The sequence below is a fragment of the Sphingobacterium sp. UBA5639 genome (assembly GCF_002421245.1).
GTDB classification, from domain to species: domain Bacteria; phylum Bacteroidota; class Bacteroidia; order Sphingobacteriales; family Sphingobacteriaceae; genus Sphingobacterium; species Sphingobacterium multivorum.
On sequence record NZ_DIJR01000002.1, the window covers coordinates 162357 to 573744 of the forward strand.

354 protein-coding genes, 4 tRNA genes, 6 pseudogenes and 2 riboswitches are annotated in these 411388 nt (G+C 40.1%); of the genes and pseudogenes, 142 read left to right on the forward strand and 222 right to left on the reverse strand.

Features of this window, described 5'->3' with window-relative positions:
- Positions 1-706: 706 nt before the first annotated feature.
- Positions 707-1324: a hypothetical protein gene (locus tag B4Z90_RS01480; protein ID WP_115050734.1), complete on the forward strand. Its 618-nt coding sequence runs from the start codon at positions 707-709 to the stop codon at positions 1322-1324.
- Positions 1325-1512: 188 nt separating this feature from the next.
- Here the strand turns inward: B4Z90_RS01480 and B4Z90_RS01485 are convergent, their stop codons facing one another.
- Positions 1513-2022 carry an SRPBCC family protein gene (locus B4Z90_RS01485; protein ID WP_201638995.1) on the reverse strand — a complete coding sequence of 170 codons (510 nt, stop codon included), beginning with the start codon at positions 2020-2022 and terminating at the stop codon, positions 1513-1515.
- A gap of 119 nt (positions 2023-2141) precedes the next feature.
- On the opposite strand from B4Z90_RS01485, the gene B4Z90_RS01490 reads away from it, so the two are divergent.
- Both B4Z90_RS01490 and B4Z90_RS01495 read left to right on the forward strand, forming a co-directional pair.
- Complete coding sequence (locus tag B4Z90_RS01490; RefSeq protein WP_286801239.1) at positions 2142-2654, forward strand: GNAT family N-acetyltransferase; 513 nt, start codon at positions 2142-2144, stop codon at positions 2652-2654.
- Positions 2651-3514, forward strand: a complete 864-nt coding sequence (locus B4Z90_RS01495) for a metallophosphoesterase (RefSeq protein WP_201638993.1) — start codon at positions 2651-2653, stop codon at positions 3512-3514. Before B4Z90_RS01490 ends, B4Z90_RS01495 begins: the two co-directional genes overlap by 4 nt.
- Before the next feature lie 15 nt (positions 3515-3529).
- Here B4Z90_RS01495 and B4Z90_RS01500 read toward each other — a convergent pair whose 3' ends face one another.
- On the reverse strand, positions 3530-4111 hold the full coding sequence (locus B4Z90_RS01500) for a TetR/AcrR family transcriptional regulator (protein ID WP_286801241.1): 582 nt from the start codon (positions 4109-4111) through the stop codon (positions 3530-3532).
- A gap of 63 nt (positions 4112-4174) precedes the next feature.
- On the opposite strand from B4Z90_RS01500, the gene B4Z90_RS01505 reads away from it, so the two are divergent.
- Both B4Z90_RS01505 and B4Z90_RS01510 read left to right on the forward strand, forming a co-directional pair.
- The gene (locus B4Z90_RS01505; protein ID WP_286801242.1) at positions 4175-4360 is read left to right on the forward strand and encodes a hypothetical protein; all 186 of its coding nucleotides are present in this window, start codon (positions 4175-4177) and stop codon (positions 4358-4360) included.
- 92 nt (positions 4361-4452) lie between these two features.
- The gene (locus B4Z90_RS01510) at positions 4453-4740 is read left to right on the forward strand and encodes a hypothetical protein (RefSeq protein ID WP_286801243.1); all 288 of its coding nucleotides are present in this window, start codon (positions 4453-4455) and stop codon (positions 4738-4740) included.
- Between the two features lie 246 nt (positions 4741-4986).
- Here B4Z90_RS01510 and B4Z90_RS01515 read toward each other — a convergent pair whose 3' ends face one another.
- Entirely contained in the window at positions 4987-5412 is a 426-nt protein-coding gene (locus B4Z90_RS01515; protein WP_070565580.1) for a cold-shock protein, read from the reverse strand.
- Positions 5413-5816: 404 nt separating this feature from the next.
- On the opposite strand from B4Z90_RS01515, the gene B4Z90_RS01520 reads away from it, so the two are divergent.
- Positions 5817-6098 carry a GNAT family N-acetyltransferase gene (locus tag B4Z90_RS01520; RefSeq protein ID WP_070565582.1) on the forward strand — a complete coding sequence of 94 codons (282 nt, stop codon included), beginning with the start codon at positions 5817-5819 and terminating at the stop codon, positions 6096-6098.
- A 53-nt stretch (positions 6099-6151) separates the two neighbouring features.
- Here the strand turns inward: B4Z90_RS01520 and leuS are convergent, their stop codons facing one another.
- Positions 6152-8935, reverse strand: a complete 2784-nt coding sequence (leuS, locus tag B4Z90_RS01525) for a leucine--tRNA ligase (RefSeq protein ID WP_286801245.1) — start codon at positions 8933-8935, stop codon at positions 6152-6154.
- Positions 8936-9152: 217 nt separating this feature from the next.
- Here leuS and B4Z90_RS01530 point away from each other — a divergent pair, with 217 nt between their 5' ends.
- From B4Z90_RS01530 to B4Z90_RS01550, 5 genes are read left to right on the forward strand one after another with little or no spacing between them, the layout of a single operon-like run.
- Complete coding sequence (locus tag B4Z90_RS01530) at positions 9153-10031, forward strand: cell division protein FtsX (protein WP_046674489.1); 879 nt, start codon at positions 9153-9155, stop codon at positions 10029-10031.
- Positions 10032-10033: 2 nt separating this feature from the next.
- Positions 10034-10273 carry a DUF3098 domain-containing protein gene (locus B4Z90_RS01535; protein ID WP_046674488.1) on the forward strand — a complete coding sequence of 80 codons (240 nt, stop codon included), beginning with the start codon at positions 10034-10036 and terminating at the stop codon, positions 10271-10273.
- A gap of 22 nt (positions 10274-10295) precedes the next feature.
- Positions 10296-11090 carry an undecaprenyl-diphosphate phosphatase gene (locus tag B4Z90_RS01540; RefSeq protein ID WP_070565586.1) on the forward strand — a complete coding sequence of 265 codons (795 nt, stop codon included), beginning with the start codon at positions 10296-10298 and terminating at the stop codon, positions 11088-11090.
- A gap of 9 nt (positions 11091-11099) precedes the next feature.
- The gene (gene truB, locus B4Z90_RS01545; protein ID WP_070565588.1) at positions 11100-11822 is read left to right on the forward strand and encodes a tRNA pseudouridine(55) synthase TruB; all 723 of its coding nucleotides are present in this window, start codon (positions 11100-11102) and stop codon (positions 11820-11822) included.
- A gap of 55 nt (positions 11823-11877) precedes the next feature.
- On the forward strand, positions 11878-12852 hold the full coding sequence (locus tag B4Z90_RS01550; protein ID WP_070565590.1) for a bifunctional riboflavin kinase/FAD synthetase: 975 nt from the start codon (positions 11878-11880) through the stop codon (positions 12850-12852).
- An 89-nt stretch (positions 12853-12941) separates the two neighbouring features.
- Here B4Z90_RS01550 and aroQ read toward each other — a convergent pair whose 3' ends face one another.
- Both aroQ and B4Z90_RS01560 read right to left on the reverse strand, forming a co-directional pair.
- Complete coding sequence (gene aroQ / locus B4Z90_RS01555; RefSeq protein ID WP_286801246.1) at positions 12942-13361, reverse strand: type II 3-dehydroquinate dehydratase; 420 nt, start codon at positions 13359-13361, stop codon at positions 12942-12944.
- A gap of 266 nt (positions 13362-13627) precedes the next feature.
- Positions 13628-15301, reverse strand: coding sequence for a gliding motility protein RemB (locus B4Z90_RS01560; protein WP_286801247.1), 1674 nt, complete (start codon positions 15299-15301; stop codon positions 13628-13630).
- 195 nt (positions 15302-15496) lie between these two features.
- On the opposite strand from B4Z90_RS01560, the gene B4Z90_RS01565 reads away from it, so the two are divergent.
- From B4Z90_RS01565 to B4Z90_RS01580, 4 genes are all read left to right on the forward strand, one after another.
- The gene (locus tag B4Z90_RS01565; protein ID WP_286801248.1) at positions 15497-16912 is read left to right on the forward strand and encodes a glycoside hydrolase family 125 protein; all 1416 of its coding nucleotides are present in this window, start codon (positions 15497-15499) and stop codon (positions 16910-16912) included.
- Between the two features lie 53 nt (positions 16913-16965).
- Positions 16966-17790, forward strand: a complete 825-nt coding sequence (gene murI / locus B4Z90_RS01570) for a glutamate racemase (RefSeq protein ID WP_286801249.1) — start codon at positions 16966-16968, stop codon at positions 17788-17790.
- Positions 17791-17861: 71 nt separating this feature from the next.
- On the forward strand, positions 17862-18107 hold the full coding sequence (locus B4Z90_RS01575) for a hypothetical protein (RefSeq protein WP_286801250.1): 246 nt from the start codon (positions 17862-17864) through the stop codon (positions 18105-18107).
- 154 nt (positions 18108-18261) lie between these two features.
- A complete protein-coding gene (locus B4Z90_RS01580) occupies positions 18262-19515 on the forward strand; it encodes a PQQ-dependent sugar dehydrogenase (RefSeq protein ID WP_201638990.1) in 1254 nt (417 codons plus the stop codon).
- Between the two features lie 432 nt (positions 19516-19947).
- Here the strand turns inward: B4Z90_RS01580 and B4Z90_RS01585 are convergent, their stop codons facing one another.
- The 3 genes from B4Z90_RS01585 to dnaB all read right to left on the reverse strand — a co-directional run bounded on the left by B4Z90_RS01585 (position 19948) and on the right by dnaB (position 22618).
- A complete protein-coding gene (locus B4Z90_RS01585; RefSeq protein WP_172462499.1) occupies positions 19948-20094 on the reverse strand; it encodes a hypothetical protein in 147 nt (48 codons plus the stop codon).
- 26 nt (positions 20095-20120) lie between these two features.
- Positions 20121-20594: a 23S rRNA (pseudouridine(1915)-N(3))-methyltransferase RlmH gene (gene rlmH / locus B4Z90_RS01590; RefSeq protein WP_286801251.1), complete on the reverse strand. Its 474-nt coding sequence runs from the start codon at positions 20592-20594 to the stop codon at positions 20121-20123.
- Positions 20595-21007: 413 nt separating this feature from the next.
- Positions 21008-22618, reverse strand: coding sequence for a replicative DNA helicase (gene dnaB, locus B4Z90_RS01595; protein ID WP_370445164.1), 1611 nt, complete (start codon positions 22616-22618; stop codon positions 21008-21010).
- Positions 22619-23002: 384 nt separating this feature from the next.
- On the opposite strand from dnaB, the gene ubiE reads away from it, so the two are divergent.
- From ubiE to B4Z90_RS01625, 6 genes are all read left to right on the forward strand, one after another.
- The gene (gene ubiE, locus B4Z90_RS01600) at positions 23003-23743 is read left to right on the forward strand and encodes a bifunctional demethylmenaquinone methyltransferase/2-methoxy-6-polyprenyl-1,4-benzoquinol methylase UbiE (protein ID WP_112376154.1); all 741 of its coding nucleotides are present in this window, start codon (positions 23003-23005) and stop codon (positions 23741-23743) included.
- Between the two features lie 66 nt (positions 23744-23809).
- Positions 23810-24571, forward strand: a complete 762-nt coding sequence (locus tag B4Z90_RS01605) for an SDR family oxidoreductase (protein ID WP_115050727.1) — start codon at positions 23810-23812, stop codon at positions 24569-24571.
- A gap of 10 nt (positions 24572-24581) precedes the next feature.
- Positions 24582-25031, forward strand: a complete 450-nt coding sequence (locus tag B4Z90_RS01610) for a GatB/YqeY domain-containing protein (RefSeq protein ID WP_070565629.1) — start codon at positions 24582-24584, stop codon at positions 25029-25031.
- A gap of 36 nt (positions 25032-25067) precedes the next feature.
- Positions 25068-25571: a GNAT family N-acetyltransferase gene (locus B4Z90_RS01615; RefSeq protein ID WP_236560229.1), complete on the forward strand. Its 504-nt coding sequence runs from the start codon at positions 25068-25070 to the stop codon at positions 25569-25571.
- Between the two features lie 11 nt (positions 25572-25582).
- Positions 25583-25957: a DUF423 domain-containing protein gene (locus B4Z90_RS01620; protein ID WP_115050725.1), complete on the forward strand. Its 375-nt coding sequence runs from the start codon at positions 25583-25585 to the stop codon at positions 25955-25957.
- A 6-nt stretch (positions 25958-25963) separates the two neighbouring features.
- Positions 25964-26026, forward strand: a riboswitch (Fluoride riboswitch).
- 36 nt (positions 26027-26062) lie between these two features.
- On the forward strand, positions 26063-27301 hold the full coding sequence (locus B4Z90_RS01625; protein ID WP_286801253.1) for a voltage-gated chloride channel family protein: 1239 nt from the start codon (positions 26063-26065) through the stop codon (positions 27299-27301).
- Between the two features lie 138 nt (positions 27302-27439).
- Here B4Z90_RS01625 and mgtE read toward each other — a convergent pair whose 3' ends face one another.
- The 4 genes from mgtE to B4Z90_RS01645 all read right to left on the reverse strand — a co-directional run bounded on the left by mgtE (position 27440) and on the right by B4Z90_RS01645 (position 30776).
- Positions 27440-28756, reverse strand: a complete 1317-nt coding sequence (mgtE, locus tag B4Z90_RS01630; protein ID WP_070565637.1) for a magnesium transporter — start codon at positions 28754-28756, stop codon at positions 27440-27442.
- Between the two features lie 171 nt (positions 28757-28927).
- Positions 28928-29638 carry a dipeptidase PepE gene (gene pepE, locus B4Z90_RS01635; protein WP_070565639.1) on the reverse strand — a complete coding sequence of 237 codons (711 nt, stop codon included), beginning with the start codon at positions 29636-29638 and terminating at the stop codon, positions 28928-28930.
- 87 nt (positions 29639-29725) lie between these two features.
- Entirely contained in the window at positions 29726-29902 is a 177-nt protein-coding gene (locus tag B4Z90_RS01640; RefSeq protein ID WP_070565641.1) for a ribbon-helix-helix domain-containing protein, read from the reverse strand.
- Positions 29903-29912: 10 nt separating this feature from the next.
- Complete coding sequence (locus B4Z90_RS01645; RefSeq protein ID WP_286801254.1) at positions 29913-30776, reverse strand: SPFH domain-containing protein; 864 nt, start codon at positions 30774-30776, stop codon at positions 29913-29915.
- A 96-nt stretch (positions 30777-30872) separates the two neighbouring features.
- Here B4Z90_RS01645 and B4Z90_RS01650 point away from each other — a divergent pair, with 96 nt between their 5' ends.
- The 5 genes from B4Z90_RS01650 (at position 30873) to B4Z90_RS01670 (ending at position 36982) form a co-directional block, all read left to right on the forward strand.
- The gene (locus tag B4Z90_RS01650) at positions 30873-31355 is read left to right on the forward strand and encodes a DNA-deoxyinosine glycosylase (protein ID WP_070565645.1); all 483 of its coding nucleotides are present in this window, start codon (positions 30873-30875) and stop codon (positions 31353-31355) included.
- Positions 31356-31408: 53 nt separating this feature from the next.
- Positions 31409-32587 (forward strand): AIR synthase related protein, encoded by a 1179-nt coding sequence (locus B4Z90_RS01655; RefSeq protein ID WP_115050721.1) that lies wholly within the window; start codon positions 31409-31411, stop codon positions 32585-32587.
- Between the two features lie 63 nt (positions 32588-32650).
- Complete coding sequence (locus B4Z90_RS01660) at positions 32651-33088, forward strand: ATP-dependent zinc protease (RefSeq protein ID WP_070565649.1); 438 nt, start codon at positions 32651-32653, stop codon at positions 33086-33088.
- Between the two features lie 57 nt (positions 33089-33145).
- Positions 33146-34081, forward strand: a complete 936-nt coding sequence (gene rimK, locus B4Z90_RS01665) for a 30S ribosomal protein S6--L-glutamate ligase (protein ID WP_070565651.1) — start codon at positions 33146-33148, stop codon at positions 34079-34081.
- Positions 34082-34240: 159 nt separating this feature from the next.
- A complete protein-coding gene (locus B4Z90_RS01670) occupies positions 34241-36982 on the forward strand; it encodes a DUF3857 domain-containing protein (RefSeq protein WP_286801257.1) in 2742 nt (913 codons plus the stop codon).
- Positions 36983-37052: 70 nt separating this feature from the next.
- Here the strand turns inward: B4Z90_RS01670 and B4Z90_RS01675 are convergent, their stop codons facing one another.
- The 5 genes from B4Z90_RS01675 to thrS all read right to left on the reverse strand — a co-directional run bounded on the left by B4Z90_RS01675 (position 37053) and on the right by thrS (position 40933).
- Complete coding sequence (locus B4Z90_RS01675; protein ID WP_070565655.1) at positions 37053-37502, reverse strand: DUF3060 domain-containing protein; 450 nt, start codon at positions 37500-37502, stop codon at positions 37053-37055.
- Between the two features lie 250 nt (positions 37503-37752).
- Positions 37753-38097 (reverse strand): 50S ribosomal protein L20, encoded by a 345-nt coding sequence (gene rplT / locus B4Z90_RS01680; protein ID WP_046674462.1) that lies wholly within the window; start codon positions 38095-38097, stop codon positions 37753-37755.
- A gap of 98 nt (positions 38098-38195) precedes the next feature.
- Entirely contained in the window at positions 38196-38396 is a 201-nt protein-coding gene (gene rpmI / locus B4Z90_RS01685; RefSeq protein ID WP_002993964.1) for a 50S ribosomal protein L35, read from the reverse strand.
- Between the two features lie 39 nt (positions 38397-38435).
- Entirely contained in the window at positions 38436-38996 is a 561-nt protein-coding gene (infC, locus tag B4Z90_RS01690) for a translation initiation factor IF-3 (protein WP_083295912.1), read from the reverse strand.
- 11 nt (positions 38997-39007) lie between these two features.
- A complete protein-coding gene (gene thrS, locus B4Z90_RS01695; RefSeq protein ID WP_070565657.1) occupies positions 39008-40933 on the reverse strand; it encodes a threonine--tRNA ligase in 1926 nt (641 codons plus the stop codon).
- A gap of 630 nt (positions 40934-41563) precedes the next feature.
- Here thrS and B4Z90_RS01700 point away from each other — a divergent pair.
- Positions 41564-42187, forward strand: coding sequence for a 7-carboxy-7-deazaguanine synthase QueE (locus B4Z90_RS01700; RefSeq protein WP_046674459.1), 624 nt, complete (start codon positions 41564-41566; stop codon positions 42185-42187).
- Positions 42188-42280: 93 nt separating this feature from the next.
- Here the strand turns inward: B4Z90_RS01700 and B4Z90_RS01705 are convergent, their stop codons facing one another.
- The 3 genes from B4Z90_RS01705 to B4Z90_RS01715 all read right to left on the reverse strand — a co-directional run bounded on the left by B4Z90_RS01705 (position 42281) and on the right by B4Z90_RS01715 (position 45349).
- Positions 42281-43528 carry a hypothetical protein gene (locus B4Z90_RS01705; protein WP_070567673.1) on the reverse strand — a complete coding sequence of 416 codons (1248 nt, stop codon included), beginning with the start codon at positions 43526-43528 and terminating at the stop codon, positions 42281-42283.
- A gap of 135 nt (positions 43529-43663) precedes the next feature.
- On the reverse strand, positions 43664-44740 hold the full coding sequence (locus B4Z90_RS01710; RefSeq protein WP_070567675.1) for a Gfo/Idh/MocA family protein: 1077 nt from the start codon (positions 44738-44740) through the stop codon (positions 43664-43666).
- 18 nt (positions 44741-44758) lie between these two features.
- Positions 44759-45349, reverse strand: coding sequence for a phosphatase PAP2 family protein (locus B4Z90_RS01715; RefSeq protein ID WP_070567677.1), 591 nt, complete (start codon positions 45347-45349; stop codon positions 44759-44761).
- 579 nt (positions 45350-45928) lie between these two features.
- On the opposite strand from B4Z90_RS01715, the gene hisG reads away from it, so the two are divergent.
- The gene (gene hisG / locus B4Z90_RS01720; protein WP_070567679.1) at positions 45929-46780 is read left to right on the forward strand and encodes an ATP phosphoribosyltransferase; all 852 of its coding nucleotides are present in this window, start codon (positions 45929-45931) and stop codon (positions 46778-46780) included.
- A 22-nt stretch (positions 46781-46802) separates the two neighbouring features.
- A complete protein-coding gene (gene hisD / locus B4Z90_RS01725; protein ID WP_070567681.1) occupies positions 46803-48092 on the forward strand; it encodes a histidinol dehydrogenase in 1290 nt (429 codons plus the stop codon).
- A gap of 93 nt (positions 48093-48185) precedes the next feature.
- On the opposite strand, the gene B4Z90_RS01730 is transcribed toward hisD, so the two are convergent.
- The 3 genes from B4Z90_RS01730 to B4Z90_RS01740 all read right to left on the reverse strand — a co-directional run bounded on the left by B4Z90_RS01730 (position 48186) and on the right by B4Z90_RS01740 (position 50990).
- Positions 48186-49100, reverse strand: a complete 915-nt coding sequence (locus B4Z90_RS01730) for a YARHG domain-containing protein (RefSeq protein ID WP_286801258.1) — start codon at positions 49098-49100, stop codon at positions 48186-48188.
- Entirely contained in the window at positions 49097-49666 is a 570-nt protein-coding gene (locus tag B4Z90_RS01735; RefSeq protein ID WP_286768657.1) for a DUF2306 domain-containing protein, read from the reverse strand. Before B4Z90_RS01735 ends, B4Z90_RS01730 begins: the two co-directional genes overlap by 4 nt.
- 79 nt (positions 49667-49745) lie before the next feature.
- Positions 49746-50990, reverse strand: a complete 1245-nt coding sequence (locus tag B4Z90_RS01740) for an ABC transporter permease (protein WP_175442026.1) — start codon at positions 50988-50990, stop codon at positions 49746-49748.
- Between the two features lie 185 nt (positions 50991-51175).
- On the opposite strand from B4Z90_RS01740, the gene queA reads away from it, so the two are divergent.
- Both queA and B4Z90_RS01750 read left to right on the forward strand, forming a co-directional pair.
- On the forward strand, positions 51176-52225 hold the full coding sequence (queA, locus tag B4Z90_RS01745) for a tRNA preQ1(34) S-adenosylmethionine ribosyltransferase-isomerase QueA (RefSeq protein ID WP_070567689.1): 1050 nt from the start codon (positions 51176-51178) through the stop codon (positions 52223-52225).
- A gap of 84 nt (positions 52226-52309) precedes the next feature.
- Positions 52310-52993 carry a 2-C-methyl-D-erythritol 4-phosphate cytidylyltransferase gene (locus B4Z90_RS01750; protein ID WP_286801259.1) on the forward strand — a complete coding sequence of 228 codons (684 nt, stop codon included), beginning with the start codon at positions 52310-52312 and terminating at the stop codon, positions 52991-52993.
- A 4-nt stretch (positions 52994-52997) separates the two neighbouring features.
- Here B4Z90_RS01750 and B4Z90_RS01755 read toward each other — a convergent pair whose 3' ends face one another.
- The 9 genes from B4Z90_RS01755 to B4Z90_RS01795 form a co-directional block, all read right to left on the reverse strand.
- A complete protein-coding gene (locus tag B4Z90_RS01755) occupies positions 52998-53153 on the reverse strand; it encodes a lmo0937 family membrane protein (protein ID WP_104382583.1) in 156 nt (51 codons plus the stop codon).
- A 78-nt stretch (positions 53154-53231) separates the two neighbouring features.
- Positions 53232-53999, reverse strand: a complete 768-nt coding sequence (locus B4Z90_RS01760; RefSeq protein ID WP_286801260.1) for an MBL fold metallo-hydrolase — start codon at positions 53997-53999, stop codon at positions 53232-53234.
- Entirely contained in the window at positions 53996-54268 is a 273-nt protein-coding gene (locus B4Z90_RS01765; RefSeq protein WP_070567695.1) for a hypothetical protein, read from the reverse strand. Before B4Z90_RS01765 ends, B4Z90_RS01760 begins: the two co-directional genes overlap by 4 nt.
- 86 nt (positions 54269-54354) lie before the next feature.
- Complete coding sequence (locus B4Z90_RS01770; protein ID WP_070567696.1) at positions 54355-55482, reverse strand: glycosyltransferase; 1128 nt, start codon at positions 55480-55482, stop codon at positions 54355-54357.
- A 6-nt stretch (positions 55483-55488) separates the two neighbouring features.
- A complete protein-coding gene (locus B4Z90_RS01775; protein WP_046674669.1) occupies positions 55489-56439 on the reverse strand; it encodes a glycosyltransferase family 2 protein in 951 nt (316 codons plus the stop codon).
- A 98-nt stretch (positions 56440-56537) separates the two neighbouring features.
- Positions 56538-57140, reverse strand: a complete 603-nt coding sequence (locus tag B4Z90_RS01780; RefSeq protein WP_286801261.1) for a DUF4199 domain-containing protein — start codon at positions 57138-57140, stop codon at positions 56538-56540.
- Between the two features lie 5 nt (positions 57141-57145).
- Positions 57146-57820: a hypothetical protein gene (locus B4Z90_RS01785; protein WP_286801262.1), complete on the reverse strand. Its 675-nt coding sequence runs from the start codon at positions 57818-57820 to the stop codon at positions 57146-57148.
- 4 nt (positions 57821-57824) lie between these two features.
- Positions 57825-59093: a dihydroorotase gene (locus tag B4Z90_RS01790; protein ID WP_286801263.1), complete on the reverse strand. Its 1269-nt coding sequence runs from the start codon at positions 59091-59093 to the stop codon at positions 57825-57827.
- Positions 59094-59308: 215 nt separating this feature from the next.
- A complete protein-coding gene (locus B4Z90_RS01795; RefSeq protein ID WP_070567704.1) occupies positions 59309-59878 on the reverse strand; it encodes a UbiX family flavin prenyltransferase in 570 nt (189 codons plus the stop codon).
- A 349-nt stretch (positions 59879-60227) separates the two neighbouring features.
- Between B4Z90_RS01795 and B4Z90_RS01800 the strand changes: the two genes are divergently transcribed.
- A complete protein-coding gene (locus B4Z90_RS01800) occupies positions 60228-60878 on the forward strand; it encodes an ankyrin repeat domain-containing protein (RefSeq protein WP_070567707.1) in 651 nt (216 codons plus the stop codon).
- Here the strand turns inward: B4Z90_RS01800 and B4Z90_RS01805 are convergent.
- A complete protein-coding gene (locus tag B4Z90_RS01805; protein ID WP_201638989.1) occupies positions 60875-62158 on the reverse strand; it encodes a DUF2851 family protein in 1284 nt (427 codons plus the stop codon). The genes B4Z90_RS01800 and B4Z90_RS01805 overlap by 4 nt on opposite strands.
- A gap of 64 nt (positions 62159-62222) precedes the next feature.
- Positions 62223-63269, reverse strand: coding sequence for a bifunctional diaminohydroxyphosphoribosylaminopyrimidine deaminase/5-amino-6-(5-phosphoribosylamino)uracil reductase RibD (gene ribD, locus B4Z90_RS01810; protein WP_115050699.1), 1047 nt, complete (start codon positions 63267-63269; stop codon positions 62223-62225).
- A 34-nt stretch (positions 63270-63303) separates the two neighbouring features.
- Between ribD and prmC the strand changes: the two genes are divergently transcribed.
- From prmC to B4Z90_RS01825, 3 genes are all read left to right on the forward strand, one after another.
- Positions 63304-64164, forward strand: coding sequence for a peptide chain release factor N(5)-glutamine methyltransferase (gene prmC / locus B4Z90_RS01815; protein ID WP_070567713.1), 861 nt, complete (start codon positions 63304-63306; stop codon positions 64162-64164).
- 117 nt (positions 64165-64281) lie between these two features.
- A tRNA-Lys gene (locus tag B4Z90_RS01820) sits at positions 64282-64354 on the forward strand.
- 248 nt (positions 64355-64602) lie between these two features.
- Entirely contained in the window at positions 64603-65640 is a 1038-nt protein-coding gene (locus tag B4Z90_RS01825) for a LacI family DNA-binding transcriptional regulator (RefSeq protein ID WP_286801265.1), read from the forward strand.
- 95 nt (positions 65641-65735) lie between these two features.
- On the opposite strand, the gene B4Z90_RS01830 is transcribed toward B4Z90_RS01825, so the two are convergent.
- From B4Z90_RS01830 to B4Z90_RS01845, 4 genes are read right to left on the reverse strand one after another with little or no spacing between them, the layout of a single operon-like run.
- Positions 65736-66581, reverse strand: coding sequence for a hypothetical protein (locus B4Z90_RS01830; protein ID WP_286801267.1), 846 nt, complete (start codon positions 66579-66581; stop codon positions 65736-65738).
- On the reverse strand, positions 66578-66961 hold the full coding sequence (locus B4Z90_RS01835; protein ID WP_070567719.1) for a GntR family transcriptional regulator: 384 nt from the start codon (positions 66959-66961) through the stop codon (positions 66578-66580). Before B4Z90_RS01835 ends, B4Z90_RS01830 begins: the two co-directional genes overlap by 4 nt.
- A 1-nt stretch (position 66962) precedes the next feature.
- Positions 66963-67772, reverse strand: a complete 810-nt coding sequence (locus B4Z90_RS01840; protein ID WP_286801269.1) for a hypothetical protein — start codon at positions 67770-67772, stop codon at positions 66963-66965.
- Positions 67756-68607, reverse strand: coding sequence for an ATP-binding cassette domain-containing protein (locus B4Z90_RS01845; RefSeq protein ID WP_286753763.1), 852 nt, complete (start codon positions 68605-68607; stop codon positions 67756-67758). The genes B4Z90_RS01840 and B4Z90_RS01845 overlap by 17 nt, the downstream gene beginning before the upstream one ends.
- A gap of 721 nt (positions 68608-69328) precedes the next feature.
- Here B4Z90_RS01845 and B4Z90_RS01850 point away from each other — a divergent pair.
- Positions 69329-69805 (forward strand): hypothetical protein, encoded by a 477-nt coding sequence (locus tag B4Z90_RS01850; RefSeq protein ID WP_201638988.1) that lies wholly within the window; start codon positions 69329-69331, stop codon positions 69803-69805.
- On the opposite strand, the gene B4Z90_RS01855 is transcribed toward B4Z90_RS01850, so the two are convergent.
- Genes B4Z90_RS01855 through B4Z90_RS01865 form a run of 3 tightly spaced genes read right to left on the reverse strand, consistent with a single transcriptional unit; the run spans position 69806 to position 72588 of the window.
- Positions 69806-70582 carry an enoyl-CoA hydratase/isomerase family protein gene (locus B4Z90_RS01855; protein WP_286801270.1) on the reverse strand — a complete coding sequence of 259 codons (777 nt, stop codon included), beginning with the start codon at positions 70580-70582 and terminating at the stop codon, positions 69806-69808.
- 11 nt (positions 70583-70593) lie between these two features.
- A complete protein-coding gene (locus tag B4Z90_RS01860; protein ID WP_115050687.1) occupies positions 70594-71436 on the reverse strand; it encodes a hydroxymethylglutaryl-CoA lyase in 843 nt (280 codons plus the stop codon).
- A 3-nt stretch (positions 71437-71439) separates the two neighbouring features.
- Positions 71440-72588 carry an acyl-CoA dehydrogenase family protein gene (locus tag B4Z90_RS01865; protein ID WP_286801271.1) on the reverse strand — a complete coding sequence of 383 codons (1149 nt, stop codon included), beginning with the start codon at positions 72586-72588 and terminating at the stop codon, positions 71440-71442.
- 153 nt (positions 72589-72741) lie between these two features.
- Here B4Z90_RS01865 and B4Z90_RS01870 point away from each other — a divergent pair, with 153 nt between their 5' ends.
- Positions 72742-74349, forward strand: coding sequence for an acyl-CoA carboxylase subunit beta (locus B4Z90_RS01870; RefSeq protein WP_115050685.1), 1608 nt, complete (start codon positions 72742-72744; stop codon positions 74347-74349).
- A gap of 87 nt (positions 74350-74436) precedes the next feature.
- Here the strand turns inward: B4Z90_RS01870 and B4Z90_RS01875 are convergent, their stop codons facing one another.
- Both B4Z90_RS01875 and B4Z90_RS01880 read right to left on the reverse strand, forming a co-directional pair.
- A complete protein-coding gene (locus B4Z90_RS01875) occupies positions 74437-76365 on the reverse strand; it encodes an acetoacetate--CoA ligase (RefSeq protein ID WP_115050683.1) in 1929 nt (642 codons plus the stop codon).
- A 122-nt stretch (positions 76366-76487) separates the two neighbouring features.
- Entirely contained in the window at positions 76488-77534 is a 1047-nt protein-coding gene (locus tag B4Z90_RS01880) for a ferredoxin--NADP reductase (RefSeq protein ID WP_115050681.1), read from the reverse strand.
- Positions 77535-77795: 261 nt separating this feature from the next.
- Here B4Z90_RS01880 and B4Z90_RS01885 point away from each other — a divergent pair, with 261 nt between their 5' ends.
- Positions 77796-78512 carry a superoxide dismutase gene (locus B4Z90_RS01885; protein ID WP_115050679.1) on the forward strand — a complete coding sequence of 239 codons (717 nt, stop codon included), beginning with the start codon at positions 77796-77798 and terminating at the stop codon, positions 78510-78512.
- A gap of 53 nt (positions 78513-78565) precedes the next feature.
- On the opposite strand, the gene B4Z90_RS01890 is transcribed toward B4Z90_RS01885, so the two are convergent.
- A complete protein-coding gene (locus B4Z90_RS01890; protein WP_070567739.1) occupies positions 78566-78964 on the reverse strand; it encodes an SRPBCC family protein in 399 nt (132 codons plus the stop codon).
- A gap of 19 nt (positions 78965-78983) precedes the next feature.
- Positions 78984-79634, reverse strand: coding sequence for an orotate phosphoribosyltransferase (pyrE, locus tag B4Z90_RS01895; RefSeq protein WP_070567741.1), 651 nt, complete (start codon positions 79632-79634; stop codon positions 78984-78986).
- Positions 79635-79656: 22 nt separating this feature from the next.
- On the opposite strand from pyrE, the gene B4Z90_RS01900 reads away from it, so the two are divergent.
- The 4 genes from B4Z90_RS01900 (at position 79657) to B4Z90_RS01915 (ending at position 82683) form a co-directional block, all read left to right on the forward strand.
- Positions 79657-80244 carry an NUDIX domain-containing protein gene (locus tag B4Z90_RS01900; RefSeq protein ID WP_236560231.1) on the forward strand — a complete coding sequence of 196 codons (588 nt, stop codon included), beginning with the start codon at positions 79657-79659 and terminating at the stop codon, positions 80242-80244.
- A 58-nt stretch (positions 80245-80302) separates the two neighbouring features.
- A complete protein-coding gene (locus B4Z90_RS01905; protein WP_070567745.1) occupies positions 80303-81019 on the forward strand; it encodes a 3-ketoacyl-ACP reductase in 717 nt (238 codons plus the stop codon).
- A 120-nt stretch (positions 81020-81139) separates the two neighbouring features.
- Positions 81140-82201, forward strand: coding sequence for an NADH:flavin oxidoreductase/NADH oxidase (locus B4Z90_RS01910; protein WP_070567747.1), 1062 nt, complete (start codon positions 81140-81142; stop codon positions 82199-82201).
- Between the two features lie 89 nt (positions 82202-82290).
- Entirely contained in the window at positions 82291-82683 is a 393-nt protein-coding gene (locus B4Z90_RS01915; RefSeq protein ID WP_070567749.1) for a VOC family protein, read from the forward strand.
- Between the two features lie 62 nt (positions 82684-82745).
- On the opposite strand, the gene infB is transcribed toward B4Z90_RS01915, so the two are convergent.
- The 4 genes from infB to B4Z90_RS01935 all read right to left on the reverse strand — a co-directional run bounded on the left by infB (position 82746) and on the right by B4Z90_RS01935 (position 88724).
- Positions 82746-85895: a translation initiation factor IF-2 gene (gene infB / locus B4Z90_RS01920; protein ID WP_070567751.1), complete on the reverse strand. Its 3150-nt coding sequence runs from the start codon at positions 85893-85895 to the stop codon at positions 82746-82748.
- A gap of 103 nt (positions 85896-85998) precedes the next feature.
- Positions 85999-87240, reverse strand: coding sequence for a transcription termination factor NusA (gene nusA / locus B4Z90_RS01925; RefSeq protein ID WP_070567754.1), 1242 nt, complete (start codon positions 87238-87240; stop codon positions 85999-86001).
- A gap of 5 nt (positions 87241-87245) precedes the next feature.
- Positions 87246-87710 carry a ribosome assembly cofactor RimP gene (gene rimP, locus B4Z90_RS01930; RefSeq protein WP_070567756.1) on the reverse strand — a complete coding sequence of 155 codons (465 nt, stop codon included), beginning with the start codon at positions 87708-87710 and terminating at the stop codon, positions 87246-87248.
- A gap of 237 nt (positions 87711-87947) precedes the next feature.
- Positions 87948-88724: an XRE family transcriptional regulator gene (locus B4Z90_RS01935; protein ID WP_070567758.1), complete on the reverse strand. Its 777-nt coding sequence runs from the start codon at positions 88722-88724 to the stop codon at positions 87948-87950.
- Between the two features lie 102 nt (positions 88725-88826).
- Between B4Z90_RS01935 and B4Z90_RS01940 the strand changes: the two genes are divergently transcribed.
- Positions 88827-89150 carry a hypothetical protein gene (locus B4Z90_RS01940; RefSeq protein ID WP_075993378.1) on the forward strand — a complete coding sequence of 108 codons (324 nt, stop codon included), beginning with the start codon at positions 88827-88829 and terminating at the stop codon, positions 89148-89150.
- Positions 89151-89225: 75 nt separating this feature from the next.
- Here the strand turns inward: B4Z90_RS01940 and B4Z90_RS01945 are convergent, their stop codons facing one another.
- A complete protein-coding gene (locus B4Z90_RS01945) occupies positions 89226-91619 on the reverse strand; it encodes a penicillin-binding protein 1A (protein WP_083663678.1) in 2394 nt (797 codons plus the stop codon).
- Positions 91620-92002: 383 nt separating this feature from the next.
- Between B4Z90_RS01945 and rpoN the strand changes: the two genes are divergently transcribed.
- The 3 genes from rpoN to B4Z90_RS01960 all read left to right on the forward strand — a co-directional run bounded on the left by rpoN (position 92003) and on the right by B4Z90_RS01960 (position 95587).
- Positions 92003-93469: an RNA polymerase factor sigma-54 gene (rpoN, locus tag B4Z90_RS01950; RefSeq protein ID WP_075993380.1), complete on the forward strand. Its 1467-nt coding sequence runs from the start codon at positions 92003-92005 to the stop codon at positions 93467-93469.
- A gap of 81 nt (positions 93470-93550) precedes the next feature.
- A complete protein-coding gene (locus tag B4Z90_RS01955; protein ID WP_286801273.1) occupies positions 93551-94426 on the forward strand; it encodes a carbon-nitrogen hydrolase in 876 nt (291 codons plus the stop codon).
- 90 nt (positions 94427-94516) lie between these two features.
- Complete coding sequence (locus B4Z90_RS01960; RefSeq protein WP_286801274.1) at positions 94517-95587, forward strand: agmatine deiminase family protein; 1071 nt, start codon at positions 94517-94519, stop codon at positions 95585-95587.
- 33 nt (positions 95588-95620) lie between these two features.
- On the opposite strand, the gene agaR is transcribed toward B4Z90_RS01960, so the two are convergent.
- The 3 genes from agaR to proS all read right to left on the reverse strand — a co-directional run bounded on the left by agaR (position 95621) and on the right by proS (position 98876).
- Positions 95621-96382: a transcriptional repressor AgaR gene (gene agaR / locus B4Z90_RS01965; RefSeq protein ID WP_286801275.1), complete on the reverse strand. Its 762-nt coding sequence runs from the start codon at positions 96380-96382 to the stop codon at positions 95621-95623.
- 220 nt (positions 96383-96602) lie between these two features.
- Complete coding sequence (locus B4Z90_RS01970; RefSeq protein ID WP_286801276.1) at positions 96603-97391, reverse strand: GDP-L-fucose synthase; 789 nt, start codon at positions 97389-97391, stop codon at positions 96603-96605.
- 12 nt (positions 97392-97403) lie between these two features.
- The gene (gene proS, locus B4Z90_RS01975; protein ID WP_286801277.1) at positions 97404-98876 is read right to left on the reverse strand and encodes a proline--tRNA ligase; all 1473 of its coding nucleotides are present in this window, start codon (positions 98874-98876) and stop codon (positions 97404-97406) included.
- A 178-nt stretch (positions 98877-99054) separates the two neighbouring features.
- Here proS and B4Z90_RS01980 point away from each other — a divergent pair, with 178 nt between their 5' ends.
- The 7 genes from B4Z90_RS01980 (at position 99055) to B4Z90_RS02010 (ending at position 107176) form a co-directional block, all read left to right on the forward strand.
- The gene (locus B4Z90_RS01980; RefSeq protein ID WP_083296034.1) at positions 99055-100245 is read left to right on the forward strand and encodes a hypothetical protein; all 1191 of its coding nucleotides are present in this window, start codon (positions 99055-99057) and stop codon (positions 100243-100245) included.
- A 70-nt stretch (positions 100246-100315) separates the two neighbouring features.
- The gene (locus B4Z90_RS01985; RefSeq protein WP_286801279.1) at positions 100316-101908 is read left to right on the forward strand and encodes an OmpP1/FadL family transporter; all 1593 of its coding nucleotides are present in this window, start codon (positions 100316-100318) and stop codon (positions 101906-101908) included.
- Positions 101909-102024: 116 nt separating this feature from the next.
- Positions 102025-102780, forward strand: coding sequence for a hypothetical protein (locus B4Z90_RS01990; RefSeq protein WP_286801281.1), 756 nt, complete (start codon positions 102025-102027; stop codon positions 102778-102780).
- 11 nt (positions 102781-102791) lie between these two features.
- Positions 102792-103715, forward strand: a complete 924-nt coding sequence (locus tag B4Z90_RS01995) for a LysM peptidoglycan-binding domain-containing protein (RefSeq protein ID WP_286801282.1) — start codon at positions 102792-102794, stop codon at positions 103713-103715.
- Positions 103716-103747: 32 nt separating this feature from the next.
- Complete coding sequence (locus B4Z90_RS02000; RefSeq protein ID WP_286801283.1) at positions 103748-104386, forward strand: uridine kinase family protein; 639 nt, start codon at positions 103748-103750, stop codon at positions 104384-104386.
- 121 nt (positions 104387-104507) lie between these two features.
- Complete coding sequence (purH, locus tag B4Z90_RS02005) at positions 104508-106034, forward strand: bifunctional phosphoribosylaminoimidazolecarboxamide formyltransferase/IMP cyclohydrolase (RefSeq protein ID WP_286801284.1); 1527 nt, start codon at positions 104508-104510, stop codon at positions 106032-106034.
- A 284-nt stretch (positions 106035-106318) separates the two neighbouring features.
- Positions 106319-107176 carry an IS110 family transposase gene (locus tag B4Z90_RS02010; protein WP_286801285.1) on the forward strand — a complete coding sequence of 286 codons (858 nt, stop codon included), beginning with the start codon at positions 106319-106321 and terminating at the stop codon, positions 107174-107176.
- A 271-nt stretch (positions 107177-107447) separates the two neighbouring features.
- On the opposite strand, the gene B4Z90_RS02015 is transcribed toward B4Z90_RS02010, so the two are convergent.
- The 4 genes from B4Z90_RS02015 to B4Z90_RS02030 all read right to left on the reverse strand — a co-directional run bounded on the left by B4Z90_RS02015 (position 107448) and on the right by B4Z90_RS02030 (position 109129).
- A complete protein-coding gene (locus B4Z90_RS02015; RefSeq protein ID WP_286801286.1) occupies positions 107448-107813 on the reverse strand; it encodes a YkvA family protein in 366 nt (121 codons plus the stop codon).
- 333 nt (positions 107814-108146) lie between these two features.
- Positions 108147-108308, reverse strand: coding sequence for a hypothetical protein (locus B4Z90_RS02020; RefSeq protein ID WP_286801287.1), 162 nt, complete (start codon positions 108306-108308; stop codon positions 108147-108149).
- 439 nt (positions 108309-108747) lie between these two features.
- A complete protein-coding gene (locus B4Z90_RS25105; RefSeq protein ID WP_376784083.1) occupies positions 108748-108855 on the reverse strand; it encodes a hypothetical protein in 108 nt (35 codons plus the stop codon).
- 61 nt (positions 108856-108916) lie between these two features.
- Positions 108917-109129, reverse strand: a complete 213-nt coding sequence (locus tag B4Z90_RS02030) for a hypothetical protein (protein ID WP_286801290.1) — start codon at positions 109127-109129, stop codon at positions 108917-108919.
- Positions 109130-109936: 807 nt separating this feature from the next.
- On the opposite strand from B4Z90_RS02030, the gene B4Z90_RS02035 reads away from it, so the two are divergent.
- Complete coding sequence (locus tag B4Z90_RS02035; protein WP_286801291.1) at positions 109937-111715, forward strand: hypothetical protein; 1779 nt, start codon at positions 109937-109939, stop codon at positions 111713-111715.
- Positions 111716-111975: 260 nt separating this feature from the next.
- Positions 111976-112686, forward strand: a complete 711-nt coding sequence (locus tag B4Z90_RS02040; RefSeq protein WP_286801292.1) for a DUF4397 domain-containing protein — start codon at positions 111976-111978, stop codon at positions 112684-112686.
- 86 nt (positions 112687-112772) lie between these two features.
- Here B4Z90_RS02040 and B4Z90_RS02045 read toward each other — a convergent pair whose 3' ends face one another.
- The gene (locus tag B4Z90_RS02045; RefSeq protein ID WP_286801294.1) at positions 112773-113078 is read right to left on the reverse strand and encodes an FtsB family cell division protein; all 306 of its coding nucleotides are present in this window, start codon (positions 113076-113078) and stop codon (positions 112773-112775) included.
- 232 nt (positions 113079-113310) lie between these two features.
- Between B4Z90_RS02045 and lpxB the strand changes: the two genes are divergently transcribed.
- Positions 113311-114426, forward strand: coding sequence for a lipid-A-disaccharide synthase (gene lpxB / locus B4Z90_RS02050; protein ID WP_286801296.1), 1116 nt, complete (start codon positions 113311-113313; stop codon positions 114424-114426).
- Between the two features lie 54 nt (positions 114427-114480).
- Positions 114481-115116 (forward strand): hypothetical protein, encoded by a 636-nt coding sequence (locus B4Z90_RS02055; RefSeq protein WP_286801298.1) that lies wholly within the window; start codon positions 114481-114483, stop codon positions 115114-115116.
- 71 nt (positions 115117-115187) lie between these two features.
- Here the strand turns inward: B4Z90_RS02055 and B4Z90_RS02060 are convergent, their stop codons facing one another.
- Genes B4Z90_RS02060 through B4Z90_RS02070 form a run of 3 tightly spaced genes read right to left on the reverse strand, consistent with a single transcriptional unit; the run spans position 115188 to position 118281 of the window.
- Complete coding sequence (locus B4Z90_RS02060; protein ID WP_286767142.1) at positions 115188-116267, reverse strand: DUF3810 domain-containing protein; 1080 nt, start codon at positions 116265-116267, stop codon at positions 115188-115190.
- Positions 116268-116286: 19 nt separating this feature from the next.
- Positions 116287-117345, reverse strand: coding sequence for a nucleoid-associated protein (locus B4Z90_RS02065; protein WP_286801300.1), 1059 nt, complete (start codon positions 117343-117345; stop codon positions 116287-116289).
- Between the two features lie 9 nt (positions 117346-117354).
- Positions 117355-118281 carry a histone deacetylase family protein gene (locus B4Z90_RS02070; protein WP_286801302.1) on the reverse strand — a complete coding sequence of 309 codons (927 nt, stop codon included), beginning with the start codon at positions 118279-118281 and terminating at the stop codon, positions 117355-117357.
- Between the two features lie 137 nt (positions 118282-118418).
- Between B4Z90_RS02070 and B4Z90_RS02075 the strand changes: the two genes are divergently transcribed.
- The 3 genes from B4Z90_RS02075 to B4Z90_RS02085 are packed head-to-tail and all read left to right on the forward strand — an operon-like array spanning position 118419 to position 121005.
- Positions 118419-119060, forward strand: a complete 642-nt coding sequence (locus B4Z90_RS02075; RefSeq protein ID WP_286801304.1) for a YceH family protein — start codon at positions 118419-118421, stop codon at positions 119058-119060.
- A gap of 6 nt (positions 119061-119066) precedes the next feature.
- Positions 119067-120116: an MFS transporter gene (locus tag B4Z90_RS02080; RefSeq protein ID WP_286801306.1), complete on the forward strand. Its 1050-nt coding sequence runs from the start codon at positions 119067-119069 to the stop codon at positions 120114-120116.
- Between the two features lies 1 nt (position 120117).
- Positions 120118-121005, forward strand: coding sequence for a DUF72 domain-containing protein (locus tag B4Z90_RS02085; RefSeq protein WP_112376112.1), 888 nt, complete (start codon positions 120118-120120; stop codon positions 121003-121005).
- A gap of 121 nt (positions 121006-121126) precedes the next feature.
- Here B4Z90_RS02085 and eno read toward each other — a convergent pair whose 3' ends face one another.
- The 9 genes from eno to B4Z90_RS02130 form a co-directional block, all read right to left on the reverse strand.
- Positions 121127-122422 (reverse strand): phosphopyruvate hydratase, encoded by a 1296-nt coding sequence (gene eno / locus B4Z90_RS02090; RefSeq protein WP_046675452.1) that lies wholly within the window; start codon positions 122420-122422, stop codon positions 121127-121129.
- Between the two features lie 212 nt (positions 122423-122634).
- Positions 122635-123735 (reverse strand): glutamine-hydrolyzing carbamoyl-phosphate synthase small subunit, encoded by a 1101-nt coding sequence (gene carA / locus B4Z90_RS02095; protein WP_112376111.1) that lies wholly within the window; start codon positions 123733-123735, stop codon positions 122635-122637.
- A 228-nt stretch (positions 123736-123963) separates the two neighbouring features.
- Positions 123964-124275, reverse strand: coding sequence for a DUF2752 domain-containing protein (locus tag B4Z90_RS02100; RefSeq protein ID WP_112376110.1), 312 nt, complete (start codon positions 124273-124275; stop codon positions 123964-123966).
- Positions 124275-124631, reverse strand: coding sequence for a TM2 domain-containing protein (locus B4Z90_RS02105; RefSeq protein WP_046675450.1), 357 nt, complete (start codon positions 124629-124631; stop codon positions 124275-124277). The genes B4Z90_RS02100 and B4Z90_RS02105 overlap by 1 nt, the downstream gene beginning before the upstream one ends.
- Before the next feature lie 519 nt (positions 124632-125150).
- The gene (gene obgE / locus B4Z90_RS02110) at positions 125151-126149 is read right to left on the reverse strand and encodes a GTPase ObgE (RefSeq protein ID WP_204991046.1); all 999 of its coding nucleotides are present in this window, start codon (positions 126147-126149) and stop codon (positions 125151-125153) included.
- A gap of 36 nt (positions 126150-126185) precedes the next feature.
- Positions 126186-126755 (reverse strand): adenylate kinase, encoded by a 570-nt coding sequence (locus tag B4Z90_RS02115; RefSeq protein WP_046675448.1) that lies wholly within the window; start codon positions 126753-126755, stop codon positions 126186-126188.
- A 74-nt stretch (positions 126756-126829) separates the two neighbouring features.
- A tRNA-Arg gene (locus B4Z90_RS02120) sits at positions 126830-126903 on the reverse strand.
- A 172-nt stretch (positions 126904-127075) separates the two neighbouring features.
- Positions 127076-127149, reverse strand: a tRNA-Arg gene (locus tag B4Z90_RS02125).
- Between the two features lie 27 nt (positions 127150-127176).
- Positions 127177-127250: transfer RNA gene (locus B4Z90_RS02130), tRNA-Arg, on the reverse strand.
- A 187-nt stretch (positions 127251-127437) separates the two neighbouring features.
- Between B4Z90_RS02130 and B4Z90_RS02135 the strand changes: the two genes are divergently transcribed.
- Positions 127438-128271, forward strand: coding sequence for an alpha/beta fold hydrolase (locus tag B4Z90_RS02135; protein WP_070567813.1), 834 nt, complete (start codon positions 127438-127440; stop codon positions 128269-128271).
- 105 nt (positions 128272-128376) lie between these two features.
- Here B4Z90_RS02135 and B4Z90_RS02140 read toward each other — a convergent pair whose 3' ends face one another.
- Positions 128377-128712 (reverse strand): DUF3276 family protein, encoded by a 336-nt coding sequence (locus tag B4Z90_RS02140; RefSeq protein WP_070567815.1) that lies wholly within the window; start codon positions 128710-128712, stop codon positions 128377-128379.
- A 267-nt stretch (positions 128713-128979) separates the two neighbouring features.
- On the opposite strand from B4Z90_RS02140, the gene B4Z90_RS02145 reads away from it, so the two are divergent.
- The 6 genes from B4Z90_RS02145 to B4Z90_RS02170 all read left to right on the forward strand — a co-directional run bounded on the left by B4Z90_RS02145 (position 128980) and on the right by B4Z90_RS02170 (position 134389).
- On the forward strand, positions 128980-129861 hold the full coding sequence (locus tag B4Z90_RS02145; protein ID WP_083296035.1) for a LiaF transmembrane domain-containing protein: 882 nt from the start codon (positions 128980-128982) through the stop codon (positions 129859-129861).
- Positions 129862-129864: 3 nt separating this feature from the next.
- Complete coding sequence (locus B4Z90_RS02150; RefSeq protein ID WP_070567817.1) at positions 129865-130911, forward strand: sensor histidine kinase; 1047 nt, start codon at positions 129865-129867, stop codon at positions 130909-130911.
- Positions 130904-131644, forward strand: a complete 741-nt coding sequence (locus B4Z90_RS02155) for a LytR/AlgR family response regulator transcription factor (RefSeq protein ID WP_070567819.1) — start codon at positions 130904-130906, stop codon at positions 131642-131644. The genes B4Z90_RS02150 and B4Z90_RS02155 overlap by 8 nt, the downstream gene beginning before the upstream one ends.
- Positions 131645-131675: 31 nt before the next feature.
- Positions 131676-133106, forward strand: coding sequence for a serine hydrolase domain-containing protein (locus B4Z90_RS02160; protein ID WP_204991045.1), 1431 nt, complete (start codon positions 131676-131678; stop codon positions 133104-133106).
- Positions 133107-133259: 153 nt separating this feature from the next.
- Positions 133260-134234 carry a 2-hydroxyacid dehydrogenase gene (locus B4Z90_RS02165; RefSeq protein ID WP_112376107.1) on the forward strand — a complete coding sequence of 325 codons (975 nt, stop codon included), beginning with the start codon at positions 133260-133262 and terminating at the stop codon, positions 134232-134234.
- Positions 134231-134389 carry a hypothetical protein gene (locus tag B4Z90_RS02170; RefSeq protein ID WP_172462497.1) on the forward strand — a complete coding sequence of 53 codons (159 nt, stop codon included), beginning with the start codon at positions 134231-134233 and terminating at the stop codon, positions 134387-134389. The genes B4Z90_RS02165 and B4Z90_RS02170 overlap by 4 nt, the downstream gene beginning before the upstream one ends.
- On the opposite strand, the gene B4Z90_RS02175 is transcribed toward B4Z90_RS02170, so the two are convergent.
- Complete coding sequence (locus tag B4Z90_RS02175; protein ID WP_239468838.1) at positions 134386-135243, reverse strand: mechanosensitive ion channel family protein; 858 nt, start codon at positions 135241-135243, stop codon at positions 134386-134388. The genes B4Z90_RS02170 and B4Z90_RS02175 overlap by 4 nt on opposite strands.
- Before the next feature lie 145 nt (positions 135244-135388).
- On the opposite strand from B4Z90_RS02175, the gene B4Z90_RS02180 reads away from it, so the two are divergent.
- The 6 genes from B4Z90_RS02180 (at position 135389) to B4Z90_RS02205 (ending at position 141086) form a co-directional block, all read left to right on the forward strand.
- Positions 135389-136255: an AraC family transcriptional regulator gene (locus B4Z90_RS02180; RefSeq protein WP_070567827.1), complete on the forward strand. Its 867-nt coding sequence runs from the start codon at positions 135389-135391 to the stop codon at positions 136253-136255.
- Positions 136256-136257: 2 nt separating this feature from the next.
- A complete protein-coding gene (locus tag B4Z90_RS02185; RefSeq protein WP_046675442.1) occupies positions 136258-136683 on the forward strand; it encodes a DUF983 domain-containing protein in 426 nt (141 codons plus the stop codon).
- A gap of 26 nt (positions 136684-136709) precedes the next feature.
- Positions 136710-137888: a cysteine desulfurase family protein gene (locus B4Z90_RS02190; protein ID WP_239468837.1), complete on the forward strand. Its 1179-nt coding sequence runs from the start codon at positions 136710-136712 to the stop codon at positions 137886-137888.
- An 81-nt stretch (positions 137889-137969) separates the two neighbouring features.
- Positions 137970-138296, forward strand: a complete 327-nt coding sequence (locus B4Z90_RS02195) for a HesB/IscA family protein (RefSeq protein WP_046675441.1) — start codon at positions 137970-137972, stop codon at positions 138294-138296.
- 252 nt (positions 138297-138548) lie between these two features.
- Positions 138549-139595: an aspartate--ammonia ligase gene (gene asnA / locus B4Z90_RS02200; protein WP_236560234.1), complete on the forward strand. Its 1047-nt coding sequence runs from the start codon at positions 138549-138551 to the stop codon at positions 139593-139595.
- 237 nt (positions 139596-139832) lie between these two features.
- Positions 139833-141086, forward strand: a complete 1254-nt coding sequence (locus B4Z90_RS02205) for a DEAD/DEAH box helicase (RefSeq protein WP_236560235.1) — start codon at positions 139833-139835, stop codon at positions 141084-141086.
- 184 nt (positions 141087-141270) lie between these two features.
- On the opposite strand, the gene B4Z90_RS02210 is transcribed toward B4Z90_RS02205, so the two are convergent.
- The 4 genes from B4Z90_RS02210 to B4Z90_RS02225 all read right to left on the reverse strand — a co-directional run bounded on the left by B4Z90_RS02210 (position 141271) and on the right by B4Z90_RS02225 (position 145770).
- Positions 141271-141999, reverse strand: coding sequence for a menaquinone biosynthetic enzyme MqnA/MqnD family protein (locus B4Z90_RS02210; RefSeq protein WP_112376106.1), 729 nt, complete (start codon positions 141997-141999; stop codon positions 141271-141273).
- Positions 141992-142618 carry a histidine phosphatase family protein gene (locus B4Z90_RS02215; protein ID WP_159333055.1) on the reverse strand — a complete coding sequence of 209 codons (627 nt, stop codon included), beginning with the start codon at positions 142616-142618 and terminating at the stop codon, positions 141992-141994. Before B4Z90_RS02215 ends, B4Z90_RS02210 begins: the two co-directional genes overlap by 8 nt.
- 13 nt (positions 142619-142631) lie before the next feature.
- Complete coding sequence (gene mqnE / locus B4Z90_RS02220; protein ID WP_204991044.1) at positions 142632-143831, reverse strand: aminofutalosine synthase MqnE; 1200 nt, start codon at positions 143829-143831, stop codon at positions 142632-142634.
- 103 nt (positions 143832-143934) lie between these two features.
- Positions 143935-145770, reverse strand: a complete 1836-nt coding sequence (locus tag B4Z90_RS02225; protein WP_204991043.1) for an ABC transporter ATP-binding protein — start codon at positions 145768-145770, stop codon at positions 143935-143937.
- A 265-nt stretch (positions 145771-146035) separates the two neighbouring features.
- Here B4Z90_RS02225 and B4Z90_RS02230 point away from each other — a divergent pair, with 265 nt between their 5' ends.
- Positions 146036-147196 (forward strand): pyridoxal phosphate-dependent aminotransferase, encoded by a 1161-nt coding sequence (locus tag B4Z90_RS02230; RefSeq protein ID WP_204991042.1) that lies wholly within the window; start codon positions 146036-146038, stop codon positions 147194-147196.
- A 131-nt stretch (positions 147197-147327) separates the two neighbouring features.
- Positions 147328-148167 (forward strand): prephenate dehydrogenase, encoded by an 840-nt coding sequence (locus B4Z90_RS02235; protein WP_070567840.1) that lies wholly within the window; start codon positions 147328-147330, stop codon positions 148165-148167.
- Positions 148168-148223: 56 nt separating this feature from the next.
- On the opposite strand, the gene B4Z90_RS02240 is transcribed toward B4Z90_RS02235, so the two are convergent.
- The 3 genes from B4Z90_RS02240 to B4Z90_RS02250 form a co-directional block, all read right to left on the reverse strand.
- Entirely contained in the window at positions 148224-149444 is a 1221-nt protein-coding gene (locus B4Z90_RS02240) for a tetratricopeptide repeat protein (RefSeq protein ID WP_112376104.1), read from the reverse strand.
- Positions 149445-149493: 49 nt separating this feature from the next.
- On the reverse strand, positions 149494-149877 hold the full coding sequence (locus B4Z90_RS02245) for a hypothetical protein (RefSeq protein WP_088162243.1): 384 nt from the start codon (positions 149875-149877) through the stop codon (positions 149494-149496).
- Positions 149878-149979: 102 nt separating this feature from the next.
- Positions 149980-152592 carry a TonB-dependent receptor gene (locus B4Z90_RS02250; protein ID WP_112376103.1) on the reverse strand — a complete coding sequence of 871 codons (2613 nt, stop codon included), beginning with the start codon at positions 152590-152592 and terminating at the stop codon, positions 149980-149982.
- Positions 152593-153044: 452 nt separating this feature from the next.
- Between B4Z90_RS02250 and B4Z90_RS02255 the strand changes: the two genes are divergently transcribed.
- From B4Z90_RS02255 to B4Z90_RS02310, 12 genes are all read left to right on the forward strand, one after another.
- Complete coding sequence (locus tag B4Z90_RS02255) at positions 153045-153674, forward strand: Crp/Fnr family transcriptional regulator (RefSeq protein WP_070567849.1); 630 nt, start codon at positions 153045-153047, stop codon at positions 153672-153674.
- A 58-nt stretch (positions 153675-153732) separates the two neighbouring features.
- The gene (locus tag B4Z90_RS02260) at positions 153733-154578 is read left to right on the forward strand and encodes an NAD(P)-dependent oxidoreductase (protein ID WP_112376102.1); all 846 of its coding nucleotides are present in this window, start codon (positions 153733-153735) and stop codon (positions 154576-154578) included.
- A 118-nt stretch (positions 154579-154696) separates the two neighbouring features.
- Entirely contained in the window at positions 154697-155440 is a 744-nt protein-coding gene (locus tag B4Z90_RS02265) for a dienelactone hydrolase family protein (protein ID WP_112376564.1), read from the forward strand.
- Between the two features lie 33 nt (positions 155441-155473).
- Entirely contained in the window at positions 155474-156724 is a 1251-nt protein-coding gene (locus B4Z90_RS02270; RefSeq protein ID WP_112376101.1) for a hypothetical protein, read from the forward strand.
- Between the two features lie 102 nt (positions 156725-156826).
- A complete protein-coding gene (locus tag B4Z90_RS02275) occupies positions 156827-157669 on the forward strand; it encodes a VanW family protein (RefSeq protein WP_239468836.1) in 843 nt (280 codons plus the stop codon).
- Positions 157670-157752: 83 nt separating this feature from the next.
- A riboswitch (TPP riboswitch) is annotated at positions 157753-157845 on the forward strand.
- Between the two features lie 83 nt (positions 157846-157928).
- On the forward strand, positions 157929-158732 hold the full coding sequence (gene thiM / locus B4Z90_RS02280) for a hydroxyethylthiazole kinase (protein WP_112376099.1): 804 nt from the start codon (positions 157929-157931) through the stop codon (positions 158730-158732).
- The gene (gene thiE / locus B4Z90_RS02285) at positions 158722-159354 is read left to right on the forward strand and encodes a thiamine phosphate synthase (RefSeq protein WP_112376098.1); all 633 of its coding nucleotides are present in this window, start codon (positions 158722-158724) and stop codon (positions 159352-159354) included. Before thiM ends, thiE begins: the two co-directional genes overlap by 11 nt.
- Entirely contained in the window at positions 159297-160190 is an 894-nt protein-coding gene (thiD, locus tag B4Z90_RS02290; RefSeq protein ID WP_286801317.1) for a bifunctional hydroxymethylpyrimidine kinase/phosphomethylpyrimidine kinase, read from the forward strand. Before thiE ends, thiD begins: the two co-directional genes overlap by 58 nt.
- Positions 160177-160833, forward strand: a complete 657-nt coding sequence (gene tenA / locus B4Z90_RS02295; RefSeq protein ID WP_112376096.1) for a thiaminase II — start codon at positions 160177-160179, stop codon at positions 160831-160833. Before thiD ends, tenA begins: the two co-directional genes overlap by 14 nt.
- 252 nt (positions 160834-161085) lie before the next feature.
- A complete protein-coding gene (locus tag B4Z90_RS02300) occupies positions 161086-161829 on the forward strand; it encodes a GIN domain-containing protein (RefSeq protein WP_112376095.1) in 744 nt (247 codons plus the stop codon).
- A gap of 238 nt (positions 161830-162067) precedes the next feature.
- Entirely contained in the window at positions 162068-162592 is a 525-nt protein-coding gene (locus B4Z90_RS02305) for a DUF1572 family protein (protein WP_112376094.1), read from the forward strand.
- Positions 162593-162795: 203 nt separating this feature from the next.
- Positions 162796-163683: a helix-turn-helix domain-containing protein gene (locus tag B4Z90_RS02310; RefSeq protein ID WP_112376093.1), complete on the forward strand. Its 888-nt coding sequence runs from the start codon at positions 162796-162798 to the stop codon at positions 163681-163683.
- On the opposite strand, the gene B4Z90_RS02315 is transcribed toward B4Z90_RS02310, so the two are convergent.
- The 21 genes and pseudogenes from B4Z90_RS02315 to katG form a co-directional block, all read right to left on the reverse strand.
- Entirely contained in the window at positions 163680-164354 is a 675-nt protein-coding gene (locus tag B4Z90_RS02315; protein WP_172462496.1) for a DUF2490 domain-containing protein, read from the reverse strand. The two genes, B4Z90_RS02310 and B4Z90_RS02315, sit on opposite strands and share 4 nt — an antisense overlap.
- 159 nt (positions 164355-164513) lie before the next feature.
- Positions 164514-165404: an urea transporter gene (locus tag B4Z90_RS02320; protein WP_286801323.1), complete on the reverse strand. Its 891-nt coding sequence runs from the start codon at positions 165402-165404 to the stop codon at positions 164514-164516.
- A gap of 10 nt (positions 165405-165414) precedes the next feature.
- Entirely contained in the window at positions 165415-166212 is a 798-nt protein-coding gene (locus B4Z90_RS02325) for an urease accessory protein UreD (protein ID WP_286801325.1), read from the reverse strand.
- 2 nt (positions 166213-166214) lie between these two features.
- Positions 166215-166853, reverse strand: coding sequence for an urease accessory protein UreG (gene ureG, locus B4Z90_RS02330; RefSeq protein ID WP_112376090.1), 639 nt, complete (start codon positions 166851-166853; stop codon positions 166215-166217).
- Between the two features lie 12 nt (positions 166854-166865).
- Positions 166866-167555: an urease accessory protein UreF gene (locus tag B4Z90_RS02335; RefSeq protein ID WP_070567872.1), complete on the reverse strand. Its 690-nt coding sequence runs from the start codon at positions 167553-167555 to the stop codon at positions 166866-166868.
- A gap of 41 nt (positions 167556-167596) precedes the next feature.
- Entirely contained in the window at positions 167597-168172 is a 576-nt protein-coding gene (locus tag B4Z90_RS02340; RefSeq protein ID WP_112376089.1) for an urease accessory protein UreE, read from the reverse strand.
- A 3-nt stretch (positions 168173-168175) separates the two neighbouring features.
- On the reverse strand, positions 168176-168763 hold the full coding sequence (locus B4Z90_RS02345; RefSeq protein WP_146753183.1) for a hypothetical protein: 588 nt from the start codon (positions 168761-168763) through the stop codon (positions 168176-168178).
- A gap of 158 nt (positions 168764-168921) precedes the next feature.
- The gene (gene ureC, locus B4Z90_RS02350; RefSeq protein WP_070567879.1) at positions 168922-170643 is read right to left on the reverse strand and encodes an urease subunit alpha; all 1722 of its coding nucleotides are present in this window, start codon (positions 170641-170643) and stop codon (positions 168922-168924) included.
- A 65-nt stretch (positions 170644-170708) separates the two neighbouring features.
- A pseudogene (gene ureB / locus B4Z90_RS02355) lies at positions 170709-171014 on the reverse strand (urease subunit beta); the annotation flags it as partial.
- Between the two features lie 18 nt (positions 171015-171032).
- Positions 171033-171335 (reverse strand): urease subunit gamma, encoded by a 303-nt coding sequence (gene ureA / locus B4Z90_RS02360; RefSeq protein WP_070567883.1) that lies wholly within the window; start codon positions 171333-171335, stop codon positions 171033-171035.
- Positions 171336-171511: 176 nt separating this feature from the next.
- On the reverse strand, positions 171512-171862 hold the full coding sequence (locus B4Z90_RS02365) for a hypothetical protein (RefSeq protein ID WP_070567885.1): 351 nt from the start codon (positions 171860-171862) through the stop codon (positions 171512-171514).
- A gap of 186 nt (positions 171863-172048) precedes the next feature.
- Positions 172049-174583 carry a TonB-dependent receptor gene (locus tag B4Z90_RS02370; RefSeq protein WP_239468835.1) on the reverse strand — a complete coding sequence of 845 codons (2535 nt, stop codon included), beginning with the start codon at positions 174581-174583 and terminating at the stop codon, positions 172049-172051.
- Complete coding sequence (locus B4Z90_RS02375; RefSeq protein WP_236560238.1) at positions 174528-175121, reverse strand: GNAT family N-acetyltransferase; 594 nt, start codon at positions 175119-175121, stop codon at positions 174528-174530. Before B4Z90_RS02375 ends, B4Z90_RS02370 begins: the two co-directional genes overlap by 56 nt.
- A 95-nt stretch (positions 175122-175216) precedes the next feature.
- A complete protein-coding gene (locus B4Z90_RS02380) occupies positions 175217-176059 on the reverse strand; it encodes an ABC transporter ATP-binding protein (protein WP_112376085.1) in 843 nt (280 codons plus the stop codon).
- Complete coding sequence (locus B4Z90_RS02385; RefSeq protein ID WP_236586027.1) at positions 176056-177072, reverse strand: FecCD family ABC transporter permease; 1017 nt, start codon at positions 177070-177072, stop codon at positions 176056-176058. Before B4Z90_RS02385 ends, B4Z90_RS02380 begins: the two co-directional genes overlap by 4 nt.
- On the reverse strand, positions 177069-178070 hold the full coding sequence (locus B4Z90_RS02390; RefSeq protein WP_112376084.1) for an ABC transporter substrate-binding protein: 1002 nt from the start codon (positions 178068-178070) through the stop codon (positions 177069-177071). The genes B4Z90_RS02385 and B4Z90_RS02390 overlap by 4 nt, the downstream gene beginning before the upstream one ends.
- Positions 178071-178601, reverse strand: a complete 531-nt coding sequence (locus B4Z90_RS02395; RefSeq protein WP_112376083.1) for an urease accessory protein UreE — start codon at positions 178599-178601, stop codon at positions 178071-178073. It abuts the gene before it with no gap.
- Between the two features lie 154 nt (positions 178602-178755).
- Positions 178756-179484: a hydrogenase nickel incorporation protein HypB gene (hypB, locus tag B4Z90_RS02400; RefSeq protein WP_112376082.1), complete on the reverse strand. Its 729-nt coding sequence runs from the start codon at positions 179482-179484 to the stop codon at positions 178756-178758.
- A gap of 11 nt (positions 179485-179495) precedes the next feature.
- Complete coding sequence (locus B4Z90_RS02405; protein ID WP_046675411.1) at positions 179496-179840, reverse strand: hydrogenase maturation nickel metallochaperone HypA; 345 nt, start codon at positions 179838-179840, stop codon at positions 179496-179498.
- Between the two features lie 82 nt (positions 179841-179922).
- On the reverse strand, positions 179923-180324 hold the full coding sequence (locus B4Z90_RS02410) for a hypothetical protein (protein ID WP_112376081.1): 402 nt from the start codon (positions 180322-180324) through the stop codon (positions 179923-179925).
- 407 nt (positions 180325-180731) lie between these two features.
- Positions 180732-183011 (reverse strand): catalase/peroxidase HPI, encoded by a 2280-nt coding sequence (gene katG / locus B4Z90_RS02415; protein ID WP_112376560.1) that lies wholly within the window; start codon positions 183009-183011, stop codon positions 180732-180734.
- Positions 183012-183277: 266 nt separating this feature from the next.
- Here katG and B4Z90_RS02420 point away from each other — a divergent pair, with 266 nt between their 5' ends.
- The gene (locus B4Z90_RS02420) at positions 183278-183862 is read left to right on the forward strand and encodes a DUF4126 domain-containing protein (RefSeq protein ID WP_112376080.1); all 585 of its coding nucleotides are present in this window, start codon (positions 183278-183280) and stop codon (positions 183860-183862) included.
- Between the two features lie 658 nt (positions 183863-184520).
- Here B4Z90_RS02420 and B4Z90_RS02425 read toward each other — a convergent pair.
- The 8 genes from B4Z90_RS02425 to B4Z90_RS02460 all read right to left on the reverse strand — a co-directional run bounded on the left by B4Z90_RS02425 (position 184521) and on the right by B4Z90_RS02460 (position 192207).
- Positions 184521-184976: an Hsp20/alpha crystallin family protein gene (locus B4Z90_RS02425; RefSeq protein ID WP_070567899.1), complete on the reverse strand. Its 456-nt coding sequence runs from the start codon at positions 184974-184976 to the stop codon at positions 184521-184523.
- A gap of 75 nt (positions 184977-185051) precedes the next feature.
- Positions 185052-185345 (reverse strand): hypothetical protein, encoded by a 294-nt coding sequence (locus tag B4Z90_RS02430; protein WP_070567901.1) that lies wholly within the window; start codon positions 185343-185345, stop codon positions 185052-185054.
- Between the two features lie 238 nt (positions 185346-185583).
- Positions 185584-185922, reverse strand: a complete 339-nt coding sequence (locus B4Z90_RS02435) for a hypothetical protein (RefSeq protein ID WP_046675405.1) — start codon at positions 185920-185922, stop codon at positions 185584-185586.
- Between the two features lie 12 nt (positions 185923-185934).
- Complete coding sequence (locus tag B4Z90_RS02440; protein WP_201303555.1) at positions 185935-186492, reverse strand: RNA polymerase sigma factor; 558 nt, start codon at positions 186490-186492, stop codon at positions 185935-185937.
- Between the two features lie 326 nt (positions 186493-186818).
- Entirely contained in the window at positions 186819-187799 is a 981-nt protein-coding gene (locus B4Z90_RS02445) for an FAD:protein FMN transferase (RefSeq protein ID WP_204991039.1), read from the reverse strand.
- A gap of 85 nt (positions 187800-187884) precedes the next feature.
- Positions 187885-190083: a PepSY domain-containing protein gene (locus tag B4Z90_RS02450; protein ID WP_286801332.1), complete on the reverse strand. Its 2199-nt coding sequence runs from the start codon at positions 190081-190083 to the stop codon at positions 187885-187887.
- A gap of 14 nt (positions 190084-190097) precedes the next feature.
- Positions 190098-190583, reverse strand: coding sequence for a DUF2271 domain-containing protein (locus B4Z90_RS02455; RefSeq protein ID WP_070567915.1), 486 nt, complete (start codon positions 190581-190583; stop codon positions 190098-190100).
- A gap of 118 nt (positions 190584-190701) precedes the next feature.
- A complete protein-coding gene (locus B4Z90_RS02460; protein ID WP_112376559.1) occupies positions 190702-192207 on the reverse strand; it encodes an ankyrin repeat domain-containing protein in 1506 nt (501 codons plus the stop codon).
- Between the two features lie 424 nt (positions 192208-192631).
- Between B4Z90_RS02460 and B4Z90_RS02465 the strand changes: the two genes are divergently transcribed.
- A complete protein-coding gene (locus B4Z90_RS02465) occupies positions 192632-193576 on the forward strand; it encodes an alpha/beta fold hydrolase (protein ID WP_204991038.1) in 945 nt (314 codons plus the stop codon).
- Here B4Z90_RS02465 and B4Z90_RS02470 read toward each other — a convergent pair.
- From B4Z90_RS02470 to B4Z90_RS02510, 9 genes are all read right to left on the reverse strand, one after another.
- The gene (locus B4Z90_RS02470; protein ID WP_286801335.1) at positions 193568-194629 is read right to left on the reverse strand and encodes an acyltransferase family protein; all 1062 of its coding nucleotides are present in this window, start codon (positions 194627-194629) and stop codon (positions 193568-193570) included. The two genes, B4Z90_RS02465 and B4Z90_RS02470, sit on opposite strands and share 9 nt — an antisense overlap.
- Before the next feature lie 67 nt (positions 194630-194696).
- Positions 194697-195785 carry a family 43 glycosylhydrolase gene (locus B4Z90_RS02475; protein ID WP_286801336.1) on the reverse strand — a complete coding sequence of 363 codons (1089 nt, stop codon included), beginning with the start codon at positions 195783-195785 and terminating at the stop codon, positions 194697-194699.
- A 54-nt stretch (positions 195786-195839) separates the two neighbouring features.
- Positions 195840-198314 (reverse strand): glutaminase family protein, encoded by a 2475-nt coding sequence (locus B4Z90_RS02480; protein WP_112376075.1) that lies wholly within the window; start codon positions 198312-198314, stop codon positions 195840-195842.
- A 90-nt stretch (positions 198315-198404) separates the two neighbouring features.
- Positions 198405-200249, reverse strand: coding sequence for a glycoside hydrolase family 2 protein (locus B4Z90_RS02485; protein WP_239468833.1), 1845 nt, complete (start codon positions 200247-200249; stop codon positions 198405-198407).
- A gap of 38 nt (positions 200250-200287) precedes the next feature.
- Positions 200288-202333: a beta-L-arabinofuranosidase domain-containing protein gene (locus B4Z90_RS02490; RefSeq protein WP_112376073.1), complete on the reverse strand. Its 2046-nt coding sequence runs from the start codon at positions 202331-202333 to the stop codon at positions 200288-200290.
- A gap of 2 nt (positions 202334-202335) precedes the next feature.
- Positions 202336-203010 carry a DUF3823 domain-containing protein gene (locus tag B4Z90_RS02495; RefSeq protein WP_046675395.1) on the reverse strand — a complete coding sequence of 225 codons (675 nt, stop codon included), beginning with the start codon at positions 203008-203010 and terminating at the stop codon, positions 202336-202338.
- Positions 203011-203020: 10 nt separating this feature from the next.
- Entirely contained in the window at positions 203021-204841 is a 1821-nt protein-coding gene (locus tag B4Z90_RS02500) for a RagB/SusD family nutrient uptake outer membrane protein (RefSeq protein WP_204991037.1), read from the reverse strand.
- Positions 204842-204846: 5 nt separating this feature from the next.
- Positions 204847-208008, reverse strand: a complete 3162-nt coding sequence (locus B4Z90_RS02505; protein ID WP_112376072.1) for a SusC/RagA family TonB-linked outer membrane protein — start codon at positions 208006-208008, stop codon at positions 204847-204849.
- Between the two features lie 200 nt (positions 208009-208208).
- Entirely contained in the window at positions 208209-209369 is a 1161-nt protein-coding gene (locus B4Z90_RS02510; RefSeq protein ID WP_112376071.1) for an aldose epimerase family protein, read from the reverse strand.
- Between the two features lie 176 nt (positions 209370-209545).
- Here B4Z90_RS02510 and B4Z90_RS02515 point away from each other — a divergent pair, with 176 nt between their 5' ends.
- Both B4Z90_RS02515 and B4Z90_RS02520 read left to right on the forward strand, forming a co-directional pair.
- Positions 209546-212701, forward strand: coding sequence for a sensor histidine kinase (locus B4Z90_RS02515; RefSeq protein ID WP_204991036.1), 3156 nt, complete (start codon positions 209546-209548; stop codon positions 212699-212701).
- 2 nt (positions 212702-212703) lie between these two features.
- Entirely contained in the window at positions 212704-213483 is a 780-nt protein-coding gene (locus tag B4Z90_RS02520) for a response regulator transcription factor (RefSeq protein ID WP_112376066.1), read from the forward strand.
- Positions 213484-213533: 50 nt separating this feature from the next.
- Here the strand turns inward: B4Z90_RS02520 and B4Z90_RS02525 are convergent, their stop codons facing one another.
- From B4Z90_RS02525 to B4Z90_RS02605, 16 genes and pseudogenes are all read right to left on the reverse strand, one after another.
- Entirely contained in the window at positions 213534-214997 is a 1464-nt protein-coding gene (locus B4Z90_RS02525) for a glycoside hydrolase family 76 protein (protein WP_112376065.1), read from the reverse strand.
- A gap of 162 nt (positions 214998-215159) precedes the next feature.
- Complete coding sequence (locus B4Z90_RS02530) at positions 215160-215909, reverse strand: YoaK family protein (protein ID WP_046675390.1); 750 nt, start codon at positions 215907-215909, stop codon at positions 215160-215162.
- Positions 215893-216393 carry a hypothetical protein gene (locus B4Z90_RS02535; RefSeq protein WP_046675389.1) on the reverse strand — a complete coding sequence of 167 codons (501 nt, stop codon included), beginning with the start codon at positions 216391-216393 and terminating at the stop codon, positions 215893-215895. The genes B4Z90_RS02530 and B4Z90_RS02535 overlap by 17 nt, the downstream gene beginning before the upstream one ends.
- Positions 216380-216898, reverse strand: coding sequence for a hypothetical protein (locus tag B4Z90_RS02540; RefSeq protein ID WP_112376064.1), 519 nt, complete (start codon positions 216896-216898; stop codon positions 216380-216382). Before B4Z90_RS02540 ends, B4Z90_RS02535 begins: the two co-directional genes overlap by 14 nt.
- Positions 216899-217027: 129 nt before the next feature.
- Entirely contained in the window at positions 217028-218458 is a 1431-nt protein-coding gene (locus tag B4Z90_RS02545) for a TolC family protein (protein ID WP_286768532.1), read from the reverse strand.
- 7 nt (positions 218459-218465) lie between these two features.
- Positions 218466-219827, reverse strand: coding sequence for an HlyD family secretion protein (locus B4Z90_RS02550; protein ID WP_112376063.1), 1362 nt, complete (start codon positions 219825-219827; stop codon positions 218466-218468).
- A complete protein-coding gene (locus B4Z90_RS02555; protein ID WP_286768531.1) occupies positions 219817-220818 on the reverse strand; it encodes an ABC transporter transmembrane domain-containing protein in 1002 nt (333 codons plus the stop codon). Before B4Z90_RS02555 ends, B4Z90_RS02550 begins: the two co-directional genes overlap by 11 nt.
- A 68-nt stretch (positions 220819-220886) precedes the next feature.
- Positions 220887-221369: a hypothetical protein gene (locus B4Z90_RS02560; protein WP_112376061.1), complete on the reverse strand. Its 483-nt coding sequence runs from the start codon at positions 221367-221369 to the stop codon at positions 220887-220889.
- Between the two features lie 124 nt (positions 221370-221493).
- The gene (locus tag B4Z90_RS02565; protein WP_112376060.1) at positions 221494-222852 is read right to left on the reverse strand and encodes a HAMP domain-containing sensor histidine kinase; all 1359 of its coding nucleotides are present in this window, start codon (positions 222850-222852) and stop codon (positions 221494-221496) included.
- A gap of 10 nt (positions 222853-222862) precedes the next feature.
- Complete coding sequence (locus B4Z90_RS02570) at positions 222863-223627, reverse strand: response regulator transcription factor (RefSeq protein WP_239468832.1); 765 nt, start codon at positions 223625-223627, stop codon at positions 222863-222865.
- Between the two features lie 146 nt (positions 223628-223773).
- Entirely contained in the window at positions 223774-226236 is a 2463-nt protein-coding gene (locus B4Z90_RS02575; RefSeq protein ID WP_204991035.1) for a phosphocholine-specific phospholipase C, read from the reverse strand.
- Positions 226236-227729: a SusD/RagB family nutrient-binding outer membrane lipoprotein gene (locus B4Z90_RS02580; RefSeq protein WP_112376555.1), complete on the reverse strand. Its 1494-nt coding sequence runs from the start codon at positions 227727-227729 to the stop codon at positions 226236-226238. Before B4Z90_RS02580 ends, B4Z90_RS02575 begins: the two co-directional genes overlap by 1 nt.
- Before the next feature lie 12 nt (positions 227730-227741).
- Entirely contained in the window at positions 227742-230963 is a 3222-nt protein-coding gene (locus B4Z90_RS02585; protein ID WP_204991034.1) for a SusC/RagA family TonB-linked outer membrane protein, read from the reverse strand.
- 118 nt (positions 230964-231081) lie between these two features.
- Positions 231082-232430, reverse strand: a pseudogene (locus B4Z90_RS02590) (MATE family efflux transporter).
- Positions 232431-232445: 15 nt separating this feature from the next.
- A complete protein-coding gene (locus B4Z90_RS02600) occupies positions 232446-233270 on the reverse strand; it encodes a siderophore-interacting protein (RefSeq protein WP_112376059.1) in 825 nt (274 codons plus the stop codon).
- Positions 233271-233444: 174 nt separating this feature from the next.
- Positions 233445-234413: a helix-turn-helix transcriptional regulator gene (locus tag B4Z90_RS02605; RefSeq protein WP_239468831.1), complete on the reverse strand. Its 969-nt coding sequence runs from the start codon at positions 234411-234413 to the stop codon at positions 233445-233447.
- A gap of 185 nt (positions 234414-234598) precedes the next feature.
- On the opposite strand from B4Z90_RS02605, the gene B4Z90_RS02610 reads away from it, so the two are divergent.
- Complete coding sequence (locus B4Z90_RS02610) at positions 234599-234856, forward strand: ABC transporter ATP-binding protein/permease (RefSeq protein WP_112376058.1); 258 nt, start codon at positions 234599-234601, stop codon at positions 234854-234856.
- A 67-nt stretch (positions 234857-234923) separates the two neighbouring features.
- Here the strand turns inward: B4Z90_RS02610 and B4Z90_RS02615 are convergent, their stop codons facing one another.
- From B4Z90_RS02615 to B4Z90_RS02640, 6 genes are all read right to left on the reverse strand, one after another.
- Positions 234924-235763 carry a glycine betaine ABC transporter substrate-binding protein gene (locus tag B4Z90_RS02615; protein ID WP_112376057.1) on the reverse strand — a complete coding sequence of 280 codons (840 nt, stop codon included), beginning with the start codon at positions 235761-235763 and terminating at the stop codon, positions 234924-234926.
- 1 nt (position 235764) lies between these two features.
- The gene (locus B4Z90_RS02620) at positions 235765-236592 is read right to left on the reverse strand and encodes an ABC transporter permease (RefSeq protein ID WP_204991031.1); all 828 of its coding nucleotides are present in this window, start codon (positions 236590-236592) and stop codon (positions 235765-235767) included.
- A gap of 2 nt (positions 236593-236594) precedes the next feature.
- Entirely contained in the window at positions 236595-237836 is a 1242-nt protein-coding gene (locus B4Z90_RS02625; RefSeq protein WP_046675375.1) for a quaternary amine ABC transporter ATP-binding protein, read from the reverse strand.
- 483 nt (positions 237837-238319) lie between these two features.
- Positions 238320-240062: a RagB/SusD family nutrient uptake outer membrane protein gene (locus B4Z90_RS02630; protein ID WP_070567962.1), complete on the reverse strand. Its 1743-nt coding sequence runs from the start codon at positions 240060-240062 to the stop codon at positions 238320-238322.
- Between the two features lie 4 nt (positions 240063-240066).
- Positions 240067-243333 carry a SusC/RagA family TonB-linked outer membrane protein gene (locus B4Z90_RS02635; protein ID WP_112376056.1) on the reverse strand — a complete coding sequence of 1089 codons (3267 nt, stop codon included), beginning with the start codon at positions 243331-243333 and terminating at the stop codon, positions 240067-240069.
- Positions 243334-243995: 662 nt separating this feature from the next.
- Complete coding sequence (locus B4Z90_RS02640) at positions 243996-244895, reverse strand: SPL family radical SAM protein (protein WP_112376055.1); 900 nt, start codon at positions 244893-244895, stop codon at positions 243996-243998.
- A 300-nt stretch (positions 244896-245195) separates the two neighbouring features.
- Between B4Z90_RS02640 and B4Z90_RS02645 the strand changes: the two genes are divergently transcribed.
- The gene (locus B4Z90_RS02645; protein WP_112376054.1) at positions 245196-246062 is read left to right on the forward strand and encodes a cold-shock protein; all 867 of its coding nucleotides are present in this window, start codon (positions 245196-245198) and stop codon (positions 246060-246062) included.
- A gap of 115 nt (positions 246063-246177) precedes the next feature.
- Here the strand turns inward: B4Z90_RS02645 and B4Z90_RS02650 are convergent.
- Together B4Z90_RS02650 and B4Z90_RS02655 are read right to left on the reverse strand one after the other, a co-directional pair.
- Positions 246178-247944, reverse strand: a pseudogene (locus tag B4Z90_RS02650) (alpha-L-fucosidase).
- A gap of 6 nt (positions 247945-247950) precedes the next feature.
- On the reverse strand, positions 247951-249234 hold the full coding sequence (locus tag B4Z90_RS02655) for a Gfo/Idh/MocA family protein (RefSeq protein ID WP_112376053.1): 1284 nt from the start codon (positions 249232-249234) through the stop codon (positions 247951-247953).
- A gap of 348 nt (positions 249235-249582) precedes the next feature.
- Here B4Z90_RS02655 and B4Z90_RS02660 point away from each other — a divergent pair, with 348 nt between their 5' ends.
- A complete protein-coding gene (locus tag B4Z90_RS02660; RefSeq protein ID WP_204991028.1) occupies positions 249583-250452 on the forward strand; it encodes a DMT family transporter in 870 nt (289 codons plus the stop codon).
- 173 nt (positions 250453-250625) lie between these two features.
- Here B4Z90_RS02660 and B4Z90_RS02665 read toward each other — a convergent pair.
- A pseudogene (locus tag B4Z90_RS02665) lies at positions 250626-252308 on the reverse strand (FAD-binding protein); the annotation flags it as partial.
- A gap of 327 nt (positions 252309-252635) precedes the next feature.
- Between B4Z90_RS02665 and B4Z90_RS02675 the strand changes: the two are divergent.
- Both B4Z90_RS02675 and B4Z90_RS02680 read left to right on the forward strand, forming a co-directional pair.
- The gene (locus B4Z90_RS02675; RefSeq protein ID WP_112376052.1) at positions 252636-253619 is read left to right on the forward strand and encodes an aldo/keto reductase; all 984 of its coding nucleotides are present in this window, start codon (positions 252636-252638) and stop codon (positions 253617-253619) included.
- Between the two features lie 95 nt (positions 253620-253714).
- On the forward strand, positions 253715-254605 hold the full coding sequence (locus B4Z90_RS02680; RefSeq protein ID WP_204991025.1) for a cyclase family protein: 891 nt from the start codon (positions 253715-253717) through the stop codon (positions 254603-254605).
- A 284-nt stretch (positions 254606-254889) separates the two neighbouring features.
- Here B4Z90_RS02680 and B4Z90_RS02685 read toward each other — a convergent pair whose 3' ends face one another.
- The 3 genes and pseudogenes from B4Z90_RS02685 to B4Z90_RS02695 form a co-directional block, all read right to left on the reverse strand.
- Positions 254890-255876 carry a Gfo/Idh/MocA family protein gene (locus B4Z90_RS02685; protein WP_204991024.1) on the reverse strand — a complete coding sequence of 329 codons (987 nt, stop codon included), beginning with the start codon at positions 255874-255876 and terminating at the stop codon, positions 254890-254892.
- A 92-nt stretch (positions 255877-255968) separates the two neighbouring features.
- Entirely contained in the window at positions 255969-256451 is a 483-nt protein-coding gene (locus tag B4Z90_RS02690) for a YdeI/OmpD-associated family protein (protein ID WP_112376050.1), read from the reverse strand.
- A 19-nt stretch (positions 256452-256470) separates the two neighbouring features.
- Positions 256471-257427 (reverse strand): annotated as a pseudogene (locus tag B4Z90_RS02695) (aldo/keto reductase).
- Positions 257428-257735: 308 nt separating this feature from the next.
- Between B4Z90_RS02695 and B4Z90_RS02700 the strand changes: the two are divergent.
- The 3 genes from B4Z90_RS02700 (at position 257736) to B4Z90_RS02710 (ending at position 262138) form a co-directional block, all read left to right on the forward strand.
- A complete protein-coding gene (locus tag B4Z90_RS02700) occupies positions 257736-258776 on the forward strand; it encodes a sensor histidine kinase (RefSeq protein WP_112376049.1) in 1041 nt (346 codons plus the stop codon).
- The gene (locus B4Z90_RS02705; RefSeq protein ID WP_112376048.1) at positions 258766-259455 is read left to right on the forward strand and encodes a LytR/AlgR family response regulator transcription factor; all 690 of its coding nucleotides are present in this window, start codon (positions 258766-258768) and stop codon (positions 259453-259455) included. The genes B4Z90_RS02700 and B4Z90_RS02705 overlap by 11 nt, the downstream gene beginning before the upstream one ends.
- A 154-nt stretch (positions 259456-259609) precedes the next feature.
- Positions 259610-262138, forward strand: coding sequence for an outer membrane beta-barrel family protein (locus B4Z90_RS02710; protein ID WP_204991023.1), 2529 nt, complete (start codon positions 259610-259612; stop codon positions 262136-262138).
- Between the two features lie 78 nt (positions 262139-262216).
- Here the strand turns inward: B4Z90_RS02710 and B4Z90_RS02715 are convergent, their stop codons facing one another.
- The 3 genes from B4Z90_RS02715 to B4Z90_RS02725 all read right to left on the reverse strand — a co-directional run bounded on the left by B4Z90_RS02715 (position 262217) and on the right by B4Z90_RS02725 (position 264095).
- Positions 262217-262927: an HAD family hydrolase gene (locus tag B4Z90_RS02715; RefSeq protein ID WP_112376046.1), complete on the reverse strand. Its 711-nt coding sequence runs from the start codon at positions 262925-262927 to the stop codon at positions 262217-262219.
- Positions 262928-263026: 99 nt separating this feature from the next.
- Positions 263027-263476 carry a DoxX family protein gene (locus B4Z90_RS02720; RefSeq protein ID WP_112376045.1) on the reverse strand — a complete coding sequence of 150 codons (450 nt, stop codon included), beginning with the start codon at positions 263474-263476 and terminating at the stop codon, positions 263027-263029.
- 52 nt (positions 263477-263528) lie between these two features.
- Positions 263529-264095 carry a Crp/Fnr family transcriptional regulator gene (locus B4Z90_RS02725; protein ID WP_070567992.1) on the reverse strand — a complete coding sequence of 189 codons (567 nt, stop codon included), beginning with the start codon at positions 264093-264095 and terminating at the stop codon, positions 263529-263531.
- 144 nt (positions 264096-264239) lie between these two features.
- Between B4Z90_RS02725 and B4Z90_RS02730 the strand changes: the two genes are divergently transcribed.
- Both B4Z90_RS02730 and B4Z90_RS02735 read left to right on the forward strand, forming a co-directional pair.
- Positions 264240-265496 carry a hypothetical protein gene (locus tag B4Z90_RS02730; protein ID WP_112376044.1) on the forward strand — a complete coding sequence of 419 codons (1257 nt, stop codon included), beginning with the start codon at positions 264240-264242 and terminating at the stop codon, positions 265494-265496.
- A 62-nt stretch (positions 265497-265558) separates the two neighbouring features.
- Entirely contained in the window at positions 265559-266410 is an 852-nt protein-coding gene (locus tag B4Z90_RS02735) for a helix-turn-helix domain-containing protein (RefSeq protein WP_112376043.1), read from the forward strand.
- 58 nt (positions 266411-266468) lie between these two features.
- On the opposite strand, the gene B4Z90_RS02740 is transcribed toward B4Z90_RS02735, so the two are convergent.
- Positions 266469-268055, reverse strand: coding sequence for a glycoside hydrolase family 16 protein (locus tag B4Z90_RS02740; protein ID WP_286801341.1), 1587 nt, complete (start codon positions 268053-268055; stop codon positions 266469-266471).
- Between the two features lie 363 nt (positions 268056-268418).
- On the opposite strand from B4Z90_RS02740, the gene B4Z90_RS02745 reads away from it, so the two are divergent.
- Positions 268419-268691, forward strand: a complete 273-nt coding sequence (locus B4Z90_RS02745; RefSeq protein ID WP_286801342.1) for a nuclear transport factor 2 family protein — start codon at positions 268419-268421, stop codon at positions 268689-268691.
- Positions 268692-268872: 181 nt separating this feature from the next.
- On the opposite strand, the gene B4Z90_RS02750 is transcribed toward B4Z90_RS02745, so the two are convergent.
- Positions 268873-269706 carry a universal stress protein gene (locus tag B4Z90_RS02750; protein WP_046675350.1) on the reverse strand — a complete coding sequence of 278 codons (834 nt, stop codon included), beginning with the start codon at positions 269704-269706 and terminating at the stop codon, positions 268873-268875.
- An 80-nt stretch (positions 269707-269786) separates the two neighbouring features.
- The gene (locus B4Z90_RS02755; RefSeq protein ID WP_070568003.1) at positions 269787-271187 is read right to left on the reverse strand and encodes an inorganic phosphate transporter; all 1401 of its coding nucleotides are present in this window, start codon (positions 271185-271187) and stop codon (positions 269787-269789) included.
- 677 nt (positions 271188-271864) lie between these two features.
- Here B4Z90_RS02755 and B4Z90_RS02760 point away from each other — a divergent pair.
- Entirely contained in the window at positions 271865-272812 is a 948-nt protein-coding gene (locus tag B4Z90_RS02760) for an alpha/beta hydrolase family protein (RefSeq protein WP_083296047.1), read from the forward strand.
- A 94-nt stretch (positions 272813-272906) separates the two neighbouring features.
- Here B4Z90_RS02760 and B4Z90_RS02765 read toward each other — a convergent pair whose 3' ends face one another.
- From B4Z90_RS02765 to B4Z90_RS02785, 5 genes are all read right to left on the reverse strand, one after another.
- Positions 272907-273572: a hypothetical protein gene (locus B4Z90_RS02765; RefSeq protein WP_112376040.1), complete on the reverse strand. Its 666-nt coding sequence runs from the start codon at positions 273570-273572 to the stop codon at positions 272907-272909.
- Between the two features lie 170 nt (positions 273573-273742).
- Positions 273743-274735, reverse strand: coding sequence for a hypothetical protein (locus B4Z90_RS02770; RefSeq protein WP_112376039.1), 993 nt, complete (start codon positions 274733-274735; stop codon positions 273743-273745).
- An 18-nt stretch (positions 274736-274753) separates the two neighbouring features.
- Positions 274754-275428: a hypothetical protein gene (locus tag B4Z90_RS02775; protein WP_112376038.1), complete on the reverse strand. Its 675-nt coding sequence runs from the start codon at positions 275426-275428 to the stop codon at positions 274754-274756.
- Positions 275425-275763 carry a PadR family transcriptional regulator gene (locus tag B4Z90_RS02780; protein ID WP_112376037.1) on the reverse strand — a complete coding sequence of 113 codons (339 nt, stop codon included), beginning with the start codon at positions 275761-275763 and terminating at the stop codon, positions 275425-275427. The genes B4Z90_RS02775 and B4Z90_RS02780 overlap by 4 nt, the downstream gene beginning before the upstream one ends.
- A gap of 377 nt (positions 275764-276140) precedes the next feature.
- Entirely contained in the window at positions 276141-276908 is a 768-nt protein-coding gene (locus tag B4Z90_RS02785) for a pentapeptide repeat-containing protein (protein ID WP_112376036.1), read from the reverse strand.
- A 729-nt stretch (positions 276909-277637) separates the two neighbouring features.
- Between B4Z90_RS02785 and B4Z90_RS02790 the strand changes: the two genes are divergently transcribed.
- The gene (locus B4Z90_RS02790; RefSeq protein WP_146753179.1) at positions 277638-277829 is read left to right on the forward strand and encodes a hypothetical protein; all 192 of its coding nucleotides are present in this window, start codon (positions 277638-277640) and stop codon (positions 277827-277829) included.
- A gap of 221 nt (positions 277830-278050) precedes the next feature.
- On the opposite strand, the gene B4Z90_RS02795 is transcribed toward B4Z90_RS02790, so the two are convergent.
- The 3 genes from B4Z90_RS02795 to B4Z90_RS02805 form a co-directional block, all read right to left on the reverse strand.
- Complete coding sequence (locus B4Z90_RS02795; protein ID WP_112376035.1) at positions 278051-280489, reverse strand: hypothetical protein; 2439 nt, start codon at positions 280487-280489, stop codon at positions 278051-278053.
- A gap of 12 nt (positions 280490-280501) precedes the next feature.
- A complete protein-coding gene (locus B4Z90_RS02800; RefSeq protein ID WP_146753177.1) occupies positions 280502-280894 on the reverse strand; it encodes a hypothetical protein in 393 nt (130 codons plus the stop codon).
- 256 nt (positions 280895-281150) lie between these two features.
- Positions 281151-282503 carry a MutS-related protein gene (locus B4Z90_RS02805; protein WP_204991020.1) on the reverse strand — a complete coding sequence of 451 codons (1353 nt, stop codon included), beginning with the start codon at positions 282501-282503 and terminating at the stop codon, positions 281151-281153.
- Between the two features lie 578 nt (positions 282504-283081).
- Here B4Z90_RS02805 and B4Z90_RS02810 point away from each other — a divergent pair.
- Together B4Z90_RS02810 and B4Z90_RS02815 are read left to right on the forward strand one after the other, a co-directional pair.
- Positions 283082-283657: a Crp/Fnr family transcriptional regulator gene (locus tag B4Z90_RS02810; protein WP_112376030.1), complete on the forward strand. Its 576-nt coding sequence runs from the start codon at positions 283082-283084 to the stop codon at positions 283655-283657.
- Positions 283658-283789: 132 nt separating this feature from the next.
- Positions 283790-284494, forward strand: a complete 705-nt coding sequence (locus B4Z90_RS02815) for a type 1 glutamine amidotransferase domain-containing protein (protein WP_112376029.1) — start codon at positions 283790-283792, stop codon at positions 284492-284494.
- A gap of 510 nt (positions 284495-285004) precedes the next feature.
- Here B4Z90_RS02815 and B4Z90_RS02820 read toward each other — a convergent pair.
- From B4Z90_RS02820 to B4Z90_RS02845, 6 genes are all read right to left on the reverse strand, one after another.
- Positions 285005-287503 carry a sugar-binding domain-containing protein gene (locus tag B4Z90_RS02820; protein ID WP_112376028.1) on the reverse strand — a complete coding sequence of 833 codons (2499 nt, stop codon included), beginning with the start codon at positions 287501-287503 and terminating at the stop codon, positions 285005-285007.
- A 26-nt stretch (positions 287504-287529) separates the two neighbouring features.
- Positions 287530-289443, reverse strand: a complete 1914-nt coding sequence (locus tag B4Z90_RS02825) for a family 43 glycosylhydrolase (protein ID WP_112376027.1) — start codon at positions 289441-289443, stop codon at positions 287530-287532.
- 123 nt (positions 289444-289566) lie between these two features.
- Positions 289567-290244 (reverse strand): DUF3823 domain-containing protein, encoded by a 678-nt coding sequence (locus B4Z90_RS02830; protein ID WP_112376026.1) that lies wholly within the window; start codon positions 290242-290244, stop codon positions 289567-289569.
- A 12-nt stretch (positions 290245-290256) separates the two neighbouring features.
- Positions 290257-292107, reverse strand: a complete 1851-nt coding sequence (locus B4Z90_RS02835) for a RagB/SusD family nutrient uptake outer membrane protein (RefSeq protein WP_112376025.1) — start codon at positions 292105-292107, stop codon at positions 290257-290259.
- A gap of 1 nt (position 292108) precedes the next feature.
- Positions 292109-295231, reverse strand: coding sequence for a SusC/RagA family TonB-linked outer membrane protein (locus B4Z90_RS02840; RefSeq protein ID WP_286801344.1), 3123 nt, complete (start codon positions 295229-295231; stop codon positions 292109-292111).
- 327 nt (positions 295232-295558) lie between these two features.
- On the reverse strand, positions 295559-299665 hold the full coding sequence (locus tag B4Z90_RS02845) for a hybrid sensor histidine kinase/response regulator transcription factor (RefSeq protein WP_286801345.1): 4107 nt from the start codon (positions 299663-299665) through the stop codon (positions 295559-295561).
- A 262-nt stretch (positions 299666-299927) separates the two neighbouring features.
- Here B4Z90_RS02845 and B4Z90_RS02850 point away from each other — a divergent pair, with 262 nt between their 5' ends.
- Complete coding sequence (locus B4Z90_RS02850) at positions 299928-302219, forward strand: family 20 glycosylhydrolase (protein WP_286801346.1); 2292 nt, start codon at positions 299928-299930, stop codon at positions 302217-302219.
- A gap of 86 nt (positions 302220-302305) precedes the next feature.
- Here the strand turns inward: B4Z90_RS02850 and B4Z90_RS02855 are convergent, their stop codons facing one another.
- Together B4Z90_RS02855 and B4Z90_RS02860 are read right to left on the reverse strand one after the other, a co-directional pair.
- A complete protein-coding gene (locus B4Z90_RS02855; protein WP_182983938.1) occupies positions 302306-304750 on the reverse strand; it encodes a PIG-L family deacetylase in 2445 nt (814 codons plus the stop codon).
- 151 nt (positions 304751-304901) lie between these two features.
- On the reverse strand, positions 304902-305933 hold the full coding sequence (locus tag B4Z90_RS02860; RefSeq protein WP_075993526.1) for a sulfite exporter TauE/SafE family protein: 1032 nt from the start codon (positions 305931-305933) through the stop codon (positions 304902-304904).
- A 261-nt stretch (positions 305934-306194) separates the two neighbouring features.
- On the opposite strand from B4Z90_RS02860, the gene B4Z90_RS02865 reads away from it, so the two are divergent.
- Entirely contained in the window at positions 306195-306434 is a 240-nt protein-coding gene (locus tag B4Z90_RS02865; RefSeq protein WP_182983937.1) for a hypothetical protein, read from the forward strand.
- Positions 306435-306447: 13 nt separating this feature from the next.
- On the opposite strand, the gene B4Z90_RS02870 is transcribed toward B4Z90_RS02865, so the two are convergent.
- Together B4Z90_RS02870 and B4Z90_RS02875 are read right to left on the reverse strand one after the other, a co-directional pair.
- The gene (locus B4Z90_RS02870; protein WP_088162316.1) at positions 306448-307161 is read right to left on the reverse strand and encodes a LytR/AlgR family response regulator transcription factor; all 714 of its coding nucleotides are present in this window, start codon (positions 307159-307161) and stop codon (positions 306448-306450) included.
- Positions 307158-308219 carry a sensor histidine kinase gene (locus B4Z90_RS02875; RefSeq protein WP_182983936.1) on the reverse strand — a complete coding sequence of 354 codons (1062 nt, stop codon included), beginning with the start codon at positions 308217-308219 and terminating at the stop codon, positions 307158-307160. Before B4Z90_RS02875 ends, B4Z90_RS02870 begins: the two co-directional genes overlap by 4 nt.
- Before the next feature lie 232 nt (positions 308220-308451).
- On the opposite strand from B4Z90_RS02875, the gene B4Z90_RS02880 reads away from it, so the two are divergent.
- Positions 308452-309429 carry a hypothetical protein gene (locus B4Z90_RS02880; RefSeq protein WP_182983935.1) on the forward strand — a complete coding sequence of 326 codons (978 nt, stop codon included), beginning with the start codon at positions 308452-308454 and terminating at the stop codon, positions 309427-309429.
- Here the strand turns inward: B4Z90_RS02880 and B4Z90_RS02885 are convergent.
- From B4Z90_RS02885 to B4Z90_RS02925, 9 genes are all read right to left on the reverse strand, one after another.
- On the reverse strand, positions 309413-310099 hold the full coding sequence (locus B4Z90_RS02885) for a class I SAM-dependent methyltransferase (RefSeq protein WP_120332463.1): 687 nt from the start codon (positions 310097-310099) through the stop codon (positions 309413-309415). The genes B4Z90_RS02880 and B4Z90_RS02885 overlap by 17 nt on opposite strands.
- Before the next feature lie 194 nt (positions 310100-310293).
- On the reverse strand, positions 310294-313032 hold the full coding sequence (gene ligD, locus B4Z90_RS02890; protein ID WP_182983934.1) for a DNA ligase D: 2739 nt from the start codon (positions 313030-313032) through the stop codon (positions 310294-310296).
- A 225-nt stretch (positions 313033-313257) separates the two neighbouring features.
- The gene (locus tag B4Z90_RS02895; protein WP_182983933.1) at positions 313258-314469 is read right to left on the reverse strand and encodes a GTP-binding protein; all 1212 of its coding nucleotides are present in this window, start codon (positions 314467-314469) and stop codon (positions 313258-313260) included.
- A gap of 127 nt (positions 314470-314596) precedes the next feature.
- Positions 314597-315175 carry an RbsD/FucU domain-containing protein gene (locus tag B4Z90_RS02900; RefSeq protein WP_182983932.1) on the reverse strand — a complete coding sequence of 193 codons (579 nt, stop codon included), beginning with the start codon at positions 315173-315175 and terminating at the stop codon, positions 314597-314599.
- Entirely contained in the window at positions 315172-317541 is a 2370-nt protein-coding gene (locus B4Z90_RS02905) for a GH116 family glycosyl hydrolase (RefSeq protein WP_182983931.1), read from the reverse strand. Before B4Z90_RS02905 ends, B4Z90_RS02900 begins: the two co-directional genes overlap by 4 nt.
- Complete coding sequence (locus B4Z90_RS02910; protein WP_182983930.1) at positions 317472-317885, reverse strand: hypothetical protein; 414 nt, start codon at positions 317883-317885, stop codon at positions 317472-317474. The genes B4Z90_RS02905 and B4Z90_RS02910 overlap by 70 nt, the downstream gene beginning before the upstream one ends.
- A 217-nt stretch (positions 317886-318102) precedes the next feature.
- Positions 318103-318699: an outer membrane beta-barrel protein gene (locus B4Z90_RS02915; RefSeq protein ID WP_172840716.1), complete on the reverse strand. Its 597-nt coding sequence runs from the start codon at positions 318697-318699 to the stop codon at positions 318103-318105.
- Between the two features lie 25 nt (positions 318700-318724).
- Positions 318725-319342: a hypothetical protein gene (locus tag B4Z90_RS02920; protein WP_075993534.1), complete on the reverse strand. Its 618-nt coding sequence runs from the start codon at positions 319340-319342 to the stop codon at positions 318725-318727.
- 194 nt (positions 319343-319536) lie between these two features.
- Positions 319537-319986, reverse strand: a complete 450-nt coding sequence (locus B4Z90_RS02925; RefSeq protein ID WP_075993535.1) for a protein-disulfide reductase DsbD N-terminal domain-containing protein — start codon at positions 319984-319986, stop codon at positions 319537-319539.
- A gap of 365 nt (positions 319987-320351) precedes the next feature.
- Here B4Z90_RS02925 and B4Z90_RS02930 point away from each other — a divergent pair, with 365 nt between their 5' ends.
- Both B4Z90_RS02930 and B4Z90_RS02935 read left to right on the forward strand, forming a co-directional pair.
- On the forward strand, positions 320352-320858 hold the full coding sequence (locus tag B4Z90_RS02930) for a ClbS/DfsB family four-helix bundle protein (RefSeq protein WP_182984318.1): 507 nt from the start codon (positions 320352-320354) through the stop codon (positions 320856-320858).
- Positions 320859-320911: 53 nt separating this feature from the next.
- Positions 320912-321064 carry a lmo0937 family membrane protein gene (locus tag B4Z90_RS02935; RefSeq protein ID WP_112376008.1) on the forward strand — a complete coding sequence of 51 codons (153 nt, stop codon included), beginning with the start codon at positions 320912-320914 and terminating at the stop codon, positions 321062-321064.
- Positions 321065-321155: 91 nt separating this feature from the next.
- Here the strand turns inward: B4Z90_RS02935 and B4Z90_RS02940 are convergent, their stop codons facing one another.
- Positions 321156-321662, reverse strand: a complete 507-nt coding sequence (locus tag B4Z90_RS02940) for a pyridoxamine 5'-phosphate oxidase family protein (RefSeq protein WP_182983929.1) — start codon at positions 321660-321662, stop codon at positions 321156-321158.
- A gap of 182 nt (positions 321663-321844) precedes the next feature.
- Here B4Z90_RS02940 and B4Z90_RS02945 point away from each other — a divergent pair, with 182 nt between their 5' ends.
- Complete coding sequence (locus B4Z90_RS02945) at positions 321845-323098, forward strand: putative DNA modification/repair radical SAM protein (RefSeq protein ID WP_182983928.1); 1254 nt, start codon at positions 321845-321847, stop codon at positions 323096-323098.
- Complete coding sequence (locus tag B4Z90_RS02950) at positions 323098-323856, forward strand: TIGR03915 family putative DNA repair protein (RefSeq protein ID WP_145327900.1); 759 nt, start codon at positions 323098-323100, stop codon at positions 323854-323856. Before B4Z90_RS02945 ends, B4Z90_RS02950 begins: the two co-directional genes overlap by 1 nt.
- A gap of 33 nt (positions 323857-323889) precedes the next feature.
- On the opposite strand, the gene B4Z90_RS02955 is transcribed toward B4Z90_RS02950, so the two are convergent.
- From B4Z90_RS02955 to B4Z90_RS02980, 6 genes are all read right to left on the reverse strand, one after another.
- On the reverse strand, positions 323890-324063 hold the full coding sequence (locus tag B4Z90_RS02955; RefSeq protein WP_167512259.1) for a hypothetical protein: 174 nt from the start codon (positions 324061-324063) through the stop codon (positions 323890-323892).
- A gap of 454 nt (positions 324064-324517) precedes the next feature.
- Positions 324518-325384 carry a helix-turn-helix domain-containing protein gene (locus B4Z90_RS02960; protein WP_286734699.1) on the reverse strand — a complete coding sequence of 289 codons (867 nt, stop codon included), beginning with the start codon at positions 325382-325384 and terminating at the stop codon, positions 324518-324520.
- Between the two features lie 40 nt (positions 325385-325424).
- Complete coding sequence (locus B4Z90_RS02965) at positions 325425-325772, reverse strand: hypothetical protein (protein ID WP_075993540.1); 348 nt, start codon at positions 325770-325772, stop codon at positions 325425-325427.
- 48 nt (positions 325773-325820) lie between these two features.
- Positions 325821-326312, reverse strand: coding sequence for a c-type cytochrome (locus B4Z90_RS02970; protein ID WP_157626153.1), 492 nt, complete (start codon positions 326310-326312; stop codon positions 325821-325823).
- A 42-nt stretch (positions 326313-326354) separates the two neighbouring features.
- The gene (locus tag B4Z90_RS02975) at positions 326355-327209 is read right to left on the reverse strand and encodes a FixH family protein (protein ID WP_286801347.1); all 855 of its coding nucleotides are present in this window, start codon (positions 327207-327209) and stop codon (positions 326355-326357) included.
- Between the two features lie 83 nt (positions 327210-327292).
- Positions 327293-327670 carry a hypothetical protein gene (locus B4Z90_RS02980; RefSeq protein WP_075993542.1) on the reverse strand — a complete coding sequence of 126 codons (378 nt, stop codon included), beginning with the start codon at positions 327668-327670 and terminating at the stop codon, positions 327293-327295.
- A gap of 134 nt (positions 327671-327804) precedes the next feature.
- On the opposite strand from B4Z90_RS02980, the gene B4Z90_RS02985 reads away from it, so the two are divergent.
- Positions 327805-328509 (forward strand): hypothetical protein, encoded by a 705-nt coding sequence (locus tag B4Z90_RS02985; RefSeq protein WP_286801349.1) that lies wholly within the window; start codon positions 327805-327807, stop codon positions 328507-328509.
- A 155-nt stretch (positions 328510-328664) separates the two neighbouring features.
- Complete coding sequence (locus B4Z90_RS02990) at positions 328665-329417, forward strand: class I SAM-dependent methyltransferase (RefSeq protein ID WP_286801351.1); 753 nt, start codon at positions 328665-328667, stop codon at positions 329415-329417.
- A 167-nt stretch (positions 329418-329584) separates the two neighbouring features.
- On the opposite strand, the gene B4Z90_RS02995 is transcribed toward B4Z90_RS02990, so the two are convergent.
- Positions 329585-330478: a sensor histidine kinase gene (locus B4Z90_RS02995; protein WP_286734692.1), complete on the reverse strand. Its 894-nt coding sequence runs from the start codon at positions 330476-330478 to the stop codon at positions 329585-329587.
- Between the two features lie 202 nt (positions 330479-330680).
- On the opposite strand from B4Z90_RS02995, the gene B4Z90_RS03000 reads away from it, so the two are divergent.
- The 3 genes and pseudogenes from B4Z90_RS03000 (at position 330681) to B4Z90_RS03010 (ending at position 333056) form a co-directional block, all read left to right on the forward strand.
- The gene (locus B4Z90_RS03000; RefSeq protein WP_112376006.1) at positions 330681-331775 is read left to right on the forward strand and encodes a zinc-binding dehydrogenase; all 1095 of its coding nucleotides are present in this window, start codon (positions 330681-330683) and stop codon (positions 331773-331775) included.
- Between the two features lie 47 nt (positions 331776-331822).
- A pseudogene (locus tag B4Z90_RS03005) lies at positions 331823-332332 on the forward strand (MFS transporter); the annotation flags it as partial.
- A 151-nt stretch (positions 332333-332483) separates the two neighbouring features.
- Positions 332484-333056 carry an MFS transporter gene (locus B4Z90_RS03010; RefSeq protein WP_254667745.1) on the forward strand — a complete coding sequence of 191 codons (573 nt, stop codon included), beginning with the start codon at positions 332484-332486 and terminating at the stop codon, positions 333054-333056.
- A gap of 344 nt (positions 333057-333400) precedes the next feature.
- Here B4Z90_RS03010 and B4Z90_RS03015 read toward each other — a convergent pair whose 3' ends face one another.
- A complete protein-coding gene (locus B4Z90_RS03015; protein ID WP_172462489.1) occupies positions 333401-333745 on the reverse strand; it encodes a mechanosensitive ion channel in 345 nt (114 codons plus the stop codon).
- Positions 333746-334270: 525 nt separating this feature from the next.
- Between B4Z90_RS03015 and B4Z90_RS03020 the strand changes: the two genes are divergently transcribed.
- Entirely contained in the window at positions 334271-334486 is a 216-nt protein-coding gene (locus B4Z90_RS03020) for a hypothetical protein (RefSeq protein ID WP_070568130.1), read from the forward strand.
- A 334-nt stretch (positions 334487-334820) separates the two neighbouring features.
- Positions 334821-336362 (forward strand): hypothetical protein, encoded by a 1542-nt coding sequence (locus tag B4Z90_RS03025; protein WP_112376003.1) that lies wholly within the window; start codon positions 334821-334823, stop codon positions 336360-336362.
- Positions 336363-336451: 89 nt separating this feature from the next.
- Here the strand turns inward: B4Z90_RS03025 and B4Z90_RS03030 are convergent, their stop codons facing one another.
- From B4Z90_RS03030 to B4Z90_RS03050, 5 genes are all read right to left on the reverse strand, one after another.
- Positions 336452-337108, reverse strand: a complete 657-nt coding sequence (locus B4Z90_RS03030; protein ID WP_070568136.1) for a response regulator transcription factor — start codon at positions 337106-337108, stop codon at positions 336452-336454.
- A gap of 85 nt (positions 337109-337193) precedes the next feature.
- Positions 337194-338021: a CheR family methyltransferase gene (locus B4Z90_RS03035; protein ID WP_070568139.1), complete on the reverse strand. Its 828-nt coding sequence runs from the start codon at positions 338019-338021 to the stop codon at positions 337194-337196.
- The gene (locus B4Z90_RS03040) at positions 338018-338392 is read right to left on the reverse strand and encodes a response regulator (protein ID WP_070568142.1); all 375 of its coding nucleotides are present in this window, start codon (positions 338390-338392) and stop codon (positions 338018-338020) included. Before B4Z90_RS03040 ends, B4Z90_RS03035 begins: the two co-directional genes overlap by 4 nt.
- Positions 338393-338475: 83 nt before the next feature.
- On the reverse strand, positions 338476-342090 hold the full coding sequence (locus B4Z90_RS03045; protein WP_112376002.1) for a response regulator: 3615 nt from the start codon (positions 342088-342090) through the stop codon (positions 338476-338478).
- A gap of 138 nt (positions 342091-342228) precedes the next feature.
- Positions 342229-343944: an FAD/NAD(P)-binding protein gene (locus B4Z90_RS03050; RefSeq protein ID WP_204991015.1), complete on the reverse strand. Its 1716-nt coding sequence runs from the start codon at positions 343942-343944 to the stop codon at positions 342229-342231.
- A 206-nt stretch (positions 343945-344150) separates the two neighbouring features.
- On the opposite strand from B4Z90_RS03050, the gene B4Z90_RS03055 reads away from it, so the two are divergent.
- Complete coding sequence (locus B4Z90_RS03055; protein WP_167450487.1) at positions 344151-344618, forward strand: PA2169 family four-helix-bundle protein; 468 nt, start codon at positions 344151-344153, stop codon at positions 344616-344618.
- A 116-nt stretch (positions 344619-344734) separates the two neighbouring features.
- Positions 344735-345199: a hypothetical protein gene (locus B4Z90_RS03060; protein ID WP_112376000.1), complete on the forward strand. Its 465-nt coding sequence runs from the start codon at positions 344735-344737 to the stop codon at positions 345197-345199.
- A gap of 199 nt (positions 345200-345398) precedes the next feature.
- Here the strand turns inward: B4Z90_RS03060 and B4Z90_RS03065 are convergent, their stop codons facing one another.
- The 7 genes from B4Z90_RS03065 to B4Z90_RS03095 all read right to left on the reverse strand — a co-directional run bounded on the left by B4Z90_RS03065 (position 345399) and on the right by B4Z90_RS03095 (position 359358).
- The gene (locus B4Z90_RS03065; RefSeq protein ID WP_204991014.1) at positions 345399-345656 is read right to left on the reverse strand and encodes a hypothetical protein; all 258 of its coding nucleotides are present in this window, start codon (positions 345654-345656) and stop codon (positions 345399-345401) included.
- A gap of 64 nt (positions 345657-345720) precedes the next feature.
- Positions 345721-346743, reverse strand: a complete 1023-nt coding sequence (locus B4Z90_RS03070; RefSeq protein WP_286801353.1) for a glycoside hydrolase family 53 protein — start codon at positions 346741-346743, stop codon at positions 345721-345723.
- Between the two features lie 36 nt (positions 346744-346779).
- Positions 346780-347832 carry a DUF5111 domain-containing protein gene (locus B4Z90_RS03075; RefSeq protein ID WP_198385954.1) on the reverse strand — a complete coding sequence of 351 codons (1053 nt, stop codon included), beginning with the start codon at positions 347830-347832 and terminating at the stop codon, positions 346780-346782.
- 113 nt (positions 347833-347945) lie between these two features.
- Positions 347946-349511, reverse strand: coding sequence for a RagB/SusD family nutrient uptake outer membrane protein (locus B4Z90_RS03080; RefSeq protein WP_088163671.1), 1566 nt, complete (start codon positions 349509-349511; stop codon positions 347946-347948).
- Between the two features lie 32 nt (positions 349512-349543).
- Positions 349544-352528, reverse strand: coding sequence for a SusC/RagA family TonB-linked outer membrane protein (locus tag B4Z90_RS03085; RefSeq protein ID WP_286801356.1), 2985 nt, complete (start codon positions 352526-352528; stop codon positions 349544-349546).
- A gap of 201 nt (positions 352529-352729) precedes the next feature.
- Positions 352730-355306 carry a hypothetical protein gene (locus tag B4Z90_RS03090; RefSeq protein WP_286801358.1) on the reverse strand — a complete coding sequence of 859 codons (2577 nt, stop codon included), beginning with the start codon at positions 355304-355306 and terminating at the stop codon, positions 352730-352732.
- A gap of 149 nt (positions 355307-355455) precedes the next feature.
- A complete protein-coding gene (locus B4Z90_RS03095) occupies positions 355456-359358 on the reverse strand; it encodes an ATP-binding protein (protein ID WP_088162361.1) in 3903 nt (1300 codons plus the stop codon).
- A 214-nt stretch (positions 359359-359572) separates the two neighbouring features.
- Here B4Z90_RS03095 and B4Z90_RS03100 point away from each other — a divergent pair, with 214 nt between their 5' ends.
- The 4 genes from B4Z90_RS03100 to B4Z90_RS03115 all read left to right on the forward strand — a co-directional run bounded on the left by B4Z90_RS03100 (position 359573) and on the right by B4Z90_RS03115 (position 363811).
- Positions 359573-359755: a hypothetical protein gene (locus B4Z90_RS03100; protein ID WP_088162362.1), complete on the forward strand. Its 183-nt coding sequence runs from the start codon at positions 359573-359575 to the stop codon at positions 359753-359755.
- Positions 359756-359800: 45 nt separating this feature from the next.
- Positions 359801-360532: a PRC-barrel domain-containing protein gene (locus tag B4Z90_RS03105; RefSeq protein WP_088162363.1), complete on the forward strand. Its 732-nt coding sequence runs from the start codon at positions 359801-359803 to the stop codon at positions 360530-360532.
- A gap of 524 nt (positions 360533-361056) precedes the next feature.
- Positions 361057-361608: a ferritin-like domain-containing protein gene (locus B4Z90_RS03110; protein ID WP_088162364.1), complete on the forward strand. Its 552-nt coding sequence runs from the start codon at positions 361057-361059 to the stop codon at positions 361606-361608.
- A 13-nt stretch (positions 361609-361621) separates the two neighbouring features.
- Positions 361622-363811, forward strand: coding sequence for a catalase (locus tag B4Z90_RS03115; RefSeq protein WP_088162365.1), 2190 nt, complete (start codon positions 361622-361624; stop codon positions 363809-363811).
- Between the two features lie 85 nt (positions 363812-363896).
- On the opposite strand, the gene B4Z90_RS03120 is transcribed toward B4Z90_RS03115, so the two are convergent.
- Positions 363897-364361 carry an ankyrin repeat domain-containing protein gene (locus B4Z90_RS03120; protein WP_349681250.1) on the reverse strand — a complete coding sequence of 155 codons (465 nt, stop codon included), beginning with the start codon at positions 364359-364361 and terminating at the stop codon, positions 363897-363899.
- 234 nt (positions 364362-364595) lie between these two features.
- On the opposite strand from B4Z90_RS03120, the gene B4Z90_RS03125 reads away from it, so the two are divergent.
- The 3 genes from B4Z90_RS03125 to B4Z90_RS03135 are packed head-to-tail and all read left to right on the forward strand — an operon-like array spanning position 364596 to position 372505.
- Positions 364596-369902 (forward strand): translocation/assembly module TamB domain-containing protein, encoded by a 5307-nt coding sequence (locus tag B4Z90_RS03125; protein ID WP_286801362.1) that lies wholly within the window; start codon positions 364596-364598, stop codon positions 369900-369902.
- Complete coding sequence (locus B4Z90_RS03130) at positions 369868-372198, forward strand: BamA/TamA family outer membrane protein (protein WP_088162368.1); 2331 nt, start codon at positions 369868-369870, stop codon at positions 372196-372198. Before B4Z90_RS03125 ends, B4Z90_RS03130 begins: the two co-directional genes overlap by 35 nt.
- Positions 372199-372241: 43 nt before the next feature.
- Positions 372242-372505: a SemiSWEET transporter gene (locus B4Z90_RS03135; RefSeq protein ID WP_198385957.1), complete on the forward strand. Its 264-nt coding sequence runs from the start codon at positions 372242-372244 to the stop codon at positions 372503-372505.
- 52 nt (positions 372506-372557) lie between these two features.
- Here the strand turns inward: B4Z90_RS03135 and B4Z90_RS03140 are convergent, their stop codons facing one another.
- Positions 372558-372743 (reverse strand): CsbD family protein, encoded by a 186-nt coding sequence (locus B4Z90_RS03140; protein ID WP_046675215.1) that lies wholly within the window; start codon positions 372741-372743, stop codon positions 372558-372560.
- Between the two features lie 96 nt (positions 372744-372839).
- The gene (locus B4Z90_RS03145; protein ID WP_088162369.1) at positions 372840-373823 is read right to left on the reverse strand and encodes a YihY/virulence factor BrkB family protein; all 984 of its coding nucleotides are present in this window, start codon (positions 373821-373823) and stop codon (positions 372840-372842) included.
- Between the two features lie 272 nt (positions 373824-374095).
- Between B4Z90_RS03145 and B4Z90_RS03150 the strand changes: the two genes are divergently transcribed.
- Positions 374096-374551 (forward strand): PA2169 family four-helix-bundle protein, encoded by a 456-nt coding sequence (locus tag B4Z90_RS03150; RefSeq protein WP_088162370.1) that lies wholly within the window; start codon positions 374096-374098, stop codon positions 374549-374551.
- 212 nt (positions 374552-374763) lie between these two features.
- Here the strand turns inward: B4Z90_RS03150 and B4Z90_RS03155 are convergent, their stop codons facing one another.
- The 15 genes from B4Z90_RS03155 to B4Z90_RS03225 all read right to left on the reverse strand — a co-directional run bounded on the left by B4Z90_RS03155 (position 374764) and on the right by B4Z90_RS03225 (position 391673).
- Positions 374764-375948, reverse strand: coding sequence for a glycoside hydrolase family 76 protein (locus tag B4Z90_RS03155; RefSeq protein ID WP_088163677.1), 1185 nt, complete (start codon positions 375946-375948; stop codon positions 374764-374766).
- 67 nt (positions 375949-376015) lie between these two features.
- Complete coding sequence (locus B4Z90_RS03160; protein ID WP_088162371.1) at positions 376016-377140, reverse strand: glycoside hydrolase family 76 protein; 1125 nt, start codon at positions 377138-377140, stop codon at positions 376016-376018.
- Between the two features lie 13 nt (positions 377141-377153).
- Positions 377154-378296, reverse strand: a complete 1143-nt coding sequence (locus B4Z90_RS03165; RefSeq protein ID WP_075993610.1) for a SusE domain-containing protein — start codon at positions 378294-378296, stop codon at positions 377154-377156.
- 73 nt (positions 378297-378369) lie between these two features.
- Positions 378370-379995, reverse strand: coding sequence for a RagB/SusD family nutrient uptake outer membrane protein (locus B4Z90_RS03170; protein ID WP_286801366.1), 1626 nt, complete (start codon positions 379993-379995; stop codon positions 378370-378372).
- An 11-nt stretch (positions 379996-380006) separates the two neighbouring features.
- The gene (locus tag B4Z90_RS03175) at positions 380007-383444 is read right to left on the reverse strand and encodes a TonB-dependent receptor (RefSeq protein ID WP_286801368.1); all 3438 of its coding nucleotides are present in this window, start codon (positions 383442-383444) and stop codon (positions 380007-380009) included.
- 213 nt (positions 383445-383657) lie between these two features.
- Entirely contained in the window at positions 383658-384830 is a 1173-nt protein-coding gene (locus tag B4Z90_RS03180; RefSeq protein WP_286801370.1) for a FecR family protein, read from the reverse strand.
- A 104-nt stretch (positions 384831-384934) separates the two neighbouring features.
- A complete protein-coding gene (locus tag B4Z90_RS03185) occupies positions 384935-385540 on the reverse strand; it encodes an RNA polymerase sigma factor (RefSeq protein WP_075993613.1) in 606 nt (201 codons plus the stop codon).
- 398 nt (positions 385541-385938) lie between these two features.
- Positions 385939-386385, reverse strand: a complete 447-nt coding sequence (locus B4Z90_RS03190) for a hypothetical protein (protein ID WP_286801373.1) — start codon at positions 386383-386385, stop codon at positions 385939-385941.
- 11 nt (positions 386386-386396) lie between these two features.
- Positions 386397-387011, reverse strand: a complete 615-nt coding sequence (locus B4Z90_RS03195; protein ID WP_286801375.1) for a CHAP domain-containing protein — start codon at positions 387009-387011, stop codon at positions 386397-386399.
- Entirely contained in the window at positions 386930-387316 is a 387-nt protein-coding gene (locus tag B4Z90_RS03200; protein WP_286710043.1) for a hypothetical protein, read from the reverse strand. The genes B4Z90_RS03195 and B4Z90_RS03200 overlap by 82 nt, the downstream gene beginning before the upstream one ends.
- A gap of 89 nt (positions 387317-387405) precedes the next feature.
- Positions 387406-388047 carry a DUF6266 family protein gene (locus B4Z90_RS03205; protein WP_286801378.1) on the reverse strand — a complete coding sequence of 214 codons (642 nt, stop codon included), beginning with the start codon at positions 388045-388047 and terminating at the stop codon, positions 387406-387408.
- 588 nt (positions 388048-388635) lie between these two features.
- Positions 388636-388923: a helix-turn-helix transcriptional regulator gene (locus tag B4Z90_RS03210; RefSeq protein ID WP_286801380.1), complete on the reverse strand. Its 288-nt coding sequence runs from the start codon at positions 388921-388923 to the stop codon at positions 388636-388638.
- A 48-nt stretch (positions 388924-388971) separates the two neighbouring features.
- Positions 388972-389715, reverse strand: a complete 744-nt coding sequence (locus B4Z90_RS03215) for a LytR/AlgR family response regulator transcription factor (RefSeq protein ID WP_286710040.1) — start codon at positions 389713-389715, stop codon at positions 388972-388974.
- Position 389716: 1 nt separating this feature from the next.
- Positions 389717-390745 carry a hypothetical protein gene (locus tag B4Z90_RS03220; protein WP_286710039.1) on the reverse strand — a complete coding sequence of 343 codons (1029 nt, stop codon included), beginning with the start codon at positions 390743-390745 and terminating at the stop codon, positions 389717-389719.
- Between the two features lie 46 nt (positions 390746-390791).
- Complete coding sequence (locus B4Z90_RS03225) at positions 390792-391673, reverse strand: hypothetical protein (protein ID WP_286710038.1); 882 nt, start codon at positions 391671-391673, stop codon at positions 390792-390794.
- 535 nt (positions 391674-392208) lie between these two features.
- Here B4Z90_RS03225 and B4Z90_RS03230 point away from each other — a divergent pair.
- From B4Z90_RS03230 to B4Z90_RS03245, 4 genes are all read left to right on the forward strand, one after another.
- On the forward strand, positions 392209-393201 hold the full coding sequence (locus B4Z90_RS03230) for a helix-turn-helix domain-containing protein (RefSeq protein WP_286801383.1): 993 nt from the start codon (positions 392209-392211) through the stop codon (positions 393199-393201).
- A 21-nt stretch (positions 393202-393222) separates the two neighbouring features.
- A complete protein-coding gene (locus tag B4Z90_RS03235; RefSeq protein ID WP_286801386.1) occupies positions 393223-394095 on the forward strand; it encodes a hypothetical protein in 873 nt (290 codons plus the stop codon).
- 96 nt (positions 394096-394191) lie between these two features.
- Positions 394192-394863, forward strand: coding sequence for a MauE/DoxX family redox-associated membrane protein (locus B4Z90_RS03240; protein ID WP_286801388.1), 672 nt, complete (start codon positions 394192-394194; stop codon positions 394861-394863).
- A gap of 163 nt (positions 394864-395026) precedes the next feature.
- Positions 395027-395371, forward strand: coding sequence for a hypothetical protein (locus B4Z90_RS03245; protein WP_286801390.1), 345 nt, complete (start codon positions 395027-395029; stop codon positions 395369-395371).
- A 67-nt stretch (positions 395372-395438) separates the two neighbouring features.
- Here the strand turns inward: B4Z90_RS03245 and B4Z90_RS03250 are convergent, their stop codons facing one another.
- Genes B4Z90_RS03250 through B4Z90_RS03260 form a run of 3 tightly spaced genes read right to left on the reverse strand, consistent with a single transcriptional unit; the run spans position 395439 to position 401358 of the window.
- Positions 395439-396794, reverse strand: coding sequence for a RagB/SusD family nutrient uptake outer membrane protein (locus B4Z90_RS03250; protein ID WP_286801392.1), 1356 nt, complete (start codon positions 396792-396794; stop codon positions 395439-395441).
- Between the two features lie 11 nt (positions 396795-396805).
- Positions 396806-400000 carry a SusC/RagA family TonB-linked outer membrane protein gene (locus B4Z90_RS03255; protein ID WP_286801394.1) on the reverse strand — a complete coding sequence of 1065 codons (3195 nt, stop codon included), beginning with the start codon at positions 399998-400000 and terminating at the stop codon, positions 396806-396808.
- Positions 399997-401358: a TlpA family protein disulfide reductase gene (locus B4Z90_RS03260; protein WP_286801396.1), complete on the reverse strand. Its 1362-nt coding sequence runs from the start codon at positions 401356-401358 to the stop codon at positions 399997-399999. Before B4Z90_RS03260 ends, B4Z90_RS03255 begins: the two co-directional genes overlap by 4 nt.
- Before the next feature lie 683 nt (positions 401359-402041).
- On the opposite strand from B4Z90_RS03260, the gene B4Z90_RS03265 reads away from it, so the two are divergent.
- The 4 genes from B4Z90_RS03265 to B4Z90_RS03280 all read left to right on the forward strand — a co-directional run bounded on the left by B4Z90_RS03265 (position 402042) and on the right by B4Z90_RS03280 (position 404469).
- A complete protein-coding gene (locus B4Z90_RS03265; protein ID WP_286801398.1) occupies positions 402042-402446 on the forward strand; it encodes a helix-turn-helix domain-containing protein in 405 nt (134 codons plus the stop codon).
- Positions 402447-402467: 21 nt separating this feature from the next.
- The gene (locus B4Z90_RS03270; protein ID WP_286801399.1) at positions 402468-402860 is read left to right on the forward strand and encodes a hypothetical protein; all 393 of its coding nucleotides are present in this window, start codon (positions 402468-402470) and stop codon (positions 402858-402860) included.
- Between the two features lie 122 nt (positions 402861-402982).
- Complete coding sequence (locus tag B4Z90_RS03275) at positions 402983-404065, forward strand: HipA domain-containing protein (protein ID WP_286801400.1); 1083 nt, start codon at positions 402983-402985, stop codon at positions 404063-404065.
- Complete coding sequence (locus B4Z90_RS03280; protein ID WP_108632584.1) at positions 404059-404469, forward strand: HipA N-terminal domain-containing protein; 411 nt, start codon at positions 404059-404061, stop codon at positions 404467-404469. Before B4Z90_RS03275 ends, B4Z90_RS03280 begins: the two co-directional genes overlap by 7 nt.
- Positions 404470-405110: 641 nt before the next feature.
- Here the strand turns inward: B4Z90_RS03280 and B4Z90_RS03285 are convergent.
- Positions 405111-406019, reverse strand: a complete 909-nt coding sequence (locus B4Z90_RS03285; RefSeq protein WP_286801401.1) for an SH3 domain-containing protein — start codon at positions 406017-406019, stop codon at positions 405111-405113.
- A gap of 404 nt (positions 406020-406423) precedes the next feature.
- On the opposite strand from B4Z90_RS03285, the gene B4Z90_RS03290 reads away from it, so the two are divergent.
- The 4 genes from B4Z90_RS03290 to B4Z90_RS03305 all read left to right on the forward strand — a co-directional run bounded on the left by B4Z90_RS03290 (position 406424) and on the right by B4Z90_RS03305 (position 411139).
- Positions 406424-407365: a YecA family protein gene (locus B4Z90_RS03290; RefSeq protein ID WP_286801402.1), complete on the forward strand. Its 942-nt coding sequence runs from the start codon at positions 406424-406426 to the stop codon at positions 407363-407365.
- Between the two features lie 343 nt (positions 407366-407708).
- Positions 407709-408809: an ABC-three component system protein gene (locus B4Z90_RS03295; protein WP_286801403.1), complete on the forward strand. Its 1101-nt coding sequence runs from the start codon at positions 407709-407711 to the stop codon at positions 408807-408809.
- A 3-nt stretch (positions 408810-408812) separates the two neighbouring features.
- Entirely contained in the window at positions 408813-409283 is a 471-nt protein-coding gene (locus tag B4Z90_RS03300) for an ABC-three component system middle component 2 (RefSeq protein WP_286801404.1), read from the forward strand.
- Positions 409283-411139, forward strand: a complete 1857-nt coding sequence (locus B4Z90_RS03305) for a hypothetical protein (RefSeq protein ID WP_286801405.1) — start codon at positions 409283-409285, stop codon at positions 411137-411139. Before B4Z90_RS03300 ends, B4Z90_RS03305 begins: the two co-directional genes overlap by 1 nt.
- The last annotated feature ends 249 nt before the right edge of the window (positions 411140-411388 follow it).

Sequence of the window (411388 nt, forward strand, 5' to 3'; positions counted from 1 at the left end):
TCGCGCTTGATTTATGCAGGCTGAAAATAACATGTGCGACAAGACATATGTCAATGATAACCGCAGACAAAAAAGGCCTCGAAACAAATGGGCGCCAGAGCAGGTTCAATTGACCAGCGTAAGCTCCACTTGCGCCCCATCTCATAAACACAAGCAAACATGCGATTTAACAAGCCTTTTATGCGATATAAGACAAAATCTATCTATAACCACCCAAATGCATATAATCTTTACAAAATCGCTTAAAACGGCTAATAACAGCTTTCCCGCCTAACTATGGGTAAACCTTAAAAACACAGCTGTCGAAGTACCCATGAGGAGTACTTGACTTGCAATCAACGGGACACTCTATATCACCATTCTGAGTCATGCTATCCAATTCTACCCCCCTCTTAATCGATTTAAGATAACAACTTTCTGCAAAGCACCACATTCACCTCTACAAAAAAAGAAGAACACAGAGGGGCTCAAAACGACTCAGACAACATCTTATCTGCGCTAGAACTTTATGGACCCAGTAAAAAACTTCAGGAGTTGAAGGGTGGCAAATTCATAAAAAAAATGAGAATAAAAACCTTTAAAATAAATAAGTAAAATGGATTATATAAAGCTATACATCATAAAAAAACTACCCTAGACCGTTAAAATCAAATTCGGAAAGAACATAACAAACGCTTTTATTATCTTTAAATTTTTCAAAAAGACCATGAATAAAGACACCTTAGTGAGATCATTCTTAAAAGCAGAACGGATAAAGATGAAGAAAGCCCGTAATGTCATTATTGGAATTTTCTTGGTTATGTTTGCTTTTTGTTACGGTTTTTTCTTATTTGCCTTTTTTTCGAAATGGTCAGCCAGTGAAGATAAGCTCTCGTTTTTCTATAAATCACTCCCTACCCTATCTGTTCTTTTTATTTATTTAGGTTTTGCGTTCGGTATATTGTGCTGGATGGCTTACATTAAAAATCAAAAATTCATCAATGCGCTACAGCGACTAAACGATCATGATATAGCAGTCTACCAGGAGTACAATAGACGACTCATGCACTTTTTTGCCGTTGCCGCTCCTTATCTTTTTTGTGAAAATGAGATTTTATTCTTTCCGTTGATCGGAAATAAACGGATCGCTATTCATCAAATCCATCGTATTGAAACAAAAATTATCAGAAATTACCGGGGACCTAACAGCTATCGTATCTATTTCTACAATGAATTCAACAAAATTCATCAGGTTACCATGAATCAAAAAGGAGCTTTTGAGTTTTTACAGGAAGAGCTTTGGAAGAAAAAACCGGATTTGGTTATTTTAGCAAGAAATCATTAATAAAAAGGTTTTACGGATAATGTCGAAAAAAGCACAAAGACGCAATGCTACCTCACAGTCAATATCGGATTTTAATCCAGCCAACAGCGAATCGATGACCTTCTCACTAAACACACGATACGAACAAATCTATAACCTTCTAGCGAAGAACATTCATACGGTTGTTAAGGACGCCTAAGCTGAGCCGATCAATCCTTTATTCTTTTTCCAACAAAGCTACTTTTGTTAATATACGAGCCATATTTTCCTGATTCCGCAACTTCTTTGATCACTTGATTGCGCTCCTCGAGAAAGCATCGCATATAGCGCGTTAAAAAAAGCCATTCTGCAAATCTCCCCAAAACTCCGAGCGGCGCCTTGAAATTAAATATATCACGCATGACTACTTTTCCATTTTCAAGTTGCTTGAAAATGTGCTTGTGATCCATGGAATGAAATACCCCCTGGGTCATTTGATCTTCAAAAAAATGAGGCTTTTCCATCGCCGTTATCTGCACGGTCAATGTTTGCGTAATGCCGAGATGTCTTGCGTGCCACCGAACCCTTTGTCCTGCTTCGATCAAACCCGTCGTCACTCCATCAATCGCTTTCTCCCTTGTTTTCTTTGTCGAATACATATGCAAATCAATACTACGCGCCAGGTCAAAAACAACAGGCAAAGGAGCCTCTATAACTGTATCTAAAATAAGCTGCGGCATAATATACTCTTAAAAATTTTCACACGAATTTCGTAAAATTCGGTAACTTCTTTAGGATTCAGCATTAGAATTTTATAAATTGAGTGTATTCTATCCAAACAGCAACATAGACAATAAGCATGATAACACTCCTTCCATTCGAAAGATCAGATTTCCCCCTTTTTAAATCCTGGATTGGATCAGCAGAGGAACTATTGCAATTTGCAGGACCTTATTTTTCGTTTCCACTTAGCGATCAGCAACTTGAACAATATATACAAGACCCGAAGCGCCGCGCTTTTAAAATAACAGATACAACAACCACAGAAACTATTGGTCACTGTGAATTAAACTTCGAACGAGACATCCCAAGACTCTGCCGCATTTTAATTGCAAAAAGTTCCGAACGAAATAAAGGCTATAGCAAAAGCACCGTAAATGCACTGCTAAAACTACTTTTCACCGAAGGAAACTATGATATAGCTGATCTAAACGTTTATGACTGGAACTACAATGCAATTCGGTGCTATGAAACCGTAGGCTTCCGGATCAACGAAAATATTATTTCAACAGTAACAATTGGAGATGAAACCTGGAAAAGCCTCAATATGCAAATCAATAAATCAACATGGAAAGCTAATTTAGCGCGATGAAAAACAAGCGAAAATTAAAGCATATCACCCTATACTTACTTATTATGGGTACATTGATCGGTTTTTATAGCTGGAAAATCGAGCCGCATTGGGTAAAATATGAACAGATCGATCTACCTATAAAACATTTACCCGAGGTATTGAACGGAAAATCATTGGTCCAGATTTCTGACATCCACATCGGAAACTATGTGGATAAAGATTTTATAAAAAGAACCTTCCGAGAAATCGCAGCATTAAAACCGGATATCATTGTGTACACCGGCGATTTTGTACGGCTCGTTAATCATAAAATACCCTTAGCTGAGCTTGATAAAGTCATGCAAGTTGCACCAAAAGGCAAACTTCAGACATTGGCGATCCTAGGAAATCATGATTATGGAACGAATTTTAGGGACAGTGCTGCAGCAGATTCAATCGTGAGCCTACTCAAAGGATATAACATCAGCGTATTGAGAAATGAAAGTATAACAATCCATGGGTTAAGAATATTCGGCATAGATGACCTTTGGGGAACGAATTTTAACCCTATCAAAGCTATGAAGGAGTATAACCAATCGCAAGCCAGTTTGGTCTTATGCCATAATCCAGATGCCGCAGACCTCAATGTCTGGAATGGTTACACTGGCTGGATTCTGGCAGGACATACACACGCGGGTCAGGTACGAATTCCATTTTGGGGCTCCCCGATCATACCTGTACGAAACAAGAAATATGATCAAGGAATAAAAAAAATAAGCGGAAACAGAATATTATATATCAATCGAGGACTGGGACACAGTATTCCTATCAGATTCAACGCCAGACCCGAGGTTACAATTTTCACCTTGAAAAAGGAATCACAAAATGAAATCCATTAGGTTCGATCCGACCTTTTAAAGAAGGTATGGATAAAATGCGGTATAAATAGTTTGCCTATAATCGTCTAAAGGATCTATTCCTTGCGGTCTACCCAAAACAGCATAGCTTGAACTCCAAAAATCCGAAACGATGAAAAGCTGACGCACAAAGCTTTTTAAATTCGACAATGGAATATCTCGACGGAACATACCAGCATCTGCATAACACATAAATAAAGACATCAATTGTTCCTCACGCCGCGCAACCAAACCTCGATAAGATTCGGCGATTTCAGGAATCCAGCTACAGATTTCAACAAAATTCTCAAAAATAAATCTATACTTATCAATTAGCGCATAAGAAACCTCCACGAAACAGTTCAGTAGTTGCAGAAAAGGTAGTGTCGGATCAGCAGGAAGCAAAATCATTTTATCGTATTCGGCTTGAAGTAACTGAAAAACGTGAAAAATAATATCTTCCGTATGTTTAAAATGATAATGGAGATTACCAGCGCTTATACCCATTTCTTGCGCGATTTGACGCGTCGTTACTGTACGTACACCTTCGCGGTTATATACCCTTATCGCTTCGTTAATAATTTTTTCTTTCGTATTCATGATACAAATTTAGAACAATTGTTCTAAATTTGTATCATAAAGTATAACGTTAAGACAACATAGATGGAAAAACCAGCAAACAATTGGCTAAAAAAACAGTATATAGACATCAAACATACTTTGATTCCAGCCCGCCCGCGCGATAGCACTTGGAAAAAATTCGGCAAACAAACAGCATTTTTTATGTTTCTAACCTTAATGGTATGTGGCGCAATTGCAATGTTAATCGCCGTTTCCTTTGCTCACTAAGCAAGGAGCTTTTTGATTGTTTATTTATTTTTCATTGGTGTTGTTGGGTTTTCATCAGATTCACCAGGGCAAATAATTTCCCAATTCCATTCTTGAATAATTGGTTAACAGACTTTGTATTTGTTCCGATTATTATTCATTTTTCATCCACAATCGGAAGCTTCTCATTCAATAATAATAAGGCGCATGGCTATCCGCTCTATCAAATCTGGACGATCTCTTTGCTTGCGTCTATCCTTTTTGAATGGATCATGCCCAAATACACAAGCTATAATACCGGAGACATTATTGATGTTTTAGCCTATTTTGCTGGCGGTTTATTCTATTTTTATATTCATCAACCTCTCTACATCAGCAGAAATCTTCCATCCCCCCGGTAAACAGGGAACAGCTTCTTACCTCAATACAGATGCAGGCAAGGCGTCCGAAAAACACAATGCTTTGAAACTAATAAAATATATGAAAGGAGAACCAGATGATTATCTTAATAGCGATATCATATCGATAGGTAAAACCAAGGCCAGTCGAGTTACAGCATAAAAAAACCTTTGTTTGACGCCAACCACGATGATATCAAACAAAGGGCTTATGATCAACACCTGACATGCCAAGTGTTTTCTTTCGTGCTAATATTCAATCAAAACCTCGGTTACTTGCGCACCTTGTTTTGCACTTTTGAATTTAAACTTCACCTTTTGGTTGAGGTTTAATTTCTGACCGACGAGACGATCATTGAAATATATTGATTGCTGCGTTTCGTTGTCCCTAATAAAACCATAATTGGACTCTGTATTATAATGAACAACCTTTCCAAAAGAATAGTCTTCTTGAGGAGAAGCGTTATATGTCGGAGTTTCACCTTCTTTCAATTTTACCGGCGGTTTGTCTGAGATATTTCCGTATTCATCAACATAGGCAAACAATTCTTCTAATGACTTTCCCTTGTCATTGTTTGTTTTGTTGAATTCTTTTTTCTCATTTTTTTGTTGCTTTTTAAGTAGCTTCTTTTTTTCTCGTTCTTTTTTGTTAAATGTAATTTGGCTTTTGCTCATTCAATATGGATTAAAATAAAATGTTCCCGAAGAGGTTACGGACCTTTAGAGCTTCATTGAAAAGATAAAAATGCGAGGTATACTAAGGAGATATTTGCAAAGATAAGAAAAATTCTTCAGAAAATGTCTATTAAGCGTTTGTATTCATGCTGATATCAACTTAGCGTGAGTTCATCGTTATTGATTTTAAGCTCGATCTATAGGTAATAGTTTTATGCGTATTTTTTTTTGTGAACGCCCCTAGAGCAAACGATAGTTTGACTAGCGGTGAGTTTAACCTTCAATTGTGAATAAGAGCCTATACTGTCGCATCCTTTCGCAAATAGATAAACTCGATTGCAATCCTAAAATTGAGAAATTCCATAAAACAAAAAGATCATTTAGACGTTACTTTAAAAAAAACTATGGAAATAAGAAACATCGAAAGGGACGAAAGAGGCAATTTTATTGCAGAAGTTGAAAATAATGAAGCCGGAATTTTAGAGTATACCTGGCAAAACGATCATGAGTTTTCCATTGATCATACAGAAGTCTACGACGAGTATCAGGGAATGAGTGTGGGAAAAAAATTGGTACTGGAGGCTGTTGACTACGCCCGAAAGAATGACGCCAAAATTATCCCAAATTGTCCCTATGCGAAAGCTATCTTCGATAAAACAATAGCTTTTCAAGATGTATTGGCATAAAAAAGCCGTTTTATCCTATCGATAAAACGGCTTTTTATACTGTATTGAGTGGATTAAATGACGATATTGATTATTTTTCCTTTGACAAAAATAATCTTTTTGATCGCCTTCCCATCTAAATGCCGTTGTACATCAGCATGGGCTTTAATCGTATCTTCTACTGCTTTTTGGTCTAAATCAAGTGCCAATGACAGATTAAATTTCATCTTACCATTGAAAGACACCGGATAAGCAAATTCCGATTCAACTAAATATTCTGGTTTAAATACAGGATATGAAGCGTAAGATAGTGTACCAGCTTCATTACCCAACAGCGCCCACAACTCTTCCGTAATATGTGGTGCATAAGGCTGAAGAATAATGACAAGCTGTTCCAATATTTGTCTTTTATTGCATTTCAACTCGGTCAATTCATTGACACAGATCATAAAGGCTGAAACTGAAGTATTGAATGAAAAACGCTCAATATCGTCTTCCACCTTTTTGATAATTTTATGTAAGGCTTTAAACTCTGCTTTGGATGGATCTTCATCGGAAACAGTGAAACTACCATCAGCATCGTGGAACAGTCGCCATACTTTACGTAAAAACTTATAAACTCCTTCAATCCCATTTGTATTCCAAGGCTTAGCTTGCTCCAAAGGCCCCAAAAACATTTCATATAGTCGTAATGTATCTGCTCCATAGGATTCGATAATATCGTCCGGATTGACCACATTGAATTTGGATTTTGACATTTTCTCCACTTCGCTGCCGCAGATATACTTACCATTTTCCAACACAAATTCGGCGTTGGCAAAGTCAGGTCTGAAAGCTTTGAATTTTTCCAAATCCAACTGATCATTATAGACTATATTTACATCGACATGTAATGGAATTGTTTTATATTCGTTTCTCAACCCATAGGATACAAATTGATTTGTACCTCTACCCTCTTCATCCAACACACGATACACAAAATTAGAGCGCCCTTGAATCATGCCCTGATTAATCAATTTGCGGAATGGCTCTTCCTCATTTTGGAAGCCCAAATCTTTCAAAAACTTGTTCCAAAAACGCGAATATAACAAGTGTCCAGTAGCATGCTCAGAGCCACCGATGTATAAATCTACGGCTTTCCAATAATCCACTGCTTCTTTAGACGCAAAATTACCTTCATTTTTTGGATCCATATATCTAAACCAATACCATGAAGAGCCCGCCCATCCTGGCATCGTACTCAATTCATACTCATATTGATCTTCATATTTCCAATCTTTTGCCCTTCCTAAAGGAGGTTCTCCTGATTCTGTCGGTAAATATTTATCAACCTCGGGCAATAAGAGCGGTAATTCTTCTTCTTTAATTAAATAAGGTAATCCATTTTTAAAGTAGACCGGTACGGGTTCTCCCCAATAGCGCTGACGACCAAAAATAGCGTCACGCATACGGAAGTTTATTTTTGCTTTACCTAATTTTAATTCTTCCAATTTAGCAATCAACGCAGGGACCGCCTCTTGGTAAGTCATACCATTGATAAAATCGGAATTGATATATTTCCCGTCTTTATTAGGATCAGCTTCTTCTTCAATATGTTGGGTATCCGAAATAGGAATAATAGGAAGAGCAAAATGTTTAGCAAACACATAGTCACGTTGATCGCCACTCGGAACAGCCATTACAGCACCTGTACCATAACCGGCAAGTACATAATCTGCAATCCAAATTTGTACATCTTGTCCTGAAACAGGATGTTTAGCATAAGAACCTGTAAAAGCACCAGAAACTGTTTTCGTATCGGCCATACGATCCAATTCAGATTTTTTCGCCGTTTTCTCGATATAGGCATCCACTTCAGCTTGCTGCTCAGGTGTAGTCAATGCAGCCACCAATTCATGCTCTGGAGCCAATACGATAAACGAAACGCCAAATAGGGTATCTACACGTGTAGTGAATACCTCTATGTTTGTATTTAATTGTGGCACGGGAAATTTCACGGAGGCACCTACAGATTTCCCGATCCAGTTCCGTTGCATTTCAACCAAAGGCTCTGGCCAATCAATTGTATCTAAACCTTTCAACAAACGATCCGCATAGGCCGTAATACGCATAGACCACTGCATCATCTTCTTTTGCTCCACAGGATAACCGCCACGTTCAGAGACACCGTTGATTACCTCGTCGTTCGCTAACACTGTACCTAAAGCGGCACACCAGTTTACTGTACTTTCACGCAAATAAGCAATCCGATATTTCAACAATTCCCGTTGTTGTTTTTCTTCGTCAAAAGATTTCCATTCATCAGCGCTGAATTCCAAGACATCTTCATCGGAAACTGCTAAAATGCCAGCAGAGCCACTTGCAACAAACCTAGCGATTAATGTTTCGATCGGTTCAGCTTTATCTGACTCTTTATTATACCAAGAATCAAACAATCTCATAAAAATCCACTGTGTCCATTTGTAGTATGACGGATCAGAAGTACGTACTTCTCTACTCCAGTCATAAGAGAACCCAATGTTATCCATTTGCTCACGATAACGATTGATATTTACCTCAGTCGTAACAGCAGGATGCTGACCAGTTTGAATGGCATATTGCTCTGCAGGAAGTCCAAAAGAATCATATCCCATCGGATGCAATACATTGAAACCTTTCAAACGTTTATATCTTGAAAAGATGTCCGAAGCAATATATCCCAGCGGGTGACCAACGTGCAGCCCCGCTCCGGAAGGATAAGGAAACATATCCAATACATAGTATTTTGGCTTTTGATGCGTATCGGACGTTTTATACGTTTGATGATCCGCCCAAAATTTTTGCCACTTTTTCTCTAATGATTTGTGATTATACTCCATTTTTATTCGTAAGGAATTTTTATGACTTGCGAAATTACGATTTTAATACTGAAATGTGATAAAAGTTTTGTAGTTTGAACAATAAATTATAGTATTGAAAAGTTAATTAAACATAGGAAGAAAACAGCGTTCGAATAGATTTTATCAAAGTAATTACAAGATTAATTCGAAATCTTCCACTCAAATAGTTACTTTCGCAAATAAATTTTTGCTTATTATGTCAGAATACGAATTAAGCACACAAAAAAGAAAAACAAAATCTGTATATGTATCTACGGTTATCAGTATCGCGCTCGTGTTGCTGGTAACAGGTATGTTAGGGTTACTCTTGGTGCACGCTAAAAATCTTTCGAAATACGTTAAGGAAAATATCGTCTTAAATGTCATCGTAAATGATGGCACAAGTGAAGGTGATGTCCTTTCACTACAAAAAGACCTTGAAAAAGATCCTTACGTACTTCGCACCGAATATATCAGTAAAGAATTGGCTGCAAAAAACTTGAAAGAAGATCTTGGTGAAGATTTCGTACAATATCTGGGGCATAACCCACTATTGCCTTCTTTAGATGTTTACATGAAAGAGAATTATGCAAATACAGATAGCATTAAAACTTTTATTGAAAAGATTTCCAAAAACAATAAAATTAAAGAAGTTGTATACCAAGAGTCATTAATTGACATGGTCAACAAAAACGTACGCATCATCGGAATGATTGTTCTTGCTTTTGCGGTTATCTTACTGATTATCGCCGTAGCTTTAATCAATAATACGATACGTCTTGCGATCTATTCGCAGCGTTTCTTAATTAAAAGTATGCAATTGATTGGGGCGACTAAAAACTTTATTCGTAAACCATTTATAACATATGGCATCATTCATGGTTTATTGGGATCTTTGATCGCGATTTTACTGCTCATTCTAACGCTGAAATTTGCACAACAGCAAATACCGGAACTGGTTTTTTTACGCAACTGGTTTGAATTTGCAGTGATCTTTTTAGGCGTAATCCTGATTGGAATTCTCATTTCGGGACTTAGCACCTATTTCGCAGTAACAAAATATTTAAAGGCACAATCTAACGATTTATACAGATAAAAATGGCTCAAATAAAGAAATCTACTGAATCAGTCAATAAAGGTTCATTTGTATTCTCCAAAGTAAATTACCAACTGTTTATAGCGAGCTTAGCTATTGTAGTCATTGGCTTTACATTGATGTCTGGTGAAACTGACATTTATAGTTTTACCAAGATCACCTTGGCCCCTATTGTTGTTGTTCTTGGATTTGCGATCGGATTCGCGGCAATCCTATATCGTCCCAAAAACAAATCAAATTAAAGCATAATCTTACCTCAAACAGATGTCTATTATTGAAGCTATCATCCTTGCTATCATTGAAGGATTAACGGAGTTTTTGCCTGTGTCTTCGACAGGTCATATGATCATTGCTACTGCCCTAATGGGTATTCAACCATCGGCCTTTGTCAAATTATTTACAATTGTCATCCAGTTAGGAACGATATTATCCGTATTGGTGTTATACTACAAGCGTTTCTTTAAAACACTATCATTTTACTACAAATTGATCATTGCAGCTATCCCCGCCTCTGTTTTGGGCTTGTTATTCAACGATTATATTGATGCATTACTGGAGAGTCCATTAATGGTCGCCGTGATGTTGGTCGTCGGCGGTCTCGTTTTACTTTTTGTTGACAAGTGGTTCAACAAACCAACTGTTGAAGATTCGGACAAGGTTTCCTACAAACAAGCTTTTATGATCGGGGTATACCAATGTCTTGCATTAATTCCGGGTACCTCAAGATCTGCAAGCACAATTATTGGTGGTATGGCCGAGAAACTAACACGTAAAGCTGCTGCGGAATTCTCCTTTTTCCTTGCTTTGCCTATGATGTTTGGCGCTTCTGCCGTAAAGCTTTTAAAGTTCTTTAAAGAAGGTAACACCTTCACGGGAGAAGAACTTAATTTGCTTATTATCGGAAATCTAATTGGTTTCGTTGTTGCAATCGTCGCCATTAAGTCTTTTATCGGCTTTTTAACCAAATATGGTTTTAAAGCATTTGGTTGGTACCGAATCATCGTTGGTGTAATTATTCTTGCCCTCCTACTTTCGGGTCATAGTTTACAAATTATCTAAAATCTTTGGATGGAAAATATAGAGGTTAGTGAAAACTCAGCAAAGTTCAACTTTGCTGAAGGAGAAATGTTGTTGATCGATAAACCTTTAACATGGACAAGTTTTGACGTTGTTGGTAAAGTTAGAAACTCAATCAAGCCATTAAAATTAAAAGTCGGTCATGCAGGGACTTTAGATCCACTGGCAACGGGGCTACTCATTGTATGCACTGGAAAACTAACAAAAAAAATAGACAGCTACCAAGCTGAGGACAAAGAATACACGGGTTCGATCACCCTAGGAGCGACGACGCCTTCTTACGATCTGGAAACAGAAATTGACCAAACCTTTTCAATCGATCACATCACGGAGGACATGATCTTCGAAGCAGCAAAATCCTTTGAAGGCGATATTCAGCAATTTCCCCCCGCCCATTCAGCCATAAAAATTAATGGCGAACGTGTCTATGAAAAGGCCCGTCGTGGCGAGGAGGTTGAAATAAAGTCCCGCCAGGTACGTATCAATAGCTTTATCATTGAAAGAATCGAGCTCCCCAACGTATATTTTCGTATATCCTGTTCAAAAGGAACTTACATCAGATCGTTGGCCTACGATTTTGGAAAATTCTTACAGAGTGGATCACATCTGAGTTCCTTGCGACGCACCAAAAGTGGAGATTATCGCGTAGAAAATGCTTGGAACCTTGAACAACTTATCGCTGAAATAAAACGTCATAAAGAAATCATTAAATAACTTTACCGTCCCATTTTATTGATTCTTTATCTTATTTTTGCAAAAACTCCTATAAATGAAAATCTACAGAAGTTTAGATGATTTCTCACCAGTTGAAAATGCAGTTGTAACCATCGGTACTTTCGATGGAGTTCATATTGGCCATCAAAAAATATTGGCTCACCTAAAGGAAGCAGCTCATAAAATTAATGGTGAGACAATTTTGCTTACTTTTTTTCCACATCCACGATTGATTATCAATCCAGACGATGATAGTTTACGCCTGATCAACGATATCGAAGAAAAGGTCAGTCAATTAAGCAAAGTGGGAATTGACCACTTAATTATCATTCCTTTTTCCCGTGATTTTTCCAATCAGACTCCGGAAGAATATATTAGCAATGTTCTTGTTGGCAAATTGGGCACAAAAAAGATTGTGATAGGCTATGATCACCATTTTGGCAAAGATCGAAAGGGTTCGATGGGCGATTTGGAGCAGTTTGCATCTATATTTGACTACAGCGTTGACGAAATTCCGGAGCAAGACATCAATGATATTGCAGTGTCCTCCACGCGCGTACGTGAAGCGCTTATAAAAGGCGATATAAGAACGGCTAATCTCTATTTAGGTTATCCTTTTGAATTAACGGGAACGGTGATTAGAGGCGACCAAATTGGTCGTACCATCGGATTTCCAACAGCCAACCTTCAGGTTCACGAACCTCATAAACTAATACCAGCCTATGGTATTTATGCTGTTGAGGTATACATCTATAATCATATCCAAAACATCACTACGGGAGAGTATAAAGAGGAAAGTCCAGTATCCATTGCGAAAGGCATGGGCTATATAGGAACCAGGCCCACTGTCGATGGTATGAATCGGGCTATTGAAATCAGCCTATTCGATTTCGATCAGGATATTTATGGCAAGACACTCCGCGTAAAGTTCCTTCATTTTATCCGACACGATGAACGATTTGACTCACTTGAAGAAATGAAAGCTCAGATCAAAGCAGACGAAGTCGAAATCAGAAGTCTTATTGGTTAGAACAAGTGTGTTAGCTATAAAACAAAAAAGCGGGAATTCCCGCTTTTTTGTTTTATAGCTATTTTTTCTCTTCCTTGCAAAAGAAGATATTATTTAATAAACGCCTCTATACCCAATCTGTAGCTATCCAGGCCAAAACCACAGATCACCCCTTTACAATTCTTTGCGAGGAACGAATGATGACGAAATTCCTCTCTTTGATGGACATTGCTTATGTGAACTTCGATAACAGGTGTTGTGATTGCTGCGATTGCATCCCCGATCGCAACTGAAGTGTGAGTATACGCTCCGGCATTCAACACAATTCCATCAAATTCAAAACCGACTTCGTGTATCTTATCGATTAATCCTCCTTCAGAATTGCTTTGAAAATAGGCTAATTCCACTGTTTCAAATTGTTGTTTTAGTTCTTCAAAATAGCCCAGGAAGTCCTGGCTACCATAAATTGATTTCTCCCTTACACCCAACAAATTTAAATTTGGGCCATTCAGTACGAGGATTTTTTTCATTGGAATAACATTAGTTTTGTGCTGGTCCATTGGCTAACTAAGCGAACCCATGCCATTTTCTGTTTAAGCAAATCGTTTTTAAGTCCTAACACATCATAAGAAGGGATCGTCCACGATCGGATATTTATTCTAATTGTATCCAAGCGTCTCCCCTAATTGTCAATTTGTGCTAAAACTAAATTTAAAAATAAACTATATTGGTTTTACAGCATTTATCGCCAAAACAATATAGTTTATTTTAATTATAGATCGGTTTATAAAAATTTCTATAAATCGTTATAAATTGCCCGGAAACTCGAACGAAGTCCAAATGACACTACGCCAGATTTATTAACTACAGGTGTTTCATATTGTGCTTTTGCGTAACGTTGGGTATAACCAAGTTCTAAACGGAGGTTATACTTGGGATTAAGCACATAGGCAGCCTTAGCATCCGCATAATAGATATTATTCTTTATTCCTTGGGCAATATGATTTCCATATAGATTTGGTATTGTATTATAGGATTGGAAGATGTTACCGCCCATATTACTTCCATCAGGCAGATCAAGTCCATTTTGGGTAAACATACCCTGTAACGAAAAGTCCCATCTATCCCATGCATAATTCACAAGGCCAACAAGCTCTCTAAAGTTTGCCCCTTTCGGATGAGCCAATGGCTCGGCATTGTTACTATAGTTTGAATACGACTTAAAGTGTGCGTAAGTATATGGTCTGGCTGTATTATACTCGGCTAAAAAGTTCAGGTTTTTCACACCAAACATATCATATCCCCTGACACCAAGTTGTGCTCCCCATTTGTTATGCGCATATCCATTCCCGGCAAAAAACTCTTTCGCGGTAAACTCCCCCAATAAGAACTGACCATATGCCGTCAAATTATAGGGTAGTTTATATTTGGAAGTTAACCCCAAAAACATTTTGTCCGGCGAAGTACGATTATTATTTTCAACAGGTCGGATAAAGATAATAGGACTAATATAACTGAAATCAAAACCTCTTTTTCCAGCTTCATCCTGCGCAGCCCAAACAACAGACTGAAAAAATCCTATCGATAATTTATTGGTCACATTCCAATCCAAATATTGAAAAGCCCCCCATTTTTTACCATCCCCCAAACGTGTATTATTCTGCCCTTCCATAGGAGTTGTACCAGTCAAATCCTGTCTCGGATGCGTCGGATCATTCATGTAGGCCCAGATCGACGTATATTGAACGTTTCCTATCGTGCCGGTCAATTTCAAATGTGCATAGTTTGAAGAAAAATCCGATAACAGCATGGATCTATACCCATCCCCAATAAAGTTCTTGTCATAGGCCAACGTCGCTTGAATATACTTATGTGCGTCATAGGTCATACTGGCTGTCGCATACATCCAGTCCATTTTATTTTTGGACTGAAATTTTGTATTCCCTTGACCAGGGATTACTTTATTGGCAACGATATAGTCATCCAAATATTTGGGAAATACCGCCTGACTTTCAAATGCGGAAGTATTGAATGTAAATTTATTACCCACGTTCAATCCCACCTGAAATCCTCTGCTATTCATCCATGTCCGACGCTTGTCGCCTAACATATCCTTTCCAATATAAAGATCCGGTAAAAAATCAGCATAGAATGTATAATCTTCTTTCTCAACCTGCACCAGATGTTCATTAAAAATCTTACGCATAAACCAATTGGACGAAGAAACAGGCTTATTGGATTGGATTGAATCAAACTTGGCTAACAATAAAGAGTCTTTGATGACGAATGGTTTAGCAGCAGTGTGCATCCTCGTCTCAGTAGAATAAACCGCATCGTTCATTTTTTGATAAAAATGATACGAATAAGGCTGACTCTTGATCTGGGCAAAACCGCCGAAGGAAATACCTACCCCCATGCTTGCCAGCACAATTCGGAGTAAATTATTATTTTTTGTTATATTAAGCCTCATAAAATTATTTCAAAGATTATTTTTTCTAGCAAAATGCATTCCTAAACGCAAATTAACCGAATAAAAATGACTTTATTCCTATGTTCAGTCAATTTTATAATGCTAAATCGTATTTGCTATTCCTTTTATTCAAAAATATTTATATCTTGCATTTTAGTAAATAACCTTATAACATTAAAATCAGTCCTAGCAAGCATGAAACGCAGAACATTTATCCAAAACGCAAGCCTGTTAACCGCGGGTGCACTTACAAGCAAATTTTCATTTGCTCAAGAACATTCTTTTCCCACTGTACGAACAAGTAAAGAGAAAAGACTTTTCTCGAGCAAGGTCATCGAAGATGCAATTGTAGAATTTCAGAAAAATGTTAAAAATAAGGAACTGGCTTGGTTATTTAACAACTGCTTTCCTAATACCTTAGATACTACGGTATTTCCCTATGTTCAAAACGGAAGAAATTATACCTATGTAATTACAGGGGATATTGATGCCATGTGGTTGCGTGACAGCAGTGCACAGGTATGGCCATACCTTCCTTTTATGAAAAAGGACAAAAAACTACAGGATCTTATTGTTGGCTTAATCCAAAAGCAGAGTAAATGCATCAACATTGATCCCTATGCCAATGCATTTTATAACGATCCGACCAAAAAAGGCGAATGGTTCAGTGATCACACAAATATGAAACCTGGAATCCATGAACGAAAATGGGAAATCGATTCATTGTGTTATCCAATTCGATTAGCTTATCATTATTGGAAAGAAACGAATGACAATAGCCCGTTTAATGAAGAATGGTTAGAAGCGCAACATAAAATATATCAGACTTTTGTTGAGCAACAGCGTAAAGATAGTCTAGGCCCGTACAAATTTGAACGTACAACCTCCAGAGGCTCCGATACATTACAAGTAGATGGCTACGGATATCCTGTAAATCCAGTTGGTTTGATCTGCTCCAGTTTTCGACCGTCAGACGATTCTACCATTTTCTCCTTTCTTATTCCATCCAATTTATTTGCGATCGTTAGCCTTAGACAATCTGCCGAAATTTTGAAAAAGGTTAAAAATGAACATGAACTAGCTGTCAAAATGGAAGCTCTTGCGAATGAGGTCGAAACAGCAGTCAATACATATGGTATCATCGACCATCCGACGCTAGGCCGGATATATGCCTTTGAAGTAGACGGTTTTTCGAGCCATCTTATGATGGATGATGCAAATATTCCGAGTTTATTGGCTCTACCTTATTTAGGGGCTGTCGATCTAAATAACGAAGTTTATCAACGTACACGTAACTTTGTTTTGTCTGATAAAAATCCATTCTTTTTTAAGGGAACAGCAGCAGAAGGCATTGGCGGACCTCACATAGGAAGAGATATGATCTGGCCGATGTCCATTATTATGCGAGCGCAAACTTCGACAAATGATGACGAGATTCGCAATTGCATCAAAACGCTGGTCAATACGCATGGCGGAACTGGATTTATGCATGAGTCTTTTCATAAAAACGATCCTAAAAAATTCACAAGACATTGGTTTGCTTGGACAAATACATTATTTGGCGAATTAATTTGGAAAATATACAAAGAGAAACCATCTTTGCTTAAATAAAGCTGAAACTTGTAACACAATGTTATAAGTGGAAGAACTTATAACATTGTGTTATGGATAATTTATCAAAACCAGGTCCGATTGGCATTTTTGATTCCGGTTACGGAGGACTCTCCGTATTTAAGGAAATTCAACATCTTTTACCTCAGTACGATTATATCTATTTAGGGGACAATGCTCGGGTCCCTTATGGTACACGGTCTTTTGAAACCGTTTATAACTATACCAAACAATGTGTTTTTAAACTTTTTGATCTAGGCTGTAACCTTGTTATTCTGGCATGTAATACAGCTTCAGCAAAAGCATTAAGAACCATACAACAACATGATCTACCGCCGGGAAAGAGAGTCCTCGGCGTCATCAGACCCACTACCGAAATTGTACACAATTTTACGAAAACTAATAAGATCGGGATTTTAGCTACTACGGGAACGGTAAAATCTGAATCCTATAAAATAGAAATACATAAATTTAATCCAAAAATAGAAGTTTTTCAACATGACTGTCCTTTTTGGGTCCCTTTAGTAGAAAATAACGAAATCAATACAGAAGGCGCTCATTACTTTGTAGAAAAAGATATACGGGAACTTTTACAACAGTCCGATCAGATCGACGCTATTGTGCTTGCCTGTACCCACTATCCCTTATTGCTGCCCGTAATCAAAAAATATACACCAAGCAATATCAATATCATTTCTCAGGGTCCAATTGTTGCAAACAGCTTAAGGGACTATCTCCATCGTCATCAGGAGATTGAAACTATTTGTTCCCAAAATGGACAATTGGCCTTCTATACGACAGATGATCCAAGAGACTTTGAAAGTAAAGCAAAAATATTTTTTGGAAAGCCAATAGCCGCAAGCCACATTAGTGTTTAACAAATAAAAGGCAATGATTTTTAAAACTTTTACTTCCTGGTCTTCGTTATGTTGATAAAAAGGCTAGTACAATGAAAAAGAACTTTATAACCATTGCTTACAATCAGGATACACAACATTGTGAATCCAAAGGATTTTCAAGTATTCAGGAAAGTGCAGATTATTTTAAAACTTTCGAGACATCTGCCCAGCCTAACTATGTACCGGTGTGTATCTACAATTTAAACACAAATACGATTCTAGATATAAGTGATTATTATGTAAACAAGGAAACTGAACTCCACCGAATCGTACAACACTGCCTGGCGGAAAAATAACTCTTTTAATATTTAAAATCTATTGGCTGGCTAGCATCCTCCCTTTCTCATTAATAGAGTTATATATTTATATTATTACATTCTGTAAAATAATATTTCATTAATTTTTAATATCTTCAAGCAGATAATCAGACCAAAAAACAAGTCACAGATAATGAAAACCAAACTGACAATAAGCCTCTTAACAGTATCTTTAGGATTAACCGCATGTAATTCCAACCATGCGAATTCAAATTCGAGTTCGGATAGCAGTTCAAATACTGCAACTGATACAACAAGTTACCCTCCGGTAGAAACACAGAAGGCAAACACAAGTTATAAACCAGCATTTGCCGGACAAACGAGAATTCAGGGTGCAAAGACAAGCACGCCGTTCGAAGGTAAAGTAATTGCTGAGGGATTAAAATCTCCGTGGGGCATAACTGCGCTGCCTGATGGCCGATTATTAATCTCAGAAAAAGAGGGGAATTTTCGCATTGCAACGGCGGACGGTAAATTAAGTGACCCAATAAAAGGTTTACCTCAAGTCAATAGCAGTGGGCAAGGTGGACTTCTGGGGTTACGTCTTGATCCAAAATTCGAATCAAACCGTATGATTTATTGGGTTTTCTCTGATAATACCGCTGCTGGGACGTTGACGGCTGTTGCAAAAGGAAAACTGTCTGCAGACGAGAAATCGATAGAAAGTGCTAAGGTGATCTATCAAGCTACTCCGGCTCATAAAGGGAATCTGCATTATGGTGGTCGTATTATCTTTGATAAAGAAGGAAATATTATTTTGAGTACGGGTGAAAGATCTGATTTGGTTACAAGACCATTGGCACAAGATCTGAATGCAGCATTGGGCAAGATCTTACGCATCACCACTGAGGGACAGCCTGCTCCAGGAAATCCATTTATAGGCAAGCCAAATGTCCGTCCGGAAATTTACAGTTATGGACACCGCAATCCTCAAGGGCTTGCCTTAAATCCGGAAACCGGCGATCTTTGGGAAACCGAATTTGGTCCACGGGGCGGCGACGAGCTGAACAGAATTGAAGCTGGTAAGAATTATGGATGGCCAACGATTACATATGGTATAGAATATAAAGGCGATAAAGTTGGTGCGGGTATACAACAAAAAGACGGTCTGGAACAACCTGTCTATTATTGGGATCCGGTCCTCTCTCCTAGTGGAATTACATTCTATACCGGACAGAATATTCCAGAATGGAAGAATAATCTCTTTATTTGTGGTTTGAGCAGCATGCACATTGCCAGAATTATACTGAAGGATAACAAGGTGGTTGGAGAAGAGCGTCTACTAGGTAGTGAAGGACAACGATTTAGAGATATCACGCAGGGAAAAGATGGCGCGCTGTACGCTATTACAGATATCGGAAAATTATATAAAATTGATAAAAAATAAATTCCTTGATTCGACGCAGCCCCTCTCAAATGGGCTGCGTTTTATTTTGACTTGGCCCTCAAAAACACACTTTCAACTACTTTTATTGACCTTATTTTCTATATTTCTTTTCGAACATGACAAATATCATAGTTTGGCTCGATTATTGATCATCTATTAGCGAATCAATAAATTATTATATGGTAAAAAAAGAAAAAATGAAAAAATTATTAGAAATTAATCCCTTGTCATTCTATATGACCAACTGGGGATTCGTAAACAACACCGCCCCAAAAAGAACGCGCAAAACCTGCCAATCTTCTCCCAAAAATTAAGCGTTCTTGCTTAAACAATTCAATTAAAATTTATTAAAATCATCTGCTGATATCCTCCATACGGATATTAAGTAAGAGATTTATTTCTTTTACTAAATCCGTATGGAAAGACATTAAGCTATGCGAAAAAATAGGCCAATAAGATCACGATAATAATACAAGCAATCATAATGTATTTATTCAATTGGCTATTTTTCTCTCCTTCGTCACTTTTATAGTGATAATCTCGTTTGTTGGGCAAATTCATAAGCTTGTTTTTATTCATGATGAAGTTACGGACTTTTTTCCATATTATTCGTGATGATAAGGCTCCCCCTTCATGATGGAAAAAGCACGATAAAGCTGCTCTGTAAAAAACAAACGAATCATTTGGTGCGAAAACGTCATCTTCGATAAAGCGATTTTTGATTTTGCCCGATCGTAAATCTTTTGGTCAAACCCATAGGGGCCTCCTATAATAAATACCAAATGCTGAACACTTTGTACCATCATTTTTTCCAAATAAGCTGAAAACTCCAAGGAGCGAAATTCTTTTCCATGTTCGTCTAGCAGAACTACTAGATCTTGTGGTTGTAGCTGTTTCAAAATCAGCAAAGCCTCTTTATCTCTTTGCTGTTCAGCAGAAAGATTCTTGACATTCTTGATATCGGGAATAACGACAATACTGAAGTTCACATAAAACTTTAATCGCTTAATGTACTTTTCAATACCTTCAATTAGGTATTTGTCATCCGTCTTACCTATACAAAGTAATGTTATTTTCATCGAAATATATTATTTGTTTTTGCCATCAATAGCCAAATAAAAGCAAACTTGCTCGATCCAAAATAATGAATATCCATTAGCTTCCTGTCATTGTCGAAAAACTGTTCACCAACTTTTGTCTAAGACCTGTTATACTAAGTCTAAAAGCTACCATTCTAATAAACCCAAAGGCGCACAAAGTTCCGATTTTATTTAAAATAAAAACAATCAAAACGACAAAAAAACATTAACCCCATTTGTTCATTTAGTTTTAAAACATTTATTTTTGCGTACACCCTTAATACATCACGTTGAAAATGGATAATAACCTTGTTTTACTAGCGAAAACAAGCCGGACGCGGTAAACGAAAAAACCGAATTTAAATCATTCGGTTTTTTTCTGTTATTTAGGAATACTTATGTAAAATTAACCACTAAAATGGCGCATCATCAGGCATATCGTTCATTCGGGAGGGCATAGTAATACCTCCACTAAAACCTCCAGCACTAAAATCATCTGCAAAGTTTGGCGACGGATTCAAGGCCGAAGCAGAAAATGTAGCCGGCGCATCACCGAATCCATCTCCACCCCCCATACCCGAAAACTCATCTTCTAAATCCACAAACTTCACAAATTTACCCACAAAGCGAAGTGGAACAATTCCGGTCTCACCATTACGGTGTTTTGCAATAATAACTTCACCGACACCGGCAGTAGGACGTCCCTCTTCATCTTCTGTCAAACCATAATATTCAGGTCGATATAAGAAAAGAACCATATCAGCATCCTGTTCAATAGAACCAGACTCCCGTAAATCGGACAACATAGGACGCTTACTATTGCCCGGTCTAGACTCTACTGCACGGCTCAATTGCGACAATGCAAGCACGGGGATATTTAATTCCTTAGCTACAGACTTCAACGCGCGCGAAATACTACCAATCTCTTGTTCCCGGTTACCCCCGCCTTTACCGTCTGCTTTACCGTGCATTAACTGCAAGTAATCGACGATCACCATTTGGATATCGTATTGTGCTTTTAGACGCCTACATTTTGCTCTAAATTCGAACACGTTCAACGCCGGCGTATCATCAATAATAATAGGTGCATCAGTTAATCGACCAATTCTCGAATGTAATTGTTGCCATTCATGATCAGCAAGATTTCCTTTTTTCAATTTCTCTTGCTCAATTTCGGTTTCACCAGCGATTAGACGATTGACGAGCTGAACAGATGACATCTCCAGCGAGAATACGGCGACTGCTTTACCGTGTTCCACAGCGGCATTACGCGCGACAGAAAGTACAAATGCAGTTTTTCCCATCGCTGGACGTGCTGCAATAATAACAAGATCAGAAGGCTGCCAACCTGAAGTCATACGATCCAAGGCTGTTAAACCCGAAGGCACACCTGTCAGACCATCTGTGCGATCCCGCAGCATTTCAAGATTAGAAATCGCCTCACGCATGATATCATCCATCTTTCTTGAATCTCGTCGCAAGTTATTTTGCGCGATATCAAACAAGCTTTTTTCGGCATGATCCAAAAGATCGAAGATATCTGATGTTTCATCATATGAACTATTGATAATTTCGGTAGAAACCTTAATAAGCTCACGCTGAATATATTTTTGAGAAATAATACGGGCATGATACTCAATATTAGCTGCAGAAACCACGCGGTCTGTCAATTGCGTAATATAGTAGGCACCGCCGACCATTTCAAGAGCCCCCATCCGTCGAAGTTCCGAGGTAACTGTCAATATATCAATTGGAGAAGTCTTTTGAAAAAGACCAAAAATTGCTTCAAAGATCTTTTGATGCGATTCTTTGTAAAACGATTCTGGTTTTAGAATATCAATAATTTCACTCAGTGCATTTTTCTCCAGCATCAAAGCACCCAGGACAGCTTCTTCAAGGTCCACTGCCTGCGGCGGAAGTTTACCCAAACCGCTCACCAAATTATTTAATTTGGTACGACGTTCGCCATAATTACCCCGTTTGTTATTATCCGTGTTATTCGCTTCAAAATTACTGTCGTTCATCATGATATTATATCAGAAATATAGCTTTGCTATCCTTATAAATTTTAGATAGGATAACAAATGTATAAAAAATAAAATTCACCACCATGAGGATTTACAAACAGGGAAATTCGACGATCAGATCCGAACCCCCAAAAAGCTTTGATGGACACAGATTTACAGGATTAGTTTTCAACACCTACTGTTGAAAAGATGTTGAAAATAAAAATTTACCACTCAAAATCAATACTTTAAAAAATGTTAATAACTTAAACTATTGTGAATAAGCAAAATGGTCAAAAACAAATCAATATCCTCCACTACCATCAAAATAAACTGACTTTGATATGAAAACAAATCCCTTTTTTAGCACCGAAAAATATTCATATATTGTATCTTTGTAAAATGACGCACGATTCCTCAACACTAAAGCCCTACAAAGACACCAACGATGGGAAGAAGAAACAGGTAGCAGATATGTTTGACAATATCTCGCATTCCTATGATTTTTTGAACCATTTCATGTCTTTGGGTATTGACATTATATGGCGTAAAAAAGCCATCAATTCCTTAAAGTCCATAAAACCGCAACTGATGTTGGATGTAGCGACAGGAACTGGTGATTTTGCACTGGAATCAATTAAAATCTTGAATCCAAAAAAGATTATTGGTGTCGATATCTCCCAAGGCATGCTTGAAGTCGCCAAGAAAAAGATTGCAAGCAAGGGATTAGCGAATCAATTTGAAGTTCAGTTAGGAGATTCTGAGCGGCTTCAATTCGAAGATAATACCTTCGACGCAGTTACTGTAGCATTTGGTGTCCGCAATTTTGAAAATCTGGAAAAGGGCTTATCGGATATATACCGCGTATTAAAGCCTGGTGGGAAAGCTGTTATTTTAGAATTTTCTAATCCGAAAAAGTTCCCCATTAAACAATTGTATAATTTTTATTTCAAGTTTATCACACCAACCATTGGAAAATTCTTTTCAAAAGATTCCAGTGCATATGAATATTTACCGGAATCCGTTGCTCAATTTCCGGACGGCCAAAAGTTCGTGGCCATAAACAAAAAAGCTGGTTTTAATGAAACTATTGTTAGACCACAGACGTTTGGCATCTGTACCATCTATATTGCTACAAAATAGGGTGACCGAGGCACTGTTTTTTAGGGAAAATCTGATTAAATTTTAAATACCAACTAGTTACAATATATGACTAAAACAGTTTTTATTACAGGAGCAAGTTCCGGCATCGGTCAGGCTTGTGCCGAAGTTTTAGCGAAAGAGGGGTATAATCTTTTACTTTGCGCGCGCAGGTTAAACCGTTTAGAAACATTAAGAGATACACTACTTGCGGCCTACCCGACTATTCAGATCCATATATTTGAGCTCGATGTCCGAGATGCTGAGCAAGTTGCAAACCAAATTGAAGGTTTGCCCCCCGAATGGAAAAAAATAAATGTTCTCATCAACAATGCTGGGTTGAGCCAGGGATTAGATCCTATTCAAGATGGTGATATCGGCGATTGGGACAGAATGATTGATACCAATATCAAAGGCTTATTGTATGTAAGTAAAGCTGTGATACCCCTTATGGATACCGACAACGGCGCTCATATTGTTAATTTAGGATCTATTGCAGGGAAAGAGGTGTATCCGAATGGAAATGTGTACTGTGCCACCAAACATGCTGTCGACGCGTTGACTAAAGCGATGCGTATTGATTTGCTAACGCAAGGCGTTAAGGTAACCTCTATTGACCCCGGAATGGTAGAGACTGAGTTTTCGGAAGTTCGTTTTCATGGAGATCGAGAAAGAGCTAAAAATGTTTACAATGGTGTACAACCTCTAACAGGTAAAGATATTGCCGAAACGATTCTTTTCGTCATTACCAGACCTGCACACGTCAATATAAACGATCTCTTAATCATGCCTACAGCGCAGGCTACAGGCACACTTGTCAATCGAAAATAATTTAAATATCATGTCATTAGAAATACAAATAAATCAAGACATTAAAGCGGCAATGATCGCAAAAGACACGGCAAAATTACGTGGTTTACGTGCGATTAAAGCAGCTATCCTCTTAGCGAAAACAGAAAAAGGTCATGCAGAAGATCTTAGCCAGGAGGCGGAGATTAAAGTGTTACAAAAACTTGTCAAACAACGTCGCGAATCTGCTGAAATTTATAAGACGCAAAACCGTGAAGATCTGTATGAAATTGAAGTTGAGGAAGAAAAAGTAATCGAGGCTTACCTACCCAAACAGTTAAGCAAAGAAGAAGTTGAAACCATTGTCAAAGCAATTATCGTAGAAACAGGAGCTTCTTCCATTAAAGATATGGGTAAAGTAATGGGTGCAACAAATCAAAAGCTTGCAGGACAAGCTGATGGCAAAACAATCTCTGAAGTCGTTAAAAGTCTTCTCGCATAAAAGTTTTCAAATCACTCGAGTCAAATTAAATCGGGTATGTCTTCCCTGATATATCGATTTAATTTGACTCTTTTTTTTATTTTAATGATGGATTTTCAGTGGAACCTCAAGAAGTTTGATGAACTCAACAATAAAGAACTGTATCGTATCTTAAAGCTTCGAATGGAAGTTTTTGTTTTGGAACAAGAATGCTTATATCCTGAATTGGACGATAAGGACTTTGCTTGTCTCCATCTTTGGGCGGAACACAATGATGATATCATTGCATACACGAGATTAGTTCCCCCTGGTCTCTCCTATCCGCAGGCTTCCATCGGTCGGGTCATTGTCGCTGAGCAAGCTCGCGGAACCGGTTTGAGTCAACAATTAATGATTCATTCCATCGAATCTCTCTATAAAGAATTTGGTGAAGGCGAGATACAAATAGGCGCACAATTTCATTTAAAATCCTTTTATGAAAAATTAGGGTTTAAACAAATCTCCGAGCCCTACCCTGATTACGGAATCCTTCATATTGATATGATTAAACCCACAATTTAGTAAATTCAGGCATGCAAAACGTTGTCATCATCACGGCCGCTCTATTTGGCGGCTTCGCTATTATCCTAGGTGCATTTGGAGCCCATGCGTTCAAAAAAATCCTATCCGCTGAAAAACTGGAATCCTTTGAGGTCGGCGTGCGATATCAAATGTATGCTGCACTAACCCTATTGATTCTAGGATTCAATTTTCGGTTTGAGCTTCAGTCTGAACGAGTGGCATTTTATCTGATCACACTAGGAACTATTTTATTCTCTGTAAGTATATATTTTCTATCGTTTGCTGAATACTGGAAAAAGAATCTAAAGTTTCTTGGCCCAATTACCCCGCTCGGCGGATTGCTTATGATCGCAGGCTGGGTTGCTGTTATCGTTCGTTTTTTGTAGATTTGAAATAAATATGGCAATGATGTCTGCCCTGAACCGCCCTGATAAGCTGATGACGTCTACTATTTTAGTATAAAACAACAATTTTATATAAAGTGTAGACTTATGGCTATAACACATTCAAATCAAAGCAATCTTCATTTTTTTCTTAAATGGCTTATCTCCTGTAGTGCGATAGGTTTCATTGTCGGATCTATTTGTGCGTTTTTTCTCTTTTCCCTCAATTGGGTAACGCAGTACCGGGAGGCTCATCCTTGGATAATTTATGGACTTCCCCTAGCGGGATTTGCCATAGCGTTGTCCTATAAGTATTGGGGCGATCCATCAAGCAAAGGAAATAACCTGCTGATTGAAGAATACCTTCGTCCCCAACGCCGCATTCCGCTTATCATGGCGCCGCTTGTCTTATTCGGAACTTTACTTACACATCTGTTTGGGGGTTCGGCAGGCCGTGAAGGAACTGCTGTACAGATCGGTGGAGCAGTTTCCGATCAGCTTAATCGCTGGTTTGACTTCGATAAAACTGAACGTCGCATCTTAATTTCGATCGGCATCACTGCAGGATTCGCCGCTGTGTTTGGCACCCCGCTCGCCGGAACGATATTCGGCCTGGAAGTACTATTGATTGGCAAAAAAAGATATTTCGGTATCCTGCCCTGTTTATTTACCGCCTTTTTTGCAAACTTCAGCTGTCAATTATGGAATATTCCACACAGCCATTATCCACTTCATGATGTTATTCCAATGCTGTCCTTAACCAATATTGGATTTAGCCTTGCCGCAGGCATTCTATTTGGCGTTACAGCATGGCTTTTTACATTTGCCAGCGATTTCTTTAGCCTTCAATTCAAACGAATTAAATATCCTCTGCTTAGACCGGCGATTGGCGGTATTATTTTGGTACTTATCATTACGTTATTTCACAGCAACAGCTATATTGGACTTGGCATACCAATGATTCAGAATGCATTTGTCGATCAGTCGAATTATTATGACTTTATCATTAAATTGCTTTTAACGACTTTTACCCTTTCTGCCGGATTTAAAGGCGGAGAAGTCACCCCGCTATTTTTTATTGGGGCAACCTTGGGGAGTGCATTAAGCACCGTTATTCCACTTCCCATCAGCCTGCTGGCTGCCATGGGCTTTGTAGCCGTATTTTCAGGCGCTACAAACACCCCGCTCGCCTGTATTGTAATGGGTTATGAATTATTTGGGATTCAACCTATCTTATTTATAGCGATAGCGTGTATAGTCGCTTTTTTATTTTCCGGAAAAAAAGGAATTTATATTGCACAAAAAGGCGGTTTAAAGGAAAAATTATACCGCAGACTCAATTTATAAACAAGCAATACGCTTTCAGCTTCTTTGTCTATCTCCTTGTGTTCCATTATGGACTACTTCAAATAAACACAAGATCGGACAAAAAAACATGCTAAAAAGAAGAGTGCAGATTACAAGAATGGATAGATGACATCTGAACTACAGTAGTTTTCCGTGCAGAAAGAATGCTGCAACAGTAAAATAGATAATCAATCCGGAGACATCCACCAACGTTGCAACAAACGGCGCTGATGCTGTCGCTGGATCCAAACCGAACCGACGTAGGATAAATGGAATAAACGATCCCGACAAAGTTCCCCATAAAACAATAAACAATAAGGAAACCGCAACCGTAAAGCCAATTGAAATCCAATAAGGACCATAGTCATATAGACCAAGAAAATGCCAGGCCAATATCCGTAGAAATCCGATCGAACCTAATATCCCACCTAAAATTAAACCGGAAGAAACTTCGCGCTTCATCACATACCACCAATCTTTAAGCTTTAACTCTCCGAGCGCCATGGCACGAATAATTAAAGATGCCGCCTGCGACCCCGAATTACCTCCACTGGATATAATTAAAGGAACAAACAAAGCAAGCACAACCGCTTTTTCCAATTCCCCCTCAAAAAAGCCCATTGCTGAGGCTGTAAGCATTTCGCTAAAAAACAAAATGATTAACCAGCCAGCTCTTTTTTGAATCAATTGCAACAAGGGGGTTTTGGTATAAGCCAGATCCAATTCTTCCATCCCTCCAAATCGCTGGATATCTTCTGTATCGCGATCTTCAATTCGGTCCAACACATCATCAAATGTCACAATTCCAACCAACACCCCTGCTTCTGTAACGATAGGCAAAGCACTGCGGTCATATTTTTGAAAAATCTCGAAGGCCTCTTCCATGGGTGTAGAGGCTTTAATCGCGGCAAAATTGTAGTCAATTAAGTCGGAAATCTTAGTAGAAGAATCCGATAGTAGTAATTGACCAATTTTCAAGTCATCGATCAATACGTTTTTCTCATCAACTACATAAATAAAATTGAGCGTTTCAGCTTTCCTTCCAAAAACTTTAATATGCCGAAAGACATCATCAACAGTATAATAAGGACGAACTTGCACATACATTGGTGTCATAAGTCGGGCTATACTATCCTCTTTATATCCGATCAGCTCCAAAGCCATTTGCTTCTCGCGCTCATTCAATAGATTGATCAGATATTTAATCAGATCATCCGGCAATTCCGACAATAATTCATTCCGGGTATCCGGCTTCAAATTATTCAGCAATTCGGACAGCTCATGCTCCGTCATGGATTTGATCAACGTATATTGAACATCCATTTCAAAAAAAGAAAAGATCTCCAATCTATCCTCCAAAGGATAGTCCATAAACTCTTGATGTTGCTCCCCTTTACTTAAACGCGATATTTCTTCCGCGATATCGGCCGGGTGTAATGCTGAATTTTGTTCCATTGGAAGAAAATTTTAATGGATTTAGCGCAAAAGTAGCTTATTTTGTATTATTTTCAACAATCTGAAAAACTATTTTTTCCAATGGGAATTAGGGCCAGCTTTTCATAAAATCGTCTACCACTGCGCTGAACGGTCCATTTGACGTTCCTTGCCCATTAACTTTACAATAGCTTAAAAATTAATTAATCCAGGTGCTAGCTCTACAGGTTCAAGCCCCGCCTTAAACAACCGTGCTTTTAAACCACCTTGCAGTACAATGGTCCCGTCATTTACGTGTAGCCAGCTACCTTCACGCAAGCCTATAACAGGTTGGCTGTTCAATTGATGAAATTCCTGAATTCGCGTTTCCCTCGTCTCTCCTTTATGTGTAGAATTTGGATCTGGATCCAAATAATGTGGATTGATATTAAAAGGTAAGAAACCAAGTGCGTTAAAACTAGGCGGATAAACAATAGGCATATCATTCGTGGTTCCAATTGTTAATCCGGTCAAATTGGACCCCGCGGATGTGCCCACATATGGAATCCCCTTTGCTACTTGTACGCGCAGTTGCGGAACCAAATCCAGATCATACAGCGTTTTTAAGAGTAAAAATGTATTTCCTCCACCAATAAAAATAGCTTTAGCATCCTGAATAGCCTTCTTCATATTGTCAAACTCATGGAGCCCCCTAACCGTCACGCCCTCATCTTTCAGGGCATCTTGTACCTTAGCGGTATAAGCATCAAAGGAAATTCCTGAAGGTCTCGCAAAAGGGACAAACAGCAATTCGTCTGACTGAATAAATTCGACAAAATCGTGCTTAATATAAGCTAAAAACTCACTCCCATGGATCGTGCTTGTACTTACGACCAATAACTTGTACGCTGGATTAATCTTCATCTTCTATCGTTAAAACATTAAATAAAAAGTACCTTTGGCTTTATTAATTGCGAGGCCAAAGGTACAGTTTTCGTTCCTTACTATAGGCTATTTCTTATCAGCAGGCTTTTTTTCTGCACCCAATCTTTTATTTTCTTGCAGTGCCTTATGTAAAAGATATTCTATCTGCCCATTAACACTTCTAAACTCATCTGCAGCCCATTTTTCCAATGCTTTGTACATTTGGTCGTCTAAGCGTAGCATAAAGTTTTTCTTATCCGCCATTTCATTTCGTTTATTGGTACAACGTACCTGTATTTACAATTGGTGTCGCTGCTTTCTCTCCACAGAGTACCACCATTAAATTGCTGACCATTGCTGCTTTTTTCTCGTTATCCAGCTCTACAATATCTTTTTCGGACAGCTTTTTTAGTGCCATTTCAACCATACCTACAGCTCCATCTACAATCTTTGAGCGCGCAGCGACAATTGCAGCGGCTTGCTGTCTTTGAAGCATCGCACCAGCGATTTCTGACGCGTAGGCCAAATGGCTGATTCTTGCTTCCTTAATAATAACGCCAGCTGGCGCCAAACGATCCGACAATTCTTGTTCAAGAATATGATTTACGGTATCCCCACCTTCACGCAAGGTGATCTCCGCTCCTTCATCTTCCAAGTTATCATACGGAAAGCTTCCAGCCAAATGTCTTACTGCTGCTTCACTCTGCGTGCGTACATAAGATGTATAATTACTGACATCATAAGCAGCTTTATACGTGTCACCCACTTGCCACACGATCACTGCCCCAATCTCAATTGGGTTTCCCATCTTGTCATTTACTTTCAGCGTCTGTCCTTGCAGATTATCCGAACGAAGACTTATTTTAATCGTCGAATACAACGGATTGACAAAAAACAAACCATTTTCCTTAACGGTACCTACATATTTTCCGAAGAAATTCAGCACACGTGAATGATTTGGATTAATAATCATCAATCCCTTTAAAATAAAAAAAGTAGCAATCATTAATACCACTCCCAATACAACATACAGCGAACTTTCTTCTACGCTCGCAAATGAAAATATAGCTGCCACAAACGAGACAACAGCTATCAATAAAGCTAAATAGCCTGACATTGGTTTAATTAGTTTTTCCATAATTGTTAATATATATTTGATATCATTTTAATATCATAAATATACTACAATAATTTTCATATTTCAAAGGAAAATTTAAAATTGCTATTTTTGATCATGCGCAAAAAATCCTTTCTACCCTTAGTCAATTCGACGACAGAAATACTCATCCTTGGCTCGTTGCCCGGAGATAAATCTCTGGCAGAAAATGAATATTATGCACATCCACAAAATCGCTTTTGGAAAGTAATCACCAATTTGTTCAATGCACCGGAACAAACAAATTATACGGAGAAGATAGATTTATTACTCAAAAACAACATTGGTCTTTGGGATGTTTGTGCGGAAGCCTCTCGTCCCGGCAGTATGGATTTAGCCATACAAAATGAAGTTCCGAATCCGATTGACGAGCTGCTGCAAACCTTTCCCACAATCACACAAATTATTTTTAACGGACAAAAAGCGTACAGTTTGTATTTAAAGCATTTCAACAAACGAGAAGACATTATGTACAGATGCTTACCCAGCACAAGTCCGGCCAATGCGAAAAGTAATCTCGAAAATCTAATTCAACATTGGCGCATAATAATAAGTGATTAAATTACACGAATTAGGTTCGTTAATTCAGTCCTATTGCTTATTTTTGCCCTAAGATGTCAGATTTAAAATACAATCAACGAGGCGTATCCGCAGGGAAAGAGGATGTGCACAATGCGATAAAAAATATAGATAAGGGTCTGTTTCCCAAAGCATTTTGCAAAATAATTCCAGATATTTTGGGTGGAGATCCAGACTGGTGTAATATTATGCATGCGGATGGTGCTGGTACCAAATCTTCATTGGCTTATGTATACTGGAAGGAAACCGGTGATATTTCAGTGTGGAAAGGTATAGCACAGGATGCAATTATCATGAATATTGACGACTTGCTTTGCGTGGGAGCCATCGATAACATTCTTTTATCCTCAACGATTGGCAGAAATAAAAATCTTATTCCTGGAGAGGTGATCGCAGAAATCATCAATGGCACAGAAGAGATTCTATCTGAACTTCGGGATTTGGGAATTGGCATCTATTCTACAGGAGGTGAAACGGCCGACGTTGGCGACCTTGTTCGCACCATCATTGTTGATAGTACGGTGACCTGTCGTATGAAACGTGAAGACGTCATTTCAAATCATCGCATCAAAGGTGGCAATGTAATTGTTGGATTGGCATCGAATGGAAAAGCAACCTATGAACAGACGTACAATGGCGGAATGGGTTCCAATGGACTAACTTCTGCACGTCATGATGTATTTAACAAAAAAGTAGCTGAAAAATATCCTGAAGCGTATGATCCAGCTGTTCCTTACGAACTAGTTTTCGCTGGAAGCCAGGACCTCACCAATGAAATCGAAGTTGAAACAGGAGAAAAAATAACTGCGGGTAAGCTTGTTCTTTCGGCGACGCGTACTTATGCGCCTGTTATCAAACAAATACTGGACAAGTATCGTTCACAAATCGACGGAATGGTGCATTGCTCAGGTGGAGCGCAAACAAAGGTTTTACACTTCGTTGATAATGTGCATGTCATCAAAGATAATCTTTTCCCGATCCCACCTCTTTTTGAATTAATACAGAAAGAATCCAATACAGACTGGAAAGAAATGTACAAAGTATTTAATATGGGACATCGTATGGAATTATATGTACCGGAATCAATTGCATCGGATATCATTGCTATTTCAGAGTCGTTTGGCATTCCGGCTCAAATCATAGGTCGCGTGGAAGAATCTACTGCTAAAAAAGTTACTATAACCTCTCCTTACGGAGAATTTATCTACGAATAAAAGATTTTCATCCCTGTCCCCTGCTTATACAGGCGACAGGGCTATTTTTTCAATTTGGTATAAATGAAAGAGAAACTTCTTGTGGGCTGGAAAGAGACCCTTGATTTACCTGAATTGGGAATATATGGTATAGAAGCAAAAGTCGATACCGGTGCTGCTTCATCGGTACTACATTGCAATTCGTACGAGATCGTTAAGGAAGATGGTCAGGATTGGATTATCTGTGAACTTATAACAAATTTTGGGACAAAAGAAACAAAAACACTGAAGTTAAAACTCTATAGGACAAAACTCGTGAAAAGTTCTTTTGGCCAAGAAGAAAAGCGTTACTATATCCGCACAACAGCAACATTATATAACCAAGTATTTAGCATTAAGATCTCCTTTAGAAATAGATCACAAATGACCTATCCTATGCTGTTGGGTAAAAATTTCTTAAACAAAAGATTTTTGGTCGATGTTTCCAAAGAAAATCTGTCGACGAAGACCCTGGTAAAATAAAACAATTAGCCAAGCTATTTTGTTATCTTAGCACAAAATATATTCAATATACAAATCGTGAAAATTGCCGTATTATCGACAGTAAAGAGTTTATACTCAACTCGTCGTCTCGTAGAAGCCGCACAACAAAGAGGACACGAATGTGTTGTCATCGATCACAGCAAATGTTATGTAGGCATTCAACAAGGTAAACCCAGTATTCATTACAAAGGACAGGATCTAAGTGATATTGATGCCATTATTCCCCGGATAGGAGCGTCGGTAACATTCTATGGATCTGCTATCGTTAGACAATTTGAGGTGATGGATGTGATTTCCGCAAATCCCAGTCAAGCTATTACGCGATCTCGGGATAAATTAAGATGTCTACAAATTTTATCCGGTGCAGGTATCGGACTCCCGATTACAGGATTTGCACGAACAGCCTCCGATGTGGACGACCTGATTAGTATGGTCGGTGGAGCTCCATTAGTGATCAAATTATTAGAAGGAACCCAAGGTATTGGTGTGGTACTTGCCGAAACCAAAAAAGCGGCCTCTTCTGTTATAGAAGCGTTCTACGGCCTGGGTAATAACATCCTGATCCAAGAGTTCATCAAAGAGTCTAAAGGCTCTGATATTCGCGCATTCGTGGTTGACGGCAAAGTTGTTGGAGCGATGAAACGCACGGCGAAAGAGGGTGAGTTTAGATCAAATATCCATCGGGGTGGCACCGCTCAGATTATCCGGTTAAGTAAAGCTGAAAGAGAAACAGCAATTGCGGCTGCGGCACAGCTAGGACTCACGGTTTGTGGTGTAGATATGATTCCTTCTGACAGAGGCCCTTTAGTACTCGAAGTTAATTCATCTCCAGGTTTGGAAGGAATTGAGAAAGCGACAAAAAAAGATATTGCCTCAGAAATTATACAATATATTGAGAGACAATATGAAGCAAAGCAAGCTCAAATGCCTAAAGTCGTTAAGAAAAAGAAAAAAAGAGAAAGTAAATTATAAGGTTACTGAATGAGCAATTAAAAGGGGGAGCGGTATATACTGCTCCCCCTTTTAATTGCTAAATAACCTAAACTCAACTAAAGTCGAATTTTCAATACTTCTTAAATTCGCCTACCGTTGCTTCCAATTTTTACTTATCTTACGCTAAATTATAAATTAATGAAAAGATTTAGCCATCTTCTATTTGCCTTTGTACTCGTACTAGCTGCATTTTCCTGGTCTTTTAGCCAAACAACTATTCAAAAGACGGCATCGCCAACTTGGCTCCGGCCCATTACAAAAAAGGCCATAAAGCCAAATTTGGATGATATTAGTGATGGATATTACTACGAGCTAATCGAACATCAAATAAACTTGGCTACCCAAACAAAATATTATAAGGACATAAAAGTTCTATTTGATCAGACTGGAATCGAAAATCTGGGACAAATTCAGGTAACCTTTGACCCGCATTTTCAAAAACTTCAACTACATGAGTTAAAGGTTATTCGCAACGGCAAGGATATTAATCTACTACCGCAAGCAAAATTTAAGCTCCTTGCCTCCGAAACGGAGCTTTCGAGATCTATCTACAACGGAAGTCAAATGGCCCATTATGTTTTGGAGGATTTACGTAAAGACGACAAGATTGTATTTGCTTATTCAATAATAGGTGTAAATCCAGTATTTGAACAGAAATTTTTCGACAGCTATTACTTACAGGGATATGAACCTACAGGTCTTGTCCATCTCAACTATATTGTACCCAATGGCCGCAAACTTCAGTTTAAGAGTTTCAATGGCGCTCCTGAAGTGCAGCAACAGTCAACAGGAAATACAACAAATTTCTTCTGGGAGCTGACGGCGGACAAAACGGTTCAATACGAAGATTATAGCCCGTCATGGTACAGCCCTTTAAAATATATCCAATGCACGGAATTTAATACCTGGCAGGAAGTTGATCAATGGAACCGTAAAATTAATCCCATTCCGCAAATAGCAACGACAAGTACACTGCAAACCTTCGTCAACCAACTTTGGAAAGAGTCCAATGGACAGCCCTATGCATACCTGAAAAAAGCCTGCGACTTTGTACAAAATGAGATACGTTATATGGGTATTGAGATGGGAGAATATTCGCACCGGGCAAATGTTCCAGAAAAAGTATTTTCCCAGCGCTACGGCGATTGCAAGGATAAATCAATGCTGCTGGCTACAATGCTCAAAAACAAGAATATTGATGTAGGACTCGTATTAGCCAATACCTATAAGAATAGAGGCCTGCAGGAAGAGCTCCCCTCGCCCTATGCTTTCAACCATATGGTTATTGAAGTTAATATTGGTGGACGTTCCCAATATATTGACCCCACCATAACTCAGCAGGGTGGAGATATCAAAAACAGGTATTTCCCAGCTTATGGAAAAGTACTCTCCACCATGGGTAGTGGAAAGCTTACAGACGTACCGCAGCATGTTACCGGCAATATTAAAGTCAAGGAAACCTTGACACTGGAAGGCAAATTTGAGGCTACCCTGGATGTCCACACAACTTATGTTGGAAATGAGGCGGACGATATGCGCACTTATTTTCAAAGTAGCGCCAAAAATGACATACAGAAGCAATACTTAGAGTATTATACAAAGATCTACCCCAAGATCAATAAAATTGGTCATATACAATACAAAGATGATATGGAAAATAATATTGTGGAGGTCATCGAAAAGTATAAAATAAAGAACATTGGAAAGAAGGAAAGCGGATCTACAAAAAAATATATTCCTTTGTTGGGAACAAATATCAATGAAAAGCTTCCAGAGATTATGGAGGATCGTATAGCTCCCCTAAGCCTTTCTTTTCCAACAGATCTAACCTACGAAATGTATATTGTCAACAAAGGCAAAAAGGAATTTGGTAATTACAGGGACAATAGTTATTTTGACAGGACTGCGTATGTCTTCGGTAAAACACTGGAAGTAAATCAAGATAGTATTAAGCTCGCATACACGTTAAGTTTCCACGAACCCTTTGTCGAACAAAAAGACCTGAAACAGTATTATACAGATTTTGCAGATCGTGATGATATCTTTTATAATGGCTTTTATCTTGACAATGACGGATATGTAACAGATGGGATACCTCGCTTAGGAACCCCTTCTTCAGTCAATGAAATTAATTGGTTTATTCTAATCCTATTCGTTCTTCTGGTGCCAGCCATCATCTGGTATATTGTTAAAAAGTATAATAAAACCAGAGCTTTTATCATCAAACCCTATGACGAGATCTATCACGATCAGATCGGCGGATGGATGATCGTGCTGCTTATTGTACTATTTATAAATATAGTGACCCTATCCGGTATATTTTTCTTCCAGCAGTCCTTCTTTAATTTAAATACTTGGCAGGCGGCAGATCAGCTGGAAGGTGTTTCCCCCTTTTTATACAGAACTTTACTATTATTAGAAATAATCGGTAATATATTGGTACTAGCGGGTTTGATTTATAGCTGCATCTTGCTGGTCAAGAAACGCGATATTTTCGCTCAGACCTTCTTTATGGTTGCACTATTTATGGCCGTATTCTGTACTATTGATGGAATTGTATCCCATCTTATGTTCAAAAGTTATTTTGATAAAACAGAAGACTTGTTCACACATTATAAAGATACTATAAAATCAATTTTTTTCTTCTGTATTTGGGGAACTTACGTCTATAAATCGGAACGTGTAAAAGGCACCTGTATTCGGACGTATCAGAACGATGAGATTATTCAGAAGGCTGCGACAGTTCATCCTTTTGATCAAGATTTTCTAAAGCCTTATTCAATTACAAAACAAAGAGAAAACGAAGCTGAGGCGGAATTTCAATCCCAGGGTGATAGAGCCAATAGCAGTCATCCCGAGGATCATCCAGATAAACCATAGTTGCCACCTCGCGTAAAAATGGTTTCGTAAATAATATACGAAACCATTTTTTATGAAAATATGATTTACATTATTTCATCTTCATCACCATATTATCCGCGCCTTCAGTAGACACTTTTACCTGACCAGATTTGTTCTTCGTAGACTTATAATGGACATGGTTTTTGACTCCCTCAATCTGAACGGTCTCTACTGAACCAATATTGACCCTATTGTCTGCTCCCTCTATCGTTACCGTTGCGATGTCATTGCCTGTTACTGTATTCCCCTTCCCCTCAATAATCAATTTGCTCACATTGCCACGAATCACAACTTTATTGTCAGCTCCTTCTATTTGTACGATCTCTCCTCCTTTGGCCTCTATTGTACGGTTATTGTTTACCCCTTCAATCGAGATAACTTTTCCCTGTTGATTAACCACATCGTTCGTTAGAGCCTTGGAAAATGGCTCTTTGGCCGCTATAACCAAGCTTCCGATCAAAAGAAGCGAAAATCCAAATGTAATTGTTCTTAGTTTCATAATGCTCTATTTTCTACAGTTCAACAAAAATCAAACCTAATTTCAGATTTAAAAGGGATATGAGCTGTAATATACTACGTCAATGCCTCAAAAGTATAATTGGGGAATAAGAAATAAAATGAAATACAGCATGTATTGGTTTTACTTGGAACATAACGTCCCAAAAAAGATACAGCATCCGTTACAACAAAAAAAGGAGCCTAACAGGCTCCTTTAATATCTCTAACAAATTGACAGCGGATTAAAAACTCTATTTTACTGCGTCTACAACTGCTTTGAAAGCTTCTGGGTTATTTAAAGCTAAGTCAGCTAAAACCTTACGGTTCAAACCAATATTCTTAGCGTTTAATTTACCGATCAATTGGGAATAAGAAATTCCGTGTTGACGAGCTCCAGCGTTGATACGTTGAATCCATAAAGCTCTAAACTCGCGTTTTTTGGTTTTACGATCGCGGTAAGCGTATTGTAAACCTTTTTCTACTGTATTTTTAGCAATAGTATAAACTTTGCTACGTGATCCAAAGTAACCTTTTGCAAGGCCTAGGATTTTTTTGCGTCTTCTTCTAGAAGCTACTGCGTTAACCGAACGTGGCATATTTTTAAAATTAGTTTGGTAGAAGGTGTCATGTATTTCAATGAACTTACAACCTTGTACCCGGTTAAAAAATTATTATTAATAAAATCGAATAAAACTTATTTACCGATAGCAAGCATACGTTTTACGTTGCCCATATCGCCATCAGATACATAACTTGTTTGTGTTAAGTTACGTTTACGTTTTGTGCTCTTTTTTGTCAAGATGTGGCTTTTGAAAGCGTTTTTTCTTGCAATTTTACCTGTTCCAGTCAATTTGAAACGTTTCTTTGCGCTGGAATTGGTTTTAACTTTTGGCATAATACTTATAAATTTTATATCAATCTGTTAGAATTCTTATTATTTTTTAGGAGCCTTTGGAGCTACTGTTAAAAACATGCGTTTACCTTCTAATTTCGGTAAAAGCTCTACCTTACCGTAATCCTCTAAAGCCTGAGCAAAGCGTAACAACAAGATCTCACCTTGATCCTTGTGTACAATAGCACGACCTTTGAAGTGTACATAAGCACGAACTTTCTCTCCACTTTCTAGAAACTTAATAGCATGTTTCAATTTGAACTCAAAATCATGCTCACCAGAGTTAGGTCCGAAACGGATTTCTTTAATAACAGTCTGTTTTGCATTAGCTTTGATTTCCTTTTGTTTCTTCTTCTGTTCGTAAACAAACTTACTGTAGTCGATAATCTTACAAACCGGCGGTACAGCATTTGGCGAAATCTCCACTAAATCAAGTTCCAACTCATCAGCCAACTCTAACGCTTTGCGCGTAGGGTAAACTCCTTGTTCCACATTATCTCCTACCAAGCGCACCTCCGGTACCTTGATTAACTCATTAATGCGGTGATCTGGTTCTTTCTTTCTCATTGGTGGTCTTGGACCACCGGGTCTTTTTAATGCCAAATGTTTAAAAATTAAACGGTTATTTCCTTAATTAATATATCTCTAAATGCCTCAGCAGTCATTGTTCCCAATTCCACTGAGCCATGTTTACGTACAGAAACTGTGCCATTTTCCACCTCTTTTTCCCCTACAATCAACATATAAGGAAGCTTTTTCACTTCGGCGTCTCTGATTTTTCTGCCCACTTTCTCGTCACGTAAGTCTATCAGTCCGCGAATATCGGAATTATTTAGCGAATTCAAAACATTTTGCGCATATTCTTCGTATTTTTCTGACACTGGCAAGACGATAAATTGCTCAGGTGCAAGCCATAACGGGAATTGTCCCGCACAATGTTCGATCAGTACAGCTACAAAACGCTCCAAAGATCCAAAAGGTGCACGGTGAATCATTACTGGACGATGTTTCATATTATCACTTCCAGTATATTCCAATTCAAAACGCTCAGGTAAATTATAATCGACCTGTATTGTACCCAATTGCCACTTCCGTCCTAAAGCATCCTTCACCATAAAGTCTAACTTAGGACCATAGAAAGCCGCCTCTCCATATTCCACGACTGTCGGTAAACCTTTCTCTTCAGCAGCCTCAATAATCGCAGACTCAGCCAAAGCCCAATTTTCGTCAGTACCAATATATTTTGTACGGTTTTCAGGATCACGTAATGACACTTGTGCTGTATAATCATTAAAGCCTAACGCTCCAAATACATAAAGAACCAAGTCTATTACCTTTTTGAATTCATCTTTAACCTGATCAGGACGGCAAAACAAATGTGCATCATCTTGCGTAAACCCACGAACCCTTGTCAAACCGTGAAGCTCACCAGATTGCTCGTAACGATATACAGTACCAAACTCAGCAAAGCGAACCGGTAAGTCCTTATACGAGCGTGGTTTTACTTTATAAATTTCACAATGATGCGGACAGTTCATTGGTTTTAACAAAAACTCTTCTCCTTCGATCGGAGTCTTTATTGGTTGAAATGAATCCGCGCCATATTTCTCATAGTGTCCAGAAGTCACATATAACTGCTTATGCCCGATATGCGGCGTAACAACAGGCTCATACCCAGAGTTTAACTGTGCTTTCTGCAAAAAGTCTATCAGCTTTTGACGTAATGCAGCTCCTTTAGGCAACCAAAGTGGCAAACCTGCACCAACTTTTTCAGAAAAAGCAAAAAGTTCCAACTCTTTCCCAAGTTTACGGTGATCGCGTTTTTTCGCCTCTTCTATAAATTTCAAATACTCTGTAAGCTCCGATGCCTTAGGGAACGTAACACCATAAATACGTGTCAACTGTTTGCGAGACTCATCACCCCTCCAGTAAGCACCGGCAACATTAGTCAATTTAATCGCTTTAATAAACCCAGTATTTGGAATATGAGGGCCACGACATAAATCTGTAAATTCCCCTTGCGTGTAGAAAGTAATCTTTCCATCTTCCAAGTCTTTGATTAAATCTAGCTTATACTCATCTCCTTTTTCAGTAAAGTAAGCCAATGCATCCGATTTCGAAACAGCTTTACGTTCAAATGTTTCTTTCCGTTTAGCCAGCTCCAGCATCTTGTCTTCGATGGCTTTAAAGTCATCAGACGAGAATTCACGATCACCAAAATCAACATCGTAGTAAAATCCGGTTTCAATCGCGGGACCAATACCAAATTTAATCCCTGGATACAATGCCTCCAAAGCCTCAGCCAGTAAGTGGGCTGAAGAATGCCAAAAAGTGGATTTACCTTTGGTATCATTCCAGGTTAATAACTTAACAGTAGCATCATTTTCAATAGCACGGGCAGAATCCCACACTTCGCCATTTACTTCGGCAGCAAGAACGTTTCTTGCAAGCCCCTCTGAGATGGATAACGCAATCTCTGCAGCAGTGATTCCTTTTTGATACTCTCTTACGGAACCATCCGGTAGTGTAATTTTAATCATTTACAACTATGATCTTTAAATTGTTAAAAAATAGAAAACATAAAACAACATGTACAATTATGTTATTACACTTACGTTTTCAATAAATAAATTGTGACACAAATTTAGTAAAAATTCTGATAAAATAACAGGTTTTTTGCGCTATTCAACGCATTATTCAGGGCATTTACAGGCTCCCCACCTCTCCACTGTTCAAATACGCCGACTTCATTGGCTTTACACACTTTACATCCTCATCGTTGCAGTTTAAAACGGATTGATAATCTGATCTTATTGACCAACAATATCGCTCTATGGTACCGAGGTACATCCCAACAATTAATGAAAATCAGGTTATATATTAACAGGGTAATTGCAGGGGGTTAACAGGGGTAAATCCCTATTAACCCCCTGTTATACCTCTACAAAAAGAGTGTTGTTTCACTGTTAATAGAAAACATAGTATAGGCTGATAGCATGGTAGCAGTAAACTATGTGCTTTGTTTAAACATGAACCTAAAAACAAAGGGATAAAAGCAGATTATACCAGCTACTATATATAAAAAAATGACAGGGCAGCTACTTAAAAGCAACAGGACAAATTGAGCATCTCATTAATATTTGCTACCTTTGCAGACTGAAATTTTAACTATGTCAAATCAAGTACCAGAAGACGGAACACTATTACCCCTAATGGAAGAATTTTACACGATTCAGGGAGAAGGCTACCATACCGGGACTGCTGCTTATTTCATACGATTGGGTGGTTGCGATGTTGGCTGCCATTGGTGCGATGTAAAGGAAAGCTGGGATGCATCTATCCACCCCCTTACAGCCGCAGATTCGATTATCGAAAATGCAAAGAAATATCCGGCAAAAACTGTTGTCATTACGGGTGGCGAACCGCTTATTTATAATTTGGATTACCTAACAAAAGGGCTTCATGAGGCAGGGATTAAAACGTTTATTGAAACCTCTGGTGCATATCCTCTGAGTGGTGAATGGGACTGGATATGTTTATCTCCAAAAAAATTCAAAGCACCACGCAAAGATGTGTTAGAAGCTGCTGGTGAACTTAAAGTTATCGTTTTCAATAAAAGCGATTTCGCTTGGGGAGAAGAATATGCACAACTTGTAGGGCCAAACTGCAGATTATACCTTCAACCTGAATGGTCGAAATCTAAAGAAATGACGCCTTCTATTATTGATTACGTAAAAGAAAACCCTAAATGGGATATTTCACTACAAACACATAAGTTTTTAAACATTCCTTAATAGTGAAATGCACGATTAAATAGACACAAAAAAGGCTTTCGACAGTATCGAAAGCCTTTTTTTATCAATCTATATTAATGCATGTCATTTAAATCACTTCACATAGGTTTTTAAAAAAGTGTCCAGGTCTAGCGTCTTCGTTTCTTCACCTTCCTTCTCCCGGACCAGCACATTTCCAGCATTATCAGCATCTAGAAATAATAAGGTCGCCTTTAATAAAATCTTTCCATTTTCATCCAACAATCCAACTTTACCATTTTCAGAGAACATCAAATAATTGTCTAAAAATTTACTGATATTTTCCTTCTTGTCAAGCAGAACTTTCCCTTCCTGTGTAACCAATCCAAAATTACCATCCTTCTGAAAAATAGCAAGTTTTTGATTTGCTGGCGTAAGCCAGTCAAACCCTTCCTTATTTACCTTCCCCCCCTTCTTATCCAACAACCAAAAATAATTATCCTTATCTGAAACAATAGCAGTCTGCTCATTAAAATACGCTAAAGAGAAAAGAGAGCAAGGCAGCACATCTTCTCCCGCCATGTTTTTTATACCATAATATTCATCATTGGTATCTTTATCCTTGACCATGGTCCATTTAAGTGACTTATCCAATGGGAAAGTATCTTCAAATAAACTCACATCTTCCCCCTCACTCGTATTACCTCCCCCCGAGATATCAATCACCTTTGCATTTTTGGGAAGCTCGAAATCTGCCGCAGAAGATACATTGGTGACTTTCGTTGTTTCAAAACCAAGATCATTGTTCTCACCCAAAGACAATTTGAGCACACCTCCAGGCAAATCATTGATAAATGAAAATGCCGTCAAATAATAAGTAGGCACCGCTTCCGAATACCATACCGTTGCTACTGCAGAATCGGCATTGTTTTTTATAAATAACTTTGCTTTCTTACAGGTAATTCCCGCTATCGATTCGATCTCGCCCATATCTTGCAGCTGCACATAGGGACCTTCCGACTCCCCTAACTTCGCACTGACAATCTTATAGGCTGGATTGTATGCTTCGGCAGTAACAATATCATCACCGACCGAATACGAATATGTTTTTGCTAATTTTCGATTTAAAATAGCATGTGCTTTTTGATTCACGACAGTGGAAGAATAATCGGCATCTGTTAAAATTTCCACATTCCGATAAGCCATTTTTCCTTTCAAAAATGGCTCATAAAACTCTTTTGCAAATTCCGGAACTTCATTTTCAAATTTTTCAGGTGAAACTTCGCCTTTAAACACCAACTCCATCTGCCATTGCTTATCTTGCGCATAAGTTGTCGAAATTGATAATCCAAATAATAGTGCAACGCTGAGTAAATTATTCATAAGAATGATAAATATGTAGCTAAATAACAAAAGACAGACCAAAAAGCCTATCTTTTGCTCTATTTTTTTATTTATTTACTTTTTTCTCTTCATATTTCCATAAAATGTAAAAACGTGATCGCTAAGCAAAATGAACTACAATTTTATCATCTGTTTTGTTTTCACCGCTTCGTCACATGCCAAAGCAATCCGTAGACTATTAACAGCATCTTCCATCGAATCAGAAAGGTCCAAATTATCTACAATCGCCTGCAGAAAGAATAATTGCTCCCGATTACATAATTCTTGATGATCAGGCTCATCAGATAAGTTGACCCACTCATCGACCTTCGTAAATTCGTTTGCCGAATCTAAATCGGCGTAATGTACGCGAAGGCTTTCTGTTTGTGTATGGGATGCTACCGAATCCGATTTACCTTCATCGCTTGCTTTGTTTGCGATAATGGAAACGGCGCCCTTAGGTCCAAAAACGTCCTTTACAAAAAAAGCGTTTTGACTGACCATTGGTCCCCATCCGGCTTCATACCATCCTACGGACCCATCTTCAAAATGCAGCTGCAATTGTCCGTAGTTGTAGTTCCAGGCAGGAATCTCATCGGTTAACCGTGCACCTATTGCAGATACATACAATGGCTTCGCCCCCACCATTTGACACATGACATCAATATAATGAACTCCGCAGTCAACAATGGGACTTAAACTAGACATCAGATTTTTATGCACATCCCACATATACCCATGGCTCTGCTGATTCAGGTTCATACGCATAACAAGTGGCTTTCCCATTGTTTTGGATATTTCAATAAATTTGATCCAGGAGGGATGATACCTCAAAATATATCCAACAACCAATTTTTTATCGTATTGCAGCGCTGCATCGACGACTTCCTGCGCCGAAATCACGTCTTCAGCTAAAGGCTTTTCAATAAAAACATGAGCGCCAGCCTGAAAGGCTTTTATAGCATACGCTTTATGTGTATCTGGATAGGTCGCAATACAAACGGCATCCGGTTTCGTTTCCTGAAGTGCATCCTCATAAGATTCAAACAGTTTATAGTTACCTCCCAATTGCTCATTCAGTTTACTTTTGCTCTCCCCGCGAGCTACTAGACCCACAATTTGAAAGCCATCTAAATCGTGATATGCCTTCGCATGAGATGCGCCCATATTTCCACATCCAACAACCAATATTTTAATAACCTCTTGTATCATTTTTTTTCTATTGCTATATTATTTCTTTAATCCATCCAAAGCAAAGGCCGCTCCCGTTCCTAGTACAGCTCCTGCTAATACATCGGAGGGAAAATGTACGCCCAAATACATCCTTGAATATCCCACGCTACTCGCCCATAAAAGGGATGGCGCAACGACGTACCACTTCGAGTAGGCTCGAGACAAAGCAGAAGCCGTAGCAAAAGCAGATGACGTATGACCAGAGGGAAAGGAATACCCACCGGCTGTACGAACCGATATGAAATTAGGATATTTTTTAAATGGCCTACTTCGCTTAAAGATATGTTTTAAACCAACATTCACTAGCGCTGTTACAGCCGTACTACTGGCGACATACAGGGCATTCTGACGCATTGCCTTATCATCGTTGACCGCACCTGCCACCAGTAAACCAACAGGAACGGCTATCTGAACATAGTTATTGATATCAGAAAGCACTTTAAATGTTTGTGTTTGTGGCGCTGTCCGAGTCTCAGCTATGGACTCCAATATCCGGATATCTAACGTAGACGCTGGACTTTCTTGTCCTAGAACAGGGCCATAAAGACAGTTAACCCAACAAATAAAAATAAAAGCTAATCTTTTCATCTAACAAATAATTGATCTAATTTACCATTCCCTTGAATTAGGTACCACTAAACACACTACTCCAATTTATTAAACAACAACTTCTCCCCCCACTATTGTCACTTTTATCCGTTATTAACTTAATAAGTCACTCCCCAATCCTTAAAAATAAGGAAATTTATGAGAGTTGTCACCCTATCAAGAAACATTTCGATTGGACAAAATTTCACAGCTCACTATTGGCGTAATTCAAACAGCTTACTATAGGATAGGAAATCAGCATTGTCTTTTGTCTAAATTGTAGTGTATTCCCCAATCAATGACCTAGTTTTTACAATTTTTTCAAGAAAATTGAATTCATTTCAACAACAAGTCCATTAGGATAAGAATTTTAAAATGATAGTCTTGCATTTCCCATTAATTTACTATACATTTGCTTGCAGTTATTAATACAAACATGGTCTATACTTGCGTACATCATTTTCATTTTCATCATCGCCATTGTGGCGATATGTTAATTTAATGTGTTCTTACGTAGAATACCTTCCCTCTTGTTTGATTTCTTATTATTAATAATTTACTGCTAACATTTATAAAGCGTTGAAAAATCTTAAAATTGCTATCCAAAAATCGGGTAGGTTAAACGAAAAATCTGTTCAATTACTGAAAAATTGTGGTTTAGACTTCGAGAACTACAAAAGTTCTTTAATCACCACGGTTGGGAATTTCCCACTCGAAATATTATTTCTGAGAGATGATGATATTCCGGGATATGTGGAACAAGGTATAGCCGACCTGGGCATCGTCGGTGAAAACATCATTGATGAGACCGAATCCAAAGTAGAATACATCAAGAGGCTTGGTTTTGGAAAATGTACGTTGAAACTGGCTATTCCCAAAGATAGCACCATCCAAGACGTTAAAGACCTTAACGGCAAAGCAATCGCAACCTCTTATCCAAATATCCTAAAGAATTTTCTAGACGAGTATAAGATCAATGCAGATATCCGTTTGATATCTGGCTCAGTTGAAATTTCTCCCGGTTTGGGTCTTAGTGATGCGATCTGTGATATCGTATCGACCGGTGGAACACTAAAAAGTAATGGTTTGAAGCCTTTTGCTGATGTTAAAAATTCAGAAGCCATATTGGTCGGAAGAAAGGGATTGGAAGGCAATGAAGTTTTGGCGGAATTAGTGCAACGTATCGAATCTGTTCTTTTAGCAAAAGAAACTAAATATGTGGTATTGAATGTCGAAAAGAAAAATTTGCCGGCTATTACTTCTTTATTACACGGTGTTAAGAGTCCTACGGTTGTTCCACTGGCAGAAGAAGGTTGGGTTGCTGTACACACTGTTATCACGGAAGATGACTTTTGGGATAAGATCAATAAGTTAAAAGCTGAAGGTGCCCAAGGTATCGTTGTAATGCCAATTGAAAAAATCATCCTTTAAACTTGACACGCGAGGTACGACTATGTTAAAAAAATATGATTACAAGACCCTAGGGAAAGAGGAAATACAACAATTAGTTGCCCGAAATATGGACCCCAACAATGCAATTCAGGATGTTGTTCAGGAGATTATTCAACAAGTACGTCAACAAGGTGATGTGGTTCTGCGCGAATATGCCGCCAAATTTGATAAAGTTGAACTTGACAGATTATATTTAGACGAGGAAGATATCGACGCTTTGGCGTCTACCATAGGCCGTGATCAACAGAGAGCACTTGAAATCGCTTTTCAAAATATCCATAAATTCCATAGTACACAGCTAAAAAGAGAGCGTACGGTTGAAACAATGCCCGGTGTAAAATGCTGGCGAGAAGTCCGTCCGATTGAAAAAGTTGGACTTTACATCCCTGGCGGGTCAGCAGTTTTACCAAGCACGCTTTTAATGCTTGGTGTCCCGGCAAGGATAGCTGGATGCAAAGAGATCGTCGTTTGTTCTCCACCTCAATCCAATGGGAAAATCAATGGCTTTATCGCTTTTTGTTTAAAATTACTTAAGATAAACAGAATATACTTAGTTGGAGGTGCTCAGGCTGTTGCAGCGATGGGTTTTGGAACGGAGACCATACCAAAAGTGGATAAGATCTTTGGCCCGGGCAATCAGTTTGTCACAAAAGCAAAATCCATCATACAGGGGCTAGCAAATGTCAGTATTGATATGCCTGCAGGACCATCCGAAGTGCTGGTCGTCGCGGATGAATCGGCAAGCCCAGCATTTGTGGCAGCAGATCTTTTGGCACAGGCTGAACATGGAGCCGACAGTCAAGCAGTCCTGGTTGCAACATCCAATGCGCTAGTTGATGCAGTCAACACAGCCCTTGTAGCCCAGTTAGCGGTTTTGCCACGCAAGGAACTCGCTTCAAAAGCGATTGAAAATTCCTATGCAGTAACTGTTGAGACGCTTCAGGAGGCCATACAGTTTTCAAACGATTATGCACCAGAACACCTTATTTTGGAGACGGACCAATGGGAATCCTTAACACGCTATATCAGCAATGCTGGTTCTGTTTTTTTAGGACACTTAACACCTGAAAGCGCAGGAGATTATGCCTCAGGTACAAATCACACACTACCGACATCAGGTTATGCACGCTCCTATTCAGGCGTATCGGTAGATTCTTTTGTTAAAAAAGTTACCTTTCAACATATAAACGAAACCGGGCTTCAACAAATCGGATCAGTGGTTGAAATACTCGCTGAACTCGAGGGACTACAGGCGCATAAAAATGCGATTTCCATTCGGAAGAATGGATAAAAATCCCTATTGAAAACACAAAAAAGGCTTTACAATGTAAAGCCTTTTTTGTGTGATTGATCGCATAAATATTGTCTCGTAATGCCAACTGGATTATCTTCCAAAGGTGTCATAATTATCTGTTGCATATCTTTCAAACCTAGTCAGCAAGGCTATATTATCTTTTTCCAGTTGACTTAAGTCTGCACTCACATCTTTTGAAATAGGTACATACCAATCTACAGGCTCAAAAAATTGGCGAATGCTGGGTTTAGTAAACGCATAGCCATGTCGGGCGAAAATGGTATTCCGAATAATTTCCAAATCTAATTTCTTGAGGTTTTTCAGATCTTTCTCTGTCAACTTTTGCTTAGACGCATTTACAGTAAAGACTGCGGGAGATGCAGATCTATAATATTGTATAATGTATGTATACGTTGAGTCACCATCCACGTCAGTTTCCTCTTTTCTTTTTTCATTAATCCAGTCAACCAACGTCCCCTCCTCTCCATCCTGATTTTTAAGCATCAGATTTGGATTATAGGCAAATTGTTTTTTCAACAATTTAAAGTTTCGCTTTTTGATCTTTACACCCTGGTCATACGCAGACCAGTTACCAATTAGCGTGTCATGATTAAGCTTAATTTCAAAACGCCCGTCGGATTTTCTGTCTCCAGGTTCATCCAATAATAAGCGAATATCAGCACCGTTTTCTTCCAACTTCCCCACAAAAGAGCGCAGATTCCCCTTTACAACATTCTGTCCATAAACACCTCCTTTATCGGTAATTTTCTTTATCGTCAGATTTATCTTCGGAGCGTAATCCGTTGTTGGCAAACCCTCATCTTCTCCAAGTGTACTTTCATCAACGACAAAGTCGCCAACCCAATTACCGTAAAGTTCCTGATGGGCCTCAAGCTCGACGGCAACAGTATCTTTTATTTCGGCAGTTTCATTCTTTTTACTTTTCCCATCCTTACAACCAAGGACTGCTCCAAGCAATAACAGTAAACAAAGGTTTTTCTTCATAATTTATGATTTTTTTGATAAATAATAAATTCCGCCAGCAACAAATTAGGTATCCATCCCAGCCATGCAATAATTTGATAAACATCCATGGGATTGGGCTGAAAGAAGTATACTAAAGCAACCTTCCAAAAACGTAGGGTCAATGCCGAGCAGGTTAATGCAAAACTACGGATCATAAAATCACGGTGTTTATCAAATTTTCGCTGACTCGCCAAACGAACTGCCCGCCATGTAAAATAGCACCATCCAAGCCCCAATAATTCAAAGGCAATAATAGCGGTTAACCCGCCATTCGCCACGGATCCAATAAGCAAACCTGAAGGAGCGGCAAAAACCAAAATGGCGAATACATATAAATACCCGATACTTCGATGGACTCGCGGATATTTATTCAATAGATAAGTATTAAACTGCGTAAAGCCGGCAGGCAAGGCAAAGATAGCCGTGCAAACATGGATATAAAACACGTAGCGATACCACCAAAGTGATTCTATTTCGGTCTGCTTAATCATCAAGAAATTAGCATCGAGAGAGAAGCCGCGATAGCGAAAAGTAATTTCAGCCATCAACAGGCAGCTGTAAGCAAAGATTAAAAGCCAAAATCCATGTAATATCGAAAATTGAGCCCTTTTAAACATACCTTTTTTATTTACTCCGAATCGCTTCTACCGGATCCAGTCGAGAAGCCATTAAAGCTGGAACAATGCCCGATATTAACCCAATAAAAGTAGAAAGTGAAACAGTAAGCATTACCATTTTCAAACTGACCACAATAGCAACGCCAGTCGCAGCTTGTACCACAAAAGCCAAAAAATAGACGACAACGAGACCAATCCCTCCACCCAACAAACAAAGTACAATAGACTCTACTAAAAATTGTGAAAGAATAAAGAAATTTTTAGCTCCTAGCGCTTTCTGAATTCCGATGATATGTGTACGTTCTTTGACACTTACAAACATAATATTGGCAATGCCAAAACCGCCGACTAAAATTGAAAAAATACCAATTGAAAAACCCGCCAGATTAATGATACCAAAAAGCTGATCCAATGCACCTGTGATCATTGTTGTCTGGTTAATGGAAAAATTCTCCTCCCGTTGTGGTGATATACGACGAATCGACCGCATAAGTGTTTTCGCTTCGCTCTCAGCCTCGCCAAGCGTGTAGTTCGATTTAATAACCATCGCTATACTCGGTGAGAAATTATCATAGTTGACCAAATTTCTAGCCAGCTCAAACGGAATAAAGGCTGTATCATCCGGAGAGGTATTAATCAATACACCATTTCCTTCTTTCTTTAATACACCAATAACCTGAATTTTTCGGCCTAACATATTGATATATTTGCCAACTGGTTCCTCATTAGGAAAAAGCCCCTCTGCAATATTTGCGCCCAACACAGTTACAAGAGCTCCACCCCTCGACTCACTTTCAGCAAAGTAACGACCATCTATAATATTCAAATTTTGAATGTAAAGATTTTCGTAAGTCGCAGCATTAACCGATGAGCCTTGGGCCGAATTATTTTTATATTTAATAGTCGTATTGCCGATATTGATCATATACGCCATATACTCAGCCGTCGTCATCCGGCTTTTTAAATCCAGGTAATTATTGTATGTGGGTTCGGGTCTATTCAAGTATTTCCACCAAGGGAAATTTGGGCCGCCATCCCAGGGCCATTTTTCGATATACAGTGTTTTGCTGCCAATCTTCTTGACTGATTCCTCTATATTATTCCGTAGGGTATCTACTGCAGAAAATACACCAATAATCGTAAAAATACCGATGGTCACACCCAGCAGCGAAAGTAAGGTGCGAGTACGATTGTCTTTCAATGCCGAAAAAGCAAACTGACAACTCTCCAATATCAATCTAAAAAATAGCATAATTGTATTCTAAAATACAATATAGTTTTGATTTAATGTCAAAATCCCCAAAAATATATACATTAATTAGAAATATGGCTCTTCCATACCCGAAAAAGTTATAACTTTGTATGCTTTTGGCAGCCTGGTATTTGGTGCACTGTAATGCACTGAAAGGCAGATATTAATATATACTATTATTAAAGATGAAGTTATCTCAATTTAAATTCAACTTACCAGAATCATTACTTGCTTCTGAACCTTCTGAAAATCGTGACGAATCACGCTTGATGGTCCTACATAGAGATACTGGTAAAATTGAACACAAAATTTTCAAAGATGTATTGGATTATTTCGATGACAAGGATGTCATGATCTTAAACAATACTAAAGTTTTTCCAGCGCGCCTTTACGGTAATAAAGAAAAAACTGGAGCGACGATTGAAGTTTTCTTGTTGCGTGAATTGAACAATGAACTTCGTCTTTGGGATGTATTGGTAGACCCTGCGCGTAAAATCCGTGTAGGCAACAAATTATATTTCGGTGATGATGATTTATTGGTTGCCGAAGTGGTTGACAATACAACTTCTCGTGGTCGTACAATTAGATTTTTATTTGACGGTACCGATGAAGAGTTCCGCCGTAATATCGAAATCTTAGGTGAAACTCCGCTTCCTAAATATATCAAGCGTAAAGCTACACCGGAAGATAAATTCCGTTATCAAACAATCTATGCAAAAAATGAAGGGGCTGTCGCTGCACCTACAGCGGGACTTCACTTCTCCAGAGAGTTAATGAAACGCTTGGAACTAAAAGGCGTTGATTTTGCAGAAGTTACTCTTCACGTTGGGCTTGGAACTTTCCGTACCGTTGAAGTCGAAGATTTAACCAAACATAAGATGGATTCCGAACAGTTTATCATCACTGATGAGGCTGCGCGCGTTGTTAATAAAGCTATCGATAACAAACGTCGTGTGTGTGCTGTAGGAACGACTTCTATGCGTGCAATAGAATCTTCTGTTTCTGCAGACCATCACTTAAAAGCGGCTTCTGACTGGACCAGTAAGTTCATCTACCCTCCTTACGATTTCAGTATTGCAAACTCGATGATTACAAACTTCCACACGCCAGAATCTACACTTTTGGTGATGATTGCTGCTTTCGCTGGTTACGAAAACGTCATGAATGCATACGAAGTTGCAGTAAAAGAAAAATACAGATTCTATAGCTATGGTGATGCCATGTTAATTATCTAATGATTTGATATAACAAAAACAGAAAACGTGGATGGCTTCATAACTATCCACGTTTTTTTTAAATAAAAACCCTTCAATAATACCATGAATTTTGCCATAATCGTTGCTGCAGGAATCGGAAACAGGATGAAAAGCGATCTTCCAAAGCAGTTTCTTAACTTGGATGGGCTGCCGATCGTGATGCATACTATTGATCGCTTCTATCAATCCAACACCATTTCAGAAGTTATCTTGGTAATCAGTGAAGCAATGGAAAGCTATTGGAACCAGTTATGTGTAAAGTATCAGTTTGACAGACCAATACATATTGCATTTGGCGGAAAAACTCGTTTCGAAAGCGTAAAGAACGGTATAGACTACATTAAACAAAACTTCGACATTGGTCCTAAAGATTACATCGCCGTACACGATGGAGCTCGTCCGATTATTTCGGACGATTTAATTAGAAAGGCTTTTCAGGGAGCTTACGAACACCAAGCAATTGTATTGGCACAAAAGAGTGTTGAATCGGTGCGTTTAGGAAATATATCCACAAATACCGCCACAGATAGAAATCAGATTTGGCTGATACAAACTCCACAAGTCTTCCTCGGAGCATTGTTGTTAAAATCCTACCAACAAGATGAAAATCCACTTTTTACAGATGATGCTTCAGTGGTCGAAAAAACGGGCAAAAGTATTTATATTGTTGAAGGTGATTCTAAGAATATAAAAATCACCTATCCCCAAGACTTACAAATTGCCCAACTTTATTTAAAACTAATTTAAATGGTTAAGCATTGCCACGAATAACACGTAGTAATACAACGATAATTGCAATCACCAAAAGAATGTGGATGATATTATTTCCAGCCGCATAACCTCCAAAAAAGCTTATCGCCCAAATGATAACTAAAATAACGGCGATGATGTACAGTAAATTTCCCATTTCCTTATAATTTAATACCTAATTTATTTTTTATAGGTATAACAACGAAAAAAGGACTATAGTTTTATATTAAATAGATTAGGTTATATCCAACTGTAATCTGTCATAGGCTAGAAACATATTTTCGGGCAATTCTCCTGAAACAACTTCATGCAATCCCATTCGATGCCCAATATGTGTAAAATAGGTTTTGTCGGCATGAATATCATCGGCAAATTCAATCGCCTCTTCCAACGTTAAATGTGAAAAATGAGATTCCTTCTGTAAAGCATTTACGACAAGAATCTTTACTCCTTCCAATAATTTTCTTGATTCGTCAGAAATGAACTTCGCATCAGTAATATAGGCGAAATCTCCAATTCTAAAGCCCAACACAGGCATTTTATAATGCAGGACTTCGATAGGCATAATTTCCTTTCCGAATAAAGACAATGGCACACCAGCCTTTATCTCTTCCAAATCCAGTCTAGGCGCTCCTGGGTGTTTAATTTCCGTAAATGCATAATAAAATTCACGCTTTAGTGCTTCATGAAGTGCTTCGGTGCCATAAATTGAAATAGAACTATGCTGCTGATAATTAAACGCTCTAACATCGTCCAGTCCCGCAATATGATCTTTATGTGAGTGCGTCATTAATACGGCGTCCAAATGCATAACTTTCTCGCGCAGCATCTGGTATCTAAAATCAGGACCGGTATCGACAACCAATGTATGCTGATTGTATTCAATAAGAATAGAAGAACGTAATCTCTTATCACGTTTGTCTTCAGATTGACAGACCTGACATTGGCATGCTATTACTGGCACCCCTTGTGATGTTCCGGTTCCTAAAAATGTTATTCTCAAGCTACAATTTTTGATTTCAACACATCTTCATATAGTGGAAGAAATTTTTCAGAAATAACCTCCGAATCAATATCAATATCCAGTAATATATTCCACAGTGACTGGATTTTTATTTCAAGATTCGAAAACTTATTGACTACGACCACTTTTGTCGTCTGCAACATACAGGCACCGGTACGAAAGGAACCTTTCTCGTACCTCACTTTATACCCCTGCTCTTTGAAAAACTCCTCTATTTTCGTTAAACTGCTTTGTGTAAACGGTAACAAAATCTCTCCTCCTTTTAAATTTCTACCTCAGTCTCCCAAACTTAGATAAATTTGATTTTATATACAAATAAAATCACGAATGTCAATCAATCGACCAACTTAAGGAGTTCATTGCCAAAAGTATCCCAGCTATATTTCTTTTTCTCGTCAATAATATTTGTTCTAAATTGCTCTTCTTTATTGTAGTGGTAAAATGAAAAAATACCGTCGGCCATTTGACGGGCATCAGGTTCCACGACATAACCAACATACTCATGCTGAACTAATTCAGGCAATCCCCCAACGTTACTGACAATCATCGGTAAATCAAAATGATAAGCAACCTGCGTAATTCCACTCTGTGTAGCACTCCGATAGGGCAAGACCACACAATCTGCCGCTGAAAAATACCTTCCGACCTCCTGATTAGGAATAAAATCAGTATGCATAAAAATAAACTCTTCCAGTTTATACTTTTTTATAAGGTTCAAATAAGGAGCAGGGTCACCATAAAATTCGCCTGCGAGCAGCAATTTCACCCCAAGGGTACGTATTCTGGGATCAGCCAATGCCTCCAGGAGGATATCCAAACCCTTGTATTGACGAATAAAACCAAAAAACAATACGACTTTATCCCCCTCGGCAATCTTAAGTAATCGACGTGCTTCCTTTTTACTCTGATGTACACCATAGTTATCATAGAGTGGATGCGGCGTATATACCGCTGGCATTTTCGGGCTTAACATTTTCAGATCTGCCAGCACACTTTTACTCATGGTGAGACAAGCATCAACAGACTTTAAAAAATAACGAATCAATAAGCTATCCCCTATCCGTTGTTCATGAGGAATGATATTATCAGCGATGCATACAATCTTAGTATGTTTATTTTTTCGAACTTGTCGTTGAATTGTTCCCAAACAAGGTCCAAAAAACGGCATCCAAAATCGTACAATAAGCAAATCATAATTTGCCTTTTTTAGTTCTTTACCTACCTTAATCCAATTAAATGGATTAATGGAATTGACCGTGGTCTTAATATGAAGGCCAGTTGGTGCTGGCTCATCCGAATATTGAGACTTTCCGGGAAAAAGGAAATTAGGATACTGTAAGCTGAAAGAATAGATGTCCACTTCATGCCCTGCTTCCTGAAAGTGAAATGCCAATCGTTCATTAAAAGATGCTATCCCACCGCCCCTTAACGGATAAGCGGACCCTAAAATCACAATTCGCATAATTAATTAAATGACTTTCTCAATTTGATAATCATTCCGATCGGAGCTGCTTCTAGACACTAATTCAGCCAAAAAACCAGTCAGAAATAATTGTGTTCCCAAAATAATCGCTGTCAGCGCAAAGAAAAATAAAGGTTGATCTGTTATATCTCTAAATGGTGTGCCGCTGGCGATACTCATCAATTTGTGGCAAATTAAATAAATGGAGATAAATAAACCTGCAAGAAAACTAATCACGCCCATAACACCAAAAAAGTGCATCGGTCTTTTCGAAAATTTCCCGACAAAAAATATGGATAATAAATCTAAGAAACCTTTCACAAAACGACCCGGGCCAAATTTGGTGGTACCATATTTACGTGGGTAATGCTGTACTACCTGTTCCTGTATATTGGTAAATCCTGCCCATTTTGCAATAACAGGGATGTAACGATGCATCTCGCCATAAACTTCGATGTTTTTGACAACATCTTTCTTATAAGCTTTAAGACCACAATTAAAATCATGCAGGTTATAAATTCCAGACATCGATCTTGTCACCCCATTGAATAATTTGGTTGGGATTGTTTTGGTCAATGGGTCATAGCGTTTTTGCTTCCAACCCGATACTAAATCCGCTCCCTTATTCACGATCCGATCATACAGTTCAGGAATCTCATCTGGACTATCCTGTAGATCTGCATCCATTGTAATAACCACATCGCCCTGTGCAGCAGCAAAGCCTACATTTAAAGCCGCAGATTTTCCGTAATTGCGTCGGAACTTTATCGCAGAAATATTCGTGTTCTTTAACTTCAACTCTTCGATAACTTTCCAAGAATTATCTTTACTCCCATCATCAACTAAAATAATTTCATAGGAAAAATGATTGGCCGCCATAACGCGGTCGATCCAAGCTGTCAATTCGGGTAAGGATTCTTCTTCATTAAATAAAGGAACAACAACAGAAATATCCATGTGAATGTTAATCATGCTAAAAATGTAGTATTATAATACCAACAAAGGTATTACTTTTTCAGTAATACCTTATAGGGTCAATTTTATTTTATTAAACACTAATTGGTCTCTTGTTTGATCACCAATTTTTCTCGTTTTGTCAAGGCTGATAATAGTAATGCAAAAACAAATTGAAACATCAGCGTGATAGCCAACCCTTTGAGCACCTGCCCTAACGTTATCTTTCCAATAGCATCAACTTGCTTTTCAAGTTCCGCGATTTTTGAATCGATAACCTCATCCGGCACATTGTTCTTTTCCATATACTCAATTGTAACATTAATTGTATGTGCCACCACCTTTTCTTGTAAAGTTGGATTAATGAAATTAACATACGCCTGTGTCCCAATTGTTGAAATAATAGTGGAAATAGCAAGCATCATAAATATGGATTTTAATGCTATAGAAAAATTCCAGTATCCGCCATTTGCTTTCCTAAGAGAGAAAGCGAAAAGCGCAGAAATAATAACAAAAAGACCAGTATTAACAATAAATGACATCGACATTACCCCCCAAAAGGAATTTAAGTCTTTGACAACAAACAAGACGACTAATCCGAGAATGAAAGAAATTATTCCCAGGATAACCCCGTAAATAATACTTTTCTTTTTGTCAATTACCGCATCAAATCCTACATTACTTTGGTTGATTGAATCTGCCATAAAAATTATTTGTTATAGTAAGTACTAATTATTTGGTAAAGTGCAATATCAAATGCCTTATTGGAAGACGCTTCTGCATACTCTTCAAATTGTTTTTCAGATGGTTTCAACTCACTAAAGAAGCTCATGATAGGATAAAAAAGTTCGTAGACTTCACTTCTCGGATTTAATCCTTTTCCTACTTTTGCAATTTCAGCATACGGGCTATCTACTACAATTTGATTGGCAATGATATCTTCATAAATTTCATGCTCATCCTGAAATTCATCTTCATCAACTAATAAAAATTCCTTTAAGAAATCATCCAATTCAGGTTCAATCTCATCGTCCTTGCATTCCCCTAAATAAAGAAAAATATTCAACAATTCTGTTCCCCTATCTATAGTTTCATCTTCTATAGCCTCCCATTCCTCGGAATCCAAATAGTCATCTTCAAGCTTTAAAACCTCATTGGAGAAAAAGTTCATGAGTAAAAGGTCTACATAAACCTCACGCAACTCATCAAAAAGTGGATAATCATCAAAAGATTGATCCAACAGTTCTAATTTCTCTAAATAACTTGCTTCCGTATTGAATACGGCAATAATCTTTTCAAGAAATTCCGGGGCAGTCGAGATCCCATCAACCTTGCCATAATTTAATATACCTGCCTCAACGGCTGCTTTAATATTTGCTTCCATGGTTTTAATCGTTTTTTATGATTTGATTATTATTGATGATCAATTCGACAGCACCTTTTAAAGTCTGTCCAAATAATGGAGAATTTTTAGATTTAGATCTATTTGTTGTTTCATCGAAGTTCCAAGTCTTCACAGGGTCAAATACGACAAGATTGGCTATTGCTCCCTCCTCAATAAGAGGAACTTTAAGTCCTAGAATCTGCCGGGGTCTAACTGAAAGACTATTGACAATTTGTTCTTCATTTAATCCAGCACGAACCAAGAGTGGTAATACGGTCTGCAGTCCAATAATTCCATTTTTTGCAATATGGAATTCAACATTCTTAAATTCTATTTCATGCGGTGTGTGTTGCGAAACGACAGCATCGATAGTACCGTCCTTAACGCCTTTAAGTAATACCTTCAGATCTGCCTTTGTGCGTAATGGGGGGCTTACCTTATAATTACTATCAAAACCGACAATATCATCGTCAGTAAACACCAATTGATGTGCAGCAACATCACATGTTACTGGAAGACCTTTTGCTTTCGCTTTTTTTATCAGATCGACAGCTTCTGGAGTGCTGATGGATGCAAAATGAATTGGAGCTCCAGTATATTCTGCTAAATACAGATCACGAGAAACCATTAACGATTCGGCCAGGTTAGGAATACCTTTCATTCCCAAATAAGTACTCATCGCACCTTCATTCATTTTGTTTCCACCTGCCATAGACTCATCTTCAGCATGTGAAAAAATCAATCCATCGAATCCCTTAGCGTATAACAACGCTCTGCTCATTAATCCCGCCTGCTGTACACTCCTGTTTCCATCACTAAAAGCGACAGCACCCGTTTGCTTCATATCAAATAGCTCGGCCAGTTCTTTCCCTTCTCTCTTTTTACTGATCGCTCCAATTGGATGTACATCAACAATATTTCCTTTCGCTGTATTGACAATAAGTGCAACCTCGGAACGGCTTTGAATCGCCGGTTCGGTATTAGGCATTACGGCTACTCCAGTAAATCCTCCAGAAGCAGCTGCTGCGCTTCCACTAACGATGTCTTCTTTGGTTTCTAATCCAGGTTCTCCAAAATTGGCATGTAGGTCAAAAAAACCTGGCGCTAAAACTTTTCCGGCACCATCTAAGGTTTCTATGTTTTTATCAGCTACTTTGACAGATTTTCCAATCTGTGCAATCTTTCCCTTTTCGATAAATACATCAACTTGCTGCTGATGAAATTCGTTACCAGGTAAAATTACTTTAACAGAAGTAATCAATAAGCTTTTCATATATGAATGTGATTGAAATTAAAAGGATACAACTTGTTTATCGAAGCGGGTAGCGTGCGCAGTAAGAATGGACAGACAGTGGCTTTATCACTATAAATCATATAGCTATAAATAACTTTTTCGCGTGATGCTCGTGATTGCTTCATTTCGAGAAACAAAGTTACAAAATACAAATTTATTATAGAACATTAAAAATAGATTTCAACGAGGAATCACTAGGCATTTTCTCCCCACTGATAATGTTTAAATTCAAACCCAGCAAGACTCAAAATCCGATCAACCACGGTTTCTGCGACTTCGTCCAAAGTCTTTGGTAAGCTATAGAATGAAGGTGATGCCGGACAAATGATACCTCCGGCCTCTGTCACCAATTTCATGTTCTGGATATGTATAATACTTAGTGGTGTCTCACGGGTAACCAAAATCAATCTTCGTCGTTCTTTTAGCACGACATCGGCCGCTCGGGTTGTCAAATCAGAAGACACACCGTGGGCTATCCTTGATAATGTCCCCATTGAACACGGACAGACAATCATCGTATCATAGCGAGCCGATCCTGATGCAAAAGGAGCAAAGAAATCACCCTTGTCATAAAACTTGAACGGCACATCCTGATAACTCTCATCGCCCAACTCCGCACGCCATACATCCTTCGCATTATTCGACATCACAATCCCAACCTCTGCGATCTGTGTTTTTAATACCAATAGTTTTTTAAGTAAAACTTTAGCATAGATTGAGCCGCTAGCTCCAGTAATGGCAACAACAATTTTTCTCTTAGACATCTCTTTTAAAATAATAAAAACAAAGCTATAAAAAAAGGGTCGTAGTGAGAAACACCCGACCCTACATCTACCTATGAAAAACATGCCCTTGGGAGGGGCTTAACAAAAGTACATCTACTTTTTAATTTACAAAAACATTATGCGCATTACTACACATTTGTGTATATAAAATACCCTAAAAATTCCTTTTTCCCAGATTTTAAGATCCAATTCACCCCGCAAAAAAAAACTTCTTCCAAATTTCAGTTCAATCCAAAGGAAAATTAAATACAAATATTTTCGCAAATCAAACGCTTATTCTCATCAATAAAGTCTATTTTAGTAACAACGTTAGACAATTTGTTAAGACATGAACCTTTCCGTTTTAGAACAATATATTGAAGAAGGCAAAAGCCATGATATCGACTTATTATTGATTGGGAATCCCGAACTTTTACAAGAAACAACGAGTCATGGAATTTCTCCCCTACTATTGGCTTGCTATTACAACAAACCCCAGATCATACGGATACTTTTACAACACACCAAATCCATGACTATCCATGAGGCTTGCGCGGCTGGGTTAACTTCATACTTGGAGGCCATTATTTCGCAAGCACCATCTGTTGTCAATGAATGGTCGTCACAGGGCTTTACGCCATTAACTTTAGCAACATATTTCAACAAAACAGATATTGTACGTCTTTTACTGTCCAAAAAAGTCAATCCGAATGTCGTAACCAAAAATGAACAACTCACCACTGCGCTACATATTGCCGCTGCAAACAACAATGAAGAGATCGGTAAGTTGCTAATCGAGGCCAATGCTAATGTCAATGCCATTCAAGCGACTGGCGAAACCCCACTTCATTTCGCTGCCCAATATGGTAATATCGATTTTATTGTTGCCTTACTCGAAAATGGAGCCGACACCAGAATCATCAATATTTCAGGGTTAGCTCCAATGGACCTGGCCTTTGAAAAAGGCCATAAAGAGATCGCAGAGATCTTAAAAAATTAATTTCTTTTTAAAATTTCGCATCCGATTCTGCAATGAAGGCAGCGTTTCCGATCACAGTAAAATCTCTTTAATTGTAAAATCCCCTGACTTTGCAATGCGCTTTGAACTTGCCAATCATATTGGGCAAACTGTCTCACAACCATATTTTTTTCTGAAGGAAGCTGCTCCAAAAGAGTTAGGGCCCTATCAATATAGGTCTGAATACTGAAATATTTACCGTATGAAAAAAGAAAAACAATAATCACATTAATAACAAGCGTGTCAATAGTTTCATTACTCAACCGAAGTGTTTCTTTTATCTTCGTTTTTGTACCAAAGGAAAAATGTCCGTCAAAATAATCACTTAGAGACGCTATCTTAAATAATTTTCGAGCTCTTTCCAAATCATCGACAGCCAAAATCTTGGCAACGCCCAACTCGTTCTTGCTAAACAAGACAGCTAATTGAGCAATTCGCCGTTCGGGAAAATTATATGGTCTCATTCTCATCCTCTTCCAAACCCCATAAACAACCTCTATACCGTGTATATGCTTTTGATACTCAAATTCACCGGCTAACTGCTTCATATACTCGCTTCCTGACTCCTGAATTAACAACCCACTAACCCCAAAGAAAAGAGCTTCTATTTTAAATAGGTTTGAACGATATTTTTGTAAAATGTTCCAAGGTAATTTCTCCCCAAGCTCCTGAAATGTATCGGCATTAACTTTTAATCCTATACATCTGCAAATCCATACCCATAACGTTTTTTCCCAATCCGTATTAAATTGATCTAAAATCAACAAAACTTGTTGAACCTTCATTTCTAGGCGTTCAACAGCTAAAGTACTCAGCCACATGGATTTTTTAAAAAGATCAATTGAACCAAGCTGAAACTCACAAGGTATCGAACTTTTTGCGTTCATCATCGTTGAATACCGTTCCAACAGATGCTGTTCGACATATTCCGAAAGCACCAATGTCGGTATTGATGTACCGTCATTTCGGTAAATAACTTTATCGTTTCTCCAAACCACATGTAAGATAACGTTATTATAAACGGTATCTTCTTGATGACAATGTCGATCCCAATCCGAAGATTGGATATGCATCTCGACATGACCAAACCAATCATTATCTTTACACCTAATATGTGACATGAGGAAATCGGGGCCTGAATCTGTATTGTATTGCCCCACATGAACAACGGCCAAGGGTTCACCATCCGTAGAATGCAACCCATTTGCACGGAATAGCCGAAGTTTCCAGATAAACTGCATTAAGTTTTCTGTAACTAACATAATTGTAATTTAAGAATTAAATTAACCGGCTATGGCTTAATTCCCTAAATATACAATTTAATAATCACTGTTTCTTATAGATCTTTAAAAGATCATTGGAAACCAATTTACTTTCAAGCAATTGTCCACTAAATTGTGGAGCCGTAATTCCATTAAATAGCTTTGTTTCGGTTTCAAACACCCTCGCCTCATCCCAGAGATCCGCATCGATAAACATGTGCAGCGTAGCACGCCCTCCTTCAATGATGATTGACTGAACATCCATTAAATATAGTTGATAAAGAATATTCTGCGGCAGATACAACCCGTAATTTTCAAGCTCAATATACTTAACATTTGCTGTCCAATCTGTCTTTTTAGCATTGAAGACGATTGTATCAGCTTGATCATCTAGAATATTGGCATCTAGTGGAATGGCAAGATCTCTATCTAAAAGAATACGCAATGGGTTGTTACCCTGCCATTCTCTTACGGTCAGACTGGGATTATCTACAACTGCGGTATTTGTACCGACCAAAATAGCATCTTCCTCTGATCTCCAGCGGTGAACCAACTGTCGGCTAGCAGCATTGCTTAACCAAATTTGTTTATTTTGCATCCCCATAAAACCGTCCTTCGACTGCGCCCATTTTAGAATAACATAGGGGCGGAATTGACCAATACGTGTAAAAAACCGACGGTTGAGCCATACAGCCTCTTTTTCCAGTAAACCAATTTCAACTTCAATACCTGCTTCGCGCAGTATCTCAACTCCCTTGCCATTCACCTTGGCGAAAGGGTCCAAACAAGCGATATAGACTTTTAAGGGTTTTAGCTCTGCAATCATATTGGCACATGGCGGTGTCTTTCCATAATGCGCGCAAGGTTCAAGGCTAACATAAAAAATACTTCCCTCGATAAGCCGTTTTGCTTCTTCCCCATACTTTTGTACAACCTGCTGTACCGCATTGACCTCAGCGTGTGGTCCACCATATGGAGAAGTATATCCTTCACCGATAATTTTACCGTCCAAAACAATGACAGCCCCAACCATTGGATTGGGACTCACTGAACCCGCGCCCATTTGGGCCAGTTCCAAACAACGATGCATATATTGCTTGTGCATATCCATGGATACAAATCTATGAAAATCGTACCTTTGACACATGAAAATACTTCAAGATTTCGAATTATTATTTCAACATGAGCTTCAGGGGTTATATGATGAGGATGAAATAAAAGCAATATTCTTAGTGGTTGTTGCCGAAAAGTTTGGGTTAAATAGAACCAATTATCAATTGAGAAAAACAGATATCGTCAAGGAGGCGGATAAGGCTGAAGTACTTAGCATCCTTCAGAATCTAAAAAAGCACAGACCTATACAGTACATACTCAATAAAGCAGATTTTTATGGTGAAGTTTTCCAGGTCAATGAATCGGTCCTCATTCCACGCCAGGAAACTGAAGAACTTGTCGATCTGATCATCAAAAACCACAAATCTTCTCAAAACCTAAAAATTATAGATATCGGAACTGGCTCTGGCTGCATCCCGATCACCTTATCAAAGCATCTCAATAATGCCCTAGTAACAACGATAGACATCTCAAAAGAGGCGATAAAAACAGCACAAGAAAATGCTAAGAATTTAAAAACTCAGGTTCAATTTATCAATGCGGATATATTTGAATGGGAATACATTTTCTCCGACCAACATTATAATATCATTGTATCCAATCCGCCCTATATAACCCCGGGAGAAAAGCAGCACATGAATCAAAACGTATTGGCTTATGAACCTGAGCTCGCATTATTCATTGAAGAAAGCGCTCCATTGATTTTTTATGATGTTATTTCATCCTTTGCTTTGAAACATTTAACCCCAGATGGAGATCTATATTTTGAAATCAATCAATATCTCGGTCCAGAAATGAAGGAACTTATGGTCAAAAAAGGATTTGAACAGGTCAAACTCATAAAAGATATCAATGGAGCAGACCGAATAATCCATGCAAAAAAAGCGCGATAAAAAAAATAATCCGTTTATTTATTAAGCAGTTAAGGCCTTTTCGTCAAAATTTGCATGCTATAATTTGGCATATATCAAAAGAAATTCTACCTTTGCATCACTTTCAAAAACAGAAAGGATTCCGTAGCTCAGCTGGTAGAGCAATACACTTTTAATGTATGGGTCCTGGGTTCGAATCCCAGCGGGATCACTAAAGAAAAGCTAATCGCAGGATTAGCTTTTTTTGTTTAACACTTGCGGAAAACTTCTTTTTCATCAACAACGCTTTTCTTGATCTCCATTTGAAAACATGTTTTTTATCTTATCTTTATAATTTCAAGAATTTTCGGGCTTAATACATTAAAAACACTAACCGATAATTCAATAATAATTCTAGCGCCATCTTACCATCGTATTGACGCTAGAACAAATTACAATCAATGAAAGAGGATCGAGCACATGAAGAGATTTACGTTAAAAGGGATTGGCCAACAGTTAAACCTATCTCCAGGAACCATTTCCAAAGCACTAAACGATAGCCATGAAATAAGCGCAGAAACAAAAAAGTTAATTTTAGATTTCACGCAGAAAATTAATTATATACCAAATTTCTCCGCAAAAAGCTTAAAAACGGGGCGATCAAACACCCTAGCGATCATTGTTCCATTTATCTCAAGCTCTTTTTTCTTTGATTTTTACGAAGACATCTCCCTCATTCTATCGCAGACGAATTATAAACTCATCCTCTTGCAGACTTTTAACGATGAGAAAAAAGAAAAGGAAGCACTGGAACTTTGCATACAAAGCAATATCGAAGGAATAATCATTTCTCCTGTAAAAAATGATTCAAGTTTATCACTCTTGTTTTATATCATGGAACAGATCTGCCCTGTGATTATTTTTGACCGGATAAACCATCAACTCGACACCTTTAAAATCGGAATCCAAAACAACAAAGTCATCTATCAGGCAACAGAAGAAATGATCAAAAACAAACGCGAAAATATCATTCTTTTATTATGCAAAGATATCGGTGGAAATGTAAGCAGAATAAAAGGATATAAAGATGCCCTCTTTAATGCCTCTATTCCTTTTAAAGAAGAAAATATTGTTGAAATATCCTACTCAAGCCCCAAAGATAATATCGATGACGAACTGGAAAGCAAAATAAACACGTTATTAAATAAGCCCTCCGCTCCAAATGCACTCCTCTCAACGACAGACACCTTGTCGCTAAAAGTTTTGCACATATTAAATAAATTAGAGGTGAAAATTCCTGATGACATGAACTTAATTGGCTTTAGCAACACCCCTTTTGCCAACAGTCTCAACCCATCTTTAACAACAATCACCCAGCCAACACAGCTTATGGCAGAAAAATCGGTAGAACTTCTCTTGCAGATGTTAAAGAAAAAAAACAAAAAGAATTATTTCGAATTCGAGACGTATTTTTTGGACTGCAGTATCGAACACCGAAAATCTACATCATCCCTTTAAAGAAAAGGTCAAAACCCCACTAAGGAATTTTGACCTTTTCAGAAAATACCGATCTCTACTATTAACGATCGACTGCAACATCCACCAATTAAACCTTACTTAATCAATGATCGCAATGCATGGACAGGCAAATCTATTTTAGTATCATTGGATAGATTCCCGTTCAATGTTCCCCATTGCAAACTATCTAAACGGACAGATGATTTTCCTTCAGTTTTGATATTCAGAAGACCTACTTTGGCTTCAGGTCCCTTCCTATTGAAATAAACTTCTGAATTGTTTGCCACAATATCTGCACTTTGATAATTCGTACGCGGAAGTCCCAAAACACTATTCGTTGTGTTAACAAATAAACGACCGACAAGAGAATTCCCCTTACTGTCCGTCCCGCCAAGATCATCAATAGTGGAATTTGTCAGGTTCAGATTCAATGTATTTATAACGGATTTCTCCGCAAGGGAAAATACCTCAACGCTATCACCTACGACAGTCAATTCGTTCAACCTGGCGGACAACTCGTTAATACCCGCATTTTTTAATTTTAAAACCCTAAGATCAGGTGAAAAAATATAGATTGACTTATACCCCCCCTCTCCTCCTGATAAAAGATCTAAGGTAAGATTGCCAGATTGATCGACATTCGCTTTCACAAAGTCGGCTTGACTTTTATTAACTTTAACCATAAACTTATCGCTTTTCACCCAATACAACCCTACACCGCTTGCATTGGTACCTACAATATAAAGCTTATCGAAAGCTGCCAAGGGGAACGACCGGTAATAAACATCCTTTGCACCTGGCTTGGATACCTCCTGCTCAACATCAGCATTATATTTTTTCGCATCCACTCGATTTATACGAACAAGGTAGGACGCGACAAGCATCGGAACCGCGAATAAGCCTATTGCTAATCCCATTATTATTTTTGTACTTAATTTCATGACTCATTTTGATTAAAATTCTGACTTACAAACCGTCTATAACGTTGCTCTAACTCATCCAGACCGATTTCCAATAAATAAATATTACGAAAAAACAAGGGAAGATCTTCTTCTAGAAAAATTGCCTTTCTATATAACTTCACATTCTTCACCGATTCTTGTGTCAGAAAAAAACCGATCCCGCGCTTATTAGCTATAATTTCTTTCTGCTGCAACATATCATAGGTCCGCATAACAGTATTGGGGTTAACCTCCATCTGAACTGCCAATTCCCTTACTGAGGGGAGTTTTTCATCCACTTTCCAGGTCGCTAGCAAAATATGATCACATACGTACTCAGCAATCTGAAGGTAAATGGCTTTATTTGCATTGAACTCCATATTAAATCTCCTTTTCTTTCAACCTTAAAAAAGCAACCGCCCAAATCATTATGGCAAGCAACACTCCTACAGCGCCGATCAATGCAAAAATATGATTTGAATCAGACCAATAGTTATTATCCATTGTACCTACGGTATCTTGGGTCTGAGTCTTCATTAAGTAAACAAAAAGACACATCCAAACTACACAGTAAAGCACAAGAAAAATAGCCGTCTTTACATATTGATAGTTTTGGTAGACGATCCCACCAAGTAAGAAAATTGCATTCAGAAGAATTGGTACAAAACAAAAATAATAAGCCGGTTCAGGGTATTGAACCTTGAAAAAGTACTGCCATAGATCCACACTGACCGTCTCTCCTGATAGCTGTACTTCATTTACAACCACAGAACCAACGCTCCTCAAATAAGAAACAAATGCCAAATCGATCAAATAAAAGACCAATAAATATGAACCAATACTCACGACAACCGTATAGAATAAGCTGACCAGAAACTTTTCCAATTGTGACGCTGGAATCATCAGCTCAAAAATCGCCCGGGTCTTCTTCCCTAAATCAGCAAAATAACTGCTCGAGATAACCGTTACAAAAAAGAGTCCCAAGATACAAAACAACGGTGCTCTGAAATTTAGCAACGAATAAACAGTATTCTTTTTGATATCATCATAATTTGATCCCAAGTTAACTGCATAAAAACCAAAAATTACCCCGGCAATAATCCCTATTGACATCAGATAAATTCGCCCAAAACCAATCCATTGTCTTCGAATCAGTCCAAAATAACGCGTAGCATTAAATAGATTTGACATATTCATCATGTTTAATAAGGTCCGTAATTTTTTCCTTGCACTGTAACACTGCATTAAATAGCAACTCCAAATCCAGTTTCGAATCTTCTGCCGCCGAGTTTGGGAGAATAACATTAAAACCGCCTACTCCTTCTTCGGAATAGAGTGTATCCAAAGGCAACTCTCTTACTTTTTTAAAGCATAAGCGATCAGTAATCACATGCATCGGAGCGTTGAGTGCAACCTTATGATCATCAAGTAAAATAACAGCATCAATAAGATTATCCAGATCACGCACCTGATGTGTGGAGATAATTACACATCGATCATCAGTAATGGCAGAAGCCATGATCTTTCGAAACTGAACCTTAGAAGGAATATCCAAACCATTCGTTGGCTCATCCATGATGATCACTTTTGTGTTAGACGCTAAACCGAAAGAAATAATATATTTCTTTTTCTGTCCATAACTCATGCTTGCTAATTTTTGCTCAATGGGAATATCGAACTCACGAATAAGCTGATCAAAATATACCTGATCGAAGTTGGGGTAGAACCCTGCATTAGCCTTCAGAAACTGTTCTGATTTTACGGCAGGGAGATAAAACTCTTCCGGAATAAAACTAATCTCCCTTAACAAGGAAGGTTCCCTTCGATTAGGGTTATGCCCCAGCACATCAACTTGCCCCGAAACAGGATATACCAAACCGGCAATATTCTTAAGCAAAGTTGATTTGCCAGCACCATTCTTTCCCAATAGGCCATAGATATGCCCCTGCTTCAATTCAAGATCCATATGAAGAAAAAGGGGCCTTGATTTACTATAGCTGAAATTTAGATTTTGGATAGTAACCATACTACTGTATTATTTAATTAATACACTAATATAGAAACGGATTTTGTATAATTCCAAAAATATTTTAAAAAAAACACAGGCAGAGCTTTGCTTACGCTCAGGCATTATTTTAATTTAATAGCGCAGATCGGACATAATAAAACATATACATTCAATTTATATAATAAACATAATACTATGATAAACAAATTGTTATTATAATAAATTATGAAATTCGTAATCAATAAAACATCATTTTTATCGATGTGCGTTATCCTTAAAAACAACACGCAAATCGCAACCACCTTCAAAAACCCGAAATAGCCGCATTCTCAGCTAAAACAAATCAAAACCACACAAACCCTTCGGGAATGACAAACATCACCTCAGAGAGGCTAAAAACAACTAAAAATAAGGCATACAGACGATCATTAGTTATTCACAAGCGAATACCTTCGTTCTCGATCATTTGGACAGCCTATTTGGTCCAGCTAATCGTTATTCTCCGCCAGATAGATAAACGGCGAATTACACATAACAACGGCATTAACCAAGAGTTAAAAACAGTACAAAGCAACCTAATAACCAAAACAATAAAGTGCTTATATAAAGTAAAAATACATATAAATACAAGTCCCTTTGATCAGATGACGTAGACAATTAATGAAAAACCAGCATCTATTCTATAAGCTGGTATAGTTTAAAATAGCTTTAAATCTATTTTATTACCATCTTTGTTTTCATGATGAATTACATTTATCCCTTCATTCTAGCGATGCATTCTTTATGGAGATGGGAAGTACTGATTATACTAGCAATTAGTCTTTCAACCTTTTTTTATAAGAAAAAACAGCAGCTTCTATTCTCCCCTATCGATCAATTTCTTGTAAAAACCACGGTTATTTCTTTCTATATTCAGCTAGTTTTAGGTATTAATCTCTATATACTGAGCCCCATCACACAGTACTTCCTACGACATTTCGACGAAGCAGTCCACCTGAGGCAAATTCGCTTCTTCGGTATGGAGCACAGTAGCATGATGATTATGGCTGCAATTTGCCTGACATTGGGTGCCCATAAAAGCAAAAACGCCGATACAAACGATCGACGTTTTAAAACATTATTAATCTGGTTTGGACTAGCTTTACTGATCATCCTTAGTTCTATTCCTTGGGAATTCTCTCCCTTGACAAGCAGACCGAGTTTTCGATCATTTTAATTAGCTATTTTTCCAGTTGGCTTTTCTTTTATTACGCATGGCATCCATTCCCTCCTTGAAATCATTGGTTTTACGCAAATCTGCCAAGCTCTCTAAGAGAAAGTTATACTTATCATCATAATCTTGCTCTTTTAGCCTTCGCAGTGCAACAAAACCTCTCGATATAGCCAAAGGAGCATTTTTAAGAATAGTTTCTCTCAATTCAACCAAGGCAGTTTCTTCAACATCCAAAATTCCGGACAGAATACCCTTATCCAGCGCATCTCCCGCAGCAAAAGAATCTCCCCTGATACAAAGATCCATCGCTTTTCTTTCAGGCATATATTCCATTAGCAAGGCCAACACCTGAAATGGAAAGAGTCCGATTTTTACTTCTGGCAAAGAAAAACGTACATGTGGCAGTGCAAACAAATAAGTGCAAGATAATGCAATCAAAAAACCACCTGCAATAACATCTCCCCTAACAACACAGATTGAAGGCTTATTTAAACAGGCAAATATTTCTGCCAAAGACTTTTCAACCTTTGGAATTGCCGGATTACCAATATCTACTGTAGGATCCTCAAAAGCTTTAAGATCCATACCCGCACAGAACACCGGACCTTCAGCCTCTATTTGTACTAAACGAATATCGGGATTGCTATTCGCCAGATTCAATGCATAGGCAATTTCGTTCACCATAGTCGGACTAAAAGCATTTCTTTTATCCGAACGAGCTAGCGTCAAATTGAACACATGCTGCTCAACGTGCACCTTTATAAAATTCAGTTTTTCCATCTCAAAAATCCCTACAAAATCATTTGCCTGAAGCTATGCTCCAATCCGAGTATTTCAGCATCAGTTCCTCGTCCAAAATAACGCAACAAGAGTTCTGAAGGTATATTGCCAACCAAATCATCTTTTGCAAATGGACAACCGCCATAACCAAGCAATGCGCCTTCAAATTTACGGCAACCTGCGAGATAAGCGGCTTCAATCTTAGCAAGACTCTCCGCTTGCCTCGCATGAAAATGTGCACCTATTTCCGGTTTTGGAAAACTGGCTTTAACAAAAGTGAATAATGCTGAAATCTGATTCGCATCGGCTTCTGAAGTTGTGTCTGCCAAAGAAAATTCCCGGATACCCAGATCGTATAATTTCCCAATCCATTCTTCTACCAAAAGTGGGGACCACGGATCCTTGTATGGGTTCCCAAAAGCCATGCTAATATAAATAACTAAAGATTTATGATTAGCGTCTGCCAAAAGTTTCATTTCTTTTACTTGCTGATAAGAAGCCGCCAAGCCCATATTGGTATTTCGACGTTGAAATGTTTCCGATATTGAAAATGGATACCCTAAAAAGTCGATTTTTTCCTCTAGAACGGCTTCTTCTACTCCCCGAAGATTGGCGACAATCGCCAATAACTTCACTTTTTCATTCTTTCTGATTCCTTCCAGGACTGCTTTTGTATCCGCCAACTGCGGAACTGCTTTCGGCGAAACGAAAGATCCAAAATCAATAACATCAAACAGCTCACTTTCGATTAACGTATTGATATGTTTAATTTTCTTATCTGTCTCAATAAAGTTATGAAGCCCTTGAACAGCGTCTCTTGGGCAATCAACCAATACAACTTGATCCCTCATCATATGCTATAAAATATCTTTCTCAATCTCTCTGGCGATCACCATTTTCTGAATACTTGAAGTCCCTTCACCTATGGTGCATAGTTTAGCATCTCTAAAAAACTTCTCGGCAGGATAGTCCTTTGTAAATCCATAACCACCAAAGATCTGCACAGATTCATTCGAGACACTAACGGCAGCCTCCGACGCATAAAGTTTAGCCATCGCTCCAATTTTAGAAACACGGTCCCCATGATCCTTTAAATAGCCCGCCTGCCTCGTTAACAATTCGCTTGCCTCTACTTGTGTAGCCATATCTGCAAGTGCAAAAGAAACTGCCTGAAATTCGTAAATCTTTTTCCCAAACTGCTCACGCTCGTGTGCATATTTCAGCGCACACTCGTAAGCTCCGCGGGCAATACCCAAAGAAAGTGCCGCAATCGAAATACGTCCGCCATCCAATAATTTTAAAGCCTGTACAAAGCCCTGTCCTTCCTCACCGATGAGTTGATCCCGATGAATCCGACAATTATCAAAAAAAAGACAGGCAGTTTCTGAGGCACGCATCCCCAATTTATTTTCTTTCTTTCCCGCAGTAAATCCAGGTGTACCTTTCTCAACAATGAAAGCCGACATCCCTTTTTTATCCCCCTTAGCCCCAGTTCGTGCAATAACGACAGCAACACTAGAACTGATGGCATGCGTGATAAAATTTTTAGAACCATTTAACACGTAATGATCACCATCTCTCTCCGCAAATAACGTCATTCCACCGGCGTCAGAACCGGAACCTGTTTCTGTAAGCCCCCAGGCACCGATCCATTCAGCTGTCGCCAACTTTGGAAGATAACGTTTCTTCTGTTCTTCACTGGCAAAGCTTAATATATGATTTGTGCACAAGGAATTATGCGCCGCCACAGAAAGCCCGATTGAACCACATACCTTGGAGATTTCATCCAAAACGGTAATGTATTCCTGATACCCGAGCCCTGATCCGCCATATTCTTCAGGAACGATTACTCCCATGAAACCGTGTTCGCCTAACTTTTTAAAAACTTCTATTGGAAATATTTGGGCTTCGTCCCATTCCATCACATAAGGTTTGATATGATACTGTGCAAAATCTCGTGCACTTTGTCTGATCATATCCATTTGTTGTTTATTTTCAATAAACATAAGCATGAATATTAAATTTACAATCGGTAATTCAATTCAAATATATCAAAATATTTAGGAATAAAATTGCAAATATTTTAAAATTTTATTTTAAATTTATCTAAAAATAAGAAATTCTTAATTTAACAGTTTTTAAAACCAAGATTATAAATTATGAAGGAGCTACTCGCATTACTTCGCCAAAAAAGAGAAAATTTAAAATTCGGTGGCGGCATCGATAAAATAAAAAAACTGAAAGAAAAAGGCAAAATGTCAGCCTGGGAAAGAATAGAATATCTACTGGACCCAGACCGTGAGTATCTTGAAATAGGCATGTTTGCCGGCGAAGGAATGTACAAAGAACATGGTGGATGCATAAACGCAGGATGCGCAGCGGTACTAGGTTATGTAAAATCCAAACTATGCGTAATTGTCTCCAACGACGCGACTGTCAAAGCTGGGGCATGGTTCCCAATTTCTGCCAAGAAAAATCTACGCGCACAAGAAATTGCTATGGAAAACAACTTGCCAATTATCTATTTAGTAGATTCCGCCGGTGTATTTTTACCGCTACAAGATGAAATCTTTCCGGACAAAGAACATTTTGGACGTATATTCCGTAACAATGCCCGAATGTCCTCCATGGGAATACCTCAAATTGCAGCAATTATGGGAAGTTGCGTAGCAGGTGGCGCTTATTTACCTATTATGTCCGACTACGCCTTTATCGTCGAAGGAACGGGATCTGTATTTTTAGCAGGCCCTTACTTGGTCAAATCTGCGATAGGTGAAACTGTAGATGCAGAAACACTCGGCGGAGCTTCTACCCATTCGGAGATATCCGGCGTAACAGACAATAAATTTCCCGACGACCAAAGTTGTTTAGATGCTATAAAAAATGTTATCGATAAAATCGGTGGAAATCCAAAAGCTAATTTCGACAGAAAGATAAGCCTACCCCCAAAAACTGATCCGAGTAAAATAGTAGAGATTCTTCCCGAAGACAGGACAAAACCTTATCGCATGCAGGATATCCTGAATGCAATTGTAGACGCAGAGACTTTAGAAGAATACAAGCCAGATTATGGAAAAACCATTGTATGCGGCCTCGCCCGCATAGATGGCTGGGCTGTCGGGATCGTTGCTAATCAACGCGAGATCATTAAAGCCAAAAAACCTGGCAACACCATGGAAATGCAGATGGGCGGGGTTATCTATAGTGATTCAGCAGATAAGGCGGCGCGCTTCATCATGAATTGCAACCAGCAGCGCATTCCACTTGTTTTTTTTCAGGACGTCACTGGTTTTATGGTAGGGAGCCGATCTGAACAAGGGGGGATTATCAAAGACGGCGCAAAAATGGTCAATGCAATGGCCAACTCCGTAGTCCCAAAATTTACATTTATTGTCGGAAACAGTTATGGCGCAGGAAATTATGCAATGTGTGGAAAAGCGTATGACCCACGACTAATCTACGCTTGGCCTACCGCCCAAATGGCAGTCATGAGCGGTGCCGCAGCAGGCAAAACACTGTTTCAAATCCAAGAATCAGCTTTAAAGGCCAAAGGTCAAGAAATTAATGAAGAAGAGAAAAACGACCTCCTTAAATCCATCGAAGACCGGTACAACGAGCAATTGAGCCCATATTACGCTGCTGCGAGACTATGGGTTGATGGAATTATAGCACCTGAAGAAACACGAAAAGTTATCAGCATGGGAATTGAAGCTGCCAACGAAAAACCTATCTTAGACCGGTATAATGTAGGTGTTATACAGGTCTGAGTGGAGTAAAGTTAAATTCGAAAACCCCTCAAACGGCAAACTTCGTCATCTGAGGGGGTTTTTAAATTAGCTATTTTATAGCTATATTTAGGATCTTCTCCAGATTTTGCTAATCGCTTCAAAGTCCAACAAAGATTCTCGATTCCGCATAATGTCTACTGACACCGCTTTTTCTACAGGTATCCCCGAAAAGATTTTCTTAATAGGCAGCTCCAGTTTTTTACCGCTTAACGTATAAGGAATAGCCGCTACTTGAAAAATATCGTCAGGCACATGTCGCGGACTATATTGCTGCCGAAGCACCCGTTTAATCTCACCTTTTAACATGTCATTCAATAAGCCAGTGTCCAATTGAACAAAAAGCAACATATCAGATGATCCATCTTCATGATCTACGCAAATAACCAAACTATCCAAGACCCCCTCGGTTCTATTTAAAACATTATAGATCTCCGCAGTACCAATACGTACGCCGCCACGGTTCAGAGTTGCATCTGAACGCCCGTACATAATTACTCCATCATGGTCAGTAATCTTAATCCAGTCACCATGACTCCAAACACCGCTATATTTATCAAAATAACTATCGAAGTATTTTTTATTCGCCCCATCGTTCCAAAAATAGATGGGCATGCAGGGCATGGGAGCTAAAATAACGAGTTCTCCAACCTCCCCATAAAGTGGATGACCATTCTCATCAAATGCTTCTATCTTAGCTCCTAAGGTGCGGCATTGAATCTCTCCTGCATAAACATCACGCAAAGTGCACCCCGAAAGAAAGGCGCTGCAAACGTCTGTACCACCACTTAATGAGACAATTTGACTTTTTGGAAACTGTACATTTAGCCATTCAAACACATCTGGCGGAAGTGGTGAGCCTGTTGACCCTATTGTTTTCGGCTGATAAGCCATGGATTTTAAATCTTGATCTTGACAGGAGATGAGATAAGCAGCCCCAACGCCAAAATGATCCACCTTACTTTCTTGTGCAAACCTCCATAAACTCAATTTGTCGGGATAATTCGTAGCTCCATCATATATACACAATGTATTTCCCATTAAAAGGGCCGAAAGCGCATAATTCCACATCATCCATCCTGTAGTAGAATACCACATAAATCGATCGCCGTCTTGCACATTTTGATGCAGTCCAAGTGCTTTCATATGTTCCAGCAGCATACCACCAACTCCATGTGTAATGGCTTTAGGCTTCCCGGTAGTTCCCGAAGAATACAAAATCCATATTGGAGCATCAAAAGGCATTGCCGTAAATTGGAGCTTAACTTGTGTAAGATCCTTTTTCAGAATCTCTTCCCAAATAGGATCATCAATCAAAACACAAGCCACTAATGATGGTAGCCGCTGCGAAAGTTGCTGAATACTTTCCGCCTTTTCAAAAAGACGTCCATTATAGTAATAACTGGAATTTGCGAAGAGTACTTTGGGTTCAATCTGCTCAAAACGTTCCTGAATACTTGCCTCCCCAAAGTCGGGCGAACAACAGGACCAAACCGCACCGATGGAATTAGCAGCCAAAAATAACGCAACTGCTTCGATGCCATTAATCAATACACCAGCTACACGATCTCCACTTTGTACACCTAATTCTTTCAAATAGACTTGGAGTCTGAGAACCATGGATTCCAACTCAGTCCATGACACCTCTCTTTTAGCATGCTGTTCAGATTGAAAGATTAATGCAGGACGCTTTTCCGTTGTGTTCCGAAATACGTGTTCAGCATAATTCAAAGTAGCCCCACTAAACCACTTTGTCCCAATAAAGCTTGTGGAATCTGCCGGTAACTCGACAATGTTTGTAGGAGCTGAATGAAATTTTAAATTAAAATAGGCGGCTATACTCTTCCAAAAATTAGCCAGTTCCGTCGTTGACCATGCCCAAAGGTCCTGATAGGATGGAAAGAATAAGCCATGCTCATTCTCCACATATTGTTTAAACTTATTGATCTCAGCTAGAGATTTTTGCTCTTCTGTTGGGCTCCAGAGTAATTTTCCCATAATAGTTAGCTATAAAACGGTTATATTCAAACTTAGGTAAATTTACGTGTATATGCAATTTTAAATAGCTATAACGCCCTATAACAACACACTGTATTTTCGGATTAAATACAGATGTTAAATTATAGTACTTCAATAGCCGTATTCATTTCTACCGGATGCCCCGTGCACAAAAGTATCCTTCCTTGTTCAACTTCGCGATCTGTTAAAACCTCATTATAATCCATTCTTACTTTACCTCTTGTACACTGTGAAATACAGGTACTACACATACCGGATTTACAAGAATACGGCAACTTAATTTTATGTTCCAGCCCGATGTCCAAAATAGATTTGTTATATGGCACTTCAAGATTATAGGTTTTACCTTGAAAATATAATTCGATAGCATAGGTCGTTGTATCAACTTCCTTTTCGGTCTCGTCATCATCATCCTCTTCATTTTCGGGCAATAGAAATGTCTCTCGTTTTATCTGATTGGAATCAAATCCCATCCCCAAAAGGGTAAAACGACATAGATCCATATAAATCACAGGACCGCAGGTATAAAACAAGGCATCTTCCTTATTTCCAAACAAATGATCGTTAACAATAGCATGTATATAATCTCTATTCAACCTGGCCTTCATCAAGTTTTTACTATTGGAGTAAATCCACACAATTGTTAAACGATCAGGAAATCGGTCTGCCCAACCCTCCAATTCGGATCGAAACGGTGTTAATTCCAGCGTACTATTACTGTAAATTAACACTATTTTAGACTTACTTTCCGCAAGAAGCGCTGTTTTGAGAATAGCGTACAAGGGTGTGATGCCAATTCCAGCAGCAAACAAAAATAAGGTCCGAATCTTTTCCGGTTCAGGTTCATATACAAACAAACCCTGAGGTTCCATCGCGTTGACGATATCCCCCTCCACAATAGTATGGTGGAGCAGTCGAGATATTTCCCCATTTTCGACACGCTTAACAGTGATGCTTAAGGGCTCATTATTATCCGGCGAACTATTAAAAGAATAAGAACGACGTACCTCACGGTCACCAAACACAAAAGAAAGCGTAATAAACTGCCCAGCTTTATAGGAAGGATAGTCTCCTGCTATAGACTCAAGCTGAAAAGTAAGGTTATTATTAGGTTGGGGGATGATTTTTGAAATCCTTAATGTATACATAGATCAAACTTAGCTAAATTTGATTTTATAAACAATTATAATTCTTTAGCCAACCTGTCCTATAACTGCCATGAAATGCCTTTAAAACAATAGAAATTAGGGGTAGCAAAATTACCGTACATCAAAATTCAAAACAAAGTATGCTGCTCTACAGATGAATTTATAACAATTTTGTTGTATTACAATTAACAGACAATTCTTGGACAATATTTGCAAAATTTCACGTTATATTTATATCAAAACTAATCACAATAAGATTATATGCAAACACGCAGAAACTTCCTTCAAAATGCAGCAAAAGCTACGCTAGGCATCGCTGTATCTGGATCAATATTACAAGATATTGCTTCCGCGAAAGCTACTGAATTACATGCCGCTACCTTAAAGTTTTCCCAAGTAAAATTACCATTCAGTTATGCCGCTTTGGAGCCTAATATTGATGCGTTGACGATGGAAATCCATTATACAAAGCACCATATGGCCTATATTAATGCCGTTAACGAAGCCATTCTTGCTGAAAACATCAAGGAAGCCTCAGAGGAGCAACTTCTAGCAAACATATCTAAGTACTCTCCAAAAGCAAGGAATAATGCTGGAGGAGCCTGGAACCATAACTTTTTTTGGGAAAGTCTGTCCGATAAGCCGAGCCAGCCATCCGAAAAATTATTGACTATGATCAATAAGACATTTGGTTCTCTAGACAAATTCAAAGAACAGTTTGCCGCTGCAGCAACCTCACGATTCGGTTCGGGATGGGCCTGGTTGCTTTTGGATGACTCAGGTAACTTAAAAATTAGCTCTACTCCAAACCAAGACAATCCTTTAATGGATGTTGCAGAGGTAAAAGGTATTCCCATTTTAGGTCTTGATGTATGGGAGCATGCTTATTACCTGCACTATCAAAACAAAAGAGCTGATTATATTAAAAATTGGTGGAATATTGTGAATTGGAAAAAAGTCAATGAAAGACTAGCATAAAAAAAGCTCGATTATTACTAATCGAGCTTTTTTTATATTCGCTATGAACCAACCTACCCTAGCTTTTCTTTTAATTTGTTGACCTGAAAGTCAACCAATTTTTGAAGCGGCCCAGAAGCGATCATTTTCATCATCATGTTGAGATCAGCATCTATGATAAAGGTTGCCTTTGTCACTGTATCAGCAATAACTTGCAATTCCCAACGAAGAGTTACGTCAAAAGGTGCCTTCTCTAAAGGAGTCAACTTAATAAGATGATTCTCAACACGCTCTTCTACGCGAAGAGCCAATTTTGCCATATTCTGTATTGTAAATCGCGCCTCGTCCGTAGTCGAAGACCAATTGTAGATATTTTCAGGCATCAACTGCTCATGATTGTTGAGATCCGCCAAAAACGCATACACCTCGCCGACATTTTTGTTGATTTCTGTTGTATTCTGAATAGTAGTCATAACGATAAATTAATCCTCTTTATTGAAAATTGTCGCCCCAAGTAGCCGGGTTCAATCGCCACTTTTTCAAGATCTCAATATCCTCTTCCAATACATAACTATTTTCAGCAGCGACCTGAATCAAAGCATCATAATTACATAGACTGAAATAAGGACATTTTGCATCAGCAAAATTATCAGTAGCTTGTTGCAATCCATAAGTAAAAATAGACACCAAGCCAACAACATTGCAGCCAGCCTCACGTAACGCCTTTACAGCCACTAAACTACTCTTACCTGTCGAAATTAGATCTTCAATTACAACTACGCGTTGACCGCTAACTACTTCACCTTCAATTAAATTCTGACGACCATGATCCTTAGCTGAGCTTCTGACATAAGAAAATGGTAGTCCCAAATCCTGTGCTACCAAAACGCCTTGTGGAATACCTGCCGTAGCAACTCCAGAAATCATATCCACTGATCCAAACTCTTCTTGAATAAGCTTAGAAAGCTTTTGACGAATGTATGTACGAATCGCAGGATGAGATAAAGTGATACGGTTATCACAGTAAATTGGAGACTTCCAACCCGACGCCCATGTAAAAGGACTTTTAGGTTGCAATTTTATTGCTTTAATTTGCAATAAGGATTCAGCAACTTTTTGTTCAACCTCATTTAAATTATTCATGGCGCAAATTTATAAAATTTATATGAACGAAACCGTGCTAATTTTAGCAGATTTTGTTCCATCGAAAATCAAAAACCCACAAACAATTAGTTTTCAAGAGATTGACCTCCAAAAACTTTTCAAACAATCTGAAATTGATAAAGTTCCAAAAACATATCTCTACATCAACAAGGATTTTGAAACCGTATTTCAAAACTTAAAAAATAAAATTAAGCTCATTAAAGCTGCAGGTGGGCTGGTGAAAAATGGTGATGGAGACTATCTTTTTATCTACCGATTAGGAAAATGGGATCTTCCGAAAGGTAAAGTGGAAGAAAATGAAAAAATGCGGGAAGCAGCTGTACGCGAAGTTGAAGAGGAATGTGGCATCAAAATCAACTACTTAGGAAAAAAAATCACCACATCATACCATACCTATTTTTTGCGAAATGGAGAATTCGTCTTAAAAGCAACGAACTGGTATGAAATGGGAGTCAACAAAGTCCCTAAATTGATTCCGCAAACTGCAGAAGATATCACAAAAGCAGAATGGCGTCATGTGGACCAATTTGAAGACATACGCAACAATACTTACCCCATTATCGAAAATATCCTAAAAAAGGCAAAATAAATTGCCTTTCTTAGGATCATCTGACAGGAATAAAAAAGATCATGCCTATTTTTATATTATGGAAAATATAACAGGAAAAAGAGCCTTAATTACGGGTGGTGCGCGAGGATTGGGGAAAGCGATTGCCTATGCATTAGCGAAAGAAGGTGTTCATATCGCGATTACCGGTAGAAATGAAGCTGCTTTAAAGGATACGGCCACGGAACTTGCCGAGCTGGGCACTGAGGTCACTTATGCCGTCTTTGACGTATCAAATTATAGTGCAGTACAGGAGGAGATCGAGCGATTGAAAAATACCTTCGGTAGCTTTGACATATTAGTTAACAATGCGGGAGTAGCATCGTTTTCCACTGTGCTCGACATGGATGTTGCCGATTGGACATCGATCATTCAAACGAATCTCCTGGGTACATATTTTGTTACAAAAACTATTCTTCCGCAACTGATTGAAAAAAATCAAGGCGATATCATAATGGTATCTTCGACTGCCGGATTAAATGGCGCAGCCACCACTTCCGCTTATAGTGCATCGAAGTTTGGCGTCATCGGCTTCGCCGATTCTTTAATGCGGGAAGTACGGAAAAACAATATTCGGGTATGTACACTTATGCCTAGTACGATTGCCTCGGATATGTCCAAAGATCTTGGACTTACCGATGGTGATCCAGAAAAAGTTCTTCAGCCTGAAGATTTCGCGGAGCTGATCATTGCTAATTTAAAACTACCAAGAAGAGCCATGTTAAAATCAGCTTCTTTATGGTCTACAAATCCCTAATAATCGAATAGCTATTCATCAGGGTCAAATACAGCCCTTTTAATAGCTTTCTTTTATGATACAAAGAAATTGATTAAGATAGGAGCTTTCATTGCTCCTATCTTCTATAAACAAGCAATTATGAGTCAATTATTTTCATCAGTAAACATCGGAAATTTACAATTGAAAAATCGTTTGGTTGTATCCCCAATGTGTCAATACTCGGCAAAAGATGGTTTTGCAAATAACTGGCATTTGGTTCATTTGGGCCAATTTGCAATCGGCGGAGCTGCAGCAGTAATACAAGAAGCAACAGCAGTTAGCCCTGACGGTCGAATCAGTGATGGAGACCTTGGTTTATGGGACGACCAGCATATCGAAAAATTAAAAGAAATAACCGAGTTCATTAAAGCAAATAATTCCATACCTGGCATACAACTTGCCCATGCAGGCCGCAAAGCAAGCAGCAATAAACCTTGGCTTGGCAGGAATCAATTTTCACCAACGGACCCTCAGGGCTGGCAAACAGTTGCTCCATCTGCAATAGCTTTCCATGCAGGAGATTATGAACCACAGGAACTTGATGTTTCCGCCATTGAAAATCTGATTGAACAATTTGGAACAGCGACGAAAAGAGCAATCCAAGCCGGCTATGAAATTATTGAACTCCATGCAGCACATGGATATCTGATCCATCAATTTCTTTCACCACTGAGCAACTTACGAAAAGACACTTTCGGCGGGATCTTTGAAAATAGAATACGCTTTCTTATTGAAATTGTGAAAAGAGTAAAACAAGAAATAACAAGCCAAAGTTTATGGGTACGTATTTCAGCAACTGACTGGGCCGAAGCCGGCTGGGACTTAAAGCAATCCATAGCCTTATCACAACAGCTATATGCATTGGGGGTAGACCTGATTGATGTTTCAAGTGGAGGATTGGTCTCCTATCAAAAAATAGATGTAGGACCAGCATATCAGCTCCCTTTCGCCACCGCTATTAAGGAGAATACCAAGAATAACGTTGCCACTGTAGGTTTAATTAAAACTGCTATTGAAGCATCCGAGATCATTACGCGAAAGCAAGCAGATTTAATCTTAATCGCACGGGGATTTCTTGATGATCCACACCTTCCATTACATTTTGCCAAAGAATTAGACGCTGAAGTTCCTTGGCCTAAACAATATGAAAGAGCAAAATAATAGGAGAGACATGGTAAAATAGTCTGTATATGCTCCATATCCTAAACGGACAAAAGATATAACAAATGCCATGAGATAAGTATTTAAAGATGAAATTAAACCTCAACAAGATACATCATATTGCCATTATCTGTAGCAATTATGAACGTTCAAAGAAATTCTACACGGGCATACTGGGCCTGGAGATTGCTAGAGAATATTATCGTGCGGAACGTGATTCTTACAAACTGGACCTCAAACTCAACGATCATTACATTATAGAACTTTTTTCGTTCCCATCACCGCCTAATCGGCTCAGCTTTCCAGAAGCTGCCGGTTTAAGACATCTTGCATTCGAAGTCGATAATCTCGACATCGAATTAAATAAGCTCGAAAAAGCAGGTGTATCACATGAAGGGATCAGAATAGACGAGTTAACAAATAAACGCTTTACATTCTTCTTTGATCCTGATCAGGTTCCAATAGAACTATACGAACGTTAAAACAGAAAGCGGCATTGATNNATCAATGCCGCTTTCTGTTTTATTAGTGTACCACTAAGTGATTACAATTTACGTTTCACTTCAACTTGTTCGTAAGCTTCAACAATATCTCCTACTTGAATATCGTTGAAACGGTCAATATTCAAACCACATTCATAACCCATTGAAACTTCTTTCACATCGTCTTTAAAACGTTTCAACGATGCCAGTTTACCAGTATGAATTACAACACCATCTCTGATTATGCGGATATCATTATTTCTATTGATCTTACCTTCTTTAACCATACATCCGGCAATCGTACCCACTTTAGAAATTTTGAAGGTTTCTCTGATTTCAACCTCAGCAACGATTTTCTCTTCAAATTTCGGCGCCAACATACCCTCCATCGCAGATTTGATTTCATCAATCGCATCATAGATGATCGAATATAAACGTACATCAATTTGCTCGTTCTCTGCCAACTTACGTGCGTTTTGTGTTGGACGTACTTGGAAACCTATGATAATCGCATCGGAAGCAGAAGCTAACAATACATCTGATTCAGAGATTGCACCCACTGATTTGTGAATGATATTAACCTGAATTTCGTCAGTAGACAATTTCAATAATGAATCTGATAATGCTTCAATAGAACCGTCCACATCACCTTTAACGATAATATTAAGTTCTTTAAAGTTACCGATAGCCAAACGACGACCGATTTCATCCAAGGTAATATGTTTAGTTGCACGCATGCCTTGCTCGCGTTGTAACTGAAGACGTTTGTTAGCTACAGTTCTAGCTTCAGACTCGCTTTCAAGAACATAAAGCTTATCCCCTGCTGTTGGTGCGCCGGCCATACCCAAGATTTGCACTGGAACAGAAGGTCCCGCCTCTTTAACACGTTCACCTCTTTCATTAGTCAAAGCCTTCACCTTACCTGAATGCGATCCCGCTAAAATAGGGTCTCCAACACGTAATGTACCACTTTGTATCAACACCGTTGTCACGATACCACGACCTTTATCCAAAGCTGCTTCAATTACTGAACCAACAGCACGTTTTTTCGGATCAGCTTTTAGATCTAACATCTCAGCTTCCAATAGAACTTTCTCTAATAATAGGTCAACATTTTCCCCCGTTTTTGCTGAAATCTCTTGCGCTTGGAACTTACCGCCCCAGTCTTCAACTAAGATATTCATCGCAGAAAGCTGCTCACGGATTCTATCAGGATTTGCTCCCGGTTTATCTACTTTAGTAAATGCAAATACGATTGGAACTCCTGCTGCCTGCGCGTGGTTGATCGCTTCTTTTGTTTGCGGCATGACGGCGTCGTCAGCTGCGATAACAATAATAACAATATCTGTTACTTTGGCACCACGGGCACGCATCGCTGTAAAAGCCTCGTGACCAGGAGTATCCAAGAAAGTGATCTTCCGACCATCCTCCAATTTCACCGCGTATGCACCGATATGTTGGGTGATACCACCCGCCTCACCAGAAGTAACGTTCGCCTTACGGATATAATCCAGTAAAGAGGTCTTACCATGGTCGACGTGTCCCATGACCGTTACAATAGGCGCTCTTGAAATCAAGTTCTCTTCTGTATCCGGTTCCTCCAATTCAGCAGTCTCCTCATCCTCAGGTTTGATAAACTCTACCTGATAACCAAATTCATCCGCTACAATGGTTAAAGTTTCCGCATCTAAACGCTGATTAATTGACACGAACATACCCAAACTCATACAAGTTGCAATAATTTGGGTTACCTGAACGTCCATCAAATTAGCTAATTCGTTTGCAGTTACGAACTCTGTAACACGCAATACTTTTGCCATCATTTCTTGCTCCATTGCAGCTTCTTCCGCATGTTGAGCAACATCATCACGTTTCTGACGTCTCAATTTGGCACGTTGCGCAAATTTACCAGATTTACCTGCACCACTCAAACGAGCAAGTGTTGCTTTGATTTGATCTTGGATTTCCTTTTCAGTAGGTTCTTCCTTATTCTCAACAGGTCTTCCCTTACCTCTATTGTCAAAACGATTACCGTGTTGCGGTCTCGTACCTTGTCCTGGTCTACCTGAGTGTTGGTTGTTACCTCCTTGTCCCGGTCTACCTGGGTGTTGGTTGTTGTTTTGCCCTTGACGATTGTTCGGGTTGTTGTTAGGACCATGATTCCCACCTCGGTTACCTCCTTGTTGGTCCCGGTTGTTGGGATTGTTACCATCGCGCGGTCCACGGTTTTGATTATTATGACCTTGACCTTGCCCCGCATTTGGGTTTACTGGACCATTTGGATTCGTACGCTTACGCTTACGTTTCTCATTATTATTTCCAGCATTTGAAGATGAAGCCACTGGTTTGTGGGAAGGTCTAGCAGATGGTAATTCAATTTTACCAATGACTTTAGGACCTGTCAATCTTTCCGCACGAGCAGAAATAATTTCATCTCCTTGTTTTTTCGCAGGCTCCACTATTGGAGTTACTGGCACAGCTTTCGGCGCTGTTTCTTCTTTTTTCTTGTCTTCTACCTTCACAGGTTCAGTTTTTGTCTCTACAACCGGAGTTGCTTTTACTTCAGTTTTATTTACTTCGGGTTTTTCTATTTCAGCTTTTGGTACAACAACTTCCGGCTTCTTTTCAATAACCTTTGGTTCTTCTTTTTTCGCTTCAACAATAGGCGCTTTGACTTCGGCTTCCTTCTTTTCTTCCACCTTAGCTTCAGCTTTAGCCTCTACAGGCGTTTCTTTAATGGTTTTTGGTTCCTCCTTAACAGGTTCTTCCTTCTTGACCTTACTTCCGCCTCTATTCAATGCGTCAAGATCAATCTTACCAACCACCTTCATACCACCTTGATGAACGGGCTCCTCCACTTTTGCAGGAGTAGTTTCCTTAACAGAAGGGATTTCTACTGTATTCTTGACCAAGATTTCCTTGGATTCATCATGATCTTCGAAATCCTCATTCTTAGATGATTCCTTAGGAGAAGAGGACGGCGACTCCTCACGACGAATTTTGCCAATCACAATTTGTTTAGCTTCATCTTTCAGTGATTTGTCTCCCTGAAACTCTTTTAACAGCACACCATACATCTCTCCGCTCAATTTAGTGTTAGGCTTTGCTTCTACATCATATCCTTTTTTCACTAAACATTCCACGGCGGTATGTATCCCGATGTTGAGTTCCTTTGCTGCTTTAAGCAAGTTTGTTCCTTTTCCTTCAGTCATCTATAATATAAACTATTTTAATATAATTACAAAAATATGTTTTTTTCCATCCATAAACAATTTATTCCGAATGTTAGATAGAAAAAAATTAACGAGCTGAATTTTATTCAAATTCAGCTTGTAAAATACGTACAATCTCACGAACAGTATCCTCTTCCAAATCGGTACGTCTAACCAGCTCTTCCTCGCTAAGAGACAACACCGACTTCGCTGAATCCAAGCCGACACGCTTCAATTCATCAATAACCCAGCTTTCAATCTCATCGCTGAATTCTTCGATATCGACATCTTCATCAAACTCGTCATTTTCGCGATAAACATCTATTTCATAACCAGTCAATTTACCAGCCAATTTAATATTATGTCCCCCACGTCCAATGGCTAAAGAAACTTGATCCGATTTTAAATATACAGCCGCAGTCTTATTTTCTTCATCGATTTTGATTGAGCTAATTCTTGCAGGGCTCAAAGCACGAGCGATGTACAACGAATGATTTGTTGTAAAATTAATTACATCAATATTCTCATTACGCAGCTCACGAACGATACCATGAATACGAGACCCCTTCATACCAACACAAGCTCCTACAGGATCAATACGATCGTCATAAGACTCAACAGCAACCTTTGCTCTTTCCCCTGGCTCACGAACGATTTTCTTGATCGTAATCAAACCATCGAAAATCTCAGGAACCTCAAGTTCAAATAAACGTTGTAAGAACGCAGGTGCAGTACGTGAAATAATAATCTTCGGATTATTATTCATCATATCTACTTTATGCACAACTGCGCGAATGCCATCTCCCTTTTTGAAATAGTCAGCTGGGATTTGCTCTGATTTAGGAAGAATTAATTCATTCCCGTCCTCATCCAATACCAAGATCTCCTTTTTCCAAATCTGATAGACCTCACCAATGACCAACTCTCCTTCTCTATCTTTATATTTCTTAAAGACCTCGTCTTTTTCCAATTCCAAAACCTTAGATACAAGCGTCTGACGTGCCGCTAAAATTGCACGACGACCAAAGCTTTCCAATGTGATCTGTTCAATAAAATCATCACCTACTTCCAAATCTTCATCATGCTTTCTAGCTTCCGCTAATTCGATTTCAAGGTCATCATCTTCTGAAAACTCATCTTCAACAACGACACGCGTCCTCCAAATCTCCAAATCTCCGTTATCTGGATTCACGATAACATCCACATTTTCATCCGTACCAAAACGACGACGGATCATACTACGAAAAACCTCTTCCAATACTGTAATAACAGTAGGTCTATCGATATTCTTAAACTCCTTAAACTCTTGAAAAGAGTCTATCAGATTGATGTTGCTGTTACTCATTATTATTAAAATGAAATTACCACTTTTGTTGCTTTTATTTGATCAAAAGGAAGTTCTTTTTCTACCTCTTGTGCTTTTTTACCTTTTTCTTTTATCTTTTGAAGAACATTGATCTTCATCTCGTCTACGGTCAATAATGTACCTTCAACTTTTGTATTATCGTTCAACTTTACCTGAACTGTACGACCTATATTCTTTTGATACTGTCGGATATTAACAAAATTAGCATCAATACCTGGAGATGAAACCTCTAAACGGTAAGCATCATCAACTACATTTTCCTCCTCCAAGTGGAAACCAACATGACGGCTCACCTGTGCGCAATCATCAATATTCACACCATTATCTCCGTCCAAAAGAATCTCGAGAATTTTATTTGGGCGCATCTTCACACTGACGATAAACAAATCCTCGCGATCTGCAATTTTTTCCGCGATGAGTTCAATAACTCTCTTTTCTATATGCTGCATTGTTCTGTTTCTAGAAATGCTAAATTAATTGAATTAAAAAAAGGGGGCAATACGAGCCCCCTTCCTTTCAGATATGCAAATATAGCATTTTATAAAATAAAAAACAAACTTAGATAGATTGTTTTTATATTCAATATACCTACAGTCCCTATAAAAATAAGCTATCGATCGCTCCTCAGTCCTTGCAATCATCTTCACAGCGTGACTAAATAATAAAAATACGTAGATAATTCTCCACTATTTAGAACCATCCACCACTGCATTAATCGTCTTCTGCATTTGCGCCATCATGCTTGTCAGGGTTTCTATGGTTGGCTCCGGAGTAGGTTCGGGCAGCTGTGTACTGATAAAAGCCTTAGCCTTCCACACTTCAAGAATATCAGCAGTCTCTACCCAATAAGGCTCATAGGTCTTATTATCAGAAACAAGCTTCAAACCTTTATCCTCTTTAAATTTAAAAGCAACGCGTTTATACACCACACCATCTTCTTTCGACACGACAATATAGGTACTTCCTGGTTTAATATCATGCCAATTTTCTACGTATTCGGCCACAATAATAGAACCAGAAGGTAAAGGCAACATCGAATCCCCTTTTATTTCAAAAGCACGAAATGTCCCCTGACCAAACATAGGCAGCGAAAACTTAGGCAACTCAGCAACATATTCCGGATCACCATACCCATTTAAATACCCGGCACTAGCCTTAACCGGAACAAGTTCGATATTTTCACGATCATCCGCATCTACAGTCACACTAAGCACCCTTAAATTTGAGGCATTGCTTTTGGGAACCGGCTTCCATTTATCATCAATAACATCGTTTGCCAATTCATCCATAGTCAAACCATAGAATTCGGCAATCTTCTTTAATAACTCATATTTGGGCTCTGCTCGATCTTCCTCGTACGCGCCCACAGACGCACGCTTAATTTCCATAAGATCAGCAAATTGTTGCTGTGTGATTTTTTTTCCTTTTCGAAGGAACTTCAGATTGGACGAAATATTTGACATATTATTTTTTCAAAAAAATATTTTGCAAAAACTAATTTTATTAGTAATATTGTGCCAATAAAATTAGTAAATATATTTTAAACGTCCAAATAATTTAGCATTATGAACAATTTTATTGTATATATATCAACTGACAACAATCGTAAACACTTCAAAATCGGCCTCAGTTCCAACATCTTTAGTACAGTAATGGAATTACAGCAATCCAATAGTTTTATTTTCAACCAAGGCCCCAGTTTAAATCGAATAATCTACACAGAATCTTTCACGAATTCAGAGACCGCCAATAAGAGAATAAGCGAACTACAACATTTTACAACCATGCAAGTCGAACGGCTCATTCGTAAATACAACCCTAACTGGAATAATCTTTTTCCACAGCAACACCAAGCGTTCGCCAAGAGAGATTCCAACCACGCAGCCTAGCATAAAAAAAGCCACCTTAGTTAAACTAGGGGGCCATCTTTATTTTTTAGATAGAATCCTCTTTAATAAGTAGTATCAGTTTTGACTACCAACCTCCTCCAACGAGGATGACCCTTCGCTACTCGTTCCACTATCAGCACCTTCATGATTACGCTCAACAGGATGCTCCGCTCCCTCTTCCTCAGGTCCGATAAATCCTTCATCAGCGGGCTCTTCTACCTGTGTGGAATCACTCTGATCTGGCTCTGGATCACTATAACGCGGAGTTTCGCACTTGTAAGATTTCGTAATTTCAACTGTAGGACTAGGAAACTTACCTTGCGTATACCCCAACTGTTTATCTTTATAAACAGACTCCATATATACCCCAAATATCGGTAATGCTGTACGAGAACCTTCTCCCGAATGAGAATTTTTAAAGTGAATACTCCGCTCGTCACAACCAACCCAAACACCTGTAACCAAGTCTTTGGTCACCCCCATATACCAGCCATCCACATATTCCGAAGAAGTACCTGTCTTTCCGCCGATTTCATTTTCCTTATCAAATAAATCCCATTCCCACAATCCCTGAGATGTACCCCCAGGTTCTTCCATACCACCACGCAACATATACGTCATCAACCAGGCATCTTGCTTATCCACCACTTGTTTGCGCTCCGCCTGAAAAGTAGCAATAACATTACCATCATGATCTTCGATCTTAGACACTAATAAAGGAGTGACACGCTCACCGTGATTCATCATCGTCGAGTACCCATTCACCATTTCAAAAACAGAAACATCATTAGGCCCTAACCCCACAGAGGCAACCGGATTTAATTTACTTGTGATACCACAACGATGTGCCGCATCAACAACTTTCGCAGGCGTAACCATGTCAGTTAACTGAACCGTAACCGAATTGATGGAACGTGCCATTGCATGACGCAACGACATTTCACGATAGGAAAAATTCCAGTCTGCATTTTTAGGTTCCCATATCTCCACGGAATCCCCTTTATCAATCTTGATCGTAACAGGCTTGTCGGTAATCTTATCACATGGAGACATCCCTGACTCCAAGGCAGCCAAGTATACAAAAGGTTTAAATGTAGACCCCGCTTGTCGCTTCGCCTGCATCACGTGATCATACTTAAAATATTGATGGTTGATCCCACCCACCCATGCTTTAATTTCACCCGAATACGGATCCATAGACATCATGCCTGCATTTAACATCATGGCATAATATTTCAAAGAATCCATTGTAGACATATCCTTTTCGATCTTACTGCCATCCTTCCAATTATAAACTTCGATCTTCTTCTTTTTATTCAGAAAGTAATTGATGCTATCAGGGGTATTTGCATATTTCTTACTCAAAAAAGCATAATAAGGAGTTTTCTTTGCCAAATTATCCAGGAAGTTGGGGATAACTTTACCTGATAAATCACGCCAAGGCTCCTGTCCCTCCCAGGTGTTATTTAGACGTTGCTGTAATTCAATCATTTGTTTCGCCACAGCCTCTTCAGCATGCTTTTGAAGTTTAGAATTTATCGTCGTGTAAATTTTCAAACCGTCTGTATAGATATCATAATTGTTATCCTCAGACCATTTTTCCAACCACTTAGCTACTGCAGCACGTAAGTAAGAATCTCCACCCGCATTAAGATCTTGACTATTTGTATTCAAAACAATCTTCTCCTTAACCAGATTATCATACTCTTCTTTTTTCAGAAAACCACCTTTATACATTTGACTTAAAACGGTGTTTTTTCGCACAAAAGCATTTTCGGGATTACGAATAGGATTATATAAAGTCGTACCTTTTAACATGCCAATCAAAACAGCAGCTTCGGTCTGATTCAATTGATTCGCTCCTTTTGAAAAATAGCGCTTTGCAGCAGTTTCAATCCCATAGGCATTATTACTGAAGGATACCGTATTTAAATACATCTCCAATATCTGATTTTTGGAATAACGTTGCTCCAATTTATAAGCCGTCATCCACTCCTTAAACTTCGTGATCACCAAGCCCGCGACGGGAAGACGCGTCAACAATCCACCGGCCTTATTATAACGTGTACGATAAAGATTTTTAGCTAACTGTTGCGTAATTGTACTTGCACCACGCTTATCCCCTTTTAATGTAGAGATAATACCTGACCCTAGACCAAAAAAATCAACACCATTATGACTATAAAAACGCACATCCTCAGTTGCTATCAACGCATTAGTAACAGACTTCGGAATGCTATCAAATGGAATTGGATTTCTATCCTCGTCGAAATAACGACCAATTAAAACACTATCTGCCGTGTATAATTCCGTGGAGATATTCACACTGGGCATAACAATATCCTTTTTTGTCGGAGAATAACCAAAGAGCCACAGAAAATTCAATTGTATAGCACACACCAATATAATGATAAAATATATTGCTATAAGGAGATAACGAAGAATCCTATTCTTAATACGTTTAAACATAAATGGAAATTTATCTTATATTCAACACATCCGACCAGCAAAAGGTTTTACGCCCGTCCAATATGCCTTTTTATCTATTTTCAGGGGCTAAATATACAACTAAATAAATCGCTGTAATCAACTATTTACATTTTTTAACAATAAAAAACACCTGCCAAACAACTGTAAAATACGACATAATTCGAAAGGGTGGATTTTGGAAATTACAGCCACGATTAAACAACAAAAGACCTATAGGTAGAAAAAGGCCTAGTCTCAAATTTCTTTGCAACTTTTTCCCGCGTTCCACAAATATTATACCCATTTTTTATTTATTATCGATTTTATTTTAAAATAATAATGATATTTGTTTAAATTTAGATGTAAAAAAGTCAACTATTAGCATGTTAAAACAAACATTACAACAAAAGCTATTACAGAAATTGTCCCCGCAGCAAATACAATTTATAAAATTGTTGCAGGTTCCGACTGTTTCATTAGATGCGAGAATCAAGGAAGAATTAGAAGAAAACCCTGCGTTAGAAGATGGTAGCTTGACTAATATGACCGATCCTATAGAAGAATACCCCGATAAAGATCCAGATGACAACTTTGACAATGAAGACGGATTCGATTCAGAAGACTTTAGTTTAGAAGACTATATCCAGGAAGATGATTTCAAAGATTATGGCAATGGCTATGACTACGGAGATGACGATGACGACCGAAAAGAAATGCCTGTTGCAATTCAGCACTCCTTTTATGAGCAGTTACAACAACAATTAGACCTTTTAGCTTTAGATGACAAGCACTTTTTAATTGGCCAGCAAATTATTGGCAGTCTGGACGATGACGGCTATTTACGCCGGCCCATCATCAATCTTGTCGACGACCTCGCTTTTGGCCAAAATGTAATGACCGATGAACAGGAAGTATTGGATATGCTAAAGGTAATTCAAGATTTTGAGCCTGCAGGAATTGGAGCACGAGATCTGCAAGAGTGCCTATTGATCCAATTACAAAAAAAGGACACACAAAATCCCACAATCAAACTCGCTATTAAAGTCGTAGCGAATTACCTGGAAGAATTCACTAAAAAGCATTATGATAAATTAGAAAAATCTTTAGGCGTTTCATCAGAAGATTTAAAAAACGTAGTCAACGAAATTCTAAAACTTAATCCAAAACCAGGAGATTCTGGCGCAGTAGCAGGCAAGCAACTACATATTATCCCGGATTTCCATATCAGCAATAATGATGGAACACTGCATTTGACTTTAAATGGCCGAAATGCACCTGAGCTCCGCATAAGTCGTGATTACCAACACATGTTTGAACATTACGAGAAATCGGATCAAAAGGATAAAAAAATGAAAGAGGCTGTGCAATTTGTCAAACAAAAACTTGACTCAGCCAAATGGTTTATAGATGCAATAAAACAGCGTCAACAAACTTTACTCAAAACAATGAATGCAATTATGGAATACCAATACGATTATTTCCTTACAGGTGATGATCGAAAGTTAAAACCCATGATATTGAAAGATATCGCTGATAAAATCGACATGGATATATCCACGGTGTCACGGGTAGCAAATTCAAAATATGTACAAACAGAATTTGGAACGTTTCTACTAAAATCATTTTTCTCCGAAGCCATACAAACAGATTCTGGAGAAGAAGTTTCTAATAAAGAAGTTAAAAAAATATTAGAGGAGTGTATTTCAAAAGAAAATAAACGGAAACCATTGGCTGATGAGAAACTCACCGAGATTCTCAAAGAAAAAGGCTACAATATCGCACGGCGAACAGTAGCGAAATATCGGGAGGCATTAAATATTCCCGTGGCAAGATTAAGAAAAGAGCTCTAAGAGCTCTTTTTGCTTTCCCTACCGACCAAATCCAAATTAAGAATAGTATCTTTGTGCTTGAATTAAAATAAGCATTAAAGAATGAGCAAAGTAAAAGTTGGAGTTGTACAGATGAGCTGTACCGCAAGCAAACAAGAGAATCTCGAAAAAGCTATCGCTAAAGTAAAAGAAGCCGCTGCAAAAGGTGCGCAAATTGTGTGTCTGCAAGAACTATTTACCTCTTTATATTTCTGCGATGTAGAAGATTATGACAATTTCGCATTGGCTGAATCTATCCCTGGGCCATCGACCGATGCACTATCAGCTGTTGCCAAAGAAGCAGGAGTCGTCATTATCGCTTCATTATTTGAAAAGAGAGCTGAAGGACTGTATCATAACACAACCGCTGTATTAGATGCTGATGGTTCCTATCTAGGGAAGTATCGCAAAATGCATATTCCCGATGATCCTGCGTTTTATGAAAAATTCTATTTTACACCAGGGGATTTAGGCTACAAAGTATTCAAAACAAAATTTGGAAAAGTAGGTATATTAATCTGCTGGGATCAATGGTATCCTGAAGCATCTCGAATCACTGCGTTGATGGGTGCAGAAATCTTATTCTACCCGACTGCCATTGGATGGGCAACAGACCAAGATGAGGAGACCAACAAAGATCAATATAACGCATGGCAAACAATACAACGCTCACATGCAGTCGCTAATGGTGTTCCTGTTGTATCCGTTAACCGCGTAGGATTTGAACAAAATGGTGCAATGAAGTTCTGGGGCGGAAGCTTCGTAACGAACGGACAGGGAAAATTGCTTTACCTCGGTTCACATGACAAAGAAGAAATTGAGGTTGTCGAATTGGACTTAAATGAATCGGACTATTTCAGAAAACATTGGCCATTTTTGAGAGACCGAAGAATCGAAACATACGCACCGATCACCAAGCGTTTTATAGACGAAGACTAATATTGGATATACAAGCCATTTCGGTTTCGAACGCACATAGCCGTGCAGATACGAACTGAAATGGCTTTTTTAATCCCCTTTAAAATAAGTATGGCACAAAAAAAGACATTCACACAGGCATATTTTGACAATTCCCCCAAAAATCAGGGATTCTCATTTCCCGCAGAATGGGCAAAGCAAGAGGCTTTATGGTTGAGCTGGCCACATAAAGAGGAATCTTGGCCAGGGAAAATCGAAACTATCTACAAACCTTATTGCGAATTTATTAAAGTCGTAGCAGCTGGGCAGAAAGTAAGAATTAACGTTGCGAATGAAGAAATGCGAGATTTTGCGATTGAAGCATTAAAAAAAGTAACAGCAGATTTTAGCAATATTGAGTTCTATTTTAATCCGACCAACGATGCTTGGTGCAGGGATCACGGCCCGGCTTTTATCATCAACCAGACAACAAATCAAAAAGCAGTTGTCGATTGGGGCTATAACGCATGGGGCGGGAAATATCCGCCTTTCGATTTAGACGATGTCGTTCCGACACGCATTGCCAAAGAATTTAACCTTCCTTTATTTACCCCGGATATCGTCATGGAGGGTGGTTCAGTTGAATTCAATGGAGCAGGAACTATTATGACTACGACAGCCTGTCTAATGAATGAAAACCGAAATCCGCACCTAACAAAGGAACAAGTAGAGACTTATTTAAAAGAATTTTACGGACAGGAGCAAGTGCTATGGCTAGGAGATGGTATCGTTGGCGATGATACAGATGGGCATATTGATGACATTACTCGTTTTGTTAACGAAACAACGGTTTTAACTGTCGTGGAAGAAGATCCGACAGACGAAAACTATGAAATACTTCAAGAAAATCTAGAAACACTTCGTTCATTCAAGCTTTTAAATGGCGAATCACTTCGTATTATTGAACTTCCAATGCCGGCACCGGTTATCTATGACGACACCAGATTACCTGCTTCATATGCAAACTTCTATATTGCAAACGAAGTCGTAGTTGTACCGATCTTCAATGACAAAAATGACCAAAGAGCGCTAGATATCATCCAAAGCTGTTTCCCGACTCGCAAAGTCGTCGGTATCAATTCGGTTGATATTATTTGGGGATTAGGAAGTTTTCATTGTTTAAGTCAGCAAGAACCAGCTTAACTAGAAAAGCTGTCCTTAACTGGACAGCTTTTTTTATACAACAATAACATTGACCCCAGCTTTTTCCAACGATTCAACAAAGCTTGAATTTACTTTATCGTCTGTAATTAGCACATCAATTTTATCAAAACCACAAATTCGTCCGAAACTTCGACGTCCAAATTTAGAAGAGTCTGCCAGTACAACAACTTTTTGCGCTGTATCAATCATAATGCGATTTAATTGTGCTTCCTGAGCACTAGACGTTGATACGCCGTATTCCAGATCAATCCCATCTACCCCCAAAAACAATTTACTGCAATAAAAATCCTGCAATAAATTTTCCGCATATTTTCCAGTTACAGATGTAGACGTTTTACGAAGTGTCCCTCCCATCTGCATGATTTCAACCGAAGGATATTTTATTAATTCCATAGCGACATTCAATGCAGATGTTACTACGGTAATATTCCCTTTAGGAACAATCTGCTTCGCCAGCGACTGCATGGTTGTCCCTGAAGCAATAATAATTGAATCATTTTCTTCGATCATTTCAGCGGCCTTTTTACCTATTCTACTCTTATCGTCCGAACGAAGCTTCTCTTTTTCGAATACGGTACGGTCAGTCGTATAAGGATTATACTGTGTTGCCCCGCCATGCGTTCTAAACAACAATCCGCTATCTTCCAACAAGGTCAAATCTTTCCGAATGGTCACGGAGGAAACACCCAATTCCTCACATAGATCAATTACTTGAACTACGCCGACTTCCTTTAATTGTTTTAAGATATATTGATGTCTCTCTACATTTGTCATGGCTCTATTATAATAAGCTGTTAAAATACTAAATCTATTATCGGTTTGTTTAAAGGAATATGTCGATATCTGGAAAATATCCTTCGATATCGATAAATTTCAACAAATATGACATTCTACTTAAATTTCCCTCAGTAGAATTAAGGTTAAAATAATGAAATTATTTAATTTTTTCACCTTGATAATCACAAATTCATTTTTCTTTTCAAATAGAAATAAATCAAAATTGCAAAGGATCCGGTAAGATAAACTGATATTCCAATTCCTCTTGAAGTAATTTTCCGCTAACGATTTTTTGAACGGCATCCGTGGCTTCGAATGCTAGCGGCAAAGCATAGCCATATTTTTTTGCCGAGGCTAGAATAACATCCATTTTCTTTGGATGTAAGGGTGCAACAACATTATAAATAGCATGTCTTAGCAAATGGCAAGATGCCTCCTCTATTAGCTTGACCGCATCGTCGATATGAACAAAATTGGCTGGCTGCTCCCCTGTCGTACAGATACGTTCGGAAAAATATTTGGCAAAAACACGATTTTTACCAAATAGACCTCCTAAACGATAAACAATGGTATGAGCCAATCCCAACATACACTTCTCCGCGAGGAAGAGTTTTGACGAAAGCTCTGCTGTATCAGCATAGGACTCATCAAATACAACATCTTTGTCTGGATAGATCCCAATAGAACTCAAGAAAACCTGTTTTCTCCATGTAATATGACCAAAAAATAATTTGATGTTTGAAAATCTGTTTTCAATAACCGTTAAACTATTTTTCTGACTTGCGGGTATACTGTTCAATACGAAGTCAAATTGATCAGGTAAATCGGCCTTTTCTGGAAAGCTTTCACAATCAAAGTCTAGGATAAACGAAAAAATACCATCAGCTTTAAGCCGATGGTATTTTTCATATGTTGTCGTACTTGCCCAAACCTCATGGCCTTGACGCTTCATGTGTATCGCAAAAGACTCTGCGAGCCAACCGCATCCCAAAATGAGTATCTTCATACGACGAAACTATTAATAAGCTTTAGCAAAAAGCACGCGTCTATTCGAAGGTTTTCCAGTAAAGATACAGATACCTTCCTCTTCTTTCGCGTCCAAAGGAATACAACGAATCGTTGCCTTGGTTTCTTCTTTGACACGTTTTTCTGTTTCTGTTGTTCCATCCCAGTGACAAGAGATAAACCCACCTTTTCCTTCCAACACTTCTTTAAACTCATCATAAGAATTAACCTCCGTAAAATGAGATGTTCTGAAGTTTAAAGCCTTTTGGTATATATTTTCCTGTATTGTATCTAGCAGCTGTGCAATAGTACCCGCTAAACCTTCCTGAGCAACAGTTTCTTTCGTTTGTGTATCGCGACGCGCCAACTCTACAGTACCGTTTTGCATATCTCTTGCGCCAACAGCTACACGTACAGGGACACCTTTTAATTCCCATTCTGCAAATTTAAAACCAGGACGCTGTGTATCCCGATCGTCATATTTTACAGAAATATCTTTTATCTTCAACTCATTTGTCAACTGATTCACAAACCCATCAATCTGTGCTTTTTCTTCTTCCGTCTTAAAAATCGGAACGATAACAACTTGAATTGGTGCCAATTTTGGTGGCAATACCAATCCCTGATCGTCCGAGTGTGCCATAATCAATGCACCCATCAAACGCGTAGAAACACCCCAAGAAGTTGCCCAAACATGCTCCAATTTTCCTTCTTTAGACGTAAATTTCACGTCAAACGCCTTTGCAAAGTTTTGGCCAAGAAAATGAGAGGTTCCTGCTTGTAATGCTTTTCCATCTTGCATCAATGCTTCAATACAATAAGTATCCAAGGCGCCTGCAAAACGTTCGTTTTCGGTTTTTCTACCACGAACAACGGGTACAGCTAAAATATTCTCCGCAAACTCCGCATAGACATCCAGCATGCGTTCTGTTTCAGCGATGGCTTCCTCTTTTGTTGCATGAGCTGTGTGTCCTTCCTGCCATAAAAATTCCGCTGTACGCAAGAAAAGGCGCGTACGCATTTCCCAGCGTACTACGTTCGCCCATTGGTTCACCAAAATTGGAAGATCACGATAAGACTCAATCCATCCGCGGTAGGTATTCCATATAATCGTTTCGGAAGTCGGACGTACAATCAACTCTTCTTCGAGCTTCGCCTCCTCATCCACAACAATCTTACCTGTGCCATCATTTTTTAATCTATAATGTGTTACCACTGCACATTCAGTAGCAAAACCTTCCACATGGGCTGCTTCTTTAGAAAAAAACGACTTGGGAATGAATAAAGGGAAATAAGCATTGCTATGACCTGTTTCTTTAAATCTTTTGTCTAAGATTGCTTGCATTCTTTCCCAGATAGCGTATCCGTATGGTTTAATCACCATACAGCCTCGTACAGCTGAATTTTCAGCGAGATCAGCTTTGATCACAAGCTCATTATACCATTGCGAATAATCTTCTGCACGACTTGTTATTCCTTTACTCATATGAAATTGATAAATTATTGTAACATTCTTACGTTAAATCTCGTCTGCAATTCTAATACGAAAAGCGTTCAATAAAAAATATTTGTATTTTTGATTACTTCGATTAAACCCCGTCGAGAAATTTGCGTCTAAGATAGTAAATAAGGCTGTATAATCGAAAATAACGATTTAGGATATTATGAAAAAAAATAGATTATTTATCGGAGCACTTGCCATAACAGGAGCGTTCATGCTGGGTTCCTGCGGTACGAGTAGGCAAATCTATGGCGACGATGTCTATGGCAATAGTGGGCAAGCGAGACAAAAGGTTTACCAAAGCCCAGATTATTATTACACGGATGCAGATCAGGCCCAACCAAATGGACAGGCACAAGGTGGTTATTATGATGATGAATATTCCGATCAGGATTACAACAGTGATTCCTATGAAGATCTCGAATACGCTAATCGTATCAACCGTTTTTATTACGCAACTCCAGGGATGACCTATTTCGACCCATTTTTTGACCCATGGTATGGCTATGGCTTCGGTGGTTGGTACGGATACGGACCATCATTTGGAATGGGCTGGGGATGGAACTCTGGTTGGGGATCATCGTGGTCGATCGGCCTTGGATGGGGTTGGGGATCTAGCTGGGGCTGGGGATCTCCTTGGTATGGAGGCTATAGACCTTGGGGTGGCTGGTATGGCGGTGGCTACTGGGGATCAGGCTGGTACGGAAATGGATACTGGGGTGGTGGTTATTGGGGCAATTCGAGACCTCGTTACGCTTCAAGTAGATCTGTATACAGAGATAACTATAATACGCGAAGTTCATCATCAAGAACCCGGACTTCAGGCGGGTATGACCGTAACGGCGTTGCCCGAAATTCCGGCGGATATGATCGCACTGGCGTAGCGCGTGATTCGAGAGGAAGAATCACATCTGTAACTGGCAGATCGAGAAATACGGATGGTTCAGTTTCATCGCGTAGTTCATCATACGATAGAACAGGAGGAAGAACAAGAACTTCCGATGGCATATCAAACAGGGGTTATTCAGACGGTACGCGTTCAAGAACATCCGAGCGAGTAAACGGTTCCTACCCGAATAGTACACGCAGTACAGGTGGCTACTATAATAATGGCACGCGGTCACGCACAAGCTCTGGGGAGGTATCTCGTCCGATGAGCCGTTCCATGGAAACACGTTCTAGCAACCCAAGCTCGACGTCAAGACCAACCTATACGCCTCCAACAAGAAGCTATGATAGTGGTTCATCCCGCTCTTCTAGTGGTGGTTTCTCTGGAGGTGGTAGTTCTAGATCTTCGGGTGGAGGTTTCTCCGGAGGCGGTAGCTCAAGATCAAGTGGAGGACGTACTCGATAGTTAAAAGCATTTGAACAGTAGCATACAACATTTTGTATGCTACTGATTATTATTGACGACATTTCAGCATATGACAATCAAAAAATTACTTTTTGGAACTGCATTCGTTTTAGGTGCAGCAGGGACTACTCAAGCGCAATATACGAAAGATGTACTTTTATTTTCCCAAGGGGACAATGGTGGAACAGCTCGTTTTAAAGCCATGGGAAACGCTTCTACCGCATTAGGTGGAGATATTAGTTCGATTACGAGTAACCCCGCCGGCTTGGGCTACTTCAATCAGTCTGACGTATCGGTAACAGCCAGATACCTTAACAATAAAAATAAAACCGACTATTTTGGCCAAAATTCAAATAGCAGTAAGAATAATTTCAACTTGGATAATGCTGGAATTGTTTTTCACTTGCCAACTTATCGCAACGGAGGCAACTTAGATAAAGGCTGGTTAAATTTCAATGTCGGTATTGCTTATAATCGCAATTATGTCTATAATAATCTGCTAGAATATCGAGGAGTAAATAACACAAGTTCGATCTCTGACGCTTATTCTGACCAGCTATCGTCACCTGGCGGTATGAATGGCTGGGGCCAGGAAGTTTATAATAACTCTTTATTATTTGATAAAGAAACAGGCAATAACGGAAGATATTTCCCTATTACTGACTTTGATAATTTTAATGGAAAGGATGGCTTTGATCAGGTAAATTCTATTTTGGAAAAAGGCAGTAAATCCGAATCTGTATTATCTTTTGGTGCAAACTATAGCAACAAATTATATTTGGGGGCAGCTTTAGGATTTACAGCCTATAGTTATGACAATTCAAGTTGGTATACTGAATATGGAAAAACATTGAACGCCGAAAATTTGGCAAAACGTAATCCAGGTTCTGAATATTTAGATCCAAAAAACGTCGAAAAAAATAAAATTCTTGGCAAGGATTATGAGTTATTTGATGACTATATACAAGTAACTGATGGTACAGGTGTAGATTTCAAACTAGGGGTAATCTATAAGTTCACACCTACTTTCAGTATGGGCTTTACAGCCAAGTCGCCAACATTTATGAGTATTCGGGATGAAACTTATAGCAATTCGGAATTCCGCTATTTTAATCGGGATGAAGATAAATCTTTCAAGGAATACAGAACCAGTGATGACGCAGGACATAGTTACCTGGAATACAATATGAATACACCCTATAAATTGTCTGTAGGTGCTAGTCAAGTTTTTTCAAGAGGATTAATAACCGCAGATGTTGAATGGGTAGATTATGCCGCCATGCGTTTTAAAGATGTTGGCAACTACAGTAAAAGTTTAGAAAAGAACATGAACCAAAACATTAAAGATACTTACCAAGGTGCATTTAATGCGCGAATCGGTGGTGAAGTTTTATTTGATAATGTATTAAGTGGTCGAGCTGGTTTCAATTATAGTGGCAATCCTTATAAAGATGTAGATTATACCAACTATACGGCTTCTTTAGGTATTGGTGCGAAACTCGGTCGGGGAATGTATATTGATTTGACAGGAGCTTATAATGCCATAAAATATGAAGAAAGACCTTACCTTATAGATGAACAGTACTTTGGCAATACAAGTCCAATAGCCAATATAAAAAATCAACGAACCAATGTGGTATTGACAATTGGCTCTAAATTTTAAGAGATCCTTTTCTCAGAAAAAACGTCCAGCTTGTCTGGACGTTTTTCATTAATCACCATCCCAGCAACCATAATTTAAAAGCTTTTAGTAAATTTGCCCTCTTGGTTGAAAATTACATGGCGAATCACACAATTTCAAAAGCATTCAATTTCATTTTTACATACCCGATTTGGCGGATCGAAATCGATGCGGAGAATAAATTGATTGCGGTAGAGACAAGAAATCCAGATGATACCCTGCCCTATTTTAATGTGATTACTTTTGAAGGAACTTACGTTTTACGGGACTTCAAGGCAATTGCCAAAGAATGGGTATTAGGCGGAATCCAATGTAAAAAATTGATACTAAAGAAGATTGCGCATAATTCACCAATTGATGCAGGCATACAACTAATCAATTGTTACAATCCACAACAACAAGAAACCTGGTTCAACTATACTTTTATCAATATGGTTGACCAAGGACTACTTATTAGACCCAAAGTAATAGCAGAGGGATTACAACTATTTTTGAATCTCCAAACGATGGTGATTGAAAGCAAAAATGAGAATTCCATTAAACCTTATGCCAGTGCGCTCGTCTATCCTATCATCTACAATGGTGAAATACCCCTTTTTTTGAAGGACTTCCCAATTGATGGCGAGATCTGGATTAATAGGGTAAATGACCACTTTATTTGGGTTTTCTATGAAAAAGACAAAGATAATTGTTATCAAATCAGGTTAGTGCAATCCACAAAAGAAAAAATAACAGCAACTACTCTTGCAGTTTCCAAACTAGGACTAAAGTTCTTCAACATCTATTTTCTTATTCACGAACAAATATTCCTTTTGACAGATAATAAACGGGAGTTTGTTTCGTATTTAGTATAATTGCAAAATATATGAAAGTTTTATTCGAATTAAAGACATATAAAAAGATAGCTATTCTATCCATCGCGATATTAGCTATTCAACAAGTTGAAGCAAAAAGTTCAACTTCCTTAAGGACAAATTTTATCCCTGACTCAGTTGGAACTGAAGTCGTCAATGGAGAAGAATACGTTCTCTTCAAAATTGAAAAAGGAGATAATTATTACCAGCTAAGTAAAAAATATAAAACAACAGTAGGCCAGTTGACCCAAATCAACGGCAATGGAACATTAAATCTTGGTCAGATTGTCAAAATTCCGACTGGTCGAAAAGCGAAATCGGCCATTACCAATGACCACGGCAATAAAGTAGTGCCAAATTCTCGTAACCCACAACAGCAAGAGGGTTTCACTGAATATATTGTTGGTGAGAAAGAGACACTTTATGCCATATCGAAAAGATTCAGTATTTCTGTTGAAGATATCAAAAAAGCGAACAACTTAAAAAATAACATTATTAGTGGTGGAATGAAGCTTTTGATTCCAAATCAGCCACTGCCCCCAGAAAGACCAAAATTGGTTGAACCTAAAGGAATCGAGATTGTAACGCCGGATTCTACCGACGATGATGATAAAGAAGAAAATCAAATTTCAACAAACCGCTACGGAATACGCGAAAAATCCGAACGAGGAATCGGTGTGTGGATTGATGGACTTTCGTCTCAGGGCACCAGCAACCTTGCACTCCATAAAAGCGCTCCCGTAGGTACCATTCTAAAAATTACCAACCCCATGACAAAAAGTGTTACTTATGCAAAAGTGGTCGGTAAATTCAATGATAATGCTGAAAACCAAAATGCAATTGTGGTGTTATCAAAGTCCGCTGCAGCAAGTATAGGCGCACTTGACAAACGCTTTCAAGTTGAAATTGCATACGGATTACCGCTAGAAAATTAACAAAATAAAATAGCTTTTATAGCACAATAAGAATGAATAACAAACCGTATGTCATAGGAATTGCCGGAAGTAGTGGCTCTGGGAAGACTTTTTTTTTAAATAGTTTTTTAAAACATTTTAACCCAGATGAGGTCACTTTAATATCCCAAGATGATTATTACATTCCTGCCAATACCAAAACTCAGGAAGAAAATAAGCTATATAATTTCGATATTCCGACGTCAATCGACAGAGACGCTTTTTATAAAGATATCAAGGCACTTTTTAACGGTGAGACCATCTATAAAGAAGAGTATACATTTAACAACCCTTCATTAACACCAAAAATATTAGAAATTAAACCGGCACCGATTTTAATTATTGAAGGCCTCTTTATTTTCTATTATACGGAAGTGAATAATTTAATCAATCATAAAATATTCTTAAGCGCTGATCAGGATATTGCATTAAGACGACGCTTACACCGCGATTTAGTTGAACGGGGCTACTTTGAGGACGACGTCATGTACAAATGGGTGAATCATGTGCTCCCATCCTACAATGAGTATCTATTACCATACAAGGATACTTGTGATCAGGTCATATTTAATAATACCGATGAGCCAGAACCCATTTGGGATATAACCAATCAAATTTCTGAAGAGCTTAAATTAAAGCTCAATTTGGTATAAATTAAAAAGATTTAGAAAGGAGAGTCTAACAAATAGATTCTCCTTTATTTTTAAAGTACTTGATTTATTGATATCAAAATTTTAAATACCTATCTTTGCGCCACGAAACAAATCCATCATAATGAACCATCCTGTAAAGATTAAAAATGCATTGGTTTCAGTCTATTATAAAGACGGCCTCGCTCCTTTAGTTGAATTATTAAACAAATACGGTGTTACTTTCTATTCCACTGGCGGAACAGAAACATTTATCAAAGATTTAGGTATAGATGTTGTTCCAGTTGAAGACCTCACCAGCTACCCTTCTATTTTAGGAGGTCGTGTAAAAACCTTGCATCCAAAAGTATTTGGCGGTATTTTGGCACGCCGCCCGCTTGAGTCGGATCAACAACAGCTTGCTCAGTATGAAATACCTGAGATCGATTTGGTTATTGTGGATTTGTACCCATTTGAAGAAACTGTTGCTTCCGGTGCAGCCGAGCAAGATATAATCGAAAAAATAGATATCGGTGGAATTTCATTGATACGCGCAGCCGCTAAAAACTTTAACGATGTCGTTATTATCTCTTCCAAAAATGATTACAAAGCGTTGGAAGAAATATTAGCAAACCAGGAAGGTTCCACTTCATTGGAGCAACGTAAAGAATTTGCTAAACGTGCATTCAATACGTCTTCACACTACGATACAGCAATCTTTAACTATTTCAATCAAGAAAATCCACTTCAGGTATTTAAACAATCTGAGCAAAAAGCACAAGTGTTACGTTATGGTGAAAATCCGCATCAAAAAGGAGTTTTCTTCGGCGATTTGGACAAAATGTTTTACAAATTAAACGGTAAAGAACTATCATACAACAACTTGGTTGATGTTGATGCTGCCGTTGCTTTGATTGATGAGTTCACAGAGCCTACATTCGCGATCTTAAAACACACAAATGCTTGTGGGGTTGCCTCACGGTCAACAATCAAACAAGCTTGGTTAGATGCTTTAGCCTGTGATCCGGTTTCAGCTTTCGGTGGAGTTTTAATAACGAATGGTCAAGTTGATGCTTCTACAGCTGAAGAAATTAATAAATTATTCTTCGAAGTGTTGATTGCACCTTCTTATTCTGAAGAAGCGATTGCTATACTTACCGCAAAGAAAAACAGAATTATTTTGGTTCGTAAAGAGGTTACATTGCCAGGACAACAGTTCAAAACTTTATTGAACGGCGTCATTCTTCAAGATAAAGACAATACGATTGAAGGACCTGAACAAATGGTTACAGTAACACATGTACAGCCAACTGCAGAACAACTGGAGGATCTTTATTTTGCGAACAAAATTGTAAAACACACCAAATCAAATACAATCGTATTTGCTAAAAATGGCACATTGTTAGCTTCAGGTGTAGGACAAACTTCTCGTGTAGATGCATTGAAACAAGCTATTGAAAAGGCTATTTCTTTCGGTTTTGACCTTAAAGGCTGTGCGATGGCATCGGATGCCTTCTTCCCTTTCCCAGATTGTGTGGAAATTGCTTCAGAAGCTGGTATCGCGGCGGTATTACAACCTGGTGGTTCAATCAAAGATCAACTATCAATAGACATGGCTAACGAAAAAGGAATTTCCATGGTAACGACAGGTTTTAGGCACTTTAAACACTAAGCGTATTTCCACAATTTATAAAAAAAGCTACCTTTAAAAAGTAGCTTTTATTTTTACTGAGAATTTTAAAAAGGTCATTATATTGTTGTTATGCAAAATATATTGGCTGTTCGTGTGAGGCCAGAAGTGGCTAGGTAAACTTTGAGTTATACCGTAAAAAAGGTTTCGCCCACACGATTTTATTCTCAGGAGTCTGAACAGTACTTAGGGCCGCGAAGCGAGCTTGAATAAAACAAAAGGATAGACGAAGGAGAATTGAGTCGATATGATTTAAATTCTTAATTATGGCTATTAGAAAGCAATGCATTGGGATAGATGTCTCAAAATCAACCTTTACAGCTTGTTTATGTCAACAGGCGGAAGATGGCAAATTAACGTTCTCAAAGGTCCTGGACTTTGGTAATGATAGTAAAGGCTTCGATCAATTATTACGTTGGGTGAAAGGTCTGATTGTATCAGATTCGGAGCTAGTATTCCTCATGGAAGCCACAGGCGTTTATTATGAGAACCTAGCCCACCATCTATACAAAATCAAAAAAAGGGTTCATGTTGTGCTTCCCAAAACCTCAAAACACTATTTCTCTAGTCTTAATGTGAAAACAAAAACAGATGCAGTTGATGCGCGAATTCTAAGTCAGTTTGGTATTGAGAGAGTTCATAAGTTGTGGTCCCCACCACCAAGCGCACTCTTGCAGCTCATGAATCTAACTCGTTACTATGTTCAACTTCAGGAACAAAAGACAACACTTGGCAATATTAGTCACAGCAAGGACTGCGCACATGATATCCAAGTATTTATTACCAAGAGCAACAAAAAACTCATTACTGAGATAGATAAGGAAATCGAAAGATGCCTGAAAGAAATTAAGAAAGCTATCGAAAAGGAAGATGTACTGAAGGAGCATGTCAGAAAGGTTTTGACGATAAAAGGTGTAGGATTGATTACGGTAGCAACGATATTAGCTGAAACAATGGGTTTTGAGCAAATTCATAGTTCAAAACAATTGGTTAGCTATTCCGGCTATGATGTAGTGCAAAGAGAATCTGGCACCTCGATTAAAGGCAAGACTAGGATCTCCAAGAAAGGAAACAGATATATCAGAAATGCACATTATTTCCCAGCGATGGTGGCCTGTAGGTAAAATGAAGCATTAAAAGAAACTTATATCAGAATCAATAAAAACAATAAGGCATCGAAAATGATTGGATAGGTGGCAATACAGCGGAAACTCTTAGTGTTGATTTATACGCTTTGGAAAAACGATACTGAATTTATTGAAAACTACCAAAGAGGTAGTCTCGATCCGAAAACCGAGACTACGCAAGATAGTTCAGTAGCTGAACTTCTTTAGAATACAAAAATACTTTTTTGTCTAAATATTTGGAATTTATAACAGTACCTTTTTTTATTTTTTAGTTTTCACAGACATATTTGGAACGCTTGTACTGTTCCATTTCTGTACTGAGTTTACGAATTGCATAACCAACAATAGCCACATCATCAATCCATCCACCGACCAGAATAAAATCAGGAATTGCATCAATCGGCGAAACAACATACACAATCGTTCCAATAATAATCGATAGATTCCATTTATCCATTTTATACTTTCCTATAATTGTATCCCTGCACATCGCAATCAATACATTGAAATCATCCATATAGCTCCCTAGATTCCTAGCTTTTGCCTCCGCCTGCACAAACTCGGACTCCGTAATCTTACGGTGCCTGAACTGCTCAAACATCCCTTTCGCAATTCTTTTGATTCTATTGTTCATATTTCAAAATTATCAATATTTTTTGATTAGGTCAAGAAGTGGCCTTGTTCTACAACATAGCACTAATCAGAATAGGAATAGAATCCGCCTCAGCAAAATGATTTCAAGAATACAAGCTAGGGGGTATTCCTCTTTCTACCAGAGAGATATCCCAATAACCTGCTCGTTGCGAAACTGACTAAGACACCCAAAACCGCCGTCAAGGCTGTTTACAACGCGTCGCCAAGTGAGACACTGGCCCAAATCGAACAAATTGTACCACTGATAGCCGAGATAAGGATATCATTTACTTTCATCGTCCACACTCCTTTTCAGGATATCATCAGCACCATTCTACTCCAGCAGGCGATCTTTTACTTCCGGCGGAGCCTTGCTGCCGTCCGCCTCAGCATCCAATCTTGTCTCCAGTATCCCTAATCCAAGAGCCACATACTTTAATATATTCTCTACCTTACCCGGTAGTTTGACAGAAGCCACCAGCCCCAGCTGCAGCACCTGCCCTATTTTGTTAAGATTTTTTTCATACTTTTTACGTTTTCAATAGTCCCAACACCACTTTTAAATAAACAAGAAGGGAGAAAGAATAGAAAATATAGCTTTCTGACTGTCAAGCGTTGACGGGATCTGGCGTTGATATGAATTACTGTCCGAGCTTAGCGAGTTTGATTCATATAGCTGGAGAACTTAAAGATGACACAAAAAAAAGCCATAGTCTATTACTGCCCCCCCAATGACTTACCGAATACTCAAATACACTTGATCCCTATATCCCAATGGCAATAGACCAGTGTTTTCAGCTTGGCTAGGGCCATTCCATTTCCGGTACCCTATCCTTCACCTGTCGGTGCTGTCACTGGAGCAATGCAATCAAGCAGCTCCTTCTCAGTATTGTTCGCCGCGTGGATCAAGATTCCTTCGCGGTTTAGCGCATTCGTCATACCGATCTGCTGTAATGACTGATCGGGATGCAGCTGATCCGCTTGATGTTATTCCGGTCGGGTAGCTCAATAATATAGCAGATGTGCTCTCCATCATATGTGATCGAGCCATTTGTTCTCTCAGTCCCATAATCCGGAGGAGCTTGAGGGTATGTCTTGTCCTGATCATCTGCTAAGGTTTATCCACCTCGACGATGTCATGGCATTATAAGGGTTGTTCTTGAGCGGATAGAAGTCCCCGTTAATCACCTGATACATCGAAATACCAACAATGATGTATGCCGATTTGGCTACCACCGGACTCGGAGGCACCTCATCAGTACTCAGCTCGACCACCGTCATTGTGAACAACATATGTGTCGCCCCGTTCAATAGCATGACATCATTTTAGAGCAGAGACTTTTAAATTGTCAATAGAAAGAAGACGTCAAACTGAGATCATTATTTCAGAATAATGTAGAAAACTAAATTGTGAAACGACTTTATATTGGCAAGTTTTAAAATTATGCTTTTAGTTTTGACTTTTTTCTCGAATTTTGACTTCAATAATATGTCTATGCTATTTCGTATGAATATAGAAAACAGAGATCTTCCATTAATTGATCATCTTTAAATTGAATGCGTCAGCACACAGCGTAATATTGATTGTCACCATAGATTCGTTTGTAAAAGCTATGTTAAATGTAGTAATTTGATATACTCATACAGCGAATAAATAATTTTGTGCTGTTATTCCCTGTTCAACTAAATACCAGATCTTATGGATATTTTCTCCACATACTATTCTTCATCTAACCTCGGCCTTATAGTCCAAGTATAATATAATGCAGTTTACTTTTTTCCGGCTTTAACTACTTTATTTTTAGGGTGGTTCAGAAAATATTGGTCAACTTCTAGGATTCTTTAATACAAGCTTATGGTTCGGCGAAAACTCTCTTAATCCGCTATCGTATAACATTTTTGTTGATATTCCCATGAAGGATGTCATCAGTGCGAAACATGATGTTTTTCTCCCGTCCATGGACATCTACATTAATCTCTCATAAACACATTAAAAAACAAACCTCTAAAAGAAATAATATTATTAAAAAATCTACACATTTGTGTAGTATTAATAATAAAACACAAAACTTAATTTTAGATAAATAAGAAGCAAAATTTAATTACAAAAAATAAATAATATATATGAATAAAAGCCTTTTAATTCTCCCTCTTTCTGTATTCGTTTTAAACATTTCTTGTAAAAAAGATATACAAAATCAATCCGAAAATATGGTCAATACGGAGAGTTCGACTGAGAAATCCAATCTGCAAACCTTTTCAATAATTCTGTCCAAGGCAGTAAACAAAAATAAGCCTCTAAGAGACTTTATTAAGGCCGAAGCATTAAAACAGAAAGATAACGACTTTGATGTTATATATGAATTATGCAAAAACGAAAAAATAGCTGACAATAAAACATTCAGGGATATTTTAATTGAAAATGAAACTTTCAAAGGTGCCATTACAAAAATTGAAACAGAACTTCCTACAATCACAGTCCTTGTCCCGACATTACCAAATGATAGTTTTACTCCCCACAATTGGTCCACTGAAAACCAAATACCGATGATTGGTTATGTAAATAACACAGATGTGGACATGTATTTAAATGGTGAAAAGAGTATGACCTTAAAGAACGGACAAGTCCCTGGGTTCCCCACCTTAGTAGTGAAAAATAACGAAAGAATAAGAAAGCGTGGCGCTGGGATAAAAGCATCAAGCAAGTCACCGTTAAGTACAACTCAGCTCGAATTCGTCCATGAAGCTTATGATGGCATAAATAATCCAACTAAGCCCTATTCGGAAGCTAAAGCAGAATCGATTTCAAAGTTAAACGCATCTGCAGCTAGGTTGGCTTCAGCAAATACAGCTTCCAATTCATTTGACGCTCCTTATTATTTTGAAACATCACAAATTTTAACAGATGCCTATAACAAATTTTTGCCACAAAATGGAGGTTGGCAAAGAGATTATATCTATTATAATTTAGAAAATACTCCAGACGCGAAGGGAGGCTTAAACCAAACAATGACTGAAAGTATAATGGCAATAAAAATTAATCCAAGCGCATTAAGTATAATACAAGATGAAGGAGATCCAACTTATAATACAAATTTTACGATCACTACTAGCGAACAGGTTTATTCTACTGCCAAAATGTGGACAGAAGGTAACTTCGACGTACAGATAGATGTTGTCACCAGTGATGTACAAGGTGGCGGATCAGCAATTTCACAAGTTCTCTCAATTCCAGCAATAGAACTCTTTGATGTACAGTATACGACACAAGGTTATGGAAATCCTAGACTCGGCGATTACACCACTGTTTATACTTTTAAGGAAGTTTTACCAAAATACTATTACTGTAACATTCCAATTAAGGAGTGGAATCTACAACATATGGGTTACACCTGGAAAATATCAGTAAGAGAAAATGACAAAGCAACTACTTATATTGACAGCGAAAAAGTTTCTACCAAATTTGCTACTAATTTTTCCATAGAACCTGCTACAGGGATATTGAAAAAAATAGGACTTAAATTTGGAGCCTCTGCTGAAAAAGTTCAAGAAGTAACATCTACCGTTCAAAGAACACAAGAAAATGATTTTATAGGTGATGCTCTAGTTAGTTTTGGCGACGCAGTACTAATTTCTGGAAACAAACTGGAAGATACTCAGATAAATTCATTTATAGTAGATCTTAAGACCAAGGCAAGAAGAGAATCTGCTACAAAATATGTAAATCACGTGGCTACAAGGAGGGAAGGTACTAATCCAAGAAATCCAGGCCCGCCACCTTTTTACTCAGCAGAGCAAGATGACATCAAAGCAACAGCTAAAAATGTATATTCATTATCCAACTTTAATAAAGTTTACAATAATAACTTTGAAATCGTAATGGTTCCGGTATACAAATATTAAGGATTTACTATTAAAATATATCGGCCAGTAAGCATTATTTATCATGCTTACTGGCTTTTTTTTTTATAATCTTTATAATATCACCTCTTAATCTCAATTAATAAAAGAATCTTTATACTAGGTTTACTAATAACAATAAAACCACAATTTTTATTATTTTCGCAGATTGCTGTAGCAAAGTGTGTCTTATCTCCGTATAATAGAAAACACAAGCGCAATGTGTTTCACACAAAAAAAATAGATTTTAATATTACACGGTTATGAAAAACTATAGATTTTTTAATTTTATTGCTATTGCATTAGCTGCTTTCTTTCTAACAAGCTGCCTAAAAGATAATGATGATCAACCAATTCCTGGTGCATTATTTACGATGGTTAACGGCTATAGCGATGCTAATGCAGTTATTTATTACGCAGACGGAGGAGCACTTCAAAACCCCAATTATCCATTGGGATTCAAAAGTTATGCACAAGTAGGCTTATTTACGGGAGCACGTAAAATAGCAATTTCTGCCGAATATAACAGCGTCTTAACAGATACAACGGTTACAATCAAAGATAGCACCATATATACATCCTTTTTATTTGGAACTAAAACCAAACCCATACAAGTAATCACTACGGATAGAATTAATAAGGATATTAAAAATACGGAGACCGGTTTACGCTTCTTTAATTTTGCTGAAGGTACAGATATGGTTAGCTTAAAAATAGGCGATCAGACTTCTCCTTCAGAATGGACAAATAGAGCAAAGGAAACTCAGAATTCGGCAAGTGCTCACGAGGGATTTATCGCTCAAAAGAGTGGTACATTCACTGTCACAGCTCGTGATAAAACAGGCAAGACCATTGCAACACGTAGCGATATTAAATTGGCAGAAGGTTATTATTATTCGTTGATACTCATCGGGAAAGCAAATGATGAGAAGAAGCCGTTATACATTGGTTTAGTCGCTCAAGCTGCAAATTAAAATACCCATATCTATATACTTTTTATAACAGCGGCCGTCATGTAAACATGATGGCCGCTGTTTTATTTTTAGTCTATACCGTAATATTAAGGATTTTCTTTAGGTGCCACTTTAGAAATAACATAAATATCCTCATTATCCTTTTTCATCTTATACTTCTCACGCGCAATACGCTGTACTTCCTGCGGATTTGATCGAATATCATTAATTGTTTTAATGATCGCCGCATTTTCCTTCAGATAGAAAGATCGCTCACTCTCTAAATTTGCTTTTTGCTTTTGATAGCTATACTGCGTGGCAAAGTCATTTCGATCAAAAAATAACATCCACACGAGAAAAGCCAAAGCGGCTAACAAATACTTATTTCTTATTAAAGACCACAATCGTTGCATAAGACAAAAATACTATTTAGCTTTTATACTTAGGATATTTTCTTCAAAAGTTGAACTTCTTTAATTAAAGATATGGAATAATATGTTCAAAGTCATCATATACCTAGAATAATCTTATCTTTAACAGTTCAAAAACGATCATTTCAATGAAATATCCTTTCGTGAGACTAAACGCAGTTTTAACGATAAAAAGGATATTCCATATGATCATTAAAGAATAAATCATTGACATATGAAATACTATCTTATTGCAGGTGAAACTTCAGGGGACCTACACGGTGCCAATCTTATTAAAGCGTTAAAAATTGAAGACCCTCATGCGACTTTCCAAATCGTTGGAGGAAATCTTATGCAAGCAGAGACTGGGAAAAAAGCGCTGATACACACTTCAGAAATGGCTTTTATGGGCTTTATCGAAGTTTTGAAAAACCTGCATAAGATATCAAAGAATCTCAAACTTGTCAAAAATGATCTGCTAAAAGAAAAACCGGACGCTGTTATTCTGATAGATTTCCCTGGTTTTAATCTGAAAATTGCTGATTTTGCAAAAAAGCATGGAATCAAAACATGCTATTATATTTCCCCTAAAGTGTGGGCTTGGAACCAGGGACGTGTAAAGAAAATCAAACGTATCGTCGACCATATGTTTTGTATTCTTCCTTTTGAGGTCGACTTTTACAAAAAGTGGCGCATGCCGGTTGATTACGTGGGCAACCCACTATTAGATGCAATTTCAAACTATAATTTCAATCCAAAATTTAGAGAGCAGCACGGCTTTTCAGAAAAACCGCTTATCGCACTTTTACCAGGGAGCCGGGAGATGGAAATTGCAAGCCTCCTTCCAATCATGGCAGAACTCCCCTTTTTCTTTCCCGTCCATCAATTTGTCATTGCGGGCGCCCCAAATTTTGAAGAAACCTATTACAAGCAGTTCTTTAAAGGTATTGATATTCCAGTAATCTTTGATCAAACCTACGATATTCTCCATAACGCAGATGCAGCTGTCGTTACAAGTGGAACGGCCACACTTGAAACAGGCATACTCAAAGTACCTCAGGTTGTTGTCTATAAAGCCAATCCAATATCGATATGGATAGCAAAAATAGTCATCAAAGTCAAATTTATCTCATTAGTGAATCTAATTAATAATTTCCTCTCAGTGAGGGAATTGATTCAGGAGGACTGTACTGCATACGATATTTCCTATGAAGTAGGAGAACTGATCAATAATAAAGAGCATAGAGCAAGTGTGATGGAAAACTATGATATTCTGGCAGAAAAGCTAGGTTCTCCTGGTGCTTCGGAAAAAACGGCCAAATTGATCGTAAAATATCTCGCTAAAATTTAAACTCTTTTGCCTTTAATTTGTCAAACACTAGTAGTCACAATTAATTAAAGCTTTATGAAATCTAAAATTATTCTAGGCTTTTTTCTTTGCTTTGCAATGGCCTTAACAGGAAAAGCACAAGAAACACAACATATTTCTAAACTGGAAATTGGCAAAAAGGCAAAAAAAAATATCGATAGCAGGGACTCTACGGTTGTTATGCATATTGATACCTTGATCATGAAAGATAATTCTGCCCTATCATTCTACGGCAAGAAAAATGTAAAACTAACCATTGGTTATGCTGAAATTGGAAATAAAGCAACGATTTATGGGACCGATGGAAAGAATAATGGTGCCAACTTTGACATCAATGCTAATTTCCAAAAATTGGGTTCCCTATATATCATTGCAAAAGGAGATGACGCTTTCAATGGGACTAAAACCTTTCCGAATGGAAATGGGGGAAAAGTCAAAGTCAATTTAATTGACGGAAGTATAAAACCGCAAACAACAAATAAGAAAGCTACTAATTATATTTATGGTGATGTAGCAGCAGGCGGTCGAGCCGTCAATGCAAACACAGAGTTGAGAAACATCTATGATCGGATTAAAACCGCTCCCACCGGATTGAGAGGCTTGCCTCAGGGACAGATTTATTCTGGAAGCCCTGGAACTGAGGGAACATTTGAACTTATTTCAACGCAATAAGAATATTATTAAATCATAAAAAGCCGTATTATTCTTCTATAATACGGCTTTTTTATCATTTCTATATTTTATTACCTACATCCTCTTCTTTTAAGTTCGTAGGCCAATACTAATCGAGTCATCCGATCATATCGCGCGATGCCTTCCTGTTGATTGTTGTGTTTCAGGTACTGATTATAAAATATTCCCATCACATCGTCAACCCAACCCGTATACTGACTCCAGAAATACCTTTCTTTTTCCATATCGTTCAATACTTTCACACTTAATCTTCTCTTATAATCTTTTCCTAAATCAGGATACATGTGCTGAAGTTCACGTAGCATATAAAGCGTCGTCTGTAGATAAGCTGAGTATCGATAAAAAGCTTGGGGATGTTGCTCTAAGCGCACAAAAGCAATAAAATTTGCCTCATCTTCAAAACCAATCCCTTGCTGGTGTGCAAGTTCGTGTACCGTTGTAAAGGGGATAAAGGTTACAGGCATTACAGTATTAACCTGTGATTCGTGTGTAAATGGATTAAAATAGCCTGAAACCCCAAAAAGAGAAACTATTTTACTATTTAGCGGAGATTTTGCTCCGATGTGCCCGCTTGACAGGAAATCTCCGAAAGTCGTATCCTGTCCTACCCAATTATTCAAGTCCTCTTGAATTGAATCTTTATGCTCTTCCCACTGCGATGGATCCACAGTTTCCCGTAAACTATTTGTACTATCCAGAAATCTATTCAATACGACAAGATAGTCGGCCAGCTTTAAGCTATCAACTTGCAATTGTACATTTGTACTAATTGGTTTACGGTAATAATTCAAACCCCATGAGAGGTAAAAGAAAAAATAGAGCCCTAATATCAGATTGATGATAAACAAAAGCGAGCGAAAAGACGCCTTCCATCTTCCCCTCCATAAATTTCCGATCAGTTTAACCGCTAAATAGAACACAAATATAACCACTGTGACATAGAATAGATCGCCTAAGCTAAAAGGAATATTGCCAAAAATAATTCTTGGCACATAACTATAAAAGCGGTAAAAACCTCGCGCATAGAATACTTCAATCCACTGGCTATTTCTCTCGATCAAAGAAGTAAGAAAAATCCCAATTAGAAGTAATACAGCGGTGAAACCAACTATTCTATCGCGCTTTTCCATTCAATAGAATATAAAATGATTAACTTTCGTTCTCAAAATAAACCTTATAGTAATTCATGCCCTTATCCTCATCATAACCTTTCTCAAGATACTCACGCTTACCATGAACATAGATATGGAAATTCTTATCGAGCTTTAACACAGATTTGTAGGAAGATTCCATCTTCTTCACGGCTTTATCTGCAATTTCAAAACTAGCCTGAAATGGAGAGTCAAATTCATCTTCAAAATCAGCTTTAAAATCCTGGAATAACGCTATCGCCTGTGGATTACCCAATACCTGTTCTTCAAATTCCTCTTGAACAAAAGTTTCCTTTTCCTTAAAGTAATTCATTGATTTGTTCATCAAATCAATCTTATCCGCTTTTTCCAATTCAAACGTCTCGTCTAATTTTTCCTGAACAAAGTTTTTATACACTTTTAGATAATTACCTGTCTGATTGAAATTGTCATTCCGGACGCGCAGTTGTAAAAATTCATCCTTCCAATACACCGCCTCCTGTTGACGATTTGTCTGATCGAGAACCAGCACCTTATAACCTTCTTCTTCTTCTACATTGATAATAATACAGCCTTTGTCCAGTTTATTGATATTGATCGCCTCCTGCTCATATTCCAGCATAAAAGCTCCTTGTTCCGGATACACTTTCAGATAGGTCTCCTTATTTTCGGATTTGAATATACCAATGGCATCATGTTCCTCTCCTTCTATCTGAACATTCTTTAAGGCAACAATATACACCTCGCCCCCCTTTATTTTTGGATGGGTAGATACTTCATAAAGGTGTTTTGAAATCTGTTGTGAGAAATCGTGAAATGGAAGCTGCTCTCTAAAATATTGTCTTACAAAATAAAAAACTTCATTGAGCTCCAACTCTTCATTAGGATGATATAGGCGGTATACCTCATTCACCTTCGCAAAAGGACTCATAAAATACTGCATCAACAATCCAGGTAACACTTCATCTCCTTCAAGAGAAACAGGTGCATCTGACAAAATATAAAATTCATCTTGTGCCTTATTGCCCACACGATGAACAGACAATGCTTCGAACGTCGCATCTTGGTGAAAAAACATATTCTTATCTTATAAATTATATAAATCTATTGCTATTTTAAAAGTCTGACAATGTGCATTGACAATATCTTTAATTTCGGGAGAATACCCTCCCCCCATACTCACCTGAACCGGAATATTGTATCCATGGCACATCTGAAAGACCAATTCATCCCGTCGGCTGCAGGTCTCGGGACTTAAACCTAATTTCCCCAGTTTATCTGTTTTCAATATATCCATACCGGCCTGGTAAAAAACAAAATCTGGTTCAATCCGCCTAAACAAATCGGATAAACTATCTTCCAATAATACCAGATATTCCTGATCCCGAATGTTATCTGCTAAGCCAATATCCAGATAAGAACGCTGTTTTACAAATGGATAATTTTTCTCGCCATGCATAGAAAAAGTAAATACCTGTTTATGCCCCTCAAAAATATGGGCAGTACCATTTCCTTGATGCACATCAAGGTCTATGATGAGGATGCGGCTAGCGTATCTGTGCTTCAGCAAATAGCCCGCTGCAGTAGCTTGATCATTCATCAAACAGAAGCCTTCGCCAAAATCATAACCTGCATGATGCGTCCCCCCGGCGATGCTAAAAGCAACACCATACTCAAGGGCATATTTAGCACTTTGAATTGCTCCCTCCAAAATATAACGTTCCCGATCAACAAGACTTTGGCTCAACGGAAAACCTATTCTTCGGATCATTTTAGTATCTAGGGTCAAATCAAATAGCTGTTTGACATAGACTGGATCATGCACCAGGCAACATGATTCAAAGCTCGCAAGTTCAGGACTGAAAAAATTAGACTCGTCCGCCATCCCCTCATGTTTTAACTGTAAAGGAATCAACTCGTATTTCAGCATCGGAAAACGATGCCCCTCTTTGACAGGGTGAACAAATTCTGAACGAAAAGCTATCTTAAGCACCTTAAATCTAATATTACTCATGCGAAGATAAGAAAAAGATCTTTTGGAGTTATAGGAGAAAAAGGGCATCTTTGAGAAGGAACAATCCGGCAAGCCAATGTTATGTTGCCATAACAGCATACTTGCATTCGATCATAAATTTATATTCTTGAAAATAAATGGAAACAACTAATTTGCCCCAATTGTCTGCCATGGAACAACGTGTGCTAGGCTCACTAATCGAAAAATCAAAAGTAACCCCAGAATATTATCCGATGACGATCAACAGCTTACAAGCTGCTTGCAACCAAAAAACTTCCCGCAAACCGGTTGTACAATATACAGAAGAAGATATTATCGCTACATTGGATATATTAAAGAAAAAGGGCTTAATCTCGACAGTTGTTGGCGGAGGATCTCGCGTAACAAAGTATAAACACAATTTTGCCATACAATTTCCACTGGTTCCTTCCGAATTAACCATTGTTTGCTTATTACTACTCAGAGGACCAATGACCGCCGGGGAAATTAATTCAAACTCTGGAAGACTTTATGAATTTGAATCATTGGGCGAAATCAATGAACAATTGGAAAAATTGGCACAAGAAGGCTACTTGAAGTCCCTGCCTAAACAAATAGGGCATAAAGAAGTCCGCTATATTCATTTATTAGGAGATATCAACCTGGAAGCGTATGAAAATAGCGTTCCTGCAGGCAGCTCCTCGAACGACCAGACCTTACTCGAACGAATTGGACAATTGGAACAGGAAGTTGCAGCATTGAAACAGAAATTTCAGGATCTCTGGGATGAATTACATTAGTCGCTCATGTCGCAAACAATAGATTCCGAAAACGAAATATCCAAAGCAACCTTGTGGCTGATGACCATCGCCACAGGCTTGGTTGTCGCCAATAATTATTACAATCAACCACTATTGGACCTGATTGCCAAAGACCTACATATTGACGAGGCCATGGTCAGTAATTCGGCCATGTTAACGCAGATCGGATATGCCTTTGGCCTGTTACTGATCGTCCCCTTAGGGGATATGTTTAAGCGAAAAAAAATGATCTTGATCGATTTCTTTTTCATTATTTTTTCTTTAGTCGGTATGGCCATGTCCACTTCTATCCTATCGATCCTGCTATTCAGCTTTCTGATAGGTTTCACCTCCGTTATTCCGCAGGTTTTTGTGCCCATGGCCGCTGAGCTTGCGAGCAAAGAAAAGCAGGCTTCAGCGATCGGAATGGTCATGTCGGGCCTGCTGATCGGTATATTACTATCTAGAGTTGTAAGCGGGTTTGTCGGCTCCTATTTCGGATGGCGCGAAATGTACTGGATAGCCTCAGCAATTATGGTCATTACAGCCATCGCCATAGCAATCAAGCTACCAGAGGTGCTGCCTAATTTTAAAGGTTCTTACCAGGAATTGATGCGATCAGTCTGGAACTTTGCCAGAAAACAACCTGTATTACAGTTGGCTGCATTTCGTGGAGCTATGGGATTTGGGGCTTTTTCCGCATTTTTTACAACGCTTGTTTTCCATCTTTCGGCCCCACCTTTTTTTGATGGCCCCGCAACTGCAGGAGCCTTTGGTCTCGTAGGTGCCTGTGGTGCGCTTGCCGCTGCTTTTGTCAATAAACTAACCATTTATATAGGCAAAGCAAAAATCATCTTATATGCGATCTTATTGATGTTATTCAGCTGGTTATTATTTACCCTCTTTGGCTATACCTATTGGGGTCTCATTCTTGGTGTTATTCTCATTGATCTTGGTCTACAGTCGATGCACATCCTAAATCAAAGCGATTTCAATGCGCTGAACCTCGGGGCCAACAACCGACTAAACACCGTATACATGGTCAGAAAAAACTAATATGAAATTCGGCCAAGTAGAACATCCTGAGGAAATCGACTTTACCCTTCCCCCTACTCCAGCAGAAACTTTAAACCTATTGCAGCATTTCAAAAATGACAAGCCTTTTGATGTATATGTAGGTTGTGCAAAATGGAATAAACAAGATTTAAAAGGCTTTTATCCCAGAGGTACAAAAGACGAACTTGCTTATTACTCCACACAGTTTAACAGCGTTGAACTCAATGCTACATTCTACAATTCACCTGGCATAGACCAGGTAGAGACCTGGAAAAAGAAAACACCTGCTAACTTCAAGTTCTTCCCTAAAATACCACAATCCATCAGCCATTTTAGCAGATTATTAAATACGGGTGATAAAGTGAAGTTGTTTACAGATTCCATTGTTCATTTCGATGAGAAACTAGGAATGGCCTTTTTACAGATGCACGACAATTATAGTCCAAAGGATATGGCCCGTCTAAAACTATTTCTTCATGACTGGCCAAAAGAAGTCCCTCTAGCCTTAGAGGTACGAAATAAAGATTGGTTTTCCAAACCCGAAGTAACAAAAGAACTCTATGCGCTGCTGGAGGAAACCAACGTGACCAACGTACTGGTCGATACCGCAGGCCGTAGAGACATGCTCCATATGCGCTTAACCACACCGACTGCTTTTATACGGTATGTAGGTGCCAACCACGCGTCAGATTACGATCGCCTAGATCAATGGATCGATGTGCTGAAACTATGGCGCGAAAACGGGTTGCAAAAACTGTATTTCTTTATCCACCAGAATATTGAGATAGAATCGCCATTACTGGCAACACATTTTATCAAAAAACTGAATACAACATTCGACTTGGATCTAACCTATCCCAACAAAAACACAGGAAATACATTATTCTAAGACAGGATATCAGTTCCGGTGCTAAAGCCAACTATAGAAAAAATCATTCAGCATATTTTGCCCACAAAAAAAGCCGAAGTAGAAAATACTTCGGCTTTTTATATAAAAAATAAGCTTTCGCTTATTTTTTAGCGTATTTAAAGTTTTTACCGATGAAACGTGCATTACCACCCAATTCCTCCTCAATACGTAACAATTGGTTGTATTTAGCCATACGATCAGAACGTGAAGCAGAACCAGTTTTAATCTGACCGCAGTTCAGTGCTACAGCTAAGTCAGCGATAGTCGCATCTTCAGTCTCGCCCGAACGGTGTGACATCACAGAAGTGTAACCAGAATTTTGAGCTAAAGTAACCGCATTGATTGTTTCAGTCAATGAACCAATTTGGTTTACTTTCACTAAAATTGAGTTTGCTGTATGAGTATCGATTCCTTGTTGAAGACGTTTTGTATTGGTAACAAAAAGATCATCACCTACTAATTGAACATGGTCACCGATTTTGTCAGTCAATGTTTTCCAACCAGCCCAATCATCTTCAGCCATACCATCTTCTATAGAAATAATAGGGTATTTAGCTGTTAATTCAGCCAAATAGCTTGCTTGCTCTTCGCTAGAACGCACAGCTCCTTTATCACCTTCAAATTTAGTATAATCGTATTTACCATCTTTGTAGAACTCAGAAGAAGCACAATCCAACGCTAAACAAACATCTTGACCAGGTTTGTAACCGGCAATTTCAATCGCTTTCAAAACTGTTTCGATGGCATCCTCAGTACCTTCAAAAGTTGGCGCGAAACCACCTTCATCACCTACTGCAGTTGAAAGACCTCTGTCATGTAAGATTTTTTTCAACGTATGGAAAACCTCAGTACCCCAACGCAAAGCCTCAGAGAATGAAGGCGCACCCACAGGCATGATCATAAATTCCTGAAATGCGATAGGTGCATCAGAGTGTGAACCACCATTGATGATATTCATCATAGGAATAGGTAACGTGTTCGCATTTACACCACCGATATAACGGTATAATGGTTGACGTGACTCTTGTGCAGCAGCTTTCGCTACAGCTAAAGAAACTCCTAAAATAGCATTTGCGCCTAAGTTTCCTTTATTTTCGCTACCGTCTAAATCAATCATGATTTTATCGATGGCATTTTGCTCGAAAACATCTACACCTTCTAGCGCTTTTGCAATTTTAGTGTTTACATTCTCAACAGCTTTCAAAACACCTTTTCCTAGATATTTTGACTTGTCACCATCACGTAATTCTACTGCTTCGTGAATACCAGTTGAAGCACCTGAAGGAACAGCTGCACGACCAACAAAACCATTTTGTGTAGTAACATCTACCTCAATTGTAGGGTTACCGCGCGAATCCAAAATTTGACGCGCATGAACATCGATAATTAAACTCATCTCTTTATTAGACTATAATTTATTTTCATTACTTAGTGTAGATAAGACACACTCTTATCTACAGACATTTTTCACAATCAAATATAATAAAAAATGTATTTATTCCCCTATTTATTATGAAATAAAATATGCTCCATCGGCATAACTGTTCAACTAAAAACAATAAAAAACCCTTCAAAATCTGAAGGGTTTTTTATAGAATATTGTGCAATTTAGTTTTTGATCATTGCTACAAAATCATCAAACAAGTAGCGCGAGTCATGTGGACCCGGTGATGATTCTGGATGATATTGCACCGAAAATGCTTTCTGTCCTTTGATACGGATACCTTCAATAGACTGATCGTTCAAATTGACGTGTGTAATTTCGACGTTCTCAGAATTTTGGATATCTTCAGCCACAACTCCAAAACCGTGGTTCTGCGACGTAATTTCACAACGGTTGGCGATAATGTTCTTCACGGGGTGGTTGATACCACGGTGTCCATTATGCAACTTGCTTGTGCGGATGCCATTTGCCAATGCTAAAATCTGGTGACCTAAGCAAATACCAAACATCGGTTTATTTGCGTTTAAAATAGCTTTTACAGTCTCGATAGCATAATCCATCGGTGCTGGATCGCCAGGACCATTGGAAATGAAATAACCATCCGGATTCCACTGCTCCATTTCTTCAAATGTTGTCTTCGCAGGAAAAACCTTTGTATATACATCACGAGCCTCAAAATTGCGCAAGATATTTTTCTTGATTCCCAAATCCAAAACTGCAACACGCAACGAAGCATTTTCATTACCGAAGAAATAAGGCTCAGCTGTCGTTACTTTCGAAGACAATTCCAGACCATCCATTGAAGGAACCTCCGCCAATTGACGTTTTAATTCTTCAACATCCAATGTTTCTGAAGAAATAATCGCATTCATCGCCCCCTTATCACGAATATGGCGCACTAATGAACGGGTATCCACATCAGAAATACCAACTAAATTTCCTTCCTCAAAGTAGCTTTGGATCGATTCATCAGCCATTTTGCGGCTGTAGTTGATGTTATAGTTTTTACAAACTAATCCAGCAATCTGAATTTGATTTGATTCGGTATCATCCGCATCAATACCATAGTTACCAATATGCGCATTGGTCGTTACCATGATTTGTCCAAAATAAGATGGATCTGTAAAAATCTCTTGATAACCGGTTGTTCCTGTATTAAAACAGATCTCCCCAGTAGTCGTACCAATTTTACCAGCGGCTTTACCGTGATAAACTGTACCATCTTCTAAAACTAAAATTGCAGGCAATTTGCTGTAGTTGGTCATTATCGATGTAATATTATAAAAATGTGTATCCTTACTTTTATGAATTTTAAAGCCTTCTTGACTGGATATAAAAAAAGCCCTCAAATGGGCTAAATATCAATTAACAATGCATCATTACGATTGACAAACCGTTTCCTAAGGCACCTACCAGTAAAGACTCTACTTTAATTTTCACGGGAGACAAAGTTACGACATATCACTTATAAAGTGAAAACATTTTTTATTTTTTTATCCTTCCATTGATTGGACTTCCCGAAACCGAATAAAGTCCCTCAAAATCAGCACAGTCAATAATGGGACAAGCATATAAATCAGCGGGTTTTCTAACCAAGCTTCTTGCCATTCCATCCGCAGCAAGGCGATAAAGGCTCTTGTTAACCCACAACCGGGACAATCAGAACCACTGATACTCTTCCAAAGACAGGGAATAAGGATATGGATATCTGTAAAAAGATAAGAGCCAATGGCAATCCCGAAATACCCTAGCACCAACGAATATATCCAATGACATTTATGGTATTTCAGGACGAGCGAAATCATTAATTATTGTTAATTGGACTCTTGATATAATTACCGTTGGCATCTTTATATTTTCCGACAATAATCATAATCAAATCGATTAGATACCAGATACCACATCCCCCCAAGGTAAGCAGCTGAATAACAGCAGTACCAATTTGCCCCAAGTAGAATCGATGCGCTCCAAAAGGGCCGAGAAAAAAACAAAATAACAGTGCTGGTAACCACCTGTCATCCTGAAAGGTGTTGTTTTGCTGTTGAAAAGGTTGGTTAGCATAAAAAATAGGCTGTCTCACACCACAAAATGGGCACACCTCCGCCTTGATATTGATTAACTTACCGCACTCTACACAATACTTTTCGTCTTCTGTTTTCATTTAGATTTAGTTTGGCGATGGAACTGAAAAACAGTCGTCCATCAGGGATTAAATAATAGGTTGAAATTAATAAAAAAACTTAAAAAACATACATTTTTTGGAGCACAATGCTGTGCGCTAGTTCATCTTCCCGTTAAAATGACCTATTATTACAGAACAGCGATCTTTTTGCTTCGTAATCGCAGCTTCTTCCTTTTTTCTTTTAATTTTTAGTTGCAGAAAATTAGAAATACGGAGGAATCAAATTCGTCTTTTTAACAGTGCTTGTTCGGTGTTCGTTCAGTGCTTGTTCAGTGCTTGCTCAGTGAAGACTGAATAAACAGTGAATAAATACTGACTAAAAACTAATTGAAAATTGGGATTAGGGATAAGTTGGTGGCTGAATGAGTCAGTTGTAATGCGTTTCTTAAATCAGCCAGTTGCCGTTACCACTAAAACTGGGGGCAATGAAAGTTTAAGGATAGAAATTCGTAGTTAACATAAACAGAAAAGGCGCCTTTTCTGTTTATGTATTTAAACTTAAGAGTTGATTGCTTTCCAGATCATATCTTTCAATGGCAATATATTTTTACCGGTCACCGACGAAATGAAAATATAGGGTACATTTTCCGGCAGCTCCAGCTCCATTTCCTTCTCCAGCTCCTCATCGAGCATATCAGACTTGGTAATAGCCAGCAATTTAGGTTTATCTGCCAACTCGGGATTATATGCAGTCAGTTCATTCAATAGAATGGCGTACTCCTCCCGGATTGTCCGGTCTGTATCGGCCGGCACCATAAACAACAAAACAGAATTTCGTTCGATATGCCGCAAGAAACGATACCCTAATCCCTTTCCTTCCGAAGCCCCTTCGATAATACCCGGAATATCGGCCATAACAAAAGAACGGTTATCCCGGTAGCTTACCATACCCAAATTAGGCACCAGTGTTGTAAAGGGGTAATTCGCGATTTCTGGTTTCGCAGCAGAGACCACGGACAACAACGTTGATTTACCTGCATTCGGGAATCCCACCAATCCAACATCAGCAAGAACCTTCAATTCGAGAATCATCCACTGCTCTTTCCCCGGAAGACCAGGTTGCGAAAACCGTGGTGTCTGTTGTGTCGGCGACTTAAAATGCCAATTGCCCAGCCCGCCTTTTCCACCCGGAACCAATATTCTGGTTTCACCGTCTTCTGTGATATCGAACAATACCTCTCCCGTCTCCGCATCCTTTGCAATCGTACCCAGTGGCACTTCCAAGATCTCATCACGTCCGGTTGCCCCGGTACGCAAAGAACTACCGCCAGACTCACCGTTTGACGCGATGATATGTTTACGATATTTTAAATGGAGTAACGTCCAGAGATTAGTCGTTCCTTTCAGTATAATATGTCCGCCACGACCGCCGTCACCACCATCGGGTCCACCAGTAGCGGTGTGCTTGTCACGGTGCAAATGAGCCGAACCTGCCCCACCATGTCCAGAACGACAACACACTTTCACATAATCAACAAAATTCGAACCTTGCGCCATTACAATTTATTACAGTCTAGAAAATACTTATCTTAATTAATAATTATCGATGATATCAGTCAAACTTTTAAAGATAGAATCGATATCGCCGATACCATTCACTTTAGAAAGCTTGCCTTGTGCCTCGTAATACGGCAACACATGAATCGTCTTTGTGAAATATTCATCGATACGCTTCACCAATTTATCCGCATCATCATCCGCACGACCAGAAATTTCCTTACGTTTAGCGATGCGTGCTTTCAATTCATCCTCATTCACATCCAGTGCGATTACGACCGAGATTGATGTATTGATACCTTCTAAAAAAGCATCCAATGCTTCAGCTTGAGCAACAGTACGAGGAAATCCATCAAAAATAAATCCTTTTGCATCCGGATTTTTCTTTACTTCCTCTTCCAGCATTGCTATCGTAATCGAATCTGGCACTAAATTTCCCTCAGCAATAATCTGGCTCACTTGTTGACCAAGTGGCGTTTGACCTTTAATGTGTGCTCTAAAAATATCACCAGTTGAAACATGAACCAATTGATATTTTTCAATAAGCTTTGCAGATTGGGTTCCCTTACCTGCACCCGGAGGGCCAAATATTACAAGGTTTAGCATAGTTTTATTTAAGAAATTAAAACGAGTTAAAAAATAAAAGCCTAATCACAGATGATGACTAGGCTTTTCAGTTGTGCGCTCCAAGGGAGTCGAACCCCTAACCTTCTGATCCGTAGTCAGATGCTCTATCCAATTGAGCTAGGAGCGCAATAAACCATTACGTTTAGAACTCTGTCCCATGTGTTTTGGTGACGCAAATATAGTCAGAATTCGTTTTTTTACAAATTTTTTTTCAAAAAGAAGTTCCCTTTACCATCGACAGCTTTGCAACAACGTTAATAAAAACAAAAAAGCCAATCAAATTGACTGGCTTTTCTTTGTGCACTCCAAGGGAGTCGAACCCCTAACCTTCTGATTCGTAGTCAGATGCTCTATCCAATTGAGCTAGGAATGCCTTTTTAAGATACAGAACCTGTATTCGTGCGCACCAAGGGAGTCGAACCCCTAACCTTCTGATTCGTAGTCAGATGCTCTATCCAATTGAGCTAGGAGCGCTAGGCAACCAAAACAAATCTGTTATCCTTTTCCGTTTTGGTGATGCAAATATCGTTATATTTATCGATTTAACAAACATTTTTTCTCTTTTTTAAACTTTATACAACAACATTTCTTTTATCTCGTTGATAATATTATATTTAAAATATCAACTTTTTTTTTCAGACACTGACAAATGTTAGCATTCATGAGCAAAAGAGAATTAAAACTCAGTAAAATTCGCATCGGAGATATCAGTATCTCCTATTATATTCGCCCCAGCAAATTATACCCCGCTCCAAAAACAGTCATTTTCATCCATGGTTTTCCCTTCAACAAAAACACGTGGAAACAGCAGCTCCTGCAACTCGACGAAGATTATACAGGCATCGCCATTGATGTTCGCGGACATGGACTAAGCACCAATGGACATGGTTTTTTCTCCGTCGATGTTTTTGCCAAAGATCTAGTGGAATTTATTCGTAAACTCGACCTCAATCATGTCGTCCTTTGTGGAATTTCTATGGGCGGCTACATTGCACTCAGGACCTATGAACTGATCGGCCAACAACTCAAAGGACTTATCCTCTGTGACACGAATTCCCTTTCCGACGACAACAAAAGCAAACAAAAGCGTTTTGATTCCATTCAGGCGCTATTAAAATATGGCAGAAGACCGTTTGCCATTGGCTTTATCGCGAATGTATTTCACGATAAAACAATCCGTGAAAACCCCGAAGCTGTTGAACTCATCAAAAGCTGTATTCGCAGAAATGAAGTCGCCAGCATTTGTGCGACACAACTTGCTCTTGCTTCACGAACAGATACAACCCATTCGTTGAAGACCATTATTATCCCAACACTGATTATAAAAGGGAAACACGACAAGATGATGAGCGAAGAACAAACAAATATCCTTATCGAAAATATACCCGACGTCCGCTATATGGAGTTTGAAGAATCCGGGCACTTGCCGAATCTCGAGGAACCCGAAAAATTCAATGCCGTGCTAAATGATTTCCTGCGAAATATACCATTGTAAACATCACTTTGGTCGCCAAGTGCAACATCGGATATAGAAAACAACAAAAAAAGCCACTTCAGTGGCTTTTATTTCTTTCTTTCATTCAGATTTCGCTCTACAATACTAGAACGAAAAATCATCTTTTGACCGAACACCCGCTTCTTCAGCGTATGCATCATCAAAGTTAGGCTCATAACGTTTCTCGATTACTTCCTGATTAGACTTGATGTAATTAACTACATCTGTCAAACCCTCAGCGAACTTTTCAAAATCTTCTTTATATAAGAAAATCTTATGCTTAATAAACTGGCCATCCTCAAAGCGTTTCTTGCTTTCTGTGATAGTAATGTAGTAATCGTTCGATCGAGTTGCTTTTACATCAAAAAAATAAGTACGCTTACCTGCTCTCACCTTTTTTGAAAAAACTTCTTCACGTTCTTTGTTTTCAAAATCTCCCATTGGTTGTTATTTAAGTTTAAAGTAATCTTAATCTTTGATAAATATATAATAATTCATTTTAATACACCAAATAATATTAAAAAAAAAGACAATTACGCATAAAAATGGCAGTTCCCCTTCCTAACATAGGCTAGATAAAAATTAAACAACAAGATTTTTTACCGACGAAATCATTACATTTACCGAAAATATAAGTTGTATTACCTAAAGCAAATATGTAGAATATATTTGTGCCTCTATCTTTGAGTCATAAATAGTAAAAACATTATGGAAAAAGAACCCATCATACCAAACAGCAATAATAGCCGCAATATTGTAGGAGCAATTGTGATCATCGTAGGTATATTCTTATTATTGAATAACCTCAATTTAGGAAGCTGGTTTCCGGATTGGTTATTTGGCTGGCAAACGATATTAATCATTATTGGATTGGTCATTGGCATAAATTCCCAATTTCAGAAAAAATCGGCAATTATCCTATTGATCATAGGCGGAGCGAGCCTTATTTCAAGAATGATGCGTACAGACTTTGGTTCTGTAACGGTCCCTATCATCATCATTTCGCTCGGGATCTACTTTATCATGAGCAAAAGGAAACCGCCGATGGTTCCCCCAACTTACCCTAATCCGCCACAAGGCTCTTACGACTGGGATAAGCGAGTCAGTGTACCTGTAGAGGGCGCAACTGAGAGCAACATTACGGATCAGGAATCAAGACCATTTAATGAACAATACGGTTCAAGCCAACAAGCCTCGCCTAATCAGCAGGCTTTTGGCGACAAAGAGAAAGGTTCCTTTCACCAGTCATTTGAGGACAACCTCAATCTGAACAGCATCTTTGCGGGTCAAAAGAAAGTCATTTATTCCAAAAACTTTAGAGGGGGCAATTTGACCAATGTATTTGGAAGCGTAGAGCTAGATTTAACGAAAGCAGATATTCAGCAGCCAATTGTGATCGATACGTTCCAATTGTTTGGCAGCGCACGTATAATTATCCCCCCACATTGGACAGTATTTAGTAACGTCGCCTCGGTCTTAGGCTCTGTCGATGACCGTCGGTTCCAAACGATTTATAACCCCGATACAGATAAAAAAATCTATATAACAGGCACCTGTATTTTAGGTAATTTAACCATAAAAAATGCTTAATAGATGAAAAGCAAGCTGTTCCTCAGTGTTAAAAGTCGACTAATTGGCATTATCTGTGTATCCGTATTTATCGGATATCTTGCATTACAATACCTATTGATGCTTCGTTCTGGATTTGATCAGCAACTTGCATTCAAGGATTCATTTATAAACAGTATGGTGATGATGTTTTGCTGCTATGGCATGTCATCAGCACTCAATTTCTACACCCCACAACCCCGGGAGATTTGGAAAGTACTCATCATCGGTTTAATCATGGGCGCAATAAGCATCGCATTAAGCCGATTCTTGATGAGTTACTTTATCCAATCGACCTTTACCCCATTGCTGGACTTAACATTACCTTATCGGGGCATCGTTAACTTCCTCATTTTGACTTCTGTTGCCATTATCAACATTGTCTGGAATATTCAGGAAGACAATATCAACAATATCAAACGGAAGCAGGAATCCGAAAATTTACTTCGGGAAGCCGAACTGTATAATCTAAGACAACAATTACAGCCTCATTTCCTCTTCAATAGCCTCAACTCCATTATAGCACTTATTGGCGCCAATCCGGATGAAGCCCGAAACATGACGTTCCAGCTATCGGACTTTTTAAGAGGAACACTAAGAAAAGAAAATAATCAAATTATCACACTTGAAGAAGAACTCGATCACCTTCAACTTTATCTCGATATTGAAAAAGTACGCTTCGGTCATCGACTCAATACATCCATCTCTTCTTCAGAAGAAATTTTTAACAATAGATTGCCTGCCATGATTATTCAGCCACTGGTGGAGAATGCGATTAAACACGGGTTATATAATGTAACGGATCAAGTAGAAATTAAAATAAAATGCCATTCGAATGATGGCCAACTGCTGATCCAGATTACCAACCCATTCGATACCGAAGAACAGTCAAAACCAAAAAAAGGCACTGGATTTGGACTATCGAGTATTCAACGCAGATTATATCTCCTTTATGGAAGAAATGATCTACTGGAAACTCAAATTCAGGACAACATATTTATTAGCACCCTAAAAATACCTCAATATGATTAAAGTCGTAATTATCGATGATGAACCCCTTGCACGCTCCATTATTGCGGGTTACCTAAAAAATGAAGCCGATATATCCATTGTGGCGGAATGTGGTGATGGCTTTGAAGCTGTTAAGGCTATCCATACGCACGAACCGGATTTAATTTTTCTGGACGTACAAATGCCCAAATTGACCGGATTTGAAATGCTTGAACTCGTTGACGACCCTCCGGCGGTCATCTTTACGACCGCTTTTGACGAATACGCCTTGAAAGCTTTCGAAAAGAACGCCTTGGATTACCTATTAAAACCAGTATCACCAACACGTTTCAAAAAAGCTTTAGAAAAATTCAGAGCAAGCTACTCCGCACCTGAGAAAAAAGTTCAACCCAACTACGAAGTGCTTACAGCGCAGGACGAAACAAAAATCGACCGTATTGTTGTCAAAACAGGCACCCAGATCAAGATTATTCCGATTGATACCGTCAAATACCTGGAGTCTTATGACGACTATGTTAAAATTCATACCAAAGATGGCATGTACCTGAAAAATAAAACAATGGCATTTTTTGAAAAATCTTTGGATCCGAATCAATTTGTCCGTATACACCGATCTTTTATCATTAAAGTGGATCAGTTGGCCAAATTGGAACCTTATGAAAAGGATTCGTATATTGCTGCACTGACATCAGGCGAAAAGCTCAATATCAGTAAATCAGGCTATGCCCGATTAAAACAATTGATTGGAATTTAAACATTCCGTAGATTTGTGCCCATCAATCGTTATGAAACATTTTATTACAATAGTATTGCTGGGCATCACATCTTACTCCTTTGCCCAAACGAATCCTGCAGAACAGATCAATAAAGGAGTTTACAATAAGCTGGAATTTTTTATCAATTCCCAGATGACAGACTCCGCCTATAATTTGGCCAGTGACACCTTCAAACAACAATTTAGCTTAGCCAAATTCACGCAAGTACTACAGGAACTCTATCCCTTAGGAAGGGTAAAAAGCTCAACCATAAAAGAGTTTGAAAAAGGGCTTGCAACCTATCAGATGGACTTCGACAGCCAATCGTATGAGGTTCTTTTTGCAACGGACACAACCTTAAAATTCAATACATTAAAATTCACTCCTCTGGCAATCAAGCCTCAAGTGGAAAAAACTATTGTGGTACCTGCCACACAGAAATCAGTCGATAATGACGACCTTTTTGTCGATTCTGTTGCAAATGCTTATTTGAAACAACAAAATACGCAATCACTTGCAATTGGCATTCTAAAGAATGGACAAACAAAAAGCTATTTCTATGGTGAGACTGCCAAAGGCAACCAAACAGCGCCTACAAAAACTTCTACCTATGAAATTGGTTCGTTAAGTAAAGTTTTTACCGCTATACTTTTGTCAAATCTTGTCGAAGAAGGAACGATAACCTTAGATCAGCCTATTGCGCTATTTCTTCCTGATACACTCAAGAAAAATGAAGAACTTTCAAAAATAACGTTTCAAATGCTGGCCAATCATACCTCTGGCTTACCTAGACTTCCTGACAATCTTGACAAAGTCAAAGGATTTAACGAAAACGACCCCTACAAAACATACGACAAAAAAGCACTTTATAATTACCTCGCAAGCTTTAAAAACAAAAAAAATCCAGGTGAAGAATACGAGTACAGCAACCTTGGTTACGCTGTATTAGGAGACATTATATGCAGTATCTATAAAAAAAGTTATGATCAGCTTGTAAAAGACATCATCTGTAAACCACTTGAAATGAGTAATACCTTTCAAGTATTAGACCCTAAGAGAAAAGATACTTTTAAAGTATATAATAAAGAAGGCCAGGAAGTGATTCCTTGGTCATTTGACGCTTTCGGTCCCGCTGGCGGATTAAAATCGACACTCGAGGATCTGCTTAAATTTGCGAATGCGCAATTCAAAATGCCGCAGACTCCCTTGGAAAATGCGATGGCAAATACCAGATTGTTTACTTTTTTTCTGCCTCCAGACACCGACTTGGGACTCGCATGGCATATGAACCTGATTGACGACCTAACGGTCTATTGGCACAATGGAGGAACTGCCGGAAGCAGCTCCTATCTAGCCTTATCGCCCGATAAAAAAAGTGGCGTTATCATCTTGTCCAATTCTGCCATTTCTGCCGATGATAAGGGTAAAGCTATTTTAGATTACATACTCCGTAAAAAATAAAGTTCAAAAAATAGAGAATAATGAGCCATATTGAAACAACAATATGGTTTTTTTTGTTGTTATAGCGATGAGTGATCATTAATTTTGACTAGAAGAAAACACAAATTGGTTTACCAAAATCAATCACAAGAAAGCTAAAGAACAGCTATTTGCATGAAGATATTTATCACTAAAAAAATACCACAAAAAGGTATAGATTTATTAAAATCTGCCGGTCACGATCTAACGATACACGATTCAGCTGATCCCCTATCCGAAAGGCAGCTTATCGAAGCGAGCCAACAGGCCGATTACGTGCTGAATGGTGGGATGCAAAAGTTTGATGCTAATTTTTTCCAAAACTGCCCAAACCTTAAAGCCCTATCCCTCATGAGTGTCGGCTATGACAATGTGGATATCGCTGCCGCAACACAGCATGGAATACCTGTAAGCAATACGCCAGGCATACTTTCGGGAGCAACAGCTGATGTCGCATTCCTTTTAATGCTATCGGTATCGCGGAAGGCATTTTTCAACCACAAGAGAATTTTGCAGGGCGAATGGAAAGGTTTTGATCCAACGGCAAACCTAGGCATCGAGCTCAACAACAAAACACTGGGTATTTATGGACTGGGACGAATTGGCTTTGAATTCGCGAGAAAAGCCAAAGCAGCGTATAACATGGATATTATCTATTACAATCGGAGCCGTAATGAGGAAGCAGAGCAAATTCTTGGCGCACGATATGTGAATTTCGACGATCTGCTCACGCGGAGCGATGTCCTTTCAATCCATGCGGCGTTGACAGCGGAGACTAAAAACCGGTTTGACAAAATGACATTTGCGCGCATGAAAAACTCCGCTATATTGATTAATACCGCCAGAGGCGGATTGGTCAATGAAATAGATCTAACAGAAGCTCTAGAGACTGGCCAACTATGGGGTGCCGGACTTGATGTGACAAATCCTGAACCGATGGATCCGAAAAATCCACTGTTAAATATGGAAAATGTCTGTGTACTGCCACACATCGGGTCTGCTACAGAAGAAACGCGGGATAATATGGCAATGATGGCCGCCAGTAACTTACTGGCAGCAATTAAAGGCGAAAAAATGCCGCAGATTATCAATAAAGAGGTATATCAATGAAACGAAGATTTTTTCAGATTTTAAACAGCTTAAATAAAGCCATCTTACCAAAATACGGTAAGATGGATCCCTTGAAATTAAAAAAGTACCAGCAGGCTATCATTGCCTACCGGTACTTTGTCCTTTTACACGCCTTGGGAACAGATCAGGACTAAGCTTTTGCAGTCCCTAGGTCGCTTGAATTCGAAACAATGCTAATCTGTGTCGGATTGGAAGATAAACTAATATCGTTCCTTTCCAGCTCCAACATAATCTTTTCCTGCATTGAGTTTCGAGCAGCGACATAATGCTCTCTTTTCGTCCACGCACGAACGGTTAAAACCATGGCACTGTCTCCCAATTCTTTGATAAAAACAGTTGGCTCTGGAGTTGTCAACACATTTTCATTCGAATGGAGAACTCTTAATATAATATCTTTCGCTTCTTTCACATTTTTATCATAAGAGATACTGATGGTATATTCAAACATGCGTTGCACAATTTTCGTATAGTTTTTAATAACCGAATTGGCCAAAGGGCCATTTGGGCTAAAAACACGTACACCATCATCGCCTATTAAAGTGGAATACAAGATATCAATCCGTTCTACAGTACCTGCGGTACCATTTGCACTCGAGATGGAATCCCCTACCTCAAATGGTCTAAACATCAAAATCAGCACTCCGCCGGCAAAATTACTCAGACTTCCCTGCAGCGCCATACCAACGGCCAACCCAAAGGCGGATAAAGCAGCAATAAAAGAAGTTGTCTGTATTCCAATCTGACTTGCGACGGTGAGGAGCAACATCACCCACATGACGATCTTTACAATACTGGAGATAAATGCCCGAATAGAGGGATCTACATTCTTCTTTTCGAAACGTTTATGTAATAAGCGATCTACAAAATTGATCACATATTTCCCAAGAATCAATAGGATAATTCCACCTATAATCCCCGGAATAGACTCAATGACAATATCGGTCAAACGACCAAATCTACTCCCCAAACTATTTAAATTACTTTCCATGTTGTAAAATATATTTTAAACCTCTAGGCACAAGGATTGTTCCAACATATCGTATACCGTATCAAAATATAAAAATCATTGAAAAACACCATAAAAGACCAAATAAACACCACTGTTAAAAGAATATTTAGCGTAATTTTGCTATATGAATAGAAAAAATACCATTCCGATTATTGATAGTTGTAGCATTGATCTCAATAACAAAACAACGATTCATATTGATGATCTAAAAGAATATATCATCAAGCATCAGGATATGGTATTTCCTCACAAACATAATTTTTTCCATTTTGTGCTATTCACCAAGGGCTCAGGAGAACACATTATTGATTTCAATCATTACAACATTGAACCTTATCAAATCTATTTTATGGTACCAGGTCAAGTTCATACCTGGAACTTTACAGGTGACGAAGAAGGCTATGTTGTCAATTTTTCCATTGACTATTTTCAGTCTTTTCTCTTAAGAACCGATTACCTGGAACGCTTCAGCTTCTTACAGGGTAAAATTGAGCAGCTTATTTTTGTTATTGCGGAACAATTTCGCAAGCAGGCTATTCACATTCTTGAACAAATTGCTTCCGCAAAAGCGGCAGGTCAATCGGAAGACTATATCCGTACACTTCTGCTCCAATTTATATTGTATATCTCAATTTCTACAGAAAAAGATCATCAAGAGCACAGTACGCCATATAATCACAAAATATTCAATAGTTTTCAGCAATTGGTTGAACAGCAATTCAGATCTACCAAATTGCCCAGTGTGTACGCAGATCAGTTATTTATCACACCCAATCATCTGAATGCGATCTGCAAATCCTACATCGGACAATCAGCAGGTGAAATTATACGAAACCGGATTGTACTCGAAGCGAAGCGACTATTGGTCAATCGAAACTTAAATATCAATGAGATTGCAGATGAGCTGCAATTCAATGACAACTCATACTTTACTAAATTTTTCAAAAAATCCGCTGGGCTCACACCAGAAGAGTTCAGAAAACAACTATAACTATGGAAGAGGTTAAATACGAATTATCTGAATTTAAAGCTGCATGGCAAGCGAAATGTCCAAGATGCCGGATCGGCCATGTGTACCAAGGTCCTGCCTATGGTCTTAAAGTACAAAAAATGAATAGCCATTGCGAATACTGTGGACTTCGTTACGAGCGTGAGCCAGGTTATTTTTATGGTGCCATGTATGTTACCTATGCGTTCTCCATTGCAGAAATGGTTACGGCTTGTATGGCAACCTATATCCTGACAGGCAATGATTCTTCTTTTATACTCTATGCAACCGTTGCTATCATGAGCGTTGTTTTAATGTCGCCATTCAACTACCGTTATTCCCGTATCATACTGATGTATTGGTTGACCCCGGGCTTGAGATATGATCCAAATGTCAAAAAAAAGGAAGTTGATGTGAAGGCTTCAGCATAACCTTCATTATCCTTATCTTTATCCTGATGAAGGATATGATTTATTTGGACAACAACGCAACAACGCGAATTTTGGATGAGGTATGGAATACCATGACGCCCTACTTCATCCAAAACTATGCGAATGCATCGAGTGTCTATCACCAAATGGGGCGTGAAGCCAATGCCGCCGTCCAACTGGCTAAAGCGCAAATAGCTGAAGCACTGAATTGTTCACCAAAAGAACTATTTTTCAATTCAGGTGCAACAGAAAGTATTAATACCGTAATCTGTGGCATATTTGACAAATATCAATCCAAGGGAAATCATATTATCACCGTTTCAACAGAACACAAAGCTGTATTAAGCTGCTGTGAACAACTGACGAAAAAAGGAGCGCAGATCAGCTATCTCCCCGTCGATGCACAAGGAATGATTCGTATAGACGATTTAAAAAATGCGATGAGCTCCCAGACCATACTCGTTTGCATCATGGCGGCCAATAACGAGACAGGAGTATGCACATCGCTAACTCAAATCGCCACTATTTGTAAGGAGAAAGACATCTTATTTTTCTGTGACGCTACGCAGGCTATTGGAAAAATCAACATTGATCTACAAAAAGTCCCGATTGACCTTTTATGCCTGAGCGCGCATAAACTTCATGGCCCGAAGGGAATCGGTGCCTTATACATCCGTCGAAAATCGAAGCCGATTCAGATTGCTCCGCTGCTTGTAGGTGGTGGTCAGGAAAGCGGATTTAGAGGCGGCACATACAACGTTCCAGCTATCGTCGGCTTTGGAAAAGCCCTGTCTCTGATTAATCCAGCATCTTATGATACGGTCGAACGAAACCGCGATCTATTGGAAGAACTTTTAAGTGATATTCCTGAAATCATCATTCATGGAAAAAATGTACCCCGCCTACCCAACACCAGTTACATTAGTTTTAAACACATCCTAGCCAGCGAAATAATGACTGCCTGCCCTGCTTTGGCCCTTTCCTCGGGCTCAGCCTGTGTAACCGGGTCCAGAGAACCGTCCCATGTTTTAATGGCTATGAATGTTTCCAAAGAAGATGCATTGTCGGCCATTCGCTTTAGCTTAAGCATATTTACGACTCAAGAGGATATTATACAATGCGCTCAATTGGTCACAGATGCGGTTCGCAAAATCCGCGATCAATCCCCCATCTGGCAACTTTTCAAAGCTGGCCTGATCGATTAATTTATGACATTCTAAAAACTTTATAACAGGCGAAATATAACAAGATTGTATGTATCTTTGTGCTATACAAAGGATATTACTATGATTACAGTTACTGACAAAGCAAAAACTCGTATCGAGGAAATCATGAAGGATGAGCAATATGACAGCAATTACTTTGTGCGTGTTGCTGTGGAAAGTGGCGGTTGTTCGGGCTTGAGTTATAAGCTGAACTTCGATAACGAAGAAAAAAAAGGTGATCAATTTTTCGAAGATAAAGGCGTGAAAGTCTGTTTGGATATAAAATCGTTTTTATACCTAGCAGGTACAGAACTGGATTATTCCGATGGTTTGAACGGAAAAGGTTTTGAATTCCATAACCCTAATGCGAGCCGGACCTGTGCATGCGGCGAAAGTTTCTCCGTTTAATCAATCACGTCGATCCACCATAAATAAAAGAGCCCTGAAATATTCAGGGCTCTTTTAGTAAGTAACCAAACACTTTTAGTTGCACCAACAAATTATTAGTTTTATAATTAAATATTGACCTACCTTCATTTTGTTAGAATTTTTTTATTTTTTCAACTTTTTAATGGATAAATATTAAAAATCACAACCAAACAGATTAACCAGTGATATTTTCATACTTTTGTAGGAAATAACTGAATAAAAAATAAAACCATGCGTATCAATCCGCACATGGTATTTCATTTAACTCATATGGAGGGAAGAAAACTTTTAAATACCGAAGTTGCTATCAGCTTCGTTAAAGATACATTTGTCCAACAACTAAAGAAAGCATTAAATTTAATTCCGATCTCATCGCCTTTGGTGGTTTTAGACGGCACAGGATTAAATGATGACTTAAATGGAATTGAGCGCCCGGTATCATTTCCGATTAAATCATTGAATGAAAAAAGGGCTGTCGTCGTACATTCATTGGCAAAATGGAAAAGAGTCCGTTTAAAAGAACTTGAAATGTTACCCGGGGAAGGCATCGTGACCGACATGAAAGCACTGCGTCCTGATGAAGATTACACCCCTATTCATTCGATATATGTAGACCAATGGGATTGGGAAAAAGTAATCGATAAAGATCAACGTACTTTGGCCTTACTGAAAGATACCGTATTAAAAATTTACGATGCATTACGCTATACAGAACAACAGGTTGAAAGCAAGTATCCACAGATAAAAGCTATTCTTCCAGAAACCATTACATTTATTGCAGCAGAAGAACTTCTGCAAAAATATCCTAATCTAACTGCAAAAGAACGTGAAAATACCATCACAAAAGAATATGGTGCAGTATTTTTATATGGTATCGGCGGGGCACTCAGCAATGGTGTTGCACACGATGGTCGCGCAGCAGACTACGACGATTGGAGTACTGCAAATGAGGCTGGACACAAAGGATTGAATGGAGATATTCTCGTATGGAACCCCATCTTAAATTCAGCCTTTGAGCTTTCTTCCATGGGGATTCGCGTCGATAAAACCGCTTTGGCACATCAGATGGAAATCAGAAATTGCACTGAAAAATCCAAACTGACTTTCCATAGCATGCTTCTCAATGATCAATTGCCGGAATCTATGGGCGGTGGAATCGGACAATCCCGTGTCTGTATGTTTATGCTCAAAAAACAACATATTGGAGAAGTCCAAGTCAGTATCTGGGAAGAGGACAAAAAAGAAACATTAAGACAAGAAGGTATTGATATCCTATAAAACAATACTTATGGAAAATTAATAACTCGGCAACTATACCGCGTGTTTCAGTATACCGATAAAAATCAAGGCAAGGTAATCATCTTTTATAGACTGATTACCTTGTTTTTTTAATTACAAAATGCCTAAAAAATTTTCATTCGAGTTTGTTCCTTTCAAAATAGCGGTATTTTGTATTTTTGCTGAATGCAGCTAGAAGCTATTTTAAATAAATTAGGTATCTCATCCTTAAATGAGATGCAAGAAAAAGTAGTGGAATCGTACCAAAAAGATCATGATTTCATCTTACTTTCACCCACAGGATCTGGCAAAACCTTGGCCTTTTCATTGCTCATTTTAGAGCAACTGAAGGAAATCGTTCGGGAGGTTCAAGTACTGATCTTAGTGCCGACCCGCGAACTGGCCTTACAGATAGAGCAAGTGCTTCGCAAGGTAGCCACTGGCCACAAAGTCACCTGTGCCTATGGCGGTCATAGTACCCGTATTGAAAAAAATGAATTCAAGGATGCTCCCGGAATTATTATAGGAACTCCAGGACGCATAAAACAACATATCGAAGAAGGAAATTTTGATCCTTCCGGTATTCATACCCTCGTGCTAGACGAATTTGATAAATCGTTGGAACTGGGATTTCAGCAACAAATGGATTTTATTATTCGACATATACCGGCCATCAGATCGCGGATATTGACTTCTGCAACGATGATGGATGCAATTCCGCCTTTTACACAGATAGAGGAGCCTATTCTTGTCGATTTTTTGAATAATTCACAAAATATACCCCGCATTACAATTAAAAAAGTAGTTGCCCCTGTTCAAAAGAAATTGGAGGCACTACTAAAACTTATCTGCAAGATTGGGACGAAAAAAATGATTATCTTCTGTAACCATCGCGATGCCGTCGATCACATCAGCGAACTACTGGATAATCGCAATATTATTCACGACACCTTTCATGGCGGACTTGAACAGCAAGATCGTGAACTGGCGCTTCTCAAATTCCGTAATCATTCCAACAATGTTTTGATCACGACCGATTTGGCTGCAAGAGGGCTGGATATCCCCGAAGTTGATGCCATTATTCATTATCAGCTACCGCATAAAGAAGATGGCTTTATTCATCGCAATGGACGTACTGCGCGTATGCAGGCAAAGGGTGATGTCTATGTCATCTTAAAGCCGGAAGAAGCGTATCCCTATATAGCGGAGGAAATACCTGAAGAGGAATTTCCCGAATACTATGATCTTCCTGAAAATTCACCTTTCGCCACACTTTATGTTAGTGCTGGAAGAAAAGACAAAGTCAATAAAATTGACATTGTAGGTTTTCTCCTGCATTTGGAAGGTGTTGAAAAAGACGACATTGGTATAATAGAAGTGAAAGATAAGGTCGCTTATGTCGCCGTTAAAAGAAAGCTTGCTCCTTTTATTATCAACAAGGCAAATGGGCAAAAAATCAAAGGACGTAAAGTAAAAATTGGACGTACTTAAAGGTCCAAAACATTGGTTAATTGGAATTCAAGTGTAAAACGGTGGCTTCAATTCTTGTATTTTCTTCTTTGGAAATCAATCGCCAGGTAAGCCTTCACAATACCGTGTAAGGCTTACCTGGCGATTCTGATTTAAAATTTTTCAGGGTATGTCATCGTTCCTGTTCAGGCCAAGCACCCCCGGGTTAATCCAATTCTTTTAAATACCGGAGATACAATTGTACAGCTTCGCGTTTCTTGGCTGTCAAATGGAAATTAAGATGCTCTGTCAGATATTTGGTATAATCAAAGTCCTCAAATTCTGGGAGACCGGCTATCACATCGGTTGCATGTTCAACGCCATACGCTAAAGCTTCATTGAATTCCTCTACAAAAGAGTCGGGAAGTTTTTTGTTACTTACCCATAAGGCAAAAGCGAAAGGAAGTCCGGTGAAATTAAACCACTCTTCCCCCAAATCATAAACATAGGGTATTGCATTCTTCTTACCGAAAGTACGATCCCCAATTAAAACATAGGCATCTGGCTCGATAGATTCATCAGCGATCAATTCCACATCCTTTTTCCAATAATTTTTTATCAATACACGTGCTAAACCATTTGAAGTGCGCGATTGCTTATCTAAACGTAAAGTTTTTACCTCTTCAATGGGTTTATTGGCAAAAATAAAGACAGAATCGACAGCACCTTCCGTGCCGATACAAAAATCGGTATTAATATAGTACTCGGGTAGACTTAATAAGGCAGCTGTCGGTATAATCCCGATATCAGCTTGATCGTCGATTACTTTCTGTGCACAGGCACTTGGATAATCGACGCTCAAGTCGATTTGCTCCATCACTTTCGATTTACGTATTCCATTCAAAAATGGATAAGTATTGGTATACGATACGGCAGAAACTCTAATTTTATTCATTTATCAATGCTTCTAAGTGTGCGGTATTGTAATGGTCTACAATCTCAAATTGACCATTATCATACAGCAATTTATATAAAGCAGTATTTGTATGCGGGAAATCATCCATATAACGGGCATCGACACCAGTCATTAGACAAAGCATAATCCGTAAAGCACGACCGTGCATACAGACTAATATGTTTTTTTCATCTGTCTGAGCGAGCATATGATCCAAGGCGACTTGTTGACGCGCCATTAATTCATGAGGAGACTCTCCGTTTTCGATACTGACATCCAATTCTCCATTGCGCCATGCTGCGACCAATTTTTCAAAACCAGCTAGCAACTCCGGTGTTTGTTCTTTTCCTTCATAAACTCCCCAGCTTATTTCATCCAAACCAACAAGCTGTTCCCAAGGTAAATCCAAATCAATGAACCCCTGTACAGTTTGATGAGTACGCAATAAAGTGGAGGTATATATCTTATCAAAAGGCACCGTACTATAGTGATCAAAGAAAGCCTGAGCTTGAGCTATGCCCATTTTATTGAGTGGGGAATTAACACCCCGCCCCTGCACAATACCTCTTAAATTTAGATCAGTCTGTCCGTGTCGTATAAAATAAAATGTCTTTTTCAACGTGCGATATGAGTTATGAATTGACAACAGGTAATGCGTAATAGCTTTTCTTTTGATCAACTTGATCAAAAACAACATCATTATAATCGGATACCACATTGTAGAGGGTATCTCTTTCAATCGGATGGCGTCCAACATTTTTTATCAGCTCGACAACCTCTTGTGTGGTCATCCCCGGTTTTTGCTCTTCTGCTCCTGCCATGCTGTATATTTTTGTCGTATCATCCAGTGTTCCGTCTATATCATCGACCCCAAAAGCCAAGGACAACTGGGCCGTATCTCTAGATATCATTGCCCAATAAGCTTTAATATGATCAAAATTATCCATGTAAATTCGAGCGATCGCGTAATTCCTGAGGTCTTCAATAACGGATACCTCCGGAATATGGGACATTTGATTCTCCTTGTTTCTAAATTTTAGTGGAATAAAGGTCTGAAAACCGCCAGTCTTATCCTGTAGCTGTCTTAAGCGCTCCATATGATCGACACGATGCCAAAACTGCTCTATATGGCCGTACAGCATGGTTGCATTGGTATGCATGCCCAGCTTATGCGCCTGCTCATGAATATCCAGCCATTGTTCGGCTGTGCATTTATCATGTGCAATCTGCTCTCTGACTTCTGGATGAAAGATTTCCGCACCACCGCCCGGCATAGAATCTAATCCGCAGGATTGCAGATACTTCAATCCGTCGTAATGGCTCAATTTTGCTTTCTTGAAAATATAGTAATACTCTACAGGTGTAAGTCCTTTGATATGCAACTCGGGACGATGTGCTTTACATTTGCGAAAAAAATCGGCATAAAATTCGAGGTTCTGCTTAGGAACAACCCCTCCGGTGATATGAACTTCAGTAACAGCCTCCTTGTCGTACTTTTTCACAATATCCATCATGCCGTCGACTTCCATCTCCCAACCTTCAGCCCGTTCTTTTATTAAGCGGGAATACGAACAGAACTTACAGTCATATACACAGACGTTAGTCGGCTCGATGTGAAAATTACGATTGAAAAAAGTATGATCACCATGGCGTTTCTCGCGAATATAGTTAGCAAGCACACCAAGGTAGCCTAACTCACCTTTCTCATACAAAAGTACGCCGTCCTCAAAAGTGATACGCTCCTCTCGCAAAACTTTCTCCGCTATATCTCTCAATTCGACAGCTAAATTCTTATCGTTAATCAAGAAATTCAATTTATCTATTGCGTTCATTAAATGTATCTCCTATCTTAAATCAAATGTACCGAAAAGGCAACAAAAGTTATAATAAAAAATGTGACAACAACTAATTTGACATAGCTCTTAGAAAAGGATCCTAATCTGTAAATTGTTGCATTTCGATTAATTTACGGTATAATCCTTCTTGCTGTATCAGCTCACTATGGCTACCTGCTTCTACGATCTTTCCGGCTTCAATAACCACAATTTTATCCGCATTCTGAATGGTACTTAAACGATGGGCAATCACAACCGTTGTTCTATTGTCCATTAATTTATATAAGGAGTCCTGCACCAACTTTTCAGATTCGGTATCTAAAGCAGAAGTCGCCTCATCAAGAAGCATGATCGGTGGATTCTTCAAGACAGCTCGTGCAATACAGATCCGCTGACGTTGGCCACCAGATAATTTACCGCCCCTATCACCTATGTTGGTCTGATAACCCTGTTCCGTTTTCACAATAAACTCATGCGCATTCGCAATCCGTGCAGCGGCTTCTACTTCCTCTTGACTGGCCGAAAGATTAGCGAATGCAATATTATTGAAGATTGTATCATTAAACAAAATGGACTCCTGATTGACGACACCGATCATGTCCCGTAAAGAATCCTGGTCTAAATCCCGTAAATCAATACCGTCAAACAAAATTTGCCCCCCAGTAACGTCCATAAAACGCGGAATTAAATCAACTAAAGTTGATTTTCCCCCACCTGAAGGTCCCACCAACGCAATAATCTTCCCTTTTTCTATAGTCAAATCGATGTTCTGTAGAATCTCTTTATCTTTGGTATACGAAAAATTCACCTGATTAAAGACAATATTCTTCTCAAAGCTTTTCACAAGCTTCGCGTCGGCGCGATCTTTCACTTCCGTCCGTTCATCGATAAGTTCCAATACACGCTCACCCGCAGCAAGACCATTATGAATACCGCTGAAAGAATCTGTTAACGCCTTTGCCGGACGCATCACCTGTGAAAAAATAGCGATATAGGCAATAAATGCGGGCGCCGTTAAATTCTTGTCACCTGAAAGCACCAAATGGCCGCCATACAAAAGAATAATAGCCACCATAATTACCCCCAGCAATTCGGACACAGGTGAACTTAACTGTTGTCTTTTAGCCATAGCACGACCGATATTGGCGTAACGTTCGTTCTCATTATGAAACCTGTTCTTAATAAATGAAACGGCATTGAAAGCTTTGATAATTTTTATTCCAGACAATGCTTCGTCCAAATAGGAAATCATATTTCCATACGATTCCTGTGCCGCATGCGCTTGGCTTTTAAGATTCTTAACGATTCTAGAAATCAAAAATGCAGAGACGGGAATGACCAAGAGTGAAAAGAATGTCAATTGCGCAGAGATATTAAAAAGCATCACGATATAAGCGATCAATTGCAAGGGCTCTTTAAAAACCACCTGTAAAGTCCCCGTCACAGAATACTGCACGACCTGTACATCAGACGCAACTTTAGAAACAATATCTCCTTTTCGTTGTCCTGTAAAATAACCGACATGTAAATCCATTACACTGTCAAATACCGCTCTACGCAATTTGAGCAAAGTATGAATACGGAAATTCTCCATAATGCGTTGACAGAAGTAGCGAAACAGATTACTGATAAATACGGAGATCACAATTGCAATACAGACCCTTTGCAATGCGCCATAGGCACCAAACTGCTCATTTGCCATCGATGCATAGTAATTGAACCAAGCTAAAATATCTGTGTACGCTTCAGGTTTCACGACTTCAATAGCTGCTTCACAAGCCTCTTTTCCGGTTTTAAAAAGTGTATGGAGTAAAGGAGCAAGTAATGCCAAATTCAACGTGCTAAAAACAACCGTGATCAGCGTGCAAATTACATAGGGGATTGCAAATTTCTCAATGGGTTTAGCAAACGATAAGAGCCTAAAATATGTTTTCATTTATGTTGAACTAAGACAAATTACTTTTACATCAAAAGTAATTCGTCGGTCTCTCCTCTAACTTCCAGATTTTTGACGAGGAAATTGAACAAAAATAACAAATTAATCAAGAAAAGCACATATCCTGGCAAGGGACTATAAAATTGTTGCATCGCAAGAATAAAGCATTCAGCTTGTTCAGCTTGAAAAATCGATAAAAAAATCTCCTTTTAATAGATAATTCCCTAATTTAGTCTTATTCAAATACCAAATTTATTAAAATAAAATGCAAATAGACGTTGCCAAAAGATTGCAGCACACTGAAGAATATTATTTCTCCAAAAAATTAAGAGAAATAGATGAGTTGAACAAACAGGGAGCGCGTGTAATCAACCTAGGAATTGGAAGTCCAGACTTACCCCCGCATCCGGAGGTGATCGAGACATTAATTACGAATGCCCAACTTCCAAATGTGCATGGCTATCAAAACTATAAAGGCTCACCTGCCCTACGACAAGCCGTTGCAGATTGGTATCAACGTTATTATAACGCGACTTTTAATCCCAATACCGAAATATTACCCTTAATTGGGTCAAAAGAAGGCATTGTGCATATCTGTATGACCTACCTGCAGGAAGGGGATCAGGCACTTATACCTAATCCTGGCTACCCTGCTTATGCGGCCGCAGTGCGGCTGAGTGGTGCTGAAGCGATTACCTATAATCTTACACAAGAGCAAAATTGGCTTATTGATTTAAATGAGCTCAAAAAACAAGACTTGTCAAAGGTTAAACTAATGTGGATAAACTATCCCCATATGCCAACAGGTGCCTCCGCACCCGATGCATTTTATCAAGAGCTGATTCAATTTGCCAAAGAGCATAATATCCTGATTTGCCACGATAACCCATATAGCTTTATTTTGACAGATACACCAAAAAGCATTATGAGTATACCTGGCGCCAAAGATGTGGCTATCGAATTGAATTCGCTGAGCAAATCTTCCAATATGGCGGGATGGCGAATTGGTGTGCTCGTGGGTGCCGAAGAACGTATAAACCAAGTGCTTCGTTTCAAAAGCAACATGGACTCAGGCATGTTTTTACCTGTTCAGCTGGCCGCGGCGAAAGCCTTACAACTTGATGCCTCCTGGTATGCTGATCTAAACAAAATTTATGCGGAACGGCGCCAACAGGTTTATGAGATCATGGATTTGCTGGACTGTGCTTATCAAAAAGACCAAGTAGGTCTATTTGTATGGGCGCGTATTCCGGAGAAATACGAGGATGGCTATGCCCTGAGTGATGCTGTTTTGGAGAGATCACGGGTATTTATTACACCGGGTGGAATTTTTGGAGATAAAGGCGATCAATATATACGCATCAGTCTCTGTGCTACGGTAGAGGTACTCAAAGAATCAATCCAACGTATTAAAGATAATTTCTAACACATTCGATTTCGGCGCAGCTTAACTGCTTTGAAATTATCGATAGAATAATTGATCAACAAACAACCAGGGTATGAAGCGTTCGATGTATAACATTTGAACAAAAATACGCTTAATATAATTGTTTATATATGAACATTGCCATTGTAGGCGTAGGCTTGATCGGCGGCTCAGTTGCCATTCGCCTAAAAGAAACAAAATTCTGCGACAAAATAATCGGTGTAGATAAGAGTCAAAAGAACTTAGATAAAGCGATGCATATCGGCTTCATTGACGAAACAGCAAGCTTAGAAGATGCGATTAAGACCTGTAAAGTATTGGTGCTCACAATTCCTGTTGATGCCATTTTACATGTTGTTCCTCAAATCTTGGATCTGGTCACAGACCAGGTTGTCATCGACATGGGATCAACAAAAACGAATATTCTGAATAAAATAAAGGATCATCCCAATAGAGGCCGTTATGTTGCAGCCCATCCCATGGCCGGAACAGAGTATTCTGGGCCTGAAGCTGCAATAGCAGGCTTATTCAAAGGAAAAATGATGGTGTATGTTGAAGCATTTAAAACGGATGAGGATGCTTTCGAGATTGCCGATGCCATCACCGACCAATTGGAGATGCGCAGCTGTTTTATGAATGCAGATGAACATGATGTGCATACGGCTTATGTATCCCACATTTCTCACCTGACCTCTTTCGCCCTCGCCTTAACAGTATTGGAAAAAGAGAAATCTCAAGGGCGTATCTTTGAGCTTGCAGGCTCGGGATTTGAATCTACAGTACGTCTTGCCAAAAGTTCGCCCGATATGTGGACACCTATTTTCAAGCAAAATCGCGAAAATGTACTCGAAGTACTCGAAGAACATATCAAGCAGCTTCAATCCCTGCACGATTCTATTGCCACGGAGGATTATGACAAATTGCACAAACTTATTACCCGTTCCAATAAGATAAAAAGGATCATTAAATAAAGGCTGCTCTAGTTAGAGCAGTAGGTATAAAAAGTCCACCAAAAGGTGGACTTTTTTTATTCATCTTCCAATTCATTGAATTTATCCAGGTCGGCTTTTGCCCCGATAGGATCACCCAATTTTTCACGAATTGCTGCGCGATATGAATACAAATCAGAATAATATGGATTCAAATCGATCGCTTTCGAGTAATCTGCCAGTGCGCCTGGTAAATCCTCCAACTTTTCATTCAAATCGGCTCGTAATGAATACACATAAAAATCTTCCGGATTGAGCGTAACAAGGCGATCAAAATCCAATAATGCTTCCTCAAAATTTCCCAACCGCTCAAACAAAGATGCCCTTTCTTCGTATACGATCGATGAATCACGATCTATTTCCTCCGCCTTGGCATAGTCTTCCAGCGCACTTTGGTAATTACGATAGGATTCAAACACTTTAGCGCGAAATATATAGGCGGCAGAACGATTCTCATCAAGAGCAATAGCCTGATTGAAATCAGACAATGCCAATTCAAAACAGGTCAATTTCAGGTACAAACTTCCTCTAAAAACAAACAGGTTGCTATCCTTGTTGTCGGATTCCGCAATAGCAGAAGAATAAAGACCGATTGCTTTTAGATAGCTATAGCAATGAACATATTCAAGTCCCAATGAATTTATTTCGTCAGTACTCAGGTGCTTTGGCTTCGATTCCAGCTCTTGAATAACCAAATTATCGGCCTCAAAGTAAGTGAGTTCAGCTTGATTCTCCGCCCATTCCAATACACTATGGTAATTAAAATCCAGTCTCTTGGCAATCTGATAATCATAGAAAGCACCTTCGTCTTCATCGATGAGTCGATAAACTAAACAACGGCTCGCATAAAAAAATGGCTCCTCTTTATACTGTTCGATTGCGCTTGTAAACGTTGCAATAGCTTGGTCATATGCCGCTATTTTAAAATAATAAAGCCCCAAATAGCTATAGGCAAGTGCATGATTGGTCAAAGCAATCGCCTGCTCAAGTAAAGCGACAGGATTACCATCGCCACTGATTCCGACATTAAATCCTTCCAATGTAGATCTAATCGCGCTCTGTTGGACGGTGTCTAACCAATCAGCGGAAAAAGATGAACTCGCTTCCGGAAAAAATGATGAAATAGGTAAAAAAGAAAACTTAGCAAGAAGTACGGGTACTGGCAGTGTAAAATCTGATTCCACAAAAGTATTGTTTTGTAGAATGACAGCTAGATTTGAAAACATATGCTTCATACCCAAAACTAAGCTAAATTTCATTACAAAAGAAATCTAACGGGAGATCAGGTATTATAATCGGGTATTCTTATCAACTAATTTCACCTGTCAGGTATAAGTATTTATAGCGGACAATATCCCTCGAATTTGTAAATTTGATTAATTTTTCCTTTTTGAAAACATAATTGGAAACCTTCTCTTCCATCAAACGCAGGAATTCAACAAATTCAGCAAAAAAGTCTTGACGTTCTCCTGGTGTAAACTGGCTGTTTTTTACAATCCAAAAGAATTGCTCTTCATTTACATGGAAAGATACCTCATTTTTCTTTTCTTTTCGAAAAATAAAGATTGGGTCATTTTCTTGGTTAATAAATAAAGCAAATCCTGTATTTCCACCATCCAAATTAACAACAAAAGCAGAAAAATGGACAGTACCGATCTGTAAATTTTCCAGACAAATTAATTTATGCAACATCAGGTTGACAATTAGATCACCTAAAATTATTAAGTTTTTATTAAAAAACAAAAAAAGGCCCACAAAATAATTGTGGACCTTTTGTATTCGACGTAAATCTTATTAGAATGTAAATTTCACAGATGCATTCCAAGTTCTACCCTGTCCGATCAAAACAAAATTGGAAGTATCAATACCATTCCAAGTATTGTTCACATCTGTCACCAAGTTACTCGAAGTAGCTTCCGAAATATAGAACTTATTCAACACATTGTTCATGTTAACACGGAAACTCATGCTGTTCTTGTCACTTACTTTGACATTGTAAGAAAGACCGGCATCCAAAAGATTAAAAGACGGTAATTTCATATAACGTCCATAAGTTTGGCCATCTATTACTTCTCTACGATAATTCGATGCATACAAACGCTCATAATATCTGTAGTTTGCGTCAACAGACAAACCCTTAAACACTTTATATTTAGCACCAAATCCATAAGAAGTTTGCGCTGCGTTACCAACATGTTCACCGGTTAAGTTAACCTGAGAACGTCCCAATTCGACGCGGTTATCGTTACGTATAACAGAGTTTACTGCGCCATCGTATTTCCAGTCACCTATCGATAAAAACCCTGTTAGGCTTAATTTTTCGATTGGGCGGGCCTCAAAATCAACTTCTACCCCTCTATGCACCTGTTTTACACCGTAATTTGTTGTATATAAATAGGCACCTTCGACCAAAATACCAGGATCATTTGTTGGGTTGTATTTTTTCACATCATCTGCCGTCGCTAAACTCGAACTACCCGTAACACGGTTTTCCCAAGTTGTGCGGTAAACATTCACATTCACATCCAAGAATCGAGAAGCAAATTTATAACCAGCCTCTAAACCAAGGATTTTTTCATTTTCAGCATTTTCATTAATATCATTTGCAAAATTCATGAAAATATTGTTTTGATAAGGCTGACGGGAATAGTACCCCGCATTACCAAAAACACTATGATGTCCCAATGTATAACTTACACCACCCTTCGTATTGTAGCCAAAGTTGTTCACGTCTTTAGAATCCTCATTACCTGGTGTGTATTGAAAATAATCAGAACGTTTGTTTTGTTGTTCGGAAACCGATCCTTGGAAAAACGCTGTAAAGCCATTTTTCGCATATTCCAATTGACCGAACAGACCGCCATAACGGATGTATTGATTGTAATCCCAAGCTAAACGATCTTCACGCGAATCAGGTTTGCTTGAGAAAGCTTTCCAAGGATTTGTTGAGTATGTATTGGTAACCAATGGCTTATTAGGGAAATTAACATTACCGCCCAATACAACACCATTTGTATTTCCTAGTGGATCTGTCAATTTACGATAATGTGTACCCTTATAATCTCTCACATCAAAACCCACATTAAAATTCAGGGACTCTGAAAGCTTACGGTTATAATTGGAAACTATACCAAACCACTGATGATTGTTCACATCAGCAGCCAAATATTTGCCTTTGTTGTATTTATCACTTCTTAACGATTGACCGCCCCCAGCAGCTAACGACGCATAAACGACAGTTGACAAAGATGATTTATCATCGATGGTCCAATCCCAGTTCAAGTTGGCTACCGGCTTATGATAAAAGTTCTTTTGCGCATTCATCATCACGCCATTTGCATCCTTATAATTGTCGTTGTAACGTCTGCCATTAGCAAGATAGTTAGACAATTTTGAGGTATATCCTTGGTTGTGCCACTGTGGTGCACCGGTTACCATGAAGTTCAGGTTGTGCTTTTCATTTGCTTTGTATCCAACGGACAAGAAATAACTTTGTCCAGCACCTTCCGTATGATCCATATAACCGTTACCTGACCATTGCGTAAACATAGCCGAAACAGCAAAACCGTTTTTCATCAGACCGGTATTGTAACCTACTGTTGCCTTCATAAACATATCGTTACCAACAGTAGTGCGGACAAAACCACCTTCTTTCATTGCGGTAGATTGTGTCACGTAATTTACGGTACCGCCGACAGATGAAATCGCTAATTTAGATGATCCCAAACCACGTTGAATCTGCACTAAAGAAGCAATATCTGTAAGTCCCGACCAATTTGACCAATATACACTTCCATTGTCCATACCATTGATCGGCTGACCGTTCAACAAAAATGCGGTATTGGACTGATCAAAACCACGTGTTGTCATAGAAGACTCACCAAAACCTTTTGCCTGACCAGTGATATAAACCGACGGGGTATTAGCTAGTGCTGAAGTAATATCCTGTGCGCCTACCCTTTCCTCTAAATCCTGTTTACGGATCGTCGAAACGGCAATCGGCGTCTTTCTTCCCGCAGCAATATCAATAACACCATGACCAACAACAACAACCTCATCCAAATTTGTTGAAGATCCAGCCGTAAAAATTGGATTGATATTCAACGATTCCCCCGATTTCAGCATGATGTTTTCGAAAACAACAGGCGTTTCGCCAATGTAAGTTACCTCTACTTTGTAGGGGCCTCCTTCTTGAAGATTTGAAATTTGAAATTTTCCTTGGGCATCGGCTGAGCCACTTACAACTTGTCCACTTGGGATGTGGGTAATTTTAATGGTTGCTCCTTTAACCGTTTGTCCAGTAGCTTCTTTGACAACTCCTGAAACCGAACTAGTATTTGCTGTTTGACCATGAACGGCACTATAACTAGCAAAAACGAGGGCAAAAAAAAGTAAAGACTTTTTCATGTTAGATGTGATTGTTTTGTTTTTGTGGCGCAAAATTAGGAATTGATTGTCTTTTTAACTAATTTTAACAATAGGATTATCAGACCCTAGCGCTATACAAAACAAATCAGTTTTAAGCTTCTACAGAAAAACAGCTACTTCTAAAACAAAGAGGCAATAAAAAAACAGATTAAATAAAATAAATACAACACATTCATCACATTCTTAAAAAAACACTAAAAATAATCAGAATAACATTTTGTCTGTTTTGAATAAATCAAAATTTATGAATTTCACGATTTTATATGTTAGCTGCTGGATACGCCAAACACAGCACAAAAAAACCGGTCTTTCTACACATTATTTCCACCAACTTTCTTTTCCACCAACATTCTTTTCCACCAACATTCTTTTCCACCCCCAGGGGATAAAATAAGCCCGTAAATAATTAACTTTAACTAAAATAATACCGTATGTTGTCAATCCAACAAGCTTATACAGGCATTCTTGAGCCAGAGTTAATTACTGCAATAGCCAAAAACGCACACATCAAAACGTTTCATGAGGGGGATCTCATCATTGATACCAATCAATACATCAAGTCGATGCCCCTTCTCCTAGATGGAGCAATAAAAATTGTCCGGGAAGATGAAGACAAAGGCGAACTGCTGCTCTACTATTTGGAAAAAGGTCAAACCTGTACGATGTCAATAGCCTGTTGTCTCGGAAATAAAAAAAGTGAAATTCGTGCCCTCGCAGAAAAAACAACAACGGTTGCCATGATTCCAAATGAGCTTGTCAACCTTTGGATGGGAAAATACCCCTCTTGGCGAAATTTCATCATATCAAGCTATTCAAGCCGTATGGACGAAATGTTACAAGCTATTGATAGTCTAGCTTTTTCCAATATGGAAGAACGAATCATCCAATATCTGAAAGCCAAAGTAAAGCTGAACAACGACCGAATACTTACCCTTACGCATCAGGATATTGCTTCTGACCTAAACACATCCCGGGTAGTTGTCTCCCGAATTTTAAAAAAACTGGAACAGGAAGATAAAATAGTGCTCCTTCGTAACGAAATCAGGGTATTAGTGGAATGACCAAAACATTTGTATCTTTAATAGACGTAAATTTCAAGAGCTATTAATGTAATTTTAGATGAAGATAGAAAAATTAGGATTTATAGGATTAGGAAACATGGGGCACCCCATGGCTAAAAACCTGGAAAAAGCAGGATTCCCCCTTTCTGTTTATAATAGAAACCGTGCAAAAGCAGCGGGCTTTGAAGAACAATCAATGATCAGAGAAGGTATAGCCGAATTGGTCGAACATGCTGATATTGTATTCTCCATGCTCACCAATGATGAAGCTGTCAGTGAAGTATATGAAAAAATCCTTCAAGGAGATATCAAGGGCAAATTATTTGTCGATATGAGTACCATATCCCGTGAACTCACCCTGTCTATCGCATCCAAACTCAAAGAAAAAGGAGCCGCATTTATAGATGCACCTGTGGCCGGCAGTACCAAGCCCGCAGCAGAGGGCACCCTGATTATTATGGTCGGTGGTGAACAGGAGGATCTTCATCGCGCCCGGCCATACCTCGAGCAGATGGGCAAGTCGATCAAACATGTTGGCGAAAATGGCCAGGGAATTGCCGCCAAACTTGCGATCAACTATTTTCTTTCAACGATCTATCAAGGTCTCGCAGAGACGATCTTATTTTCAGATAAACTGGGAATTCAACGGAGTGATATGCTCGAAATCATCAATGATAGTGCCAGTGGCAGTGGCGCAACAAAAGTCAAAACGCCTTTACTGGTGGAAGAAAACTACAGTCCTGCTTTCGCGCTAGATCTTATGCTGAAAGATATTCGACTGGCGCAACAAGCCGGTGCCGAATATCCCCTCCTCAAGACATTACTCGATACCTACGGGAAAGCACACGACCAAGGTCTCGGACAACTCGATGTTATTGGTATTATTGAATCTATAAAGTCGTAACTTCAGGTTGACGACAGCGGAAAAAATGTACATTGAAAATTATATTTAGTTGAGATGGACTCCAAATTAGGTTCATTTCTGATCACACAAAATAATGAGCGGAACAAATTATTTACAGATGAAAACAGTTATGACACTATTGATGCTGACTATGGTCACGATGACTACGCAGGCCCAACAATTAAAACAGGTTTCTTACCAGGATGGTGAACAAAAACTCAACGGCATGGTAACCGCCAATAGGGCAAAAAAAGGCCCTGCTGTCTTAATTCTTCCTGCGTGGAAGGGAATTGACAACGAAGCGAAACAAGCGGCATTGCTTCTTGAAAAAGAAGGTTACATCGCGTTCATTGCCGACATCTACGGTGAGGGAAATATTCCTGCGGACAACACCGCAGCTTCGAAAATTGCAGGCCACTACAAGACGGACTATAAAGCTTATCAGCATCGCATCAAGCTCGCATTAGAACAACTGAAAAAAGAAGGCGCAGATCCGACAAAAATTGCGATCATTGGCTATTGCTTTGGAGGTTCAGGAGCATTAGAAGCGGCGAGAGCCAGCTTCCCCGTCAATGCCGTGATCAGTATCCACGGAGGCCTATCCAAAGCTGCCGATAGACCCAATGGTTCCATTAAAACAAAAGTACTCATTGAGCACCCTGCAGCCGATAAGAGTGTATCAAAAGAAGATTACGATGGGTTGGTCAAGGAATTAAATGAAGGAAAAGCAGACTGGCAAATAATTACCTACGCAAATTCTGGACATACGTTTACGAATCCCGAGTCAGCGGAATATAATCCCGTGATGGCCAAACGTGCCTGGGAGCACACCTTATTATTTTTGAAAGAAGTATTAAATTAAATAGCAAAGTCAACAACAGCAATATCGACCCAAATGAATTATAACGCGAAACTGCACATTTATCCGATTATCATTCAGTTGTTGATATTGCTGTTTTATAGTCCCATTGCAGCATCGCAAACAGTAAAATCGTTAACAATAGCTAGCCCTACACAGGCAGTTCTGTTTGTAACCAATGAGTCCGATAAATCAACTGATTTTATCATGCGTTTACACGAAAAAAATGCTGCTGCGATTTTCAAGCAAGTACCTTTTAGCACAACAAAGTTACTGGTCACAAAAACCGATGCAAAAAAACTTACATTTAGCGTTAAAAATCAACAATGGACCATCGATGTATTGTCATTGAAACAACGTCATGCCATGATCTTGTTTGATGGCTTAGGCAAACCCAAGATCATATACGATAGTAATACCTATCTGACAGCAGCCAAATCCATATTAAGCAACAACACACAAGTTGCGTCGAAGAATCCTTCGTCACAATATAATGCCCAACATTTCTTTGACTCCATTGCACAAGTGCAATTTATTCCATCCAGGCAATATGCAGCGGCTATTATCGCCAATACAGCTCTCCCTCTTTACTACAGTCAGCGTAAAAATCAATGTGACGGCACGTATGTCATGCAGCAGTTTTCCGATGAAAATGAGGTGGAAACTGGAGCAATTGTGACGACTGTATATGAAGAAGGCAAAGAGCTCACATCCAACAATCTTTCCGGCGGAAATAATTATTTCAGCAAAAGATGCTATAATCAGTTCGGACTTATCGACTCCATACAGTACCTTCAAAACAGCAAATGGAGCAACAGCACCATTTACCGTTATCTCCCAAACGCCATTGTTTCCTACGATCCAACATTACAAACAGCGACAATAGACCACTTGAACAGCAAACTCCAGGTTGTAAAAAGTGAATCCATTCATTTTTTATACCAACGGATAGATTGGACCATTTACAGTTATGACAAACAGAATCGCATGAGTGAAGAGCTGTCGGGCAGAAATGATCAAAGGGAAAGTCGGGTCCGTTATGCGTATAGCGATCCGAAAACAAGTGATTATATACTACGCCAAACCTTCGATCAAAATGACCAACTCACAGCGGAAATCAAGCGATCCTACCGGGCCAACGAAACAGTTGATGAATTCTACTTCAAGGGGGTATTGCAACAAAAATCAATTGTAAAAGATTTGGGAAACTGTACGTATGAAAACCTGAACTATAACGGGCATGGGAAGCTCACGGGCAAATACATACAAACAAGAAAACAGCTATAGACATAGAGCGCCCCTATACAGTAAAAACACAGGGCAAAATCAAAAAAAGCGGCAAAAGATAGATTTCTGCATTAATTTTGATAGCGATAAATAAACATCGTATTGAAAAAAAGAAAACTGATCAGTCAACAGCACCCCATACTCTATTTTTTTGCAGTATGGGTAAGAAGAATGCAGCGAAAAGCCGTCTGGCTATTTGACGACAAAAAATACAGCAAAGTTAAATCAGCTGAAAAACTTCCCTTCCGTATCAAAAAACACCAGTCTGTATTATTGAAGAAACTGGGCGAAAATAATATGCAATTGCAGATCAATAAAGTTACCAATCTGAAAATTGCTGCAGCGGAGATTAACGGCATTCTCATCAGACCGACGGAAACCTTTTCTTTCTGTAAACTCGTTGGACTGCCAACCGCAAAAAAAGGCTACTTGCCGGGCATGGAATTATCCTTCGGTGAAGCGAGAGCGGGTATTGGCGGCGGAATCTGTCAAATATCCAACCTCATTCATTGGCTTGTAATCCATAGTCCGCTTACCGTCAATGAACGTTATCATCATTCTTTTGACCCTTTTCCAGACGATGGCCGTGTATTACCATTCGGCAGTGGTGCTACGGTGTTTTATAACTATCGTGATTATCAATTCACCAACCATACACCATACACTTTCCAAATAAATCTATGGTTTACGGAGAAATGCTTAGAGGGCGAATTGCGAATAGACCAAGAACTGGATTTTGCATACCATGTCTTTGAAAAAGAACATCAATTTCTGAAAATAGACAATCAATTCTTTCGGAAAAACGAGATCTGGCGCGAGAAGTTTTTTAAATTTCAGGGTGGGAAGACTATAGAAAAAGAACTTTTGACCAAAAATTTTGCGCGTGTCACCTACACTCCCGAAAAATATATCGAAATGCGTACTGAACAAAAATCAGGATCTTAATACAGCAATGTATTCATCTAGCCTGGTCAGCTAACAGCTCTGCGTTTTTTTATATAAAAAGTCCACTTTTTTGTTTAAGTTTGATATGGCTTTGGGGGTATTCTGTATAGAATTGAGATAGTCCCTTTGAACCTGATTCGGTTTATACCGACGTAGGGAAAAGCAAACATCAACTGTACAGCAAACCTCTATACTGCACAGGCTATCTCTCTTCTTCCCGTCAAAGCCGCACGGAAACATCTTACGATAAGCAAAAAGAATGGAAGATTCAATTATCAAACTATTAGAGCAGCTGAGGCTTGAAAAACCTCTTATCCACAACATCACCAACCTGGTCGTGATGAACAATACGGCCAATGCACTTTTAGCTATAGGCGCCTCCCCTGTGATGGTACACAGCCCGTTGGAAGTGCGCGAAGTTGTCGATATTGCGCAAGCGCTGGTCATTAATATCGGCACCTTGAGTGAAGATACAGCCGAAGCTATGCTGGTTGCTACCGAACATGCCAATACCATCGGACGGCCATGGGTACTTGATCCTGTTGGTGCTGGGATATCAGCATTCCGCAATGATTTATTATCCAATCTACTGGATCTCAAACCAACCGTTATTCGTGGAAATGCATCAGAAATCATGACGCTGTACAATTTCAACCAACCGAACACAAAAGGCGTCGACAGTACGACAGATAGCAAAGATGCACTCCGGTTTGGCAAATTATTGCAGGAACAGACTGGCTCCATTATCTGCATTTCTGGAGCAATCGATTATATCCTCTCCGAACAACACCGTGTTGAGGTCTATAATGGTCATCCTTTAATGACGCAAGTCACCGGACTTGGCTGTAGTGCTACTGCGCTTATTGGTGCATTTCTAGGTGTTACAGACCAATATTTTGAAGCAGCTGTTGCCGGTGTATCCATTTTGAGCTTAGCAGGAGAACTCGCTGCCCAAACAGCAGCTGGCCCGGGCACCCTGCAATTGAATCTCTACGATGAACTCTATCAGCTCAATGCAGAACGTCTAAAATCAAAGCTCAAGATCAAACGCTATGCGCATTAATCCGCTTTTTCCCTACCCTTTATATTTGGTGATTTCTGAGCGGGACTGTTTTCCTCAAAATTGGCTCCATGTCGCCGAAGAAGCCATTACTGGTGGAGTGGATCTTATACAATTGCGCGAAAAAGCTGACGATCCGGCTACATTTTTGGATAAAGCCATCCGCTTGAAAAAAATTACTGATCATCATGGCATTCCCCTCGTAATCAATGATGCAGTAGAAATTGCCGACCAAATTGGGGCATGGGGTGTACACGTAGGGCAAAATGATTGTCAACCACTTGCTATTCGAGAAAAATATGGCGATAAATTAACCATAGGCTGGTCCATAGAGGATATGCAGCAGCTGGAAAGTCAACAAATGCGCGCCGTCGACCACCTTGGTGTAAGTCCCATTTTTTCAACGATAACAAAAGTAGATACGATTACTGAATGGGGAATTGAGGGCCTAAAGCAATTGCGTCATAAAACTGAAAAACCATTAATAGCAATCGGAAGAATGAACCTACAGAATGCTGCACATGCCTGGAACGCAGGGGCAGATTCGATTGCTGTCGTTTCGGCCATATGCCAAAGTCAAGATCCCAGAGCTGCCAGTGCACAACTAAAAGAACTATTAAAATGACAAAAGATAAAAAATACCGCGTCCCTACTGTACTCAGCATAGCAGGGTTCGATGGTAGTGGTGGAGCAGGCATACAAGCAGATACCAAAACCATATCTGCATTAGGCTGTTATGCCATGAATGTTTTAACTGCCTTACCCGTTCAAAACACACAAGGTGTTCGACGTATTTATGAAATCCCCACGACGGCCGTCCAAGACCAGCTAGATGCTATTTTTGACGATATCTATCCTGATGCAATCAAAATCGGAATGGTACACAACATTGAACTTGTGCAGCTTATCAGCACCTATTTAAAAGAATACAAAGGGCCTATAGTATTTGACCCGGTCATGGTTTCGACCAGCGGACACAAGCTCATTCACGACGATACGATTCAGGCCTGCATAGCCCTTCTTTTTCCTTTGGCAACGTTAATTACACCAAATTTAGATGAGGTGAGTGTCTTAGTAAACGAAGTTATTGACGACGTCCAAAAAATGAAAAAAGCAGGAAACGCGCTACTGACCAAAGGGTGTCAATCAGTTCTGGTGAAAGGTGGACATCTCCAAAGTCAAGAGTTAACTACCTTATTATTTCAGCACGGGAGATCTCCAATTGAATTCAGATCGCAAAAAATTAACAGCAAAAATACGCACGGATCGGGCTGTTCGCTGTCTTCTGCAATTGCCAGTCAACTGGCACAAGGCAACAGCCTAGATACTGCAGTAGATACTGCTTTGACCTATATACACGCAGCGATAGCTGCGAGCAAAGACCTGGTCATTGGCAAAGGAAATGGGCCATTAAATCACTTCCACAACCCCCTTAAACTTATTCAATATGAACTGGACTGATCATGCCTGGGAATCCATAACAGCTATTTATTCAGATATACTTGCTATGCCATTTATCATTCAGCTTAGTGATGGCAGTCTTCCTCTGGATAAATTTCAATTTTACATGCAGCAGGATGCTTTCTATTTAGAAGAATTTGGCCGTGTGCTCGCCTTTATAGGTGCAAAAAGTGCGGATAACCAACAAGCATTGGACTACTTCGAATTTGGTCGCAATGCGCTTCTTGTTGAACGGGCATTACACGAAAATTACTTTCGGGAATTTGGTTTAAGTCCTGCCGACAAGAGCAACAAAATCGAACCAACCTGCCATCATTATGTTCATTTTCTTAAAAGCGTAGCCGCTTTCGAGAGCGTTGAGATCGCTATGGCGGCAACACTCCCCTGTTTTTGGATTTATAAAGAGGTCGGCGACCATATTGTAGCCACGGCAAATACACAGGGGAATCCCTATTCCAAATGGATAGAAACCTATAGCGGTGACGACTTTGCACAGGGAGTTGTCAAGGCAAAAAACTACGTTGACAAAATTGCGGCAGAAACTACTGCAACAAATCGGGAGAAGATGCGACAAGTATTTATAACAGCTTCCCAATTAGAGTATCAGTTCTGGTTAGCAGCTTACGAACGAAGGGTATGGTAAACAAACGCAAACTGTCCGATACCGAACAGTTGATGTTCAAAAATGAGCATTAACGAAAATAGCACTCAGGAACAAAACTAGTGTTAATCAGTATTTTAAACGGATTAAAAGTTTTGGCATTACTATTATACTCTAGGTGGCAGTTAACAATAGAGCGTGTGCACAAGTGCATAAGCACATAAGAAACGATAAAAAGGGAAATTAAAATGAAACTTTCAGTAATAATAAATTTAAACTAATAACAGAAAAATAATGAAAAGAATCTTAACCATTGCCTTTATTTCATTTTTATATGTAGCTCAGGCACAAGAACGCGAAACACGCAAGATCACTGCTCCAGATGGTATTTCATCGGCAACTTCATTACGTGTAGATTATATCCACTCTAATCGCAACGAGGTTGTTGTTGAAGCAGATAATCCTGAGCATTTATCCCTTATCGAAACGACTGTAAAAAACGGCACACTCTATGTACAGTATAAAAGAAACAGTTCTGTCAGAAATGCGAGAAACAATCGCGTAATTGTTTACTCAAGCAAGATACCAACACGTTTTTCGGCATCATCCAGCAGTTCGATCTATACGGATGAAACGATTAAAGCAAACAAAATTTCTGTAGACGTATCCTCTTCCGCAAAAATATCCCTTAAAAAATTAATTGCGGATGATATAAATCTTTCAACGAGCTCTTCAAGTAAGTTAACGACAGAAGTGAGCAGTAAAAACTTGCAAGTAGCGGCAAGCAGTTCGTCTAAGCAAGAAATTGCAGGTAGCGCTTCAAATTTAAATTTGAACACCAACTCCTCAGCGTCGGTTGATATGAGCCGTTTCACGACAACAAATGCGCAAATACAAGCCAATTCGTCTGCCAATGTAACGCTCAGCGTGAAAGAAAACTTACAGGGAAATGTCTCTACGTCGGCAAGAATTGCGTTAAAAAATCAACCGAAAAATGTCCAGGTTGACAAATCAACAAGTGGCAGAGTAGTATTATAATTTTTAGTGTGGTCTTTAAAAAGACTGTTTATTTATGTTTAATGTTTAGTTAGCTAAAAGGTGATACATACCCCAGTATCACCTTTGCTTTTTTAACCGATTGTCTTTCCCTATCCTACTCAACTTCAACGGCCTCCTGTCATCAAAAGCAATTCTTTACATGGAGTCCAGATTCTAGTCATCGGGGATTCCTGGCATTTTCGTATCTTGAAAGTATAAAATCATAAACTTCAAAAGGATGGATAACTTTCTAGCGAGCTGCTTAAAGAAATTTCAATATTATAAATCACTGGGTGATAAAACATTTGATCAATTAAGTACTGAACAACTATTTTGGCAGCCAAATGATTCGAGCAACAGCATTGCACTGCTTGTGAAACATTTAAGTGGAAATATGCTTTCACGTTGGACCGATTTTCTCAGCACGGACGGAGAAAAAGATAATAGAAACCGGGATCTGGAATTTGAGAATACCTGGACAAACCGCGAGGAGCTTCTTGATCATTGGGATGCTGGATGGAACTGTCTCTTTCAAGCCATTGGATCCCTCGTAGAAGATGACCTAGAAAAAGTTATTTATATACGCAATGAAGAGCATACTGTCATGGAGGCTATTTTGCGGCAGATTGCACATTACCCCTACCACATCGGACAGATTGTTTATATCGGAAAAATATGTATCGATGAAAAATGGTCCTCTCTATCCATACCCAAAGGGGCCTCGGCATCCTATAACAAAGAGAAATTCAACAGGGAAAAATAGCCTATAAATTTCTCTGACGAGTTTTTAAAAGCTGGCAATGAAAATAGGCACTAACAGCGCCATTATACCCCATTTAACAGCCTAATTCATTGTATAAGCACAGGCAGTTTTAACACAATTTTCGCAAACTTTTAAGTATATTTGTCATACATACAACTATTTCTTTTATAAGATTTCGTTGTTAAGTACGTTGTTTTAAGACTATGAAAAATTCGATTAAGATCATCAACAATTACGAGTACAAAAAACTATTTCTACCGGATGTTTCGGAGCATAATCTGTTCAACGAGAATAAAATTCAAGTCTATCGAATCGAGAATTACTTACGCAGTATCCTGATGCCCGTTATCCCCTATCGTACAACCTTTAATTTTCTCATTTTTGTTACGAAAGGCACATTGACACAGCACCTGGAGAGTGCCTCTTATACACTGACCGAAAACCAGGTCATTAACATCAAACAAGGTAATATTACGGCTACGCTGGCAATCTCCGATGATGTAGAAGGTTTTTTTGTGGTCTATGAGAATGAAATTGTAACTGATATTGAGCTTGGTATAAACGATATTAAATTTTTCAATTCCCATCCTTTTACCACACTTAAACCCCATGTAGCGCATTGGATCCAGCAGATGCTTATCCTATTGGAAGAAGAACTTTTTACAGAAGGGCGCGTGATGGAAGTTTGCATCTCCATGATGCAGTGTGTTTTATTGAAGGTGATAAAATCGGATATAGAGACAAAAGCTCCAATGAGCAGACAGTTAGATATTGCGTTTCGTTTTCGCGAATACGTCCAAAAGTTCCATATCGATCATAAGAACGTCTTATTTTACGCTAATTTATTGCATATTTCAGAAAACTACCTCAACAAATGTGTTAAAGAGGCGACAAATAAACCGCCAAAGCAATGGATTAGTGAGATTAGTATTTTACACAGTCAGATTCTGTTGCAGGACGCTACAAGAGACATTGCCGGTATTGCTTTTGAATTGAAATTTCAGTCTCCCTCCTATTTCACCCGGCTATTCAAAAAAATCACTGGGTATTCACCCAGTGACTATAGAAAACATAAGTTTATGGCGGACTAATGCTTTTTACGGTAAGGTAGATTCCAAATTAAGTCTACGGCTAGATAATGAACCCCAAAATCTACTTTGTCATATCCCTTAATGAGATCGTTCATATAACCCAGATCCAATCGCAAAGGTGTTTTTGGAATATCTGTCATGTAATAGAAACCTAGACGGGTCTCTTTATAACCGAAACTGGACCAAGCACTGACAGGTTCGTAGAGCTTACTGATTGCAAAAAGTCCTTCCGCGCTGAGTGCCAACTCTTGCTTATTTTTAGCCGAAATCCTAAAATTCAACTGTGATTTCAGCCGGGTCCTCAATTGAAAATTCTCTTCTGTTTTCTGAAAATCAGCTGTAAAGAACTTCCGGAACTCTTGTCGTAAGGTATTTTTCCATTTCAGCCGGTCATTGAGCGTAAATGTATAGGCGTATCGCCCATATACCCTAAACTCTTGCTCGATCCCTTCATTATGGTAGGGTGCCCCCTCATCATAGATGTTTTGGCGGCGATAGCTTACAGCATAACTGTATTGCTGATTTTTGGCAAATTTATGGTAGACTTCGTGGTTTAGTACCCAAATGGCCTGTTTATGAAAAGGATTTGAATCATCGGGCGTACTTTTGGTTCCCAGACCGATGTAGGTTAGTGCCTCTTTGGTTCCCGCACTATCCAGTTTCCGGCGCAAGCCCAAAACTGATCAAGATGCGGACCTTGCTTTTCCTAATCCCGGCGGACTGACTTGTCCATAGGCGATATTTACATGAATTCCCAATAAGAGCATTATTGGGAATAGTTTTATTAAACGAGATTTAAACATACATAAAATTTTAGTTCACAAAAAGGACTAGGAAGTCCCCTCGGCTGATGAAAATTTATTCACCAACCATTTATCGATAAGTTTCAAAGGGTGCATAGCCCACATCGCAAAAACAAATGGAAAAGTCAATGTCGTCCATCCGTTGTGAATCAAAAAATGATCAAAATAGGTGGCGATAATTGTTCCGATTAGAACATATACACCATCTCTAACACGGGGGCCGCTTAGCGCGATTCCAACCAAGACCGCATTGAAACTAAAGATTCCATTATTGGTCATGTCTGCAGATTCATGGCCATGGTGTGAAATATAAATACTGATAATAACCGCAGCGAAACCGTAAAGTGCTCCCATGGGATTGCTCAGGAAAACCCCAATAAAAAAGATCAATCCAGCAATTAAACTACCTTGAAAAATAACCTGACCAAAGGCATGTCCTTCAATTAAGAAGTCATCCATTTCCTGAATATCAACAAAATGCTCGGGTACCGTCCGTAAGGCCAATTCTGGAATACTCAACACATACAATGCGATCCAGGTAATTAAGATAAATGGAAATGTAAATACCGGCAGATTCTTCTTTAATGCAAAACCCATCAATATGGTGGTCAACGCAGATCCGACGATTAAAGCTCCCCATACCCAGACGTTTGTCTGAAAATAGAAAACCAAAGCTATACCATAAAGCGTAGCATTAAATCCGAAGAGTCCATCATTGATATGATCCTCATCAAATTTCATCAACTTGGCAGTCAATACCCCAACGATATTGGCGAGGATTCCCGCAAAGCCCATGAGTGCCGAATCATAAATAATGGCGCCTATAAATAAAATACCCGTCCAAATGTTACCCTGTAACATAATTTGCCCAAATCCTTTAAAAAAAGCTTTTACAAAAGCTAGGATGTTATTTTTCATTGGAATATAATTAGTTGTTATTCAAAAATATGTTGTCCCATAATGCGCTTTGCATTTCTTTAAAAAGAAGATAAAGCTGTTCGGCACCGTAACCTAAAACGCGAACCATAAAACCGTCGTGTTGCAATTCACTAATACCAAACGCAATGTCTTTGGTTTCCCCGTATTGTTCATGGAAAGTCTCGATCCAGTCACTTGGATTCAAGCCGGCACTATTAAGGTAAATCAAAGTTCCCTGATGCGTATAGCCTTCCAAAATACCCAAGCCTTGTATAGGCATACGATCTGGCTGCAGCAATACATTATCTTTCACAACGAGCCTACCATTGACATAACATTCTGTCAGATTTTGAAAGTGATTGTACATGAACTCTTCACCAGACATTTTCCGACCACAAGTCACGATTTCACTAAGCAATAAGTGACAATTAGAGGCAAGATGTACAATGTTATGGCTCAAAAAATGAGACGAATGTTGTGGTACGACAGGATGGGGCACGTAAGAAAAAACAGCATTTTCACCGATATTCACTTCCATAGTTTGGGAAGAATGACCTTTCATATGGAATAGACGCTGGTAAGCCTGTGTTTGTAATTGCAACTTAGATCCGGGAGCAATATCCACTTGAATACGGTGGTCATCACCGTCGAGTAAGCCTGGGGATGAGCTCATGATCATCAAGTACGCGGCATTGTCTTTTTGATATTGTCCAACAGGAACGATACGAAACGGCTGTGTCGCATATGCATCTTTTAAAAAGGATTTTCCTTCGCGATGTGCTATTTTAATATCTAAAGAACAAATCATAATTAACGTAGTAAATTAGGTTCCTCAATATCTTGAAGGAGTGCGTATTTTTTAATCCAGCCCACGATCTCTTCCAAACCATCGCCAGTTTTCAGATTTGAAAACAAGAATGGAGAACCTTTACGCATTTTACGTGCATCATGCTCCATTACTTCTAAGCTTGCACCTACATAGGGTGCCAAATCTTTCTTATTGATCAATAAAAGATCAGATCTTGTAATTGCTGGACCACCTTTACGAGGCATTTTTTCACCTTCGGCAACATCAATTACGAAAATGGTAATATCGGCGAGATCAGGGCTATAGGTAGAAGTTAGGTTATCACCACCACTTTCAATCAAAATCAACTCCAAATCCGGGAAGCGGCTTGCTAGTTCTTCTACAGCTTCCAGATTCATACTCGCATCTTCCCGTATCGCCGTATGCGGGCAACCGCCGGTTTCTACGCCGATAATTCGTTCACGGGGAAGCAAACTATTTTTGGCCATATATTCCGCATCTTCCTTGGTATAAATGTCATTCGTAATTACGGCAAGATCAATTTCATTCATCAAACGTCTGCTCAATCTTTCCAATAATGCTGTTTTACCAGATCCTACTGGACCACCAACCCCTATTTTAACATATTTTCTATTTTCCATTTTAATTGTTTTTTAAGAAATATAAACTCTAGAATATAATCGTTCGTGTTGCATGCAACGGATATCAAATCCAATGTTGCATAAGCCCACTAAATTCCGTTCAACTGTTAAAGTCTCTTTACAGAGATCAAGTATATCATCATGTAAACCAAAAAGTATATCTTGGCCATCCAATTGACCTAACGGCACAAGTTTTACAGCATTGGTCACCATCGTAATAGCGGCATTATAATAAAAGCCGTGTAATGCTTCTTCTAGCGGAATTTCTAAAAGTGACGCCAACATGCCATACATCAAACAGTAATGACTATCTACTTCCTTCTTTTGGATTAATTCACCCCAGGACAGCATAAAATCCTGCTGTTGATACCGACTGAATATTTTATAAATACGTACGCCTAGTTTTTTACTGGCATCGCGAATTTCTCTTGGGCTTTTTAATGCTGTACATTCTTGATCTAGGGCGATCAATGCATCCATGTCCTGCGAAGAAGTTGCTTCATAGGCCAATTTCATCAAAGCAGCATCATTGTACTTCAGATTATACCAGAGGTTATGACGCACATAATTGTCCGCCGTAACTTTATCACAGACCAAGCCCTGTTGCACATAAGTCTCCAGTCCATTTGAATGGGTAAACCCTCCAATTGGTAATGTAGGATCTGCGAGATGGAGTAACTTGCCTAGAAATGTATTTTTCATTGACATTATTTTTTATATAAGTATATATCTTCAAGGACTTATCAGCTCCTTGCGTAATCTTCTCTATCATTGGGCATTAAAGCGATACCGGCTGTTGCCGCTTGCAAATTCACGAAGGCCTTGTCGTTGATCAAGAGCGGTATATTCTTCGTTGAAGACTTCATCTTCTGATGATGCTTGGGATCGACATTTGCATTGAGCTGACGTAAAAGTTGACGCTCGCCACGCTGCGGGTCAAATCCTTGTTTCGTTAGCCATTCGTACATTGACCGTTCATAAGGCATAAGCAATTCATTTGCCTCCACAAATAGAGGCAAATGTTTATTTCCAATTTCGCTGCTTACAAAAGCAGTTCGCAGGAAATCAATTGCCATGACACGGATGACTTCACAAGGTTTGATCGTTACCACAACAATTTTCTCTTCATCTTCGTACAAGACATCACCATCCTGCAAGCTGGATGTATTACCCAACAATTTGACGGCAATATCCATTCCCTCCGCTGTACGTAAACGTTGAATACGTTTGGTCGACTCATACCATTCAATAGCAAGCAAATCCAGACGCTTAGTGATCTGCTCCCCCTGAATATTCCTTGTGATTTCCGTGATTATCATTTTTTAATTTTTAATAAATAGATTTTTAGACAAGCCTAAACCTACTGTAGATCCATTGATTCCCGTAATAACTTCGTGATCATTGGGAATAGCAGCATCTTTACTATTTTTCTTTTTATAAGACAGTTCTGCTACTTTAGCTTTTAATGCCCAGCCTTTTCCCAAGGCGATACCCACAAGCGGGTACACTCTGAATAGATAGCCATTGTATTTACCATCTACCATAGTACCACCGGTAGCGACATGTTGATCGCCCCACAAATAATGCACATCAACCTGGCCAATTAACATAAAATGCTCACTCAGGGGCCAAGTATTGCTATAGAAAGGTCCTATTTCATGCGAATGATCCGTAAAATCCAGTGCTTTATCCTTAGCAGAATTGAACCCATAGTTTAGCCCCGCATTCATATTGTCAGTGAAAAAATAAGCAGCACCCACCGGAGCGGCACTAAATTGATGCCCAGCTGTTGTTTCGTGGTAATTCAGTGACCCATAAACCATGATACCTCCCTTTTGCGCATAGGCCGATTGTATGGTTAAGCACGCCATTGCTATACAACAGCCTAAAAATGTCTTCAAATTTTTCATTAGCGTAAATCGTATTTTAGCTTAATGAAGCATCATGAGCAATCAGTATTCCCTCTCTTTTATGCGCTTTTGATAAGCCCATGATGATTTCATCAACCTATTGTTTTTCATAGCTTATGGCGTGACATCGGATCACGCCATAAAAAGTAGTTATAGGGTTAAAACAAGAAGTATCGTTGTCCCAACGAAACTGTATCAACAGGTTTTGACCGCAAGATCTCGCCGTCAAGACTTACCTCATAATTCTCTGGATTGACGATAATTTCAGGTGTGGCATCATTGTGGATCATATCTTTTTTGGAGATATTCCGACAATTTTCTACGGCAAGTAAGGTTCTTTCTAGTTTATACTCTTCTTTAATTCCCTTTTCCAATGAAATTTTAGAGACAAAGTCAAAACAAGTTTGGTGAACGGCTTTACCTAAACCGCCAAACATGGTTCTTAAGATGATAGGTTGTGGTGTAGGAATAGAAGCATTCGCATCCCCCATTTTTGAAGCGATAATCATCCCGCCTTTAATAATCATTTCTGGTTTTGCGCCAAATAAAGCTGGACGCCAGATCACCATATCGGCAATTTTACCAGGCTCGATAGAACCAACGTACTTCGAAATACCGTGGGCAATTGCTGGATTGATCGTGTATTTCGCGACATAGCGACGTGCACGGAAATTGTCGTTGTCCTTACCTTCATCTTCAGGCAATGGACCTACTTGTTTCTTCATCTTGTCTGCAGTCTGCCAAGTACGTGTGATGACTTCACCTACACGTCCCATTGCCTGCGAATCGGAACTCATGATACTGAATACACCGCGATCTTGTAGTACATCCTCAGCTGCAATCGTTTCTGGACGGATACGAGAATCGGCAAAAGCCACGTCTTCCGGAATTTCTTTGCTCAAGTGGTGACAAACCATCAGCATATCCAAGTGCTCGTCAATTGTATTTTTTGTAAATGGACGTGTTGGATTTGTCGATGCTGGCAATACATTTGGATACATCGCAGATTTGATGATATCCGGAGCGTGCCCACCGCCAGCACCTTCCGTATGGAATGTATGGATCACGCGTCCGTTGATTGCCTGGATCGTGTCTTCCAAGAAACCCGCTTCATTCAGCGTATCGGTATGGATAGCCACCTGCACATCATATTGATCAGCAACCGTCAACGCTCTGTCGATTGTTGCTGGTGTAGCACCCCAATCTTCGTGGATTTTAACACCTAAGGCACCAGCTTCAATTTGTTCAACAATAGGTTGTTCAGTACCAACGTTTCCTTTACCAAAAAAACCAAAGTTCATTGGAAGATCTTCAACAGCTTGTAACATGCGGCGTAAATTCCATTTACCCGGTGTTACTGTAGTTGCATTTGTTCCATCCGCTGGACCTGTACCGCCCCCGATCATTGTTGTAACACCACTATATAAGGCCGTTTCAACTTGTGTTGGACTGATATAGTGGATATGGGTATCAATACCACCTGGAGTTAAGATGTATCCTGATCCACCATGCACCTCCGTAGAAGCACCGATAATCATATTTGGTGTAATATTATCCATGGTATCCGGATTTCCAGCACGACCAACACCAACAATTTTACCATCCTTAATACCAATATCACCTTTCACGATACCCCAGTGGTCAATAACAATAGCATCAGTGATCACCATATCCAGTGTACCTTCATCACGTGTATGAACGGAAGATTGGCACATCCCGTCACGCACGGTCTTACCACCGCCAAATTTGGCTTCATCGCCATAGTAAGCGTAGTCTTTTTCGACTTCAATAATGATATCTGTATCTCCTAAACGGATTTTATCTCCACTTGTAGGGCCAAAGATGGCGCTATAATTTAATTTGCTAACTTTTAAACTCATGACACTTTGTTTTTAAAGCCTTGTTCTTTTACTTTTTTCATTGCATTTGCTTTCGCAACTTCGGTTTCGGTATCTCCATTTGCCAAATCATTGTGGCCATAGATCCTTCTTGCACCTGCATACGGAACCAATTCGACCTCTTTTGATTCGCCTGGTTCAAAACGTACTGCAGTACTTGCGATAATATTTAAGCGCTTACCAAAAGCTTTCTCGCGATCAAACTCCATCATTTTGTTCACTTCAAAGAAGTGGAAATGTGAACCTACCTGAATGGGCCTATCGCCTGTATTTGTCACAGTGATGGTTGTAACTTCTCTACCTTCATTGCAGATCACATAGCCATCTGCAATAAAAAATTCTCCTGGGATCATAGATTATATTTTTAACAATTAGCGAATCGGGTTATGAACAGTAACCAGTTTTGTACCATCTGGAAATGTTGCTTCTATCTGTACATCATGAATCATTTCGGGCACACCTTCCATAACATCTTCACGTGTCAACAATGTTGCACCAAACTGCATTAAATCGGCAACAGTACGCCCGTCACGAGCAGCTTCTAAAAGTTCACTACTGATCAATGCAATAGACTCCGGATAGTTTAATTTAAGTCCTCTAGCTTTACGTTTTTTCGCTAGTTCGCCGGCAAGATGAAGCAATAGCTTCTCTGTCTCTCTAGGTAATAAATGCATATAAATATTATTTAAATTGTTGTTATTCGAATTAAAAACAAGTCACGGTGGGTACAGGTCACGACAAGGTCATACGACTTAAAAAAATCGTTCAAAATCGTGATGAATAGGACAGATTACACCCCTACACAGCGCAAGGTCTGTCTTTTCTCAACCCTTGTAAGAAATGGAAATTTTTACCCCAGAAATGGGATCTTTAAACTTTGGAAAAGAATATATTTTGGCGGAAGAATCAATCGATCCATATAAGGCCTTCTGTTATTCTGAATTTTGAGACGTACAGGATAACAGAATACAAAAAGACAAATTGAAAGCACGCCCCAATAGAGCAGCTTGCTCCATTCATCTTTGAGGTCCATCTGTTCGGTGATATCATAGACATCATGATCTTTAACCGCAGCTAACAGATTTTCCCGTTCTGACTGTCCTAAAGCTTTATCTACATGAGAAGGAAATACAGACAGACTTAGGCGGACGAGGGGTAAATGCTGAACAGTAGAATGTGATGGCATAGCTATTCCTTTCATGAGCAGGGTGCTCAAAAGAAAAACTAAAAAGATTAAACTATACCTCATTCTTGCGTTCACAATACTATTATTTGTTGTTCAAATTTACAACCAAAGCGGGCTACTTGACTAGCACAAATCTTGAATTAAATAGTCCAAATTTGTTGAAAAAGCCCGCTTTGGCGGTTTTAGATTACTATTTCAGCATTAAAAAGAGTAACCCACTGATACCATGACATTTCGCGGTGCACCAGCAAAGGCTCTCGTGTAGTCAAAACCACCTAAAAAGTAATATTTATCGAATACATTGTTCAGATTTAAGGCCATTTTCATCGCACCAATGTGGTAATAGGCAGCAGCATTTACAGTGGTATACGAAGGCCATTGCCCCCAGAGTGCATTTCCTTCGCTATCCTTTCCGATACTGTTATCCATCCTTTTACGATCTACATAATAAACACCGGCACCAAAACCCAAACCTTTTAATGTACTAGCTGAAAACACATATTTCAACCAGGCACTCGCCATATTTTTAGGTGCTCCCGGTAGGGACTGCCCGATTTCAGAAGGAACAGAAGATGATTTTACCTCCGTATCATTATAGGTATAATTGGCCATAATCTGGAACTCACGTGTCAACTGCCCACGCACATCGAGTTCGACACCCTGCGATAGCGCTTTGCCAGATTGTCTATACTCCGGCAGCCCTGAATCGTTGATAGCCCCTGTGGCAATGAGCATATTCCGTCGTTCAATTCGGAATAAGGATAGATCAACTTGCAATTGCTCTTTAAAAAAACCAGCCTTCATCCCCGTTTCCACCTGGAAACTCCGCTCGGCATCAAAGGGTTTATAAGCTCCGTAATCTTTATAGTTCTGAATAAAATTGGCGCCCACAGGCACAAAGCCCTGTGAATAACTTGCAAAATAGTTAATTTGCTTATTGATTCCATAGGTTACACCAAAACGAGGTAATAAGGCATTTTGCGTTGCATGAAAGCGATTTTTTCCGTCAAGTGTTTCAGAAGAATAATGCTCATGACGAAGACCTACAATAAGTTTCAATCGCTCGTCAATGCTGATTTGATCCTGAATATATTTACCCGTTGTTTTGTAGGGACTCAAAAAAGGATAAGCGACTCCCGTGCGCCACACATAATTCGTTAGATCATGCGTGGTATAAGTGGGATTGTTCAAATCAAAAGTCAACGGGACGACTTTGCCATCTACAGTTTGCTGCCGCGCCTCCCGCAATTGATTTTCTTTGTCGCCCCGATATTGTGCAAAATCAACTCCTGCAACAAAATGATGATCGACTCTATCGCCCAAAAGATCCCATTTAACATAACCCACAACATTATCTGTATAGTCACGTCCATGACGATCAAAAAAACGCATATTCATAATGGTATTATGTGGCGCATCAGCAAAGGTGTTCATTGTCCGATGTTCGTTGACATCCTCCTGATAGATGGATTTCATGTAGCTCAGATTCAAACTAACATGTTCTGCCAGACGCTGAGACAAGCGGCCGCTTAACGAAAAAGTCTTGGAATTATAAAAATCGGAAGGCTGGCTCAACGTAAATGATCTTGGCAAAGCATAAAAGTTATTTTCCTTAATACCCATTCCCCGATCAAGATAACCGTTGAACTGATTATACACCATATCAATATCCACCACCGTGCCCTCAGCTGGTTTAAAGGTGAACGAAGGAGCCACCATGATTCGTTTCTGGCGATTTACATCGCGGAAAGTCTTTGTATCTTCGTAACCCGCATTAAAACGATATAAAATACGTTTGGCACTGTCCAGTGGTCCACCGAGATCCACAGTTGTTCTCATCGTTTCAAAACTACCACTTGAAAAATTCACATGCCCTCTAAAATCTTCCAAAGGCTTCTTGGTCGTCATATTAATTGTACCACCCGGTACGATATCTCCAAATAAAGATGCTCCTGGCCCTTTCAAAACCTCGATATTTTCAAGATTGATTGTTAAGGGAGAATTATAATAACTGTTACCATAACCATACCCCGAGCGTAAGCCATTGACAAGCCGTACACCCGTTTCATAACCGCTTTTAAAGCCACGAATGACAACATCATCATAGGAAGATGCTTCGGTCACACCAGCCAGATCCTGAACCAATGCCCCTGTGTTGAATGCCTGCTTATCCTCTATAAATTCCTTACTTAAAACAGCAACAGATTGTGGAAGATCTTTTAATTTTCCAGCAAATTTTCCGCCCAACTCCATGTCGTTTGTCAAATAAGAATTGTTGCGTCTACCTGTTACCAATACCTCATCCAAGGTATTATCACCGGCCACCATCAGTAATCGAACTCCTTTTTTTGCATTCCAGCTAGCGGCGTTCAAATCCAGCAATACAGGCTTATACCCAATTGCATCTGCACGTAACTGTACAGGAAAGGAAATTATTCCGGTAAAACTAAATTCGCCCTGAGCATTAGAACTTGTCTGTTGTTGTCCATCGACTAAGGTCAGTGTAACCCCAGCGATGGGATCACCGTTTTCATCCTGAATTTTTCCAAATAATGCCACACCTTGTTGTGCATATACGGCTCCCGGTACGGAAGCGCTTGTCAATAAAGCGAAAGCTAGCGCTTTCATCATGTTGTTCATTAGAATAATTTTTCTTTTTTTTGGATTACCCAAATTGGGTTTAAGCAATACGATCAACGAATAATTCCATGTGTATCGTTGGAAAATTCGATTCATTACAATAGTCCTTTAATTGAAAGCCTTGTTTTCCCCAAAACTCATAGGCTCCTGTCAAGAATGGGTGCGTATGTAAATAAAGCCTTTCTATACTTTTCTCCTTAGCTACAGCGACCAAACTTTTGAACAAGGCTGTTCCTAAACCTGACCTACGGTAACTCGGATCCACAAAAAGCCGGGCAACTTCCACCGTTTTCCTTCTGTCTATATCCAAATGCGGAAAACGGTAGTCATAAGCCGACATACCAACCACGCCGATCAAATTACCCCGATGATCTTTTGCCTGCAAGAATGCAGCAGCTTCAGCCTCAAGATACACTGCTGAAAATGCGAGTAGATCCTTAGGAAGCTTATTGGAATCCAACATCGGAAACAACTGTTTCCGAAATTCAATGACATAAGGTAATACGACATCAATATCCTCCTCTTCAACACGAGATATGGTTATATTTTTCAACTGAGGTTGAGCGGGAAGAGATCCCTTACTCATCCGTTTATTTTCAATCAATATATGACCACTGTCTTTAAATATATTCATAGTGTTATCGCTATTTTAAAATAATCGCCCCGTTAACTGGGCATCTCACCTACAACCCATGATATTTTTACAAAGGCGCTTACTCCAGCACTTCATCAGGGGGTATTCAGCTCAATGACGGTTGTTGGACTATGTTCTGCCCCCTCAATGGGTTCAAATGCCGCAGCACCACTCAGCATCGGAACAAACATCCATTTCTTTTGATTTTCCAAACTAATCAAAGGAAGTTGATAGGTCTGTTCCAATAAATTTCTTACTTGTTCCCGATCCAGACCGTGGAGGTCCACGAGCCTATTGTCTTTCATCAGATAAAACTGATCACCAAAAAGAAACGCCATGTTAGGGTCGTGCATTACACATAACACGGTTGTCCCCTCCTTGACCAGCTCCTTGGCGGTCTGCAGAACCGCAATCTGATATTTCAGATCCAAATGATTCGTAGGCTCATCAAGCAATAATAAATCAGGTTGCTGTACCAATACCCGACATAGTAACACCAATTGTCGCTCCCCTCCAGACAACGACGTATAGGGTTTGTCCTTTAAGTGTGTGAGGTTAAATTTATCCAAGATCTGTTCTACTGCCTCGAAATCTTCTTTACTTGGTGAAAAACGAGAAAATGAAACCCGTCCCGTCAGAATAACATCAACAACGCTAAAAGGAAATGTGGTCTGATGGAACTGGTTCAGAAAACCCAATTTCAATGAATTAGCCCGACCAACCTTCCAATCGCGACGCTCCGTTTCACCAATAAGAACCGATCCATCATATTTTTTTTCCAGCCCTGCAATAATATTGAACAGCGTGGATTTACCACTTCCATTCCGACCGAGAATAACAGAAAGCTTTCCTTTTGGGAATGACATGGTTACATCATTTAAAATGATATCCTTACCGTAGGCAAAAGAAAGGTTGTTGATATGAATCGAATTACTCATGAATTCCAGTTGATTTCATTACGACGCATCAGGTAAATAAACAAGGGAGCGCCAATAATCATTGTAAATACACCGATCGGAATTTCAAATGGCATGACCGCCCTAGAAAAATCATCGATCAGTAGAAGAAAGGTACCACCAATACTGATATTTGCCCACACAACAATATTGTTATTGGGGCCAAAGATCATCCGGCTGATATGTGGAACAATTAATCCAAATAAACTTATTACCCCTACAGCTGCAACGGCAGATGCCGTAATTAGTGTAGCTACAGCAATAAATCCCAGTTTCAATATTTTCGGATTGACGCCAACAGCAATTGCTTCTTGATCGCCCAAGGCTAAAAGATTCAGCTTCCAACGAAACAGGATCAGGATAGCCAATCCTATCGTTATCGGCAGAAAAGCATGCTGTACTTTCGACCAGGAGGCCGTATGCAGATTCCCCATTGTCCATTGTACAATAGCTTGTAATTTATAGGGATCACTGATGTATTGCAACAAGGTTAACATGGCTGTAAATACACCGGAAATAACCATTCCTGCCAATACCATCCCAATAATCGAGGTTTTCAAACCAGCATTTGAAACAAAATAAGTCAACCCCACAGCACATACACCAAACAAAAATGCGGATATATTGACCGGCAATAGCGGAAACAACATAGCCAATGCAGCCCCAAAAGCAGATCCCGAAGAAATACCCAATGTAAAGGGATCAACGATTGGATTCCTAAAAATGGCCTGCAAGATTCCGCCAGAAGACGCTAGAGCAGCTCCGACCATAAAGGTCAGCAGAATCCGTGGTAAACGTACCTGCCACAATATCGTATCCATATTATCCTTCAATACCGCAGTAGGGTGACCTAAATATCCCCCCACTTCCGATCCAATGCGTTGGCAGAGCTCAACAAAACCAATGTTCTGGCTTGAGCCCACCAATAGGGAAAACAATAAAACCAACAATGGCAGAACAACGAGCAATAACAGCTTTTTTAATTGATGCATCATTGAAGTAATCCTGCTTTACCGTAAAGTTTTTCAAAAGCGATAGCCATATCCTGGTCAAGTTGCTGTTTCGTATAATCCGAAAAACACCAATGCCTTATCTGTTTGGCAAAAAGCATAAATTTGACGGTATGTGGGTCGAATGGAAACGACGGTGACATCACAAATACCTGTTTATTTCGCACTGCAGGTAAGGCTGCGAGTTCCTTTAAGTTATAGACGTCTGCCAATGTAGAATTCCAAAGAATAATGAGGTCCGGATTCCATTTATAAATTGTCTCTGCACCGACATTTGGGGCTTCCATTTCCAACGGACAGGCGTTAGCTGCGCCCGAAAGGCGGATCGCCATATCAATCAAACTACCACGACCGGATGTCGAAAGTACCCGACCTTTAGACCAAGCGTAATAAACCTTCTTCTGTATTTGATCCTTGGGAGCAGTCATTTTTTTGATCTCCGCCGAAACAAACTGAACAATTTCTTCCGCTCGCGCTTTCTTTCCGAGTAATGCTCCCATCCCTGTCAGTTCATTAAAAATACTTTTTTCATCCTGCGAAGAAAAAGTGAACACTGGAATTCCAAGATCTTCTAGTTGGGAAATATTATCCTGATCGGTATTGAATGTCAAAACAAGGTCAGGGTTTAAGCTCACTATGCTTTCCACATTATTTGCCTGGCCTGCGAAAGTAGGTGTCGCCAGTGTTTTTTTTGCGATCCTATCATCCAATTTGGATAAAAACTTATAGGTATCTTCGAACTGATAAACCTGTTCAGGAATACCAACAAGGCTATTTTCAGCACCCAACATGTAGACTTCATCAACAAGGGACGGAAATAATACAACCACACGTTGTGCCGTATGCGCTAATACCACTTCTTTTCCACGGCTGTCGACAGCTTTCACTTGATTGCTGACCGCACCTGCTTGCCGATTTTGGCAGGCGCTCACCAAACACAAACATGCCAAAAGCAATACAGGTATAATACGATTCACTTTCATCTACTTATTTTTTAGGATTTGCTTACGCGGATCAACATGTTCATCTGTTCCGCTTAAATCTGCTTTCTTTTTATTTCTCGCCTGCAGTCGAATCAAATTCTCGGATAACAGTAAGGCTTCCTCCAATTGAATCGAGGTTCCATACTTTGCCAGGACCTGCTCATAGAGCCGTCCATCGTAAGGAAGACGAAGTGATTGGGCATCTGTTACGTTGAATATGGGCAGATGTCTATTTCCAATAAAATAACCAAAATCTGCAAGCTGCACCAAATCTATTGGATTGAATCTTATGGTCAACGTAGGCTTGACAACCAGGATCGCCTGTAGCGTTTCCTGATGAAATAAAGCATCGCCATGATGCCATTCCGCACCTTGCTCCAATTGCATAAAGATTGTCTTTCCGCCCGTTGTATTGCGTGTTAGGCGCCTTTTGTGGACTTCATACCATTCAAGATACACTTGATCGACTTCACTAAGAGCAAACTCATGCTTTGCTACAATTTTATCTATTGGTACAGGTAGCTCATTCATATTGTAAACCTATCTTCTTCATTTCGTTAACGGCACTGACACAGTTTCGTTCTCCGTCAAATCTATTTCCTCTAAACACAAATAACATGTCAACATATACAGTATAACAATGAAGCGCGGATCATTGCTATACCACTCTTTTATCAATTGGCCGTTATTTTACTTCAAGCGCCTTATATTGATCTTTTTTCGCCTGAACTCTTTCTTTCAACCAATCACACCAGGTATCAAGACCGTCACCATTTAATGTACTGATTGTAATAACTTCCAAATTGGGGTTCACCTCGCGCGCATCTTTCGTTACCGCATCTACCGAGAAAGGTACATATGGCAGTAAATCAGCTTTGGAAACCAACATCAATTCGCTTGTTAAAAACATACGTGGGTATTTTTTCGGTTTATCGTCCCCTTCTGTGGTCGCCAATAAGGTCACGCGGTAATCTTCACCCAAATCAAACGCTGATGGACACAATAAATTCCCGACGTTCTCAATAAACAACAGGTCTATTCCTTCGATATCGATATGATCCAGGGCTTGTAAGATCATTTGTGCCTCAATATGACACATTCCACCAGTGACAATCTGCAATGCATTAATGCCTACCTCACGCATACGAACCGCATCACGTTCGGTTTCCGGATCACCCACCAAAACAGCAATATTCAGATCTTTGGCCAAACGTTTTCCCGTTTCTTGCATCAAGGTGGTTTTACCCGAACCCGGAGAAGAACATACATTGATCACACAAACGTCTTTCAGTCTATCGCGGATGGCTTTTGCGACAAAATCATTTGCTTTTAATAAATGTAGCGTTGTATTTTCACATTGAACCGAACCTACACGGTTACCTAAACTTTTAGGATTTGAAGTATTGTCTGACATGATAAACGATTTTAGTCTTGTTTAAAAATTACTTTTGATATATAGAGTTCATTCCCTTGAACAATTGTACTAGAAGCTTGTCCGCAATCACATACAAATCGATGAAAATGAACCGGGAAGTTTTTCTGACAATGTTCACAATATGCAATGATATCGTTTACAACGACTTCCATTTCCATATCTTGGTATTGCGTATTTTCAGCAATAAAAGCATCAAATGCATTTTGGATTAATACAGGCTGGACGTTGGATAGCAATCCTGCTGTGACCTGAATTTTTTGAATATCATCTACCCTAGCCTCATAATGCGAGGTCAACGTATCAAAAATATCCTTTACTATACTTAGCTCGTGCATTGGTATATTTTAAGAAATAAATAAATTTAGAAAAGAAATGACAGTTCTCTTTGCCTGTATGATGTGAAGAAAAGCGTATGCTTTAGCATGGAATTTTGATTTGCTCAAACAGCAAAAATCGAGCGATGGGTATATGCTCTAGATCAAGGGTATGTTCATACCGATAATCTTTCTGTTGTGGGGATGGCAGAAGTTCATGCCATAGCAAATCAACCGTAACCAACCAACGCTCCATCAACCAATCTTGTGCCACTTCGGCGTCCAATTCCGCAACAATGGATTGAAGCGATGGGTAAAGCGAACAAAATTGACTATGATCTTTAAGAAAATGGACGATGTGTGTATGGTCCGCATTGTTGGAAGGATTTTTTGCAGATAAAAACTGGGATTCGACACTTTCACTTTTCAGTACAAGACTGTTTGCATTTAAATTCTTAAATGATAACAACAGTGCTGCAAACAGAAAAATAAAGTGCTTCCACATAGCTTTAACCTAACAATGTATCAAAGATTCCTTTGAAACCATTACAAAGTTACTACCGATCAAAGAAGAAAAAGTAGCACAAATCTTGAATTTTATTTCACAAAATAGGAAACACCCAAAGAAAATTCCATAATTCTTCATATATTAAATTAAAATTTGGTTAAAGTGAGATTAAAATGATATTAGAGGCAAAAATTGGTTCTTTTTTGGCTGCTATTCTCATTAAATAAATTGGTCCATGTCGTAGACCATAGCGATAAATATTGGTCAGGTACATCATAAAAATCTGAGCCAATCTTAGCGGCGGAGCAAAAGGTTAATTTCAGGGTTATCTGGATAAATCTAAAATAACAAGAAGCCAGGTTCGCGTCGGACCTGGCTTCTTGAAAAACTGATATTCTTAACAATTAGCGATGCAGATCAAAACGGTCTAACTCCATCACTTTAGTCCATGCCTTCACAAAATCTTGTACGAATTTATCTTTTGCATCGGCACTGCCATATATTTCAGCAACAGCTCTCAGTTCAGCGTTGGAACCAAAAACAAGATCTGCACGTCCGGCTTCCCATTTTTTAACACCAGATTTACGATCTGATCCTTCAAAAACTTCCCGATCCGGAGAGATGGCTTTCCAAGCTGTTCCCATATCCAATAGATTGACAAAAAAGTCATTCGTCAATTGGCCTGGCCGATCTGTCATCACTCCTAATGCAGAACCATCAAAATTTGCCTGAAGAACACGAAGTCCGCCGATCAATACCGTTAGTTCCGGAACAGATAGCGTAAGTGATTGTGCTTTGTCGATCAATAATGATTCCGTAGACACGGTATAAGCACCTTTACGGTAATTTCTAAATCCATCCGCAATTGGCTCAAGATAGCCCATGGATTCTACATCAGTCTGTTCCTGTGATGCATCCATACGCCCCGGATGGAACGGTACGTTGACAGCATGTCCAGCTGCACGAGCGGCCTGCTCTATCGCAGCAACACCACCTAAGACAATTAAGTCTGCCAAGGAAATCTTCTTTCCGCCCTGTTGCTTTCCATTAAAGTCCTGTTGAATTTGCTCAAGCGCAGTAAGAACTTTTTGCAATTGTGCTGGATTATTGACTTGCCAATAACGCTGCGGAGCCAACCGTATCCGCGCACCGTTTGCACCACCTCTCTTGTCAGACCCACGGAAAGTAGAAGCTGAAGCCCAAGCGGTCGTTACGAGCTCTGCAGTGCTGAGCCCCGCGCTCAATAGGGTAGATTTCAACATGTTAATATCATTAGCATCGACCAAAGCATGATCGACAGCAGGAATAGGATCTTGCCACAATAATTCCTCAGCAGGAACTTCGGCACCTAAATAACGCTCTCGTGGTCCCAAATCACGGTGCGTCAATTTAAACCAGGCGCGAGCGAATGCATCGGCAAATGCGTCTTGATCTTCGTAAAATTTACGCGAGATCTTTTCATAAATTGGATCAAAACGCAAGGACAAATCTGTCGTCAGCATCGTTGGCCTACGTTTTTTAGTTGGATCAAAAGGATCTGGAATAGTCGAATCAGCTCCTTTGGCTACCCATTGATGCGCTCCTGCAGGACTCTTTGTTAATTCCCATTCATTTTCGAAGAGATTTTTAAAAAAGAGATTGGTCCATTCTGTCGGTTTCTGTGTCCAAATAACCTCCAAGCCACTCGTGATCGCATCTGCTCCTACTCCACTGCCATAGGTACTTTTCCAACCAAGCCCTTGTTGTTCTATGCCGGCTGCTTCAGGTTCTTTTCCGACATTGTCGGCAGGACCTGCTCCGTGTGTTTTTCCAAACGTATGCCCTCCAGCAATCAAAGCGACAGTTTCCTCATCGTCCATCGCCATCCGACCAAAAGTATCCCGTATATCTTTTGCAGCCGCGATAGGATCTGGATTTCCATCTGGTCCTTCCGGATTAACATAAATTAATCCCATCTGTACCGCTGCCAACGGTTTTTCAAGATTGCGCGAATGTTGTTTACCATCTGCATCATCATCGGCAGATAATACACCGTGTGATTCCACTACGCCTTCTGAACCATGAGCATAGCGTACATCACCGCCCAACCATGTTTTTTCAGAACCCCAATAGACATCCAATTCAGGTTCAAAAGCATCCACACGTCCACCAGAATAACCAAAAGTCTTGAAGCCCATAGACTCTAAAGCAACATTCCCTGTTAAAATCAATAAATCTGCCCAGGAGATATTTTTACCATATTTTTGTTTGATAGGCCACAACAGGCGACGTGCTTTATCCAAACTCACATTATCAGGCCAGCTATTCAGTGGTGCAAAACGTTGTTGCCCAGACCCAGCTCCGCCTCGACCATCGCTTACCCGATAGGTTCCTGCACTATGCCAAGCCATCCGGATGAATAATGGTCCATAATGTCCAAAGTCAGCAGGCCACCAGTCCTGCGAATCGGTCATCAAGGCATGCAAATCTCTTTTTACGGCTTCTAAATCCAATTGTTTAAATGCTTCCGCATAATCAAAGCCCTCGTCCATCGGATTTGACTTGCTCGCGTGTTGTCTCAACAGATCTACACGAAGTCTATTTGGCCACCAGTCCTGATTTTGAGTTCCCCCTCCCGCAACGGCGTTGCGCATCGTACCATTATGAAATGGGCATTTGCTAATGTCTTTTTCGTTGTTGTCCATAAGAAAAGAAAGTTTATTTATATAATATCTTAAGTGATCAAATTGTTTGACTCCCACTTTCATAAAATTACACAAATGAGATCCCACTTGTACATCGAATGATTCGATACACTATAATCAAAATCTATATACACAATATATAATTATATAAAATGCTAAAAATCATCTTTTAATGAGCAGCTAGAATATGACGATTTTTGGAAGTCTGAAAAACAAAAGCGATTCTTTTACTATTCTATAATTAGGTTGTATCAAAAATATTGACCATGAGTGAGCTATCCACATTTTTGGTAAGTGCTTTTATAGGCTTGAGTCTGGCTGCAGCTACCGGCTTCCGGGTTTTCATGCCGCTATTCTTATTGAGCCTTGGCTGTCGGCTTGAATTGTTCCAGGTTGGCAATGAATTGGCCTGGGCGGGCTCACCTATTGTTTTGGCAGCTACAAGCCTAGCCATGATCCTGGAAATAGCAGGATATTACATTCCTTTTATTGACAATATATTGGACAGCCTTTCAATTCCTCTCGCGACGATAGCCGGCACCTTACTTTTTGCCATACAGTTTACAGATATTTCACCCTTTTTCCGCTGGGCTATGGCAATCATCGCTGGTGGCGGTACCGCGGCGACCATCAGCACAGCGCTAGCTGGTACCCGTGCAGTCTCGTCTGTTGGGACGGCAGGTTTTGGCAATTTTATGATCTCGACCATGGAAACCATCGGTTCAACCATTTTGACCATACTCGCCATATTTGTGCCCTTTATGGCAATTATAGTTGTTATAGGCTTATTCTATTTCTTTTGGCGATTTGGCAAAGAGCAACTCAATAAAAAACTTAAAAGAACGGAGTAGCTTTCACAACATAACATCTAAATAAACTTCACACAGTGCCATACGAGCTACAATAAAGCCAAGCCTCACCAGCACAGATAGAAGCCAGTTTAGCATGCACAAACCAACTAGGGATATTGTAACCATCTTATAGCCCTAGCTGATCTATAGCTGCGTAAACTCCAAATCCCTAACCTTTATACCTTTCAATCAAGCGAATATCTGGCAGGTATCATGTTATGCCTTTTGACAGTGCTTGTTCAGTGCTCGCTCAGTTCTTGTTCAGTGATCGCTCAGTGCATACTGAATAAACAATGATTGAATACTGTTTAAAAATTGATTAAAAATTGTTGTTACCTATAATCTGGTGTTAGTACATTTCCGTTTTGAGATTATCTTGATCTAAGACCAAATAGGTTATTATGGCAATGATCAACAATCGAGACAAATTCTGGGAATACTTAGAAAAGCAGTACGGATATAAGGACCATAGTGCCAAACAGCTATTCGAAATTCGTTTACTGTTCACTGCTTTTGGGCACCGGTTGGCGGTAAATTAAGAGACAGAAAAAGGACAGCAAAATTCGATGCTGTCCTTTTTCAACATCAGCTCTTACGCTGATTTAAGGCTACGCACATCAGCAGCCTTGATGTGCGCCCAGATCAAAACTGGTTTTTACTAATCAATAACAACCTCTTGTGGCCGTTTTACTTTTTCAAGATCTTTTGGAAGGATAACCGTCAATACCCCATCCTCGAAACTTGCATGCACATTATCTGTAAGTACTTGTTCATTTAATTGGAATTCACGTTCAAATGCCAATCCATCCTGCTCTTTATAGATATAATCTATGGCATTGTCCTGGGTGTTTTCTGTACATGAAATCTTCAGTATCCCGTCATTTATGCTGACTTGGAATTGTTCTTTCTTACGTCCAGCGGCAAAAAGCTGCACTTCATAGAATTCTTGATTTTCGGCAATATTTACAGGAACAGCTTGCTGTACGCCAGCATTGTGCCCGGCTTCACCATCAAAAAACTGTTGTTGGAATTTTTCAAAGCGGTCTTTGAAATGTTGTCCGCAAAATTTATTATGATTTGAATATCCGTTGGTATAATGATTTCTTTTAAACATGTTTTTAATTTTTAATATTGAATAATACGTGTAAACTGATGTGGGATGAATTTCCTCGTCTTGCAATTTTTAACCTTAGTAAACTGGAACTATTGTTGCTTTCTTAGCACGTTTTTGCCCTTGTAATGGAACAATTGCAACCACAGTGTTATAATGACGGTGAACGTTCGGATATACCGGAGCCCTATCCATTTTGAATGCTTGTCTATCTCTTCTACGCATTCTTGCCGCGGCAAAGCTTCCTATACCAAAGAGAATTGTCCCAAACAACAAGAGCTTAAAGATCGTCCCAATAATCAATGTTGCTAATCCTGCTATTGCCGTAAGCACAATAAGGCGTGGCAATATAAATCGAAGTTTATTTTTCATTTGAATACATTTTTTTAAAAATGATTGCGGATTATATCTATTTTCAGCACATTGCACATAGAATTTTCCTAGATCATTTGTATGTTTTAATTAACTATTTGTTTTATCCAACATCCCTGCTGACAGATCCTCGCGTTCTGTTACTTGTTTACCATTAGGATATCGGCATAAAAAAAGGCGCCTTTATAGAAGAAGACGCCCAACAACAGTTTTTACTTTAAAATTTTTATTCTTTTTTTCAGAACCCGCATCGTCCTCCAAAACGACGCTTCCATTCTTCGCGCAAACGTTCCCTTTCCTCATCGGAAAGATCTTCTCCTTTTTCCATCTGAGGCGGAAAATCCCGTCGGAATCGGCCACCTCCCGGTTTACCGAAGCCCCTGCCGAACAAGATTTTCGACAAGACAAAGAGTCCCAGCGCCTGCCAATAGGTAATTGCTTTCAGATTGAAAATATCAACCATTAATGTATTCCACAAATATTGTAGTAATGCTACCAACAAAAAAACACCAACGATGATAGCGACAACCATAAAAGCGAATTTACCCTTCCGCTGTCTTTTCATTCTTCCATTCATAGCTTAATCCTTTTAAAATTTTAATTCTTCATACAAACTTCGCAACCGTATTCTCAGGTGCTTCACTGCATACCCTTTTCGGCTGATAATCGTCTTTAGGTTCTCATTTTCCATGACTGCAATTTCCTGAAGAGTTTTCTCTTCCAGTTCATTGAGCACAAAAACCCGACGTTGTTTTTCCGGCAATTCCTCCAATGCTTTCATCAGCTCATCCCAAAAAATATCCTTAAATAATTTTAGCTCAGGATTATTGGAGTCGTCAGCTAAAAGGAGCTGACGAATAGGAAACGTACTTTCGCTATCCTCGTCACCCGCTATAAGCTCATCAAGCGATTCACTTTTCTTTTTCCGGTAGCTGTCTGTAATCTTATTTCGTGTGACAGCATAGAGCCATGCTCCCGCATTCTCCAATTCGTCCATATTGGTCAAACGGCTAAATTGATACCAGACTTCCTGTAAGATATCTTCTGCATCCTCCGTTTTCTTTACCCTTCCCTTAACAAAACGTAGCAGCTGACTTCCATAAGTCTTAACGATATCCGTAAATGATCTGGAATTTTTTTCTGCCATATGATTTTGGTATGCAATGTCCATAGCAGCATAGACGAACTAGTCAAACTTTTACTTTAAATTATTTTCATGAATCTTTCTTCTTGCTGACTTCAACTTTCTGACCAATAAGCACACGTTCTCTACCGTCTTCTTTCGTATACGCTTTGTTAGGATAAAGATACGAGATAATCAGCTAATAGCTGATGCATTCAACCTACTTTATCGGGAATAAAACAAAACCTTCATGACTTCGCAGACACCAACAGCAATGAAAGCAAACTGAAGGTTCTTTCTGGCCAATAAGATCAGACACTTTCAGAAAAAAAATGATGCTGTGTGGTCTATTACTTCCACCGCTGCTGAATGACTTTACCTTTATCGGTAATAAAAATATAACGGTATGCAGGGAAACGCTGAATTAATTTTTTTCCTTCTTTCTCACCAAGTACCATAATTGAGGTACTGAGGGCATTTGCAATCTCGGCGGAAGGTCCATAAATCGTCACTGAAGTTAATCCCGTAGCTGGATAACCTGTCACTGGATTTATAATATGTGAATACCGTTTCCCATTGATCTCCGCGTATTTCTCATAGCTGCCTGAAGTGGCTACGGCCATTTCATTCAAATGAAGAACTTTGACCATTTGATGGGGTTTGAACGGATTGTTTACACCCACTTTCCAGGCGTCCCCCCGGGGTGGGTTTCTCCAAGCCGAAAGATCTCCGGAAGCATTAACTATACCTGCTTCAATTCCCTTTGCCTTCATTATGTCCCTGCCACGATCAGCAGCATAGCCCTTCCCGATCGAGCCGAAACCGATCTTCATACCGGGCAATTCCAGAAAAATTGTCGAAGATGCACTGTCGAGACGGATGTGTTGATAGCCCACCTTGGCGACAGACCTTTTAACCAGATCTTCCGTAGGCATCGTGGTCATACTACCATCAAATACCCAAACTTTATCCAAGGCAACAATACTAATATCAAAGGCTCCGCCTGAATTTTGAGCATACTGGATCGCTCGCTTTGTTAATTCAAAAACTTCCCGATCCACCTTAACGGGCTTAATCCCTGCATTGCGGTTCACCGCTGCTATTTGGGTTTGCGGACGCCATTCTGAAATCAGGTTTTCTATTCGATCTATTTCGGAGATGACTTCATCGATATGCTGATTTGTAATCGCGCTATCCCGATCTACCAAGCTGATTTCAAAAACAGAGCCCATAAGGGTAACCTGCCGCTTGACCAAGACCTGCGCAATCCCCGAAGTAATGGACACAAAGCAGAGCATTAAAAGCAGGACACATTGTTTATTGTTCTTCATGAGATTGATCCAAAAAGGAATTATAAAGTCGATCTATACCAAAAGTAGTCTTCGTGACGGGATTTACCATTGTACCATCAATTTACTAATAACAATCCGTTAAGATTTGTCCACTTTCTTTGTAGTCGGCAATAGTTTTGCCGACATGCGCTAGGAGAAGTTCATTTAAAGTATGTTCAACATCATGCTGCATACGCAATGCACCACAAAGCAATACACAACCTCCTTTTTCAAGCAATTCGACAAAATATAGCGCATCCCGACGGATCAGGTCCATGACATATTGTGGATTTTCCTCGCGCGAAAAAGCCAGTTCAAGCTGCTTCAGATGTCCCAGCTTTATCTGCTCATCAGCAAAATCCACATAGTGCGCAGTCATTTCATTTCGATGGCGAAAACCAGCATACAGACGCAAAGGCGTCCTACTTTCATTTTCTGAAATCATGCCAAGAAAGGGTGCTACCCCTGTACCATTCGCAATTAAAGCGACTGCATTTGCTGCTTTCGGGAAATGAAAACTTGGATTAACCATGACACGTGCCTGGAGGGTTTGATTAGTTTCCAATCGATAGAGGAAGCTAGAACCAAATCCATCAGGAAACAATTTCACCACGAGCTGCACCATTCCATCTTTGTAGCCGATCGAATAAAAACGTTCACGTTGATCTTGCGCGGGATAGATTGCCAATAAATCGCCCGATTGCATGTTAATTTTACTTGCAGGCTTCAGCACTAAAGTAAAGGTCGTGTTAGTCGCTGAAACAGCAGACTTCGCTACCACCTTAAATTTCGTCAGTCCGACAACTTTAGCACTATAAATAGCTGGTGCAGAAGCGAGTGCAATAGTGGCCTGCGAAGACCAGTCATGTATCCATGAAATAAGTTCATCAACATCCTTATCATTAACGGTATGTAAGTCTGTTAAACGCGAAGCCCAACCTTGTTTTTCTAGTAAACAATCAATTTCGCGCGCATAAGCACAAAAATCGGGATAGGCTTTTGAACCAAAGCCTAGAACCGAAAATTGTACATCTTGTTTTTGTGGATGGCTATTGAGCTTTTGTTCAAATTGAAGTGCATTGGAGGGTGCTGTTCCTAGCCCGTATGTCGAAGTAAACACAAGCAAGTGTTTTGCCTTTGGAAAGCATTGATATTGATTCATTCCGAGCAGCAACGATTTTTGCCCATCCGCCAAGAGCTGTTTATGGATCTGATTGGCGAAAAACAGCGTACTTCCATTTTCCGTTCCGAAAAGAATAACAATCTCCGCTTCTTCAGGTTTATATTTATTCTTGATTTTTGTACGCGTGCGCTTGAATGTAATGACGAACCCTGTATAAATAAAGAACACAATATTCAACGATGCGAGCCCCAGTACAATAGCCCATATAATATTGGTCTTACCCGTATGAAGGTCCAAAGACAACTCTTCGGCCAATGCAGTAAAGGGGTACTTGACTTCTTTATGCAAGCTTCCATTCAACTGGTTGATGATCAATTCCCGATCGCGAAGCTTCAATACAAAATATTCGTCAGGATCGCCTTCCATAAACGGAAACTCCAAGGTCTTCAAATCAACAAGTTTTGTATTTTGGAATATTGAAAATTTTGCCACCTCCAATTCGATATCTTCCTTCATCTTATTGGGATATTCGATGGTTTGATTCGGCTTTTTTAAGATTTCAATACGTACCAGGAATAAATAGGTACCAGTTAGGGCCAATATCAAAATTGGTATCAAAAATAAACGTCCTGAAACAACGTGGAAATACTGGGCAAAAAAGTCCCGATTGATTTTGGCAAAGAAGTGTCGAACGCCCTGTTGACGCTTAACAATCAGAACAATTCCTGAAATAGTAATAAGAAACAACAGAAATGAAACCACACCAATAATCACCCGGCCGGTCACTTTCAGAAAGAGTGAACGGTGTAAGGCTGTAACCCATTGAACAAACTGGGACTTATTCAATTGGGGACCAAGCAGACGCCCGGTATTCGGATCAATATAACCCTTCACGGTATTGCCATCAGCGTCTATGGCATCAATACTCACAAATTGATTGTGATCTACCGAAATCGCTATGATTTCGGGATAAACCTTGCGCAAGGCTGTTACGGACTGCGCAAGGTTTAAAGTTTCAATATGTTCAACCCGATAAGGTGGAATTTTTTCGTTGACAGCGTCAACGGCCAATATTACGCCAGTTATCGAGAATAAAAGTAAAAAGATAGAAGAAACAATAGCTAAGGCTAAATGTGCATACCTCCAAATAGATACCAGCATTTTTAACCCTTCTTTTATTGTATTTTATTTAACTTGACAAGTTTGATATATCCCTTGCCGTTCGCTTTTTCGGTAATGGCTTCTTTTGTTAAAGGGATTTCAACATCGGCAGTATGATATTTTTGTTCCTCTACAGCAGATTCAAAACGGAGTTTATACCCTTTGTTGAACTTCGATTCGTCAATATCCAATGTACGCATGGCACGGTCACCGCCACCCACTGAAGCACCCGTCACCGCATTTAACTTTTCTTTCGTTTTATTTTGGAACTTGTACCATTCCTTGATGGTATTATACCATTGTTTATCAGATCCCAATACGGCGAGTGTTTTTTCGTAAGCTCCACTAGGATTAATCAGTGAAATCACGACGTAGGCTTTCTCACCTTCGTAGGCATTCATTTGGATCATGCACTTATATTTAGCTGCCTGTGCGAAAGAGCTTAGGGCTGCCATTGAAAATAAAAGAGTGGCTATCGTTGTTTTAAATATGTTATTCATCTTCAATTGTATCTAATTTTAAGGTATCCGTAGTCCGTTCAGCGTTACCAATATTTTTATTATTTATCGGGATATTTCATCGATATGATTAGAAATACCACTGAAATACGATGTTGTCTTATTTCAAAAAGTCAAGCTGCACATTGGACTTAGCTAAGAAATCGTTATCTTTCGCCAGGTCATAAGCTGTTTCATCGAATTCTGTTTTCAATTCCTTTTTTGCACCAAGCGAAACCAATGTTTTTAATATGGAATCGTCTTTAGCTAGGAGAGCTGCCTTATGTAGTGCCGTCGTTCCTTCTTTATCTTGTGCGTTAATGTCTACTCCAAGTTCGCTAGCTTTCTGGATCAGCTTCACATTCTCTTTGGCTACTGCCAAATGATACAATGTACTACCATTTTTTTGCGGAGCAATAACGTCCAATCCGTTCGTCTTAAGGATCGCTAATTTTTCTTTAAACTCATCCCCTTGTGACACATTTCCCTGACCACCTGGTCTGCCCCCCTGTGGCAATTCCTTGTAAGAATTAAACCAATAGAACGCTAAGTTATTGCCCTCCTTATCCAATACCTTGGTATCGGCTCCATTTTTAACCAATGCCGCAGCTACTTCAGGAGTTCCATTTGCTATTGCTTTAGTCAATGCAGATTCTCCTTTTTCATTTACAGCATTCACATTTTTCGCTTTAGTAAGCAGCAACTCGACCAATTTAGCATCTTTACCACTAGCAGCCACCATAAGTGCCGTATTTCCTTCGTTGTCAGCTTTTGCGACATCTACACCTTTATCCAAAAAATAATTGATCACATCCATATCTGGCCTACGAACCAAAGCATGCAGTACAGTAGCACCTTCCTTATTTACCGCCTTAGGATCCAATTTGAACTTTTCAACCAAATAGGTATAAACCGCCAAACCGTTAGAAGCTTGTCTAGAACCTTGAGTCGCAAAAAACAACGCATTGTTGGTCGGCTTTACACCACGGGCGATGAATTTCTCCATAAGCGCGGTATTTCCAAGTTTAGCAGCATAATCCGTTACCGTACGGCCCGACTCATCTTTATCTTGAATAGATAATCCTTTTTTTATGAAATAATCCGTCAATGCCAGGTCCTTGTCTGCAGACGCTGCAAGCATCATCAAAGTTGCACAACCTTCATATTTCTGTTTGGGATTCACACCTGCTTTAAACAAGGCATCATACACAGCAGTATTTGTATTTCCTGTTGAAGCTGCATAAGCGACAATTGAGTAACCATGGCTATCTTGGTAATTGACATCAGATCCCTTCGCTATTAAAAAATCGACCAATTCAGCATTTCCACTTGACGCTGCCCAGTGTAAATAACTACGGCTGTGATGTGTCTTCTTGGTTACACTATTCCCTTCTTGTTCGATCATGAATTTGACGACATCAGTCGGAGCACCATTTAATATAGCCATAGTGACCGGATCAAAGGATGCCGCATTCGGCTGAGAAGGGCTATTTCCTTTGCTGATTTCTGCTTTAACAACGGTCAATGTAGGTTTGCCCTTCCAGAACTCGCCGTTCATCAACGAGTTTGTCTGCGCCTGTGCATAAGATGCAGCGAATAATAAAGCTGCCAAAAGTGTCTTTTTCATTCTTTTATTTGTCTTTTGAAGGTGATGGAGCAACATAACCTATTCATTCCCTACTCAATTATTCTGCAAATTGAGCTTTAATTATACGATAACACGGGTCGGAATATATCGTGTTGGTTTCATCAGAATATGTGTAAACGCGTATATTTTTAGAACATGGATGCGTTCCGAATTCGATGTTTGCAACAATTTCTGCATACAGACAAGCCCATGTTTAAAATAGATCAGCTACTTTATTTAAATTAATTCTAAATTAATGCAAATCTAAAAAATATTCCCAAACCACAAAAATTAATCGTGCTAATTTTTATTGATCAATTGCCCTGAAAGGCTTTCGGCTTCATCCGAACAACATCTGAAAGAAGATTGTTAAACTTGCAAATGCACTAAAATTATCTTACTTTACTTAAAATAAAGTGGTATAATGAGCAAGGTAGTTTCCAATTTTTATACAATCAGCGCAACGACTGAACCTGAACATAAAATTTTCTATCGTCTGTATGTACCCGACGACAATCAAATAGTGGCAACATTACTCTTGGTTCATGGCATGCAGGAACATAGTGGTCGGTACGAAGAATTGGCCAGTTATCTGACTACACAGAATTTTGCGGTTTTAAGCTACGATCAATTGGGCCATGGAAAAACGGCGCTACAGGTCGATCAATTGGGTTATTTTAAAAAGCATGGGGCTAAAAAACAACTTATTGATGACGCCATTACAATGAGTAACTTCTTACGTGAAACCTATCCGCAACTGCCTCAATTTATTTTAGGGCATTCCATGGGATCCTTTGTCACACGTTGTGTTTTACAAAAAATTGGTCGGCAATTTAAGGGGGCCATTATCGTGGGGACAGGCCAACGTCAAAAAGGATCCATGGCCTTTCGCCTTTTACTCACTCTTCTCAATAGTATTGCCCCTAAAGGAAGAAGTAAATTGATCAATCGCATTTTTGACAAACGTAATAATGCTCGGTTTAAGAACGAGCCTAACCAAAATAACAGCAATTGGTTAAGCATAAGCAAGACAAACCGTATTTCATTTTTGGAAGATCCTCTTTGTGGGGGATTGTTTACCAACAATGGGTTTCATACCGTATTAGACCTTTCCTTGCAAGCGACAGCTATCGAGGCTACCAAGAATATCCCAAAAAACCTACCAATTGTATTTATCAGCGGACAGGATGATCCAATTGGAGATTTTGGCATAGGCGTTGAAAAAAGTGCGGCACAGTTAAGGGCACAGGGACAGACCGATATAACCCTTAAATTATATGCAGGCATGCGGCATGAAATTCTTAATGAAGACTGCAAAATGGAGGTATTCCAGTTCATCAGTAGCTGGCTTCATCGCCATTTACTTTAGTTTTCGACCGTAATATTTCCGAATAGGCTCATCTAAATAGTTAAAGACTAATAAAGATAAAAAAATCAACAACAGCATTCCAATAACAATAATCACAGCCATTTGCTTATTCGATGGGTGATTAAGTTCTACATAGCTCATAAAAATCCAGATAAATGGATAATGAATGATATAGAGCGGATAGGAGATATCACCTAAAAACTTGCATAACTTCTTGACCCCTCCAAACACAGGCTGCCCTCCTATCCCCAGTAAGAGTAATAAAGGAAAATAGAAGATAACGACAATAGGATCAATGTATTTACCATAAGCTTCAGAAAATGGAATAAAAAATACGGCGGCAAGTAGACCTAGAACACCGAAAAAAGGAAGCTTGTTGGAAATGGTCCAGTTCGATCTAAAAATAAGTAGTCCCATTGAAAACGAAAACCATAAACGAATTCCACCAGCCCAAAAGTTGTCTGCTCCAAAACCGACAGCTAAATAGCCCGAACGAAATGATTCGGCACATAGCGCTGCTGCACCAAGGAGCACTATCCCCCAAAGAAACTTTTTTGGAATCCGTACCAGTACCAAAGCATAGGCTATATTAGCGATATACTCCCAAAATAGCGACCATGTAGGTGGGTTTAAATGAAAAAGATTAAAATAGCGTTCTAGTACAACCGGGTATGGAATCAACGTTATCCCACTGATGAACATCCCCATCTTTTGCAAAACAGAAAATGAGCCAGACAAACTGCTGAATGGATCGTAAATAAATGCGAATAAACCAATCAACGTACCGATGATAACCAATGGGTGCAATCGCAGCAAACGCAAGAGAAAGAATCGTTTTAGACCGATTGCGGCCAGCTTCTGATCGTAGGCATAGGCAATGACAAAACCCGATAAACAAAAGAAAAAATCAACGGCTAAATAGCTATGTGGAATAAAACTATTTCGATAATCCGGTTGGGCGATTTCCATAAAGTGAAACAGGACGACTGCGATTGCGGCTACCCCACGCATGGCGTCAAGAAGTTCAAAATGTTTCTTCGTTTGATGTACCATATTTTTTATCGGCAGCGAAAATTAAGACCGACGAAGATCGAAGATCCGCTGCTAGCTATTGCAAATGCTATTTAAAATTAAACGTTGGTGCTGGTTGTGGCGCAACACTGCTGGTTGTCCCTTCAATTTTTGGCCAGTCCTTATCCCAGACGATCTGATCCAACAATAGCATCCGGCGATTTCCCCCCGTAGCAACACGAGGCTGTTTTGGATCGATACCATGATAGAGTATCCAATCTTTTCCCTTGTCGTCTGTAATAATGCGCGAAGTATGGCCCGTCCCCACAAATTGATCATTTCCTTTTAACAACAGTGTTCCACTCCCCCGCTGTGTAAGGTTGCGGCCTTCTTGATCCACATAGGGTCCTTTCAGATGGCGAGAGCGCCCCACAAGAACATGATAACTGCTTTTTTCTCCTTCACAACAGGAGCCTTTGGACCCGACAAAGTAATAGTACCCTTTCCGTTTATGAATCACAACGGCTTCAAAATCTCCTGCGGCAACTTTAAATTTTTTATTTAAATCGGGTACCACTGTCCCATTTTTATCCAGTTCAACACCATATGTACCCTGCGTGCTCGCATCGCTAAAACTGCCCCAGAATAGATAGTTCTGCCCATTTTCCGTAAAAAAATAAGGGTCTATTGAATTCGGCACATCGATCTCCTTGCTATCAAAAAGTTTACCTTGATCGATAAAGGGGCCTTCCGGTCTAGCTGCTAGGGCTACACCGATGCCGGGATTGGGATCACCCCATGTGGAATAGGCATAATATAAAAGATACTTACCATTTAACTGCACCACATCGGGGGCCCAGATTCCGCCTTCTGCTTTCCAACCCGGTTTAGTTGGGAAGGCGGTTCCGATCCATGTCCAGTTTACAAGATCGGTGGATTGTAGAATAGACACCAGACGTTGTCCCTTTCCGTCGCCCCAATTGTCGGCTGTCCCATATGCATAGAACATTTTGCGCTGTGGATCTCTAACGACTGTAGGATCAGCAAGTATGGGCTCAAAAACCGGATTGCTATAGGTTTTATGCTGAGCCGTGGCATTTGCTATTTGTTCCGACGGCTTCACTGAACCTGTAGCGCTTCCACAGGAGCTCAACAGGTTCAGTACGACAACTCCGCCAATCCAATATCTGAACAACATTGCATTCAACATCTTATTATTCTATTTATATTATTTTCTATATCATAGGAAAAGCTATTTTGCTTTTCCCAATTTCTCTTCCAACATTTTGATAAAATACCCGCCAACAACAGATCGTGCTTTAAATCCTGCTCTTTTAGGACGGTCTGTATAAGTCCAATCCGACATGGGAACGCGATCGGTTGTTTCGTTCATAAAACGGTAGACTGGCTTCAAAAATGCCTCAAAGGTAGGCTTATCATCTGCCATAGTCGCCGTCCAAATAATCCAATCGGTTTTGGTATAAGGCTGACGGTTGTCCAGGGGAAGTCCGTATTTATTTTGTTTGCCGAGATAGTATTTAATTTCAGTTTCACGGATAGAAGGGTCGAAAATATCCATCTTAAGCAATTTATCCCAGACCATATTATACTTTTGGCTCCAGGTTCCGGTTTTATCAAAAGTTAACTTGTAGTGATCCCCATCTTCGGCCATCTTTTTCCATTTCATCGCCATTGCTTTTGCTTCGGTCAAATACTTTTTCGCCGTAGCCTCTTCACCAAGCATTTGGGCCAGATACCCGTAAGATGCAATACCCAAAATAGCTTTAATGGATAAATTGGCATTATGCGCAAAGTGGCCTGCAAAATCATCTGTACACAACTGATTTTCGGGGTCAAGACCTTTATCGACTAGATAATCTACCCAGGTAGACAACACTTTCCAATGTTTTTTGGCATATGCGGCATTGCCTTCCACCTTCGCTAAAGCATAAGTTAATAGCAGCATATTTCCCGATTCTTCGACAGGCATATCTCCACCGTAAGTTTGGCCATTCGCTAAAGGATAGGTCCCAACATCATGCGCAGCAAAAGGTTTTGTCCACTTATTGCTTTCACTATAATAAAAAATGGCGTTCATTAGTGCTTTTGCCAGTTCTGGATTATAGTAAAGGAAAATCGGAGCCGAAGGATAGGTTACATCAACTGTTCCTATTGACCCATTGCTATCATTTTCCTTGGACAGTAAAAGCAGATCGCCATTGGGTGCTTTTACAAGTTTATGAGCGGCGATTGCCTGTCTATAGGCCAAGGCACATAATGCAGCATAGTCCTCACCTCCGTTGCGCAAAGCTGTACCCCATAATTCGGCATCAAATTTATCAGCAGCCTTTTTGAGAACAGTATACTCTTTGTCGGCCAGTTCAAATTGTTTCTCAATGGAACTATTTCCATTGGTATTCCAATAAGGTCGTAAATTTTGTCCAAAATATTGGATCGAGTACAGGTCATCATAGCCCAACAAGATCTTATCCTGGTAGCTTGATGAGACATCAAAAGTTTGCATCAGTGCCAATTGTTGCCCTCCATTTGGAGAAGAGCTATTTTCACTCTTCAGAAAATTAGAGCGTAATTGATGGCTACTTCCGACCGCTGACTTTGTCTTAGATTTTGCACCTGCCATATAGAAATACCCCCAATCTATCCGTAGGTCGTCACCCTTCTTTCCTAGAACCTGCTGGCTTTTGCTTCCTGTCTTTACAAATTGGAGATTTCCGGAAATAAAGGAACTGCTTGTCGCATCTTGAAGAGGAGAATTCAGTGCCCAATTTGGTGCTGCCTCCAAATAAAGTTGTACCTGGTGTTTCTTGCCATCCTTCGCATGGACTGTATAGGAAAGATAATTTACGGGTCTAGCCATTAAGTCCAATTTATCCAAAAACATCGGCGCAGTAAATGTAATATTTAAGTCCACGGGCCCGCAGTTAAACGAATAATGTGTTTGTGTTGCCTGCACATTGGAAGTGATCTGATTCGCTTCATTGTCGAATTGAATACTACCTTCTTTTTCTGTAAAGAGTCCAAAATCAAAATATCCATTCGCTACCCTATTATAGCAATAACCCGCGAGTATATTTTTTCCTTTCTTCAATGTTTTTACGACATGTTCGGGCAGCTTGACCCGACTATTTTTACCTGTCGAATTGCCTGTATTAGCAACCTCAATACCGTTGACGTACAAAATAGCGTCATCGTCATGTGTAAATTCGATATATACGGATTTGCCCGTAAGATCCTCAGTCAGTTCAACTTCCCTTCTAACCCAAATTTTAGGTTCCTGCCAATCAGTCTCCACATTGGGTTCTTTGTCCTTGGTACCGAATGGCGCTGCCCCCATTTTCCATTGCCGTGCATCAAATGAAGGTTTCATCCAGTCTGAGGCAGGTTCGCTGACAACGTAACTTCCCGTCCAAGCCGCATGTTCGCCCATCCGGGCCAAAGGCAAGAGTTCAGCCTCTTCTTTGCCCAGGAAGCGATAGGGTTTTCCATCCACTTTAAGGACGCCCAATAAGGGAAAGGATTTTCCGGTCCAATGGCGTACAACATCTGCATTCAATTCGTTGCTATAGGACCAGGCACTTGTATTCGGGTCAATTGTTACTAAAGGATAGGCAGGCGCGCGAAGATCATTCTTAAGGACTTGTTTTTGTGCAAACGACGATACCGATTGACATACAATAGCCGTTGCAATTAGTAATTTTAATTTCATTGATTTCGTATAAAATAGGTTTAGGTTGACCGGTATATTTTCAGCGATAAATTTAGGCCGCAACCCGTGTTGCGGCCATATCGCTATCAATTATTTGGTAGGTGCATTATAAAGCGCCTGATGTGCAGCCTTCAATTCTGCTTCAGGCATTTTTACAACTTTACGATCATAAGTCATCAAACCATTTGTTTCTACTTCCACATCTGTTGTCTGTGTATAAACAGCGGCCGACAATCCCATCGGAATTAGACGTGTCAAATCATGGATAAGACGTTTGTAACGCTCCAATAATTCCGTTTTATTCTTGAAACTTTGGTATCCCCAGTTGTCTTTCTGTTGCCAAGAATGTCCGTCTATCGGTAATCCCAGACCACCGAATTCACCCAATGCAAGCACTTGTTTAGCACCAAACAAATTTGGATCAGGCATGGCTGCATCCGGATAATTATGGATATCCAAGATATGTCCAGTTTCCATAAAGTTACCACCACTGGCGCTATTTACGAGTCTTGACGGGTCATTAGCCACGGTCCATTCCGTAATTTCCTTCGTTTTGAATTGCCCCCAAGCCTCATTGAAAGGCACCCAGATGACAATACTTGGATAGTTGTGCAATACCTCCATAATGGTTTTCCACTCTTTCCGGTAGTAATTCTCAGATTCCTGTGAACGTACTTTATCCCGATTGCCACCTGAAATCTTTCCCGGTTGCATATCCCAATGATTTCCACCAAGATCGCCGCTAGGCATATCTTGCCAGACAAGCATACCTATACTATCACAGTACCGATACCAACGTGCCGGTTCTACCTTGATATGCTTACGGATCATATTGAATCCCATTTCCTTTGTTTTGACGACATCAAACTTCAGCGCTTCATCCGTTGGCGCGGTATGTAGACCATCCGGCCACCAGCCTTGATCCAATGGACCATATTGGAAAGTAAACTTATTGTTTAACATTAAACGTTGAACGCCGTTTTCATCTTTCTGCATGGCTATCTTCCGCATGGCGAAGTAGCTTTTCGCCTGGTCTACGATTTTTCCTTTTCGAATCAGCTGAATTTCCAGATCATAGAGTTTAGGGTTACTCGGCGACCAGGGCTCCAGATTGGGTACCGAAAGATCAAAAGATGTATTGGGTTGTCCTATTTGTTCTTTAATAAGCTTTCCGCCATCCAATGCACGCACCTTTATTTCGTCACCGGCTTGGCTTCCCTCTACGGAAGCTTGAAAGGCCAAGACAGCATCGTCCAATCGCGGTGTCTGTTTGGTACTTACAATGTAAGTTTGTGGAACACTTTCTAACCAAACGGTCTGCCAAATTCCCGTCACTGGTGTATACCATATACCATTCGGCTTGTTCACCTGTTTACCCCGTGGTTGTGGACCATCATCAGTCGGATCCCATACCCGAATGGCTATTTCCTGTTTCGCTCCTTTCTTTAGGAAGCTTGTCACATCCATCGAAAATGGATCAAAACCACCTTCATGTCTTCCGACCAATTGATTATTTACATACACATCACATTGCCAATCTACGGCACCGAAATGCAACAGGACCTTATTTTTATGGACAGACTTGTCCAATGTTATGGTATTGTTATACCATAAGGCTTTATCTTTTCCAACCTCTTTACCAACACCGGACAATGCCGATTCAATTGCAAAAGGAACAAGGATGTTGCCGTCCCATTGCCGAGGAATCTCTTTAGTACCTACCGGAGTGACAGCATATTTCCATAGTCCATTTAAATTCTGCCAGTTATTGGTTCTGATTAATTGTGGCCTAGGGTATTCAGGATGTGGCTTTTGGGCCGTTACTTTCTCGCCCCAGGGGGTTAATATATGTGATCCGGCGGGTTTCCAATCCTGAGCAAAGTTCAATTGTGCTGCCATCATCAAACTGGCAAAAAATAAGGTTTTCTTCATCATAAAAAATCGTTAAGTCATTTATTTATATCGTATTTATATTATTTCACCGTGGGAAAAGCAGCAATGCGCAAACGTGCTGCTCCCATTGGAATTAGTTCAACTTCCTGTACCTCGCTTTTGCTTTCCACGGGGCTCAGAGGCAATACCCCCGTTAACCCGTTTTCATCAATTTTCCACCCATCGATACGTTTCGCTTTCACAAGAATCGAAATAGGTACTGCTTCTGCGTCGAAAGGAAATGCATCTTTAGGCCATGGTCGTTTGACCACTTTTAGGTGGTTAACAGCTTGCAATTGATTTTGTACAAGTCCGTAATTCCAATCACTTGCAGGAAGGATTTCATAGGATGGCCACTTGGATGGATCTGCAGTCTCCTGCCATTTGGAATCTCCTATTGCCGAAGCCTTACTATCTTTTTTCACATAATTCTCTTTGATTTTAAGGGCATAGGTCAATGGTCCACGCTGGATACTCACTGAATTTTTATTGGCTGTCCATGTTTTCAGATCTATGGTCATTGGTAAGGAAAGTTCGACCTTGTCGCCGTCTTTCCACTGCCGTTGAATCCGAATATATTTTGCACCAGCTTCCACAGCTTGGCTTTTACCATTAACCGTTACTTTCGCTTGTTTCTCCCAGGCTGGAATACGGAGATAAAAGGGAAAATCAACCGTTTTACCATGTGTTCCTATTTCAAATCGTAGCGATTCTTCAAAAGGATAATTGGACTCTTGCCGGATCTGAATAGCCTGCTTGTTTCCGACGTTGATTTCAGCCTTTGATGCGGCATATAGTACTGCCGCAACACCGTTATCATTCGTTGCCATATACAAATGCTCAGCATAATATGGCCAGCCCTGACTGTGATTATGCTGACAACAGCGTGAACTGAAGGGATTCATCATTAAAAATGGCCCGTTATTATCAATTCCAGGAGCATGATTATGGCTGTCGCTGATGGTCATATTTGGACTTGTAATATACCTTAAGGCCTTGAAATCTGCTGTTACGGCTGCTGGATAGGTATTGAAAGCGACTTCCTCCGCATGATCTGCCCAAAATGGATCTCCTGTTATCCCAAGAAGGATTTCATTGGACGCCATCTGTTCGACCATACCACAGGTTTCCACCCCTTGACGGGGATCGGTATATCCTGGACGTGCATTTTCATCGGCACCGAACATACCGCCTGGAACCTGACCAAATACCTGCCTGACAAAATGAAAATTAGCGTAGGTCGCATTCAGGTCTTCACTCGATTGGCTTTTCAGATAATAGGTTGCCGGCTCTCTGAAACACTGCGCTACATTAACATTATGCCAATTCGGCAAATCATCTTTCTGGCGCCAATTGGCGGTATTCCGATGGATTTTATCTGCTAAATCCATCAGCCATTCATTCCCCTGTGTTCTATTATAGAGCCAATAAACCGAGAGCAGATTGTCACCACCCCGACTATTTTCCCAATAGTCTTTAAGAAAAAAACTATCCGGCAAATTGGCCTGCCATTTAAAATAATTGGTCATCAAGGTTAAGACACGTTGGTCACCGCTATATTCATAATAAGATTGCAGGCACCACAACATCAACATATTCCCCCAAAGATCTGGTTTGTTGTTACGCAGAATCAATGGCCCAAAGTATCCATCAGAACGCTGGCTTTTTAGTGCGGCTTCCAACCATATCTTTGACTCCGCTAGGATTGTAGGATCTTTTAAGATGTAGCCCAGATTAGCATAACCTTTTAGCCAATAAGGAACTTCTTCCCAGCCATAATCTCCTTTCCCATCCGTACTTAACCAAGCATTATTTTTTTTGGATAGCCAAGCGCTAATTTCGCCCAAATGACCTGTGAGACCATCTTTTTGCAACGCTAGGTACTTCCCTAACCAGCCTTCAGGCACTATACTGCCTACCGGCAATTTCAGCAAGGCATTTTGTCTCAGTGGAGCCCTATTGTTCACGTATTGTGTATTCTTACCTGTCAACGGCAATTGGTTTACGGAAGTTGCTATTCTTGATTGAGCCGACGTAGCTAAGCCAAACCCCAACAATAAGCTTAAAAAGCCAATTCTTTTAATCATTTTTATTTTAGTTTCTTTGGTTCACTATCGTACAGCGCCTCGGTAATCCCATTTACCCGTAACCCTACGCGCGCATACACCGCTGCGCTCTTGGTCAAAATATCTTTGATATCCAGTTCCAATTCGACATGGCCGGCATTTAATCCAGTTTTTTCCATCTTATATGTATATTGGCCCAAATCCACAAATTTTGTATCATTGACCAATAAGGTGACTAAATCAATCGTTCTTGAAGCATCTATCGTTTCGATATCAAAAGATGCTTTAAGGATATTTCCTTGTGTGTTATAGGTTATATTACTCATCATGTAGTAGGGTTTCACCTGATAATCCACTGTGGTATTGCCCTTCACATCAACTAGCAACGTATCGGCGCTGCTCACCCATGGTCCATTTCCACTGGTTGTCACCAATTTGTACTTTCCATCGAAAAGTTTCGTAGAAAACGAACCATCTTGAGTTAAATAAACATTAATAGGAGACCGAAATTGATAACCATCCTGCCAGAGTTGAAGATAGACCGATTGATTGGATCCTCTCAGCCCCAAAGGTTTGGAATTATAGGTTACATGTCCGCTTAATGTGCTTTGTGGTGCATCATAATTATCTTTGCCACAAGCAAAAACACCCAAGAGTAAACACAAACCGACTATTAATTTACAAAAAAAAGTTTTCATAAGAATAATGCTATTGATAAGGATTTCGGACTAGCTTCGGATTGTTGTTAATCCAATTTTGGTCAACGAAATTATAATAGTTCTGATATTTAAAATTTCGCGGATAGAGCGTATGGCTAGATTTCTGTTTCTCGAAAACCCACTTGCCATTGTTAGGATCCCCAGGAGCATATATTTTATACGGAAATAGGGCATAGTGCACCGCATTGTAATTATCAGCACTTCCGTTCCAAATTTCGTGTGCAATGCGTAAACGCTTGAGATCCCAGTAGCGATGATCTTCGAATGCAAATTCAACTCGACGTTCCTGAATGATATCATTTAAAGAAATAGTCGTCAATGCTTGTATTCCCGCGCGCTCCCTGATCTTATTGATATATCCAGTCAACTCAGCTTGCGGTTTACCAAGTTCAAGCCCCGACTCTGCAGCGATCAACAGAAATTCAGCATAACGAAAACGGACAAACCAAATATCCGAACCGCGCCCGCGTGTAGAGGCATCTTTATTTTCGTCAATAAACTTCCGGATATTAAATCCAGTTTTATTGACATACATATCGTTGGAAGTCGTAGGGCCATCCTCACTCGTAACAAGTCCGCCAAATTTATCATTTGAGGAACCAGGCGAACCTGTTACTGTCTTCCATGTACCATTTTCTTTATACCGAACCCCCGCCTGATAAGTTATTTTCGTTCCAGCAAAATCTGCTCCGGAGTAAATTACCGTACCATACAAGCGTGCATCCTTATTGGCAAAAAGATCTTCGGGATTTGTATAATAAACATAGTCACCAGCAGCAGTCTTCGTTTTCAGATCCCCTTTTCGATCATTTGTATATTCAAATGCTTCCACCAAATTGAGTACTGGAGTTACGAAATTGGCATCAATATCACCGCGGACAGATGAGGCTATATTATTATTGGTAAAAGAATGGGTCTCACCAGGATAAGCATAGTCTTTTGCCCAAATTACTTCATTGCTTGATTTTGAGGTTACGGCAAGATAAAAGTTCTTGCCCTTATCCGGATTTGCATTATACAGCGCATAAGGACTATTATTTATAATATCCAAAGCAGTTTCATAAGCTGTCTGATAATATTTAATTGCTTCAGATGCAGGGATGCCCACCTCATTTCCTGCAGTCTTCACGTCTGGAGTTTTATAGTTATACTTGGCTATGGAAGCAGCATATAAACTTGCGCGGGCTTTTAACGCCAAAGCTGTCCATTTATTGGCTCTCGCCGAATTGATGGTTTTCTCTGTACCGAGCATTTTAGCCGCTTCAGTACATTCACTGATGACATAATTATAACTTTCAGCCTCGGTTGCACGCGACAACTGTAATTCTGCTGGATCCATTCCACTTGTATAATCATATACTTTATCACCCACCATTGGCACTCCCCCCAAACGCTTGATCATATTAAAATAAGTCCAGGCACGGATAAAGCGGGCCTCACCTTCAATGCTCTTTTTATTGTTGTCATCTAATGTTGATTGTCGGACACCTACAATAAATTGGTTTAGATTTCGGATCAATTCATAATCATACATCCGCCAAAAATCATTTGGAAACTCCTGCATATTGTTGGGAGAACCACTGGAAAATCCTGCTTCATCTAGCATCGCAAAGGAGCCGTTGTCGCCAAATTGCTGGCCCCAGCTGACTCTTCCATAGTAATTGGCCAACACTGACTTCACCATATTTTGATCTGAAAATATCTGATCATCGGTAAAAATAGCCTGTGATTCCCTGTCCAAAAACTTATTACAGCTTGAGAATGCACATACTAAACATACACCCCATAAAATAACCTTCCTCTTTATCATTTTCATTAAAAAGTTAAATTAACACCCACATTTATAACCCGGTTTGTTGGGTATTGAACACCCGAATCACTTGTGATTTCCGGATCGATCTTCATATCACCCAAATTATCTATACTGAAGAGATTCTGCATCATCGTATATATTCGTAATTTTTGGATTCCACGAGCTTTCATCCACTTGTCTGGCAAGGTATATCCAATCTGAAGATTTCTTAGTTTTATATAATTTACATTGGTGAGCCAAAAATCGCTATGCCAATAATTACTATGGTTTTGATTTCCGCGAATCAATGTTGGATACTTGCCGGGAATCAATGTACTATTCGGGTTGGTAATATCACTGAGCATCCATTGATTCTCCATGTAATATTGCGGATTATTTCCACCATCGTGGAAAGGGTTCATCGCTTCGTAATTGGGACGATAGGATGCAAATGCTGCTCCTGTCAAATCCATGGCCAGATCAAATCCCTTGAACTGTCCGCCCAGATTAATTCCAAAATTGAAATAAGGAAGTCCGCCTTGCCGATATCCTATTGGCCGCTGATCCAGCTCATTGATCACTTTATCCCCATTGATGTCTTCATATTTTATATCTCCTGGTCTCAAGGTAGAATTACCTTGACGGTCATTGTCTACATCGTAATTGGCAATTTCTTCCCAGGACTGAAACTGTCCAGTAGCATGTAAGCCCCAATTTAGATAGGCGTAGCGGTCAAAAATGGAGTTCCGATACTGATTCCAGGAATTCCCAAACCGGGGTTTATATTGTTCACCATCAATCTGACGGGCAAATGTAAAATTACCACCGACAAAGTAATTGAAATCGCCAGCCTTACTCCGCCACATAATTGAGCCATCGATACCCTTATGCATATCGGAGTTTAGGTTTTCATAAGGCAGACTAAAACCAACCTCATTTGGTATCAATACATCATTTCTGGAAGCCGGTAGACCACTTCTTTTCCTTCGAAAGAAATCCAAGCTACCCGTCAATCTTCCCTTTAATGTGCTAAAATCAAGCCCCACATTCAACATGTGCGCCTCAATCCAGGAAAGTGTTTTAACAGGAAGTCCACGGGGTTGGGTGCCAATAACATATTTTCCGTCAATCGTCGAACCTTTGGAATTATAGGTATATCCGCTCAGGTAACCAAAAGCATAATATTTCCAATCATCCAAATTGTCATCCCCCAATATCCCGTAAGATCCCCGAAGCTTAACATCATCAAGTACCTTCCGCATGCCATCTGTCCAAAACTTTTCAGAAGAGATCCGCCATCCCGCGGATGCTGAAGGAAAAAATCCCCATCGACTTCCAGGAGCAAACTTCCAGGATCCATCATAACGCGATGAAAGTTCTAAAAGATATTTTTGATCGTAGTCATAATTGACCCGACCTGCAAAGCCGGCTCTTGCTTGCGTATTTACTCCAGTATCATTATAGGTATCCATCGTTTGAAAATAAATCAAACTCAATGCATTCGATGCTGGTCTGTCGTGGACATAAATATCGGGGTTATCTCGTTTTATTGACTCCGCGGCTAATACAGCATTCACACCATGCTTTCCAAAACGTTTGTTATAATTTAAAGTGAATTGTGTTGAAATTTCTTCGATTTGAGCGATAGACCGCTCCCGCCAAGGGTTATCCATGCTAAATATAACTGGATAGGTATCCGTTTTTTCATCATAGCCATACAATTTGTAAGTGAACTCCTGATTATCCATCCACTTATTAGCCAAATAGTACCCTACCGTTCCTTTGGCAACCAAATCATCTGTAATCTTATACTCGGCATTAAAATTTAGTTGCATCACCCGCCATTTTTCCTGATATGTACCCGATAGATCATAATTCAGCATCGCAAAATTCGTCTCGGTATTGGCGGCAGTTTGTGTTGGATAGAGCGGATTGTCGTTGGCAAATGGCCGCGCAGTAGGTAAGTTGCGGTAAATGGCAAATAAGGCTTGCCAAGTATCGTCAGCACCGGGTACCCCAGGTTGTTTGCGCTGTTCGATCCGCCCGTTCAAATTAGCCCCTATTTTTAATCGTTTAGATACGCTCGCATCAATGTTCATCTGAACATTAGTACGTTTGAAACCACCATAATTACGGATAATGGATTGTTGGTCGAGATGCCCGGCACTTAAGTAATAATTGATTTTTTCGGACCCACCGCTCACATTTCCAGAAACATAGGTTTGCGGACTAGTTTTTAAGATATAATCGTACCAATCAAATGGGCGGTAACCTTTTTCCGTCCCCTGCTGCCATTTTTCAAGATCGCTTAATGAATACTTGGGATCCTTCACACCAAGAATAGCATCCGATTGAATGTAGCTCTTTACATAGGTACTTGCATCTGCAGGCTTAGGAAAACGAAACATACTTTGCCAGCCGTAATAGGAATTGATATTAAAGGTATTGTTATCGCCACGCTTTCCTTTCTTTGTCGTTACAACCACCACTCCGTTGGCTGCGCGTACACCATAAATCGCTGCGGACGCATCCTTCAAAACCGAAACAGATTCGATGTCATTGAAGTCCAAATTATTGAATTGGCCTTCATCTTTTTGAACACCGTCGATCACATACAAGGGAGTTCCCATATTCCGGATGCTGATCCCCGTCCATGCTCCAGGGCGTCCATCCGACATCCGGCTATTGACCCCTGCAATCTTCCCGACCAAAGCTCCCGAGGTTGTAGTCGCAACAGATCTGGAAATATCCTGCGAAGAAATTGCCGTGATTGCACCAGTAACAGATTCCTTCTTTTGTGTACCGTACCCGACCACAACCACTTCGCCGATACGTGAATTTTCATCGTCCAATGTAATAGCTAAATCCGCGCTCGCGGCCACTTCTTTTGAGAGATACCCAACTGAACTTACAGTCAGTAGATCCCCAGCATTCACACCTGTTAGACTAAAATTACCTTTTGCATCCGTTGAAACGGCAGTGCTTGATTTGGATTTTAAAGCGACTGTCGCTCCTACGATCGGATTGCCCTCTTTATCCTTAACCACACCCTTGATTGATTTTTGCAAAGCAATGCTTTCTGCAGGAACTGGAAATAAATCTGCTCCCTTTGCTAAAGGAATAAAACTGCTCGCACAGCAGAGTAAAGTAGCAGAAATTGGCAGACATTTAAGACCCTTAAACATACCTAGATTGATTAGTTTGTATAATTGATTTGTCCAAAATTAAGGTATATTCAATCGGACAGGCTTTCGTTTTTTCTCAAAAAACTGCCTATTTGTATCAAATAATTAATACAACCTAAAACGTTTTAAAGTCTATTAAACAGAGAAAGTACACCTCTTTTCAGTGGTATACTTTCAAACCAATCATTATTAAATATGTATTATTTTACCGAAAAACGATACAGGGATTTCGTTTGATATACTTGCCCCGGGTTCAGGACTGTTGTTGGAAAAGCTGGCTGATTCGGAGCGTCCGGAAAATGCTGCGGTTCAAGGCAAAAAGCCGTACGGAAGGAATCTTTTTTACCATTCTTCAATTGTACTTGTTCGTTCATAAAGTTGCCGCTATAAAATTGAATACCAGGTTCGGTTGTCAGAATATCCATGACCACCCCTGATTTATCACCGATCACATGTGCCGCTTTAAACCAGTCGCCATCTTTCTCTTTACTTAAGACAAAATTGTGGTCATAGCCCTTTCCAAAACTAAGCTGCTGGTCATTGGCATTAATATCTTTTCCTATCGGTTTCAAGGTTGTAAAATCAAAAGCTGTTCCCTTTACCGGTGCTAATTGCCCTGTGGGTATTAGTGTACTATCTACTGGTGTGTATTCATTGGCAAACAATTGAAGTTGATGATCCAGAATGGTACCACTTCCTTCACCGTTTAAATTAAAGTAAGCATGGTTGGTCAAATTGATCACCGTCTTTTTATCGGAAGTAGCACGATAAGCTATCATCAATTCATTATTATCGTTCAGCGTATAAGTCACCTCCATTTGGATGTTTCCTGGAAAACCCTCGTGTCCGTCAGCTAAGGTGTAAGCAAATGTCAGGGATGATTTATCTGACGATTTTAATGTCCAATTGGCAAAATGCACACCTTTAAAACCGCCATGCAGCGTATTAGGACCGTTATTTACCGCCAATGTATAGGTTTTATCATCCAACTTAAATTTGCCTTTGGCGATCCGATTACCAAAAGGCCCTACAATAGTACCAAAAAATGGTTCTTTGGGATTATTATAATCAGCCGCTTTAGAAAAACCCAAAACCACATCGCATAACTCACCCTTATTGTCAGGCACCCATAATCCCACTAAACGTGCACCAAAATTGGTAAAATAAGCTTGTACGCCATTTTTATTGCTCAGTTCATATAGATACGCCTGTTTTTGATCAATAGTTCCGCTGAACTGCGCGGTATCCATGAAGGCCGATAAAGAATCTGCTTTGGGAGTTTTAGAACCAGTCGGTTGCTGGCAAGACACACTAAAAGCAAGTATTGCAGAAAGACCCAGCAAGGTCAATTTTCCTCTCATTCGTAATATTTTAAAGGGTTTATAATCTTTGTTTAGATAGAACTTACGTCCTTTTCTAGATTTTTTATAATTTTAACGATTACAATCTATAAGCTAAAGTCTTAAATTTTTTAGAAATTTTAAGATTAAATTGTTTCATTTTAGCTCTATTTTGTATCAATAACCAAAAAATGATCATGATCAACCTGAAGCCTTTACGATTGCTATTTATCCTGTTACTCCCTTCCTTGCTATATGCGCAGCCCTACTATTTCAATCATTATCAAATCAATGAAGGTTTGTCAAACAATGCTGTCATTTGTAGCATGCAAGATAGTCAGGGTTTTCTTTGGTTCGGCACAAAGGATGGATTAAATCGCTTTGACGGTAACAATTTCAAACATTTTGATGCCACCCAATCTGGGAAAAACAGCTTGGGTGGTAATAATATCATCTCCTTGAAAGAGGACTTTCGAAAAAGAATTTGGATTGGAACAGATCAGGGAATCTATTGCTACGATCCCGTCGACGAGCAATTTAGATTACTGAGCAAACAATTTGAAAATGCGGACGTACCCGTCATTGTTACCGATCAACGCAAAAGGATCTGGTTTATATCCAATGGAATGCTCTATTGCCATGATTTGGTTAGTCACGCAATTCAACAATTTACAAAATCGGACCTCTATATTACGTCAATCAGCTGCACAAAAAATGGAACTGTATTTTTTGGAACTCCTGAAGGTAAGATCTTCCAGATAGGTTCTTCTGGAAAACCCGCACTAATGCTTGACTTTCAAGCAAAATATGGTCCTAAAGACTGGTTTAGTATTGAGAAAATAATGGAAAACCGCGATGGAGACTTATTGATTGGCACGTCGAAAACTGGGGTTTATAGCTACAATTTTAAAAACAAGTCCCTCAAGTCAATTCTTGGTCCGGACAAGCTGCATCAATTTCTCTATGTAAGAGATATTATACAGCCAAACGATCATGAATATTGGTTTGCAACCGAATCTGGCCTCTTCATTTACCAAATAGCGAGCGGAAATTACATCAACATTCAGAAAGAACAAGAAAACCCTTGGGGGATATCTGACAATGCCATTTATAATATCCTACAAGATAAGGATGAGGGTATTTGGCTGGGAACCTACTTTGGTGGGATTAACTATTATCACAAGAATAATAGTATAATCGAAAAATTCCTCCCACAAGATCGCCCCGGGAGCTTAAAAGGCTCTGTCGTTCGGATTATCAAAAAAGACATCAACCACGATATATGGATAGGCACCGAAAACGGAGGTCTATCTAAATTGGATCCTAAATCGGGTTATATCCAGAACTTCTCCGATAAACAGGGGAATCTGGCAAATAACAATATTCACGGTATTCTCCCTATTGGCGACAAACTACTGATTGGTACTTTCGTCAATGGTCTGGACATTTTTTCGCCAAAGCTTCAAAAAGTTATCTATCACATCGATCGTAACAGCAATGTATCAACATCCGATCTCCAAAGTAATTTTCTTTTTTATCTCTATAAAACTCGAAAAGGAGAAATCATGGCTGCATCCACACGCGGCCTATACCGCTTTGATCTAGAAAAAAAATCTTTCCACCTTATTGATAATGTCCCAGAATACATGTTTTATACAAGCATTTTGGAAGATAAAAAGGGGAATATCTGGGTCGGAACGTGGCGTGATGGACTATTCTGTTATCATCCGACCACACGTTATTTCAAACACTATACGCATCATCAGAACGATCTCAATTCCTTGCCCAACAATAGGGTCAACAGTATATTTGAGGACTCAAAAAATCAAATTTGGATAGCTACCGAAGGTGGGATGGCTAAAAAGAAATCAAATCAGGATGGCTTTGAAAACATTGGCCTGGAAGAAGGAATGCCCAGTAATGTGACACTCGCCTTTTTAGAAGATAAACAAAATAACCTTTGGGTGAGTACTTCCAAGGGCCTGGTACGCTACCATCTTCCCAGTGGAAAAAAACGCATCTTCAACTTGGAGTCTGGCCTACCGACGATTCAGTTCAATTACAATTCATCCTTTAATGATGACAATGGAAACTTTTATTTCGGCACCATCAATGGACTGATACGTTTCAATCCCGAAAGGCTCAACCAAATCAACTACAAGAATCAAATTCCGATTTACATCACTAATTTTTACATCAACAATAGGGCGATCAATCAGTACACCGATACAAATATTCTGTCCAAATCAATTCTGTTCACGGATAAAATCAAACTGAAACACGACGAGTCATCCTTCAGTCTTGATTTTGCGGCATTACACTACCAAGCCCCCCATTCCATTCACTATAGCTACAAAATGGATGGTCTCGACGACAATTGGATAGACATTACAAGCAATCAACGAGCTTACTTCACCAAGCTAGCGCCCGGAAACTATGTTTTTACTGTAAAAGCAGAAGATCCAAATGGCAATACAATCCCCACTTTTGCTAGTCTTAAAATCACTATTCTTCCTCCGATCTGGGCAAGTATACCGGCCTTTGTTTGCTATGCTCTAATCCTTGTGGGGCTGATTATATTTGTTATTCATCATTTCAATGAAAAGATCAAACAACGCAATCGACAACATCTTTTAACCGTACAAAATCTACGCGAGCAAGAACTCTATCGCTCAAAAATCAATTTTTACACCGATGTTGCGCACGAAATACGCACACCGTTGACATTGATCAAGGCCCCCTTAGAGAAGCTTATGGACAAAGTCGATCACAATCCTGTAACCGACAAGCTACTATTGACCATGCAAAACAACACGGAGAAGTTGATTGCCCTTAGCAATCAGCTATTGGATTTTAGACAGGTCGAAACAGAAGGATTCAAATTACACTTTGAATCAGAAAACATAAGCCAAACGGTCCAGGAAATTATCAACAATTTTACAGTCACACTGCAGGCGCAGGACAAGCAGATGGTATCGCACATTATGCCAGATATCATAGGTCAAGTCGATATCGACGCATTCGACAAGATATGTTACAACCTCTTGAATAATGCCCTTAAATATTCTTCATCCTATATTGAAGTGAATTTGAATATGGATAAACAGAAAAATATCTTTATATTGACCGTGAAAAACGACGGAGCTTTAATTCCTTCAGAAGAAAGGGAAAGAATTTTTGAACCATTCAATCGCTTAAAACAAAATAAGAATGTTCCTGGAAGCGGCCTAGGCTTGGCATTGACAAGGTCCTTAACGTTAAAACACCAAGGTACCCTGTTATACAGTACAAACGACCTCCAATTGAACGTATTTAGTTTGACATTGCCTTTGAATCACAATACAAACCCATAATTATGAATGCCAAATCCAATTTATTATTAGTAGATGATCATACTGAACTACTTGAATTCATTGCGGATGATCTCAATGAGGATTATCAGATAACAACGAGTTCCAATGGTAGGGAAGCGCTGGATGTATTAGCCACTGAATATTTTGATCTGATCGTCAGCGATGTGATGATGCCAGAAATGGATGGTTTTGAACTCTGTCAAAAAATTAAAGAAGATATCGCATATGCACACATTCCAGTTATACTCTTAACGGCAAAAAATAGTATTGAATCAAAAATTCAGGGTTTGGAGTATGGTGCCGACGCTTATATTGAAAAACCTTTTTCACCTGCCTTTTTAAGAGCACAAATCGCGAGTTTATTAAAGAATAGAGTTAAAGTCAAGGAATTTTTTATTAAAAATCCGATGTCGCAAATACAGCAAATCGGTCAAAATCAAAGTGAACAAGAGTTTTTGTTGAAGATTGAAGAAATCATCATGCAACACCTCGATGATCCACAGTTTAATGTCGATCGAATGGCCGATATTCTCTGCATGAGTAGACCTACCCTCTATCGCAAAATTAATGTGGTATCGAGCCTATCGCCCAATGAACTGATTAATTTAACGCGGCTCCGAAAAGCAGCAGAACTGCTCATCCAAAAGCAGCATAAAGTCTACGAAATTTCTAATTTACTAGGCTATAGCTCCGCGACTCATTTCTCTCGTAATTTTCAAAAGCAGTTTGGACAGAGCCCTACTGAATTTCAAGACGCCCAAACTGCTTTATCTAAATCATAACGATGCAGACAATCCTATCCCAACCAAAATAAGTGCCCCTATTTGAGCATTTATTTTGGTTGTTCAACTTGCGCAAGTGTAGCATATTGTGCCGCAAAAGTGAACATAAACATTCCCTCCAGATCATTCTTGCTTTTATCTTTTGCCCAACCTCCGAGCAAATCATTTGGCAAAAATCCTTCGTTCAAGAAATGCGTATAGCCATAATCCAAGTTTTCCTGAAAAGACTTCACATACATCCCAGCCTTACTATAATTCGGTAATATAGTGGTATAGCCTCTTAACAAAACACCGTTAAACCAGTTATTAAAACCGTCTGTTGCATAGGTATAGTGCTCTGGAATCTGCTGCCCAAACTTTCCAAAATAAGTAAAAGTCGCATCGGCCAGTTTCTTGCCATCTTCTAAATAGCTTTTAGCTTTCGTAACACGATATAAGTCTGCTGCTCCGGAAATCATCGTTCCACTATTATAGGAAAATGCAGTTCCGACGGCTTTTCTGAGTTCGGTATTTTTTCGGTATCGCACGCCGTTGACCGTTTCATAAGCTATCGAACAATCCGGAAAACAATCACCCATCATATCCGCATAGACACCTTTTTCATTAAGAAGATTTGCTTTTTGCCAATCATAAATCCTTTTAGCATAACGAAGATAAAAATCGGCCTTCCGCTCTTTTTTAGCAATACGGGTTAGTTTATCTTTCTGATCGATGGAATGCGCAATTATTTGGTCCCCTTTGTTTTTATAGATTTCATACAATGCAACAAGCGGACTAATCATCGGTGCATTACTACAGGCATGCTTCGTTACATATCCTGGTCCCCATGGAATTCCGCCATGCTCTTTCCCTTTCTCATCCAAAGTACAATCCCAACCATCAAGAACATAAGCCGTAAGGTACTCCGCTTCTTGCAAATAGCGATCTTGCCCGGTCAAATGATAAGCTTCCAATAATTCCCGTACCAACCACATCTGATCATCATAGACGTTCAATACGCCCGTTACATTTGCTTTTCCTTTTTCTCGAACGCGATCGACAGCATACACCGTCCATTCTTTATGCTGCGTAAACGACGTTAGCGTAAAGGTCCCTAAATAATAGGCTGCATTTGCATGAAGCTTAGCCAATAAATCTACATAGCGGGAATAATACATTTTATAAAGCTTGCCGTTATCTACCTTCTGTTGCTTTTTCAAGCCACTCAACACAGCGTTTACAGATTCTATGGAAACAGAATACATCCATACACTAGCTGTTTCTTCGGATCGAACCTTCGTAAATGGGTTATAAAAACGATGCATTTTGAAATCTTCACCGGAAAAATAGACGTCCATTGATCGATCAATCAATTGGATTGCCCGTAAAAGATTCTGCTGGCTTTTATTTTGATCATGTACTGATCTTTGGGTGTGCAATTCTTGCGCATAAGCCTGTTTTACGCAGAGGGGTGATACTGACAGCGAAATTAGAGAAAGTGCCCAAAAAGGCCGGTTGGAAAAGAATTTGATCATGATACGGTTTTAAATTGATTAAGTAGTCTTTCATTCGCTTCGGTAGAGCGTGATAACTGTGTATGAAGATAAGCATTTTTTGGACAAAAAAAATCGCATTTTTTGAAATGCGATTAAACTATTTGCCCTTTTGCTTAGCTAACCAAGAACTTGCTCAGTCAACTAAGCTGCCACTGGTTGACGATGACGATTCACAAATTGCTTTTTCAACAGATACAATTTGTAGTGATCGTATAAACCGATGACTAAAAGAACAAAACAAACCACGTAAAATGTTTTATTTGATAGGTAAGTGAATGAAATACCGCTCACAAGTCCGCCAACGACATACGCGCTCACGATGCTCAATAGCAAATGGAATTTGTCGACCAATGCCTTATTGCTCCGGTTAGACTCCTTGGTGAACATCGAAATCAATATGGCCAAATCTGTCGTTAGCCCGGTCAAATGTGTTGTTTTCACAACAGAATTCGATATGCTCGCAGTCAAACCGTTTTGTAGCCCCATCGCAAAGAGCAATGCACCGACAAGTATCTCAGTTTCTTTCAAAGAATCCTCATAAAATACATCAAGATATATCCCAACAAATAATATACTCAATATTTCCAATACCAAGGGAATGGAATGTGTCAAATAGGAGCTAAAACGTCCTTTACCATGAATGATGATCAGATTAGAAAGCATACTCCCTACTAGAAAAAGTAAAATCCAAAAAAGCACCACAGCACCTTGGTACCAATTCCCTTTCGCTATCTCCTGTGCAAAAACAGCATAATAACCCGTTACATTCGAGGTAAACGAGAAAAAGACAATGACAGATGCGACATTGACCATTCCTGCAGAAAACGCGGTAATTCCCCCCAGCCTAATGTTATCTTGAATCGTCCTATGGTTACTATATTTTCTCAGCATACTTTTCCTTTCCTCCTTTTTTCAGCACGATACGTGCAATTCCTTTCGTCTGCATATCCAAATTAAGATGCAGCACCAACTGGTTTTTATTCAACTTTTGGATAACGAAACTCTCTATTAGCTCGTCATTCTTACGAAGCTCAAGAATATGGCCTCGTCCCTTCAAAAACCAATTGTATTGTTTGTCCTCATGATGGGCAATAAAATTTTTATCACCCATTTTTTCAAAATGCCATAATCCATCCTGCAGGGGTGGAAGGTGCGCGATTGCAGCATCTTTTATTCCTTCATGGATAACCGCCTGTTTTTTGAATGTTGGAGACTTCTCCACTTTCTCAAAGTACCAACCCTGCTCTTCCCACTCCCCTTCTAAAAGCCGCTCAGGGTTTTCATAAAACATAACCATTGAACTAGCCCCTAAAAGCAAAAAGGACAACAAGACAAAGTTGAATTGTGCCAATATTTTTCTCTTAATAATTAACATCCCATTTCTTGTTAAAAAATAAATCCGCCAAGACATTTCTGCCGGTTTTGTTTGTCCCGGGTTTTTCTACGATCGAGACATTCTTCTGCTTACTTTTACTCAAGTGAAGCAAAGCCCGTCCGACGTCAAAAAAATGCCTTGTTCTTTTTTCAAATTCATAATCTGTGGGAACCTTGACTTCATCAATCCGAGCTCCGCGCAAATAATGTTGTAAATAATTGAGATTGTCAGAGCCGATAATATCTGTATAGATATTTAGCTTACGATTTTCATAACGATGACAGATCATCTGGCAGGCTTTCAAAAAATCTTCTGATTGCAGCTTATTAAGCTGATCTTCCAGTGTAATCCCTAATAACTCACTAATCGAAGTACTGCTCTTATTGCCATAGACCAAAATAATGTCTAGCTCTTCAGCTGACGATTGTTCTATACTATGAATCACAAAAAAGAGCGAATCAATCGTAAAATCACTTGGAATCAATACACGCGTTGCCTTTGCCATATCCAATTATTTTTATACAAAATTAACAGGTCATCATGGCAACCGAATGAATCTGAAATTAACTTTCTATTAGAATTTTAGGACTTGTATTAAAATGAGATTAAAAATAAAATGTAGATTAAAATGAGATTAAAATTTAGTTCCGGCCTTGTAGTATAACTCTGCCAGTGCCTTCCGATAGTCCGTAAAAAGCTTCTCTTGCTTGATACGCATTTCAATCAGCTTGTTTTCCCTGCTATTGACAACAAACAAGGTTGATTCACCCAGCTCAAACTTATTTAATTCACCCTTAAGGAGCAATTCCTGGTTACTTATATTGATCGATTGAAGTTCAATCTGTTTACTGTAAGCATTTAAATCATTGTACTTTTTAACGACGTCATTGTAAATATTTCTTTCAGTCGCTACCTGCTCAAATCGTAGTTGATCTTGCTTAATCCGTACCTCTTTGAGCTTCCCTCGTTCGGCGCGAATAAAAAGTGGAAATGCAAATTCAAAACCTAGCTTATAGTTCTGCCAATTAAAATCATACTGCGGTGGTACAAAATCATTTAAACCGCGACGGCTAGAAATGAGCGTACCCGACACATTCAATTTAGGTTTAAGCATTTCTTTTCGATAACGTTCTTCAAATAGCAGTTGCTGATTTTTACTAGCCAACTTGATCATTTCGGGATGAGCAATTTTTGCCGAATCCAGTAGTGCCTCGATCACACGATTATCCGGCAAAATAACTTGGTCTTCGAGCTTATGTGGTATGGCGTGATCGGGAAGTTCAACCGGAAATTGTTGATCATTCCACAAATGATTGGACAATACAATTTTCGCATTTTTAAGTTCTACCTCATACTTTGAAAGTTCTATCCGTCGTTCTTTTACGATGACCGAAGCTTCGATAGAATCGATTGCAGGTTTGTCCCCCAGCATAGTCTGCTCACTGATTGCGCTAAACCGCTGATCCGCTAATTTAACGCCCTCTAATAAAAGTTGGTATTGCTGGTAAGCAAAATACCAGTTCCAATAATCTGAAAGTGCCTGAAACCAAATGGCATTAATTTGCTTGATCTTTTCGCCTTCCAGATAGCTGATCATCGCCTTTGCCTGCTGTAACGTATTCCTTCGGCTATCGACGATTAAACCTTGCCCCAAAGGAATACTTAAACCGATTGCAGAGAGCCCCGCATTATTCGTTCGGGATTGTGGGTTTGTATATTCACCTACATTTCGATCATAAGCTATTTTCAGATCAGCTCCTGCTAACCAAAGTGGGATTTTCAACTCGCTATTCCACTGATTGTAATAATCCGTATGACCGAAATGCTTATTTTTAAAGCTCGAATTTAGTGTTGGATCAAACTTCCCTAACGCTTGTGTTACTTGGGCTTTTGCAGTTTCACTCAGTAGATTTACTTGTTTAACAATGGGATGATTAGCCATTAAAAGCTCTTCCATGTCATCAACTGTAAAAGTCTTCGGTGCTCCATATTCCTTTTCCTGAGCCAAAAGATGAGAATAGAAAAAAAAGCAGAACACGATAAAAATAAAATTCAATTTATTCATATAACAATTACTTTTTCTCACTTTCTTTTGGTTCTCGTTCCAAACTCGGGGGAAAACCATTCAACTGTCGCCATATCTCATACCACAAAGGAACTTTGTTTAAAATAACCCTTCCATAAGCACCTGAACCTTGGTTTAACTGGATTGGCCAAGGCTCGTCACCCTCAGGAACCGGATCGGTCGCGCGTATCAAAATCCTAAATCGACCATTCGTACTGCTCACTTTATCGATGACTGAAACTTTTCCGGCAAAGGTACCCACCGCGACAGAAGGCCATCCGGAAAATTGGATCGATGGCCAGCCATCAAATTGCAGCCTTACATCACTCTCCGGCTCAATCAATGGTACATCCATCGCGTTTACATAAAGCTCTACGGCCAGCAGTGGTTTTTTAGGTTGCAATGTCGCAACGGACTCCCCTTCCTTCATATTTTCACCGATTCCAGCTTTAAAGGTTTTTACAATAAAACCATCTTGTGGAGCTCTCACGACATATAATCCTCGTCGGACATCGATATTGGAGATCTCATTTCTCAGTTTAGCGATATCGCCCTGTACTGAGGCCTTGGAAGAAAAAGCGGAACTTAAATCAGATTGCGCTTTCGCTAATGACTCATTATACTTTGCACGGATGTTGTTTAATTCGATGCTCGCATTTGTTAGTGATTGTCTTGAATTTGATAATTTGTTATCCGCACTTACTACTTTAGCTCGATCATTTTGTAGATTTAAGCGTCTTGTCTCAATATCCGTTAACGAAAATAAGCCATCACGATACCCTTCTTCGTACCGTTTAAGCCGCTTTTCACTGGTCTCAAAAAAGCTCATAACAGCGACAAGTTCTGCACTATCTATTTTTACCACATTTTGTGCTTGAACCACCTTATTTTTAGCTGATGCAAGCTGAAAATCCAGCCCATTTTTCAATGCTTCAATCTGTGCTTGGGTAGCTTGCATCTTTTGATTAGCGGCATCTTCTCCACTCCTTTTGGCATGCAATTGTTCTTCTAATCTCACAGGTAGCATGGGATCAAAATAGGATTGTGCAGTCTCCGAAAGGACCAAAATTGTGTCACCTTTCTTCACTTCCTGCCCTTCGGTAACTGCCCAATACTCGATGCGGCCACCAATCTGATTTTGGATAGTCTGCGGTCTATCTTGTGGACGTAAAGCAGTAACCGTTCCTACTCCGAGAATTGTTTGCCGCCAGGGGAGAAAAAGTGCCAGTACAAAAACAATCCCAGATAACACAAGGATCCGCCCCAAAACTAAGGATCCCCGCTCTTTCAATAAGCTATCAACAGCATCATGAGAAAGATCTCTCCAAGAGAGCGTTGTCCGATTCGAATGATCCTTATTAATCAACATAAACCGCAGCGTCCTCCTCCAACGCAAGATCGGTTACAGCCGCCAGTTTGACAACTCCCGTAAGCATATCAAAAATCGTATTTAAGTTAGTCATCAGTTTTTCAATGGCATAACCAATTTGAACGATCACAACTTCAGCAGCTACAAATTGGCCAAAAGTCATTTGCCGCTCGACAACAAAATAGGATCCAAGCAAGAGCATCGCTCCAAACAACAGGGTCCGAAGCAGGACAGAACCTAGAAAAAAACGCTTTAAAACCTTAAAATGATCATTCCTCGCCGCTAAATATTTACTGACAATGGAATCTGTTGTTTTTGTCACTTCATTCATTTTCATCTCATCACCGCGATAATGGTCGATTTGTCCGGCAACAGCTTCCAAATAAGCTACCATTTCATATTTGTATTCAGACTCTTCAATACTTGTTTTCAAGCCTCTTTTATAATATAAAACAAGTATCGTAATGACAGAAAAAATGACAATAAGGCCAAAGGCCAAAAATGCGGGATGATAAAAAGATAATAAAACCACGCTGAAGAAAATTGTCACGACCGCGGCGATGATATCGATCAAAAGTTTGATAATTCCCTTTTGAATAATGATGACATCAAAAAATCGGTTGACCAACTCCACTAGGTTTTTTCCAAGTAACTCTTTAGGTTTAATTCTTGGCAGTCGATACGAAAATTCAATCGCTGATTTTAGAAAGATTTTCTGCTCCAAATACTCGACCAAGGTCAATTGTCCGATCAATAATACTCCACTCACGATCACGCCAAATAACACAAAAGCAATTAAGATATAGGTAGAGCTATACATCGCTCCATTGCTTAAAAAATTAAAGATTGCTGTTATCCCTATTGGAATAGTCAAACTAAAAATACCGATCACAATAGCGTAAATAAATATATAATTGATCGTTTTCCGTTCAGTATGTAATAGGCTTGCCAACCGCTGTAAGGGGGATGGTCCGCCTTGTATATGCCCCATAAAAATAGATAGAAGATAAGTTAGAAATGATAATTTCAGCTAAAACAATAGTAAAAAACTCCCAGCGATCATTCAACTAGTCCGGTTGCTCTGTTTCCGATACTTGATTGCTCTTTAAATATAATCGTAGAACAAATTTGGCCCTCAACCTTACGGAGTGCATTAGCGACATTAAAAAAATTGCGTGTTTTCTTTTTATAGGTATAATCTCGCGGTATTATGATCTCATCAACAGACTGTCCCCTAAGATAATGCTGCAAATAATGACTGTTATCGGTACCCAAGATATCTGCAAAAATACTGAGCCCACGGTTTTTATAGCGCTGATAGATTACGCTGCAGCCTTTTAAAAAAGAATCCGATTGAAGTGTTTCCAGTTGATCTTCCAATCCAATTCCGAGTAATTCACTCGCAGAAGTGCTGCTTTTATTGCCATACACAAGGATAATATCGATACAATCAGCCGTTGACTCTTCAATACTTTGACGCACAAAATGAAGGGAGTCGACTGTAAAATCACTGGGTATTAATATACGCGTTGTTTTAGCCATGCTTTTTTTTAGCAAAGTTAAAACGCACATATGGCAACGGAATGAATCTAAAATTAGCTTTTCATTAGAAAGCTCGCAACTGTATTAAAATGAGATTAGAAATGCCATCTAAATTAAAACTACATTAGAATCGAAGGTAAGTGGGTAGTTCAATTTCTACAGTGGTACCTTCACTCACAACAGAATTGACTTTCAATGTCCCACCATGCAGCTTAATAATATTCCTGGCTAAGGGAAGTCCTATACCATAACCATCTATCCCACTCGTATTGGAAGCTCTAAAATAGGGATCGTAAATATGGTCCAATTCACGGGAAGGTATTCCGATACCTTTGTCTTTTATTAGAATAAAGACTTTATTGTCCAATGCACCCAAAGCAATGTATGCTGTTCTATCCGATGAATACTTACATGCATTGCTGATAATATTGGATAGCGCAAGTTGTAGCAAAATTGCATTTCCATTCACCTTAAGTCGCATACTATCATCTGGTAATAGACTGAAATCTGTAATAATCTTAAACTTGTCGTTGATGGCCTTAACTGTTAGTTCTGCATCCATCACAATCTGATCAATACGAACGGGGCTAAATGCAGTCGCATTATTAACAAAACCTGTACGCGCCAGCAGTAAAAGTGCTTTTGTTTTCTTTTCCAAATGCTCTGCCGACTCAATGATCTTAAATAATGTTCGTTGGTACTCCTCCGTTGTGCGTTCTTTTGATAAAGCAAGATCTGCCTGTCCTATGATGGATGTCAATGGCGTATTCAGTTCATGTGATGCATTGCTGATAAAGTTCTTTTGTGTTTCGAAAGAGGTTTCCAAGCGCGTCAACATCCGATTAAAGGTGAGTGCCAGACCATGAAGCTCCCCTTTATATTTATCCTCATCCAATCGTTTATAGAGATTTTCAGAACCAATCTCCTGCACCTCTTTCATCATGGTCAATATGGGCTTTAAAAACGAGCGCTTCATAAAAACCGAAACAACGAATATAAAGAGAATTCCCAAAATCAGACTTATAATAAGGAGATTACGAAGATAGGCCAAATGGTGTGTATAAAAGTAATTTTCAGCAGAAGCGCCCACGATATACTTTCGACCATTTTGCGAGAAATATTTGGTTGAATAGAATTGATTGCCCGACTTGAAATTTGAGCTTCCGTTTTTATTGATTTTATCCCAAAGTTCTTTATGGAATCCCTGGCTTCTTACAATAGCACCATTGCTATCAAATTCCACCAAAAATTCATGCTGATTATTGAGATTTTCAATAAAATCAAGGCTCCACTGATCAGTTTGGGAGGCAGATTTACTATTCAGAAATTTCTCTGCAGCAATATTTCGCCGCAGGTCCAGCCGCTTATAAAAATCTGTAAAAGCAAAATTCGTAATGGAATAAAAAATAAAGCCAACAAAACAACTCACATAAATGACTAGAATTGCAATGAGATAAGTAAGCTTTCGGTTATAATTGTGCATGTTTAAATATTCAGTCTTCTATTTTTAAAACATATCCCATACCAATAACCGTATGGATCGCTTTTTTGCTCGTTACTTTTTCAATCTTTTTTCTCAGATAATTCACATAAACATCGACAACATTTGATCCGATATCGAAATTTATACCCCATATTTTGTCCAAAAGCTCCGTGCGCTCAAATACCTTTTTGGGGCTCTGAATAAACAACAAAAGTAAACGATACTCTGTACTTGTCAGATTGAGTTCCTGCCCCTCACAGTAGGCTATTTTTTTATAATCATCGATACGCAGAAAACCATAACTAAATGTGTCTTTCGAGGGCTGTAACTCACGTTGTGTTGCCTGTACGATAGACTGTTGCCTGCGGATCAATGAACGTATCCGAGCCTTCAATTCAATGAGCTTAAAGGGCTTGGAAAGATAGTCATCGGCACCATTATCGAGTCCGAGCACCACATTTTCTGGAGTACCAAGTGCAGTCAGCATCATAACAGGTAAATCGGTATACCCCCACTGTCTGATCTGCTTACAAATATCCAGGCCATTGGTTCCCGGCAAAAGAATATCCAATAGCACAAGAGAGACATCTTGCTTCGCCAAAAGCTGTTCCAGACCTTCCGAACGCCCCAGATGAATGACCCTATAGCCATCCTCGCCTAAGCCTTGTACGATCAAATCAGCAACATCCTGTTCATCTTCAACCAAAATAATTTTTTGCTCCTCCATATTCGTCATGATGTGTAGCTCTCTGTAAGGAACTACGATCCAAACCATAAAAATAACGTTTTGACTCAAGAGACACAAATCCCATTTTTGCCAAAATCCACACGAAAAGAATCTTGCGCTATTTTGCAAAAGCAAAAGCGCTGTGTTCATCGATCGTGAAACAGCGCTTTCGTCCTAGTATTTAATTGGTTCAGTTATAATTTTACTTTACCCATCAACGGATCCGTCTTACTTGATTTACCAGTCTCTATATGTCCAGCATAGCAGAATTTGACCGCATGATCTTCTGAACACGTTATTTCGATATCATACCAACCTTCACTCTTGCTGCAATCGATTTCAACCAAAGCAGGATCATCCTTGCGCATTGCCTTCGCATGGAAAAGATCATAGGAACAGTCTTTAAGATGTAAATCCCAATTTAGCGACTCTGATTGTACACAAAGAATAGGCTTTCCAGCAACTACTTTCGTATACACATCAATAGCTGGAATATGTGACTTTGCGCCTTCAATCGCACGATAGAAACCATTAGGGCCATGCAATGCAAATGATATGTACTCTCCTACAATTTTATCGAGTTCCCATTCATACGCTAATTGATCCCCTTCCCGTACCGTAAAATTCCAAACTTTACCCGACGGATGGCCATCATACGCCACATAGGAAATAACATAATAAGGCATGCCCGCTCCCGCTTTAGCTGTATTGAGCCTTCTTTCCAAGGTTGAGCTGATGGAAAGCATCGTTGGTGTATGTTGTACTTTTAGCTGCAATTCATAAGGTAAAGCACAAGCATCCTTCCATCCCTGCTCTTGCATCTGCATAGCTGCATGATACTGACCTGTCGATTTGATTTCCTCCAGTTTTTGGCTGTCGATTTTCACAAAATCTGTTGGGAGTTTTTTATTCCTGGCGGAGAATATACGTTCAACATACCCGTCTCTGTCTACCGGATTAAGCCTTGTTTTGGAAATGTTATCTACAGGACGAAAAGAAGTTGTTAAGTCGCCACAGACCATTCTTCGCCATTGACTGATGTTTTCTTCCCGTATCACCTTACCCGTTTTCTTCTCCAAAAAATATTCTAAAAATTGAAGACAGGAGGTGTGGTCAAAAACTTCGGAATTGACCCAACCACCCTTAGACCAGGGTGAAGCTATCACCATTGGTACGCGATAGCCCAAACCAATAGGACTTTCAAAACTTACATTATTACTATTTCTCCTTTTTCGCTCCTGTTCTAGCGTAACATATTCATCCGAAGTGTCGATTTCTGACACGGTACCCTGATCTTTGTTCGTGCTCAATGGCGGAACAAAAGGAGCGATATGATCAAAATATCCATCATTTTCGTCATAAGTTAAGATGAAAATCGTCTTTTTCCAAACCTCAGGGTCTTTGGTCAATATATCGAGGACTTCGGATACGTACCATGCCCCATACCAAGGTGAGCCCGGATGATCCGAAAAACGACAAGGTGCCACTAACCACGACACTGTAGGTAATTGGCGATCTTCAACATCTTTTCTAAACTGATAAAAAACATCTCCGGCTGGCACCTCAACTTCCTGCCGCTTTCCACCTTCTTTATAACTTAATTTATCAAGTTTGTGAAAGTTGGGATCAGCTAGATTAGTCACAAATGCATTGTGATGGATATCTTTTTCGAACTGGGATAGCTTTTCAAAATTCTCGGGCGTATAATGAATGACATCCCTTTTCAAATCCTCCAATTCCGCTTTGGCTTTGTGCAGCAATTCTTCTTTTGGATTTGTTTCCAAAAATTTATGCAGCTCTTTTACCCGTTCTTTCATCCACTGATAATGTGCCAAATGATATCTTACACCATATTGTTGATGAAACTCCAGGTTGTTATCTGTAAAATTGGCCAACCAATCTTCCTCTTCTCCTTTAAAGCCTACTGGTAAACTTAGTTCATTTTGATAAACTTTCCACGAGACCCCTGCTTTTTGCAGTCGTTCAGGATAGGTTTTCCATTTGACATCCTTGTAGTTGATCTGACCATTGTCTACATGCGCAACAGATTCGGGATTACGGGGTTCTTCGCGCACTGTACCAGTCCAAAAATACGATCGATTAGCGCTCGTTCCCGTCAGTGAAGAACAAAAATGCTGGTCACAAATTGTAAATGCATCTGCAAAAGCATAATAAAAAGGAATATCCGCACGGTTATAATAACCCATTGTTAAAGGCATAGCCTTATATTCTGAATTGCCAGAGCTCTTTGCTTCCAACCAATTATCCATTTTCCCGTCATGACGAGCAGCAACCATATCACGCCAACCATGCGGAAGCGACCCCATCCAAGTCGATTTACTATTGACGATATCTAAATGGAAAGGTGCAAAATATGCACCTTCCTTATTTCCTTGTATCCATACAGGTAGACCATTCGGCAATTTCATCGCGCGGGGATCGTTAAAGCCACGTACACCCTTCAAAGTTCCAAAACAGTGGTCAAACGATCTGTTTTCCTGCATCAAAAAGACAACATGTTCGGCATCCAAAAAAGTTGATCCTTTTGGAGCTTCAATCGCCAAGGCTTTTTGTATTGATTCAGGCAGCCAGTTTATGGCGACTGTACTCCCTGCCAGCATGGCTGCTTTTTTTAAAAATACCCTCCTTGAATCCATTATTTTAACCACCAAGTCTGTAAATTAATATTGTCATTTCCGCCAAATTGTGATTTGATCGCATCAGATACATTCGCCGTATTATTATTGTACTCATCTTGAGGATACATCCAGCGATAGGCTGTTTTCACATTCGCCGATTTACGGAAACTCGGATATCCCGTGCGCAAATGATCAAAATAAGCCGAGTATCCCCCCTGATGAAATGAGCGCAGGTATTTCTGCATCAAGATACGTTCGAGCTTTTGCTCATTGGAGCTAGCCCCGTCAAGACTTACCGAATTTTGTTCAAGATATTTGGCAGCTTGTGCTTCATTTGTATAAGTTCCTATATTTTTCGCATACTTTTCATAAAATTTGAACGATGCCTGTACTCCTTTGGTATACGTTGCATTGAGATCGCCCGTTATCCAACCTTTCAAAATGGCTTCAGCCAAAATAAACTGCATCTCCGAACAGCCCAATAAGACCAATGGCTCAGCTGTGGGATCTTGATAAAATCGTTCGTGGACTTTCGATAATTTACCTAATACAGCTTTTGCATTCACCTGTGCATAAGGAACAATCGGATCTCCGCCTTCATAAGCCGTAAAGTCATTAATCGCTTTACCCGCTTCTTTACCCAGTCTTGTTTGTGTAGCGACGGCAAATAACCGCGGATCTTTCAGGTCCTGCAATCGTTGGATAAAAGTGGAATCCATATACATTCCCGATCCATAACCGCTAGAGTTAAATTCAGGATAGCGATTACCCTCTTGATTCAAAAAGATGAGTTGCCCATCTTCACCACCACCAACATCAGTGATTCTAGACTCATTGGTAAATATTTTTGAAAATTCTGTTGCTGCATTAAATGGAAGATCAGTCGTTTTCTTCGAAAGCGTCAATAGTACTTTTAGGCGAAATGAATTGACTAACTTGTTCCAATTGCCACTATTTCCACCATAAATAATATCCCCATTTATGGTGTTATTGTTCTTCTTCAGAATAATACTTGCTTCCTCGAGCTCCTTCAATACACCCACCAAAACGTCTTTCTGTGTATCGTATTTCGGCGCAAAAATTGCTAAATTTTCACCCTTTGCTGCTTCTGAATAAGGGACATCACCAAACGTTAAGGTAAGATTATAAAAATAATACGCACGGAAAAATTTTGCTAATGCCAAATAACTTTCAGCGCCAATACGTTCAGCTTCTTCGGTCATCTTGGTAATATTGCGAAGATTACCATATTGCTCAAAGCTTCCCCTTTGCCAATTATAAATTTGATTCGCATTTTCACCATCTGTTTGCACAATCATTTTCAAGGCATATAGTGGTGAGGTACCGTGCCAGGTCCGAAAAGCATCCCATTCTACCTTCGTCAATAAAGCTTGCGGGTGGGTTGTTGTCGCTTCATTTGGATTAACATTTACTTCCGTCAATTTCTGACAAGAAGTCATGATTGAAAGAGAAAAGAATCCAAGAAATATATGTTTATTAAATAATTTCATCGTACTACTTTATTAAAACTTAAAATCTAGAGAAAAACCAATATATCGCGTGGAAGGATCTTGTAATTTTCCATCGTTTCCAACACCAAAATCAGGATCGATATAAGGTACTTTCTTCCACATAGCCAAATTATAGCCAAATAGTGATGCATTTAAGGCCGTAAGCTGTTTTAATTTAAACACCTTATTGACATCATAACCTACCGACAGTCTACGTAGTTTTACAAATGATCGATCAAATACATTGGCAAACAGTTTACTTTCAGACTCTGTAACTCTGGCCTGATAAGGATAATTTTGACTCCAAGCCTGCCAATCAACAGCTTTTGTATTACTTGTATACGTTCGGGTATCTGAAGTAATATTACCGTTCACGTCGCGGGTAAGCTCACCTCCTGTTACGATCACCCCATCTGGCACAAAAACTGGTTTCCCTGCATCGTATTGTTCCTGACGATATAAGACCGAAGAAGGATGCTTTCCACCCCACCACATTTTTTCTATGGTTGTCGAGTTCATCACGCCGCCAATAGATCCGTCGAAATCAAGATTTACCTGAAATCCCTTAAATTTAAACTGGTTTGCAAAACCAAATTGCCAGTCCGGTTGAAAGTAACCTAAATACTGTGGAAATGGATTTTTGGTCGGCATACCCGTATTCGGATTCAAGATAACCTTACCATCAGCCGATTTTTCCCAGACAGTACCATAATAGCTGTCTGCACGATCGCCTTTTTTAAGATTACCGTATTTCGCTTGGTTATTGTAAATTTCTTCCAAACGCTGAATTGCACGGGACCAGTTTACAGTCGACGTCCACGAAAATTGTTCATTTTTAATTATATTTCCTGTCAAAGAAATTTCCAGTCCTTTTGTACGGTATTTATTTCCATTCACCTTGCGCGAAGTAAAAGCGGATGCTTGGGAAATACTCAAATCGATAATCTGATTTTTATCAACAACATTATAGTACGTTACATCAGCCGAAAGCCTATTTTTAAAGAAAGCCATAGAAGCACCAATTTCTAAAGAAATGGACTGCTGTGGAAGGATATCAGGATTAATAATACCTGCAGGATAGGTTACTGATGGCGTCGAACCATAGGTAACATCTTTTTTATAAGTCGCAGCAATGCTATAAGGATCCAGATCAGAAGATACCGATGCCCAGGAACTGTACAATTTAACAAAGTCAATTTGCGCTGGCAGTTTAAAATAATCGGAGATAACACTACTTAGCGAAACCGATGGATAAAAGAATGACTGATTTGCTTTTGATAATGTGGAAGACCAGTCATTTCTTCCCGAAAAATTCAGATAGGTGGACTTAAACACATTTAAGTTTACCGACGCATAAGCACTTCGGATTATTTTCTCAGTTGTTGTATTTGTTGCCTTAACTGGACCTTGGGTATTGCCTAAGTTGTAGACAAATGGTACAACTAAACCATCAGTAGTTTGATAAAGCTCACGATAATCTCTTTTGAAAGTGGAAGATCCCGCATTAACGGTTACACCGAAATTATCAGACAACTGCTTAATATAGGTTGCTAAGACGTCCGCATCAAAATTGAGCTGCTTGCTATCCCAGTTTTTATAATCCCCATTCCGTGAATCGCCATAATTCATGTAAGACTTGGGACTCTGCATGTCCTGGAATAGATTTTTTTGTCTTGCTGCAGCACGACCTTTGATGGTAAATTCAGGTGAAATACGCCAAGTTAAAGCAGTCTGCCCGGCCAAAATATCCTGATCGTATACTTGGTTCAGCTCATTAGCTGCAAAATAAGGGTTGTTGTACCAAGCATAGTTATAGTTTGCTTGACGATAGCCTTCCTGTCCCGGAATATAGAGGTGATCCTTTAATTCCTGTCCATTTACATCATTTCCCATCCACAACAGAATCGTATACATATGATTTTTAGGTCCATATCCATACCTTGGATAATTTGGAGATTTCACTTTGTTATAGGATAAGTTAAGATCTAATTGTACCTCAGGAGTAAAACGGTAAGAGGTATTCAAATTTAATCCACCTGTAGAAAGCTTTGTATTGGGCACCTGACCTTTTTGATAGGCATATTTTCCTGTTCCAAATATGCTTACCTTTTCCGAACGATACGATAATGTCGCATTATTCTCGGTAATCAGTCCAGTTCCAAGGAAATCCTCTAAATTGTTATGTGCGACCCAATCAATCGGCACTCTTTCGTAACGTGACTTATCATTATACTTGGTTCCACTCACATCGCCCCACCAAGGAATCACTTCACCAGTTTGCTTATCACGAATCGGACTGTTCCATTGTGCCACCTTTATTCCGGAGTTCAATTTGGGTCCCCATGTCATATCTCCATCTGAAATCCCCCCATCAGCACCATCCCAAAACTCATATTTACCGTTGGATCCACTTCCGAACTCCTTTTGCGACTCAGGAAAAACTGTAAATCCAGCAGAAAACATATTACTGGTTCCAACCGAAAACTCCAGCCTATCACTTTTTGCACTTTTGGTTGTAATTAAGATCGCGCCATTTTTACCGCGCGATCCATATAAAGATGAAGCAGCTGTTCCTTTCAGCACATTGATATTTTCTATGTTTTGACTGGACATGTCGTAAAAATCAGATTCTACAGGAATACCATCTACGACAATAAGTGGGCTCTTACCACGCAATTGAAAAGATGGTGCCTGAAAAATCCCCGTTGGATTATTAACGATAAGACCAGATACTTGTCCCGTTAGCGCTGTACCAATATTCATTGTTTTAGACTCTTTAAGTACGTCTAATTTGACTTCTTGGGTAGCGTAACCAATTTGCTTCTTTTGTTGCTTGATACCAATTGCCGTGACAACAACCTCATCCAACTTTGAATCATCCTTTTCCAAAACCACCGCAAGATCCCCATCTGTAGCAGTTATTGTAGCTGTTTTATATCCTAAAGAAGAAACACGGATTTGGTCGCCAACCTGACCTTTCAGATTGAATTTACCATTAAACTCTGTACGCGTACTCTGTTTGCTGGTTTCATTGATGATCGTGCCGCCGTCAATAGGTTTGCCGTCCTGATCCTTAACAATCCCTTTAATAATAGCTTGATCGGCAATTTCGAGCTTGGTAGTTTCATTCGCAAAGTTTGCCCATACGCTATCGACATGTGCCGCATTCAGCAATGCAATAGCTAAGGTCACCTGAGCTGTTTTCCTAAATTGAAGTAGTTTAATAGGTTTCATTATTTTGAATTTTGCCCAAAAAAATGAAACATATATTACTAGAAGATGAGTAGTATATTAACAATGCAATCTTAAAGATTGCTTAACTTAACATTAACATCGTTCGCGCTGCAATGTCTTATACATCAGTTTGCATATTGAGCTTCCGCGTGATTCGTCGAACCGCATAGATGACTATAATGAAAATAATCCAGTCTATCGCCGCGCTCGCTACATAAATGCTGTGTACACCAAAATATTTTGGCGCAATAATTAAGATAGGAATATAAAATACAACCTGTCGCAATACACTAATAAAAGTCGCAGGCTTGGCATGATCAATGGAAGGAAACCACACCATCGCCATAAAAATAAATGGAAGAACCAATAAAACACTCATGTAAATTCTGAAATCCATTAGCTGCTGTATTGAAAAAATCGCTCCTGGGATCATGATCGATATCACAGCAACGGGATGCAGCATCACCAGCAACCAGAACGGAAGCAGAATCAGCAGCCCAGTAATGGCAAATAAACGGTACGAATTGATACTTCTCGTATACTGCCCAGCACCATAATTCATCCCCGTTACAGGCTGCAAAGCCCGCATAAGCCCCCATAGTGGGGTATTTAATAAAATATAAAGCCGATTGATCGCCGTAAAAAACGTAATATCCATATTATTTCCGTAATTGGCCAATGCGTTGAAGACAACAATATTCTGGATTACAATCATGACCATCATGACAAAGCCGGGCATTCCTAATGAAAGCGTTTCTTTTAAAATCGATAAATCCCAAGATAAAGACCAAAACTTTGTTTTGAACGAAGCCTTTCCCCCGGCGTAATACCATACACCTAAAAATGTGTAGATGATCATCGATATATTGGTTGCCCAAGCTGCTCCTGAAACACCCCAACCAAAGTGTTCTATAAAAACCGGTTTAAGTAGGACATCAACAAGCAATCCTATTGCAATCATCCAGGCCGCAGTTTTCATACGACCCTCTGCACGAATAATCATGTTGAGGGACAAACCATAAATCCAGAAAAAACTTCCCAATATGGTTGCTCGAAAGTAATCCACCCCAAGAGCCAATAAATCACCTCTACCCCCCATCATGTAGACTAATTTGTCGGCAAATGCATAGCAAGGGAGCGTAATTATAAGAGAGAAAATAATAGCCAAAAATGCATCGTACCAAATGACCTATGTAATTTCTCCTGTTGATCCCCACCTATCCAAATACTAATTGCTGCCCCCATACCTGTTCCGATCAGGGTACCAAAACCTTGTGCAAATTGGGCTAAAGGATAGGTTACACCGACAGCTGCCAACGCTGTATTGTTAATCAGATGACCAACAAAAATACCATCCAGAAAATTGTTCAGACCATACAGGACCATTGCAATCACGGCAGGCCACGACATCTGCCACATCACCCTACTTAACTTACCGTTTAAGATCAGTTGTTTCTGTTTCTCCATAACCTATCGTAAACGTTAGGCCTGGATTTCTTCACTCTCACTACGGCGATCTGTAGCAGATTTATCTTCAGCAACTCCAGCTTTCCAATACGAATAAGCATAAAGCTCCTCTCTTCCCCAACCGAGATCCATACGCAAATAATTGCGAATCTCCTTAACTGTCGAAAATTCAGCAGCTACATAAGCAAATTTATCCGCTACAGGCAAGGATCTGATCTTCACCAAATCCGCCAAAAGGCTACCTTCCTGTGGCGTATCATTATGTAACCAAATAAAATCAATAGCAGCCTTAGTCTTCAATTGCTGTATATCTTCGCTACCATGTACTTCAATCATACAGATTCCCTTTGCCAAAGGTGGCAAATCTTCTAAGATTGCCCCCAGAACAGGAATTGCAGTTGCATCCCCAACAAGGAGATAGTTAGCTGCAACTTCATATAGAGACGTCTTACCTGCTTTCATCAGAATCCCAAGCACATCGCCAAGTTTTGCAGCCATAGCCCAAGCTGAAGCTGTCCCCTCATCACCATGGGCAACGAAATCAATCCATACTTCATTTCTATCAAGGTTGATACCACGATGTGTATAAGTTCGAACTGTTGGCCTAATCGCCTCATCCATCGGCTTCCACTGCCCTCGTTCATAATCAAATTCTGGAAAATAAATGCGATCTACATGCTTTGGTGGAATCAAGATCTTGTTATTGACTCCGACGGTCGTATTAGCGATTTGATCTACACCATCACCAGTCAAATAAACACGAATATAATGTGGCGTCAGGTATTCTTTTCTACTTACAGTCAGGGCGAGCTGTATTACTTTCATTTCAGTTTTTCCCATGATTTTCTAATTACGTACATATTTGATCAAAAGACCATTATTAAGAATCTTTCTAAACAAAGGTAATTATTCGACTTTTATCAAACCCGATTCATGCGCTATTAAAACTTCCGTAAGAAGGAATAAAAGGTCCGTAAAGTGTAAAAAAAACTATTCCACATTACAAGGTATTTTTTAGCTTACTCGGTGGGATTCCAAATTTACGTTTAAAGGCGTCCGAAAAATGGCGTTGATTTTTGTAACCAAATCAGAAACTTCACCGATTGTTCGATCTTCATCTAAGATCAGTTTCTTGGCATGTTCCATTTTTGCGTCATGCCAAAAACCAAAAACAGTCGTACCAAATAGCTCCTTAAAACCTTTTTTCAATGTGAATTCATTGGTACCCACCAGATGCGCGAGATTGACTAGTGTACTATTGGTATCCGTATTTTTTCGTAGAAACTCACGAACGGCATATATCTTATCGATATCGGCTTTTTTTAACGAAACTGCTACAAAATCCTCTTCCTGAAACTGTTCCAATTGAAGAAGCAAGAGCTCCATAATCTTTGCTTCCAGGAAAATTTTCTTAAAAATTCCCTTTCGTTGACAATTGATTACATCGTCGATAATTTCATACATATCGTGGGTAATCCGTCTATGCATATTGGTCAGCAATCCCGATTTACCACGGTCAATAGCATTCCGAAAATCTGCAAAGAATTTAGAATCTTCGGGCAGGAATCTTTTAAAAAATTCGGGCGATAAGTTTATTTCACATAACTGAAACTCCTGATTCCCCCACTCCATTTGACCACACATTGAATTTCCGTAAATAATATTATGCTGGTATGTCTCAAAATTTACACCTAAGGGCATCATTTCGCCACTCGCCTGACTATTGCCTTTTAAGGCAAAGTGCATTTCAACTGTTTCAAAATCACTTTCAAAACGAAACCGCATCCGTTTAAATAACTGTGCATGACCGTAACCAATATGAATACCATCGAAGAAAACCTCCTTATAAAAACCTTTTCCAAATGTAGTATCTAAATGTGTTACAGATTCATAAATTCCAGTGTCGACAGAAAAGTAGGTACTTGGGTAAGTCCGCTCCAATAATAAATTGGGTGAATCAATATCATATAATCTTACTGCCATTTTTAATTCCTTTTAGGATTCAAATAGTCTTACGCACATTAGGCAATATACCTTAACAGAAATATTCCCTTCGACGGACATTTTACTCCTTTATGCAGACCCCATAACAATAGAATGCCTGCTATCTTTGACTAAAGTATAAAATTATTTAGAATCATTCTTAATTATTTGAAAAATAATTCACTATGGATACAAATAGAAATCAGGATATGGCAGACAACTTTCCACTCATCCAGGATAGCATTTATAATAACATCAAGATTGCCAATCCAAATGCAACGAAACATGACATTATTTTAGCCGCAGTAAAAGCGAAAGTCTTAGATTTCGCCTGGGAATTTCCAAAGGGGCTCGACACATGGATTGATGATAGCAGATATCCTTTATCCAGCATACAACAACAAATTCAACTGGCCCGTAAATTTTTAAGGGCATTGTCGTAATGACAATGCCCTCCTTATGCTATGCCGGGTAGCGTACTGGGGGAGCATAACTATTTATCACCTCAGTTTACAATAACCAGCCCTTTACGAGATCGTTATGTTTCTTGACCCATTCTTTTGCCGTAAATGCTTTGTCCTGGCTTCCCTGCATTTTTGACAACAAATCAGCCATTGTTGATTCATCGAAGTAGACTTTGGAGAAAAATCGGGCTAGCTCAGGCTGCTCAATGTTAAAGTTTCCCCGTGCAAAAATTTTAATTTGCTCGGCATCACCCAATGTCTTTTTGGGGTCATCCAAAAACTTCAATTTCATTTTAGCAAACATCCAATGTGGTTGCCAGCCAGCTACCACAATCCATCGTTTTGCTTTAATCGCGTTTTGCAATTCCGTAATCATGGCAACCGTAGATGAATTCACATGTTTATAATCGAGTTCATATTCTTTGATCACTTGATCTACAGCACGTGTTATTCCAGCACCCTTTTCTATACCGATAATCCTTTTATCAAATTCTCGTTCATGTTTTCTCAACTCTTCAATCCGATCAATTGTTACATAATCTGGCACAACAAGTCCATTCCGCGCATGGCTATAACTCGTTCCGAGCTCTTCAATATTTGGAAATTTAGCCACTTTAGTTCCATGAGTCAATGGCAGCCAGACATCCATATATAGATCTGTGTCGCCATTGTTCATAGAGGCTAAGATCATATCGGGCGTAGCTCGTTGGATAACGACATGATATCCCTTTTCTTCCATAATAACTTTTGCGACCTCTGTCATTGCGACCCCTTCGGCCCAGCCATCGACCATACCGATATGAATAATATTTTTATTCCGACCTGTGCTGCATGACGCAAGCAACAACACCATCAGACACAATACCATACTTTTTATTTTCCTCATACTATGCTTTCTTTTTTACAAAGCCCTGCGTGATTCGATCCAAAATAATAGCGAGAATCACAACGGACAAACCACTTTCAAAACCAAGACCAATATCCAAGTTATTAATACCCTCAAGCACTTTTTCTCCCAAGCCACCAGCAGCAATCATTCCGGCAATAACAACCATAGATAAAGACAGTAATATGGTCTGATTGATCCCTGCTAAGATTGTTTTTGTAGCCAAGGGCAGTTCTACTTTAAATAAGATCTGACTATTGGTCGCGCCAAATGAACGTGCAGCTTCAACGATATCTTTTGGAACCGCATCAATCCCTAAAGTCGTCAAACGGACGGCAGGTGGCATAGCGAAAATAATGGTAGCAAAAGCTCCCGGGACTTTACCGATACTAAAAAATAACACCGCTGGAATCAAGTAAACAAAGGCAGGCATCGTCTGCATTAAATCAAGTAAGGGCCGAATGATTTTCGCTGTTAGTTTATTCTTCGCGGCCCACACACCCAAAGGAACTGATATAACCAAGGCTGTCAAGGTAGCGACCAATACCAGCGCCAAAGTCTCCATCGTTGCAATCCAAAATCCCATCAGATAGATCAATGTTAATCCCAACAATGTCGTCAGTGCGACCCCTTTCCCAGATTTCCACCAGGCTAATGCTGTAAATAATGCGATGATAATAAAAAAAGGTATCGTTGTTAACACCCATTCCAGTCCAATAATGGATGCATTCACTGTATTTTTTATCAGGTTAAAAAATGGCTCTAAATGATCTGTCAGCCAATTGACGGCTACAGCGATGTATTGTCCTATATCGATTACTTTATTCATTTCTACTGATTATTTGCTTTCTCTTTTAATTCAATAATTTCTTCTTCATTATACTTTGTCGCTTCGATAATCAACGATGTCTGTGTTACGATCCCCAACAAACGATTATGTTCATTCACCACAGCGATTGGCGACCGGATCTCCGATATCAGGGGCAACATTTCTTCAACGGTCACCTCTTTTGATACGGTTGGAACGTTGGCATGTATAATGGATTCTACGGTGGGTTCCCTACGCTTTGCCGATTGAATGACTTCACTCATATGAACAAAACCAAGGAAAGTATCATGCGCATCGACTACGGGGAGAATTTCAATTCCTGTCGCCCGCATTTTCCGCAGCGCCCCCTCAGGGCCATCTTTTTTGAAACGTACAACAGTAGGTTTCTCAAACATCAGTGAACCTGCCGAAATGATCGACTTGCGATCCACTTTTTCAACAAAGGCTTTAACATACTCACTTGCTGGATTTGTCAAGATATCTTCCGCAGTACCGATCTGTTCGATGACACCATCTTTCATAATAGCAATACGATCGCCCAATTTGATCGCTTCATCGAGATCATGGGTAATAAATACGATTGTTTTTTGTAGATTATCCTGCAACTCCAGTAACTGATCTTGCATTTCTGTTTTAATCAGGGGATCCAGAGCTGAAAATGCCTCATCCATCAGTAGTACTTCAGGATCATTTGCAAGTGCCCGAGCCAGTCCAACCCGCTGTTGCATACCACCCGATAACTGAGAAGGTAGCTGTTGTTCAAATCCACTGAGCCCGACGACATCAAGCGCTTGCTGCGCTTTAGATTCCCGTTTGTCCCGTTCTTCCCCTCGTAGTTCTAAACCGAAAGCAGCATTGCTCAACACGGTATGATGTGGCAACAGACCAAACTTTTGAAAGACCATACTCATTTCTGTTCGACGGACTTCAAGAAGATCTTTATTATTTTTCCCTGTTATATCCTCACCATTGATATAAACCTTTCCTGATGTCGGTTCGTTCAATCGATTCAGACAACGGAGCAGGGTAGATTTCCCACTTCCCGAAAGCCCCATTATAACGAAAAATTCCCCCTCGAAGATTTCAAAATTAGCTTTGTTAATCCCAATAGTACAGCCCGTTTTCGCTAAAATATCCTTCTTCGAGAAACCCTCGTTCAGTAAGTGCAGAGCTTGTTTCTTTTGCTTTCCGAAAACAAGTACCAAGTCTTCAACTTTTACTTTTACCTTGCTTGTTTTATCCATTCTTTAATTTTTTTAAACATAAATAAACCAAAAGGGCATAAGTGATCCACTAAGGCCATACGCCTACGCTATTTTCTTACAAATAAAAAATATCCCTACAGTTGAGTCCGTTTGATCGAAATCTTACTCGTACAGTTCAATCAACTTATTAACTAACATACTTTACTCTCGGTTCGGTAAGAGCAATGATGAAAAAGAAACTAATCTTTTAAAGACGAAATGCTCCATTTATAAAGCATCTCCAAAATATACTTCAACAAGTATAACGAACAACCTAGGCTGTGCCAAAGGCACAAAGCCATAGCGGAATAAACTCACGCCATTCTGTCTTTTGACGATACAAAGGTACGAAAAATAAATTAAACGCATTTTTCACAACATATATAGTTAAAATACAGCTAGTTAAAAAAAAACATATCGTAATATTAAAAATACGATCAGCGGGAGAAGCACTCGACCACTGATCGCATTTTTTAAGGTGTATTATTCTCCCCAGTTTGGATTTTGGGTAAGGTTAGGATTTAATTGTCGTTCTTGGACAGGAATTGGATATAAATAGTCTTTCTTTTCATCGAAAACTTTTTTGATATGCGCATTAATAATCACATTTCCTTTATTCCCATTTTCCAATAAGATTTCCGAGCCCAATTTCAATAGCTGAATTCCCGAGGCACTCGGCTTGTCACCTTCATAAATCCAAACGTCATCTTTACCATCATTATCTAAATCAAACTTGCCTGTACCCGGAAAATACATCCCTTTAAATTGTCTCGTGACCAACTGGCCGCTTTTCCATCTTAAGATATCATCCCAACGGAAAGATTCCATCACCAATTCAATACGGCGTTCTCTTCTTATTTCCAATAGTACCCCCTTCATATCACCAACTACATTCGGATAGTCTTTCGCTAAAAATGCATCTGGATTTGATTTAGCCGCCTGCAGATTTAGATTTGGCATGCCTACACGATCGCGCAACAACTTAATTGATTTGTCCAAATCGGCCTGGCTCAATGTGCCTAACTCTGCTTTCGCTTCAGCATAATTTAATAAAACCTCGGCATACCTAAAAATCGGCATATCATTTTCAGAACGATTGAAGTTATCATACTTTACATCTCCCACAAATTTGATCAATTGATATCCCGTCACTGAATTCCCAAAGTTCGGAGCAACAGCAGCGGCACCTCCAATACGCTTATAGCCCGGCGTACGAATCGTCTGGCTTAGACGTGGATCGCGATTTAGGACCTCCTCCTTAAACGTCATTGTTTGGTAATTTGATTTATCGGTAAATCTCGTTCCATCTTTCATCAGGTAAGAATCCACCAAATTTTTATCCAATCCGGGTTTTCCGTAGGAAGCTGTAATCGTATAATAATTTACATTGTGCCAGATTTGCAAAGCATCCGAGAATTTCCGCGCTAAAATAACCTCTTGTGGCAAACTATTAACACTATAAAACAATGCACCATAAGAGTCTGTTCCCGCGGCATTGTATACGCTGTATTGCGCTCCCTCCATAAGCTTGCTGGCTGCATCGGCCGCCTTCTCCAACAGGCCGTTTGCATCGGGTAAATTAAATTCTGTATGATATTTACGAAATGTTCCTTCAAAAAGTGCGACCCGGGACTTTAAGGCCAATGCAGTCCATTTGGTCACTTTTTCATCACTTTTGGTAGCCGGTAGATTGGCAATCGCATAGTCCAGATCAGCGAGAATGTTTGATACAACCAAAGTTCTCGGATCCCTCGCCTTCTTAAGTTGTTCTTCGTCATTTTGATCAATGACCTTGTCATACCAGGGCACATCTCCAAAACGTTTCAGTTTATCGAAATAAAAATATGCCCTAAAAAAGCGCGCCTCGGCAGCATAGGGCGCAGCAGTCGTTTCTGAAACTGTATTAAAGCAATTCGCCAAAAAGTAATTGATATTACGAAGATTTGCCCAAGTCCATCCACCGCCACTTATCGGAACCTGTCTTTTTCCGGTCAATTCATCATCCAATGTTGTCTTAACGATATTATCGACCGATTCGTTATAAACTCCTTCGGCCGAAGGTAGTGCGGCATCGTAAAATGACTTTGTAAATAACGCCAAATCCTTTTCTGTTTTAAAGGAAGCCTCAGGAGTAACTGACGATTCAGGCAAACGTTCCAAATAATCTTTGCTACAAGCCATCATGCCACAGCTCAACAATGCATATATATATACTATCTTTTTCATACTATTAAAATGTTAAATCTAGACCAAATGAAAATGTTTTAGAGATTGGATATGATCTTCCGTTGACCTCTTGAGCCGACTGTTCGGGATCAATATATTTGGAACGGAGCTTAGTCGCAGTCCAAATATTTTCACCAGACACATAAATCCGCGCATTGGCCAATTTCACGCGCTTTAGCCAGGCCTGAGGAACCGTATAGCCTACGGTTAGATTTTTTAGTCGTATATAGGCCAAATCCTGTAAGTAACGATCCGATTTGACGTTCAAAGATCCACGATCATTCAAGGCAATATAGCCTCTTAACAATGGATAATAGGCATCTGTATTTTCAGGCGTCCAAATATCCTGTTCAAAATCCTTCGGCACAAACGAATAGTACGGTCTTGAGTATGGTCCCCAAAACTTATCTGCATTTGCTCCAGGCCACCAATGTTGTCGACCTATCCCCTGAAAGAAGGCCGAAATATCGAATCCTTGCCAATTTGCCCCCAAATTAAAACCAAATGTATAACGGGCTCTGTTGTTCCCAATGATCACTTGATCCCCAGGGTTCATCAATGTATTGTCTCCAGCATCAACCTTTCCATCCGGAACGCCATCCTTTCCACCAATATCAACAAATTTCAAATCTCCAGGATGAAGCTTGGACCAGTCTCCCGGTGCTGCCAATCGTTGTTTATCCACATAATCCTGGTTAACTTTCCAATTGTCGATTTCCGCCTGAGACTGAAAAAAACCATCAGCCTTATACCCCCAAATTTCGCCCAAAGTCTGGCCGACATAATAGTTACTTAGCAGCATTTCCTTATTGTCAAAACGTGTGATCTTCGCTTTAGAATCCGACAATCCCAACCCAATATTATAGCCAAAAGATTTTCCATCCAAGTCAAATTGATCACGCCAAGCCACAGAAACCTCCCAGCCTTTATTTCTTAGGTCTCCAGCGTTTGTCCGAGGCGACGCCGAACCAAAAACCGCTGGCAATGTTTTGCCCGGGATCAACATATCGAGCGTATTTCGAATAAAATAGTCAGCAGATACACTCAGTCGAGTTCTAAAAAATTCGAGATCTGTTCCGAAATTTAATGTATTCGTTCTCTCCCAGGTTAAATCAGCCGAAATTGGAGTTGGTGCACTCAGATATTGTGTTTTTGTACCATTGGTTATGTAATTGGACAATCCTGCATTCAACAATTGGATGTAACCATACTCAGCAGCTTCCTGTGCGTTACCCAACGCCCCATAGGAGACTCTAAATTTAGCTTCATTCAAAACAGGCTTCAGATTAGCCATAAACGACTCTTCCGAAATCCGCCATCCGCCCGAGAAAGAGGGAAAAAAACCATATCGCTGACTGGATGGAAATTTAGACGTTCCATCGTAGCGACCATTCACCTCCAACAGGTACTTCCCTTTATAATTGTAATTCAACCTTCCAAAATAGCCTCGTAATGCCCAGGTATTTGCATTCCCGAGTAACTGCATTTGACCAGTCCCCAGCGCAAAATCATTCAAATCCTCCGACAGCAAATTAGTATGCGTACCGCCGATTCGTTTGTATCCTGTGGTTTCCTGGTTAAAGCCTACCGTGGCGGCAAACTGATGATCTCCAAATTGCTTGCTATAATTGGCGAATAGGTTGAGTGAATGTTTTGGCCTATTGATGATCGTTTCGGTATATGTATCATTTCCCAAGTAATTGATCACACCAGGAAAAACAGACCAAGGAGCGGCCGTTCTTCTATTCCAGTTATGGATCGGATTATAAGTAAAGGTATAATTACCCGTTAAGGTCAAGTTTGGCGCCAACTGAAATACAGTCTCAAACATATTGATAAACTCATATTTATCCTCGCCACCTTTTGACTTTCCATGCAACAAATCTGCATATATACCATCGCCAATATTATAATTGTTCAGTTCCGTCCTATAGGTTGCGGTACCATCGGGATTCATGGGCACATAAGATGGTAAAGCGTGTACCGTTGTTGAAATAAAATTATTGTTATTATCTGGACTTGTCGCCCATCCTGGATAGGTGTAGTTTTGGTAATTCAGCTGGGTATTTGCACTTACCTTCAACCAAGGGGTCACCTGCGCATTTATGCGCGATCGAACATTATAAGCATCGAATTTATCTTGGTTAATTTTCATTAGCCCCCCTTTTTCATAAAGTCGCCCCGACACATAGTAATCAATTTTTTCACTACCGCCAGAGAAATTTAACGAATGTTCCATTGAGGTCTGTGTTTTTCGATACATCTCATTCCACCAATCTGTATTGCCATAATATACATATTGATCTTTTCCATTTCTATTCTGAACCACTACGGAAGGCAGACTAGGATCTGTTTTTCGTTTCAATAGTTCAGCATAGTCATCTTCTGTATATCCCGTATAACTATTACCGGTGGCACGAATAAAAGCTTCATCATTTAGTTTAGCAGCATCATAACCGCTCGTCATAAAATCTGTCCGCACCGTCAGTCCAGACCAACCAAAATTATTACTATAATTAATGTTCATTTTTCCGGCCTTTCCTTTTTTAGTTGTTACGAGCATAACACCAAATGCCCCACGAGCGCCATAAATCGCTGCCGCAGAAGCGTCTTTTAAAACCGATATCGATTCAATATCACGCGGATTGATTGTATTGATATTACCCGGAACCCCATCAATGAGAATAAGGGGTTGTGCATTAGCTGAGTTTATCGAAGCAAAACCCCGGATATTAACATTTCCTTCCCCTCCTGGCCTACCATTGGTAAATGTAATATTCAAATTTGGTATTGCTCCCTGCAAAGCTTGAGTTGCATTGGCAACTGGGCGATTTTCAAGTATCTTCGCATCAATCTGTGTAACAGCACCTGTTAAGTTTACCTTTTTTTGCTTACCATACCCGACAACAATTACTTCATCAAGGGATTGATCTGTCGAAACTAACTGAATGGTTAAAGGTATTGCCTCTACTTTTACGTGCTGTGTTTCAAAACCGATCATCGACAAGCGCAATGTATGCCCAGTTTTCCCTTCGATGACAAAAGCACCTTGTTGGTCAGTTTGCGTAGTTTTGCCAGTAGTTGAATTAAAAATTGACACACCCGAGATAGGTTCACCGGTTGCTGTTTTTACAATGCCTCGAATAGGCCCCTGAAATTTGGCGGAAATTTCAACATCCGGAATAGATGTCAGAAAGACAGGTTTGCTCTTGGCCCACGCGCCGAGAGACATCCCGATCATTACAGGAAGTAATACGTGTTTCGTTTTCATGAATTTGGTTTTGTTTTTCTTCGGTTACAAAGAAAGGTTATTTAATATTTGTAAATTATTAACAAAGCATTACTAAACAATTAAACGACAATTGGTTAAATCAATATTAAGATAATACAATTTTAACACGAAACAGAATGTCTTTTTTAATTTTTTAATAAAACAAAGAACCAATCAGTTTGACATAATGAATCAAAACACTATCAATCAACATGTTAAATAATATTAAACAAATAATATTCACAAAAACCTTATACGAAATAAAATGTAACATATTTGAAACAATACAATACAAAAAACAACAAAGCGAGGGATCACTTATTTCACAAAACACTTAAACAATTAGGTTAATTATTTTCTTCGTTTTAACGTAAAACTTCGTCATAAAAAATCCTTTATCCAATACATCTGTTTTCTATCGGTTTTAGTCAGGGCGAAAACATACAATTAAAAGCTAAAATTCAAACAGTTAGCATACCTAAAAACCTGTATTTACTACGGAATAAGATTGCTTATTAAAAAGATTAGAATCAAGACCGTCACATTCAACTTAAATGGCCTATCAATAAGGAAAAAATGCAAATGGCTCAACTTAACACACATCACAGAGAAGGAGAAAAAGCTACTTTGGTATTGATCAACCGCCAAAAATACCCAGGAATTTATAAGGGATCATTATTCGTCTGCCGGTCCCTAAGTCCATATTGCAGACATAGTCCCTTAACCTTTTCCGCAAATGCCTGTCGATAATAGCTAGGAAGTTTGCCGTCCGCACCAAACAATCGTTGATATTTTTCCACGAGTTGTGGATAGTGTTTTTCAACCGCACGCATAACCAACGTCCGATTGTCACCAGGATCAGAACCATACAAGGCCAAGGTTGCTGGAAAAATATAATTTGCATCAATGGATCGAAAAGTCCCAAACATCTGATCAAGATGAGTTCCGGTATCCGAAATAAAGGGCAACAAAGGCATTAAACTTACGCCACTACACAATCCCATCTTACGTGCTTCACTCAATGTATCCAAACGAAGCTCAGGCGATGGTGCACCTGGTTCAAATATGCTGGCAATTTCCATATCGATGGTTGAAAAGGAAAAAGTAATAAAAGCGCGATGTGTCAATTTACCCTGCAGATCCAATGGAAGTATCGCTTCAGCATCGATCTGCTTCAACAAATCAAAATCCCGACTTACTAGATCCGATTTGGTGATAATATGCACTGGAAAACGATAATGTAGTATAATTTCCAATAATTGCCGCGTCAGTAGCTCGGTTTGCTCAAATTGCAAATAAGGATCCGTTGCAGACGACAATACAATTATTCCATATTGTTTTTTACGGGCACGAAGCGCTAGGGCTCGGTCCAACAAATCCACCGCATTGCGCTTTACACTTAGCTTTTCGGCCATATTAATACCATATTTACTACCTCTGATATAACAATATAAACAATTGAACGAGCATCCGCTATAAGAGTTAACGGTGTAATCGTCAAGAAACCAAGGATCTCTTTGTTTTGTTTTATTGAGAATAGATTTGACAATTACAGACTGCATAGGATACGTTATATTATTGAACGATTTTATAGAACAGATTTCAACAGACTAAGTTAGCTCAAAATTACGCCTAGGCGACAAAAAATGCTATGAAATTATTCTCTCAATCGATTTTTCAAAACGCCCTTTGACTCCTGTCCAATTCCGTCCCACTAATTTGATTGTCGCTTTCTATTGAAATTACGAACATTTTGGCTGTTTAGAAAGCGTTCTTAACCATGTAGACTAAGAATCCATCGGATCCGTTAAAAGTCTTTCACGGCAAATAATTACAAATATTTCATTTTCAATGCATAATAAATGCATTTATTCATTACCTTTATGCTATTGAAACAAAACTCAACTCCAGCCATGTTTATCGGCGCTGTCAAATGGTTCGACAATAACAAAGGATTTGGTACTCTTGCGTTACCTTCCGGAGAAGAACTCTTTGTGCATATACGCAGGTTTAAAGTTCCTCCAGAACATGTTATTCAACCTGGAGAAGTTATTGTCGGAGACAAGAAACCTGACCCAAAAAGAAGCGGTTATCTCGCTCATAACTGCAGGATTCTCAAAAGGCCCGAAGACTGGAAATTCGTCATCTCGCTCCTCGACAAAGAACACACCGTGCTCCTCCCCGATAGCCACGGTCGAGAACAAAAGCACAACTTAACCTCATTAACAGCAAGACAACTTCTAAGAATCCAGCCCAAAGAACATATATTGGCTATGCTTACCGCTAATTTTGATGTTCATTTCGATAGCTCGATTTTCATTCCTTATGCTGAATTGATAGACAAAAGCATTACCGGTGTTTTTGAGAAGGAGGCAGCTTGCGATCTACTTTCCAAGGTGTTCGAATACTTTGGAAAACATGTCTCGCATCAAATTCTATTTCGTGTCTGGAAGGAAAGCATGTTTAGGTATATCGGCTATCCGGCAGAAGGCGACTACGAAATACCTGAACTTGTATTTAATCTGAATGCCACGGAAATCGATTGTGATGATCTTGCGAGAATCATCACGTATAGCTTTGGCAAATCTTTTTGCAGTGATTTTGTAAATGCTTTATTTGAAGACATAGAAACAATGGACAAAAAAGATATCGAACCTTTGTTACCGTATCTTGAGTTTTTGGAGAATGAGGATTCTATTGAGAAAATACAGACTCTTATGCAAGACTAGCTGAATCGAATGCCTGCCTAAAAATCCCTGTTTGATTTTTTTGGGAATATCATCAATTAAGGCAGAAAGCACAGAAATTGATGATTGAAAAACCTGTAGAATAGACAGCAACAGCCTATTCTACAGGTTTAAATCGAAGTGCACTGAGACTGACCTTGTCACCATCACCTTCAAGAAATGAAACAGTAACGCTGTATCTTCCTGCGGCTTTAAATTTCATCCATCCCCATGGGTACCAATTATACACTGAAGCAGCGGCTTGTTGATTCTGCACGATCTCTCCAGCCGAGTTTTCGATCTTCCACACCACTCTCCCCTGCCCTGTATAATTTAGATCAACTTGATAATAGCCTGGCTTAACAATGTCTATAGCATACGTTAGTTTACTTTGATCATTCCATTGCCCTACTTGAACGACATGTTTCCATTCACCGAATTTCTCCATCCAGGATTTCCCGGTTTTATGGCATCCTTCAACTTCGGCAAAGTCTACAGGAAGAATTGTCTCCATCGCCGGATCGACACCCAACATTTTATCAATAAGAGGTGTCCCCTGCATAACGACCTCAATCACAGAAACCAGTGGATCTGGAGCTACCGATGGGATATTGATCTCCAACCATTTTCCATCGGTCGTATAATTTAACTTTTTCTTCCCATCTGCGTTTAAAAGATTGATCGACGTTATCCCCTTTGTTAGGCCCGGAACAAACAACTTTCCATTAGTTGGCCAGTGATAGACCAATAATGAAATTTTACGTCCTTGTACAGTAGCATCCCCCCAAGGCAAAGCGTGCCCCCAAGGTGAAGCTTGCGCACCATAAACGGCCGCTGGATACTTTCGGATCCACGCACCAGCACCACGCAAAGCTAAGCTCGCTGGCTCAGGAATAGTCCCATCTGGTTTAGGCCCAACATTTAACATGTAAGTCCCGCCCCGGCTAATAGTCGACAATGTACGAGACAAGATTTCACGGGCACTCTTCCAATTATTGTCGTACCAAGCATACCCCCAAGAGTCATTGGTTACATCGACTGCCTCCCAAAGACCTGGAACATTCTGCCGTGGTACTTCCATATCCCCCAAAGTAGAATAATCACCAAGTCCGTGTCCAACACGTCCCGACACGTAAGCCCCAGGTTGATTTTTATGAACCAATTCGACAAGTTTTTGGGCGTATTTCTTATCCATCCCACCAGGCGTATCGAACCAGACCAATTCTATCGGCCCATACTGCGTCGTAATCTGGTTCACCTCAGGATAGCATTTCTCCCAAAAATAATCGTCAAATGTTTTCGAATGACCGGCTGCGTCCACCTTGGGACCTCCATTTCCGCCGGGATAAGTCCAATCCTGATTTTGCGAATAATAGAAGCCAAAACCGATCCCCGCTTCCTTACAGGCTTTCGCGAGCTCAATCATCGGATCACGTTTAAAATCGGTCGCCTCAACAATATTAAACGAATTCACTTTCTAATGAAACATCGAAAATCCATCGTGATGTTTGCTCGTAATCACGATATAGCGCATCCCCGCATCTTTTGCAAGCTGTACGATCGCCTTAGCGTCAAAATGATCTGGATGAAATGACGCCGCCGCGGCCATGTAGTCAGCGACGGGGATATTGGCCATGCTCTTGTTCATGAGCCATTCCCATATGCCATAAAACGTTTTCCCCTTCCAGGTATTTGCCAGCTGCGAATAGATTCCCCAATGGATAAACATCGCATATTTGCCGTCACGGAACAGTTTCCCTCTATTTTGGGAAATGGAATTTTTTCCTCCTTGACCATCCCACATTTTTTCCATCTGTTGCGCCGAAACTTGCTTTGCAGACAATGTCGCCAGAGCGAGACCCAATACGATACCTTTCATACCCATATTTCCTTACACTTTAGGCAGATTATAGCCATTATGATAAACTTTCACTAAGTACCCGTCCGCATCTTTATCATTGAAACTGCGCTTTTGTTTGTCCCAAAACAATTTCTTTTTAGAACGGTATGCAATATTTCCCATCTGTGAGAATATCGCAATATGAGCCCCCGCTTCTATCGGAGCATGAAGACCTTCTACTGATTTCTTTCTAACAGCTTCAACGAAATTAACCATATGCTTGTCCAGTCCATTGTCCTGCGAACGTTGGAAAGAGACAGCGTCCATTCGTCCTTTCTCGGGAATAACTTCCCAGCCTTCACGATTAACGACCAAGGTACCATTATTACCAATGAAAGCAACGCCGTGAGTCTTCTGATAAGGGCCCAAATCTATACCTGTCGCCTGTTCCCATTGAACATTAAATCCATCAAACTCATACACCGTTGTTAGACTATCTGGTGTTTCAGCGGCGTCGTCGGGATAAGCAAATTTACCACCAGCAGCCATTACCAAAACAGGATCTGACACTTTCATTCCGATCAGCGCATAATCCAACATATGTACACCCCAATCGGTCATTAGGCCACCCGCATAATCCCAATACCACCTGAAATTGAAGTGAAAACGATTGGGATTAAATGCACGTTTTGGGGCTGGCCCCAACCATTTATCATAATGTACTCCAGTAGGAACATTAGCGTCTGCCTGAACCGGAATACTCTTCATCCAACCTTGATAAGCCCAAGCCTTAACAAGGCGTATCTTCCCCAATTTTCCGCTATGAACAAAATCCATCGCATCTCTAAAATGTTGTTGGCTTCGTTGCCACTGCCCTACCTGTACAACACGTTTATACTTTTTAGCAGCTGCAACCATAATTTCACATTCCCGAATGGAGTTGCCAATTGGTTTTTCGACATATACATCTTTTCCTGCCGCAACAGCATCAACCATTTGCATGCAATGCCAATGATCGGGCGTAGCGACAATAACAACATCAACGTCATTTGCTTTCAGAAGATCTTTATAATCGATGTAAGTCTTCACATCAATATTGCGTTTCTTTAGTTCCTCAGCGCGATTCTTCAAAACATTTTCATCGACATCACATAATGCCGTACACTGCACGCCTGGTACTTTCAAGATAGCCTTCAGATTAGACCAACCCATACCGTTGGTACCGATCAGCCCCACACGGACCGTATCAGCTTGAAAACCGAATACTTTCGTCTGTGCAAAAAGTGCCGATGCAGCCAACAGACTCGTATTTCGAATAAATTCTTTCCTCTTCATTGTTTAGTTTGGTTTATATTGATATTGCATATTCAATACTAGGAAGACGATTATCTTGGGCATCCCCCTAGTGAGATCACTAATATAAGATTTAGTCTTTAGGATGAAGAATATTAATCCAACAAAATGGCTGAAATAAAGGACTTTGAATACCGTAGATAATTTCTATATTTGTTAAAAACTAGCATAAAACCATGGACTGAAGAACTTGTCTTTCTCCACCAGCAAAATAACATAGCGCAATGTCAAACGAATAATGACATCTGATCAGGAGCAAATTCGGATGATACAAGGATTGACTATTTATTTAGCTTTTAAATTTCCCTTTATGGGAAAGACATTTTTCTTATGAAAAAATCATATTTAGTACTTCATACCGCGGTACTGCTCGCAGGCTTCACCGGAGTTTTCGGCAAACTCATTACCCTCAATCAGATACCACTCGTGTGGTTTAGGGTTTTACTTTCAACACTCATTCTTTTCGTTGTCCTCAAATTATTCAAGATTGAGCGATTAAAATCGACAAAAGATATACTGAATATTGCAAGAGGTGGATTATTGCTCACCATCCATTGGATATTTTTCTATGGAAGTATCAAGTTTTCCAATATTTCCATTGGCGTAGTGTGCTATTGCCTGACCAGTTTTTTCACAGCCATTCTAGAACCTATCATCAATAAAAAAAGATTTAGTGCGGCGCAGCTGATGTTAAGCATGTTGACCTTGATCGGAATCAGTTTAATCTTTCATTTTGATAGCTCTTATCAAGTGGGCATTATTTTGGGTGTAATTTCAACTATTTTCGCGGCCCTATACACCATCTACAATGAGCGATTGGTCAAACAATATGATAGTAAATTACTCAACTATTATCAAATGCTTAGTGGCACCATTGTATTGGGACTTGGACTGCCTATTTTCTATTATTTATTTCCCACCGAACGTTTTATACCAAGCTTTTCTGATGGGATCTATTTAATCTTGCTGTCTTTATTTTGTACGGTTGGTCTTTATGTTCTTTTTGCCGAATCGCTCAAGAAGCTATCTGCATTTACGGTCAATTTGAGTTTCAATCTTGAGCCCATCTATTCGATTATCATTGCTTTTTTATTCTTCAACGAAGGCAAACAAGTCAATGCTTCCTTTTATGTGGGGCTCGCTTTTGTACTCGTTTCTGTTCTTCTTCAAACGCTGCGCTCTATCCAGAAAAAAACTTAATAATTTCTTACTCTGATCTGAATAGGCAAACATCGCATTGATTGCCTACTAGAAATGTTGTTTTAACGTTAAATGTAACCACCGATGGCCTGGGCCGACGCTATCCGGCAACAACATCGGATGGAAAAGCTGGCATTATAAAGAAAAGGATCGACTTTCATAAACATTTTTTAGGTAAATGCTGCCTTTGGCAAACGCGCAATATGTTGTCCGGCTTTCATGCCTGAGAATATACAACCGCCCAAGAAAGTACCTTCTAACGCTCGATAACCATGCATGCCGCCACCACCAAATCCAGCCACCTCGCCTGCTGCATACAAACCCGCTATCACCTTGTTATCCTTTGTTAGTACTTGCGAATGGAGATTCGTTTTGAGACCGCCTAAGGTTTTACGCGTCAACACATGGAGACGTACCGCAATGAGCGGTCCATTTTCCGGCGCCAGGATTTTATGGAGGGCTGCCACCCGACCTAATTTATCACCAAGGTAGTTTCGTGTATTTCGAATGTAATTTACTTGCGTATCCTTTGAAAACTTATTATCGACCTCCCGGTCACGCGCTTCAATTTGCGTTTTAATCGTTTCATAATCCAAAAGATCTTCGCCTGTCAAACGATTCATACGAGCGACCAAATCCTTTAGATTGTCCGAAACAATAAAATCAGGTCCCTTTTCCTTAAAAGCCTCAACTGGTCCAGGTGCATTTTTCCCAAAAATGCGTTTCAAAAATAACCTATAATCCTTGTTGGTGATATCCGGATTCTGTTCTGAACCTGAAAGAGCAAACTCCTTTTTGATAATCTTCTGTGTCAGGATAAACCAGGAATAAGAAAAGCCTGTCTCTTGCAGGTGCCTGAGTGTACCCAAGGTATCAAATCCAGGTAAATAAGGAGCTGGAAGCCTATTACCGCGGGCATCAAACCACAATGAAGACGGCCCAGATAAAATACGGATGCCGTGCATAGGCCATATTGGATTCCAATTTTCAATCCCTTCCGTATAATGCCACATGCGATCGCGGTTTATCATATGAGCCCCAACCTCTTCGGCAATTCCAATCATTTTTCCATCGACATAGGCGGGAACACCTGAAATCATTTGCACTGGTGCTTTCCCTAATCGTTCAGGCCAATTTTCGCGTACCAATTGATGATTTGCTCCAATCCCTCCCGAAGCAATAACGACCTGATCTGCATAATATTCAAACGCTGCAAGAATATTTCTGTTGGTAGCAACACCCCTTGCTTTGTTATCATCTTCCAAAACATCGCCCGCAATTCCGAAGACCGCGCCATCTTGCGTTAGCAATTTTGTCACGCGATGTCGAAAGCAAAACCGCAGCAGACCTTTTTCCTGCGCAGCAAAAGCTTTATCCACAAAAGGTTTCACAACGCCAGTTCCAGTCCCCCAACTAACATGAAATCTAGGAACGGAATTACCATGCCCCGAGGCCGATCCGTCACCGCGCTCAGCCCAACCGACCATAAACATCAGCTTAATACCGAGCTGAGCGACGTAAGCAGCCTTCTCTTCCGTCGCAAATTTCAGGTAGGCCTCTGCCCATTGTCGCGGCCAATAATCCTCCTCGCGGTCAAATCCTGCAGTTCCCATCCAGTCCTGCCGAGCCAGTTCAAAAGAATCCTTGATGCCCATACGACGTTGTTGAGATGAATTGACAAGAAAAAGCCCCCAAAGGACCAATAGGCCTGACCACCAAGATTTTCAGCTGTCTCCTGATCTACAAGAAGCACTTTCTTACCAGCATTGGTAACCTCCATTGCTGCTGTAAGCCCTGCTAAACCCGCTCCGATAATAATCACATCAGGTTTAAATTGTTCAACTGTTTGCATAGATATTCTTTTACTGAACGGTTATCCCAATAAAAATGTAAGTACTAACAAGACCTACCACACTATATAAATCTACTAGTTTGTGTAGGAATGTACAAGAAAAAGTTAACAGAAATCTGCTGGCGCTTTTCAAAAAAAGACGCTAGTGTTATATTACAAAAATAATAGAATAACCTAATTTAAATTATTTTAATAATAAAAAATAGCGTTATAACTTTGTGCCATCAATCATTCTGATAATAGTAAGCATCCTTTCGAACAGATTTATTTAGTAAAAAAAGGTGCATCAGAACGACAAATAAAATTTAACAAGAGACATAAAAAATAAAAAATGGAATACAGAAAATTAGGAAAAACAGATTTAGAATTATCAGCAATTACGTACGGAGCTTTTGCAATTGGCGGCAACATGTGGGGCGGCAATGAAAAGAAAGATTCTATTGATTCTGTGAAAGCATCGATCGACAACGGTGTCACTACATTAGATACAGCCCCGTTTTATGGCTTTGGTTTGAGTGAAGAAATGATCGGTGCGGCAATTCAAGGTTATGATCGGACCAAAATACAGGTATTGACCAAATTTGGTTTGGTATGGGACGGTAGTAACCAAGGAAAAGGTGAATTTTTCTTTGACGCAGAAGAAGCTGGTAAAACTATTCCAGTTTATAAATATGCATCAAAAGCTAGTGTAATTCAGGAAGTAGAGAATAGCCTAAAACGTTTACGCACCGACTATATCGATCTACTACAGATTCACTGGCCAGATAGTACGACTCCGATTTCCGAAACGATGGAAGCCTTGGATCTTCTTTTACAACAAGGTAAGATCCGTGCTGCCGGCGTCAGCAATTATAGCGTTTATCAAGTTTCAGAAGCACGAAAAACCCTCAAAATAGCGAGTAATCAAGTTGGTTACAGCATGCTGAACCGAGGTATCGAACAGGACCTTGTTCCTTACGCAAAGGAAAATGATCTAGGTATCATTGTATATAGCCCTATGGAGCGTGGTTTGTTAACCGGTAAATATTTCAATACGGGTAAATTAAAAGAAAACGATCACCGCAATGGTTATTTCCAACAATTTGATCTGGCCAAGGTAAAGACCTTCTTGGATACCATCAGTCCAATTGCCGCAAACAAAGGTGTCACGCTTTCCCAATTGGTATTACGCTGGACTAGTTTGCAGCCGGCGATCACTGTGGTCTTGGCAGGTGCCCGAAATGCAGAGCAGGCCATCGCAAATGCGCAGGCCATCGACATCACGCTTACCGCAGAAGAACTATCCTTTATCAATCTTGCATTAGCAAAAATTTAATATTCAACGATGAAAAAATTCAATCAGTTGACAGTACTCCTCATGGGGTACTGTCACTCACAGCATTGCAAAGCAATGCGCAAAATAAAACACTGTTGGTAGACCCAACAGATAGTACATGGCATCATGCTGCTTATGGTAAGAACGACGAGATCGGAGCTGCCAATTTAATATCACCAGAATTGGTGCTACAGTCATTAAAACTTGTCAAAAAGGGAAAAACTGTCCCTCTTGCTGTCCCTGTAAACAAACAGCTTCCAGCTTTCCGCCACCGTAGTTTTAACTTGTATAATATACAACCCGGAGAACAGGCTGGTGCAACACTTGGTCCCAATAAATTCACTTTCAACGACGAATTGGTAAATGCCTGGACCTGTGTCGGCACCCAATTGAACGGTATTGGACATATCGGAATCAACAATATCTACTACAATGGCAACAAAGCGCAGGATTTTGTTACGGTAGAAGGCGTTAAAAAACTTGGAATAGAAAAAGTCCCACCACTGGTAACCCGTGCTATTGTCTTGGATATGACAGCCTATTATGGAAAAGATATCGTTCCCGGTGGTACAGAATTTACCGTTGAAGCCATTCAATCGGTATTAAAAAAACAAGGGATCACGATCAAAAAAGGTGACATCGTCTTATTCAACACAGGTTGGTTAGAATTGATCGGCAACAACAACCAACAGTTCCTGGAAACTGAACCCGGTATCGGCATGGATGCAGCAAAATGGCTAGCAGATCAAGGTATCGTTGCTTTTGGTGGTGACACGTGGGCATCTGAAGTATATCCAAACCCCAATACCAACGAGGAATTTCCAATCAATCAGTTTTTATTGGCCAAACGTGGCATATACAATCTTGAATTAATCGACACACGCCCCTTGGTAAAAGAAGAAGTCTGGGAATTTCTATTTGTCCTTGGACAGCCCTTATATGTAGGATCCACACAGGTCAATGTCAATCCAGTAGCGATCTATTAATTGCTTTTAAGATCAGTTCGGTGCACCTCTTTATGGCACCAACTTAGAACTCATTGCTCCAATGGGTCCATTCAAAAGAAAGAATACTTAATAAAACCTTCATAACTTCGCAGACACCAACAGTAATGAAAGCAAACTGAAGGTTCTTTGTGGCCAATAAGATCAGACACTGTCAGAAAAATTAAGCCTATTTGGAAGACCAAAATCATACCTATCTTCCAAATAGGCTTTCCATTATACCTGCTTCATCCTTAAAGACTAGAGCTTATCAGCAAAGCAAAATATTATTGCCTTATTGTCGAAAAGTTATCGATGATCTGCATCAGGACCAAGGCTTCCTCAATCGGAGATGGATTTGGCCCGATGCCGCTGAAATACTCTACCGCACGCGAAATCATCGGCAATTGAATATTTTCGGGATGGTCAAATCTGAATTCCTGCTCTCCATCCCCTGTTTCGATAACAACTGAATTTCCAAAAATGGAAAAACAAATACGACCAAGGCTTCCAACAATTTCACAACGGTCTACCTGATTTTCTTTGGCAACATTAAAACACCAACTTCCATGAAAAACAAGCTGATTATTAAATAAAATGGTCCCTGTGGTTTGATCGGCAACAGCACTGTCCCTATCCTGAATTAAGCTAAAACCATCGTATGAAATCGGCATTCCAAAAAAGTAAAGCATCAAATCCAATTGATGAGGGGCTAAATCAAAAAAGTAGCCGCCGCCCGAAACAGCAGGATCAGTACGCCAATCTCCGCCACTTTTAGTTACCAGGTCGGGCGTTCTGCTTTGCCATAAACGGAGTTGCACCGTCCTTAGCTGGCCAATTTCACCGTTTTCAACAAGCTCTTTAACCTTTAGAAACAAAGGCAATTGTCTACGGTAATGCGCAACAACCAATTTCCCGTTACTGCTTTTTACTTCCGCCAATAATGATTCAGCCTCTATCGCATTTAACGTAACGGGCTTTTCAACGTAAACAGATTTCCCTTTACGCAGGGCAGATAGTGCATACGCGAGATGAGAGGACGGTGGCGTTGCGACATAAATCGCATTGAGATCGATATTATCAAGTAAATCGTCAGCGTCTGAATACCATAGGGGTACCTGATGTCGCTTAGCATAATCAGCAGCTTTCGCCGCATCCCTTCGCATGACAGCCATTAGCTGACTATTATTTATCCGATTAAACGCAGGTCCACTTTTTTTTTCTGTGACATCACCACAGCCGATGATACCCCATACTATTTTAGGATTGTCCATAAGTATATTCAAATTATCACTAAAATTCTAACCAATCCTCCCTATATCTGGCCGTAATTACAGGACATACATGGAAGTACTGGTCTGAGTTCTTAGGGCTTTTCGCGCCCCACAAATCGATTTTTACCCAATAGAAAACCGATCGCCCTTTCGATGTTTTTTCTTCGACTATCCGCAGTTTTTAAGTTAGAAATATAACGGATAATTTCCTTTTGCTTTGATGGAGACAATCCATCAAACACCTTTAGTGCATCATTATTTAGCGCAAATGCTGCTTCGAGTTCTGGATGAGGCAAAATAGTCCGGTCTTCCGGATCAAAAGCGATTGTTATGGTTAAGGTCTCGCCGATTCGTTTCGGCGAGTTCGCCAATATAACCGTGTTAATGTACAGTCTCCACTCCCCCTTAAATCGCAGCAAGGTCTGAACATAATCTTTTTCATTAACTTTTCCCTTCACAGGAATATAACCTTTGTTCATTCCCGCATCCTTAAATAGGTTTTCCAGAATATCAGCAGGAACAAAAACAAAAGGATTGATACCGATAATTTCCAATTGTGCTTCAAAGGCAAACATGACATGATCAATTAGGTGATTAATTATACTTCAGAATAGCATCAATAAGTGCCAATTCATCCGCCGTAAAGTCTAGCCTGTCCAGGGCCTTGAGTGAATCAACCAGTTGCTCACTATTTCTCGCCCCTACCAAAACGGAGCTTACACGTTCATCTTTCAACAACCATGCAATTGCCATTTGAGCCAATGTTTGGCCTCTTTGTATCGCCAGATTATTCAACCGGTCTATCTTCTCCATCAATTCAGCAGTGATCATGTCACTTTTCAAAAAATGCTCTTTCGAAGCGCGCGAATCTGCCGGAATGCCACCTAAGTATTTATTGGTCAACAGTCCCTGTGCCAAAGGAGAGAAAGCGATCGCTCCGATTCCTTCTGCCTGCAGCACATCCAAAAGCCCCTCCTCAGGTGTCCGCACCAACATCGAATATTTCGGCTGATGAATAAGGCATGGTGTCCCCATTGCACGCAATAACGCAGCAGCTTTCTGAGCAAGATCAGGAGGATAATTGGACAAACCCACATAGCAGGCCTTTCCTTGATGAACAATATCTCGCAATGCGACCATCGTCTCTTCCAACGGTGTATTCGGATCCGGTCGATGATGGTAAAATATATCCACATAATCGAGCTTCATCCGTTTTAAGCTCTGGTGTAAGCTGGCCATCAAATATTTACGACTTCCCCAGTCACCATACGGACCCGGCCACATGGTATATCCCGCTTTAGTGGAAATTAAAAGTTCATCACGATAGCCCACAAAATCGCTACGCAATATATGTCAAAAGTTCTCTTCTGCACTTCCCGGAGGCGGACCATAATTATTGGCAAGGTCAAAATGGGTAATCCCGTGATCAAAAGCGGTCACCAAAGTTTTGCGGAACACCGCTTGAATATCGGTTTCACCAAAATTTTGCCAAAGCCCCAATGAAATGGCTGGCAAGAGAATGCCACTCTTCCCACAGCGTCTGTAGGGCATATGCTGATATCGGTTTGGATTGAACGTCACGTTACAAAGTTTATACCTGCAAAATACAAAACTATTTCCAACAGTCCAGCCTATTTCCCGTTTTCGTGTTCTTTCCTGAACCTCTTTTTAACATCATTTCATTTAATAGCTGCTCATGTTTATAACACCATATCGATTGACAACAGACCATGATAACCATCGGAGAACAGCTTTGATGAATAATTGTTTTTACCTATAAACGTATTTATATTGCATATAAAAAGCAATTTATCTAAGTTTGGTCTTATCCAAAAGTAAGGGGATTAATTAGATATAACATGATTGGCAGATTCTTCAGAAAATTCTATTTACATATTGTCATCTGGACCATATTACTGCTTTTGCCCTTTATTACGTACCTCTACCAGCCGGATAAAATCGCGGATTTCAAGCCTTATTCGGCATTATCGCATTTAGTAAATATTGTATTCCTGGCTACTCATTTTTACTTGCACTGCTACGTTGTTGCACCCACCTATTTTTTTGGTCGCAGAAAGATCTTTGTACTATTAATGGCACTTGGATTTGCCACCTATGTAGCACTGAACTACTGTATAGTCTATTTTAATCCAGATGGGGAGCTAGCTCATCTGACCAAGGAAAATATTCTTTTCGTACGATTGGTTATCGGCCCGGGTATTATCTACTCACTCTGTATGATTACCTCTTCGATGATCTTTCTCTACGATGAGCAAGCCCGACAAAAGGAGCTCAACAAACAGATTGCGCTTGAAAAAACAACGGCAGAACTAACGATGTTAAAACTTCAGATCAGCCCACATTTCCTATTCAATACGCTCAATAATATCCGTTGGCTCATTCGTAAACAATCATCAGATTCCGAAGACACTATTGTTAAGTTGTCCGAAATGCTACGCTACATACTTTACGAAGTAGACGGTCCCAAAGTCGAGCTTTTTAAAGAGATCGACCATATGCGCAATTTTATCGCCTTACAGACCCTTCGTCTTCCTATTCAAGGAAATGTAGCACTGGATATCGAAGACAGAGTCAAAAACAGAATGATCCCCCCATTACTCTTCATCCATTTTGTGGAAAATGCATTCAAGTATGGTGTGGATAGCAAAACTGAACCACAGATACAGTTTCAATTCCAGGATACTCCAGGTGGCATTATCTTTATATCCCGAAATAGCATTTTACAACATACGGAACCGCGTCCAAACGAAGGGATAGGACTGACCAATGTACGCAGACGATTACAATTATTGTATCCCAACCGACATGACCTCAGGATCGGAAAAACCGATGCTGGAGATTTCGAAGTGACTTTAAAACTGATGACCGATGAAGATTAAATGTATACTAATCGATGATGAACCCTTCGCGCTCAACATTTTAGAAGACGACTTATTGAATTTTGAGCAAATCGAAGTCGCCCGTAAATTTAATGCGACGGCCGAAGCTGAAGACTATTTAAAAGATCACGCTATCGATCTGATTTTTCTGGATATTGAAATGCCCGATCAATTGGGTACGCAGTTTATTCGCGAACTCACTCCGCGCCCCTTAGTTATCTTCACCACGGCCTATCACCAATATGCTGTTGAAGGTTTCGAGCTAAATGCCGTAGATTATCTGCTTAAACCCATTTCAAAAGAACGACTCGCAGCCGCAGTCCGAAAAGTGGAAGAAAGTATGCTGCTCCCTGCAAAACAGCTACCCGAACAGGATCATATTATCGTCAATGTAGAATACAAAAAGACGAAAATTTTTCTCCATGAAATCAGCTACATCGAAGGCTTGAAAGACTATGTGAAAATATACCTGGTCGACCGTGAATCGCCACTTCTTACGCGCAGCAACCTCCGAGGGATGGAAAAAATATTACCTACAGTCGATTTTCTACGCATACATAATTCCTTTATTGTCAACAAAAATCGTATTGAACAGGTCGGTCAAAGCAAACTCACCTTACCCGAAACTGCCCTTCCTATCGGTAAAAAATATATTAAAAATATCGAACAGTTTATCTAATGCTACAGGTACAAATTGAATCGATACAATTATCCGTTCGTCTACACATTCGCCGCTTCGGTCTACAGATGATTGCATAGCTAAAAAATCCTTTTCAAATTTGCGTACTATCGAACAGCCTAATCCGCGTAGCCGATAGCATAGCAAAGAAAAAATGAAAAGATTTATAGCAATAGCACTAATGGCAACTGCGGTTGCTTCTGTACACGCTCAAGCCCCTGCAGGCGGTCGTCCTGCTTTCGCCATGTCCGAAGGCCAGCTCTCCGGCCAAATTGTGGACAACACCGGGAAACCGATCGCGCAAGCTTCCGTGAATTTATTGAAGGTCATCAAGGATCAAGCTACTGGTAAAGAAAGGGAAATTCTCGTAAAAAGTACCAGTTCTTCAGAAAATGGAAAATTCAATTTCGCAGCCATTTCACCAAAAGAAAAATGGAAGCTAAAAATTAGCTCTGTAGGCTATGCACCGATTGATCTAGCTGTAGACTATACCGATGGAAAAACAGCCAAAGATATCGGCGCGATCAAACTGGAAAATGACAACCGTAAGCTCGATGAAGTCACCGTGACTGGCCGTAAGGCATTACTCGAAATGGATATCGACAAAAAAGTCTTCAACGTAGAGAAAAATATCGTCGCGGCTGGCGGTACAGCAATCGATGTACTCCGCAATATGCCTTCTGTACAAGTAGATATCGACGGTAATGTAAAATTGAGAAATGCAGCGCCAACGATTTTTGTTGACGGAAAACCGACCACGCTTACACCGGATCAAATTCCGGCTGATGTCATTGATAAAATCGAGATCATCACAAATCCATCTGCCAAATACGACGCTTCTGGAAGTATGGCCGGTATCCTCAATATTATTCTGAAAAAAAATAAGAAAGCTGGATACAATGGTATGGTCACCTTAGGTGGCGACCGCTTTGGCGGGACCAACTTTATGGGTAGTTTAAATCTGCGTCAGAATAAATTCAACATCTCACTGACGGGAATGAATATGCGCATGCGGACCAACACCGAGGGCGACAGCCACCGTACCAGTACAATTAATGGCATAGAATCGACAGTAGATCAAGATATCGAGGGCAAAACAAAAGGTATGATTACCTTTGGCCGGCTTGGCGTAGATTACGACTTAAGTCCCAAAACAACGCTATCTGTCGCCGGAGTGTTGGTTCAGGGTAAATTTAAGCCTAATGAAAATTCAGCAATTTCCACCACTTCAGGGGGCAGTACTTCAATGAGCGATCGCATTTCCGAATCTGAAAGAAGCTTTAAACCACGTGGCCTGCAAGCTGGTCTCGTCCAAAAATTCAAAACTGAAGGCGAAGAATTGTCTGTCGATTTCAATTACTTTGGCGGTAATAACACCTCAAATGGTCTATATACGACCAATTATCGCAATGCCAGCGATGAGGTCAGCGGAACGCAGATCCAAAAAAACAACGGCTCCGGCAACAATAAATTTATGACTGTGCAGGCAGATTATGTCAAACCGTTCAAAAATGGCATGAAACTCGAGACCGGTGTGCGTGCCCAGATCAATAAACTCAAAAACCTCAACACGAATTCCTTAAAAGCAGTGGATAAGGAGGATTTTGAAAATATCACCGCAGCTTCAGCGAACTATAACAATAAAAACAGTGTCTATGCAGCTTATGCCTCACTTGGAGGAAATCTCAAAGACTGGGTATCCTATAAAGTTGGGTTGCGCGCAGAAAGCTCAACGTACGACGGCGAACTTTTGAATACAAATGAAAAGTTTCACAACAAGTATCCCCTTAGCTTATTTCCTTCTTTGTTCTTAAGCAAAAAGCTAACCGAGAAAGACCAAATACAGATGAGCGTAACCCGTCGTGTCAACCGTCCGAACTTCTTTCAGCTTATCCCTTTTGTTGACTACACCGACAGCTTAAATATTACACGTGGTAACCCCGATCTTGTACCAGAATTCACCACTTCGGGCGAACTTTCTTACAGTCGTACACATGGAAAAGGTACATTTTTGGCAACGGTATACTATAAATCTACAAACAACCTAATTACACGTTACCTGACACAGGAACTCAATCCGGTGACGAACAAAATGGACTTCATTAATACCTATATCAATGCCAATTCCAGCAAAAATTATGGGGCCGAATTCACGTATACCAATAATCTCAAAAAATGGTGGGATCTGACAGCAGACCTCAACTTCTACAATTCTAAAATTGAAGTTGATGAGAAAACACCATCGGAAGGTATGTGGACAGTATTTGGAAAATTGAACAATACATTCAACTTACAGAAAAACTGGAACCTACAGCTTGCTTTTGAATATCAAGGTAAAACAAATATGCCAGTTACACAGGGCCAGACATTCGGCCCACCAATGAACCAGGCACAAAGCTCTTCCCAAGGCTATATCAAACCATTCTATGGTATCGACTTTGCCATCAAGAAAAGCTTCTTGAAAAATCAGGCTGCCTCCGCAACATTAGCCATCAATGATATCTTCAGAACACGTGGCAATACCATTGTTTCATCGGGTGAAGGATTCTCTCAAACCTATTATCGACTTTCCAATCCGCAGTTGATCAAATTGAATCTTTCCTACCGTTTCGGAAAAATGGATATGAACATGTTTAAGAAAAACAAAAACCAGAATTCAATGGAAGGCATACAAATGCAATAGCATGTGGATCATATCGCAATCAAAAGCGGGTATTTCCTACAAGAAATACCCGCTTTTTTATTCAACAGTGTCAAAGAACTAGACAACTGTATTGGAGATATTCTTCTTTTCAAGTATTGGAACAATTTCCAGTAGATCATCAATCACATAATCGGGATTTGCGGATTTGAGTTGAACCACATTATGTGCACCGGTTGTGATACCGATACTTAAACCACAGCCTGCTTGCTGCCCCTCCTGTATATCGATAATAGAATCTCCAATCTTTACGACAACACCTGGATCAGCAATTTCAAATTTTTGCATCGCTAATTCAATCATATCTGGATAGGGTCTGTTTCGAGGCACATCAGACGCTGTAATTAATGCATCTACATCCTTTCCTACTTTCCAGTTAAGCTTTTCTAAAAGCGACTCCGCAGTTTTTCGGTCATATCCCGTATTCAACACACGTAAGATATCACGGTCTTTCAATATGGCAAAAAGCTCCTCAGCATTCGTATTTGGATAAATTTCTTCTACTTCATAAGCATGCTCCAGCTCCCCTAAAAACAACGTAAACATGCGTTGTGCCAATTCATCATCAACAAGATTCAGGCTATTTTTAAGTACTGTTTTGATCGCTTGTAACTTTTCCTTACCTGCGCCATGCGCCAATACTTCCGTTAATGTAAGTTCATAGCCTCCTACCGTATTTATTGCATTTCTAAGCGTCTTATACACAATATTATTTTCGTTCACTGTCGTACCTGCCATGTCAAATACGATCATCTTAATTGCTTCTTTCATTTGATTAAACCTAAAAGTTTAGTAAAAATAAAAAATTGTTAAATAACACTAAACAATCCCATATTAATTTAATGCTATATTTTAGTTAAGAAACTTGATTTAACGAATCGCAAAATAATAAGTCCAAGCGATAAGCAAGATTTGAAACGGAATACGAAACCACAAATAGTTTGGACTAGGTCCATCGAAAGTAGCCGTCTCATAATTTATATGCTTCAAGTTTGCCCGGATATTTGTGGGTAATACCAGTAGAAAGAAGACAATTAAAAGGATTCCCGTTATGCGGCTCATCTGCGGGACAAATAGCCCAATAGCAGCAAGGGCTTCCAACAGTCCGGTTGCATAGATCATTTCCTTTTTAAATGGAATAAATTCGGGCAGCATCAAGGTCATTCCCTCCGTATATAATAAATGCCCCAATGATGTAAACAGCAACATAACGGCTAGTGCTATTTTGCCAGAAAAAAAATAATCCACCGTGCCTTTCAACAACAGGGTACTAAAATTGGAGACAATAAAGACAACGATCAATACAAAAAATGGTTTCATCTTTTTTATAACAAAAATAGGTACCCTTCTTTTTGTTATCAATGAACATTTGTTAATAAATGCCTTTTCTGATTCGGCTCAATGATTGCGGTCTAATACCAATATAAGAAGCCAGATATTTTAAGGGAATATTGCGAATCAGCTCGGGCTGCTCACGCAACAAATTGATATACCTGGTTTTTGCCGAATCTTCGAGTAGCGTCAGTTCCCGTTTCATTTTTTTTAGAAAAATGTCCTCAACCGCTTTCCGACCAATTAGATTCCCAACCGTTGTTGTTTGATATACCGCATGGAGATCCTCAAACGATATCCGCCATAAAATACAATCCGTTATTGCCTCGAGATGATACGATGAAGGCTGTTGTGTCAAGAAGGAATCGTACCCACTTACAAAAGAGTTTTCAAAAGCGAATCCAAAAGTAAAATCATAGTCCAGTTTTGGGATATTGAAACGTACAATTCCTTTTTCAATAAAAGATAAATACTGTTCAGTTTTTCCGATTTCCAAAATCAGTGATTTTTTTGGAAACTCCATCTTAACAAGCTTAGCGGAAAATACTTCCCAGTCCGTATCATTCATGACAACGAGCGATTCGAAATATTCTCTGATCTTGTCCATGATCCTTATTTTTTAGGAGCAAGATAAAAACTTCTGTCCAAATATAGCGTAATGATTATTTACTATTTAATCGATTATTTATTTCAACAAACATACGGTCTATTTTACCAAAAAATATTAACTTAAATACTATAAACTTTAATCATGCTTATTCTTAACGAAAACGGTCCAGAACGTTGGCCTGCCTTTAGAAAATTAGGTTTTCGATTTTCTTTTATTTTCATTTTGTCGTTTATTCTTGTTTTCAACAACGGCACTTATCCATTATATGGCTATATCAGCTCTCCCCTCAATCATTTTATGCAAAAGTTGACTCCCTGGTTTGCAGAAAATATATTGGCCTATTCTTACGACCACAGCATCTTCATCAACGGAAGTGGGGATACCTCCTATGCCTGGATATCCTTATTGATCTTATTCCTACTAGCATTAGTCGGGGCAGCTTTATGGTCCATATTAGATCGAAAAAGAGCGAACTATAGGATCCTTTTTTACTGGTTAACCACAGCAATACGTTATTATGTTGCTTTTATGCTCATCAACTATGGTCTCATCAAAGTCTTCTATATGCAAATGCAGCCGCCGAGGTTAACACAACTCCTGCAGCCATTGGGCGAGTATTCCCCCATGGGCCTCGCATGGACTTATATCGGTTATTCTCAAGGCTACAATATACTCATCGGTTCAATTGAAATATTATCGGGCCTATTGCTTTTCAGAAAAATGATGGTTTTGGGTGCACTTATTACGGTTGCGACAAGTATCAATATTATGGCTGTTAATTATTTTTATGATGTTCCTGTCAAAATGGTCTCCACAGCACTCCTGCTATTTTCCATATTTCTACTGCTTCCCTACTTAAAAGCATTGTGCGAAATTTTTATTTCAGGAAAACCTGTACAGTTACTTCCTATTCAACAACCCCTATTCAATAAAAGCTGGAAAAGAAAAAGTTTGTTTATCATCAAATTGGCCGTGTTACTTCTCTTTATAGTGCAACAAGGCATGGGCATATTAAGTACAAAAAAAATGATCGCTGAGTACCTAACGAAGTCACCACTATATGGAATCTACCGTATTGATGAAGCGGGAACACCACGCAAAACAATCCCCGAAAATTGGCGACTTATTGTTTTCGAAATTGATAACAACAAGGTCTTAATACGCAACACAGACTATAGCCCGCAAAGAGAGAGCGTTATTATTGATGCTGCGGGGAAGAAAATTACCTTAAACAATTATCAATTTGATTATAAAATCAACCAAGATGGAAATATTCTTCTGACAAAAACCTTCGATGACCAGACAGCGCAAATTAAACTGATTAAACAAGACGTGCAAGCTTTCGAATTAAAGCAGCGCAAGTTCCATTGGGTACAGGAATATCCCTATAATCGTTAGATAAGAATCGCAAAATTGAATAAACAAATCGTGCATTTAACGCCTCTCAGACCAAAGTAACTATGTTTAATACTGCAAACATAACAACATGCGACGAACAGGTAGAGCATCTCGGTTTTTTATATCGAATGCGGAATATCAGAGTACACACCTGCCATATGCTCAAAAGCAAAGAGGTGCTGACCCTTATCTTAATACACTCGGGAGGAGGTATCCGTCAGATTGATCAGGGGCAACATAATATAATGGGTTACCAAATTCATTTAATGTTCCCTGGTCAGTCAAGTTCTTTCTATTTTTTCAAAGAAACCGCTGTTTATCATTTTAGAATTCCCTGGCAAAATTTTGAAAAATTATGTCATACGCTTTCAATCAACATAAAACTTCTTAAAGATTATCCGATACTTCAGATCGCAGCATATGAATTTGAGAGGCTTCGCTATGAATTCGATAAGATCCGTGAGGAACTCTCTCGCTATCAGCCACTATTATCACTCATTTTATCACGTTTGGGAACTAGCTTACTAGAGATTAACCGCTCCTTAACCAAACACATCGATAATTTAGCACCATATACTTATCCAGCCATCCTGAATCGCTTTCTTGAATTAATAGAACTTCATTATAAAAAAGAACACCATGTCGCTTATTACGCAAATTTATTGAATATAACTGCAACAACTCTTTGGATACAAACACAGCAATACATGGAGACTACCCCCCTCAAATTGATTCATAATCGTTTGTTAAAGGAAGCTATGCACCTGCTGCGTTTGGGGGCCAATCCAATCAAGACCACCCTGATTGAATTGGGTTTTGAGGACTCCGCTACGTTCTCTCATTTCTTCAAAAAACAGACAAATATGTCACCTTCAGCATATCAAAAGAAACATTTACCGCATAAAAAAACATAAAAATGGCTCCAACGTGATATACATGAAGCCAATATTTATTAAGAAAACTGCATTATAACTATCTTTTTTTCAATATGATATTATCCAAAAATGCGTTTTCCGTTCCTACATTGGTAAATCCGATCCGAACTATTTTTTTATTCGGATTGATCTCCTTGCCAGTGACAAAATTAACCGCCTGTTCTCCACCTCTCTTTCCTGAATCAGCTATTAAAGTCTTTAAAGTCGATAACTTTCCTGTTACGACAGCAACATCATCCACTTCCGCCTGAACTTTACCTCCTTTACTCCAATAGCCAAGCTTGAAGTCTTGTTGAGGATCCAAATAAACATATTGCTCTATTTTTTGACCCGGCGCAAGTACGACCGCTTTACTGCCTTTTTCTCCACGCCGTTCTTCGATGACCGCTGCTCCTTCCCAAGGTGCAAGACCAGATTTACCCTCAAAATCTGGGTTAGGCAATTCATTACCATCTTTTAAAGGCCAATTATACGCCCGAATATAATCGACCTCCATATTGACTCCGCGTTCAGATCCATAGGCTCCAAGAAATACGTTCAAAAAGTGGTTGGGTGAATAAATCTGATTTTTATTCTTATACTCCTTGATCAGGTCTCCATTGATATAATGTTTAATACTGGTAGGTGTCCACAATACTCCATGTGTTACCCATTGTCCGACATGTTCATACCCCTCCGCAATATGTGTAGCAAGATTACGTTGAAATACCCCTTTTTGATCGACATGCCCATGTACCACAAATTGAGCCGTAATATATTCGAAAACGTCGATTTCAAAAAGCTGTCCCTTTGGACGAATGCCTTTAATTCCGTCGACTTCGGATCCTTCTTGAAGATAATAACGAATATCTGGCCCAGGTGAATCAAACCAAAAAGCTGTATTTGTTCCCTTGGGACTACCTTGGCGGTTACGCCTTACCTTAACTTCAAAGTACCCACCTTTGCTGTTGTCCAGTAAATTTTCATTGGACTTCCAATCGTAGGTTTGGATGGATGAAATCTTTTGGTTGCCACCCTCCGTAAAAATCCGCTTGGGAATGGTATCATTGACATACAGATTGATCGCTGATCCATTTAACGTATAAGCCGGTTGTGGCAAACGATCATGCAACATTTCATCCTTGGATTTTTCATTCAGATAGTTCAGGGACGAGAAATAGTTGGTCGTCCATTTATTCCGATTAAGTAATTGATCGTTAAATTCATCCTGCCAATAGACTTCCATACCAATAGGAACAGCTCTTGAGCTTGGATTCTTTTGCTCCTCATCGAGTTCAGTATCATCCAGCTGCCACTTCTTGCTCGTATACACTTTTCCATTCGCCAAGGATTTTCCTGTAGCAGATTCTATCCAGATATAATAGGTCGTTTCAGGCTCCACCTGCTGAATATAATAACGTTTGGCACCTTCTGCTAATATCGCATTGGCTGTTTGCGGTTTCTTATTCGTTTTTGCCCAAAAGACTTTCGCTCCGGACATGCTCGGTTGATTATCCTTCGTGTCTACACGGATCCAACTCCGGGTACCCAATAGCTGTAATGGCACAGTTGACCTTGTCGTTTGGGCCGATAACCCTAGCACTGACATTACCTGAATACCCGCAAGAAATAGATATTTTTTCACAATTTTCTTATTTTATAAACGAACAAACTATAGTCAATCTGCTTACGAACAGACTATAACCTTACGATAATAACGAGAATTATCAGCATTGACAACTCTGATCAAAACGCAACCGTTTGTTCAATTTAGCGATTCCAACAAATTGTGGGTCAATAACGGTTTATCCATCCTTACGCCAGATAAGACAGTTAAATTATGTATATTGCTTTAAGCGGTTTGGTTTGACAATTCCGTCAGATACATCGATTAATTTTTAATACAATATGAATACACTAGATAATTTTAATCAGCCTGCAGATCTTACGCAACATTGGGTTGATCCCTGGAACCAACACGATCTGGATACAATTATGTGACACTATAGTGAAGACATTGACTTTCGCTCCCCCATTTATTCAGAAAATGGGTGTGAATACGGCGGGAAATATAAAGAACAAAGAAGAATTAAAAGCTTATTTTAAAAGCGCACTGGAAAAATATCCAGAACTTCATTTTGAGCTTTACCACATACTTACGGGCGTAAACTCCATGGTACTTTTCTATAAAAGCGTCAACGATTCGCTTTCCGCGGAATATATGGAATTAGATGTACATGGAAAAATATACAAAGTTTCAGCGCACTATAAGGGACTATAGTGAAAAATCTCCACAGGACGACGACTTGTAGAGATTTTTAGGTTAATTTAAGGTGATACTGATTGCCTACTGGCTCAAAATTGGTTTCTGAATTATCAATCCATCTTTTTGTCATTGAAAAAAAGCCGCTTGGAAAATCCAAAACGGCTTGATATATAGCGTAAAAAAGTTTCAACATAGACTATTCATGCAACACCAAAATCGCTTTAACCGATCGGTTCAGAACTTCATTCACCGTACTACTTGCAAATAAACGATAAATCATATTATGGTTGCGTTTGACCAAACATAGAATATCGGTCTGATTGTTTTCCACAAAATCAACGATCGCATACGATGGGCGTGTATCATCCTCATCCACATAGTTAAAGTTGATAGTTACGTTAGGAAGCAACTGACGCATTTTTTTCTCCCCATTACGCACCAGCTTTTCGTCCAAATCCCTTTCTGAAACATGTAGAATTTCCAACTTCTTGGGGTCCGAAAGTTTTAAAATACGATTGAGCGCTTTGACATCACGCACAGACAATTTTGTGGTTTTGTAATCCGTTGCCAATGTAATGACCGGAATAGCGGACAGATTACTTTCAGGAGGTACAATCAAGGTCGGAATACGCAATTTTGTCACAGCCATACTTGCATTACTACCGACAATTTCTTTAATGCCCGTCGCCCCAGTGATTCCCATCACCAAAAAAGAAACATCGGTATATTCAACATACTTTGTGACTACATTCCGCAGATAACCTACTTCGACAACAGATCTCACTTTAAGGCCATTGTATTTATTTTCCTGAACCACCTGATCAGTCCATTCTTGCAAAGCAGCTCGTTTTCTAGCGTAATAATCTTCTATAAAGATCGCGTTATAAGTACTGTTGTTGATCCCTTCTGTCGGGTGTATGGCGTGTACAACAGCAATTTCCATATGCAAACGAGAAGCCAAAGACAAGGCATAACGCAAAGCATGACTTGCATTGATTGAAAAATCAGAGGCAACGAGAATTTGTTTCATTTTTTAAGTTTTAATATTAAACTGCCAATAGCCATGTGTACAAAGTCAATGGATGACAAAAACATTCAGATAACAATCAACTAAATAAAAAGATGGAAGAATACAAATAGTAATAAAGCCAAGCCAATCGACACAGGTAAAGTAAGTACCCAAGCAAGACCGATACTTTTGAGTGTTCCTTTATTTAAATTGCTCTTTCCTCCAGAAGCTACCATTGAACCAGCAATACCACTTGAGAGCACATGCGTTGTGCTAACGGGCAAACCCAATACGGTACTGATACCAATTGTCGAAGCTGCGACAATCTCGCTTGAGGCCCCCTGAGCATAACTCAAATGTTCATTTCCTATTTTTTCACCAATTGTTATTACAATACGTTTCCAACCGATCATTGTTCCCAAACCTAGTGCTACCGAAATCGTTAAGATCACCCAAATCGGTGCAAAGTCCGTAAGATGTTTCAATTCACCCAACTTACGATTGAGCTCCAGTCGATTTTCAGCATTGATATTGATCCGTTTATTGCTCTCCAATGTAGCAATCGATTTGACCAAACCTTCAACCTCTTTTCTGAATTTGAACGTCCCAGCTTTATCCGTTACACTTTTATCCATCAAATGCAACTTGACTTGCTCAATCTCTTCATGGACATGTGCAAACATCGTTCCCTGAACAACATTACTTGAAGCAATTGTCTGCAACACGATTTCCGTTTGATCGAGCGTTTTAATGACAGCCGCATCTGGTACGGAATGGTTTATTGCAAAACGGGCAGGAAGAAATGCAATTAAGATCAGCATAAACAGCCCTACTCCTTTTTGTCCATCATTGCTACCGTGAAAAAAACTGACCAATGTACAGGTCAGTATAAGAATACCCCGTACTAAAAATGGAGGTCTGTCATCTTCTCCTTGTGGGATGTGAAAAAGTGCTTTATAACGGACGACATGCTTCAAAAAGAGCATCAATATCACCGCTAGACCAAAGCCAATCAAAGGTGACAGAATCAAAGAAAGACCAATTTCCTCAGCCTTATGCCAATTGACACCGCTGCCACCGTAATACCAGGTGAAGCCTATACCAGCCCCGATAAGGGCACCGATCAAGGTATGTGAACTCGAACAAGGAATACCAAAATACCAAGTCCCCAAATTCCAGATAATAGCAGCCAATAATACAGAAAGGACCAGACAAGCGCCTACGGAAACCGGGAGTGCCATTAAGGTATCCAGAGGCACCAATTTAAGGATTCCCATAGCCACGGCTATTCCGCCTGCAAAAACACCTAGAAAATTCCAAAAACCAGACCAAGGAATGGCTACAATTGGTTTAAGTGCTTTGGTATAAATGACCGTTGCAACAGCATTCGCGGTATCATGAAAGCCATTGACAAATTCAAAGGCCACAACGGCAAATAAACAAAGGGCAAAAACAATAAGGAGTCCAGTACTGAGATCGGTTTCCCCTAAGAGAGGAATCATGTTGCAGAAAATGTGCATAGTATTCTTTCATAAGATTTATGGTTGTCCTTGCTTAGTTATTCTTACTTGCTGAGTTTTCCTTAAGGAAAACTACCGCAGGAACAATCGCTTCATTCAAATCAAAAGTAATTTTCAGATGTTAACTTTTGATAAAGGATATATTACCTTATAAAACAAGAAAGAAAAACTTAAAACACTGTTAACGAATCTTATTCCGTCGCTATTTTATTTCTTACAAATTTCTTAATTTTCAGGGAGCTAATACGGACTTTATAGGGACCTCATTCGGACTTCATTCGGATGAAAGCGAATAAAGACCAAATAAGTTCCGTAGAAATAACGATTATAAAACGGAATAAAATCAAATTTGACCACTAGTTTTTACCCAAATAAATATAGACAAATCAAAACCCCGTAAAAGACCAGCTGTGAAGTAAGAGTCGTATTAGACCAACCGTAAAGTAAAAGCCGTGTTAAACCTTTTGTAAACCTTTTTCAAGAATGGACATTGCTATCTGCAAAGAACCAAGCAGACGATTCAAGGGAATTTTGATCCGCCATTTACAGCAAAAACAGGACGATTTACCGATTCAAACCTACAGTCCACCGAAAAGCACAAACTTTTTAAATTTAAACTCGTTACTTTAGACAAAAATAAATTTAACACCGAATTAATTATGCCTAAATCCTCCTCATTAAACTGTTCCCTGACGAACTATGCTCCCTTACAGCGGATTACACTTCGTACGCTACCTTTTCTCGTCGCCATGTATTGCCTGCTCTTCGCGCAACATGCAAAAGCCCAATCTTTAGACTGGTCTACAAAAGATATTGTATTTAAAAGTAAGAGTATTAAGTTAACAGGAACCATACTTCAGCCTCGCCGTGCCCATGCGGCCATTGTCCTTATCCATGGTTCTGGACAAGAGAAAAGGATGATGGAGTTTGCCTCATATTTGGCTCAAAACGGTATTGCTGTATTTACTTATGACAAGCGCGGAGTTGGTAAATCTGAGGGAACCTACGCTGGCCCTGAGGTCGGTACAAATAATATCGACTCTGCCAACCTCCACCTGCTGGCCAAAGATGCACAAGCAGCGGTAAAAGCATTCCATCAGCAACTCGGGAAGACGAACATTCCAATGGGACTACTTGGATTCAGCCAAGCAGGATGGATCATTCCCTTAGCTACCAACCAAAATCCTTTGGTCGACTTTTTTGTCTTGTACAGTGGAGCAGTCATCCCTGCCCGTGAGCAGCTTCGCTTCCAGTTCTTTACGAATGGGAAAAAAGATTTTTGGGATAAACATACGGAAGCCGATGCTAGACAACATGTGGCAAATGATCCGGATCGCTATCAATTTACAAATACCGATCCCATGACACCACTTAAAACAATAACAACTCCAGGACTCTGGCTTTTTGGATCCAAAGATATCCAAATACCTGTAGGTTTATCCATTGAACATCTCAATGCACTTAAAGCACAAGGAAAGCCTTTCGAATATTGCCTATTTCCTTTATTAGATCACAATACAAGCCTTTCGGCATCTAGCGAACCTAGCACTATTGCATTGAACTGGATCAAAAGTAGGAGTAAAAAAAAGGCACAAAGAACCTCTTGACAAGGTTTCATGAGCATAAGATCAAGCATTAAAAAAGGCCTAAATAAAAAACTTAGGCCTTTCTTCAATCAATTCAAATGTTTAACTCGCTGGATTAATGCAAATCCGCACGAAGCACTTTATTTTTATTCAATGCTCTATTGGAATAGATGATATACAAGGTGCCGATGATGGTTGGCGTAATCCAAACCAGCGTTGAACCAAGCTGAATCCCGGCAACTAAAAAGGCAGTCACCGACGCAATCAATGCGCCTACCATACGACCCAAATGACTGACCAGCCAGCCATTTTTCTTTTCTTTGAAACTTTTAAACAGCTGAAAATCTCGAATACTCATAAATGCACCAAAACCACCAAAAAAGACATATAAAACAGAATTTGCCACCTGCTGTATTAATCCAATTAAACCAAGACATAACATACCAACCGATGCAAGCAGCATCGTAGCCGAAATAAGTTTGTCTTTCCAATCGGTCTGTTGTTTAATCTTACTGCGTAAAGTCAACGCGCGATTACCCGCCAGAATGAGATAGATGGTAAAGATACCGATCAAAAATAAAAATGTGTTTTCGTGGCCCGGCATTCTCGCAATAACAAGTGAAATTAAAGAACTAATCACCATCGCATAGGAAAATATGATCCCCGTCTTCTTATGCCCTGCTCCTCCCTTTTTTACAGCCACACTGATCAGGCCGGTAATCAATCCTATCCCACCAAAAAATGCGTGAATGTAGATCAATGTCTTAATTGTTTCTTCCATAGTTCTTCTTTAATTGTTTTTAGCTAATAATGGTATTGAAGCAAAAAGGCTAATTAATGGTTATGCCATGTTTAAAATAGATAGACAGGAAACTGCGCTATGATGCCGTTTGCGACAATAGCCCAAATGTAAAAAATATCCTTTTAATTATCCAAATGTTTAAATAAAAATCATTCTTTTTCCTCACGGACGAGAAAATCATAAGAGTACCAGAATTTCAGGTCCCCATAGGAATTAAGGTTTCCTAGACTATAGCTAATGGGGTAGTCAAAGCTATTCTGTTGCAGTTCAAGTTCATTTTTATAATCAATGACAAGTTTTTTAATAGCGTCCAAACCTGTTGCGCGTCTAATAAAACTAGTTTGACGTCCACCACGCAAATAAACCAGCACATCGGAACGATTTAACACCGTTTCGTCGGTTTTTGTCAGAAATTGATTGTACAGCAATTTTTCCAATACGTTTTTAAGATCACCACGTGTAAAATCACTTTCTCCCATCATAATCGAGTGGGTACCATAGTTGACTGACGAAACATAGTAGGGATTATATCCTGATTTTTTTAACTTCCCTAGTGCATCCTTACTAAAAGCCTGTTCATAGTCTTTCAGATCCGCATGGAGACTAAATGTAATATGTTCTCGACGCAATAACAGGCTATTAGCTCTTTTTATCGTGGTAGAATCATGGTGACGGACCAATTTGAGTACACTATCTACGTCAGGGCTATTATTAAGATGGTAGCGTATCGCTCTATAATCGAAAAATGCCCCTACAGACGACTGCTTCAAAACAGCCGGTTCCCCCTTGCTTTTCTTAGCGAAAGCTCGCACAGCATCAAATCCAGGAATGATACGGATTGGAGCTAAAGTTGGCTGTGTAGAAGAAATTGTGCTCTTGAAAGGTTTATAATTGCGAAGGGAAGTTAGTTTTAGTTGCGGCGTAGTATCTTTTAATCCCCAAACTGTCCCCAAATAGAAGTTTTTATCTATAGTGCCATCCACGTAGATCTGGCTAACCGAAAACCCGACGGAACGCCCTACAAATTGATACCTTTTAGCCATTGTTCCATCACCGATCTCCCTAGCGTCAAAATCACTATCTTCTTTGTCACAACTGGACAAAAAACAAATGCTTAATAACAACAGGAAAAGATATTTCATAATTTAAAAAATTAATCGTCAGCTCTGGTGCAGCACTTCGATCTCATCTACCCGTCGGACAATGGCCTTTAGATTCTTCTCAAAGATAGACAAAATTCCTAATCCAATATACATAAAAATAAGAATAACAACACGATACAAAGCTAAAGGAACATAATTAACGATCCATTCCGAAGAAACCAACCCGATGATCAAAATCATAATCGGTATTGTTAAACCAAGATAATTGCGATAAACGCAGTATTTGTTCCCTCGAGGCCGATGCCGCAATAGGTATACTGGAATATAAAAAACTAATGTACCAATCATCCCTAATTTTAATCCCGTCCAAAAACCATCTGCATCGAGCGGCACAAAATAATAGAACAATGTGAAGTACACGATATAAATTGCACTATGCCAATGCTTGACGAACTGTAAAAAATCAGCAGGAAATTTATTGATTTGTTTTCTTTGCAGATTCAATTCATAACTAGCTGCAATGCTTCCAAACCCTGACTCTCCAAAACTGGCATAAGCGAGATCAATGGCTCGATTGAAATACATGCCGGCATCTGAAGACATCAGTTCCTCTACCTTACAGGCGAAGTGATCCAAAATTTCAAGTTGAACATCAACATAATGATATCCTTTAGAACGGATAAAATCCATCAGAATACCTAACTCCGCTTTGGTCAATTTCTTTTCTGTCATGATACAATTGGTTTCGTGTTCAAAATAACCTGCAACTTCTCCACAAAGGTCAACGCATCTTTCATTTTAATTATCTGCGCTTTTTTTCCCTTCACTGTCAGGGAGTAATACTTTCTTGCTCTTCCATCGACAACTTCTATTGCTGTATCCAGAAGCCCTTCCGCTTCTAACTTATGTAGTGCAGGATAGAGCGCTCCCTCAGTGAGGATAAACTCCCCATCTGTTATGAGTTTTACCTGTTGGGTCATTTCATAGCCATACATTCTTTCCGTTCCAGACAATAGCTTCAGAATAATCGTTTGTAAAGTGCCTTTTAATAGCTTCGTATCTTTCATTCGTTCATCTTAAAAAAGTAATTAAATATACCTAATTTTCTTATATATAAAAAAACATAAAAAAACTATGATACAGCAGGATGCACTTTAACTTCCATCATCAGATTTGGCCTTTGCACGGTCTTTTGACTGCACTGCTTCTACCCTGCTTTTGCCTTGCTTTTGGAATTCACCTAGCAAATCCCTATGAATCGCCCAGTCTTAACCTAGTTCACTAGGTAAACACAAGGTTTCAGCTAGGTGTTCACTAGGAACAAGAGCGAACAAAGGTAATGACAGGAGCGAATAAATGCATAAGCAGGTCGGGAGCGAAAAAGCCGCTAGAGCTGGGAACTCCAAACGGCTTTGCACTAACAATTATATATAGAATGATATGATTATCCTGCTTTTAATAGATCAACAATAAGACGATCTCTATTTTCATTCAATGAGGGGTAAAACTGATTTAGATCAACCAATATGATTGGCATCCCCCTATTTTCGGGCTTATACAAGACATTATCCACCAAGTCCCGACAGAAAACCAACGATTCATTATCCGTAAACACTTCTCTTGACCTTTTGAGGAAACTAACAAAAAAACGTCTGGGATTATTGATAATTTTAAGATGCTCTTGGTTTGGAAAAACTGTACTGGAGAGATCTAGCCCTCGAGAAAATATAACGTCCTTTAATTCTGCATGACCAAAATTTACCAAGGGAGTCTTTAATGGTTTGGCTTTTTTGAGAATAAAAAGATTGGTGGAATATAAGTCTTCTGTAAAAGGAATTCCATAAAACCATGAAGAACTGATCTTTCCTTTAAATACCACATGAATCAAGTTCGTCCCGTCGAAAGTTGTTTTGTCAAATGTATTGTAAAGGAAGGACGACTTTTCAATTTTTAGATTTCCAATGATGGCTTTCGAAAAATCATTCGCTTCGAATGTACTTTCCATCCAAAGCCCAGATTCCTGAAAAACAACAGACTGAAAGTTACAGTCTACAAAGGTACAGCGAATGAACTTACAATCACGAAACATGGAGTTCATGAAGCTTTTCCCTTTTATCTTGCAATCGATAAAAGAACAGTTTTTTAAGACTTTGTGATTGAATTCAAAACTTTCAATCTCACTTTGCTGGAATATTTTATTAGTCAGTGCCATGCTAAAAATGATTAATAGGCTAAAATTTCATAGTAGTTGCATTTCAAATGGATATTTAACGGCCAAAATCTCCATTTATACATTGATGACAACGGGAAAGACAAAACGTCCTAAAGGAATTTTGACTTTTTTATTTTTTTTTCCCAGCCTAAAACAGCCAAGACATAAAACATGTCGTTGCAAACTAACGATAGGAATATATTAGCCAGCCATTCTTCAACTGAACAATAAGCACAAAAAAAGCCGCAAGGACGGGGAGTCCTTTACGGCTTACTACCTATGAAAAACATTTACCTTACGTGTAAGGCACTATCTACTATGACAATTAAAATTAAAATGTCGCACATAAATCTGCAGCGCAATAAATTAACAAATTAAGATCTGCTCATTTCTTACTTCAAAAAAGCGCCAAGATATGTTTCGGCATTTCTTGGATCCAAATATAAAGTCCTCGGTCAGCGATTCAAGCCTCCGTTTACAATTCGCCAAAAATGATTTACGATTCGTTTATTGTATTATTTTAATCGGCTGGTTAATTAGCCCTTTACTGCTATAAGAAAAAAAAGTATATTGGTGGACGCAATTAAAACTGTTTATGAAATTGATAAAAAATATCTTGGTAGTGCTTGTACCGCTTACCTTATTCAGCGACATAACCTTTTCCCAAAGCAAAGAGGAGCTTAAAAAAAATATGAAAACAGCAGTATAGATGAAGAGCTCAAGAAGAAGATGGCTACGGAATATGTCTTTCCCGATAGCCTCATCTTACCCCCATTACACTATACCAACCCCGAACAAAGTAAAGTTGCCGGTGAAATACCTATTCTATCCAAGGATAGTTATAACCCTACGACCGGTGAACTGACACTCGAAACGGGCGTGTTTGTAAAATGCCCCCCCAAGAAAGAGGACGGCAAATAGCCGGCAATGAATTATGATAAAATGCCATCATCGTCTACGACGACAACTTTGATGGCCGCAGTTTCAACAGCGATCAGGATTACTATTTTTAGGTGGAGGATTTTAATGAAAATAGTCGTTCGAAACAGAGCAAAAAATTGCTCCATATTGAATAACGTATAGAATGCCCTATCCCATCGGGTAAAAAAAGAGTCTTCTCATCACAATGATGAGAAGACTCTTTACTTAATCACAAACCAAGTTTGACTTTTTGCTGGTATATTGACCTCAAAGATCCCTTCTGAGGCTGCATTTAATGGCATTGTCCTACTGTTTTGATCTTGCTCAACCACTTGCACATTTCCTTTCAGTCCGGTATAGTATAAGTTGACCTTAATTTTTCGTGTTATCGCTTCGTCCAATGGATTATAGATCATTAGTAATCCCTTTTCTTTTCCCGCTGGATTCACGTGCAAAATAGCATCATAATCCATCCCGTCAGGACGTCTCACATGGATGATATCACTGTCCAAAACTTCACGGTGTTTCTTGTAAAAATTCACCCATTTGGTTACTACATTTTTCGTCTCTGGGGAGTCATAAAGCTGTGGTCCACGATAACAAGCCTGTACACCTGCGCCAAATAGATTGGCCAAGCGTTGCTCGTAATGCGGTAGGTGATCCTTCAACGGCTCTATCGTTGCCTCTTTGCCGCCACCTTGGTATTCTACCAAAGGAACAAACATCCAGCCCATGGATGGAGCTTTAGCCCAGGTACCATCGAAGATATTCTGTCTTTCCACAATCTCCTGTTGTGTCCTCGGAAGCGACCAGTTCGCCTCACGGTAGCCCATTCCGACTTTGTTTCCACCATTAAAGAAATACATATCCGGAATATTCAGGTAGATTCCCTTTTCACGGCACCATTTGTAAAAATCAGTGATCCGTTTAAACTGATTCCATTGCGAGTCTTTTTCATTGTGATGTCCGGGATGATCGGTGGCGTAACACCAATCCCCTGGATAAGAGCCATCATGCTCAAATACACCCAGTCCCGAACTTTCATACAGGTTATACAGCTTTTTGAAGTAAGCCTGGCCCCATTCACTCTCAATACAGGGTGAACTTCCAAAGCGAGGATGCATGCCTTCAGGTAGCACAACGTCATTTTTAGCATCAATATGCCGACTGGCCAGGAGCGAATAGCCTCCAAGTTCAATTCCTTTGCTATGCGCATAGTCAGCAAGCTCTTTCATACGCTTGAGATTTTCGGGAGAATCATCTTCGGCATTGAATCCAGACCAAAAGGTCATAATCACCATTTCAAAACCAACCTCCGCTGCTTGATCAATTGCCTTTTTTACCGACTCGTTGTCCGAACTCCGTACATGCATCAATATTGGATTTTCAGTTGCCCATGGCGCCATGGAGCGCAGCATTTTTCGATATCCAAGGCTCTTACGTTCGCGTTCCCAGCTATCGTTCAACAGCTCCCAAACCCGATAGCTTGCAAATTCTCCAACGGCAGCAACCTGTTGTTCGGGTCCCATTTTAGGTGCAACTTCCAACAGACAGGGTGTCTCCCGGTCGTAGTGGACCTGTGTGGTATATAGCGGGTCTTTTTTCCACTCCAGACTCGAGGAATAAACGACTTCCTCGCTCATACCGCCAAATGTATAATCTGTTTCCACGGTGATATTATGGTATAACCAACGGCTTCTATGATCTACCGAACTTTCGGGCTCAAATACAGCCAATTGCTCACTCTTAAAGCTATTAACCACAATTTCCCGGTCCGACTGATTCTGCACAGTAATCCACTTACTAAAGATCGGCATGTCATCATAAAGATCATAATGAACCTGTACCGTAACGTTTTTCATATAAGCAAGTTTACTGGACAAATCGCCTGCAAATTGGGATGAAAAATCACCGTATGCCCAAAAACCTTCTATTTTGGAGCGACCTTCCTTTGTAGAAGCCTTTCCATCTTTGTTCCCGCCGTTTGGATCCATTTTTCCGACACGAACCAACTGTATCTTGTCACCTGACTTTAGCGAAAGATGACCGACGGTATGCCATTGTTGTCCATCCAAAGAGGCTTGTGCCAATAATTCTTTATCCGCTATTTCATATCTAAACCATAGCTGATCTGCTTTACCAACTTCGAAGGTTCCGTTATCGCGTTTGCCATCAAAAAAGACTACTTTGCCTTCACTTGCTCGCCAATAAAGTCTGGGGCTACTATTCGTTAGTGTTAGCCCAAAACCCAATCCCCAATCGTTGGATTGATCAGTACCTTTATTCATCTTGGCGACGAGTACCTTTGCGTCTTGAGGAACCGCTCTTTCAGCAAATACTGCCGCATTCTCCAGTGCCATAATCTCGCCCACTTTTCCTTCATTGACAAAGGAATTACGTGCATGTGATTTTGACACCATCAACTTCCAGTCGGACGCTAAACGCTGAAATTTATCTTCCAACAGCAATGATCTGTTTTGGTCACTTTTGCTCTTTGCGGCAAGAGCATCGATCGCCTGTTGATCCAATGTATAGTTAAATGTCAGCTCTTTGCCCCGCACTGGCCAGGGCATCTCTTTAGGCATCCAGTTTGGCCTCTTTTTCCAGCCAAAACGGGGTTTTGTATCTTCAATTTTATAATCATGGAACTTAAAAGCCATGGGATTAGCCTTTTAACTCGGTATCCATTCTTTTAGTAAGTAATTATGTACTTTTTGTCCTTCCAATCCACCGACATCAAAGGTAAACCCATCGATTGTTACACTGGCTTCAGATCGGATCGACCTTAGAAATGCTGTATTTCCAGTCAATTCGTCCAAACCAATACTGGCTACATTTGGAAAAGTCGTAAATGTACGGCTGACCAAGCCATTGGAAAATACCAAATGACCTTCTTTCGTCTTGAAGAGCCCTGCTTTCGCATGGGAAGTTCCTATTAGCCAGTCTCCAGACAGGCTGTTGCTTTCTTTGTTAAATAGCGGCAGCTGCTGACTATAGCTCTGCTTTGCCTGGCCCAACACGCCTAGTAGACACAGGATATAGAGTTGTTTTTTAAAGTAATTCATCTTTTTAGTTTGCCAATACATTTACTGACGCGACTTTCAGATACTTGCTTAAAACTTTGATTTTATTTGCTTTCAACAGTATTACCGAGCCCCATTGTTTATTTGGTTCGTTCCCCATTACTTCGTCAAGTCTACTGGATCCAAAGATATCTGCAATTTTACCACCTAAAAAAATGCTTAAATAATTGATTCGGTTTGACCAAAAGTTTACCATAGACTATAAAACTGAAACAAGATAATCAATATCACAATAATCTCATTCTTTTTGTATTCCCAAATCAAATTCCCTTAAAATCTCAAATACCCGTTCTTTGCGCAATAACCACATGCCTAACTTTTCTTCGGCAACACCATCCAAAAGTCGGTATGTAAAGATAATTCCCTCCTTTTCATCCAACTGAACCCCCAAATATTTCAGTGTAATACCTTCTTTATACAGTATGGGGCAAATTTCCGTAATATGTGAGGACAATAAGAATACACAGTTCTTGTATCCTTTCAAACAGTTAACTAATTCCAGGGTTGCTTCACTGGCATCACCATGGTTTGTCCCCTTGAATAGCTCATCCATCAGAACAAACATTTGCTTACCGGATGCCAGTAACTCCGCCAAATGTTTAACCCGTAATACTTCGTTAAAAAAGTGACTTGCACCTGCATTTATATTATCACCTAAATTTATGGTCGCCGATATTCCGTCAAAAAGTACTGTTTTCATCGCATCTGCTGAAACCGGAAAACCAAGATGTGCCAGATAAACGCAGCTTCCAATTGTCTTCAACAAGGTAGATTTACCCGTCATATTTGCTCCGGTCAGATACCAAAGGTTGTTTTCTTTTTTTATTTCTACATCATTTTTAATGGCATCTTCAATAAATAAATTATAAGCTCCACGTATGGTGATCATATCCTCTCCCCCTGTCTTTTCCTCAATTTGAGGAAAAACAAGATTCTTTCCTTTGATACTTTTTGCTACACTGAACAAAGCATCCAAATGATACAAAACATCGAAAATCTCACGTATTGCATTTCGTTTTATATTTCTAAAAAGATAATCGTATTTGATCATCAGCTCCTTAGAAAATTTGTTATTCAGCAACTGCTTAAACTCATCCCGATCGATATCTTCCAAAACACAATCTATGTGCTTACGATATTCTTTGAGAATAGCTAAACTATGACCTTCTGATTTTGCAGATGCTAAAAAAATAGCAAGACCATCTGTAATCTTAGCGATCTCGTGAATAGATCGCTTAATAAGTATCTCGCGTTTTTTAAAATCCAAAGACAAAAAATTCGTTGACACCATTTCGAGATAATAAGTAGCCCTGGAAGGTGAATAGGGTTCTTGCGGCAGAGACAAATATTGCTCCAGATCCTGCATCATATACTTATCCAATAGATCCGAAATCTCAACTTTTTGCATAAAAAGAATTAGATGCTGTCTGCTTTCTATTTCCAATTTAGAGGAAAGAGGTTTAAGAAAATAACTATACAACATATCCCGCCCACCTAGCGTAACTGTACAATCGAAAAAATCGACCATATCCTTATACCTACTGTTGGTAACATTTAAATCCGCTAAGGTTTGCTTGTCAACGATCGACATAATTTATTTATTGTGGCTCTTTCCTTAAACTTACTCAAAGTCATTATAATTAGCAACACTGTAGCAGAATCGTTATACAGCGAAATAAGTTTTCATAATCATGAGATTACTAGCGATTATTCTAGAATATTAAAACGGAAATAATTAACTAATGAGCCAATCAGGCAAGACATAGGTTCTTAAGCATTTAAATTTATAGGACATATCCAAGGAAATAACGCAAGGGTAAAAAACAAAAAAACACCCGAAAGCATGGGGTACTCCGGGTGTTTTAGCCATATTATTAACCTATTTTATGAAAAGTGCCCTTGAATGGGCAACACTAAAATAGAAAATAACTTTGTATAAACAAAATAAAATTTAAAAAAATCATTTTTTATAAATCACTAAATCGGTTAAACATGGAAATTTAGCAGCGCGGCTAAAGGATTTCAAGTCCCCTTTTTGTCTAGGAACAAGTTAAAATCAAATTAATATTATCTTAGTATATGATAGGGATATGAAGGGAACTTGATGCATCCCTTCGCTATCCTTGTGAGATTTTGTTTAATTTTAAATCGATCAAGTAACTGTTAGCTATGAACGAACGTGAAATTCTGAGACAACATATCGACAAGACCGTCCAGTTGAACGACGAACAATTCGACTACTTCTTTTCTTTTTTTAAACCGATCTCCTTTAAAAAGAAACAACAGATTATCAGCATAGGAGATCTGGTCGAACAAGAGTATTTTGTGCTAAATGGTTGTTTAAAGACTTTTTTTACCAACGATGAACAAAAGATGCATATCTTACAGTTTGCCACACAGACCTGGTGGGCTTCTGATTATAATGCATTGCATAATCAAAGCAGGGCTACAGTCAATTTAGATTGTGTAAGCGAGGCAGACACGCTCTGCTTATCGAATGAGGACAGGGAAAAAGTATGTAAGGAAATTCACGAAGTTGAAACCTTTTTCAGATGGCGTTCTAATAAAGGATACATTGGGCTGCAAAAAAGAATAATGTCACTGCTGAACAACAATGCGCGGAGCCGCTACGAGGAACTCATGCAGCAATACCCTGAACTCTATAATCTCGTTCCCAAACATTTGATCGCAGCATATCTGGGCGTTTCCCGCGAAACACTAAGCAGGCTATACCAAGCCAAATAATGTGATCTAGATCACAAAAGCAAAACCATTCTCCAAATTGTGATGTATATCACATAGGGCTCCGGCAATTTATCCCCTACTTTGTACTATCGTTTTAAACATATAATTTTTTAACAGACTTGGTTATTTAATATGAAAAAAGACAAATTAAAAGTATTGGTTGTATTGACATCACATGACCAATTGGGTGATACAGGAGAAAAAACAGGTTTTTGGGTGGAGGAATTTGCAGCGCCTTATTATGTTTTACAAGATGCAGGAGTGGACGTCACCATAGCATCTCCAAAAGGAGGGCAACCACCAATCGATCCTAAAAGTGCGCTCCCAGATTTTCAAACAGAAGCAACCAAACGTTTTGATGCAGATAAGGAGCTCCAAACAAAATTGGCAAATAGCTTAGCCTTGGATACGATCAATGAACAGGACTACGATGCGATTTTCTATCCTGGGGGCCATGGTCCTTTGTGGGATTTAACCAACGATAAGACATCCGTTGCATTGATCGAGTCATTTTGGGCCCACAACAAACCTGTCGCCGCCGTATGCCATGCGCCAGCTGTATTTCGCTATGTCAAGGATAGTAATGGTCAGCCACTGGTCAAAGGTAAAAAAGTTACCGGATTTTCAAATAGCGAGGAAGAAGCGGTTCAATTAACGGCTGTTGTTCCCTTTTTAGTAGAAGATGAACTTGTAAAATTGGGTGCACAGTACAGCAAAGGGGAAGATTGGCATAGTTATGTATTCAAAGATGGCCATCTCATTACCGGGCAAAACCCTGCGTCTTCGGAAGAAACTGCTAAAGCTTTGTTTACTCTATTGAGCAATTCCCAGCAATAAACTAATCAAAAAATAAGTAAGGACTGTNNACAGTCCTTACTTATTTTTTGACAAAGCATCAACATCCTCTTCCAATTGAAATCTATCATCCTTGTAACTTCTTCAGGACAAGAACTATTTGCAAAATGACTTTAATCTTTGTCTTCAAGTTCAAACAATTCTTCAACACTACGCTCAAGCACAAGTATAGTTTGTTCCCTTTTTATGCGGTTAATTTTAAGTTGTAGCAAGTGAGTACCAAATAGGTATCCAACTGCACCTTTTAACAGTGCTTGTTCAGTGCTCGTTCAGTGATTACTCAGTACGAACTGAATAAATAATGACTAATCACTGTATAAAAATTGATTAAAAATTGTTTTTAGTGATAATTTGGTATTCGTATATTCCAGTTTTAAAGTTTATCTTATTAGCTATAACCTTATAAAGCAATTATGACACTCATCAAAATCAGAATAAATTCATAGCAAATAGAATAGTCGGGATCTGTGCGAACAAAAAACAAAAAGAGGATTATTTTATCCGGCATTTTACCGTTGCTGTTTTCAACCAAGGTGCGGTAAAACGTACATCGACCGTTTCTCCAGATTTACCCAAAGCCTGAACATAAGTGATCATCTTTCCGTGATAAACGCGCTGCTTCTTGTCCGTATAATCGCTCATATCGGCGTTATTTCCAGCTTCCATTCCTAGTAGACGCGCATTTCCCACGATATCACAGGTAATTTCATCCTCCGAAATAACGACAGGAACGCCCTTTTCATCCAGGATCTGCAAAGCAATTTGGATCACTCCACCAGCTTCGACTTGCTGATTACCCAACATGACAGCTTGAATAACTGCGGGTCTCTCGCTGGATTGAATCGCATGCCGAACGACCTCCTTGCCATTCGCATCCAAACCCACAACCTCTAGCTTTCCTGCTTTATAAGGAATGTCCCAAAAGATGATCCCTGTTTTCTGATCGTAGTTTTTCTTTTCGCCCACCACTTGAGCATCCAATTCTAAGCGCGCGCTAGCACTATTGGTATAACAGACCACCCTGATCTGCTGTCCCTCTTGGTAGTTCCAGACTGGCCAGGCGTCCATGGAAGGTGCCTCATTTTTCCGTTGCCCCTGTTCAGATTCCAATGCAGACCAAACATCTGTAGCTGCGGCACCTCCCTGCAATGGATAAGTACCCAAGTAGGCCATCGGTTTATCCAACCACAGTGATTGACGGTAATAGCCTCGCGGCTTGATAAAACCTGCGAAATCCAGCAGTCCTGAATAAAATCCACGTGAAGGCCAACGCCCCGACTCTCCGAGGTAGTCAATACCTGTCCACAAAAATTGGCCAAATATATGGTTGTTGTCACGTACCGCAAGCCATGCTGGAAGATCGTGTCGATTCTCGCTTCCAAAAATTACGCGTGCTGGATAGCGCTGATGATCCTGTTGATAACGACTTTCGGTATAATTGTACCCTGCAATATCAAGTGCTCCAGGATAGGCTGTTTCATTCGACATCGCTACCCCAGCAAGCCCTGCTGTAACAGCCCTACTTTTATCATATTTTTTCACAACCGCAGCCAAGCGTTTGGCGATATCCCCCAATCGCATCGCATCTGGTGCATCCTTTTTGTAACCACCATACGAGGCCTGCGTGAAACCACCTTCCTTCTTCTCGCCGTTAAGGACAGGATGTGAATAAGGGTCATTTGGATAATCCACTTCGTTGCCTATGCTCCAAGCGAAGATCGAAAGGTGATTGCGGTCTCTTTTGACCATATCGGCCAGATCCTGCTCTCCCCAGGATTCAAAAAAGTCGTATGATCCCTCAAAACCCGGTGTCCCGACATTCCATCCCTGTAACCATTTCCTCTTCGGGTACTCCCACTCGTCGAAGGCTTCGTCCATAACAAGTAAACCGAGCTCATCACATAAAGCATAAAGTGATGATGCCTGCGGATTATGGCTGGTTCGAATGGCATTAACCCCCAAAGATTTTAAGGTGAGCAGTCGGCGGCGCCATACTTCAGTATACATTTCAGCTCCCAATACCCCAGCGTCGTGATGCAAACAAACACCTTTGACTTTCATCCAGGAATTGTTTAAGGCAAAGCCCTTGTTCGGATCAAATGTAAAGGCCCTAAAGCCTGTTTTCACCTCTGACTGATCAATCCGCTTTCCATTTTGGCTTACGATGGTCCGCAGGGTATATTGTGTGGGTTGATCCAAACTCCACAACGATGGATTCGATACTGCCAATTGCTGTGTTACAGTTGCCTTACCCGCGGCCCCGACCTGCACTTTCTGCGACTTTTTGGCAACCACCTTTCCTGTTGGATCAAGCAGCTCCTGTTCCACTTTAATCGGGGCAGCAACTTGCATACTGTTGACAAAGGCTACTTCTGTATTTAAAATTCCTTTTCCTTGTCTTAGTTCTGGATATGCATAGACTCCCCATTGATCGATATGCAGCGTATTCGCCTTTACAAGCCATACATCGCGATAGATTCCTGATCCTGTATACCATCTTGAATCGGCGCTTTTACTATGGTCGACCTTAACAGCAATGGTATTTTCCTTCCCAAACTCAATGTATGGTGTGATATCGTACGAATAGGAAACGTAGCCATTGGGCCGCTTTCCAACCGATTTACCATTGACAAAAACTTCGCTTCGGTTGTAAACCCCCTCAAAATATAGAAACAACCTTTTCCCCTGATCTTCCACTGGTATGGTCAGTTGTTTTCGATACCAGCCAATGCCGCCGGGTAAATAGCCCGTCGCACTGGCTAGCGTTGGGCTCAGTGGATATTTTACGCTCCAATCATGGGGCAAACTAATGGGCTGCCAGCCTGCGCGATTCTTTTCAGCGTTTGCCTGTCCTTCAATATCGCCCAAATGGAAACGCCAATCCGAATTCACACGTTCGGCGATACCAAATCCGGGCTGTGCATATAAGCTATTCATACCCAAATAACTTGACACAGCTAAAACAGCCAGATTTCTTATTATTTTTTTCATTGTACTATATGCATTAGGTTTAGTGATTAAAGTGTAGGAACGACAGGCAATACATGGCCCTGATCATCAAAAAATAACCGGTCCATGCACACCTCTCGATTAAACCCAGCTGCATCGCCCATATCGATACCTTTGGGATAATTAAAACGATGATATACAATATACCATTCATCTTTACCTGGAATCTGCAAAATAGAATTATGTCCTGTACCATAAATTCCTTGGGTAGGATCCTTTTGCAAGACTAAATTATTTTCAGGAACAGTGATCGGTCCATCTGGAGAAGTCGCAGTTCCATAACGTACCCGATAATTTTCACTTCGGGTGTCATCCTCCGTCCAAAAGAAATAATAAAGACCTTTTCGGTAGACAACATAGGCGCCTTCCCGGAAAGTCTTGTCGGGTGTTAACACTTTGATTGTATTTCTTTTAATCGAGATCATATCCTTATTGAGTTCAGCAACAGCTAGGTAGCCATTTCCCCAATACAGGTAGCTTTTTCCCGATTTCGGATCGTTAAACACTGCAGGGTCAATTTCCTGCCCTCCTTTTACACCATTTGGTTTAAAATCGATCAAGGGTTTACCTGAATCTTTAAATGGGCCTGTTGGCAAATCGGCCACCGCAACACCAATCTTTTGGGCCGCTGTAAAGTAATAATAGTATTTATAATCGTTCTTGATTTTCTTTTCCGTAATTGTAGGTGCCCATGCATGTCGAGGCCCCCAAGCAACATCTTTTTTCAGATCCAAAATCACACCCTCATCTTTCCAATGACTTAGATTTGTGGAAGAAAAAGTTTTAAAATAATAACCACCCCAACCGTCAAAGCCATCACTCGTTGGATAGATATAGTATTTCTTTGTTTTATTGGAATAGAGGACATCCGGATCGGCATAAAAGCCATCCAATACTGGATTCTTTCTGAATGTGAATTCCATATCTTTGGGTTTCTCCCATTTGGTGGTCAAATCCAGAATTTCTTGTCTTGAAATAGGAATGATGGTCCCATGCCGTGGATGAAAATCCATGTCAATTTGATGGTCGATTACTTTAAAACGATCAAGGTCTTCAGAGGTGCAGAATTGATACTTCCCCTTACCATAGACATCATACATCAGGATATATTTGTCCGACTGATTGAGTTTAAAGACACTGGATCCTTCCACAGCATCATTGGTCTGCTGTTTATAGCCCGGTTGTTCAATCCACTTACCCGAAGTCAGGGAATCAGTTATCGCCAGCTTAATACCATTTCCATGTCCTTCGGTCTTGTAAAAAAGGTAGAACAAACCATTCTTTGCAATAATATCGCCATCGATACAGGATTTACCATTTTTTGGAAGAAACAGCACGTTAGGTTCGGTTTCAAAATCTGTAAAGTCCTTGTTTGCATAAGCATAGTAGATGATATCTGGACCATTTCCGTGCTGCATGGACCAGTACACCATATATTTGTCCACCGAAGGGTCAAATATAGTCTGGGGCGCCCATACTCTTTTCAACGCTTCCTGACCTTTGAAACGCTGCTGTATATCGATTGCCTGATGGGACCAATGCACAAGGTCTTCGGATTTTAGCAGGATCAAACCCCGATTAGAATCCCAGCCTTTGGAGGAAGTCATGTCGGTGAGCACCATATAAAATGTTTTTCCATCTTCGCCACGGAGAATGTGCGGATCCCGAACACCGCCGGTTTTACTGATTATCTTCGAATCCAGGATAGGTTGATTATCATTCAACGCGCGATAGGTATAGCCATCTGTGCTGATCGCAAAACAAACAGCTTCGTCTACAACCGCATTCCCTTTGAAATAGGCAAATAAGTAACCTGCAAAATCTTTGTCGGTAGGTCCGCTGCGATAAGCCTGTGCAAAAACACCGCACGTAGCATGTATTAAAAATAAGGTAACTAAGATTGAAATTCTGTTTTTTTTCATGAAGATTTAGTTGAAGAAATAAGCATTGGCATATTTTTGCGTCTATACATTTTTGCATCTCTAAAAGCCACGGGATTTGATCCCGTGGCTTCGTAATCTGACCATTTAACTTGTCGTCAGCACCTATTTTAAAGCTATTTTTTGAACGGCAGTATAGTAGTACTCTCCCGATACCGTAGCTTTCACCCCTATTCGGGCAAACACATAATCGAGGTTTTTCAAATTGTCCGGCAACTCTCCGACGATACTCGTCGGCTGACCGAAAGCAACGTTTGCCAAATTGGCGTCCACACGTAGCTCGCGTTGTACCTGATCTGTCAAGACAGATTTACCGAGGTAAAGACGCACAAACTCCATATTTGCCGTACCTACTATTCTGTTCACCGTAAAGTTAGCCGAAATACTGTTATTATTTTTTTGAAAAGACTCGTTTGTCACCGTAAAATAGGGTGTTACAGGTACATCAATGGTCGTATTGCCCTTCACTTGTACCAAAACCGTATCAGTTGCCTGTTGCAGCCATGGTGAATCTCCTTTCCGCACCAATTTGTATTCGCCATCAAAAAGACTAACAGAAAAAGAGCCATCCTGATCAAAATATACGGGTATTGCTGAGCGAAGCGGGTACCCATCCTGCCATAATTCCAATTGAGGGCCGTTATTCCGAACGCCAATCGCCTTCCCCTCATAAACAACGCGTCCTGATAGGGTTGATTTTGGAGCTTCAAAATTATCATATTCGCAACCTACAACGAGTAGACTTGCAAAAGCTATCAATAAGCTTAAAAATTTTATTTTCATGGTTCAATTAGATTAATGAAATGGATTTCTAACTATTTTAGGATTTTTATTGATGACATCCTGACTAATGGACGCATAATAATTGGCCATACGGAAAAAGCGTGCCTTTCTGAAACGCGCAGGTCTTACCCGTTCATAGATATACTTACCGTCATCGGCATGCCCTGGACGCACGACACGATAAGCATATAGTCCATATACAACCGCGTTGGGATCATTTTCAGATCCGTCCCACACCAAATGCGCAATACGCCACCTTTTAAGATCATAGTAACGATGATCTTCGAAGGCAAGTTCGACACGGCGTTCATTACGGATGATATCCATCGTTAGATTACTGATGCTATTGGCCGGAAATCCTGCTCTTTCCCGTAACTTATTGACATAAGTTCTTGCATCTACAGTCTGCCCCAGCTCAAATGCAGCTTCTGACGCATTGAGATAAATTTCACCCAGACGAAACCACGGCCACCAGTTAGCAGCTGATGTACCACGTGTGCTGGCCGCCGGCGCATCACTGACAAATTTCCGGATATAGAAACCGGTGTTGCTGACGTCCTGTGCATCATAAAGCGGTCCATCAAAGCCGGTCCACAAACCACCACTCGCATAATTCTGTCCCAGTTGTGGTGCTGCAGTAAACTGGTAGGCTCCATTTGCCCCCCAAGTTGCCACTCCAGCCTGAATACTTACAGCACGTCCGCGGAATGAAGTTCCCGGATAAATCACCGTTCCAAACAAACGGGCATCTTTATTTGCAAAAATATCGTTGATATTTTGGTAGGCTACGTAATTTCCTGCGCCGTTTTTATCATGTAATGTACCTTTGCTACCGTCTAGATAATCAAAACTTTCTACAAGGCTCAATGAAGGCGAAATCGTCGATGACGACTCATTGTCTTCGGTCAGACTTCTGACGATATTGTCATAAGCAAAGCGGTGAACTTTTAAACTCGTTACAAAATCCTTTGCAAAGATGACCTCAGCACCAGTTTTCTTATTGAGCATATCATAAAAATTGGCACCTTTATCGGCATTCTCATTGTAAAGCGCATAGGGACCGTTCATAATTTCCTTGGAGGCAGCCAGCGACTTGGTATAATACCCAGTAGCCATATTGGCAGGAATTCCCACTTCTCCCCCTCCAGTCGTTATCGGTGAGGCCATCAGATTATTATATTTCGCGATGGATGCCGCATAAAGCATTGCCCGACTTTCCAAAGCTAATGCCGTATACTTGTTGGCTCTGGTCTTACTGGCATTATAGACGGCGAGATCTTCCTTAATCTCTTCCAGTTCTTTGTAAATAAAATCGTAGACTTCATACTCTTTGGCACGTGCCACCTGCAATGGTGTTGGATCGCCGCTAAAGTCATAGATAAGTTGCGTAGTGACAATCGGAACCCCTCCCATGCGTTTGACGAGTTCGAAGTAAACAAAAGCGCGGATGAAGCGTAATTCGGCTTTATACTGCTTACGTTGTGCATCAGACAATTGTGTACTGAACTGATCGATATTTTCGAGGGAAAGATTCAGATCCCGAATAAGTCCATAGTCCCAATAGCGACCGTAATCGTCACCAAATTGGTAATCGTTACGCCAGTTTTGATCGCGATGTCCCGACCACATCGCATCATCCAATTCGGTCATTCCTCCTGTATTGAAAACACCATGTAACGTTGGCATTCTATCGTAATAATTGGCGACGAGTGAAGTCAATAGTTTCGGATCATTCCAAAGCTGTGCATCGGTAATCAATGATTTTGAATCCCGGTCAAACCAATCGTCGTGATTGCAGCTGCTCAACGAGGACAAGGTCAATAAAGCAACGCCTATGTAGGTAAGTTTAAATCGTAGTTTCATGTTAAAAAGTCATATTAAATCCAACCATAAATACCCTTTGCTGTGGATATACTACTGCTGCTCTCGCTTCGATCTCGGGATCAATCTGGTAGTCTTTGACATTGTCAAACGAAATCAAGTTTGAAGCATTGATATAGAACCGTATTTTTTCGGCCTTAATCTTTTGAATCCATGCTTTTGGCAGATTGTATCCAACCTCCAGGTTGCGGACACGCAGGTAACGTACATTGGTCAACCAAAAATCACTATTTCGACTATTGGGACCCGAGTTGCCGTTACGAATCGCAGGGTAGCGTCCCGGAATCCATTCGCTGTTTGGATCATAAGGGTCTTTGCGATGCCATCTATCTTCAAGTAGATAAGCTGGAGAATTACCCCCACCATGGAAAGCATTACGTAATTCATAATCCTGAAACCAGGATTGCACCGCACCACCGGCCAGATCAATATTTAAGTTGATGCCTTTCCAGTCAAGTCCTATCCGACCACCGAAGCTCATCATCGGTGCCCAACCCGTCGGATAACCGATCGGACGCTGATCCATATCATTGATAACCCCATCGCCGTTTACATCTTTATAAATCAGATCACCAGGAAGTTGCGTCCTATTGTTCTGACCATCATTATTGATCGGATGGTTGCGGATCTCTTCTTCCGACTGAAATCGTCCAACTACTTGGTATCCCCACCATACTCCGCCCCAGCGGTCTTCAATCGAGTTACGGTATTCATTCCACGAATTACTGAAACGAGGCTTATAGGTTTCTAGGTCACGATAACGTGAAAAAGTCATATTCCCACTGACAACATAGTTAAGCTCACCGACCTTATCGGTATAGGTAATGATACCTTCGGCTCCATAATAGCCGTTCTTACCGAGGTTTTCATTGGGAAGATCATAACCGATTTCGGCTGGTAATAGGACATCGTAACGTTTGCCAGGATATCCAGTACGGATAATTTTAAAGATATCGGCCGTCAATGTCAGCTTATTTTTCAGCAGTGTCGCATCGATACCCATGTTATAATTGGTGTTTTTAACCCAGGAGAGGTTGCGAACTGGTAAACCTCTAGGCTGTACCCCGGGCACATAGGCTCCGTCTAAGACAGCACTTCCAGCCGCCCAATTATACCCGGCAAGGTAATCGTGCATTCCCACGCCCTCTTCAAGTCCTGTTTGTCCGATCGAACCATGGATTTTAAGGTCACTCACCACAGATTTTAAGGATTTAAAGAACCCTTCATCCGAAATACGCCAACCTACCGATGCTCCTGGAAACAATCCCCAGCGTTTACCTTCATAATATTTAAAGGAACCATCATAACGGCCCAGTACCTCCAGAAGATACTTGCCCTTGTAGTTGTAGTTGATACGGCCAATATATCCAGCCCGAGCCTCGTAAGCCCATTCATCGGCCAAACTATTGAGCTCCGACAGTCTTAACAACGGAATATAATTGTTTGAAGGATTTGCGCCCAATGCCTTATACGTCCGGTCCCAATCTGAACGCTCATAGCCTAACATTCCCGCGAAAGTATGATCGCCGATCTGCTTGTTATAATCGATCTGGAACTGTGCAAAGCGGGAAACAATCTCCCTCGTGGTATCGTAACGCCAGCCAGCATCACTTCCACCAGTACGCTTATAGGCATTATTTTCGTACCGATATACATCATAGGTATATTGGAAGCCTTCAAATTTATTGTTGGTATAGTTGTAAGAAACAGTTCCTTTTGCCGACAAACCAAAATTTGTCTTATAGGCCGCAAAGAGATTCACATTTCCAGCAAGGTATTTATTGTCTTTATAGCCGGCAATATCGCGACTAAAGAGAGCCGGGTTATAGGGAAAATCATTGGTATGATTGATATATTCCGGATTGTCATTTGCGTAGGGACCTACAGTCGGCCTATTTTTCATAATAGCCAAAATAGACGAGAAGTATCCATCCCCACCTGGTAAGCCAACATCCTGTGTGCCCTCATGTCTTCCTGAAATCTGCGTCCCGACAGTAAGTCCTTTGAGTACCTCAGCTTCCATATTGGCCTGGAAATTGGTTCGCTTATAATTGAAATCCTTGATCATTGCATCCTGATTGAGGTGGCCCAATGACAGGAAGTAATTGGATTTTTCATTTCCACCGGTAACATTGGCATTGATGTATCGCTGTGGAATATTCTTACGGATCACCATGTCATAATAATCATAGCCTTGGTAGCCGGGCTCTGTCCCTGCCTGCCATTTCGCCAACTCCTCGGGCGTATATACCGTCTTCGGGTCGCGGTTTTCATTCTGTGCGGCCTCAACCAATCCACGTGTGTATTGTTTAGCGTTTGCCATGGTCGGAAAACGTGTCAAATTTTGCCAGCCTTGGTAGCCATTAATATTGATTTTTGCACTTTCTCCTTTTGCGCCTTTTTTGGTGGTAATCAATACAACACCTCTGGAAGCACGGAATCCATATACTGCTGCGGCGGCATCTTTCAAAATAGAGATACTCTCAATATCTTCTAGATTCAGTGAATTAAAGATATCTGCGCCGGAGCCATTCTGTGTACCAACCCAATCAGTACCTTCCTGACCTCCATAAGCAACACCATCAATTACATATAAAGGCGAGCCCATATTCCGGATTTCGATCGCTGCACCACGACCGGGACGCGCGTCTTTGGCACGCACTGAGATCCCCTGCACCTTTCCTGCCAAAGCCCCAGCAGTCGTCGTCGATGACGACCGTACAATATCCTCTGATTTAATATTGCTTACCGCCCCTGTAATATTACGTTTGGACTGTTTACCATAACCAACAACGACGACATCCTCCAATACATTTTCATCTGCCTCGAGCTGGATTTTTAAATTTGTTGTTCCATCCAATGGAACTCGACGAGTCTTATACCCAACAAATGACACGACGAGCGTTCCTTTGTTAGCATTCAGCTCAAATTTCCCCGATTTGTCTGTTGAGGTTCCCTTCCCCCCTTCCAGGAGGAGTACACTCGCACCAACGATAGGCTCGTTTGCTTTGTTGAAAACTTGTCCCGTAACCTTCTCCTGCGCATACAGCAATGTTGGCATCACGCTCAACATGGTGTAAAAAGAAGCAATCTTTAAGTTTTTCATAAATTTCAATACGAATTAAACAGTAAATAATACAATCTAGCCGGACAAGACAATATGATGGTAAACTACGGTCTACTTTGGTTATTTCTTTTGCATCGTTGCCACCCCTACCTAGATTTATAATTGGATTAATACCTCAAACTTAGCCGATTTTGCAGCATTCTATCGTACACAAATCCGTCAAAAAACATATATTTTTTAGTCAAAAACAGTTTTTTAAATATATTTAAGGCATATTTTATGTTTTTTTTCAAACTGATCTACGAAAAAACTATGCCCCTAGCTATGTTTAAATAGTAGGGGCATACTTATCTGATGTGGATTGTTTTAATACACTACGCGAGCTTTATTGTCGGATCGTTGATATTCGGAAGGTAGCTGGCCAAACTCCTCTTTAAAACATTGCCGAAAATAAATCGCACTATTGATTCCGACCATAAATGACACTTCAGTCACGTTATACTTCCCGGTCCGAAGTAGATCTGCCGCCTTATGGATACGTATCTTACGTACGAGCTGATTGATATTTTTCCCTGTGATGCCTTTCAATTTCCGATAAAGGGTAGACTGACTCATATTCATGCGATCAGCGAGGGTAGCAGCATCCAATACCTCATCCTGCATATGCTGTTCGACGATCTGCATAAAATCCTGAACAAATTCATTTTCACGCCAGAGTTCCTCCGTAGGCTTTTGTTCTAGTTCTATATTGGTAGTTGAAAAAGATGATTTTGTATTTAAACTTTCCAAAATCAGTTCATTGATCTGTTTCTGTCGGCTCAATAGATTGTCAATACGTTTGAAAAGTAAAGCTGCTGTAACTGGTTTGATCAGGTAGGAGTCTATCCCCAGATCATAGCCCCGTTGTCGGTCTGCATCGGTGTTTTTTGCTGTCAATAGCAACAGTGGGATATGACTTGTGCTACGTTCCTGTTTCAATTGCTGTACAAGCTGAAAACCATCCATATCGGGCATCATAATATCACTGATCACCAAATCGGGCACTCTAGCCATCGCCATTTGATAGCCTACAGTTCCATTTTCGGCGAGCACTACATCATACTGTCTTTGCAAGGTACTTCCCAGATATTCACGAAGTTCCAGATCATCCTCAACCAATAGCACTAGCGGACGTTGCGAAGAAACAGGCAGCTCGCCATTCTCAACAGGTAATCGATCGGTTTTCAATTTTACTGTAAAGGTGGTACCAAGACCAAATGTACTATTCACATCAATCTTTCCATGATGGATCGCCACAAGTTCTTTCACCAAGGCCAGACCAATACCCGTACCCTGAGTACCTGTACCCGCAACCTGATAATACTTTTCAAAAATCCTACCGATATCTTCTTTGTCAATACCTACTCCTGTATCTTCTACGGACAACACCGCCCAATGGTCCAAATCCGATTCTTCGTAATGCAAGCTTAGTTTAATATAACCTGACTCGGTATATTTATAGGCATTCGACAATAAATTATCGACGATCAATTGTACGATTTCAGCATCAAATAGCGTACGTGAATCCCTCACAGGGAGTTCAGACAACACCCGAAGACCAGGTTTGTGATTCAATGTTTTATATTTATGGGCAAGATCTGCGAGCATTTCTCCCAAAGACCCAGCTTCGGGTACAAAGGGTTTAAACTGCGATTCTACCTTCCTAAATTCCAACAACTGGTTGACCAATGTGAAGAGTCTATTAGCGCTTTTCTGTACCGTCTGAACCAGTTCGCGATGTTTTTCAGTAAGCTGCTGCTCTTGGGACAGGTCGTCAAGGGGGCCTAGAATCAACGTCAAAGGTGTCCGTAGCTCGTGCGTTATATGCGTATAGAAATTTAGGCGCTCTGCATGTAACTGTTCGTCCTGCACATGTTGCCGCTCTTTCAGTTTTAGTTCGGATTCGGCTTTCATTTTTTTGAAATAGAAAGAAATGATAATATATCCAATTAGCAGCACAAGGAGCAGATACACGATCTTGGCGGATAAACTGAGATAAAAAGGTGGCGCAATGTTGATCAATAGATGCTGGTAGTCCTGCGACCATTGCCCATTTTTCATCCGGGTACGAATCAGCAACTCATGTTCACCGTAGGGTATATTACGAAAATCGAGGTTGGTCTCGTTTCCCAGAAAAATCCAGTCATTATTAAGCCCTTGCAATTTATAGCCAAACTCGACCAAACCGTCTAGAGCAAAGTCCATAACAGCAAGTTCGATACGAAAGCTATTTTCATCATAATTGAGTTCAATCGCCTTTGTCGGCGAGGGATATTTATCGACCTGCGTACCGGACTCTCCGGATCGAAAAACAATAAATCGGCTAATACTTAGGGGCGAGGTTGGTAAATTGGACGGGATTGTGGCTGGGTTGAAATAACACATTCCTTCCTGCATCCCAAAATACAGTCGACCTTCACTGTCTTTTCCTACACTTGCATTGATAAAACCTCCCAAAGGCAAACCGAAAGACTGGTCATATTGTAGAAAACGTCTTTCTTTCGGGACATAGCGTAACATCCCCGATTTGGTCGAACACCAAATATTTCCGGTCTGATCTTCTGCGAGTCCATTGACAAAAAGCCATGCATTCCCTCCCGGAGGCATCAATAGAGACAGATCACCAATCTTCTTACCCGCTTCCTGTACAGCCAGTCCTTGATTTGTAGCCACCCAGATATTGTTATTTCTATCCCGCAACAAATGATTAATCGTGTTATTTTGCAAGCCATTACCCTTGTCCATTTTTCGAAGCAGTTTATGCTGAGGATCGTAAACATAGAGTCCTTGCCCATAAGTTCCGACCCACATGTTGTGTTGGCCATCTTCCATCAACGTTCGGGGCGCATAATCGCCAAGCATTGGTTTGTTGATCAAAAGCTTCTGGACATGCCCCTTTCCTTCATCGTATATAAATACCCCTTGATGTGCTGCAAACCAGATCTGTCCCAAATGGTCCTCATAAATCGCGCGTACCTCCGTCACAGGCTCACCTAAATCAATGGTTTTCCAAACGGACGATCCAGCATATTGAACGGCAATTCCACCTTTACGTAATCCGAGCCAAACATGTTGATGCTGATCCTTAAAAGCTGTTAGCAGGAAATCGTCTGCCCCACCATTCTTTTTGGTAATCTGTCTCAATAAACGCCCTTCCGCATTCATTTCGACTAGACCTGAACCTTCAGTCGCCAAACGTATTGTCCGATTTTCACCCACCAATACATTGCTCACTGTTGCCAGTCGATCCGGCAGCATATTGTCTGATGGAAAGACACTAAAGAAGGGGGCAATATGACTCACAACTCCCAAGCCACCACCATATAACGCTAGCCAAACGTTTCCAAACCGATCGGGAGTAATATGCTGAACCATCGTATTATTGCCTTTCCCCAGATCAAAACGCTCTACATGCTGTACGGCTTCAATACGCTTATCATAACCATAGCTCGGCTGCAATAAAAAGAGTTGCGACGATTCGGCCCCTATCCACAACGTATGGCCAATTTCCTTAATCGCATATACAAAAGGTTCATTTCCATTTTTTGCCAATCCTGCCAAAGAAATCTGCTGTAGTTTACCGGAAACTGGATGATACACAGCCAGCCCCTTTCGGGTCCCTATCCACATATTGCCGGCTTGATCACAAAACAAAACTTTAATTTCATTATCTGGTAATTGTCCGGAGGTATTGTGATTAGTTAGTCTTTTCAAAGAATGGCTAATGGGATCCATTATTGTTAAACCTTCGTTAACATGCCCGATGTAAAGCATTCTTTTTTGATCTTCGGCCAGAGACCAAATGCTATTTTCGGGAAGACCCGGAAAATTCTTTTTATTGAAATGACTAAATTCTCCCGTTACCGGATCAAAATGCTGCACCCCTTGATGGTAGGTCGCTAACCACAATTTCCCATCCTTGCCTTCAATCATATCCGTAATATCATTCGTGGCTATGGATTTTGGATTAGCTGCATCATGTGTATAATAACTGAATCTATTTGTGCCTAGGTCAAGCACATTCAGCCCATTGGACCTTGTTCCGATATACACTTTCCTGTCTGCATACAGCAACGTATTAATTTCATTGCTATTGATCGATTGACCGTCCTGCTTATCGGCGGCATAATACGATTTAAAAGACTTACCCGCATAACGGTTCAGCCCTAGCTCTGTGGCTACCCACATAAATCCTTCATCGTCATGCACGATATCCAGTACCTGCTGATTGCTTAAGCCATCTTGAAGGGAAAAAAAATGGGCATTGTTGGGCTGTCCATAAACATAGGCCAACTGCCAAAGAAAAACAATAATAATGAGAAAATTTTTCATAGCTCCGCCACCACCAAATAAGTTAACAACACCAACCTGTTCTCTTGAATGGGATCCTTTGCCGACTATCATTCGCCCCAATCCATTTGCAACTTTTTGCAAAATTATTGAGCACCACAACAACTATACAATGAAAATATTCAGGATATAAACACAACATAGGCCCATTCAAATAAAGGTTATTTTCAAGTTAAAGATAAGAATAAATATATAAATGTCAAACAAACATTTATAATAGTACCAAGAGGAATATTGCGCACAATCTCACGGAATATTGATCAACTAAAATTACCTGCCAATACCTGAAATATTGGTATATTGCAACAAAATCTAATAACACTTGTGAATCACAAAAAACACGTTCATGAATAAAATCTTCTCAACCTTACTCCTATCCTGTGCCCTGTACCTGCCGACACTAAATTTTGCGCAACAAAAAAATGCACTTCCTCAACTCATTCCATTTCCGCAGCAATTGGAGGCTAAGCCAGGCCTTTTTCAGCTAAAGGGTCAAGAATTGGGTTACTATATTGATCCAGCCCTATCTTCTAAATCATTATCGGGATGGATCGACCATTCCCTATTCGGGAAACTGAACAAAAAAAACGTAAAGAAAGCCAGCGCTACGTTGCAATTGATTAAAAATCAAGGGCTCTCAAATGAGGGGTATGAATTGATCATAGATCAAAAAGGTGTCCAGATCATCGCCGCATCTGAAAAGGGTGCATTTTATGGATTACAGACAATCCAGCAATTATATTTACTCTCAGGAACAACAGCTAAGCTTGCTCTTCCCTATGTAACGGTCAAAGACGAGCCAGCTTTCCAATGGCGAGGTGTCGAACTCGATGTAGCCCGTCATTTTTTTCCAAAAGATTATATTTATAAATTTATCGATCTACTTGCAACCTACAAGTTCAACAAATTTCATCTGCACCTGACAGACGATCAAGGTTGGCGCATAGAAATCAAAAAATACCCCAAACTAACCGAACAAGGGGCTTGGCGGACGTATAACAATCAGGATTCTGCCTGCTTTGTGAAAGCCAAGGAAAATCCCGATTTTAATCTGCCTAAGGAATTGATCCGCACAACAAACGGAAAGGAAGAATATGGCGGTTTTTATACACAACAGGATATCAGGGACATTGTAGCTTATGCGGGCAGCCGACAAATAGAAATCATTCCGGAAATAGATATGCCAGGGCATATGATGGTGGCTACAAAGGCCTATCCCGAACTCCTATTGGACAGTCAGTCCGCGAGCTGGGGAAAACAATTTTCTGTACCGATCAGCCCCTGGAAAGAAAGCAGTTATACTTTTGTTGAGAATGTACTAAGCGAAATCATTGAGCTATTCCCATCACACTATATTCACATTGGTGCCGACGAGGTGGAAAAAGACTCCTGGTCAAAATCAGCGGCTGCGCAGGCTTTTATGAAAGAAAAGCAAATACCTAACTTACATGATCTGCAAGGTTATTTCGTCAAAAGAGTGAACAATTTTATCCGTTCAAAAAATAAACAGAGTATCGGCTGGGATGAAATACTGGACGGCAGTTCCGATACCAGCATGATGGTCATGTACTGGCGTGGCTGGGTAAAAAACGCACCTATGGAAGCTGTTAACCGTGGTCACAGGGTCGTTATGACACCTACAAATCCGCTTTATTTTGATTACCTTCCAAATAGCAGCAGCCTAGATGCCGTGTACAATGTGAGCGTGGTCCCTTCGGATGTATCCAGCCAAAAAGCACATTTGATCCAAGGTGCACAAGCCAATATCTGGACAGAAATGATCCCCTCAACCGCGCGGTTAGAGTTTATGATCCTCCCACGTTTAAGTGCTTTATCGGAACGCGTATGGACCAACAAATCCCTGTATGATAGCTATAGAAATCGAGTGATTGCACACTTTGGACTCTGGAACAAAATGGGTTTACGGTATCGTATGCCAGACCTCAACGGTTTCGCCGAAACACAGGTAATTGTCGACGGACAATCTACACTAAAAGTCTCGAATGAACTTCCCCAAAATCCAATACATTATACTACTGATGGTAGTCTTCCAACAAAGCAAAGCGCAGTGCTGAACGGCTCTCTTGTCGTTAAAAAAGAAGGCCCTATTCGTTTTGCGACAATCTCGCCTTCGGGTGCAAAAAGTGAGCTCTATCAGGTTGATTTTAAAAATGATACTTGGAAAAAGGGCATAAAAGTTGATGAAAGCACTGTGGTTCCGGGTCTTACGGCGACATTTTTCAATGGAACTTTTACCAATACTTCTGCCATTTCGGGTCCCGAAGTGCGTCAGGAAGTGATTAGCAATGTAGCGCTAAGCGATACCATCAAAATGCCTTCTTTTGGGGCAGAAATAAGAGGATACCTCTACGTCAAAGAAAAAGGAATCTATAATTTCTATTTTACTTGTGATGATGGTGGTGTCCTGCGGATACATGATCAGCTTGTCGTTGATAATGACGGACAGCATGCACCGATTATGAAAAGCGGACAGATTGCGCTAGAAGCAGGCTACCACCCAATTGCTGTAGATTTCCTTGAAGCTGGAGGAGGTTTCACTTTAAAACTTCAGTACAATGTCAATGATTCAAAAGTGATCGATATTCCCAAAGCGTCTTTTTTCCATAAAAAGGATTAGAAAAAATCGACATAAAATAGCAGTTATACCATCCCCAGTGCAGTCAATACGCACTGGGGATTTTTTTTACCCGACAAGATTCTGGTCTAACGCGAAGCTAGGGATAACATATTCGCAAAAAGCCGATATGCCCCTGCTACTCCTGCTGGCAGTTGTCTAAACAGCGACAGGCTGTTATAGATATAATAACCTTTTCCTTTTTTGTGCAGTAGCAATAACCCATCTTCCGTACGATTATCTCCATTTTGCCCACGCAGTATCGGTTCAAAATCCGAAGCCCATTTTTGAGGTAAAAAAAGTGCCCGGTCCTGCACCCAATTTTGAAAATCATACTGTCCGATTACATTAGGGTAGTTCAATATGCGATGGGAAGGGTTCAAAAATGATATATGGCTTTCCGTATCTGTAATTCTTTCCGGGGAAACCACTAAAGGATAAGCTCCAACCTCCGTCAAATGCAAATCATACGGCGTATTATACTGCCCTATAAATACACCGCCCTGCTCAACATAGTCACGAAAAAGCTGATGAAATCCCGTAATTAGCGGATGGCTATTGTATATTCGTATTCCCAAAACCACTGCATCAAAGCCTGAGAGATCCATTTCCCCAATTGACTCAAATGGAATAATCTCCAAATGACCAACAAGCTGGCGTAAGCTCCCTGCAAGTTCATCGTTCATCCCCGAAATATAAGCAACTTTCTGGGCCGTAATATTCACGGGTAAATTTAGCACCCGCAATATGCCCTTGGGAAAGTAAGTTACTTGATTAACATGTGGATAAACAATACTTCTGGATGTGAACGGATACCGCCCTGTAGCCGTCTCAATCTCAAAGCCGATCTCTTGAATATATTCTTGCTGCGCAGGCGAACTCAACTCAAAGCTAAGCTTCTCGGTTGCATTACCCGCTATATTGAGTTCAATTTCTTTCGGAAATACATCGAGCCCATCCGGTAGCGTAAGCTTAACCTTTATGGCTAAGGCTTCGGGGGTATTAGATTGCAGCTCTAAAGCAATTGAACGTTTGGTTGCATTAGAGAGCACCACGATATCCGACTCAAAAGTTGCTGTCACCGGAGGGGCAACTGCAACAGGACCAGCAGCATGTTTTACAGGTAGCTTAACCGCAATCGGTAAGCCAGCAAACTGCAGTTCCAAATGAACAGACAATTCAGTCCCAAATTGTGTCAATACAACATCAGCAGGCGACGCCGGCGCATAGTTATGTGCATCGCCCTCAGCACTAAGCCAAGTTGGAAAAGAAGGTAAAATCGTATCCAGAAGCTGACCATTTAAATGGATCGTCTTCGAAGGTGACAAAGTAAAGTCTTTTTGCTCTCCGTTACGAATAAATGGAACTTTCACCGTGGTCAGCTGTAGATTGGATTCCGATGGGATATGCGCATTCAGGACCATGTTAACCTCGGTCCCTGGTACCCACAGTTCCTCAATAGCCTGTACTTCCAAAGAAACACCAGCAAAGTCGAGCAGAAGACGCTCTACCTCAGCTCGCTTTTCATGGATAACATGACCATCGGGAACAATCCTCATCCAAAATAAAATCGTTCCAAGCTCCAAGACAAGTTCTGCTGTATCTGACTCACATTTTGCAATGAGGTCGTCCACCAAGCGATTAAATACGAGTGAATAAGAATCTTGAGCAGTATATTGTTTAAAAATAGCCTGCTGTTTCTCCGAACTGATCGGTGTACCTTTTAATAATTCAAAATATTCGGTGCTAGGCTGATGCCGAACCAGACTTCCCATGGCCTGAGAGCGATGTCTATTACGGCTTTCTGCAGCAATCTCACCATAATGAAAGTCCAAAGAGCCGTGTCTCACTGGAATATGCAGCGAAAAATACGCTGGCAAAGGCCTTACTTCTCCACCGATATCCTTAACACCACTGTCCTGATACACATTCCACAACAGCTGCCGAGCCTGCCAAGGCTCCAATTCGGATAGCTGTTCTATATAAGCTGATGGATCAGCGGCCAGATCAAAAGCCTTTGCCGCTAGAATTGCTGAGGCCTGATGATGTCCATGTGAGTCCGGGACATCCGGTGAAAAACGTGTTACAATTACAGTAGGTCGAAAATAACGGATGGTCCAAACCATATCGGCAAGTACACCATTTTCATCCCATCGTGCCAGCGTTTCATCGACAGATTTTGCAAATCCAAAATCCTTAGCACGTGTAAAGAACTGTTTTGTTCCCTCAATTGCACGAGCCGCAAGTGATTCCTGCACCCGAAGTACACCCAGATCCAGTCCCTTTTCTGTGCCTATAAAATTCTGTCCACCCTCACCACGCGTCACAGAAAGATAGGCCGTATCGACCAACTGGTGTTGAGCCAAAAAGGTCAACAATTTATTGTTCTCGTCGTCCGGATGAGCACCGATATATAAAACACGATCAGACATTTTAAGCCTACATAACGCACGCATCATCATTTGTTCTTTACGCGAAAAAGCCTGATCTAAATGTTGTTCGTGTGCCTGTTGTGCTAAATATTCCAATGCCATATCCTTCCTACTAAATATTTCTACGGCTCAAATATAGGAATATTTTTCAATAAACTACTAAATAGGTAGATTATATATTTTAATAAAGAATTAGTATTAATTATAATGGAGGATTAGGGTTAAAAACAAACATGTTGCTCGTAAAAAAACACTAATCTAATCGTGTCAATACACCTTCTTTATGGGCGTAAAATTCATAGCTGGCTCCTTTGCTAAACTGCATAACCTTTTCGATATGGATACTACTATGGTTTTTGCTGAGGGTAAAGTATTTTTGCCGGAGCTGAAGCGGCAGACCAGTCCAGTGAATAGATCGCTCGAATTCCAGACCGTGAGCTTTACTATATTCCAAGACAAGATTTGTTTCTCTCCAGTTCAAAGTAAGCTCGGTTTTATTTGGCGAATGAGCGAAGCTAATCAGCAAACTATCCTGATCGACAATCTTACGCGAACTACCAACCAGCAATACTGCTCCCGAAACCACCATAGCGCCATAACCGATTTTTTTAAAGAGCTGATCACTGACATAGGGCAATATAAATTTGACTGTCACTGAAGAGACTATTGTTGCTATGGCAATAGCCAAGCCCAGTCCCAAGGCTGCCTTAGAATACAAACCTAAAATAATATAAATAATAAGCTTTACGAGATGTAAAAACACTTCATTTGCGGCACGGGTGGCTATAATCTCTTCTTTGGAAAGGCCCATTCTCAGATAGAACCGGTTGAACAGCAGCCCAATCGCACCTGTAATTCCCGAAATAAAGCCGGAAAGAAAACCAATAATTGCCAAAAAAGATTTCGAATACTTATTTTCCGATGGCAAATCCGCATTTTTTGATCCAAATAATTGGGGGATATTTCCAATAAGGAAAAACGCGACAATCAACTGCAAATAAGAGGGTTCGATATATTTAATCAGATATCCCCCCAATAGTACAGCTGGAATGGAAAACGGTACAAACCATAAAAAGATTTTCCAGTTGATATGCCGTTTAAAAACGACTATTCTTGAGACTGAACTTGTAAATGTACCGATAGTCAACGAGAAAGGAATGACCGATGAAGGTAACATAAAATTCAAGAGAGGTATAAGGATAAGACTTGCCCCTCCTCCACAGATAGCGCTGATCCAAAAAGCGACTATCGTGCTTAAAAATAGGATAACTAAATTTGCAATCATATTTCAAAAACTAAAAAGCTACTTAACTGTAACACCTGACAAAGATGCCTCCCCTTTCTGTAGAAATTTAGAATTGATAGCCGCTGGTATTTATTTTTGATGTACATCATGCGTACACTGCCTGCTCAATCTTGTTTTGTATAAAAATTAAATGCTTTCGTATAATATCGATTTCCCGGTGTCACCAGGAACATAAATTTGTAAGGATACCTCAGGTGATTGGGGAATCAAATGATTTTGAACGCAAATAAATTAGTAGCGATGAAAGTTAGGCAAGTGATGATTTTTAAAAGTTCAGTGAAGACCAAAGACAAGAAAAATTTTTTGATGCAATTGGTCAAAACTCATCTTCCACAAGTACAAGATGCCACGGTTGATCTTGATGATGAGGATGCTATTTTCCGGTTCGAAACAGAAGAGTGTTGTGTCGACTATCTGACAAATTTCCTACGTAGTTATGGTATCCAAGTCGATTTTCTGGATCGCTTTGTGGTTGCCTAGGATAACTATTCGATCAAAGTAGCCCTCCTGTATATTGTTTAAAGAAAGATTCTCGATAAATCTCACCAATCGGGATTTCAAACTTATCGATGTAAACAGTATGGTTATCAAAAGAATCAATAAACGATAAATTAATCAGATAGGATTTGCTGGTACGCGCAAACAGGCTCACCGGAAGTTTCTGGTGAATTGTCTTCAAATTCATTGCAGTAATCAGTTTATTATTCCGGGTATAGATAACCACATAATCTTTGAGTGCTTCTATAAAGCGAATATCAGTAAATGCAATTTTATAGTATTTCCTATCCGATTTAATAAAAAGTGCATCCTCACTGGCCTTCTCAACCGTACTTTGGTTTTCTTTTAACGCTAGTAATTTTTTATAGGCCATTGCTTTATCGATCGCTTTGGCTAAGCGGTCTTTATTAATCGGTTTCAGCAGATAATCTATTGCATCCAATTCGTAACTTTTCAGTGCATATTGCGCATAGGCAGTCGTCAGGATAACCAGCTTGTCATTTGGAAGAGACTGTGCAAAATCGAGTCCATTGACCGTCGGCATCTCGATATCCAAAAAAAGCAAGTCCACCGGGTTTGTCTTAATACATTCCAATGCCGATATCGCATTGGAAAATGTACCGACTATCTGAATAGACGAAATTTCTTCGATTAAATTTTTCATTTCCTCCCTAGCCAGGGGTTCATCGTCTACAATAATGCAATTCATAAGGGAATAGTAAGTTTAACGCTATATAATGTCTCAGTTGTTGACACCGAAAGTTCATAATCATTTCTATACAGCAGATCCAGTCGTCTTTTGGCATTAGCCAATCCCAGTCCGCTATATTTGCTTCGGACGAATGAGTTGTCGGGATCTTTCGAATTTTCACATTCAAAACAAAGCTGCTGATCCGTCTCAGAAAAATGGATTGTGATGAAAGTATCAGCATCACCGGCGCTGAGACTATGTTTAATCGCGTTTTCAACAAAGGCCGTAAATAGATGCGGCGGTAGAAATACACCCTTTTTTTCCAATTCTATTGGGCAAGATATACATGTTTTTAGGTTATCGCGGCGTATTTCCTCCAATTTCAGGAAATTGCTTATAAAATTGATTTCGGACTTCAGAAGTGTCTTATCATCGTTATTTTCATACAGCTGATATCTTAGAAAATCTGATATCTTCATGATGACCTCGGTAGCCATAGTCGGATCTTTTCGAATTAAAGCTTTAACGTTGTTCAGCATGTTGAATAAAAAATGTGGCTGAATCTGATTTTTTAAGGAAACAAGCTCTGTGGTCAAAGCCAGGTTTTTCAGTTCAGAAATACGCTTATTGTCTTCCAACCAACGTTTAAAAAGCTTAAATGTCGTGGTGGTTAGAATAATCGGAATACAGATAAATAATGCGGCGATTAGCCCCATAGAGTCCGACTCCGGTTTTTTTATAGCGGGAATATGAATGGAATAGATGTAATTTGCAATGTACATGACTACCAGCAAACTGGCCGTTACCAGCAGTATCAATGCTAAGACATATAACTCATATTTGGCCTTAAAGAAAAACTTTGGGATCAGTACATACATATTGGCGTAAAACATGCAGACGAATACAAACCATAGGATAATAGAAAAATAAAACCGGTAACTCCCTTGAAAATGAGAACTCGAATTTGCATTTGCAAAGAGCAACAGTAAACCGATCAGAAAAACCACGTGTCGCAGTGGCCTGAATTTATTTTCTGTAAAATACCTTAAAACAATGCTATTATTGAAGTCTTGCATGCATTAGAATGATTTTAACCTAAATAACAAAAATAAAGCTTTTCTTGGCAAGAATCCGATCTCTTATACGAAGACCTGTTTTTTTTATACCAAAACTGGGAGATGATTTTTAACGTTCCTTTTCACTGTTCCCCTAAATTGGACTTTTGTATAAAAACAAGACCTGTTGGTCTAAAAAAAAATACCACCTACAAATTTCGGCTATCCTTACAATGATTTTAATCATACATTTATGCAAAAAATACTTTTAGTGTCAGTACTATTGTTTCGTATATCCACTTCAATCGCACAGACTAAAGATAGCGTACAGCAAAAAGCGAGGGCTGTTGTTACTGACAAATTTCCCATAACACGGGTCCTCAATTTGACCTATGAATCCAATACAGGATACAGTTATTCATCAAAACTCCAAGGTCAGGATTTACCTAAAACAAAAGTAGAATCGATGTACCAAGCCGGAGGTAGTATCAACATTAATTTTTTAAAGAGCAGAACCTGGAACTTGGGTACCAATATTGGCTATCAGTTCACTTCTGTCAACTCCAATCGTCTAGACCCCATCGCACAATCCACCATACAGTCAACCCATCAATATCATTATCATTACGAATCACTTTATCTTACCCGTTATTCACGTTTATGGGGCAAAGTAGCATTTTATACCGCAACGGTTGCTGCCAATGGAAGTGAAAAAGCAATAGAACGCATTAATGGGATATTATCTGCTACTGTGGTACTAAAAGCTACGCGGGAGATTCAAATGGCGGTGGGCCTCATCGGCTTTATAGATCCGGCAGCAATTATTCCGGTTTTCCCAACCTTTGCCTACAAGCAACAATTTGCCAATGGGATGATACTTGATGTCATCTTACCTAAAGGAGCCTACCTTCGAAAAGAGGTCTTACGGAATGGCCGCGTTTCAATAGGTTCCGATTTAAATAGTACGATCTTCTACCTCTATAACTTTCAGGGCGCTGAAAAAGTATATACCTTCAGTCAGATGGAGATCAATTCGGGTCTGACTTATGAACATAACCTAGGCCGATCTTTTATTGCTACCCTTAAATCAGGACTAAAAACCATACCTCGTGCACGCGTATTTGAAAAAAACAAAACCCAGCGCGATTATGTATGGGAAGCAAGTCCCGATCCTTCGTTTTATATTAATGCAGGGCTTTCCTTCAATCCCTTTGCTAAGAAAAGGAAATAATATCTTTTTTTCGGGTTATCCACCCCATATAAATCGATGATTGAAAGAATCGAACAGGAGGTTCAAATCCGGCTTCCTCACAGAGCTCGGCTAATCGTTCTTCCGAGACATGCAACAATTCATGCTCGATTCTTCGCAATCTTTGAGCGACCTGTATTTCATCTATCCCCTTGGGCAGAAGAAGCCTCAACAACTGCAAGTTTTGTTGAATCTGCTCCTTATTGCCCGTAATATCTAATAATAACAAGGGTGCTTGCGACATCATTCTCTTAGAAATATCTTGGAGCAGAACTAATTTTTCGCCATTGTCTTCTAAAAAGTGTAATACAAGCAAAAGCGTCGCAGCACCATATTGTTTCTCTTCGTCCAAATCACTTACCACACCTTCGACAAGATGAACATTCTCGTCCGCTTCAAATTTTTCCAGGGCCTGACTAATCATCTCAGGCGACGGATCTACCCCGGTTATTGTCCAAGATTCTGCTGTGTCAACAAAACGTTCTATTTCATTTCCTGTGCCACATCCTACCACCAATAAATCCTTATTTTCAGTTTCTCGGAGGAGCTTTGGCAGCTGATCTAAAAAATAATGGTAATTAGGAATCCAGCTCTCAACAAATTGGTCATAGCCACTTGCGCGCTCATTTTCAAACAGTTCTACTTTATTCATCTAGCTAACAATAATCGTTCAATATAAAATCAGTATGCAGTTAAAAGGTATACCTTTTCTGCATTCCAAATATACATCCAAAGTCATCTATTTAAAACTATTCTAAATAGCTAATGATTATTCTTACAATCTCGTTACTTATATTTCACCGAATAGATCGGTCAATGAGTTTCTATATTCAGGTTATATCAATACTATTTTTTTGAGAGTGTATCAATTACTTTTTTCAGATCGATCCCTTTCCCCAATACAGGTTTAAAGATATCACCCAGCTCATGTATTCTTTCAATCGCATTAAACAAGGTGAAATCACTAATTTTCAACCCTTTTTTAACTTCATCCCAATGTAATGGCATGGACACTGTCGCTCCAGGCTTGGGACGTACTGAATATGCTGCAGCAATGGTAGCATGTGGTCTATTTTGAAGAAAATCAAGATACATTTTACCTTTCCGAGCACGAACAGTTCGCTCTAAGCTGGTATAGTTGGGTAGCTCCGCATGAATCAGGGTGACAATAATATGCGCAAACTCCTTGGACTGATCGTAATTATATTTATTTCCTAATGGTATATATATGTGAAGTCCCGTGGAACCACTTGTTTTACAATACGAAGGTACCCCCATATCATCTAAAAGTTGTTTGGTGAGCTGGGCGGTTTCAATAACCTGATCAAATGTATTTTTATCCGGATCCAGATCAATGATACAAAAGGTCGGATTATCCGGTTTTCTGACGGTACTACTCCAGGGATTCATTTCGATACAGCCAAGATTAGCCATATATAACAATGTAGCCTCGTCTTTTCCGACCAGATAATGCCGATCACGGCCATCGGCCTCACTTTGGTAAAGATAGGTTTCTGCCCATTCCGGTGCTGTATCGGTAACATCCTTGAAATAGAACCCTTCTTCTTTGATACCATTTGGGTATCGATTCATACTTTGTGGTCGATCTTTAAGGTATGGTAAAATAAAAGGTGCAGCCTGCTCATAGTAATTAATTAAATCGCGCTTGGTGATTTTTTCGTCAGGCCAAAATAGTTTATCGAGGTTGGTAAATTTTAACTCATGTCCATTTACCTTCTGAACCTGGGTTTTGTCTTTGGGGTTTAGCATTGTTTTATAGTTTTTCTTATCCGAACTGCCTTCCTTACTATTCTTTCGCATCCCATCTCCCTCTTTTGATTGTTTGCCGATAATCTCATTAACGGCCTGCTCTTCTTCTAGAATCACTTTTTTGGCATTTTTATCGTTACGCATGCCGACAAATGAGGGATGTCGCATAACGCCGTCACCGGTCATTTCTGTAACGCTCACTTCGCAAACCAGGTTGGGATGTAGCCAGGTGACAGCAGCATGAGGAGGGCGGGGTCTAAATCGTGAGGATTTGTTGATATCGGGTTCGTCATCAAACGGGCTATTTTTTGTGACCAAGGGTTTGAACTGCGCCATCAGCTCTTGTTGTAATTTTGCACTGAATCCTGTTCCGACCTTTCCGGTATAAATAAGCTTTTTACCTTCATATAGGCCTACCAATAGGCTACTAAACAGTTTGCTGGAGCCTTCGTTCTTTGTAAAACCGCCAATAACAACCTCCTGACGCTTATTAGCCTTGATTTTCAACCAGTCAGCTGAACGCTCATGTATATGGTAAACGCTTTCCTTGCGTTTGGCCAAAATACCCTCAAGACCGAGTTTTTGGGCTTCATTCAAAAATCCAACGCCCGATGTATCGAAATGTTCACTCAATAAAATCAAATCGTTTTGCGGCATTACCTCCTTTAAAATCGCTTTTCTTTCCAATAGCGAAAGACCTTTTAGATCTTTTCCATCGTACCAAAGGATATCAAATACATAATATACCAAATCGCCATCCGCCTCACTTCTCCAGTTTTGTAGGGCCGCAAAATTGGCCGTTCCATTTTTTTCCAATACAACGATCTCACCATCGAGTATGGCATTGATCGCGATGCTTTTCAGGGTATCATATACTGGATAAAACTTTTCATTGAAGCTTTTGTCATTTCTGGATTTTAGTTCTATTTTGCCATTTTTCATAAAGGCCAAAGCACGATAACCGTCCCATTTCACCTCGTATACCCAGTTTTGATCATCAAAAGGCTTGTCGATCAGCGTCGCCAGCATGGGCTGCACCGTATTATAAAAGACCTGCTTCGGTAATTTCTTTAGCAAGTCGGTGATATTATACGCTTGTTTCTGCGTCTCAGCCTTTTTCTTTTTAGGCACTTCTTCCAACTGGTTGCTGATTATTTCAGCAGCATTCCTACTTTTTTTGCTTTTATTTTTTGATATGCTATTCTTTTTAACAACAGGCTGTCCATAGACTTTATCGGGCGATTTTTCCATTTCCGCTATCGTCTTTCCCGACAATACGGATTTATCCTTTGCTATGACATCCTTGCGTGTTGCATATTGATCTTCCAACTTCATCAGTAGCCATTCATTCCCCCCTCTTCCATATGCTTTTACCAAAGCAAATTCTCCCTTCAATTTTTCTCCAAACAATCTGAATTTGAGCTTTCCGCTATAAAGCTGATGTCGAAGATTCTTATCCATTTTTACAATATCATTTGTCTCAGGAGCTAAAGCTTCATAGCTCCCTTCATCCCACACGATCACTGTGCCACCCCCATACTGTCCTTTTGGTATGATACCTTCAAAATTCCGGTAATCGTAAGGATGATCTTCAACCATCATGGCCAAGCGTTTGATAGATGGGTCCATAGATGGCCCCTTGGGAACCGCCCAACTTTTGAGCACCCCGTTCATTTCCAGCCGAAAATCATAATGCAGATGCGAAGCATCATGCTTCTGCACGACGAAACGCAACTCCTTTCCGCTTGATCTTCCTCCAAAGGGTTCCGGTGTTTTTCCTGCGGAACGCTTTTCGCGATATTTTGACAAACCCATACGCCTGTTTTTAATCGTAGCTAACTTTCTATCTTAACACAACCATAACACAAAAAAAGTTTGTTTTTTTAGATGTTCGGATTGATAAAGGTTCAGTATAGTTTTCCGGGTAAGATCTGACAAATCAGCATAAAAAAGGCCAGGAAATCAACCCCTGACCTTCGAAAAATACAATATCTAACCTACATTACTTACTTTTTTAACCGATGCAGATCGCAAATAGTTTTAAATATTTTTAGGAAATTCGTCTTTCCACCAGGTAAAACGCCAGTCATAGCCTTCTTCTTCGGTCAACAGGCATTCTTCCAGCTCTGCCAGATATTTTTCTTTATCCAGATCCTGACCTATAAATACCAATTCATTTTTTCGATCTTCCCACTCCGGATGCCAACGTTTAAGAAGTTCAGCTCTGATTTCGGCATAACTGGGATACTGATAACGCTGCTCTTCGGGCATGCTACTCCACCATGAGCCTGCACTTTCCAACCTTACGCTACCGCCTGCCTGACTAAAGCTAATGGCCAAATGCGGGCGGGAGGCCAACCACAGTAGACCTTTGGCTCGTATGATATTGTGCGGGTAGCGCTCGTTGAGGTAGCGGTGCAGTCGTTGTGGATGGAAGGGCCGTTGCGATCGAAAAACAAAAGATGAAATACCGTACTCTGCTGTTTCGGGTGTATGTTCATTTTCAAGTTCCCTGATCCACCCTGCCGAAGATGAAGCTTCATCAAAATTAAAAGAGCCCGTACCCATAATTTCCCGGGGATCAACGCGTCCAAATTGTGTACGGATACGCTTTGCACCTGGATTGAGCCGCCCAATTGCAGCCTCCAAGGTACCCAAAGTTTCCTCAGATACCAGATCGGCCTTATTCAGGAGGATAACATTCGCAAACTCGATCTGATCAGTCAACAGATTTACGATCGCCCTATTATCATAATCGTCGTCCGTCAATTTCCGATCTAATAAGGTGTCGGCGCTTCCAAAATCTTTGGCAAAGTTGAAACAGTCCACAACTGTTACCATGGTGTCAATATAACTGAATGTAGACAGGTCAATCGCATTATCATTACCAACATAACTGAATGTTTGGGCAACAGGGATAGGCTCCGAAATACCAGTGCTTTCGATAAGAAGATAATCAAAACGGTTTTCTTTCGCTAGTCGCTCCACCTCCACCATCAAATCCTCTCTTAATGTACAACAAATACATCCGTTGCTCATCTCTACTAATTTTTCTTCCGTTCGTGAAAGTACATTTTCGCGCTCAACAGCCTGTGCATCGACGTTCACTTCGCTCATATCATTGACAATGACGGCCACTTTCTTACCCTCCTTATTGTGTAAAATATGATTCAATAGTGTTGTTTTTCCTGCGCCTAAAAATCCACTTAAAACGGTGACAGGCAATTTAGTTTTTTGGGAAATGCTGCTCATAGTAATTTCGTTTTCACAAATGTAAAAACAATAACAATTAAATGCAACATTGTTGCTTTATTATTGTGCGCACTAAACCAAAAGTCTTCCAAATGCCCTTAACACTTATCAATGATTAAGATAAGTTTCATTTCACCTGATCAGCAAGACGTTGCCTTAAGATACGTTCACGATCAGCATCCCAATACTTGCAGTCCAGTTCTATAAACAAGGAACTGTAGGGTAGAGTTGACTCGGTCTTCAGTACGACAACACCAAAAAGCTGTGCTACTTTATCCATTTTCGCAAATACTTCTTCGTGCATCAGCGGGGTTAATTTTATGTTCGGAAGTAATTTCTTTAGACTCTCCTGATATGCTTTTAAGCCTGGCGCGATGGTTTCATCTAAGTATCCAAGCTCCTTATCTTGGTAAAAAACAGGTCTTATATGTGTTTGCTTATCGAGTAGTCGCAATGCGGTATCCAATACCTCAGGCATCTTTCTTCCCGTATTAATAATCAGCATATTTTTGGTAGCAGGAGCGGGATAGGCCTTATCAACAATCAATATCCAATTGCGGTGACCTAACAAAGGTAATTGCTGCGAAAATAAATCCTTCCAGTCTGGTTTTAACGGCGGATCACCCAAATGACGTGGCGATGATTCACAAGCGACCATCACAGCAAACATCATGAAAAGAAGCAAATTATTTATCCATTTTTTCATAGCCATTGTATTGTTAGTGTATCTCCATTTTTTAGCATGACTTGCTTCTTAAAACTAAGGATCAGACGCCCATCGGTGCGTTTCAGCTCAACCAGTTCAATCGACCTTTCATTTTGCTTTACAATGAGTTGTTTTTTATTGAGCGATAGGTCATCCGCATCACCTAGATGAAATTCATTGAGCATCAATTGAGCATATTTCAAGGTCAGTGTACACTGACATACCCCTTTAGTTTTTCGCTTCTGGGCATATGTCCCCCATCCTTTTGCTGTTGTGAAAGGCGCCTTGAAATCTGCTTTTCCTAACTTAGGGGCAAATCCAATCTGCCCTTTCGGCCCATGATAACTAAAACCGCAGGCGCTGATAAAGGTTCCATAACTTGCCATGGCACGTGCATAATGATCGCTGCATTCAATCTCATTAAAAGGATTTCTCTTGGCAGCATGATGGCGATCGTGGATCACCCTTGTCAATGTTAAACTTTCGTCAACCATACCTTCAGCCATCATATGTGCTGCGACCTGATGTTCAAAGCCACTCATGCATTCATGGAAATAACCTAATTGCCAGGTCGTATTGTCCCCATAAGCCTTGTCTTCATTCTTTGGATTAGTGTTCATAACCATGCCCCCCTCCCCAGCCAAGGCATAAGGCCTTCCGCCAAGATGTGTTTTTATATAGGGACCAACATCCATAGTAAAGTTATATTTCCAGAGTGCTTTCAATGCAGACACAACATTCTCCTGACGATTGACCCCCGGCATGTCCACTTGTCTGCACCAGGCCTGACCATAAACCTGGTCAATATGACAGGTATTATAAGAGCCTAGCATCTTTCGCCCCTGCAGCATATCGGGACGATGAATATAATACTCTCCATTAAAGAGTTTGCTATCCATATTTTCAGATCCCTTCCTAACGTATTCCAAACACGATTTTTGAAAGGTTTTATCACCTACTTCCTTCGCCATCAATGCAGCAGCCTGTATTGCTGCGAGACATAACCCGACAATCCAGGCAATTTCACCTTCCCAGACCGCATCGAGTGTATTTTCCATTGGCGTATCGGTCATACCATCCTTGTTTTTATCCTGATCAAGAAAAAATTGAACTGCCTTCTTAAGTTTAGGCCAGTTTCGCTTAAGGAATTCGCTATCGCTGCTCATCTGATGATCGCGATAGAAGCGTAGAATAACACCAGCCTGCCCATCAATAGCTGGTCTTTTTTCATATTCAGCACGAAAGATGATGGCACCGGTATCAGACTGAAAGCCAACACCTAAATCCGTCACTTCACGTAAATTACGTTCAAGATCCGGAAATATCCTGCCCATGGATTGCCCATATTGCCAAACGTGCGTACAGGTACCGGCACATGCCCCTACTCCTTCCCAGCCCCAAAATCTTCCCGAAGCAAAACGCATGGTGTTTGCTGTGGCCAGTGTGCCTATATTGACAAAAGTGCGGTCCATAAACCAGTAAGGCAGTGTTGTATCATTCCAGGTTTGCTGCCATGCCATGGTTTCGCTCTCGAGTTTTTCACGATTGTTCAAATAATAATTGATTACTTCGGCCGCATTATTAAACCTGGCACCATACCAATAACCTGATTGCGCATCCTTGAGGTGAAGTTTCAGTTTAGGGTGTGGATTGTTAAAATACCAAGATATTGCATAAGAAATTTGGCTTGTCGCCTTCGCTTTTATTGTCCGTTTTACCGTAAAGGCACCTACTTGCAAATCCGAAAAATCGACGGTCGAATCCACCCTATCCGCCTTTACCTCCTGCGGTTTTACAGGCCATTCCTGTAACCTCGTCGTGGGTTGCGCTTCGATATCAATACAGGTAAAAGCCATTGATCCATGGTCGCCAGCTTCCATGGCTTGAGTAGGAACCTGATCGCAACTAAAAAGCAACACTTGAGTATCGGCATGTTCCGCGAGGAAAGAGCGTTTGTTTACAGTATCAAAATCTTTCCGCCCTTTATGTACACCATTTTCCATCCAGCCCGTAACCGTTACATCGACTGGCGCGCCGCCCTTGTTCTGCAATTCGATATGTATTGTGGTAAGTGGCAACGAAGAATTGTCCTGATCTAAAGGAATAAATGGCGAATAGGCGACCAACACCACATCCAATGGAAAATCGATACTGCTATAGGTTATTCGACATGTTGGATATGTTGCTTCAAATGTAACTTCATCCCAGTGGTTTTCCCTAAGCTCCTTGATAACCTGCTTTCCATCGACTAAGGTCGAAATCGCAAAGCCCTGTTCCATAGTCCGCAGGTTGTCTGCTATAGCAGGCTCAATATAAGCAGATCCATCCCTCGGCCGCACAGTGCCAATTCTTTTCCATTGTTCCATTGTACATTTTTGGGCTCTATCCCCTCACGCTCACCATCATAATCCGTATTAAATATCTGCCACAACCATAGCCGACCATCACCTCCTATATAGACCGTACCCGAATGTAAACCACCCACAGGCATTCCAATGTACCGAAGCTCATTTTTACTTTTTCGATAAGTAATTTTTTTACCCTTTTCATACAGCGAATCAAACCATTGCTCGCTGAGACTTTTTTCCTCTGGAATGTTGTGAACAGGTTTATCCCAGGCAAATACGGTATTTGACCATACAGGAAATTTGCTGACCAATACGCCCAGGCCAACTAAACTGGCTTTCTTAAAAAAACTTCTTCTATCCATTCGTTTATAATTTATTGCCGTCCCGAATTTAGCGGAAGGAACTATTGGTTTGTCTACACAAGATATTGAAATATCCTTGATATCCAGCAATAAACATCTTCACAACAAATGGTTAATCAATAAAAAAGTTAAAGCCGCCTGATGTAGCAAAATCAGAGCGGCTCAGCTTACAGCACAGGAAAGTCTGTAAAGGTTACCTACCAGTGGATCTATTCGCTTAAAACAAACGCACTTTAAATCCCAGTTGATACTGGTCAATATGCGCATCCCAGTTGTCTACAATTTTATTATTCTTTTTGAACTGTCGGTATCTAAAATACAGCGCGCCAAGGTCTATCCCTAATGCGTAACCTATCCGTGTACGACTGTTGAATGCTGGTGTTCCATCATTGAGCTTATAAGCGTCGTCATTGAGCAACATATTAAGGTCTAGACCGCCCAGGATGGAAAATTTTCTTGTAAAATTAACTTTAAGGTACACCGGAGTGTTGAGATATTTCAGCGAACGGGTCCCTTTAGACAAACCTCCGGAAAGGGAAGCTGTGTTGTCATTAACACGTATTCTGGTTAAATTATAACTAGGTTCAACTTGAATATCCATTTTGCTATTAAGCCCAAATATCAAATCTCCCCCCAATTGATATCCCATTCTATTGGCGCCAAATGCATTCCCACTTGCACGCGAAATATTACCACCAACCCGAAGTCCAAACCCCATTTGTCCGTAACATGCGGTCTTGAAACCGAACAATCCCACGATCAAAAAACAAACTAGTGTACAATGCTTCAACTTTAATCGATCTATCTTTATCATTTTTACCATAAAACACACCATTACATTAGACCAATAACTGTTTTCCTGTAATTTGCAACTTCACAAAATAGGCTATATTATTTTTCTTTATACTTTCCTTCAATATTCGCGCTTCCTTCGTAAAGTACCTGTGGGTTCGCAAGAAGGCAAGGGTCAGTGCACACCAGATACGTTCATCGACCACCTGATTTTTTCTATAATTTACTTCCAGATACATCCTTTGATTAAGGTCAACAAAACTTTTACTCCCCAAATGAAATGAGACCGCATCCACAACTATTTCCTCCAGCAGATTTTCTGGCTTTTTCGAGGGCCTTGTTGCAAAAATGCACATTTCAACTTTTTTGATTACGGACTCTCCAACCAAATGTTCCTGTAAAAAACACCTTGCTGCAGATACGCTCCTCTGACGGGTTCCTTTTACCCCTTCAAATAGATAACCTATATCCTGAAAATAAGCGGCACAATTTACGACGAATTTATCTTCGACCGTCAAGCTATACTTTTCACTCAGGATAACTACCGCATTTACAATATCACGAACCCTATCAATCGTGTGAAAACACAGTTGTGGATTGTGGTTCTCGCGGTAACTCTGCACTAAAAAAAGATCTGCCTGCTGAAGTAAGTTTGTGTAATCCATTTAAACAAAACTAAAATTCCGTAAAAAATAGATTTAACATATTATACCAAAGGGGCTATTTTTTATACCAAAGGGCTCTTAAACAAAAAAGGCCAGGTAATCATACCTCGCCTTTATCCTTAAATTTTCCTTTTTCTATCAATTATCCCAAGCACCAAATCGCTTTAGATGGTTAATTGCTGTTATTTATGACATTATTTGATCGTTACAGCAAAAGCATATTCATCGGGAGGAAGACATTGTGAAGCGTCACAAGCTTGCCATTCCACTGTACCTTTTACTGTTGCAGTTCCTTTGTTGAGCGAAACTTTTTGCTGAAAGATCACTTCATTTGTAAAGTATCCTACATCCATTTTGAAAACCTCTTCGTGTTTAATCTTTGGTTTTGGTTCAGCAGTCTTACCTACCAACGCATAGTCAGCGGCTTTACTGAAATTGAAAGATGTTGGAATTGGTCCTCCATCTTTTACATTTTGAGAGTAAATGTGCCAACCATCTTGAATGGTAGCCTTCACGTAAACCATAGCTTCCTTGTTGTTCAATTTTTTGCTGGCCACAGTCCATTTTACAGGTTTATGGATCTGAGCGAATGCGCCCGAAACGGCGAACATAACCACGGTCACTAACAATAAAATCTTTTTCATGTTTGTATCAATTTTTCAGTTTATTATTTCATCGGCAGCACATTTCATACAGTATTTTTTCTGTAAAACACCACTTAAATGCTTACAACAATATTCGCTATAAACAGAATAAAACACAATATGATCACAATAAAACAATAAATTTTATCAAAAAAAACTAATTAAACCATATTTTTTACACTTTTATAGGCTCAGTTTTTTCAATTCCAGTAATATATTCAAAAAAGGCTATCAGACTAAAACAAAGGGAATTGTCAAACATTGTCTGTTGTGAGCTTGTGAACGCGTTCTGCTCTACAACTCCATCCTGAGCGAATCAATTTTACATAATTATCTGTATCTTATGCATGATTCACATTTATGCCATGGCTATACCAACCACAAAAGACGAACTCCTTCAAGCTATCCGTACAAATTACAGTAATCTTGTCTGTGAACTTTCCGATATTCCAATCGGTCAAACTAATCTTCTTATACTCCAGGGTCATGCTAAAGGAACAGTAATGAGTATAAATAATCTAATTTCCTATTTAATTGGCTGGGGTGAGCTGGTTCTCAAATGGAATAAGAAAAGTGAAGATGACAAAGAGGTTGATTTTCCGGAGACTGGTTTTAAATGGAATGAACTAGGCAAACTGGCTCAAAAATTTTATCAGGATTATGCCGACCTCGATTTTACGACTTTGTGCGCAAAACTAGATCAAACTGTTTTAACAATTATGGAACTCCTCGAGCAAAAAACAAACATGCAGCTTTATGGTGTAACCTGGTATGGAAAATGGACCTTAGGCAGAATGATTCAATTTAACACCGCTTCACCTTATCAAAATGCAGTCGGGAGAATCCGTAAGTGGAAAAAAGAAAAAAAATAGTAAACCATAGCTGGATAAATATTGTTATTCAATAAACACATATAATCATTACTATGGGAAATCTATTATATACTATCGCTGTTATTTTGGTCCTGATATGGGCAATCAGTTTTTTTGGCGGATTTGTTGGCGGAGGGCTAATTCATATTCTTTTGGTTATCGCTATCATTGCAGTGCTTCTGCGTGTAATTAAAGGGAACGCGTGAAGACTGTAAGCAGTTTATTGATTACGATAAAAAGCTCCTCATTTTAACGCTGAGGAGCTTGTATTTGCTGTAAATTCTTCAGTTAATAAACTTAAATATTCAGATCTCCTTCTTTACCTATATCTTCCGTTTCACCTGTTAGTCTACCTTTTAGCATCTTAAACAGGTTGACAATCATATTGGAGTCTGAATCCCAATAATGAGCATCTTTAGGCGTAACACGCAACAATCGGATATTGGGATCCTCCTTACCTTTCTCAAACCATCCTTCCATCATTTTGTTCCAGTAACGATCTATCCTTTCCTGATCTCGCGAAAGACTCGCTTTACCATTTATACTTAGAAAGGTGTAGTGTTTTGGGTCCGCATAAAATAAGGAAGCTTTTGGGTTCTGTGCAATATTCTTAAAGGTATCGCTCTCAGCAGAACAAATAAACCAAATATCTCCATCTTCGTCTACTTCTTGTCTACTCATTGGAACCCCATGTGGGTACTCCGATTCAGCTGGGAATGAACAGACTGTTCCCACATCGATTTGATCTACAATTGCTTTAAGCTTATCTAAAGCTTCTTTGTTATTTAAATTATTCTCTGCCATAATATGTCGTTTATTAAGGAACAGTATCCTGTAGAAAATCGTTTATTTTTTCAGCAAATTCAGGCTATCTTGGGTAGTGAAAGGGGAAAAGTACGAATAAAAAAAGGCAAATCAAGTAATTTTACGCATCCTTAATACTAATAATATTAGTAATTTTACATCAAAATAGTAGAAAATAAATCATGTTTGGTTTTGATGATAAATTGCAAATATTAGCTGATGCCGCTAAGTATGACGTAAGTTGCAGCTCAAGCGGAAGTAAACGAAAAAATAGTGGTGGTATAGGTGATTCATCGACTAGTGGCATTTGTCATACCTACACCGAAGATGGTCGCTGCGTCTCCCTGCTAAAAATTTTAATGACCAATTATTGCATCTACGACTGTTCATTTTGTGTGAGCCGACGAAGCAATGACGTACAACGGGCAGCATTTTCGGTAAAGGAAATTGTCGAATTGACCATGAACTTCTACCGTCGTAATTATATTGAGGGTCTTTTTTTAAGTTCGGGTATTTTCAAATCTGCCGACTATACCATGGAACGCTTAATGTTGGTCGTCAAGAAACTTCGGACGGAAGAACGGTTTCATGGTTATATCCATCTAAAGGCCATTCCGGGTGCGAGTGAATCGTTACTAAAAGAAGCAGGTCTATATGTTGACCGGATGAGTGTGAACCTCGAAATTCCCACTGAGGAGGGACTCAAGCTGGTTGCTCCCGAAAAGGATCATCAATCCGTTCGCGAGCCTCTAGCGATTATTAAAAATGAAATCCTCAACCTTCGGCAGGATCGAAAAAAAGAGAAGAAAACACCCTTGTTTGTACCAGCAGGCCAAAGTACACAGCTGGTTATTGGAGCAACTCCAGAGAGCGACCTACAGATTATGCAGGCCGCCAATACATTCTATAAAGATTACGATCTCAAACGGGTTTATTATTCGGGCTATATTCCCATCAACGCGACCGATTCCAACCTTCCCCAAATTGGGACATCACCACCTCTTGTACGTGAAAACAGACTTTATCAGACGGATTGGCTACTTCGGTTTTATGGTTTTTCGCTTCATGAAATACTCAACAGCACGCATCAACATCTCGATCTAGAAATAGACCCTAAGCTTGCTTGGGCGCTACGCAACCCACAATTCTTTCCCATCGACATCAACAGCGCTACGTATGAGTGGATTATCCGAATCCCCGGTATTGGCAGGCAATCCGCAAACAAAATTGTACAGTCGCGCAAATATGGAAAATTAAAGGAATATCAACTTCGAAAAATAGGAATTGCCTATAATCGCGCCAAATATTTTATGGTTTGCCAAGATACATGCATAGCAGGAGGCTTCCATTATCCCGAAAAAATCAGAAAGTCTATTCTTGAAAGTAACCCGCGTACACTGGTCACGGCTTCCAATACACAGCTAACACTTTTCTAATGGACTATATTTTTGACGGAAGTTATTCCGGATACCTCTGTTGTGTATTTGAAGCCTTTGAACGGAAAGAATTTGATAGCATTCCCACAACAGAAAAGTCTATGGAAATTAATATTTTTTCGGAGAAGCGACAGGTTCATACTGATGTAAAAAAAGCCATGCGCATTTTAGTGGGAATGGAAAAGATACTCGGAGCACAAGAAACAAAAATTTTTTATCATAACTTTTTGTCCGATAATCAATCTGAATGGCTCAATGGATTTCGGTTGATCATCGAACTTTTTCGAAGGGGAAAATTGGATATACGCAATTATGGATACCCACCTGTACTCCGTATCCATCAGACGATCAAAAAGATCAGCCGCGAACGACACCGCATGAAAGCTTTTATCCGATTTGTCAAGTCTAACGATAATCTCTACACAGCCATCGTTGAACCCGATTTCAATGTGATTCCCCTGGTTGTAGACTTCTTTAAAAACCGATTTGCCGACCAGTGCTGGTTAATTTATGATATACGGCGAAACTATGGCTTCCATTATGATCGCAAAAATATCTTGGAGGTATCCAACAACAATACACATGAGGTTCAAGATCCATATCAGCTAGAAGTGGATCTCGATCCTCAAGAAAAAGATTATCAGCATCTCTGGAAGACTTATTTTAAGAATACCTCTATTGAATCACGCAAAAACCTGAAGCTTCACTTAAGACATGTTCCCAAACGTTACTGGAAATATCTCGTCGAAAAACAATAAGTCCCTAATTAGTGAAAATCCTATTTCATATCATTATTTTGATCCGCCAAACAGCTTGCTCACCAACCAAATGACAATAGCGACTACGACAACAACCAATAAGATGCCCGACCATACACCAGCTTTAAATATACCTTCAATTGCTGCACAGCTCGACACGAGCACCAATAAACTCGACATGAGCGCAAATGGAATTATCTTTTTCATAAATACCTGTTTTAATTATTAATTGGAAGTATGACAATACTGGCCTTGAAAATGTTTTACAGCAATGACGTTCATGTACTTTTTACATCTCACTGCGGATACGTCCGATACGTTCACTGCATTAAATACTTGAGCAGTCCGTATTTTTTTTCACAAAGTGAATGCGCTACGTTATTTACACCCTAAAAATACGGTTAACTGGCCAAGGGAAGCTTTTGGGTACAGCATTTGATTCTGTTTACCCAAATAGCAAAATAGAATTTAAACAATAATTGACTAAAGATATGGACACTATACACCAAAAAGCACAAAAAATAGGATTGGAAAAAGGTTATTATCTATTATTAATGGCTATATTGGATTTACCTGTTGATGGTAAGAAAAAATCAGAAAAGAAAAAATAAACATAAAGCCTTTTTCAACTACATGAAAAAGGCTTTTAGTGATATTTACATCAACAATTTTTCCTAAACTCCTCAGGACTCATTCCTTTATTTGCTTTAAAAAATGTACTGAAATATGGTACATTTTCAAAACCAAGTTCAAAGGCAATTTCTTTTACCGTTTTAAAAGTATGATAAAGCAATCGCTCGGCCTCCAATAGTATGCGTCCACGGATAATAGTACCGCAGCTCGTCGATCTTTTTTTTCGACAAATCCGATTAAGATAGTTGATCGATATATTCAATTGCTCTGCATAAAATGACGGATAACGCTGCTGCGCATAATGACTATCAACCAAAGATTCGAAACTTCGGATTTTATCGTCATCATCCTCCTGCTTTACAACTACATGATCGACCACGATTTGCCGTCCCAAAATCTGGAGCAACATAATTAAATAGCGGCTCAATACACCGTGAGCACTCAATTTAACTGAATTATAAGCAGTTTCCATCAAACTTACTATATGTAGACAACTGATCATATCTTCTTTTGAGAGCACAAAAGCGTGCTTACATCTACTCCTTAAAAAATGAAAGGATTTTCTTACAGCAGTGTTCTGCCTTTCCATGAAAAAAGATTCTGTAAATAAGACACTGTATCCTTCTACAGACGAACCTGCCTGAAAACTACACACACAATTTGAATTTATGCTGATTATATCATGGGCAGCTATAATCTGTACGCTCTGATCCGCTACCATAGACAGTTCACCACCCTTGATAAACAAAAGGGTATAAAAAGATCTTAGATGGAGCGTATTTTGATTTGCTTTAGCTTGTAAAAAAGCTGCTATAGGCATAATAACGATTCCCTTCGAAGTGGAATCAATATCTTCTAATTTTAGAAAATCTAGTTTCTCTTTTCGTATTACCATTTCTTTATGATTATTCTGTAAAAAAATATTTGTAGAATAATCAAATGATAGGCGGTCTAAAAATTTCAGGTAGTATACCTCCGAAGGTATCGGAGGCAAAGTCTTTCGGATAGACAGTCTTCACAGCAGGTACTATTGGATAGCACAGCAAGATTTCCTTCACATACTGCACAAAGACCAATATTTCCACCCCCTTCATTTTGGCAAGCACATTGTTCACATCCTTTTGTTCAACCGTCTTTTCGCTGAGGAAACAGAAACCTTTGCAGCTCACTGCCGGTTCAAAACGATTGACGCAGAGATTTTGCTCGATATACGTGCGATTGCACTCAAATTCAATAAATGCCCACAATAGATTGGTTGCCTGCACACATATTGCCCAAGCCATTATCATACAAAACCACCATCTACAGCGCTGAAACTTCATTGATCCGATCTATTTTGTTGTGCTATTACGTTCGCGCAAATATTCTAAAATGGCACGTGCCTCTTCTTGCTTCAAGCCCAAACTAATCATTGGCGAACCATATTCCTTGCTAAGTACTTTTGCGTCGGCATCTTTCTCCAGCATGGTTGCCGGATCTAGCATCATGTTCATAATCCACTCCGGGGTACGACGTTTGATGACAGCATCCAATGATGGTCCTACTAATGTGCGGTCAAAACTATGGCACATTGCACATTTCGACACAAATAGTTCTACACCTCTATTTGCAAGCTGCGCATCAAAGGGTTTGTGTTCAAAGGACGTAATGGTTCCTACACCTTTGGATCCCTCTGTTTTATAATCGAGCATAGCCGCAGGCTCATCTACGGAAGGTTGCTGGGCACTATCTTCTTTCTTGACTTTTGTACCCTCATTTCCGCTGCACGCCAGTATAGCTACAAAACCGAAACAGCCTAGGATTACGTTGATTCTCTTTTTCATTTTTATTGTTTAAGTATATTGGTAAAATAAATTCTGTTTGTATTAAGTGACCTGCACCAGATATTTTATATCATCCTGATTTGATTTTTTGCCCTCTTTCCATAGTTCGACAATGACTTCCCAACGACCAGGCATAGAAAAATTAACAGTGCCTTCATAGTAACCATTACCTGTACTTTCAGCAGCAAAATTTTCCGAAGACCCCGTTTCCGTAGTAGGCCTATTGATCTTTAGTTTAACGACATAATGATCTAATACCGGAAAATGATGACCATCCATTTTATTCATTAAAAATCGGATCGGATGCTTTCCCTGCTTTACGTTATCAGGCAATAGGCAGGAAATAAATACGCGACTATCGTCTCTAGTTCCTGAGCTCATTGTTCGCATGGTTGCTGCTGAAGTAACCGGAATCTTGATGGCAAGTGTATCTTTTAGGCGATTGTGACTACGTATCGTATGTAATTGCCAGCCCTTTCCCATCTGCGGGATATCTGCCATAATAAAAACCATTGGGCCTCGATACCAGCCTTCGCCGAGCGCGACGGGATGCTCAAAGGGGCCTCCATGCTTCATACGTCCCATACTCATTTCTGGATAGAAATCAAGGGATTTGTCATTGATCGGAATTCCCGAGGTATCTCTTAAACGCAGATAAATGGTATGATATTTATTGTTGAGTTTGGCATCCGCATATACGGTATAATTGGTAACATCCCAAACAGTATCCGCTATAAAGACCAGATCGGACTCCTCAGGCAGGATAAAATCCGTAGCATTCTTACCGTTCTTTTTTGAATGGTCGGCAGTACAGGATGAAGTTGAAAAAGTAACTGAAAACGCGAGTAGCAGTAAGATTACGCCCCCGACAGTCCCGACACGGGAATATAAATTCATATGTATTGATTTAAATCTTTTGAAAATAGACAGTACCTGCCATCAGTCAACATGCCGACAGCCCGTACGAAAAGCAAAATGACTTAAACCAAAGGTGGATGAAAAATAGTAAAGATTGGTCTATAGCTATAGTTTGCCTGATATGCTGGAAGTAAGGTCTCCGCAGCCGCTTCTTCAAAAAAAGCGATATCAAGGTTAAAACATTGCTGATTATTGATAAATACAACGTCGATTATACGAGATTCCAGGTTCTTTTGTTCCTTCTCCTCATGTTCACGCATTTTCTTCATCAAAATACATTGTCCTCTACAGGAAAGTGCCTTTTCGTTGAATCGATTGATACACTCATTCTTAGCGATATAATCTCTGTTAAATTCAAAAACAGTCCATAGCCAAACCGACGAGAAGCTCTGCAGGAGCATCAGCGGCAGTAAAATCCATATCAATTGTTTCGCTTTCATGTATCGCTAGTGAAGCAAATATACTAATTATTGACATATCAGCAACGAACTGCCTCTTTTCAAAACGCCCAAATGTTTTCTAAAACATCAAGAAGTTTTAGTACATTTAGCTAAAAATCACGCGCTTTGAGCAAATGAAGTTTAATCCTCTTTTAGTCATTAAATTATTACTTGGGCTGTTTATCTGCATCGGAATAGCTCTGACCATATTGATGATGGTTCATGAAAGCAAAGTTGTGGGAGGATATGTCGTTTCTGGACTTTTCATACTATTCCCCGGTATTATCCTGTACGGTATGACCGTTGGATTTCGAGTATCCGAAAAAACCATAACACGACAGATTGCCCAACAGGAAAGTGTAACATCCGATCATAAAGGCCTATACTATCAAATCCCCTTGCTAAAAACAACCCAATTTATCTCCTGGGAAATTATCGAGACCATTATCTACAGCAACTACCACAGCGACGACCAGGCGCAGTTCAACTTTTATCTGACACAACCGGCATTGCAAATCGCCTCAGAAAAGCCAGGATGGATAGCGAAAGTTCTCTTACCCTTGATAAAAACAAGTAAAAAGGTCGTTATTTACGAAAATTGCAGCAATTTTCGCGAAATCCAGAAAATGCTAGAGAAACATTTTTCCACCATCAACCCCGTTGACATAAACGAAGTCCATGGAAAAGGAACACTACTGAGCTCAAAGACCACCTTAAGGGAAAATACGATTCAGATCGAAGAATATTGGAAACCTAATCCAAATTTTGAACCTGAAAAAGTCATTTATGATCGATACAACCGGACGATTGATGAACTGAAACAATCAAAAAACAGCTAAAATTTGTTTTCCTCGGCAAACTCCCCCACGTCATCGTGTAATATTCAACAGGTATTGCTTATTATTTATTACTACGTTGGTGAATTGGCTGGGTGATATTTATGTTCGCAGCTGAGGCAAGGAGAATAAAAACCCAAAATAAGCTGATCGGAGATATGACACAAATTCCAGCAATTGTTGCTGATAAAATGGATAAATTTGTACCCGTTAAAATTATTACGATGATTAAAAGAATAACAGCATATTGGAATGACCGTAGTAGCTCCTGGCGCAAGGAAAGGGATGAAGCTTGGTCCCGGCCGGAGACCGAACACTGGCTAGCGTTTTTCAAGTCCGTCCGTAGCCAGACTACGGGCAATAAAGTACTTGAGGTTGGTACTGCTACGGGATATTTCGCCAACATTATGACCCTTGCGGGTTTTGAGGTTACCGCCGTTGACCTCTCCCCGCAGATGATTGAATATGCAAAACTTGTCAGCCAAGAACTAGAACTTCGCGTAGACTATCGGGTCATGGATGCGCAAGTACTACATTTTGAAGCCAACACCTTTGACTTCGTCTTCACCAGGTTGATGACGTGGACCATCCCCGATCTTGAAAAATGCTACCGCGAGATGGAACGTGTGCTTAAGCCGGGCGGAAAACTGATCAACCTGGATGCCGATTTTGGGAAAACGGTCTTTAGTACCGAAAGGCACGATGAATGCTCATCGGGCGCTATCGATCAGATCAATGACATCAAATCGGCATTAGACATCAGTGCACATCCACGTCCTGCTAAAGACGTCGAACTATTGGAAGCAGTTGGATTTGGTTCTATTGAAGTCGATATGGATGCCCAAAATCGTATTCTTGAACTCCCTTTCGAAACTGAAGGACTTTTTATGCTAGAGGCTATCAAAAAGTAAAATTTGTTCAACACCCTTGATGTGTTTTTCGTCTGGAAAAGCCGCAAAATAATTGGTTTTTCGGATCTTTAATACCAACCGATCTTTCATGAAAAACTAAGTTTGTCATTTAATTCTTCATAAAAAAGCCCGATCTATATCGGGCTTTTACAGTAGATTGATTGTTATCAAGAGACAGCCTGATAAGCCTTCCGCGGAAACGAGATCCGAACAGAAACGCCTGTACCATGCTGATTCTCGAACTGCATTTTTCCATCAATCCTTTTGATCAAATCCTTACAGAGGGAGATCCCCAACCCTGCACCATTTTTGCTCTCAGATTTTTTACGATCCCAGCTATTGACAAAATTTAGATTATGGAGGACTTCCGACGTAAGTTCTTCCCCTTCGTTGCTTACGATGAGTTCCCACCGATCGCTCGGATCATCTATCAGTTGCAACACAATGCTACCGCCGACTCGTCCATATTTAATGGCGTTGCTAATCACATTTCTTAGCACAAAAGCGAGAATTCCTTTATGTGTATCCGCGCAAAAATCCGGATTCACCGAATTTATGATCTGTATATTGAAACGTTGGATTTCTAGCGTATAGATCCCCAATACCGCATCAATTTGATCGCGAATATTACAGTTCTCGGTATTTTCAAGTTTATCCCGGAGTTGTGACTCTGTCCATAGTAAGACCTCTTCCAACATCGTACGCGATCTGACCACCTGTCCTTTTAGATTTAAAAAGATGAGTTTAAGCTCCTCCTTATCAACTAGAGAAATATCATCAATCGCCAACAAAATTTCGACCGATGCAAATGGTGCTCTGAGATCATGTGAGGCAATCGATAAAACTTTAGTCTTGAAACTCTCGGCAATTTTTAATTCCTCATTATAATGGTGAATACGAATTGCCTGTTCACTGAGGATACTGTTTGCGGTCGTCAATTTGAGCTGCTCGACCTTTAACAACCGATTTTTTCGGATTAAAAAGTAGATCAGTACGCCTATCAGCGTTTTACTGATGACTATTCCAACAATAAGTAGAGTAATAATAGTTTGGCTTTGCACAATTTTTAGGTAATAAATTAACAATAATGACTAATGGAATACCAAAGCTAAACAATCACATGCTAATTAAAAAATTTACCTTAAAACGAATCTCATTAATTTTGATCAATCGTTGACCTTATTCACAAAAACTTAATCATTTGAAAATATAGTATAAATAAACTTTGTTTAGTATCACATAACTTATGTATTTTTATGCAAAATGAAACAACTAGCAACATATTACGTTTTTGATCAAGCTAATACGACGCTCGCTAAAGTGAGCAAACCTGTTCCACCTTTGAAAGATGGCGAAATTTTGGTCAACATACGCTATACCACTCTTTGTGGTAGTGATCTTCATACCTATTGTGGGTTGCGAAACGAACCATGTCCTACGATTTTAGGTCATGAGATTGTGGGCGTTATCGCAGCGATTTCTTCTGATCATAGCGGACTTGATGCACGAGGCAATCAGCTACAGATTGGCGACCTAATTACCTGGACTGTTTTTTCCAGTGATCCCAATAGTGCCAATTATCAGCCGGAGATTCCGCAGAAAAACGATAAGATCTACAAATATGGTCACCGTCAGATAACCGAAATGGATGACCTTCATGGTGGATTGGCAACCCATATCATCTTACGGCCAAATACCTGCATACGAGTACTTCCAAAAGATATCTCTCCTGCAGTAGCTGCCACCATCAATTGTGCTGTTGCTACTTCGGCAGGAGCCCTTCGCCTGGCAGAGACCATTACGAAAAAAAACATTCATGTTGCAGGCATTGGATTATTGGGACTGGTTAGCATTGCCATGTGCAAGGAAATGGGTGCTAAAAGTATCATCGCTTCTGACATTAATCCTGCACGTTTAGAACTCGCTAAAAAATTTGGCGCGACAGCTACAATAGATCTACGTGAAACCACATCCAGCACAGCATTAGAAGCTACAGTTATAGACCGATTTATCGACATGAGCGGCTCGCCAGAGGCGATGGAGCTTGGCATCGATACGTTGGGGCTCCATGGGAATGCTGTTCTCGTAGGTGCCGTGTTTAAGCAGCGCGCTACTGGGATAGACGCCGAAAAAGTAATTCGAAAGATGCTCACGATCAAAGGACTGCATAATTACAACTATACCGATTTCTCTGTCGCTGTAGACTTTATCATTGAAAACTGGCAAAAGTATCCCTTTGAATCATTGATCGAACGTGAATTCCCACTTGCTGAAGTCAATGATGCAATAAGCTATGCGTTAACGCACAAACCAATACGAGCAGGTTTATTCGTCCACCCCTCAACGGAGCAGCTTTAATGGAAAGAAAATTTAGAAAAGATCAGTGGAAAATGTTGTTTGTAACCATGTTTTGTTACTTATTCTTTTACACAGGTCGACACAATTTTGGATGGGCAGCAAGAGGTATTGCCAAAGAGCTAGACATCAGTTTTCAGCAAGTAGGCTGGATCAGTTTTACAATGTTAATGGGCTATGCGATCGGCCAGCTCATCAATGGAAATCTAGCCGATCGATGGAGTCCCAAAATGATGATTGTCGCTGGAGGAGGCTTGTCCATTCTCTGTAATCTCGCCATCAGTTTCGCTGGTTCTTATACAGCTATTTTGGTTCTTTGGACGCTGAACGGTTATTTCCAATCCATGGCATGGGGCTCAGGAGGTAAGCTTATTTCCAATTGGTGGAGCAGCTCCGAACGTGGCAAGGCTTTTGGCTTTTATACCATGGCTGCCGGAAGCTCCTCCGTTTTGACCTTTCTGATGGCTTTGGTACTCGTCCAACAGGAACAAAGCTGGCGTACCCTATTTCGCTATCCTATCCTATTTCTCGCCGGCGCATTATTGGTCTTTCTTTTTGTCGCATACAGCGACCCTAAAAAAAAGGCTATACTCCTGCTGACAAAAAAGAAGGAATCACGGATCAGGAAGACACATCAGAACAAGTTGCAGCATCAGAAAAACAAGAAACTGGAAGCAGTCCTATCTGCATGTATTTCAGCATCGCAACTTTATGATCGCTTCGCTCGCCATCGGTTTTCAAAGTATGGCACGGTATGGTTTAATCTTTTGGGTACCGATCCACTTTTTAGGCAACAACTACAAAGAATCTTCAGGCAATATGTGGTTAACCTTACTCATCCCCATTGGGATGGCCCTTGGTGCTGTTTCTTTCGGATACATTTCAGACCTCGTCTTTAACAAAAACAGAAGTAAATCGATCGCTGCGGGTATGATGATCAGCTGCATTATTGCCCTTCTCATTTATTTGGTACCTATTCACAATCACCTCCTGATGGGCATACTCATGTTTACCTCAGGATTCTTTGTGTATGGTCCGCAAGCCAATTTCTGGACCCTGAGCCCAGATCTGCTTGGAACCAAACTTGTTGGAACAGGTATCGGCGTGATGAACATGTTTGCGTATGTATTTGCGGCCGTTGGTGAACCTTTGTTTGGTAAGCTGATAGATTACACAGGCAACACGGCCAATATATTTCTTTTTTTTGCATTGATATGTGCGATATGTGCAACAATCATTGGTTTTGTCCGAAGTCCAAAATCAATATCAAATAAAAAGCCATGATAAACCGAAAAAAATTCTTAAAAACTTGCAAAAATGCGTACCGACTTTGACACAGCTCCAACCGAGAAGTTGATGTTAGACATCAGAACTTAAAATTCGGTGTTATCACCGATCTACATTACGATCTGATGCAGGATGGGGACCGCCGTGCTCAAAGCTTTATCGATGCAATGAACCACGAACAACCCGACTTTATTATTTCCTTAAGTGATTTCTGTCTTCCCAAAGGAGGACATTCTACCCCATTTCTTCAAAAGTTGACTCTAGTAAACTAATGTGCTGATGCGACCATCAGTCAATAACATGGTAAAATAATCTTCTCTATTTGATCAGGCAGAGCAACTTTAATGATTGGGTTTCACTTTTGTTTCGCTATTGGTTTGATTGAGCATTACCTGTTGAATCGGCAAAGCCATATCGATACCTTCATCAGCAAACGCGTTATAAATCTTGGTTAATAGTCCGCTCTTGACACTACCACCGTCTTTAGATATTCTGACCCAAAAATAGAGTTCGACCACCACTGCCTGTGAGGTTACCTGTGCAAACTGCACAGCAGTACCCCCAGAAGAGAGAATCTGCTCGTCCTCATCCATTATTTTTTTGAGCAACTGAGTTACCCTTTCAAGATCTACCCCATATTTTACCTCAAGCCGAATGCAGAGACGTTTTTTTGCCCCGAGAGGCAAGTACTTGGTTAGTTTTTTTTGGTGCCCGCCTATTTAAGCAGGTCCATACTTAATAACTTTGCATCCATACGATGCATCATTAGAATTTTATTTTTGATTTTACCGATCCTTGATTAAAAAATGGACCGGCTATTCGCCAATTGGTTACAAAGCAAAACTATGGCTTTCCGCAAAAAGGCTTTGCAACGAATAATTAAAAGAAGGGTAAAAATGTTTAAAACCTGTTATCAAGGACATCTCTAATTGATTTTAGCTAAAGATTCAAAGCCAACCTTTCGAACGAAAACAGCAAGTCTATGGGAAAAGCCTTTCGGGAAGGCCTATACAATGCAGCGATCAGCACGCTACGAAAAACAATTTAACGGAAAAAAATAATTTCTTATAATTTTTCATCTTTTGAAGAAATATCAACAATATTTCACATCTTTGAGTTGATTTATACAATCGTTTGAATTAACCATTTAACGCATATTTTGGGTAATCTTACCCAACCTATTTTTTAAAGAAAAAAACGAACCAAACTTAATGGAATATTTTTCACTATTGAAACATCGTTCTGATGAAATCATTAAATTCATCGCTAATTGCGGTATATTTTCTTTACTTCTTAAAAATGGTCAGGTAATCCATTTTATACCGGACAATCCCGATCATTTTATGGAATGGTTGGGTAGCAAAGGCATCAAAGATATTAAAAGACAACAAACTAATGGGTTACAGGAAGAAGGGGCTGCTGTCTGATATTTTTCAGCGGTATAGCTCTAACGGTTCCGACACGGATAATATTTGTATTTTTATTCATCGTCTTTTTGTTTTATTTTCAATACGCAGATCAATAAAAAGTTGAGCATAAAAAATTTCTTTATCCTATAAACTCCCGACAGAAAAATTAGGCCTTTCCAAGGTTCTGAAAAATGCCAATCTTTCCCTTATCGGCAGAAACCTCTTTATCTGGACAAACAACAAGGGCGTTAATGTAGATGGAATCGGACAGGATGGATTCAATTACCCTTCCTACCGTATTATTTCAGGGAAACTAACCTTCAATTTTTAACCTAATCAGACAAAGTAAAACATGAAGAAGATATTTTTTGGCTTAGCCGTTCTTTTCTCACTAGGCTCATGCGAATCGATCGGATTCGATGACCCCTCGACATTGACGAATGCCGAAGCCATAGAAAAGATAAAAAGTTTGGGTTATGTACTCACAACAAGCAGTGTACAGACCGCCTTTAATACCACGACTAACAACGCAGGTGGTTCCCACTTTAGTCTTTGGGCAGACCAGTCAACCAATACCAACGGTAGCCAGTCCTGGTGGGATTTTGCGAACGAACCGCGCCTGCGTCTCAACAACAATTCGGCTTACCGCGGTAATGCAGCTGTTCGTGAGGTGTATTCCAATTTTTATCAATCCAATTTGGATGCCACCAAAGTGATCGACCTGATCGAGCATCAAAAGTTAACGATCTATGATGACAAGGGTGCCGACCGAACCAAAGACTACCTTATTGGTGCCTACTATGCAAAGGGTGTTTCCCAGGGTTACCTGGGCGCAATATTCGACCGCGGACTGATAGTCGATGACGTCAACCTTAAACTCAAGGAGTTTCCCAATTCCTATAAAGAGCTGATCGAGAATGGCGTCAAACATCTTGATAAGACCTTGCAGCTTATTGCCGAAACACCCAACCTGAATTTTGATTTTTTAAAGGGGATCACCATTTCCAAAGGCGATCTCGTATTACTGATCAATTCGCTTTCTGCCCGGATTCTTTCCTCGGTAGCACGGGATAAGACCGAAGCAGAAAATCTGGGTTCCCCGTATTGGAACAAAGTTCTTACCTATGCTAACAAGGGCTTTACCACCGATTACACCATCACCACTACCGTGGGCGGCTACTACAATGCACTAGTGGACGTACTCGAACGGCCGTACGGAACGGCCTCCTATGTTCCTGCTGATATCAAAATCGCCTATTTGGCGGATAAAACAAAAAAAACACCCACAGCTTATCCAACCAACAACAGCGTTATCTTGGGTCCTATTGAGTCTGATGATAAACGTTTCTACCAATATTTTACCTACACCAATAACTTTGGTATTCTACTGGAAGCAAGGGGAAGAGGACTATTCAGCAATTACATGCGTTCGCGGTGGATGTATCCCAAATTGTCTACCCTCAATGTCGCCGGCGCTGTCAATCCTTACTTTTTGGCTGAAGAAACACGCTTATTGCGGGCAGAAGCAAAATACTGGTTGAAAGATTACGATGGCGCTGCGGCTGAACTGAATGCTTCTACAGCCTCGCGCAAACAAAAAGGTGGTCTTCCCGATGTGATAGCCACTGCTAGTGCACTTCGCGACGCGATTCATTATGAATATGCCATAGAAATAGATGGAGCAGGCGGTACTTTTGTACCCTTCACGTTCATGCGGAGAAATGATCTGCTACAGGGCGGCACGCCGACCCAATTTCCGATACCACAGATTCGACTGGAACTCATCGGGGAACCTGTCTACACCTTTGGCGGGAAAGACGCTGCCGGTGAAAAAGGCAAGTTCGGTGAGCTCGGTACAGCGCGGGACAATGGCTGGAAGCCAGCTTCTCCTTAAACAGCGGCAACTAACCATAGCTAATAGAGGCCTTATGTTTTCTGCGTTGTACCAAACAATGCGAAAACAAAGGCCTATTTTTCGTCTGCTTATTGCAAAAGCTTCTGCTGAAAAGCGAAACGGATCAAATCTGCCGTATTCTTACTTTTTGTCTTATCCATCAAGTTCTGGCGATGTCCTTCAACGGTTCGTTTGCTTAGAAAAATTTTATCCGCAATCTCCATTGCAGTGAAACCCTGGGCAATCAGTTCCAGCACAGCAAACTCCCGATCGGAAATCTCATACTGTGCCAGGCGCGAACCTACATCGACCGTAGCACTGCTCTCAACATTATAATCTTCCATAAAGCGCAAACCGAAATTGGTCATCAGATACTTTTGACCTTGCGCCAAGCGCAATAAGCCAAACAAGATCTCATCATAATCGCCACCCTTGGACAGATAGCCGTCCGCTCCGCTCCGAAAAGCTTCGGCTACCTGAGCGGGCTCTTCAATCATGGATAATATGGCAAACTTAACATCCGGATAGATTTTTTTGGCCATACGGATAAAACTTATGCCATCCATCCCCAGCATATTCACATCAGTTAAAACCAGATCCGGCAATGTATTTTGTTCGAGGTAGATCAGTGCATCCTCCGCACTATCTACTTCAGCTACCACCGTAAGCTTGTCGTGGGTATCAATTATCAAGCGTATCCCATTGCGTACAAGCCGGTGGTCATCAACTAAAAGAATTTTAGTCATTTTTCCTCCAATCCTACTAAGATACTTTATTTTTTTAAATAAGTTAATTTTTTAATACTATCCAATTAAAAAAAAGTAGTCCATTCTACTTGACCTTGCGCCATATTTTTTCGTTTCCTACCTGATCATAGTTGGGTGCCAGCGCAGAGAAGCGCAGCGTCTCTTGACTGCCTAAGGCAAGGTAACCAAATGTCTCGAGGCTTTCATCAAAGAGCGATAATACCCTGGCCTGCAGCTCTGTGTCAAAATAGATCAGCACATTGCGACATAGAATCAGCTGAAAAGCATTAAAAGAAGCATCATTCACCAGATTATGCGAAGCGAATACAATTCGTTCCCGCAATGCGGGATTGAGTTTCACCCAGTTATAATTCGCGGTATAGTACGATGAAAAATCAGCTTTACCACCTGAAAGCTGATAATTTTCAACATAGGATTTTAGATTTGCCATCGGGATAACAGCCTTCTTTGCCTGCTCGAGCACCGAGGGATTGATATCGGTGCCGTAGATCAGCGATTTGTGCAGCAGATTATGTTCCTGCAATAGAATGGCCAGTGAATACGCTTCTTCACCTGTTGCACAGCCAGCTATCCATATACGGATAAAGGCGTAGGTGCGCAATTTGGGTAGGATTTCCTGGCGAAGATGTGCAAAAAAGCTAGGGTCACGAAACATTTCGGTCACATTGACCGTCATCTTTTCGACAAATCGCTGCAGGTATTCCGGATCGTGGACAACACGGTAACGCAGTTCGGCAAAGCTCGCAAAATTATCCAGCAGGCAAAGTTGGTTGATTCGCCGCGATAAGGAGGCTTTCGTATAATGGGTAAAATCGTAACCATAAAGACGCTCCACATCCTCCATCAGCATCATCACCTGCTCTTGGCTGACAATTTTTTTTCCCGTAATCATCTTTTTATTTCCCCTATTAGCTGCACCAGAAGTTCAATATCTATCGGTTTCGAAATGTAGCCATTTGCTCCTGCAGCCAGACATTTTTCACGGTCGCCGGTCATGGCTTGTGCCGTCACAGCGATGATAGGCAATTCACAGGCATTCTTTGTTTTCCGAATCAGCTGAGTGGCTTCATAACCGTCAATCTCGGGCATCATCATATCCATGAGGACAAGGCCTATGCCGGCATGATCCCGTAACTGAGCAAGTCCCTCTTCAGCAGACAGGCAGCCTATCGCTTGAAAACCTCTTGACTTCAGGGCCAATTTCAATGCAAATATATTGTTCTGATCATCGTCGATAATCAATATGATTTTGTTCTTATCCATGCAGTTTTAGTATCCCCCTATTGTCTATATATAACACCTTACTAATAATCTATCCATACATCATCCTTATATTTATATACCTATTATCCATACATCCACACACGAAGTAGGGACAAAAGCTGATCAATATCCACCGGTTTGGATATATAATCAGACGCTCCTGCGGCAATACATTTTTCCCTATCCCCCATCATTGATTTGGCTGTAACAGCAATAATGGGCATGTTTTCGTATCGCTGATCTTGTCGGATCGAAGCTATCGTTTCGTAACCATCCATTTCGGGCATCATCATATCCATCAGGATCACCGCTACATCCGGATTATCTTCCAGCTGTTTCAGCGCATCTTTTCCGTCCGTTGCCGGGACCACGGTCATCTGATATTTTTCGAGCGCCTTAGTGAGCGAGAAGATATTTCGGATATCGTCGTCCGCTACAAGCACCTTTTTACCCTGCAGAACATCCCGCAAAAAGCCAAGTCTACCCGGAGATTTGGTAGAAGGACCATTATTTTCCTCTACGAGATGTAGAAATAAACCCACTTCGTCCAAAATACGCTGATAGGAATTAGCCGTTTTTACAATAATAGAATCCGCATACCGTTTTAATTTCATTTCCTCTACCTGCGAAAGGTTCTTACCGGTAAAAACAATAATCGGCAGATTTTCAAGACCCTGATTTCGTTTTACAGCTTCCAATGTCTCGTAGCCAACACGGTCTGGAACACCCATATCAAGTATCACACAGTCGGCAGTGTCTGAGCTCAGCGCCACAATGCTATCATCTACATTGCTCTTGATCTCCGAGGCAATGTCAAAACTTCCGAGGAAGAGCGACAGCGCTGCCGCATGTTTGGGATTTTCTTCAACAATAAGTACTTTTTTGGGATGCCGCGTGAGGGCATCTTCTATTTTACGGAACATATCACCCATCTGCTCCAATGCCATCGGTTTATTGATAAAGTCTATGGCGCCCTGCAACAGACTTTCTCTCTTAACCTGTAAAGAAGACATAATATGCACCGGTATATGTCGAGTCTTGGGGTTTTCCTTGATCTCAGCCATTACCTGCCAGCCATCTTTGAGCGGAAGCTGAATATCCAGCAGAACGGCTAGCGGCATATAACGGGCCACCATCTCAGCCGCGATATCACCACGGACGACCACGATACCCTTGTAGTTTTGCTGGCGCGTATATTTCAGCAGAATCTTTGCGAATTCAATATCATCCTCAACAATCAAAATAAAGCGGTCGCCTTCGACGATACTATCGCGATCATCGGGAATATCGGCTGGAATAGGTATCTCCAGTATCTTTTCGGCAGGCAAGTTCACTGTTTGCGAAGTTTGCACTACAGCTGTAGATGCCCCTGCAGGCAAGTCTAGCTCTATCGGTGACAATTGCACCGTGCCGAAAGCAGCTGGCGTGGCATCCGAAATCTGCGCTGGAAGGATCAGCCGGAAGATACTGCCTTTGTTTTCTTCGCTATCCAGCAAGATTTCACCTCCGAGCAGACGCGCCAGTTCCCGACTGATCGAGAGCCCCAGTCCAGTACCCCCAAATTTGCGGCGTGTAGAACCGTCTGCTTGCTGAAAAGCTTCAAATATCAGATGCTGTTTGTCTTTCGGTATTCCGATTCCCGTATCGCGCACTTCAAATACGATACGGTTTCTCTGCGACTGTTCGCGGTCAATATGCAAGGTAACCTTACCCGAAGCTGTAAATTTGATGGCATTCGACAATAGATTACGTAAAATCTGATCCAGGCGCTGCTTGTCTGTTTCGAGCTGCAGCGGCAGTCCCTCCGCAACGTTCATTTCTAATCCGAGCTGTTTGTCGGCGGCGATTGGTGCGAACATAGCCGTCAGCCCGTTCAATATATCGGCAAAAAATACAGGCTGTACATCCAGATCCATTTTCCCGGATTCAATTTTGGAAAGATCCAGAATCTCGTCTATCAAGGTCAGCAAGCTCTTTCCCGAACTTTGGATCACAGCTGCCGATTCCATCTGTTCTTCATTCAGGTTACCATCTGAATTTTCGGACATCAAGCGTGAAAGTAACAGAATTGAATTGAGCGGTGTACGCAGTTCATGCGACATATTGGCCAAAAACTCAGATTTATAGCGCGTACTCTGTTCAAGCTCCGCCGCCTTTTTCTGTATTTCCTGATTGCGTTCGGCAATCTCCACATTTTTATCCTCCAGCAATTTGGAGCGCTCTTCCAATTCCCGGTTAGACTGCACCAATTCCTCCTGCTGTACGCGGAGTTCCTCTTCCGAAGCCTGCAGTTTATGGGTATGCATCTCAAGGCTCGAATTGAGCGATTCCAGTTCGGTATGCTGTGCCTGCAATTCTTCGGTCTGTGCCTGGGTTTCTTCCAATAAATTCTGTACCACCAGCCTGGCTTGGGCCGCCGCAAGTGTCGTACCCACCTTTTGCACAGCATCCCTAAAAAACGCCAGCTGAATGGAAGAAAAAGGTTGTAGTGAGCCCAGCTCCATTACACCGATACAGTCGTTACCATCAAAGACAGGCAGTATAAAAAGGTTGTTCACCAGTACCTTCCCAGCAGCAAAGCTGATGACATAATGGGTATCTTCGAGGTTTTCGAATAACTTTTCTTTCTTGTCTTTAAAGACCTGGCCGACCATGCCCTCACCTGGGGCGAAGCGTTTACGTTCGAGATCTTCAAGTCCATAGGATCCCCTTAAGACAAGCTCATCTTGTTCCATCAGGTATATGGCGCCGTTTACACAGTTGCCATATTTTGTCAGATGGCCCAGCGTGACAGCCGTAAGCTCTTCCTGCTGTTTATTACCCATCAACAGGTTACCCAGCTGGGTTAGACCAGCTTGATGCCAGTTGTTATTATTGAGTTCTTCAAAAGATGTTTTGAGCGAACGCGCCATTTCATTGAGGGATCCCGTCAGGCTGCCCAGATCGTCCTGTTCGCCATCCTGAATCTGCATATCATAATGCCCGGCTGCTATCTCCCGTGCGATACGCTGGGTAATGCTCAGCCGCCGCTGTATCTCTTCATCTTTACGTTTCAGGTCATTCTGCAGCTGCTCCCGTTGGAAGAAATCCGCTCGCAGGCGGAAGTAAAAGAACAGGGTAATCAATAAGGATACAGCAGCGGCCAACAAAACAAAGATAGAGGTATAACCCGAAGAGCGGCTCAGTTCTTCCGAACGCTTATTGAGCAAAAGTTCTTCACGATCGATAATTTTGCTGATCAGTAAACGGCAACTGTCCATATAGGTTTTCCCCTCCTCAAGCTGCGATACGGAGACCATTCCACCACGCTTTTTGATATTGACCAGGTTTTCAAGCTTTGCCAGTCGGGATTGCACGAGTGTGGATAGCGTATCGATTATATGCTGTTGCTCGGGATTATCGGAAGTAAGGTCGTGCGCACGGCTCAGCGATTGGGGCAGCGACTGAAGGCCGGTTTTGTAAGGATCCAGAAACTTGTCCATACCTGTAAGCAGGAATCCGCGCTGGCCAGTTTCGGCATTCTGCAGATCCTGCAGAATTTTGTTGACACGGCTCATGACACGCCGGCTGTGGTCGACCATTGCACTATTATGGTTCTGCTTACGAATACTAATATAAGAAGCCGTTGAGCTCGCTAACAGGATCAACAGGGATATTCCAAAACCTATCTGCAGGTTTCTTAAAATAGTTTTAGGCATGCTTTTTCATCAATTGAGTTAAGACTATGCCAACCGATGGTCTAGATGGCGGCCAAATATAGCAATAGGGAGCCTAAATTAAATCCTACGCCCCCGGGCCTCAACCATCTTACCGTATTTTAACAAAAAGTTGCGTATTTATCCGCTCTCCGCAATCTTCCCGGCAATGATAGCCGATGTGGCGGCGCAAAAATCAAGGCCTGAATAATCCGGATTATAGCCGCCCATATAAGGCACGGCCATCATAAAAAGACGTTGACTGGCGCTACCGCCGTGGTCTACCAAACGGAAGCTGTCATCGATCTTTACTCCGGGTACCTGCAAAAAAATAGCGCCATCCGGTGCCACAAACATGTGGTCATTGCCTGCCAGCATTTGTTCCTTGGCCTGTTCCACGGAGCGAAACCGTAAGTAGGCTGGGCTAACATGGCCGTTGTCGACCAAACTCTTGAATGGAAATTCTTCAAAGTTTAACGGTCGCTGTCCCACACAATCCACAAATGTCTTATAATGCGATTTTATTTCGATCCCTGATTCATCGGTATAAAAATAATTGGCGCCGCGATCGTGCGCAGGCTCAACCCGGCTTTCGGTACCAACATTGACCACCTCCAGCCGACCAGCATCGTGCAGCGCGAGCAGCTCGCGACTAGAACTCTGCGGCACAAAAGCGATGACAATAGAAATCAGCGGCATGAGTACTTTTTTTAAACGCAGCATATCTTCGGCAGACATGTACTTGGCGGGATAATTTAAGGTGAAACTCAAGGCAGAAAGCACTTCCTTCCAATAGATGGATTGGCGCCTTTTAATAGATTTCAGCGCTTGTTCGTGCTCCTGGCGAAATCCCTCGAAGGCATCTTTCTGTTCCCTTAAATGGAGTACTGCCTCTACAAAGTCTTCCAGGCTGAGCTTTTCCACGACTGCATAAAAGTCGGGATCTCTTTCCTTGAACTGCGCTTTAAAATTGCGCTCAAACAGAAAATCCAGCGAGACGAAACCCTCATTCTCTAGCCTGTTAAGCATCAGCTCCTCTTCGGAGATCACCAGGTTATTGGCCAGGAAAGGTTCTTCCTGATGGAAGCGGATCGCAGGAAGCAGCCCACTGCGGGTATGCATCAATATCTTAAAATTTTCGCTTCCCGGGTCGATCTCATACCTTAGCTCTCCTGTCTCCAGGGCTTCAAAAGAACCATTGTGGCGAGCCAGCGTACGGATAGCGTCGATTGCTGTGAGCGAAGCACCGCGTATCCCGACGGCGTGATTGGTTTTTAAGGCCAACTTGGACGGTGGATAGGGCGATTCGAAATAATGTTCGACATTGCCCTCATACTTGGTTGGCCACTTATGTCCGGTACAGATGACTACCTTGTCTACGATATAGGTATCGGTGCTGCCCACCGTGATTTTAACCTGCGCTTGGCCTTCGAGGTCAATAATATCAGTAACCTGGCTAGCGAGGTGAACCTGTGTTTCAATGCCCTGTTCATCCGCCATCCGCTTCAACAACATAAACTGCTCCGACAGGTAGCGGCCGAGGAGCAGCCGTGGAACCACTTTGTAGCGATTAAAATAGTCCACATCGATTCCATAAGTACGGAGCGTGGCCTCCGATAGGGATTGAACATAATCCTCAATCGTCGTGACCAATGCGGGGATTTCATGATCCGATACATTCGTCAAGTGCTCCGGTGTGGCACCTTCGTAGCTGTAAGGCATTCCTGCCCCCAATTGTTTTCGGGATTCGAAAATAGATACCTTGAGACCGGCGATATTCCTTTCGATCAATCTTTTGTACATAAACAGGCCACTGGGTCCACCCCCGATAATGGCTACATGAATGTTTTGTTGCATAGTTTTCGTTGCCTGCCTAGTGGACAGTATTCGGTTTTAAGAACAAGGATAAATTGCAGAAAGTTTTAGACAGATTTATTCCCCTGCAATAAAAAATGGGATAAATACGGGCTACGATTTAAATACCTGAATCTCGAATTCTGCAAACGATCATGCAACGCCTGCTGTTTTTCGAATAAACAAAAATGATAACAAATAACAATATTATGGAAAACAACATCAACAATCCGGAGATCATCAACGATATTATCAAAATCAACAACGACCGCATCGAAGGTTATAAAAAGGCAATTGATCTAGCAACCAGCCACGGCTTGGATAGACTAGTACCAACATTTCAAAAATTTATTGGACAGTCGGAAGAATTTATAGCCGAATTGACACCTTATGTTGAGCTTGAGGGCAAAGAACCGACAGACAGCACTATGCTGAGCGGTAAGCTTTTCCGCGCCTGGATGGGCATAAAAGTGAATATCACGGGAGATGACGAAAGAAGTCTGCTTGAAACCTGTGAGCAGGGCGAAGATGCATTCAAATCCACCTATCAAACCGCTTTGGCTGATGGATCGGAAGAACTCTCGCAAAATGTGCATAGTTTGATCAACACGCAGCTCAGCAAGCAGCTTGAAGCGCACAATATCATTAAGATGCTGCGTGACAGCAAAACCATCTAACTTTAAATTGTAATTTTCTTTTTCACAAAAAATACCGAAGTGTATATTGCTTCGGTATTTTTTTTATGTTTAGACTTCATCATTGACTCATCTTAGCCAAGAATGTAGCGCCGCCTTTGCTGATTGCTTCCATTTCTCCCGAACAGAGATTCCAGTCGACAGATTTCCTGCTTGGCTATGTACCGAAATATGATACAGACCGGGCTAAACTTACCTTAACGCTGCGTCAATCGTATACACCGTGGAAAATTAAACTCAATAAACAGTTTACTTATCATCCCTTGCGTACCGGTGCTTATCTCAATACGACATTGGGTAAACAATTTTGGTATAAAGAACCTGACAAATACCCGAATAGCTATTATCGGTTTTCGACCAGGCTACGCATCAATATCTTTGTAGGACAGGACTTCAGTTATAAAATAAAATCCAGCAACTCTTATTTTGAAGGCGTAAAATTCTATTATGATCTTCATACCAGCGATCTTTACCTCGTTAGCGCCGTACAGAAAAAGTATCTTACATTTGATGATTATATTGGCCTCGGCCTAGGTGTCAAGCTACAGATTAGGAGAAAATAATGCACAAGAAAGGCTAGATCGATATCGATCTAGCCTTTCTGTTAAAATACAATCAACTCACTAACTTACTTAAGGTATCATTTAAACAAAAGCTACGGTCAAAACGTTTTAGAATTTACAGTCTGTACAGTTAATACCCCCTCTTTTAAATCTTTGCACTTCGCCTTTATCTGAATCCTTCCCGATTTTCTTCCCCTGCCTAAACGATCAAGGCAACATCCTGCAGATCGTGTGACCGGTCCAAGGGCCCGAAAATAGCCCAATCATGCGGTACCGTGACTTTTTTCCAGGCCTTATCATCCAATGCTACTGACTCCCCATGAACAACCTCACCTTGAAAAAAACGCCAGTTTTTCTCCAACAAGAAGGATTGCCGTGCAGACTGTCCGTACGAATTGCCCGGAACAAGTAGGAATAAAAGAAACAAAAAGTAAGTCGTACGCAGTAATCTCATCATCAAATCAGGTGTTTATAGTCTACAGTTCAATTTTTTCATTGTCATTCAGCGGTTTAAATATACCTTATTTAAACGCATTCAATGCTTTTGTTGGGCGCCCATTATTGTCAAATGCACCTAGGGTATAACCATTCCACCCACCATACGCCAAAGGCTCCCAATAGAATATACCCAGTACTTTCTGATCGGGCACACTATTGACCGCGTTGAAAAGATCCTTTAACCATATTTCAGCACTATCTGCTTCATCCCAGCTCATCCCCACCTCGCAGATCATCACTTCTGAATTGTATCGGGCAACCATATCTTTGATGTTACTGATGCAGGCTGCATTGCGCTCTTTCCAGTTTGCTGGAGTCGGGTAAAGTGACATGCCAATCACATCCCATTTCCCACCGTTGTTTTTCAGACCATCGAACATCCAACGAAACAAGTTATTGTCAAATCCATTGTGCAGGTGTACGATCACTTTTGCTGCCGGAAATACTGCTTTTACCGCATCATAGCCGGCATTATTCAATGTGGCATAATTAGCCATACTGACAGAGGCTTTTCCATCTTCCCAAAGCATCCCATTGCCCGTTTCATTACCGACCTGCACCCATTCAGGTGAGATACCGCTATCTTTTAGCAATTGAAGAACCTCCGTTGTATGATCACTAACAGCCTTCTTTAAACCATCAAACGATAAACTCTTCCAAGCTGCAGGCTTTGTCTGCTGTCCCGGATCCGCCCAGGTGTCACTGTAATGAAAATCCACCATAATACGCATGCCCAGATGATGCGCACGACGAGCTTTGACCAGTACATCATTCTTGTTGCACCAGCCTTGCTGAGGATCTACCCAAACACGCAATCGTACCGCATCCATGCCCAGTCCACGCAAGATTTTCAGCCCATCCACTGCGCTGCCTCCTGCATTAAAAAATTGCACACCTGAGGCTTCCATTTCAGTAATCCAGCTCACGTCCGCACCTTTTGCCAAATGTGTTTTAGGTACATCCACCTTAAGATTATCTTTGTCGTTGCAGCCAGACAAGCCCAAACACAAGCCTATTAGGGCCAACATTATTTTTATTTTTTTCATCCGATTATTTCATTTAAGAACCCGTCCCTATCTATTTTATTCCACATGATATTTGAATTGTTTTGGATCGCTTAGATCAAGAATCAAGGTATGTGTACCGATCTTATCATAAGCGAAGCCAGTTCCATCGGCCGTATACAAAGCACAGTTTCCATCGCCCTCTGCTGCGCCAAAAAACCAAGTCCAGCTGCCATTGATCAATACCTTAATTCCCCATTGTTCAGCTACCGTTGTCGTGATGGTTGCTTTCCAAACCTTCGCCGTCTGGTCATATACCATTGGTGTTGCTGTTGCACTCCAACCATTAAAATCGCCCGTTACCGTCATGGATTCTACGGAAGTTTCTTTCCAGGCCAATTTATTGACATCGGCTGTCAAGTATAAGTATCCACCTTTACTCGTCCAGCAATTCCAGCGATCAGCTCCGCTATACAAGATATATTGGCTACCATCCAGGGGATAAGAACCATAGATGAGCGGTGCACTCGCACTTTCCGCATTGGTTAAATAGAAGTTGTACCATTGGTCGAGACGCACAAAACCATCGTAAAAACCATCTTCCTTTCTCGAACACAGTTTCCATGGAAATTGCGTAAACTCTTTATTTGATAGATAGAGATAGGCAGCATCCTCAACGGGCTGGTAAGCGGTGACAGTCAGGGCGATCACATTGCTGTAGAGCCAATCTGTATTGGTTCCCAATCGTGAAGCAATACGGACATAAAACACATTCTTTTCATCAGGCAAAAATCCCATTCCCGTGACAAGGTTATTCAATTGTTCATGCGTATAGCTGAGCGAGCTTGCAACCTGTTCGATACTTTTGGAGACAGCAGAAAAAGATGGATCAGCAGCAATTTCTATTTTATTTTTTAAAGCCGACTGCGCCATTGGTTCATCGCTGGCCAAAATCGCCTCATCCCAGACAAGCTGCAGAGCCACGGCCTTGCGATCAGTAGATTTTAAGACCAGTTCTGTTGTACTGCTGTACAACACTGCAGGTTTTATCCCACTGACAGCCGGTGTTCCACCCTCCTTTTTACAGGCAACGAAAAGCAACACCAGGATATAGAGTGTCAATTGTTTCATAGGTATCATTATCTTTAAAAGTCCATATGGGAATACCTGGATACTCTTCGCAGCATATGTGCTTTCAAATAGCCGTATATCTCCATAGATTTAGTTATTAATGCCAGCCACCGCTAGTAGCCAGGATTTTGGATCAAATTCGGGTTAGCGCTCATATCAGTGGTTGGAATCGGATACAGATTGAATTTCGCATCCACAGAGCGGCCGTTCATGTCACCGCCTTTCCATTGCCAGATGTAATCGCTACCGGTAAATTTCCCAAATCGAATCAGGTCAGTACGACGCGTACACTCCCAAAACAGTTCACGGCCGCGTTCTGCAAGGATAAAATCCAGTGTCAGCTGCGCCTGGTCAATGGCTCCGGCCGAACTACCATACCCCCGCTGACGGATACTGTTTACCAACCTGATCGCTTCCTGTACACTTCCTCCGCCACCGCGCAGTACAGCCTCAGCATACATTAGATACACGTCGGCCAAGCGGATCATCGGGAAATCAGTACTTACCAAACCTTCATCTGTCGTATAGGTACCATCATCTTTCAAATTTGTAAACTTAACAAGCCCATATCCCTGGCTCGAGGCAGCGGGGTCTTCGACATCCAGGGACTGGCCGTTTTTCCAGAAATCACCTCTTTTGTCTTCCGCCTGAAAGAGTGCCACAAATTCGCGAAGTGTACGAAAACTATTCCAGCCGGAAAGCACACCGTAATCCGATGATTTCATGCTTCCAACAATAGGGCCGTTGACAAGATACGTTGTCGCACCCCATGTCGTTGTATGCGCTACATCGGCCTCTATCGGGAAAATAATTTCATTGGTCCGTTTATCATTATCAGCATTAAATACCTGCTTATAGTTCGCATTTAAGGAATATCCAGCATCAATCACTTTTTTAGCATAATTCAGACATTCCGCATTTCGTGCTGTACCCGTATAGACCTGTGCATTAAGATAATTTTTGGCCAATAGGGACCAGGCGGCAGCACGGCTTACCCGGCCATACTCATTTTGACGTGCTTCCGGTAAGATCGTCTCGATCTCAGTCAATTCTTTTTCAATAAATGCAAAGAGATCAGCTCTTGTCATCCGTGGTGGAAAAAATGCAGCAACCGGGTCCTTTTCAGTCACAAAAGGAACGTTCCCATAAAGGTCCATGGCATGACTATAGGCCAATGCACGCAGAAAACGCGCTTCGGCTGCGAACTCCAAAATTTGTGCCTGCTCGGCCGAATTAAAAGTCGCCAGCTTCTCTGTTGTTGCATTCCGTAGAAATTCATTACAGATGGCTACCGTATAGTAGATCCGATAATACATGGCATTCACCCAGGTATCAGAAGCTCCCCAGGTCATATACTGGATATCGGTCATATTGTCGCCTCCTGCCCATGTATAGATCACTTCATCAGTCGGTACCTCCTGCAAGTTAAAGTAAACCCGAAGGTAACCCCAAGAGGCCGTGCTGCCCGCCATATCCGGATCGGCATCACCACGTCCATTGCCCGCAACGGCAAATGAGGCATACAATTTAGCAAGTACTGCCCGGTAACCATCCACAGAGGTGTATACCGACTCCGAAGTAGTTTCTACAGTGGGATACTGGTTTAAGTCTTTTGTACAGGATTGTAGCAATGCGATTATACTCAACAATCCAAAACAATATCTTTTTATATTTTTCATCGCTATATAAGTTTTCTTTTTTGAGGGAGCCATTAAAAATCCATATTGAGACTCAAGGAGAAAGTTCTTGAGCGTGGGTAGAACGAACTGTCGAAGCCACTCGGAACCTCAGGGTCCATGCCGCTATATTTGCTCACAATAAAAACATTCTGAGCTACCGCACCCACACGTAGATTGGAGATCTTACCCACCTGACCAAAATTATAGTTCACCGACAGGTTTTCCATCCGAAGGAAGGAAGCATTTTCGACGTAATAATCCGAATAATACTGTCTGGTCTGGAATTGGGTATTCAAGTAATCCCGATGTAAGTTGTTGATCGACGCATCCACATATTGAACTGTTTCCCAAGCACTAAGATTCATTTTGGTATTATTGAATACGTAGTTACCCAAATTTGCGCGTAGTGTCGTTGCTGCTGTCCATTTTTTGTAAGTTAACTGCGTATTGAAACCAAAGAGCCATTTTGCCGCGGGCGCTTGATAGCGGTACAAGTCCTTTTCGTTGATCGCTCCATCACCATTCAGATCCGCATATACACCTTCGAGCGGCTTGCCAGCCTCATTGTACAACTGTTTGTAGACATAAAACATGTAAGGCTGATACCCCGTTGTCAGAATCTGTATACCACGGCCACTGACATTCGGTCCCACATAAGTTCCTATGGCATTCGCATCCTGCACCAAAGCTATATTGGTTACTTTTGTATGCTGATTAGTCGCATTGAAATTGACTTCCCAGCGCAAATTATCCTTTTGTATGGGTACGGTATTCAGTTGAAATTCGAAGCCACTACTTTCGACATTACCTACGTTGATAGTCGCGTTCTGGTCAAAATTGGTTCCTGCGGCTACAGGCACATTGGCCAATAGATCATGCGTTTTTCTTGTGTAATAGTCAATTGCACCAGACAGCCTGTTTTTCCAGAAAGCGAAATCCAGGCCGTAGTTAAATGCTTTGGTCGTTTCCCAGCGTAAGTCCCGATTGTAAACCGATGGTCTATACACCAGATGGTACTGATCGCCGAAACGATACTGTGCATAGGCTGTTCCCAAATTGTATACCGGCAAATATTCGTAATTTCCGATCCCTTCCTGCTGACCTGTAACGCCGTAACTCGCACGGAGCTTTAGATCGTCCAGGAAAGAGATTCCTTTCATGAAAGACTCCTGCGAAAGACGCCAGGCCAAGGCGACTGAGGGAAATGTTCCCCAACGGTTTTCGGGGCTGAATCGGGAAGTTCCATCCTTACGGACCGTAGCGGTCAATAAATAACGGTTATCGTAATTATAGTTGATCCGTCCGTACCAGGAAATCAGCGTATGTCGTTCGTCAGATGCAATAGCAGTCGAGCGTATATCACCAGCTTCGTTATAGTATACTATAGGTGGCCGTCGGGCACTCCAATATTGATAATCGTGACCTGCTGTCACGTCAATTGTACTTTTAATTTCCGGGAAGAACTTATTATAGTTTAGATAGCCTGTAAACAATTTATTTTTAAGCGTCTGTTCATAACGGTCAAAAGCGCCTCCGATCGTAAAATTATTGGCTGCACTTGCCGGAATAAGATTCGATCCATTTCCTTTGGCATAGTCATATCCGAGTGTTACGTGCGCTTTCAATTCAGGTAGCAGATGGAATTTATAATCGAGGTCAAGGTTACCCACGGCTCTATTGACTGTACTACGGTGTTTTTCCTGCTTGAGCAATCCAAGTGGATTGAGGTTTGCACCTGTTGCCGGAAGACCGGCATTATCCAAACTCTCGTAATAGCCACCATAAGCATCTGCCCCAGAATAAATCGGTTGCGTAGGATTAAATGCTACAGCAGACCATATCGCATCGGTATTGGCAAAACCGTTGTTGTTATGGGCACCTTTAACATTTAAATTTACGGTCAGGTGTTTATTAAAAAAAGTGGGATTTAACACCAAAGCGCCCGTCACGCGCTCCGTTTTGTCGGTCCGCAAAGTCCCTTGCTGATTATAATAGCCCACCGATGTACGAAAAGGCAAGGTTTTGCCGATCTTTCCCTGTAGACTTAAGTTATTATCCGTCCCGATGGCATCCTGAAAAACCTCAGACAGCCAATCTGTTGAGGCATTGCCCAATAACGCCTTTTGGGCAGTGCTCCCTTTGGTATTGATGAGCGAGGCAAATTCATCGCGCGACATCATATCAGCCACTCCCATAGCCTGCTGCATGGACACGATTGAAGAGAAAGAAAGCCGTAAAGCATCTCCTTTACCCTTCTTTGTTGTTATCAATAATACCCCGTTTGACGCTCGGGATCCATATATTGCTGTCGATGATGCATCTTTGAGCACTGTCATGCTTTCGATATCATTCGGGTTGATCAGACTGAGAAAATTGCCACTATTGCCGCTAATACCACCAGTCTCTAGCGGTACACCGTCCAATACGATCAATGGATCGTTGCTGGCACTCAAGGAGGCTCCCCCACGGATACGTATCGTACTCCCGGAAGAAGGAGAACCGCTGTTGGACATCACCTGCACACCAGCTGTTTTTCCATTGATCAGCTGTTCGGGAGAGCCGACAAGTCCACTGTTAAAATCCTTGCTTCCGACCGTATTTACGGCACCGGTTAGATCCTTTTTTGTTGTACTACCATAACCTACGATGACGAGCTCTTCCAGCACATTTCCCGCAGGCACCATGCTGACATCCACGGATGTTCCCCCTACCACCGTCAAGGTTTGGCTACTGTAGCCTACAACAGAGAATAGAAGCTGGGATTTACCCTTGGGCAATGAGATACGGTACGAGCCATCACTCGCTGTTGAAGTGCCCACCGTAGTTCCGGCCACCAATACTGTTACACCTGCCATCACCTGCCCATGCTCGTTGCGGACCACCCCACGGACATCCTGTTGTTGCATCGACCTGATCCACTTGCTTTCCCCTTTCGTTGCAGCATAAAGCTGCGTTTCCCCAAGACAGGATAGCAAGGACAAGCCCAATAAACTTGTTTTAAATGCAAAACCCTTCATTGTTTAAAATTTAGATGTGTTTATAATTGTTTTCTTTCCCTTTATTATATTTTTTGTATTCCTTATCGCTTTATTTAAGCATTCCCCTAAAAAACGCAGCCGTTTTTTTCAGGTCGTCGTTCTGCTCCAAACCTTGATCCTTACGGCCTGACGGATTATTATCCATGCCCTACTAATCGGTGGCATTAAGCAGCTGTATCGCTATTCGAGCCATATCGCAGCTATAGATAGTGCCACCCCCTCCATCTTTTCGCCTGAAACGATTAGTTTTTCGATATCCCTTTTGTCAAATTGAACCAGAACCGTGGGCTTAAAAAACCGTTCAAGAAATACAGGATAAGGAGCAGGTAGCAAAGCCGTAGGCACGAGCTTTAAGTTGGCTAGATCCATACGAACCACTGTTTCGCCGGATGCCCCAATAGCTATATTATCCACATAGGTATACCCTTTTTTTGTCACAAACCCAGCATTCAGCAGCGGATTCCCGCCTTCATGTTTCAAGAGTATACAGAGCTTTGTGGCAGCAGCGATACCCACAGGCCGTTCAGCAATTGCCGATTTGATATCTTTTACCCAAAAATACTGTACCCCCGAATCCTTGGCATGAAAAGTATAGGTCCAAAAAGGAACTTTACTGAGATCATGATGCTCCCGTTTCGCATTCATGTAAGCCGTTTCTGGAATAGCGAAAGTTTCCAAAGAAGACACTTTGGACAAGGACTCAAAAAGCCCTATAGGCGCACGCTGCTCATATAAGCCCACCGTCCAATACCTATTGACACGATAATTCCAATCCAGCGGTGCTCCAGTCTGATTATCAGGATAGGTAATTTTTTCACCATCCACAAACACAGTAGCTGTATATTTCAATTCATTGCCCACGAATAAAGATGCCGGGACATCCGCTTCATAGGTACAGTTATCTTTGGAGATCAACTTGATGTAGGGATTATGATCTTTCCAAAACGAAACCTGGTCCGTTTGTAGAATAATGGAATCGGGCTGTTTTTCAAAAACATAACGGAACTGCAATTTGGTAGAGCGCCCTTTTTCCAATATTTCGGGCTGCTGGTGTATCAATAAAGGCTGCTTCAGCGCTTCAGTTTTTGGCGCGTAATATTCGCCCAAATAGCCATTTTTCCAGGGCGAGGAAGCTAGCCAGCTATTTTTCAGCTGGATATTCTTACGCTTTAACAGATATACTCCAGGCTTAACGCTGAAACTTGTTTTAGCGACTGAAATAGCTTCATCGGTGTCATTTTTCCCTAACAGTGAACGGACGGTAAACAGGTCGCCTAGATCAGGAATCCGAATATCGATCCTCTGTGACCGGTACAGAATATGTACCACCTCACGATCGAGCGATGGCTTAGCAAAAGGATCAGCGATTTTTTCTGCATCCGGCATAACCTCCAAGCGCCATAGACCATCTTCCAGACGATCTAAAAAATAAGCACCAGATCCACCGTATTCCACCACAGGTGACGAACCATGACCGGCAACATGTTGCAATTTCGTTGGATTTAAAGGCCTTACAGTCGTATTATTGGTGTAAAAATACTTATCCTGCGCATTCATCACGGAGAGATCCTGCTCATAACTAACACTAAAATCGCCAAATAGGGTGTCTTGAGGGTAATGTTCAAACTTTTTATTTCTCGGTATCGTATAAGCCACCTCTGCAGCAATCATGGTACTCAGTGCTTTTGCCGGTGTATAAGCCAAATTGAGATAATGTGTCTGATATTCGGTATTATAGGCTGCAATATCCATCGGATCGTAAGCAAACTGAGTGATCCACTGAAATCCCGCCGAACGAAATGTGCGGCTCATTGCGGGATGCATGTAGCTGTAAAGATTATCAGCAGGATCATATTCGTAAACTGCTTTCGCTTTGTTGGCGAAGCCTTTCAAGTTTGAAAAAGGGATATCGTACTGATCAATGTAAGGAAGAAAATTCCCTTGACGTTCCCGTCCAGCAACCAGTCCCACAGGATACCATTGATAAGTTGTGCCTTGGATATCAGCATCAAAATAAGCCTTAACATGTTCCATATTATGACTTACATTGTAGAAAATCGGTTTTTTGTTCCCACTTTTCTTCATGGCATTCACCATTCGACCGATATAGTCCGACGTCGTCTGAATGGCACCTGTATGGCAAGGTTCATTATTTATTTCAAAGCCTATGATGTAAGGGTCCGTCTGATAAGCATTTCCGGTATACGGGTTGACATGATGAAGTAACTGGGTAATGTATTTTTCTTGAGCAGCTATCGCCTGTGGATTAGCATGAACCTCACACTTATCATAATGATACGTAAATGCATCTGTATTTATATTTCTTTCAGGATAACCATTACCAAAATTGGTCATTCCCGTAATCAGGATCCTAATTCCCCTTTCCTGAAGTTTAAAAAGTAGATAATCCAATAGATCAAGGTGTTCATTGCTGATCAGGTTACCATTTTTATCGGAGATTTCTACATCCCAAATATGGATACGATAAGCGTTATATCCCAAACGGGCGAAGTGATAAACGTCCCGATCAATAGCCCGCTTTCGATCGATGCCTTTATCGTGTAAAGCCCGAAAGGCATGGGCAAAAGGAACGGTATAATTGACGCCATAAAATGAAGCTTCAGCTTTGGAGTCGGACCAGCGCATGACACCTTCACGGTCGACAAAAACTGTAGGGACCTTTTTAATAGCCTTCGATTGAGCGTAAGAATTGACATAGCCCAAGAGAGCAAAGCAGCATAAAATAATTACACGCATGGATTGTATCGATTTATAATTTTTTGGTTATTACTCTTACAAACCTATCAAACGTGATTATTTTTTAAAGCCACATATCGGACAAAGAACAACACAAATTGGACATTCCCAACCACCCAAAACAATAAACAACACTAACAATCAACCAATTACAAATAACCTTCCATATACACCTTTGGTGACATCCCAAATTCCGATTGAAAACATTTTGAGAAATAAGAAGCATTGGAGAATCCGACCATATACATCACCTCGGAAACGGTAAACTTTTTTTGCTGTAATAACAGCGCTGCTTTCTTGATACGAATGCTGCGTATATACTCCACCGGTGTATAGCCTGTTAGTTGCTTAATTTTACGATGGAGTTGTCTGGCGGCGACATCCGTGAGCTCACTGAGCCGCTGCACCGAAAATTCCGAATCGTCCAAATTTTCTTCGATCAGCTGTGTCACATTGGTCAGAAATTTTTCATCCGGTGAATGTACAGCTATTGCTTCTGTGGGTTTACTGATTTCGTCGATACGCAATTGAGCGACAATCTTATCTTTCCTATCCAAGAGCTGCAATAGCTGTATCTGGAGCAAGTCCAGATCAAAAGGTTTCGCCATATAAGCATCTATGCCGACGGCAACCCACTCGCGTCTGATCAGCTCATCGTCTTGTGCTGTCAGCAAAATGATCGGAATAGTTGCCGTCACGATATTTTGTCGTAGTTTTTTCACCATTTCAATTCCCCCCATATTGGGCATCATGGCATCCGTGAGAATAATGTCGGGCACAAAACTATGTCCGTCGATCAAGCGTAAGCCCTCGCTACCATCACTCACAATGCGGCAATCGTAATGCGACTGCATGGCATTTCGTAAAAAATCAGCGAGTTCGGCATTATCTTCGACGATCAGTAGCTTTCGTTTACCCCCTACCGGTATGCTATCGGTCGCATCCTTATCGTTTACATGGTCATGTTTCCAACTAAGCGTTACGGCTGTGCCCTTTTGATCGCTCGCTATATCAACGCTCCAGCCCAACTGCTCACAATAACTTTTGACCAGGTACAGACCAACGCCCGTGCCCTGTACAGCACTCACTTCTTTCAGGGAAGAACGATAGAATTTGCTGAAGACATAAGGTAGGTCTTCAGGTGCTATACCAATTCCCGTATCCCGAACGATAAGCTTGACATCCGGACCAATTACTTTCAGCTGCAGTTCCACGCTACCCTCCGGACGATTATACTTACAGGCATTAGCGATGAGGTTGTTGAGAATCGATCCCAGTTTGGCTACATCGGTCTGTATAAAAAAGCTCTCTACATCGGTAACAAAGTCAATATGGACGGTACTGTACTCAGGTACCTGCTGCCAGTCAGCTATAATTTGTCTGCTATAGGCGACCAGATCCATCTGAGAGGTAAGCAGGCCCTGCAAGGGCGTCTGTTGCTGCTCGACCTGATCAAAAGTCATCAATTCCTGGATGAGATGGCTTATTTTTAAGGCATTTCGATGAACACCATCCAACTGCTTCTTTTTGTCACTGTTCTTTGTCTGCCGCATCATTTGGCTGACAGGGGCCAAAATCAGGCTTAACGGGGTTTTCAGCTCATGCGACACAGCTGCCAGGAAGTCCATTTTCATCTTTGTGAGCTCAAGTACCTTTCTCCGTTCGCGCCTTTCCCATTTTAGTGTACTGCGAACCCTGAAAAAATTGACGACCCAAAATAGCAGGAAAATAACAACGAGGACGTAAGCAGCTTTGGCCCAATAGCTTGCATACCATGGATAACGGATCTGAATATGGTAGGTATAAATCTCCGACACAACATGACCGGCGACATCCACTTTAGCCAACTGAAGGTCGTAGTTACCCGAACTTAAGTTGGACAGGAGCACTTTGTTGTCACCCCGTTCCATCGGAATCCAGGTTTCATTTTTTCCTTTAAAAGCATAAGCTAGGCGATAGCCTAAATGATTTCCATAATCCAAATCGGAAAATTCAAGCCGAAGGTTATTCTGATCATGCGCCAAAGTGATCTCGTTTTTATACCGTAAACCATAGTCGTAATTACCGAAACGTTCATTATTGACATACATTGCGGTGAGCACAATCTTTTTGGAACCATCCAGATCCGCTTGCTCATTTTGCGCGGGCAACAGGACCAGCTCATCAATTCCGCCCAGCACCACTTCCTCCCGCTCTGTATCGTAATACATCGAGGATATCCTTTGCCCGTATCTTAATAGTTCAGTTTTTAAACTCTGCTTATTAACCTGCCACACTCCAATACTCGTTGCCAGCCAGATGTTTTCTTTGACCTCGGCCATGGCAGTTACTTCACCTTTACCAACAGGATCAAAACGAACCAATGTATTTTTCCCATCCGGAGCAATACGCCTCAATTCGCCATGTTCCCCTACCCACACCGTATGCTGTCCATCCTTCAGCATAAAGGTCGCCTGATCCAATGCATGCCCAGCGCTGTCTTTAAGCTCCGTTATTTTCCCTGTGGCCACATCAATGCTACTGATCCCCTTATTATAGAACAGCGCCAAGATCTTCCCCCTACCATTGTCAACGATCTGATTGGCAAAATCTTCCAGAAGACCGTCAGCTTTACTGAAATTACGGCTTGCTATGACCGGGCCCTTGGCTTCCAATAAACGGCTTCGGTTGACGACAAATATTCCCCCCATATAGGAGGCCACCCAGAGATTATCCTGTCCATCTTGCAAGATGTCGTACGACCATTTCGCATTTCGTCTTCCACTGGCATCGACAATTGTAAAGGTTTTAAACTGTTTCGTATGCGCATCAAACACATTGACGCCGCCGTCTGAGGCTATCCACACCAATCCCGTATGATCCTCAAATATATCCCGGATACGGTTGTGTGCCAGACGATAGGTCTTGGCATCCATACGGTACCAGCTGCTTTCCGTATTTTTGTCGTCCAGCCCACGTACACGGATCAAACCATTATCGCCGCCCAGCCAATACCAGCCATTGCGATCCCTGTTAATTTTATAAAAACGGTTGCCGTCGCTGCTCGCAGTCAATTGATAGATCGGCAGTATTTTTTCCACCTTACGGTTGGACCATAAGGAAAATCCCAGGTCTGTACCCAGCCAGATATTTTCCGACCGATCCTTAAAGATACTCCACACGATGTTATTGGCCAGCGAGTTTCTATTGCGGGAATCATGTTTGATCCGTTTGACCAACTGCTGATCCAGCTGATACGTAAAAAGACCATCATCCGTACCGACAAGCAAGGTGTTGGAATCTTTGGAAGCCATCGCTTTGATGGGATGATTTTGTAGTACCGGAGTTTTCTGAAGCGTATGGTTCTTCGTATTATAGCGATACAGGCCGTATTCTGTCCCCACATAGGTACTTGCTGATTCCGGAATAGAAAATATAGAATTCACAAATTGATTACTCCCCGGCCTATAATCTGGGAGCGGTAGAGGCACAATATCTTTTTTTGATGAATTTAATTCAAAAAGTCCATTATATGTACCGATTAAGATTCTATCGCCCACCTTTTCCAGTGCATACACGGCGGTTTTTGATTTGTTCTTTGGAAATGAATTCTGATAATCGATAAGTTTACGTGTCTTGGTATTATAGCAATACAAACCACTTATTGAACCGATCCACAAGGTATCGCCAACAAGGAGCAAAGACCTGACATCTCCAGGTCCCCCTGCCGGAAAAGATTCAAATCGGTCGAACTGATAGTTATAGAGCAGCACCCCCTGCCCTGTCCCCAATGCGAAATGTTTATTATCGATCAGTGCAATGCAGTAAACGAAAGTCTGAAAAGGAGATTTGGTCCCCGTGAGCGGCTGCAGCGCATAGCCATCATAATTAAATAACCCATTGTTACTTCCCAGCCAAAGCATCCCCAAGCTATCCTGTGCAAAAGAGTGGACTGTATTTGCATTCGTTCCCAAGGAAATATTGCGAAAAGAGGGATAATCCAGCGATTGCCCGAAAACAGCCGTACCCACGAAGGAACAGACAAGTAACCAATAGAAATAAAGAGACTGCATTTTTTATAAGCGCTATACCACAAACTTAATTATTTCAAATGGAATACTGCTTATCCAATCAATTGTGCCAAGCGAAAATAGCGTCCTTTACGCCGATGTGCAACTCTTACTTTTCTACCGTTTTCAAGCTGACTTTTACCTGGCAATCTTGCTTAAACGAAATTTTTTCAAACGAAGCCCCATAGCGGTTGTTCTTTTTTAAAAAAAAGTATATATGGCACATTTAGAAGTAAAACCGAGAAACGGAGCGCCCTGGTGGCTATGGCTGCTGCTTTCACTTATCGCGCTGGGATTGGTCCTGTATTTTATAAACCGTTACAACAGTGACGCCAGGTTAAATAACCCCACTCCAGATACAAGCATTAACGAAACAGCGCCGCAAACAGATACGCTTTAGACTCCGTTGCATATAAAAAATTGATCACCCAATAAAATTGAAGACATGGCATTAGAAGAAAAAAAATATAATCATCTGATTGAACTCGGTGGAAGCGACTACGAAATTGTCGATGGCGAACCTGATATCCGGGGCTGGAAAGTAAAGAATGAGGCCGGCCAACTGCTCGGCAAGGTAGATGATCTGCTCTTTGACCCTGAAAGCCAACAGGTCCGTTACATCATTATCGATCTCCATGACGCCGAATTTGTTATTGACGAAGATAAGAAAGTATTGGTCCCCATTGGACTGGCGTCGCTTTACGATGGCACACAGATTCAGGCCAGCAATGAGGAAGCTTACCCGACTCCAGCTGTCGAACCGATCGACCATAGCGTGATACTAACAGTAGACGAAATCCCAACGGAAGAACCCGCAACCGATTATCTGTACAATCCTGCCGATGATGGCGAAGTTGTGGTGATATCCGTCAACGAAGATCAGTTAATCCGCCTGCCTGCTTATCAACAGGATCAGCTCGATCCCGAAACAGAACTTAGTATCCGTCATGTATTTGAAGGCACCGGCGATGTGGGTTTTATCGTGAACGAAAGCAGCTATCACCCGACGGAATTCTATGATCATTATCACTTTAGTGAAGACACGTTCTATAGCGGCGGGAAAAAGACCGAAGGTCTTCCGCCGGATCAGACCCAACGGACCCGAAGAGTGACTGCCAGACATGAGCAAACCACAGGACATGAGCCAGGCACGCTCGACAATAACAGTGAATTATAGGATAATCAGATATAACTATTATATCAGGAACTATTACATCAGGCTTAAATTACAGCATTTATTTAAGCCTGATGTCTATTTATAGCTATTTTATCGGGCCGTATTTTCTAGCAATTTTTACCTGGCTGCTATGGTAAGCCGCTGTTCAATTGAATTTACGCGTATTGGTCTTTCTTAAGTGATGACTTATTCATCTACCTTGCCTTTTGCATATAGTAAATCATCACCGGTAAGCATGGTTTTGCATATTGGATAGATGACGGTATCAGCCCATAGCGGATTGCTGTTTAAATCAGTGGACCGATCAAATTTTGCAGGAAAGACTGCTTGTCCCAGTCATGAAGAATGTTTTTTTAAAGCTAGGCACCTTTCCACCTAGCTTTTTTTTATTGTATCCAGTTTTGTTTCAATAGCTTGAACGCTTCCGCATATTGGTTGCTTTTTTGTAAAAAAGCAAACGATTTATTTCGGGCATCCGTTCATGAAGTAAACATAAGTTTATTTACTTTTCTAAACATTGGATTATGAAACAAGAAACTGGAACTACGCCAAAATTTAAAGTTAAGGCTACTGTTAAAGCTGATCCAGCGTTGCAGGAGCTCTTTTTGGATGAAATAATGGACCTCTACTGGGCCGAAAACCATCTTGTCAAATCGTTGCCAAAAATGATAAAAGCGGCATCATCACCGGCATTGGCCACTGCTATCGAAAATCATCTCAAGGAAACAGAAGAGCACGTTTCGCGGCTGGAACAGATATTCAAGCTATTGGGCAAAGAAGCACTGGCTAAAAAATGTGATGCAATGGAAGGGCTTACCAAAGAAGCGGAGGGCGTCATCGAAAGTACTCCAGTGGGGACCGCAACCCGGGACGTGGGTATTATTTTGGCTTCTCAAAAAGTAGAGCATTATGAAATCGCCAGCTATGGTGGTCTGCTCCAGCTTGCTGCCACATTGGGACTGCAAGAAGTGGCCGAATTGCTTGAGCTGACACTCGGAGAGGAACAAACGGCTGACGCAATGCTCACTGAGGTGGCTGAAAATAAAATTAACTATACGGCGGCACAAGAATTATAACACATCAAGTAACATGAAAAAGAGAGAAACAGAAATAAAAAAGGGCAAACAGCCTGAAAACGAAAAAACAAAATCATTAGGTCAGCATATAGCCGATGCGACCGGCCAATTGATGACCACCGACCAGGGAGTGAAGATCAACGACGATCAAAATTCATTACGTGCAGGTGACCGCGGAGCTACGCTGCTGGAAGATTTTATCCTACGGGAGAAGATTACCCATTTTGACCACGAACGTATCCCCGAACGCGTGGTGCATGCCCGGGGATCGGGCGCACATGGCATTTTTAAGTTGTACAAACCGCTGGGAGAGCTGACCAAAGCTGGTTTTTTGAACGATACAGAAATAGAGACCCCGGTATTTGTACGTTTTTCTACGGTCGCTGGTTCCAGGGGATCCACAGATCTGGCCCGTGATGTTCGTGGCTTTGCCGTCAAATTCTACACACAAGAAGGAAATTTCGATTTGGTAGGCAACAATATGCCGGTATTCTTTATTCAGGATGCTATGAAATTCCCGGATCTGGTACATGCCGTCAAACCTGAACCGGACAATGAAATCCCGCAGGCAGCTTCCGCACATGATACTTTTTGGGATTTTATTTCCTTGATGCCGGAGTCTACCCATATGATCATGTGGTTAATGAGTGATCGAGCCATTCCACGCAGCTACCGGATGATGGAAGGCTTTGGCGTACACACATTTCGATTTATTAATAAGAAGGGAGAAGCCACCTTTGTTAAATTTCATTGGAAGCCGCTTCTGGGGGTACATTCCGTCGCTTGGGATGAGGCGCAAAATATTTCAGGTAAGGATCCTGATTTTCACCGGCGCGATCTTTGGGATGCTATCGAAAACGGCGCATTCCCGGAATGGGAGTTAGGCGTGCAGATCGTTCCAGAGGCAGATGAGTTTAAATTTGATTTTGACTTGCTAGACTCTACCAAAATTATTCCTGAAGAAGTTGTCCCCGTACAGCGAATTGGAAAAATGACGCTCAATCGTAATCCCGACAACTTTTTTGCGGAAACGGAACAGGCCGCTTTTCACATAGGCAATGTCGTACCAGGGATAGATTTCACCAATGACCCCTTATTACAGGGACGTCTCTTTTCATATACGGATACACAATTGATTCGCTTAGGTGGTCCCAATTTTCACGAAATACCAATTAATCGGCCAATTAACCCATCATACAATAACCAGCGAGACGGATTTATGCGCCAGAGGATTGACCGCGGAAAAACTAGCTATGGGCCAAATTCGCTCGGTGGTAACGACCCTGCCCAGGTGAAGGAGGCAGATGGTGGCTTTACGAGCTATCAGGAACGTATTGACGCGAGAAAAGTGCGAGCACGTAGCGATAGTTTCCGCGATCATTTTAGCCAGGCAAGGTTGTTTTTTCACAGCCAGTCAGAGCCCGAGAAAAATCATATTATTGATGCGTTCAGTTTCGAATTGGGGAAGGTAAAAACCGTCGCTGTAAGGCAACGTATGATTGGTATCTTGTCTTTAGTGGATAAAGGCCTTGCTGCTGAAGTAGCGTTTGCACTTGGATTAAAGGTGCCGCAGGAACCCAAAAAGCCGATCAATCGCAGTTTTCCAGCCGATGCTGACCCCGAAAATTTTGAGCCTATCCAAGTTGAAGGAAAGGTTAAAGTTTCACCTGCATTGAGTATGAAAGATACGGTAAAAGATAGTATCCAAAGCAGAAAAGTAGCCATACTTGCTGCGGATGGAGTTGATGCGGTATCTCTGCAAACGGTAAGCGAAGCGATTGTAGCCGCTGGTGCGGTAGTGCATGTTATTGCCCCGAAACTGGGCGAGATCACGGCCTCTGATAATTCGAAAATCCCGGTTGAAGAGAGCTTCCTGACAGGGGCATCTGTACTGTATGATGCTGTATATGTGCCTGGTGGAAAAAATAGTGTGGCAACACTGGAAGCGGAGGCAAACGCGGTACATTTTCTGAATGAAGCGTTTAAACATTGTAAAGCAATTGCAGCGGATGCGGATGCAATTCAGGTATTGGAAGCTACTTATTTCTTCGATAAGCTTCCCGACGAATTTTCAGAGGAAACTGTGCTTGAAGAAGGAGTCATTGTCGAAAAAGACGCCAGTTACTTAGCGGAGAAATTTGTCAAAGCAATTGCGCAGCACCGCTTTTGGGAGCGTGAAAAACCAAGACAGGTACCGGCTTAGAAAAGTGGCGGTAACAATAAAAAAGCCCGGTAATACGCCGGGCTTTCGCTATTTAAGATGGTATTTATCCGATCGGATCTTTTCTTTAGTTTGCCAGTATCGCAATCGCGCCTTCATTGCCCTGCTGGGCCGCAAGGTCGCATACAGAAAGCCCGCGAACATCAAGGAGCGTTGGATCTGCGCCCTTGTCGAGCAACAGTTTTAACACATCATTTCGGCCAAACATGGCCGCAAACATCAGTGCTGTACCGCCGTTGCCATGTTGTAGGTTTAAGTTTGCACCATGTTGAATGAGAATCTCAGCGATATCCTTATAGCCTTTGAAGGCAACCCCCATCAATGCGGTATTGCCACCATTATCCTGTGCATCAACATCGGCGCCAGATTCGAGCAATAGCTTAGCCGCGGCGAGCTGATTATTATAGCAGGCGATAATCAACGGCGTGTAGCCTTTGGTGTCACGGCTATTTAAATCTACCTGCTGTCGAATAAGTTCCTGTAATACTTCGACATTGCCTAGGCGGGCGGCATGTATAATTACTTCTGTCATCTGTGTCATATCGGAATTGTCCTTATTTATAACTAAAAATTACTTGTTTAAGTTATTACAGGAACAAAAGCTAAAGTACAAGGGTTTGGAAAATATTGATCTGCACCGTTTCCCAGCTATTCTTACCTGGTTGTTATAGTAAGGTAACATATACCCAAGGAGATATCAATTCATAATATTCAAACCATTTGCAGTTCTGTGTTGTCCTATCTGTAAACTTAAATCAACAACACATTGAACAGATTTACACGAATTGCTTTAAAAACAATATTGTGGATTATCGGAGGAATAATTACGCTTCTTATTCTTATCGTTTTCCTATTACGCCTACCCAAAATACAGAATTATATTGCTGGAAAAGTAACGCATTATGTCGAAGGAAAGATCGGCACCCCTGTCAAAATTGGTTATATCAATATTGACTTTCCTAAAAAATTGGTTCTGGAAGATATCTATCTCGAAGATCAAAGTAAGGATACTTTAGTTGCCGGCAAAAGCATAGCGGTCGATATCAATATGCTGAAACTTTTGAAGAATACTGTGGAAATCCAAAGCCTGGAAGCCGATGGAATTACCGCCAAAATACGTCGCACCTTGCCAGACAGTGCCTTTAACTTTGATTATATTGTTAAGGCCTTTGCTTCTGAAAAGGAAAGTGAGCCTACCGCAGACACGACTTCAGCACTGCTGTTTAACCTGGATAAGGTTAAGTTTTCAAAAATACATGTGGTCTATGCCGACGAGGTTATCGGCACCAGTGCCGATGTCTATCTCGGCAGCATAAATACCAATATTAAAAAATTTGACTTGACCAAAAACATGGCCTTTGACTTGCCTAAAATTAAAGTCGACGGGCTAAATGCAACGGTAAAACAATGGAAACCAACAACTGATGGATCTGGCCCTTCGGTTGAAGATTTTGGTATCACCGATAAAACTGCACAGACCACATCCCTCCTTCCTGATGTAGGCATACAGGTAGCCGAGCTCAGTAATGTGCTGGTTCGTTATGAAGATGAATCGAGTGCACTTAAATCTCAATTTATCCTGAAAAACTTCTATGCCGCTATCAATAAGATCGATCTCAACAAAGAATTTGTCGACATCCAAAAGCTCGATCTCGACGGTTCGGATAATAATGTCCTGCTGGGAAAAATCCAAAAATCTTCGGTCTCAGCAGCAAAAACCAGCGAAGTTGAAGCCGACAGCAGCAGCGCTGCAAAGATGAACTGGATCGTTTCGGCAAAAGACATTAACATCAATAATACCAATATCCGATTTAAAGACGACAACCAGCCCCGCATCAAGGGATTCGACTATTTTAACATCCAAATGCCGGCTCTCAAAACCAGGCTGACTGATCTCTACTACAGCGCCGATTCCATCAGTGGATCATTGAAAGAGCTTATCGCTGCCGACCATTCCGGTTTTGTCATCAAGCAGCTGAAGGCTGATTTTAACTATAGCAATACCGGTGCGGAAATTAAAAATCTATATGCGGAAACTCCTCGTACCCTTATCCGCGATTACGTTAAGCTAAGTTATCCTTCTCTGGATATCATCGGCAAAAAGCCAGAACTGATCACGGTCAATGCCAACATCACAAAGAGCTATATTGATATGCGCGATATCCTATTTCTCGCGCCCTTCCTGGACACCATGCAGGTAATGAAGCCGCTGTTGGACAAGAAATTTTATATTGACACCCGCGTAACTGGCCGTGTCGATGATCTGCATATACCGAATATCGATTTTAGGACACTTTCCAATACCCGACTGATTGCTAGTCTTCATTTAAAAGGACTTCCCGACATGAATAAATTATCGGTAGACCTCAACCTGAAAAAACTTACCACAGGCCGTTCCGATATCGAGAAACTGGTTTCCAAGTCGATGCTGCCTCAGGGTATCGCGCTACCCAACACCATTGGACTTAGTGGCACATTTAAAGGCGGAATGACTGCCTTCAATACAAAACTTGCATTGGTGACCGAAAAAGGCACAGCCAAATTAGACGGAAAGGTCCAAATGACCAAGCGAGATACCAGCTATGATGCAGCAGTCAGCATTCGTGACCTCAACATCGGTCAAATCATGAAAATGGACAGTACGCTGGGTATTCTTTCTTTCGAAGGCAAAATCAAAGGCAGGGGCACCGATCCAAAAAAACTGATGGCCAACTTTGACGGTAAAGTCACCCGCATGGATGCCATGGGCTACCGCTATCATGATATCGACATGAATCTGTCTGCCGATAAAGGCGCCATAAAAGCTTATATTCTAAGTCCTGATCCCAATATCACACTAAAACTGGATGCCACGGCCAATATGAATTCTACCTATCCCAAAATAGCATTCGAACTAGTGGCCGACAGCATCAACCTACAAAAGTTAAAGCTGGTGCAAGATGCTATCAGCTACCGCGGTAAGCTCAGCGGTAATTTCAGCACTGCAGATCCAGACTTTTTGAATGGCGAAGCACATATTACCAATTCGTTGATCCGATATAACACTGATCGTTATGCACTGGATACTGTCTCCCTCTTGGCCAAGGCCGATACAAGCAGTAATCAATTGGTATTGCGTTCCGATTTTTTAAATGCCCACTTGGTCGGCAAGTACAAAATGCTGGAACTGCAGAGTGCCGTCCAAGATCTCCTGCAAGTGTATTATAAACCCGAAAAGCCGGTTAAGATTCCGCCCTACTCGCCGCAGGTCATCGAATTTTCAGCACAACTTACCCGCAATAAACTCATCCAGGACTTTCTTCCTGAGCTGACGGAAATGAAAGCCATTACCCTGGATGGTCTCTTTAACAGTACATCGAAAAACCTATCGGCCAAATTAGATGCACCACGCGTGGTCTATGGTGGTACCGAGATCAACAATGTTACCCTAGATATCAACAGTCTGGACAGTGCCCTTTACTATTCGGCCTTAATCAACAAAGTTAAAGTCAGCAGCATTGAACTCACCAACACCGTTTTTAGTGGAAAGGTCGCGCAAAATACGGTTAATCTGGGGGTGTGGATCAAGGATAAGCATGATAAAGAACAATATCATCTGGGAGCCGATATGCAGGCCAAAGATGGTGTATTTGTATTCAGCTTACTACAGGACGGCTTAATGCTCAACTACGATAAGTGGGATGTGGCGCCCAACAACACCTTAAAATTTGGTAGCGACGGCCTATTGGCTAATAATTTTGTCCTCAGCAACAAGGGACAGGAACTGCGCATCGCTTCTCAGGACAGCATCCTGAACTCACCAATTGATGTGGCTTTTAAAAACTTCCGCATCGAGACCCTGAGCAAGATGGTTATGAGTGATAGTCTGGATCTTGGCGGCGGCATAAACGGACAAACGACGCTATCCCGACTGGAAAGCAGTCCGGTTTTTATTGCAGATATGACCGTAGATAAGTTTTACTTCGGAAAAGATACCGTGGGCAACGTCAATATCAAAGTTAATAATGAACGCGAAAACACCTACAATGCCCATGTGAGCATTACCGAAAATGGTAACAACCTCGTCCTGAGCGGTGATTTTATCAATCCGCCGCAAGGCGACGCAACGCTCGACTTCACACTGGATATCGCGCCACTGACGATGAAGACGGTACAGGCATTCAGCATGGGAAATCTGAAGGATGCCAAGGGTAACCTGGAGGGCCAGCTAAAAATAGCAGGATCGCCTTCAAAACCACAGATTAGGGGTGACCTTGATTTCAGGGAAGCCGAGTTCAATGTGGCCATGCTCAATGCCCTATTCAAAGCAAAGGACGAACAGATCCGTTTTGATCAAAATGGAATATCGTTCCCCAAATTTGAACTCGAAGACAGCAAAGGCAATATTGCCCAGGTCAGCGGTTCTGTCAATACCCAGACCTATACCGATTTTGACTTTGACCTCAACATCGTCATGGACAATTTTGAAGTACTGAATTCCACGCAGGCAGACAATGATCTATTTTACGGAAAAATGTTTCTTGGCACCGATCTGCAGATCGGCGGAAATCTTAACAAACCCGTTGTAGACGGTACAATCAAGGTCCTAGACAGTACCGATTTCACGATGGTGATGCCAAACAATGATCCCGGTATGGCCGATCGGAAGGGCGTGGTCGAATTTGTGGATAAACGGGATACGGCTACCGCAAATGCGCTTGCCAGATTAGATTCTATGACTGTAACAAAGCTTACAGGAATAGACGTCGATCTGAACCTGCAGACTGATAAGGACGCCAAATTTAAGATTCTGCTCGACGCAGGATCACAAGATGCCCTAAACATTCAAGGCGAGGCTGAATTAAATGCAGGTGTAGATGCCAGTGGTAAAATAACCATGTCAGGAACTTTTACTGTGGAGCAAGGGAGCTATTCATTCAGTTTTGGACCTGCGAGCAGAGACTTCAAATTTCAGAAAGGGAGTACAATTACCTGGAATGGCGATCCATTGGACGCGCAGCTCAATATTACGGCAGTGTACACCTTGAAAGCACCAACCCTGGAACTGGTTGCGCCACAGCTTGGTACGCAGAACGCAAACTTGTATAAGCAAAAGATACCTTTCGACGTGCTGCTGAAAATTTCAGACCAACTGTTTCAGCCACAGTTGAATTTTGATATCGACCTGAATGCTAATAATGCCATCGTATCACAGGACGTCATCAGTAAGGTAGACAATGCACTGACCACCTTACGTGATAATCCTTCCGACCTGAACAAACAAGTCTTTTCACTGATTGTGTTGGGGCGCTTTATGTCGGCCAATCCATTTGAAAGCCTTTCCGGTGGCGGAGGTACAGAGGCACTGGTACGAAATAGTGTCAGTTCGTTTTTGAGTTCGCAGCTCAATCGCCTTGCCTCCGATTTAATTACAGGCGTTGAACTTGATTTCAACCTGACATCAGAAGACGATTACAGCACTGGAACGGCCCAGACGCGCACCGACCTGAATATCGGCGTCTCCAAAATGCTGCTCAACGACCGGCTGAAAGTCAATATCGGATCTAACTTTGAAGTAGAAGGAAATTCACGACCAGGAGAAACTGCCAATAATATTGCCGGCGATATACAACTGGATTATCAGCTTTCACAAGACGGACGGTACTTTGCCCGCTTCTACCGCAAAAACCAATATCAGGTCACTTTACAGGGGCAATTTGTTGAAACCGGAATCGGCTTTATCATCACGATGGACTACAACCGATTTAAGGAAATCTTTATGCGTTCCAAAAAGCTCAAGGAATATTATAATACCGGCAGCAAGAAGTTTAGAAAACGTTTTGATGTCGATCGTATGGAGCAGGATTCGGCTTATCGAGACAGTGTACGCACAGTGATCCGCGACAGCCTGATGCTCCATAGTCCCGAATACCGTAAACGGATAGAGGATCAGGAAAAAGAGCAGCAGCACCGCCAGCAGGTGGACAGCACAGCAAACAGCGCACGGAAAAATAGTGCGCCGAAGCACTTAGACACGATCAAAACCACAGCAATTAAAAATGAAGACGAGGAAAGGGCTTACCATGCAAATTAAACTACACTGGCTGATTGGCCTATTTACGATAAGCAGCATCATTGCTGCCTGTTCGTCGACCAAAAACCTGCCCGAAGGTGAGAGCCTGTACGTGAAGGGAAATGTCAACATCGCATCCGATACCATTTCAAAGAAAAACAAAGAAAAGCTGGCGGCCTACCTTGCCGAATCGCTACGCCCGAAGCCCAACAAGCGCGTTTTGGGGATGCCCTACAAGCTGTATTTTAACAATATGGCCGGCGACACCGCCAACAGCAATTTTCTGAAACGTTTTCTTAAAAAAATAGGTGAAGAACCCGTACTGCTGAGTGAGGTGAACAGGGAGTACAATGAGAATCTACTGCGCAACCGGCTTGAGAATATCGGTTTTTTCAATGCGGAAGTTACTTCGGATACAATCGTTGAAAATAAAAAAGCTACGGTAGACTATACCGCCAAGCCCAATCTGATCTACCGGATCAGATCCATCACTTTTGATGTCGACAGCAGCACGCAGCTGGGACGCGATATCCGCGCAACTTCTGACCGCAGCCTATTGCAGGTGGGCAAAAACTATAGTCTTGATGTCGTGCTCAATGAACGCGACCGCATCGACAACATCCTTAAAAATAAGGGTTATTATTATTTCAGTCCAGACTATATTCTGGTACAGGTAGACAGCACCATCGGGGATCATAAAGTCAACCTCTATGTGACCGTAAAAAAGGAAACGCCCGAACAGGCAAGAACTGCGTCCAAAATCAATAAGATCTATATTTTCCCAAACTATACCGAAACCGGAGCTGGCTACCAGCAGTCACCGCGGCATGCCGAACTATTTGACAGCAGTTATTATTTTATTGACCCAAATCATACCTTCCGCAAACCAGTAATTGCCAATCACATCTTTTTCAAAGAGGGCGATCTGTATAACCGCGACGCCCACAACAGGACCATCAGCCACTTGGTGAATCTCAACAGCTGGAAATTTGTCAAAAATAACTTTGTGGACAGCAAGGAGGTACCCAATGCGCTCGATGTATACTATTACCTCACTCCCCTGCCGAAGAAATCTATCCGTGTAGAACTGCTGGGAAAAATGGCTTCCGTCTACAACGGTACGGAAGTGAATGTTAACTGGACCTTACGTAACGCTTTTAAAGGAGCCGAGAAGCTCAATATCAACGTATTTGGGGGTTACGAATTGCAGACGGGTGGCAATGCCGATCTGAACTCCAGCTATTTCCGTTACGGTACCGAGGCCACCCTAACCTTCCCGAGGATACTGACACCATTTGGCACCATTAATCCTTCCCGTCAATATATTCCCAATACGTATATCAAGGCAAGGTACGAATTTCTGAACCGGCGCAAAGCCTATACGCTCAATTCGATGGCACTCAGCTACGGTTATACCTGGCAAGAGAACGAAGAGAAACAGCATGATCTGGCGCTGATGGAAATCACCTATGTACAGCCGAGAGGTATTTCGGAAAGCTACAAGATGCAGATGGATACCATTCCGGCGCTGCGGCATGTAATCGATCCCCAATTCACAATTGGGCCCAATTATAATTTCACCTTTCAGAACACCATGAAGAGACACCTGCAGAATACCTTTTATTTTAAGGGCAATCTGGACCTGTCGGGCAATATTCTGGGATTGATCAAAGGGGCGGATTTTAACAAGGGAAAAACGTTTAAACTCTTTGACGCCTACTTCTCGCAGTATATCAAAGCCAGTGTGGATGGCAGGCATTATTTCAAGCTCAGCGAAAATTCACAGATCGCATCACGGGTGAGTATAGGGATGAGCTACTCGTATGGCAATTCGCGTTCCCTGCCCTATCTTAAGCAATATTATGTGGGCGGACCAAATAGTATCCGTGCCTTTGGCGCACGTGCGATCGGACCCGGCACAGTAGCTCCGGAAAGGTTGGGCAATGGACTTTTCTATGCCGATCAGACAGGCGATATCAAGTTGGAGCTGAATACCGAATACCGGGCAAAAATTGCTGGTCCTGTCCATTGGGCCGCCTTTATCGATGCTGGAAATGTATGGCTGCAGCGGGATGATGAGACCAAACCAGGCGGTAAATTCAGCAAGGATTTCCTGCAGGAACTAGCCGTCGGCGGCGGCATGGGATTACGGTTTGATTTTACGTTTCTGATCCTGCGTACCGACTTTTCCGTCCCGTTCCGTATCCCCTATTTACCGAAGGGCGAGCGTTGGGTATTGAAAGATATCGACTTTGGGAGTTCAAGATGGCGAAAAGATAATCTGATGTTTAATCTAGCGATCGGCTATCCATTTTGATCTAGTCATGTCAACGTAATGATCACATAAAACCGAAGTCCTTATGATCAATGAAAACTTTCTGGGTATTATTGCAGGTATCCTCACATCTATTTCTATGCTGCCGCAGCTCATCAAAGTGCTAAAGGAAAAGAATGTGGATGACCTTTCCCCGGTTATGCTACTAACATTAATCATAGGACTTTCCCTATGGGTATGGTACGGCATAATGAAAACCGAAGTACCGATTATCTATTCAAATAGCTTTGCTGTTCTCGTGAACCTTTGCCTGCTGATCAGTTATCTGATTTATAGAAAAAAGACCTAAAAAAAAGGCGGATAACATTTCTGCTATCCGCCTTTAACACGAAAACACTATTCTACAAACCGTTCAACCAACTATTGACCTCATCTTGTGTTTTACCTGTTTTCTTTTGAAGTTTACCTACCAACTCATCTTCCTTGCCTTCTGCATATAGTAAATCATCATCTGTAAGATCCGCATATTGCTGTTTTACCTTACCTTTAATTTCGTTCCAACGACCTTTCCATGTTAATTCGCTCATAATAATTTTCCTTTCGTTTTTTATAAATAGAACAGCCTGCAGCTGGAATCGTTTAAAAAAAATTGTTATCAAATGTTAAAAAATGTTCACGGCGACTTACTCCGTTTTATCAATGGTGGTTTCCTCGGAATCCAGTGGTGCCGGTGGAATTTCATCCACATTCCGCTCTATTTCCTGCGTTTCCACATGTACCGCAAACTCAGAAGGTTCGATCGGAATAGCCATTTCCGTTGCGTACTCTCGGGTAAAAATAGCACCAAAATAAAGGATTGCAGCGGTATAGTATACCCAAAGCAAAATAAGCACAAAAGAACCTGCTGCTCCATAAGTATCCTGCGTTGCCGAACGTTCTAAATAGATTCCGATCAAGTAACGGCCAATCACAAAAAGAATGGCTGTAAATAGAGCTCCGGCGCGAACAGTCTTCCATTGAATGTTGACATCGGGTAAGGTCTTGAAGATCACGCTAAAGAGGATCACAATGACCACAAAGGAAATGACAAAATTGATAAGATTCATGAGCACCACAGTGATATCGGGAAAGTAGCGCTGCAGCTGACCTGTCAAGGCCAGGATCACACCATTTATAATTAACGTAACCACCAATAAAAAACCCAGACCAATAACGAGCGACGACGACAGCAACCGGTCCTGGATTAACTTCAGCCAACCTTTTTTTGGTTTTGGGCGCACATGCCAGATCTTATTGATGGAGTTTTGCATATCGCCAAAAACCGTGGTTGCCCCAAGAATCAAGGTCACCAAACTGATCACCAAGGCCATATTGGATTTTCCGGATAACTGGAGGTTTTGAATGACCTCTTCAATCTGTTTGGCGGCACTATTGCCTACCAAGCCGTTCAGTTCGGTAAAAACCTTTCCCTGAATAGCATCGGCCCCATAAAATATGCCGGCCAGTGCGATCACTAAAACTAGGATGGGGCCGATGGAAAAAACGGTATAGTACGACAGTGAAGCACTATATTTCATGGAGTCTTCATTTATAAATCCCGATACGGTATTTTTAAGTATCGTCCAATACCGCTGCAGCTTGCTTGTATTTTTCTTTTTTACATCCATTACGTTCTTGTTTTTTTTTGGAATTATTTTTTTAAGTTGTTATCGTTTTTAAGAAAGAAACTACTTAAATAGACATAAGGTTTGTTTTTTAAGAAAATTAGGTCTGAACTGTACTCACCTGCCCTTCCCCTTAAATGCGTCTTTAGCCCAATTAATCAAATCTAAGTATCCTAAAAATCAAGAAGTAAGCCCCAGATAATTACATAAAAGAAATAAAGCTAAACTATTGATTAATCTAAGTTGTTCCTCCTAAAAACAACTATTAAGAGCATATGAAAAGTAATCAGAATGACCCCAATATTTTAAATGACCTTATTAAAATCAACAATGACCGCATCGAAGGATACGAGCTGGCTATTGATCTGGCCAACGAGCAGGGCGAAGGTGCCCGTGAAGCCGTGTTCAGAAAGATGATCGGGCAGTCTGAAAAGTTTATTGCCGAACTCAGTCCATTGGTTGAGCTTGCTGGCCAATACGCGACTGACCGGACAAAATTAAGTGGCGAGCTTTTTCGGCTGTGGATGGTGATCAAATCAAAATTATCGGGCGGTAATATGCAAGATTTATTGGAGCATTGTGAGCGCGGCGAGGCAGCGTTCCGAGAGGTTTACGACAAAGCGCTGGCGGAGGAAAACAAGCTGTCTATCGGGGCCAAAAACTTGATCCAGATTCAGCTGAGCCAGCAGCGGGAAGCCCATGAAAACATTAAAATTCTGTGCGGGATCTAGATTTTTCTGCATCAATGAGTCAATGCAAAAATAGTAAGAAAAAAAATAGGCTAGGGAACCAATACCTAGCCTATATAAATACAATAATCTAACTTGCCTAAGTTATCCAAAAAAACCACTGTCAGCGCAAGAATGTTTTAAAAATTTCTCAAAAATTCCGACTGAGCATCAGTAGCGTCGCCCCTATCGTCGTCAGGAAATTGATACATGAATTAATATCCTAGTTTTGCCAAACGTCCATACATCTCCACAAAAGCGCATTGATCTAACAGCCACTTGGATTTTTGCTTTTTCTCCAAAGTCCAGTCGACATCAAAAAGTCCGTCCTGATCCCTCATCTTATACCATGCACGGTCTAGGTTTTTCGCAAAAATATCAATATAGGTTCTATTTCCGTCCTGTTCAAATAAACTGATATATCCCCTCATCATTACAGCATGGAACCATAAGTTACTATTCTTTAACATTGGAAAAGTATCTTGGTCCGTGGTCTGAAAAAAATACGCTAAACAAGCTTTTGCCAGCTCTTGGGCATCAATCAGATATTTTTTTTCCTTGGTAAGCTTGTAAAGCAAGGCTGCTGCTTGCAATATCTGTCCGGAATTATAGGAATACTTGGCCTTACCAATATTTCCATTGAGCTGAATATTATCCCAATAGAGTTTATCCGTTGGGTCTTGCAGACCTGCCTTTGTCCACGCATAGAGTTGTCGCGCTTCATTCAGATAGTCTCCCTCTTTAGTAGCTTCAAACAGCTTTAGTGCAAATACTGCCGCAGGAGCATTGGAACAGGTATTTTTAGATTCTTTTTTCTGTTCACACCAATAGATTCCACCACCGAGCTTGTCATCCGCACCACTTTTTACAAAAGCCCAGATCTCTTTCGCATGCTTAAGATAATCGACCTTTTTTGTCTGCAGATAACTATCGGCAAAGTCAATACCCAACCAGACGTTATCATCATAAAACCGGTCTGATGGCGGAGCAGAATTGATATAGGAAGCATAACCAACAGGCTCTCTGGAATGATCCCTATATTCCATTAATCCTGGCAGCACGCGTTGGTCCAGGATCTTTTGGTAAAGCGCTTTGTTCTTTGGGAGTTCCATCAATGTGTTTACAGCGGAAAAGCTTCCGGAGAATGGCCATAGGTAAGCATATTTCTTTTGCACGGTCGCCTGTTCGGAATTATCAAGATAATCCGCTTTAAAGGTTTCGTCGAAGGGATATTTCTCGGTCAACAGTTGATTTTTGGCATTTCCATACTTAGCGTAAACAATAGCTAACGTTCTTTGGGCACGTTCGGCAGACTGTCCTTTATTGAATTGCCCATAGCCTGTTAAATAGCATAAACCCGACAGCAGCACAGTTGTCGTTATCTTATAGATTTGTCTCATCAGCATATGTATTTTAAGAAGCCTTCGAAACCTTTTGGGTCACGAAGGCTTCTTTGTGTTCATTCCATTATTTTAATTTATTTTCATAGCTTGCTAATCCTTCAAAAAGCATCGCAGCACTTGCATAGGCAGTAATTTCACTATTGCCAATAGGTGGTTGCGCCCAGGACGGACCAAAGAACAGCGTCGGTAGACTTGTTCCCTTGGTCCAGGCAATTTTACCATTATTGACCAAAAATTTCTCAAACTTACTGCGGTAGGCTGCATCAATTCCTTCCTGATTTAAATAGTCTACAAAATATCGTATAAATATCCCTTTAAACAATGCGCCGTCGCCGCTTCCCTCGTCGCGCAAAATATTATTCCCGCCATCGATACAACGTGTGATTGTGTAATAACTAATTTTTTGCGCATCAACCAGATAAAGCTGATCTTTAGTAATCTTAAAAAGCTCCACTGCGGTACCAAGGAACGTCCCCTGATTATAAGTCAGTGTTGTCATATCCACATTACCTGTCTGACCATTAATATTGTCATAAACAGCGCCCGTTGACGGATTGTACAGTGTTGCTTTTTGCCATTCGTAGATCTTCTTGGCCCAGGTCAGGTAGTTTTCATCTTTTGTCAAACGATATAGTCTAGCTGCCAGAATACTAGCTGGCCCATTCGAGCAAGCATTTTTGCTATAGCGCATATCTTTCTTCCAAGCCAATCCACCGCCTGCATATTGCTCATCCCATGCGCCAGCAATATCTGTCCATAAAAGCAATACCGTGTCGAGATATTTTTGATCCTTGGTAATTTCATATAAGCGTAATATGGTCAGTGCATTCCATTCCATGTCATCATAGAATACGTTATAATAGGTATTGCCATTTTTGATCTTCACACCTTCAAACCATTTGCTGAAATAGGCACTATATCTGCTGTCCTTCGTTCGTAGATAGGCATCGATAACAACATCCATCGCATGTGCATTGGGCCAATATTGAAATCCCAGATCGGATTGATTGATCGCATTGTTAAAATACCCGGCCTCATTCCAGAATCCGGCAATCATCTTATCGGAAACCTGCGTTGCAATAGTTGTCCAGCTTTCCTGTACAGTGTCGTCATAGGGGTAGCTGTCCTCAATCTTGGTGCATCCTAAGAGTAGAAACAATAGGGATGACAGTATAATCATTTTATTCATCGGGTCTCCTCCTTTAATTTGGTACGACAGTATGCGTATAGTCTTTGTCGCCTTGTAAAATCATCGATATTTTTGTTGGATGGCCGTCTACTGCATCCGCAAATTTCCATTTATCGTCCCATTGTGAAAGATTGGGCAATATTCGGACGAAATAATAAGAAGGAGCTGATGAACTATTGGGCGGACTGTCCGTCCCGTTTTGAGTTCCCAACTGTAAGGTTTCAGCCTTTCCAGCCTTGACGGTTTCCATTTGGAACTTATAACGTTGGTCACGACCCCAACTTTCCTGTTTAAAATTGATGATACCTGTTGCGGACCAAATTCCCTTACCTTGATAAGGTAGATCCAACACCACAGCTCCGGATGGAGAAAAATAAACGCCCATGTTTTTGATCTCTGTGTAAGTAACTGCTGCCACATTGAAATCAATTCGAATACGATATACTGCTGTCTTGGCAATGCTGTTACTTCCGGTTTCACCTTCTTTTATTTTGGTTTGATCTTCCGAATAGAAAACACGTCCCTCAGCAGACTTGCGATCCGTAAAGGTGTATTTTTTTCCGGCTTCCAATTTTGTAAAGATCTCATATTCACCATTACCTACCAATTTAAAAGGTAAAGATGCGGCAACATCCGTCCCACCCTCAGTCGCCTCTCCAGTGATAAATAATTCATCGGGGATCTCTGCAAAGCCTTCCAGTGTTTTGATATTCAATACTTTCTTTGCTTTGCTCAATACCCGTTTCATTCCACGGATAGCATATACGGACCAGATCACATCGCCGCTCTCACCAGGGTTAATCCCAGCTTTCGTTGCTACCTGATTCAATATTTTGTGACTAATATTGGCGCCGTTTGAGTTTCCATTATTATCCGACGTGACTGTATAAAGAGGCTTGCTAAAATCGCCATCGAGCTTATCAAAAACAACTTCATATTGCGCTGCCCCACCATCGGCCACCAAGGCCGACTCCCATTCAAAATACAGCGCTGCTGAGCTGGAACTTAATAATTTGACAGCTTTTCCATCTGCAGGAGCATATAGGTTCTCAACAGCCGACACCTCTGCGTCGGCGTATTTCATATCGTCTTTTTTACAGGAAACGATGCTCGCAGCCAATGCGACCATTGCTATAACTTTAAAATACCATTTCATGTCTATATCATTAATTTATGGTTCGAAACGTACATTTTTTAATGCGCCGTTTGCGCTAGTTTTTGAATTAAATTTAGTTTGAGTAGCCCAGATTGTTAGGCAATAAATTTTTATTTAGATCGATCTGAGTTCGTGGTATCGACCAGAGATAATCTCTACTTTCATCAAATCGGCGGATATCCAGTTTGATATTACTATTGTTACCACCATATTTAGCACCCAATACCTGGCCGTCCAAATAGGTTTTACCAGCTTTCCAGCGCATGATATCATAGTAACGCAATCCCTCAAGAGCAAGCTCACTTCGCCGCTCATTTCGGACAATTGTTTTCAGATCCCCGGTAGTCGGAAAGTCTAACGCTTTTGATGCTTCAAAACCAGCCCGCTGACGAATAGGTCTGATCGTCATATCCCACACTGCTGCATTGAGTTGTCCCAGTGCTTCTTTTGCTTCTGCATACATCAATAAGATATCGGCGTACCGAAACATGATGATGTTCAATCCAGCATCGTATTTTACCGTTGCTGTTACATCGTAGTATTTCTTTACGTAATACCCTGTGGCGGAAGCGTTGGCACTTGCACCCTGATATTCATCGAGCCGTTCCTTATCTGTTGTACCAGAGCCGGGTTTGATAAAGATCTTACGTGTTGTACCGTCAAAATCAGTCCATTGCCCACCATGAAAAACGATGGTTGCGGCCATGCGTGGATCGCGGTTGACATAGGGATTATTGTCGTTATATTGCGGATCCGTAGCAATGGTATTTCCGCCCAGTGTCAAATAATTATCGACCAGACTTTGTAATGGTGCATAACCATTTAAACGTGCTTGAGCAGAGATTGGTGCTGCATCATATAACTTATTCCAGGTTTTTAATAAAGGTACATAGGCATAATCCAGAATAACCTCTGAATTATATTCATTGGCTGCAGTAAACAACTCCGGATAACTGCGGAATAAAGCGTAAGTGCCAAATTCCGTTTGTTTTTTCATCAGATTTTCACAGTATTCCAATACTTTATTCCAGTTGCTTTCATAGAGATAGGCCCGGGCTTGAAAGGCTGAAGCGGCCCCCTTGGTAATCCGGCCACGGTCGTCTACCGGTAAAGCATCTCTGTTCGGTAGATCGGCCATACATTGATCCAACTCTTGATGGATAAAGGCCATGATAGTCGCTTTTTCTGTCCGAGAAAGAGTCTTAGACTCTTCCAATGAGATATCTTTGGTGAAGAAAGGCACAGCGCCATAGAAATTAACAAGTCTAAAATAGAGAAATGCACGGATAAAGCGTACCTCGGCGATACGGCGTTTTTTGAGTGCCGCATCCATTCCGGGCACACGCTCTACATTCTCTAGATAGACATGGCAGGTCTTAATACCACCGTAAAGATCGGACCACTCTGCCCCAAAACGGCCCAGTGTTGGATCGGCGGTTCCATTACGAATTGCGCGCTGGTCTGTGTTTGAGCGCCCCTCAAAAATATTATCACTCAGGGCTTCATCATTCCACATACGATCTGCTGAATACAGCTGATTATAGGCCATATTGACCATTTTTTCGGCGTTGTCTGGATAGTCCCAAAAATTTTCATCGGTAAAGCGATCTGTTGGCAGCGTATCCAACTTATTACAGGATGTTAATTGGAGAATTGCCATTAAACTCAAGCCTCCAATAAGTATCTTATATAGTTTCATTACATAAAAGGTTAGAATTGAATATTTAATCCACCGCCATAGTATTTCAACGTCGGATAATTGCGGGCACTATTGGCCGAACCACCCATGTTAGAATCAAATTCGGAGGATTCGGGATCTATCCAGGAGTTTTTGCTCAAAGTCAGCAGGTTTTGGGCATTGATGAAAAAGCGAACACGCTGCAATCCCAATTTCGACACGACTTCTTTGGGTAACGAATAACCTACCTGTATATTTTTCAATCGAGCGTATTTCCCGTTGAAAAGATAGAGATCAGAATCTTTCCCAAAGTTGTTGGTCGATGCTGTTGATCCATTTGCAGTCAGTCGGGGCCAGCGTCCATCAATATTGGTCGGCGTCCAGTAATCGAGTTGATGCTGATAAATGGTATATGAATAATTCTGATGAAATGGTTCGATCAACTCTCCCCGGATCATCATATCGCGCTTGCCTACCCCTTGCCAGAACATACTAAAATCAAAATCTTTATAATTCAGGTTATAGGTAAGCCCAAATGTAAAGCGGGGGAAACCATTGCCTAATACAAAGCGGTCCCGTGCATCGATAATTCCATCGTTATTCCGATCGACATACTTTACATCGCCGGGACGCAGATCTGCTGCCGTAATACCGCTCGGCAAGGCCGAAGTTTCAATATCCGTTATATTTTGAAAGAATCCGGCCATCTTGTACCCATAGTAGGAATTATAAGGTAGCCCAACACGCGTCAATTTAGTAATGTTATCGACTGTCGAAATACGGTCATCACCGGGCATCGCAATAATCTTATTGTGACTATCGCCCATATTCGCATTGATCGTGTGTTGGAAATCGCCAGTTGTAGCACGGTAGCTGAGGTTGATTTCCCAGCCCTCATTGTTCATTTCACCTAAATTCTGATTCTTTAGGGAGGTTCCGAATGTGGAAGGTATTTGTGGCGACATCAAGATATCAACTGTACGCTTTTTAAAATAATCGAAACTGGCCGTTAATTTATCATGAAAGAAGGTGGCGTCCAACCCAACATTGAAATTATAGGTTTTCTCCCAGCGCAGATCCAGACTGGCATAATTAAATCCCGCAGCAGAAACAGGTTTGTTGTTAAATCCATAACTGTTCTGATAAGATTCATAGGTAAAATAATACGCATAGTCGTCTACGGCCTGATTGCCAAGAACACCATAGGTAGATCTGATTTTTAGGCTACCGACATGTTGTTTATACCAATTCATAAATACTTCGTCGGATGCCCGCCATCCTAAGGATCCCGAAGGAAAGAAGCCCCAGCGATTAGCTTTCGAGAACTTAGAAGATCCATCGTAGCGAAAGCTAAATTCGGCAAAATATTTACTTGCAAAGTCGTATCCGGCACGGCCGAAGATCGAATTGATACTATTTTGCAGTGTTCCATTTGGTGTCACACGGGCACTCACAGGATCAATAACTGTTCCTGTGGTAGGTGTGCCGAGGACAGGATCAGTAAATTTCATTTTCAGTTCGTTTTGTCGGCGTGTATAGGATTCGTTGGATGCTCCAAATAGACCTGATACATGATGACTACCAAAAGTCCGGTCATAATCCAGGAGCAGCTGAAAGTTCAGTAACGAAGCTTTTTCGTTAAAATCTTCGGTATTGCGGTCTGAATTGACGTAGACCTGAGGTTGCGTGGCATCCGGATTGGAATATAATGGCACCTGGATTCTACGGATAGAACGGTGATCGGCATAGATGTCAGCTCCGAAGATACCACGCAGTTTTAAACCTTCGAAGAGTTTTGCTTCGAGATTCAGGTTGATATTAAAATAGTCGTTATCGTTTTTGATATAGCCGCCTTCATTCAGTTCAGCCAAAGGATTTTGATCTGTCAGTGCATTGTTGACAAGATATTTTCCATTGTCAGCCTGCATGCGATAATAGTAATAAGGCGGAAGTCTGGAAGCATTGATAATGGCACTTCCGGCCGTGTTGCTCATGTTGTTGTTGCGGGTATAGGCTAAGATTGAGGTCAGTTTAAAACGGCCTATCTCTGTACTGAGATTACTCCGCAAATTGTACCGCTTAATGCCAAAGTCCTGTCCGACAAAGTTGCTGGGCTGATTGTAGAAGCCGCCGGAAAACAAATAGGAACTTTTATCTCCACCCCCGGCCACACTGATATTATATTTTTGCTGGAAAGAGTTTTTCATGATTTCCGGCAAGTTCCACCGCTCGATATCCTGATGGGCATATAAGTCTGCAATAGCCTCTGGTGAAAACTGTGGATCCATTCCTGAGTTGGTCAGTGCAAGATTACGAAGGGTCGCATTTTCATATCCTGCAACAGGTGAAAATAAAATCTTAGGTTCTTGCACGCCCCACTGGGTGCCGACAGTCACCGCAGGCCGCTGATTTTGGCGTCCTCTTTTGGTGGTTACCAAAATAACGCCATTTGCAGACCTCGAACCGTATATAGCCGTAGAACCGGCGTCTTTCAATACCGACACCGTTTCGATGTCATCTGGATTGATCTTATTGAGTGTTCCGCCTTCTGTAATAATTCCATCGATCACCACCAGCGGTGCATTACTGTTTATGGTAGATATCCCACGAATATTGATATTCATCGAATTATCATTGGGATCCATGCTTTTCTGTTGGATGGTCAAACTTGGTGAGGCTCCTTGAAGGGCTTGCGTTACATTGCCTACAGGTCGGTTTTCGAAAGTCTTCGCACTGATCTGGTCAACGGCCCCAACAACACGCTGACGTGTCGTGGTACCATAGCCGATTACGATAACTTCTTCGAGCTGACTGTTGCTATTTTTCATGATCACATTGAGCTGCCCCGATCCATCGGTCCGCAGGGAAGACAGTTCTCCGCTCAATGCATCATAACCAACAGAGGAGAATATCAGCGTTGCTTTGGGTGAAAGATTTGTGAGGGTAAATAGACCATCACTATTGGTGGTAGTACCTATAGATTCATTTCCTTTGACCCGCACAGAAACATTTGCGAGCGGTTCGCCACGTTCATTGGTCACACGTCCTTTTACAGGGACTTGATTTGGGATCATCGTAAACTCCCTCGGAACGGACTTTATGGAAGCTTTTGGCTTATCATAAATGACCACAGTCTTATTATCCAACTGGTAAGACAAGGGCTGATCTTTAAAGATCTGGTCCAATACATCCGACAATTGACGATCCCTAACTTTTATGTCAACAGGCTTCGCGTTTACCATCTGTCGTTCCGTGTACAGAAAATTGTATCCCGTCTGAGATTTGAGTTCCCTAAATATTTTCTTAAGGCTCATGTTGGAGTATTCTAATGTTACCTTTTGTGCAAAGGTGGTAGCGCTAACCTGCATAAAAGTAACCAAGATAATTATGGTTGTCAATCGCATAATAAGCCATAGTTTACGGAATAGCAGATACGCTATCTCCTTTTTTCTGATATAATTTTGATACATTTGTAAGGTTTATTTGCAGTGTATTCGAGTCGTCCAAAACAGAAACATACTGCAGATTGGATAGTTAAAATTTAATTGTCCCAAACGGCAACCGAGCTCCTTCAGGATCTTGGTTGCTTTTTTATACCCCACCATCGTGGCTATTCGTTTTGTCGTTTTTTATTCATCGGTTTGTTTATTTAGGTTATTGTGTCATTAATTATTTTTAGGTTATTACGGAAGTACATGTATTTTTTTTCCGTCTATTCTGAAATGAACGGCACCCGTTTTTTCGAGCAGGCTTAAGACCTTTTGAACATCATCAAAACGCGATATTCCGCCACCAAATTTCTCGGTCGTTTTTTTACCCTGATAGATGACCTCCACATTATACCAGCGTGCCACCTTGCGCATGACGCTTTCGATATCATCTCCATCGAACATAAATTCGTTGTTTGTCCAGGCAATAACCGGCGCTGTATCTATTGGGCGGGATTTTAGCACCCCACGAGCTGTAAGGGTCGACTGCTCACCCGGTGCTAATAGCAATTTTTGACTGTGGGAACTGACCTGTACACGACCTTCCAGTAGGGTGGTCTGTACCGCCGTTTCGTCGGCATAACTGTTTACATTGAAATGGGTACCGAGCACTTCGACCTGCTGAGCTGCTGCCTGCACAATAAAGGGGTGTTTGGAATCCTTCGCTACTTCAAAATAAGCTTCGCCGGTGAGTGTGACAGTTCTGTTTTTTTGATTTGCAAAACGAACCGGATAGCTGAGCGAAGAAGCCGCATTGAGCCATACTTGTGTACCGTCAGGTAGCTTAATCCGATAGGTTTCTCCTTTGGTTGTCGATAAGGTATTTTGCTCGATTTCGCCCTGCGACTTATCGCTGACTTCGTAAATCAATTGGCCATCCGTTGTTTTAGAGATTCTTATACCCGATTCTTCCGCAATCCGACCGTTTTGTGTTTCATGTAGATGAATCTGCTTGCCGTTGGCCAGCGTTAAGGTCGCCGATTGTTTTCCGGGTGATATCACATGTTGTGCAGCTTGCGGAGATACGTTTTTAGTTTCAATGGTAAGAAACCAGCGACCAATAATTAATAGTCCGATAACAGCAGCTGCGCTTGCGCCAATACGTTTCCAAGTCCATAGCGATTTTGTTTTTGGTTTATTGATCTGGAGATGCAATTGGTCCCAGGTATTATCCAGTACGGCCAATAAAGTTGGATCGTCCAACAGATGTTGATCGACGGGATCGTCCAAAACCTCCTGGATGAGTTCTTGAAGTAATATTTTATCCCTGCCTGATTTTACATAGGACAAAAACGCACGGGAATTTTCTTCGCTAAGTTTTCCCTGTATATATCGCCTTAACGTATATCGAAGTGTTTTCTTTTCCACAATTGGTTATCCTCTTTTCAGCTAATACACTTCAGCGGTAAACGTCATCTGCTCTACCTGCAAATTTATTTTACTTTTTTTCTGTGCAATGAAAATTAGATGCGTTAATGCTGTTGGAGAAGTATAAAAGAAATAATGAGCAATGTGGATTTATCCAGGATCCCATGCTTCTCTTTGATATATTTCGTGGCTTTTACGATATGGTCGTTAATCGTGGATGTCGATATACTCAATAAGTCGCTTACTTCGGCATAGGTTTTGCCCTCAATTTTACAAAGTTTATAGATCAATTTGCGTTGTGGCGGCAGTTGGTCAATGGTCTGCGACAACCATTCTTCATATTGCTTTTCATAGAGTTCTTCTTCGACGTGGCTGTACATGGCTGTATTGTGAAGGCTAAGATATGCCTGAACTTGTTTTTCGAGGTTATTTCGCCGGATAAAATTATAGACGGTATATTTGGCGATCTGGAATAGATAAGATCGAAAAGACTGCTCGGGATCAATCAACTCCCGCTTATCCCATACTTTAATAAATACTTCCTGTAATAGTTCGACTGCGTCTTCTTCGGACTTGACCATCTTACGGATATTGAGATAAATACGCCCACTATACCTACTGTAGACCTGCCGAAAAGCACCCTGGCAGCCAGAACGCAGGGAGATCAAGACAGACTTCTCTTCAGTATCGTCGTATTTTTGTGCGTACATTGTCACGTTTTACCCTTTCATTACTAGCAAAGATTGCTATTTGTTTATAATATCCGGTTATTGATCTCCAATCTTAACATTTGCTTACAAGCTAATAAGCGTCACAAAAAACAATTACATGATGCAGGAATATTTCATAAGTTGGTCTTTCACGCACTGTGTCTAGTAATTTGTGGATTACTCCCTTAATCTGGTTACGAACAAATATAATAAAACTAAAACGGTTTTGCTTTTTTAAATAAAAATTTAAAACGATTAACAAATTTTGATTTTTCTCAAACATGCATAGCAGGAATTCATCCGGCACATAAAAAGGAGACTACGATTTTACTTCGTGTCTCCTTCATAGCCCAACAGTACCTGTCGAAGCTTTTCTTCAGACCTCCTTCCCACGCTTACTAGGGCAATAGGTGAGATCGGCCCCATCGCCAAAGAAGAAACAGGAGCAAGGCGAAGCCCATGATCCAAACCTGCTGGGCAGAGCGCATTTGGCTGCCGCTTTTTTCATGACTGACCTGCTTTTGTTTTTCCTGTTGCCTTTTTTCAGCCAGCTCCAGTACCTGTTTACTGACTCTTTTGGCTGACTCATGCAATACTAAACCTCCCGACCGGGCAGACAGACCACTATCGGGATAGAAACGAAAAGTGCTGTCCGTCCAAAAGTACCAAAGGCGGGAAAGCGTATCCTGATGGTCGGAATAAAGCCTTCGGAGTTGCTCGGTATACTGCCGCCGCGTATCCGTTTCTTGTTGTTTCTGATATTTTTTATTTTCGTAGATCTTACAGGAGACCAGCAAGGATAAGAGTCCCCCATAAAATATCACCTGGCATAGCCTTGTTTTCATCCTTCCTCCTTTCAGTCCAGCCAATTTGAAAACGCATAAATAGTAGTCAAGGGACGCCGCTTGCACAATACACGATTATCCACATTTCCTTCCACAGTCAGGATCCAATTACCCTCCTTTTTGCGCACAATCCCTACATGATTGATACGCTGGAGACTGGAGCTATAGATCGCAAAGAGATCTGCCTGTTGGATGCTACCCTGCGCGATCTGTGCAGCTTTATACCGACGCGCCAACGGAAAAAGTGCCGGACTCCAGGCATTGCGCGGAACAGCAAGGCCCGCCTGGCCATAACACCAGGAGACAAAAGCCGCACACCAGGCATGGCCCTTTCCAAGACCAGTATACGCTAGGTATTCCTCGACCCGCTTGCCATCGTTATTGCCTCTGGCTTCCTGCACACCAATTTCGTGTACCGCAATATCGACAATGCGTTCGCGTACACCCGAACAGGTGTAGCGTTTCACTGATGGGTCATGCACCTGCTCCAGCCCAGAGCTGGTATTTGGGAGCTCAGCATAACTGCCTGACTGCTCCTTATCGGCTATAGCAGCATTGCCAGCACCGCCAAGAAAGAGAACAGCGACAGAAAGAAAACCGAAAAATAAATAACGCATTGTTGCCATGATGTCAATTGATTAAAGTGAACACTAAATTGCTGACGAAAGAGCTTAAAAGGCTGCCAGAGGATCTCCTGTAGCCAAAAGCAGCAGTAGATAATCAATAGTGCCGCCAAAACGGCAAAGAACAATACCGAAAGAATACCAATATCCAATACCCCTGCCGTGGGATCTATCGCTTGCAACAGAAAGCCTGCAGCAATAAAAAATACCATAAGACAGACCAGACTAATGCCCAGTACCCATCTCCCTGTCAAAGGCCAATAGATATCCTCGATATCCGCGACCAATTGTTGTTGTACTATTTTCATTTGTTTGATTTTAAATTTTACCTTATCGAATCAATTCGTTTCAAAAAAAGAGCTGCTCCCGAAAGAGCAGTCTCCATAAATCCACGCAGCTAGGTGAGCACAAATTCACCTAAATACTGACTGCTTGATGTCATCACTCCGTCCCGATGGATGTTAAATACCCAGCCGACTATTGTCTTACCGGTATAGCTGTCTGGCAGCGTAATATCCACTGCGGCATCAAGTCGTGTAGCACCTTCAAATGCAAAAAAGAGGTTTTCTGTTACATCGTACAGAATCACAAGGACCTGATCGTCATCAAACGCATTGAAGCGGTTTCCGATCGGATCCCAGGTCAACGACAATACTTTCGGAAAAGCTTCAACTGTCTGTAATCCTACTAGTGCGGCCAATCCTCCGCTTGCTATTTTGACCGCCGAAAAATCAATCGTAAAGTTGGGATAAGTCCCCTGAAAAGCATTATTGATAAATTGTTTGAAAGCTACATTGTAGCCCGTTTTGTTTCTTTGTTTGCTATCTGAAAACCCCAGCATCAGGATATCTTTAATGGATTTGAGAAAACTGGTCGTCATCCCAAACTTCATGCGCTGTGCCAGCTGATCTTCCGATGCGGCCTTTGAACTTTTCTTTGGAAGCGAGCGTACATAGTCTATACCCCGCCAGGAAGAACCTACGATGTTACCCACTTTACCCTGGTATGATCCGTGAATTCCTTTTATAAATCTTGCCATACTATTATTTTTTTAAAATATTTAACCATCATGTGGCGCTGCAGGCAGCCACGATATCGATATCATGACACTAAGGTAAAGTGCTTTAGAAGCGCGTTTGGCCAAATGGCGCCATCTTGCGCCATTTGTCTGAAAATGCCATTTATGGCGACATAAAAACCGAGCTATAGGTCGGAAAATACCGTATTTTCGGGGGGTGTCGATACAGACTCACGCGCTTCTCGCTTCGACATTCTTTGTCAGTTTGTGGCTATTTTTAGGCCGTCCAAAGGCTGCTGCATTGCCAATATGACAAGGTCTAAGCAGATAAACAGCAAAGAATAGGCAGAGAAATGGCAAAGAAACACCAAAGAACAGGCAAATAAATACCAACGGATAAGCAAAGAAATATCTAAGAAAGACTAAAGGATAAGCAATAAAGTAGCCTAGTATAGGTAAGCCATCGGTAAGGAAATGGCAGGCCAGTATACTAGCAATACCAAACCATTACGCCACAACAAGTAAAGAATTGGCCATAAATCAGCAATGAAAAAGAGAATAAAAAAGGCCAACCTTTTCATAAAAGATCAGCCTTCTAAAGACCAGAACTCAAATTAGTCCCTTAGCGATACTCCGCTTGATCGCATCCTGTAGATCCTCTTCGCGGTAGTAATGTTTGTTACCCAGATAAATGGGCTTAAGGACACCTGATTTCACCCAGCGGTTGTAGGTTCGTTCGGAGATGCCTAATCTTGACACCACAGCCATGCGGGTCATCAATTCGTCCACATTCCAACCTTTATCTTGCTTCCCCTTGGGAAGTAGATGATGGGCCATAAAGGACAATCTTTCGTTGATTTCAGTCAACAAGTCAACAATTTTGTCTAATTGTTTCATACATAATTTCATTGGTCAATACCATGAAATGAGGGCAGCCCTACCCTTTTATCTATTGTTCTGTTTATAGGCCTCATATTGATGCCTAAAATTATCTTTAAAGTATCTTGTCATAACAATGCGGAAGCCATTCCTTGGTTTTACCAGATACAATTCATCCGGACGCACAAGATCAACCATGGCCAAATTCACCAATGTATTATTCCGTGGCCGGGCAAACCGGTCTGACGGAAGTTCCGATTGCAGATCGTTCAGAGTTCCCCTAAATTGATATTCTTCTTTTTCCAAAAAAATATCAATTGTATTATTCTCCACACTAGCATAATAAATTTGCTCCACTGCGATGTCAATCATTTCGCCTTCCAGACTCTTTATTTTCAAACTTTTTACATCCCTATTTTTTCTATCCGATTTCCTATCCACAATTTCAATTACATCTTCCATTTTGGATTTTAACGCATTGAAACTAATCTTCTTACTGAAATAGGTGCAGAACCCCGCTTCGTTAGCTTTAAAAACATAATCTGTGTGTGCCGAACAGGCCACCATTACCGGTGGGTTGGGGATGAGTTTCGACAATTTTATACCATCTATTTCTCTATCGCTGAGATCCATATCAAGCATCAAAATATCGACCTCATTTTCTTTTAAATAAGTGATGGCCTCTATCGGATTTTCGATAATCTTAATCTCATCGTTGATAAAAGGAAGTTCTTTAAGCGACATCAATACATACACCAAAGACTGTGGCATATCGTCAACAATTAATAGGCGGTAATTTAGTTTGTTCATATTAGTTCAAAAAGTTTAGTTTCAAGTGCACAGAAAAAATGCCGTCATCCTGCTTCGCTTCCATCGATGAGGTATAATCTACGAGGGCTAACTTGGCCTCCAACAGCGCAAAACCTGTCCCCGAATGAACGAGTCCTTCTTTTGGCGACCAACTGTTGTGACAGTTTACAACGAGGCCGGCTGCCGTATAGCTAATTTTATAGGAAACAGGATATTCGACCGAAATATTGGCATGCTTTAGGCAATTCTCCAGCGGAAAGAAGAGCACACCTGTCGGAATATCCGGATAGCGGATATTGTCGTCGCTCTCACGGCTATATAATACAGTTCCCTCCCCATAATACATTTTTAACAGCCGCACAAAGCATTCCAGATGATCCACTTCATCCACAACTGTAGCCGTTTTCTTGAGCTGTTCCACTTCTAACAAGTAAGCTAAAAATTGAATAATATCACGTTTTGCCGTTTTGTCTTTAGGGACGTCGTTAATCAGCATTTCACCAAATTTATTGGCGAAAACCGAGGTCAGAAAATGCGAGGTATATTTTATTGCCACGGCGCGGTCGCGGTATTGTTTTAGATCTTTGTTGAGCTGGCGCTTGCTTCTTACCAAATAGATTGCGCCATAAGTCAGACAGGCGAATATCGCAAATAAATTAGCCGTCATATAACCAGAAATGAGTCGCGCGCGAAATGCAACATAATTTTCAGGTAAGCCAACTTCAAAGAAAACAACACCCAACCGTGGAAGAAAACTATGCACCAAAAAATCTATGAAGGGAATAAACGTGAACGTGAGGAAAAGATAGATTATCGCGTTTACCACAATTTTAAACAAGCTTCTACTCCAAGCTTGCAGGATCAAATAGGAAATCAATATACTATAACCCAAATACAGCGAAATGACAATACTAATTTGAACCAAAGGAATATGATAGTCATCACGAAAGTAATTTAGTCCGCCTATGATCGTAAACAGAACTACGAAGCAAAAGAAATGCAAAGACGGTAAAATATAAACGTTTTTCATGATGAAAAATACAGTATAACTACCTGAATTTACTTACATTTTATTTTTACAGGAATTTGTAACAAAAATATTTCCTATTAAAACAACCTTTCCTTCCATTTAATTTCAGTTTAATGCAGGTCTGCTCCTTATCTTTATGAGCTAGCTCCGCTGTATAAGCAACTATATCATAGCAATTCATTTCATGCAGATATCCCCAGCATTCCCATTTCCAGGGCTGGTCGTCTATTTCAATAGCCAGAAAATTATAGAGGCCTTGCATACAGCGGCTGATAAAAAATTCTCGCTGCTCATTTTTATCACGAACAATAGGCGCTCCATAGCTGAGCCGATATCGCTCATCCATGATCCTATGGGAAAGTGGTACAACGGGTACCTTTAGTAGGTAAGCCAATAGGCCAATTCCGGTACGGACATAGATCCGATTGGCCAAAAAATCAATGGCTACTTTTTTATGCCTCGACTCAGATACGCCACTGTTTCCATCTGCAAAAATCAATAGATGCCTTCCCTCTTGAATAGTACTCCTGGCCTTTAATAGTACTGATGGATCATCACTAATCAGGTAACGGAATTTTAATCCCCTTAACCGCATTTCTGTTTGCATTTCCTGCATCTCGCCATTTTGGGCCAGGTATACCTTTTTATCCATCAATATATCGAATTGAATCCCCTGATCGGCCAGCACCCATGGTAATTGTGCATGAAAACCTAAATGGTACAGGCAGATAATCTTAGGGCCTCCGTCTTTTAACACGTTTGGATCTAAAGCACTCCATTGTGCTACTGGGCGGAAAGGCCTGGCAATATGATAAGATTTCCATTGGTCATATAATTGGTAATGATCATGCCAGGCTATAGAGGGCATATAATAATGGAGGTGTGCGGAAAATAGCGCGAAATCCCAGGTATTGTATTTTTTTAACATGAATGATTTAAATTGGTTAATAAAAGGAGCGATGCTTTGGTAAAACTCCGCTCCCTATCGGGTATAAGGCTGCATTTTTTAGATGGTAAAGATCGGACATCTGTCGCCGGTAGACGCTTCCTCAGCGATAAACGGCAACAACTGTTCCCAGGTCAATGTCTGAACATTGTCTTCAATCAGTTCCATACTTTTTAAAATTTGATCATTTTTTGATTCCATTTCATAGTATCTACATGTTACACCATTTTCTGTCGCCGGGTTGTACCCTCCCTCCGCCAGAAATTAACTAGTCCATATTGGATCCAATGGCGCAAATATGTTGGTTAAACAAAACTATCTGAAAAAAAAATGTACATACACGGGAAATAGACAGTTGCAATCCATTTACCACAGCGATATGCTATTTACAGTGCGTAAAATACAGTCAGCCAATCGTGGTAGTCAGTCACAGGCAAAAATCAGTTATGTACAATTTTATTTGGCTCCTTCTAATTAAACTTCATAAAATCATCTTTTAACTATTTATATAACCGAGATGAAAAGAACTTACAAATTTTCTTTAAATGAGGATTTTAGCGCAGTCAACCAACCTCAGCAAACATTTAGTTACCCCATCCGCAATGCAGAGCAAATGCACTGGCAATCTACCGACAACCAGATCAGCGAGCAGATCTTCGATGGGCGGTATGCTTATCTTTATTACTACGAGTACCGGATCCAAAAGGCCATGAACCTGCAGGTTGAGATCACGATGAACGACCTGCATCTCATCTATCCTCAATTAAGTACAGGCCATATTTACGGCAAACGTATGGATCAATCCTTTACCTTCGAACTGTCAGAAGCAAAGGGTGCATATTTTTACCTCGCTAAAGGCTTTTACAACTTACATCTGCCAGTCGGCCATCACATTTTGATTGGCTTTATTGTCGATGCGGGCATGTTCAGACCACCTGTTCTACAGCAATTCTCTTTTATCAGACATCTTATCCAAGCCAGGAAGGAACAGTCTGCGGCAACACTTAAAAGTGCAGACTTTAGAGTAGGCCCGCTAACCATCAAATATTTGCGCATTCTATTTAGCAAGCTTAACCCCAATACGCTCAACAACGAGCATATCCTGCTCAGATATTTAATTTTTCTGGTTCATCTCAGCCGTTTTAAGCTTATCGAGGTAGAGGATCCGATCCTACCTCTCCCACAGAAAGCGAAAGAACTGCTCGACGTGATAGTCTTTCATCAAGGCGCAAAGACGCGCATCCATGAGATTGCTCAGGTCCTAGGTGTCGATCCAGTGATTCTAAGCCGCCAATACCATCAATTTTACGGTATTAGCATGCAAGACGAACGCAATATGCGCTTGCTGGCCTTCGTACAATTAACCATCGTGGAGCATGATAAACTTGGTGCTACTGCAGATGAGACCGGATTTAGCGGTCCGAGCGAACTCAACCGGTTTATAAAGAAGTTGACCGGCAAAACTGCATCGCAGTTTAAGGCCGAAATTGAAAAAAATCTCAAACGCTAAAAATAACCGATAAACTTAAACATGAAATTTAACAACAACAAAAAACTAGGCACTAAAATCACCCAAGAGATTCTTCAGGATGCTTATGAGGCCGTACCGCAACTGATGACCTTGTTGGCTCCGCAAGGCTGGCGAGAAAGTTCCTTCCATCAGGAGCTTATGGTCTGTCGCTATGAGTTCTACCATGAATTTCTCCAAATGGATGACTATTTATCCCCCCGGATCGACGTCAGGCGATCGGAAACGGATCAGGAAATCAGCTCCGAACCACCACTAAGTTTTGATGAATACCTCTACCTCACCTTTCCTCCATTGGGCAATGATCACCTGGAGCTCTTCTATATCCTATCCAGCATATTGATCGAAATTACCTTTACCTCTGCTCTCTATCGAGACCATGAGTTCGATGTTTACTATTTTGACGAAATGCAATGTGAAGGCATCATGATCCAGTTGGCGTATGTCAATAACCAGGTCGACAAAGAATGGGCTAATATCGCTTTCACGGCCTTTCCGCCACCCTATCTCGATGAGATGGACGTACATCACTGTCTGGAACTTTTGTTTACAATTCTAAAAAAGCATGGCTTTAAGCTGGATTATTGGCATGGTGAATTACTTTACATTGTAGAATTGCAAGATATGTATTGGGCTATTTTGTATGGGGATCTAGACTACGAAGAAAAAGATAGCCGGCGCCAGCAGATCAAATCTGATATCAGCGAAATCCTCGAGCGTTATGACAGCTCCTACATTGATCCGCTTAACCTATCGTCAATTGTCGACCTACTCAACCGACGCTGGGTATGCCCATTTGTATTGGCCTACCTTCATGTCTATGATGAGTTCCCCAAAGGCTACCCCTATCTGCTTTCAGATTATGAAGGCTACTGAAGATCGATATCAAACTTGGCATATCGCTCGATCAAATTTGGCCTAACACTAGGGCGGTATAAGAAGCTAATTTAGCGTTGTAAACTTAGTAAGCAGATGAACAATACAAATAGGCAGATCAGCCAACAAGATTTTCAAATTGGAAAGACCCCTTCGCTGGCGAAAGCGGGAATCCGATTATTGTCGCGATTTGCGATGCTGGTCATTCGCTTTTGCTTAGTTCATTGGAAAGAAATCGCGGTGACATTTTATGGTTCCTTAATGATGGGTCTTTGGATTTTCGTCGCTTACAACAAGATCAAAGGTTTTGAACAAAATATGGAAGGTATGCTCCGTCAACCGATTCCTAGATCTTTTGCGATCTTCTTGGCTTATGCCGTTCCTAGTAGTGAGCTCATCGCTTCACTATTGATCGGTTATAAACGGACACGGCTTCTCGGATTGGGCTTTTCCGCATTATTGATGATCGTTTTCACAATCTATGTGGGGCTAGCAATATTACATGTTTGGAGTGACAAACTTCCCTGTAGTTGTGGGTTGGTTATTCAGATTGGCTGGAAAGAGCACTTTGTATTTAATGCCTTCCTCATGCTGATCAGTTGTTGGGCCTTTTTACTCCAATGGTGGATATTAAAATCCAAACATAACCCAGATAAAATAAATACTATAGTTCGTAGTAAAGTCACCCGGTCGATGCCAATATTACGAAATGGAGTTTGGAAAAACCGGGATAGATTCTCGTCAAGTCAGGCGCTTACAAAAGAATAGTTTCGAAAAACAATAACGGATCTCTGGTTTCAGATTATTGGAGTGAAGGGCGCGTCTGCCAAAAGACATAAAATATACTGTTACCTCAAAAAACAACATTGAAAAAATTAGTAGGCAACAGTTGTAATAATAAATAGATCAATTATCATTAAAAATTAAGATTATGAAACTTCTAAAAATCTTCAAAACAAACGTAATGCCTATGCTGGGAATAGCAATTGCTGCCGGGTTATCAGTTGCTTCATTGACATCAGCAGGAATTGAAAGTGCAACAAAATTGGATGATAATCCCTGGTTCGAGCTAAATGGCACCGACCCATTGAATCCATCCGATTATTCAGGGCCAAAATCCAGCCCCGATGGATGTGAAACCGGTAATCGTGTCTGCGCAATTCAAGCAGAAATGGATAGTTCAAATCAGCCTAAGATCACACCAGAACTGCAACAAGAAATCAGTGATGCAACTACATCTGGCCAGCCGACAGAACATGTTCAGGTCAAAAATTAGTACGTCCAAATTCTTTGGCATTTAAAATAGGCCCTGAAAAGTTTCTTCAGGGCCTTGGTTTTACGCATCAGTTCTGTTCGATATCACTATTTTCGATAACAAGATCAGGTATTTTAAAGGCAAATAATTTTAGTTTTATTGGTGTCAATGTATGGGCTTCTCCATTGATAGTGCGTGACAGATCTGGTATTGTCCGTCCTTCTACCGCAAAGCGCTTGAGATCAGACCATCTTCTACCCCTATAAACCAGTTCTTTCCTCCTTTCCTTTAAGATTTCATCCAATAATTGTTGTGATTCTAACCTCTCATAAGGAACATATTCTGCCTTTTTGATCCGAAAAGATCGCAACAGATTAAGATCTTGCAGGGCGATATCATTTCTCCTTGTTCTTGCTGCGGCTTCAGCTCGTTGCAACAGCAATTCACCTACAGTAATCCCACTGAACATTAAACCTGATGTATTATTTCCATCATAATTTCCTTTAAAAGAATAATTTCCATCACTCCCTTTATGATAAAAAAGCGATAGCCGCAGATCAAAGGGCTCATAGAGGGATAAAAGTTCCTTTGCCACCCTAGCTCGAGAAGGAACCAGTGCCTGGCTTCCATTTAACAGTGAATAAAATATGATTTCTTTATTTGTCCGTACAAAAGGGATCGCATCTGTTTCCTTGAGGTCTTTATTAAAGTCCAACAATTCATTTTGATTATAGAAGATCGACGAATCTGCCATTTTATAAGCATTTTCATAATCCATCATATCCAGATAGAGATTAGCCAATATACTAAATGCCGCACTCTTATTCGGATACACAGATTGTTCCTCTGTCACACGCAATCCATTAGTTGATCTCGACAGGTCATCAATCAGGTACGCATAAGATTGTTGGATGGTCAATCGTCTGGATTTTGTTTCAATATCCGCTGATTCCCGTAAGGCAAAGCCCAGTTTAACTGCTGCACTGGCAGGATCAAATGCAACAGCATAAGCCTGCAGGATACGATAATAGTTTATAGCCCGATGAAATCGTGCTATCCCATCGAAACGGTTTCTATTACCCAGATCCTTATACTTTATCTTATCCAAACTTTCAAGAATAACATTTGAATACATGATCGGAGTATATGCCCCCGACCACTGCGACAAGATCATTGGCTGATCCGACCAGACATAAGCCAGACGATCATTTTCAAGGGTAATAGAATTCCAGGCTTGATCAGTCAAAAAATAATCATCTGCGGCTATTTCCATGATTCCGGGTTCGTTCCTATGCATGATCGTTGTATAGTTCAACATCATTTTTATATCATCCTCGGTCTGGGGTGTTGTTATTGTGCTGGCCGGTTTTTCTTCAAGAAATTTAGAACAGGACATTAACTGAAGGATCAATATAACGATCAAATATTTGGCGATTCTCATCATTATTTCGTTTTTTAAAATTCAACATTCATTCCAAATCCGTAAGTTTTCGCAGGCGCCAGTCCCGAGGCCGCATAGACCGGGTCTATACCGCGCTTATTTTTAGCCCATATAATCCCGAGGTTGCTTGCTGTAAGCTGCAATCTAACAGCGGCCAGCTTTAATCTTTTTTCCAGATAGGTTGACCGATATTGAAGGCGTATATCCTGTAGTCTGATATGGTCTCCGCGCTCGACCAAAGCCGAGCTATTTCTAAAAAAATCTTCCCTGCTGGAATTCGCAGGATAATACATCGCAGGGATCTCTGTATGACGTTCATCACCTGACTGTATCCACCGGCGCTGAAAATCAGGATGACCTACGTTTTCATTGTAAAGACTCAAATAGTTGATACTTGTCCGTCTGAAGAAATAATCAAATTGGCCGGTAATATTTATAAAAACTGAAAAATCACCGAACGCAACATTTTGTGATAAATTTCCATAGAATAGTGGAATAGCAGAACCGTGATTAATCAACTGATCCTTTTCTGTATTTCGGATAATATCAGCATAAGCGGTGCTTTCTGAGCCATTCAGCTGTCCTAGCGGACTTCCATTATCCGTACTGAGTCCTAAAAACCTATAGCTATACAGTGAACGGAACAACTCTCCTTCGACCAGTCCTGACGCCAAGATCTGGGATGCAGACAGTACACCCGTAGTATTTAGTTTTGTTATATTGGATTTGGAATAAGCGAGATTGACAGTTGTACTTCCATTGAAGGAACCATCCCGTCCATATTTGCCACCGAGTTTCAATTCCATCCCCCTCCCCCTCATATTGGCATTGTTGGTAAATACACTTACAAATCCTGAACTTGGATCCAGGGGTTGCACGCCAAACAGGTCTGTTGTTTTTTTCCAGTAATAATCCAGTGCCACAAACAGGCGGGGATTTTTGAGCGTTACATCCAGCCCAAGATTAACTGTCCCAACTTTTTCCCAGCGCAATCTTGCATTTGAGGCATTGATAACCGTGGCGTAGGGAAGATTAAAATAAGCTTCATTACTGGTTGCATATTTGATGGAAGTAACACCTAGCCTATTCGGATCAGTATTGCCGCTAAAACCATAAGTAGCACGCAATTTAAGCTGTTCAAAAATTGAATGGGCTACAAATTTTTCCTTTGCGATATTCCAAAGGTAACCGACCGACCAAAAGGGTGACCATTTATCATTCGTATTTACACCGAACATATTGGATGCATCTTTTCGCACACTGGCGCTCAGGGTATGCTTATCCTTATAGGAATAAGATGCATTGGCAAATAACGAGACAAACCGGTTGTCCGTCCATCCGAGTGATTTGTTGGTGGGTATAGTACGTGCAAAGCTCAAACCATCAAACATATTGAAACTTTGGTTATAATTGACTTCGACATAGGACTGATTGTTATCCTGATATCCGTACCTGCGTAGCTGATCGTAATTGTTCAACGATCTCCGCATTTCAAATCCCGCCAGGGCATCCAGACGATGATTATCTGAAATATAGCGGTTAAAATTTAGCTGCCCCCTAAAAGCTTGTGCTGTCAGCTGTTCGACCGTCTTGTCCAAGATTCCACCTATTGGAATATTCCGGACGAGTTTCCCACCTCCAAGCTGTGAATAGAGATTGACCAGATTTCTTGTATAATAGCTATCGTCCTTGTAGAGTGTACGATTTCCAATGTTGTTTGACTGGAATTGGTAATTGACCTGCAATTGAAATCCATTACCGATATCAAAAATGGGATTTATGAACATCAACAAGCTTCTATTCTGTCTTTCGGCCAAGGAAGATGCCATATCCTTCAGCACACTATAATTCCAGTCAAGAAGACCGTTTCCATTCCATTGATCGAGGTACTCACCGCGATAGTTTCGGTCTATATTGGCAGGGCTACCATCATTTTTGATCAACATGGCGTATGGATATATTTTCTTGTTGTTCAAGAAAGATATATCATAGCCATACGTACCAAAGGAACCTACTGAAACCTCCTTTTCGTTTGAAAAAGTAATCTTTGAATTCATTGACAGCCGCGGTAAAAGCTGCAATCTATTGGTCAGATTGGCGGTTATTCTTTTATAGCCATTTGTTTTTAGTGAATAGTTATCATTATCATATCCCAAGCTAATACAGGTAGCGTTTCTGTCTCCTGCTAGATCCATGGAAAGGTTATATTGCTGGTACCGGAGTTTACGATATACATACTGTAGGTAATCTGTCCGCACATCATGACTTGCTATCTGCTCGAGTCGATCCTCAAGTTCAGTATTATCTACAGTCCCCTTCTTGTTTTCCAATAGCAGTTCAATTACCGGTGTCAGAGCTGGATGTGCCGAACTTGAAAACTGGCTATCGTAAAAACCACGTTCAAACAGATCGCGTTCGACCTGGATAAAATCTGCTGACGAAAGGGTGTAAGCATTCTTTAGATCCGGTTTATCTTGTATCCGTATACTCGAAGATAGCGAGATCTTAGCACCCTGTCCCATCTTTGCTTTTTTCGTCGTGATGACAATCACACCGTTTCCAGCCTTTGCACCCCAGATCGAAGCTGCCGAGGCGTCCTTTAAAATTGTGATATTTTCTATATCGTTCGGATTTATCGAATACAGATCTCCTTCGTACGGAAAATTATCCAATATGATCAGCGGAGAGCCGTCGGCATAGATCGATGAGGCACTGCGGAGCTGCATACCGATATTATGGTTATTGGCACTGATACCATAATCCGACCTGTTAAAAAGGATGGTGCTCTGCCCCTCCAGTCTACTAAAAATATCCGTAGAAGCAACCTGATTCAGTTTTTCACTGGAAATTGTTTCAAAGCTGCCTGTAGCCCTTTCCTTGGGAATGGCTGTATAACCAGTATTGATCTGTACCTCCTCAAGTTCACGCTGTTTGGCCTGCAGGCTGATCTCACTTCCCGAGATTGTATCCAATGCAACTCTTTTTGGCTGGTAGCCGACGTGTGACAATTCCAGTTCCTTTGCTTCTGGCGGAATCCTAACCAAACCGTTTTTATCTGTAGAAAGCCTTGTTTGCCCCGGCAAACAACGGATAGAAACAGCCTCTATACCTTTGTTATTATGACTATCTTTAATTTGAATATACTGTTGTCCCATCAGTGTCGATACACTGCACAATAGCATCAATAATATTATTACATAATTTCTCATGTTGTTTTCTCCTTTCCATTAATCCGTAATATGCTGACCGACCTACGTTCGATTTTCACGGTAAGACCTAAATTTCTCAGCAATTCAACATATTCGATAAGCCTTTTAAGCGATCTGATACTTTTAGGATATTTTATCTTGTAATATTGCTTCGACTCATTGACCACTACAATGTGACGGGTATTTGCATTCAGTTCATTTACCAACAGGTTTAATGGGATCATTTCCGATCCCGTACATGAATTTATCTGAGATATCTTTTTAGCATCCTTTATGACGACACATTCCATCCACTGTGTGTCTACAGAACTTGTTATTCCAAAAAAGCCTTCGAGCGCCGTCTTCATCCTTGCTGAGGCCGCTCCCCTTTGTGGCACGGCCGCCATACTATCCGCATAGCAGTACATATGGCTAGGTAGCCATTTGTTGAGGTCGATTGCTTGGTAAGGAAAATATTCGTCCTTCCAACGTGGGTCATTGATGTATACACTTGAATTTGGAAAAGAGATGGGCAATCCATTTGCAATCAATAAGAGATGTAGCATAGGATAGTTGACAAAATAAAGCAGGGGATCATTGTTTCTGCCTTTCGCGAAAAAATTGCTTTCCCTTCTTGTTCCTTCCAATTTATTGGAAACAAAAGGAAAATTAGCGTTTACACTCAGTCTATGCATTATATCAGCTCTGTCCAGATATTCATCTTTTGTGGGAATACTGTCGTAGATACCATACTTAATCGCCTTCGACACAGTTTTTTGATTGAGAAACATAGGTAGGCTTGTCCTTTGAACGATGCCATTCCTGTCTATCCACACCAGATGGGGTACTGTCTGATGACGAAAGATTTTGGTTAAAATTGAATCATTGAATACAGTGAAGGCTGATGCAAGAAAGGAATTGCGGCTGACTACGTTTTTAGCTGTTATTTTAGCCAGTGGTTCCCTTGTTACAGGTATAATAGCGATATCCTCTTTAAACTGCTTTTGAAGAGCAATAGATTCTTTCAATGAACTTATACAACCTGCACACCATGTCGCCCAAAAATCAAGAATGATTAATTTTTTGCCCCGGTAATCTTGAAGGGAGATATAGGTTCTAGCAACAGGATGGTTAGCGACCTCTAATGAAATATTCCAAAGTTCTTCAGGAATGGTATCTCCCACTTTCAGGGATTTGATTAAAAGCCCATCGGCCCCGCTGTTCTTGCGAGGCGCCTGAGCTGATAAACTAAACATAGAAAACATTTCAATACCCCAGATAAGGATTGTCAACTTTAAGCAGTTCGATTTAGTTAGTTGTGGGCAGGAGCATTGTGTACCAATAGGCAGTTCACTTCCACCCTTGTAAAAATGAGTCATTTTTAAAGGTTTTAATAGGGCTGTGACCTGCTTGGACCAGAATGCTCTCCGACACTTGCAAACGCATCGCATTTGCTCTTAAGCCTAGCTTAGGTCACAAATAAATAATAAGGTTAATAAAAAAATCGAAGGGCGTTTGAATGGTTAGTTTCCAAGGTATATAATAGGGTCGTCACGCACTTTACGATTAAAAAAGTCGTATAGACTTTTCGCCTCTAGAGCTACTCCGGAGAACGGACTAAATTTTTGTAAAGCTGTTTTTTCATACTCGTTTTTATTGGTTAAACGAGTCTTTTCGGTGGGTATATTGCTATAAGCATGGAGTCCCAACCTATGGTCCTGGAGGGCTAGCACGCCCCGAACACACATAAGAAGGGAACCCCATACTTATAGCATGGGAGTCCTTACTTCTCATCTTGTGTTCTTTAAAAGTGCTAGTTTCCAGAACAAGACTCGAAGCAGAAGCTTCATCTCTTTCTATTTGAAGTTCTGCAAAGTTACTAAATCAAGTAAACTTTTACTGATGATTTTCTAAATCAATTTTCAACAATTATTTATGAACAAAATTATTAAAAAAGCATCAATATTACTATTTTTTTTAGTACATTTACCTACATAAAAAGTAGCTAAAAACTACTTTCCAATTAAACTTCAATAATTCAGAATGAGTAGATTTGTAGCTTATGGCAAATGAAGGCAAACATCCATTTTTAGAATTGGATAACAAAAAAATAGGACATAAAATTTATATTCAACGAAAGATTGCTGGTCTTAAAGCGTTTGATGTAGCCGAACAACTTGGTATCAAGGAAGCCGCTTATACCAAATATGAACGTGGAGAAACAAAAATTACTATCGATTTTGTTAAAAAGATATCAGAGATATTTAAGATAGATCCTTTACTTCTCTTGTCTTCGAACGACGTGAACTATTTTGATAATATTCATAATTCGCCTATTTTAAGCACATTTCACACGTATCAATCCACTAATGAGAAACAAAATGAGGTGATTTTGGCTTTAATTGAAAATGTAATTGAGATGAACAAGAACATCATGCAGTTACTTAATGACAAATCTAATAATTAGAAGATATTTAAATCGACATTTATGGCAAATGACAACATATTACAAGAACTAGACAAAAATAAACTTGGAGTACTATTTCAAGTTCATCGTGAAATTAATGGGTTATCCACTTTGGAAACAGCTGATAAATTAGACTTAGAAGAAGATGATATAATTGAAATCGAAAAAGGAGAAGCTGTAATAACACCAGAGATTGTTAAGAAATCCTCTATTTTATTTAAAACCGATTTTATTTCTTTACTTTCATCTTCATCAAGTGTAAATCACTTTGAAAATGTTTACAGCTCACCGATTAATAGTAATTTTCACACATATAAATCTAATGATGAAAAACAAAGTGAAGCAATTTTGTTATTAATTGACAATGTTACTTCGATGAATAAGCGTATAACTGAATTACTGGAGCAAAAGTAACTTTGCCCTTTAGATGCGGGCAACTTCCCTATTTGTTGCTCGCATTTTAATAAAAAATAGCCAATTATCTTTAGTCTAATCTTCCTAGATAATAAGTGACTAAGAATTTGAAGTATTAAGACATGTCTCAAAATTTTATAAACGAAAGACATGTCAAAGTTTTTGAATTAGAGCAAAATATAATGCCAAATTATAAACATGTCTTAAGACGAGAAGAATCAGCTGGGTGTTCGGGAAATATTAATGAAAAAAGCATCCAGGTTCTTAAAAGTAAGGATTATATTGTTATAGATAAGCCGCTAGACGGTGATGCACCAAAAGCATTTTTAAAGATATATACGTACAAAAAAGGTGGGAGCAACAAGAAATGTAACCAACAGAGCTGGGAGTCTTATATAGCAAAAACAGGTGAAAAGTGGTATCCACAAGAATCTGTTATTGAATTTATGATAAACAGAATAGGACAAACTCTTGGTTTGAAAATGAATGAAGTTTGCCTGCTAAAAATCAATGGACAAATCAGATTCTTGAGCAAATATTTTTTAAATCCAAAACATGAGGTCATGAGCCATGGTGCCGAAATATTCGGTGAATATTTAAATGATATGGAAATGGCACAAGAGATAGCCAATGACAAAAAAAGATCAAGAGAAAATTTCACTTTTGAATTTCTAATAGGGGCTATTGAACATAAATACCCTCATTGCCATCAGACTATAATCAAAGATATTGTTAGAATGATTACTTTCGATGCAATTGCTGGCAATAATGATAGACATTTCTATAATTGGGCAGTGATTACTTCTATTAGAAAAAATAGTAGCTTACCCCGCCTTGCACCTATATACGATTCTGCAAGAGGCCTCACTTGGAATTGGAGTGAAGAAAATTTGATAAAGTATGTAGCCCAAGAAAAGAACAATGGCAAGAAAATTGCGAGATATATCAAGGAGGCATGCCCAAGGATAAGTACCGAAGGGAATTTTAACATAAATCATTTTGATTTAATCTTTTTTATTAAGAACTTTAGAAATAGTGAATATTTAGAAATAATTAACGATCTTTGCAGTCCTTTAAAAGAAGAAGAAGTTATTACAATGATTAAAGATGAATTTTCATCAATTTTCAGTGTTATTAGAATTGATACCATAATACATATTATTAAAAGAAGATTTAGCATTTTAAGAGAGGAGGCGTCATGTTGAATATTATTAATAAATTGATCCGTAAGAAGAAAAGTCTTGATAAGATCAGTGCTCCATTAGTACACCAAATTTCAAAGCGTGATGAAGTTTTTCTTCTAAAATACGAGAAACTCCTTATTGGAGAGCTCCGTTTTAATGAAAATGAATGGGAATTCAAGTATTCGGAAGATTTTAAAAAAGTGAAGGATAAGTATAACCATATTGCTGGTTTTTCAAATTTAAATAAGGTTTACCGTAATCATGAATTATGGCCGTTTTTTCAAAGCCGTATTCCCGGTCTTAAACAACCTGCAGTCAAAGAAATCTTAAAAATTGAACGTATTGATTCCACAAACAAATTTGAACTACTAAAACGCTTTGGTAAAGAAAGTATTAATAACCCATATGAGTTAGAATTTGTTTAAATCTATCTACGCAATATTGGTTTATAAGAAAAGAGGCTCAAACAAGCCTCTTTTTTATATTTCGAAATAGGTAAAGTTCCTCCCCCACAAAAATTAAGAATAGTTAGGAAAATAAAATCTGATCTTCCTCAAATTCATGAGAAACTTGAACGCAATAACATATCAAGGCTCTTTATTGAAAGAAAAAATAGATTGCATTCCATTAACAAAGGAAGTCCAAGATACTGTCAAACAAAAATTCAGATTTGAATGGACTTATCACTCCTGTGCGATAGAGGGTAATTCTTTGACAATTTTCAGCAACTATATAGACAGGGCAAGTAACGAAAAAAGGCCTCTTTCAAAATTAACCAGTGATCTTTTAGAACAGATTGGGATTATCGAATGATCAGGTCTTTTCCCAGACAGTATATCATAGTAAATAGTTGAGATTGAATTATCTTTTATACCCGTATCGCTTAGGTGGTCAGAACTGGAGCTCTGGCCACTTAGGAAGAACAAATACCAGCTTCTAAATCCGAAGATATGGAGATCAGAGAAGTCGAAAGATGACGGTACAGAGAAGTTATAGCTTCGAAACTGTAACACAAACCGTGTCATCGGATTCCTCGTACCAAAAACCTTCGATGACAATTTCACAATTAATTAATACCCAAATATTTCTTTAATATCCACCCGTGAATTATTAAATTATCCGCACCATCAATATACTTTACATAAGCCCATTTTTGTCTAGTTTCTAATACATTTACCTGATGCCCTTGAGGGATGTTATATAGTGTAATAGATTTAGAGTTTGGTTTTAATTTTAAATAACAAGATCGATTTGTTATTCTGAACTTCACTGTAGAATTTTCCAAATAATTAATGATTGAGTCAACTTTTTTAGTCAATACTTGTCCTTCCTCAACTGTAAACGATTCATTTTTTTTCTTGACAAAATCATAATATTGATGAAAACCCATTAATAGCGCGATAAAGCATAAAAAAGAATTAATTTTTTTACTGGGAATTTTTTTTGATAATTCTTTACTACTCGCAATTAAATTTTTGATCTTAGCACTTAAGATGTCAAAATCTATAGATTCCTCGTTATTTACCATGACTTCCAGATCAATAACATTTATGGCATCTTTCATCGAAGTAAATTCATTGTGAAATTCCCCCAAAAACTCTGAATTAGGAACTTTAATACTAAAATTTTCCAATAGTTTTTGCATTCCATTTCGCCTGGAATCAAATGTTTTTGCAATATCAACTAATTTTCCAAACCTTTCAATATATTCAGAATGAAGGGCATTTACTCTATCCATAGAACCAATGAATTCCTCGCCAATTGACTTGAACCGGAAATCGGAAATTCCATAAGAACTTACTATTTTATCAATACTTGGGATTCTATCTAAAATAGTTTCCGACTTTATATTAGAAAAACCTGGAAAGCTGTGTAATCCAGCTAATCTTTTATTGATCTCGTTTTGTCGATTACTTAGCTTTTCGATGGCAGATGCAATTCCTGTTGATCTATTAATAATATCATCCAAATTCATAATAATTTCTTTAAATAAGGGGGCTTTTCAAATATGCTATAAATTTTGGCAAAACAAGTAGATCCACTGAATAAATTTCTAAATTTTACGGATAAAAAAATTCATATTTTCTGCAATATATAATTGAAAAATTTCACTAACTTAACCTTTCAGTCATTGTAACCATGCATTATCTGATTAAATTAAAAGAAAAGCTTGAGCAAGCCTTTGTTCTACTAGTTGTTGGAACGGAGGTATCATATGAAACATGTGAAATACCTGAATAGAAAGGCCTAATCGAAGATGGGCTTAGATATACTGTTAGTCTTAGGAGGAATTCAGATGAAATAGTTAAAGTAAACGCTTATTTCGGGGAAATTCAGTAATATTTTAAACTCAATAAATAGAAAGCAAAAATATAGAATATGAAAGGTAATTGTAGGCTTTACGGAACAGAAGGTGAATTAAGATCTAGCCATCTCATGCCGAAATTCGTTATAGATTATATGAAGCGTACAGGTTCGAAATATTTAAGAAATTTTTCAAATCCGAATCAGCGATTACAAGATGGCTTAAAGCGAAATTATCTCTCGCACGAAGCAGAACAAGTATTTAGTATCAAAGAGAAATGGTTTGCAGAAAACATTTTTAAACCTTTCATGGAAATGGGTGAACACAATTTTCACTACGATGAAAACCTCTACTATTTTCTTATCTCTGTGCTGTGGAGAGGTTTGCTACATCAAATGGAAAACTCCGCGATTTCCGACGATACTACTTTGAATATCCTAGAGAAGGTACAATTGGATTGGAAGAGTTATTTAGCGGGTGAAAAAAAAGCCCCCCAGTTTTCAGATGTTAACCTATTTCTTACTGATGATATCAAGTCACATAATACAGGAATTATGGGTTTAGATTTCTACTTTACTAGAATGATAGACCTCACAATATTCTCCGATGATAAAGGAGATCATATTTATGTGTATGGTAAGTTTTTAAAGTTTATATTTTGGAGTACTATAAAGGATTCTAGAAATATTGATAATTCAATAGTTCAAATCAAGCAGTCGGGTGGAATCATAAATTTTCCCCAGAACTTTCAGGACAGCTTTTTTATGGAAGCCTTGATATTTCGTGTAAAGGCCATTAGTGAATTGCCCCAACCGAACGACCAACAACTACAAAAAATAACTGATGAGGTATTAAAAAACCCTAAAGCATTTTTCAATTCTAAAGCAGGAGGATCAATAATGAATGACTGGAGATTAGACAATTCAACTAATCACAAAATCTCCATCCCCGGAAGAAATGAACCTTGTCCATGTGGTAGTGGAATTAAGTTTAAAAAATGTCACGGATTTCGCTAATAGATAAGTTTTCCCAACTTTATAAAAATTATCGGTATTGGCTGGTCGTCAGTTTTCGCATAATGGTATCAAAATATCCAATCAATGCATTTAGGTAAATGTATTGACCTATAAGCCCCCTGAAGAATGCATAACGTTAATATGAAAATGGTAATAATGAAAAAGGAATTATAAAAATTATTCAGACTAGAAGGTCAAATAATTTTTAGTAACTTTCTATGCGAAAAATTAGAAAAATATTTATCGCTATTAGTCATCTTATCAAGTCTATATGTTTTTACAACAGTAAACCGTATAGTTTTTATGTAAAAAATTCGATAGAATTCATATTTAAACCTAGAGAATGCAGATTACATTTTTAGAAATTACCAGACCTAAAGGAAAAAGACGAATAAGTACTTTTGAAATTCTATCTGGTGCTATTGTTTCACCATTAGATAGAATGAAAACGATCTCTGAAGATGATTTCGAGGAGATGGTTTTAGAGTGGGCCGACGATTATTTATCTAAAAAATACCCTAAAGTAAGACAGCTTGGTGGAGCAGGAGATAAAGGAAGAGATATATTAGGCTTTTTAGATGATCAAAAATTTGATATATATCAATGTAAACACTATGCTACTAAACTTGCGCCAACAGATATATATAAGGAACTAGGTAAGCTTGTATACTTCACGTTCAAAGGTGATTATTCAATTCCTGAAAAGTATTATTTTGTATCTCCGAAGGGAGTCGGTACTACTGTTTTCGACATGATACAAAATCCATCTGATATTAACCAAACATTAGCGGACAATTGGGATAAATATTGTAGAGATGACATAACCAAAAAGGAAAGTATTATATTGGAAGGTGATTTCAAAACCTATGTAAAATCGTTCAATTTTTCAATATTGGATGAGATTGCTCCACACGAACTGATCAATCAGCATGCTGAAACTAGATATCATATCTTGCGTTTTGGAGGTGGATTAAAAAAATTTCGAGAAATTATTCCAGAAGCTACCGTTGAGATCCAGCCAAAAGAATTAGTCTATACTTCACAGCTTTTTGCAGTTTACAGTGAAAATATAGCATCATCTATCTCATCAATAACGGAACTGGAAGCAGCAAGCGTTGATTTACATAATCACTTCAAAGAACAAAGAAAAAGCTTCTATTGCGCTGAAACTTTAGAAACATTCAGCCGAGAAAATTTCCCAGAGGCTGACCCCTTGCCTTTTGAAGAATTAAAAGATGAAGCATATAATATAGCCACCACAAATTTACTTTGCGCGATGGATAAATCTGGACTTGAAAGGTTACTTTCTGTCACAAAAGGTGTTAAACAGCAATCCTTTGCAAGCAATCCACTATTTCAGGAAATCAAAGTACAAGATAAAGAAGGTATTTGTCATCACTTAGCAAATGAAGGTAAAGTTCAGTGGGTTAAAAAGTCTAGATAACACATGCAACCAATCAAATTATATAACACTCCTATAGAAATTGCAATCCGCTGCCTATTGAATTTGAATTTCAGTGATAATGGTACGGATGCCGAACGTTTGATGTTTTTTGATTACCTATGTTTAAACACCGCTGATGTCGGTGGCCCTATCAGTATTCATCCTCCAATACCTAATCGAGGCATTCAGATTTTCGGAAGAAAAGAGCTAATAAAAAAAGCTTTAGCACTTTTATTATCAAAAGAACTTATAGATGTGACCGCCAATGATAGTGGATTTAATTACATTATTAACCAGTCCGGAAAAAAGTTTTTAGATTATTTCCAGACACAATATTTCAACGAATTAAGGGAAAAAATTAACTGGACTCAACAATATTTCAGAGAAATGTCTAACTCGCAAATGCGCGAGTTTATTGATATTAACCTTGAGAAATGGGGGGGTGAATTTTTATCAGATCAAACTAGAGATTAATGAACGGCTTTTATATAAAACAATTAAGTGTTACGGGAACAAACCTTATTCCTGCAGAAATTAGCTTTGAAAAAGGAGGGAATTTAGTAACAGGCGTTTCAGATTCTGGTAAGTCTTATCTTTTTGCGGTAATACAGTTTATTCTAGGTAGGTCCAATGAAATAAAAGACATACCAGAAAGTGTAGGTTATGAGGACTTTTTAATGCAGATTAATACTTTTTCTGACGAGATACCATATACACTGCATAGAAAGCTAAATCAAAATACTATAGATATCAAACAATGTGAGATAAAGAATTATTTTACCTCTGGTGCAGATAAAAAGAAATATATCACAAAGGGAAGCCTAACGAGACCTGATAATATTTCAGCGTTTTTACTTGATTTATGTGGCTTGGCTGACAAACAATTACTGAAAAATAAAAAAAAAGGTACAAAGCAAAATTTAGGAATAAAAGATTTAATAAAATTCTCTTTCATTGCTGAAGATTCAATAATTACCGAAAATTCTCCCTTCTATTTTTCGCGTCAATTCATGGATCAAATTAAGGATCAATCGTTTTTAAGTTTATTATTAACTGGTGATGATTTTTCTGAAGTAAGGCAGGTTACAGATGATGATAAAAGAGAAACTCAATTACGTGGAAAACTTGAATTCATTGGATCTCAAATTAGCGAATATGCTAAGGAACTTGACCAATTATATAGCGAACAGCAACGAAATGAAGCTTCACATGATTATGAATCGGTTTATAATTCACTAACTATTCAACTTAAAGAAGTAATTCAGAATGCAAAGATTTTGACAGATCAAAAAACGAGACTTGTTACGGAAAGACTTGCAATACAAAAAAAATTAAACTATAATTTTGACCTATTAAGCCGATTTGAAATATTACGAAGTCAATATCGCAGCGATTCCAAACGTTTGGAATTTATTTTGGAAGCTGAAGTCTTATCAAGCCAATTAGGAGATACCATTTGCCCCGTATGTTCATCTCCCTTAGATGGGAACCACATAATTCATATTAATGAAACCGAAAACTTTCGGATTGCGGTCAATGAGGAATTAAACAAGATTATTTCCAAATTAGCAGATCTCGAAAAGACAATAAATGGGCTTGAATATGAATATAAAAGCATTCAAATAAATTATGAGGATATTAAGGAACAAATCTTAGAACTAGAAACTCGACTCAACGAAGATTTTTCTCCGACTATTGAGGGGCTTAAAATGCAGCTACATGATTTTATGGGGTTTGAGGGTGTTAAAAATCAAATAAAATTCATCAATAAAGAAATTACAAAATTATTTACAGAAAAAGATCGATTGGAAAAAATTCTAGAACATAAAGATGAGCAAGACAATATAACGTTACTACCTTATTCATTATTATCTGATTTAGCTGAATTTATAGAAGCTAGACTTAATAATTGGAATTACTTATCTTCCGTAAATGTTGTCTTTGACTCTAGCTATCAAGTCTTTGACATTGTAATTTCAGGTAAAAATCGTAAGAGCTATGGAAAGGGAAAAAGAGCAATTTCTTATGCTGCCTGCCTCTTGGGAGTATTAGATTATTGCTTAGCCAAAAAAAGAAGTTTTTCCAACTTGATAGTACTAGATTCTCCATTGACAACTTTTGAAGAAAAACGAAATTTGAACCTTTCAGACGTGACTTCTCAAGGTGTTGTTGACTCATTCTTTATTGATTTAAGCAACACACCATTAAATGCTCAAATAATTGTTTTTGACAATAAAGAACCTTCACTCGAATCAGCTGACTCATTACAACATTTAAATACAATTATATTCAATGGTAATGAACAACTAGGTAGAAAAGGTTTTTTTTAACCTATTTTTATCTTCTTAATAAACTGTAATAAAGGCACTAAAGGTTCTATTGAGCTATCGTGACCTCCACTTAAGGGGACACTTGATAGAAGTTGTCTCCTTTTTTATACCCGTAAAAAACTATGAAACAAGCTATTAAAGCACGTTCATTTAGCGTTCGAAAACTTTAACTGCATATACCGGAGCATGCTGGTTCTTCCCCACTTTTGGTGGTCAAGACGGAGCGAATACTACACGTTTCCTCAATAA

Excerpts from the sequence above, each read along its gene's own strand:
- B4Z90_RS01660 (WP_070565649.1), top strand. The coding sequence starts at position 32,651 with ATGAAAGAGAAACTTCTTGTGGGCTGGAAAGAGACCCTTGATTTACCT.
- B4Z90_RS02040 (WP_286801292.1), top strand. The coding sequence starts at position 111,976 with ATGAAAAACTATAGATTTTTTAATTTTATTGCTATTGCATTAGCTGCT.
- B4Z90_RS02620 (WP_204991031.1), bottom strand. The coding sequence starts at position 236,592 with ATGAATAAAGTAATCGATATAGGACAATACATCGCTGTAGCCGTCAAT.
- B4Z90_RS02615 (WP_112376057.1), bottom strand. The coding sequence starts at position 235,763 with ATGAGGAAAATAAAAAGTATGGTATTGTGTCTGATGGTGTTGTTGCTT.
- B4Z90_RS02230 (WP_204991042.1), top strand. The coding sequence starts at position 146,036 with ATGCAAATAGACGTTGCCAAAAGATTGCAGCACACTGAAGAATATTAT.
- B4Z90_RS02195 (WP_046675441.1), top strand. The coding sequence starts at position 137,970 with ATGATTACAGTTACTGACAAAGCAAAAACTCGTATCGAGGAAATCATG.
- carA (WP_112376111.1), bottom strand. The coding sequence starts at position 123,735 with ATGACCAACTACAGCAAATTGCCTGCAATTTTAGTTTTAGAAGATGGT.
- B4Z90_RS02925 (WP_075993535.1), bottom strand. The coding sequence starts at position 319,986 with ATGAAAAAGATTTTATTGTTAGTGACCGTGGTTATGTTCGCCGTTTCG.
- B4Z90_RS02235 (WP_070567840.1), top strand. The coding sequence starts at position 147,328 with ATGAACATTGCCATTGTAGGCGTAGGCTTGATCGGCGGCTCAGTTGCC.
- purH (WP_286801284.1), top strand. The coding sequence starts at position 104,508 with ATGAACCATCCTGTAAAGATTAAAAATGCATTGGTTTCAGTCTATTAT.
- B4Z90_RS03200 (WP_286710043.1), bottom strand. The coding sequence starts at position 387,316 with ATGAAAATAGTACAACAACAATTGGTCGCGGATATCGAGGATATCTAT.
- B4Z90_RS03280 (WP_108632584.1), top strand. The coding sequence starts at position 404,059 with ATGTTGAATATTATTAATAAATTGATCCGTAAGAAGAAAAGTCTTGAT.
- B4Z90_RS02240 (WP_112376104.1), bottom strand. The coding sequence starts at position 149,444 with ATGAAATTTAGCTTAGTTTTGGGTATGAAGCATATGTTTTCAAATCTA.
- B4Z90_RS02570 (WP_239468832.1), bottom strand. The coding sequence starts at position 223,627 with ATGGTTTGGATCGTAGTTCCTTACAGAGAGCTACACATCATGACGAAT.
- B4Z90_RS02575 (WP_204991035.1), bottom strand. The coding sequence starts at position 226,236 with ATGGATTCAAGGAGGGTATTTTTAAAAAAAGCAGCCATGCTGGCAGGG.
- B4Z90_RS03225 (WP_286710038.1), bottom strand. The coding sequence starts at position 391,673 with ATGTTAAAAAAATACAATACCTGGGATTTCGCGCTATTTTCCGCACAC.
- B4Z90_RS01900 (WP_236560231.1), top strand. The coding sequence starts at position 79,657 with ATGAACGAAACCGTGCTAATTTTAGCAGATTTTGTTCCATCGAAAATC.
- B4Z90_RS03300 (WP_286801404.1), top strand. The coding sequence starts at position 408,813 with ATGCAACCAATCAAATTATATAACACTCCTATAGAAATTGCAATCCGC.
- B4Z90_RS01785 (WP_286801262.1), bottom strand. The coding sequence starts at position 57,820 with ATGGAAGCAAATATTAAAGCAGCCGTTGAGGCAGGTATATTAAATTAT.
- hypB (WP_112376082.1), bottom strand. The coding sequence starts at position 179,484 with ATGTCAGACAATACTTCAAATCCTAAAAGTTTAGGTAACCGTGTAGGT.
- B4Z90_RS02165 (WP_112376107.1), top strand. The coding sequence starts at position 133,260 with ATGAAGATATTTATCACTAAAAAAATACCACAAAAAGGTATAGATTTA.
- B4Z90_RS02185 (WP_046675442.1), top strand. The coding sequence starts at position 136,258 with ATGGAAGAGGTTAAATACGAATTATCTGAATTTAAAGCTGCATGGCAA.
- B4Z90_RS02550 (WP_112376063.1), bottom strand. The coding sequence starts at position 219,827 with ATGTTGATTAATAAGGATCATTCGAATCGGACAACGCTCTCTTGGAGA.
- B4Z90_RS02445 (WP_204991039.1), bottom strand. The coding sequence starts at position 187,799 with ATGAAGAACAATAAACAATGTGTCCTGCTTTTAATGCTCTGCTTTGTG.
- B4Z90_RS02730 (WP_112376044.1), top strand. The coding sequence starts at position 264,240 with ATGCTTATTCTTAACGAAAACGGTCCAGAACGTTGGCCTGCCTTTAGA.
- B4Z90_RS02975 (WP_286801347.1), bottom strand. The coding sequence starts at position 327,209 with ATGAATTTATATTCCCGTGTCGGGACTGTCGGGGGCGTAATCTTACTG.
- B4Z90_RS03075 (WP_198385954.1), bottom strand. The coding sequence starts at position 347,832 with ATGAAACAATTGACACTCTATATCCTGGTGTTGCTTTTCGTTGCCTGT.
- prmC (WP_070567713.1), top strand. The coding sequence starts at position 63,304 with ATGAAAATACTTCAAGATTTCGAATTATTATTTCAACATGAGCTTCAG.
- B4Z90_RS02145 (WP_083296035.1), top strand. The coding sequence starts at position 128,980 with ATGGAAAAAGAACCCATCATACCAAACAGCAATAATAGCCGCAATATT.
- B4Z90_RS01805 (WP_201638989.1), bottom strand. The coding sequence starts at position 62,158 with ATGTTAGTTACAGAAAACTTAATGCAGTTTATCTGGAAACTTCGGCTA.
- B4Z90_RS01990 (WP_286801281.1), top strand. The coding sequence starts at position 102,025 with ATGGCGAATCACACAATTTCAAAAGCATTCAATTTCATTTTTACATAC.
- B4Z90_RS02865 (WP_182983937.1), top strand. The coding sequence starts at position 306,195 with ATGAAAGTTAGGCAAGTGATGATTTTTAAAAGTTCAGTGAAGACCAAA.
- B4Z90_RS01970 (WP_286801276.1), bottom strand. The coding sequence starts at position 97,391 with ATGAAGATACTCATTTTGGGATGCGGTTGGCTCGCAGAGTCTTTTGCG.
- B4Z90_RS02225 (WP_204991043.1), bottom strand. The coding sequence starts at position 145,770 with ATGAAAACATATTTTAGGCTCTTATCGTTTGCTAAACCCATTGAGAAA.
- B4Z90_RS02495 (WP_046675395.1), bottom strand. The coding sequence starts at position 203,010 with ATGAAAACTTTTTTTTGTAAATTAATAGTCGGTTTGTGTTTACTCTTG.
- B4Z90_RS01580 (WP_201638990.1), top strand. The coding sequence starts at position 18,262 with ATGAAAACCAAACTGACAATAAGCCTCTTAACAGTATCTTTAGGATTA.
- B4Z90_RS02805 (WP_204991020.1), bottom strand. The coding sequence starts at position 282,503 with ATGTCGATCGTTGACAAGCAAACCTTAGCGGATTTAAATGTTACCAAC.
- B4Z90_RS02485 (WP_239468833.1), bottom strand. The coding sequence starts at position 200,249 with ATGATGAAGAAAACCTTATTTTTTGCCAGTTTGATGATGGCAGCACAA.
- B4Z90_RS03210 (WP_286801380.1), bottom strand. The coding sequence starts at position 388,923 with ATGAAACAATTAGACAAAATTGTTGACTTGTTGACTGAAATCAACGAA.
- aroQ (WP_286801246.1), bottom strand. The coding sequence starts at position 13,361 with ATGAAAAAAATCCTCGTACTGAATGGCCCAAATTTAAATTTGTTGGGT.
- B4Z90_RS02300 (WP_112376095.1), top strand. The coding sequence starts at position 161,086 with ATGAAAAGAATCTTAACCATTGCCTTTATTTCATTTTTATATGTAGCT.
- B4Z90_RS02475 (WP_286801336.1), bottom strand. The coding sequence starts at position 195,785 with ATGTTGTTCAGATATTGGATTGGCGGAGTTGTCGTACTGAACCTGTTG.
- B4Z90_RS02150 (WP_070567817.1), top strand. The coding sequence starts at position 129,865 with ATGAAAAGCAAGCTGTTCCTCAGTGTTAAAAGTCGACTAATTGGCATT.
- B4Z90_RS01490 (WP_286801239.1), top strand. The coding sequence starts at position 2,142 with ATGATAACACTCCTTCCATTCGAAAGATCAGATTTCCCCCTTTTTAAA.
- B4Z90_RS02410 (WP_112376081.1), bottom strand. The coding sequence starts at position 180,324 with ATGTGGAAGCACTTTATTTTTCTGTTTGCAGCACTGTTGTTATCATTT.
- B4Z90_RS01485 (WP_201638995.1), bottom strand. The coding sequence starts at position 2,022 with ATGCCGCAGCTTATTTTAGATACAGTTATAGAGGCTCCTTTGCCTGTT.
- B4Z90_RS02860 (WP_075993526.1), bottom strand. The coding sequence starts at position 305,933 with ATGATTGCAAATTTAGTTATCCTATTTTTAAGCACGATAGTCGCTTTT.
- B4Z90_RS02075 (WP_286801304.1), top strand. The coding sequence starts at position 118,419 with ATGGAAACAACTAATTTGCCCCAATTGTCTGCCATGGAACAACGTGTG.
- B4Z90_RS02580 (WP_112376555.1), bottom strand. The coding sequence starts at position 227,729 with ATGAAATTATTTAATAAACATATATTTCTTGGATTCTTTTCTCTTTCA.
- B4Z90_RS02810 (WP_112376030.1), top strand. The coding sequence starts at position 283,082 with ATGAACGAACGTGAAATTCTGAGACAACATATCGACAAGACCGTCCAG.
- B4Z90_RS02070 (WP_286801302.1), bottom strand. The coding sequence starts at position 118,281 with ATGAGTAATATTAGATTTAAGGTGCTTAAGATAGCTTTTCGTTCAGAA.
- B4Z90_RS02155 (WP_070567819.1), top strand. The coding sequence starts at position 130,904 with ATGATTAAAGTCGTAATTATCGATGATGAACCCCTTGCACGCTCCATT.
- B4Z90_RS03290 (WP_286801402.1), top strand. The coding sequence starts at position 406,424 with ATGAAAGGTAATTGTAGGCTTTACGGAACAGAAGGTGAATTAAGATCT.
- B4Z90_RS02870 (WP_088162316.1), bottom strand. The coding sequence starts at position 307,161 with ATGAATTGCATTATTGTAGACGATGAACCCCTGGCTAGGGAGGAAATG.
- B4Z90_RS01675 (WP_070565655.1), bottom strand. The coding sequence starts at position 37,502 with ATGAAACTAAGAACAATTACATTTGGATTTTCGCTTCTTTTGATCGGA.
- B4Z90_RS03010 (WP_254667745.1), top strand. The coding sequence starts at position 332,484 with ATGATCGCTTCGCTCGCCATCGGTTTTCAAAGTATGGCACGGTATGGT.
- B4Z90_RS01795 (WP_070567704.1), bottom strand. The coding sequence starts at position 59,878 with ATGTCTAAGAGAAAAATTGTTGTTGCCATTACTGGAGCTAGCGGCTCA.
- B4Z90_RS02960 (WP_286734699.1), bottom strand. The coding sequence starts at position 325,384 with ATGGTAATACGAAAAGAGAAACTAGATTTTCTAAAATTAGAAGATATT.
- B4Z90_RS01850 (WP_201638988.1), top strand. The coding sequence starts at position 69,329 with ATGATGAATTACATTTATCCCTTCATTCTAGCGATGCATTCTTTATGG.
- B4Z90_RS02395 (WP_112376083.1), bottom strand. The coding sequence starts at position 178,601 with ATGAATGAGCTACCTGTACCAATAGATAAAATTGTAGCAAAGCATGAG.
- B4Z90_RS01650 (WP_070565645.1), top strand. The coding sequence starts at position 30,873 with ATGCGCAAAAAATCCTTTCTACCCTTAGTCAATTCGACGACAGAAATA.
- B4Z90_RS02985 (WP_286801349.1), top strand. The coding sequence starts at position 327,805 with ATGAAGTTTAATCCTCTTTTAGTCATTAAATTATTACTTGGGCTGTTT.
- B4Z90_RS01935 (WP_070567758.1), bottom strand. The coding sequence starts at position 88,724 with ATGTCAAATATTTCGTCCAATCTGAAGTTCCTTCGAAAAGGAAAAAAA.
- B4Z90_RS01540 (WP_070565586.1), top strand. The coding sequence starts at position 10,296 with ATGTCTATTATTGAAGCTATCATCCTTGCTATCATTGAAGGATTAACG.
- ureC (WP_070567879.1), bottom strand. The coding sequence starts at position 170,643 with ATGAGTTTAAAAGTTAGCAAATTAAATTATAGCGCCATCTTTGGCCCT.
- B4Z90_RS02700 (WP_112376049.1), top strand. The coding sequence starts at position 257,736 with ATGATTGGCAGATTCTTCAGAAAATTCTATTTACATATTGTCATCTGG.
- B4Z90_RS03155 (WP_088163677.1), bottom strand. The coding sequence starts at position 375,948 with ATGAGACAAATCTATAAGATAACGACAACTGTGCTGCTGTCGGGTTTA.
- B4Z90_RS02720 (WP_112376045.1), bottom strand. The coding sequence starts at position 263,476 with ATGAAACCATTTTTTGTATTGATCGTTGTCTTTATTGTCTCCAATTTT.
- B4Z90_RS01530 (WP_046674489.1), top strand. The coding sequence starts at position 9,153 with ATGTCAGAATACGAATTAAGCACACAAAAAAGAAAAACAAAATCTGTA.
- ligD (WP_182983934.1), bottom strand. The coding sequence starts at position 313,032 with ATGGGTTTGTCAAAATATCGCGAAAAGCGTTCCGCAGGAAAAACACCG.
- B4Z90_RS01865 (WP_286801271.1), bottom strand. The coding sequence starts at position 72,588 with ATGTTTATTGAAAATAAACAACAAATGGATATGATCAGACAAAGTGCA.
- B4Z90_RS02515 (WP_204991036.1), top strand. The coding sequence starts at position 209,546 with ATGATCAACCTGAAGCCTTTACGATTGCTATTTATCCTGTTACTCCCT.
- B4Z90_RS01905 (WP_070567745.1), top strand. The coding sequence starts at position 80,303 with ATGGAAAATATAACAGGAAAAAGAGCCTTAATTACGGGTGGTGCGCGA.
- proS (WP_286801277.1), bottom strand. The coding sequence starts at position 98,876 with ATGAGTAAAGGAATAACAAGTCGTGCAGAAGATTATTCGCAATGGTAT.
- eno (WP_046675452.1), bottom strand. The coding sequence starts at position 122,422 with ATGAGTTTAATTATCGATGTTCATGCGCGTCAAATTTTGGATTCGCGC.
- B4Z90_RS01715 (WP_070567677.1), bottom strand. The coding sequence starts at position 45,349 with ATGAAAAGATTAGCTTTTATTTTTATTTGTTGGGTTAACTGTCTTTAT.
- leuS (WP_286801245.1), bottom strand. The coding sequence starts at position 8,935 with ATGGAGTATAATCACAAATCATTAGAGAAAAAGTGGCAAAAATTTTGG.
- B4Z90_RS02795 (WP_112376035.1), bottom strand. The coding sequence starts at position 280,489 with ATGGCTTTTAAGTTCCATGATTATAAAATTGAAGATACAAAACCCCGT.
- B4Z90_RS01800 (WP_070567707.1), top strand. The coding sequence starts at position 60,228 with ATGAACCTTTCCGTTTTAGAACAATATATTGAAGAAGGCAAAAGCCAT.
- B4Z90_RS01655 (WP_115050721.1), top strand. The coding sequence starts at position 31,409 with ATGTCAGATTTAAAATACAATCAACGAGGCGTATCCGCAGGGAAAGAG.
- B4Z90_RS02640 (WP_112376055.1), bottom strand. The coding sequence starts at position 244,895 with ATGCAGTCTGTAATTGTCAAATCTATTCTCAATAAAACAAAACAAAGA.
- ribD (WP_115050699.1), bottom strand. The coding sequence starts at position 63,269 with ATGGATATGCACAAGCAATATATGCATCGTTGTTTGGAACTGGCCCAA.
- B4Z90_RS01520 (WP_070565582.1), top strand. The coding sequence starts at position 5,817 with ATGGAAATAAGAAACATCGAAAGGGACGAAAGAGGCAATTTTATTGCA.
- B4Z90_RS02270 (WP_112376101.1), top strand. The coding sequence starts at position 155,474 with ATGAATTATAACGCGAAACTGCACATTTATCCGATTATCATTCAGTTG.
- B4Z90_RS02780 (WP_112376037.1), bottom strand. The coding sequence starts at position 275,763 with ATGAAAGATACGAAGCTATTAAAAGGCACTTTACAAACGATTATTCTG.
- B4Z90_RS01610 (WP_070565629.1), top strand. The coding sequence starts at position 24,582 with ATGTCATTAGAAATACAAATAAATCAAGACATTAAAGCGGCAATGATC.
- thiM (WP_112376099.1), top strand. The coding sequence starts at position 157,929 with ATGGAAGATTCAATTATCAAACTATTAGAGCAGCTGAGGCTTGAAAAA.
- B4Z90_RS02065 (WP_286801300.1), bottom strand. The coding sequence starts at position 117,345 with ATGTTTTTTCACCAAGATGCGACGTTCGAAGCATTGTCTGTTCATCGT.
- B4Z90_RS01825 (WP_286801265.1), top strand. The coding sequence starts at position 64,603 with ATGAAGAGATTTACGTTAAAAGGGATTGGCCAACAGTTAAACCTATCT.
- B4Z90_RS03100 (WP_088162362.1), top strand. The coding sequence starts at position 359,573 with ATGGCACATTTAGAAGTAAAACCGAGAAACGGAGCGCCCTGGTGGCTA.
- B4Z90_RS02250 (WP_112376103.1), bottom strand. The coding sequence starts at position 152,592 with ATGAAAAAGTCTTTACTTTTTTTTGCCCTCGTTTTTGCTAGTTATAGT.
- B4Z90_RS01860 (WP_115050687.1), bottom strand. The coding sequence starts at position 71,436 with ATGATGAGGGATCAAGTTGTATTGGTTGATTGCCCAAGAGACGCTGTT.
- rimP (WP_070567756.1), bottom strand. The coding sequence starts at position 87,710 with ATGCAGCATATAGAAAAGAGAGTTATTGAACTCATCGCGGAAAAAATT.
- B4Z90_RS02710 (WP_204991023.1), top strand. The coding sequence starts at position 259,610 with ATGAAAAGATTTATAGCAATAGCACTAATGGCAACTGCGGTTGCTTCT.
- B4Z90_RS02310 (WP_112376093.1), top strand. The coding sequence starts at position 162,796 with ATGAAAAATTCGATTAAGATCATCAACAATTACGAGTACAAAAAACTA.
- B4Z90_RS02850 (WP_286801346.1), top strand. The coding sequence starts at position 299,928 with ATGAATAAAATCTTCTCAACCTTACTCCTATCCTGTGCCCTGTACCTG.
- nusA (WP_070567754.1), bottom strand. The coding sequence starts at position 87,240 with ATGAGTAACAGCAACATCAATCTGATAGACTCTTTTCAAGAGTTTAAG.
- B4Z90_RS02825 (WP_112376027.1), bottom strand. The coding sequence starts at position 289,443 with ATGAAAAAAAACAGAATTTCAATCTTAGTTACCTTATTTTTAATACAT.
- B4Z90_RS01790 (WP_286801263.1), bottom strand. The coding sequence starts at position 59,093 with ATGAAAAGCTTATTGATTACTTCTGTTAAAGTAATTTTACCTGGTAAC.
- B4Z90_RS03080 (WP_088163671.1), bottom strand. The coding sequence starts at position 349,511 with ATGAAAAATATAAAAAGATATTGTTTTGGATTGTTGAGTATAATCGCA.
- agaR (WP_286801275.1), bottom strand. The coding sequence starts at position 96,382 with ATGACAAATGTAGAGAGACATCAATATATCTTAAAACAATTAAAGGAA.
- B4Z90_RS02610 (WP_112376058.1), top strand. The coding sequence starts at position 234,599 with ATGGATACAAATAGAAATCAGGATATGGCAGACAACTTTCCACTCATC.
- B4Z90_RS01730 (WP_286801258.1), bottom strand. The coding sequence starts at position 49,100 with ATGAAGAAAAACCTTTGTTTACTGTTATTGCTTGGAGCAGTCCTTGGT.
- B4Z90_RS01585 (WP_172462499.1), bottom strand. The coding sequence starts at position 20,094 with ATGAATAAAAACAAGCTTATGAATTTGCCCAACAAACGAGATTATCAC.
- pyrE (WP_070567741.1), bottom strand. The coding sequence starts at position 79,634 with ATGAATAATTTAAATGAGGTTGAACAAAAAGTTGCTGAATCCTTATTG.
- B4Z90_RS03170 (WP_286801366.1), bottom strand. The coding sequence starts at position 379,995 with ATGAAACTATATAAGATACTTATTGGAGGCTTGAGTTTAATGGCAATT.
- B4Z90_RS03295 (WP_286801403.1), top strand. The coding sequence starts at position 407,709 with ATGCAGATTACATTTTTAGAAATTACCAGACCTAAAGGAAAAAGACGA.
- B4Z90_RS02895 (WP_182983933.1), bottom strand. The coding sequence starts at position 314,469 with ATGAGCAGCATTTCCCAAAAAACTAAATTGCCTGTCACCGTTTTAAGT.
- B4Z90_RS03040 (WP_070568142.1), bottom strand. The coding sequence starts at position 338,392 with ATGGATAAGAACAAAATCATATTGATTATCGACGATGATCAGAACAAT.
- B4Z90_RS02140 (WP_070567815.1), bottom strand. The coding sequence starts at position 128,712 with ATGGGAGATTTTGAAAACAAAGAACGTGAAGAAGTTTTTTCAAAAAAG.
- B4Z90_RS02100 (WP_112376110.1), bottom strand. The coding sequence starts at position 124,275 with ATGATTTCGCTCGTCCTGAAATACCATAAATGTCATTGGATATATTCG.
- B4Z90_RS01500 (WP_286801241.1), bottom strand. The coding sequence starts at position 4,111 with ATGAATACGAAAGAAAAAATTATTAACGAAGCGATAAGGGTATATAAC.
- B4Z90_RS02915 (WP_172840716.1), bottom strand. The coding sequence starts at position 318,699 with ATGATAAAGATAGATCGATTAAAGTTGAAGCATTGTACACTAGTTTGT.
- B4Z90_RS01960 (WP_286801274.1), top strand. The coding sequence starts at position 94,517 with ATGGCACAAAAAAAGACATTCACACAGGCATATTTTGACAATTCCCCC.
- mgtE (WP_070565637.1), bottom strand. The coding sequence starts at position 28,756 with ATGGAACAAAATTCAGCATTACACCCGGCCGATATCGCGGAAGAAATA.
- B4Z90_RS02790 (WP_146753179.1), top strand. The coding sequence starts at position 277,638 with ATGGCTACGGAATATGTCTTTCCCGATAGCCTCATCTTACCCCCATTA.
- B4Z90_RS02530 (WP_046675390.1), bottom strand. The coding sequence starts at position 215,909 with ATGCTGAGAAAATATAGTAACCATAGGACGATTCAAGATAACATTAGG.
- B4Z90_RS02945 (WP_182983928.1), top strand. The coding sequence starts at position 321,845 with ATGTTTGGTTTTGATGATAAATTGCAAATATTAGCTGATGCCGCTAAG.
- B4Z90_RS02080 (WP_286801306.1), top strand. The coding sequence starts at position 119,067 with ATGTCGCAAACAATAGATTCCGAAAACGAAATATCCAAAGCAACCTTG.
- B4Z90_RS02775 (WP_112376038.1), bottom strand. The coding sequence starts at position 275,428 with ATGACAGAAAAGAAATTGACCAAAGCGGAGTTAGGTATTCTGATGGAT.
- B4Z90_RS03195 (WP_286801375.1), bottom strand. The coding sequence starts at position 387,011 with ATGGCAACAATGCGTTATTTATTTTTCGGTTTTCTTTCTGTCGCTGTT.
- murI (WP_286801249.1), top strand. The coding sequence starts at position 16,966 with ATGGATAATTTATCAAAACCAGGTCCGATTGGCATTTTTGATTCCGGT.
- B4Z90_RS01750 (WP_286801259.1), top strand. The coding sequence starts at position 52,310 with ATGAATTTTGCCATAATCGTTGCTGCAGGAATCGGAAACAGGATGAAA.
- rlmH (WP_286801251.1), bottom strand. The coding sequence starts at position 20,594 with ATGAAAATAACATTACTTTGTATAGGTAAGACGGATGACAAATACCTA.
- B4Z90_RS01505 (WP_286801242.1), top strand. The coding sequence starts at position 4,175 with ATGGAAAAACCAGCAAACAATTGGCTAAAAAAACAGTATATAGACATC.
- B4Z90_RS02305 (WP_112376094.1), top strand. The coding sequence starts at position 162,068 with ATGGATAACTTTCTAGCGAGCTGCTTAAAGAAATTTCAATATTATAAA.
- B4Z90_RS02085 (WP_112376112.1), top strand. The coding sequence starts at position 120,118 with ATGAAATTCGGCCAAGTAGAACATCCTGAGGAAATCGACTTTACCCTT.
- B4Z90_RS01480 (WP_115050734.1), top strand. The coding sequence starts at position 707 with ATGAATAAAGACACCTTAGTGAGATCATTCTTAAAAGCAGAACGGATA.
- B4Z90_RS03120 (WP_349681250.1), bottom strand. The coding sequence starts at position 364,361 with ATGACAGAAGTAATTATACATGCCGCCCGCCTAGGCAATGTCGAAGTA.
- tenA (WP_112376096.1), top strand. The coding sequence starts at position 160,177 with ATGAACTGGACTGATCATGCCTGGGAATCCATAACAGCTATTTATTCA.
- B4Z90_RS02480 (WP_112376075.1), bottom strand. The coding sequence starts at position 198,314 with ATGAAATTAAAATTACTAATTGCAACGGCTATTGTATGTCAATCGGTA.
- B4Z90_RS03070 (WP_286801353.1), bottom strand. The coding sequence starts at position 346,743 with ATGAAAAAAATAAAAATAATGTTGGCCCTAATAGGCTTGTGTTTGGGC.
- B4Z90_RS02875 (WP_182983936.1), bottom strand. The coding sequence starts at position 308,219 with ATGCAAGACTTCAATAATAGCATTGTTTTAAGGTATTTTACAGAAAAT.
- B4Z90_RS01940 (WP_075993378.1), top strand. The coding sequence starts at position 88,827 with ATGAACAATTTTATTGTATATATATCAACTGACAACAATCGTAAACAC.
- B4Z90_RS03145 (WP_088162369.1), bottom strand. The coding sequence starts at position 373,823 with ATGGATGTAAAAAAGAAAAATACAAGCAAGCTGCAGCGGTATTGGACG.
- B4Z90_RS02180 (WP_070567827.1), top strand. The coding sequence starts at position 135,389 with ATGAATAGAAAAAATACCATTCCGATTATTGATAGTTGTAGCATTGAT.
- B4Z90_RS03260 (WP_286801396.1), bottom strand. The coding sequence starts at position 401,358 with ATGACTCATTTTTACAAGGGTGGAAGTGAACTGCCTATTGGTACACAA.
- B4Z90_RS03220 (WP_286710039.1), bottom strand. The coding sequence starts at position 390,745 with ATGAAAAACGTTTATATTTTACCGTCTTTGCATTTCTTTTGCTTCGTA.
- B4Z90_RS02990 (WP_286801351.1), top strand. The coding sequence starts at position 328,665 with ATGACACAAATTCCAGCAATTGTTGCTGATAAAATGGATAAATTTGTA.
- rplT (WP_046674462.1), bottom strand. The coding sequence starts at position 38,097 with ATGCCACGTTCGGTTAACGCAGTAGCTTCTAGAAGAAGACGCAAAAAA.
- B4Z90_RS02815 (WP_112376029.1), top strand. The coding sequence starts at position 283,790 with ATGAAAAAAGACAAATTAAAAGTATTGGTTGTATTGACATCACATGAC.
- B4Z90_RS02855 (WP_182983938.1), bottom strand. The coding sequence starts at position 304,750 with ATGGCATTGGAATATTTAGCACAACAGGCACACGAACAACATTTAGAT.
- B4Z90_RS02470 (WP_286801335.1), bottom strand. The coding sequence starts at position 194,629 with ATGGTACATCAAACGAAGAAACATTTTGAACTTCTTGACGCCATGCGT.
- B4Z90_RS02450 (WP_286801332.1), bottom strand. The coding sequence starts at position 190,083 with ATGCTGGTATCTATTTGGAGGTATGCACATTTAGCCTTAGCTATTGTT.
- B4Z90_RS01885 (WP_115050679.1), top strand. The coding sequence starts at position 77,796 with ATGCAAACACGCAGAAACTTCCTTCAAAATGCAGCAAAAGCTACGCTA.
- B4Z90_RS01625 (WP_286801253.1), top strand. The coding sequence starts at position 26,063 with ATGGCTATAACACATTCAAATCAAAGCAATCTTCATTTTTTTCTTAAA.
- B4Z90_RS02030 (WP_286801290.1), bottom strand. The coding sequence starts at position 109,129 with ATGCTATTGAACGGGGCGACACATATGTTGTTCACAATGACGGTGGTC.
- B4Z90_RS02510 (WP_112376071.1), bottom strand. The coding sequence starts at position 209,369 with ATGAGAGGAAAATTGACCTTGCTGGGTCTTTCTGCAATACTTGCTTTT.
- B4Z90_RS03030 (WP_070568136.1), bottom strand. The coding sequence starts at position 337,108 with ATGACTAAAATTCTTTTAGTTGATGACCACCGGCTTGTACGCAATGGG.
- B4Z90_RS02660 (WP_204991028.1), top strand. The coding sequence starts at position 249,583 with ATGAAAAAATCATATTTAGTACTTCATACCGCGGTACTGCTCGCAGGC.
- ureG (WP_112376090.1), bottom strand. The coding sequence starts at position 166,853 with ATGGAAAATAGAAAATATGTTAAAATAGGGGTTGGTGGTCCAGTAGGA.
- B4Z90_RS02345 (WP_146753183.1), bottom strand. The coding sequence starts at position 168,763 with ATGAAAAATTTGAAGACATTTTTAGGCTGTTGTATAGCAATGGCGTGC.
- B4Z90_RS02175 (WP_239468838.1), bottom strand. The coding sequence starts at position 135,243 with ATGGAAAGTAATTTAAATAGTTTGGGGAGTAGATTTGGTCGTTTGACC.
- B4Z90_RS01915 (WP_070567749.1), top strand. The coding sequence starts at position 82,291 with ATGAAATTAAACCTCAACAAGATACATCATATTGCCATTATCTGTAGC.
- B4Z90_RS02540 (WP_112376064.1), bottom strand. The coding sequence starts at position 216,898 with ATGGCAAAGGCAACGCGTGTATTGATTCCAAGTGATTTTACGATTGAT.
- obgE (WP_204991046.1), bottom strand. The coding sequence starts at position 126,149 with ATGGCGCAAGGTTCGAATTTTGTTGATTATGTGAAAGTGTGTTGTCGT.
- B4Z90_RS02750 (WP_046675350.1), bottom strand. The coding sequence starts at position 269,706 with ATGAAACAAATTCTCGTTGCCTCTGATTTTTCAATCAATGCAAGTCAT.
- B4Z90_RS02715 (WP_112376046.1), bottom strand. The coding sequence starts at position 262,927 with ATGAAAGAAGCAATTAAGATGATCGTATTTGACATGGCAGGTACGACA.
- ubiE (WP_112376154.1), top strand. The coding sequence starts at position 23,003 with ATGACGCACGATTCCTCAACACTAAAGCCCTACAAAGACACCAACGAT.
- B4Z90_RS01945 (WP_083663678.1), bottom strand. The coding sequence starts at position 91,619 with ATGTTTAAACGTATTAAGAATAGGATTCTTCGTTATCTCCTTATAGCA.
- B4Z90_RS02605 (WP_239468831.1), bottom strand. The coding sequence starts at position 234,413 with ATGGCAGTAAGATTATATGATATTGATTCACCCAATTTATTATTGGAG.
- B4Z90_RS03185 (WP_075993613.1), bottom strand. The coding sequence starts at position 385,540 with ATGTACGCACAAAAATACGACGATACTGAAGAGAAGTCTGTCTTGATC.
- B4Z90_RS01780 (WP_286801261.1), bottom strand. The coding sequence starts at position 57,140 with ATGGCAGATTCAATCAACCAAAGTAATGTAGGATTTGATGCGGTAATT.
- B4Z90_RS01615 (WP_236560229.1), top strand. The coding sequence starts at position 25,068 with ATGTCTTCCCTGATATATCGATTTAATTTGACTCTTTTTTTTATTTTA.
- B4Z90_RS02380 (WP_112376085.1), bottom strand. The coding sequence starts at position 176,059 with ATGAGTAATTCGATTCATATCAACAACCTTTCTTTTGCCTACGGTAAG.
- infB (WP_070567751.1), bottom strand. The coding sequence starts at position 85,895 with ATGACTGAAGGAAAAGGAACAAACTTGCTTAAAGCAGCAAAGGAACTC.
- B4Z90_RS02935 (WP_112376008.1), top strand. The coding sequence starts at position 320,912 with ATGGGAAATCTATTATATACTATCGCTGTTATTTTGGTCCTGATATGG.
- B4Z90_RS01840 (WP_286801269.1), bottom strand. The coding sequence starts at position 67,772 with ATGTCAAATCTATTTAATGCTACGCGTTATTTTGGACTGATTCGAAGA.
- B4Z90_RS02600 (WP_112376059.1), bottom strand. The coding sequence starts at position 233,270 with ATGGGAAAAACTGAAATGAAAGTAATACAGCTCGCCCTGACTGTAAGT.
- ureA (WP_070567883.1), bottom strand. The coding sequence starts at position 171,335 with ATGCATTTATTACCTAGAGAGACAGAGAAGCTATTGCTTCATCTTGCC.
- B4Z90_RS03025 (WP_112376003.1), top strand. The coding sequence starts at position 334,821 with ATGAAGAAGATATTTTTTGGCTTAGCCGTTCTTTTCTCACTAGGCTCA.
- B4Z90_RS01830 (WP_286801267.1), bottom strand. The coding sequence starts at position 66,581 with ATGAAATTAAGTACAAAAATAATAATGGGATTAGCAATAGGCTTATTC.
- B4Z90_RS02135 (WP_070567813.1), top strand. The coding sequence starts at position 127,438 with ATGAGCAAAAGAGAATTAAAACTCAGTAAAATTCGCATCGGAGATATC.
- B4Z90_RS03095 (WP_088162361.1), bottom strand. The coding sequence starts at position 359,358 with ATGCAGTCTCTTTATTTCTATTGGTTACTTGTCTGTTCCTTCGTGGGT.
- queA (WP_070567689.1), top strand. The coding sequence starts at position 51,176 with ATGAAGTTATCTCAATTTAAATTCAACTTACCAGAATCATTACTTGCT.
- B4Z90_RS03050 (WP_204991015.1), bottom strand. The coding sequence starts at position 343,944 with ATGCAACAAAACATTCATGTAGCCATTATCGGGGGTGGACCCAGTGGC.
- B4Z90_RS01870 (WP_115050685.1), top strand. The coding sequence starts at position 72,742 with ATGAAGGAGCTACTCGCATTACTTCGCCAAAAAAGAGAAAATTTAAAA.
- B4Z90_RS02370 (WP_239468835.1), bottom strand. The coding sequence starts at position 174,583 with ATGAATCGAATTTTCCAACGATACACATGGAATTATTCGTTGATCGTA.
- B4Z90_RS02830 (WP_112376026.1), bottom strand. The coding sequence starts at position 290,244 with ATGAAAATAAAATTTTTAAGCTTATTGATAGCTTTTGCAAGTCTACTC.
- B4Z90_RS01995 (WP_286801282.1), top strand. The coding sequence starts at position 102,792 with ATGAAAGTTTTATTCGAATTAAAGACATATAAAAAGATAGCTATTCTA.
- B4Z90_RS03160 (WP_088162371.1), bottom strand. The coding sequence starts at position 377,140 with ATGAATAAAATGATTATACTGTCATCCCTATTGTTTCTACTCTTAGGA.
- rpmI (WP_002993964.1), bottom strand. The coding sequence starts at position 38,396 with ATGCCAAAAGTTAAAACCAATTCCAGCGCAAAGAAACGTTTCAAATTG.
- B4Z90_RS02335 (WP_070567872.1), bottom strand. The coding sequence starts at position 167,555 with ATGAAAAATACATTTCTAGGCAAGTTACTCCATCTCGCAGATCCTACA.
- pepE (WP_070565639.1), bottom strand. The coding sequence starts at position 29,638 with ATGAAGATTAATCCAGCGTACAAGTTATTGGTCGTAAGTACAAGCACG.
- truB (WP_070565588.1), top strand. The coding sequence starts at position 11,100 with ATGGAAAATATAGAGGTTAGTGAAAACTCAGCAAAGTTCAACTTTGCT.
- thiD (WP_286801317.1), top strand. The coding sequence starts at position 159,297 with ATGCCAAAGTCAAGATCCCAGAGCTGCCAGTGCACAACTAAAAGAACT.
- B4Z90_RS03255 (WP_286801394.1), bottom strand. The coding sequence starts at position 400,000 with ATGAGAAATTATGTAATAATATTATTGATGCTATTGTGCAGTGTATCG.
- B4Z90_RS02375 (WP_236560238.1), bottom strand. The coding sequence starts at position 175,121 with ATGAATATATTTAAAGACAGTGGTCATATATTGATTGAAAATAAACGG.
- B4Z90_RS02320 (WP_286801323.1), bottom strand. The coding sequence starts at position 165,404 with ATGAAAAATAACATCCTAGCTTTTGTAAAAGCTTTTTTTAAAGGATTT.
- B4Z90_RS03150 (WP_088162370.1), top strand. The coding sequence starts at position 374,096 with ATGAAAAGTAATCAGAATGACCCCAATATTTTAAATGACCTTATTAAA.
- B4Z90_RS01855 (WP_286801270.1), bottom strand. The coding sequence starts at position 70,582 with ATGGAAAAACTGAATTTTATAAAGGTGCACGTTGAGCAGCATGTGTTC.
- B4Z90_RS02655 (WP_112376053.1), bottom strand. The coding sequence starts at position 249,234 with ATGAAGAGGAAAGAATTTATTCGAAATACGAGTCTGTTGGCTGCATCG.
- B4Z90_RS01710 (WP_070567675.1), bottom strand. The coding sequence starts at position 44,740 with ATGATACAAGAGGTTATTAAAATATTGGTTGTTGGATGTGGAAATATG.
- B4Z90_RS01515 (WP_070565580.1), bottom strand. The coding sequence starts at position 5,412 with ATGAGCAAAAGCCAAATTACATTTAACAAAAAAGAACGAGAAAAAAAG.
- B4Z90_RS02785 (WP_112376036.1), bottom strand. The coding sequence starts at position 276,908 with ATGGCACTGACTAATAAAATATTCCAGCAAAGTGAGATTGAAAGTTTT.
- B4Z90_RS02675 (WP_112376052.1), top strand. The coding sequence starts at position 252,636 with ATGGAATACAGAAAATTAGGAAAAACAGATTTAGAATTATCAGCAATT.
- B4Z90_RS03110 (WP_088162364.1), top strand. The coding sequence starts at position 361,057 with ATGAAACAAGAAACTGGAACTACGCCAAAATTTAAAGTTAAGGCTACT.
- B4Z90_RS02725 (WP_070567992.1), bottom strand. The coding sequence starts at position 264,095 with ATGGACAAGATCAGAGAATATTTCGAATCGCTCGTTGTCATGAATGAT.
- B4Z90_RS03090 (WP_286801358.1), bottom strand. The coding sequence starts at position 355,306 with ATGCGTGTAATTATTTTATGCTGCTTTGCTCTCTTGGGCTATGTCAAT.
- B4Z90_RS02885 (WP_120332463.1), bottom strand. The coding sequence starts at position 310,099 with ATGAATAAAGTAGAACTGTTTGAAAATGAGCGCGCAAGTGGCTATGAC.
- B4Z90_RS02760 (WP_083296047.1), top strand. The coding sequence starts at position 271,865 with ATGCCTAAATCCTCCTCATTAAACTGTTCCCTGACGAACTATGCTCCC.
- B4Z90_RS03000 (WP_112376006.1), top strand. The coding sequence starts at position 330,681 with ATGAAACAACTAGCAACATATTACGTTTTTGATCAAGCTAATACGACG.
- B4Z90_RS02735 (WP_112376043.1), top strand. The coding sequence starts at position 265,559 with ATGTTTAATACTGCAAACATAACAACATGCGACGAACAGGTAGAGCAT.
- B4Z90_RS03055 (WP_167450487.1), top strand. The coding sequence starts at position 344,151 with ATGGAAAACAACATCAACAATCCGGAGATCATCAACGATATTATCAAA.
- B4Z90_RS03215 (WP_286710040.1), bottom strand. The coding sequence starts at position 389,715 with ATGAACAAACTAAATTACCGCCTATTAATTGTTGACGATATGCCACAG.
- B4Z90_RS02325 (WP_286801325.1), bottom strand. The coding sequence starts at position 166,212 with ATGATTTGTTCTTTAGATATTAAAATAGCACATCGCGAAGGAAAATCC.
- B4Z90_RS02500 (WP_204991037.1), bottom strand. The coding sequence starts at position 204,841 with ATGATAAAGAGGAAGGTTATTTTATGGGGTGTATGTTTAGTATGTGCA.
- B4Z90_RS02940 (WP_182983929.1), bottom strand. The coding sequence starts at position 321,662 with ATGGCAGAGAATAATTTAAATAACAAAGAAGCTTTAGATAAGCTTAAA.
- B4Z90_RS02520 (WP_112376066.1), top strand. The coding sequence starts at position 212,704 with ATGAATGCCAAATCCAATTTATTATTAGTAGATGATCATACTGAACTA.
- B4Z90_RS01985 (WP_286801279.1), top strand. The coding sequence starts at position 100,316 with ATGACAATCAAAAAATTACTTTTTGGAACTGCATTCGTTTTAGGTGCA.
- B4Z90_RS01565 (WP_286801248.1), top strand. The coding sequence starts at position 15,497 with ATGAAACGCAGAACATTTATCCAAAACGCAAGCCTGTTAACCGCGGGT.
- B4Z90_RS02210 (WP_112376106.1), bottom strand. The coding sequence starts at position 141,999 with ATGAATAAAATTAGAGTTTCTGCCGTATCGTATACCAATACTTATCCA.
- B4Z90_RS01980 (WP_083296034.1), top strand. The coding sequence starts at position 99,055 with ATGAAAAAAAATAGATTATTTATCGGAGCACTTGCCATAACAGGAGCG.
- B4Z90_RS03265 (WP_286801398.1), top strand. The coding sequence starts at position 402,042 with ATGGCAAATGAAGGCAAACATCCATTTTTAGAATTGGATAACAAAAAA.
- B4Z90_RS02545 (WP_286768532.1), bottom strand. The coding sequence starts at position 218,458 with ATGAATAAATTGAATTTTATTTTTATCGTGTTCTGCTTTTTTTTCTAT.
- B4Z90_RS02560 (WP_112376061.1), bottom strand. The coding sequence starts at position 221,369 with ATGGCTAAAACAACGCGTATATTAATACCCAGTGATTTTACAGTCGAC.
- B4Z90_RS02405 (WP_046675411.1), bottom strand. The coding sequence starts at position 179,840 with ATGCACGAGCTAAGTATAGTAAAGGATATTTTTGATACGTTGACCTCG.
- B4Z90_RS02170 (WP_172462497.1), top strand. The coding sequence starts at position 134,231 with ATGAAACGAAGATTTTTTCAGATTTTAAACAGCTTAAATAAAGCCATC.
- B4Z90_RS03130 (WP_088162368.1), top strand. The coding sequence starts at position 369,868 with ATGAAGACGAGGAAAGGGCTTACCATGCAAATTAAACTACACTGGCTG.
- B4Z90_RS02460 (WP_112376559.1), bottom strand. The coding sequence starts at position 192,207 with ATGAAAAAGACACTTTTGGCAGCTTTATTATTCGCTGCATCTTATGCA.
- B4Z90_RS03140 (WP_046675215.1), bottom strand. The coding sequence starts at position 372,743 with ATGAGCGAATTAACATGGAAAGGTCGTTGGAACGAAATTAAAGGTAAG.
- B4Z90_RS02205 (WP_236560235.1), top strand. The coding sequence starts at position 139,833 with ATGCAAGAAAAAGTAGTGGAATCGTACCAAAAAGATCATGATTTCATC.
- B4Z90_RS02955 (WP_167512259.1), bottom strand. The coding sequence starts at position 324,063 with ATGAAAAAGATAATTCCATTTGCGCTCATGTCGAGTTTATTGGTGCTC.
- B4Z90_RS02245 (WP_088162243.1), bottom strand. The coding sequence starts at position 149,877 with ATGTTGCATAAATTAATTTGTCTGGAAAATTTACAGATCGGTACTGTC.
- B4Z90_RS03020 (WP_070568130.1), top strand. The coding sequence starts at position 334,271 with ATGGAATATTTTTCACTATTGAAACATCGTTCTGATGAAATCATTAAA.
- B4Z90_RS02970 (WP_157626153.1), bottom strand. The coding sequence starts at position 326,312 with ATGAAAAAGAGAATCAACGTAATCCTAGGCTGTTTCGGTTTTGTAGCT.
- B4Z90_RS02160 (WP_204991045.1), top strand. The coding sequence starts at position 131,676 with ATGAAACATTTTATTACAATAGTATTGCTGGGCATCACATCTTACTCC.
- B4Z90_RS01670 (WP_286801257.1), top strand. The coding sequence starts at position 34,241 with ATGAAAAGATTTAGCCATCTTCTATTTGCCTTTGTACTCGTACTAGCT.
- B4Z90_RS01700 (WP_046674459.1), top strand. The coding sequence starts at position 41,564 with ATGTCAAATCAAGTACCAGAAGACGGAACACTATTACCCCTAATGGAA.
- B4Z90_RS02930 (WP_182984318.1), top strand. The coding sequence starts at position 320,352 with ATGGCTATACCAACCACAAAAGACGAACTCCTTCAAGCTATCCGTACA.
- B4Z90_RS01535 (WP_046674488.1), top strand. The coding sequence starts at position 10,034 with ATGGCTCAAATAAAGAAATCTACTGAATCAGTCAATAAAGGTTCATTT.
- B4Z90_RS01770 (WP_070567696.1), bottom strand. The coding sequence starts at position 55,482 with ATGCGAATTGTGATTTTAGGGTCCGCTTATCCGTTAAGGGGCGGTGGG.
- B4Z90_RS02015 (WP_286801286.1), bottom strand. The coding sequence starts at position 107,813 with ATGAACAATAGAATCAAAAGAATTGCGAAAGGGATGTTTGAGCAGTTC.
- B4Z90_RS02755 (WP_070568003.1), bottom strand. The coding sequence starts at position 271,187 with ATGATTCCTCTCTTAGGGGAAACCGATCTCAGTACTGGACTCCTTATT.
- B4Z90_RS03105 (WP_088162363.1), top strand. The coding sequence starts at position 359,801 with ATGGCATTAGAAGAAAAAAAATATAATCATCTGATTGAACTCGGTGGA.
- B4Z90_RS02435 (WP_046675405.1), bottom strand. The coding sequence starts at position 185,922 with ATGAATGGAAGAATGAAAAGACAGCGGAAGGGTAAATTCGCTTTTATG.
- B4Z90_RS01740 (WP_175442026.1), bottom strand. The coding sequence starts at position 50,990 with ATGCTATTTTTTAGATTGATATTGGAGAGTTGTCAGTTTGCTTTTTCG.
- B4Z90_RS02060 (WP_286767142.1), bottom strand. The coding sequence starts at position 116,267 with ATGGAAAAGCGCGATAGAATAGTTGGTTTCACCGCTGTATTACTTCTA.
- B4Z90_RS02770 (WP_112376039.1), bottom strand. The coding sequence starts at position 274,735 with ATGAAATATCTTTTCCTGTTGTTATTAAGCATTTGTTTTTTGTCCAGT.
- thrS (WP_070565657.1), bottom strand. The coding sequence starts at position 40,933 with ATGATTAAAATTACACTACCGGATGGTTCCGTAAGAGAGTATCAAAAA.
- B4Z90_RS02535 (WP_046675389.1), bottom strand. The coding sequence starts at position 216,393 with ATGTTAATTATTAAGAGAAAAATATTGGCACAATTCAACTTTGTCTTG.
- B4Z90_RS03135 (WP_198385957.1), top strand. The coding sequence starts at position 372,242 with ATGATCAATGAAAACTTTCTGGGTATTATTGCAGGTATCCTCACATCT.
- B4Z90_RS03205 (WP_286801378.1), bottom strand. The coding sequence starts at position 388,047 with ATGGCAAGATTTATAAAAGGAATTCACGGATCATACCAGGGTAAAGTG.
- B4Z90_RS02900 (WP_182983932.1), bottom strand. The coding sequence starts at position 315,175 with ATGAAAAAATGGATAAATAATTTGCTTCTTTTCATGATGTTTGCTGTG.
- B4Z90_RS03175 (WP_286801368.1), bottom strand. The coding sequence starts at position 383,444 with ATGTATCAAAATTATATCAGAAAAAAGGAGATAGCGTATCTGCTATTC.
- B4Z90_RS02055 (WP_286801298.1), top strand. The coding sequence starts at position 114,481 with ATGAAATCTAAAATTATTCTAGGCTTTTTTCTTTGCTTTGCAATGGCC.
- B4Z90_RS02630 (WP_070567962.1), bottom strand. The coding sequence starts at position 240,062 with ATGAAAAAGATAGTATATATATATGCATTGTTGAGCTGTGGCATGATG.
- B4Z90_RS02910 (WP_182983930.1), bottom strand. The coding sequence starts at position 317,885 with ATGGATAGAAGAAGTTTTTTTAAGAAAGCCAGTTTAGTTGGCCTGGGC.
- B4Z90_RS02555 (WP_286768531.1), bottom strand. The coding sequence starts at position 220,818 with ATGGGGCATATACAAGGCGGACCATCCCCCTTACAGCGGTTGGCAAGC.
- B4Z90_RS01645 (WP_286801254.1), bottom strand. The coding sequence starts at position 30,776 with ATGGAAAAACTAATTAAACCAATGTCAGGCTATTTAGCTTTATTGATA.
- B4Z90_RS02255 (WP_070567849.1), top strand. The coding sequence starts at position 153,045 with ATGTTGTCAATCCAACAAGCTTATACAGGCATTCTTGAGCCAGAGTTA.
- B4Z90_RS01550 (WP_070565590.1), top strand. The coding sequence starts at position 11,878 with ATGAAAATCTACAGAAGTTTAGATGATTTCTCACCAGTTGAAAATGCA.
- B4Z90_RS02420 (WP_112376080.1), top strand. The coding sequence starts at position 183,278 with ATGAGTGAGCTATCCACATTTTTGGTAAGTGCTTTTATAGGCTTGAGT.
- dnaB (WP_370445164.1), bottom strand. The coding sequence starts at position 22,618 with ATGAACGACAGTAATTTTGAAGCGAATAACACGGATAATAACAAACGG.
- B4Z90_RS01705 (WP_070567673.1), bottom strand. The coding sequence starts at position 43,528 with ATGAATAATTTACTCAGCGTTGCACTATTATTTGGATTATCAATTTCG.
- B4Z90_RS01910 (WP_070567747.1), top strand. The coding sequence starts at position 81,140 with ATGAGTCAATTATTTTCATCAGTAAACATCGGAAATTTACAATTGAAA.
- B4Z90_RS02105 (WP_046675450.1), bottom strand. The coding sequence starts at position 124,631 with ATGAAAACAGAAGACGAAAAGTATTGTGTAGAGTGCGGTAAGTTAATC.
- B4Z90_RS02585 (WP_204991034.1), bottom strand. The coding sequence starts at position 230,963 with ATGAAACCTATTAAACTACTTCAATTTAGGAAAACAGCTCAGGTGACC.
- B4Z90_RS03165 (WP_075993610.1), bottom strand. The coding sequence starts at position 378,296 with ATGAAATGGTATTTTAAAGTTATAGCAATGGTCGCATTGGCTGCGAGC.
- B4Z90_RS02635 (WP_112376056.1), bottom strand. The coding sequence starts at position 243,333 with ATGAAAACGAAACACGTATTACTTCCTGTAATGATCGGGATGTCTCTC.
- B4Z90_RS03270 (WP_286801399.1), top strand. The coding sequence starts at position 402,468 with ATGGCAAATGACAACATATTACAAGAACTAGACAAAAATAAACTTGGA.
- B4Z90_RS03065 (WP_204991014.1), bottom strand. The coding sequence starts at position 345,656 with ATGATGAGATTACTGCGTACGACTTACTTTTTGTTTCTTTTATTCCTA.
- B4Z90_RS03115 (WP_088162365.1), top strand. The coding sequence starts at position 361,622 with ATGAAAAAGAGAGAAACAGAAATAAAAAAGGGCAAACAGCCTGAAAAC.
- B4Z90_RS02625 (WP_046675375.1), bottom strand. The coding sequence starts at position 237,836 with ATGGATAAAACAAGCAAGGTAAAAGTAAAAGTTGAAGACTTGGTACTT.
- B4Z90_RS02965 (WP_075993540.1), bottom strand. The coding sequence starts at position 325,772 with ATGGCTTGGGCAATATGTGTGCAGGCAACCAATCTATTGTGGGCATTT.
- B4Z90_RS02565 (WP_112376060.1), bottom strand. The coding sequence starts at position 222,852 with ATGCACAATTATAACCGAAAGCTTACTTATCTCATTGCAATTCTAGTC.
- B4Z90_RS03035 (WP_070568139.1), bottom strand. The coding sequence starts at position 338,021 with ATGATTACGGGAAAAAAAATTGTCAGCCAAGAGCAGGTGATGATGCTG.
- B4Z90_RS01955 (WP_286801273.1), top strand. The coding sequence starts at position 93,551 with ATGAGCAAAGTAAAAGTTGGAGTTGTACAGATGAGCTGTACCGCAAGC.
- B4Z90_RS02465 (WP_204991038.1), top strand. The coding sequence starts at position 192,632 with ATGAGCAAGGTAGTTTCCAATTTTTATACAATCAGCGCAACGACTGAA.
- B4Z90_RS01775 (WP_046674669.1), bottom strand. The coding sequence starts at position 56,439 with ATGGATATTTCTGTTGTTGTTCCTTTATTTAATGAAGAAGAATCCTTA.
- B4Z90_RS03085 (WP_286801356.1), bottom strand. The coding sequence starts at position 352,528 with ATGAAGGGTTTTGCATTTAAAACAAGTTTATTGGGCTTGTCCTTGCTA.
- B4Z90_RS02835 (WP_112376025.1), bottom strand. The coding sequence starts at position 292,107 with ATGAAACTACGATTTAAACTTACCTACATAGGCGTTGCTTTATTGACC.
- B4Z90_RS03230 (WP_286801383.1), top strand. The coding sequence starts at position 392,209 with ATGAAAAGAACTTACAAATTTTCTTTAAATGAGGATTTTAGCGCAGTC.
- B4Z90_RS02115 (WP_046675448.1), bottom strand. The coding sequence starts at position 126,755 with ATGCTAAACCTTGTAATATTTGGCCCTCCGGGTGCAGGTAAGGGAACC.
- B4Z90_RS02490 (WP_112376073.1), bottom strand. The coding sequence starts at position 202,333 with ATGATTAAAAGAATTGGCTTTTTAAGCTTATTGTTGGGGTTTGGCTTA.
- B4Z90_RS02765 (WP_112376040.1), bottom strand. The coding sequence starts at position 273,572 with ATGGAAGAAACAATTAAGACATTGATCTACATTCACGCATTTTTTGGT.
- rpoN (WP_075993380.1), top strand. The coding sequence starts at position 92,003 with ATGTTAAAACAAACATTACAACAAAAGCTATTACAGAAATTGTCCCCG.
- katG (WP_112376560.1), bottom strand. The coding sequence starts at position 183,011 with ATGGACAACAACGAAAAAGACATTAGCAAATGCCCATTTCATAATGGT.
- B4Z90_RS01560 (WP_286801247.1), bottom strand. The coding sequence starts at position 15,301 with ATGAGGCTTAATATAACAAAAAATAATAATTTACTCCGAATTGTGCTG.
- B4Z90_RS01495 (WP_201638993.1), top strand. The coding sequence starts at position 2,651 with ATGAAAAACAAGCGAAAATTAAAGCATATCACCCTATACTTACTTATT.
- B4Z90_RS02920 (WP_075993534.1), bottom strand. The coding sequence starts at position 319,342 with ATGGATTACACAAACTTACTTCAGCAGGCAGATCTTTTTTTAGTGCAG.
- B4Z90_RS03305 (WP_286801405.1), top strand. The coding sequence starts at position 409,283 with ATGAACGGCTTTTATATAAAACAATTAAGTGTTACGGGAACAAACCTT.
- B4Z90_RS03275 (WP_286801400.1), top strand. The coding sequence starts at position 402,983 with ATGTCTCAAAATTTTATAAACGAAAGACATGTCAAAGTTTTTGAATTA.
- B4Z90_RS01890 (WP_070567739.1), bottom strand. The coding sequence starts at position 78,964 with ATGACTACTATTCAGAATACAACAGAAATCAACAAAAATGTCGGCGAG.
- asnA (WP_236560234.1), top strand. The coding sequence starts at position 138,549 with ATGCGTATCAATCCGCACATGGTATTTCATTTAACTCATATGGAGGGA.
- B4Z90_RS02690 (WP_112376050.1), bottom strand. The coding sequence starts at position 256,451 with ATGTTTGCCTTTGAAGCACAATTGGAAATTATCGGTATCAATCCTTTT.
- B4Z90_RS03250 (WP_286801392.1), bottom strand. The coding sequence starts at position 396,794 with ATGATGAGAATCGCCAAATATTTGATCGTTATATTGATCCTTCAGTTA.
- B4Z90_RS02265 (WP_112376564.1), top strand. The coding sequence starts at position 154,697 with ATGAAAACAGTTATGACACTATTGATGCTGACTATGGTCACGATGACT.
- B4Z90_RS02035 (WP_286801291.1), top strand. The coding sequence starts at position 109,937 with ATGAATAAAAGCCTTTTAATTCTCCCTCTTTCTGTATTCGTTTTAAAC.
- B4Z90_RS03235 (WP_286801386.1), top strand. The coding sequence starts at position 393,223 with ATGAAATTTAACAACAACAAAAAACTAGGCACTAAAATCACCCAAGAG.
- B4Z90_RS02905 (WP_182983931.1), bottom strand. The coding sequence starts at position 317,541 with ATGGAACAATGGAAAAGAATTGGCACTGTGCGGCCGAGGGATGGATCT.
- B4Z90_RS02705 (WP_112376048.1), top strand. The coding sequence starts at position 258,766 with ATGAAGATTAAATGTATACTAATCGATGATGAACCCTTCGCGCTCAAC.
- thiE (WP_112376098.1), top strand. The coding sequence starts at position 158,722 with ATGCGCATTAATCCGCTTTTTCCCTACCCTTTATATTTGGTGATTTCT.
- B4Z90_RS02340 (WP_112376089.1), bottom strand. The coding sequence starts at position 168,172 with ATGATAATCACGGAAATCACAAGGAATATTCAGGGGGAGCAGATCACT.
- B4Z90_RS01640 (WP_070565641.1), bottom strand. The coding sequence starts at position 29,902 with ATGGCGGATAAGAAAAACTTTATGCTACGCTTAGACGACCAAATGTAC.
- B4Z90_RS02425 (WP_070567899.1), bottom strand. The coding sequence starts at position 184,976 with ATGTTTAAAAGAAATCATTATACCAACGGATATTCAAATCATAATAAA.
- B4Z90_RS02645 (WP_112376054.1), top strand. The coding sequence starts at position 245,196 with ATGCATTTATTCATTACCTTTATGCTATTGAAACAAAACTCAACTCCA.
- B4Z90_RS01845 (WP_286753763.1), bottom strand. The coding sequence starts at position 68,607 with ATGGTTACTATCCAAAATCTAAATTTCAGCTATAGTAAATCAAGGCCC.
- B4Z90_RS01835 (WP_070567719.1), bottom strand. The coding sequence starts at position 66,961 with ATGGAGTTCAATGCAAATAAAGCCATTTACCTTCAGATTGCTGAGTAC.
- B4Z90_RS01880 (WP_115050681.1), bottom strand. The coding sequence starts at position 77,534 with ATGTATACATTAAGGATTTCAAAAATCATCCCCCAACCTAATAATAAC.
- B4Z90_RS01605 (WP_115050727.1), top strand. The coding sequence starts at position 23,810 with ATGACTAAAACAGTTTTTATTACAGGAGCAAGTTCCGGCATCGGTCAG.
- B4Z90_RS03240 (WP_286801388.1), top strand. The coding sequence starts at position 394,192 with ATGAACAATACAAATAGGCAGATCAGCCAACAAGATTTTCAAATTGGA.
- B4Z90_RS03285 (WP_286801401.1), bottom strand. The coding sequence starts at position 406,019 with ATGAATTTGGATGATATTATTAATAGATCAACAGGAATTGCATCTGCC.
- B4Z90_RS02980 (WP_075993542.1), bottom strand. The coding sequence starts at position 327,670 with ATGAAAGCGAAACAATTGATATGGATTTTACTGCCGCTGATGCTCCTG.
- B4Z90_RS02455 (WP_070567915.1), bottom strand. The coding sequence starts at position 190,583 with ATGAATAACATATTTAAAACAACGATAGCCACTCTTTTATTTTCAATG.
- B4Z90_RS02840 (WP_286801344.1), bottom strand. The coding sequence starts at position 295,231 with ATGAAAAACTTAAAGATTGCTTCTTTTTACACCATGTTGAGCGTGATG.
- B4Z90_RS02365 (WP_070567885.1), bottom strand. The coding sequence starts at position 171,862 with ATGAAAGGAATAGCTATGCCATCACATTCTACTGTTCAGCATTTACCC.
- B4Z90_RS02685 (WP_204991024.1), bottom strand. The coding sequence starts at position 255,876 with ATGGACAATCCTAAAATAGTATGGGGTATCATCGGCTGTGGTGATGTC.
- B4Z90_RS02000 (WP_286801283.1), top strand. The coding sequence starts at position 103,748 with ATGAATAACAAACCGTATGTCATAGGAATTGCCGGAAGTAGTGGCTCT.
- B4Z90_RS02045 (WP_286801294.1), bottom strand. The coding sequence starts at position 113,078 with ATGCAACGATTGTGGTCTTTAATAAGAAATAAGTATTTGTTAGCCGCT.
- B4Z90_RS02430 (WP_070567901.1), bottom strand. The coding sequence starts at position 185,345 with ATGAAAAATAAACTTCGATTTATATTGCCACGCCTTATTGTGCTTACG.
- B4Z90_RS02950 (WP_145327900.1), top strand. The coding sequence starts at position 323,098 with ATGGACTATATTTTTGACGGAAGTTATTCCGGATACCTCTGTTGTGTA.
- B4Z90_RS02010 (WP_286801285.1), top strand. The coding sequence starts at position 106,319 with ATGGCTATTAGAAAGCAATGCATTGGGATAGATGTCTCAAAATCAACC.
- hisD (WP_070567681.1), top strand. The coding sequence starts at position 46,803 with ATGTTAAAAAAATATGATTACAAGACCCTAGGGAAAGAGGAAATACAA.
- B4Z90_RS02880 (WP_182983935.1), top strand. The coding sequence starts at position 308,452 with ATGCAAAAAATACTTTTAGTGTCAGTACTATTGTTTCGTATATCCACT.
- B4Z90_RS02525 (WP_112376065.1), bottom strand. The coding sequence starts at position 214,997 with ATGATCAAATTCTTTTCCAACCGGCCTTTTTGGGCACTTTCTCTAATT.
- B4Z90_RS02820 (WP_112376028.1), bottom strand. The coding sequence starts at position 287,503 with ATGAAAAAAATAATAAGAAATCTGGCTGTTTTAGCTGTGTCAAGTTAT.
- B4Z90_RS02190 (WP_239468837.1), top strand. The coding sequence starts at position 136,710 with ATGAAGGATATGATTTATTTGGACAACAACGCAACAACGCGAATTTTG.
- B4Z90_RS03045 (WP_112376002.1), bottom strand. The coding sequence starts at position 342,090 with ATGCCTAAAACTATTTTAAGAAACCTGCAGATAGGTTTTGGAATATCC.
- mqnE (WP_204991044.1), bottom strand. The coding sequence starts at position 143,831 with ATGAACGCAATAGATAAATTGAATTTCTTGATTAACGATAAGAATTTA.
- B4Z90_RS01735 (WP_286768657.1), bottom strand. The coding sequence starts at position 49,666 with ATGGCTGAAATTACTTTTCGCTATCGCGGCTTCTCTCTCGATGCTAAT.
- B4Z90_RS01575 (WP_286801250.1), top strand. The coding sequence starts at position 17,862 with ATGAAAAAGAACTTTATAACCATTGCTTACAATCAGGATACACAACAT.
- lpxB (WP_286801296.1), top strand. The coding sequence starts at position 113,311 with ATGAAATACTATCTTATTGCAGGTGAAACTTCAGGGGACCTACACGGT.
- B4Z90_RS01875 (WP_115050683.1), bottom strand. The coding sequence starts at position 76,365 with ATGGGAAAATTACTCTGGAGCCCAACAGAAGAGCAAAAATCTCTAGCT.
- B4Z90_RS02440 (WP_201303555.1), bottom strand. The coding sequence starts at position 186,492 with ATGGCAGAAAAAAATTCCAGATCATTTACGGATATCGTTAAGACTTAT.
- B4Z90_RS02505 (WP_112376072.1), bottom strand. The coding sequence starts at position 208,008 with ATGTTTAAGGGTCTTAAATGTCTGCCAATTTCTGCTACTTTACTCTGC.
- B4Z90_RS02385 (WP_236586027.1), bottom strand. The coding sequence starts at position 177,072 with ATGATGCATCAATTAAAAAAGCTGTTATTGCTCGTTGTTCTGCCATTG.
- B4Z90_RS02800 (WP_146753177.1), bottom strand. The coding sequence starts at position 280,894 with ATGAATTACTTTAAAAAACAACTCTATATCCTGTGTCTACTAGGCGTG.
- B4Z90_RS02260 (WP_112376102.1), top strand. The coding sequence starts at position 153,733 with ATGAAGATAGAAAAATTAGGATTTATAGGATTAGGAAACATGGGGCAC.
- B4Z90_RS03190 (WP_286801373.1), bottom strand. The coding sequence starts at position 386,385 with ATGAAAACAAGGCTATGCCAGGTGATATTTTATGGGGGACTCTTATCC.
- B4Z90_RS01620 (WP_115050725.1), top strand. The coding sequence starts at position 25,583 with ATGCAAAACGTTGTCATCATCACGGCCGCTCTATTTGGCGGCTTCGCT.
- B4Z90_RS03245 (WP_286801390.1), top strand. The coding sequence starts at position 395,027 with ATGAAACTTCTAAAAATCTTCAAAACAAACGTAATGCCTATGCTGGGA.
- B4Z90_RS01755 (WP_104382583.1), bottom strand. The coding sequence starts at position 53,153 with ATGGGAAATTTACTGTACATCATCGCCGTTATTTTAGTTATCATTTGG.
- B4Z90_RS02390 (WP_112376084.1), bottom strand. The coding sequence starts at position 178,070 with ATGAAAGTGAATCGTATTATACCTGTATTGCTTTTGGCATGTTTGTGT.